443 protein-coding genes and 17 pseudogenes (1 of these 460 running past the window's edge) are annotated in these 461373 nt (G+C 68.1%); 213 read left to right on the top strand and 247 right to left on the bottom strand.

The genetic code is table 11. The annotated features are described in order from the left end of the window. From OG218_RS26530 to OG218_RS02550, 3 genes are all read right to left on the bottom strand, one after another. Window positions 1-12, bottom strand: partial view of an urease subunit gamma gene (locus OG218_RS26530; protein WP_380161860.1) — the start only. The gene continues 618 nt to the left of window position 1, outside the view; the window shows 12 of its 630 coding nt (coding positions 1-12); it begins with the start codon at window positions 10-12; its stop codon lies beyond the left edge, outside the window. After that, on the bottom strand, window positions 9-1664 hold the full coding sequence (locus OG218_RS02555; RefSeq protein ID WP_328291634.1) for a purine-cytosine permease family protein: 1656 nt from the start codon (window positions 1662-1664) through the stop codon (window positions 9-11). The genes OG218_RS26530 and OG218_RS02555 overlap by 4 nt, the downstream gene beginning before the upstream one ends. A gap of 164 nt (window positions 1665-1828) precedes the next feature. Beyond that, entirely contained in the window at window positions 1829-2938 is a 1110-nt protein-coding gene (locus OG218_RS02550) for a substrate-binding domain-containing protein (protein WP_328291633.1), read from the bottom strand. Between the two features lie 32 nt (window positions 2939-2970). Between OG218_RS02550 and OG218_RS02545 the strand changes: the two genes are divergently transcribed. Beyond that, the gene (locus tag OG218_RS02545) at window positions 2971-3318 is read left to right on the top strand and encodes a MarR family winged helix-turn-helix transcriptional regulator (RefSeq protein WP_328291632.1); all 348 of its coding nucleotides are present in this window, start codon (window positions 2971-2973) and stop codon (window positions 3316-3318) included. Here the strand turns inward: OG218_RS02545 and OG218_RS02540 are convergent, their stop codons facing one another. The 3 genes from OG218_RS02540 to OG218_RS02530 are packed head-to-tail and all read right to left on the bottom strand — an operon-like array spanning window position 3319 to window position 5710. After that, window positions 3319-4098 (bottom strand): alpha/beta hydrolase family protein, encoded by a 780-nt coding sequence (locus OG218_RS02540; protein WP_328291631.1) that lies wholly within the window; start codon window positions 4096-4098, stop codon window positions 3319-3321. It abuts the gene before it with no gap. A 6-nt stretch (window positions 4099-4104) separates the two neighbouring features. Next, window positions 4105-5502, bottom strand: a complete 1398-nt coding sequence (locus OG218_RS02535; protein WP_328291630.1) for an FAD-dependent monooxygenase — start codon at window positions 5500-5502, stop codon at window positions 4105-4107. A 1-nt stretch (window position 5503) separates the two neighbouring features. Then, window positions 5504-5710: a DUF4229 domain-containing protein gene (locus OG218_RS02530; RefSeq protein ID WP_328291629.1), complete on the bottom strand. Its 207-nt coding sequence runs from the start codon at window positions 5708-5710 to the stop codon at window positions 5504-5506. 119 nt (window positions 5711-5829) lie between these two features. On the opposite strand from OG218_RS02530, the gene OG218_RS02525 reads away from it, so the two are divergent. After that, on the top strand, window positions 5830-6198 hold the full coding sequence (locus OG218_RS02525) for a VOC family protein (protein WP_328291628.1): 369 nt from the start codon (window positions 5830-5832) through the stop codon (window positions 6196-6198). An 11-nt stretch (window positions 6199-6209) separates the two neighbouring features. Here OG218_RS02525 and OG218_RS02520 read toward each other — a convergent pair whose 3' ends face one another. After that, window positions 6210-7172, bottom strand: a complete 963-nt coding sequence (locus OG218_RS02520) for a helix-turn-helix transcriptional regulator (RefSeq protein ID WP_328291627.1) — start codon at window positions 7170-7172, stop codon at window positions 6210-6212. Between the two features lie 61 nt (window positions 7173-7233). Between OG218_RS02520 and OG218_RS02515 the strand changes: the two genes are divergently transcribed. Next, window positions 7234-7797: a DinB family protein gene (locus OG218_RS02515; RefSeq protein ID WP_328291626.1), complete on the top strand. Its 564-nt coding sequence runs from the start codon at window positions 7234-7236 to the stop codon at window positions 7795-7797. A gap of 1 nt (window position 7798) precedes the next feature. Further along, window positions 7799-8236 carry a VOC family protein gene (locus OG218_RS02510; protein WP_328291625.1) on the top strand — a complete coding sequence of 146 codons (438 nt, stop codon included), beginning with the start codon at window positions 7799-7801 and terminating at the stop codon, window positions 8234-8236. Window positions 8237-8260: 24 nt separating this feature from the next. Here OG218_RS02510 and OG218_RS02505 read toward each other — a convergent pair whose 3' ends face one another. From OG218_RS02505 to OG218_RS02475, 7 genes are all read right to left on the bottom strand, one after another. After that, entirely contained in the window at window positions 8261-8647 is a 387-nt protein-coding gene (locus OG218_RS02505) for a hypothetical protein (RefSeq protein WP_328291624.1), read from the bottom strand. 177 nt (window positions 8648-8824) lie between these two features. Further along, window positions 8825-9802 carry a 3-hydroxyacyl-CoA dehydrogenase family protein gene (locus tag OG218_RS02500; protein WP_328291623.1) on the bottom strand — a complete coding sequence of 326 codons (978 nt, stop codon included), beginning with the start codon at window positions 9800-9802 and terminating at the stop codon, window positions 8825-8827. 57 nt (window positions 9803-9859) lie between these two features. Then, complete coding sequence (locus tag OG218_RS02495) at window positions 9860-10657, bottom strand: triose-phosphate isomerase family protein (RefSeq protein WP_328291622.1); 798 nt, start codon at window positions 10655-10657, stop codon at window positions 9860-9862. Between the two features lie 29 nt (window positions 10658-10686). After that, complete coding sequence (locus tag OG218_RS02490) at window positions 10687-11187, bottom strand: ribose-5-phosphate isomerase (protein WP_328291621.1); 501 nt, start codon at window positions 11185-11187, stop codon at window positions 10687-10689. Window positions 11188-11200: 13 nt separating this feature from the next. Continuing rightward, entirely contained in the window at window positions 11201-12910 is a 1710-nt protein-coding gene (locus tag OG218_RS02485) for a dihydroxyacetone kinase family protein (RefSeq protein WP_328291620.1), read from the bottom strand. A gap of 22 nt (window positions 12911-12932) precedes the next feature. Continuing rightward, complete coding sequence (locus OG218_RS02480; RefSeq protein ID WP_328291619.1) at window positions 12933-13949, bottom strand: sugar phosphate isomerase/epimerase family protein; 1017 nt, start codon at window positions 13947-13949, stop codon at window positions 12933-12935. A 78-nt stretch (window positions 13950-14027) separates the two neighbouring features. Further along, a complete protein-coding gene (locus OG218_RS02475; RefSeq protein WP_328291618.1) occupies window positions 14028-14711 on the bottom strand; it encodes a GntR family transcriptional regulator in 684 nt (227 codons plus the stop codon). Between the two features lie 59 nt (window positions 14712-14770). On the opposite strand from OG218_RS02475, the gene OG218_RS02470 reads away from it, so the two are divergent. Then, on the top strand, window positions 14771-16111 hold the full coding sequence (locus OG218_RS02470) for a M20/M25/M40 family metallo-hydrolase (RefSeq protein ID WP_328291617.1): 1341 nt from the start codon (window positions 14771-14773) through the stop codon (window positions 16109-16111). A 68-nt stretch (window positions 16112-16179) separates the two neighbouring features. Beyond that, window positions 16180-16422 (top strand): hypothetical protein, encoded by a 243-nt coding sequence (locus OG218_RS02465; RefSeq protein WP_328291616.1) that lies wholly within the window; start codon window positions 16180-16182, stop codon window positions 16420-16422. A 29-nt stretch (window positions 16423-16451) separates the two neighbouring features. Here OG218_RS02465 and OG218_RS02460 read toward each other — a convergent pair whose 3' ends face one another. From OG218_RS02460 to OG218_RS02450, 3 genes are all read right to left on the bottom strand, one after another. Continuing rightward, window positions 16452-16997 (bottom strand): GNAT family N-acetyltransferase, encoded by a 546-nt coding sequence (locus OG218_RS02460; protein WP_328291615.1) that lies wholly within the window; start codon window positions 16995-16997, stop codon window positions 16452-16454. 22 nt (window positions 16998-17019) lie between these two features. Further along, complete coding sequence (locus OG218_RS02455; RefSeq protein WP_328291614.1) at window positions 17020-17685, bottom strand: TetR/AcrR family transcriptional regulator; 666 nt, start codon at window positions 17683-17685, stop codon at window positions 17020-17022. Between the two features lie 197 nt (window positions 17686-17882). Next, window positions 17883-18122, bottom strand: coding sequence for a hypothetical protein (locus OG218_RS02450; protein ID WP_328291613.1), 240 nt, complete (start codon window positions 18120-18122; stop codon window positions 17883-17885). A 399-nt stretch (window positions 18123-18521) separates the two neighbouring features. On the opposite strand from OG218_RS02450, the gene OG218_RS02445 reads away from it, so the two are divergent. Genes OG218_RS02445 through OG218_RS02435 form a run of 3 tightly spaced genes read left to right on the top strand, consistent with a single transcriptional unit; the run spans window position 18522 to window position 19508 of the window. Then, window positions 18522-18848, top strand: a complete 327-nt coding sequence (locus tag OG218_RS02445) for a hypothetical protein (protein WP_328291612.1) — start codon at window positions 18522-18524, stop codon at window positions 18846-18848. Window positions 18849-18882: 34 nt separating this feature from the next. Next, window positions 18883-19089 (top strand): hypothetical protein, encoded by a 207-nt coding sequence (locus OG218_RS02440; RefSeq protein ID WP_328291611.1) that lies wholly within the window; start codon window positions 18883-18885, stop codon window positions 19087-19089. Beyond that, window positions 19065-19508: a hypothetical protein gene (locus tag OG218_RS02435; RefSeq protein ID WP_328291610.1), complete on the top strand. Its 444-nt coding sequence runs from the start codon at window positions 19065-19067 to the stop codon at window positions 19506-19508. The genes OG218_RS02440 and OG218_RS02435 overlap by 25 nt, the downstream gene beginning before the upstream one ends. Before the next feature lie 61 nt (window positions 19509-19569). Here the strand turns inward: OG218_RS02435 and OG218_RS02430 are convergent, their stop codons facing one another. Together OG218_RS02430 and OG218_RS02425 are read right to left on the bottom strand one after the other, a co-directional pair. Continuing rightward, window positions 19570-20043, bottom strand: a complete 474-nt coding sequence (locus OG218_RS02430) for a hypothetical protein (protein WP_328291609.1) — start codon at window positions 20041-20043, stop codon at window positions 19570-19572. An 80-nt stretch (window positions 20044-20123) separates the two neighbouring features. Continuing rightward, the gene (locus OG218_RS02425) at window positions 20124-21152 is read right to left on the bottom strand and encodes a tyrosine-type recombinase/integrase (protein WP_328291608.1); all 1029 of its coding nucleotides are present in this window, start codon (window positions 21150-21152) and stop codon (window positions 20124-20126) included. A 540-nt stretch (window positions 21153-21692) separates the two neighbouring features. Here OG218_RS02425 and OG218_RS02420 point away from each other — a divergent pair. The 3 genes and pseudogenes from OG218_RS02420 to OG218_RS02410 form a co-directional block, all read left to right on the top strand. After that, window positions 21693-21935: a hypothetical protein gene (locus OG218_RS02420; RefSeq protein ID WP_328291607.1), complete on the top strand. Its 243-nt coding sequence runs from the start codon at window positions 21693-21695 to the stop codon at window positions 21933-21935. 67 nt (window positions 21936-22002) lie between these two features. After that, window positions 22003-22311 (top strand): ArsR/SmtB family transcription factor, encoded by a 309-nt coding sequence (locus OG218_RS02415; protein ID WP_328291606.1) that lies wholly within the window; start codon window positions 22003-22005, stop codon window positions 22309-22311. After that, window positions 22308-22736, top strand: a pseudogene (locus tag OG218_RS02410) (SRPBCC family protein); the annotation flags it as partial. The gene OG218_RS02415 and the pseudogene OG218_RS02410, both read left to right, overlap by 4 nt. Here OG218_RS02410 and OG218_RS26525 read toward each other — a convergent pair. The 4 genes and pseudogenes from OG218_RS26525 to OG218_RS02390 all read right to left on the bottom strand — a co-directional run bounded on the left by OG218_RS26525 (window position 22644) and on the right by OG218_RS02390 (window position 26426). Beyond that, window positions 22644-23465 carry a CDP-alcohol phosphatidyltransferase family protein gene (locus tag OG218_RS26525; protein WP_442906352.1) on the bottom strand — a complete coding sequence of 274 codons (822 nt, stop codon included), beginning with the start codon at window positions 23463-23465 and terminating at the stop codon, window positions 22644-22646. The pseudogene OG218_RS02410 and the gene OG218_RS26525 sit on opposite strands and share 93 nt — an antisense overlap. Window positions 23466-23509: 44 nt before the next feature. Beyond that, window positions 23510-24331, bottom strand: a complete 822-nt coding sequence (locus tag OG218_RS02400) for a DNA polymerase beta superfamily protein (protein ID WP_328291604.1) — start codon at window positions 24329-24331, stop codon at window positions 23510-23512. Window positions 24332-24374: 43 nt separating this feature from the next. Further along, window positions 24375-25325, bottom strand: a complete 951-nt coding sequence (locus tag OG218_RS02395) for a nucleoside hydrolase (protein ID WP_328291603.1) — start codon at window positions 25323-25325, stop codon at window positions 24375-24377. 9 nt (window positions 25326-25334) lie between these two features. Beyond that, window positions 25335-26426, bottom strand: a pseudogene (locus OG218_RS02390) (IS630 family transposase). A gap of 103 nt (window positions 26427-26529) precedes the next feature. Here OG218_RS02390 and OG218_RS02385 point away from each other — a divergent pair. Beyond that, a complete protein-coding gene (locus tag OG218_RS02385) occupies window positions 26530-27594 on the top strand; it encodes an IS630 family transposase (protein ID WP_328291602.1) in 1065 nt (354 codons plus the stop codon). A gap of 21 nt (window positions 27595-27615) precedes the next feature. Here OG218_RS02385 and OG218_RS02380 read toward each other — a convergent pair whose 3' ends face one another. After that, entirely contained in the window at window positions 27616-28419 is an 804-nt protein-coding gene (locus tag OG218_RS02380) for an HARBI1 family protein (RefSeq protein ID WP_328296206.1), read from the bottom strand. Window positions 28420-28719: 300 nt separating this feature from the next. On the opposite strand from OG218_RS02380, the gene OG218_RS02375 reads away from it, so the two are divergent. Together OG218_RS02375 and OG218_RS02370 are read left to right on the top strand one after the other, a co-directional pair. Further along, a complete protein-coding gene (locus OG218_RS02375) occupies window positions 28720-29571 on the top strand; it encodes an HARBI1 family protein (protein ID WP_328291601.1) in 852 nt (283 codons plus the stop codon). Window positions 29572-29768: 197 nt separating this feature from the next. Beyond that, entirely contained in the window at window positions 29769-31064 is a 1296-nt protein-coding gene (locus tag OG218_RS02370; protein ID WP_328291600.1) for an IS256 family transposase, read from the top strand. Between the two features lie 63 nt (window positions 31065-31127). Here the strand turns inward: OG218_RS02370 and OG218_RS02365 are convergent, their stop codons facing one another. The 3 genes from OG218_RS02365 to OG218_RS02355 are packed head-to-tail and all read right to left on the bottom strand — an operon-like array spanning window position 31128 to window position 34202. Next, the gene (locus OG218_RS02365; protein ID WP_328291599.1) at window positions 31128-31886 is read right to left on the bottom strand and encodes a hypothetical protein; all 759 of its coding nucleotides are present in this window, start codon (window positions 31884-31886) and stop codon (window positions 31128-31130) included. After that, entirely contained in the window at window positions 31879-33570 is a 1692-nt protein-coding gene (locus tag OG218_RS02360) for a hypothetical protein (RefSeq protein WP_328291598.1), read from the bottom strand. Before OG218_RS02360 ends, OG218_RS02365 begins: the two co-directional genes overlap by 8 nt. Continuing rightward, entirely contained in the window at window positions 33567-34202 is a 636-nt protein-coding gene (locus OG218_RS02355; protein ID WP_328291597.1) for a hypothetical protein, read from the bottom strand. The genes OG218_RS02360 and OG218_RS02355 overlap by 4 nt, the downstream gene beginning before the upstream one ends. Window positions 34203-34894: 692 nt before the next feature. On the opposite strand from OG218_RS02355, the gene OG218_RS02350 reads away from it, so the two are divergent. The 4 genes from OG218_RS02350 (at window position 34895) to OG218_RS02335 (ending at window position 37364) form a co-directional block, all read left to right on the top strand. Then, window positions 34895-35059 (top strand): hypothetical protein, encoded by a 165-nt coding sequence (locus OG218_RS02350; RefSeq protein WP_328291596.1) that lies wholly within the window; start codon window positions 34895-34897, stop codon window positions 35057-35059. A gap of 99 nt (window positions 35060-35158) precedes the next feature. After that, the gene (locus OG218_RS02345) at window positions 35159-36031 is read left to right on the top strand and encodes an acyl-CoA thioester hydrolase/BAAT C-terminal domain-containing protein (protein WP_328291595.1); all 873 of its coding nucleotides are present in this window, start codon (window positions 35159-35161) and stop codon (window positions 36029-36031) included. 103 nt (window positions 36032-36134) lie between these two features. Then, entirely contained in the window at window positions 36135-36650 is a 516-nt protein-coding gene (locus OG218_RS02340; RefSeq protein WP_328291594.1) for an AAA family ATPase, read from the top strand. Between the two features lie 111 nt (window positions 36651-36761). Continuing rightward, entirely contained in the window at window positions 36762-37364 is a 603-nt protein-coding gene (locus tag OG218_RS02335; protein WP_328291593.1) for a hypothetical protein, read from the top strand. A 729-nt stretch (window positions 37365-38093) separates the two neighbouring features. Here the strand turns inward: OG218_RS02335 and OG218_RS02330 are convergent. Then, the gene (locus tag OG218_RS02330; protein WP_328291592.1) at window positions 38094-38468 is read right to left on the bottom strand and encodes a hypothetical protein; all 375 of its coding nucleotides are present in this window, start codon (window positions 38466-38468) and stop codon (window positions 38094-38096) included. Between the two features lie 249 nt (window positions 38469-38717). Between OG218_RS02330 and OG218_RS02325 the strand changes: the two genes are divergently transcribed. After that, on the top strand, window positions 38718-39200 hold the full coding sequence (locus tag OG218_RS02325) for a GNAT family N-acetyltransferase (protein WP_328291591.1): 483 nt from the start codon (window positions 38718-38720) through the stop codon (window positions 39198-39200). 681 nt (window positions 39201-39881) lie between these two features. Here OG218_RS02325 and OG218_RS02320 read toward each other — a convergent pair. After that, complete coding sequence (locus OG218_RS02320) at window positions 39882-41303, bottom strand: hypothetical protein (protein WP_328291590.1); 1422 nt, start codon at window positions 41301-41303, stop codon at window positions 39882-39884. Between the two features lie 291 nt (window positions 41304-41594). Here OG218_RS02320 and OG218_RS02315 point away from each other — a divergent pair, with 291 nt between their 5' ends. Together OG218_RS02315 and OG218_RS02310 are read left to right on the top strand one after the other, a co-directional pair. Beyond that, window positions 41595-41816 (top strand): hypothetical protein, encoded by a 222-nt coding sequence (locus OG218_RS02315; RefSeq protein WP_328291589.1) that lies wholly within the window; start codon window positions 41595-41597, stop codon window positions 41814-41816. Window positions 41817-41941: 125 nt separating this feature from the next. After that, window positions 41942-42997: an alpha/beta fold hydrolase gene (locus tag OG218_RS02310; protein ID WP_328291588.1), complete on the top strand. Its 1056-nt coding sequence runs from the start codon at window positions 41942-41944 to the stop codon at window positions 42995-42997. A gap of 68 nt (window positions 42998-43065) precedes the next feature. Here the strand turns inward: OG218_RS02310 and OG218_RS02305 are convergent, their stop codons facing one another. Next, on the bottom strand, window positions 43066-43752 hold the full coding sequence (locus tag OG218_RS02305) for a DJ-1/PfpI family protein (RefSeq protein WP_328291587.1): 687 nt from the start codon (window positions 43750-43752) through the stop codon (window positions 43066-43068). 91 nt (window positions 43753-43843) lie between these two features. Here OG218_RS02305 and OG218_RS02300 point away from each other — a divergent pair, with 91 nt between their 5' ends. The 4 genes from OG218_RS02300 (at window position 43844) to OG218_RS02285 (ending at window position 46150) form a co-directional block, all read left to right on the top strand. After that, on the top strand, window positions 43844-44407 hold the full coding sequence (locus OG218_RS02300) for an AAA family ATPase (RefSeq protein ID WP_328291586.1): 564 nt from the start codon (window positions 43844-43846) through the stop codon (window positions 44405-44407). 16 nt (window positions 44408-44423) lie between these two features. After that, window positions 44424-45005 (top strand): AAA family ATPase, encoded by a 582-nt coding sequence (locus OG218_RS02295; RefSeq protein ID WP_380162070.1) that lies wholly within the window; start codon window positions 44424-44426, stop codon window positions 45003-45005. Window positions 45006-45071: 66 nt separating this feature from the next. After that, entirely contained in the window at window positions 45072-45548 is a 477-nt protein-coding gene (locus OG218_RS02290) for an NUDIX domain-containing protein (RefSeq protein WP_328291584.1), read from the top strand. A 122-nt stretch (window positions 45549-45670) separates the two neighbouring features. After that, window positions 45671-46150 carry a hypothetical protein gene (locus OG218_RS02285; protein WP_328291583.1) on the top strand — a complete coding sequence of 160 codons (480 nt, stop codon included), beginning with the start codon at window positions 45671-45673 and terminating at the stop codon, window positions 46148-46150. A gap of 104 nt (window positions 46151-46254) precedes the next feature. Here OG218_RS02285 and OG218_RS02280 read toward each other — a convergent pair whose 3' ends face one another. The 3 genes from OG218_RS02280 to OG218_RS02270 all read right to left on the bottom strand — a co-directional run bounded on the left by OG218_RS02280 (window position 46255) and on the right by OG218_RS02270 (window position 49285). Then, a complete protein-coding gene (locus OG218_RS02280) occupies window positions 46255-47541 on the bottom strand; it encodes a tyrosine-type recombinase/integrase (RefSeq protein ID WP_328291582.1) in 1287 nt (428 codons plus the stop codon). Beyond that, complete coding sequence (locus tag OG218_RS02275; RefSeq protein ID WP_328291581.1) at window positions 47538-48689, bottom strand: tyrosine-type recombinase/integrase; 1152 nt, start codon at window positions 48687-48689, stop codon at window positions 47538-47540. Before OG218_RS02275 ends, OG218_RS02280 begins: the two co-directional genes overlap by 4 nt. Window positions 48690-48832: 143 nt before the next feature. After that, window positions 48833-49285: a hypothetical protein gene (locus OG218_RS02270; RefSeq protein WP_328291580.1), complete on the bottom strand. Its 453-nt coding sequence runs from the start codon at window positions 49283-49285 to the stop codon at window positions 48833-48835. A gap of 147 nt (window positions 49286-49432) precedes the next feature. Between OG218_RS02270 and OG218_RS02265 the strand changes: the two genes are divergently transcribed. The 3 genes from OG218_RS02265 to OG218_RS02255 all read left to right on the top strand — a co-directional run bounded on the left by OG218_RS02265 (window position 49433) and on the right by OG218_RS02255 (window position 51894). After that, window positions 49433-50335, top strand: coding sequence for a transglutaminase domain-containing protein (locus tag OG218_RS02265; RefSeq protein WP_328291579.1), 903 nt, complete (start codon window positions 49433-49435; stop codon window positions 50333-50335). Between the two features lie 117 nt (window positions 50336-50452). Next, window positions 50453-51154 carry a restriction endonuclease gene (locus OG218_RS02260; RefSeq protein ID WP_328291578.1) on the top strand — a complete coding sequence of 234 codons (702 nt, stop codon included), beginning with the start codon at window positions 50453-50455 and terminating at the stop codon, window positions 51152-51154. Between the two features lie 275 nt (window positions 51155-51429). Further along, complete coding sequence (locus OG218_RS02255) at window positions 51430-51894, top strand: GNAT family N-acetyltransferase (protein ID WP_328291577.1); 465 nt, start codon at window positions 51430-51432, stop codon at window positions 51892-51894. A 99-nt stretch (window positions 51895-51993) separates the two neighbouring features. Here the strand turns inward: OG218_RS02255 and OG218_RS02250 are convergent, their stop codons facing one another. Then, complete coding sequence (locus tag OG218_RS02250) at window positions 51994-52440, bottom strand: NUDIX domain-containing protein (protein ID WP_328291576.1); 447 nt, start codon at window positions 52438-52440, stop codon at window positions 51994-51996. A 95-nt stretch (window positions 52441-52535) separates the two neighbouring features. On the opposite strand from OG218_RS02250, the gene OG218_RS02245 reads away from it, so the two are divergent. The 7 genes from OG218_RS02245 (at window position 52536) to OG218_RS02215 (ending at window position 57071) form a co-directional block, all read left to right on the top strand. Next, on the top strand, window positions 52536-53027 hold the full coding sequence (locus OG218_RS02245) for a DinB family protein (protein WP_328291575.1): 492 nt from the start codon (window positions 52536-52538) through the stop codon (window positions 53025-53027). A gap of 181 nt (window positions 53028-53208) precedes the next feature. Next, a complete protein-coding gene (locus tag OG218_RS02240) occupies window positions 53209-53721 on the top strand; it encodes a GNAT family N-acetyltransferase (RefSeq protein ID WP_328291574.1) in 513 nt (170 codons plus the stop codon). A 132-nt stretch (window positions 53722-53853) separates the two neighbouring features. Beyond that, window positions 53854-54315, top strand: coding sequence for a GNAT family N-acetyltransferase (locus OG218_RS02235; RefSeq protein ID WP_328291573.1), 462 nt, complete (start codon window positions 53854-53856; stop codon window positions 54313-54315). A gap of 11 nt (window positions 54316-54326) precedes the next feature. Then, window positions 54327-54872, top strand: coding sequence for a hypothetical protein (locus OG218_RS02230; protein ID WP_328291572.1), 546 nt, complete (start codon window positions 54327-54329; stop codon window positions 54870-54872). A 222-nt stretch (window positions 54873-55094) separates the two neighbouring features. After that, on the top strand, window positions 55095-55355 hold the full coding sequence (locus tag OG218_RS02225; RefSeq protein WP_328291571.1) for a hypothetical protein: 261 nt from the start codon (window positions 55095-55097) through the stop codon (window positions 55353-55355). 200 nt (window positions 55356-55555) lie between these two features. Then, window positions 55556-56464 carry a PHP domain-containing protein gene (locus OG218_RS02220; protein WP_328291570.1) on the top strand — a complete coding sequence of 303 codons (909 nt, stop codon included), beginning with the start codon at window positions 55556-55558 and terminating at the stop codon, window positions 56462-56464. 73 nt (window positions 56465-56537) lie between these two features. Beyond that, window positions 56538-57071 carry a putative immunity protein gene (locus OG218_RS02215; protein WP_328291569.1) on the top strand — a complete coding sequence of 178 codons (534 nt, stop codon included), beginning with the start codon at window positions 56538-56540 and terminating at the stop codon, window positions 57069-57071. Window positions 57072-57790: 719 nt separating this feature from the next. Here OG218_RS02215 and OG218_RS02210 read toward each other — a convergent pair. The 4 genes from OG218_RS02210 to OG218_RS02195 all read right to left on the bottom strand — a co-directional run bounded on the left by OG218_RS02210 (window position 57791) and on the right by OG218_RS02195 (window position 61538). Beyond that, window positions 57791-59152 carry an IS1380 family transposase gene (locus OG218_RS02210; RefSeq protein ID WP_328291568.1) on the bottom strand — a complete coding sequence of 454 codons (1362 nt, stop codon included), beginning with the start codon at window positions 59150-59152 and terminating at the stop codon, window positions 57791-57793. 659 nt (window positions 59153-59811) lie between these two features. Further along, complete coding sequence (locus tag OG218_RS02205) at window positions 59812-60195, bottom strand: hypothetical protein (protein WP_328291567.1); 384 nt, start codon at window positions 60193-60195, stop codon at window positions 59812-59814. Between the two features lie 537 nt (window positions 60196-60732). Further along, window positions 60733-61296 carry a hypothetical protein gene (locus OG218_RS02200; RefSeq protein ID WP_328291566.1) on the bottom strand — a complete coding sequence of 188 codons (564 nt, stop codon included), beginning with the start codon at window positions 61294-61296 and terminating at the stop codon, window positions 60733-60735. Continuing rightward, window positions 61293-61538, bottom strand: coding sequence for a hypothetical protein (locus OG218_RS02195; RefSeq protein WP_328291565.1), 246 nt, complete (start codon window positions 61536-61538; stop codon window positions 61293-61295). Before OG218_RS02195 ends, OG218_RS02200 begins: the two co-directional genes overlap by 4 nt. A 227-nt stretch (window positions 61539-61765) precedes the next feature. Here OG218_RS02195 and OG218_RS02190 point away from each other — a divergent pair, with 227 nt between their 5' ends. After that, window positions 61766-62557, top strand: coding sequence for a DUF3560 domain-containing protein (locus OG218_RS02190; RefSeq protein WP_328291564.1), 792 nt, complete (start codon window positions 61766-61768; stop codon window positions 62555-62557). 180 nt (window positions 62558-62737) lie between these two features. On the opposite strand, the gene OG218_RS02185 is transcribed toward OG218_RS02190, so the two are convergent. After that, window positions 62738-63064: a hypothetical protein gene (locus OG218_RS02185; protein ID WP_328291563.1), complete on the bottom strand. Its 327-nt coding sequence runs from the start codon at window positions 63062-63064 to the stop codon at window positions 62738-62740. A gap of 184 nt (window positions 63065-63248) precedes the next feature. On the opposite strand from OG218_RS02185, the gene OG218_RS02180 reads away from it, so the two are divergent. Then, window positions 63249-63464, top strand: coding sequence for a type II toxin-antitoxin system HicA family toxin (locus tag OG218_RS02180; protein ID WP_328291562.1), 216 nt, complete (start codon window positions 63249-63251; stop codon window positions 63462-63464). Continuing rightward, window positions 63461-63883 carry a hypothetical protein gene (locus OG218_RS02175; protein WP_328291561.1) on the top strand — a complete coding sequence of 141 codons (423 nt, stop codon included), beginning with the start codon at window positions 63461-63463 and terminating at the stop codon, window positions 63881-63883. The genes OG218_RS02180 and OG218_RS02175 overlap by 4 nt, the downstream gene beginning before the upstream one ends. Window positions 63884-64003: 120 nt before the next feature. Here the strand turns inward: OG218_RS02175 and OG218_RS02170 are convergent, their stop codons facing one another. Beyond that, on the bottom strand, window positions 64004-65200 hold the full coding sequence (locus tag OG218_RS02170; protein WP_328291560.1) for an AlbA family DNA-binding domain-containing protein: 1197 nt from the start codon (window positions 65198-65200) through the stop codon (window positions 64004-64006). 258 nt (window positions 65201-65458) lie between these two features. After that, the gene (locus OG218_RS02165) at window positions 65459-68971 is read right to left on the bottom strand and encodes a DEAD/DEAH box helicase (RefSeq protein ID WP_328291559.1); all 3513 of its coding nucleotides are present in this window, start codon (window positions 68969-68971) and stop codon (window positions 65459-65461) included. Window positions 68972-69750: 779 nt separating this feature from the next. Between OG218_RS02165 and OG218_RS02160 the strand changes: the two genes are divergently transcribed. Together OG218_RS02160 and OG218_RS02155 are read left to right on the top strand one after the other, a co-directional pair. After that, window positions 69751-70101 (top strand): hypothetical protein, encoded by a 351-nt coding sequence (locus OG218_RS02160; RefSeq protein ID WP_328291558.1) that lies wholly within the window; start codon window positions 69751-69753, stop codon window positions 70099-70101. Then, entirely contained in the window at window positions 70098-70439 is a 342-nt protein-coding gene (locus OG218_RS02155) for a hypothetical protein (RefSeq protein WP_328291557.1), read from the top strand. Before OG218_RS02160 ends, OG218_RS02155 begins: the two co-directional genes overlap by 4 nt. On the opposite strand, the gene OG218_RS02150 is transcribed toward OG218_RS02155, so the two are convergent. Beyond that, window positions 70385-70924 (bottom strand): hypothetical protein, encoded by a 540-nt coding sequence (locus OG218_RS02150; RefSeq protein WP_328291556.1) that lies wholly within the window; start codon window positions 70922-70924, stop codon window positions 70385-70387. The two genes, OG218_RS02155 and OG218_RS02150, sit on opposite strands and share 55 nt — an antisense overlap. Window positions 70925-71638: 714 nt before the next feature. Here OG218_RS02150 and OG218_RS02145 point away from each other — a divergent pair. Then, window positions 71639-72706: a hypothetical protein gene (locus OG218_RS02145; RefSeq protein WP_328291555.1), complete on the top strand. Its 1068-nt coding sequence runs from the start codon at window positions 71639-71641 to the stop codon at window positions 72704-72706. 179 nt (window positions 72707-72885) lie between these two features. Here the strand turns inward: OG218_RS02145 and OG218_RS02140 are convergent, their stop codons facing one another. Together OG218_RS02140 and OG218_RS02135 are read right to left on the bottom strand one after the other, a co-directional pair. Beyond that, the gene (locus OG218_RS02140; RefSeq protein WP_328291554.1) at window positions 72886-73275 is read right to left on the bottom strand and encodes a hypothetical protein; all 390 of its coding nucleotides are present in this window, start codon (window positions 73273-73275) and stop codon (window positions 72886-72888) included. 421 nt (window positions 73276-73696) lie between these two features. After that, the gene (locus tag OG218_RS02135; protein WP_328291553.1) at window positions 73697-74479 is read right to left on the bottom strand and encodes a DUF6308 family protein; all 783 of its coding nucleotides are present in this window, start codon (window positions 74477-74479) and stop codon (window positions 73697-73699) included. A 1026-nt stretch (window positions 74480-75505) separates the two neighbouring features. On the opposite strand from OG218_RS02135, the gene OG218_RS02130 reads away from it, so the two are divergent. Beyond that, window positions 75506-82492 (top strand): RHS repeat-associated core domain-containing protein, encoded by a 6987-nt coding sequence (locus tag OG218_RS02130; protein ID WP_328291552.1) that lies wholly within the window; start codon window positions 75506-75508, stop codon window positions 82490-82492. Between the two features lie 793 nt (window positions 82493-83285). On the opposite strand, the gene OG218_RS02125 is transcribed toward OG218_RS02130, so the two are convergent. The 9 genes from OG218_RS02125 to OG218_RS02085 form a co-directional block, all read right to left on the bottom strand. Beyond that, the gene (locus tag OG218_RS02125) at window positions 83286-84383 is read right to left on the bottom strand and encodes an IS3 family transposase (protein WP_328291551.1); all 1098 of its coding nucleotides are present in this window, start codon (window positions 84381-84383) and stop codon (window positions 83286-83288) included. Between the two features lie 11 nt (window positions 84384-84394). Beyond that, on the bottom strand, window positions 84395-85687 hold the full coding sequence (locus OG218_RS02120; RefSeq protein WP_328291421.1) for an ISL3 family transposase: 1293 nt from the start codon (window positions 85685-85687) through the stop codon (window positions 84395-84397). 204 nt (window positions 85688-85891) lie between these two features. Continuing rightward, window positions 85892-86833, bottom strand: a complete 942-nt coding sequence (locus OG218_RS02115) for a hypothetical protein (RefSeq protein WP_328291550.1) — start codon at window positions 86831-86833, stop codon at window positions 85892-85894. Further along, window positions 86830-87408 carry an RNA polymerase sigma factor gene (locus OG218_RS02110; protein ID WP_328291549.1) on the bottom strand — a complete coding sequence of 193 codons (579 nt, stop codon included), beginning with the start codon at window positions 87406-87408 and terminating at the stop codon, window positions 86830-86832. Before OG218_RS02110 ends, OG218_RS02115 begins: the two co-directional genes overlap by 4 nt. Window positions 87409-87542: 134 nt before the next feature. Continuing rightward, complete coding sequence (locus OG218_RS02105; protein WP_328291548.1) at window positions 87543-87731, bottom strand: hypothetical protein; 189 nt, start codon at window positions 87729-87731, stop codon at window positions 87543-87545. 117 nt (window positions 87732-87848) lie between these two features. After that, on the bottom strand, window positions 87849-88448 hold the full coding sequence (locus OG218_RS02100; RefSeq protein ID WP_328291547.1) for a hypothetical protein: 600 nt from the start codon (window positions 88446-88448) through the stop codon (window positions 87849-87851). A 239-nt stretch (window positions 88449-88687) separates the two neighbouring features. After that, window positions 88688-89539: a hypothetical protein gene (locus tag OG218_RS02095; protein WP_328291546.1), complete on the bottom strand. Its 852-nt coding sequence runs from the start codon at window positions 89537-89539 to the stop codon at window positions 88688-88690. Further along, a complete protein-coding gene (locus OG218_RS02090; protein ID WP_328291545.1) occupies window positions 89536-90126 on the bottom strand; it encodes an RNA polymerase sigma factor in 591 nt (196 codons plus the stop codon). Before OG218_RS02090 ends, OG218_RS02095 begins: the two co-directional genes overlap by 4 nt. A 791-nt stretch (window positions 90127-90917) precedes the next feature. Continuing rightward, window positions 90918-91520, bottom strand: a complete 603-nt coding sequence (locus OG218_RS02085) for a hypothetical protein (RefSeq protein WP_328291544.1) — start codon at window positions 91518-91520, stop codon at window positions 90918-90920. Here OG218_RS02085 and OG218_RS26520 point away from each other — a divergent pair. Next, complete coding sequence (locus tag OG218_RS26520; RefSeq protein WP_442906351.1) at window positions 91410-91658, top strand: transposase; 249 nt, start codon at window positions 91410-91412, stop codon at window positions 91656-91658. The two genes, OG218_RS02085 and OG218_RS26520, sit on opposite strands and share 111 nt — an antisense overlap. A gap of 18 nt (window positions 91659-91676) precedes the next feature. Continuing rightward, window positions 91677-92594, top strand: a pseudogene (locus OG218_RS02080) (IS3 family transposase); the annotation flags it as partial. 330 nt (window positions 92595-92924) lie between these two features. On the opposite strand, the gene OG218_RS02075 reads toward OG218_RS02080, so the two are convergent. The 3 genes from OG218_RS02075 to OG218_RS02065 all read right to left on the bottom strand — a co-directional run bounded on the left by OG218_RS02075 (window position 92925) and on the right by OG218_RS02065 (window position 94831). Continuing rightward, window positions 92925-93278, bottom strand: coding sequence for a hypothetical protein (locus tag OG218_RS02075; RefSeq protein WP_328291543.1), 354 nt, complete (start codon window positions 93276-93278; stop codon window positions 92925-92927). A gap of 189 nt (window positions 93279-93467) precedes the next feature. Continuing rightward, a complete protein-coding gene (locus tag OG218_RS02070) occupies window positions 93468-94337 on the bottom strand; it encodes a hypothetical protein (RefSeq protein ID WP_328291542.1) in 870 nt (289 codons plus the stop codon). Further along, entirely contained in the window at window positions 94334-94831 is a 498-nt protein-coding gene (locus OG218_RS02065) for a SigE family RNA polymerase sigma factor (RefSeq protein ID WP_328291541.1), read from the bottom strand. The genes OG218_RS02070 and OG218_RS02065 overlap by 4 nt, the downstream gene beginning before the upstream one ends. A 240-nt stretch (window positions 94832-95071) precedes the next feature. Between OG218_RS02065 and OG218_RS02060 the strand changes: the two genes are divergently transcribed. After that, window positions 95072-95665 (top strand): hypothetical protein, encoded by a 594-nt coding sequence (locus tag OG218_RS02060; protein ID WP_328291540.1) that lies wholly within the window; start codon window positions 95072-95074, stop codon window positions 95663-95665. Window positions 95666-96014: 349 nt separating this feature from the next. Further along, window positions 96015-96413, top strand: a complete 399-nt coding sequence (locus OG218_RS02055) for a hypothetical protein (protein WP_328291539.1) — start codon at window positions 96015-96017, stop codon at window positions 96411-96413. Here the strand turns inward: OG218_RS02055 and OG218_RS02050 are convergent, their stop codons facing one another. Further along, window positions 96414-97436: a hypothetical protein gene (locus tag OG218_RS02050; RefSeq protein ID WP_328291538.1), complete on the bottom strand. Its 1023-nt coding sequence runs from the start codon at window positions 97434-97436 to the stop codon at window positions 96414-96416. It lies immediately after the preceding gene. A gap of 423 nt (window positions 97437-97859) precedes the next feature. Between OG218_RS02050 and OG218_RS02045 the strand changes: the two genes are divergently transcribed. Further along, a complete protein-coding gene (locus tag OG218_RS02045; RefSeq protein WP_328291537.1) occupies window positions 97860-98684 on the top strand; it encodes a hypothetical protein in 825 nt (274 codons plus the stop codon). Window positions 98685-99008: 324 nt separating this feature from the next. Beyond that, window positions 99009-99587, top strand: coding sequence for a hypothetical protein (locus tag OG218_RS02040; protein WP_328291536.1), 579 nt, complete (start codon window positions 99009-99011; stop codon window positions 99585-99587). Window positions 99588-99701: 114 nt separating this feature from the next. Here OG218_RS02040 and OG218_RS02035 read toward each other — a convergent pair whose 3' ends face one another. Beyond that, entirely contained in the window at window positions 99702-100304 is a 603-nt protein-coding gene (locus tag OG218_RS02035; protein WP_328291535.1) for a hypothetical protein, read from the bottom strand. Window positions 100305-100741: 437 nt separating this feature from the next. On the opposite strand from OG218_RS02035, the gene OG218_RS02030 reads away from it, so the two are divergent. Beyond that, entirely contained in the window at window positions 100742-101116 is a 375-nt protein-coding gene (locus OG218_RS02030; protein WP_328291534.1) for a VOC family protein, read from the top strand. Between the two features lie 117 nt (window positions 101117-101233). Next, complete coding sequence (locus OG218_RS02025; RefSeq protein WP_328291533.1) at window positions 101234-102298, top strand: phosphotransferase; 1065 nt, start codon at window positions 101234-101236, stop codon at window positions 102296-102298. Window positions 102299-102347: 49 nt separating this feature from the next. Here the strand turns inward: OG218_RS02025 and OG218_RS02020 are convergent, their stop codons facing one another. Both OG218_RS02020 and OG218_RS02015 read right to left on the bottom strand, forming a co-directional pair. After that, window positions 102348-103337, bottom strand: coding sequence for a serine hydrolase domain-containing protein (locus OG218_RS02020; protein WP_328291532.1), 990 nt, complete (start codon window positions 103335-103337; stop codon window positions 102348-102350). A 144-nt stretch (window positions 103338-103481) separates the two neighbouring features. Further along, window positions 103482-104111 carry a histidine phosphatase family protein gene (locus tag OG218_RS02015; protein ID WP_328291531.1) on the bottom strand — a complete coding sequence of 210 codons (630 nt, stop codon included), beginning with the start codon at window positions 104109-104111 and terminating at the stop codon, window positions 103482-103484. A 503-nt stretch (window positions 104112-104614) separates the two neighbouring features. Between OG218_RS02015 and OG218_RS02010 the strand changes: the two genes are divergently transcribed. Beyond that, window positions 104615-105550, top strand: a complete 936-nt coding sequence (locus OG218_RS02010; RefSeq protein WP_328291530.1) for a phosphotransferase family protein — start codon at window positions 104615-104617, stop codon at window positions 105548-105550. Window positions 105551-106031: 481 nt separating this feature from the next. Continuing rightward, window positions 106032-106838: a transposase family protein gene (locus OG218_RS02005; RefSeq protein WP_328291466.1), complete on the top strand. Its 807-nt coding sequence runs from the start codon at window positions 106032-106034 to the stop codon at window positions 106836-106838. Between the two features lie 183 nt (window positions 106839-107021). Here OG218_RS02005 and OG218_RS02000 read toward each other — a convergent pair whose 3' ends face one another. Next, window positions 107022-107369 carry a hypothetical protein gene (locus OG218_RS02000; protein ID WP_328291529.1) on the bottom strand — a complete coding sequence of 116 codons (348 nt, stop codon included), beginning with the start codon at window positions 107367-107369 and terminating at the stop codon, window positions 107022-107024. 130 nt (window positions 107370-107499) lie between these two features. Between OG218_RS02000 and OG218_RS01995 the strand changes: the two genes are divergently transcribed. The 3 genes from OG218_RS01995 to OG218_RS01985 all read left to right on the top strand — a co-directional run bounded on the left by OG218_RS01995 (window position 107500) and on the right by OG218_RS01985 (window position 110283). Further along, on the top strand, window positions 107500-108357 hold the full coding sequence (locus tag OG218_RS01995) for a hypothetical protein (RefSeq protein ID WP_328291528.1): 858 nt from the start codon (window positions 107500-107502) through the stop codon (window positions 108355-108357). 187 nt (window positions 108358-108544) lie between these two features. Then, a complete protein-coding gene (locus tag OG218_RS01990) occupies window positions 108545-109303 on the top strand; it encodes a class I SAM-dependent methyltransferase (RefSeq protein WP_328291527.1) in 759 nt (252 codons plus the stop codon). A gap of 164 nt (window positions 109304-109467) precedes the next feature. Further along, on the top strand, window positions 109468-110283 hold the full coding sequence (locus tag OG218_RS01985; RefSeq protein WP_328291526.1) for a methyltransferase domain-containing protein: 816 nt from the start codon (window positions 109468-109470) through the stop codon (window positions 110281-110283). Between the two features lie 40 nt (window positions 110284-110323). Here the strand turns inward: OG218_RS01985 and OG218_RS01980 are convergent, their stop codons facing one another. Together OG218_RS01980 and OG218_RS01975 are read right to left on the bottom strand one after the other, a co-directional pair. Next, window positions 110324-111115, bottom strand: coding sequence for an alpha/beta fold hydrolase (locus tag OG218_RS01980; RefSeq protein ID WP_328291525.1), 792 nt, complete (start codon window positions 111113-111115; stop codon window positions 110324-110326). Window positions 111116-111286: 171 nt separating this feature from the next. Further along, the gene (locus OG218_RS01975; protein WP_328291524.1) at window positions 111287-112087 is read right to left on the bottom strand and encodes a class I SAM-dependent DNA methyltransferase; all 801 of its coding nucleotides are present in this window, start codon (window positions 112085-112087) and stop codon (window positions 111287-111289) included. An 82-nt stretch (window positions 112088-112169) separates the two neighbouring features. Here OG218_RS01975 and OG218_RS01970 point away from each other — a divergent pair, with 82 nt between their 5' ends. Next, on the top strand, window positions 112170-112829 hold the full coding sequence (locus tag OG218_RS01970) for a nucleotidyltransferase domain-containing protein (RefSeq protein ID WP_328291523.1): 660 nt from the start codon (window positions 112170-112172) through the stop codon (window positions 112827-112829). A 70-nt stretch (window positions 112830-112899) separates the two neighbouring features. Here OG218_RS01970 and OG218_RS01965 read toward each other — a convergent pair whose 3' ends face one another. After that, a complete protein-coding gene (locus OG218_RS01965; RefSeq protein WP_328291522.1) occupies window positions 112900-113688 on the bottom strand; it encodes a nucleotidyltransferase domain-containing protein in 789 nt (262 codons plus the stop codon). A 349-nt stretch (window positions 113689-114037) separates the two neighbouring features. Between OG218_RS01965 and aspS the strand changes: the two are divergent. Next, a pseudogene (gene aspS / locus OG218_RS01960) lies at window positions 114038-115321 on the top strand (aspartate--tRNA(Asn) ligase). A 639-nt stretch (window positions 115322-115960) separates the two neighbouring features. Here aspS and OG218_RS01955 read toward each other — a convergent pair. Further along, a complete protein-coding gene (locus tag OG218_RS01955; protein WP_328291521.1) occupies window positions 115961-116656 on the bottom strand; it encodes a tyrosine-protein phosphatase in 696 nt (231 codons plus the stop codon). Window positions 116657-116792: 136 nt separating this feature from the next. On the opposite strand from OG218_RS01955, the gene OG218_RS01950 reads away from it, so the two are divergent. Beyond that, window positions 116793-117476 carry an IMP cyclohydrolase gene (locus OG218_RS01950; protein ID WP_328291520.1) on the top strand — a complete coding sequence of 228 codons (684 nt, stop codon included), beginning with the start codon at window positions 116793-116795 and terminating at the stop codon, window positions 117474-117476. Window positions 117477-117830: 354 nt separating this feature from the next. After that, window positions 117831-119081 carry an IS110 family transposase gene (locus OG218_RS01945; protein ID WP_328291519.1) on the top strand — a complete coding sequence of 417 codons (1251 nt, stop codon included), beginning with the start codon at window positions 117831-117833 and terminating at the stop codon, window positions 119079-119081. 48 nt (window positions 119082-119129) lie between these two features. On the opposite strand, the gene OG218_RS01940 is transcribed toward OG218_RS01945, so the two are convergent. The 10 genes from OG218_RS01940 to OG218_RS01895 form a co-directional block, all read right to left on the bottom strand. Beyond that, window positions 119130-120146, bottom strand: a complete 1017-nt coding sequence (locus tag OG218_RS01940; RefSeq protein WP_442906350.1) for an IS3 family transposase — start codon at window positions 120144-120146, stop codon at window positions 119130-119132. Further along, window positions 120143-120553, bottom strand: coding sequence for a transposase (locus OG218_RS01935; protein WP_328291518.1), 411 nt, complete (start codon window positions 120551-120553; stop codon window positions 120143-120145). Before OG218_RS01935 ends, OG218_RS01940 begins: the two co-directional genes overlap by 4 nt. Window positions 120554-120633: 80 nt before the next feature. Continuing rightward, the gene (locus OG218_RS01930; protein WP_328291517.1) at window positions 120634-120882 is read right to left on the bottom strand and encodes a hypothetical protein; all 249 of its coding nucleotides are present in this window, start codon (window positions 120880-120882) and stop codon (window positions 120634-120636) included. A gap of 152 nt (window positions 120883-121034) precedes the next feature. Then, entirely contained in the window at window positions 121035-122165 is a 1131-nt protein-coding gene (locus tag OG218_RS01925; RefSeq protein ID WP_328291516.1) for a M20 family metallopeptidase, read from the bottom strand. A gap of 40 nt (window positions 122166-122205) precedes the next feature. Next, complete coding sequence (locus OG218_RS01920) at window positions 122206-123033, bottom strand: nitrilase family protein (protein WP_328291515.1); 828 nt, start codon at window positions 123031-123033, stop codon at window positions 122206-122208. Then, the gene (locus OG218_RS01915) at window positions 123030-123884 is read right to left on the bottom strand and encodes an ABC transporter permease (RefSeq protein WP_328291514.1); all 855 of its coding nucleotides are present in this window, start codon (window positions 123882-123884) and stop codon (window positions 123030-123032) included. Before OG218_RS01915 ends, OG218_RS01920 begins: the two co-directional genes overlap by 4 nt. A 93-nt stretch (window positions 123885-123977) precedes the next feature. After that, on the bottom strand, window positions 123978-124733 hold the full coding sequence (locus tag OG218_RS01910) for an ABC transporter ATP-binding protein (RefSeq protein ID WP_328291513.1): 756 nt from the start codon (window positions 124731-124733) through the stop codon (window positions 123978-123980). Then, window positions 124730-125518, bottom strand: coding sequence for a M24 family metallopeptidase (locus OG218_RS01905; protein WP_328291512.1), 789 nt, complete (start codon window positions 125516-125518; stop codon window positions 124730-124732). The genes OG218_RS01910 and OG218_RS01905 overlap by 4 nt, the downstream gene beginning before the upstream one ends. 2 nt (window positions 125519-125520) lie before the next feature. Next, entirely contained in the window at window positions 125521-126606 is a 1086-nt protein-coding gene (locus OG218_RS01900) for an ABC transporter substrate-binding protein (protein ID WP_328291511.1), read from the bottom strand. Between the two features lie 2 nt (window positions 126607-126608). Further along, entirely contained in the window at window positions 126609-127472 is an 864-nt protein-coding gene (locus OG218_RS01895) for a glutamine amidotransferase (protein WP_328291510.1), read from the bottom strand. A 92-nt stretch (window positions 127473-127564) separates the two neighbouring features. Between OG218_RS01895 and OG218_RS01890 the strand changes: the two genes are divergently transcribed. Beyond that, on the top strand, window positions 127565-128584 hold the full coding sequence (locus OG218_RS01890) for a LacI family DNA-binding transcriptional regulator (protein WP_328291509.1): 1020 nt from the start codon (window positions 127565-127567) through the stop codon (window positions 128582-128584). A gap of 179 nt (window positions 128585-128763) precedes the next feature. Here OG218_RS01890 and OG218_RS01885 read toward each other — a convergent pair whose 3' ends face one another. The 3 genes from OG218_RS01885 to OG218_RS01875 form a co-directional block, all read right to left on the bottom strand. Continuing rightward, entirely contained in the window at window positions 128764-129807 is a 1044-nt protein-coding gene (locus tag OG218_RS01885; RefSeq protein ID WP_328291508.1) for a nucleotidyl transferase AbiEii/AbiGii toxin family protein, read from the bottom strand. Then, window positions 129804-131231, bottom strand: coding sequence for a type IV toxin-antitoxin system AbiEi family antitoxin domain-containing protein (locus OG218_RS01880; RefSeq protein WP_328291507.1), 1428 nt, complete (start codon window positions 131229-131231; stop codon window positions 129804-129806). The genes OG218_RS01885 and OG218_RS01880 overlap by 4 nt, the downstream gene beginning before the upstream one ends. A gap of 1232 nt (window positions 131232-132463) precedes the next feature. After that, a complete protein-coding gene (locus tag OG218_RS01875) occupies window positions 132464-132733 on the bottom strand; it encodes a hypothetical protein (protein ID WP_328291506.1) in 270 nt (89 codons plus the stop codon). A 186-nt stretch (window positions 132734-132919) separates the two neighbouring features. Here OG218_RS01875 and OG218_RS01870 point away from each other — a divergent pair, with 186 nt between their 5' ends. After that, window positions 132920-134797, top strand: coding sequence for a putative bifunctional diguanylate cyclase/phosphodiesterase (locus tag OG218_RS01870; protein WP_328291505.1), 1878 nt, complete (start codon window positions 132920-132922; stop codon window positions 134795-134797). A 77-nt stretch (window positions 134798-134874) separates the two neighbouring features. On the opposite strand, the gene OG218_RS01865 is transcribed toward OG218_RS01870, so the two are convergent. Then, window positions 134875-135789 carry a carbonic anhydrase gene (locus OG218_RS01865; protein WP_328291504.1) on the bottom strand — a complete coding sequence of 305 codons (915 nt, stop codon included), beginning with the start codon at window positions 135787-135789 and terminating at the stop codon, window positions 134875-134877. 530 nt (window positions 135790-136319) lie between these two features. Between OG218_RS01865 and OG218_RS01860 the strand changes: the two genes are divergently transcribed. From OG218_RS01860 to OG218_RS01850, 3 genes are all read left to right on the top strand, one after another. Next, on the top strand, window positions 136320-137828 hold the full coding sequence (locus OG218_RS01860) for a GAF domain-containing protein (protein ID WP_442906445.1): 1509 nt from the start codon (window positions 136320-136322) through the stop codon (window positions 137826-137828). Between the two features lie 73 nt (window positions 137829-137901). Then, complete coding sequence (locus OG218_RS01855; RefSeq protein ID WP_328291455.1) at window positions 137902-138180, top strand: hypothetical protein; 279 nt, start codon at window positions 137902-137904, stop codon at window positions 138178-138180. A gap of 719 nt (window positions 138181-138899) precedes the next feature. Next, a complete protein-coding gene (locus OG218_RS01850; RefSeq protein WP_328291503.1) occupies window positions 138900-139121 on the top strand; it encodes a hypothetical protein in 222 nt (73 codons plus the stop codon). A 114-nt stretch (window positions 139122-139235) separates the two neighbouring features. On the opposite strand, the gene OG218_RS01845 is transcribed toward OG218_RS01850, so the two are convergent. From OG218_RS01845 to OG218_RS01820, 6 genes are all read right to left on the bottom strand, one after another. After that, window positions 139236-139721 (bottom strand): hypothetical protein, encoded by a 486-nt coding sequence (locus OG218_RS01845; RefSeq protein ID WP_328291502.1) that lies wholly within the window; start codon window positions 139719-139721, stop codon window positions 139236-139238. 562 nt (window positions 139722-140283) lie between these two features. Continuing rightward, a complete protein-coding gene (locus OG218_RS01840; RefSeq protein WP_328291501.1) occupies window positions 140284-140391 on the bottom strand; it encodes a hypothetical protein in 108 nt (35 codons plus the stop codon). 54 nt (window positions 140392-140445) lie between these two features. Then, a complete protein-coding gene (locus OG218_RS01835; RefSeq protein WP_328291500.1) occupies window positions 140446-141345 on the bottom strand; it encodes a GGDEF domain-containing protein in 900 nt (299 codons plus the stop codon). 272 nt (window positions 141346-141617) lie between these two features. After that, window positions 141618-144242 carry a putative bifunctional diguanylate cyclase/phosphodiesterase gene (locus tag OG218_RS01830; RefSeq protein ID WP_328291499.1) on the bottom strand — a complete coding sequence of 875 codons (2625 nt, stop codon included), beginning with the start codon at window positions 144240-144242 and terminating at the stop codon, window positions 141618-141620. A gap of 514 nt (window positions 144243-144756) precedes the next feature. Further along, the gene (locus tag OG218_RS01825; protein WP_328291498.1) at window positions 144757-146730 is read right to left on the bottom strand and encodes a diguanylate cyclase domain-containing protein; all 1974 of its coding nucleotides are present in this window, start codon (window positions 146728-146730) and stop codon (window positions 144757-144759) included. A gap of 410 nt (window positions 146731-147140) precedes the next feature. Beyond that, the gene (locus OG218_RS01820) at window positions 147141-149327 is read right to left on the bottom strand and encodes a putative bifunctional diguanylate cyclase/phosphodiesterase (protein WP_328291497.1); all 2187 of its coding nucleotides are present in this window, start codon (window positions 149325-149327) and stop codon (window positions 147141-147143) included. Between the two features lie 419 nt (window positions 149328-149746). Between OG218_RS01820 and OG218_RS01815 the strand changes: the two genes are divergently transcribed. From OG218_RS01815 to OG218_RS01805, 3 genes are all read left to right on the top strand, one after another. Next, a complete protein-coding gene (locus tag OG218_RS01815) occupies window positions 149747-151333 on the top strand; it encodes a methyl-accepting chemotaxis protein (RefSeq protein ID WP_328291496.1) in 1587 nt (528 codons plus the stop codon). Between the two features lie 231 nt (window positions 151334-151564). Next, a complete protein-coding gene (locus OG218_RS01810; protein WP_328291495.1) occupies window positions 151565-151834 on the top strand; it encodes a hypothetical protein in 270 nt (89 codons plus the stop codon). A gap of 167 nt (window positions 151835-152001) precedes the next feature. Next, a complete protein-coding gene (locus tag OG218_RS01805; RefSeq protein ID WP_328291494.1) occupies window positions 152002-154356 on the top strand; it encodes a putative bifunctional diguanylate cyclase/phosphodiesterase in 2355 nt (784 codons plus the stop codon). Between the two features lie 308 nt (window positions 154357-154664). Here the strand turns inward: OG218_RS01805 and OG218_RS26515 are convergent, their stop codons facing one another. From OG218_RS26515 to OG218_RS01785, 5 genes are all read right to left on the bottom strand, one after another. Next, the gene (locus tag OG218_RS26515) at window positions 154665-154742 is read right to left on the bottom strand and encodes a hypothetical protein (protein WP_442906448.1); all 78 of its coding nucleotides are present in this window, start codon (window positions 154740-154742) and stop codon (window positions 154665-154667) included. A 101-nt stretch (window positions 154743-154843) separates the two neighbouring features. Beyond that, entirely contained in the window at window positions 154844-155746 is a 903-nt protein-coding gene (locus OG218_RS01800; RefSeq protein ID WP_328291493.1) for an ERCC4 domain-containing protein, read from the bottom strand. 131 nt (window positions 155747-155877) lie between these two features. Next, window positions 155878-156327: an STAS domain-containing protein gene (locus tag OG218_RS01795; protein WP_328291492.1), complete on the bottom strand. Its 450-nt coding sequence runs from the start codon at window positions 156325-156327 to the stop codon at window positions 155878-155880. Between the two features lie 210 nt (window positions 156328-156537). Beyond that, a complete protein-coding gene (locus tag OG218_RS01790; RefSeq protein ID WP_328291491.1) occupies window positions 156538-156999 on the bottom strand; it encodes an ATP-binding protein in 462 nt (153 codons plus the stop codon). Between the two features lie 179 nt (window positions 157000-157178). Next, entirely contained in the window at window positions 157179-159455 is a 2277-nt protein-coding gene (locus OG218_RS01785; protein WP_328291490.1) for a putative bifunctional diguanylate cyclase/phosphodiesterase, read from the bottom strand. A gap of 821 nt (window positions 159456-160276) precedes the next feature. Between OG218_RS01785 and OG218_RS01780 the strand changes: the two genes are divergently transcribed. Beyond that, window positions 160277-162646: a diguanylate cyclase domain-containing protein gene (locus OG218_RS01780; protein WP_328291489.1), complete on the top strand. Its 2370-nt coding sequence runs from the start codon at window positions 160277-160279 to the stop codon at window positions 162644-162646. Window positions 162647-162898: 252 nt separating this feature from the next. Here the strand turns inward: OG218_RS01780 and OG218_RS01775 are convergent, their stop codons facing one another. Together OG218_RS01775 and OG218_RS01770 are read right to left on the bottom strand one after the other, a co-directional pair. Beyond that, window positions 162899-163957, bottom strand: a complete 1059-nt coding sequence (locus OG218_RS01775) for a cell wall-binding repeat-containing protein (protein WP_328291488.1) — start codon at window positions 163955-163957, stop codon at window positions 162899-162901. A gap of 270 nt (window positions 163958-164227) precedes the next feature. Next, window positions 164228-165157 carry a ferritin-like domain-containing protein gene (locus tag OG218_RS01770; protein ID WP_328291487.1) on the bottom strand — a complete coding sequence of 310 codons (930 nt, stop codon included), beginning with the start codon at window positions 165155-165157 and terminating at the stop codon, window positions 164228-164230. A gap of 551 nt (window positions 165158-165708) precedes the next feature. On the opposite strand from OG218_RS01770, the gene OG218_RS01765 reads away from it, so the two are divergent. Both OG218_RS01765 and OG218_RS01760 read left to right on the top strand, forming a co-directional pair. Next, complete coding sequence (locus tag OG218_RS01765) at window positions 165709-165951, top strand: WhiB family transcriptional regulator (protein ID WP_328291486.1); 243 nt, start codon at window positions 165709-165711, stop codon at window positions 165949-165951. 416 nt (window positions 165952-166367) lie between these two features. Beyond that, complete coding sequence (locus OG218_RS01760) at window positions 166368-166694, top strand: hypothetical protein (RefSeq protein WP_328291485.1); 327 nt, start codon at window positions 166368-166370, stop codon at window positions 166692-166694. Between the two features lie 719 nt (window positions 166695-167413). Here OG218_RS01760 and OG218_RS01755 read toward each other — a convergent pair. Next, window positions 167414-168250 (bottom strand): alpha/beta fold hydrolase, encoded by an 837-nt coding sequence (locus OG218_RS01755; RefSeq protein WP_328291484.1) that lies wholly within the window; start codon window positions 168248-168250, stop codon window positions 167414-167416. Window positions 168251-168551: 301 nt separating this feature from the next. On the opposite strand from OG218_RS01755, the gene OG218_RS01750 reads away from it, so the two are divergent. Then, on the top strand, window positions 168552-169043 hold the full coding sequence (locus OG218_RS01750) for a DoxX family protein (protein WP_442906447.1): 492 nt from the start codon (window positions 168552-168554) through the stop codon (window positions 169041-169043). Window positions 169044-169174: 131 nt separating this feature from the next. Here OG218_RS01750 and OG218_RS01745 read toward each other — a convergent pair whose 3' ends face one another. Beyond that, entirely contained in the window at window positions 169175-171841 is a 2667-nt protein-coding gene (locus OG218_RS01745) for a SpoIIE family protein phosphatase (RefSeq protein WP_328291482.1), read from the bottom strand. Window positions 171842-172491: 650 nt separating this feature from the next. Between OG218_RS01745 and OG218_RS01740 the strand changes: the two genes are divergently transcribed. Beyond that, window positions 172492-172791 (top strand): ATP-binding protein, encoded by a 300-nt coding sequence (locus tag OG218_RS01740; protein WP_328291481.1) that lies wholly within the window; start codon window positions 172492-172494, stop codon window positions 172789-172791. 971 nt (window positions 172792-173762) lie between these two features. On the opposite strand, the gene OG218_RS01735 is transcribed toward OG218_RS01740, so the two are convergent. The 3 genes from OG218_RS01735 to OG218_RS01725 form a co-directional block, all read right to left on the bottom strand. Beyond that, window positions 173763-174314: a hypothetical protein gene (locus OG218_RS01735; RefSeq protein ID WP_328291480.1), complete on the bottom strand. Its 552-nt coding sequence runs from the start codon at window positions 174312-174314 to the stop codon at window positions 173763-173765. A gap of 79 nt (window positions 174315-174393) precedes the next feature. Continuing rightward, window positions 174394-175095 carry a hypothetical protein gene (locus OG218_RS01730; protein ID WP_328291479.1) on the bottom strand — a complete coding sequence of 234 codons (702 nt, stop codon included), beginning with the start codon at window positions 175093-175095 and terminating at the stop codon, window positions 174394-174396. Then, window positions 175092-175871 (bottom strand): RNA polymerase sigma factor, encoded by a 780-nt coding sequence (locus tag OG218_RS01725; RefSeq protein WP_328291478.1) that lies wholly within the window; start codon window positions 175869-175871, stop codon window positions 175092-175094. The genes OG218_RS01730 and OG218_RS01725 overlap by 4 nt, the downstream gene beginning before the upstream one ends. Before the next feature lie 371 nt (window positions 175872-176242). Here OG218_RS01725 and OG218_RS01720 point away from each other — a divergent pair, with 371 nt between their 5' ends. The 11 genes from OG218_RS01720 to OG218_RS01670 all read left to right on the top strand — a co-directional run bounded on the left by OG218_RS01720 (window position 176243) and on the right by OG218_RS01670 (window position 182601). Beyond that, window positions 176243-176704 carry an Asp23/Gls24 family envelope stress response protein gene (locus OG218_RS01720; RefSeq protein WP_442906446.1) on the top strand — a complete coding sequence of 154 codons (462 nt, stop codon included), beginning with the start codon at window positions 176243-176245 and terminating at the stop codon, window positions 176702-176704. 134 nt (window positions 176705-176838) lie between these two features. Next, window positions 176839-177234 carry a hypothetical protein gene (locus OG218_RS01715; RefSeq protein WP_328291476.1) on the top strand — a complete coding sequence of 132 codons (396 nt, stop codon included), beginning with the start codon at window positions 176839-176841 and terminating at the stop codon, window positions 177232-177234. Between the two features lie 216 nt (window positions 177235-177450). Beyond that, entirely contained in the window at window positions 177451-177630 is a 180-nt protein-coding gene (locus OG218_RS01710; protein WP_328291475.1) for a DUF2273 domain-containing protein, read from the top strand. Then, window positions 177623-178222: an Asp23/Gls24 family envelope stress response protein gene (locus tag OG218_RS01705; RefSeq protein ID WP_328291474.1), complete on the top strand. Its 600-nt coding sequence runs from the start codon at window positions 177623-177625 to the stop codon at window positions 178220-178222. Before OG218_RS01710 ends, OG218_RS01705 begins: the two co-directional genes overlap by 8 nt. Beyond that, on the top strand, window positions 178219-178869 hold the full coding sequence (locus tag OG218_RS01700; RefSeq protein ID WP_328291473.1) for a DUF6286 domain-containing protein: 651 nt from the start codon (window positions 178219-178221) through the stop codon (window positions 178867-178869). The genes OG218_RS01705 and OG218_RS01700 overlap by 4 nt, the downstream gene beginning before the upstream one ends. Then, a complete protein-coding gene (gene amaP, locus OG218_RS01695; RefSeq protein WP_328291472.1) occupies window positions 178869-179450 on the top strand; it encodes an alkaline shock response membrane anchor protein AmaP in 582 nt (193 codons plus the stop codon). Before OG218_RS01700 ends, amaP (OG218_RS01695) begins: the two co-directional genes overlap by 1 nt. Before the next feature lie 92 nt (window positions 179451-179542). Beyond that, complete coding sequence (locus tag OG218_RS01690; RefSeq protein WP_328291471.1) at window positions 179543-179713, top strand: CsbD family protein; 171 nt, start codon at window positions 179543-179545, stop codon at window positions 179711-179713. 487 nt (window positions 179714-180200) lie between these two features. Beyond that, window positions 180201-180470, top strand: coding sequence for a GlsB/YeaQ/YmgE family stress response membrane protein (locus OG218_RS01685; protein ID WP_328291470.1), 270 nt, complete (start codon window positions 180201-180203; stop codon window positions 180468-180470). Window positions 180471-180616: 146 nt separating this feature from the next. Beyond that, window positions 180617-181543 (top strand): PRC and DUF2382 domain-containing protein, encoded by a 927-nt coding sequence (locus OG218_RS01680; protein ID WP_328291469.1) that lies wholly within the window; start codon window positions 180617-180619, stop codon window positions 181541-181543. A gap of 36 nt (window positions 181544-181579) precedes the next feature. Then, window positions 181580-182278: a YsnF/AvaK domain-containing protein gene (locus OG218_RS01675; RefSeq protein ID WP_328291468.1), complete on the top strand. Its 699-nt coding sequence runs from the start codon at window positions 181580-181582 to the stop codon at window positions 182276-182278. A 110-nt stretch (window positions 182279-182388) separates the two neighbouring features. Continuing rightward, window positions 182389-182601, top strand: coding sequence for a hypothetical protein (locus OG218_RS01670; RefSeq protein WP_328291467.1), 213 nt, complete (start codon window positions 182389-182391; stop codon window positions 182599-182601). Between the two features lie 121 nt (window positions 182602-182722). Here the strand turns inward: OG218_RS01670 and OG218_RS01665 are convergent, their stop codons facing one another. Further along, window positions 182723-183529 (bottom strand): transposase family protein, encoded by an 807-nt coding sequence (locus tag OG218_RS01665; RefSeq protein WP_328291466.1) that lies wholly within the window; start codon window positions 183527-183529, stop codon window positions 182723-182725. A gap of 302 nt (window positions 183530-183831) precedes the next feature. Here OG218_RS01665 and OG218_RS01660 point away from each other — a divergent pair, with 302 nt between their 5' ends. Beyond that, window positions 183832-184656: a hypothetical protein gene (locus tag OG218_RS01660; RefSeq protein ID WP_328291465.1), complete on the top strand. Its 825-nt coding sequence runs from the start codon at window positions 183832-183834 to the stop codon at window positions 184654-184656. Then, the gene (locus tag OG218_RS01655; RefSeq protein ID WP_328291464.1) at window positions 184628-185467 is read left to right on the top strand and encodes an MIP family channel protein; all 840 of its coding nucleotides are present in this window, start codon (window positions 184628-184630) and stop codon (window positions 185465-185467) included. The genes OG218_RS01660 and OG218_RS01655 overlap by 29 nt, the downstream gene beginning before the upstream one ends. A gap of 16 nt (window positions 185468-185483) precedes the next feature. On the opposite strand, the pseudogene OG218_RS01650 reads toward OG218_RS01655, so the two are convergent. After that, a pseudogene (locus OG218_RS01650) lies at window positions 185484-186775 on the bottom strand (ISL3 family transposase). A 411-nt stretch (window positions 186776-187186) separates the two neighbouring features. Continuing rightward, complete coding sequence (locus OG218_RS01645) at window positions 187187-188266, bottom strand: carboxylate-amine ligase (protein ID WP_328291463.1); 1080 nt, start codon at window positions 188264-188266, stop codon at window positions 187187-187189. 311 nt (window positions 188267-188577) lie between these two features. On the opposite strand from OG218_RS01645, the gene OG218_RS01640 reads away from it, so the two are divergent. Further along, a complete protein-coding gene (locus OG218_RS01640) occupies window positions 188578-189531 on the top strand; it encodes a YihY/virulence factor BrkB family protein (RefSeq protein ID WP_328291462.1) in 954 nt (317 codons plus the stop codon). Between the two features lie 216 nt (window positions 189532-189747). Here OG218_RS01640 and OG218_RS01635 read toward each other — a convergent pair whose 3' ends face one another. Then, window positions 189748-190356: a hypothetical protein gene (locus OG218_RS01635; protein WP_328291461.1), complete on the bottom strand. Its 609-nt coding sequence runs from the start codon at window positions 190354-190356 to the stop codon at window positions 189748-189750. 414 nt (window positions 190357-190770) lie between these two features. Here OG218_RS01635 and OG218_RS01630 point away from each other — a divergent pair, with 414 nt between their 5' ends. After that, window positions 190771-193272, top strand: coding sequence for a putative bifunctional diguanylate cyclase/phosphodiesterase (locus OG218_RS01630; RefSeq protein ID WP_328291460.1), 2502 nt, complete (start codon window positions 190771-190773; stop codon window positions 193270-193272). A gap of 520 nt (window positions 193273-193792) precedes the next feature. Here OG218_RS01630 and OG218_RS01625 read toward each other — a convergent pair. From OG218_RS01625 to OG218_RS01615, 3 genes are all read right to left on the bottom strand, one after another. Beyond that, on the bottom strand, window positions 193793-194644 hold the full coding sequence (locus OG218_RS01625) for an HARBI1 family protein (protein ID WP_328291459.1): 852 nt from the start codon (window positions 194642-194644) through the stop codon (window positions 193793-193795). A gap of 201 nt (window positions 194645-194845) precedes the next feature. Beyond that, the gene (locus OG218_RS01620) at window positions 194846-195412 is read right to left on the bottom strand and encodes a hypothetical protein (RefSeq protein WP_328291458.1); all 567 of its coding nucleotides are present in this window, start codon (window positions 195410-195412) and stop codon (window positions 194846-194848) included. Window positions 195413-195674: 262 nt separating this feature from the next. Beyond that, window positions 195675-196508, bottom strand: coding sequence for a carbonic anhydrase (locus OG218_RS01615; RefSeq protein ID WP_328291457.1), 834 nt, complete (start codon window positions 196506-196508; stop codon window positions 195675-195677). Window positions 196509-197058: 550 nt separating this feature from the next. On the opposite strand from OG218_RS01615, the gene OG218_RS01610 reads away from it, so the two are divergent. From OG218_RS01610 to OG218_RS01590, 5 genes and pseudogenes are all read left to right on the top strand, one after another. Next, window positions 197059-198567 carry a GAF domain-containing protein gene (locus tag OG218_RS01610; RefSeq protein ID WP_442906445.1) on the top strand — a complete coding sequence of 503 codons (1509 nt, stop codon included), beginning with the start codon at window positions 197059-197061 and terminating at the stop codon, window positions 198565-198567. 73 nt (window positions 198568-198640) lie between these two features. Beyond that, on the top strand, window positions 198641-198919 hold the full coding sequence (locus OG218_RS01605; protein ID WP_328291455.1) for a hypothetical protein: 279 nt from the start codon (window positions 198641-198643) through the stop codon (window positions 198917-198919). 311 nt (window positions 198920-199230) lie between these two features. Beyond that, window positions 199231-199552: pseudogene (locus OG218_RS01600) on the top strand (response regulator); the annotation flags it as partial. Window positions 199553-199627: 75 nt separating this feature from the next. After that, on the top strand, window positions 199628-199849 hold the full coding sequence (locus OG218_RS01595) for a hypothetical protein (protein WP_328291453.1): 222 nt from the start codon (window positions 199628-199630) through the stop codon (window positions 199847-199849). A gap of 12 nt (window positions 199850-199861) precedes the next feature. After that, window positions 199862-201052: pseudogene (locus OG218_RS01590) on the top strand (IS30 family transposase). 60 nt (window positions 201053-201112) lie between these two features. On the opposite strand, the gene OG218_RS01585 reads toward OG218_RS01590, so the two are convergent. The 3 genes from OG218_RS01585 to OG218_RS01575 all read right to left on the bottom strand — a co-directional run bounded on the left by OG218_RS01585 (window position 201113) and on the right by OG218_RS01575 (window position 207315). Continuing rightward, complete coding sequence (locus OG218_RS01585; RefSeq protein ID WP_328291452.1) at window positions 201113-203365, bottom strand: EAL domain-containing protein; 2253 nt, start codon at window positions 203363-203365, stop codon at window positions 201113-201115. A gap of 413 nt (window positions 203366-203778) precedes the next feature. After that, the gene (locus tag OG218_RS01580; RefSeq protein WP_328291451.1) at window positions 203779-206328 is read right to left on the bottom strand and encodes a diguanylate cyclase domain-containing protein; all 2550 of its coding nucleotides are present in this window, start codon (window positions 206326-206328) and stop codon (window positions 203779-203781) included. Window positions 206329-207060: 732 nt separating this feature from the next. After that, the gene (locus OG218_RS01575) at window positions 207061-207315 is read right to left on the bottom strand and encodes a hypothetical protein (RefSeq protein ID WP_328291450.1); all 255 of its coding nucleotides are present in this window, start codon (window positions 207313-207315) and stop codon (window positions 207061-207063) included. 1013 nt (window positions 207316-208328) lie between these two features. On the opposite strand from OG218_RS01575, the gene OG218_RS01570 reads away from it, so the two are divergent. The 3 genes from OG218_RS01570 (at window position 208329) to OG218_RS01565 (ending at window position 211089) form a co-directional block, all read left to right on the top strand. Then, entirely contained in the window at window positions 208329-208505 is a 177-nt protein-coding gene (locus OG218_RS01570) for a hypothetical protein (protein ID WP_328291449.1), read from the top strand. A gap of 190 nt (window positions 208506-208695) precedes the next feature. Next, window positions 208696-208932 (top strand): WhiB family transcriptional regulator, encoded by a 237-nt coding sequence (locus OG218_RS26510; RefSeq protein WP_442906348.1) that lies wholly within the window; start codon window positions 208696-208698, stop codon window positions 208930-208932. A gap of 981 nt (window positions 208933-209913) precedes the next feature. After that, a complete protein-coding gene (locus OG218_RS01565) occupies window positions 209914-211089 on the top strand; it encodes a 4-hydroxybenzoate 3-monooxygenase (RefSeq protein ID WP_328291448.1) in 1176 nt (391 codons plus the stop codon). A 325-nt stretch (window positions 211090-211414) separates the two neighbouring features. Here the strand turns inward: OG218_RS01565 and OG218_RS01560 are convergent, their stop codons facing one another. Then, window positions 211415-212335 carry a CARDB domain-containing protein gene (locus tag OG218_RS01560; protein ID WP_328291447.1) on the bottom strand — a complete coding sequence of 307 codons (921 nt, stop codon included), beginning with the start codon at window positions 212333-212335 and terminating at the stop codon, window positions 211415-211417. 1185 nt (window positions 212336-213520) lie between these two features. On the opposite strand from OG218_RS01560, the gene OG218_RS01555 reads away from it, so the two are divergent. The 5 genes and pseudogenes from OG218_RS01555 to OG218_RS01540 all read left to right on the top strand — a co-directional run. Then, window positions 213521-214906: an IS1380 family transposase gene (locus tag OG218_RS01555; RefSeq protein WP_328291446.1), complete on the top strand. Its 1386-nt coding sequence runs from the start codon at window positions 213521-213523 to the stop codon at window positions 214904-214906. Between the two features lie 1028 nt (window positions 214907-215934). Next, the gene (locus OG218_RS01550; protein WP_328291445.1) at window positions 215935-216318 is read left to right on the top strand and encodes a hypothetical protein; all 384 of its coding nucleotides are present in this window, start codon (window positions 215935-215937) and stop codon (window positions 216316-216318) included. Next, on the top strand, window positions 216294-216953 hold the full coding sequence (locus tag OG218_RS01545; protein WP_328291444.1) for a GGDEF domain-containing protein: 660 nt from the start codon (window positions 216294-216296) through the stop codon (window positions 216951-216953). The genes OG218_RS01550 and OG218_RS01545 overlap by 25 nt, the downstream gene beginning before the upstream one ends. A gap of 622 nt (window positions 216954-217575) precedes the next feature. Further along, window positions 217576-217806: pseudogene (locus OG218_RS26505) on the top strand (transposase); the annotation flags it as partial. A gap of 176 nt (window positions 217807-217982) precedes the next feature. Continuing rightward, window positions 217983-218363: pseudogene (locus tag OG218_RS01540) on the top strand (transposase); the annotation flags it as partial. A gap of 101 nt (window positions 218364-218464) precedes the next feature. Here OG218_RS01540 and OG218_RS01535 read toward each other — a convergent pair. The 7 genes from OG218_RS01535 to OG218_RS01505 form a co-directional block, all read right to left on the bottom strand. Further along, window positions 218465-219481 carry a zinc-dependent alcohol dehydrogenase gene (locus OG218_RS01535; protein WP_328291443.1) on the bottom strand — a complete coding sequence of 339 codons (1017 nt, stop codon included), beginning with the start codon at window positions 219479-219481 and terminating at the stop codon, window positions 218465-218467. Window positions 219482-219590: 109 nt separating this feature from the next. After that, entirely contained in the window at window positions 219591-220250 is a 660-nt protein-coding gene (locus tag OG218_RS01530; RefSeq protein WP_442906347.1) for a response regulator, read from the bottom strand. After that, window positions 220247-221467 (bottom strand): sensor histidine kinase, encoded by a 1221-nt coding sequence (locus OG218_RS01525; protein ID WP_328291441.1) that lies wholly within the window; start codon window positions 221465-221467, stop codon window positions 220247-220249. The genes OG218_RS01530 and OG218_RS01525 overlap by 4 nt, the downstream gene beginning before the upstream one ends. Before the next feature lie 375 nt (window positions 221468-221842). Further along, the gene (locus OG218_RS01520; protein ID WP_328291440.1) at window positions 221843-223105 is read right to left on the bottom strand and encodes a cytochrome P450; all 1263 of its coding nucleotides are present in this window, start codon (window positions 223103-223105) and stop codon (window positions 221843-221845) included. 80 nt (window positions 223106-223185) lie between these two features. Continuing rightward, window positions 223186-224712 (bottom strand): FAD-dependent oxidoreductase, encoded by a 1527-nt coding sequence (locus OG218_RS01515; protein ID WP_328291439.1) that lies wholly within the window; start codon window positions 224710-224712, stop codon window positions 223186-223188. Continuing rightward, a complete protein-coding gene (locus OG218_RS01510; protein ID WP_328291438.1) occupies window positions 224691-225524 on the bottom strand; it encodes a phosphatase PAP2 family protein in 834 nt (277 codons plus the stop codon). The genes OG218_RS01515 and OG218_RS01510 overlap by 22 nt, the downstream gene beginning before the upstream one ends. A 77-nt stretch (window positions 225525-225601) precedes the next feature. Further along, window positions 225602-226642: a diacylglycerol/lipid kinase family protein gene (locus tag OG218_RS01505; protein WP_328291437.1), complete on the bottom strand. Its 1041-nt coding sequence runs from the start codon at window positions 226640-226642 to the stop codon at window positions 225602-225604. A 340-nt stretch (window positions 226643-226982) separates the two neighbouring features. On the opposite strand from OG218_RS01505, the gene OG218_RS01500 reads away from it, so the two are divergent. The 3 genes from OG218_RS01500 (at window position 226983) to OG218_RS01490 (ending at window position 231680) form a co-directional block, all read left to right on the top strand. After that, on the top strand, window positions 226983-227183 hold the full coding sequence (locus OG218_RS01500) for a hypothetical protein (protein ID WP_328291436.1): 201 nt from the start codon (window positions 226983-226985) through the stop codon (window positions 227181-227183). A 35-nt stretch (window positions 227184-227218) separates the two neighbouring features. Continuing rightward, the gene (locus OG218_RS01495; protein WP_328291435.1) at window positions 227219-229630 is read left to right on the top strand and encodes an MFS transporter; all 2412 of its coding nucleotides are present in this window, start codon (window positions 227219-227221) and stop codon (window positions 229628-229630) included. Between the two features lie 127 nt (window positions 229631-229757). Then, the gene (locus OG218_RS01490) at window positions 229758-231680 is read left to right on the top strand and encodes an ABC1 kinase family protein (RefSeq protein ID WP_328291434.1); all 1923 of its coding nucleotides are present in this window, start codon (window positions 229758-229760) and stop codon (window positions 231678-231680) included. A 20-nt stretch (window positions 231681-231700) separates the two neighbouring features. Here OG218_RS01490 and OG218_RS01485 read toward each other — a convergent pair whose 3' ends face one another. Further along, window positions 231701-232648 (bottom strand): AraC family transcriptional regulator, encoded by a 948-nt coding sequence (locus OG218_RS01485; RefSeq protein WP_328291433.1) that lies wholly within the window; start codon window positions 232646-232648, stop codon window positions 231701-231703. Between the two features lie 277 nt (window positions 232649-232925). Between OG218_RS01485 and OG218_RS01480 the strand changes: the two genes are divergently transcribed. The 4 genes from OG218_RS01480 to OG218_RS01465 all read left to right on the top strand — a co-directional run bounded on the left by OG218_RS01480 (window position 232926) and on the right by OG218_RS01465 (window position 237635). Next, complete coding sequence (locus OG218_RS01480; RefSeq protein ID WP_328291432.1) at window positions 232926-234317, top strand: ABC transporter substrate-binding protein; 1392 nt, start codon at window positions 232926-232928, stop codon at window positions 234315-234317. A gap of 109 nt (window positions 234318-234426) precedes the next feature. Continuing rightward, window positions 234427-235398: a carbohydrate ABC transporter permease gene (locus OG218_RS01475; protein ID WP_328291431.1), complete on the top strand. Its 972-nt coding sequence runs from the start codon at window positions 234427-234429 to the stop codon at window positions 235396-235398. Between the two features lie 83 nt (window positions 235399-235481). Next, window positions 235482-236291, top strand: coding sequence for a carbohydrate ABC transporter permease (locus OG218_RS01470; protein ID WP_442906444.1), 810 nt, complete (start codon window positions 235482-235484; stop codon window positions 236289-236291). Window positions 236292-236591: 300 nt separating this feature from the next. Continuing rightward, on the top strand, window positions 236592-237635 hold the full coding sequence (locus OG218_RS01465) for an NAD(P)-dependent alcohol dehydrogenase (protein ID WP_442906346.1): 1044 nt from the start codon (window positions 236592-236594) through the stop codon (window positions 237633-237635). Window positions 237636-237704: 69 nt separating this feature from the next. On the opposite strand, the gene OG218_RS01460 is transcribed toward OG218_RS01465, so the two are convergent. Further along, entirely contained in the window at window positions 237705-238772 is a 1068-nt protein-coding gene (locus OG218_RS01460) for an intradiol ring-cleavage dioxygenase (RefSeq protein WP_328291428.1), read from the bottom strand. A 278-nt stretch (window positions 238773-239050) separates the two neighbouring features. Here OG218_RS01460 and OG218_RS01455 point away from each other — a divergent pair. Continuing rightward, window positions 239051-239215 (top strand): annotated as a pseudogene (locus OG218_RS01455) (DNA-binding response regulator); the annotation flags it as partial. A 141-nt stretch (window positions 239216-239356) separates the two neighbouring features. On the opposite strand, the gene OG218_RS01450 reads toward OG218_RS01455, so the two are convergent. The 3 genes from OG218_RS01450 to OG218_RS01440 form a co-directional block, all read right to left on the bottom strand. Then, the gene (locus tag OG218_RS01450) at window positions 239357-240208 is read right to left on the bottom strand and encodes a transposase family protein (protein ID WP_328291426.1); all 852 of its coding nucleotides are present in this window, start codon (window positions 240206-240208) and stop codon (window positions 239357-239359) included. 165 nt (window positions 240209-240373) lie between these two features. Next, entirely contained in the window at window positions 240374-241270 is an 897-nt protein-coding gene (locus OG218_RS01445; RefSeq protein WP_442906345.1) for a carbohydrate ABC transporter permease, read from the bottom strand. Continuing rightward, entirely contained in the window at window positions 241260-242180 is a 921-nt protein-coding gene (locus OG218_RS01440; protein ID WP_328291424.1) for a carbohydrate ABC transporter permease, read from the bottom strand. Before OG218_RS01440 ends, OG218_RS01445 begins: the two co-directional genes overlap by 11 nt. A 404-nt stretch (window positions 242181-242584) precedes the next feature. Here OG218_RS01440 and OG218_RS01435 point away from each other — a divergent pair, with 404 nt between their 5' ends. Together OG218_RS01435 and OG218_RS01430 are read left to right on the top strand one after the other, a co-directional pair. After that, window positions 242585-243604 carry a LacI family DNA-binding transcriptional regulator gene (locus OG218_RS01435; protein ID WP_328291423.1) on the top strand — a complete coding sequence of 340 codons (1020 nt, stop codon included), beginning with the start codon at window positions 242585-242587 and terminating at the stop codon, window positions 243602-243604. Continuing rightward, window positions 243568-243879: a hypothetical protein gene (locus OG218_RS01430; RefSeq protein ID WP_328291422.1), complete on the top strand. Its 312-nt coding sequence runs from the start codon at window positions 243568-243570 to the stop codon at window positions 243877-243879. The genes OG218_RS01435 and OG218_RS01430 overlap by 37 nt, the downstream gene beginning before the upstream one ends. Here OG218_RS01430 and OG218_RS01425 read toward each other — a convergent pair. Then, a complete protein-coding gene (locus OG218_RS01425) occupies window positions 243856-245148 on the bottom strand; it encodes an ISL3 family transposase (RefSeq protein ID WP_328291421.1) in 1293 nt (430 codons plus the stop codon). The two genes, OG218_RS01430 and OG218_RS01425, sit on opposite strands and share 24 nt — an antisense overlap. A 399-nt stretch (window positions 245149-245547) precedes the next feature. On the opposite strand from OG218_RS01425, the gene OG218_RS01420 reads away from it, so the two are divergent. Together OG218_RS01420 and OG218_RS01415 are read left to right on the top strand one after the other, a co-directional pair. Beyond that, window positions 245548-246144 carry an SGNH/GDSL hydrolase family protein gene (locus OG218_RS01420; protein ID WP_328291420.1) on the top strand — a complete coding sequence of 199 codons (597 nt, stop codon included), beginning with the start codon at window positions 245548-245550 and terminating at the stop codon, window positions 246142-246144. A 709-nt stretch (window positions 246145-246853) separates the two neighbouring features. Beyond that, a pseudogene (locus OG218_RS01415) lies at window positions 246854-248145 on the top strand (ISL3 family transposase). A gap of 362 nt (window positions 248146-248507) precedes the next feature. On the opposite strand, the gene OG218_RS01405 reads toward OG218_RS01415, so the two are convergent. Beyond that, window positions 248508-249431: a sugar-binding transcriptional regulator gene (locus tag OG218_RS01405; protein WP_328291419.1), complete on the bottom strand. Its 924-nt coding sequence runs from the start codon at window positions 249429-249431 to the stop codon at window positions 248508-248510. A 134-nt stretch (window positions 249432-249565) separates the two neighbouring features. Here OG218_RS01405 and xylB point away from each other — a divergent pair, with 134 nt between their 5' ends. The 10 genes from xylB (at window position 249566) to OG218_RS01355 (ending at window position 261405) form a co-directional block, all read left to right on the top strand. Continuing rightward, the gene (xylB, locus tag OG218_RS01400) at window positions 249566-251125 is read left to right on the top strand and encodes a xylulokinase (RefSeq protein ID WP_328291418.1); all 1560 of its coding nucleotides are present in this window, start codon (window positions 249566-249568) and stop codon (window positions 251123-251125) included. 222 nt (window positions 251126-251347) lie between these two features. Beyond that, entirely contained in the window at window positions 251348-252418 is a 1071-nt protein-coding gene (locus OG218_RS01395; RefSeq protein WP_328291417.1) for a zinc-dependent alcohol dehydrogenase, read from the top strand. Beyond that, window positions 252415-253992, top strand: a complete 1578-nt coding sequence (locus tag OG218_RS01390; RefSeq protein ID WP_328291416.1) for a sugar ABC transporter ATP-binding protein — start codon at window positions 252415-252417, stop codon at window positions 253990-253992. Before OG218_RS01395 ends, OG218_RS01390 begins: the two co-directional genes overlap by 4 nt. Further along, complete coding sequence (locus OG218_RS01385) at window positions 253992-254993, top strand: ABC transporter permease (protein WP_328291415.1); 1002 nt, start codon at window positions 253992-253994, stop codon at window positions 254991-254993. Before OG218_RS01390 ends, OG218_RS01385 begins: the two co-directional genes overlap by 1 nt. A gap of 152 nt (window positions 254994-255145) precedes the next feature. Next, window positions 255146-256228 (top strand): substrate-binding domain-containing protein, encoded by a 1083-nt coding sequence (locus OG218_RS01380; protein ID WP_328291414.1) that lies wholly within the window; start codon window positions 255146-255148, stop codon window positions 256226-256228. Between the two features lie 442 nt (window positions 256229-256670). Further along, window positions 256671-257297, top strand: coding sequence for an SIS domain-containing protein (locus OG218_RS01375; RefSeq protein WP_328291413.1), 627 nt, complete (start codon window positions 256671-256673; stop codon window positions 257295-257297). Continuing rightward, window positions 257294-257977 carry a hypothetical protein gene (locus OG218_RS01370; protein WP_328291412.1) on the top strand — a complete coding sequence of 228 codons (684 nt, stop codon included), beginning with the start codon at window positions 257294-257296 and terminating at the stop codon, window positions 257975-257977. The genes OG218_RS01375 and OG218_RS01370 overlap by 4 nt, the downstream gene beginning before the upstream one ends. Further along, window positions 257974-259038: an NAD(P)-dependent alcohol dehydrogenase gene (locus tag OG218_RS01365; protein ID WP_442906344.1), complete on the top strand. Its 1065-nt coding sequence runs from the start codon at window positions 257974-257976 to the stop codon at window positions 259036-259038. Before OG218_RS01370 ends, OG218_RS01365 begins: the two co-directional genes overlap by 4 nt. Before the next feature lie 34 nt (window positions 259039-259072). After that, on the top strand, window positions 259073-259843 hold the full coding sequence (locus tag OG218_RS01360; RefSeq protein ID WP_328291410.1) for an SDR family NAD(P)-dependent oxidoreductase: 771 nt from the start codon (window positions 259073-259075) through the stop codon (window positions 259841-259843). A 143-nt stretch (window positions 259844-259986) separates the two neighbouring features. Further along, window positions 259987-261405: an NF041680 family putative transposase gene (locus tag OG218_RS01355; protein ID WP_328291409.1), complete on the top strand. Its 1419-nt coding sequence runs from the start codon at window positions 259987-259989 to the stop codon at window positions 261403-261405. 301 nt (window positions 261406-261706) lie between these two features. Here OG218_RS01355 and OG218_RS01350 read toward each other — a convergent pair whose 3' ends face one another. After that, window positions 261707-263224 carry an IS1380 family transposase gene (locus OG218_RS01350; RefSeq protein WP_328291408.1) on the bottom strand — a complete coding sequence of 506 codons (1518 nt, stop codon included), beginning with the start codon at window positions 263222-263224 and terminating at the stop codon, window positions 261707-261709. A gap of 547 nt (window positions 263225-263771) precedes the next feature. On the opposite strand from OG218_RS01350, the gene OG218_RS01345 reads away from it, so the two are divergent. From OG218_RS01345 to OG218_RS01330, 4 genes and pseudogenes are all read left to right on the top strand, one after another. Continuing rightward, window positions 263772-264845 (top strand): substrate-binding domain-containing protein, encoded by a 1074-nt coding sequence (locus tag OG218_RS01345; RefSeq protein WP_328291407.1) that lies wholly within the window; start codon window positions 263772-263774, stop codon window positions 264843-264845. A 109-nt stretch (window positions 264846-264954) separates the two neighbouring features. Continuing rightward, window positions 264955-265860 carry an ATP-binding cassette domain-containing protein gene (locus OG218_RS01340; protein ID WP_328291406.1) on the top strand — a complete coding sequence of 302 codons (906 nt, stop codon included), beginning with the start codon at window positions 264955-264957 and terminating at the stop codon, window positions 265858-265860. After that, window positions 265857-267170, top strand: a complete 1314-nt coding sequence (locus OG218_RS01335) for a sugar ABC transporter permease (protein WP_328291405.1) — start codon at window positions 265857-265859, stop codon at window positions 267168-267170. The genes OG218_RS01340 and OG218_RS01335 overlap by 4 nt, the downstream gene beginning before the upstream one ends. Before the next feature lie 126 nt (window positions 267171-267296). After that, a pseudogene (locus OG218_RS01330) lies at window positions 267297-268052 on the top strand (SDR family oxidoreductase). Window positions 268053-268202: 150 nt separating this feature from the next. Here the strand turns inward: OG218_RS01330 and OG218_RS01325 are convergent. Beyond that, window positions 268203-268400: a hypothetical protein gene (locus tag OG218_RS01325; protein ID WP_328291404.1), complete on the bottom strand. Its 198-nt coding sequence runs from the start codon at window positions 268398-268400 to the stop codon at window positions 268203-268205. Window positions 268401-268590: 190 nt separating this feature from the next. On the opposite strand from OG218_RS01325, the gene OG218_RS01320 reads away from it, so the two are divergent. Both OG218_RS01320 and OG218_RS01315 read left to right on the top strand, forming a co-directional pair. After that, window positions 268591-269052, top strand: coding sequence for an STAS domain-containing protein (locus tag OG218_RS01320; RefSeq protein WP_328291403.1), 462 nt, complete (start codon window positions 268591-268593; stop codon window positions 269050-269052). After that, window positions 269049-269696 carry a hypothetical protein gene (locus OG218_RS01315; protein WP_328291402.1) on the top strand — a complete coding sequence of 216 codons (648 nt, stop codon included), beginning with the start codon at window positions 269049-269051 and terminating at the stop codon, window positions 269694-269696. Before OG218_RS01320 ends, OG218_RS01315 begins: the two co-directional genes overlap by 4 nt. A gap of 162 nt (window positions 269697-269858) precedes the next feature. Here the strand turns inward: OG218_RS01315 and OG218_RS01310 are convergent, their stop codons facing one another. The 5 genes from OG218_RS01310 to OG218_RS01290 form a co-directional block, all read right to left on the bottom strand. After that, a complete protein-coding gene (locus OG218_RS01310) occupies window positions 269859-270752 on the bottom strand; it encodes a GAF and ANTAR domain-containing protein (protein ID WP_328291401.1) in 894 nt (297 codons plus the stop codon). Further along, complete coding sequence (locus OG218_RS01305; protein WP_328291400.1) at window positions 270749-271567, bottom strand: GAF domain-containing protein; 819 nt, start codon at window positions 271565-271567, stop codon at window positions 270749-270751. The genes OG218_RS01310 and OG218_RS01305 overlap by 4 nt, the downstream gene beginning before the upstream one ends. Before the next feature lie 222 nt (window positions 271568-271789). Next, the gene (locus tag OG218_RS01300; RefSeq protein WP_328291399.1) at window positions 271790-272566 is read right to left on the bottom strand and encodes a GAF and ANTAR domain-containing protein; all 777 of its coding nucleotides are present in this window, start codon (window positions 272564-272566) and stop codon (window positions 271790-271792) included. A 467-nt stretch (window positions 272567-273033) separates the two neighbouring features. Continuing rightward, entirely contained in the window at window positions 273034-274125 is a 1092-nt protein-coding gene (locus tag OG218_RS01295) for a GAF and ANTAR domain-containing protein (RefSeq protein ID WP_328291398.1), read from the bottom strand. A gap of 87 nt (window positions 274126-274212) precedes the next feature. Continuing rightward, complete coding sequence (locus OG218_RS01290) at window positions 274213-274992, bottom strand: PAS domain-containing protein (protein WP_328291397.1); 780 nt, start codon at window positions 274990-274992, stop codon at window positions 274213-274215. Window positions 274993-275502: 510 nt separating this feature from the next. On the opposite strand from OG218_RS01290, the gene OG218_RS01285 reads away from it, so the two are divergent. Continuing rightward, a complete protein-coding gene (locus OG218_RS01285; RefSeq protein ID WP_328291396.1) occupies window positions 275503-276108 on the top strand; it encodes a MarR family winged helix-turn-helix transcriptional regulator in 606 nt (201 codons plus the stop codon). 67 nt (window positions 276109-276175) lie between these two features. On the opposite strand, the gene OG218_RS01280 is transcribed toward OG218_RS01285, so the two are convergent. After that, window positions 276176-277738, bottom strand: coding sequence for a GAF domain-containing protein (locus OG218_RS01280; RefSeq protein WP_328291395.1), 1563 nt, complete (start codon window positions 277736-277738; stop codon window positions 276176-276178). 571 nt (window positions 277739-278309) lie between these two features. On the opposite strand from OG218_RS01280, the gene OG218_RS01275 reads away from it, so the two are divergent. Further along, window positions 278310-278507: a hypothetical protein gene (locus tag OG218_RS01275; protein WP_328291394.1), complete on the top strand. Its 198-nt coding sequence runs from the start codon at window positions 278310-278312 to the stop codon at window positions 278505-278507. A 34-nt stretch (window positions 278508-278541) separates the two neighbouring features. On the opposite strand, the gene OG218_RS26500 is transcribed toward OG218_RS01275, so the two are convergent. The 5 genes from OG218_RS26500 to OG218_RS01250 form a co-directional block, all read right to left on the bottom strand. Beyond that, the gene (locus OG218_RS26500; RefSeq protein ID WP_442906443.1) at window positions 278542-279324 is read right to left on the bottom strand and encodes a PAS domain-containing protein; all 783 of its coding nucleotides are present in this window, start codon (window positions 279322-279324) and stop codon (window positions 278542-278544) included. Between the two features lie 68 nt (window positions 279325-279392). After that, the gene (locus OG218_RS26495) at window positions 279393-279809 is read right to left on the bottom strand and encodes a hypothetical protein (RefSeq protein ID WP_442906343.1); all 417 of its coding nucleotides are present in this window, start codon (window positions 279807-279809) and stop codon (window positions 279393-279395) included. 20 nt (window positions 279810-279829) lie between these two features. Next, entirely contained in the window at window positions 279830-280444 is a 615-nt protein-coding gene (locus tag OG218_RS01260; protein WP_328291391.1) for a recombinase family protein, read from the bottom strand. Window positions 280445-280726: 282 nt separating this feature from the next. Then, entirely contained in the window at window positions 280727-282646 is a 1920-nt protein-coding gene (locus OG218_RS01255) for a putative bifunctional diguanylate cyclase/phosphodiesterase (protein ID WP_328291390.1), read from the bottom strand. Then, window positions 282643-283059, bottom strand: a complete 417-nt coding sequence (locus OG218_RS01250; protein WP_328291389.1) for an STAS domain-containing protein — start codon at window positions 283057-283059, stop codon at window positions 282643-282645. The genes OG218_RS01255 and OG218_RS01250 overlap by 4 nt, the downstream gene beginning before the upstream one ends. A gap of 545 nt (window positions 283060-283604) precedes the next feature. On the opposite strand from OG218_RS01250, the gene OG218_RS01245 reads away from it, so the two are divergent. The 3 genes from OG218_RS01245 to OG218_RS01235 all read left to right on the top strand — a co-directional run bounded on the left by OG218_RS01245 (window position 283605) and on the right by OG218_RS01235 (window position 286145). Next, window positions 283605-284264 (top strand): GAF and ANTAR domain-containing protein, encoded by a 660-nt coding sequence (locus OG218_RS01245; RefSeq protein WP_328291388.1) that lies wholly within the window; start codon window positions 283605-283607, stop codon window positions 284262-284264. Between the two features lie 463 nt (window positions 284265-284727). Further along, window positions 284728-285132 (top strand): transposase, encoded by a 405-nt coding sequence (locus tag OG218_RS01240; protein WP_328291387.1) that lies wholly within the window; start codon window positions 284728-284730, stop codon window positions 285130-285132. Next, on the top strand, window positions 285132-286145 hold the full coding sequence (locus OG218_RS01235) for an IS3 family transposase (RefSeq protein WP_328296203.1): 1014 nt from the start codon (window positions 285132-285134) through the stop codon (window positions 286143-286145). Before OG218_RS01240 ends, OG218_RS01235 begins: the two co-directional genes overlap by 1 nt. Window positions 286146-286193: 48 nt before the next feature. On the opposite strand, the pseudogene OG218_RS01230 reads toward OG218_RS01235, so the two are convergent. From OG218_RS01230 to OG218_RS01220, 3 genes and pseudogenes are all read right to left on the bottom strand, one after another. After that, window positions 286194-287443, bottom strand: a pseudogene (locus OG218_RS01230) (IS110 family transposase). 459 nt (window positions 287444-287902) lie between these two features. Further along, window positions 287903-288349, bottom strand: coding sequence for a LuxR C-terminal-related transcriptional regulator (locus OG218_RS01225; RefSeq protein ID WP_328291386.1), 447 nt, complete (start codon window positions 288347-288349; stop codon window positions 287903-287905). A 416-nt stretch (window positions 288350-288765) separates the two neighbouring features. Then, the gene (locus tag OG218_RS01220; RefSeq protein WP_328291385.1) at window positions 288766-289335 is read right to left on the bottom strand and encodes a hypothetical protein; all 570 of its coding nucleotides are present in this window, start codon (window positions 289333-289335) and stop codon (window positions 288766-288768) included. A gap of 360 nt (window positions 289336-289695) precedes the next feature. Here OG218_RS01220 and OG218_RS01215 point away from each other — a divergent pair, with 360 nt between their 5' ends. After that, window positions 289696-291270 carry a methyl-accepting chemotaxis protein gene (locus OG218_RS01215; protein ID WP_328291384.1) on the top strand — a complete coding sequence of 525 codons (1575 nt, stop codon included), beginning with the start codon at window positions 289696-289698 and terminating at the stop codon, window positions 291268-291270. A gap of 72 nt (window positions 291271-291342) precedes the next feature. After that, window positions 291343-291714 carry a hypothetical protein gene (locus OG218_RS01210; protein WP_328291383.1) on the top strand — a complete coding sequence of 124 codons (372 nt, stop codon included), beginning with the start codon at window positions 291343-291345 and terminating at the stop codon, window positions 291712-291714. Between the two features lie 84 nt (window positions 291715-291798). Here OG218_RS01210 and OG218_RS01205 read toward each other — a convergent pair whose 3' ends face one another. Further along, window positions 291799-293403: a putative bifunctional diguanylate cyclase/phosphodiesterase gene (locus OG218_RS01205; protein WP_328291382.1), complete on the bottom strand. Its 1605-nt coding sequence runs from the start codon at window positions 293401-293403 to the stop codon at window positions 291799-291801. A 75-nt stretch (window positions 293404-293478) separates the two neighbouring features. Then, window positions 293479-293820, bottom strand: a pseudogene (locus OG218_RS26490) (GAF domain-containing protein); the annotation flags it as partial. A gap of 754 nt (window positions 293821-294574) precedes the next feature. Between OG218_RS26490 and OG218_RS01195 the strand changes: the two are divergent. Then, window positions 294575-294811 carry a hypothetical protein gene (locus OG218_RS01195; protein ID WP_328291380.1) on the top strand — a complete coding sequence of 79 codons (237 nt, stop codon included), beginning with the start codon at window positions 294575-294577 and terminating at the stop codon, window positions 294809-294811. Window positions 294812-295155: 344 nt separating this feature from the next. After that, a complete protein-coding gene (locus tag OG218_RS01190) occupies window positions 295156-295461 on the top strand; it encodes a DUF4193 domain-containing protein (protein WP_328291379.1) in 306 nt (101 codons plus the stop codon). Window positions 295462-295533: 72 nt separating this feature from the next. Here OG218_RS01190 and OG218_RS01185 read toward each other — a convergent pair whose 3' ends face one another. The 3 genes from OG218_RS01185 to OG218_RS01175 all read right to left on the bottom strand — a co-directional run bounded on the left by OG218_RS01185 (window position 295534) and on the right by OG218_RS01175 (window position 298454). Then, on the bottom strand, window positions 295534-295785 hold the full coding sequence (locus OG218_RS01185) for a hypothetical protein (protein ID WP_328291378.1): 252 nt from the start codon (window positions 295783-295785) through the stop codon (window positions 295534-295536). Then, entirely contained in the window at window positions 295719-296915 is a 1197-nt protein-coding gene (locus tag OG218_RS01180; protein WP_328291377.1) for an MFS transporter, read from the bottom strand. Before OG218_RS01180 ends, OG218_RS01185 begins: the two co-directional genes overlap by 67 nt. A 111-nt stretch (window positions 296916-297026) precedes the next feature. Continuing rightward, window positions 297027-298454: a serine hydrolase domain-containing protein gene (locus OG218_RS01175; RefSeq protein ID WP_328291376.1), complete on the bottom strand. Its 1428-nt coding sequence runs from the start codon at window positions 298452-298454 to the stop codon at window positions 297027-297029. A 260-nt stretch (window positions 298455-298714) separates the two neighbouring features. Between OG218_RS01175 and OG218_RS01170 the strand changes: the two genes are divergently transcribed. The 4 genes from OG218_RS01170 to OG218_RS01155 all read left to right on the top strand — a co-directional run bounded on the left by OG218_RS01170 (window position 298715) and on the right by OG218_RS01155 (window position 300972). Further along, a complete protein-coding gene (locus OG218_RS01170) occupies window positions 298715-298936 on the top strand; it encodes a hypothetical protein (protein ID WP_328291375.1) in 222 nt (73 codons plus the stop codon). Between the two features lie 211 nt (window positions 298937-299147). Beyond that, window positions 299148-299474, top strand: a complete 327-nt coding sequence (locus tag OG218_RS01165) for a hypothetical protein (RefSeq protein ID WP_328291374.1) — start codon at window positions 299148-299150, stop codon at window positions 299472-299474. A gap of 457 nt (window positions 299475-299931) precedes the next feature. After that, a complete protein-coding gene (locus OG218_RS01160) occupies window positions 299932-300372 on the top strand; it encodes an ATP-binding protein (RefSeq protein WP_328291373.1) in 441 nt (146 codons plus the stop codon). 168 nt (window positions 300373-300540) lie between these two features. Further along, window positions 300541-300972, top strand: coding sequence for a nuclear transport factor 2 family protein (locus OG218_RS01155; RefSeq protein WP_328291372.1), 432 nt, complete (start codon window positions 300541-300543; stop codon window positions 300970-300972). Between the two features lie 82 nt (window positions 300973-301054). Here the strand turns inward: OG218_RS01155 and OG218_RS01150 are convergent, their stop codons facing one another. Beyond that, entirely contained in the window at window positions 301055-301447 is a 393-nt protein-coding gene (locus tag OG218_RS01150) for a VOC family protein (RefSeq protein ID WP_328291371.1), read from the bottom strand. A 197-nt stretch (window positions 301448-301644) separates the two neighbouring features. Between OG218_RS01150 and OG218_RS01145 the strand changes: the two genes are divergently transcribed. Next, window positions 301645-302049, top strand: coding sequence for a YunG family protein (locus tag OG218_RS01145; protein ID WP_328291370.1), 405 nt, complete (start codon window positions 301645-301647; stop codon window positions 302047-302049). Window positions 302050-302097: 48 nt separating this feature from the next. Here the strand turns inward: OG218_RS01145 and OG218_RS01140 are convergent, their stop codons facing one another. The 4 genes from OG218_RS01140 to OG218_RS01125 all read right to left on the bottom strand — a co-directional run bounded on the left by OG218_RS01140 (window position 302098) and on the right by OG218_RS01125 (window position 305799). Continuing rightward, window positions 302098-302517, bottom strand: a complete 420-nt coding sequence (locus OG218_RS01140; protein ID WP_442906342.1) for a VOC family protein — start codon at window positions 302515-302517, stop codon at window positions 302098-302100. Between the two features lie 455 nt (window positions 302518-302972). After that, window positions 302973-304247: an IS256 family transposase gene (locus OG218_RS01135; protein ID WP_328291368.1), complete on the bottom strand. Its 1275-nt coding sequence runs from the start codon at window positions 304245-304247 to the stop codon at window positions 302973-302975. Window positions 304248-304818: 571 nt separating this feature from the next. Beyond that, window positions 304819-305106 carry a hypothetical protein gene (locus tag OG218_RS01130; RefSeq protein WP_328291367.1) on the bottom strand — a complete coding sequence of 96 codons (288 nt, stop codon included), beginning with the start codon at window positions 305104-305106 and terminating at the stop codon, window positions 304819-304821. A 438-nt stretch (window positions 305107-305544) separates the two neighbouring features. Continuing rightward, complete coding sequence (locus OG218_RS01125) at window positions 305545-305799, bottom strand: hypothetical protein (RefSeq protein WP_328291366.1); 255 nt, start codon at window positions 305797-305799, stop codon at window positions 305545-305547. 170 nt (window positions 305800-305969) lie between these two features. On the opposite strand from OG218_RS01125, the gene OG218_RS01120 reads away from it, so the two are divergent. The 3 genes from OG218_RS01120 to OG218_RS01110 all read left to right on the top strand — a co-directional run bounded on the left by OG218_RS01120 (window position 305970) and on the right by OG218_RS01110 (window position 308408). Continuing rightward, on the top strand, window positions 305970-306248 hold the full coding sequence (locus OG218_RS01120) for a hypothetical protein (RefSeq protein ID WP_328291365.1): 279 nt from the start codon (window positions 305970-305972) through the stop codon (window positions 306246-306248). Window positions 306249-306768: 520 nt separating this feature from the next. Beyond that, a complete protein-coding gene (locus tag OG218_RS01115) occupies window positions 306769-307242 on the top strand; it encodes a hypothetical protein (RefSeq protein WP_328291364.1) in 474 nt (157 codons plus the stop codon). Between the two features lie 287 nt (window positions 307243-307529). Continuing rightward, complete coding sequence (locus tag OG218_RS01110) at window positions 307530-308408, top strand: hypothetical protein (RefSeq protein ID WP_328291339.1); 879 nt, start codon at window positions 307530-307532, stop codon at window positions 308406-308408. Window positions 308409-308979: 571 nt separating this feature from the next. On the opposite strand, the gene OG218_RS01105 is transcribed toward OG218_RS01110, so the two are convergent. Next, window positions 308980-309564: a 2'-5' RNA ligase family protein gene (locus OG218_RS01105; RefSeq protein WP_328291363.1), complete on the bottom strand. Its 585-nt coding sequence runs from the start codon at window positions 309562-309564 to the stop codon at window positions 308980-308982. A gap of 172 nt (window positions 309565-309736) precedes the next feature. Between OG218_RS01105 and OG218_RS01100 the strand changes: the two genes are divergently transcribed. Then, entirely contained in the window at window positions 309737-310246 is a 510-nt protein-coding gene (locus tag OG218_RS01100) for a GNAT family N-acetyltransferase (RefSeq protein ID WP_328291362.1), read from the top strand. Window positions 310247-310313: 67 nt separating this feature from the next. After that, window positions 310314-311081 (top strand): nucleotidyltransferase domain-containing protein, encoded by a 768-nt coding sequence (locus tag OG218_RS01095; protein ID WP_328291361.1) that lies wholly within the window; start codon window positions 310314-310316, stop codon window positions 311079-311081. Between the two features lie 84 nt (window positions 311082-311165). Here OG218_RS01095 and OG218_RS01090 read toward each other — a convergent pair whose 3' ends face one another. From OG218_RS01090 to OG218_RS01050, 9 genes are all read right to left on the bottom strand, one after another. Continuing rightward, on the bottom strand, window positions 311166-312521 hold the full coding sequence (locus OG218_RS01090) for a tyrosine-type recombinase/integrase (RefSeq protein WP_328296202.1): 1356 nt from the start codon (window positions 312519-312521) through the stop codon (window positions 311166-311168). Beyond that, window positions 312410-313087: a site-specific integrase gene (locus tag OG218_RS01085; RefSeq protein WP_328291360.1), complete on the bottom strand. Its 678-nt coding sequence runs from the start codon at window positions 313085-313087 to the stop codon at window positions 312410-312412. The genes OG218_RS01090 and OG218_RS01085 overlap by 112 nt, the downstream gene beginning before the upstream one ends. Before the next feature lie 88 nt (window positions 313088-313175). Then, a complete protein-coding gene (locus tag OG218_RS01080; protein ID WP_328291359.1) occupies window positions 313176-313754 on the bottom strand; it encodes a hypothetical protein in 579 nt (192 codons plus the stop codon). Between the two features lie 165 nt (window positions 313755-313919). After that, window positions 313920-314126 carry a hypothetical protein gene (locus OG218_RS01075; RefSeq protein ID WP_328291358.1) on the bottom strand — a complete coding sequence of 69 codons (207 nt, stop codon included), beginning with the start codon at window positions 314124-314126 and terminating at the stop codon, window positions 313920-313922. 42 nt (window positions 314127-314168) lie between these two features. Next, window positions 314169-314810 carry a YkgJ family cysteine cluster protein gene (locus tag OG218_RS01070; protein WP_328291357.1) on the bottom strand — a complete coding sequence of 214 codons (642 nt, stop codon included), beginning with the start codon at window positions 314808-314810 and terminating at the stop codon, window positions 314169-314171. Between the two features lie 105 nt (window positions 314811-314915). Further along, on the bottom strand, window positions 314916-315290 hold the full coding sequence (locus OG218_RS01065; protein WP_328291356.1) for a hypothetical protein: 375 nt from the start codon (window positions 315288-315290) through the stop codon (window positions 314916-314918). 252 nt (window positions 315291-315542) lie between these two features. Continuing rightward, a complete protein-coding gene (locus OG218_RS01060) occupies window positions 315543-316556 on the bottom strand; it encodes a phosphotransferase family protein (protein WP_328291355.1) in 1014 nt (337 codons plus the stop codon). Window positions 316557-316745: 189 nt separating this feature from the next. After that, window positions 316746-317150 carry a VOC family protein gene (locus tag OG218_RS01055; protein ID WP_328291354.1) on the bottom strand — a complete coding sequence of 135 codons (405 nt, stop codon included), beginning with the start codon at window positions 317148-317150 and terminating at the stop codon, window positions 316746-316748. Next, window positions 317147-318478, bottom strand: a complete 1332-nt coding sequence (locus OG218_RS01050) for an MFS transporter (RefSeq protein ID WP_328291353.1) — start codon at window positions 318476-318478, stop codon at window positions 317147-317149. Before OG218_RS01050 ends, OG218_RS01055 begins: the two co-directional genes overlap by 4 nt. A gap of 268 nt (window positions 318479-318746) precedes the next feature. On the opposite strand from OG218_RS01050, the gene OG218_RS01045 reads away from it, so the two are divergent. The 4 genes from OG218_RS01045 to OG218_RS01030 all read left to right on the top strand — a co-directional run bounded on the left by OG218_RS01045 (window position 318747) and on the right by OG218_RS01030 (window position 322229). Next, window positions 318747-319379: a CGNR zinc finger domain-containing protein gene (locus tag OG218_RS01045; protein ID WP_328291352.1), complete on the top strand. Its 633-nt coding sequence runs from the start codon at window positions 318747-318749 to the stop codon at window positions 319377-319379. A 184-nt stretch (window positions 319380-319563) separates the two neighbouring features. Next, a complete protein-coding gene (locus OG218_RS01040) occupies window positions 319564-320007 on the top strand; it encodes a hypothetical protein (protein WP_328291351.1) in 444 nt (147 codons plus the stop codon). Between the two features lie 251 nt (window positions 320008-320258). After that, a protein-coding gene (locus OG218_RS01035; protein ID WP_328291350.1) for an IS3 family transposase occupies window positions 320259-321511 on the top strand; the annotation gives its coding sequence in 2 pieces (ribosomal slippage) (window positions 320259-320532 and window positions 320532-321511; 1254 coding nt in all). Window positions 321512-321614: 103 nt separating this feature from the next. Beyond that, window positions 321615-322229, top strand: a complete 615-nt coding sequence (locus OG218_RS01030; RefSeq protein ID WP_328291349.1) for a hypothetical protein — start codon at window positions 321615-321617, stop codon at window positions 322227-322229. A gap of 94 nt (window positions 322230-322323) precedes the next feature. Here OG218_RS01030 and OG218_RS01025 read toward each other — a convergent pair whose 3' ends face one another. The 4 genes from OG218_RS01025 to OG218_RS01010 all read right to left on the bottom strand — a co-directional run bounded on the left by OG218_RS01025 (window position 322324) and on the right by OG218_RS01010 (window position 325530). Continuing rightward, on the bottom strand, window positions 322324-322839 hold the full coding sequence (locus OG218_RS01025; RefSeq protein ID WP_328291348.1) for a cold-shock protein: 516 nt from the start codon (window positions 322837-322839) through the stop codon (window positions 322324-322326). Window positions 322840-322976: 137 nt separating this feature from the next. After that, complete coding sequence (locus tag OG218_RS01020; RefSeq protein ID WP_328291347.1) at window positions 322977-323738, bottom strand: phosphotransferase; 762 nt, start codon at window positions 323736-323738, stop codon at window positions 322977-322979. A gap of 242 nt (window positions 323739-323980) precedes the next feature. Further along, complete coding sequence (locus tag OG218_RS01015; RefSeq protein ID WP_328291346.1) at window positions 323981-324970, bottom strand: CU044_5270 family protein; 990 nt, start codon at window positions 324968-324970, stop codon at window positions 323981-323983. Window positions 324971-324981: 11 nt separating this feature from the next. Then, a complete protein-coding gene (locus tag OG218_RS01010; RefSeq protein ID WP_328291345.1) occupies window positions 324982-325530 on the bottom strand; it encodes an RNA polymerase sigma factor in 549 nt (182 codons plus the stop codon). A 113-nt stretch (window positions 325531-325643) separates the two neighbouring features. Here OG218_RS01010 and OG218_RS01005 point away from each other — a divergent pair, with 113 nt between their 5' ends. Then, a complete protein-coding gene (locus tag OG218_RS01005; protein WP_328291344.1) occupies window positions 325644-325934 on the top strand; it encodes a hypothetical protein in 291 nt (96 codons plus the stop codon). Window positions 325935-326097: 163 nt separating this feature from the next. On the opposite strand, the gene OG218_RS01000 is transcribed toward OG218_RS01005, so the two are convergent. Next, complete coding sequence (locus OG218_RS01000; RefSeq protein WP_328291343.1) at window positions 326098-327189, bottom strand: hypothetical protein; 1092 nt, start codon at window positions 327187-327189, stop codon at window positions 326098-326100. Window positions 327190-327302: 113 nt separating this feature from the next. Between OG218_RS01000 and OG218_RS00995 the strand changes: the two genes are divergently transcribed. Together OG218_RS00995 and OG218_RS00990 are read left to right on the top strand one after the other, a co-directional pair. Continuing rightward, on the top strand, window positions 327303-327923 hold the full coding sequence (locus OG218_RS00995) for an aminoglycoside 6-adenylyltransferase (RefSeq protein ID WP_328291342.1): 621 nt from the start codon (window positions 327303-327305) through the stop codon (window positions 327921-327923). Window positions 327924-327989: 66 nt separating this feature from the next. After that, window positions 327990-328118 (top strand): hypothetical protein, encoded by a 129-nt coding sequence (locus OG218_RS00990; RefSeq protein WP_328291341.1) that lies wholly within the window; start codon window positions 327990-327992, stop codon window positions 328116-328118. Between the two features lie 122 nt (window positions 328119-328240). Here the strand turns inward: OG218_RS00990 and OG218_RS00985 are convergent, their stop codons facing one another. After that, a complete protein-coding gene (locus OG218_RS00985) occupies window positions 328241-328684 on the bottom strand; it encodes a hypothetical protein (RefSeq protein ID WP_328291340.1) in 444 nt (147 codons plus the stop codon). Between the two features lie 160 nt (window positions 328685-328844). On the opposite strand from OG218_RS00985, the gene OG218_RS00980 reads away from it, so the two are divergent. Then, window positions 328845-329723 carry a hypothetical protein gene (locus OG218_RS00980; RefSeq protein ID WP_328291339.1) on the top strand — a complete coding sequence of 293 codons (879 nt, stop codon included), beginning with the start codon at window positions 328845-328847 and terminating at the stop codon, window positions 329721-329723. A 204-nt stretch (window positions 329724-329927) separates the two neighbouring features. Here OG218_RS00980 and OG218_RS00975 read toward each other — a convergent pair whose 3' ends face one another. Then, window positions 329928-330941: a phosphotransferase family protein gene (locus tag OG218_RS00975; RefSeq protein ID WP_328291338.1), complete on the bottom strand. Its 1014-nt coding sequence runs from the start codon at window positions 330939-330941 to the stop codon at window positions 329928-329930. A gap of 987 nt (window positions 330942-331928) precedes the next feature. Here OG218_RS00975 and OG218_RS00970 point away from each other — a divergent pair. Then, window positions 331929-332060: a hypothetical protein gene (locus tag OG218_RS00970; protein ID WP_328291337.1), complete on the top strand. Its 132-nt coding sequence runs from the start codon at window positions 331929-331931 to the stop codon at window positions 332058-332060. A gap of 60 nt (window positions 332061-332120) precedes the next feature. Here OG218_RS00970 and OG218_RS00965 read toward each other — a convergent pair whose 3' ends face one another. Next, on the bottom strand, window positions 332121-333422 hold the full coding sequence (locus OG218_RS00965; protein ID WP_328291336.1) for a hypothetical protein: 1302 nt from the start codon (window positions 333420-333422) through the stop codon (window positions 332121-332123). Window positions 333423-333614: 192 nt separating this feature from the next. Between OG218_RS00965 and OG218_RS00960 the strand changes: the two genes are divergently transcribed. The 3 genes from OG218_RS00960 (at window position 333615) to OG218_RS00950 (ending at window position 336383) form a co-directional block, all read left to right on the top strand. Next, the gene (locus tag OG218_RS00960; protein ID WP_328291335.1) at window positions 333615-334880 is read left to right on the top strand and encodes an IS256 family transposase; all 1266 of its coding nucleotides are present in this window, start codon (window positions 333615-333617) and stop codon (window positions 334878-334880) included. Window positions 334881-335111: 231 nt separating this feature from the next. Continuing rightward, window positions 335112-335507, top strand: a complete 396-nt coding sequence (locus OG218_RS00955) for a hypothetical protein (RefSeq protein ID WP_328291334.1) — start codon at window positions 335112-335114, stop codon at window positions 335505-335507. A 150-nt stretch (window positions 335508-335657) separates the two neighbouring features. Beyond that, on the top strand, window positions 335658-336383 hold the full coding sequence (locus OG218_RS00950) for a hypothetical protein (RefSeq protein WP_328291333.1): 726 nt from the start codon (window positions 335658-335660) through the stop codon (window positions 336381-336383). A gap of 105 nt (window positions 336384-336488) precedes the next feature. Here the strand turns inward: OG218_RS00950 and OG218_RS00945 are convergent, their stop codons facing one another. Continuing rightward, on the bottom strand, window positions 336489-336902 hold the full coding sequence (locus tag OG218_RS00945) for a hypothetical protein (RefSeq protein ID WP_328291332.1): 414 nt from the start codon (window positions 336900-336902) through the stop codon (window positions 336489-336491). A 103-nt stretch (window positions 336903-337005) separates the two neighbouring features. Here OG218_RS00945 and OG218_RS00940 point away from each other — a divergent pair, with 103 nt between their 5' ends. Continuing rightward, a complete protein-coding gene (locus tag OG218_RS00940) occupies window positions 337006-337461 on the top strand; it encodes a hypothetical protein (RefSeq protein ID WP_328291331.1) in 456 nt (151 codons plus the stop codon). Window positions 337462-337863: 402 nt separating this feature from the next. Here OG218_RS00940 and OG218_RS00935 read toward each other — a convergent pair whose 3' ends face one another. Both OG218_RS00935 and OG218_RS00930 read right to left on the bottom strand, forming a co-directional pair. Beyond that, window positions 337864-338487, bottom strand: a complete 624-nt coding sequence (locus OG218_RS00935; protein ID WP_328291330.1) for a hypothetical protein — start codon at window positions 338485-338487, stop codon at window positions 337864-337866. Further along, window positions 338484-339326 carry an RNA polymerase sigma factor gene (locus tag OG218_RS00930; protein WP_328291329.1) on the bottom strand — a complete coding sequence of 281 codons (843 nt, stop codon included), beginning with the start codon at window positions 339324-339326 and terminating at the stop codon, window positions 338484-338486. The genes OG218_RS00935 and OG218_RS00930 overlap by 4 nt, the downstream gene beginning before the upstream one ends. Before the next feature lie 400 nt (window positions 339327-339726). Between OG218_RS00930 and OG218_RS00925 the strand changes: the two genes are divergently transcribed. The 3 genes from OG218_RS00925 (at window position 339727) to OG218_RS00915 (ending at window position 341990) form a co-directional block, all read left to right on the top strand. Beyond that, window positions 339727-340671, top strand: coding sequence for a phosphotransferase family protein (locus OG218_RS00925; RefSeq protein ID WP_328291328.1), 945 nt, complete (start codon window positions 339727-339729; stop codon window positions 340669-340671). 186 nt (window positions 340672-340857) lie between these two features. Further along, the gene (locus tag OG218_RS00920; protein WP_328291327.1) at window positions 340858-341331 is read left to right on the top strand and encodes a hypothetical protein; all 474 of its coding nucleotides are present in this window, start codon (window positions 340858-340860) and stop codon (window positions 341329-341331) included. A 260-nt stretch (window positions 341332-341591) separates the two neighbouring features. Then, window positions 341592-341990 carry an SdpI family protein gene (locus OG218_RS00915; protein WP_328291326.1) on the top strand — a complete coding sequence of 133 codons (399 nt, stop codon included), beginning with the start codon at window positions 341592-341594 and terminating at the stop codon, window positions 341988-341990. 179 nt (window positions 341991-342169) lie between these two features. On the opposite strand, the gene OG218_RS00910 is transcribed toward OG218_RS00915, so the two are convergent. Then, window positions 342170-342874, bottom strand: a complete 705-nt coding sequence (locus OG218_RS00910) for a hypothetical protein (protein ID WP_328291325.1) — start codon at window positions 342872-342874, stop codon at window positions 342170-342172. 122 nt (window positions 342875-342996) lie between these two features. Continuing rightward, window positions 342997-343422 carry a hypothetical protein gene (locus tag OG218_RS00905; RefSeq protein WP_328291324.1) on the bottom strand — a complete coding sequence of 142 codons (426 nt, stop codon included), beginning with the start codon at window positions 343420-343422 and terminating at the stop codon, window positions 342997-342999. A 169-nt stretch (window positions 343423-343591) separates the two neighbouring features. On the opposite strand from OG218_RS00905, the gene OG218_RS00900 reads away from it, so the two are divergent. Further along, a complete protein-coding gene (locus OG218_RS00900) occupies window positions 343592-344170 on the top strand; it encodes a hypothetical protein (RefSeq protein ID WP_328291323.1) in 579 nt (192 codons plus the stop codon). 808 nt (window positions 344171-344978) lie between these two features. Here the strand turns inward: OG218_RS00900 and OG218_RS00895 are convergent. Both OG218_RS00895 and OG218_RS00890 read right to left on the bottom strand, forming a co-directional pair. Then, complete coding sequence (locus OG218_RS00895) at window positions 344979-345506, bottom strand: hypothetical protein (protein ID WP_328291322.1); 528 nt, start codon at window positions 345504-345506, stop codon at window positions 344979-344981. A gap of 119 nt (window positions 345507-345625) precedes the next feature. After that, window positions 345626-346177 carry an AAA family ATPase gene (locus OG218_RS00890; protein WP_328291321.1) on the bottom strand — a complete coding sequence of 184 codons (552 nt, stop codon included), beginning with the start codon at window positions 346175-346177 and terminating at the stop codon, window positions 345626-345628. A gap of 114 nt (window positions 346178-346291) precedes the next feature. Here OG218_RS00890 and OG218_RS00885 point away from each other — a divergent pair, with 114 nt between their 5' ends. Together OG218_RS00885 and OG218_RS00880 are read left to right on the top strand one after the other, a co-directional pair. Then, window positions 346292-347431, top strand: coding sequence for a tyrosine-type recombinase/integrase (locus OG218_RS00885; protein WP_328291320.1), 1140 nt, complete (start codon window positions 346292-346294; stop codon window positions 347429-347431). Further along, window positions 347428-348714, top strand: a complete 1287-nt coding sequence (locus tag OG218_RS00880; protein ID WP_328291319.1) for a tyrosine-type recombinase/integrase — start codon at window positions 347428-347430, stop codon at window positions 348712-348714. The genes OG218_RS00885 and OG218_RS00880 overlap by 4 nt, the downstream gene beginning before the upstream one ends. A gap of 872 nt (window positions 348715-349586) precedes the next feature. Here the strand turns inward: OG218_RS00880 and OG218_RS00875 are convergent. From OG218_RS00875 to OG218_RS00860, 4 genes are all read right to left on the bottom strand, one after another. Then, entirely contained in the window at window positions 349587-349733 is a 147-nt protein-coding gene (locus tag OG218_RS00875; protein WP_328291318.1) for a hypothetical protein, read from the bottom strand. Between the two features lie 36 nt (window positions 349734-349769). Beyond that, complete coding sequence (locus tag OG218_RS00870; RefSeq protein WP_328291317.1) at window positions 349770-350144, bottom strand: hypothetical protein; 375 nt, start codon at window positions 350142-350144, stop codon at window positions 349770-349772. Between the two features lie 188 nt (window positions 350145-350332). Then, a complete protein-coding gene (locus OG218_RS00865) occupies window positions 350333-351127 on the bottom strand; it encodes a tyrosine-type recombinase/integrase (RefSeq protein ID WP_328291316.1) in 795 nt (264 codons plus the stop codon). Window positions 351128-351578: 451 nt separating this feature from the next. Next, on the bottom strand, window positions 351579-352688 hold the full coding sequence (locus OG218_RS00860; RefSeq protein WP_328291315.1) for a tyrosine-type recombinase/integrase: 1110 nt from the start codon (window positions 352686-352688) through the stop codon (window positions 351579-351581). A gap of 246 nt (window positions 352689-352934) precedes the next feature. On the opposite strand from OG218_RS00860, the gene OG218_RS00855 reads away from it, so the two are divergent. Both OG218_RS00855 and OG218_RS00850 read left to right on the top strand, forming a co-directional pair. Then, a complete protein-coding gene (locus OG218_RS00855; protein ID WP_328291314.1) occupies window positions 352935-353633 on the top strand; it encodes an HAD family hydrolase in 699 nt (232 codons plus the stop codon). Between the two features lie 609 nt (window positions 353634-354242). Further along, complete coding sequence (locus tag OG218_RS00850) at window positions 354243-355118, top strand: alpha/beta fold hydrolase (RefSeq protein WP_328291313.1); 876 nt, start codon at window positions 354243-354245, stop codon at window positions 355116-355118. 50 nt (window positions 355119-355168) lie between these two features. Here the strand turns inward: OG218_RS00850 and OG218_RS00845 are convergent, their stop codons facing one another. The 3 genes from OG218_RS00845 to OG218_RS00840 form a co-directional block, all read right to left on the bottom strand. Then, complete coding sequence (locus OG218_RS00845) at window positions 355169-355894, bottom strand: ASCH domain-containing protein (protein WP_328291312.1); 726 nt, start codon at window positions 355892-355894, stop codon at window positions 355169-355171. Window positions 355895-355960: 66 nt separating this feature from the next. Then, complete coding sequence (locus OG218_RS26485; RefSeq protein WP_442906442.1) at window positions 355961-356341, bottom strand: GNAT family N-acetyltransferase; 381 nt, start codon at window positions 356339-356341, stop codon at window positions 355961-355963. Window positions 356342-356353: 12 nt separating this feature from the next. Further along, window positions 356354-356566 (bottom strand): GNAT family N-acetyltransferase, encoded by a 213-nt coding sequence (locus OG218_RS00840; protein WP_328291311.1) that lies wholly within the window; start codon window positions 356564-356566, stop codon window positions 356354-356356. Window positions 356567-356761: 195 nt separating this feature from the next. Between OG218_RS00840 and OG218_RS00835 the strand changes: the two genes are divergently transcribed. Continuing rightward, window positions 356762-357256 carry an NUDIX domain-containing protein gene (locus tag OG218_RS00835; protein WP_328291310.1) on the top strand — a complete coding sequence of 165 codons (495 nt, stop codon included), beginning with the start codon at window positions 356762-356764 and terminating at the stop codon, window positions 357254-357256. 68 nt (window positions 357257-357324) lie between these two features. Here the strand turns inward: OG218_RS00835 and OG218_RS00830 are convergent, their stop codons facing one another. Further along, a complete protein-coding gene (locus OG218_RS00830) occupies window positions 357325-358359 on the bottom strand; it encodes an aminoglycoside phosphotransferase (RefSeq protein WP_328291309.1) in 1035 nt (344 codons plus the stop codon). 630 nt (window positions 358360-358989) lie between these two features. On the opposite strand from OG218_RS00830, the gene OG218_RS00825 reads away from it, so the two are divergent. Further along, the gene (locus OG218_RS00825; protein WP_328291308.1) at window positions 358990-359286 is read left to right on the top strand and encodes a hypothetical protein; all 297 of its coding nucleotides are present in this window, start codon (window positions 358990-358992) and stop codon (window positions 359284-359286) included. Window positions 359287-359490: 204 nt separating this feature from the next. On the opposite strand, the gene OG218_RS26480 is transcribed toward OG218_RS00825, so the two are convergent. Further along, window positions 359491-359805: a helix-turn-helix domain-containing protein gene (locus OG218_RS26480; protein WP_442906441.1), complete on the bottom strand. Its 315-nt coding sequence runs from the start codon at window positions 359803-359805 to the stop codon at window positions 359491-359493. A gap of 204 nt (window positions 359806-360009) precedes the next feature. Here OG218_RS26480 and OG218_RS00820 point away from each other — a divergent pair, with 204 nt between their 5' ends. The 3 genes from OG218_RS00820 to OG218_RS00810 all read left to right on the top strand — a co-directional run bounded on the left by OG218_RS00820 (window position 360010) and on the right by OG218_RS00810 (window position 361728). After that, the gene (locus OG218_RS00820; protein WP_328291307.1) at window positions 360010-360222 is read left to right on the top strand and encodes a hypothetical protein; all 213 of its coding nucleotides are present in this window, start codon (window positions 360010-360012) and stop codon (window positions 360220-360222) included. Further along, window positions 360219-360587, top strand: coding sequence for a hypothetical protein (locus tag OG218_RS00815; protein WP_328291306.1), 369 nt, complete (start codon window positions 360219-360221; stop codon window positions 360585-360587). The genes OG218_RS00820 and OG218_RS00815 overlap by 4 nt, the downstream gene beginning before the upstream one ends. A gap of 154 nt (window positions 360588-360741) precedes the next feature. Next, entirely contained in the window at window positions 360742-361728 is a 987-nt protein-coding gene (locus tag OG218_RS00810) for a hypothetical protein (protein ID WP_328291305.1), read from the top strand. 64 nt (window positions 361729-361792) lie between these two features. Here the strand turns inward: OG218_RS00810 and OG218_RS00805 are convergent, their stop codons facing one another. Next, on the bottom strand, window positions 361793-362401 hold the full coding sequence (locus OG218_RS00805; RefSeq protein ID WP_328291304.1) for a hypothetical protein: 609 nt from the start codon (window positions 362399-362401) through the stop codon (window positions 361793-361795). A 540-nt stretch (window positions 362402-362941) separates the two neighbouring features. On the opposite strand from OG218_RS00805, the gene OG218_RS00800 reads away from it, so the two are divergent. Beyond that, entirely contained in the window at window positions 362942-363370 is a 429-nt protein-coding gene (locus OG218_RS00800) for a hypothetical protein (RefSeq protein WP_328291303.1), read from the top strand. On the opposite strand, the gene OG218_RS00795 is transcribed toward OG218_RS00800, so the two are convergent. The 5 genes and pseudogenes from OG218_RS00795 to OG218_RS00775 all read right to left on the bottom strand — a co-directional run bounded on the left by OG218_RS00795 (window position 363351) and on the right by OG218_RS00775 (window position 368376). Next, the gene (locus OG218_RS00795) at window positions 363351-363869 is read right to left on the bottom strand and encodes a hypothetical protein (protein WP_328291302.1); all 519 of its coding nucleotides are present in this window, start codon (window positions 363867-363869) and stop codon (window positions 363351-363353) included. The two genes, OG218_RS00800 and OG218_RS00795, sit on opposite strands and share 20 nt — an antisense overlap. Before the next feature lie 333 nt (window positions 363870-364202). Continuing rightward, window positions 364203-364823, bottom strand: a pseudogene (locus OG218_RS00790) (ISAs1 family transposase); the annotation flags it as partial. A gap of 138 nt (window positions 364824-364961) precedes the next feature. After that, complete coding sequence (locus tag OG218_RS00785) at window positions 364962-366290, bottom strand: IS1380 family transposase (protein WP_328291248.1); 1329 nt, start codon at window positions 366288-366290, stop codon at window positions 364962-364964. Between the two features lie 114 nt (window positions 366291-366404). Then, window positions 366405-367031 (bottom strand): ISAs1 family transposase, encoded by a 627-nt coding sequence (locus OG218_RS00780; protein ID WP_328291301.1) that lies wholly within the window; start codon window positions 367029-367031, stop codon window positions 366405-366407. Between the two features lie 313 nt (window positions 367032-367344). Further along, window positions 367345-368376 carry a LacI family DNA-binding transcriptional regulator gene (locus OG218_RS00775; protein ID WP_328291300.1) on the bottom strand — a complete coding sequence of 344 codons (1032 nt, stop codon included), beginning with the start codon at window positions 368374-368376 and terminating at the stop codon, window positions 367345-367347. Window positions 368377-368522: 146 nt separating this feature from the next. Here OG218_RS00775 and OG218_RS00770 point away from each other — a divergent pair, with 146 nt between their 5' ends. From OG218_RS00770 to OG218_RS00740, 7 genes are read left to right on the top strand one after another with little or no spacing between them, the layout of a single operon-like run. Beyond that, entirely contained in the window at window positions 368523-370055 is a 1533-nt protein-coding gene (locus OG218_RS00770; RefSeq protein WP_328291299.1) for an ABC transporter substrate-binding protein, read from the top strand. Beyond that, window positions 370055-370993 (top strand): ABC transporter permease, encoded by a 939-nt coding sequence (locus OG218_RS00765; protein ID WP_328291298.1) that lies wholly within the window; start codon window positions 370055-370057, stop codon window positions 370991-370993. The genes OG218_RS00770 and OG218_RS00765 overlap by 1 nt, the downstream gene beginning before the upstream one ends. After that, window positions 370993-372753: a dipeptide/oligopeptide/nickel ABC transporter permease/ATP-binding protein gene (locus tag OG218_RS00760; RefSeq protein WP_328291297.1), complete on the top strand. Its 1761-nt coding sequence runs from the start codon at window positions 370993-370995 to the stop codon at window positions 372751-372753. The genes OG218_RS00765 and OG218_RS00760 overlap by 1 nt, the downstream gene beginning before the upstream one ends. Continuing rightward, window positions 372750-373652 carry an ATP-binding cassette domain-containing protein gene (locus OG218_RS00755; protein ID WP_328291296.1) on the top strand — a complete coding sequence of 301 codons (903 nt, stop codon included), beginning with the start codon at window positions 372750-372752 and terminating at the stop codon, window positions 373650-373652. Before OG218_RS00760 ends, OG218_RS00755 begins: the two co-directional genes overlap by 4 nt. A gap of 11 nt (window positions 373653-373663) precedes the next feature. After that, the gene (locus tag OG218_RS00750) at window positions 373664-375190 is read left to right on the top strand and encodes a glycoside hydrolase family 43 protein (protein WP_328291295.1); all 1527 of its coding nucleotides are present in this window, start codon (window positions 373664-373666) and stop codon (window positions 375188-375190) included. Window positions 375191-375213: 23 nt separating this feature from the next. Next, the gene (locus tag OG218_RS00745; RefSeq protein ID WP_328291294.1) at window positions 375214-376122 is read left to right on the top strand and encodes a nucleoside hydrolase; all 909 of its coding nucleotides are present in this window, start codon (window positions 375214-375216) and stop codon (window positions 376120-376122) included. A gap of 40 nt (window positions 376123-376162) precedes the next feature. Then, window positions 376163-378568, top strand: coding sequence for a glycoside hydrolase family 2 TIM barrel-domain containing protein (locus tag OG218_RS00740; protein ID WP_328291293.1), 2406 nt, complete (start codon window positions 376163-376165; stop codon window positions 378566-378568). A 240-nt stretch (window positions 378569-378808) separates the two neighbouring features. Here OG218_RS00740 and OG218_RS00735 read toward each other — a convergent pair whose 3' ends face one another. Then, entirely contained in the window at window positions 378809-381256 is a 2448-nt protein-coding gene (locus OG218_RS00735) for a putative bifunctional diguanylate cyclase/phosphodiesterase (RefSeq protein WP_328291292.1), read from the bottom strand. 1013 nt (window positions 381257-382269) lie between these two features. On the opposite strand from OG218_RS00735, the gene OG218_RS00730 reads away from it, so the two are divergent. Then, on the top strand, window positions 382270-382575 hold the full coding sequence (locus OG218_RS00730) for a DUF4193 domain-containing protein (protein WP_328291291.1): 306 nt from the start codon (window positions 382270-382272) through the stop codon (window positions 382573-382575). A 228-nt stretch (window positions 382576-382803) separates the two neighbouring features. On the opposite strand, the gene OG218_RS00725 is transcribed toward OG218_RS00730, so the two are convergent. Beyond that, the gene (locus OG218_RS00725; protein WP_328291290.1) at window positions 382804-383946 is read right to left on the bottom strand and encodes an IS701 family transposase; all 1143 of its coding nucleotides are present in this window, start codon (window positions 383944-383946) and stop codon (window positions 382804-382806) included. 178 nt (window positions 383947-384124) lie between these two features. On the opposite strand from OG218_RS00725, the gene OG218_RS00720 reads away from it, so the two are divergent. After that, the gene (locus tag OG218_RS00720; protein ID WP_328291289.1) at window positions 384125-385735 is read left to right on the top strand and encodes a methyl-accepting chemotaxis protein; all 1611 of its coding nucleotides are present in this window, start codon (window positions 384125-384127) and stop codon (window positions 385733-385735) included. A gap of 169 nt (window positions 385736-385904) precedes the next feature. On the opposite strand, the gene OG218_RS00715 is transcribed toward OG218_RS00720, so the two are convergent. Then, complete coding sequence (locus tag OG218_RS00715) at window positions 385905-386318, bottom strand: RidA family protein (RefSeq protein ID WP_442906440.1); 414 nt, start codon at window positions 386316-386318, stop codon at window positions 385905-385907. 328 nt (window positions 386319-386646) lie between these two features. Here OG218_RS00715 and OG218_RS00710 point away from each other — a divergent pair, with 328 nt between their 5' ends. The 6 genes from OG218_RS00710 (at window position 386647) to OG218_RS00690 (ending at window position 396718) form a co-directional block, all read left to right on the top strand. Continuing rightward, on the top strand, window positions 386647-388245 hold the full coding sequence (locus OG218_RS00710; protein WP_328291287.1) for a methyl-accepting chemotaxis protein: 1599 nt from the start codon (window positions 386647-386649) through the stop codon (window positions 388243-388245). An 837-nt stretch (window positions 388246-389082) separates the two neighbouring features. Further along, window positions 389083-391872: a putative bifunctional diguanylate cyclase/phosphodiesterase gene (locus OG218_RS00705; RefSeq protein WP_328291286.1), complete on the top strand. Its 2790-nt coding sequence runs from the start codon at window positions 389083-389085 to the stop codon at window positions 391870-391872. 179 nt (window positions 391873-392051) lie between these two features. Next, window positions 392052-392513, top strand: a complete 462-nt coding sequence (locus OG218_RS26475; RefSeq protein ID WP_442906341.1) for an ATP-binding protein — start codon at window positions 392052-392054, stop codon at window positions 392511-392513. Window positions 392514-392721: 208 nt separating this feature from the next. Then, on the top strand, window positions 392722-393147 hold the full coding sequence (locus OG218_RS00700) for an STAS domain-containing protein (RefSeq protein WP_328291285.1): 426 nt from the start codon (window positions 392722-392724) through the stop codon (window positions 393145-393147). Between the two features lie 929 nt (window positions 393148-394076). Beyond that, complete coding sequence (locus OG218_RS00695; RefSeq protein ID WP_328291284.1) at window positions 394077-395606, top strand: DUF2254 domain-containing protein; 1530 nt, start codon at window positions 394077-394079, stop codon at window positions 395604-395606. Then, complete coding sequence (locus OG218_RS00690; protein ID WP_328291283.1) at window positions 395603-396718, top strand: mechanosensitive ion channel family protein; 1116 nt, start codon at window positions 395603-395605, stop codon at window positions 396716-396718. The genes OG218_RS00695 and OG218_RS00690 overlap by 4 nt, the downstream gene beginning before the upstream one ends. A gap of 110 nt (window positions 396719-396828) precedes the next feature. On the opposite strand, the gene OG218_RS00685 is transcribed toward OG218_RS00690, so the two are convergent. From OG218_RS00685 to OG218_RS00665, 5 genes are all read right to left on the bottom strand, one after another. Next, the gene (locus tag OG218_RS00685; RefSeq protein WP_328291282.1) at window positions 396829-398709 is read right to left on the bottom strand and encodes a glycoside hydrolase family 15 protein; all 1881 of its coding nucleotides are present in this window, start codon (window positions 398707-398709) and stop codon (window positions 396829-396831) included. 36 nt (window positions 398710-398745) lie between these two features. Next, window positions 398746-399033: a hypothetical protein gene (locus OG218_RS00680; RefSeq protein WP_328291281.1), complete on the bottom strand. Its 288-nt coding sequence runs from the start codon at window positions 399031-399033 to the stop codon at window positions 398746-398748. 187 nt (window positions 399034-399220) lie between these two features. Continuing rightward, the gene (locus OG218_RS00675) at window positions 399221-400801 is read right to left on the bottom strand and encodes a Na+/H+ antiporter (RefSeq protein ID WP_328291280.1); all 1581 of its coding nucleotides are present in this window, start codon (window positions 400799-400801) and stop codon (window positions 399221-399223) included. Beyond that, the gene (locus tag OG218_RS00670; RefSeq protein ID WP_442906439.1) at window positions 400798-402006 is read right to left on the bottom strand and encodes a permease; all 1209 of its coding nucleotides are present in this window, start codon (window positions 402004-402006) and stop codon (window positions 400798-400800) included. Before OG218_RS00670 ends, OG218_RS00675 begins: the two co-directional genes overlap by 4 nt. Before the next feature lie 206 nt (window positions 402007-402212). Then, complete coding sequence (locus tag OG218_RS00665) at window positions 402213-402758, bottom strand: hypothetical protein (protein ID WP_328291278.1); 546 nt, start codon at window positions 402756-402758, stop codon at window positions 402213-402215. Between the two features lie 371 nt (window positions 402759-403129). On the opposite strand from OG218_RS00665, the gene OG218_RS00660 reads away from it, so the two are divergent. Beyond that, entirely contained in the window at window positions 403130-404389 is a 1260-nt protein-coding gene (locus OG218_RS00660) for an AI-2E family transporter (RefSeq protein WP_328291277.1), read from the top strand. A 76-nt stretch (window positions 404390-404465) separates the two neighbouring features. Here OG218_RS00660 and OG218_RS00655 read toward each other — a convergent pair whose 3' ends face one another. The 18 genes and pseudogenes from OG218_RS00655 to OG218_RS00580 form a co-directional block, all read right to left on the bottom strand. After that, entirely contained in the window at window positions 404466-405008 is a 543-nt protein-coding gene (locus OG218_RS00655; protein ID WP_328291276.1) for a DUF421 domain-containing protein, read from the bottom strand. After that, window positions 404995-406405, bottom strand: a pseudogene (gene nhaA, locus OG218_RS26470) (Na+/H+ antiporter NhaA). The gene OG218_RS00655 and the pseudogene nhaA overlap by 14 nt, the downstream one beginning before the upstream one ends. A gap of 130 nt (window positions 406406-406535) precedes the next feature. Next, the gene (locus tag OG218_RS00640; protein ID WP_328291274.1) at window positions 406536-407516 is read right to left on the bottom strand and encodes an ROK family protein; all 981 of its coding nucleotides are present in this window, start codon (window positions 407514-407516) and stop codon (window positions 406536-406538) included. Window positions 407517-407716: 200 nt separating this feature from the next. Then, window positions 407717-407839 (bottom strand): annotated as a pseudogene (locus OG218_RS26465) (Abi family protein); the annotation flags it as partial. A gap of 64 nt (window positions 407840-407903) precedes the next feature. Continuing rightward, window positions 407904-408275, bottom strand: coding sequence for an Abi family protein (locus OG218_RS26460; protein WP_442906438.1), 372 nt, complete (start codon window positions 408273-408275; stop codon window positions 407904-407906). After that, window positions 408223-408534, bottom strand: coding sequence for an aquaporin (locus OG218_RS26455; RefSeq protein WP_442906437.1), 312 nt, complete (start codon window positions 408532-408534; stop codon window positions 408223-408225). The genes OG218_RS26460 and OG218_RS26455 overlap by 53 nt, the downstream gene beginning before the upstream one ends. Before the next feature lie 62 nt (window positions 408535-408596). Then, on the bottom strand, window positions 408597-408788 hold the full coding sequence (locus tag OG218_RS00635; RefSeq protein ID WP_328296201.1) for an aquaporin: 192 nt from the start codon (window positions 408786-408788) through the stop codon (window positions 408597-408599). 222 nt (window positions 408789-409010) lie between these two features. Next, window positions 409011-409712: a hypothetical protein gene (locus OG218_RS00630; RefSeq protein WP_328291273.1), complete on the bottom strand. Its 702-nt coding sequence runs from the start codon at window positions 409710-409712 to the stop codon at window positions 409011-409013. A 215-nt stretch (window positions 409713-409927) separates the two neighbouring features. Beyond that, window positions 409928-410341: a YsnF/AvaK domain-containing protein gene (locus OG218_RS00625; RefSeq protein ID WP_328291272.1), complete on the bottom strand. Its 414-nt coding sequence runs from the start codon at window positions 410339-410341 to the stop codon at window positions 409928-409930. Window positions 410342-410402: 61 nt separating this feature from the next. After that, complete coding sequence (locus OG218_RS00620) at window positions 410403-411266, bottom strand: PRC and DUF2382 domain-containing protein (RefSeq protein WP_328291271.1); 864 nt, start codon at window positions 411264-411266, stop codon at window positions 410403-410405. A gap of 112 nt (window positions 411267-411378) precedes the next feature. Continuing rightward, complete coding sequence (locus OG218_RS00615; RefSeq protein ID WP_328291270.1) at window positions 411379-411648, bottom strand: GlsB/YeaQ/YmgE family stress response membrane protein; 270 nt, start codon at window positions 411646-411648, stop codon at window positions 411379-411381. A 97-nt stretch (window positions 411649-411745) separates the two neighbouring features. Beyond that, complete coding sequence (locus OG218_RS00610; protein ID WP_328291269.1) at window positions 411746-411943, bottom strand: hypothetical protein; 198 nt, start codon at window positions 411941-411943, stop codon at window positions 411746-411748. A 61-nt stretch (window positions 411944-412004) separates the two neighbouring features. Then, entirely contained in the window at window positions 412005-412586 is a 582-nt protein-coding gene (amaP, locus tag OG218_RS00605; RefSeq protein ID WP_328291268.1) for an alkaline shock response membrane anchor protein AmaP, read from the bottom strand. Then, complete coding sequence (locus OG218_RS00600) at window positions 412586-413149, bottom strand: DUF6286 domain-containing protein (RefSeq protein WP_328291267.1); 564 nt, start codon at window positions 413147-413149, stop codon at window positions 412586-412588. Before OG218_RS00600 ends, amaP (OG218_RS00605) begins: the two co-directional genes overlap by 1 nt. After that, entirely contained in the window at window positions 413146-413667 is a 522-nt protein-coding gene (locus OG218_RS00595; protein WP_328291266.1) for an Asp23/Gls24 family envelope stress response protein, read from the bottom strand. The genes OG218_RS00600 and OG218_RS00595 overlap by 4 nt, the downstream gene beginning before the upstream one ends. Next, a complete protein-coding gene (locus OG218_RS00590) occupies window positions 413660-413839 on the bottom strand; it encodes a DUF2273 domain-containing protein (protein ID WP_328291265.1) in 180 nt (59 codons plus the stop codon). The genes OG218_RS00595 and OG218_RS00590 overlap by 8 nt, the downstream gene beginning before the upstream one ends. Before the next feature lie 73 nt (window positions 413840-413912). Next, window positions 413913-414308 carry a hypothetical protein gene (locus OG218_RS00585; RefSeq protein ID WP_328291264.1) on the bottom strand — a complete coding sequence of 132 codons (396 nt, stop codon included), beginning with the start codon at window positions 414306-414308 and terminating at the stop codon, window positions 413913-413915. Next, entirely contained in the window at window positions 414305-414751 is a 447-nt protein-coding gene (locus tag OG218_RS00580; RefSeq protein WP_442906436.1) for an Asp23/Gls24 family envelope stress response protein, read from the bottom strand. The genes OG218_RS00585 and OG218_RS00580 overlap by 4 nt, the downstream gene beginning before the upstream one ends. A 539-nt stretch (window positions 414752-415290) precedes the next feature. Here OG218_RS00580 and OG218_RS00575 point away from each other — a divergent pair. Together OG218_RS00575 and OG218_RS00570 are read left to right on the top strand one after the other, a co-directional pair. Next, on the top strand, window positions 415291-415839 hold the full coding sequence (locus tag OG218_RS00575; protein ID WP_328291262.1) for an RNA polymerase sigma factor: 549 nt from the start codon (window positions 415291-415293) through the stop codon (window positions 415837-415839). After that, window positions 415836-416372 (top strand): hypothetical protein, encoded by a 537-nt coding sequence (locus tag OG218_RS00570; protein WP_328291261.1) that lies wholly within the window; start codon window positions 415836-415838, stop codon window positions 416370-416372. Before OG218_RS00575 ends, OG218_RS00570 begins: the two co-directional genes overlap by 4 nt. 135 nt (window positions 416373-416507) lie before the next feature. Here OG218_RS00570 and OG218_RS00565 read toward each other — a convergent pair whose 3' ends face one another. After that, on the bottom strand, window positions 416508-416693 hold the full coding sequence (locus OG218_RS00565; protein ID WP_328291260.1) for a hypothetical protein: 186 nt from the start codon (window positions 416691-416693) through the stop codon (window positions 416508-416510). Next, complete coding sequence (locus OG218_RS00560) at window positions 416690-418837, bottom strand: GAF domain-containing SpoIIE family protein phosphatase (RefSeq protein WP_328291259.1); 2148 nt, start codon at window positions 418835-418837, stop codon at window positions 416690-416692. Before OG218_RS00560 ends, OG218_RS00565 begins: the two co-directional genes overlap by 4 nt. Before the next feature lie 370 nt (window positions 418838-419207). Between OG218_RS00560 and OG218_RS00555 the strand changes: the two genes are divergently transcribed. Further along, window positions 419208-419423: a hypothetical protein gene (locus OG218_RS00555; RefSeq protein ID WP_328291258.1), complete on the top strand. Its 216-nt coding sequence runs from the start codon at window positions 419208-419210 to the stop codon at window positions 419421-419423. Window positions 419424-419602: 179 nt separating this feature from the next. Here the strand turns inward: OG218_RS00555 and OG218_RS00550 are convergent, their stop codons facing one another. The 7 genes from OG218_RS00550 to OG218_RS00520 form a co-directional block, all read right to left on the bottom strand. After that, complete coding sequence (locus tag OG218_RS00550; RefSeq protein WP_328291257.1) at window positions 419603-420571, bottom strand: PAS domain-containing protein; 969 nt, start codon at window positions 420569-420571, stop codon at window positions 419603-419605. Window positions 420572-420732: 161 nt separating this feature from the next. Further along, a complete protein-coding gene (locus tag OG218_RS00545; RefSeq protein ID WP_328291256.1) occupies window positions 420733-421053 on the bottom strand; it encodes a tyrosine-type recombinase/integrase in 321 nt (106 codons plus the stop codon). After that, window positions 421026-421211: a hypothetical protein gene (locus OG218_RS00540; RefSeq protein ID WP_328291255.1), complete on the bottom strand. Its 186-nt coding sequence runs from the start codon at window positions 421209-421211 to the stop codon at window positions 421026-421028. The genes OG218_RS00545 and OG218_RS00540 overlap by 28 nt, the downstream gene beginning before the upstream one ends. A 237-nt stretch (window positions 421212-421448) precedes the next feature. Further along, on the bottom strand, window positions 421449-421667 hold the full coding sequence (locus OG218_RS00535; RefSeq protein ID WP_328291254.1) for a hypothetical protein: 219 nt from the start codon (window positions 421665-421667) through the stop codon (window positions 421449-421451). A 117-nt stretch (window positions 421668-421784) separates the two neighbouring features. Then, window positions 421785-422048, bottom strand: a complete 264-nt coding sequence (locus tag OG218_RS00530) for a hypothetical protein (protein ID WP_328291253.1) — start codon at window positions 422046-422048, stop codon at window positions 421785-421787. Window positions 422049-422296: 248 nt separating this feature from the next. Continuing rightward, entirely contained in the window at window positions 422297-422521 is a 225-nt protein-coding gene (locus tag OG218_RS00525) for a hypothetical protein (RefSeq protein WP_328291252.1), read from the bottom strand. A gap of 206 nt (window positions 422522-422727) precedes the next feature. After that, complete coding sequence (locus OG218_RS00520; protein ID WP_328291251.1) at window positions 422728-424926, bottom strand: putative bifunctional diguanylate cyclase/phosphodiesterase; 2199 nt, start codon at window positions 424924-424926, stop codon at window positions 422728-422730. Between the two features lie 319 nt (window positions 424927-425245). Here OG218_RS00520 and OG218_RS00515 point away from each other — a divergent pair, with 319 nt between their 5' ends. Beyond that, window positions 425246-427186 carry a diguanylate cyclase domain-containing protein gene (locus OG218_RS00515; protein ID WP_328291250.1) on the top strand — a complete coding sequence of 647 codons (1941 nt, stop codon included), beginning with the start codon at window positions 425246-425248 and terminating at the stop codon, window positions 427184-427186. 43 nt (window positions 427187-427229) lie between these two features. Here OG218_RS00515 and OG218_RS26450 read toward each other — a convergent pair whose 3' ends face one another. The 4 genes from OG218_RS26450 to OG218_RS00500 form a co-directional block, all read right to left on the bottom strand. After that, window positions 427230-427595, bottom strand: a complete 366-nt coding sequence (locus tag OG218_RS26450) for a WapI family immunity protein (protein WP_442906340.1) — start codon at window positions 427593-427595, stop codon at window positions 427230-427232. A 104-nt stretch (window positions 427596-427699) separates the two neighbouring features. Then, window positions 427700-427864 carry a WapI family immunity protein gene (locus OG218_RS00510; RefSeq protein WP_328291249.1) on the bottom strand — a complete coding sequence of 55 codons (165 nt, stop codon included), beginning with the start codon at window positions 427862-427864 and terminating at the stop codon, window positions 427700-427702. Between the two features lie 579 nt (window positions 427865-428443). Then, window positions 428444-429772 (bottom strand): IS1380 family transposase, encoded by a 1329-nt coding sequence (locus OG218_RS00505; protein WP_328291248.1) that lies wholly within the window; start codon window positions 429770-429772, stop codon window positions 428444-428446. 354 nt (window positions 429773-430126) lie between these two features. Further along, on the bottom strand, window positions 430127-430885 hold the full coding sequence (locus OG218_RS00500) for a GNAT family N-acetyltransferase (protein WP_328291247.1): 759 nt from the start codon (window positions 430883-430885) through the stop codon (window positions 430127-430129). A gap of 326 nt (window positions 430886-431211) precedes the next feature. Between OG218_RS00500 and OG218_RS00495 the strand changes: the two genes are divergently transcribed. Then, entirely contained in the window at window positions 431212-431619 is a 408-nt protein-coding gene (locus tag OG218_RS00495) for a hypothetical protein (protein ID WP_328291246.1), read from the top strand. A 205-nt stretch (window positions 431620-431824) separates the two neighbouring features. Then, a complete protein-coding gene (locus OG218_RS00490; protein ID WP_328291245.1) occupies window positions 431825-432187 on the top strand; it encodes a hypothetical protein in 363 nt (120 codons plus the stop codon). Between the two features lie 87 nt (window positions 432188-432274). On the opposite strand, the gene OG218_RS00485 is transcribed toward OG218_RS00490, so the two are convergent. Then, window positions 432275-432796, bottom strand: coding sequence for a GNAT family N-acetyltransferase (locus tag OG218_RS00485; RefSeq protein ID WP_328291244.1), 522 nt, complete (start codon window positions 432794-432796; stop codon window positions 432275-432277). Window positions 432797-432834: 38 nt separating this feature from the next. On the opposite strand from OG218_RS00485, the gene OG218_RS00480 reads away from it, so the two are divergent. Next, entirely contained in the window at window positions 432835-433281 is a 447-nt protein-coding gene (locus tag OG218_RS00480; RefSeq protein WP_328291243.1) for a hypothetical protein, read from the top strand. Between the two features lie 144 nt (window positions 433282-433425). On the opposite strand, the gene OG218_RS00475 is transcribed toward OG218_RS00480, so the two are convergent. The 3 genes from OG218_RS00475 to OG218_RS00465 form a co-directional block, all read right to left on the bottom strand. Beyond that, window positions 433426-433893, bottom strand: coding sequence for a hypothetical protein (locus OG218_RS00475; protein WP_328291242.1), 468 nt, complete (start codon window positions 433891-433893; stop codon window positions 433426-433428). 140 nt (window positions 433894-434033) lie between these two features. Then, window positions 434034-434969, bottom strand: coding sequence for a phosphotransferase family protein (locus OG218_RS00470; RefSeq protein WP_328291241.1), 936 nt, complete (start codon window positions 434967-434969; stop codon window positions 434034-434036). Between the two features lie 185 nt (window positions 434970-435154). Further along, on the bottom strand, window positions 435155-435793 hold the full coding sequence (locus tag OG218_RS00465) for a hypothetical protein (RefSeq protein WP_328291240.1): 639 nt from the start codon (window positions 435791-435793) through the stop codon (window positions 435155-435157). Between the two features lie 205 nt (window positions 435794-435998). On the opposite strand from OG218_RS00465, the gene OG218_RS00460 reads away from it, so the two are divergent. Beyond that, window positions 435999-436310 carry a hypothetical protein gene (locus OG218_RS00460; RefSeq protein ID WP_328291239.1) on the top strand — a complete coding sequence of 104 codons (312 nt, stop codon included), beginning with the start codon at window positions 435999-436001 and terminating at the stop codon, window positions 436308-436310. Window positions 436311-436584: 274 nt separating this feature from the next. On the opposite strand, the gene OG218_RS00455 is transcribed toward OG218_RS00460, so the two are convergent. Continuing rightward, window positions 436585-437073 (bottom strand): hypothetical protein, encoded by a 489-nt coding sequence (locus tag OG218_RS00455; protein ID WP_328291238.1) that lies wholly within the window; start codon window positions 437071-437073, stop codon window positions 436585-436587. A 381-nt stretch (window positions 437074-437454) separates the two neighbouring features. On the opposite strand from OG218_RS00455, the gene OG218_RS00450 reads away from it, so the two are divergent. After that, window positions 437455-437928, top strand: a complete 474-nt coding sequence (locus OG218_RS00450; protein ID WP_328291237.1) for an Imm26 family immunity protein — start codon at window positions 437455-437457, stop codon at window positions 437926-437928. Between the two features lie 176 nt (window positions 437929-438104). On the opposite strand, the gene OG218_RS00445 is transcribed toward OG218_RS00450, so the two are convergent. Together OG218_RS00445 and OG218_RS00440 are read right to left on the bottom strand one after the other, a co-directional pair. Next, the gene (locus OG218_RS00445) at window positions 438105-439391 is read right to left on the bottom strand and encodes a tyrosine-type recombinase/integrase (protein ID WP_328291236.1); all 1287 of its coding nucleotides are present in this window, start codon (window positions 439389-439391) and stop codon (window positions 438105-438107) included. Further along, on the bottom strand, window positions 439388-440527 hold the full coding sequence (locus OG218_RS00440; protein WP_328291235.1) for a tyrosine-type recombinase/integrase: 1140 nt from the start codon (window positions 440525-440527) through the stop codon (window positions 439388-439390). The genes OG218_RS00445 and OG218_RS00440 overlap by 4 nt, the downstream gene beginning before the upstream one ends. A 217-nt stretch (window positions 440528-440744) precedes the next feature. On the opposite strand from OG218_RS00440, the gene OG218_RS00435 reads away from it, so the two are divergent. Continuing rightward, window positions 440745-441116, top strand: a complete 372-nt coding sequence (locus OG218_RS00435) for a VOC family protein (protein ID WP_328291234.1) — start codon at window positions 440745-440747, stop codon at window positions 441114-441116. Window positions 441117-441299: 183 nt separating this feature from the next. Next, entirely contained in the window at window positions 441300-441710 is a 411-nt protein-coding gene (locus tag OG218_RS00430; RefSeq protein WP_328291233.1) for a hypothetical protein, read from the top strand. 170 nt (window positions 441711-441880) lie between these two features. On the opposite strand, the gene OG218_RS00425 is transcribed toward OG218_RS00430, so the two are convergent. Beyond that, window positions 441881-442762, bottom strand: coding sequence for a hypothetical protein (locus tag OG218_RS00425; RefSeq protein ID WP_328291232.1), 882 nt, complete (start codon window positions 442760-442762; stop codon window positions 441881-441883). A 154-nt stretch (window positions 442763-442916) separates the two neighbouring features. Here OG218_RS00425 and OG218_RS00420 point away from each other — a divergent pair, with 154 nt between their 5' ends. After that, on the top strand, window positions 442917-443660 hold the full coding sequence (locus OG218_RS00420) for a hypothetical protein (protein WP_328291231.1): 744 nt from the start codon (window positions 442917-442919) through the stop codon (window positions 443658-443660). A gap of 220 nt (window positions 443661-443880) precedes the next feature. Further along, window positions 443881-444678 carry an aminoglycoside phosphotransferase family protein gene (locus tag OG218_RS00415; protein ID WP_328291230.1) on the top strand — a complete coding sequence of 266 codons (798 nt, stop codon included), beginning with the start codon at window positions 443881-443883 and terminating at the stop codon, window positions 444676-444678. 130 nt (window positions 444679-444808) lie between these two features. Here the strand turns inward: OG218_RS00415 and OG218_RS00410 are convergent, their stop codons facing one another. Next, window positions 444809-445081, bottom strand: coding sequence for a MafI family immunity protein (locus OG218_RS00410; RefSeq protein ID WP_328291229.1), 273 nt, complete (start codon window positions 445079-445081; stop codon window positions 444809-444811). A gap of 136 nt (window positions 445082-445217) precedes the next feature. Between OG218_RS00410 and OG218_RS00405 the strand changes: the two genes are divergently transcribed. Next, the gene (locus OG218_RS00405) at window positions 445218-445622 is read left to right on the top strand and encodes a hypothetical protein (protein ID WP_328291228.1); all 405 of its coding nucleotides are present in this window, start codon (window positions 445218-445220) and stop codon (window positions 445620-445622) included. A 195-nt stretch (window positions 445623-445817) separates the two neighbouring features. Here the strand turns inward: OG218_RS00405 and OG218_RS00400 are convergent, their stop codons facing one another. The 3 genes from OG218_RS00400 to OG218_RS00390 all read right to left on the bottom strand — a co-directional run bounded on the left by OG218_RS00400 (window position 445818) and on the right by OG218_RS00390 (window position 447168). Further along, window positions 445818-446192, bottom strand: a complete 375-nt coding sequence (locus tag OG218_RS00400) for a hypothetical protein (RefSeq protein WP_328291227.1) — start codon at window positions 446190-446192, stop codon at window positions 445818-445820. 218 nt (window positions 446193-446410) lie between these two features. Further along, window positions 446411-446632 (bottom strand): hypothetical protein, encoded by a 222-nt coding sequence (locus tag OG218_RS00395; RefSeq protein WP_328291226.1) that lies wholly within the window; start codon window positions 446630-446632, stop codon window positions 446411-446413. A 188-nt stretch (window positions 446633-446820) separates the two neighbouring features. Then, entirely contained in the window at window positions 446821-447168 is a 348-nt protein-coding gene (locus OG218_RS00390; protein ID WP_328291225.1) for a hypothetical protein, read from the bottom strand. Between the two features lie 226 nt (window positions 447169-447394). Here OG218_RS00390 and OG218_RS00385 point away from each other — a divergent pair, with 226 nt between their 5' ends. Beyond that, a complete protein-coding gene (locus OG218_RS00385; RefSeq protein WP_328291224.1) occupies window positions 447395-448321 on the top strand; it encodes a tetratricopeptide repeat protein in 927 nt (308 codons plus the stop codon). Between the two features lie 103 nt (window positions 448322-448424). Here OG218_RS00385 and OG218_RS00380 read toward each other — a convergent pair whose 3' ends face one another. The 3 genes from OG218_RS00380 to OG218_RS00370 form a co-directional block, all read right to left on the bottom strand. Next, complete coding sequence (locus OG218_RS00380; RefSeq protein WP_328291223.1) at window positions 448425-448697, bottom strand: MafI family immunity protein; 273 nt, start codon at window positions 448695-448697, stop codon at window positions 448425-448427. Between the two features lie 562 nt (window positions 448698-449259). Further along, window positions 449260-449676, bottom strand: a complete 417-nt coding sequence (locus OG218_RS00375) for a hypothetical protein (RefSeq protein WP_328291222.1) — start codon at window positions 449674-449676, stop codon at window positions 449260-449262. 315 nt (window positions 449677-449991) lie between these two features. Beyond that, window positions 449992-450375, bottom strand: a complete 384-nt coding sequence (locus OG218_RS00370) for a hypothetical protein (RefSeq protein ID WP_328291221.1) — start codon at window positions 450373-450375, stop codon at window positions 449992-449994. A gap of 225 nt (window positions 450376-450600) precedes the next feature. Between OG218_RS00370 and OG218_RS00365 the strand changes: the two genes are divergently transcribed. Beyond that, window positions 450601-451059, top strand: a complete 459-nt coding sequence (locus tag OG218_RS00365) for a hypothetical protein (protein WP_328291220.1) — start codon at window positions 450601-450603, stop codon at window positions 451057-451059. Between the two features lie 264 nt (window positions 451060-451323). On the opposite strand, the gene OG218_RS00360 is transcribed toward OG218_RS00365, so the two are convergent. Continuing rightward, on the bottom strand, window positions 451324-451854 hold the full coding sequence (locus OG218_RS00360) for a hypothetical protein (RefSeq protein WP_328291219.1): 531 nt from the start codon (window positions 451852-451854) through the stop codon (window positions 451324-451326). A 304-nt stretch (window positions 451855-452158) separates the two neighbouring features. Here OG218_RS00360 and OG218_RS00355 point away from each other — a divergent pair, with 304 nt between their 5' ends. From OG218_RS00355 to OG218_RS00345, 3 genes are all read left to right on the top strand, one after another. Then, the gene (locus OG218_RS00355) at window positions 452159-453118 is read left to right on the top strand and encodes a tyrosine-type recombinase/integrase (RefSeq protein ID WP_328291218.1); all 960 of its coding nucleotides are present in this window, start codon (window positions 452159-452161) and stop codon (window positions 453116-453118) included. A gap of 98 nt (window positions 453119-453216) precedes the next feature. Then, on the top strand, window positions 453217-453885 hold the full coding sequence (locus tag OG218_RS00350) for a hypothetical protein (RefSeq protein ID WP_328291217.1): 669 nt from the start codon (window positions 453217-453219) through the stop codon (window positions 453883-453885). Window positions 453886-454133: 248 nt separating this feature from the next. Beyond that, entirely contained in the window at window positions 454134-454508 is a 375-nt protein-coding gene (locus OG218_RS00345; protein ID WP_328291216.1) for a hypothetical protein, read from the top strand. On the opposite strand, the gene OG218_RS00340 is transcribed toward OG218_RS00345, so the two are convergent. After that, on the bottom strand, window positions 454505-454798 hold the full coding sequence (locus OG218_RS00340) for a hypothetical protein (protein ID WP_328291215.1): 294 nt from the start codon (window positions 454796-454798) through the stop codon (window positions 454505-454507). The two genes, OG218_RS00345 and OG218_RS00340, sit on opposite strands and share 4 nt — an antisense overlap. 295 nt (window positions 454799-455093) lie before the next feature. Between OG218_RS00340 and OG218_RS00335 the strand changes: the two genes are divergently transcribed. Then, window positions 455094-455732 carry a hypothetical protein gene (locus tag OG218_RS00335; protein ID WP_328291214.1) on the top strand — a complete coding sequence of 213 codons (639 nt, stop codon included), beginning with the start codon at window positions 455094-455096 and terminating at the stop codon, window positions 455730-455732. Window positions 455733-455831: 99 nt separating this feature from the next. Here the strand turns inward: OG218_RS00335 and OG218_RS00330 are convergent, their stop codons facing one another. Together OG218_RS00330 and OG218_RS00325 are read right to left on the bottom strand one after the other, a co-directional pair. Then, window positions 455832-457979 (bottom strand): DUF4041 domain-containing protein, encoded by a 2148-nt coding sequence (locus OG218_RS00330; RefSeq protein WP_328291213.1) that lies wholly within the window; start codon window positions 457977-457979, stop codon window positions 455832-455834. 127 nt (window positions 457980-458106) lie between these two features. Next, window positions 458107-458790, bottom strand: a complete 684-nt coding sequence (locus tag OG218_RS00325) for a hypothetical protein (RefSeq protein WP_328291212.1) — start codon at window positions 458788-458790, stop codon at window positions 458107-458109. Window positions 458791-459032: 242 nt separating this feature from the next. On the opposite strand from OG218_RS00325, the gene thyX reads away from it, so the two are divergent. Then, window positions 459033-459797, top strand: a complete 765-nt coding sequence (gene thyX, locus OG218_RS00320; RefSeq protein WP_442906435.1) for an FAD-dependent thymidylate synthase — start codon at window positions 459033-459035, stop codon at window positions 459795-459797. Window positions 459798-459936: 139 nt separating this feature from the next. Beyond that, complete coding sequence (locus OG218_RS00315; protein ID WP_328291210.1) at window positions 459937-460698, top strand: metallophosphoesterase family protein; 762 nt, start codon at window positions 459937-459939, stop codon at window positions 460696-460698. Window positions 460699-460793: 95 nt separating this feature from the next. Here OG218_RS00315 and OG218_RS00310 read toward each other — a convergent pair whose 3' ends face one another. After that, window positions 460794-461327, bottom strand: a complete 534-nt coding sequence (locus tag OG218_RS00310; RefSeq protein ID WP_328291209.1) for a GNAT family N-acetyltransferase — start codon at window positions 461325-461327, stop codon at window positions 460794-460796. Window positions 461328-461373: the final 46 nt, after the last annotated feature.

Genomic DNA, 461373 nt, shown 5'->3' with positions numbered 1-461373 from the left:
GCTGAGGTTCACGGGTGGACCGTACGCCCGGCGGCGGGCAGGACGTGGTCGGACACCTTGTCGGTGCTGAGGCAGAGCGAACAGACGACGTCGTCGTGGGTGAGGCAGGCGGTGACGTCGGGACGTTCGTAGTCCTGGCGGCAGACGTGGCAGGTGAGGACGGCGCCGGAGGGGTTGCCGTCCTCGTCGTACATCGGCAGCGCGATGCCGTCGTCGCTGCGGCGCAGGTAGTACTTCCCCTTCGTGGCCAGTGCCAGGACCGGTGGGCAGAGCACCGCGAGGACGATGGCGACGACGGGGGAGTAAGGCTGCAGACCGGCACCGAACCCGCCGAAGAACACGACGATGGACAACCCCGCCGAGAGCAGGACCGAGACGAACCCGACGGGGTTCACCGGGTAGAGCATCCCGCGGCGGAACTCCGCGACGGTCGGGGAGATCTTGAGGATGCCCTTGTTCACGACGATGTCGGTGGCGACGGTCACGACCCAGGCCATGGCGCAGTTGGCGTAGAAGCCGAGGATGGTGTTGAGGAAGTCGAACATGTTCGACTCCATCAGCGTCAGCGCGATGACGAGGTTGACGACGACGAAGACGATCCGGCCGGGGTAGCGCTTGGTGACCCGGGTGAAGGAGTTCGTCCAGGCCAGCGAACCCGAGTAGGCGTTCGTCACGTTGATCTTGATCTGGCTGATGACGACGAGGATGACGGCGAGGGTCATGGCCAGCCAGCCCGGCATCATCTCCTCGTAGACGCCGAGGAACTGGTGCACGGGTTCGTTCGCGGTGGCCGCGGCCTGGGGGTCGAGGGAGGCGATGAGGTAGACGGCGAGGAACAGTCCGACGGCTTGCTTGAGCGCGCCGAAGACGACCCAGCCGGGGCCGGCGAGGACGACCGCGGTCCACCACTTCCGCCGGTTCTGCGCGGTGCGCGGCGGCATGAACCGTAGGTAGTCGATCTGTTCGGCGATCTGGGCCATCAGCGAGAGGCAGACCCCGGCCGCGAGCAGGACGGAGGCGGTGCTGATCGAGGCGCCCGAACCGTCCTCGCCGTCGTAGGCGAAGAAGGTGTCCACCGAGTCGGGGTGGCTGGCGACGAGGTAGACGAAGGGGATGACCATGAGGACGAGCCAGAACGGCGTGGTCCAGACCTGCATCTTCGACAGGGCCTTCATGCCGAAGACGACCAGCGGGATCACCAGGATCGTCGAGATCGCGTACCCGATCCACCGCGGGATCCCGAGGCCGAGTTCGAGGCCCTGGGCCATGATCGATCCCTCGAGGGCGAAGAAGATGAACGTGAACGTCGCGAAGATGACGTTGGTGAGGACGGAACCGTAGTAGCCGAACCCGGAGCCGCGGGTGATGAGGTCGAGGTCGATGTTGTACCGCGCCGCGTAGTAGGCCAGCGGGAAACCGCTGACGAAGATGACGACGGCGGCGACGAGGATGCCGAGGAGGGCGTTGGTGGTCCCGTGCGCGATGCCGATGTTCGCGCCGATGGAGAAGTCGGCGAGGTAGGCGATGCCGCCGAGGGCGGAGGTCGCGACCACGGCGGGGGTCCAGCGGCGGTAGCTGCGGGGGGCGAACCGCAGCGTGTAGTCCTCGAGGGTCTCCGAGGTGGCGGCGCTGACGTGGTGCGCGCTCGTGGTGTCTTGGGTCATCCCGGACCTCCGGCGACGTCGGATCGCTTCCAACTGGAAGCGTTCTGACGCTAGGGCGTCACCCGTTCGGCGGTCAACGAACCGGTGTTCTCAATCATGTTGCAGCGCAGAGAATTACGAAAGTTGACCTGCTGGAAAAACTGCCGAAACACGCCGGAAACACCTCAGAGCGGCGGGGAGGACGGACCGGAGACCTCGGCCAGCACCTCGAACTCCAGTCCCACTGCGGCGGCGACGTGCACGCGGTGCCCTGCGCGGCCCCGGCGCATCTCTACCGTCCCGTGCGGGGTCTCCCAGGCCCACTGCGACCGGGCGCGGTCCAGGTCGTCCGCACCGGGTGGCGTGCGGTGCCCCACGTCGGCCAGTAGTTTCAGGGCGAGGTAGGTGCTCTCGGCCATCGTCCCGGGCGACGGCGCCGCCAGCCCCGGGGAGGTGCCCGCGACGCGGTCGAAGGTGCGGGCGAAACCTGCGCTGAAGTCCAGGGCGGCCGCAGTGGCGAGACCGGCGAACCAGCCGGCGGACGCGAACAGCCCCCGGGTCGTCCCGGGCCCGCTGGCCAGCAGCATCGTCTCGTCCATGAAGGGGCTGAACCGGACCAGGTCCCCGTCCAGGCCCGCGGCGTGGAACTCGCGGTTGAACCGGGCGCCGTCCGCGCCCACGAGCAGCATGACCACCCCGTCGACCCGGGATGCGCTGCGCTGCAGCGCGTCCAGCAGTCCGGACCAGACCTCGTCGTCGTCGCAACCGAGCGGCAGCCAGTGCTGAACCCCCAGGTGGATCCCGGACCCGGCCAGCGTCCGCGCCACCCGTGCGGCCGTGGCCCGCGGCCAGACGTAGTCGTCGCCGACGACGAGCCAGCGCCGCCAGCCGAACTCCTCGCGCAGGAACCCGAGCGCCGCGACCACCTGCTCCCCCGGGAGCTCTCCCGTGCACAGCACCCCGTCGCGGGCCTCGCCGCCCTCGTAGGCGGTGGCGTAGACGTAGGGGACCCGGCCGGCGAGCGCCGGGGCGACGGTTTCGCGGACGCTGGAGAGGTGCCAGCCGGCGACGGCGTCGATGTGGCCGCGGGTGACGGCGAGGTCGAGGGTGTCGGCGACCTGGTCGGGGTCGAGGCCGGCGTCGACGTCGAGGAGTTCCAGGGGGCGGCCGCCGATGCCGCCGTGGGCGTTGACCTCCTCGGCGGCGAGGTGGGCGGCGACGCGGCAGGACAGTCCGAACATGCCGGCGGGTCCGCGGCGGGGGACGGCCAGCGCGACGCGGTAGCTGTCTGGCATGCTGGCCACGATCCCACGAGCGAGGAGGTCGGGTGGTGGTTGCGGTCCCGACGAGTCCGGCGGTCGAGTTGCTCGACCGGTTGCGGGCGGCGGCGCTGTTGCAGAACCTCCTGGCCGAGGCGTTGCGCGGTAGTGATCTGACGGTGGACCGGTGGCGGTGCCTGGCGCTGGTGGCGCAGCGGCCGGGGGCGTCGATGAGCGACCTGGTGGAGGTTCTCGTGATGGCGCCGGCGACGGCGAGCCGGGCGGTCGACGCGTTGGTGGACCTGGGGTTGCTGTACCGGGGTCTGGATCCTGCGGACCGGCGGCGGGTGGTCCTGCGGGTCTCCGGCGAGGGGGAGCGGGTCCTGGACGGTCTGGACCTGCCCGTCCCTTCCTGATCAGACGCTCGTGGGCGGGGAGACGTCCTTGAGGTACTGGTCGGCCCAAGCGCTGATGATGTGCGCGGCGCGGCGGGCCTGGCCGCGGGCGATGAGCAGGTGGTCGGAGCCTTCGAGGGAGATGAAGCTCCGGGGGTGCTTGGCGGCCTTGAAGATCTCACTGGCGTTGTCGATGCTGACGGTGTCGTCGGTGGGGGAGTGCATCACGAGCAGCGGGACCGAGAGCCGGTGGATCTGCTGCTTGAGGTCTGCGGTGCGGACGTCCTCGATGAAGGCGCGTTTGAGGGTGAGGGCGCGGCCTCCGACCATCCACTCGGCGTGACCTTCGGACATGACGCGTTCGACGAGGGCGTCGTAGTTGTGCTCGACGTGGCGGGGTTCGGAGGGCGAGGCGATGCTGACGACGGCCTGCAGGTCGGGGATGCGGTGCGCGGCGGCGATGACGGCGGCACCGCCGAAGGAGTGTCCGACGAGGAGGGCGGCGGGGGTTCCGCGTTCGGCCATGAACCCGGCGGCGAGGACGGTGTCGGACACCTTGTGGGTGAAGGACCCGTCGCCCCAGTCGCCTTCGGAGTCGCCGAGGCCGAGGTTGTCGAAGCGGAGCATGCCGATGCCCTCGGCGGCGAGGCCCTTGCAGATGCGGGAGGCGGCGGGGGAGTCCTTGCCGAGGGTGAACCCGTGGGCGAAGATCCCCCACCCGCGGACCTGTCCCTCGGGCAGGTCGAGCAGGCCGGCGAGCTTCTGGCCGGTGGTGCTGAGGAAGGAGACCTGTTCTGCCACGACGGGTCAGCCTAGCGGGCCGAACCAGCGGGGGAGGTGTTCGTGCAGGTCGTGGGGGTCCTCGCCGACCCAGGCGACGTGGCCGTCGGGGCGGACGAGGGCGGCGGGGACGCTGAGGTGGGTGTCGACGTGGACCTCCACGGAGGGCGTCCGGGGGTCGGGCGGGAACGTGCCGCGGTGGGTGAGGAGCCACTGGCCGGTGGGCTGGTGGACGTCGCGGAGCCGGCGGCCGACGAGGTCGTGGTGGCCGCCGAGGTCGTAGCGGATCGCGAGGCCGGTGATGCGTTCGACCAGGGCGCGGTTCACGGTCTCGAGGTCCATGAGCCCGGCGAGGAGACGTTTCGTGGCGCGGGGGCCGGGATCGTCGCGGCCGAGTTCGGAGAGGGCGGTGACGAGGTCGAGGACGTCGGCGCCGACGGGGTGCCGTTCCGCGTGGTACGTGTCCAGCAGTCCTGCGGGAGCGCGGCCGGCGACCTCGGCGGCGAGTTTCCAGCCGAGGTTGAAGGCGTCCTGCAGGCCGAGGTTGAGGCCTTGTCCGCCGGTGGGCGGGTGGACGTGGGCGGCGTCGCCGGCGAGGAGGACCCGTCCGGTGCGGTACTGCTCGGCCTGGCGGGTGGCGTCGTTGAAGCGGGAGAGCCAGCGCGGGTCGTGGGCGCCGAAGTCGGTACCGGCGTGGTGGCGGAGCCGGCTGCGGAGTTCGTCGAGGGTGGGGTCCTCGTGGCCCGGGGTGACGCCGGCGGCGGGGACGACGACGCGGTGGAACCCGTCGCCGAGCGGGCCCGCGCCGAAACCCCGGAGCCGCTCGCGCACGGCGGTGACGACGGCGGTCACCTCGTCCTCGGGTGCGCTGAGGCGGACCTCGGCGATGAGCGTCTCGTGCCGCGCGGGTTCACCGGTGAAGGCGGTCCCGAGGAGTTTCCGGACGGTGCTGCGCCCGCCGTCGCAGCCGACGAGGTAGCGGGTGCGGAGCCGCTTCCCGTCGGTGAGTTCGACGGTGACCCCGTCGTCGTCCTGGGTGAGGCCGCTCAGTCCGGTGCCCCGGCGGAGGGTGACGCCCAGTTCGAGGGCGCGTTCGGTGAGCAGGCGTTCCGTCGTGGTCTGCGGGACCCCGAGGATGGCGTTGTGGCTGGTGGCGAGCGCCGGCCAGGGACGGTCGATGCCGGCGACGTAGCCCGCGGGGGTGAACGTCCTCCCGTGCGGGGTGAAGCGGTCGAGGAGGTCGCGGCTGTCGAGGATCTCGACGCTGCGCACGTGCAGCCCGAGGCCGCGGACGCGGTCGGAGGGGGCGGGGTCGCGTTCCAGGACGAGGACGTGGATGCCGTGCAGTCGGAGTTCGCAGGCCAGGAACGTCCCGGTCGGGCCGGCGCCGACGACCACGACGTCAGGGGTCGCGTCGCGGGTCACGTCAGCGGGTGCGGCGTTGCGCCCGTGCGGTGATCCGGTCGGCGATCCGGCGGCGCTGGTCGCGCAGGAACACCGCGGACAGGACGACGGAGAGGACCACGGCGACGGCGATGGAGAGCGGTGGCCGGACTCCGAGGAGGGTCAGGACGGCCAGGGGGAGGACGAGGAACCCGACCCGGAGGATCGCGAAGGTCACGTAGGGGTTCACGGCCGCCACGCTACCGGTCCTGCGTCGGGGTGTGGGTCTTGACCTGTGTCAGCTCTCTGACATACGTTCTGCATGTCAGGCACCTGACACAGACGGACACAGACGGAAGGGACACCCTCGTGCCGGTCACCGGACCCGACTTCATCTCGCTGCAGGCGAGCGACCTCGCCGCCTCCCAGGAGTTCTACGAGCACTACCTCGGTCTCCTCCGCTCCCCGGCCGGTCCCCCGCACGCCGTGGTCTTCGAGACCGCGCCCATCGCCTTCGCCCTGCGCGACGTCGTGCCGGGCACCGACCTCGGCGCCGTCGCGCAGCCGGGCGTCGGAGCGGCGATCTGGTTGCACGCCGACGACGTCCAGGACATCCACGACGCCCTCGTCGCCGGCGGCCACCGCATCGTCTCGGCGCCGATCGACGGGCCCTTCGGGCGCACGTTCACCTTCGCCGACCCCGACGGCTACCAGATCACCCTCCACGACCGCGCCTGAACGGGGGAGTCCTACCCTGCCCCGGCGGTGCCCAGGTCCCGCAGGGTGCGGGCCAGCCGGGTGGCGGCCTCCCGCAGTTCCGGCGGTTCCAGGACCTCGGCGGGGATCCTGAGCCGGGCGATGTGGGCGGCGATCCAGTCGAGGTCGTCGCCGCCGACCTCGAGGACGCAGTGGGGCCCCTCGTCGTGCACGAGGCCGATCGTCGGAGGGACGAGTTCGCGGACCGTCCGGGCCGGGGCGTGCAGGCGGACCCGGACGAGCCAGCGGTAGGGGACCGTGGTGACGGAGCGCTGGACGTGCTCCACCGGGTCCGGGTGCTGCCGCGGGCGGAACCGCCACGTCGTCGCGCGGACGTCGCGCATGCGGTCCAGCCGGAACGTGCGCCAGTCGTCGCGGTCGACGTCGAAGGCCATGAGGTACCACCGCCGACCGGTCGTGACCATCCGCACCGGTTCCACCGTCCGCTCGCTCTCGCCCCCTTCGCGGGCGGGGTAGTGGAAGCGGACCCGGAGCAGGTCGCGGCAGGCGCGGGCGAAGGTGACGAGGACGTCCGCGTCGATCGTCACCCCGTCCGGGACCAGGGTGTCGGTGGCGGCGTGCACGACGCGGACCTGTTCGCGCAGCCGGGGTGGCATGACCTGGTCGAGCTTGGCCAGCGCCCGCAGGGCCGCCTCGGCCGCCCCGCTGACGGTTCCGCCGCTGGCCAGGCGCAACGAGACGGCGGTGGCGATCGCCTCCTCGTCGTCGAGGAGCAACGGCGGCATCCGCGCGCCGGCGCCGAGCCGGTACCCGCCACCCACGCCGGAGGTCGCCCGCACGGGGTAGCCCAGGGAACGCAGCCGCTCGGCGTCGCGACGGATCGAGCGTTCGGTCACCCCGAGCTCCGCGGCCAGCTCGGCCGCCGTCCAGGACCTCCGCCGTTGGAGCAGGCCGAGCATCCGGAGCACGCGCTCGGTGGTCCCTTCCCCGCCCATCCCGCGATCCTGGCACCGATCGCGGACCGATCCTGTCCGCGATCGGCGTCACGGTGGTGCCATGAGCGATCACAGCTGGAACCGACTCCTGCGGGATCAGATGGACCGGCACTGGGAGCACCAGGTGCGGAGGGGACTCGACGGGCTCACCGACGAGGAGTACTTCTGGGAACCGTCCCCAGGCAGCTGGAACGTCCGTCCCCGGGGGAGCAGCACCGCACCCGTGCAGGGTGGGTCGGGGGCGATGACGATCGACTTCGCGTACCCCGAACCGAGTCCCCCGCCCCTGACGACCATCGCCTGGCGGCTCGGACACGTGATCGTCGGCTGCCTGGCCCTCAGGAACGCCGTGCACTTCGGCCGGGCGGCCACCGACTACTTCACCTTCGACTACGCTCCGGACGCCGCGACCGCCCTGCGCCAACTCGACACCGAGTACGCGACCTGGCTCGCCGGGATGGAGTCGTGGGGCGAGGACGCCCTGCTCGAACCCTGCGGACCCGCGGAAGAGGGGTACGCCGACACCCCGAGGGCGGCCCTCGTCCTGCACATCCACCGCGAACTCATCCACCACCTGGCCGAGGTGTCGCTGCTGCGCGACCTGTTCCGCACGAAGGAGGTCTGACGTGGTGCGGGAACTGCAGATCACGATCGACTGCGCCGACCCGGCCCGCCTCGCCGGGTTCTGGGCGGAAGCCCTCGGCTACCGGGTCCAGGGGCCGCCACCGGGTTTCGACACCTGGGCCGCGGCGCTCGACGCCTGGCAAGTGCCCGAGGAGCAGCGCGACGACGCCTCGGCCGTCGTGGACCCGTCCGGATCCGGACCGCGGGTGTTCTTCCAACGGGTCCCCGAGGAGAAGCGGGTCAAGAACCGGCTGCACCTGGACGTCCGTGCCGCCCCCGGACTCACCGGACCGGAACGGATGGCGGCGTTGGAGCGCGAGGCCGACCGCCTCGTCGGCCTCGGCGCGCACCGGGTCGCCCGTCTCGAACCCGCCCCACCCCTCGGAGCCGGGCACCTGGTGCTCGCCGACCCCGAAGGGAACGAGTTCTGTCTCGACTGACCTGCGCCGACGAGAGGCCGGGGTTCAGGTGCCCCTCGGCAGGAGCGACAGGCCGTCCAGGATGATCTCCACGCCGGCACGGAACTGCTCGCGGTCGTCGTGGTTGCGCAACCGATCGGCGACGCGGGTCAGGAAGGGCAGGCCCGCGGCGTCGACCTCCTCGGTGAGGGCCGACGTCGCGTCGCTCAGGAACGTCGACCGGTCGAACCGTCGTCCGGGCTGAGCGCCGGGGAGCCTCGTCGCGGCGTCGGGCTGACTCGCGACACCGACGACGTCGTGCACGAGCAGCGGTGCGGCGTCGAACTGGAAGGGTTCGGGTACCCAGCGCGTCGAGTTCCGTCTCGACAACGCGTCCACGCCACCGGCGTCCAGGACCTCGATCGCCGCGTTCACGATGCGCGCCGTGGACACGGCGTACCGTCGTCGCCCCGCGTCGGCTGAGGAGGGTGGGGCAGGGCACCTGGGCGATGGCCCGGAGGCCGAGGACGAGTGGGGCGTGGACACGGAAGGTCCACGCCCCACTCAGGTCTCGCGGGTGCCGTCGAACCCGCCCCGGCGAACCGAGGCGAGTTCGGAGCGGTCAGGAACTCATTCCGCCAGCGGCGACGGGCCGAGCTCGGCGAGGAGCTCGCCCATCTTCTGGTAGGCCTTGTTGCGGTAGTCGATCAGCGCGGCCAGCTTCTCCGGTTCGAGCTCGAGGAACCCGGAACCGGTCTTCGTGCCGTACTTGCCGGCGTCGACGAGCGCGGTGAGGTTCGCCGGGGCGGAGAGACGCTCGCCGAAGTGGCCCTCGAGGACCTTGAAGCCCTTGGCGTAGACGTCGAGCCCGGCCATGTCGGCGATCGCGAACGGCCCGAAGAACGGCAGCCGGAAACCGAAGGTCGTGGAGACGATCGTGTCGACGTCGGCGGGGGTGGCGACACCCTCCTCGACGACCGACATGGCCTCCTTCAGCAGCACGTACTGCAGGCGGTTCAGGACGAAACCGGGGACGTCCTTCACCTGCGCGCCACGGCGGCCGGCGCGGGTGAGCAGGTCCTCGATGAGCGGCAGGACGGCCGGGTTGGTCGCCTCACCCATCACGAGCTCGACACCCGGGATGAACGGCGCCGGGTTGGAGAAGTGCACGGTGAGGAACATCGACGCGTCCTCGAACGCCTCGGACAGGACCTTCACCGGGATGGTCGAGGTGTTGGTGCCGATGATGGTGCCGGGGGTGACGGCCTTCTCCACGCGGGAGAGGACGTCCTTCTTGACCTGCGGGTCCTCGAAGACGGCTTCCTCGACGAAGTGGACGTCGGCGACGGCCTCCTCGATGGAGTCCGCGGGGTGGAACTTCTCCTTGAGGGTGTCGGTGCTGCCCGCGGGGAACAGCCCCTGGGCCTCGAAGAGTTCCGACTCCTTCAGGAGGCGCTCGTAGTTGCGCTGCGTCGACTCCTTGTCGGCGTCGGCGAGCCACACGTCGTTGCCGGCCAGCGCCAGCGACTGGGCGATGCCGCCGCCCATGTAGCCGGTGCCGATCTGGGCAACCTTGGTGATCTTGTCGGTGCGGGGTGCGAGAGGCACGGGAGGTCTCCTGATGTGGTGGTGGCTGGTTCGACGGTGAACCGGACCTCCCGCGCCTCAGGCGCGGTCGGCCGGTTCGTCGTCCGTGTCGGTGTGGTGTGCGTTGAGCGGGTGGTCCGCGATCTCCTGGATCACGAGCCGGAAGTTGGCGACGTCGTGGGCGAAGCGGCCCAGGAACAGGCCGTCCACGCCCTCGGCGACGTCGGTGAACATGCCAGGGCCGGCGCTGCCGCCGTAGAGGATGCGGCTGACCCCGCGACGGTGCGCGAGGGCGTCGCGCAAGCGGGTGGTGACCCCGACGACGTGCTCCGGCGGGGCCGGTTCGGTCTGCCCGATGGCCCAGTTCGGTTCGTAGCCGATGACGACCTCGGCCTCGGAGGGCACGTCCTCGAGCGCGGCCAGCACCTGGCTGATCGTGGTGCGGGCGGCGTCGGGGACGTCGATGCGCACGTTCTCGCCGATGCAGATCAGCGGGACCAGCCCGTTGCGGGCGGCCGCGGCCGCCTTGCGGGCGGTCACGATGTCGTCCTCGGCGAACATGCGCCGGCGTTCGGCGTGCCCGATCTCGACGAACCGCGCACCGGCCTCGCGCAGCGCCGCCGGCGACACCTCGCCGGTCAGCGCCCCGAAGTCCTCCCACGAGGCGTCCTGAGCGCCCACGGCGATGCCCGTGCCGCGCAGGAGGTCGATGCCGGTGGTGATGTTGAGGAAGTCGGGGATGACGAACGCGTCCACGCCGCTACCCGCCACGTCGCGACCGAGGGTCGCGACGTCGGCGAGGTAGCTGCGCGTGCGGGCCAGGGAGAAGTACATCTTCAGGCTGACCCCGACGAGCGGGCGGGGACGAGTCGTCATGGTGCGCGGGCTCCAGATCTAGGTGGGCATCAGCAGGAACCGACGGTACCTGCCTCGCCCTCCGTCGCGGTCTCGTACCCGGTGATGGCGTCGACCTTCTCCGCCGAGGCGGAGGTCTCGTCGAAGACGTAGCCCAGGAACTCCTTCGCCAGACGGCGCGCCAGCTCCTTGCCGATGACGCGCTCGCCCAGGGTCAGGACCTGGGCGTTGTTGGAGAGCACCAGACGCTCCACGGAGAAGGAGTCGTGCGCGACGGAGGCCCGGATGCCCGGGACCTTGTTCGCCGAGATCGCCACGCCCATGCCCGTCCCGCAGACGAAGATCCCGCGATCCGCCTCACCCGCGGCGATCTTGCGCGCCCCGGCGACGGCGACGTGGGGGTAGGCCGTCTTGTCCGTGTCGCTGTCGACGCCGACGTCGAGGACCTCCTTGACCCGGGGGTCCTTCAGCAGGTCGGCCTTGATGGCGTTCTTGTAGGAGACACCGGCCTCGTCGGCGGCCAGCACCACACGCCACTGCAGATCAGTCATGCGCTTTCCTTCCTCAGAGCTTCTCGGCGACGGTGCGCGTCACCAGCGCGAGCGAGACGGCACCGGCGTCGGGGTGACCGATGGAACGCTCCGCCAACGGCCGCGCCCGCCCGATCTGCGGCCGCAGCTGCTTCGTCGCCTCGGCCGCGTCGGTCGCCGCCTGCGACGCCGTGGTGAAGGCCGTCTTCAGGTCGTCACCGGCAGCGATCCGCTCGGCGAGGGTCTCCGCGAAGGGGACCTGGGAGTCGAGCATCGTCTTGTTGCCGACGCGGGCACCCGCGAGGCGCATCACGGCCTCCACCGACGCGGTGGCGCCTTCGGAGACCTGCTCCGGCGTCGGCGTGCCCTCGTCGCCGAGCTTCTCGGCGAACGCGTGCAGCAGCACGCCCCAGATCACCCCGGAGGTGCCGCCGGCGCGGTCGGCCCACGCCGCACCCGCCGCGGACAACGTCGACGCGGCACCGGCCCCGGCGTCGGCCGCCGTCCGGGCCGCCTGCGCGGCCGCGACGGAGCCGTTGACCATGCCGGTGCCGTGGTCGCCGTCACCGGCGATGGCGTCGATGCGCCCGAGTTCCGCTTCCGCGTCCTTGAGGACCTCACGCACGGCCTCGATGAGCCCGGCGATCTTCTGCCCCGACTCCTGCGCCGCCGCGGGAGTGCCGCTGTAGTCGGCGACCTCGTCCTCGGGGACGACGTACGTCGGGGCCGGGGTCGTCTCGATGCTCGCGCCGACGCTCAGCGCCGGGCACTGCGCCGGGTCCGTCCACAGCTTCTCGAGTTCCTCGTCCAGCCACGTCACCGTGAGCGAGCAACCCGCCATGTCCAGGCTGGTGACGAGTTCCCCGACCTGGGGGGCGACGATCTCGTAGCCCGCGGCGCGCAGCTGCTTCGCGATGGGCACGTAGAGCAGGAACAGCTCCTCGTACTTGGTGGAGCCGAGGCCGTTGACCAGCACAGCGACCTTGCCGGAGTCCGGCGCGTCGTCGGGCTTGCCGGCGAGGACCTTCTCCACGAGCAGGGTCGCGATCTCCTCCGGGGTACCGATGGGCTCCTCGGAGATCCCCGGCTCACCGTGGATGCCGAGCCCGATGGCCATGTTCCCCGGGGTGACGGTGAACAACGGCTCGGTCTCACCGGGGAGGGTGCAGCCGGCGAAGGCGATGCCCATCGAGCGGGTGACGTCGTTGACGTGACGGGAGACCCGCACGACGTCCTCGAAGTCGTAACCGGCCTCCGCGGCGGCACCGGCGATCTTGAAGGCGACGACGTCCCCGGCGATGCCCCGGCGTTCCCCGTTGGCGCCCTGGCCCTCGGAGGCGACGTCGTCGGTCACGACGAGCAGTTCCGCGGGGATGCCCTCGGCGCGCAGGCGTTCCGCGGCGAGGCCGAAGTTGAGGATGTCACCGGCGTAGTTGCCGAAACCCAGCAGGACCCCGCCACCGCGGTTCGCAGCCTTGGCGACGTCGTAGACCCAGCGGGTGGAGGGGGAGGCGAAGACGTTGCCGCACACGGCGGCGTCGGCCAGACCCGGTCCGACGTAGCCGGCGAAGGCCGGGTAGTGCCCGGACCCGCCACCGGCGATGACGGCGACCTTCCCGTCGGGGGTGGCGGTGGAGCGGATCACCCCGTGCGGGACCGGCTGCACGAAGTGGGAGTAGAGGTCCACGAATCCGGCAACGGAATCGTCGACGAACGAGGACGGGTCCCCGAAGATCTTCGTCATGCGAACGGTCTCCTTCGATCGCTCAGTGGTTCACGGCGGAGCTGCTGAACTGCTTCCAGGTCGTCGCCCTGGGCAGGACGCGACGGATGTACTCGCGGTTCGTGGCGCCGACGCTGATGCTGTCGCCGCCGTAGTGTTCCACGCAGAAGGCGCCCCGGAACCCGGCCTCGATGGCCATCGTGATCGCCTTGCGGTAGTTGATCGTGCCGAACTCCAGGGGAGCCGGGTGGGTGCGGACGGAACCGGTGCCTGGTTCCTCGTCGCGGTAGTAGTTCTTGAGGTGCCAGTAGTTCGTGTAGGGGAACGTCTTGGCGGCGATCTCCTCCCACGGCTCCACCTCGCGGTGCAGGCGCAGGATGTTGCCGAAGTCCGGGTTGAGGCCGACGTTGTCGAAACCCACGTCCTGGACGAACTGCACCATGCCGTCGGCGGTGCCGAGGTAGGTGTCCTCGTACATCTCCAGGGCGATCTGGACGCCGACGCTCTGGGCGTGCGCGGCCAGTTCCTTGATCTTCGCGACGGCGACGGCGCGGACGTCGTCGCTGAAGTCGTCGGAGTAGCCGGGCTGCAGCCAGAACCACAGGGCCTTGGCCTGGTCGGGGGTGAAACCGCGCATGAACCCGAAGTTCACGACCGGGATGCCGATCGCGGCGCACGCGTCGATGGCGCGGTGGGAGTAGGCGAGGTTCTCGTCGGCCTTCTCGTGGTCCATCACCGAACGACGCGAGGTCGAGAACGCCGGGATCGTCAGCCCGGCCTGACGCACCGTGGCCGAGAACTCGTCGAGACGCTCGGGGGAGAGGTCCGCGATCCGGATCCAGGTGTCGGTCGGGTCGATGCTCGTGTAGCCCGCGTCGGTCATGACCTCGAGCGTCTGCGCCCACTCCTCGGCGGACTGCTCCTGCACCGTGGTGCCGTCCTTCAGGACGTGCGGGTGCGGCATCATCGGGACGGTGATCGGCCAGTTCTGGCGGGTCAGCACGTCCGGGAAGCCGTCGAACACGCGAGTGCTCGTCGGGGTGTGCGCGTCGTCGCTCACGGTGTCACTCCAAAAGGTCGTCCGTTGAGTCAGATTCTATAGAAAATCACGCCAGAAGGCGAGCGCCTCCCGGCGTGTTCACTCGACCGCCCGGTCCAGGACACCCTGCAGGTGCGCGCGCATGGCCTGCGCGGCGCCCGCCGGATCGCGCTGCTCGAAGGCGCGCACGATCGCCTCGTGCTCCGAGACGCTCTCGTCCGCATCGCTCACCCGTTCCTCGACCTGGTGCAGACGCTGCACGAAACCGCGGAAGGAGTCCAGGGTCCGGACGATGAACGGGTTGCCCGTCCCCTCCGCGACCAGCTCGTGGAAGGACCAGTCGGCCTCCAGGTAGTGCTTGAAGCCGGCGTAGCCCGGACCGGTGGGCGCGGAGCGCTGGTCCTCGACCGCGCTCCACAGCCGGGCGACGAAGGCGTCGTCGGTGCGGACGCAGGCACGCTCGGCGTTGCCGGGTTCCACCAGCAGCCGGACGTCGACGAGCTGGGCGAGCTCCTCCGCCGAGAGGAGCGGCGCGGCCCGGTAGCCGCGGCGGGCGCTGCGGACCACGAGGCCCGAGCCCTCCAGGCGGGCGAGCGCCTCCCGGACCGGGGTGGCGGAGACGCCGAGGCGGACGGCGAGGGTCTGGGTCCGCAGCGCCGAGCCGGGCTCCAGGCCCCGGTTCATCAGGAGTTCGAGGATCGCGTCGTGGACGGTGTCGCTCAGTCCCCGCGGGGCGTCCACCGACCAGTCGCCGTCGTCGGTGGTCGCGCGGGAGCTGTCCATGGCACCGGGACGCTACCCGAGACGCGCTCCCGGGGGCGGCACGCTCTACGGTGGCGCAGGTGAGCGCGGACACGACGAACGGGACGAACGGGACGGGCGCGGCCGAGGCGGAGGTCGTGGACCTGTGTCGCGATCTCCTGCGCATCGACACCTCCAACTACGGCGACGGTTCGGGTCCGGGGGAGCGCGTCGCGGCCGAGCACGTCATGGAACTCCTGCACGAGGTCGGCCTGCAGCCCGAGTACGTCGAGGGGTTCCCCAAGCGCGGCAACGTGGTCGTGCGGGTGCCCGGTGACGAGCGGGGAACCGCCGGGCGCGGCGCGCTGCTGATGCACGGCCACCTCGACGTCGTCCCGGCGCAGGCGGCCGACTGGAAGGTCGACCCGTTCTCCGGTGAGATCGCCGACGGCTGTCTCTGGGGTCGTGGCGCGGTCGACATGAAGGACATGGACGCGATGCTGCTCGCCGTCCTGCGCGACATGGCCCGCCAGGGGACCAAACCCCCGCGCGACATCGTCTTCGCGTTCCTCGCCGACGAGGAGGCCGCGGGCGTGCAGGGTGCGGAGTGGCTGGTGCACGAGCGCCCCGAACTGTTCGAGGGGGTCACCGAGGCCGTCAGCGAGGTCGGGGGTTTCTCCGTCGACCTCGACGGGCAACGCACCTACCTGCTGCAGACGGCCGAGAAGGGACTGGCCTGGTTGCGTCTGGTCGCCCACGGTCGTGCGGGCCACGGGTCGCAGGTCGGCACCGACAACGCCGTGACCCGGTTGTGCGCCGCGGTGACGCGGATCGGTGAGTACTCCTGGCCGTTGGAGTACACCGCCACCGTGCGGCAGTTCCTCGAGGGTGTCTCCGAGATCACCGGGGTGGCGTTCGAGGAGACCGATCCCTCGGCGCTGCTCGCGAAGCTCGGCACGACCGCCCGCTGGGTCGGGGCCACCCTGCAGAACACCGCGAACCCCACCGCGCTGGACGCCGGGTACAAGCACAACGTGATCCCGGGCACGGCGAGCGCCCTCATCGACACCCGGTTCCTGCCGGGACGTCAGGAACAGCTCATGGAGGTCATCCGCGACCTCGCGGGCGAGCGCGTCGACGTCGAGGTCGTCAACCAGAGCGTCGCGCTGGAGACGGAGTTCGCCACCCCGTTGGTGGACCGCATGCAGGCCGCCCTGCTGGCGGAGGACCCGGGGGCGAAGGTGCTGCCGTACTGCCTGTCCGGGGGTACCGACAACAAGTCGTTCTCGCACCTGGGGATCCGCGGCTACGGTTTCGCGCCGCTGCGGTTGCCGGCGGGGATGGACTTCGCGGGCATGTTCCACGGGATCGACGAGCGCGTTCCGGTGGACGCCCTGGGGTTCGGCGTGCGGGTGCTGCAGCGCTTCCTCGCCGACGCCTGAGGTCCGGGTCCGGGTGGGCTCGGGGTGGTGCGGTCGCCGACTCCGCCGCCAGCCGCCACCCTGAGCAGGTGACCGACATCGAGCACTCCCAGCCCCCGGCCCCCGTGGCCGACAGCTTCACCGCCCTGACCGGCAACCTCGACCAGTTGCTCGCCGCGGCCGAGAGCGCCGGCGACGAGGCCACCGCTGGTCTCGCCGGAGGTCTGCACGCCGCGGCCCTGGACGCCCTGCGCTCCATCGCCGCGGCCTGCGGCGTCGACTGGGACGGCGTCCTCGCCGAACGCGACCGCCGTTCCGTCGTCGCGGAGTGACCTCCTCCGGTCCGAGGAGCCCGGGTTCCTCAGACCGGGAACCGGCCCGACGGGTTCGTGATCACGAACAGTTGCGACCGGCCGTCGTGCCAGAGGCCGTCGACGATGCCGAGGTCGCGCATCCCGATCCGGCTGGCCGTCGCACGGCTGCGGAGGTTGTGGGTGTGGGTGAGGGCCCACACCTCGTCGTGACCCGCGTCGAAGGCGTCGTGGACGGCGGTGAGGGCCGCCGCTGCCGCGTAGCCGTGGCCGACGGCGTCGGGGTGGAGGTACCAGCCGACCTCCACCTCACCGTGCTCGGAGTTCGGTGCGGTGAAGAGCAGGACGCTGCCGACGGGTTCGAGGCGGTCGGGGGTGACGATGGCGCGCGTGCCCAGCGGGGGTTGCGCGGTCAGCGCCCACTGCTCGATGCGGTGGCGGGCCTGGGTGACCTCGGCCAGCGGGACGCGCGCCGCCTCCCCGAACCACTGGATGACCTCGTTGCGGCGCAACAGGTCGTAGAGCCGTTCAGCTTCCTCGGGCCGCCACGCCCGCAGGCTGACCGGGGGAAGTCCTGAGATCTCCGCGGTCGTCACGGGCCTCACGGTAGCGCCGGGCTCACCCCCCGGTGGGGGTGACGGCGACGATGCCGTGCAGCAGGGCTCGCAACGCCCAGCGCAGACGGTCCCGCCCGGTTCCGGAGAAGAGTTCCTCGCCCACCCGGTCGAGGTGGACGAGGTCTCCGTCGTGGTGGCGGACGGCGTCCTGCTCGACCGCGTCGTCGGTGTCGGGGGAGTCGCGACGGGTGGCCTGCTCCGCGGCGGTGGCCGTGGCCAGCTGCAGCAGCAGGTCCACCCCCCACGCCGCCTGGCGTGCGGGGACGTGGCCCCGGTGCAGCTCCCCGAGCGCCCGGTCCACGAACGCGAGGAACTGCGGACCGGTGGGACGGACCGCGACCAGCGAACGGGCCAGTCCGGGGTGGCGGACGAGCAGTTCGGTGTAGCCGCTGAACTGCGCGACGAGGCGTTCCCGCCAGTCCCCCTCCACCGGAGGTTCGAGGTCCAGCAGCAGGCGGTCGAGGATCGCCGCGTGCAGTTCGGCGGTGTTGCGCACGTAGACGTACAACAACGCCGGGCCGGTGTCGAGGGCGGCGGCCAGCTTCCGCATCGTGAGCCGTTCGAGGCCGTCGGCGTCCATCAGGCGCAGGGCGACGTCCACGATCGCGTCGCGACTCAGCGGGGGTTTCGCGGGTCGTTCCCGGCGGCTGAGCGGGGTGGGGGTCACGCCCGGGCTCCGGCGGCCGTCGCGGCGTGGATCGCGAACTGCTCGACCAGCGGCGCGGGTGAGTCGGCGCAGAAGATCAGGTCGAGGTTGCGGGCCGCCTCGTAGCCCGCGAGCGCCGTCTCGGAGTCGTCGGGGTGTTCGAGCAGGGCGCGGGCGAGTTCGGCGCCGTCGAGGAGGGTGACCCCGGGGACCCGGTCTCAGGTGAGTCCGGTGGGGAGGGCGTGGACGGGGCGGGGGGTGAAGCCGCTGTCGGCTTCGTGGACGAGGCGGAGCAGGCTCTCGTCCCAGCCGTCGAAGGCGGTGAGGAGGGCGGTGCGGGTGTCGATGCGCCGCCGGGTCCGGTTCTCGGGGACGCGGAGGCCGGCGTAGACGTGGAGGCTGCCGTCGGTCTCGCGGTGGGCGAGGAATCCCTGGTCCTGACCGAGGGCGAAGAGCATCCCCGGGCCGACGGTGTCGGCGGCGAGATGGTGGCGTGCGTCGGCGTCGACGAGGTCGAACTCGACGAAGGAGATGCCGCTGTAGGCGGGGACCGCGGGGGTCAGGAGGGGCCGTACCCGCGACCAGGCGCCGTCGGCGCCGACGAGGAGGTCGGTGGTCGTGGTGGTGCCGTCGGCGAGGGTGAGGGTGTGGCCGCCGTCGGGGTGGGGGTGGGTGGCGGTGAGCCTGGCGCCCCAGCGGAGAGGTCGAGGACGAGGGCGTCGACACCGTGGACGTGCAGGACGCAGGCGAGGGTGAGGCCGGCGCCCACGATGGTGAGCGGTCGACGAGTCACGAACACGATCGCGACGAACATGTTCGTCGGCGTCAAGGGGGAGTGCGCGTCCTACGCTGCTGCCGTGCCCCGCTACGACCGTGACGAGATCGCCCGCCGCTGCGGGCACGACAGCTGGCAGCAGGCCGTCGAGGCCACGGCCCACCTCTCCCAGCAGGAGGCGGGCCGGGTGCTCGGCGTCAGTCACCCGACGGTGCGGGTCTGGCGGGCCGACCTGGGCGTGGGGGTGGCCGTGGCGCGCCCCTCCGCGGCGGAGCGCAAGGCGGCGTTCCTGGCCGATCCCGCTGATCCGCGGCACGGTTCGGCCAACGGCTACCGCAACGTCGGTTGTCGCTGCGAGCGGTGCACCGAGGCGTGGACGACGTACCAGCGGGAACGCCGCAACGCCTGACATCACGCGACATCACTGGGGTACCCTGGATCGCATGGCCCAGATGACCCTCCGCCTCTCGGAGGAGCACGAACGCATGCTGGACGACCTCCAGCGACGCAACCCCGGTGTCTCGCGGCAGAAGCTCTTCGAATCGATGCTCGAGCAGTCCACGCGCGAGCAGGAGGAGGAGATCGCAACGATCGCCGAACGCATCGCCACCAGCAACCCCGCGCTGTGGGAAGCGCTGCGCGCTCGGTGATCCCCGAGCGTCCCCGCTTCCTGACCGTCGCCCAGATCAGCGAACTCGCCGACTGGCTCGCCGAGGAACCCGTCCGCATCCGCGACGTGGGGGCCCTGGTGGCCGCTGCGTCGCGGCCTGCCGTCGACGTCGACGGTGAACGCGTCTACCGCGACGAGTACGAGCAGGCGGGCGCTCTGATGCACGCCATCGCCACGACGCGGCCGTTCGACTCAGCACTGAACCCGGGGATCGCGTTGTTCGTCGCGCTGGCCGCCCTGGACCGCAACGGGATCAAGACGTTGCGACCGGACGCCGACCACGGCCAACGCCTCGTCCGCTCGGTCGCCGAAGGGCTCGACGACGTCGGTCTCATCGCGACCCACCTGCGGCAGATCGCCCTCGGGGAGCCGTGGCGGGAGACGTTGCCCCCGAGCTGAACGTTCCCCCTCGAGGAAACGCACCGGCCGGGCCCCTGACGGGGCCCGGCGACGGGGACGGTCAGTCCGAGGTGGCGCCGGTGAGCGTGTCGAGCGCTTCCCGCGTCGGGGTACCGGACTTCTTCGCGGCGACGGCGGCGTCGACGAGGGAGATGAAGAAGTCGTCGAAGGAGGTGTCCTCGCCGTGGGCGTCCCAGTGCTCGGAGGTGATCTCCGAGGTGAAGGCGGCGAAGGCCTCGACCGAGGAGGCCGTGTCCGGGTAGTCGTCACCGACGGCCTGCAGCCAGTGGTGCCAGCCGTTGACGTAGGCGGCCGCCTGCTCGCGGCTGTCCGCGTCCCGCAGGACGGTGCCGACACTGGCGGCGTCCAGGCTGTACGGCGGCTGCGCGAGAGCCGTCGCGGCCGCGGGGTGCTCGGCGATGGTGTCGAGGGTGCCCGCGCGTTCGGCTTCGTCCAGGAAGCGCTCGAGGCTGCGGTGGTTGCCGGCCGGCCAGGGCATCTTGTTGGCGCACTGCGTGCGCCTGTTGCTGGGCATGCCTGTCCTCTTCGCTCGTGGAAATCTCCCCGGGATCATCTCACGCCGCGCGTCCGGCGTGCGCGGTCGCGCGTGCCCGCTCACCCCTGCGCCGACACCGCCGACCCTGCCGAGACACCGCGCAACGCGGCGTAGGTGCGGTTGCCCGCGGCCGCGGACCGCAGCTCCTGGGCAGCCACGTCGATGTACTGCTGGGACGTCGTGAGGCTCTGGTGGCCCAGCAGCCGCATGATCTCCACGGCGCTTCCCCCGGCGGCGACGACCTCGGTCGCGAAGGTGTGGCGCAGAGCGTGCACCGAGGCACCCCGCGCCACCCGGTCGTGGATCCCGGCCGCCCGGTAGGCGGTGCGGACGAGGTACTGCAGCTGGTTGCGGGTCAGGGCCGTGCCGCGGGTGTCGACGAACATCGCCGCGTCCAGCGGCAGCACCGCGGGGCGGGCGAAGCGCGCACGACGCGAGGCCAGGTAGGTCTGCAGGACCTCCGCCAACGCCGCCTCGACGGGCACGCTGCGCTCGGCGTTGCCCTTGCCGAGGACCCGCAGACGCTGATCACCGTCGGCGCCGGCCAGGTCACCCACCCGCAGCCCCAGCAGTTCCGCGCTGCGGATGCCGCTCACGAGCAACGTCGCCACCACCGCGAGGTCCCGCTCCGGCCACGGATCACGAGCCCCGGGCCGGTCGAGCGCGACCGAGGACAGCAACAGTTCCGGCGTGCGTTCCCCGCGCAGGGGTTTGGGACCCGTGCGGTCCGGGCGCGGGCGCTGCACACCGCCCATCGGGTTGCCCGGCAAAGCGTCCTCCGCCACGAGGAAGGAGCAGAACCCGTTCCACGTCGACCAGCAGCGGGCGATGGAACTCCGTGCGTGGTCGGCGGCGAACTCGGCGAACGCCGCGCGCAGGGCGCGGACCGTGAGGTCGGCCACCAGGAGTTCCTCACCGGCGAAACGTCGCAGCCGGGGGAGCAGGACGGCGACGTCACGCCGCCGGGCGTCGGTGGTGTGCGGGGATTCCTTGCGGGGGAGTCGTGCGACGTCGTAGGCGTCGAGAGCGGCCTGCAGCGACGTCGAGGAGGTCACGACCTCGGGAACCCCGGACGACGGGGGAGTCATGTGACGATCATGTCGCACTGGGGGAGTTGTGTCAAGCACTTCCGTTGTGCCGCAACGGTTTTGTTTCAGTGCAGAGGAGATCTGGAACGGGGGAGTCGTCCGCATATTCGTCGTTATGCGGAGTTCGGGCGGCGGGCCGCTGGGTCGGGTGTGGGGTCACCGTGCGGATCACGCCGGCCGAGCGTCGTGGTCGTCCGGGTGCGAGGTCACCGCGTGGGTGGTGGACGACCGCGAGGTCGTCGCGCACGCGGACGACCGCGACGGCGTGGTGGTCGATGCGGGATGCGTTGACGCATCGAGTCGACGCATCGAGTCGACACGTCGGGTCGGTGGGCGAGCCGGAACGTGGGAACCGACGAGTCGATGGCTGGTCCGGAGCGCCCCTTCGGCGACGGATCACCACGCTGTGAGTCACACCGATAATCGACATTATGACAATCTACGGACGAGACGCCCTCCCCGGCACGTCACCCCTTCCGCGGCGGTCGAGCGTCAGGGGCAAGTCAGGGTCTGCTGGCCCTGCTCACCTGGTCGCTCAACGTGGCCACCGGCGCCGGTCCCGTGCTCGCCCTCTTCTTCGTGCTCGCCAACCTCCTGCAGGTCGAGGTCTTCGTCGCCCTACTGCGCCGGTGGTGCCCACACCTGTGGGGTGCCGGCGGGCGTGAACCCCTCACCGGGACCCGCACCCTGGCCCGCCTGCTGGGTGCGGCCGCCGCCGTCGGTGACGTCCTCGACGCCCGCCGCCGCCCGGATCCCCCGGTCCGACCCGTCTCCCGGGGTTGACGGCGACCGGCCGTCGCGCTGTACTTGTCGAAGTCGTCAAGTACCGGAGACCCACGTGGATGACCAGTTGAGCGTCACCTTCGCCGCCCTCGCCGACCCCACCCGTCGAGCCCTGCTCGCCCAGCTTGTCCGGGGTGAGGCGACCGTGAACGAACTCGCCGCGCCGCACGCGATGACGTTGCCCGCGATCTCCCGGCACCTCACGGTCCTGGAGAGCGCCGGACTCGTGGTCAAGGGCCGGCGGGCGCAGTGGCGGCCCTGCCGGCTCGCCACCGAACCCCTGCGGGCCGTCGACGACTGGATGGACGACTACCGCCGGTTCTTCACCGACCGGTTCGACCGACTCGCCGAGCACCTGTCGAAGGAGACACCATGAGCACGGGACCGAGCATCGAGACCACAGGACGCAGCATCACCCTGGTCCGCGACTACCCCGTCGCCCCGGAACGGGTGTTCGCGGCGTGGACCGAACCCGGAGAGCTGGAGTGGTTCTCGGGACTGCCTGCAGCGCAGTCGGAACCGAGCGTGGACCTGCGCGTCGGGGGGTACTGGAGGGTCCTGCTCCAGGAAGGGCCGGGAGGTCGCCGCTACGCGACCGGTGGACGCTACCTGCAGATCGACGCCCCGCACCGTCTGGTGTTCAGCTGGGGGGCGGTGGGGGGCTGGCCGGAACTCGACCCCGACGACGTCGACGCCACTCCCCTGGTGTCACTGGACTTCGTCGCCACCGACGACGGAACGCGCATGACGGCCCGACTCAGCCTCTCGGAGAACCTCGAGCCGGGTCAGGTCGAGCACTGGTTCGGCCTGGGCATCCGGGCGGGCTGGACGACGACGATCGACCGCCTCGCCGCTGCGGTGGGCTAGCAGGGTCAGGGTGTCCCGCCCGAAGGAGAACACCAGGCAGGCCAGGGCCAGGACCAACCCGGCCCGTGCCGCCGGAACCGGCACGACCGGGACCAGGGCGAGGATCAACGCGACGGCCTGGGCGACGGCGAACACCTTGCGGGAGTAGCGGAACGGCAACTCGCCCCGCAGTCGCGGCAGGACGCGGGCCGCGCCGACCCACAGGTAGCGCATCGCGCCGATGGCGATCACCCAGAACCCCTGGGTGATCGCCACGGTCAGCGAGAGCACCAGCAGCAGGGCGGCGTCGACCTCCATGTCCAACCGGGCGCCGGCGGGCGTCGCGGTACCGGTGCGGCGCGCGACGTAGCCGTCGACGCCGTCGAGCACCAACGCCGGGACGGCGAGCCCAACCAGCCACCACGGCCGCGGCCCGACGACCCCGGTGAGGGCGAGGACGGCGACCGTCGCGCACCCACCCACGAGCACCGTCCGGGCCAGCGTCACCCGGTCCGCCGGGCCCGACCAGCGGTCACGGCGCGACCCCACGGCGACCGCGGCGCACGCGACCAGCCCGATGCCGGCGATCGCCGCGGCCCCCTGCGACAGCGCCACCCCGGCGTAGAAGGCCAACGCGGCGCAGACCAGCACCGACACCGCCAGCGCGATCGCACCGTCGCGCACACTCTTCCCCACGGCGGGCACAACGAGGCAGCCGCGGGGAAGGTTCAGCGGGCCCAGAACTCCTGGTGGGACCGCATCAGCCAGCCGTCCACCCAGGCCCGGTCGCCGGACTCCGGGAGGTCGCTCGCCCCGACCGCGGCGAGCAGGTCGGCCTCCAGGTCCGCAACCCACGCCTCGACGTCACGCAGGGCCCACTCGCCCCGGCGCACCGAGCGCAGCGCGTCCAGCTCCGGGCCCGGCACGGGCAACGTGACCCGGCCGGTGCGCAGCAGCTCCAGGCCCTGCAGCCCGAGGCGCAGCGCGTGGGTGGCCGGTTTCGGGGCGTAGCCGGGACCGGAGCGTCGCGCCCGCACCGCGGCCCGACGACCACGTTCACCGAGGAACGCGGCGCGCTGCGACCGCAGGTAGCCCAGGAACCGTCGTCCGGTCGTGCGCGAGGCGAAGCGGTGGGCGTTCTCGCGCAGTTCCCGGCCGGCGTCGGTCACCGCGACGACCTCGGTGTCGGGAACCCACAACGGCAGCAGCACCGTGGGGTTCCCGGCCAGGGCCAGTCGCGCCCACTTCCGGGCGCTGTACACGACGACGTCGAGGTCCCCCGGGCCGGACTTCTCGGCCAGCCCGCGCGGGCGGGCCCAGGCGGTGTGCAGTTCGTACTGCTCGAAGGGGATCTCGCGACCGCCCGGGGTGCGCACCCGGGCGAGGCCGGTCACGAACTCCACGGGCTCCAGGCACAGGCCGAGTTCGTCGCGGTCGTCCTGACCGGCGAGGGCGGTGCCGTGCACCCCGCTGCCCACCTGGGTCAGCAGCACGGTGCCAGCCTCGGCGAGGCGGCGGGCCTCCTCGCCGGCGTGCGGGTGTCTGATCACCGGTTCAGGCTAGGTAGCGGGACCCGCACTCCGCCAACCGTTTTCAGAGCCGGGACAACCGCTCGAGCAGAGTTGCGGCGAAGTTCCCGGGGATCTCCAGGGCGACCCGGGTGCCGCCCGGGTAGGCCGTCGGGAAACCCTGGTAGACGTCGCGCAGGTCGGCGATCGTCTGCCCGCGGCCCGGCCCGTCGGTGTGGTCGACGACGACGGGAACGGTTGGGGCCACCGCGAGCCCTACCTCGCCGGTCGCGACGGCCGCGGCCAGCGGGTCGTGCAGGACGGCGCAGGGCCGGCCGTAGCGCTGGGCGTAGAACGCGTAGTAGTACTCGAGCATCTGCGCGATGGCCGTGGTGACGGGGGTTCCCACGGCGAGGAGTTCCTGGCGGTGCGATTCCTCGAAGACGTGCTTCATCGTGACGTCGAGGCCGATCATCGTCAGGTCGAAACCCGCGGTGAACACGGTGTGGGCGGCGAGCGGGTCGTTGGCGACGTTCGCCTCCGCCAGCGCCGACACGTTCCCCGGTGCCATCGCGGCCCCACCCATGACGGTAAACCTCCCGACGAGTTCGGGCAGTCGGGGTTCGAGTTCCAGGGCGAGGGCGACGTTGGTGAAGGGCCCGATGGCCAGCAGGTTGAGTTCACCGGGGTGCGCACGGGCGGCGTCGACGATGGCCTGCGCGCCCCTCGTGCCGGTGGGCTCGGCCGCGGCGCGCGGCAGCGTCACCTCACCGATCCCATTCACCCCGTGGACCTCGGGCGCACCGCCGGAGTAGGCGTGGTCGAGGAAGTCGTGGGCGCCGACGCTGACGGGGACGTCGGGCCGGCCCATCATGGCCAGCAGGTCCAGGGTGTTGCGGGCGCCGCCGGCGGCGTCGAGGTTGCCGCTGACGGTGGAGACACCGACTAGGTCGACCCCCGGGGTCGCCGCCAGCCAGCCGATGGCCATGGCGTCGTCGATGCCGGTGTCGCAGTCGAGGAAGAAGGGCGCGTTCACCGTCGCAGTCTAGTGTCCTCCACCCGTAATCCGCTGCAAAAGTCGTCCAAGTGAGGCAAGGATCTCGTCCGCAGACTTGGTCCAGATGAACGGCTTCGGGTTCTCGTTCCAGGCTGCTGCCCAAGCCCGCAGGTCGGCTTCAAGGGCCTGAACGCTGCGGTGGTCACTGCGGCGCAGCAGATCATCAGTGACGTAAGCGAAGAGACGCTCAACCTGATTCAACCAGGAAGAGTAAGTCGGGGTGAAGTGCAGAACGAAGCGCGGATACCTCCTCAGCCACGCCTTGATCGTGGGGTGCTTGTGGGTTCCGTAGTTGTCGCAGACGACGTGCACCTCGAGGTCATCGGGAACCTCCTGGTCAATCTTGGTCAGGAACTTCTTGAACTCCACCGACCGGTGCCGACGGTGGGTCGCTGAGATCACCGCGCCGTCGGCGATGTTCAGCGCGGCGAACAAGGTCGTGGTGTTGTGGCGGATATAATGATGCGTCCGCTTCTCCGGCATGCCCGGCATCATCGGGAACGCCGGCTGAGAACGGGCAAGGGCCTGGACCTGGGACTTCTCGTCCACACACAGCACCACCGCCGACTCCGGTGGGTTCAGGTAGAGCCCCACGACGTCATGGACCTTCTCCACGAACAGGGGATCGTTGGACAGCTTGATCCCGTCACTACGGTGCGGTTTGAGACCGAACGCCTTCCAGATCCGACCGATCGTGGTGGGACTCAACCCGCTGCGCTGGGCCATCTTCGACCGGCTCCAGTGCGTAGCGTTGGCGGGCGTCGACTCCAAGGTGTCGATCACCACCGCCTCCACCTGCTCGGCGGTGATCGAGGCGGGACGTCCTGGGCGCGGCTCGTCGCTGAGCCCGTCAAGCCGGTCGGTGACGAAACGGCTGCGCCATTTCCCGACCGTGGCTTGAGAGCAGCCCAGCCGGGCTGCGACCTCCTGATTGTTGGCGCAGTGCTCGCACTCCAGCACGATCCGAGAACGCAACGCCAACGCCTAGGACGAAGTGTGGCGACGCGCCCAGCGCTGCAACTGATCCCGCTCCTCATCACTCAGCACCAGCTCGGGTTTGGGACGTCCAGTCCGGGCCATGAGACGAACCTACGACTTATCGAGCGAAACTCAAGTGCGGGACACTAGTGGTCAGCTCGAAGAGTCCTTGATCACATGACCTGCACATCTCGCTACCAGCCGCGTGATCAAGGATACGGCACCGTCGGTGGCCGTGGGTACAGCACTTCCGACGATGCCGCGCACGGCCGAGACTATCGAGCAGCAACTGCACTACGTCGCTGCCCATCCCGGCGTGGCGCAACGACTGGCCTTCCGAGCCCGTATCGTCCTGGCCGCTACCAAGAAGTCCTTGCGCTCAGTCGCCACCGCCCACGACACCACCCGCAACACCGTCCGCAAGTGGGCGCAGCGAGTCAGCGCCGACGGCCTGCAGGGACTGCTGGACGCACCCCGCTGCGGCCGCCCGGTCCTCTACCCCGACGCAGCTGTCCGCGACCTGGTAACCGTGGCCACCACCCAACGACCAGGCCCATACCCGTTGTGGACCCACCACGCCCTACGCGAGGCGATGTGGAACCTGAACTGGGGCGTGACCTGCTCCTGGGTCACCACCACGTTGAACGGGCTGGGCTTGAAGGTGCACCGCGTCCACGGCTGGATCCACCGCCGCCCCGCCCCCGACTTCGACGCCAAAGTGATTGCCGTGCAACACGCTGTCAGCAACGCACGGATCGGTGGGAGACCGGTCCTGAGCTTGGACGAGAAGACCGCTCACCCGGTCCGGACCCCTGTCCGCGCCGATACCCGCGCCGGTGACGGCACCGTGCGACGGGAGTTCGAGTACGTCCGCAAGGGCACCGTGTCCTGGTACGGCGTTCAGGACTGCGCCACCGGAGCCGTCTCGATGATCCGGTCCCGGTCGCGGATGAACTCGGCGGCGCTCATCGAAATCCTCGAGCACCTCAAGGGCGTCCACGGCAACGACTTCGTAGTGATCATGGACAACGGGCCGGCGCACACCAGTCGGGCCACCACGGCCTGGCTGGCCGAGCATCCCGACATCGAGGTCTCCTTCACCCCAAAGCACGCCTCGTGGGTGAATCCGATCGAGTCGGTGTTCGGGATTGTGACCCGCCAGGTCCTCAAACACGGGTGGTTCACCACCGCCGACGACTGTGATCAGGTCGTTCAGGACTGGACTGAAGACCGGAACCGGACCCGGCGGCCAGTGAGCCCTTGTCAGTAGCGACTTGATCATGACGGTGCGTCACGTCGTGCGGTCGTGTTCGCGGTGGAGGACGATGAGGGCAGCAGCGACGATCGCCCCGATGCGCCAGGGGCAGAGGGTGACGTGCTTGAGGGCCTTGAAAGTGTTCTTCAGCAGGGAGTTGCCGCGTTCGGCGACGGCGCGAGTGGTGGAGTGCAGTGCGTTGGAACAGGCCTGGTCTTCGGTCAAGTTCTGGCCCTTGACGTGCTTGGTCGGGCAGGTGAGGCGGCCGCGTTCACCTTCGTAACCCAGGTCGGCCAGAACGGCGTGCTCCTCGTCGCGCCATGCGGTGAGGGAGTCCAGGAGGCCCGGGTGGGCTCGGGCGCAGGTCGTGTCGTGCTCGCGTCCGGGGCGGACGGGAGAAACCCAGATCGGCCAGCCGTCGGGTGCGGTGACGACTTGGATGTTACCGCCGTGGTGATGGTGCTTGCCCGACCACCAGAGGTTTACTCCTGCAGTTGGTCCTTTCACCGAGACTCGGTCGGTTGCGATGAGGGTTCCGTCGATCATGACGTGGCTGTGGCCGGCGGTCCGGGCGGCCAGCAACGCCCCGACCAGCGAAGGCACCTGCCCGGCCAGGACGTCGAGGGTTTCGTGGATGTAGCGGTAGGCGGTCTTGAGCCCGATCACGTTGTCGACGGCGAGCTGGCGCATCCGGATCGCATCGACCAGCCAGCGGCAGAACAGCACCGCCTGGTCGAAGGGCCTCAGTCGCCGGCGGCCGCGGCGGGTTCCACGCATCTGCTGGTCCCGGTGCAGCAACTCGGCGACGTAGGTGACCGTGGCGCGGGAGACGGGCAGCACGGCGCGGTAGGTGACAGGATCGAGCACGGCGGGACTCCGGTAGGGACGGTCGGACTGTGAGAGGAATGACCATCCTCCGGGGTTCCGTCCTTACTGCCGACCATCAAACCCGTCGCCGTCACCCTCCGCCACCGGCCCGGTGCTACTGACAAGGGCTCAGTGAGCCATTCTCAGTAGCGGCCTGACGGTCACGGGCGGTGACGCCGGTGGTGGTGCCGCAAGGGCTGAGGTGGCGGGTGGAGGTGAAACTCCGGTAAACGGAGGGCTTCCTACAGCAACATCCACCACCGGAGCTCCACCGTGTCTCATCCTGTCACCTACACCGCTGTACTGCCCACCTCCCGGGCCACCGTCCAGCACATCGCCACCCTCCTGCTGCGTCACCGATTCAAGGTGGGGACGCGCGCTGGGCGGCGGGTGCTGGGCTGCTTCGCTCAGGCGGTGCTGATCTGCCGGTTCCTACTCGATGCCGTACGGGTGTCGCAACTGGCCCGCGACAACGCCATGGGAACCTCTACCGCCTACCGCTACGTGCACGAGGCCTTCGACGTCCTGGCTGCCCAGGCGCCCGGGCTGCGCTCGGCACTGCTGGCCGCGCACGCCGCCGGCCACACTTATGTAAGCCTTGACGGCACGCTGCTGGCGACCAACCGCGTTGGCGTGCATGGACCTACGATGCGAAGAGGCAGGCGCGAAGGGCAGCGAGTAGACCTCTGGTGGTCAGGTAAGCACCGCCGCCACGGCGGCAACGTCCAGGTACTCACCGCTCCCGACGGCTGGCCAATCTGGGTCTCGCCGCTACGACCGGGCCGCGAGCACGACACCACCTGCGCCCGCACTCATCCCGATCTCCTCGACGCGCTGGATGAGTTCACCGCCGCCGACCACAAGGTCCTCGCCGACCTGGGCTACGAAGGCGAACGCGACCGGCTCATCTGCCCGAACAAGCAGCCCAAGGACGGGGACCTGACCGTCTCCGAACGTAGTTTCAACCGTGTCCATGCGCACGTACGAGCCCGTGCTGAGCAAGGCAACGCCAGGCTGAAGAACTACCGCGTCTTGCAGAAGGTCACCCTCTGCCCCTGGCGGATCGGCGCCATCACCGCCGCGGTCCTGGTCGTGCTGCACCTCGAGCACGACCGCACCACATGACGCACAGTTACCGTCCAGCCGCTACAGAGAAGAGCTCAGTGACCCGAATTCGGTGCGGCGATGGGTGAGTCCCCTCGAGTGGTGTAACTCCGTCCCGCCTCAGGACCCGCCCCAGCGTGTCCCACCAAGCAGGTGAGGGCCACCGCGTGAAGCTCTGCGAGTACCCGCCAAGGAACTCGTAGAAGGAGATCAACGCGATGGCCCTCATGGACCAGTCTGCCCTGTCCACCCTCACCGAAGCACTCACCACTGCCGACGACGGCACCTTCATGCGCCGAATCCTGCAAGGCGCCCTGCAAGCCCTCATCGATGCCGAAGCCGAGCACCACATCGGCGCCGGCCACCACGAACGCTCAGCCGGGCGCACGACCCAGCGCAACGACACCCGCGACCGCCTCGTCGCCACCACCGCAGGTGACCTCGCACTGAAGATCCCCAAGACCAGGACGGGGTCGTTCTTCCCGACCCTGCTGCACCCTCGCCGGCGCATCGACCGGGCCCTGCACGCCGTCGTCATGGAGGCCTACGTCCACGGCGTATCCACCCGCAAGGTCGACGACCTCGTCGAGGCCCTGGGCGCTGAATCGGGCATCTCCAAGTCCGAGGTGTCCCGCATCTGCGCCGACCTCGACACCGAGGTCGCCACCTTCACCAGCCGCCCGTTGGACGCGCAGGCGACCCCATACGTGTTCCTCGATGCGACGTACTGCAAGGCCCGCGTCGGCGGTGACCAGCACGGCAAGGGCGCACGTGTCGTCTCTCAAGCAGTCGTCATCGCCACCGGCGTCACCGCGGATGGACACCGGGAAGTATTGGGCTGCAACGTCGGAGACGCCGAGACGTTGGCGTTCTGGAAGGAGTTCCTGACCTCACTGCGCGAGCGGGGTCTGCACGGGGTGCAGCTGGTGATCTCCGACCAGCACCGCGGTCTGGTCTCGGCGATCGAGCAGAGCATGACCGGCGCGTCCTGGCAGCGATGCCGGGTCCACTTCATGCGCAACGTCTTGAGTCGGGTCACGAAGGGGCAGTCAGACGCGGTCGCGGCGATGGTCCGCACCATCTTCGTCCAGCCCACCGCGGAGGCTGTCGGTGAGCAGGTCCGCGTCGTCGCCGACACCCTGCGCGCGCAGTTCCCTGCGGTCGCGGAGATGCTGGATGAGGCCGGTCCGGACGTGACGGCGTTCGCGGTGTTCCCCGAGGCGCACTGGAAGAAGATCTGGTCGACGAACCCGATCGAACGCCTGAATCGGGAGGTCAAGCGCCGCACTGACGTGGTGGGGATCTTTCCCAACGCCAAGGCCCTGCTGCGTCTGGCCGGGTGCGTGCTGATCGAGGCCCACGATGAGTGGCAGTCCGGGGAACGTCGCTACCTCTCCGAGGCCTCCATGGCCTTGCTGACTCCGCCCGAACCCACCGTCCTGCCCACCGCCGCGGTCACCGTGAACCCCGACACGGTCACCCCGCTCGACAGGACCGCCGCCCTCACGGCATAGTCCGAAACCGCAGCGCTTCACGCGCAGGAGTTACACCACTTCACGGGACTCCATCTGCGGCGATCAGTAGATCGTTGCCTCCACCCCGACGATGTTCAGGTTCTCCCGGGCCAAGGTCTTCTGCAGGTACTGCCGGTCGGCGACCTCCCCGGCGAGCCAGGCGAACGGGTCGTCGCCCTCGCTGCGCGAACGCGCCAGGGCCTTGGAGACGGCGTAGCCGCCCTTGGCGCCGACCTCGACGGTCGTCCCGTTCTGGAGGGTCACGCGGAAGCGGACGTTCTTGCGGCCCCCGCGCTGGCTGCGCGCGGCGCGGCGCAACGCCGCCAGCAGGCCTTGGCGAGCCCGCTCCCGCCCGCTGCCTTCACTGCGTGGTGCCGTCACCGTGTGCTGACGTACCCCGCCGGGTAGGTAGGTCGTGCTGTCGCTGAAGGTCCCAGGTTGCCTCGCAGGTTCGGCCTGGGCTGAGGAGCGCCCACGCCTGCTGGTGGGAGTCGCCGGCGTCTGCCCCGCACCCCCGGCCTGCGCGGCTCCGGTGTCCTCCTGCGGGCGGCGCGTCGGTTCGGCCGCTCCGCGCGGCGCGCGCACCCGCACGAGCTCACCGTCGCGCCCGCGCCGGCGCGCCGGTGGCGCCTGAGTACGCCCGGTCTGGACCAGCTCGTTCAGGGCGGGGACGTACAGCTGTCCACTGCTCTCGCCCTGGACCACCTTGCGGATCATGCGGGGGGAGCGGCCGAGCTCGCGGGCGATCTCACTGACGCTGAGGCCGTAGGCGCGCAGGTTCGCGATGAGGTCGGCCGCGCTGGGCGTCGACGGGTCAGGCACCGGCCACCTCCGCCGGCATCGCGGCGACCGGGGCCACGGCCGTGTTCGCCAGGATCTCGGAGGACTGCGGCGGGGCGGTTGAGCTCGTCCCGGCTGCCTCCGCGCGCTGGCGCAACCGGTTGCGCTCCGCAGCGGTCGTCGGCAGCTTCACCGCAGGCAGCCACCCCTGCAGGCGCATCCGCCCGACGTCACCGTCATCACCACCACCGACGGAGACCGGTAGCGACCATCCCGGGACCTCGGTGGTGTAGATCGCGTCACCGTTGACCGCCAGCAACGTCGCCGGGTCGACCTCCAACGCACCTCCCAAGCTGGCCAGGCCCACCCCGGGCAGGCGCTTGGACAGGGCCGTGGGGCACTCCAGCACCCGGGCCCGACCCCGCGACCACACCTGGGCGGCTAGTTCCGGGCGGTACAGCGCTGCGGCCTGACCCTGTGGGCGCGCAGCGCGGGTGCGGAACACGAACGCCTCTCCGTAGCGCACCAACGTGGACGCGGCCGCGGGTGGCACCTCACGTGCCGACCACACCACCTGCGTCGTCTCCCGCCCGCGGGAGGCGAACGCGCCGATCCCTTGGATGAGGATCGCGCGCATCGCGCTGACGGCGGCGGCCCGCACCGTCGGTGGCAGGTCCTGAGCCCCCGCCAGGCGCTCACGGGCGCGACGCAGCCGGTCGGCCCAGGTGTCCAGGACGCGGGCCTTGGTGAACTCGAGGCCGTCGAGGAACTTGATGCCCCAGCCCTGGTCGAGGGCGATCTTCAGTTCCACTCCGTCGACCCAGGTCTCACCGTGGGCGCCGGGGACGTTGGGGTAGTGCCAGCCCTCGTCGGTGTCCTCGTGGGCGACGGGCAGCAGGCCGAGGGTGTCCCAGCCTTCTCTGACGGTGAAGCGGACGTGGAAGCGGGCGCGGGCGTAGGGGTTGGACTCCAGGAGTTCCTCGGCCTGCTCCCCGGTCAGTCGTCGTGCGGGGCCGGTGCCGAGTTCGCGGCACAGGGCGGCGTACATGAACCGCCCGTCGACGTAGGCGAACCCGCCCCGGGGTTGTTCGCCCACGTCGACCAGCGGCCGGCAGGACCCGCACGCGCAGGCGCCGGCGCCGGTGGTGAGGTGTTCGATGCGGTGCTGCCCGGCGGTGCGGTGCAGCAGGTCAGCGGTGTCGGGGTCGAGGGGTTCGGGGTCGAGGGTGCGGGGTAGGGACTGTGCCCACAGTTGCGTCCCCGTCGCGGCCGGGGACTTCAGCAGTTCCGCGTCGCGGGCCACGGACTTCAACGCCTCCGAGGTGGCGACCCAGGCCTGGCGCGCTTCGTCGGGGGTGAGGGAGGCATCGGGGGAGGTGAACCACTCCGAGGCCAGGCGCACCTCCAGCTTGCGGCCGGTGATGTCGTGGGTGAAGCGCCCGGTCGGGGGACTGGAGAGCCAGTGCCCGCCGGCGCTCCAGCCGGGGGTTTCGGTGATGAGCCAGTGCTGCTCACCCAGGCCCTGCTGGGGGATCTTCCCGGTCAGCATGATCCGCTCGGCGGAGAGGTTGTGGGCGGTGTCGAGCAGGTCGACCAGGACGGGACGCTTGCGGCGTCCGGTGATCTTGGGGGTGACGCGGGCGCCGCTGTCGGTGACGCCGATGCCGGTGACGTAGTCCAGCCACACGGTCGCGACGGGGCGGACCTTCCAGGGGGCGGGTCTCATCGGGAATCTCCTGCCGGTCGTGACGTGGAAGGGGTGATGGTTCGTGCTGTCGTCGTCGGGCCCAGGGGTTGAACGGCTGCCCCTTGCGCGGCGCGGAAGCGCCGTCCGGCGTAGCGCGCCCGCATCTGTTTCGTGGGCGGGCGCAGCTCGAAGCGCACCCGCCCGTCCTCGGCGAGGTGGAAGCCGCGGATGGCGGCCACCTCGACGACGAAGCCGCACACGTCACCGACCAGGGCGGCCCCGAGGTAGCGCTCGGGGCGGCAGATCCACCACCCTGCCCACGCGTCTTCCCGCTCCGCCGGGCTCAGCCCGCTGGTTTGGGCGGAAACGTGCCACCCCTGGTGCCGGCGTCCGCCGCGGTGCAGGGGATCCGGGGTGAGGGGAGCGAGGTGGACGGCGAGGTCGGGGGAGGGGCTGGGCAGTTCCACCCAGGGGCGTGTGGCGAGTTCACGCACGCGGGCCTCGTCGTAGCGCCAGTGCCCGCCCTCGGTCTGCGTCGCGTGCAGGGTTTCTTCGTCGCCCAGCAGACCCACCTCGCGCAGGCGGTTCAGCTGGGCCGGGTTCACGCCCAGCAGGGCTTGCGCGCGCGTTCCCCCGATGGGGGGTTCGGTGATCGTGACGGACTGAGGCATCAATCGTCTCCGGGTAGGCAGTGCCGTCACGCTACACCCCTGACATGCTCAATCAGCATTGTTAGGGACGTGTCTTGTGGCGTTCGGGACGCGACCGGCGGGTAGGGAGCATGTCCTCTCCGCCTACCTGTATGGGACCTTCCCGGACCAGCTGATCACGCTTCAACCGGTACTACGCGCCGTCCTTGGCCGCAGCCTGACCCGCGAGGGCAACGTCGTCCCACAGCCTGTGGGACGACTTCGGTGTAACACGTCCGACTCCTATTCGACCGCTTCGATGCACTCCACCTGAGCACCGCTTATGTCTCAGGACATCGGTAACAGTTCCGCATCAAGACATCGGTGACGGGTCAAGGAAACGTGGCGGCGGTCATCCCGCGATGTTCGCGCGGTCGCCGACGCCCGATGATGGCGCCTCACGACCATGATCAGATGATCAGGACGCTGGCGGTGTCGACGTCGGACAACCGCTCCCGTACGCATGCAGAGGATCATCGGCCGCAGGGCCAGCCATCCACGGCACCCCGTCGACCAGCACCTCCGCATCCCCGGAGGGCAACGGGATGACCAGCTGCATCGGGACCATGATGTACGTCGTCTCAGTCACGGCCCCCTCGTCCTGGACGTCCACGCGCACGGTGGAGCCGGGTGGGTGCTCGGGGGACTCGCCGACACACATGACCATCTGCGCGGTGCTCTCCGGTGTGGGGCTCACCGCCGCGGATGACGTCGGGCTCGCCGGGGTGGTCGCCTCAGCGTCCGAGGAGGAGGAGCTGGAGCAAGCCGCCAGGCCCAGCACCAGTAGGCAGACCAGCAACGCTGGACGGCACATGAACCGCGTGGTGATCACTGCCTGAGTCAAGCAGCCGGAAGCCTCGCTGTACGCCATTCCGGCGGGTAGTCGATACCGCATCCTGACCTCACGGTCATCCCGCGCAGCGCGAGAGGCTGACAGCATGGAGTACGCCCTGACCAAGCCCACCGGGATCCTGGCCCTACCTACTGCTCAGCCCCGCTGCGCAGTCCTGGTCCTGTCCGGCTCCAGCGGCCGCGTCGAGACCGACAGGGTGCGTCTACTCGCCGGCCACGGGGCTGCGGCCCTCTCCCTTCGCTGGTTCGGCGACCAATCCAGCGACACCGCTCAACCACCGGGTATCTGCGAGATCCCGCTGGAGACCTTCACTCCCGCCCTGGAGCAACTGGCCGGCTACAGCGACCACCTCGCCATCCTCGGCGCCTCCAAAGGCGCCGAGGCCGCCTTGCTCCTGGCCGCCCACGACGCCCGCATCCGCACCGTCATCGCCCTCTCCCCCTCCTCAGCGGTCTGGGCCAACGTAGGTCCCGGCCTGGACGGGCGTGAGTTCCCGCCCCGCTCCTCCTGGACCCGCGCCGCCACCCCGTTGCCGTTCGTGCCCTACGACCAGGCCTGGCACGACACCCGGACCCAAGCAGCGACCACCGCGGAAGGGGCGGGCCCGCCGCTCTTCCGGACGCTGTACGAGCAGAGCCTGACCACCTTCGCCGACCAAGTCCCCGCCGCGACCATCCCTGTTGAATCCATCCGCGGTGAGGTCCTGCTCAGCGCCGGTGGCGATGACCAGGTCTGGCCCTCCGACGTTTTCGCCCGCGACATCCTCACCCGCCGCGCCGCCGTCGGTCTGGCCACCACCTACGTCACCCTCCCGGCAGCAGGTCACCGCCTGCAGCTGCCCGGAGAACCCGCGCCGGGCGGTGGCGCCGCGATGGCCCGGGGCGGATCCCCCGCAGCCGATCGAGAACTCGGCGACGCGCTGTGGGCACGACTCTGCACCGCGCTGCGGCTGAGCTGAGGTACGAAACGGCTTACCGGTCATCTCGCGAAGGGGTGTACCCAACCGAGCCACGCTGCGTGGGAGGGCAGTCGTCGGCTGGTCGCCTGGCACGATCACCGTCGTGACAGAGCACGTTGTGGAGCCTCACCACAGACCTCAGGTCGTCTTGATGTGCGGCGTAGCCGGATCAGGTAAGACGACGTACGCCCAGCGGCTGGAGGCCGAGGGCTTCGTCCGGCTGTCCATCGACGAGGAGGTCTGGGCCCGCTTCGGCAGGTACGGCATCGACTACGACGCTCACGACTACAGCGAACTCAGCGAAGTGGCAGAGGACGCGCTGCGTCAACGCCTGCTAGAGCTGATCGCGCTGGGGCGTGACGTCGTTGTGGACTTCAGCTTCTGGAGCCGCGTCAGTCGTGACAGGTACAAGCAGCTCGTTGAAGAGGCGGGCGGGTGCTGGCGGCTGGTCCACCTCCAGGTCCCCCCGGACATCCTCAGGCAGCGCTTGGCAGAGAGGAGCCAGCGCTTTGACGCCAACGCAGCTTTCACCATCGACGAGACGACGCTGATCCGGTACCTCGACGGTTTCGAGGCTCCCGATGGTGAAGGCGAGGAGGTCCACACGATCACGGAGTGAGCTTGTTCTGGGCCGAAAGCAACGCACGGTCATCCCGCAGAACGCGCGGCCCACGGACCCGCGCACCCCGGCCGACACCTACTCCCACAGCTCATGCGTCACAGTGCCTTGGTGAGCGTGCTCCCGTGCCATGACCTCTCCGCCGCTAACTGGCTCCAGACCAGTGACCGGCCCTGGAACCAGCTGGTCACCCTCGGACCCGCCGGCTACGACGCCTACGCCCGCCTGCGCTTCATCCCCGACCCCACCCACCCCGGCCAAAGCGAAGGGGACGTCGACTTCGACCCGGGCCCCGACGCCCCCAGCGAGAACGACCAGATGCGCTCCGCCCTCACGCTGCTCACCACGCACACCACCACCGAGCGGTGCTACTTCGCCATCTGGGACGGCTGGGGTCTGCTCCCCATCGACAAGACCACCGCCCGCCTGCAGCTGCCCAACCGGAACTACTTCCTCTTCGATGGCGCCGTTGCCGACCTCGGCGACGGCGCGCAGTGGAATCGGGTGCTGTCAGGACCAGCCGGGGCGTGGCCGTCTGGACCCGACCCCGCGTTCGTGTGGCCAGCAGATCGCACCTGGTGCCTGACCAAGGACGTCGACCCGCACTACGCCACCATCGCCGCCTCGAGCGTGGCGATCACGGCCCTGCTGAACCACCCCGGCCTGGACATCGTCCCCGCCGACCTCGCCGAGGAACCTCTCCACTACCTGTGACCCTGCCGAACGCAGGTTCCTCGCTCCAGGAAGAGTGCGCAGCGCACGGTCATCCCGCGATACGGGTGGTCGGCGATGTCGCGGTCGTGTCGATGAGCGAGAATCGTCGCTCTCTCCTGGCCATTGATCAACTGCCCCAGTTAGCTCAAGAGGCTGGGGGGCTACTCGTGGGGCACCCCGTCCCATAGGCGTGCAGCGGGTCGTCAGCCGCCGGTCCTGACAACCATGGCACCCCATCGACGAGAACCTGCGCGGTGCTCGAAGGCAGCGGGATGACCAGCTGGCCCGGCACCTCCATGTAGGTCGTGTTCGTCACGGTGCCGGCGTCGTCAACGTCGACACGCACGGTCGATCCGGGCGGGTGCTCAGCGGACTCGCCAACGCACATGACCATGCTCGCGGTGGTCTCGACCGCGGTGCTCTGCTGTGGAGTCGGCGCTGCCGAGCTCGAGCTAGTCGGCGCCGACGACGCCGCAGTCGGTGGCGGCGCATCGCCAGAGCAGCCCGAACTCACCATGAGCCCGAGAGCGGCCATGACAGCCAGACAGCCAGATCGCGTGGTGATCACATCGCCAGTGAAGCAGCGACAGGCTCCTAAGGGCAGAGCTGGAGCAAGCAGCAAGGACACGGGAGACCTCACGGTCATCCCGCGATCTGCGCGATCAGGGCCCCAAGGACAGCGCCAACATGACGTCGAGCAGACGACCGTCTCCCACTGCCAACCTCGCATCAGGCACGTCGCACAGAGATCGACGTGATCTGCTCCGGGCTCGGCATCCTCGGCGGGTCGTCGTAGTAGACGACCTCCAACCGATGCAGGACCCCGTCACGCACGAAGAGCACAACAGAGCAGGGCCCTACCTGGCCGGCGTCGAAGCTGCCCTCCACCGGCGTGCAACCCACCGTGAACGCTCGAGGAGCAGCTGGATCGGTGACGAACAAGTCGATGCTTCCGCAGGGACAGGTACAGCCACGCCCTGCGAGCAGGTGCCCGGCCTGCACCCTCAGCTCCACCGCACCAGGGAAGTCCGCCCGCAGCAGCAACTCCAGGACGCCGGCCTCGTCGTCATCGAGGCCTCGCGCATCGTCGGGAAGAGCGGTCACCCCTGCACGCTAGGTCGCGCAGCACGCCAGGGCCGGCAGCACGACCCCACCAGCCCACAACAGACGTCACCGCGTCCTCACCCCATCCACCGCCCCAGACGGGGTGGTTCCCTACGTCCAGCACCTTCGCGGCCCTGACACCGACTTCACGGTCATCCCGCCGTCCGCGCGATCATGGACGGCCGCGACTTCACGCTCGTGGCGAAAGTCGGGCGGTCCTTGCGCTGCCATCTGGCTACCGTGAAGCAGGTGCCGACCCTGCTGACCCGCCCCTTCACCCACGACGAGGCCCGCTCTGTCGCCGCCTGGGCCTACCCGCCGCCCTTCGACCTCTACGACGTCGACCCCGCCAACACGAACCTCTTCACCGACCGCGACCCTGACGGCGGCGGCTACTACCCCGCCACCGACGACGGCGCGGTCGTCGCCTTCTGCGTCTTCGGCCCCGAAGCACGCGTCCGCGGACAGCAGCCCCAGGACGGAGTCCTCGACGTGGGCCTCGGTGTCCACCCCAACCTGACCAGCCGCGGCCTGGCCTCCGGGCTCTTCGAGCAGGTCGCCGCCCTGGCTTGGGACCTCTTCCACCCGCGTCAACTGCGCACCGCCGTCGCCACCTTCAACGACCGCTCCCTCGCCCTGTGCCGCAAAGCCGGCTTCACCCCCGTCCGAGACTTCACCGGGCCTGGTGACCGACCGTTCCGCGAGCTCACCTGCGACCTCGACCCGCGATGACCAGGCCAGAGGCCATGCCGGTCGGGACCTACTGAGACCCGTCCGGTCATCCCGCCATCCGTGTGGCCGCCGACTTCACGGTCATCCCGCGTTGTGCGCGGTCGCCAGCGGTCTGCGACGTCGCGGTCATGACGATGGCCGGGTGGTCGCCACGTGCCAGACGCTGTTTCCTCTCACACCGTTGACGTCCTCGCAGCGGTCATAGTTGAGCAGTGACGGACCGCCGAAGCGTTGAAGGTCGACCTGCCCGCCGTTGGCGCCCTTGGGCGTTGTTGGCCGTCACGTTCCTAACGTGTGTCATCGTCTACGCCTTGATCAAGGATCGTTACGGGCCGGACTGGCTGTCGACGGCCGTGATCGTCCTCCCGGCGCTCCTCCTCGGGAAGTTGCTCGAGCCGATCCAGCAGCGACGGCGTCAGGCACGGCGCGCGAAGCGAGCCCAGAGGAGAGCGATGGCTGCCTGGAAGGATCGAGGACCGTCGAACCTCTGATCCACGTAGTGCTCGCCGCACGCCGTCAGAGATCATTGTCCGAACGCACGGACATGACCCGAAGCGCGGGACGCGCGGTCATCCCGCGTTGTGCGCGGTCCTGAGCTGCCGGCGACGTCGCGATCATGTCGAGAAGCCCGAGAAACGCACGGCCGAGCTCGCTGACCGCACGGCCCGCACCGCAGCTGCATCACACGTCCAGATAGCCGTCCCTGGCATCCTCCACCGGCGGTAGCCGCTCGTTGTCCAGGTCGTACGCCAGCTTGATGTCGGCGTGCTCCCGGCTGGCGAAGGCCCCAACCTCATCGAACAAGGCAATGCTCCGTCGCAGCCGAACACCGGGGCGAGATGCGTAGTCGAAGGTGAACTCCACCTGCGTCCCCGGCCAGTCCCCCACCAACCGGGCGCGGCTGCCGCTCAACCCGTACACCAGCGGATGCCACCCGTCACGACCAGGCCAGAACCGGTCCATCCGCTGCCACCGCGCGAGAACCTGCTGGGCATAGGAATCCGCATCCAACGGTCGTGGCAGCAGCGGCCAGCACAAGTCGCTGATGTCGACGTCGTTACTGGCGAGCCACACCTGCACCTGCTCCACACCCGCCCGCAAGACAACCACGCACGGAGCGAGAAACTCCCGCCGATGCAGATCCTCAATCCGCGCCGACTCCCCGGCAGGCGGGACACCGTTGGTCACCACGAGCAGGTGCTCACCAACAGCCGCGACCGCCCGGATCCCCTCCACACCCAACTGGAAAACCTGCAACGCTTCGACACTGCCCTGGGCATCGGTGATCGCCGTGGTCTCGAAGGCCGCGGCGATGCTCCCCTGAGCAGGTTCGTCCTCCCCAGACGCCTCCCAACCCACCCGCCACACCAACCCGGCCCCAGCCTCGCCCTTGGAGACCACGACCTGCTCGCTGTCCCTGTCCAGGTCCGCCTCGGGGTCGTAGAAGTAGCCGTACCAGCGCCCCTCCCCACCCAGGGAAGTCGCGGCCGCCGCCGGCTGCTCGGACTGCCCGCCAGCGGCGTCCACACGATCGGGCAGGTCGCCGCTCCAGGCCAGGGGAAACCACCGACTGGACCAGACCACCTCGTGGGTCTGCGGGTCATGGTTGAGCAGCGACCACGGCGCGACGTCCAGCTGCACCCACAGCGCTTCCTCACTGGTGAGTACAGCGCTGACCGGGGCATCGGTGAACACCTTCTGCACCCGGCCGTCGCGATCGACACGGGCGACACGGGCCACCACCGCACCGCTGGGGAAGACCGCGGGCTCGGCCTCGGCCTCGGCGCCGTGCACCATCTCCGCCCTCGGTAGCGGCGAGGTGCACCAGGCGCTGCCCGCACCGGCCGCGCTCAGCACCAGGCCATCGGTCCACGCCGTGGTGCTGATCCCGTCCAGGTCCACCCGCACCAGGGGCCCCAGGCGAGCGTGCTGGATCCACAAGCCGTCGCCGTCGGCGCAGACCACGACGTCCTCACCCGGGGATGGCGGTGGTAGTTGCGCCCAGGAGACCAGTCGGCGCAGAGCGCCGGTGTCGGGGTCGAGCACCGCTGCCACCGGCTGGAACTCGTCCAGTACCCACACCCCGCTGGTGGTGACGATCATCCGTCCTGGTCGCAGTGTCCGCACTCGACGATCCTGATGGACGGATGCCGCCAACACAGCGGATTTCGCGGTCGTCCCGGGGTGCGGGCGCACGGTCCCGCAACCCGGTCCTGCGCGCCTGTACTTAACCCACGATGGCGAGCAGGGCGTCCCCAACGCCTTCAACCGTCCGGACAGCCGAATGATCAACGGCGGCATCCGGGTACCAAGAGCGCCGACAGGAGCTTGCTCGCACCTGGGACGTGCGAGCGTGGATACGTGTCCGACCCTGCAGAGAACCAGCGACGGACCATGCCCCTTTGGCTCTGGCTACCGCTCGTGATCCTCGTCTTCGCCGTGATCACCGCCACCATCATGGGGATCGGCGACTCCCTCGGCTGGCCCCACTGGGCACACACCCTCGTCAGCGGCGGAAGCTTCGCCATCTTCGCCCTCACCACCTCGCCTCGGATCACTCGTGCCCAGAAGTCCTTCAAGGAGCGGCGACGCCTGCGGAAGGCACCACGGCCGTAGCGCGCTGCGCCTGAACGGACGTAGCGCGCCGACGCTCGGTCGTGCCACGGAGCGCAGGGTCATCCCGCGCTCAGTGCGCGATCACGGCCGGCTCGAACGTCCGCTCTTGACGATGTCCGATCTCTGTGAGCTGCCCCACGGATCATGTTCCCGGCTCGTTCGACCTCATACCGTCGGTGCCCCAGGCACCAATCGAGGAGGCTCAGGTGGCCAAGGCAACAACAGAGACTGGACTCGCCCTGCGCGACCGGCCTGCGCCTTCCCACCAGTGGCAGCTGAACGGGGAGGACCTCAACGTCGAGGTCCACGGCCACGGCCACCACCTCGTCGTCCTTGAAGCCGGCTTGGGCAACTGCCGCACCTCCTGGGACGTACTCATGCCCCACCTCCTCGACGAGGTCGGTGCAGCAGTGACCGTGGTGACCTACGACCGGCCCGGTTCTGGACGCAGCCCCGCCTCCGGTCAGGCCACAACCATCGAAGCAATGGCTCAGCGCTTCGCCGACCTCGTCCAGCACGCCGTTGCAGTCACGGCGGACAGCACTGACGTGACCGGTGCGACGGACGGAGAAGGAGCAAGTGCAGACAGCGGCGAGCCTGCCGGGCGCATCGTGCTGGTCGGGCACAGCCTCGGTGGTCTCCTCATCCGCTGCGCCCTCCCGCTGCTGATTCAGAGGGGCCTGGGCCAGCAGATCGCCGGGATGGTGCTGCTGGACCCCACCACCGAGACCGCCGACGCCTACAGCGACCCGAACTACTACCGCCAGTTCGGGCGACTGCTGGCCCTGCAGCAGCAGGTCGCCCACCTCGCCCCACTGCGCCGATGGGCCACCACCGCCCGACGTCGAGCCCTACCCGCAGCCACCGGCGAGGCGATGATCGCTGAGGACTTCACGCCGAAGTCCCTGGCCCAAGCTCGTCGCGAGCACCTAGCTTTGCAAGAGGCCGTACCCAGCCTGCGCGCTGATCCACCCGCACCGCCGGCGTGCCCCGTGGTCGTCTTGTCGGCAGGGCATGCCACCAAAGCCGCAGCGCCGTTTCGCGCCGACGTCGTCGCCCACCAGCGCGCTTACGCCGAGAGCCTGCCGCTGGGGAGGTTCGAGTCACTATCGGCCGGGCACTTCCTGCATGTCGAGCAAGCTCCTGCGGTGGCTGCTGCCATCACCAGGCTGCTCACCTGAGCCCACAGTGACCCTTCCCGAGTGCGGTCCCGCACGGTCACCCCGCGCTGCGCGGGCTATCGCCACGATCAGCTCCGACCCGAAGCCAAGCGGTGAGCGGCCTGTTGGACGCGCGCGAGACGACCCTCTCGTGCCCGCTGCCGCCCCAGGCGCACCGCCTCGGGATCAGCCGTCCGTGGCGAACCGTGGTCGAAAGGAGGCGCCGGGTCGTACTCCAACGTCAACTGCACCCCCCTGGCCACGTCCTCACCTACCTCCAAGGCCGCCAACTGCAAGGCAAAGTCCATCCCTGAGGTGACGCCGGCCCCAGTGACGACCTGACCATCAACGACCACACGCTCGGACACGGGTACGACACCGAATTCGGCGAGCATCTCCAGAGATGCCCAATGGCTGGTGGCCCGCCGCCCGTCGAGCAGCCCCGCCGCCGCCAGAGCGAACGAGCCGGTGCACACCGAGGTGACCCACCGCGCCGATGCGGCTTGACGGCGTAGGAAGTCCAGCGCGACGTCGTCCTCGAACAACTCGAAGGCACCCTCCCCTCCGGGTACGAAGAGGATGTCCGCGGGTGGGCAGTCGGTGAGGGTGGTGGTGGGCACGATGGACCAGCCGCAGTCGGTGACCACCGGCGCGGTGTCGTGCCAGGCGAGGTGGACTCGGGCTCCAGGGAGCCGGGCGAAAACCTGCGCTGGGGCGGTGAGGTCCAGCTGCGTCACCTTGGGGAAGAGCAGCGCGACGATCTGCAGGTCAGACATGAGATTCAGCGTAGACAGCCGCTATGGGCACCGCATCGAAACGCACGCTCATCCCGCGAACGGTGCTCGGCCAGCCGCTACCGTCGCGTCGGTGCGGACCTCCACCTCATCGCCAGCGGCCCTGCTGATCACCGGCACCGTCGGATCGGGCAAGACCACTACCGCCAGATACATCGGTGCGCTGCTGCGCCAGGGCGCGACCCCTTACGCCGTCATCGACCTCGACGCGCTGCGCGACGCCTGGCCCAGCCCCGAGGCCGACCCCTTCCACGAGCAGCTGATGCTGGCCAACCTGCGCGACGTGGCCCGCAATCACCTCGCCGCCGGTGCGCTCCGCCTGGTCTTGGCCGGGGTGCTCGAAGATCCCGCGCAACAGCCCCTGTACGAGCAAGCCGCCGGGGTGCCACTGACGGTGTGCCGTCTGCGCGTGGACCTCAGCGATGTCAAAGGCCGCCTGCGTCAGCGACACCACGATGACCGCGAAGCCTTGGACTGGCACCTGCACCGCAGCGGGGAACTGGACGCCATCCTCAACGCAGTCGGCATCGGTGACGTCGAGGTGCCAGTGGCAGCGGGGCAGGCCCCGTCCGAGGTGGCGCAGGCAGTGATCCGCGCCGTCGGCTGGAACGCCGACGCCACGCCCCCGGTTGGCTAGCGTCGACACCGTGGCACTGCTCGGCCCCACCGACGCCCTACCCCACCGCCCCCTACGGATCCTCGTCGCCGGCCCCTCCGGATCCGGCAAGACGACCCTGGCCGCGCGCATCGCCGAGGTCCTGGACGTACCCCACGTGGAGCTGGACTCCCTCTTCCACGGACCGGGCTGGACACCGCGGCCCTCCTTCGAGGAAGACGTGCACCGCTTCAGCGCCGGCCCCGCCTGGGTCACCGAGTGGCAGTACGGCTCCGTGCGCGACCACCTGCTCGAGCGGGCTGACCTCCTGGTCTGGCTGGACCTGCCCAAGACCGTGGTCATGCACCAGGTCACCCGCCGCACGGTGGTGCGCCGGCTGCGGCGCCAGGTGCTGTGGAACGGCAACGTCGAGCCACCGCTGCGGACCTTCTTCAGCGACCCGAACCACATCGTGCGCTGGGCATGGAAGACCCACCGCACCAACGCAGCCCGCGTCAGCGTCCTGGCTCGCCAGCAGTCCGGCGTTCCTGTCGTCCGCCTGCGCAGCCACACCGAGGCGCACCACTGGCTGCAGGGACCGCTGCGCACCTCGCCGTCGCCTGGGACGGATCTCACCTAGCGTCTCGACTACAGGCCGCTGCCCGTCCGTGGAACCTCACGGTCATCCCGCGTTGAGTGCGCGGTCGTGACCCGGCCCAGCGCCGTCGTGAACGTCTGCTTGGCTTCACCGGTGCACACCGTCGCCGTCGGCATCCTCGTCCACGACAGCCGCGTGCTCCTGGCTCTGCGCAGCGCGGATTGCCGCGCCTACCCCGCCACGTGGGCCCTGCCCGGAGGACACATCGAGCCGGGCGAGTCCGAGACCCAGGCCCTGCGCCGAGAGCTGCACGAGGAGCTCGGCATCGACGTCCTCGACCTTGACCTCGACGACGAACCCACCTCCCGGCTGCATTTCACCCACGGCGCACCTGGCACCGAACTGCACCTGAGCACCTGGCGGGTACGGACCTGGAGCGGACGGCCTAGCAACCAGTGCCCCGCCGAGCACGACCGCCTCGCCTGGTTCAGCGCCGACGAGCTCGATCAGGTGCCTTGGGCGCACCCCGAGCACCGGCCGATGCTGAGCGACGTGCTTAGCCACCCCACCCTCCAGGCGACCTGACGGGACCCATCCGACGTCACAGTCATCCCGCAGAGCGCGGGACGCGAGGTCGTCCCGCGGTGCGCGCGCAGCCCACGGTCATCGCGCCAACGGCGCCCCGAAGCCGTTGCTACGGTGCACAGATGCAGCGACGCATCCAGCGCAACTGGTGGGCTCCAGGACTGCTCGCCCTAGGACTTCTCAGTGCCTGCTCCGCCGGCGACGTCGAGCCCGCCCCCACGCCCACGGGTCCCAACGCGATGACGATCGCCAGCGATGCAGCACAGGCCTCGGGCGCCACTTCCCTCGGCGCGGTCGGTGGCGACGGGCAACAGGAGCACAGCGTCTCCCTCTCTACCCTCCCCTGGGGCGGCACCGTCGGAGCCTTCGTCGCCTGCACCGGCGGAAGCAGCATCGTCTTGGACCTGGCCGGCACCGAACAGACCCTGAACTGCGACGGACAAGCCCACCAGATCGAGGACCTCACGCTCTCCCACGACGAGGAGCCGAACTTCAAGCCCACCCAACTCAGTGAAGCGCCGTCGTCGTGGGGGGTGGCGTTCCTGGAGGTCTCGCCCGGAGCGACAGCCCCTGCGCCCGGTACGACGCCAGACACCCTCTGACAACGGCTTGGAGCGCGACCCTCATCGGTAGCGACCGCCCTCATATGCCGCAGTGCACGAACGCACGGTCATCCCGCTTATGTGGGTGATCGGTGTCAAGGGGGTCAGGACGCGGGCTGGTCGAGGCCTCTGAGGAGGCCCGCGAAGAGCTGCTGACGCCCTTGTTGATCATGTTCGGCGGCGTGGTCGTACTGGGCCTGCAACGTCGGTCGGAAGGCGATCGAGGTCTGGAAGAACGTGCAGGTCTCGCAGACCGACTCGAAGGTGCAGTCCAGCGCCGGAGGTCGTGTGCAGAAGCCATTGCCCAGCATCCGCTGATGCATCTCGCGGTGCAGGCGGGCCATCTCCGGGCCGGCCGCGGAGGCCGGCAACGCAGTGTTCTCGCCGTCGAGGTTGTCGGGGTCGTGGGCGGCGTAGAGCGCTTCGACCTTCTCGGTGACGGCGAAGTACTCATCAGCGACGGTCCGATTCGCGATCTTGGCGTAGCGAAGGGTCATGTCCATCGAGTGATGCCCCAGCAGGGCAGCGATGGCTTCCAAACTCATGCCGCGGTTGATGGCCTGAGTGGCCAGGGTGTGGCGCATCTGATGGGGGTGGACGTGGCCGATGCCGGCGGCGGTGGCGACGTTGTTCAGGCAGCGGGTGACGCTGTAACGGTCCATGGGTGTGCCGTTCTCCCGCGGCAGCAGCAGCGGGTGGGCAGGGTCGACGAAGCGGTCACGGTAATCGGCGATGAGCTCGACCAGTTGAGGGTGCAGCGGGATGTAGCGATCGTCGAGGAGTTTGCCGACAGGAACGTGCAGCCAGTGCCCAGCCCCGATCTGGCGGACGGCGTCGCGGCGCAGACCGGTGAACTCCCCGACGCGCAGTCCGGTGCGGATCAGGACCTCGCAGATGACCCGCTCGAGCAGACGCGGTCGGGTCTGCGCGGCGCGCAGGAACTTCGCCGCCGCCGCATCGTCCAGGGCCTTCGGCAGGGGTTTCTCCTGCCGCGGCAGGTCACCGAAGAGGATGGGAACCGTGGGTGGGGCCTGCGGCCAGTCCCAGTCGCGGATGCGGATGAAGAAGGTGCGTAGGTTGCCCAGGCGGTGGGCGCGGGTGGCGGCGGTGACGGGTTTCCCGCGCTGGTTGGTGCGGGTGGCCAGCCAGGGCTTGTAGTCCTCGATGTGGACGCGACGAACGTCAGCCAAGCGGGTGATCTGAGGGTGTTCCTGGAACATGAACTGGGTGAAGCAGCGCAGCGCTATGTCGGAGTTACGGACACTGCCGGAGCGCAAGGTGGTGGCGATCTGCCTCAGGTAGGCGTGCATGGGAACGGTCAGCTCTGTTGCGTCACCCATTGCCTCAGAGTCGATCTCGGCCCAGCTGAGGAAGCGGTCGGGTTGCTTCATCGCCGACCTCGCAGTCCCATGACCGTTGACGTGATCGGTGAGATGACCTCGGGAGTGGGTGGAGCAGTGCGGTGGCCAGCGAACGCTTGAGCATCGATGGCTTCGGCGGCGCGGCGATACTGCCCCGCCAGCCAGTCATCGCCGAGGTGGAGGTAGATGCGGGTGGATTCGATGGACGCGTGACCGGCCTGGGCCTGGATCGCTTCCAGGGCCATGCCCGCTTCGCGCAGCCGGGTCAGGCAGGTGTGACGCAACTGATGGCAGGTGACGTGCGCCAGGCCGGCGCGGCGCCGTGCTCCGTCGAGGACCTCGTCGAGTCCCGAGGCCGACAGTGGGTGCCCGCGGCGGGGACCCTTGAGAACGCAGAAGACGTGTCCGTGCCCCAACTGGTCGGCTTCGGCTGGGCGTTCGAGGCTGAGGTAGTCGCCGAGATGGGTGAAGAACCGCCTGGAGATCGGGATCTGGCGTTGGTGTCCGCCTTTGCCTTCGGCGATGAACACCCGCCGTGCCCCGACGTTCAGGTCCTCCAGGCGCAGGCGCAGGACCTCGCAGCGACGCAAACCCCCGAGCAGCATCGCGGCGACCATGGCGCGGTCGCGGTGGGTGCGGAGTGCTGTGGTGAGGGCGTCGGCTTCGTCGGGGTTGAGGATGACCGGCAGGGTCCGCGGGGAGCGGACCAGTGGGGTTCTCGATCCGCGACTGCCGCCAGGCCGGTCGTGGGGCTCGTCGTGTTCGCGCCGTGTCGGCAGGCCGAGGGGGACGGGGTTGGCGGTGATGTCGCCGCGGGCGAGGAGGAAGGTGTAGAAACCGTTGATGCTGGACAACCGGCGTCGAACGGTGCGGGCACTGACCCCTCCAGCAGCGTCGGCGTCGGCGACGACGGCGATCACCGGGCCGAGCACTTCCGCTGATCCTGTTCGCTGGGCGGTGATGAAACCCAGCACGTCGGCGGCGGTGACCTCCGCCGGGGTCTTGGCGATGAGGGTGAAGAAGACCTTCAGGTCGTAGCCGGCGGCCAGGACGCTGTTGGGTCGACAGCGGGCGGTGAGGAAGTCGAGGTAGGCGTCCAGCCAGGGCTCACCCAGGCGCACGGCGGGCAGTCCGGAGGGCGTTGAACCTTGGGTGAGTCGAAGATCCAGAACGGTCATGAGGGTGCCTCCACGCTGAGGACGTCGAGCCGGTGAGGCTCAGACCGGAGGTTAGCCCCCGATCACCCACATATCATCGCGGTGCGCGCGGTCTGTGCGCCCGTTGCATCCGGCCGCCCGATAGCAGGCTTTGGCCGGCAACCTCAGTCGGCGTGCCGGTCGTACTCGGCCAAGCCCTGCTCGATCCGGGCGGCAACAGCCCCAGCCAGCCGGCCCAGGTCCTCCCCGGCATAGACCGCAGCCAGCTCCTCCAGCAGCTCACCCACCACGTACAGCTCGTCAGCGGTCAGCACCGGAGGCCGCGGACGCGGGAGGGGTTGGAGCACCTCGCACCGGGGACCGCCGGGAACGCTCACCACGCGACCGTCGTCGGTGTGCAGCACGGCCATGTAGCTGCCGTCCGGCTGATCGGTGCGCTTCTCCCAGATGCCTTCACCGACGAACGTCCCGTCCAGGCGGCGGTGGACGCGGACCCGTTCCCCGTCCTGGGGGTTGCGGTGCTCGAAGCTCCATCCCAAGACGGCCGCCCAGATGTCGCGCTCGAGGTCGGGGTTGCCCGGGACGTCTCTGGCGGTGAACCGCATCGTCTCCTCCATACCCAGCCACGGTAGGGGCCGCATCAGACACGCGCTGGCACCGATACAGGCAGAGCCCCGAGACACCGCAGTTCGGTGATCTCGCGGTCATCCCGCAGTCAGTGTGACCTTGTGGGTGCTCCGACCAAGAGCTGCCAACATCTGGACATGGCCGTGGACCCGGAACGCTTCACCCAGCACAGCCCGTACTCCGACCCGGGCCGCCACACCGACCGTCTCGCCGCGGTGCCGGATGACCTGACCGCCATGTGCGCCGCCGCCCGCAACGTCATCGCCCACTACCGCGCCGACCTCAGCGACCTCACCCTCGACCAGCAGGTCGAAGTCGACAGCCGCTGGCTGGAAGTCACCCTTGATGTCGACGCCCACCGCAACCCTGCCCAGCTGACTGAGCACCGACCCTTGCAGCGACGAGTCGCCGGTTGCTGTCGCGACCACTCCCTCTTCGTCGTCGGTGCGCTGCGACACCATGGTCGACCGGCTCGCACCCGCGTCGGCTTCGCGCACTACTTCGACCCCGGTCACGCGGTGGACCACGTCGTCGTCGACGTCCACGACGGGCACCGCTGGCGCCGGGTCGAGCCCGAACTCCCGGCTCACGCCGCCTTCGACGTCCACGACATGCCCGCCGGACCGCAGGCACCGTTTGAGACCGCCGCCGAAGCCTGGCTGAGATGGCGCGCTGGTGAGCAGGACCTCTCCACCTACGGGGTGCGTGGACAGCCCGTCCTCTCCGGGCCGTCCTTCGTCGGCGCCTACGTCGTCTTCGAGGTGGCGCACCGCTACGGCGACGAATTGCTGCTGTGGGATAGCTGGGGCGCAACAGCAGACCCGCTCAAGAACGCGGGACTGGTGGACGACGTCGCGTCGCTGCTCGTGCGCGCTGATGCCGGTGATGCTGGAGCGGAAGCCGAACTGTTCGCCCGGTATCAGCAAGACGACCGCTTGCGCCCCGGCGATCAGGTCGTGACGTTGTCGCCCTTTGGCACCACCGCCCGAGTAACCGACCTTCGCGACGGGGCCCGCCTCGATTCCGGCCGCCTGGCGTAGACGGCCAGCGCTGGTGTGAGTCACCAAACGCTGCCCGGTGGATCGCACGCTCATCCCACGAGCCAGACGGACGCCCGGCGTGGCAGTGCTCACCGGAGGCTGCGGAACACTAGGCGCGTGGCCGGATGGCGCGAGTATCAGGAGGAGACCGCAGCGCTCTTTCGCTCCTTAGGGCTGGACGCAGCGACGGATACGCACGTCCCGGGGGTGCGGGGTGGCCACGATGTCGACGTCGTCGTGCGCCATCGCCGCGCCGGGCTGGAGCAGCTGTGGGTCGTGGAGTGCAAGCAGCGTCGACGGCCCGTGGAGAAGCTGTACGTCGCGGCCCTCGCTGAGATCGTGCGCGACGTCGGCGCCGATCGGGGCATCTTGGTCAGTGAGGTCGGCTTCCAGAGCGGCGCACAAGAGATGGCCCGCAGCAGCAACATCACCCTTACGAGCCTGGCGGAGCTGCGCCGGACGACCGTCGATGAGCTGCTAACACTGCGGCTGGGTGAGTCGCGACTGCGGCTGGCGCACCTGCGCAAGCGGCTCGGCGCGGTCGGTCAGATAGACCGCCGCGGCCACGGCGTCCTGTCGAGGTCGTACCGGCAGGCACCAGGACACTGGGACGTCATCAAGCTCCACGCGGCCATAGCAATCGCAGCAACCGGGATCGAGCGTGTGGAGACGGGGCGCTGGCCAGCCCCCTACGCCTGGGACTTCTCCAGCGATGGCCAACGCCGCGCGGCCGACCTCCCGTCCTTCGTCAATGCTCTCTCAGCTGCCCTCGACGAAATGGAGACAGAGCTCGTAGCCGTTGAGGAGGCCAACTCCTAGTTCAGTCACTCGCCGCCTTCGGAGCTCATCCCCTCGCTCGGTTGGGGACCGACACCGTCGGGAAACATGTCGCTGTGCGTGCAGCGCATGGTCATCCCGCAGGTGCGCGCGGCGCACGGTCATCCCGTGTTGTGCGCGGTCGCTCGGGCCCAGACACGGCAGCAGCAGCAACGTCCCTGCGCAGCTCAACGCGACCGCCGCCCACGGCAGCCAAGCCGGCGTAGGGCTGGCGCGCCTGCTGACCCTCATCCCCATTGCGGCGGCACACTCCCCGCATGTCCGTGAGAATCCGAGACGCTGAAAGCACCGACGCCGCAGCTGTCGCCGCACTCCTGGCCGAGATGGGCTACCCCACGAGCGAGAGCGCGGCCCAAGCCCACATCCAGCGGTTCTCCGCACCGCCATCGTCGCGACTTCAGCTGGCCGAGCACGACGGCGACGTCGTCGGTCTGATCGCCACGCACCTGGTGCCTCGGATGGACGATGACGCCCTCACCTGCCGCGTGACCGACCTCGTCGTCTCATCACGCCTGCGCCGGGGTGGCATCGGCTCTGCCCTTCTAGACGCTGCAGAAGCCCACGCCAGATCCGCCGGAGCTCCTCGCCTCGACCTGTCCTCGGGGGACTGGCGGGAGGAGGCCCACGCCTTCTACCTGGCAGCCGGCTTCGAGAGTCGCTCCCGCAGTTTCGTGAAGAGGCTGCTCGATGTTCCTGCCCCGGTGCCCATCACTGGTTTCTGAGCAGTGGTCGCCGGTACCGGCGACTTCACGGTCATCCCGCGTTGTGCGCGCGTCGGGCAACGGCCGGGCCGTCCTCCAGCGCCGCAGGTCTGCGCATGATCACCAGCCGTGCAGCAGCAGGGGCTCGCCCCGCTCGATCGCGTGCAGTGCGTCGGCCACGTAGTCGACGACATCACCCGGCAGCGCGGCCGGGGTCACCCACACCAGTTCGCTGCACTTGTCCGGCTCACCGATGACCGGCTCACCCCTCCACCGTTCCACGACGAAGAACAAGTGCAGGTACTCCAGATCGCTCTCGTGCTCGGGCGCTGAGTGCACCAGCAGTGCTAGGCGACAGTCAGCAAGTAAGGCCTCGACGCCGACCTCCTCCCGCAGTTCGCGCAGCAACCCGGCTACGGCGTCCTCCCCGCCCTCCAGGTGCCCAGCAGGCAGGCTCAGCTGACCTGCGCGGAAGGTGGTGCCCGCCCGGCGCAGCACCAGGACCCGTTCCCCATCACGGAGGACTCCGTAGACGGCGGCAGGCAGGCGGAAGCGGTCGCGAGGCACCACCGGACCGTAGCGGGACAGCCGCCCGCGCCCACCACATCGCTAGCACGGCCGAGACGGCCCCCGGTGCCCCTCCCGGTGGCAGGGTGGCTGCCATGACCAAGCGGGTGCCGCTCAGGGGTGATGAGAAGACGAGCCTGCACATCAGCCTCGACCGTCAGCGCGACGCTGCCTTGTGGAAGGTGGAAGGCCTCGACGACGAACAGCTGCGCCGGCCCATGACCCCCACGGGCACCAACCTGCTGGGGCTGGTCAAGCACCTCGCCGGAGTGGAGTACGAGTGGCTCCCCAAGACCTACGACCGGGCGACCGAGGCGCTGGAAACCGACGTCGTCGCCGACATGAACGCCGGCCCGCACGAGTCCACCGCCGACATCGTCGCCTTCTACGGCCGCGCCCGCGCCGCGTCCGATGCGGTAATCGCCGAGCACGGCATCGAGGACGTGGGTACGGCGTGGTTCGGTGAGCAGGTGAGCTTGCGGCGGGTCTTGATCGGCCTGGTCGAGGAGACCGCTCGCCATGCCGGGCACATGGACATCCTGCGCGAGCTCATCGACGGAGCCACGGGAAGTCACCGGCCGGATTGACCGTCGTGCGCGTCCTAACGCTGACGCACCTGTCCGCCGACCTCGCGGTCATCCCGCGTTGTGCGGGGACAGACCCGCGTGCTGTCACTGGTGGCCGGCGACGTCGCGGTCTTGTCAAGAGCAGACCCGCGACGTAGCCGTGATACCTCGAGCGAACGAAACTTCTGCCTAGGGTTCGACGATGACCGTGGTGAGACCCGCCGTCCTCGACGACGCCGACCAGCTCGCACGCATCCACGTCGACACCTGGCGCGCCACCTACACCGGGTTGGTGCCCGACACGATGATCGCGGCGCTGTCGTTGAGCGGCTCCGTCGAGCGCTGGCATGAGGTACTGCCCATCACCCCACCACGACACTGCTTCGTCGCTCTCGATCTCGCGGGAGACGTCATCGGCTTCGTGCGCCGCAGCCCCAGCCGCGACGAGGGAGCGACACGCACCACCGGCGAGGTCCAGTCCCTGTACGTGCACCCCGGGCACTGGAACACCGGCGCCGGCCGCGCCCTGCTCGACACCGCCACCCAGGAGTTGCGCAGCGACGGCTTCATCAACGCGACCCTGTGGGTCCTGGCCGGCAACACCCGCGCCCGGCGCTTCTACGAACGGTGCGGCTGGCGCACCGACGGACGCACCAAGCAAGACCAACGCCAGGGCGCCGTCCTGGATGAGGTCAGCTACCAGCGCCGCCTCTGACGCTGGGGCATCCTCCGGTCATGCCGCGCTGTCGCCGGCGGCCCGGGACGTCACGGTCTTGCCGAAAGGCCCGTAACCGCATCAGCAGTCCTGACTACGGTGACGCAGGTGCCAACGTTGCTGAGTCGCACCATGACCGATGAGGAAGCCCGCTCCGTCGCAGCGTGGAGCTACCCACCCCCGTTCGACCTCTACGACGTCGACCCCGACAACACCGCCCTCTTCGTCGACCGCGACGAGGCAGGCCACGGCTACTACCCGGTCCTGAACCAGGACGGAGCGGTCGTCGCCTTCTGCGTCCTTGGCCCCGAAGCGCGCGTCCGCGGCCAGCACGCTCAGAACGGCATCCTCGACGTCGGCCTGGGCGTGCGCCCCGACCTAGTCAGCCGCGGTCTCGCCTCCGAGCTGCTGCCGCAGGTCGCCACCGTGGCGCAGGACCTCTTCGGCCCCACGCAGCTGCGCACCGCCGTCGCGACCTTCAACGAACGTTCCCTGGCCCTGTGCCACAAGGCCGGCTTCACCCCCGTCCGCGACTTCACCGGCCCCGCTGGCCGTACCTTCCGCGAGCTCGTCCGTCCGCTGAGCCTGCGATGACTGAACCCGCGATGACTGAACCCGCGATGACTGAACCTGTGATGCCCGGGGCCGCCCTGTCGATCCAACCCGCACAGGCCGAGCAGGAGTGGGAGGTCTTGGCCTGGCTGTGGCAGTGCTTTCGTCATGACCTGGCCCTTGCTGTCGGCGCCTTGCCCTACGCCGACGGGCGCTACCAGGCCCAGGACTTGCCCCGCGCGCCCGGTGAGGACCACGTCGCCTACCTGGCGTGGCGGGCGCACCCCAAGACCGGTGAGCAGGCTCCTCTCGGCTTCGCCGTGGTGGAAGGCCTCACCGGTCAGCGCCGCGGCCTGGCGGCGCTGTGGGTCGCACCTGTCGTCCGCCGTGAGGGGCTGGGACAGCAGATCGCCCTCGACGTCTTGGGCCGGCATCACGGGCCGTGGTCGATCGCCTTCCAGCACGACAACCCTGCGGCTGGACGCTTCTGGCGCGGGGTGGCCGACCTCGCGTTCGGATCTGGTGGTTGGGGTGAGCAGAAGCGTCCTGTGCCACAGCGACCGGATGTTCCACCTGACCACTGGCTCGAATCGCGGTAGCCGGTCGATCTCCTACTCACCGCCTACTCATCGCCTGCCATCCCGCATGGTGCGAGGAGCGAGGATGACGCCGTGAAGCGAGGACATCTGCACCACCTGGAGCTGTGGAGAGACGACGCCACCGCTCTCGACGGACCCTGGCCCTGGCTGCTGTAGCGCCTCGGCTACACCCGTACTAACACCTGGGCGACTGGCTGTACCTGGTCCCTCGAGGACACCTACGTGGTCCTGGAGTCCGGAACTGACCACGTCCGCGGGCGCACCGAGCGGCTCCGCAGCGGCATGAACCACCTCGCCCTGTGGGCCGGCAGCCGAGCAGACGTCGACGCCCTCACCGGCAAGGCACCGCAGCACGGGTGGCGACTGCTGTTCACTGACCTGCACCCGCACGCCGGCGGGCCGCAGCACTACGCCGCCTTCCTCGAAGACGACGCCGGCTTCGAGGTCGAGCTTGTGGCCGAGGAGCCTGAAAAATCCGCCTGAGGACCGCACAGTCATCCCGCGATCCGGCCGGTCTCAGTCAACCGCGACGTCGCGGTCATCACACTTCTCTGTGTCGAGAGGCGAATAATCAGAAGGTTCTGAACAGCCCGGCGGCACCCTTGCTCGACAACCTCAAGTGAGCAGTGACGGGTCCCGGTAGCCCTGGCACGTCGAGGCGCCGTCTGGAACCGTGGCCACTCATGACGGAGCCGTCGATCACATCCGCTGCCCCAGCCAACACCCCCACATCGCTGCCCGCGGACGACCACACCCACTCGCAGTTCTCCTGGGACTCCTTCCACGGCAACATGCGCGCCAGCTGCGAGCACGCCCTCGTCATCGGCCTGCCGGCGATTTCCTTCACCGAACATGTCGACTTCACCGTCTGGAACGCCCCACCCGGCGGCTGGGCCTGGGACCAAGGCATCCGCGACAGCTACGACGACCCGATCGGCCCCGGCGGGCACGGGCACTTCATGGGCGCCCCCCTGGAGGTCGACGCCTATCAAGCCGCGATCGAAGACTGCCGGCACCGCTTCCCGGACCTGACCATCCGCTCGGGAGTAGAGATGTCGGAGGTGCACTGGCACACCGATGCCATCCGTGACGTCCTCTCCCGCGGCTTCGACCGCATCGTGGGCTCCATCCACACCTTGGAAGACACCCGCGCGCCCGGGGAACACCTGCTGGTCGATCACGCCAAGGACCAGCACAGCCCCGTCGACCTGCTTGCGGCCTACCTCAGTCAGGTCGAGGCCATGGTCGCCAGCGACGGACCGTTCGAGGTGCTGGGTCACATCGACTTCTCCCTGCGGCACTGGACCCCCGATGACGGCCCCTCACCCTGGGGCCAGGTGGAGGAACAGACCCGCCACGTCCTGGGCGTCCTGGCGGCTTCCGGACGAGTGCTGGAGGTCAACACGTCCATCCCGCTGGACCTGCGGATGGTCCGCTGGTGGCACGAGGCCGGCGGGACGGCGGTGTCCTTCGGTAGCGATGCCCACGTCCCCAGCTACGTCGGTCGCCGCTTTCGTGAAGTGTCGAAGGCGGTAGCGGCCCTCGGGTTCCGCCCGGCGCAGGACCCGACCGCGTTCTGGGGGCGTACCTGAGCGGCTTGGTAGGAACTCGCGGTCGTACCGCCGGCCCGGACGTCTCCAAGAGATTCGCCGCAAGGATGGTGAGGTGAGTCCCAGGGCAGACACGATCGAGCTGAGTCAAACGGAACTGCGCGCCATCACCAGTTTTGCTGCAGCCTGCGCCCGCACCGCTTTGGCCACCTTCAACAACGAGCACCCTGAGGACCTGCGCCCACAGGAGGCGATCGAGACCGCCGAGGCGTTCGCCGCCGGAGGCAACCGCGGAGCGGCGCTGCGCACCACGGCGTGGGCAGCGCACCAAGCAGCCCGCGAAGTCGCCTCACCGCCAGTTCGAGACGCCGCGCGAGCCGCCGCTCACGCAGCAGGTAGCGCGTACCTGCACCCCCTGGCCGACGCGCACCAGGTCAAGCACGTCCTGGGAGCAGCAGCGCACGCCGCCCGAGCACTGGAACTGGCCAACAGCGATGAGCGCGCCGTTGGTGAGGAACAGGTCGAGCGGGCCCAGTGCGAAGCCTCACCAGAAGTTCGCGCTGTGCTGAGCAGGTTGCCGTCGGCTCCCGCAGGTGGCGGGAGGGTGGGCGAGCTGATGCGCCGTCTGGACCTGGCCCTACGCAGCTGACGGTGGGGGCGGTGCCCTCCCGGCCACTTCCGCAGAGGCGCGTCCGACTGCTACTTGATCGTCTGGACACGCTCCGCCGGCACACCTGGCACGTCGCCGCCGAGCACGGTTTGTCCTGGTCTGAGTCACCCTTCGCGGGGTCCCAGATTGTTGAGCCGGTATCCCTGCGGGTAGATGCTGGTCGCCACTCCGGACTCGAACCAGCTCGGAGGGGTTGGCCGTCGCCGCCGTCGCCGCCGACGCAACCCTCGCAACCGGAACAGCATCCGAACTCCCGTCCGGATGAGAAGACCAGGGGCGGCGAAACCAAGGGCCGAACGAGCCGGTTCCTCCAGCAGCACTGCGGCTGCACGTATCGCCAGGGGACGTAGCGGCTGCGGCACGGGATCGAAGACAGTGTCGAGAGTTGCGGCGGTGAGTCGTTGACCGGCGGGGGGGGGGGATGTCGCACAGGCCCATGCGAGCGCCGAGTTCGCGATACCAGTCCATGCTGGCCTCGACCTCCGCGCTACTCAGCTCTCGCCACCCGAAGCGGCGGATCGTGTGCACCTCGAGGACCACGAAGGTTCCCAGGATCCAGAGCTAGCCTCGATCTTTCGCGAGGCGACGACTGAGGCTGTCGATGGGGGTCCGGTCTGGTGCTTCTCATGCTGGGCGTGCGGCAGTCCCGCGACTGCGCGCGGCTTCCGAAGCTCCGGTCGTCGAGACGTTGATGAGGGTCAAGGGCTGAGGGCGGCGAGCCGGCGGTGTCCGGCGAGGACGACGTCGAACCAGGGCCAGTCCCGCGGCAGGCGCAGGAACCGCCGTCGTGCGGTGCGGACGATCCGCCCGGCCACCGACAGCAGTCGTAGGCGTAGGCGTTTGGGTTCCCAGGCCCGAGCCGGAGTATCAGTGAGGGCCAGGTGCTGGGTCCAGGCGAGCAGGTCGTTGGCCAGCGCGATGATCTCCAGCCAGATTTGGTTCGCCGCGAACCCCTGCAGCGGGAGGTTGCGCAGTCCGGTGTCCTTCAGGCAACGGATGCGGTCCTCGGCCCTGGCCCGCAGCCGGTGGAGCAGTTCGTGCTCGGCGATCTTGCCGCCGACCACGTTGGTGGCGAACACGGTGATCCGCCATCCGTCGGCGTCCGTGATGCGCAACTGCGCTCCGGGGTGGGGTCGTTCGCGGCGGGCGATGATCCGCATTCCCGGCGGCCAGGGACTCTTGGACGGTCGGACGTAGCGGGTCAGTTCGGCGACCTGAGCGCCGTCGCGGGCGGAGCCGTCGGGGTCGATCGCGGCCCGCCAGGCCTGTTTCGGGATCTGCGGGAGCGCGTCCAGGATCGGGTGATGCACGTACAGGCCAACGGAATACGCCAGTCCGGTTTCGTGCAGGTGCCGGACGAAGGCTTGGACTCCCGCGCCGGCGTCGCCGCGGACCAGAACCCGGGATCGTTCCTGTTCAGGTATCTGCTGCAGCGCCTGACTGAGGACGGCGATGTGTGCGGCCGCATCGTTGGCGGTGGCCTTGCCGATGCGCAGCATGCCGCCGACGTACTCCCCGGTCCCTCCCGGTCCGTGGTCAAGGAACGCCAGGAGCGGGTGGAACCCAAACGTGCGCTTCCAGGTCGGGGTCGCGCCTTCCTTCTCCGAGTGCGCGAGCACGATGGTGGCGTCGAGGTCGATGACGATGTGCCCCTTGTCTGGAACTGGTGAGGAGGTGTTCCAGACCTGTTCACGAGCAGCCGCTCGGGCGCGGCGCAACGCGGCCAGCGCGTTGGGAGCATCGGCGGCCAGTTTCGCGATCAATCGGGAGACGGTGGGGTCGGAGGCGGTCGGGCCGAATAGTTGCGATTGGGCGCGGATGACGCCGAGGTCGGCCAGGCAGTCCCCGCCGAGAGCGACGGCCATCGCCAGGTCGAGGATGATCTTGCCGGGGTCGTGGACCGCACCGGGCCCACACCAGGGCGACAGGGCCCGGCGCAGAGCGGTGTCCAGACCGGCGAGGCGGGCGGTGTCGACCAGGAGTGATGCACCGGCAGAGGAGATCAGCGACTCGCCGTCTGCGGTTACGGTCAGCTGGTGGAGGCGGGGTTTAGTCTTCACTCACGAAGTGCCTCTCTGCGTGGTGGCCATGGGCTCTCGACAAGCAACATGATCACCTGTAGAGCAGGCACTTCGGCGCATCTACGACCCGTGTCGACGTCCCGGGTCAGGCTCTCCACGAAAGATCGAGGCTAGATGCTGACCCAGCTCCGCAAGCTGGTCACGTTCTTCACGGTCAGGGGCATCCTGCGCCAGTAGTAGAGGGACGCGGTGGAAGTACGTATCGAGGTCAGACCCCAGGGCGGCAGCTACGGCCGGCCCCAGGTTCAGGCGGGTAGCGTGAACCTCGGCCTGGAGTTGCTTACGAGTCCCCTTCTCGGACCAGGGCTTGGCGCGATCCAGCAAGAGCCAGCCGTCTAGCTCAGCCAGCAGCAGGTGAAGAGGCAAGGCGCCGGGGGAGCGGTAGCTGCGGTGACGCTGCAGCAGCTCCATGAGGTCGTAGGCCCACGCTGGACACGCCGGAGGCTGCTCAGCGTGCTGCAGCCAAAGGCTGCTCGACTGGACACCGACGTCCCCGTCAAGGCCGTCCTGCACCGGTGCGGACAGGTCGGAGGCTGCCGGCACCGGCCGATCCGAGGCGTCATCACTCACAGCAGTGAGTGTGACGCGGACCTCCGACACAACGCGCGGTCCAGGTGGAGAAGCCGCCGTCGGGTGGGCTATCGGGTGGTGGCGGTGGTGGGTCGAAGACGCAGTCGGTGTTGGGTCGTCAGGTGCCGAAGGTGCCCCACGATCCCTCGGGCAGTCGGGCAGTCGGTGAGTCGGCGGGAGTGCTCGACGGTGCCGAGGTACACGTGCTTGATCGCTGAGGATGGGACGGACTTCTTCACGGGCTTGCCGTGGGTACCGGCCGTGCTGGGAGCGGCGCCGAACGCGATCAACCCGGCCGAGGTCGCGGCGCTGGCGGTGGCGCGGTTGTCGATCGAGCCACCGGCCACGCAGATGGTGCCGAAGCTGGCGTCGGGGGCGTTCGGGCTCATCGGCTTGCCGGTGTGGTTGTGGACCCCGGCGCAGCAGTGGGAGCCGATCACGGCGACGGCCACGCTGGGCGGGGTGAGCGTGACGGCAACGGCACAGTTGACTCGTATCGACTACGACAGGAGTGATGGGACGACGCTGGCGTGCACGTCGCCGGGGCGAGGCCCACCAGGAGTCGTACGGGGATCGGGACTCTCCGACGTGCGGGCACCGGTATGAGAAGACGTCGGTGCACCAGCCGGGAAGGCGTACACGGTGAGGAGGACCGCGAACTACGCGGTGACGTGGACGGGCGGCGACGGACTCGACGACCCTAAGCGATACCTCCTCCACGTCGTTGGCGATGGGGAAGCGGCAGGTGCTGATCACCGGATGAGTGGGCGTACGGAACGGGAAGGGGGCACCGAGCTGCGATGCGCTGTTCGGGGCGTTCCCGCTGAACGAGGACGTGATGCAGGTGCAGATGCAGAAGGCGCTGCAGGACTGATCGGTGCTCGCCCAGGTGGAGCGTCCGCTGGTGGAGTGGTAGGCGTGGAACTGCAACCGCGACAACCTGTGGGACTTCCCGTCCTAACCTTCACCGGTAGCGTTCTCGGCGGCTCCTACAACTGGGCGTTGTACTGCATCTCGATGAACTCGGAGTTTTCGGGGTCCTCAGCGCGCCTGAACTGCGCTGCCTCCAGGGCTGCGAAGCTCGACGCGTTATTGGGGTGTACGAGGCCGTGGATGAGGAAGCCGGGGCACTGGGGGCGGGCGTTCTCGGCCACTTGGCGGCGGTGGCCGATGACCCGGCTCAGCAGTTCGTGAGCAGTGCGCCGACGGTTGCGGTAGGCCGGGTGCACGCCGTAGGCGAGCAACTTGGTGTAGCAGTCTTCACCGGTGGTCCACCAGGCAACCGCGGCCAGTTCGGGACCAAAGTACGCCAGGAGCAGGCCGTCACCGTCTTTGACCGGGGTGAGACGGATGAAGCGTTCGACTTGCCGGGCGTATTCCAGAGCTCCAGGGCGAGTGCAGCGGAACCGCGTCAGCGCGCCGGTGTGCGCACCGGCGGTGGCAGAGGTCAGCAGCTCCCACCGCAGCGGGTCCTGATTTTCCCCGTCGTGGGGCGCTCCATCACCAGGAGGTCGTCCGGACGGGGCGGTAGACCAGGCCAGCGGCCCGCTCACCCCTGTGTGGCGCTTGGGGCCGCAGCAGCCGACGTCGTGGCCTGAGCCGCGTCGTCGGTGAGGAAGGCCATAAGACGGGCCTTGGCCCGATCGCGTTCGGCGGCGGTGGGGCGTCGGCCCGGTCCTGCGGCGTAGGCGGCACGCAACGCCTCGTCCTTGGCCCGAGCCTGCGTGAGGGCGGACTGCGCGCGGTGGACACGCTTGTCGTGGGCACGGACGCTGATCAGCTTGGAGGGCTTCACCCCAACCAAGGTGATGACACCCTTGGCGGAGCCCACAGCGCCGTTCCGGACGATGATCACACCGCGGGTCTTGCCCCTCACCTTGTGCACCATGCCCATCACCACCCCTGCTCACGATCTGCTCACTAGCCGAACGGCCCTGCCATCCAGTGTAGGCGGCCGGGTTCACCGTGGCGGTGTCGATCGACGCGACCCCCGGGGACCGGGAGGCCGTTTAGGCTCGCCGGGTGCAGGACTCGGCGGCGCGCGCGGACCGGCTCGACGAACGCGCCCAGCGACACGAGCAGGTCGCGGCCGATCGCTACGCCGCAGCACGCGGCATCGCGGACGGGATTCCCCTGGGTCAGCCGATTCTGGTGGGGCATCACAGTGAGGGCCGGGCCCGGCGGGATGCTGCCCGGATGGGCGCGCACATGGATGCCAGCGTGGAGCACACCGACGCCGCCGAGGAGGCGAGGCGGGCGGCGCGGATCGCGGCGGCGGCCACCGATGCGCGGAACAACCCGGTGACGGTGGCGAACCGGGTGGAGCGGTTGAGCGTGAGGGTGCGAGGTGAGGAGAAGGCGTTGGCGCACTGCGTGCGCGCGGTCGCGGCCGGGGAGGCCGCTGCGGCGGCTCTGAGCGCGGCAGGGGGTCCGGACTCAGACCCGGACGCGGGGCAGGTGCAGCCGGGTCGTCCTCGGGTCGGGGAGAGCGCGCAGGAGGCGCGGGTGCGTTACGGGCTGAACATGGCCGCCCAGGCGGTCAGGGTCGAGGAGCGGTTGGCGGCGCACCGTGCCGACCTGGCGCACTGGCAGGCCGTGCGCGCCCGCCAGGTCGCGGACGGGACGGCTACTGACTTCGGCCGGCACAACGTGGCCGCGGGGGATCGGGTGCGGGTGCGCGACGTCTGGTACCCGGTGGTGCGGGCGAACGTGAAGACGGTGACGGTGTTCGGGATGTTCGGGCCGCGCACGACTCCGTGGCACGAGGTCCAGGCCCACGAGAAGGCCCCACAGCAGGCCGCGGACGGCGCGTAGGACGAGGCCGGGGACGCCGCCGGACAGTAGGTGGGTGGGGCGACGTCAAGGGGTTGAGTCAACCCCTGTTCACGGGTGTCAACCCCACCGGCAGCGGCCGGGCGTCCCGGCCGCGGGCGGGCGACGTGTTGCCCGCGGCCGTGGGACGCGCGTCTGAGTGCCCTTTTCACGCGGTGGTGGTCACGGGCCCGGGGTCGGGCCGGTGTGCTCGACAGCGGCCCGCAGGAGGTCACCCACGGCCCGCACGAGGTCGTCCAGGGCGCTCACGGCGCCGGTGGGGGTGACGTCGCCGCTCAGGACGCCCAGGACGAGCAGGAACAGCGCGGCGGCCACGACGGGCACCGCGAGGACGACCACGACGCGCAGGAGCGCCAGCAGCAGCGGCAGGCCCGGCGGCGAGGCGCTCGCGGGGGTGCGGTCGCGGAAGAGGTAGGCGGCGGTGATGACCCCGCCCGCCAGGACGAGGAGGGTCACGGCGGCGGCGGTCAGCAGGTGCGGGGTGGTCATGGTCGGGTCTCGCCTTGCGGTTCGGGTGGTGCGCAGGTGGTGCTCGGTCGGGTGTTGTCTCGACCCCGCGACCCCGGAAACAGATTTCCAGCGCCGTGCGGCGCCGGGACGGTGCGCACCACCCGCTCGCAAAGCACGTCTAGCCCCTAGACACTTGATGTGTCTAGCGGCTAGACTTACCCTCATGAGGCCGGATGAGTTGCTGAAGCTGATCCGGAAGGCCGGTGGGGAGGTCGAGGTGATCCGCACGAAGGGATCGCACCGGCTCTACGAGGTGAGCAAGGACGGGCGCTCGACCCGAACGATCATCGCGGCCCACCGCTCGGAGATCGCGACCGGAACGCTGAACTCGATCGGGAAGGACCTGGAGACGGTGCTGGGACAGGGGTGGTGGAAGTGAGCAGCTACACGATCAAGGTCCGCCGTGAGACCGACCCGACCTCGGGGGTGACGTCGTTCGTGGCCACCGCGTACAAGGGACGCCGCAAGCTCGGCACCACCGACGCGCGGCACCTGCGCAAGCTTGATCAGTACGTCCGCGACGTCATCGTCCTGGGTGATGACCTCGACGACGCGGCCGCTGCGAACCTGGACTTGGTATGGCGCTTCGAAGAGGACGACGTCCTCGACGAGGCTGCTCGCACCGCCGCGGCGCTCGCGGAACTGCGCGCGAGGGAGAGTCGCCTGGTCGCTGCGCAGCACGCGACGATCCGGACCCTTGTTGCGCGGGGCATGTCGGTGCGTGACGTCGCTGCCGCCTCCGGTGTCAGTCCTGGTCGCGTCGGGCAGGTCGCGAGCGTCTCCAGCCGCGCTCGGTGAACGCTGCCGCGGGGTAGGCATCACCGGGACGTGGTCTGCATCCTCTGATCGGCTAGCAGTCTGCTAGCGAGTCGAGGGGTTGGGCCGTGAGGGTGGGACCGCGTGGTGCAGCGCGAACGCTCAGGAGCGTGAGGTGCCGGTCAGGACGCGTCGGAGGTCTTTCGTCAGTCGTTGGGCTTCGGCGGCGGGGTGTGCGGCGAGGGCGCTGCTGGTGGTAGTGACCGTCTGCACGTAGTGCCGGTGAGGGAAGCAGCGCGAGCCGGCAATTGGGTCACCGTCGCGTAGGCGGCCGACGGATCCGTACAGGTTGGTGACCGCCATCCCCAGTCCCCATGAGCCGGTGATGGCACCCAGGTGGGCTACGCGAGCGATCATCGCTGCCAGCTGACGGCTCAGGCTCTCCACACCGGTCAGCGAGAGGACGGTCAGGGCGCTGGGGTGGTGGCCTTCGACGGAGGCGATGTTGGTCAGGGTGTAGCGCAGGGTTCCATCGGCGTCGACGTCGATCAGCTGCAGGTTCATGTTGGGCAGTGCCGCGATGGGGGTACCCGGCGTCACGAGGGAGTAGGTGGCCCCGTCCGGGGCCTGGTGAGCATCACCCATCCATTGCGCGACGTCCCACCGGGTGGCGTGTGGTTGCGCGGCTTGGAGGAGCTGGCTGCGCAGTTCGTGCGGATTCTCGTGGACCCAGTCCTCGAGGGCATTGTTGCGTCCGCCCAGGGGGTGGGCCGGGAAGTGCAGCCGGTGCAGGTCGGGGGCGGGGGACTCCTCCATCAGCTGTTTGAGGAGGTCACCGGTGTTGGCGCGTTGGCGCTCCGTGCGGTCCAGGTGGAGTCGGATTTCGGGGTCGGTGAGCTTGCGCTTGCCGGTGTCGCCGCGGCCCCTGTAGTACCCGTCGGCCATGTGCGGGGCTAGCGGGCTGGCTTCGATGACGACAAGGACGACGCCCAGGTCGGAGTCGTCGGGGTGGGTGAGGACGGCGCTGTGGACCGTCACTGGTGGGCTGATGCTGTCGTGGGCGACCTGGTCGATTCGTTGGACCAACCGGTGCGGCTGGCGTACTCCGATGACTTCTCCTGGGCGGCCGGCGTCATCGGCGATGCCGACGATCAAGATCCCGCCGTAGAGGGCGAGGGAGGCCAGGTCTCGGGCGAGTTCGGTCGTGGCGCCCTTGCTGGCTGAGGGAATGTCCTGCTTGAGCTCCACCCAGGTCGTCTCGTCCAAGACGCCGTCGGCCGCCGCCTGGACGACCTCGTCCCACGAGGTGGGAGTCCAGCGTGGGCGGTCAGGGCCGAGGTAGTACGCCATGACCTTCATGGTTGCAGCCCCGGGACCGGGCCGGGGGAGTCGGCACCACGCTCGACCCCGTGGCGCGAGGTGCTGAAGCATCGCACGCGGTGACGGCCGAACTGACCGCCCGTGGGTGCTCGAGCACTGTCATCGTGGTCAATTCGGTAGTGGTCGGGTCTGTCCCAGCTCTGGCTGACTCTGCGGCCCATGGGCTAGCGGGCAAGCCGCCTCTTCCTGCGGTGGCCACCGGTGAGGGAAATGGGGCGAGGTCGGAGCGCCTCGGTGTCACTCCGTTTCGTCTGTCTCCTGTCCTTCGTGGTCGTTCGTCTGGTCGTTGTTGTGCTTGGTGAGTGCCTCGTCCAGTTGATCGAAGTGGGGGTAGCTACGCCACGCCTCGCGGTCGCCAATGACGTAGAGGCGGTGCTTGGCGCGACTGACGGCGACGTTGACCAAGTTGGGGGTCGCCGCGGCCCACGCCTTGGCGCCGGGTCGTTTCGGGTCTCCCCCCAGGACGAAGAAGACCACGGATGCTTCCTTGCCCTGCGCGGTGTGCACCGTCCCCGCCACGAGTCCTGGGTAGTCGCGACGCAGCCTCGAGAGTGCGGTGGCAACGGCTCGAAACGGGGAGACAGCGATGACCTCAGACATGGCCACGCCCCGCTGCGTCAAGTCATCCAGAAGGGCCCGCAACTTCTCGATTTGCGCCCTCTGCAGGTGAGTACCGGTGTCGGTGGCCGCAACGTGCAGCCAGTGGCTAGCCGGGAGCTGCGCGACGGGATCATGGCGTCCGGTAACGGCACTGACCATCAACCCCTCATACGCAATGTCGTTGCAGATGCTGAACATCGGTTCCGCACACCGACGGTGCACCCGCAGCGGAGCGCTGACCCACAGGGGTTCCGGACCGTTGGTGAGGATGGTGCCGTAGCGTCCGAGCCGGTCAGTCACCTGCTGCACTGAGGTTGTGGAAGGGACCCACTCCTCAGCGACGGAGAAGGATGCGGCGAGGTCTTCCTGCGCTTGGCGCGGCACCGTGACCACCGGAGTCAGCTGCATCGGGTCTCCAACGGCCAGGACGCGCTGCGCGCGCCAGATCGCCCCGACCGCTGCCTGGGGGGTGGCTTGACCAGCCTCGTCGATGAGCAACCATCCCAGCGCGTGCGGCCCCAGCCCACGCAACATTCGTCCCACTGAAGCAAAGGTGGTCGAAACCAGGGGGACCATGAGGAAGAACAGCTGCCACGCAGCCTGGCGCGCCTCTGAGGTGAGGGTGCGCGGGGCAGCCCCGGTAATCACGTCCAAGGCGGCCTGCAGGTCCTTGCGGATGTTGGGCACCGCGGCCCACCAAGCCTGGTGCAGCCGCAAGGCGGTGAGGAAGAGCTGCGATCGCGCCTCATCGAGGTCGTGGTCCAACCACGCCGCATGCAGCTCACGCTGCTCGGAGTTCTGTAGCCATTCGCCACTGGGATGAGCCTGACCCCACGTGGCTGCGTCCTGCTCCACCTGGTGCTGCAGTTTCTGCATCTGCTGCTGCAGCCGAGTGTGCGTGCCGGCGGCGGCCTCTCTCACTTGGCGGGCCACGGTAAGGGCCTCCTGCGCTCGCTCGAGCTCATTGCGAGCGCTGGTGGCTGCTGCCTCTGCGGCATTGAGCTCCTGCTCGAGGGCGCTGAGCGTTTGGCGCCAGGCGCGGGTGGCGGAGCGGTCGACGAGCTTCTCCCACCCGCTTGGTTCGCTCGCCAGGTGGCGCTGGTGACGTGTGGCGGGGGCTTGCACAGCCGAGGCGAGCCGCGCGGATGTCGTCGCGGCGCTTTGGCTGCTCTCGCTGTGCCTGAGGATGCCAGCATCGGCTTCTTCTAGGTGTGTGCGTACCGCTGCCAGCTCACTGGCGGCTTGGGTCAGTAGGTCACAGCGGCTCTGAGCCTGTTGGCGCTCAGCGGTGAGGACGGCTACGCGTGCGCGTGCTTGGGTGAAGGAGGCCCGCGCTTCCTGCCAGGATGGCCGAGTCGCAGGGTCTGCTTCCCAATCCTTCAGTAGCTGCTGCAAGCCAAGAACGCTGGAGGGCGCTGAGCGCGGCGCCGCGTTCTTGGGAGGAGTCGCGGAGGGGGTCCTAGAGGATGAGGTGCGTGGGGCTGTGGTGCTTTGGGTGCCTGCGCCGAACCAGAACGCGGAGTAGAAGTTGCCTCGGTTCGTGCTGTTGCCCAACCGCGCTGCGATCAGGCCCCAAGCCGCGGTCCGTGGCTTCCTCTTCTCCTCCGCTGTGCTGCGCTGGCGGTACTCAATCTCAGAGGCGAGGTCAGCGAAGTAGTCCGCAACCCCGTCAGGGTCGTGAACCGTCTTGCGTTGAGGAAGCTCGTCGGAGACGTTCTGCACTGCGCCGTTGTTGGAAGAGGCCAGCAGCATCTCGAAGCCGGTCACCTCCGGCCGCAGACCCCGCACCTGGCGGGTGTAATCGCCGGCCTTCCACCGGTGCGTCGTGCTGGTGAAAGCTTGAGAGGGTGAGTCGAAGCCGGCGAGGACTCCCGCGCGCTGCACCACGTTGCCTGCTAAGACGTCGCGCAGCATCGTCGTCTTCCCTGTCCCGGGAGGCCCGTTCACGCCGAGTACGTGGCAGGAGCTTCCCAGGGAGGCGAACGCCTCGTTGACCGCGAACTGTTGGCTGCTGGAGAGATGCATGTCAGGAGGGGAGAGCCAGCGTCCTGGCGGCAGCTGCTCGATGCGTGTGCCGGCGATGACGGCCTCGGGACTGGCCTGCACATCGATGCGCCGGGCTACGGGCACGTCAGTGGCGGAGGTGAGGTACTCCTGCAGTGCTGGCCCCCACGGGGAGTCCGCCACGGTGGCGAGGTCCTGGAGCAGGAAACTGTTGAGGAAGTCCGGCTTTGCCTCGGAGTCGTTGCGGGCGTCGGCATTCACCAGCGTGCTGGCGATGCGCACCCGGGAGGTGGCGATACCCGCGAAGTTCCTAGCGTCGCCGGTACCGCCAGCGCCTTCGGCACTCCCGGCGCCGCCGGTACTGTCAGTGCCCGCGATACCCGTGATGCCGGCGGCCTGATGTGCGAGCCGTAGAAGATCTTCGAGCACATTGGCGTTAATGCGGGTCTTGGGCTCGACAGACCCAATCCCCGCCGCGCTGTGGCCATCAGCGCTGTGACCATCATTGCTCTGGTCATCGGCGCCGTTCGCCGGCCTAGCAGCTGACTCAGGCGTACTCGCCGCACCGGTACTGCTTCCGGGGGCGTGTGATGGGGCCAGTCGTTCAGCCAGCGCTACGGCGAACTGCTCCTGTGCCTCTTCCAAGCCGGTGCTCCACCCGGGGTGGCTCACCCCCGGCCTGACGCTACGCCCGATTCCCCAAAGCGCGGAGGAGAGCACCGCGCTGTCCTCGATCATGCAACCGTCAGCATCGACCAGGATCACCGCGCATGCGCTCGCACCGGGGGGACGTTCGTCGTAGGCGTCCTCATCGCGAGGGAAGATGGCATGCAGGTGCTCGTAGATGGATTCGATGTCGTAGACGCCGAGGTAGACCGTGTGCTGCCACACCTTCTTCTTGGCGCGCCCACTCTGCCGTGCCTGCCCATCCGATGCTTGGCGTGGTGGGACCAGGGTGTCCCAGGGCAGGGGGCGGCCGGGGGCGTAGTCGATGATGGGACGCTCAGTGTTAGCCGGGTCGACCTTGTCCACCTGCTGGGGGCTGAAGAGCTCCAGTAGGCGCCAGTAACGCACGATGTCGACCTGCTGCGGCGATGGGCGGGTCCCGGCTGGCTGGTCGCGCTTGGCGGCGTCAGGCCTTGTCATGACGGGAGGCTAGAGGCGTTGATGACGTACGGGTGGGACAAACCTCGTGTCCGCGTCCACTCGTTACACGCCGTACCCGACCCAATTCGCTCCGTCGAGCTGGGAGCGGGAAGTCAAATCCAGGAAGGCGGCGCACGACGTTCGTCGCGTGATGTCGCGTCCAGGCCTGCATCGGGTCGTCGAAGGTGTCGATGACGGCCATCGGCGAGTCATGAGCCTCACTGGCGACGGGAGCGGGCCTACTCCCGGTCCTCTGACCGGGATACCGAACGCCGCGGGGCTTGGCCACTCGTGCTGCGCGTCCGCGCTGATGCCGAGCTCGACGGCTTCGGTCGTCACGGGCTCGCCGGCCTGAACCGTAGCCACGGCCCTGGCTCGGAACTCGGCGAGGAACAATCTGGGCATGATCAAAGCCTTTCAGGAAGGACTCGATCTTCACAGGGTCTGAAGTACCCAGAGGTGGGGTACGTCACGGAGTCAACCGAAATCGGGGCAGACCCTTGGCACTAGGTGCCGTGCTAGGGGTAGACAGTGGGCGCCGCCGGCGGCTTGGTGGACGTCCCGTCTGCCCACCCTCATGGGCACCCGAACTGGTGGGCCGATTCGTCTCCGAACAGCCTGGGGCAGCAAGTCGAGCTGTTCGACGGTGCGGGAGCGGATCAGTCCACCGCGCGGGACGGCTCCAGTCCCTGAACGACTGCAGCGGCTCGTCGGTCAGCAGCTGGTCCCGGACGAAGATGATGAGGTGGGTTCCGCGTCAGCGCCAGCTCGCTCATCAGGTGCGACAACACCAGCACGGGCCGCCGCTGGGCTGCTCGCCGCGGATGGTCCGCAAGGTGGTGGCGGGGGAGTCCAGCGGCGCGAGCTACATGACGACGTTGGCGGAACTGGTCGATACCGGTCAGGCGCGGACCCGCCCAGCACGTCGTCGTGACGCGCAGGGCCGGGTGGTGCCGGTGCGTGCGGGACGGGGAACTGCTGAACGCACCCGCCCTCCGGAGGAGCTGGTGAGGTTGCGGTGGGAACGGGTAGGCGCCGACCGGCTGGGCCCGCAGGTCCTGCCGCGCCGGGCACCTCTGGTGGCGCTCCCGCTGCCGGCGGGCGACGTGGAGGCTTCAACGAGGAGATGACCTACCTGCTCGGCAGGGTGCGCCAGCACAGCATCACCGCCCCCCGCTCCAACGGCAAGGACCGCGAAGCCGCCCGAGAGCGACTGATGGACCGCCTGCGCGCCGCCGCCCGCGGGCAACGCGGCGGGCGACGCAACGTCCGCTTCAACATGACCTTGGCCGACGGGCGCGTCGTGGAGGTCGGCGCTCGCGGCGGGTATGCGGTGTCCTCGGTACTGACCCGGGCCAAGGGGGAAGGCAACGACCCGCTGGGGTGGCTCACGGGGGAGATCGCCAGCCGAATTTACCTGGACGGGGTGTCGCCGGACATCGTGCAGGACAACGTCACGGTGTTCTGAGCGGGCGGGTTCCTGGCGGGCGTACACCTGTTGCGTGCACCTACCGCGCTGTCCCCGGGTGGTGGGCCCGGGGTACAGCAGCGGGGCGGTAGGGCCGGAGGTGGCTGCTGGACGAGCGTCCTGCCGCCACCCTCACACACCAGGTGCGCCAGGTGCTCGACCACCCCGGCGATGCCCTCCCATCCGGTGCGGGCGAAGCCGTCCAACCAGGCCAGGGCGTCGGGCAAGGGGAGGGCCCCGCTGAACACTCCCCAGGACACCAGGACCAGGCCCACCACCATGACCGGCAGCGTGGACAGCGCCAGGAACTGCACGACCAGCTTCACGGTCGGGTTCGCACCCCGGGTGGGACTGGCGGCTGCGCCCGGGGTACTGGTGGGACCGGGCTGGTCCCGGCGCAGGAAGGCCGCGGCGACGACGGCGAAGGCGATGGCCCCGACGACGGTGTAGAGGGTGAGCGCTGCAGGGTGGGTCAGGAGGTGCATGAGGCGGGCCCTTCGTGGGTCAGGTGGTCTCGCCGGCGGAGTGGCCGGTCAGGTCATGCGTCGTGCGGTGGGCACCGGAAACGGAAGACCGGTCCCGCCGAGCGCTGGGGATGGTGATGAAGCGGTCGCCCAGCGCACTCCCGAAGGAGTCAGGGCGGACCGTGCAGCAGCCGGTGGGTTTGCGTCGCGCCCTGCGCGCGGATCAGGTCCTCCAGGTCGCGGCGCGCTGAGACGGCGAGGGGGCAGACCGGGGGAGGCGACCGCATGCGGACTCGCGAGGAAGTCGTCGTCGTCGACCCCATCGAGTTGCCGTCCTGGGCTGCTCGAACCCGCGGTGACGGATCGACGGTGTCGATGGGCAGGGCTGAGACCGGGCTGAGCCACGGGGAAGAAGGGCCATGACCTTTCTACGGCGAAGACAGGGCTGCCGACCGCCTGCTCCTCGGCTGATGGGCCTGGCGGATGGGCCTGGCGGATGGGCTCGGTGCTCGGGGTGGGTGCGACCTCGCAAAGGCTCAGGCCGTCGTGATGGGAAACGCAGCAGCGCCCGCCTCCGAGAGGGAGACGGGCGCTGGATGAGTGGAGCAGAGCGAAAGCCGGGCGCTCGCGAATGGTGGTCAGCGGGCGCGGTACAGCCCCGCCGCGATCGCGCGGGTGTCGCCCCGTGTGCGCGTCACCCCGCGCCGGCGTCTGGGGGCACTAGCCTCCCGTTACGTGATCATGCGATGGAGTCTTCCCGCCGCGGGCGCAGCAGCGCTCACTTTCGTCCTCGTTGGCTGCAGCGCCGGGAATGGCGGTGCTGGGCAGCAGGAGGCGCCATCGGCGGGGTCACCTTCAGGGTCATCAACGGACAACTCCTCCTCGATCGCCTCACTCGACGCGGCAGCCGACACGTCGAGGGCGCCCGTCGACTGGAAGGCGCTGACCTTCTCGGTCGCCAACTGCACACCGCGCGATGAGTGGGTAGACAGGACCGGCGGCGGCCAAGGCTGGGATGAGGTGCAGCCCGCGCTCTCCGAGGCCGACGTCACCGGCGACGGCGCGCCGGAGACCATCGCGGTGGTGCAGTGCCCGGCGTGGACCAGCTCCTGGCCGCAGGTCTTCACCGTCTGGGACACCACCGCGGGCGAGCCCCGCCCGGTCCTGGTCAGCAACGACCTGCACTTCCGCGACGCCGCCTTGGTCCCCGGACAACGCGAGGTGACCATCGCCGGGCCTTACGTGGGGGAGAGCGATGCCAACTGCTGCGCTGGGCACTGGGCGCAGCTGAAGTACCAGTGGTCCAAAGACCGTTTTGAGCCGGTGGAGAACATCTCCATCGTGAACGAGGTGGACCCGGCGTCGGGGGATGGGTCTGGGCAGGCGCCGGCGGTGCAGCTGTCGCGGGAGGCGCTGGCCGAAGGGGTCTCCTACGGCATCGTGCGCGGGACGAGCACCAGCGGGGCGGGGGGTACTGGGCCCGGTGGCGTCGTGGTCGACGTCATCGACTATTTGGAAGGTGAGCAGGCTCAGCAGGCGTGCGCGGCGCAGGATCCCGACGCGCAGGCAGCCGGCATGTGCGAAGACGTTTTCATCCGCAACGACAACCCCATGCTGCGGGCCGCGCCGCTCGCATCGCCGGTCGATGTCCAGGCCTTTGATGAGGATCTCGTGCTGCGCCCGGTGGACCCGGCGCAGCTGGCTTCCGAGAACGTCCCTGGCGGGGCTGTGTCATCTCCGTACTGGGAGATCGAGACCCACGGCGGTCAGGTCACCCGCCTGACGCAGCTGTACATGCCCTGACCGGCGGGTCTGTCGCACGGATTGGCAACAGCTGCCGTGTCCAAACCCCGGTGAGGACAGGGCGGGCTGACGCTGCGGGGCGCCTAATACCTGGGTCTCCCGAGCCGGCGGGCTGAAGGGCAATGTCACGACGCCTGATTGGATCAAGGACCTACCTCGCGCTGGCCAAGGGCATGAGCCTACCTGCACAGGTAGGAAGTCAGCTGTTGGCCGTTGCCAGCCAACACGCCGGGAATCGTCAGCACCCGTCCGGAAGCGTTGATGAGCAAAGTGCCGGTCAGCACACTGCCGTTCCACTGCGCACTGGTGATCTTGGACCTGTCCATCACCTCCAGCGTCTGGAAGATCCACCCCTGCCGGATGAGCAGGACGCGATGGTCAGTGATGACCAGCAGTCCCCGCCCGCGTCCCAGTCCGACCCCGACCACGCCAACGCCCAGTCGCTGCACCCGCTCCTCCGTCGCCAGGAGCTGACTCAGCCTGGTCAGGTCTCGTCGGCGGGGACGCTGGCCCTGCAGTTCGCTCATCACCACAGCGCTGCGCACGTCACTGCGGGACATGACGCTCATGGGCGGCTCCTTCATGAAGGGCCCGGCAGACAGCCGAGACAATGACCGGATGGACAGCTGGATGGGTGGTGATGAGGACGTCGACCCCGCTGGTGCGCGGCTTGAGTGACTAGCAGCAGCCAGCCAGGGAGGGCCGGCGCTTGGGCACCAGGCCCGAACTCCAGCCGCCGGCGTGCCCTGGATGACGTGATCGGCGAACACTGCGATTGGGACGACCCGTACCCCTACCCCGTCCTGTACCGCTGACTGGCCTTCGATCGGAACACCGTGCGCAGCGCACTGCAGGACCGCCTGCGCGAGAAGTGGACCCCACTGGCCAGCGACGGCGATCTGCCCTGTACGAGATGGAATAGCAGTGCGAAGCAGCGGGTGAAGCACTGGTACGCCCCTGACGACCGTGACCTCCTGCCGGCACCCACGATCAGGAACGCTCAAGGCCGCGCACCGAGGTCGGCACGCCGGGGCACCCGGTGGCAAGGTGCTCAGGGTGATGGCGCATCCACACGATGACGTCCAGGACACGCAGCACGCTGACTCCAGCGTCCACGCCGGCTTGCTCGCGCACCGCCGCCAGCCGCCCCGCCAGATCGGCGTCGTGGTCGGCGAAGTGGACGACCAGCCACTCCCACGGGTGCGCAGGGTGGCCGAAGGCGCAGCGCACCACGCGGTCGTAGACCGGCACCAGTGCGGGGCGCTTACGCGCCAGCAGCTTGCTGGCCGTGACCCACTTGATTCCGCGCTGAGCGTTCAGCAAATCCCACGCCTGCCACAGCGCCTGACCTTCCCCCAGGTGCGCGGCCGCGTCGGAATCGGTGATGGCGGCCTGGCGCGGCACCCTCGCCAGCAGCAGCGCGATCTGCTTACCGAGGTCGCCCTCCAGCAGCGGCAGGACGACATCACGGGGAACGCTGACACTGAGCAAGGTGACGGCAACGATGTCGTCACCGTGCAGGCGATCGGCGGTCTCCGGGCGATCCCCACCGCCGGCGAGGGCCTCGAAGCGGGCCCCGGTCCAAGCCGGTGCTCCGGTGCTGGTGCGCTGGGTGAAGTACGCCTCGAGGTGAGCGACAGCATCCGCGTCGTCGACCAGGGCCAGCAGCTGCGCTCGAGACAGCGGCACACGAAGCTCACCGGCGGCAACGCGGACGGTATGGGGGGACATGAGACGACCCTGGCGCTCGCCGGCGTCGGGGTGCTCGTTCACGCGTGGGAGCACCCGCCGCTGGGCAGCGGCCACCGCAGGGCGGGGTCTGGTGCGGCGCGGGTCCGCGGGGGCCGCCCGTGATGCTCCTGACACCGACGACACGCAGCCGTGTCCGCGCCAGCAGGGGCGGTCAAGCCTGGGTGATGTCCGCGGTGGGCCCATAGCACCACGGGGTGGTCCGCGCACGTACCCGTGCACGTATCCGTGGTGGCACCGGGCTGTGCTTGCGGCCGTCAGCGATGGTGGTGAGGAGGAGGTCGTCCCCAGACAGCGTGGCGATGAGGTGCAGCGACGGAAGCACGATCCGACGTTACGGGCGGGACGTTGGCCTGTACGCGTTGCGCGGCGCCAACGAGGCTGAGTAGTCGGTCAGTACCACCCTGCACCCACCCTGCGGTCGGTCGGTATGACATCAGCGATCGCACGAGCACCCCTCAGCTCGACGCTCCGGCCGTCTGACCTCGCAGATTGCTCATCGAGTTGCTAGAAATTTCACAGAAGACTACTACGCAACGCAACGGTGTGCTTACGCTCTGTGCGTGCTCGGTTGATCAGGCTGACATGTCCACAGCCTGGGCGAGCCCTTGAACGGGAAGCAGGTCGCTGTGCACGCTCGTCACGCGTTCAGTTCGATCCGCAGCTGGCGGGCCTGCGGGCTCGTCGGGGGCGCGGTCACCGCCACCGCGACCGCGACCGCCGCCACCACCGCTCTCGCCGCCGCCCTGGCCGGTGTGATGCAGGGGATGCCTGCTGGGCCCACGCCTCACCCGCAGGGGCGAGCTGTGAGCACACCCGGCCTCAACGTCACCGGCGCCACCACAGCGCGTGCCGAGCGAGGTGCTGCGTCAGGGCCAGCCCCGGGGCTGCGCGAGCTATCGAGCTGGCGAGGGAGCTGGGTCCAGCTCCCTCGTCGGAGTGCTGCTCACGGCGCTGATGGCGGGAACGATGACCTGGACCTCCTCGAGCGCCGCCGCTGCCCCTGTTCCGGTTTCTGCTCCTGCTGCTGGCGCCACGGCGCAAGGTCAGGTGACCAGCCAGGCGCAAGCTGCTGTTGCTACCCCCACCAACGTCGTCGCCGCCTCCCACTCCATGGGCCTCGCCGTGAACCTCACCTGGACCGCGGATCCCGCGGCCAGGTCCTACCTGGTGCACCGAGGGAGCACGGCGGCCTTCACCCCCAGCTCGGCAACGGTGCTGCGGCGCGTGAGCCAGCCACGCTTCGTCGACGACGCGGCCACAGCGGGCAAAACGCTGTTCTACCGCATCGTCGCCGTCGATGCCGCAGGTCTCAGCAGCGCCCCCTCGAACGTGGCCTCGGTCAGTAGCCCCGATGGAATGGCCGCGCACCGCAGCAAAGCCGCGACCTGGCTCAGCGGCCAGCAGGAGCAGTCCCAGGGCTTCCGCATGACCTTCGACGCCAACTACCAGGGCTCCAACTACGTGGGGCCGATCAGCGGGCACATCGCCGACATCGACCAGCTCCCCCGAACCTTGACGAAGAACCCGTGGATCAGTTTCACCCAGAATTACCCCGCGAGTTACACCGGCCCCGTCAACGGTCGCTGGGCCAACGTCACCTCCCCGGAGCGCTACGAAGTCCGGGTCTACGCCCACCCCGAGGGCGACATCGAATACCGCCAAGGCACTCAGGGCTTCGCGCTGAACGCGGACGGAACGTGGTCCAGTGGGGCTGTCTCGGTCAACCTGGGAGCCAAGATCGCCCGGGTGGTCCTTCGCGGTGCGGTGGAACCCGCGTGGCCGCAGCGAGTGGCCTACGTGGCGGCCAGCGACTCCAACCTTCCTGCTGAGTCGTTGGACGCCGTCGAGGTCCAGGTGTTCTACCGCACCGACATCGACTACCTGCAGGACACCGTCGCGCTCAGCCCCGACGGCACCTGGATCACCCGCTTCCCCCGCCCCACCAACGGCGCCTTCGTCATCGCCCGACTGGTCAAGAAGTCGACGAAACGGACCATCAGCTCCACCGAGTGGGCCGCGGACACCAGCTACCAGGGTCTGGTCCGCTCCTTCACCATCCCCTTCGACGACCCCGCCTACGGCTACGAAGGGGATGCCACCCAGCGCACCGGCTACCGTCTGGAGCAGCGCAGCTGGATGTATGACGACGCCGTCGCTGTACTGGCGTTCCTGTCCAACGACCAGCCGGAGCGGGCCCGGGCGGTCCTGGCGAACCTGTCGCAGGTGCAGCAGCCCGATGGGTCTCTTCCCTTCTCCGCTGATGTCTATCGCGGCCAGATCTATGAGGTGTACGTCCGCACCGGAGCCCTCGCCTGGGTCGCCACCGCCGCTTTGGCCTACGAGCAGCGCACCGGGGACCCAGCCTTTCGCTACCTCGCCCAGCGCACCGCGGACTACCTCCTCACCCTGCAGGTCAGCGACCCTGCCGACCCGAAGTACGGAGCCATCCGCGGCGGCTGGGGTCGCTACGACGAGAACTACGACTTCATCGAGGGCTACGTCGGCTTCGCCGGTACCGAGCACAACATCGACTCCTACTTCGTACTGCGCGACATCGGCTACACCACGGGCGAGCAGCGCTACCTCGATGCTGCCGAACGGGTCAAGCAGGCGTTGCTCACCAAGTTCTGGAACCCCACCGAGAAGCGCTTCAACCAGGGCATCGACGACCCGGCCAAGGCGCTGGACGCCGGCAGCTGGGGTGGGCTGTTCCTGAGCGCCATCGGTCGCGAGGACATGGCCCGTGATTCCCTCGCCTTCAGTGAGCAGTTCCGCGTGGAGGACGCCACGATCGAGAAGTGCTCGCAGGCGGAGTGCTACAACCAGACCTACTCCAGTGCCGGGCCCATCGACGGCTACCGGCCCTATCTGGAAACCACCGGGAACTACGCCGGTGCGCCCGCCACCGTCTGGGCCGAAGGGACCTGGGGTCAGCTGCTGCTGCGGCTGCGACTGGGGCAGGACATCACGGCGGACTTGCAGTCCATGCAGCGTCTGCAGGACGCCGATCCTCGCGGTGGATACCTACAGGTGACCCGCGGCGCGGCGTCCCTGCCGTACGAGTTCCACGCCTGGCCGGCGGTCGGCGGTACCGGGTGGGCTGCGATGGTCATGAGCGACCCGAGCTTCTTCTGGATGCCGGACAAGTGGGTGGATGAGCGACCCGCAGGCGTCGGCCCGACCGGCCCAGTCGGCCCCACCGAGCCGGGGGAGACCACCGGCGGCAACCCCGCCCAGAACTGCACCCAGTCCTGTGCGGCGGACCCGATCAACACCGCCACCGGTGAGTTCTTCCTCGGCGCGACCGACCTGAGCGTGATCGGGCGCGGCCTGCCGTTGAGCGCGGCCCGGACGTATTCCACCAACCGTGCCGCCCAGGACGGGCGTTTCGGCTATGGCTGGAACGACAACCTCAACATCGGCCTGCGGATCAACACCAACGCCACCAACGCTACCAACACTGCCAACCCGGCCAACCCTGGAGCAGGAACCGCTGCCACCCTGGCCAGCGCCTCACTGGTCGACGTCATCCAGGAGACCGGCGCGGTGCTCACCTTCGCCCGCGACGGCCGCGGCGGGTTCATCGCTCCTCGACGCACCCTGGCCAGCCTGACCCGCAACAGCGACGGCACCTACACCTTCATCCGCCGTCAGCAGACCACGATGAAGTTCAGCGCTGAGGGCCGGTTGATCTCGATCACCGACCCCCACGCCAACACCATCACCCCCAGCTACGACACCGCCGGGGTCCTGCAGAAGGTCACCGCGGCCTCGGGGCGCACCTTCACCTTCACCTACACCGGCACCCGGATCACCAAGGTCAGCGACGCCGCCGGTCGCGGTGTCTCCTACGCCTACAGCAGCGCCGGGGACCTGACCTCGGTCACCGCTGCTGACGGCGCGATCACCAGCTACGCCTACGACAGCGCCCACCGGTTGACGTCCATGACCAGCCCGGCCGGGTTGGTGACGACCAATACCTATGACAGTTCCGGGCGGGTCACCCAGCAGACCCAGACGGTTTCGGCCACCCAGACCCGGGCCACGACGTTCGCCTACAGCACCGCTGGCGGAACGGGTACTGGCGGAACGGGTACTGCTGGCGGAACGGGCGGGGCTGTCAGCGATGGAAGCACCACGATCACCGACGCCAACGGCATCAAGACGGTGGAGACCTACACCGACGCCATGTTGAGCGCCAAGACCGTGGCGGCAGGCACCGCGGTGGAAGCCACCTGGCGCTACACCTACACCGCGGCGTTGAACCTCGCCACGGTTACCGACCCGCTGGGACGCATCACTTCCAGCGCTGATGACGTCAACGGCAACGTCATCCGCCGCAGCGACCCGTCGGGGAAGACCACCAGCTACACCTACGACGCCCTGGCCAATCTGACCTCCAGTACCGACGCCGCCGGCAAGACCACCACGTTGACCTACGACGCCACCAGCAACCCGCTGACCAGCACCGACCCCACCGGGGCGGTCACCACCAACACCTACAACCCTGATGGGACCCTGGCCACCAGTACCGAAGCTCTGGGTGCGAAAACCACCTTCGCCTACACCGGCGCCGGGGACCTGGCCCAGGTCAGCGCACCCACCGGCGCCGTCACCGCCTACGCCTACGACGGCGCCGGCCGGATGACCGGCACGACTAGCCCCACCGGCCGCGTCAGCACCACCACTTTGGATGCTGCCGGCCGGCCGGTGAAGGTCACCGCCGCCGACGGCGGCATCACCAGCTACACCTACAACGGCGACGGGTACCTCACCTCCCGCACCGACGCCCTGGGCCGGGTCGACACCATCACCTACTCCCTGACCGGGGAAGTACTCACCGCGACCGACGCCCTGGGCAAGGTCGCCACCTACGGCTACGACGCCGCCGGGCGCAACACCACGATCAAGGACGCCAACGCCTCGACGACTACCCTGACCTACGACGGCGCCGGGCAGGTCACCAGCACCAAGGACCCCCTGAACCGGATCACCACCTTCAGCTACGACCAGGCCGGGCAGCGCACCACCGTCACGTTGCCGTCCATGGCGGCCACCACGACCAGCTACAACCCTGATGGAACCGTGGCCAGCGTGAGCGACCCGCTCAAGCGGGTCACCACCTACGCCTACGACGCGGTGGGGCGGCCCGCGGCCACCACCGACGCGCTGAAGCGGACCTCCAGCGTGAACTACGACGCGCTGGGACGGACGGTGGCGACCGTGGCCGCTGACGGCACCCGCCAGTCCTGGACCTACGACAAGGTCGGCAACCAGCTCAGCTTCATCGACGCCGCCGGCCGCACCAGCGCCTACACCTACGACAACGGCAACCGCCGCATCAGCGCGACCGTCCCCGGGGCCGGTAAGACCACCTACGCCTGGACCCTCGAGGACGAACTGGCCACCGTCACTACTGCCGCCGGGACCGGAGCCACCAACAGCTACGACACTCTGGGGCGCGTCACCAAGATCGATTACACGGCTACCACACCGGATGTCACCTACGCCTACGACAAAGCTGGTCAGCGCACCGGCATGGTCGATGGCAGCGGCACGACCAGCTACACCTACGACAAGACCGGCAACATCGTGACCACCGCCGCACCGGCCGGCACCACCACCTACACCTACGACGCGCTCGGCCAGCAGACCTCCATCGCCTACCCCGACCTGCGCAAGGCCACCTACACCTACGACGCCGCCGGGCAGATGACCAAGGTGTCCATCCCCACCGGGGCCGCCGCGGGCAGCACCGCCCCCACCGGTACGGCCGCGGTCGCTTCGCTCGCCTATACCGCCGACGGGCAGATCGCGTCGCTGACCAACGCCAAGACCGGCGCCTTCCGCAGCTACGACGCGGCCGGTCTGCTCACCGGCATCACGGTCTCCCCGGTCGCCACCTCCACCGCCGGGGTGATCACCGCGACCGGCACGGCGTTGGCGACGTACGGCTACACCTACGACGGCGCCGCCCAGCTCGCCGCCCAGACCACCTCGGGTGGGGTGGACACTTCCCGCTCCTACGGGTTCAACGCCCGCGGGCAGTTGGAGAAGCTCACCAACACCGCCACCGGCACGGGAACCCCCGCCAGCACCGCTACCCCTAGCGGGGTGTACGCCTACGACCCGGTCGGCAACGTCACCGCCACCCCGGCCGGGGACACCCTGCAGTACTCCGCTACCGGTCTGCTGACCGTCCGCGTTCCCCGCGCCGGGCCGCAGACCAGCTACACCTACTCCACCGTCGGCAACCGCACTGCGGCCGCCACCGCAGCCACCTCCACCACGGCGGCCTCGACCAGCAGCTACGTCTACGACGCCGCCGACCGCCTCACCACCGCCACTCTTCCTGCGGCGAAGGTCGGCTACACCTACAACGGCGACGGCCTGCGCGTCGCTCGTGCCCGCACCGCTACTGGCTCCACCACCACAGCCACCGAGAAGTACGTCTGGGACACCACCGGCGGGCTCCCGCTCATGCTCGCCGACGCCACCGTGGACTACGTCTACGGCCCCACCGCCAGCCCTATCGCGGAGATCAACCGCTCCAGCGGCGCGATCACCTGGCTGCACACCGACCTCACCGGCTCTGTCACCACCCTCACCAACGCCGCCGGCACCGTCACCGGCCGCGCCGCCTATGGCCCCTACGGCGCCCGTGAGACCAGCACCGGGACACTGTCGCGGTTCGGGTACGCCGGGGAGTACACCGACCTTGACACCGGCTTCGTTTACCTCCGGGCCCGCGACTACGACCCGCTCACCGCGGCGTTCCTCACCCGCGACCCGCTGGAGAACCTCACCGGCGACGTCTACGGCTACGCCTCCGGCAATCCCCTGCAGAACAGCGACCCCCTGGGCCTGTTCAGCCTCGGTCAGGCCTACAACAGCCTGCTGCTTTCCGGCCCCGCCGATCAGCTCGAGATGGTGTTCACCACCGGCTGGACCGGAACGGCGACCACCGCCGTCATTGGCTTCGGTGACGGCGCTTCCGGGGGGTTGAGCAATCTCATCCGCGATGCGATCTCACCCGGCGCCTCCTGCTACGTCGACTCCGGCTCCTTCGCCTACGCCGGCGGCAACATCGCCGGGCAGATCGCCGCGGCCGTCGTCACCGACGGTGCTGGCAGCGTGGTGAAGACCGGAGCTAGTACCGGTGCTCGAGCTGGTGCCCGGGCGGGAGCGCGGGGCGGGGAGGACGTTGCAGCCAGCAGTGAGACGGGGAACCTGGCGGGCTGTGTTCTGCGTAATAGTTTCACTCCCGACACCCTCGTCTTGATGGGTGATGGGACCCGCAAGCCCATCGGTGACATCGAAATCGGTGACATCGTCACCGCCACCGACCCCACCATCGGGGAGACCTCGTCTCGTGAGGTGACCGCGGTCCACGTCAACAACGACGCGGAGTTCACCGACCTCACCATCACGCAACCTGACGGCACCCAAGCGGTGGTGCACACCACGCAGCACCACCAGTTCTACAACGCCACCACGCGCACCTGGACGGACGCCTCCCAGTTGCTGGTCGGGCAGCAGTTGCGCACCGACACCGGCGCCACCGTCACCTTGGCCGCGACCCGCTCTTTCATCGGCGCCGAGGTCATGGACAACCTCACCGTCGAAGGCGTCCACACCTTCTACGTCTACGCCGGCAACACCCCCATCCTCGTGCACAACACCAACTGTGGCGGCGCCGACTTCATCGCCAGCGCTAGCGGAGTAGTCGTGCCGACCAGCGCATCCCGGCTGGGAAGTGGTCTGCAGAGGGCAGTGGATGCTGGAACGCCAGGGTTCAGCTCGTATCCAACTAAGTCTCTGGGCGCCGGGTACCGGCTGCCTGACGGCAGTAGCATCCGCATCATGGATCCGCAGAAAAATGGCGCGGGACTGCGCGCCTCTTTCGAAAATGGCAACGGCGGAAGAGTGAGTCCCTTTACCGGAACGACGCCCAATCCGCCCAGGGGGACACCTAGGGGGGCGGCAACTCGTCAATACGTCAACGAGCGCACTCACATCGAATTGATGCAGTAATGAGTAACTTACTGAAGGAAATTCGGGATTTGCTCCCCCTGCATGTCGAACACGCGAATGTCGATGAGGCAGGGCCTTACCTTCAAGGTCGCGACTGGCAACTACGCATAAACGGGTCGTGGCGTCTCACGCCACCAAGTTCGGCCATTGATGCAGCAGGCGGTGATTCTGTAGAACGACCGGTGGCGCCACTCGTAGACGATGATCTAGTGTATGTCCAGTTCGTCAAACGTGAACTAGAGTTCGATGTAATCTTTGAGACGCAAAACGGTTGGACACTGGAACTCGTGAGCGAAGAAACCTACGGCCAGTGGTTGTTGACTCTATGGGACCGTCAGGATCAGAGTCGTATCCCACTATTCAGCCTAGAAGGTCCAATCAGCTATGAGGTTGCTTGCATAAATGGATAGTGAGCTTACCGTGAGACTTTGTCGGTAGCGGATCCTTCGGCTTCCCTGCGCAACAGCTTCACCGCCGACACTAAGGTTTTCTCGGAGCGACTAGCTGCTACAGGCTCCTCGTTCCTCACACACCTTCCCCGTTGATTCTGTCCTGATGGGGGCCCTGCGACAGCCACACCACACAGCACCACCCCTTACAACGCCACCACCCGCACCTCCACCGACGTTGTTACCTGCAAGTCGGATGACGTCCCGCGGAGTGGTGTAACTCCTCGCGCGTGAAGCGCTGAGTTTCGGACTATGCCGTGAGCGCGGTACCCGTGTCGAGCGTGGACTCGGTGTCGACGTCCGCGCGCAGCGGAACCCGTCAAGCTCGGTGAGACACGGGCTGTCTACGCGCTCTGTATCTGAGCCTCTCGGCTGGGTTCGTTGATCCACGCCGCACTTGGCAAGGCCGGCGGTTTCGGGTGGCGGGCGCCGAACCGTTCAGGGTGCGCGGCGTAGGCCGCGTCCAGGGTGATCTGGCGGGCGGCTTGGATCTGCCTGGCGGTCCCGTAGTGCACCGAGGCCGGGGTGTGCAGGCCGATCCCGGAGTGGCGGTGGACGTAGTTGTAGTGCTTGAAGAACTGTTCGCAGAACTCCCGCGCGTGCTCGAGCGTCCTGAATCGGTCTGGGAAGGCCGGGGCGTACTTCAACGTCTTGAACTGCGCCTCGCTGTACGGATTGTCGTTCGACACCTGCGGCCGCGAATGCGACCGCGTGACACCCAGATCGACCAACAACTGAGCGACGGGCTTGGAAGTCATCGACGTGCCCCGGTCAGCGTGGACGACGTCGGGAATCTGGTGGCGCCCCATGGCCTGCTCGAGCATGTCCTGGGCCAGACCTGCGTCTTCTCGAGTCTCCACCCGCCAGGCGACGACGAAGCGTGAGTAGATGTCGATGACGACGTACAACTCGTAGTAGACGCCCCGGGCCGGGCCGCGGAGTTTGGTGATGTCCCAGGTCCAGACCTGCCCAACACCGGCGGCGACCAGTTCGGGTTTTACCTTCGCTGAATGCGTGGCCTGGGCGCGGCGGTCACCGGCCAACCCATTGCGCCGCAGCAGGCGATGAATCGTGGATTGCGAGCACAGGTAGGTGCCCTCGTCCAGCAGCATCGCCCAAATCTGCGCGACGGACTTATCCACGAATCGCTCGCAAGTCACCAAATCAACTACCTGCTGCTCCTCGACCGCGCTCAGCGCACTGGCCGGTCGGGGACGTCGCCGGGCCGGTCCCAGGCGCGGTGATCGGCGGGTTCGGTAGTGCGAGGCGCGGGCCCGACCCAGCAGTGCGCATGCGCGTCGCACTCCACCGAGACGGCCCGCGAGATGGCTGGCGAGGTCGTCGATGGCGGGGTTGATCACCGCTTCGGCGGCTCGGGCGTACCCGTGCTCTCGGAGAGTTTCTCCAAGAGCTCGTGTGCTTTTCCGGCTCTCCTGACACATGTGTGAAGCCGTCACCGGCCTCCCCGCCCCGGTAGCGGCGGGCAGAACCCACCCAACGCCAGCATCGCCAACCCCACCAACGGTGCCGAAGAGTGGAACCCGAACGCCACCCGCGTCAGGACCCGGATCTTCGTGTTCATCGACTCCACCAACCCATTCGAGAGGCCATGCTCGAACGTCGCCTCGATCGCCGGCCGGTGCCTGATGATGTTGCGCGAGAGAGCCACAAACGCCGGGATCCGACACCGCCGGGCCCACCCGATCCACCGATCCAACGCCTGGCTCGCCGCGCCCGGACCGTCCTGACGGGCGATCCGGAAAACCATCCGCAGACCCTCCTTCAACAGGTACGCCCGATGCAGGCGCGGATCCGTCCGCGCGATCCATCCCAACTGCGCCGCCTGGTTCTCGCTCAAGTCTTCAGGGTTCCTCCACAACGCCCACCGCGCCCCCTTCAACGACCGCGCACCCCCGGTCGCCGCCGGCGCTCTACCCAGCGATCGGTCACGACCAACCGCGCCTCGAGCCCGGTTCCACGAACCCCGACGCTCCTCGTCCAACGCCTTGCTCGCCCACTGCACGACATGGAACGGATCAGCACAGCGCACCGCGTTCGCACACCGCTGCGCCACAACCGTCGCGATCCAGTTCGCACCGTCGGCGGAGACGTGCGTGATCGACGCCGACCGCTCGGGACCGAGTGCGTCGAAGAACCCCCGCAGCGTCTCCTTGTCCCGACCCGGCGCGGCCCACACCAACCGCCCGGTGTCGTGATCCACCACGACGGTCAGGTACTTGTGGCCGCGTTTGTAGGAGATCTCATCGATGCCGATCCGCGCCAGCCCCGCGAACCGGTCCGCCCCTGTCAATGCGCCCGCCGTGACCCGCTCGACGATCACCCCAACCGTCCGCCACGCCACCCGCATCAACTGCGCCACAGCTGATCGGGACGTGTGAACCGCCAGCCACGCGACCTGCTCGTCAAAGGCGAGAGTGTGACCGGCGTCGTGACGAGCCCACGGCACGGCAGCCACCACCACTCCATGCCTTCGGCACTGGACCCGCGGCGCTGCCGCTTGGACGAACGCGCGCACACTGCCCACGTCCAGCGCCCGCCACCGCCGGACTCCGCGCCCGGCATCGAAGCGGCGGCACGGCCGCCGACACCGCCCGCACCGGTTAGCGGCGCGCTTAGGCACCCGCACCGACACGACGAGCACCCCGGCGTCCTCGTCGAGCTCGACGTCTTCGACGACGGCCTGCTGCAGTCCGAGCAGCTCAACCCATATCCTGGCTCCGCGCACGCCGTTCTCCCGTGGTGACGATCATGATCTCGACAATCAGGACCGTAGCCACCAGGACGGCGTGCGCCCTGCATCTCAGCTGCTCAGAGGCGTCGGGACAGCCAATCTGAGCTCATACATGTGTCACAAGAGCCCTAAAAAGCGTGACGTCACCAGCCGCCCGCGACGGCGCACAACGCGGGATGACCGCGCGGTTCGAGGGCGTCACCACACGACGTGACTCGTTTCGTCGGTGACTTCGATCTGCGCTCTGCCGGGCTGTGCGCCGAGGTCGGCGGCGTCCAGGCACCGCTCAACAGCCTCGACCCCAGGTTCGTCCTGTGCGGCAGTGGCTTCGCCGGTCGTGGCCTGATCTCTGATGCTGGTGCTCGCTGTGCCGGCGCCGATGCGGATGACCCCCAAATCGATCCAGCTCGACGTCACCAAACCGCAGTCGTCGAGGGCGGTGTCCATGCGCTGCCACAGCACCTGCATCTGCAGCTCCGAAAACGCAACGGTCTCTAGCTGGACCCGCCCGGCGAGAACTCCCAGCGGTGCTCCGGCCAGCGGATCGGGGCCAGCAGCGTCGGTGAGGGCGACGACGGCGTCGAACTGCGGCTCGTGGGCCACGCGCAGTTGCCCGTAGGCGTCGGGGTAGGTGCACCGCAGCCACGCGTCTAGGACGGAGGCCTGCTGCTCGCTCTGCGCTCGTCGGACGGCCTCTTCCAGAGAGAGCCCTTGGGAAAGTCGCTGCCCTTCGTCGACGGCATCAGGTCCCAGGGCGGGGAGGTCGGTGACGGCGGGGCACTGGCCGGCCACCTGCGCGCGGGCGGAAACGGTGGCCTCGGCATCGGCCCTCTCGGCGGCCTCGGCTGAGGTGGTGGGTGCTGCAGCGGGGACCACTCGGACACTGGAACCGCTCCCACCCAGGTGCGACCAGCCCACCCCCGCCGCCACGACCGCGCACGCTGCGCCGGCGCTGAAGAGGCCGACCCGAATTCGGCGGTGGCGACGCTCGTCGGTGTGCAGGCGCTGCTGCAGACGCGCCCAGTCCCCAGCCCCGGCCACCGGCTGCTGGTCGCGCCGGTAGGCGGTGTCGGCGGCGACGGCGTCCAGGTGCTCCTGCAGTTGTGCTGCGCGCTCGGGGGTCTTGTCGGGAGTGGTCATGCCAGGTCCTCCAGGCGGGTCGCCAAAGTGCGCTGAGCGCGGGAGATGTCGGACTTCGCCGTCCCCACCGGTATCTGCAGGGCCTCAGCGACTTCGGCGACGGGCAGGTCCATCCAGTACCGCAGGATCAGCGCGTGGCGTTGGCGGCGCGGCAGGCGCTGCACGGCGGCGAGGAGGTGGTCGACGCGTTCAGCGGCCAGGGCGCTGTCCTCAGCGGAGGCATGGACGCGGGTGGCGTCACCGGGGGTGCGGTGCACCACCCGCAGGTGACGCAGGCGGGAGGTGGTCAGGTTTGCGGTGGTGCGGCGCAGGTAGGCCAGGGCCGAGTTCGACTCGTGCAGGCGGTGGTGGTGGCGGTGTAGGCGCACGAAGGCTTCCTGGGCGATGTCTTCGGGGTCGTCGGCGCCGAGGAGGCGGGCGAGGCGGACAGTGGGGTGGAAGTGCTGCTCGAACAGCGTCTGGTAGCCGGCGTCGTCGGTGACACCACCGGTGCCCCAACCCGCTGCCGTGCCAGCGAACGACCTTGCGGGCCTGTCGCTGCGGGCGCGCCTGCTGGCGACGTCGTCGGCTCTCACACTGCTTAGACGCCTCACAGCACCGAACGTTGCACGCGGGGTGGGTTCGGTGTCGGTGGCGGCGGGCGGCGCCCGTGTCGAGACCGGTGCAGGACTCCTCACCGCGACCGGATGGCGGGACGACCGTGCGGTTCTCAAGGCGTGTGCCGGGCCCGCTCACGCCGGATGCGGACGACGCGCCGGACCAGCACCAGAACCTGCAAGGCGATCAGCACGAACCCAAGGGTGACCAGCCATCGACTGACGTCGCTATCCAGCACTACGAGGGTGAAGAAGACCCAGGCAGACAGCTGCACGCAGTCCTGGATGACCTCGCGGCGCACACCAACCTCCATGATCGGGTTTCGTTGGCGAGCGTGGCACCGTTGGACCCTGAGCCAGGTACTTCCGACCCGAATACCCCCGGATGGCGGGATGACCGTGAAGTTGAGGTGCTCGAGTCAGTAGTGCGGCAGTCCCTTTTCTGGGACGTCGTCAGCGCACGCCACCCGCTGGTGCTGAACGACGTAGGCCGCGGGCTCGACGTGCAGTCGCAAGCAGGTGCGGCCCCACTCGGAGCTGTTGACGAAGCTGGTGTCCTGGGAGAGCAGGTAAACGGCGAGGACGAAGGTGGCCTCCGCCGGCGAGGTCGAGCCACCGGCAGTCGGGCCACCGGCAGTCGGGACGTCGCTGCTGAGCACCCGCCACGACTCCTTGGACCGGCCCTTCCAGTACGTGGCCGGCGGTTCTTGCAGCCAGTCTCGGATGTCGTCGACACGGAGGGGTGTCACTGCTGCGCCGTCGGGATCGAGCTCTCCAGGGATGCGCCCGGTCTGGACGTAGTCCTGCACGTCGTCGACGACTCGCTGCGCGGCGCCTTGGGCCAGTTCGTCGGCGCCAGACAGGGGGGCCGCGGCGGGCTCGTCGCGCACCGCGAAAGCAGCGCCCACCAGGACCAGGGCCGCTACCGCTGACAGGGCGAGGCGAGCACGTAGTGCGGGCCGGGCGCGCAGCGGCGAGTGAGCAGTGACCTGCGGCCCGTCCACGCTGCGACCAGTCACGGTCGCAGCACCTGAATCGTGATCATCTGGCGAGTCTTCCAGGAGGGTGTGGGGTTTTCAGGCCCCTGCGTGAACCATCCCTGAGACCACCACACCGTGGTATTGGGGATGGAGGTCTTGGGTGGTGTGAGGGCTTGGGCGGATGATCGCCCTGCTTCATCTCGCTCCCAGCGATTTCAATATGCGCGCGACGTCGTCGACGGCCGCAGCCCCGGACCGCGGTACGACCATGTGCTGGGTCAGCCGGTCTGAAATTCACCGATGACGGTGACCCCGTCGGAGGTGTAGACGGGGATGGTGTGCGCTGCAGGTGGGTTGGACTTCTGCCAGGCCAGGGCATCGGCGGGTGAGGTGAAGGTTGGTTGGGGGTTGAGGTCGGTGTTGTAGGCGTATCCCTGTTGGCCGTTGCTGGCCACTACTGCGACCAGGTCGGGTTCGCATCCGTCGACCTGTACGACGAATTGACCCCCGCAGTCCTTGGTAACGCCGTAGGTGTCGCCGTTGGCGTTGGTGGCCCAGTCGGTGGGGGTGTGGGTGGAGTAGGTGCTGGTCAGCGACCAGCGGGTGCCAGCGGCCGCGGTGATCTGGGTGGACGTCTGGCCTGGTTTCAAGGCCAGGGTGTAGCCAGCACCGCCCGCTCCACCTTCTCGCGCGACGTCTTCAGCTGAGCACGTCATGCCCGCCCCGTCCGCGAAGGAGAAACCACCCGGGCTCAGGCAGGTCAAGACCAGTTCGACGCTGGTGGTGCCTGCGGGTCGATCTCCGAGGTCGACGGTGGCGGGGCCGGTGTGGACGACGGTGCTGGCCGGTCCGTGCAGGACGACCTGGTCGGCCCCGGGTAGGGGCAGGGCGCCGGTGGCGACCGCGGCCCCGCCGCCCCCGAGGCCCACGAGCAGGACTGCGCTGAGGGTGAGCGTGCGCCGCCGCGTCCAGCGCCGGGTCCGTCGCCGTGTCCAGCGCTGTGTCCATCGGCGGGGCGGCCGGGGCGCTGGTGTGGTGTCGACAGTGCGGACGAGCTCCTTGCGCAGGGCGTCGCGGAAGACGGGATCCAGCGGCAAGTCCAGGGAAGAGTTCAGCTGCGGATCGCTCATGAGTGCTGCCCTTCAGACGCGGGATGGAGGTGAGCGGGAGAGGGGGGATCGCCAAGGGCGGCCCGCAGTCGGGCGTTAGCGCGGTGCATGCGGGTCTTGGCCGCTCCGGGGGTGAGACCCAGGACGGTCGCGGCGTCGGTGAGGGTGACGTCTTCGAGGACGACGAGGCTGATGAGCTGCTGGTCGATCGGGCGCAGGGTGGCCAAGGCCGCGTTCAACTGCCCATCGAGGCTGAGAGGTCCGGACAGGGCGGTCTCGGCGGCGTCGGGCACGGTGGCCTCGCGCGGTAGGCGTTGTAGGAAGTCGCGATAGCGGCGGGCGCCGCGGTGGGTGTTGCGGGCGAGGTTGGTGGTGGTGACCAGCAGCCAGGGCAGGACGGAGGCGTTGACCAGGCGCACGTGGTCACGGCGGCGCCAGGCTTCGAGGAAGGTCGAGGCGGTGACGTCTTCGGCGTCTGCGCGCGAAGTCAGCAGGCGGGTGGCGTGGCGGTGGACCCGGGGGTGGTGACGGTCGAAGAGGACGCCGAAGGCATCACCGTCGCCGTTACGGGCGGCGGCCCACAAGGTGTCCTCGGTGCGGGTGTCCACACTGCCTAGTGTCCGCAGGGGTGCCGGTGGTTACACCAGGCTCCGAACGGTGGTGGGGCTTGCTCTTCCTGGTGAGCTGTGGCGTCTAGAACGTTCTGGCCAGCGGGGTGACCGTGAGATCGTCGGAGGCGATCAAGCGGGCTGGAGCACTCTTGGGGGACGAAGTGGGCGGTCATGGCGGGTCCATCCCGGGCTGGCTGGGGGTCGTGCTGGTGGCCGTCGTCATCGTGGTGGGCGTCCTGATCGAACGCTCTCGCCGTCGGAAGTAGGCCACCCCTGACCTTGGTCACGTTGCGGCCTGGCGGCTACCGCCCGCATGGACGGCGGGATGACCATGCGCTTCACGCGCATCGCGAAATGATCGTGCGTTAGTGGCCCCATCCGGAGTACGCCGCTGCCTCTGCGGCGAGCTCTAAATGGGGTCCAGCAGTAGCCTGCGGGTCTCGTGATCTCTGGAGGACTACGTGGACCCGACCAGCGGCGGTGGGTCGTTTGGCGCCATTGCCTTCATCGTGGTCCTGGTGATCATCCTTGCAGGAGCCGCAGCGCGCTTCGCTCGGCGCAAGAAGTGAGGTGCGGTAGCTGATGCCTTGGGATCCCTCTCCCGGAGGCGGTTGGAGTCCTACAAGCCGCACCGGCAAGATCATCATGTTCGGCACCTTCGGTGTCGCCTTCGTGACCGCCGCTTGCTTCAAACTTTTCTGAGCGCCCGCGCGCACTGCGGGATGACCGTGCGCCTGCGCGTTGTAGAGCGCATGTACGCACCGCCCTCGGGGGCGGTGCAGTGAGGCCTAGCGAGACGGGGGCTGAGTGGCTGACCGGTGGTACTGCTCAGCGATGCGCGCGTGCTGGCGGATCACTACGTCAGGGGCAGCTGGAGCCGGCCACAGCTGCAGCAGGTACCTGTCGCGGGCTGGCTCGCCGGACAGTCGAGTGAGGTCGTGAGCTTCGTCCATGCCGTTGGCCGACCAACGGACGCGATAGGTCCCGGCATCTGGTGTCTCCAGCTCCTGCCACCAGTTGAAGGTGCTGAGCCAGTACGGGCCGGGCTCGGTGACCAAGGTGGCTTCGACGACCTCCTCCCAGTCAAGGTCCACGGTTGGGGCTTTCTCGTGTAACTCCATACGCAGGGGGACGTCGCCGGTGTGCAGGCCGGTGAACAGGTGCAGTCGTCCGGGGAAGGCTGCTCCGCACAGGCCGTTGGCCTGACCGCGGACGGCTGGACCGTTCCCGGTTCGGTGGACACTCGGATTGGCTGCCTGACATGAAAGCAGGCACCAACAATGGGTTCGACCCGCCGGCACTTCACCGATGAGTACAAGACTCAAGCGATAGCCTGCGTCCTGGACGACCACCGATCCATCGCCGAGGTCGCCCGCAACATCGGCGTACACGAGATGACGTTAGGCAAGTGGGTGAAGAAAGAACGCGACTCCCGCCAGGGCGAGACGACCCAGCCGCCACTGGACGAAGGAGAACGCCGAACTCGAACGCCTCCGCGCAGAGAATCGGCAACTGCGGATGGAAGCTGAGTTCGCAAAAAAAGTAGCGTCCTGGTTTGCGAAAGACCAGAAGTAATCTTCGCGGCGATCGCGGACTGGGACGACTCCAAGACTTACCCCGTCACGTTCATGTGCACTCAGCTGGATGTGTCCCGTTCGGGCTACTACGCCTGGCGCGGACGGGGACTCTCGGCCCGTGAGGTCGACGACGCCGCCCTGCGGCAGTTGATCATCGCGATCCACGAGAAGTTGCGCGCCAACCCCGGCCGACGTCGGGTCCTGGCCCAGCTGCGCGCCCAGGGCGTCCGGGTCGGCCTCAAGCGCGTCCACCGGCTCATGAGCGGCCTGAAAATGGCTGGGCGGCACCCGAAGGCGTGGAAACGCACCACGATCCGCGGAGCGGATCCGGTCGCTGCGCCAGATCTCATCGGCCGTGACTTCACCGCCGCAGAGGCCAACACCCGCTGGTGCGGAGACGTCACCTACATCAAGACCTGGAACGGCTGGGTGTATCTGGCAACCGTCATCGACCTGCACTCGCGCGCGGTCGTGGGCTACGCGGTGGACACGCACATGCGCACCGACTTGATCGAGGCCGCGTTGTTGATGGCGATCAAGCATCGCCAACCCCCGGCGGGTGTGATCTTCCACTCCGACCGCGGCTGCCAGTACACCTCGAAACAGTTCGACAGGTTCTGCGCGAGGAACGGCGTTCGCCGCTCCCTGGGGCGGACCGGAATCTGTTACGACAACGCCGTCTCGGAATCGTTCTTCGCGACCTACAAGAAGGAACTCATCCACCCCCGCCCCTGGCCGAGTCTGGATCATGTGAAACGGGCGACGTTCGACTGGATCGAGAACTACTACAACACGATCCGGCGTCATTCGACGCTCGGATATTTGACACCGCGAGAGTTTGAGTTAGGCTACCGAAACATCGATCAGATTGCTGAACTCGCAGCTTAATCCCGTGTCTACTAAACCGGGAACAGTCCAGGCGCCGTCGAGGTCGGCTATCGGGTCGGCGTCTTCGTGTTGCAGCTTGATGAAGCCGTAGTGCACGTGAACGTTACTGTCGAACAGGACCTGCATGGGTGGGTCTCCTACGCGGCTGCTGTGGCTCTCAACGGCGTCAGTCTGGTGGGACGCTGGGCTGAGAGTGGGCTCGGTGTCTGGGTGCCACCCATCTGCTTGCGACAGCGACTACGCGCAGCGGGGGATCACCGCACGCCTGCGCACTGCGGGATGCCCTTGCGGTTGAGGCCTCGGCTGCAGGGAGCGAAGGGAGCGCTGCTGCTAGAAGGGGATACGTGGACTGCGTAGCTCGCCGAGGAGCAGGGCGAGCACCGTACCGTCCTTACTCTCCCAGCGCTGCAGCCCGCCTTCATTGTCCACGAAGCGGACCAGACCGGCTTTGACGATCTTGCGCCGTTCGGAGTCGGTGGCCACGCGTTTTGACCCCACGTGGGGGTTGGGGCTGCAGTCGAGGAGGTTGAAAACCATGACGTCGGCGGCGTTGAGTAGGTCGCTTTCGCGCTTCCACACTCGGTCGCTGGTCAGGTGGTAGGTGCGGGTTCCGTCCCAGAAGCGGTCATCGTCGGTGTACTCCGGTTCCCCCGGCTGCAGGGGGTAGCCGCTCCAGTCCTTCACCGCAGCAGCATGTCCTGCGGAACCTCAGTCCGTCAGCGACTTCCCGACGAAGACTTCCCGACGAAGTAGGTGATCCGAGGTCACCCAGCACCAGGTTCGCGGATGACCGCGCGCTTCACGCGCACCGCGGGATGACCGTGCGTCTCTAGTTGGCCCAGAACTACCGCGCGGCATACGCCTTCGGCGTGCCTACAGCGGGACGTCGTGGCCACCACTGAAGACGCGGACACTTTCTAGGGGGGTTCGCGGTTGATACATGCTGAGGGCGAAAGCATGGCCACCGACCGTGGAGGTCCATCCGATCGTCGTCCCGGACTCCGCCATCCACGCGACTGCGCTTTCCCCGGTGCGCAAGGACACTGCCGTGGTGTCCGGCTGCCCCAACCGCCCGGCTCCGGGGGCTTCACCCCCGCTCCCGCCGAGGTCGCCGCCGTAGGAGATGAGGATCCAGCTCATCCCCTGGGCAGTGGCCTGGGCGATGGTCGTTGTCTGCTCATCGACCCCGGGAGGGATGTAGGCGATTTCTACCCGGGTCGCTTCCTCATCGGCGAGTCCTGATGGAGCCGAGGGGACCTCACGGTCGAAGATCGCTGCCCCTCGCTGGCTGCCGCACCGCAGCTGATAGCCATCGAGACGGTCAAAAGTCGGCAACGAGATCCCGAGGTGCCTGCTGACCTGATCACACGGCAACCAGGTCGTCCACTGCGACAGGGGGATCTGCTGAGTGAAGGGGTCATTCTGACCGGCCGTCAGCAGTCCCGAGGGTCGAAGCGCGGTGAGATCCGCCTCTAGATCGGGGGTGAGCTCGACCGGCGCAGTGGCGGCGGTCTCCGTGGTGGTGGCCGGTGTCAGCGACGTCGTCGCTGGGGAGGGAAGCAACCATGCGAGGACACCGAGACCGGTAGCGGCTACGACGACTGGCGTCACCAGGAGCAGCCGGCGTCGACGTCGACGTCGCACTCCTCGGTGGTGGGCGTGGGCGGCGAAGTCGGGGGGGACCACGACGCGCTCGGCGGTGGTGCGCAGTCGCTGACGCAGCTGATCTTCGAGGTTGGTCACGTCGCTCTCCCGTGCTCGGTGAGGTCGTCGGTGAGTTGGCGCAGCGTGCGGAGGGCCTTCGCGGCCTGGGACTTCACCGTGCCCGGCGCGCAGTCCAAGGCATGGGCGATCTCCGCTTCTGAACGGTCTTCGTAGTAGCGCAGGACGATCACGGCTCGTTGTCGGGGTGGAAGTTGGCGCAGGAGGGCGGCCATGTCGGCGTGCTCGGCGTGGCCTTGGGTGGTGTCGGGGACGGGAACATCGTGGTCATCGACGATGAGGGGTTCCTGGCGTGGCCTGCGGCGAGAGGCGCGCCAGCCGTCGGTGACGCGGCGGGCCATGACGGTGCGCGTGTAGGGCAGGGGGTCCAGTACACGTGACCAATGCATGAAGACTCGTTCGAGGGCGTCTTGGAGAAGGTCTTCGGCGGCGTGGGTGTCGCCGGTGAGTAGGTAGGCGCTGCCGAGGAGTGCTCGGGCGTTGTGGTCGACGAACTGCTCGAACGGCATCTGCATCGCTCTGCCTCCCCTCTGCCTAGGACTTGTCTGCGACACCTCTCACTAAGGACGACGATGAGCCCGCGGGCCGGGTTGCCTCGCTCCGCGGGCGAGGAGGCGTAAAGGTTTGCGGCTCTCAACTGTTCGGTTGTCTATCGATGCTGCTCCGGTGGCGGTGCGATCACAGGTCGCAAGATGCCCGCGCGTCGGGCTAGCGCCGAACGGTTGCCCTTGTCGCGGCGTCTCGCCTCGTGAAGGGTGGTCGTCATGCACATGGCGGGTGTCCCCAGCTGGCAGATCAAGAGCGGCTTCGACGGCCCCCTGACGCTGGCGCTGTACGTGCGTGACGCTGCTGGTCTGGGTCGCTACGCCTCCGCACAGCCAGACCTTCCGCCTCTGCAGCCGTCGGTTGCGGTGCAGCCGGTGGGTGTCGACCTCGGTGAGGCGATCCGGCAGTGGGAACGGTGGTGGCCCCGCGCGTTGGCTGAACGTTCCGATGACGCCGCGCCCTTCGGCCCGCCCCGTTGGCCGGGGCTGGAGGACCTGCCGGTGCTGCAGGCCCTGGTCGAGCAGCACTTCGAGGACTTCACCCGGTGGAGCCGGCAGGTGCAGCTGGCCGAGCAGGCGCGTGCTGAGAACGGCTCGCTGGGGTTGGTGCACTTCGTCAACAGCTACGAGGGCACGCTGGGACGCCCGTTGCGGCCCTTCTCCCTGAACCTGCGCGAGGTGCCGGTCGAAGGCAGCGCGGGGTGGGTCCTCGAGCCCGGTGTGGTCGTGGTCAGCTCAGCCCTTCTCGACGATGAGCGGAGCCTCGAGGCGTTCCTGCGGCCGGTGATCGACAGCCTGGCGTGAGCACCGTCCGCGGTGCACTGCGGACGTGGTCTTGACTGCGGTTTTTCGGCGATGGGCGGGTGATCTTCGGGCCTGGCTTGCGTCCAGTCATCGCCATGACCGCTGGGTCGCTGGTCGAGTCTTCTGGGTTGTGATCGCGCGCATCTTGATGAGCGCAAGGCTGCAACGCCCCACGGATACCGTGCGGATGTCACCGTGACGTGTGAGCACTGCGTCCCGCCGATCATCGTCGCTGCGCGACCCCCTCCTGCTGGCTCTGGTGGGGCTGCCTGCGGTAGGGGCGGTGACGACCCTGGCGACGACAGCGACCCTGACGAGTTGGGAACTCACCACCGAGAGCGTCGGAGCGGTGGTGTTCGCGATCGTCTTCACGGGGTGGGCGCTGCTGCCGTTCGCCGCCGCGGTCGTCGTGGGTGTCTCCGTGCGCCGGCACTGGCGTGGTGCGCTCGCTGTGGTGCTCGTGGGAGACCTGCTGTTGCTGGCCTTCACGGTGTGGGCGTTGTGGAGCGTCTTGACCTCGGACTCCTCGACCGCGGTGCTCGGTCTGCTCTTCGCGCCGCTGGTCCAGGTCGCTCTTGTGGGGGTGACAATGGTGGTTGCTGTGGGCGTTGCGAGGGTGCAAAGTCGTCGGATGAGGCGCGCCGTCCAGAGGTTGTTTCTGCCGCTCTTGGGTGCGGATGTCGGCGACATCCTGGTCAGCGGAATGACCGTGACGTCGCCGAGCACGGGGTCGGAACGAGCTCGGTGACTACTTCGGCGCGCGGTCCTGCAGCAGCTGTTTGAGGAAGTCTCCGAGGTCGTCGCCATGGCCCAATGCGCGCACCGTCGCCAAGGTGCGGGCGAGCTCATCAACCTGCTTCATCTGCGTACTCAACGGGCCGTACTGGCTGGCGGTGGCCGCGTACAACGGTCCCAGGAGGTCCTTGTCCGCGTCGCTGAGCGCGGCCGCCGCCGTCCCCAGACGGGAAGCGTACTGCTCAAAGAGCGAGACGGGCTGACCGTTGGGGCCGATGACGGCGCCCGCGGCGGTGGCACGCATTTGCGCAGGGGTGGGTATCAGGCCGGCGGCCTTCATCTGAGCCAGCCGCTCCAGTGGTCGCGGGGCGATGGTGGCGTGCGGGTCGCGGGAGCCGTCAGCTCCGGAAGCCGAGGTGGCGTAGACGACTCTCTGCAAGACGTCGAAGTTGGTGGCGTGGTTGCCGCCCGTCAGACCGGGGTCCAGCAGGTGCTCGAGGAAGCCGCGGGGCAGAGCGCTGTCGCTGGCGGCGCGACTACCCAAGATGTCGATGGCCGTGGCCTCATCGTGCTGGCTGAAGGCGTAGGTGATGGGTTCGCCGTCTTCGTCGAACATCTGCCCGACGGTGTCTTGGAGGACGCCTGGCGCCGTGCGGCGGTAGCCGCCCAGGTCGAAGGCGATGTTGTCGATGTCTGCGGCGTCGATGCCGTGGTCACGGGCGTATTCGTACAGCGAGGAGATTGCGCTGCGATCGCTGGTGGTCAGGAAGGAGGCGATCGATACCCCGTCAGGGTTGCTGCCGGGTGGGCGTACCTGCGTCGCTGTCGCGGCGTCCTGACCGGGGAACAGACGTGAGAGCAGGATGGAGTGGCCGCTGACCTCGACGGTGTCAGGTCCGGGGCTGCTGGCGGCCCCGGTGAGAGCGACAGTGCTGGCGGTGGCCGATTCGGCGCGCTGTAGGCCCTTAGCTGCGTTGGTGGCGGTGGGCTGAGGCAGCGTCTTGTGGACGCCGCCTGTAGCGCTGATAGACGTCATGACGCTCCTGGAGGGGGCCGGGGCCTGCTGGGTGCGGCGACGGGAACGAGTTCGTTTCCGTCTTCATCGTCTGACCCGGTGCTGTCTTGAGCTGGGGATCTAGATGGTCTGTGGCTGCGTCGTTGGCGATGCGGCTTGATCGACGTTCTCAGTGACCGTCCTCAATTCGCCATGTCTACGGCATCGCCACCAGCGCAGGACCGCGCACAACGCGGGATGACCGTGAAGTCTCAGCTCACCGGGCGGTCTCGTGATGTTGGTGGGGAACGGGCCGCGGACCGGCTACGTCGAACCATCATGACCTCACGTCTCCTCGCCTGGACGGGACTGCTGGCCGTTCTCCTTGTCAGCGCGTGCGGGCAGCAGGCCTCGGTGCCTGGTGGTTCATCACCCAGCGGTCGGCCCGGTCCGGGGACGTCCGACGTGGCACGACCCGACCTCGTCCCCGACGCGCACCCGGGGCCCTTCGAGGCCACCGGGTTTGTCCTGCAGGACGAGAGCCACGGCCCGCAGCTATGCGTGGGCGGTATCGCGATGTCGCTACCGCCGCAGTGCGGAGGTCCGGACCTGATGGGCTGGGACTTCGCCTCCCTGCCCGCGGGCTCCTACGAGTCGGTGCTGCAGAGCCGGTACGGCTCTTTCGTCATCACCGGGACGCCGCAGGGCGACGCGATCCGGCTCACCGCACCCGCCCGCCCCGCCAGCCCGGCGGACCTGGAGGATCAAACGCGGGGACCGGAGCCGTCCTTCACCAGTCCTTGCCCAGAACCGGTGGGCGGGTGGCAACCGCTGGATTCGGCGCGGACCACCGAGGAGGCGCTGCAGGCCGCGTCGGTGCGGGCCGAGGCCGTCTCGGGGTACGGCCTGCTGTGGATCGACCAGCCCACTGTGACCCCGGAGGAGCTGGGGGCCGGAAGTGAAAGCGCGAACGACCCGTTGCGCTACGTCTTGAACGTCTCGACCACTGGGGACCTCGCTGAGATGGAGTCCGCGGTGCGGGCGGTCTGGGGCGGCGCGTTGTGCGTCAGCGCCGCCGCGCACTCCGCCGCGGAGCTGACCTCTGTGCGAGACGCTCTCGACGGGCCCGAGGCGCTGCTGCCGCTGCTCGACCTCCAGCTGGATCAGTTGGCCGGGCAGGTCACCGCCACGGCTCTGCTGGCTCGTGAAGGCGATCAGCGTCGTCTCGACGAGCAGTACGGGGCCGGTGTCGTGCGCTTGGGCAGTGTCCTGCGCTTACCCACGGGTTGAGGTGGGATATCCACCGCTCAGACCTCGCGGGCAGTGGGCTAGTCGTACTCAGCCGTCAGGTTCGCCCGGGCCGCCGCGATGCTCATCCTCGGTCGGCGACTTTCGCTGAAGGCGGGATGACCGTGACGGCGCGCAGCGCCATGACCGCGAGGGGCACGCTCTGCGCGGTGAGCGTGCGTTGGACCTAGTTCAGAACCTTCTAGGCCATCTTGGTGACGAGGGAACCGTGGTGAGTCCGAGGTCATCTCACCCGTGACGTCATGGGACGAGCCAGGAGAAGCTATGCAGAAGAGGGCATCAAGTACGAGGTCGGCCGTCGCTTTCATGAGCTTCCTGCTGATCCCAGCCGTTGCTGGTTGTTCTGATGAGACCGAGGCGCATCCTGCGCCGGTGACTACCGAGTGCTCGGAGGTGGTGGGTCAGGTCAGTGCTCGCGTGCAGGCGCAGGACGACGCTGACTCACCCGGCCCGGCGCTCATGTGGCGGATGACCTACGCGAAGGGCTCACCCGACGGCGCTGCCGGTGGCCCGTTGTCCGAGGTCACCCCGTGCGTCATCGCGGTCTTGAGTGCGCTGCCGGGGGGCGTCTCTGGTGGGACTTTCGTGTTGGCGTCCAGAATGGACCACCAGGGCGTTGACGCTGGTCATGGCCAGGGTCGGGTGTTCGTCACCGATCAGGCGGTCAACGATGTTGATTCTCAAGGCGGGGGATCGTTCGGGTACTTCACGGGGTGGTACGTCGACTTTTCCGAGGCTGAGCCTGGTTCGTACCGATGGACGGCTCCGGCGCGCTGGAGCGGGCCATCAAGTGCGGATGTATCTGGACAGGTTCAAGTCGACCTTGATATCGCAGCGGAGGCGTCGCCGTCTGGAACGACGGCCTCGACAGAGACTGGCTGGTGAGATGTCTGGGCTACTCGTTTTTCACCAAGACCGTGAGATCGACGACGCCCCGCACCGCGGGATGACCGTGCGCTCCGCACTCTTCCTGGAGCGAGGAACCTGCGTTCGGCAGGGTCACAGGTAGTGGAGAGGTTCCTCGGCGAGGTCGGCGGGGACGATGTCCAGGCCGGGGTGGTTCAGCAGGGCCGTGATCGCCACGCTCGAGGCGGCGATGGTGGCGTAGTGCGGGTCGACGTCCTTGGTCAGGCACCAGGTGCGATCTGCTGGCCACACGAACGCGGGGTCGGGTCCAGACGGCCACGCCCCGGCTGGTCCTGACAGCACCCGATTCCACTGCGCGCCGTCGCCGAGGTCGGCAACGGCGCCATCGAAGAGGAAGTAGTTCCGGTTGGGCAGCTGCAGGCGGGCGGTGGTCTTGTCGGTGGGGAGCAGACCCCAGCCGTCCCAGATGGCGAAGTAGCACCGCTCGGTGGTGGTGTGCGTGGTGAGCAGCGTGAGGGCGGAGCGCATCTGGTCGTTCTCGCTGGGGGCGTCGGGGCCCGGGTCGAAGTCGACGTCCCCTTCGCTTTGGCCGGGGTGGGTGGGGTCGGGGATGAAGCGCAGGCGGGCGTAGGCGTCGTAGCCGGCGGGTCCGAGGGTGACCAGCTGGTTCCAGGGCCGGTCACTGGTCTGGAGCCAGTTAGCGGCGGAGAGGTCATGGCACGGGAGCACGCTCACCAAGGCACTGTGACGCATGAGCTGTGGGAGTAGGTGTCGGCCGGGGTGCGCGGGTCCGTGGGCCGCGCGTTCTGCGGGATGACCGTGAAGTCTCGCCTGTTGCGGCTGGGTCCGCTGCTACAACAGGCCGCGAGTCGCCATCTCTGACTCGACAAGCTCGCGGTTCATACGCCAGAGGCGCCGCCCCTTGCTCGATCGCCCTACCCCAGGAGCATCCGCTCGGACTTCCGCACGGCGGGCATCTTCACGACGAAGTCGCAGCTCCTCGTCGGAGAGCCTCGACATCTCGGCGGCCGTCCAGTCGACGTGGGGTCGCTTCGTCATGGACTCAGTCTGAGGTCCCACCAAGCGACGACACGACCGCATTGCGGGATGACCGCGCGCCGCGTGCACAGCACCAGGTCGTTGCAGAGGTCGCTCGGTGCCAGGCTCGGCACATGCAGCGCTACTCGCACGGAGAACTGATCGTAGTCCTGGACACCAGCGACCTCGACAGGGCGGCGGACTTCTGGACAACGGTCCTCGGTTACCACCGCGATGGTTACGGAGGAGGTGCCTACCTGAGCTTGGTCCCGTCCGGCGGACAGGGAGTGGAGTTGCTCCTGCAGCGCACGGGGGATCAGAAGTCCGACAAGAACCGGGTGCACCTGGACCTGCGGACCGAAGACTTGGACGGTGAGGTGGCGCGAGTGGAGGCGGCCGGCGGTGTCCGCCTGACGTCCGAAGCCATCGTCGAGCACGGCTGGCGTTGGCACGTCCTGGCCGACCCAGATGGCAATGAGCTGTGCGTCCTCCAGCCGCCAAGCAGCTGACGTCCGTCGTCTGGTCGTCGACCTGGCTGTACGCGCAGCGCGGGATGACCGTGCGTTCCTTGTCGAGGTTGGAGAAGGTGGCCGCATGATCACATCGCGCTGGGCGAGTAGGCACCGGTGACGGCGGAGGAGGTCGTGGACGGGATCGAACGGGCCACGTTCGGTCCGGTGCCGCAGCACGAGGTCGACGCCTGGCTCGACCGGTACCTGCGTGATCAGGTCGGCTCAGGGCTGCGCCAGGTTCTCTTCCGCGCCGGGCGGGTCGCCGCGGTCTACGGCTGCCGACTCGACGATGGACGCGACGTCGCGCTGAAGGTTCACCGCCGCGGCGCTGACCTCGCCCACCTCGCCGCCGCAGTCCAAGCTCAGCGCCACCTGGCCGCCCGCGGCTACCCCTGCCCCCGACCGGTGCACGGGCCCACCGTGGAGGACGGGCGGGTGGTGGTGGCCGAGACGCTGCTGAGCGAGGGGGAACTCGCCGACGCCACCGAGCCTGCTGTTCGGCGGGCGCTGGTCGCCGGTCTCGCCGAACAGATCGACCTGTTGCGGCCGTTGGCGGCTGACCCTGTTCTGGGTGGGCCGTTGCGGGCGGGGGCGCCGGCGTGGGCGCGCTACGAGGAGGGTCCCTGGCCGGTACCGCATGACCCGATCTTCGACTTCACCCATCGGCCGGAGCGTTTCGGGTGGGTGGACGATCTGGCTGGCGAGGCGGCCGGGGTGCTGAACGGTTTCGGGAGCCGCGGTCTGCTGGGGTCCGACGTCATCGGGCACAGCGACTGGTACGACGGCAACGTGCTCCTGCGGCCCGCAGAAGCCGGCGAGGACGGCGGTTCCGTCGGGGAGGTCGTGGTGAGTGGGGCGTTCGACTGGGACAGCCTGACTGCGCGTCCGGAGGCGGTGCTGGTGGGGATGTGCGCCGGTTCCTACACCGCGGGCGGGTCCGCGAACGCGGCCGCCCCGACGGTCGCGCAGGTGGCGGCGTTCCTGGAGGACTACCAGCGGGCCCGACCTGGGTTTGTGGTCGGTGAGCAGTGGGCGGCTGCGGCGGCGGCGTGCTGGGTGATGACGTACAACGCACGGTGCGAGGTCTGTTTCCTGGGGCTCGAGGCGGAGCCTGAGCCGGGTTCTGCGTTGGGTGCGCTGGTGGTGGCCGGGCGCGGCTACCTCGACCTCGCGATCTGACAGCAGGGGCGGGGAGCACGTACGGCGGGCGGGATGATCGGGAGGTCGTTCAGCTCCCCTCTCCGCCGGGCCACGCAGGCAGCAGGTACTCGACGACGTTCACGGCCGCGGTGCTGACCGCGACCGCGTCGGCCCCGTAGGTCATCACCGCCACCGCGGCACCGGTTGCGGGCTGGCGCACGGTCTTCGCGGTCCAACCGGGCCAGTCCCCGCCGTGGGTGAACAAGGTTCCCCTCGGGTGCCGGCGGGCGGTTGCGCCCCACGCGTAGGGCACGGTCGTTCCATCCTGCAGCAGTCCTGGCTGGCTCATCAGTTCCGTCACGGCGGAGCCCAGAGCGTCCTCGTTGAGAGCCGTCAGCCAGCGCAGCAGGTCCGCGGTGCTCAGCCACAGTCCACCGTCGCCCGTCGTGCCCGGTGGGGTGGGCTGCCCGGGGACGACAGCGACCGGGGGTCCACCCCAGCGGGCGCTGGCCAAGCCCAAGGGCGCGAAGAGGACGGCACGGGCCAGGACGTCCAGGTCGGTGCCGGTGACGCGGTGCAGCACCTCAGCCAGCAGGACGTAGCCGGTGTTGCTGTAGGCGAAGGCTCGCCCCGGTGGGTGCTGCGGCTGATCGATGCGGGTCAGGGCCTGCAGGACGCGATCGTTGTCCAGGTCGTGCTCGGCGCACCCGGCGGCTGCGGTCACGGCCTGCGTGGTGGGCAGGCCTGCGGTGTGGTGGATGAGGTGGTGCACGGTGACATCGCGGGCCCAGGTGGGCAGGTGAGGCAGGACCGCGCGCAGGGCGGTGTCTTCGCGGAGCAGGCCGTCCAGGACGGCGCGGGCGATGAGGGCTGCGGTGAACTGCTTGGTGATCGAGGCCGCGTACTGGACGGTGCTGGCGGTAACCGCACACGCGTCGGGGTTGCTGCCGCGGGCCCACGTCAGAACTGTTCCGGCGCGGTCACGAGCGCAGGCCGCGGCGGCGGAGTCGAGGTGAGCCAGTTCGGTTCGCCAGTCCGGCGAGGAGGCGGGAACGGTTGACTGCGCGTCGGGGCTCACGTGCTCATCGTGGCGCAGACGGAACTGTGCGCGATGGTCTGCGATGAGACCGCAAGGTCGTCGACGTCCACGACAGCGGCATAACCGGGCGGCGCCGGTCTGGGGCAGGACGACGTGATCGCTCTCATCGGCTGATCGCTAATCTCAACTGACGTCGTCGGGCGGCAGGTACGACCGGAGGATCCAGTGGCCGTCGGAGACCTCGAAGTGCAGCATCGAGCAGTTCTCGAACTCGAGACGAAGTCGGGTGGCGGTGGCGCCAACCAGGCTTCGAACGAGCCAGACCATGAAGCCGGCATGCGTGAAGATCCACCGACAGTGCGTCCCGTCGGGGATGCTGCGTTCAGCGACGAAGTCGTCCACTCGTGCGAGGAACTGGCGCCAACTCTCGCCTCCCGGCGCGAGAAGGCGATCCGGTTCGGTCTGCATGTCGAAGGTGCCGAACTGCGCCTCGTAGTCGATGAGGCTCAGCCCGTCGGCTGTGCCTGGACTGGGTTCACTCAAGCGAGCGTCGTCGTCGATGGGGAGGTTCAGGGCGAGGGTCTCTCGGACGATCTCGGCAGTCTCGCGGGCGCGGGCGACGGGACTGCTGTCGATGGCGTCGGGGGCACCGCAGATCTGCAGTAGCTGCGTCGCCAAGTCATGCGCTTGCGTGCGCCCGTGGGGAGTGAGGCCGGGGCAGTTCGCAACGCCGGCGAGGATCTGCCGTTGGGAGTGAAGCGATTGACCGTGCCTGATGAAGATCAGATGTCGCCTGTCCTCGGCCTGACGCATACATCACTGCCCTCCCCGGGACGACCAAGCAGAGTCCGCCGCCAGCCAGGTACCGCCTGCGGCTCATCGCGGCCCCACGATATTCGGGGTCTTGCACCCGGCGGTGTGAGAGATCAGCAAGTCCCGACGTCGTCGACGTCCTGGTCAGCGGGATGACCGTGAGGCCGCGGGCCGCGAGATGAGCTGCCCGGCTGCGGTAGGTCATCTCGCCGTGCCGGGGACGGTCTTGAGAGGGTGAACCATGGACGTCCCGTCGATGATCATGGGTGCCGCTATCGCTTCGGTGGTGTGGATCGCGTTGTGGCCGCGCAAGCGGGCCAACAGCGGAGACGACGCCGTGTCAAGCGACTGAGTCGCCACCACCGCGCGTTCCGCGGGATGACCGTGATGTTGAGTCCTTGCCTCCACCGCCGCCAGCCCAGGGCCACCGCAGGCCGGTATCGCCGTGGACGAGCCCGCTGCGTCTCTGGCTGACTGGGCGCGTGATCGAGGAGAGCGACCTGGTGCCCGCCCAGCTGCGTGCTCTGGGCTACCCCGACGTGCACTGGCTGGCTGCGGGGATGGAGGCCGACGTCTACGCCCTCGACGAGCAGAGCGTCGCCCGGCTGCCCCGGGACGCGGCCGCAGCCGCTACCGCGTCCGAGGGGCCTGTAGAGCGACTGCTCCAAGCGCTGAGCAGGTGCCGTCTCCCGTTCACCGTCCCCGCCCCACTTGGGTGCCTCACCCTGCCCGACGGCCGTTCGCTGCTGCGTCAGCCGCGTCTGCGTGGGCGCAGCATCGGCGACTTCTACGACCCGACCAGCGGGCACCTGGACCCCCGCGCGGAGCAGGCGCTGGTCGAGCTGCTGAGCGCCCTGCACACCATCCCGGATCAGCATCCGGTCTCTGCGCTCGATCCGATGCCTGATCTGCCTCTGCTGGGCGAGACGGCGGTGACCACCGCCCAGCCCTGGGCGAGAGCGCTGCAGCAGCTGCTCGAAGACCGCACTCAGCGCTTCGCCGGCCTGCTGCGGACCCACGTCAACGGTCTCGACGACCTGCTGCACGCCTGCAGCGCTTTCCTGGCCAGGCGCCGGGACGTGGCGGTCACGCTGCAGCATGGCGACCTCTGCCCGGAGAACGTGCTGGTCGACGACGACTGCCGGCTCAGCGCGGTCCTGGACTGGGGCTTCCTGACCATGCTGGCCGATCCGGTGCTGGAGATGGCCCTGACCTCGAGCTTCTTCGACATGTACGGCCCGCACGCCCTGCGCACGGATCGACGTCTGAGCGACGTGTTCGCCGAAGCGTTTGACGTGGAGCGTGGAGACGTCTTGCGGTTCAAGGCGGTGTACGCCCTCATCGGCGCCAACGCTTACAGCGGCACCGCGGATGGGCATTTCCGGTGGTGCGCTGCGTTGTTGGGGCGGTCTGACGTTCGCTCCGCCGTCTTGTCGTAGGCCAGCGGTACCCCGTGGGCGACTTTCCGGCTCATCCTGAGGTCCGGGCATGGCCGGCCGGCCGCGGCCGAGCGGACAGCAGGATGACCGCGAGGTCGAAGACGGGCAGGTGTGCGCCCACCACAGCCGCAAGTGGATCCGAGATGGCAACCTCAATGGGTGACCAGATGGAGACACCGACAACAAGAGGATCTGGCTCGCTGCTCAGCGCCTCTACCTGGCTGGCACATCGGCAAGGCCGAGATCATCGCTTGCAACCGGGTTCCACATGAAGACGAGGAGCACGTCTTCCTCATCCCGCCGCCGAAGAGGAACCAGACGCGGATACCTCTGGTTCCTCTTGCGCTGGCTCAGTGAGCCTTTGTCAGTAGCGGCGTGAGCAACTGCCGCATCCCCGGGGCAGAGGCGTTGGGGCACGTAGGGCCTGGCCGGTCACGATGGTGGCGACCAAGCTCAACCGCCGTGCCCGTCAGGACCCTACGTGCTCTCCTATCGTGCCAGCCTCGACGTCTCCCGCGACCTCGCCCAGGCCGTCGCCCGCCTGCTGTCCGCTCACCGCATCCGGATCGGCACCCGCCGTGGACGCCGTGTGCTTGGCTGTTTCGCTCAGGCGGTACTGCTGCTGCGGTTCATGCGCCAACGCGCCGCGGTCGCTGACCTCGCCCGCGACAACGCCGTCAGCTTGAAGACCGCCTACCGCTACCTGCACGAAGCCCTGGACGTCCTCGCCGACCAGGCTCCCGAACTGCCTGAGGTGGTTGCCGAAGCCGTGAACAAAGGAACCGACCACCTGCTGCTCGATGGCACCCTCATCGACACCGACCGCGTCCACGACCCAGGTAGCCGACGCGACCGCTGGTACTCCGGAAAGCACCGCCAGCACGGCGGTCTCGTCCAGGTCGTCACCGATCCTGACGGGCGGCCATTGTGGGTGTCGCCGGTCGAGCCGGGCTGCACCCACGATCTGACCGCAGCTCGTGTCCATGCCCTGCCTGCGCTCTATCCCGCTGCTCGTGACGGTGTCCCCACCTTGGCCGACAAGGCGTACACCGGTGCTGGAGTCGGCATCCGCGTTCCCGTCCGACGTCCCCGAGGCGGGCAGGTCTTGGATCGAACAACTCGGGGCTGGAACTCCTATGTGAACTCCGCCCGTGCTTTCGTCGAGCACGGCATCGCTCACCTCAAGACCCGCTGGCGGGCGCTACGTCGCGTCAGCCTCTGCCCCCGGCGCATCTCCGCGATCGCTGCCACGGCCCTCGTTCTCAGCCAGATGGAGAACCGTTACTGACAAAGGCTCAGTGGCGGTTGCTGCCGAGTGGCGTTGCCTACTCGGTCAAAATCTCCTCGCGAGCAAGATCTCTGTTTGCACCTCGCCGATTCACCATCCAGCAGGACTGACCGGAGCTGCCTTGCAGTCGACGCCCTGGCCGGGGGAGTAGAGCACACGCGCACCGCGGGATGACCGTGAAGTTCAACGAGTCGAGCGCTTCTCCCGCCAGACCGATGCGTAGTGGAAGCCCAAGCCGAGGAACCCGAGGGCGACCATCGCTGCGATCACTGACGACACTGGTTCTGGATCGGCCGGGGCGATGGCTAGAACCACCAAGACGAGACCGAGCACGAAGCAGGCGATGGCGTTGACGCCTTCGTACTTCGTGACCTGGTCATGCTTCCAACGTGCCATCCCGACAGTCTCTCGGCTGCAGGCTGGGATGTTGGTGGTCTCCCCACTGCAACTGATCCGTGGCGGGTGCAGGCGCCGCGACGTCCTGGACAGCGGGATGACCGTGAAGTCAGTCGAGGCGCGATCGTCGCTCATCGCGGCTCCCACCGGCTGCTCACCTCCGCTGGGCGAGGTGGCGCACCGAACCTTGGCGGGAGGCTGGTGTCGGAACCCTCGGTCAGACTCCCAGCATGATCTTCGATGTGCTCACAGAGGGTGCTCACTGGTGATCGGCCTGCAGGAGGTCGCCGCGCCGCCGTGGGGGGAAGACCTGTTGGTCACGGCCGAGTCCGGGCCGGTCGTGCACGTGTGGTCGCGGGAGCGCGCTGCCCGCTGCGCCACGTTCGAGACCGTCCACGACTTCGGCGGCCGCCGGGTGACGCTGGTCCCTGGTGAACGCCCGGTGGTGGTCGCGGGGGCCTACACCCGCCACGGGGTGTGCGGCTACGACCTGAGCGGTGAGCGGCTGTGGCAGGACCGCAGCCGCTCCAACGTGCAGATCCTGACTGCCCTGGCGGGAGGTCGAGTGGCGGTCAGCTACAACCGCAGCCCCACCCGGGTACTCGAAGCCGCCACCGGGGAGGAGGTGCGCTCCCTGCGGGGTGTGCTGCGGGTGATCGCGTTGACTCCGGACCTCTCGCTGGGGGTGAGCGGCGGCTGGTGCCGTCTGCTGGATGCTTCGCTGGATCCGCTGGGGCCGCTGGGGCCTCGGATCATGACGGGTCTGAACCCGGCCTGGCTCGCGGCCGGCGACGGGGAGCACCTGGCGGTCAGCGGGATCGGTGGACCTCTGCGCTTCCTTGATCTCGAGGGGCGGGAGCGCGCGAGCGTGGCCGGCCACTTCCGACACGTCGTCCGTGACCCGGTGACCGCGACGTGGGTCCTGGTGCGATTCTCCGATGACGGTCAGACCTCGCTGCTTCGGCTCAGCGACGATGGGGAAGTCCTGGAGCAACGTCCTTATGAACCGTTCCGTGACGTGGCGACGATGTGCGGCGGCAGGGTGCTGGTTCTGCTGACGGATGAGGGTCCGCAGGTCGTGAACTGCTCGGACTGGAGCACCGGGGCGCTGGAGGCGGCGTGAGCTGACGTGTCGAGTGCCGCATCGAGATGGCAGGCGCGGGAGCGATACTCGGTTCGCTCATCGTCAGATCCGGTCGTCCCCAACTCGGGGCGACCGTGCGCACTGCGGGGTGACCGAGTGGTCTCTTGGCGTCCTCGGCCGGCTTAATCGCTCGCCTGAACCGCAAGGGCACTGGTTGCCTGTGCTGGTGACCGACCACGATCAAGAACTCATCGATGAGTGGGCCCAGCGGTTCTCCGAACCATCCACCGGCTGGTCGTTCGCTTCTTTCGAGGGGAAGGTTCGCAGCGAGAACCCGCCCTGGTCCTACACCGACCTGGCCCGCCGGTTCCTGCCGGCAGCCAGGTCGGTCCTGGACCTGGGCACCGGTGGGGGCGAGCAACTTCTGGGCCTGGCAGAGGTCCTACCTCCCGACACCCACGCCACGGAAGGCTGGAAGCCGAACGTGGCGGTCGCCCGGGCAGCCTTGGCACCTCACGGCATCGACCTGGTGGCGCACAGCGCGGAGCGGGGCGAGCACTTGCCGTATCCCGACGGGCGCTTCGACGTCGTCATGTCGCGTCACGCCGCCTTTGACGCGGCTGACGTGGCGCGGGTTCTGCGGCCCGGTGGTGTCTTCCTCACTCAGCAGGTCGACGGGCGCAACCTGGTCGATCTGTCCACTGTCTTCGGCGCTGATCCGGTCTATCCCGACACGACGTTGGAGGTGTGCCGGCAGCAGGTCGTGGACGCCGGGCTGGTGGTCGAGGAGGCACAGGAGTGGAGCGGGTCGATCCGTTTCGCGGACGTGGCCACTTTGCTGTCGTACCTGCGGATGATGCCGTGGCAACTGCCCGGTGACTTCACCGTCAAGCGGTACGCGTCTGCGCTGTTGCGGCTGCAGCAGCGGGCCGCACCCCTGACGTTCACTGAGGTCCGCTTCCTGCTGCTCGCGCGGCGCCGCTGATCGTGACGATGCAGTTCGGGCCATGCCGTGCGGGCCCGGGTCGGACCAGGACGGGGGCAGACAGTTTCTGGGCCTGTGCAGCCGTCGACCGCGCGCACCGCGGGGCAACCGAAAGGTCATCAGCTTCTGTCGCGAGGTGCTGCTGTTTCGTAGGGTGCGGTGTCGTGACGGATCAGCACAGCACCGCAGACGTCTTCGACGACAAGGCCGCGGCCTGGGCCACGTGGCAAGCCGAGCCCTGGGGTCGACTGCGCTACGAACTCGTAGCCCACACCCTCACCCAAGTCCTCCCCGAGCGGTCGGGGCCCCTGCGGGTCATCGACGTGGGCGGTGGTGACGGGGCGGACAGCATCCCGCTGGCCCGCGCCGGGCACCAAGTGACGATCGTGGATCACGCCGGGGAACTGCTGAAGGTCGCTGATACGGTCGCCGCCGCGGGAGGGCTCAGAGCCTCGGTCCGCACCATCTGCGCAGATCTGGACGACCTGGAGGAGCTGCAGTCGGACGGTGTCGGCGTGGGTGAGGCCTTCGACGTCGTGCTGTGCCACAACGTGATCCACTACCGCCGCGACGTTGCGGGCACCGTGCAGCAACTGGTGCGGCTCCTGCGAGGTGGCGGCATCGTCTCGGTCATGGCTCCGAACCCGGCGATGGACGTCCTCTCCGCTGCGGTGCGCCGCAGCGACCCCCAGGCGGCGTTGGACGTCCTGGACGCCGAGACCGTGCACGGGCAGACCTTCGACCACCCGATGCGTCGGGTGGAGGCGGGCACGGTGGAGGCGGCGTTGGTCGGGGTGGGGTGTCAGGTGGAGCACCGCTTCGGCATCCGTTGCGTCATGGACCTGCTGGTCGATGACGACCTCAAGCGTGATCCGGACTTCTACGGGCGGTTGGCGCGGTTGGAGCGGGTGGTGTGTGAGCGGGAGCCGTTCTGGCGCCTGGGGCGGTTCTGGCAGGTGACGGCCCGGCGAGCGTCGTAGCCCTGTTCGGCTGGCACGGGCTACTGGAACCCCTCACTGCTCACCCGAGGTTGTCGAGAAAAGTAGTCAGCGCCTGCACGAAGGAGTGGAACTGGTCTCGGCGGATGTCGTGGGCCGCGCCGGTGATCTGCTGCACCTGCAGCTGGGGCCAGCGCTGCTGGGCTTCGGTGGCCATGGCCGGCAGGACCGCCACCGTGGCTGGGTCGGCGTCGCCGATCAGCAGCAGGCCGGGAACGCGCAGGGCTGACACGTGCTCGCGCCAGGCGTTCCTGATCTTCCAGGAAGCGAACCAGTCGACCACGTCGGGGTCGAGGCGGGTCTGGGCTCTCGACCACGGTTGGAGGTCGACGGCGTCCCACCGTGGGTGTCGGGTGCGTCCGTGGGCTTGCCGGTCGGTTTCGGACATGGCCGCGACCTCGGCTACGCGTCGTCGGCTGTCGGCGATGTCTTTGGTGCCGTCCTGGGGTATCTGGGGCCAGGCGGGGTCTTCCAGGACGAGAGCTCGCACGGGGAAGCGGGTGGCAGCCAGGGTGGCGTGGATGCCGCCCATGGAGTGACCCACGATGACTGGACGCTGTAGCTGCAGGGCCTGCGCGATCCCGACGAGGTCGCGGGTGTGGGCGTGGGCTTGGTAGTCGTTGGAGCGGTCGGAGGAGCCGTGGCCGCGGGCGTCGAAGCAGATGACGTCGTAGGACTGCGTCAGGTGTTGGCTCACCCGGTTCCAGGTGTCTGCGGAGTCGCTCAGACCGTGGGCCAGCAGCAGACTGGGCTTGTTCGTGCCGCGGGGGCCGCTGCGGGTCCAGGCCAGGTGCATGCCGTCGACATCAGCCACCCCAGATTCGGCCGATTCGGCTGAGCGGGACGGAGCGGGGGCAGCGGGACCGTCAGGCGGTGAAGCTGGCAGCTTCGTCACGACCGGCCACGCTGGCAGAAGTGCTGCAGACGCGCCAGGGCCCTCACGCGACGTACCGTGCCGCCCGGCCTCAGCCCGTGCCGCCCGGCCTCAGCCTGCGGTGGCCGTAATGAATAGTCGGTCCGAACGCCCGCCGACCCCAGGTCCCACCTCGACGTCCTCGAAGCCGGTTGAGCTCAGACGGTCGCGGGCTTCCTCCGACGTCCACGGCCGCATCGTGAACAGGTACTCCTGCACGTGCATTTCGCCGTGAGAGTCGACTTCTTCGTGGCGTTCGCTCACGACGAGGCGGTCATCGCACCAGACGGTGCGGCTGGTGAAGATGACGACCGCGCCGGAGTTGAGGGTGGTGGTCTTCGTGCGGGGATGGCCGTCCGCGCCTGCCCGCGAGCGCTCGACATCGCGGACGTCGAGGGCGAGCAGACCGCCAGGACGCAGGAGGCGGGCGAAGGAGCGTAGGGCGGCGTCACGCTCCACGTCTGTGGTGAGGTCGTTGAGGACTCCGCGGCAGGTGACGACGTCGAAGGGGCCGCTCAGCGAGGGGTTGCAGACGTCGTCGTGGTGGACGGGGCTGGTAGGGCAGCGACGAGCGGCGATGGCGAGCAGTTTCGCGGAAGCGTCCAGGAGGGTCACTTCGTGGCCCAGGGCGCTGAAGGCTGCAGCGTGGCGGCCTGTTCCGCAGCCGGCGTCCAGCAGGGTCGCATCGTTGAGGCCGCGTGCGTTGAGGTCGTGCACGGTGAGGCCGCGCACGGTGAGACCGCGTGCGGTGAGGGCGGCTTCGACAGCGTCGATCCAGGGGGTGACGGGGTCGACGATGAAGTGGTCGTAGGCCTCGGCGTGGGCGTCGTAGAAGGGACGCTCGCTGGCGGTGCTGGCGGATTGCGACGTCACGTGGGCATCGTGGCAGCCGGTCGTAGAGGCCTCAACTCACCCCGGCAGTCTCGTTGGGCAGAGATGCCCCAGGCTGTCGGGGGTGACGAACGAGCTGGGGTCCTGGTCGCCGATGAACCCCGACGAGGTGACCCACCTGCTGGGCCGGGCGGGTGTGCCCTGGTGGATCGCTGGTGGCTGGGCGATCGATCTGCACCTGGGCCGGCAGACCCGAGTTCACGAGGACATCGACGTTCTGGTCCTGCGCCCGCACCTGCCGCGGCTGCGGGAGCGGTTGGGCGGGTGGGATCTGCACGCGGCTGACCCGCCGGGCACGCTGCGACCGTGGCCGGTGGTGGAGGAGCTGCCGCTGGGTGTGCACGACATCTGGTGTCGGCCAACCCCCGCCGCTGACTGGTGCCTGCAGTTGATGGTCGATGACCTGGCCGACGACTCGGTCGATGATGGGGCCGACGGCGGCACTGGGGGTGAGCAGGAGTGGGTGTACCGGCGAGATCCGCGGGTCCAGCGGACGTGGCGCACCCTCAGCGGTCCTGCCTCCAGTCCGCAGCGGAGTGTGCTGGCGCCGGAGGTGCAGCTCCTCTACAAGAGCACGACTCCGCGGGCGAAAGATGAGGATGATTTCGCTCACATCGCGGGGGTGCTCGACAGTTCCCAACGCACCTGGCTGATCGAGGCCCTGCAGCTGAGCGATGCGACAAACGTGTGGATCGAGCAGCTGCGCGTCCTCACCTCACCGTGACGGCGGGATGACCATGCGCCCGCGCCCCGCAGGATGACCGTGAACTCCCGTCGCTCCGGGGGTCTGGCGCTCAGGACTGAAACAGCAGGAGCCCCTCGCCCCAGTCATCGATGATCCCCTTCGTGCGGTCGTGGCCCCTGGCTGCGTCATAGGCCGCGCACCCGGCTTCGACGCGGGCGAAGGTTTCCTGCAGGGCGGCGGGATCACCATCAAGGGTGCGTTGCAGCAGCGGCAGCAGAACGTCTGCGGGCCAGTCCGGCAGCGGGTGCTCGCGCAGCTCCCACGGCAGGTACTTGTGATACGGCCGGACCCGTCCGGCGAGGGCGAAGATGAGGTCGAGCAGCCACGGCATCGACTCCGCGGCGTCCAGGCGGCATTCCAGACGGTTCCCGTCCCGGTCGGACTTCAGGGCTCGGTAGGCGTAGTTGAGCCAGCCGTCGAGGCAACTGTGCTCGATCACGACGGCCTCAACTTCGTCGGAGGTCAGGGTGGCCTGGCGGTGCAGGGCGGCGGGGATGCGCCCGCTGGTGCGGTCCAGCAGGGTCGGTACCCAGGCGAAGGACCAGCGGAACCACCAGCCTCCTGATCCGAAGGCAGGCGCCCGTTCGAGTTCCGTCAGGGGCACCGGCAGCTCGTCGACGGTGGTAGAGCGGGTGGCCGAGCGGTGCTTGGCCGCGTCGTCGCTGAGGATGACGTAGACGTCGAGGTCGGAACGCTCGGTGGCCACGGCTCGCCCGGCAGAGCCGGAGAGGACGAGACCGAGCAGGCCGTCACCGTGTTCGGCCAGGTTTCGCTCGGCGAGATCGACGATGAGCTGTCGGTGGTCCTTGGTGAGGTGGTCTGGCAGTTGCAGGTCCATGCGCCCCCTCCTGGCTACTCCGGCCGACGGCAGGAGTTCGTAGAGGCTGGCACATCGCCCGCTACGTGAGCACGGGCATTTCGTGCGCACCGCGGGATGACCGTGAGGTCGTTCCCTGCGGTGGGGATGCGCCGTGGACGCGGCGCCGAAGTTGGTCTCGACGAGACCACCGCCCGGTCCCTATAGTGGTGGTGCGGCGTTGACGGGCGTGACGACCCCCGAGCCGCGACGGGTGGTCCCCGACATCGGACCGACGAGGCCGGTCCAGTACGGACCGGTGAAGGTGTGGTGGCACCGCGAGCAACCCGATCGCCCACACCTCCGGGGTAGGAACCACCTGGAGGTGATCATGAAACGCACGCTCAACACCACCCTTGCCGCGCACATCGGCGAACCCGTCCGCCTTGAAGGCTGGATTCACCGACGTCGGCGACTGGCCGCGGTGACCTTCCTCGTCCTGCGCGACCGCAGCGGCCTGGCCCAGATCGTGGTGAGCGACGAAGCGACCCGGGCCGCCCTCGACGGCTTGCCCGAGGAGACCGTCGTCCGCATCACCGGGACAGCTACCGCCAACACCAAGGCGCCCGGCGGGGTGGAGGTCACCGGCCCCACCATCACTGCTCTCAGCGCACCCGCCGCGACCTCGCCGGTCGAGCTGTGGCGCCCGCACCTGGACGCGGCGCTGCCGACCCTGCTGGACCACGCCCCCCTCACCTGGCGCCACCGGGAACGTCGAGCGGTGTGGGAGGTGGCGGCGGCCTCCTTGCGTGGCTTCCGCACCACGCTGGACGCGGGCGGGTTCACTGAGGTCGCCACCCCGAAGTTCACCGCCACCGCTACCGAGTCCGGCGCGAACGTGTTCGCCGTGGACTACTTCGGCCGTCCCGCCTACCTGGCCCAGTCCCCGCAGTTCTACAAGTAGATGCTGGTCGGGGTCTTCGAGCGGGTCTATGAGACCGGCCCGGTGTTTCGCGCTGAACCGCACGACACCGTCCGCCACCTGGCTCAGTACACCTCCCTGGACGTCGAGCTGGGCTTCATCACCGACCACCGCGACGTCCTGGCCGTGCTGCGTGAGGTCCTGGCCGGGATGGTCACCGCCGTGGCCGGAGGAGGCGAGGCCTGCGGGCTGGCCGGGGTGCAGGTGCCGGTCGTTCCGGAAAAGATCCCGCTCATCCACTTCCGCGACGCGCTGCGCCTGATCGGTGCCGACCCGGACGAGCCGGACCTCGCACCCGAGCACGAGCGGGAGCTGAGCCGGTGGGCGCTGCGTGAGCACGACAGCGACTTTCTCGCTGTGGAGGGCTACCCCTCGGCCAAGCGGCCGTTCTACACCCACCCTCAGCCTGACGACCCGCGGTGGACGAACTCCTTCGACCTGCTCTTCCGGGGGTTGGAACTGGTGACCGGCGGGCAGCGCCTGCACGAGCACGCCGACTACGTCACCGCGTTGAGGGCTCGCGGGCAAGACCCAGACGACTACCGCACCTACCTGGACACCTTCGCTCACGGCATGCCCCCGCACGGTGGGTTCGCGCTGGGGTTGGAGCGGTGGGTCGCGCGGTTGGCTGGTCTGGACAACGTCCGGCGCAGCACGCTCTTCCCGCGTGACCTGCACCGGCTGACCCCGTAGAACCTCGGGCTGCGAAAACGGTGCGGAGCGGATTGCCGGAGGGCGGGCCGCTCCGTATCGCGCGGAGAACGGGATTATGCGGGTGATCGCGACGTCGCCGGCAGCTCAGGACCGCACACAAGCGGGATGACCGTGAAGTCTCGTCCTATGGGGTTAGGCGCCCTTGATGACGCCGTTCGCCGTCAGCACGGTCACTAGCTCAGCGAAGCGGGCCTGATACGCCTTCCGGCCCATCGGGGTCTGTAGGAGGTGCCAGCCCGCGTCACTGGTCAGCGTGAAGTGCACCGAGGTGCCGTCGTCACGTGGATCCAGCTCGAACCGAATCTTCAGCGGCAGGTGCGCCTTACTCGATCACGCTCCCAGGAGGCGGTACCTGAGCTTGGAGCCGCTGGAGACGACCAGGGTCGTGGGGTCCGGCTGTTCGAAGCGAGCTGATGAGCCTATGGGCAGGCGGTGCAACCGGGCTAGCACTTCGTCTGGGGGTGCGGTGCTCCGCAGCGCTGCCGAGAAGGTGACCGGGTCTGCTGCCATGTGTCGATGTTCGCAGTACCGGGTGTGGACGTGCCTGCAAGATCACGCGTACGGCGGATGACCGCGCGGACGGCGGGATGACCGTGATGTCACGACGGAGCGTCCGAGTCAGGGCAAGAGACGCTCCTTGACTGCGGCGACGGAAGGGTCAGTGAGGTCTAGCCAACGCAGGTAGGCGTCAGTCGAGCCGTAGGCAGCTGTGACGTGATCGAGCATCGCCAAGATGTCGACACCACCGTTGCGTCGATGACCGGATTCGCCAGCCGACGTGTTCGGGGTTTCGTTCACGAGCGCGTAGTCCTCGGCGATGGCCTCGCGATCCACCCCCACCAGGTCCAGCAACAGGGCCACGATCATGCCGGTCCGGTCGCGCCCGGCACGGCAAGAGATCAACACCGGACCAGGTGGGGCATCGGCTAGCGCGGAGAAGATCGGCGCGATGTGAGCGGCGTTGCGCTGCAGGCTGCTGCTGTAGATCTCACCCAAACTGGTGAAGCGATGGAAGTCCTCCCGCGCCTCGGCCGCGGGGTCGATCAACGGCAGCGACCGATACCCCGCCAGCTGATTCAGCGGATGCGCGACTGCCTGGACCTCCTCCTCGGAGCGGAGGTCGAGGACAGCACTGAACTCGAAGGCAAGAGCAGCGTCGAATTCGGTCTGGCTCAACTGGGTCGGGGTGTTGGCGCGGATGATCCTCTTGTGAGGGACTGGCTCACCGCTGGGCAACGCCAGTCCACCCACATCGGCGGAGTTCGCGAAGCCGGCCAGCACGCCGCGGGCACGATGGGACGGGCTCGTGGTCATGGCCCCAGACCCTCACGTACCTCCGCGGCCGGGGCAAGACCGCGACGACATCACCGCCTCATCGAAGCCGCGTCCCTTTCGGAACGGCGGTGAGAGGGCGGACGCTGACTCTTCGGCGTGCCCTAGCGTGCTCGCCATGACTGTTCTGGACGAGGCTCTGCTTCACCGCCCCTACCCGGGACGCGGATGCCTGGCCGCCGCCACCGCCGACGGCGTGCTGTGGTTCGTCTACTTCCTCACCGGCCGCAGTCCCGCCTCCCGCAGCCGGGATCTGCACCCCGTGGCCGGCGGTGATCTGCAGGTCCGCGACACCAGCGACGGAGCGCACGACGCCCTGCGCCACTACGTCGCCTACGCCCGTCGAGGACTGTGGACGGTGATCGGCAACGGTGACCAGGTCGTTCCGCTGGCCGAGGACCTGGCCGGTGGCGCCAGTGAGCTCATCGCGTGGCGCCGGCACGACTACGAGCCTGACCCGCCGATCTACACGCCGCGCATCTGGATGGCTCAGCATGCCTCGACCCCGCACGTCCTGGCGGGCTGGGCCCGCCGCAGCAACCGCGGCGACGGCGCCAGCGAGCACGGGCTGCTGTCCATCCCCGCGCTCCCGCCGGGCGCGGGGGTCCTGCTGACCACCTACGACGGGACCCGCGAGGATCCCCGCAGCAGTGCGACACCGCTGGACGTGAGCGTGACCGCCGACAGCGGCGAGCAGTTGCTGGAGCAGGTCTGGGGCCGGCTCGACCCTGACCTTCGAGTGGCCGCGGTGGCCGTGCGACCTGGCCAGCCCGCAGACACCGCACTCCTGACCCACTCCTGAGCTGGCCGGGACAGTCGGTGAAGTCAGCCCAGGATGAGGGCTGGGATCTCAGACAGTGACGACAGCATGTGAGCGGGGAGGCCGGTGCTGGCGTCCCGGAACCTAATGAGAGCTACCGGGTCGGCCTTGGGGCAGACTCGGCGCCGGTAGCCGCCGGTGGGTGAGCACTCACGGAACCAGGACACCCTTCAGGGAAGTCCTATTGACAGACCGTGCCCCCGCCGGTGGTTGGGAGAGGTGATCGCTGATGGGATGTCGTGCCCGCCGCCTGGCGTGAGCACTTGATCATTAGGTTGCTGGGTCTCTCCCACTGGCTGCTCGAAGGAGACGCTGTCGAGGGCAGAGGAGAACGACATGTTGTTCGTCGGAGACGACTGGGCCGAGGACCACCACGACGTGGAGATCCAGGATGAAACCGGCCGCCGGCTGGCGAAGGCCAGACTCGAGGAAGGCATCGCCGGGGTCGCCCGACTGCACGCGATACTGGCCCAACACGCCGGCCCTGACGCCGATCCCGACCAGGTCATGGTAGGGATCGAGACCGACCGCGGTCCGTGGGTGCAGGCACTGATCGCTTCGGGGTATCGCGTGTACGCGATCAACCCGTTGCAGGCGGCGAGGTATCGAGAACGCGGCAGCGTTTCCGGTGCCAAGAGTGACGCCGGTGATGCGCACGCGTTGGCTGACATGGTCCGCACGGATGGCCACCAACTGCGCATAGTCGCCGGGGACAGCGACCAGGCCGCAGCGATCAAGGTGGTCACGCGGGCGCACAAGACGCTGATCTGGGAGCGCACTCGCCACGTCCAACGACTGCGGCAGGTGCTGCTGGACTTCTTTCCTGCTGCCCTGCAAGCATTTCCTGATCTCGCCGGGGCCGAGGCGTTGGAGTTACTCGGCAAGGCTCCTGACCCGGCGGCCGCGGCGCGGTTGAGTAGCACGCAGATCACCGCTGCCCTCAAACGTGCCCGGCGTCACCACGTGGATGACAAGACGCAGGCGATTCGTGCGGCGTCGCGCACCGAACACCTCGGTCAATCCGTTGCGGTGACCGCGGCCTACGCCGCCACGGTCCGCGCCCAAGTGGCGATCCTGAGCACGTTGCAGGTGCAGATCGTTGCGATGGCCGAGCAGGTGCAGGCGCATTTCGGTGAGCACCCGGCCGCTGAGATCTACCTCAGCCAACCCGGTCTCGGTGTTGTCCTCAGCGCCTGGGTGCTTGCCGAGTTCGGTGACGACTCCGTCCGCTACGGCGATGCCCGCACCCGCAAGAACTACGCCGGGACCAGCCCGATCACCCGCCAGTCGGGCAAGAAGAAGGTGGTCGTGGCCCGCTACGTCCACAACGACCGGCTCGTAGACGCTCTCGGACGTCAGGCCTTCGCGGCGATGGTCGCCTCACCGGGCGCGCGGTCCTACTACGACCAGCTCCGCAGTCGTGGAGTCGGCCATCACGCCGCGTTGCGTCAGCTCGCCAACCGCCTGGTCGGCGTCCTGCACGGGTGTCTGAAGACGGGAACCCTCTACGACGAGGCAACTGCCTGGTCGCATCACGCCGCCTGCCCCGAGCCCGCAGAACACGCCGCCGCCCCGGCAGCAGCTTGACATCAAACAGCATGGGATGTCTGTCAAGCTCGGTGAGACACGGACTACTTACGCGCTCTGAATCTGGGCCTCCCTCGAGGGCTGGTTGATCCATGTCTCAGTGGGCAGCTCGGGCGGTTCGGGATGACGGCCGCTGAACCGTTCAGGGTGCGCGGCGTAGGCCGCGTCCAGAGTCTCCTGCCGCGCGGCTCGGACCTGTCCGGCGGTGCCGTAGTGCACCGAGGCCGGGGTATGCAGCCCGATCCCGGAATGCCGGTGCACGTAGTTGTAGTAGCCGAAGAACACCTCACAGAACTCCCGGGCCTGCTCGAGCGTCTCGAACCGGTCCGGGAACGCCGGGGCGTACTTCAACGTCTTGAACTGCGCCTCGCTGTACGGGTTGTCGTTCGACACCCGCGGCCGCGAATGCGACCGCGTCACCCCCAGGTCCACCAGCAGTTGCGCAACCGGTTTGGACGTCATCGACGTGCCCCGGTCGGCGTGCACGACGTCGGGGATCTGGTGTCGTCCCATCGCCTCGGTCAGCATCTGCTCAGCCAGGGCGGCGTCTTCGGTGGCCTCGACGCGCCAGGCGACGACGTAGCGGGAGTAAATGTCGATCACGACGTACAACTTGAAGTAGACGCCGCGGGCTGGACCTCTCAACTTCGTGATGTCCCAGCTCCAGACCTGGCCGACCTTGACCGCGACGAGTTCTGGTTTCACCTTCGCCGGATGCGTGGCCTGGTTCCTGCGGTCACCGGCGATACCGTTGCGCCGCAACAGACGGTGCATCGTCGACTGCGAGCACAGGTACGTCCCCTCATCCAGGAGGACCGCCCAGATCTGGGCTACGGACTTGTCCACGAACCGCTGCGAGGTCACCACGTCCACGACGTGCTGCTCCTCAGCCAGGCTCAGGGCACTGGCCGGGCGTGGTCGGGGACGGACGGGTCCCAGCCGGGGTCCTGCACTCGCGCGGTAATGCGATGCGCGTGCGCGGCCCAATAGGCCACAGGCGCGGCGGGTCCCGCCGAGACGGCCGCACAGCACCGTCGCGAGGTCGTCGACGGCGGGGTTGATCACCTCCGCGGCGGCTTCGGTGTGCCCGTGCTCTCGGAGAGTTTCTCCAAGAGCTCGTGCGCTTTTCCCACGATCTCCAGCGCCGTCCGGGTCCGGTCCAGGTCGGCTTCGGCACGTTCGGCGCGGGCCCGCAGTTCAGCGATCTCCTTGTCCCGAGGATCAGCTCTGCGCGGGCTCAGGGCGTTGGTGGCGCCGGCGGCGGCTTTGCGCCAGTGGATGAGGTGGGTGTCGTACAGGCCTTCACGGCGCAGGATCGCCCCGCGTTGGCCGCGGGGTGCGGCGTCGTACTCGGCCAGGATCCGGGCCTTGTACTCGGCGGTGAACGACCGGCGGCGGGGTCGCTCGGCACGGGGGCCTGGCTCGGTCGACTCGCCGGGCTCGGTCGGGTCGGTGCGGTCGGTGCTGTCCACATCGGACAGTGTCAGGGTCACAGGAGGTGTCTCGCTTCTCGCCCTACGGCAGTGAGTGGATCTGTACTGCGTGTCTCACCTCAGCCTGGCAGGGAGGGTCCGGGCGTCATCGGCAACGGTCGGCAACGGTCGGCGATGACGGTGAAGGTGGTGGCGGTGTCGCCCAGCGCCCCGGTGTACCGCTCGTGGGGGCTGGTCCGCATCTGCTCAGCGAAGGTCGTTGGGTTTAGCCCCAGGAGCCCTGCGGTGTCAACGAGGACCTGGTTTCGGTTCAGCTCTGCGGCAGGGTCGGTGTGGGTAGCGAAGAAGTCGAAGACCACGGCTTTCACGGTCTTGAGGATGCCTCAAGTCCCGCGACGAGGATCGTGCGGAGATCGCCTCGGTCGTGAAGTCGTCCCTCGGCGGGAGTTGTCTTCGTCGAAGATCGATAAGACATCTCGGATGCGATTGGATGAGTGGACTCTGGCAAGCGGTATTCCAGTTAGTGAGCGGGATGTGTAGGTGTGAGCTGGCCGGTGTCCCAACTGGTTAGGAGTTCGGTGTAGACCGAGACTGCTTCGTGGAGTAGAACCACTGAGCACGATTCATCGGTGGTATGAGGTTGGTCGGGATCCCCTGGGCCGATGATGAAGACATGCGGTTGGCGGCCGGCGAGGACGGCGCCGTCGGTGAAGTAGGGAACGGATCGAGGTTCCTGGGGGCGACCTGTACTGCGTTGGACGGCTCTGAGGACGGCCTGCGCGGTGGCTGTTGAAGGTTCACTCCAGACGCTGGGGACGTTGACCGTCTCGGTGAGGACTACGCCTTCATGGTGCAGCAGCTTGAGTACCGCGGCGAGGTTGTCTGGGTGCACGGTGCGCACGTCCAGGCTCATCTGGCAGTGATCGGGAACGAGATTGGTCTGCTGACCCCCGGTGATGGTGCCGACGTTTACGGTGGGTGATCCGAGGAGTGGATGACTCGGTCCGAGAGTTGCGTCTGCGGCAGTGGCTAGGGAGAGGCGGGTGATCAGCGCAGAGATCATTTCGATGGCGTTGACGCCGAGGTCGGGTCGTGAGCCGTGTGCGGAGCGTCCGGTGGCGTTGACTTCCAGCCAGGTGGCTCCCTTGTGCCCGAGACGTAGCTGGTTACCGGTGGCTTCACCGACGATCAGCAGGGGGTCGGTGTGCAGCAGGTGACGTCCATGGACGGCTCGGGCACCGTGGCATCCGGTCTCCTCTCCGGAGGTGAAGACCATGCTGAAGGGGCGACAGCCCCGTTCCGCGGCGTCCACTGCCGCCAGGAGCATGGCTGCGGTTGCCGCTTTCATGTCGCTGCTGCCCCGCCCGTACAGGCGCCCGTCGAGGACCTGGGCGCCCAAGGGGTCGAAACTCCAGCCATCGGCGGTGAAGGGAACCGTGTCGAGGTGCGCGGCGAAGGTGAAGGCTGCGCCGTGGGCGTGGTGGGCCACCAGATTGCTGCGCCCGGGGCGCCAGGGCACCCAGTGCAGATCGAAACCAGCCGCTGTCAGTTGGGTGGCGATGAGGTGCAGAGCGTCGTCCTCACCACCGTGGGATGTGTCGCAGGCGATGAGTTGCGCGGCGAGGTCGACGACAGCACTCAGACCATCCACGAAAGCCTCTGGCGGGTGCTCGTGGGGGCAGGACGGGCTGTCATCCAAGGCCTTGGTACTGGTCGGGTCGGCGGTCTCGTACCGGATTGTTGAAGTTGCCCCAGGAGCGGCTGCGACGGATTTGGGAGATGTCGACGTCGGCGAGGAGCTGGGTGATGCCGGTGGCGTCGGCGGGGCCCGCTACCGGCCAGCCGGTGTGGTCGATGATCGTGCTTTGTCCGATGAAGTCCTGTCCGCGTTCGCCTCCGACGCGGGCCGCGGCGGCGATGACCAGACCGTTGCTGTGCGCGGCGGCCATGCTCAGCGTGACGGCCATGGCTGATGCTTCTGCGCGCTGGCCGGGGATGGGCACCCAGTTGGTCGGCACGCAGACGACGTCGGCGCCGGCCAGCGCCAGGGTCCGATAGCTTTCGGGAAACCAGCCGTCGTAGCAGATCAGCATGCCCAGTCTGCCGTGGCGGGTGGGCACCACGGGGAAGCCGAGGTCACCGGGCTCGAAGTAGAGCGCCTCCTCATCCCACAGGTGGACCTTGCGATACACCGTCGTGCCGAGGTGGGGTACGGCCATGAAGGCTGCGTTGTACAGCCGCTCACCGTCGCGTTCGGGGAAGCCGGCGACCACGATGACGTCGAGCTCGTCGGCGAGGGCCCGCCATGCCGTGGTCACCGGTCCAGCACCCGCGACTTCGCTGGCCGCGTAGGCCTCCGCCCGGCTGGCGAACATGTAGCCGGAGCTGGCGAGTTCGGGCAGAACAATGATCTCGGCGCCGGCGGCGTGGGCTCGACGGATGGCTTGCACGCTGCGCTCGAGGTTGCCGGGGAGATCGCCCAGACGCGGCTCGAGTTGGGCGACGGCGATGACGGTCACGAGGTCTTCCTGCCTTGTCCTGACGCAGTGGAAGGGGTGGTGCTCAGCAGGCGAGTCGCATCACCCTCAACGGGCGTCGTGGCCGCGGCGGCCGGCGACCCGGTGTAGCGGCGCCGGCGGGGCACCACACTGGTCCTGCGCCAGGGAGTCGCGGCACTCTCCCACAGCGCAATGATCAGGAAGGCGGTCAGGCCCACCGCGGCGAGCACGATGATGGCCGCGAAGACGCCGGGGGTGTTGAAGCGGCCCTGCATGGTGGACAGGTACACCCCCAGGCCGCCGGTGGTGGAGGCCAGCGATTCAGCGAGTACCGCGCCGGTGACGGAGAAGGTCGCAGACATCTTCAACGCGGAGAACAGGGGCGTGTACGTCGCGGGCAGCCTGATCACCATGAAGGTGCGTAGCCGGGAGGCGCCCATGGCACGGGCCAGGTTCAGGGCATCGGTATCCACTGAGCGCAGTCCGTCGACGACGTTGACCAGCACGGGGAAGAACACGATCATCGCGACCACGACGACCTTGGGCGCCAGACCGAAACCGAGCCAGATCACCAGCGCGGCGCCGATAGCCACGACCGGCACCGCCTGCGTGATGATCATTACGGGGTAGGCCAGGCGGTAGAGCCACAGCGAGGAGGCCATGGCGACCGCCAGGACGAAACCGAGTACGGCGCCGGCCACGAAGCCGACCCCGAAGACCCGACTGGTGGAAAGTAGCCCCACCTGGATGCGGTCCCAGTCACCCACGACCGCGCTGAAGGCGGCGGCGGGGGAGGGCAGAACGAAAGGGGGAATGCTGAAGACGCGCACTACCAGGTCCCAGACCAGTAGTAGGGCGAGCAACGAGGCCACCGGTGCCAGCAGGGGTACAAGGCTGCGCAGCCGCCGACGACGAGGTGGGCGGGGTGAGCGGGGTGAGCGGGGTGGTGCGGCGAGGCTCATGTCCTAGTCCGTCCGCGCGTAGATGAGGTCCAGGATGTGGCGCTTGGTGTCGGTGAAGGACGTCTCGGTCAAGACGTCGATGCCTCGAGGCCGGGGCAGGTCTACGTCCAAGATCTCGCTGATGCGTCCCGGGCGCGGGGACATCACGACCACTCGATCGGCCAGGAAGACCGCTTCGTCGATGTCGTGGGTGATGAACAGCACGGTGGATCGGGTCTCCTGCCAGACACTGAGCAACCAGCTCTGCATCGTCAGGCGGGTCTGGCTGTCCAGCGCTCCGAAGGGCTCGTCCAGCAGCATGACGTCCTTGGCGAAGGCCATGGTGCGCATCAGCGCGACACGCTGGCGCATCCCCCCGCTCATCGCGTGGGGGAAGTGGTCCAGGAAGTCGCCCAGGCCGTATCGGCGCGCCATCTCCGCAGCCGCGTGGCGTTGGGCACGGGTGACCCGTCCCTGCAACCGCGCGCCCAAGGTGATGTTCTCCAGAGCGCTCAGGGAGGGAACGAGTAGGTCCTTCTGCAGCATGTACCCGACTTGGCCGGGCTTGCCGGTGACGTCGGCGCCGTCGATGAGGACGCGCCCACTGGAAGGTTTGAGCAGACCGGACAAGACGTTGAACAGGGTGGTCTTGCCGCACCCGGAGGGACCCACGACGCAGACGAACTCGCCTGCTGCTACCGACAGTGAGGTCGCTGCCAGCGCCTGGGTGGATCCGAACCGTTGGGAGACGTCCTCCAGGACGATCTTGGGTGAACTCATCGCAGCACGGTGCAACGTGTGGGGCCGAACCAGACGACGTCTTCACGCTTGACCCCGTAGAGATGGTTGCCGATGAAGGGTTCCACCGCCCAGGCCCCCTGCATCACGGTCTCGTTGTAAGCGTCGATGTAGCCGTCGTCGTAGGAGGAGTCCTGGGTCAGGGAGTGCCCGATGTTGCAGAGCCGGTCCAGTAGGACCAGCCCGGTCGGCTCCAGCAGGGTCTGAAACTGCGCGAACCAGTCACACGCCCTCATGCCGGGACGCGCCGCTTGAAGCAGTGCGGCGTGCAGGTCCTCGATCGCGGTCAACGCCGCGGCCTGGGGTCGGTTGTCCCCGCGCTGCAGACTGCGGGTGCAGTCGCCCCACCAACCGTCCTGGGTCACCGGGTGAACGTCGACCATGCCCAGGTCGAGGTTCCACAGCACGCGTTCTGAGGGCACGTCGGTGGGAAAGCAGCTGAGGGTCCCGATGCCGAAGCCGACGACCGTCGGTGTCCAGACTCCCGCCCCACCTCGGCGCAGGACCTCAGCATCGATCATGTCGCGTAGTTCACGTTCGCTCTGTCCCGGCTGCGCGGTCGCGGCAGCGTACTCAGCGACCTCGATGGCCAGGCGCTGGGCGCGCACCAGCCCCGGCGGTGGCTCATCGCTCACCTCACGGGGGAAGCCGCCGTGATCCTTCTCGGTCGTGGGGGATGGACTGGCAGTGGTGCGGAGGGCGGTGCCCGTGTCCATGTCGGTGCCCATGTCCATGTCCATGTCCATGTCGTGGTCGATATCAGGCATGCTCAGGCCCCCAGAGGGGTGTTGGTGTACAGCTCGCTGGGTTTTAGGGAGGAGGAGATGACGTCGTACTTCACCGCGACGTCGATGAGCTCCTGCCAGGTGGTGTCTTGCTGGGTGAAGGCGGTTGCCTCGACTGCAGTCTTCGCATCTCCGAAGAGGGCAGCTGTTGCGGTCCACTGCAGCGTGGTGAACTCCGCTGTTTGAGCGTCGGGGTAGGTCTTCATGAAGATGTCGACGGCCTCTTGTTGGTGCTCGCGGGCGTAGTTCAGGCCCTGCAGGACTGCGGTGATGAAGGACTTCGCGGCCTGGGGATTGGCTGAGAGCCATTTCTCGTTGCCGGCCAGCAGGAAGACGGGAGCATCAGGGGCGCCGTAGTCACGGGAGTAGGCGATGGAGTAGTCATTGACTCCGAGGGACTCCAGCTCACTGCCCTCAGCGTTGGTGATGCCGGTGATCACGTCTACTTTGTTCTGGACGAGCAGTGGCACCGTACTGGAGTCAGCGCTCACGAGAGTGACGTCGTCGATGGTCTTGCCGATCGAGCCGAGCATGATGGACAGCTGTGCGTTGGACCAGGCGTCGTTGTAGGTACCGATGTTCTTGCCGACCAGCTCCGCAGGAGTGACGGGTTTCTTCGACTTCGACATCAGCCCCCAGTTGTTTCCGTTCCCGTACTTTCCGATGCCGATCACGGGCACTCCTTGTGAGCGCGCCGTCAAGACGTCCAGGGATGTGCTGAAGGCCAGATCGGCCTCGTTGGTACCGAGGAACTGCATGGTGGCTGCGACATTGGGCGGGGTGATGATCTTCACGTCGAGGCCGGCCTGCTCGAAGAAACCCTTCTCCGCAGCGACAACCCATGGAATCCAGAAGCCGTCGGCGACGGGCCACTCCTGCACGAAGCGCACCTTGGTCAGTCCCGCCGCATCAGCGCCGGTCCCCGAGGTTTGCGTACTGGTGTTCCCTTCAGCGCTGCACGCGTCCAGGGGCAGGGTGAGACTTGCACCGGCGAAGGCGGCCAACAGGACCCGGCGCGAGGTCTTTGCCGTGGTGCCGGTGGTCTTGAGGCGGATTTGACGAACGCTCATGGTCACTCCTTCGACGCGAAGTGGTGCAGGTTGGTCAGGGGATACTCGCCGAGAACGGTGTTGTCGGTCGAGGGACGGTCGGTGCCTGCGAGCCACCGCACGGCTTGTTGCCACAAGGGGGCGAAACCGGACCAGTCGGTGAAGGAGTCAGGGGCCCAGTGCGGCCCGATGTCGCTTGAATAGGCCAGGGTGCGTCCGGCGCCGGCTTGTCCCACCACCAGCAGTGGGTCCCGGTCGATGGTGGCCAGGGTTTGCGCGTCCGGTTTGGCGGTGAGTCGCTGGTAGCCGAGTAGTTCGGGAGTGCGACCCGCCAAGCCGCGCGTGATCGGGTGCTCGGCCTGGATGAGGGCACTGACGCCCTGAGGTGCTTCCTCGCGGTCATCACCGGCCTCCATGAAGACGGGTAGCACCTCGGCCAGTGCGCTGGTGCGGTAGTTCGCCTTCGCCTCGATGCCCTGGAAGGACAGGTAGCCCCCGATCATGCCCAAGCCGCCACCGCTGAGTACCCAGTCCCTAAGCAGGTGCAGCCGGTTGGGGCTGGCCTGGCCGGTGACGAAGGTGCGCGCGGGCAGCAGGAGGGTGTTGGCGCCGATGTCGGAGAGCAGCACCACGTCGTAGGCGGCGAGGGCCTCGAGGTCGCTGGGGAAGTGCGTGGCAGCCACGTGGCAGGGCATGTAGGTCAGCTCGATGCCGTCCTGATCGAGGGCGTTGATCAGCGCCCGACCGCCCTCGGCGTAGTCCACGGTGGTGAAGCTGTCGAAGCCCTTGGTGTGGACCGAGGTGACCGACCAGGACTCCCCGGCCAGTAGAACTTTCGTCACGGTGGGTGTGCTCCCTACGGCACCAGCGGTGCAATCGATTACCATGCGTCGGTGACCCTAGGATGGCCGGGAAGCGCCGGTCAAGACGTCTGGTGCGGTGAAACGGGGATTTAACATGAGTGCTTTGAGGAGACCGATTGCCTGACGTCACGCTCGCGACCGTCGCCTCAGCGGCTGGGGTGTCCACCGCGACCGCCTCGCGCATCCTCTCCGGCACCCGCGCTGGTGACCCCCGCACCGCGGCCAGGGTTCGCCAGGCTGCGACCCAGCTGGGCTACCAGGGCAACTCGATAGCCCGAGCCCTGCGACGAGGCCGCACGGGCAACATCGGCATGGTCATCCCCAGCATCAGCAACCCCTTCTTCACCAGCCTGGTCGAGCACGTCGAACTCGACCTCGCTCAACGCGACCTGAACCTGTTCCTGTGCGACGCCCGAGACAGTCCGCAAGTTGAGGCGATGCGCTTGGCGTCGCTGACCAGAGGCACCGTCGACGGTGTCTTGATCAGTCCCTGTCAGTCCACAGCGAGCCAGGCCGCGCTGGACTTGACTGCGGCCGCGGTGCCCGTAGTCCAGCTCGACCGCTACGTCGAGGGCAGCCAGACCGACCGCGTCATCCTGGACGACGACCAGGCGATGCGCTTGGTCGTGGAACACCTCGCTGCACTCGACATCAAGAACGCAGCCTTTGTCACCTCCACTGCCGGCAGCTCATCCGCACTGCTGCGTCTGGCGAGCGTCAAGCGCTGGTCTAGTCATCACGGGATCAATCTGCGCCCAGACCACGTGCTGGACGGTCAGTTCTCCCTGGAGTGGGGAGCCGAAGCAGCCGACAAGCTCATGAGGACCGGCGCACTACCTCAGGCCATCATCTGTGGCGGCGACCTCTCAGCGATCGGGCTCATCACCCGCCTCGCCCACCACGGCATCAGCGTTCCCCGCGACGTCTTGGTCACTGGCTTCGATGACATCTCTCTGGCATCGCTGACCATGCCCACCTTGACGACGCTGCGACAACCTCGACAGCTGATGGCGGCTGAGGCTGTCCGTCTGCTGATGGCCCGCATCGATCAACCAGAACGGCCCAGCACGGTGCTGTCCCTCAGCGGCAGTCTCATCACCCGAGAAAGCACCAGGCGCACGGTCAAGATGTCCTAGCGTGTTCGCCGCCGCCTTGCCACCGGTGATACCCACGTATTCGTGCGACGTAGAGGGCACGAGCAGTCATCGTGAACGTTCTGCTTTTCCACTACCGATCTGCCCCGACTTCAGTCGCCCCTCACCGGTAGGTCGGTAGGCGCGGTTAGGAGAGGTCAAGCCGCGGGCGCGGTTCGGTGTCAGCGAGGTCGCCACAGGTGGCCGACAGCGGACCACACATGATGCTCGACGCTGCCGGTCATGGCGGGTTCGAGGAACGAGCTGACAAAGGCTACGGCCGATGTCAGCTGTGGCAGGTCGTGGCAGTGCGGGGTCGCGGCCGCCAGCTTCGGATAGGTGGTGGCCCAGTCGGCGGGGACGGTGAAGGTGTCGCGGTGCATTAGGCCGCGGTGGGTTCGCTCCGCGGCGATGGCGGTGTGCAGGGCGGCGCCGTCGACGTCCTGGGTGCGGGCGAGCACGATCAGGTCAATGAGGTCACGGACCCGGGTCGAGGGATTCCCTTCCAAGGCGTCGCGCACATGTCCCGCAACTCCCGCGTCTCCCACAACGACGTCGGCGACGTGGGTGGGCATGCTGGGGATGGTGGGGATGCCGTTGTGGTAGCGGGCTTCGGTCGCGGCGACCTTGTCGGCGATGTGGTCCACGACCGGGTAGGCGCGCACGGTCGGTGCGGGTAGACCGGGCAGGTCCAAAGGGGTGCTGGAACGGACCAGTTCGGGGGCGGCGGTCATGAGGGAACCCGTGACCAGGTCGATGCCGAATCTCTCACAGCGCCGCACCCCGCAGTAGGCCTCGACCTGCACGCGGTATCCGGCCAAGCCTGGCTGCTGGCGCCCACCCACGGGGCGCACCGTCCCCAGCACGAAACGGAAGTAGTCGCCCAGGTCACGTTCGAGCGCTGCGCGCAGCGCAGCCAGGGCGTCATCGATGTCCCCGAGGCGGTGCAGGAGGTCGATGTCTTTGCTGTGGCGGGCGTCGTGGACGCGGGCCAAGACCGCCGTCCCACCTTTAAGCACCCACTCCGTATCCCGCGTCGAGTTCGATCCCGGGTCCAGGTCTGGGTCTGGGGGGAGATCAGCGAAGACGCGGGCCAGGAGACGGTCGTAAACGAAGCGTCGAAGCAGCTCATTACCCGGGCGGGAACTGTCAGCTGCTGCAGTCCGCGCCCGGGCGGTCAGCGCCCGCCACAACGCGGTGCCGTCACGGTAGGGCAAGGCGTTCACTGCTCGCGCCCCTCGTCTACCGCGGCCGCTGGACGAGCAGCACGACCACCATCGACACCATCGCCGGTCAGTGCGCCAACGTCAGCGCCCTCACCTAAACGATCATGACCACTCTGGGTAGCTCCCCGGACAGCGCGGCACTCCTCACGTGGACTCCCGAGATGGCCACCCCGCCCAGACTGATCGCCACGGCGCTCGCGGTCCCCGCTGTGGCCGTCCCCGGTCTCATCTGAGACTGCGTCCTCATCGTTGTCTGCGTCGTTGTCTGCGTCGTTGTCTGTGTCGTGGTGAGCGGGCTCGTCGATGGCTGTGGAGAAGCCCTCGGGCGTCCGATTGGCGGTCAGCATCTGCAGCGTGGTGAGCATCTGGGTCAGCGCGGCCTGGTTGTCCGGGTCGGCGAACCAATCCACGATTCGTTCTTGAGTGTCCGGGCTGGGTAGCGCCGCCTCAAGGCGAGAACGTGCGCTACGTGCGCCATGCACTGCGGGGGTGATGCCGTGAACGAGTTGGTTGCGTAGCGGAGCGAGAGTTGCGCGGGTGCGCTGGGCGAGTCCGGCTACTGCCGCACGTACCCGCGGGTCGGCGGCGATCTCTTCCATCAGCGTGGCCAGGGTGATGACGCCAGTGGCCACGATGGCGAGATTGCTCTCACCGGCGATGACGGGGCGGTTGCTGTCATCGCCGGTGCTGGTGCTGGGAGAGTGCATCCCGGATTGCTCCAGGGAGCGGCGCAGCAGCTCCAGTCGGGAGGCGAGTCGGATGTCGTAGCCGGGCCGTTCGTGAGGGGCCAGGCCGCCGGCGTCCAGTAGTCGCTGGGTCAGGGCTGTGCCGTCGGCGGCTTCGTAGCGTGGGGCGGCCGGGTGCAGCGCTACGGCGAGCTCGTCAGGGGTGGTCGAGCCGCGGCGGACGGCATCGGCTGCGACCTGCCCGACGTGCTCGAGGTCGTAACCGGCGCTGAGCAGGTCAGCGACGGTGTGTGCTGGCGTGGTCACGGGTAGACCCGCGGCGAGCGTGACCTCGCCGGCGGTGAGGGTGGCTCGGTGGACGCGGACGCCGGCGCGGGTGGACTGATATCGCTTCGGCAGGGTCAGCTCGTGCTCGTCGGCGAGAAGGTCACCGAGCTGGTGCAGGTGGGCGGCGGAGGTGTGCGAGACCACCCCGGCGGTGAGGGGGTCAGCGAGGCGGTCACTGGCGGAGGCGCGTGGTTGTAGCGCTAGCCACGCGGTCCGCAGGGACAGCAGGTCGTCGCCGAGGACGGCGGGGGTGGCGTAGACGCCGTGCGCGACGCGCTCGAGGACACCGGCGGTGACCATGCGGGTCAGCTGTACCCGGTTGATGCCGGCTTGAGCGGCTTGGGCGGTGGTGAGTAGGCCCCACTGGCCGGCGGCTAGGTCGGTGACCGTGGTCAGATCCGACGTCCTCATGCTGCAAATGTAACGCTCTAGGTGTAACAATTACAGAAGCAAACGCCGAGGCAGGCAGCGAGATGGCGATCACGGACCGGATCGTGAGATGTCCGGCACCGCCGACATGGTCTGCCCAGCCCAGCCCAGCCCAGCCCGGGTCTGGGGCTGCGTCTCGTCACGAGGGGGCGGGCTCGGGCCAGGAGGCACCGGCTACTCACCCCGCTACGGACCCCAGCATCGTGCAGGCCTTCATCGAGCAGGCACGCTGGATGCACGATCACCACGACAAGCGGGGGAAGCCTTCGCCCAGCGCGCTTCAACCGTCCTGGCCTTCAATGGGGTCGCCCCGTCGGTAGTAATTGTCGGGCTGGCGGCGCCCAAGGACGTCGTCACGTTCGACGTCTGGATCAAGCTGAACGTCATCGTCATCGTGGTCTTGCTGCTGCGCCGGGGGAGGACGAGGGGCCAGGCAGTTGCTGGTTTGAAAGCGACTGCTGCTGAGGGCTTACTAACGCGAAGTAGAGGCCTATGAGCGGATTTTTCACGCACGCGCGTGGTGGGTCTTTCGTCGAACGAGGCCGCTGCCTGTGGATCGTTAGGCCCGATGCCGATGATTCCCTAACTCCGGGCCCGCGTCATGCTCACGTACTGTCCTCAGCGTTTGGGTGGCTCGGCCCCACACGACTCGGCCCCATACGACTCGGACCCAAATGGCTCGGCCGGTGGCCACGGCTGCGGTCGCCACAGCCGCCAGGACACCAGCGACCGAACGGCCACAAGGGTCCACAGGATCGCTACCAGGAGGAACCAGTCGTTGCGGTCCGGGTAGAAGGCGAGCAGCCACCAGCCGGCGGCGGCTATCAGTTGGAGCACGGCGATGGTGCGCAACTCGCTGCGTCTCGCCCGCACCATCAACCAGGATCGCTGACTCACGGTGCTCATCGTCGCTGACACAGACCATCCTGGCGCCTGCACGTCCGCGCTTGCGCCGGTGACCTCTTTTGGGACACGAAGAACCGGCGGCGGTCTGTGCAGGCCCGGGTGCTGCGCGATCGTCCTTCACGACCAAGCGCTCATCGCCGCGAGTAGCAGATCAACGAGGTCTCGTGGCGCCGCCTGGTGCTGGCGGAGCATCTCGGAAACGGGCGGCCGGAGGCAGCTGGGTCTGACGACGACCGGCGCATCCTCGGTGTCGTCTTCCGGGGCCTGAGCACTTCGTGGGCTCGAGGGGTGGGGCGGTCAGGTCCACCTCAGACAGGTGGCTCGGCGTCTCCAGCGGCCCGGTCAGTCCCGGAAGTGTGAGCCTCCTCGGCGATCTTGTGCTGGGGGTCGCCGGCTTCGGCTAGGGCCTTCTCCTCCAGCTCGTCCACGAGGTCGGCGACCTCTTGATGAGAGGCACCGGTCATGTCTTCGCCGCTGTCCTGCCCGCCCAGCTGGTCACTGCTTGTGCCGTCAATACCTGTGCCGTCGTCGGCAGTGCTGTCAACGTCAGTGCGGCTGCTGCTGGTGGGGTCCGTCATGCCGGACATCATTGCGTCTGTTTCCCAAACGTGGAGTCAGGGGATCCGGGGTGCAGTAGTTTGAAGCGATATGACGTGTCACCGCGGGTGGCGCCGGGTCAGTCCTACGACGCCGTGGCCTTCGGAGACGAGGATCGTCACAGGGTCAGGTGACCTCAGCTCGCTCCAAACGAGGGGGAGGGCACGATGAGCTCCGACGCAGGTCCAGGCTCGCAAACACTGCTCAGCGCCATGGTCGAGTTGGCCGCAGCCGCCAGCGAGGACATCAGCCCCGACGAGCTGCTCACGCACCTGGCGCACATCGCGGTGGAGCACCTGCACGTCGACGGCATCGGCGTGATGATCAAGACGGATGAACCGATGCGTTTCGTGCACGCCAGTCGCCCCGAGCTGGACGACCTGGAGGGGTTGCAGCAGCTGATGCAGGAAGGCCCCTGCCACGACGCGCTGCTCTTTCAGGTCGACGTGATCGTCGACGACTTCCGCGACCCGGTGCAGACGGCGTGGCCGCAGTTCGCGGAGCTGGCCCTGAAGGCGGGTTTCGCCGCCATGGTCGCGGTCCCGCTCCTCAGCCGCGGGCGTGTGTGGGGAACGTTGGACCTCTACCGACACCAAGTCGGTACCTGGCAGATGCAGGAGCTGCTGGCGGCGCGCCTGCTGGCCCAGGTGACCGCGTCCTACCTGACGATGGCCGCCGACCGTGACCACGCCCGCCGAGCCGAGGTCGAACTGGCTCACCGCAACAACCACGATGCGCTGACGGGCCTGCCCAACCGGGTGTTGCTCTTCGACCGTCTCGCCCACGCCCTGCACGCCGCACGACGTCACCAGCGCACTGTCGCGGTCTTCTTCATCGACCTGGATCGCTTCAAGGCCGTCAACGACACTCTCGGACACGCCGCCGGGGACACGGTGCTGAGCGTTCTGGCTACCCGTATGAGCGCCACGCTGCGCGATGAGGACACCCTGGCGCGTCTGGCCGGGGACGAGATGGTCCTGATGTGCGAGAACCTGCCGCAAAGTGATGCCGCTGAACTGCAAGATCACGTGCAGGCCGTCTTCGAGCGTCTGCGTCGCATCCTGGCTCAACCGATCCGCGCGGCCGGGGTGGATCTGGTGGTCTCGGCCAGCATCGGGGTGGCGTTTAGCAAAGAGCACCTCAGCGCCGATGACCTGCTGGCTGATGCCGACGCCGCGATGTATCGCGTCAAGCAGCACCACCACGACCAGCTGATCGAACTCGGCACCTCAGAGGGGGCAGCACCTGACCCGTTGCCGCTGGAGGCGGTGCGCTGGCACCGCTCCACCCGTCAGTTGGAGCGCCAGTTGGCGCGTGCTCTGCCCTACGGGCAGTTGCGGGTGCACTACCAGCCCATCGTCGATGCGGGCGGGGCCGTGCACGCCGTCGAGGCCCTGCTGCGTTGGCAGCACCCTGATCACGGTCTGCTGCCTGCGGCGGACTTCATCGACGTGGCCATCGCCAACGGTCTGATCGTGGGTATTGGGCAGTGGGTCATCGACCAGGCGTGTGCACAGATGGGCCGTTGGCTGCAGCAGCTGGGGGAGCGGGCCCCCCAGTGCGTCTACGTCAACCTCAGTGCCCGGGAGCTGGCCGACCCGGGTTTGACCGCGACGGTGGCCACGGCCGTGGCCCGCCACGGCTTGCGAGCCCAGCACTTGGGTTTGGAGTTGTTGGAGAGTGCCTTCATCGATCCGCAGGTGCTGCCCAACCTGCATGAGCAGCAACGTCGCGGGCATCCGCTGTCGGTGGATGACTTCGGGACCGGTTACTCCTCCTTGTCACGGCTGGTGGAGCTGCCGGTGCGTATGGCCAAGATCGATCGTTCCCTGATCGCGGGGCTGGGTCAGGACCCGCGCCGCAAGGCCCTGGTGAGCGCCGTGGTCACCGTTGCGAACAGTTTGGACTTGAAGGTGATCGCTGAAGGGGTGGAGACAGAGGAGCAAGCTGAGCAGGTCGCTCGTGCAGGTTGCCACTACGTGCAGGGTTTCCACTGCGGTCCCCCGCAGTCCGCGGAGGACCTCAGTGCTCAGTGGATGGAGTAGATGGGCGTGCACATTCGCGAGCACCGCCGGTCTTGAGCTGCCTATATTGTTGAGCCCAGCTCCGCTCGCGTGGACGTTCAAACGGTCGACTTCGACGCCGCCAGCATTGCTGCTATTGATGCGGTGGTTGCGTGGGCTGGTTCTACATCCCGGGCCTCGACGTCCACAAGTTTGAAACTCGGGGTCTCGACGTGGAGGCCTTCCTCTATGCGCGCGGTTTTCTGGTTGACGTCTTCCGCGGTGGGGACAGGGCGGCGGGCGGGCACGGGAACGACGAGTCCGGTGGTCAGTTCGTAGGTGGCGGCCATGACACCGACACGGGTGTGGAAGACCGCTTCGCTCAAGACGCTGGAACGCTGCTGGAGTTGTTCGAGGGTGGCGGCGGCGTGCCACCGGGCGAGGTCGTGGCCCTCGGTGAAGCCGGCGTGGTGGGCGGCGGTGATGTTGAGGCTGAGACGCTCCACCAGGCCGCGGATGTGGCCCCCGGGGATCGCGCCACCGGTAACGGCCTGAGCTGCAGCGGCAACGGCTCCGCAGCCCTGGTGGCCCATCACCAGTACCAGGTCGACACCGAGGATGCTGACGGCGTACTCCAGGGACCCCAGGACGGTGTCGTCGAGAGCGTGTCCGGCGGTGCGGACGACGAACAGGTCACCCAGGCCTTGGTCGAAGACGAGTTCGGCGGGGACGCGGGAGTCGGCGCAGGACAGGATCATCGCGAACGGGGTCTGCCCGGAGACCAGGTCTGCACGGCGCTGCACACCCCGCCCGAGGCCGGCGTCGCTCTCTCCGTGCGCCCAGCGGTGGTTGCCTTGCTGGAGCCGGATCCAGGCTGCGCTGCGCCGGTCGCCGGTCTGATCCAGGGTGTCCGCGGTGGCGCGTAGTTGGTGGTCCGGCTCGGTGTCAGGGGTGTCGTGCGGGGTGGGGGAGGAAGCGCGAACCGGGGGCTGTGCGGGGGTGAGAGCAGTCGTGGGTGTGGAGGGGAGGTTCATGGGCTTCTTTCCATTGAGGCGCGGGAGGTGCCTGATGGTGGTCGGTGCCGGACGGGGGGTGGTTGAGCGCTGCGGGGTGTAGAACGCCCGTTCGCAGCAGCAATGACGTCTGCGGCCGCCTGTAGACACCGCGCACCATCGGAGACCCAGGACGGGGGGTTCTGCTGAGTTATAGTCAGTTCTCATGAGTTTCTAGTTAGTTCTAGACAGTGGCTCGTACCCGTGCGTGATAACCCCGGCGAATGGGTGGCGTGTGGGCTCACCCACACGGTGGGTGCGGATACCGCCTGGGGAGTGAACGGTTCACGAACCGTTCAAGGGCCTGGGGAAAGACCCCGATGCCTTGAACGATCCACCACCTGGTGGGGCGTGTCACTCAGATCGGACCGAGAGCCGTGTTCACGAATCCCGCAGCGAAGACGTCGCGCGTCAGACTGTCCGGCAAATCGCTGGGTAGGTCGTCCGGGAAGGCGGCGGTGATCGCTGACCTGACCCGCCACGCGGCTGACAGTGACGCCGACGTCGCGGCGATGACGGAGGTCGTACGCGCGTTGGCGACGGTCACCACCCCGGGCGAGGCGGTGCGGGTCGCGTTGGAGACGGTGCGCGAACGCTTCGGCTGGGCCTACGGCTCCTACTGGACCCTCGACCCATCCGGTGAGCGGGGCCACCGCCGTGAGGCAGGTGTCCTGCGCTTCGCGCAGGAGTCGGGGACCGCGGGTGCTGAGTTCCGCGAGGTCACCCTGACTGCGTCCTTCGCTGAGGGTGTCGGGCTCTCGGGACGGGCGTGGCGTTCGCGTGAGCTGGTCTTCGTCGCGGACCTGGCCCAGATGACCGACTGCGTCCGGGCACCCGCGGCGCAGCGGGCCGGGGTGAAGTCCGGGGTGTGCTTCCCCATCATCGAGCACGGCCAGGTCGTGGCGACGATGGACTTCTTCACCACCGAGGAACTTGACCCTTCTCCGGGCCGGTTGGACGCCCTGCGCGCGGTCGGCGTGCTGGTGTCGGGGGCGTTGGAACGTGTCCACGAGCAGGTCCGCCAGGAGAAGGCCGCTCAGGACGTCGATGCCGTCTCCACCGTCATCCGGGAACTGACCACCGCTGCGGATGAGCAGAGCGCGCTGCGGACCGCGTTGGAGACGATCCGCCGTGACTTCGACTGGCAGTACGGATCGTTTTGGCGACTGGATGAATCCGATGCGCGGACACCTGTGTTGCGCTTCGAGTTGGAGTCGGGGGATGCGGGGGAGGAGTTCCGCCGGGTCACGCTCTCGGCGTCCTTCGCCAAGGGCGTCGGTCTCTCGGGTCGGACTTGGGCGAAGCAGGACTTCATGTTCGTCGAGGACCTCGGGGAGATGACCGACTGTGTCCGCGCTCCCGCGGCGCAGCGGGCGGGGGTGAAGTCAGGAGTCTGCCTGCCGGTGCTGGTCGGTGGGCGCCTGGTCGGGACGATGGACTTCTTCGCCACCCGGACCTTGATCATGTCGAGTAGTCGGGAGAGCGCGTTGCGCAACACTGCGTTCCTCGTGGGACAGGCGATGGAGCGTTTCGCTGCTGAGACCCGTCTGCACCAGGCGGGTGGGGAGTTGCTGTCCTCGATCGCGGAGGTGGAGCGCAACGTGACTTCCGCGGCTGAGGTCGCTGCTCAGGGGGAGTCGTTGACGCAGGAGGCCAACAGTCAGGTCGCGGCGCTGGGGCAGGCCAGCTCGGAGATCGATGATGTGGTGCGGGCGATCCAGTCGATCGCGGCGCAGACGAAGCTGCTGGCGTTGAACGCCACGATCGAGGCGGCGCGGGCGGGGGAGGCGGGTAAGGGGTTCGCGGTCGTGGCTGGTGAGGTGAAGGAGCTTTCGAGTCAGACCGAGCGTGCTACTGATGACGTGAGCCGGAAGGTCGCGACCATTCAGGATCGGGTGCAGGCGGTGGTGACGTCGTTGAGTGGGATTCATTCGGCGGTGGAGGAGATCAACCAGCGTCAGTCGTTGATCGCTGGGGTGCTCACGGAGCAGGAAGCCACGACCCGCGCCGTCCTCGCCTGATATCGAAATGGCGGCCGTTGAGTCATTGGAAAGTAGCAGAAGGCAGTAGAAGGTAATGGAGAGTGGTCACGAGATGAAGACAGTCCTCTCGATCGAGACGGCCCGTCCGGTCGCGATCCATGAGCTGAACGACTTCTTCGCCGGCTTCAGCGCCCGCGTTCCGGGGTGCTTCGTGTCTCAGGGGCCGAGTAGTCGGGGACGGGTCAGCGCGGTCATCCTCTCCAATCGTCCGATCCGGCTGGAGATCGCTGAGGAGGTGCTGGAGTCCTTTCCGCGTTTGTGTGACGCGATCACCGGCCTGGCGTTGCAGGAGAGCGTTCCCCGACGTCCGCGGATCCCCGCCCCGGCGTAGCGGTTGCCCGGCGCCTGTGTCCTGGCGCCTGTGTTCCGGGTTCCGGGTCCCGGGTCCCGGGTCCCGGGTCCCGGGAGGATGAGGCCGCTCCGCGGTGGACTCATATGGCAGCTACCGCCGCGACGTCGCAGTGGGCGGGGTGTCGTGGTTCAAGGCTGTGCCAGTGAGGTCGCGGCCTCGGCAGCGGAGAAGCAAGGATCAGGCGCGGTCGGGCCGTCGGCTACGCAGTAGGTGAACCTTGTGCACAGCCTCAGATACGTCACCAAGAGCTGCGATCGCGCCCGGGATGTTCAGCCACCACCCGAAGTCGTTGAGTAAGATCAGTACCGCCATGAGCACCATCAGGATCGCCAGGACGATGTCCAGTGGGACAAGGGCTTTGTGCTTGAGTGGCGTCCCGCGTTTCCAGCGAGCGATGCTCTATCGCTGGGCCGGCTTGGGCATGGTGTGGGGAACAGGGCACAGGACGCATCGTGGTTGAGCACCTGAATTCCTGACAACATGGTCACTCGTACGGGGAGATGACCGTGCGCTGCGCGCACAGCGAGATGACCCGTAGATTGCGGTAGCGGCAAGATCAAGGCGGAAGTACTGATCGTCCCAACCGATGCGACCTGAACTGATTCTCAGGTGTATTGGCCACCTATCGAGGGAATGCATAGCAGCAACACAGGGGTTTCGGACTCAGTGGCGAACGGTCCGCGCCCGATGTGGTGACCATGACCATCACCAGCAGCACCGCGTCCACCGGGAGCAGCCAAGCCTTTGCTGTCGCGCAGCAGAAGCTCCAGACCGACCAGCAGAAGCTTGCCCAGGACACCGTGGCTAGGGCCTCGGCCACCGTGCTGGCTGCGGACCAAAAGGCGATTGCCGCTGACCAGAAGGTTGTTACCGCAGCTCAGGCTGCGGCCGCGAAGGGTGGCGTCGATACCTACCTCTGAGCGGGGACGCTTTGAGTCGGGGATCTCTCAGGGCCGTGATTGCACGCTGAGAGCGGGATGACCCTGACATCGCTGGTGTACTTCCGTCACGGCAGGTACGGCGGTGGTGAGGAGTTACCGGTCGACCCTGAGTGCTGCTCGTTCAGTCGCTAGGAGGCGGAAGCGACCGCCGGGGTCGGGATCGAGGAAGGTGATGGTGCGGGTGGCCTGACCCCGGTCGTCGATGACGGCGAAGGTGTCCTGCTCCAGGCGACGGATCTCGTTGCGCTCGATCGAGGAAGTGAACCCGGCCGCCTCGCTCTTCGCCGCGCTCTCGTGGCGAGGGTGGCTGGTCAGCCAGAGCCGGCCCTCGACGTCGGACGTGACCTCGAAGCAGGACTGCCGCGTGGAGTAGCGCCCGAGGAACGGCTCGGCGTCCAGGACGCGGATGCTGGCCTCGGGGGTGGGGAGGGGCGGGGCGGGTGCTACGTGGGCCAGGTCGGCGAACAGCGGGTCCAGCAGCCGGCGGGCCAGGCGACCGCCGTCGTCGGAGTTGGTGAGCACGACAGCGGCCAGGTCCTCGTCGGGGGCGATGGCGAGCAGGGCCGCCACTCCGGGCATGCCGCCGCCATGCTCGGCGAGCCGGGGGCGCGGTAGCCGTCAGCCCAGGCCCTGGAAGGAGGGGGCCGGGACGGCCGGGCGGTGCTGCAGCTGCGGTTGGAGCATGAGGGTGGCTGCTTCGGCGGAGAGGAGCTGGGCGCCGTCGGGGGCCGATCCCTAGGTTGTTCCACGGGTCAGGAAGAGGCGCCCAGGCTGAGCAGTCCGCGGGCGGACATGGCGAGCTGGTTGCCGGCGGCCGGGTTCGACGGGGGTGTGAGTGACCACCGCCGTGTGGGACGCAGCGGGGCTGAGGGGGTTGCCCGCACATGCCCGATGGCGGTGCGGAAGGCCAAGGCCTGCTCGGCGCTGAAGGCGAGCTCTTCGATGCCGAGGGGGTCGCTGAGGTGGTGTCGCAGGGCCTGTTCGTAGGGGGGTCGCGCAGGACCTCGACGAGGCGTCCCACGGTACCGAATCCGGCGTTGCAGTAGGCGAAGTACCGCCCGGGTGCGCTGTGCTGGGGGGCCTGGGTGACCAGGTCGGCGACGAGGCGCTCGAGGGCGTCGTGGCCGGTGGTCGTGGGTTGCTACAGGTCACCGTCGAAGCCTGCCGTGTGAGTCAGCAGGTGGCGGAAGGTGATTCGCGCGCTGGCCCATGCGTCGGCGGTGTGGAACTCGGGCAGGTAGGTCTGCACGGGCGCATCCTTCCAGGCGGGTTGCGACCTCCCGCAGATCCATATGGCAAGACGTCAGGCTGGCGTGGTGGTTTCGACACGGTCACGTCCTGCGGCTTTAGCGCGGTAGAGAGCGGCATCGGCGGTGGTGAGGAGGGAGTGGAGCAGCTGGATCGTGTCGTCCTCGGCGGTGATCACGCTGCTCGTGGCAACGCCCAGACTGATCGTGACCGACGGCCAGTTCTGAAGACCGCAGCCGGCGACAGCTGCGCGCGCTCGTTCTGCTACCGCCGCGGCGTCGGCGGGATCCAGGTGAGTGGCCGCCCAGGCGATCTCTTCACCGCCTAGACGCCACAGGACGTCCTGGGATCGGGTGGTGGCGGCCAGAACGTCCGCCACCGCCGCGAGCACCTGGTCTCCAACGAGGTGACCGTGTTCGTCGTTGACTCGTTTGAAGTGATCCAGGTCCACGACGGTTATACTGATCCGTTCCCCGGCACGGCGTGCCTCGTCGACGAGGCGGGGAAGTCGCTCCAGCATCCCCCGACGGTTCAACAGCCCCGTGAGCGGATCGAGATCGGCCATGCGCTGAGCCGCGACGCGAGCCTGTTCCAGCCGGGCCAGCAGGACCCCCACTACCAGAACGGGCACGCAGACCAGGGAGGCCATCGTAGTGGCCACGTAGGTCCGTACTTCTGTAGTCGCCGGTAACTGGACAGCGATGACCAGGGTGATCAGACAGGACACCAGTGTTGAGACCATCGCGCCGCGGCGTCCGATCAGGACGACAGCGACCAGAGGCAACACCGTCAGGACACTTAGACAGATCCAGCGGAGCGAGACCTCGGGGTAGGTCGTTCCCTCGGCCAGCATGAGCGCCTGAAGAGTCGTGACGAGGACGACCCCGGTGCGGGGTGAGATGCGCCGTCGCGGAAGGATCAGAATCGTCAACGCGGTGTAGGTGACCGCGGCCATCAGAGCCAAGGTCTTGTGGCCCTGCAGAGAGACTGCCGCTGCATGTCCGTGGAGCCACCACAGTCCGGCTGCAGCTAGTGCGAGCATGAGACCGACACTCAGCGAGGTCCACCGCTCGCTGGGGATGGTGAACTGCAGCCGAACCGAACCATCATCTCGGGGTGTGAGTCTCCGCAGCACCTCGCGGGCGATCGTGACAGGGGTACGGGCGATCTTGGCGGTTTCTCCGATCGGTGCGCTTCGGAAATGATCATCAGAGCGCCGGGGTCGGTTCATGGGTGCGCCCCGTGGAGGGCACTCTGGCGGCGTACCTGACTTTCTGCGGTGGTCGCGCCTAAGGTGCGGGTCTCGCGCCACGTCGCGAAAGCGACGCCGTCCAGGGGACGGCTGACGTGATAGCCCTGAATGACGTCGCAACCGTAGTCGGCGAGGGTCTGCAGGGTGTACCCATCCTCGACCCCTTCGGCGACGGCACTCAGGCCCAGGTTGTGGGCCAGGGTGATGACGCTGGCCACGATGGTGGTGTCGGCAGGGTTGATGCTCATGTTGGTGATGAACGACCGGTCGATCTTCAGCTCCGACAGCGGCAGGTTCCGCAGTTGCGCCAGGCTGGTGTAACCGGCGCCGAAGTCGTCGAGGGAGATGGCAACACCAAGGTCGCACAGGGCGTGGAGCAGCACCGTAGCCCGTTCTGGATCAGTCATGACGGCGGTCTCGGTCACCTCGAGCTTGAGCAACTGGGGGTCCAGATCGTGACGGGCCAAGGTGGCGGCGACCCTGTTCGGCAGGTCCTGTTCCATGAGGTTGCGTGCCGAGAGGTTGACCGCCAGCGGGACGGCGTGACCTGTCGCGGACCACCGCGCTGCCTGGGACACCGCCAGCTCGAGCACGTGTTGGGTGAGCGGGCCGATCAGCCCGGTGCTTTCGGCGAGGGGGATGAAGAGGTCGGGGTTGATGAGGCCGTGTTCGGGGTGGTGCCAGCGAAGCAGGGCTTCAGCCCCGAGTAGCTCTCCTGTCCGACTGTCGACCTTGGGTTGGTAGTGCAGCCGCAGCTGGCCGCTCGGGTCAGTTCCTGCATCACCGTCGTGATGGAGGAGGCGGTGCAGGTCGGTCAGTAGGTCCAGACGCTTGCCGCTGTCCGGGTTCATGGTCGGGTCATGGACTGTGATCTTTTGTCCAGTCTGCTTGGCCTGGTGCAGGGCGATGTCGGCGCGTTGCAGCAGCGCAGTGAGGTCGATCCCGCCAATTCTTCCTGGGGCGATCTGCATGCTGGCGATCGATTTGCTGGCGGTCTGTTCGCGGTTGATCTGTGCGACCTCGTGCACCGCGATGCCGATGCTGATTTCGACGGTGAGGTCGATCTGTCCCGAGCCGGTGGTGATGGTGAACGGTTCTTCGAGGGCGCTTTGCAGCCTGGTGGCGACCTCACGGGCGAAGCAGCCTGGGTTGCCGTCGTGCTCGGGGCTCTCGGGCCCGTCCACACCATGCTTCGAGGCGTGCCCTGCTCCGGCCTCCTCGGCGGTGAGGCTCAGCGCGTCGGCGCCAGGCGTGAGGTCACTTAGGAGAACAGCGAACTGATCACCGTCCAGACGCGCCACGACGTCTTCTTCTCGCAGGACGGCTCGAAGTCGCGGTGCGACCTGCATGAGGAGTTGGTCCCCGACCAGGTGACCAAAAGTGTTGTTCACGTCCTTGAACCGGTCCAGGTCCAGGAGAAGCAGAGCTGCGGCCGGCGATTGCGCTAGCTCTATCGCCTGCACCGCGCCGATCGTGCTGGGCAAGGTGATGCTGGGCAAAGTGGTGCTGAGCGAGGCGGTCTCAGAGGGAGCGACGGTGTCTGCCGCGTCTCGGTCTGCCACTTCTCGCAGACGTCGCGCCAGGGACAGCCGGTTGGGAAGGCCGGTCAGTGGATCGTGCAGGGCGCGATGTTCCAGCTCCTGCTGCAGGTGATGCCGCTCGGTGATGTCGTGGGCGGTCAGCACGATGCCCGAGACGGCCGGGTCGTTGCTGAGGTCTTGGACCACCAGCTCGAGCAAGCGTTCACCACCTGGGACGTGCAGACGTAGGTCGAGACGGGCGAGGTGCTCTGGCCGGGCGTCGCGAACCGCTGCGCTCAGACGCCGGCGGTCGTCTTCGTCGAGCAGGTGCAGCAAGTTCTGTCCCTGAAGCGGTGTCTGCTCCCCGAGTAGGCGTTGCAGGGAGGGACTGAGGTAGGTCAGCGATCCGGCGCGCTCACAGACGAGCACCAGGTCGGCGCTGTGCTCGATGAGAGCGTGGTAGCGGGCTTCGCTAGCCCGTTCGGCACTTCGACGGGTGTTGTTGGCGGTCCATCGCTGCTGCAGGACTGCGGCGGCCGCGATCGAGATTAGGACGAGGGCCAGGACTCCGACGTCGCTGAGGTGTTGGGCCCGACGGGCGGCGTGGGAGAGGGTGGTGGCTTGACGGTCCAGCGCTTCCGTCAGTGTCTCGAAGGCGGGATCCACCACCTCTTCGTCCTGCGTGGTAGCGCCGGCGTCGTCTCCGGTCTGGAGCAGGTTCAGTTCGGTGTCCACTGCGTGGTCGTACTGCTGCTGGGCCACGCGCAGGGATGTCGTGTTGCTGCTGGTTGCGGCGGTCCCTGCGCTGCTGCCGAAGGTTTGCAGGAGCCTGCTCTGGTTCGCGACAGCGGTCAGGAGCTGGGCGGTATGCGTCCTAGAGTCAGTGATCTGCATGCGGACGTCGTCGATGGGGACGCGGCCGCTGATGGCGCGCCATTCCAGTGCATCCTGTCGGTGCAGTTCAGCGCTGGCCGCGCGAAGATCCCGTTCGGCCAGCAGCCCCCGCTCCCCAAGGTGCTTCAGATGCAGGGTGGCCAGGGACAGCAGGATGAAGACGCTGACCACGAGCGTGATTCCCACCAGGCCAGCACCGCGTGACCTCCGCTCCCCGATCCCAGCGCCGGAACTTATCCCCACCATAAAGTTGTCGGATGCTACTGCTGTGCACTGGCTCGACCGACTGGGTGAGCGAGAGTGTGCTGCCTCCGTCTTGCTCGACCCGCAGAACCATAGTAGGAACGGACTAGAAGGCGGGTGACTGCTGAGACCCATTTGTCCCGACGCGAAAGGTTCTACGGCCTTTAACCCAACTCGCGGTCGTTGGTATGAGCGAGCGTTGCGCTCGTCGGTATGAGCGAGCGTTGCGCTCGTCGGTATGAGCGAGCGTTGCGCTCGTCGGTATGAGCGAGCGTTTTGCTCCTCGGCATGTGAGGTCGTTGCTGGCCGCTCGAGACCGCGCGCACCGCGGGATGACCGTGCGATTACGGGTGACCGGACAACGCACTGAACCGCCTACCGCCATAACGTCTGGCTGGATCCGGTCTCTTGCCGTCAAGGTCGGAGCTTGCTTGCGGGTTGCACGTCACCTCCAGGTTCATTCTGCGGCAGGTGCGGTCCTCTCGAGGTGCAGCGAGGAGCACACGATCGTGGTGTCGCGCCCGCCTTCCTTGCCTCGGTAGAGCGCCTCGTCGGCCTGGGCGATGACTTGCGCTGCGGTGAGTCCTGGACTCCACTGCGCCACCCCGACGGTGCAGGTCTGCCCCCGCGGCACGAGAGTGCGGATGCGGTTCACCACGACGCGCGCGTCTTCCCCGGTGCATCCTGGCAGAGCCAGAACGAACTCTTCCCCACCCCAGCGTGCGAGGGTGTCGATGCCGCGCAGGCACGAGGAGGCCGCGTCGGCGAACTCGCGCAGCAGCGCATCACCTTCGAGGTGGCCGTGGGTGTCGTTGTACCGCTTGAAGTGGTCCAGGTCGATCATCGCCAGCGTCAACGGCGCCCCACTGCGTTCGGCTCGCTGGACCTCAGCGTCAACGACCTGGTCCCAGCGACGACGGTTAGCCAAGCCGGTCAGCGAGTCGCGTTCCGCCGCCTGTGCCAAACGCGCCAGGAGTTCGGCCCGTTCGATGGCGTGAGCAGCTTCTGCCGAGAGCGTCTGCAGCACAGGGAGGACATGGGATGGCAGCTGCTGGTGAGGGGTTCGCCAGTAGACCCCCAGCACTCCAACGACCCGCCGGCCGGGCAGCACCACCGGCTGCCAGATGCCTGAGGCCGTGCCCAGGGTCTGCACCAGACGCGCGGAGGCGGCGGGGTGCGCGGGGACGTCGGCGACGAAGAGGCTGCGCCCGGCGGCCAGGGCTAGACCTGGTAGCGAGGTCTCCCCGGCGGGGACGTGCAGGGAGTCCACCGGCAGGCCCACGCTCGCGCTGGTGCCCAGGTTGCCCTGCTCATCAGGCTGCAGGAGGTAGACGGCATCGGCGCCGGTGAGGTCACGTACCGCCTGGCAGATCACTTCGTGGGGTTCCTCAGCCGTGGCCAGGGCCCGCGAGGCTTCGGCCAGGGCTTCGACCCGGGCGGTGTGCGCGGCCAGCTCGGAGTGGGCACTAGCCAGTTCGGTGTGGGCTGCACCCAGGGCCTGGGCCTGGGCGCGGTCTGCGGTGACGTCGGTCATCGCGACCACCGCCCCCAGGGGGGTGCCGTCGGCGCGGCGCATTAGGCGACCAGAGCACACCACCATGCGTCGTGAACGGCCTCGAGGAGCGATGACGATCTCCACTCCGTCCACCGCCCCCTCGCGCAGGACGCGGTGCACCGGGACGTTCTGCGCGGGCAGGGGGGTCGTGCCGTTGGCGGCGAAGAGGGCGTAGGTCCCTGCGTGCTCGCCTGGGTCCAAGGACGCGTCGGGACCCAGGCCGTGCCAGCGTCGGGCGGTGCGGTTGAACGAGGTGAGGTGACCTCGTGGATCGACTACGACCAAGCCGACGTCGATGGTCTCCCCGATGACCTCGCTCAGCTCCCAACGTTCCTCTGCCTCGGCCATGACCACCGCCATCAGCTCTCGCGCCTCGGCGGCTTCCTGAGCCTGGTGCTCGGCCAGACGGGTCTGGCGGCGACGTTCGAACAGCGCCACCAGCACGGTGGCCAGGTCGCGCAGGACGTCCATCTGCTGCTCGTCCAAGTGGCCGGGGACGGTGTCGAAGACGCACAACGAGCCCAGTGCATGGCCGGCGGGGCTGATTAAGGGGGAGGAGGCGTAGAAGCGCACCTTTCCCAAGCGCCCGTCGACCCAGGGGTTGCGCGCGAAGCGGGGGTCGAGGGAGGCGTCGACGACGTGGACGAGCTCGCCGTCCTCGAAGTGCAGCGCGCACATGGAGTCCTCGCGTGCAGAGTCGCCACCTTCAAAGCCTACGGTGGTGAGCTGGCACTGGCGGTCCTCGTCGATGAGATTCAGCGTCGCGTGCGCCACCCGGGCCACGGCCGCGGCGGCGCGCACCACCGCCGAGAGCTCATCATCGGCGGGGGTGTCGAGCAGGCGGTACTCGTGCAGTGCTGCTAGCCGCGCGGACATCCCGGTGATAGGGACGGGGGCGGGGAGGTCAGAGACGGGGGGCCAGGCGAGTTCACCTTGCCCGGCTTCTTGCTCAGCGTCGCTTTCTCGCACCTCACGGGCAACGGTGAGCCGGTCGTTCTTGTCCACCGAGAGAGCATCGGCAACCTCGGTCGTCGAGATGAGGACATTGCCGTAGCTGACTTCGGCCAGCACCCGTCGATGACGGTCTCGACGACAACTTCTCGCCTGCATCGATGGGGTCTGCTACACGCGCGATCGCTGAGGGCAGACACGGTGGGCTTCGCTTACTTCCGTGAGTCCGCTTACTTCCGTGAGTCCGCTGTGCCCGAACGAGCCTGCGGTGACAGCACCGTCGAGAACAGCGTATGGACGAGCCGTTCCGTGTGTGGCGACGATCTGTTCCTCACTCAGGTCGGCAGCTGATGTGCGCGCGGAGCCGTCGAAGTTGTTCGGGTGGTTTCGAGTAGGTGCTGGGGGAAGGCGGAGGCGGGGACGGGTGGGGAGTGCAGGTAGCCCTGCACGCTGTCGCAGCCCAACCGGGCCAGGGCGTCGAGCTCGTGCTGGTGCTCGACGCCTTCGGCGACGACGTGGACACCGAGGCGGTGGCCCAGGTCGATGACGGCGCCCACCACGACGTCATCGACTGCGTTGTCGGGTCCGTGGGGGAACATTCCCAGGATGAAGGACCGGTCGATCTTCAACTCATCCAAAGGCAGCCGGCGTAAATAGGACAGCGAGGAGAAGCCGGTGCCGAAGTCGTCGATGGAGCAGCGGATCCCGGCGTGACGCAACAGGGCGAGGACTTCGGCGGTCGTGTCCGGGTCAGCGACCAGGACGTCTTCGGTGATCTCCAGGCACAGCAGTCGTGGGGGGACGTTGTGGCGTTGCAGGGCGTCCAGCAGCCGCATCGGCAGGGCGAGTCGGGGTAGGCAGTGGGCGGTGACGTTGATCGAGACGGGTACCTCGTAGCCGGCGCGCAGCCAGGTGGCGCACTGGGTCAGGGCTGCTTCCAGGACGCGGGTGGTGAACGCCTCGGAGAGGTCGGGGCTGGTGGCCATGGCGATGAACTCGCTCGGTGGTAGGACACCGCGGGTGGGGTGGTTCCACCGGGCCAGGGCTTCGACCCCGAGGAGTTGTCCGGTGCTGACTGACACCTTGGGTTGGAGGTGGACCACGATCTGGCGACTCTCCTGCCCGCGGAGTCGGGGGGCGAGGTCCGCACCGGGGGTCTCGCCGAGCCGCTCGCCTGAGCGTTGGTCGAGGGTGAGGTCGCAGTCCAGGGCCTGCTGGAAGTCGTTCAAGGCGGTCAGGCGTTCGGTGGTGTGCTGGTCGTGGGTGGGGTCGTAGAGGCTGGTGCCACTGCCGGAGGTCTTGGCCACGTACATCGCGACGTCGGCTTCGCGCAGCAACTGTTCCGCGATCGCTGCGCGCTCTTCGACGGTAGGCGAGCTGGGCGAGCTGGGCGAGGTAGGTGTGGGGCGGGTGGCGACCCCGATGCTGACCGAGGTGCTGACGGTGGTGCCCAGCAACGTCGTGGCACGTCCGATGCTGCGTCGCAGGTGCTGCGCCAGTTGCAGGGCCTGGTCTGCGTCTAGGCCTGGGAGGAGGACGGCGAACTCGTCGCCGCCCAGGCGCACGGTCAAGGCGTCGGGGCTGGTGGTGCCGCTAAGGGACTCGGTCAGCGAGCCGGCGAGAGATGCGGTCAGGGACTCGGCGAGCGACGCGGTCGCTCTGGCGGCGACCTCGCGCAGCAGGTCATCACCGGCGGAGTGGCCCAGGGTGTCGTTGACGGCTTTGAAGTGGTCCAGGTCCATCGCCAGGATCGAGACCGGGGTGTCGGTGGCCAGGGCGGTGGCCAGGGCGGTGTCGAGGGCTTCGGCGAGGGCGGTGCGATTCGCCAGGCCGGTGAGGTCGTCGTGTCGGGTGCGGTGATGCAGCTGTTCTAGGAGACGTTCCTGGGTGGTGCGGGCGCGTTCGCTGAGGGTCCAGGCGGTCAATGATCCTAGGCAGGCGGCGATGACGAATCCGGCGTGGATGGCGGCGAAGAGCCAGGGGTGTTCGCTGTGCATGGCGGCGTGGCCGTAGACCTTGTGCGGCCAGAGGGTGCCGACTACGCCGTGTTCGAGGAGCACGATTCCGGCGGCGACGGCGAAGGGTGCCCAGTCTTCGTAGAGGGCCACGATGGGGATCATCACGAAGAAGTGGAAGTGGGCTTCGATGTAGCCGCCGGAGACGGCGACCAGGAAGGAGGAGCAGGCCATCAGCCCGGCTGCGGCGGCGCAGGAGGCCAGTACCGGGGGTAGTGGCAGGCGCCCGCGGGTGAGGTGGTCCATGGAGGCGGCCAGGTAGAGCAGGGCTGGGGCGCAGAGGGTGAGGAGGGTGTCGGTTGAGGCGTGGCGCAGCAGAGCCCATCCCAGCAGTATCGGGAGGTGGACCAGGAGGACGGTGGTGACCCAGCGGTGGCGGACTCTCCAGACCGGTTCGGAGAGGTGGGATCGGCCCGGGAGGCGCCAGGTCTGCTCGTCCTCCGCCTCAGCGGTGGCTGGGGGTGCAGCCGCGGTGGGGGGTGTGGACAGGACGGCGGTCACGTTCACCTGTCGGTTGATGGGGTGGGTGGCTGTAATGCACGTGGTCGGTGTCTCCGGGTCGGTGTCTCCGGGTCGCCGTCTCCAGGTCGGGGGATGGCGCCTTGACGTGGCGGATGTGGCTCGGGGCCGTATGGCCGTGCCCGGAAGGAACGCGCACCTTCGCGCGTACTGAGGGATGACCATGCGCTTCGCACGCACCGCGGGAGGACCGGGAGAGGCAAACCGCATCTTGGCTTCTACCTGGCCGACGCACGAGGCACCTGCTCGACCGGTTCGACAACGTCGCCAGCGTGGGCGATATCGATCATTCAGCTCGGTAACTCCTGCACCGAGACCGTCGCCGGCGAACGTTAAGGACGGCTGTCGGTCAGTCGATTGGTCACTGTCTGGTGCCGCTCCGGTGCCCTGGTGATGGGCGGTCGGTCATGTTCTCCTGGGTGCGCGACCTGCGGGTCTCCTCGAAGTTGTTCGCCGGCTTCGGCATCGTCTCGCTGCTGCTGGTCGTCATCAGCGTCCTGGGCATCATCCGGCTGGGACAGGCGCAGGCGAACCTGGACAACCTGGCCACTTCCGGAATTGGGTCGGTGGACACCAGCGACAAGGTCCAGACCGCATTCGGCGTGGTCCGCCTCGACATCGCCAACGCCGGACTGGCACCGGATACGGCCGGTACCACCGCGGCGTTGAACCAGCTCAGCACCGACCAGACGGCCTTGGATGCGGCGTGGACGGCGTACCTGAGCACCAGCCTCGACAGCACCACCGCCCAACAAGACGCCTACACCACCGCGCTGGCCACCTACCGCACCGCTGTGCAGACACTGATCCCCCTAGCCCAGGCCAACGACCTGGACGGGTTCGTTGCTCAGCGCACCGCCACCGCGGTCCCGGCTGCGACGACGGTGCAGGAGGCCATCAGCAAGCTCACTTCGGTGGAGACCCAGGCCGCGACGACCATTGCCGCCGACGCCCGGACCGCCTACCACCAGGCCGTTGCTGTCCTCGCCGGGTGCGCCGGGACGGCGCTGCTACTGGCGATCTTGATCTCGACATTCATCGCCCGGTCGATTGCCCGCCCGCTGGCGAAGACCGTCACCGTGGTCGAGGGCCTGGCCCAGGGCCGGCTGGACCAGCGCATCGACCACGTCGGCAAGGACGAGGTCGGGCGCTTGGCCGCCGCGACCAACGCCTCCATGGACAGCCTGGCCGCGGTGATGCGGGAGGTCACCGACAACGCCGCCACCCTCGCCGCCTCCAGCGAGGAGTTGACCGCGGTCGCCACCCAGCTGTCCTCCGGTGCGGAGGAGTCCGCGGCGCAGTCGCAGGTGGTCTCCGCCGCGACGGAGGAGATCAGCGCCAACATCGGCACCGTCGCTGCGGCGGGGGAGGAGATGACGGCGGCGATCAACGAGATCGCCACCTCCACTGCGGAGGCGTCTTCGACGGCGGCGACCGCGGTCGCTGCGGCCGGGGACGCCGGGACCACGATCGAGCGTCTGGGGGCCTCGAGTCGGGAGATCGGTGATGTGGTGAAGCTGATCACCACGATCGCGGAGCAGACGAACCTGTTGGCGTTGAACGCGACGATCGAGGCGGCGCGGGCGGGGGAGATGGGTAAGGGGTTCGCGGTGGTGGCGGGTGAGGTGAAGGAACTGGCGCAGCAGACCGCGCGGGCCACGGAGGTGATCGTAGCGAAGGTGAACGCCACCCAGGCCGACGCGGCGGCGGCGACCGGGGTGATCGCGGAGATCGCGGAGGTGATCTCGCGGATCGATGGGTTGCAGGCGACGATCGCGGCGGCGGTGGAGGAGCAGTCGGCGACGACGGCGGAGATGGTCCGCAACGTCACCGAGGTCTCGACGGGAAGTCAGGAGATTTCGGCGAACATCGCGGGGATCGCGGCGGCGGCGGTAGAGACCACGACGTCGGCGTCGCACACGGCGACCACGGCTGCGGACGTTTCCCGCAGTGCCGCGCAGTTGCAGACGCTGGTCAGCCGTTTCACGTTGTGACTTCGTCGTGGTGGCTCAGTCCTGTGGTGGCACGGGTCGTAGGAGGCTGCGGATGCAACCGCTGATGGGCGGCAGCATCGGGCAATGGACGGCAGCACCGGGCAGCACCGGGCAGTGGCGGGCAGTGGCCGGCAGTTACGGGTAGTCGCGGAAGAATGGACGGGTAGAGAGCGGTGAGGCGCCCAGAACGACCCGGTTCAAGTTTTTCAGGTCCTACTCAGGAAGGCAGCGATGAGCAAGCAAACAAGAAGCCTGAACGAGTTGATCAAGACCGTGCGTGCTGACGTGGTGGAGGTAGAAAAGGTCGCCGCCCGCCTCGAACGGGCGAGAGAGCAACAGCTCGCCGCGGCTGAGGAAGATCTCACCGTCGTGGCGGACTGGTTGCACGACGTGGCCCGGATCGCGGCCCTCTCCTGTGATCAGCCCGACCCGATCAGCAAAGAACTCGGCGCGCGGCTCGAGGCCCACACCACGACCCTCGAAACTCACCTCACCAGCTGAGACGTGCTGGAGGGGGACACCCGAAAGAACCCGCTACTTCACACCTTCCTCCGATACCTAATACCCCCCGATCCAACGTCCCGCACACCCGCCGGCAGACAACACCGCAGGGTCGCTCACCCGATACGCCTAGTCATCAGTCTCACATCGTGGTCGATGGTTGAGGCATGCGGAAGAGACGAAACATCAGTGCGGGCCATCGCATCGATGGATCACGGAGGATCGTCGCGGTCGCGGCGGTGCTTGTTCTCTTTGCCGCAGTGATGACGATAACGTTGAGTTTGAAGTCCGTTGGTGAGCAGAGCGTGCGCACCGAACGCGACCTGCAGGCGATCAGCGCCGAACTGCACAGTCAGGACGCCCTGGAGTGGCGGGCCATCAGCGGCCGGGTGACACCCTACGACGTGGCTGAGGAGCTGACGAGATCGCGTACACGGGCTCGCGTCCTCACCACCCGGGCTGAGAGTTCTTCGTCTAGCGAAAAGCTGGCCAGCGCGCAGGATCGTTACGACAGCGCCGTCGATGACGAACTACGGCTCTTGAGTGTCGGGCGGACGCAGGAAGCCGAAGAAGTTGACGAGGCCGAGGTGGACCCGGCCTTCGACGCCGTCATGGATCTCCTCCAGGAGCACAGTGGCGCGGCGTCCTCGGCCGCCGCGCGGGCGCAGTGGCTCAGCAACGCCGGCATCGTCATCACCGTGGCGTTGGGGTTGGGCTTGACCGCGTTCGTGGAGAACCGCCGCCGGCGGGCCCAGCTACGGCGTGACGCCGAACGCCGCAGCGAGGCGCGCTACCGCGCTCTGATCGACCGCTCTTCGGACTTGGTGCTGGTCAGCGACCGTGAGGGGGTGCTGAGTTACCTCAGTCCCTCCGCGCAGCGGGTGCTGGCTGTTACCGGTGCTGGGGCCGGCACTGTCGTTGGTGCGGGTGCGGGTGCGGGTGCGGGTGCGGGTGCGGGTGCGGTGCTGAATGTGTTGGCGTTGGTGCACGAGAGCGACCGCGACGCGCTGCGTGTGGCTCTGCAGCAGGTGCACCCTCAGCGCGGCGTCACCGTGGATGTGCGCTTGCGCACCGACTCGAGCATGCGGACGTTGGCGATCTCGGTGCAGGACCTCACGAGCGACCCGGCTGTCGGGGGTCTGGTGCTGACCTGCCACGACCTGACCGAGCGCCACGAGCTGCAGCAGCAGCTGGAGCACCGCGCGCTGCACGACACCTTGACCGGCCTGCCTAACCGGGCCCTATTGGCAGAGCGTTTCGCGCAGGTCCTGGGGGCCTCCGCTGATGGGGGCGCGGGAACGGGGTCGGCTACCGCGCTGCTGCTCATCGACCTGGACCGCTTCAAAGAGATCAACGACACCCTGGGCCACCACTACGGCGATGAACTGCTCATTCAGATCGACCCGCGCTTGCGCCAGGTGCTGCGAGCCGGTGACACCATCGCCCGTCTGGGCGGAGATGAATTCGCCGTCCTCCTCGCCGGCGTCGGTGACCTGGAGACTGCGGTGGCCATCGCCTATGAGCTGCAGGAGGTGCTAACGCTGCCGTTCGAGGTGGAGGGGGTGACCTTGGACGTGGAGGCCAGCATCGGTATTGCCTTGTCCGGGATGCATGGCGATGATCCCGCGGCGTTGATGCAACGTGCGGATGTGGCGATGTACGCCGCGAAGCAGCACGGGGTAGGGGTCGCCGTCTACGACTCCAGCATTGATGGGCACAGTCCCGAGCGGTTGGCACTACTGGGGGACCTGCGTCGGGCGTTGAGCAACGATGAGCTGATCTTGCATTACCAGCCCAAGATCGCCGTCGACACGGGTGAGGTGTGCGGTGTGGAGGCGCTGGTGCGTTGGCAGCATCCGCAGCGCGGAATGATCGCTCCTGACGACTTCATCCCGCTGGCGGAAAACACCGGCTTGATCGGGCCGTTGACGACCCGGGTGCTGGAGCTGGCGCTGGGGCAGGCCCGTCGCTGGGTCGATGCGGGGGAGGCGTTGCAGGTGGCGGTGAACCTTTCTGCGCGCAACCTGCTCGATGAGCGTCTGGACCGCCACGTCGCTGAACTGCTCACCCGCTACGGGGTGGCTCCGGCGTTGTTGAAGCTGGAGGTGACCGAGAGCGCGGTCATGGTTGATCCGGTGCGGGCGCGGGCGGTGCTGCAACGTCTGCATGCTCTGGGGGTGCAGTTGTCCATCGACGACTTCGGTGCTGGTTACACCAGCCTGGCGCACTTGAAGAACCTGCCGGTGAGTGAGTTGAAGGTGGACCGTTCCTTCGTGGCGACGATGCAGACCGACTCCAGCAACGCCATGATCGTGCGCAGTGTCATCGAACTAGGTCACAACCTCGGTTTGAGCGCGGTGGCCGAGGGTGTCGAGGATGCTGCCGTCCTGAAGGCGCTGGCGGGCTATTCCTGCGATGTGGCGCAGGGGTATCACGTGTCGCGACCGTTACCTGCGGACGCGTTCGAGCGGTGGCGGGCGGCCTGGCCGGGGATAGCTGAGCACCAGGCGATCGCGGGGTGAGTCTTGTTCGGGCCGTGGGCAGTGGTCTGTGAGGTCGTAGGTCGTGGGGATCTGCCCAGACACTCGTTCAGGCCGTTGCTGCGGCCTGATTTCCCCTACCGACCGGAGCCAACCCCAGTCGGGGCCGACCCGTGCTCGTGATCACAGCGGCTAAGAAGCCGCAACGATGGACGATTCGGGCGGGTAACCTAGCTCCGGGAGCCGCCAGCAGGGCCGGCCTGCTCGGTGGGTCTGCCCGGTGGGTCTGCCCGGTGCCGCAGTCATCAAGGTCGTCGAGGTCGTCGAGGCCGTGGTGTGGAGCGGGGTACTCAGGTCGCCGGGGTGTGGGCGTTGTGCCAGGCAACGAAGATATCGGGACGCAGTCGGCCGCGGTTGGGCACGCTCATGCCCTGGTCGCGGGTCCAGGCGCGCACCTCGCGAGTGGAGGGGGCCGTGGTCTGCGTGCTGGAGGAGGCGGCCGTGGTACTGGTCGTAGTGCTGGTCCTGATCAGCTCGTCGGTGGGGGCAGCGTGAGGGGCAGTGTGAGGGGCAGTGTGAGGGGCGGCGGTGTCGTCGTCTGGCATGTCATGGGGGTTCTGGGTGTGGCCCAGGTGTAGGTGGCGGCCAGCCAGCGGTAAGTCCACTCCTGCGCGAGTTTGCGAGTGTCGCAGAAGACGATGGGGATGCTCGGCCAGGCGATCTGAATCTCGGCCAGTCCGTCGGCGACCACTGCCGCGCGTACGTGATCCTGGGCGAAGACCTTGGCGTAGGAGTGCCCCACGATGAGGGCCGCTCGGGGCAGGGTGGCGAGTTCGGCCAAGGCGTAGCGCAGACGTCCGCTGGTGAGGCTGGAGATGAGGTCGGTCATCGTCTTGCGCTCCACCGCCGCCAGGATCGTTTCGCCGAAGGTGATGGCGTAGTCCCCGCAGGCCAGGGCACGGCGGGTGGTGGTGACGGCCTGCTGGGGGAAGGTGTAGGGGTAGCGCTCGTGGGAGTCGACGATGATTTCCAGCTCGGCGAGGCCGGCGGCCCGTGCGGTGGGGGTGCTCACCCCGGGTCGTGACTGCTTACGGGTACGTGGTGATTGCCAGAAGACCATCTCGCGTCCACGGGCGGTGGTGTAGACGATCTGGGAGCGGTTCTCCCGGGCGCGGTCGGCGATGACGTCGATGGCGGCTCCGCGGCGGGTGCAGGCGCGCAGGGGGATGCGTTCGACTTCCTGCACCTCCTGCGGGCTGGGCCAGGCGCCGGTGGGCAGGGGGTGGCAGTAGAGGCCGCTGGTGCGTGGCCAGGTGTCCTTGGTGGCGAAGAGCAGCCCTTCGCCTACGGGTATCTGTAGGAGGTAGGGCAGGCGGCTGTCGGGGTCGGGGTCGGGGTCGGGGTCGGGGTTTCGGGCGATGACCAGCTCCACGGCCCGCAAGCTATCTGTCATCCAGCCCATTGGCTGCTCTCGGCTGCGGCGCGACACCGGAATGACCGTTTCGGGGCGCGCGGACTGCGTCGTCAGTCGCCGGGCGGTAGGGGCGAAGCGCAATGGAGTGGTCAGCTGGTCGCGACACCGTCGTCGATATCGATGTCGAAGAGGTCGTTGAGGCCGCTGATGGTGAGTAGGTAGGCGACCTGCGGGGCGGGGTTGAGCAGCCGCACTGGCTGCGCTGTGCTGCTGCGGATGAGCTGGGCGAGGAAGGCGAGACCGGTGGAGTCCATGAACGAAACAGCACCGACGTCCACCGTGACGTCGTGGCCGGCGGCCCTCGCCTCTTCCCGCAAGGTGTCCAGGCGCCCGCCAATGGCGGCGTCGACTTCTCCGTGCAAGGTGATGGTGGTCCGCTTTACGGTGTGGTCGATGAGGATCTGGCCACCGCCGACGGCGTCACCCCTGTCGTAGATCTGGCTCGTCTCTAGACCCGTGTCCAGGTCGGTGTCCGCGCCCGTGTCCAGGTCGGTGTCCGAGCCGGTTTCCGATGCGAGGGCCCTGTCGGTCTCGTTCACGTCCCACCCCCTCTGCCTATTTCCGCTGTTGCCGAAGCTCCGTCAGCTTCGTCTCGGCTTCTGTCCACGGGGTCGTGTCCAAGTCGGGGTCGAGCGTAGAACACACGTACGAGGAGGTGGGTGGAAGGGAGTGTTGGGGGTCAGGCGGCGGTATGGCGGTACGGCGGTACGGCGGTACGGCGGTGTGGTGGTGGCGGAGGTAGGACGGGGTTAGGAGATCCCGGCCGGGACGAGGCGACACCACACGGTCTTGCCGGTACTGACGCCAGCGGATGCGTCGTTCGCGCCGTTTTGGTGGTGATGCTGGCCACCTGCCAGGTGGTGGGGGTGTTGGACTCCCCACTCGTCGCTGAGGTGGTCGATGAGGTGGATCCCGCGTCCTCCGAGGGCGTGGGGGTCAGCTACTCGAGGTGCGGGAGGGTCTTCGTCGCTGCCGTCGCTGACAGAGAGGAGGACGCCTTCGGGGCCGATGCACTCGACTTCGACGGTGATGGGCGGCCCGCCGTAGCGGACGGCGTTGGAGACCAGCTCGGTGATGAGCAGGCGGGCTTGATCGAGGTCGGCGCTGCAGTGGGGGGTGCACCAGTGCTCGTTGAGGAAGCGTCGCGCGAGTCGCCCGGAGGTCAGCGTGGCGGGCAGGCTCGCTCGCGAGGATCGAGTTGTGGTGCACATGCGCTTAATGGTCGGGGTGTGGTGGGTGTTCTGCTCGCTGATCTTCAGGCCGGGGATTGTCTGACATTGACCGGGACACGACGCGGTCGACGCCCCGTCTCGGTGGGTCTTCACCTCCGGTACCCGCCGCTGGTACCCGCCGCAGCATTCGTCAACGTCGTCAGCTACTGGGGACGTCGTCAGAGGCTGGTCACGGGGAGGTAGGTCCGGGAAGGTGATGGTGTCGTGTCGGGCGCTGTCGGGGGGGTAGCGATCGGTGCGGTGACAGCGGCAGCCTCGAGGGCGAGGTGAGCGGTGAAAGCCTCCCCGTTCATGGGACGGGCATGCAGGAACCCTTGCGTCTCATCGCAACCCAGCTCGTGTAAAGCGACGAGCATGGTGGTGTCCTCGACACCTTCGGCAACTACCCGCAGACCGAGGCGGTGGGCCAGTGCGACGGTGCCGGCGACGATGTCCGCCGTCCGCGCTGTGGTGGTGACCTGCTGGGTGAGGGAGCGGTCGAGTTTCAGTTCGCTGGCGGGCAGGTTGTTGAGGTAGGCGAGGGAGGAGTAGCCGCTGCCGTAGTCGTCGATGCTGATGGCGATCCCACGCCCGGCCAGGTCGTGGAGGCGGGCGATGGACTCTTCCGGATCCACCATGATGGACGTCTCGGTGATTTCCAGGACCAGAGCAGCCGGCGTCAAGGCGGACTCGGCCAGGAGGCGGTCGATCAGGCCCAGCAGGTCGGGGTGAGTCAAGGAGGTGGCCGAGAGGTTCACTGAGATCCGCAGCCCCTGTCCGGCGTCGTGTCCGGCGTCGTGTCCGGCGTCATGCCCGGCGTCATGCCCGGCGTCATGCCCGGCGTCATGCCCGGCGTCATGCCCGGCGTCATGCCCGGCGTCATGCCCGGCGTCATGCCCAAGGTCCTGATCAAGACGTGGACACATCGACTGCCAGTGCGCGGCGTGGTGGATCGCCTGCTGCATGACTTCGGTGGTGAGGGCGTGCATGAGGCCGTAGTCCTCGACGTGGTCGAGGAAAGCGTCCGGTGTGAGCACGCCCAGGCGGGGATGGTCCCACCGCACCAGCGCTTCAGCCCCGACGACGCGGCCGGTGCGGCAGAGCTGCGGTTGGTAGTAGACGAGCAGGCGGCCGGTCTCGACGTCGTCTCGGGCATCGCGTGCGCCGAGGAGGGCTTTCAACTCTTCCACCAGTTGCGCTTGCTGTGCTGCGTGGTGCGCTGCGACTTCGTCGTGGATTTCGTAGCGGTCGCCGCCGGCGGTCTTGGCTCGATACATCGCCGCGTCGGCGTGGCGGAGGACCTGTTCGGGGGTGTCGCCGGGGTCGGTGACGGCGATGCCGACGCTGCCGTGAATGAGCAGGCGGCGCCCGTCGATCTGGACGGGTTCTCGGGTCGCGTGGGCCAGGGCAACGAAGACATCCTGCGCGGCCAGCAGGGAGTGATCGGGGAAGACGACGGCGAATTCGTCCCCGCCCAGGCGGGCGGCGAGGGCGGGTGCGTGGACCACGGTGTTCAGCAGGCGGCCCGTTCGTCGCAGGACTTCGTCACCGACGGCGTGGCCGAACCGGTCGTTGATCTGCTTGAACCCGTCCAGGTCGATGATCACCAAGGTGAAAGGACGAGCAGCGGTGGTGTCTTCGATGAGTCGACGGTCCAGGGCTCGACGGTTGGCCAGTCCGGTGAGGTCGTCGGTGAGGGCTTCGTGGCGGCTGATGAGCAGGTGGGCGAGGAGGTGGATGGAGTGCAGGCCGCGGAGAGAGACTGCGGCGGCTGCTGTCCCGGCCCACAGTGTCGCCCACCAGACGGTGGAGCCGGGGGTGTGGGTGTAGATGAGCAGGCCGGTGCCGACCAGGACGCTGATGCTGACCAGCAGGATGATGAAGGATCCGGCGGTGGGGGCCTCGGAGGTGCTGGGGCGCGGTAGCGGCGCGGGCGCGGGCAGGAGCGCGCAGATGACCAGGACCACGATCACAGTTGCGTAACCCAGGTCGGAGTAGGAGGCGGTCCCGGATGCTGCCGCCGGGTCGCCGATGTGGGCGGCGTCGAAGCCGGCGGCCACGGTCACGGCGAGGGTGAAGGCCCAGGCGCGGACGTCGCGCAGCAGCCCGCCGATGATGAGGATGGTGGCAGCAGTGCCGACGACCAAGATTTCTGCCGCGACCCGGATCAGCCATAGTTGCAGTTGCCAAGCCGGCCAAGACAAGAGTGGGGAATGCAGCCAGAGCATGGTGAGGTTGCCCAGGGCGGCCAAGGCGAACACCGCGCCGAGGCCGTTGAGCCAGTCGCCGGGTTCGGCGGTGAGGGTGCCGTAGCGGTTCCAGTGGATCAGGGCTTGGTAGAGCAGTGGGCACGCGGCGAGGACTCCGAGGTTGAAGATCGCTGAGCCCACCGCCGCCGACGTCAGCGTGGATGTCGAGATGCCGTGCGCTGCGCCGATGTCCAGGCCTGCGGCCACGCTGGAGGCACCCGCGGCGAGGACCGCGGCACGGGCCAGCCAACGCCACACCGCAGCCTCCGGGCCTGCCGACCTCGTACGCCAACGCATCACCACCGCGGCCGCGGCGAACATGACCACGCGAGCGGCCGCGGCGATGGTGACCCACGAGGTGGTCTTTGGAGAGTGGTCCGGCAGGGCGGAGCTGCTACCGATCACCTGACTCGAGGTGGTGAGGACTCCGACGCCGACGAGAACGACCGCAGCGGCGACGCTGATCAGGACGCTGATCACGACGCTGCCGACGACAAGCATCGACGCTCTGCCCGCCGTGGGACGGGGTTGGGGGAGGGTCCTCACCCGCTGAGTATCGGCACCTCGAACGGGAGTCCGGATCGCCTAGATGGTCGACTGTGCCGCCGCCATCCTCGGGTTGCGCCGGCCCCAGGCGGACGCGTCGCCTTCGGTACCGGCTTCGGGATGAGCGCTGCTGCGCCGTTGAGCGGGGTTGTCGTCACAGCACGGACTTCTCAGTGTTGAGCACCTCACGGTCTGGGTGCCTACTTGAGCGGGCGAGTATCGAATGCTCGGTGCAAGGTCGGTTATTGAGCTCGACAGGCAGGTCGCTTCCTCCGAGCTGGGTGGCGACGACCTGCGGGGACCCGACACCGCACATGCCGCCCGGACAGGGGTCTTGGACCGTGTATCGACCTCCCCGCAGAGGGCAGGGTGGGTGGGCTGGACGGGTGATTTCACTGGGCGAGGTCGGTCGATGTGTCGAAGCCAGAGAGGTGACGGGTGCCGTGATGGGTGCTGTGGCGGGTGCTGTGGGGGGTGCTGGGATGCCAGCAGGGAGGGATGCTGCAGGTAGCGGCCGTGCTCCGGTGGATCGAGTAATCACCGAGGGCAGGTTGTACAGCGTCTTCCAGCCCATCGTGGATCTGGACTCCAGTGCGGTCGTTGCCTACGAGGCGCTGGTACGGGGGCCGGTGGGCCCTCTGCATCGACCTGATGACCTCTTCGCAGCCGCGCGGGCCGTCGGCAGCCTGACAGAGCTGGACCAGGCGTGTCGGGCCGCGGCGTTTCGCGGGGCGGTGGAGCACGCCGTGGTGGCTCCGCTGACGTTGTTCGTCAACGTCGAGCCCGAGGTGCTCGACGCTGCGCCGTTGAGCCAGCTGCTGGCCCTGGCCGAGGGCGCGCCCGGGCAGTTGCGGGTGGTGGTGGAGATCACCGAGCGTGCGTTAGCGGCCCGCCCCGCGGAACTGCTGCGTACGGTGGCGCGGATTCGGGAGATCGGCTGGGGCATCGCCTTGGACGACGTCGGGGCGGAGGCCATGTCGCTGGCCTTCATGCCGCTACTGCGCCCCGATGTGATCAAGCTCGATCTGCGGCTGGTGCAGGGCCGTCCCGGTGCCGCGGTCGCGCAGATCATGAACGCGGTCAACGCCTACTCCCAGGGCAGCGGCGCGGTGGTCCTGGCCGAGGGTGTTGAAGACGAAGCCCATCTGGCCACAGCTCGGGCATTGGGTGCTCAACTGGGGCAGGGATGGATGTTCGGCCGCCCGGCGAGTCCGCCAGTGCAGGCGGAACGGACGGGCCAGCTGACCTTGCCCACCCCGGCGCCGGTCATCGACTACGAGGCGACGTCGCCGTTCGCCGCGCTTCCGGCGGGAACGCTGCTGCGGCGCTCACCCAAAGCGCTGTTGATCGAAGTCAGCAAACAGCTGGAACGGGAGGCACGGCGACTCGGTGGCACCTGCGTCATCGTCTCGACCTTTCAGGAGGCCCGACACTTCACCCCAGCCACCAGGTCCCGGTATCGGGACCTGGCTGAGCGGGTCGGGTTCGTCGCTGCCCTGGGAGAGGGGCTCTCGACCTCGCCACTACCAGGGGTGCGGGGCGCAACACTGCAGCCAGGCGACCCGGTCAGGGGGGAGTGGGACGTGGTGGTCCTGGCTCCGCACTTTGCTGCGGCGTTGTTGGCTGCTGACCTGGGAGACCAGGGCGCGGAGCGGGAGCGGATGTTCGAATACGCGTTGACCTATGACCGGGATGTGGTGGTGGCAGCGATGCACTCCCTGCTCTCGCGGGTCGCACCGCGCATCACCGCCCGCCGTGAGCTCGGGACCGAGCTTGACGCTGAGTCGGGGACCGCGTCAGGGACCGAGACCATATCCGGGTCCATATCCGGGTCCGGGTCCGGGTCCGGGTCCGCAGCTCAGCTTGAGGCCCTCGCTCTGTCCCATGACCAGTTCATCTCTGCATCGGGTCAGCCCGGTGCCCAGTCCATGACGAATGTTGATCCGCTGTTGCAGCGGGCGTTGGCGGCCACGAGTAGTGGGGTGGTGATCGCGGACCTGACGCGTCCTGACGCCCCACTCATCTACGTCAACGCCGCGTTCGAGCAGCTGTCAGGCTTCAGTAGTGCTGAGCTGCTGGGACGTAACTGCCGACTGCTGCAAGGCCCGGACTCCGACCCGGGGGTGGTGAACGCCATCCGTTCAGCGATCGCGACCGGGCAGGAATGGCGCGGACTTCTTCTGAATTACCGCGGTCGCGAGCAGATCCCGTGGTGGAACGAGATCCACCTGTCACCGGTAGTCGATGGGGCAGGCCGGCTTGTGCAGTACGTCGGCGTCCAGCTCGACGTCAGCGATCGGGTGCGAGCCCAGCGTGAGGCGGAGCGGGAACGAGAGCGGTCTCGCAGCTACCTGCGTCAGATTGAAGAGATGGCTTACACCGACGCGTTGACGGGCCTGGCGAATCGTCGACGCGTCGAGCAGTTCGTGGAGGAAGCGCTCTGGGAGGCCCGCGCCGGGGACACAACGGTGGGATTGCTGTTCTGCGACCTGGACGGCTTCAAAACGATCAACGACGAGTTCGGTCACGCCGCGGGCGATGAGCTGTTGAGTGTGGTGTCGCAACGGTTGCGTCGGGCGGTGCGTCACGGTGATCTGGTGGCCCGGCTGGGTGGCGATGAGTTCGTCGTCGCGCTTACTGACTTGAAGCCGACGACTGCTGCGGAGGTGACGTGGCAGGTGGCGCAGAAGCTGACTGCCCAGATTGTGGAGCCGGTGCCGCTGGGGGCCGGCACTGGATCGGTCGGAGCCAGTATCGGGGTTGGACTGTATCCCGGTAACGGGCTGACCTTCGCGCAGTTGTTGCGTCACGCCGATCAGGAGATGTACCGGGTGAAGCATCGTCTGGCGTGACCATGCGATGGCCCTGGGCCGCTGCGGTCTACGCCGACCCGGCGCTGATGACCAATGAGGTCCACATCACGATGACGTCACCGCGGTCGGCAACGACGTGGGCTGGGACCTGTTGCGAAGCCCAAGGGGGCGCTGACCCGGGTTGATCTTGAAGAAGGCTGTGACGCGGTGCGGTGCGGTGATCTCCCGCTCACCGCACCGCACCGCGGTGGTCCTACTGCACCGAGGCGTTCCTACTGCCCTGCGGTGGTCCTACTGGACGGCGGTGGTGGCGGCATCAGCCGCGGCCTGGGGGACGGAGGGGGTTCCGCCGAAGATCCAGCCGGTGCCGCGGCCGGTGTAGCTGGTCTTGTGCGCGGAGAGGTAGCTGGTTGTCGTGGCGCCGAGGGAGCCGTCGAAGTCGATGAAGACCAGCGGCACCCCCTGCGATCCAGCGACCGGCGCGGCGGAGAGGGCGTCGGCTGCGGTGGTGTCGGAGCCGCCGACCAGGGCCACGGACTGGGTGTCGAAGTTCTGGCTGGCGGTGGCGTAGTCGGCGATCTTGGTGGCGGTGTCCTGTCGGCTGGTGCCGCCCAGGCGCTGAGTTCCACCGGCCTGGGAGTAGACGGCGTCGGAGACCGAGGCGGAGCTGCCGAGGACGACGCGGTTGCTGCTGCCCAGCTCCTCCAGCGCGGTCTTGGTCACCGCCGGGAGGGTGCCGGCTTCGGTGAGCAGGATCGGGTAGTTGCGCGCCCACGCGATCGGCCCGGCGGCCAGGGCGTCGGCGGTGGAGGTGCCGGAGGCGAGGAAGACCTGCTCGGGGGCGTTGCCGTTGGGGTTGTCACCGTCTTCGGCGGTGCCGCCGGCTTCGGCGACCAGGGCGGCGGTCTCGTAACGGTCGGCGCCGGCGATGCGGGTCACGTCCTTGCCTGCGGCCTTCCAGGCGTCTTCCTGGGTGGTGGAGACGCGGTCGGTGCCGCCGATGATCCAGACGTTCTTCGCGCCCAGGCGTGCGATCTCGCCGGCGGTGACGGCAGGGACCGCAGCGGTGTCGGTGTAGAGGATCGGTGCGGACTTGAGTCCCGCGAGGTAGGAGGCGGTGAGGCCGTCGACGGTGGCGTAGCCGTTGACGATGACGACGTCGGTGGCTGCACCGTCGGTGGGTTCGAGCAGCTTGGAGGACTCCACGGCGGTGGCGAAGCGGTCGGCTCCGGCGATGCGGTGGTCGAATGTGAAGCCGGTGGCGGCCTGGGCGGGTGCGGCGAGGGCGGCGGCGCCGCCGAGGCCGACGAGTAGGGCCAGCCCGGCGCTGAGGACGGTGTGCTTCTTCACGATTGTGTACTCCAAAGTGGCGAAAGTAGGTGGGTGGAGCGGGGGAGTGCCCCGTGACGCGAGCCCATCCGAGAGTCCATCTCCAGGCCCATCTCCGGGCCCATCTCCGGGCCCATCTCCGGGCCCATCTCCGGGCCCATCTCCGGGCCCATCTCCGGGCCCATCTCCAGGCCCATCTCCAGGCCAGCCCGCAGACGGGACGAGGGATCAGTAGGACGGGTCCCGTCGTGGTTGATCACCGGCGACGGGGCAGGCACTGAGGGGTGTGGCTCAGCTGGTCTTGATCTCGCCGTTGAGCCCGGCGGGGTAGAACCCGCCCTTGCTGACGCCGGTGCCCGGGGTCAGGTACACGATGTTGAGGACTTCCTGGGGCGAGCGGCTGAACGCGATCGAGTTCGCGTCGGTCGGGACGAGGTTCGCCCGCCCGGAATCACCGGTGGTGATGCCCTGGTCCTTGTCCGCGCCGGTCCCGTCGAGGGAGTCACGGGCGTCGGAGATGAGGTTGGTGGGGGTGGAGAGGCCGTTTTCGTAGAGCAGGGTGCGCACGATGCCGGAGTGGTAGGCCTCCACAGCGAGGATGCCGGCCGCGGCTTCGAGGTAGTCCTTGTTCTGGATGAGCGGCGCTGCGCCCTTGTAGGCGGTGACCCCGACGTCTTCGAAGAGGAAGGCCCCGAGCAGGAAGAACGCCTCGGAGGAGAAGGGGTCGAAGGTCTCGCCCGCCTTGATGACCCCGGCGGCCTGCGCGGCACCGGTGAAGGAGCTCTGCAGGTCGATGGCCGGGCGGGAGACGGCGGCGCTGCCGAGGGCCGTACGCAGGAACTTCACGTGGGCGATCTCGTCGTTGGCGATCTCTTCGGCGTAGTAGCGCATCGCCTTGGACTTGAAGGGAACGCGGTGTCCGCCGGTGACGCCACCCATGGTGCCGGTACCGGTGGCCATGGCTTCGGAGAGGCCGTGGCCGTAGGCGGCGTAGCAGTAGAACTCCGCTTCGAGGTATTCCAAGTTGAGGGCGAAGTTGAGGACGCTGGCATCGCTGGGGGCGTCGGCCGCTTCCGCGGGGGCGGCGATGGAAGCACTGAGGAGGCCGGCGCCGACGGTGCCGGCGGAGAGCAGGCCCATGCCGCGCAGGAAGTTCCTGCGGTCGGCGGGGGTCTCGGAACTGCGGTTGATCATGTCGACGAGGAGAGACTTCTTGAACATGGCCAGCTTCCTGTCCGGGCACTTCCCTTCGTGAGGGTGCCGTCATCACGCCACGGGGTGCATCCAGTGGCAGCTTCTCCGTGCCTTCGACCCCTCGTGATGGGAACCATCGGGAACCGGTGAGAAGTCGCAGGCGGTGATCATTCGGATCGTGGGGCGCGGTGGATGGTGTCCGCACGCTGCCCGGATCACTGGTGATCACTACAGACCAGAGTGCCGCACCTTCGGCCCCATCACCACCCCTAGTCACACTCCGATCACTTGCAGTAGGCAAAAGTTGGCTTGATGTGGCCTCCGGAATGGGGCGAACGGACGGGCGGGCGGGCCCAGCGGAGGTCGACGTGGAGGTCGACGCGGAGGTCGAGGGGAGCTGAGTCATGGCGGGATGCGTCCGAGCTGGCTGGACCCCTTGGGCCGCGCCCGTGTGTCGAGCCCGTGTGTCGAGGTGTGTCGAGCGTCATGGTGACCGTGTCGGAAGCTCAAGTCCGGGCCGGGAGCTGTCGATAGAGCGCCAGGGAGCACGCTGCTTCGACCTTGTAGGAGGGCACTGGATGAGCGAGTGGCGTCACCGTGCTGTCTGCCGGGACCAGATCGAGTTGTTCGATCAGACGTTTGACGTCAATCGCCGCCACCACGACGCCGCGGTCGCGATCTGCTGGCAGTGCCCGGTCCGCCAAGCCTGCCTCGAGGATGCGATGGCCTACGAGATGCGGGGCCCTGGTCGCTTCGGTGTCCGTGGTGGCCTCACCGCGCGTGATCGTGAGCGGATGATTCGCCTCGAGCGCAGCGCGTAACGCTTGGCGTGCCCGGGCATCCAGGGAGATTCAAGCCGGTGAGCGGCTTGCTCCGGCTCCGGCTCCGGCTCCGGCTCCGGCTCCGGCTCCGGGTCTAGGAACACCAGCCACGCAGTCAACGAACCACTGTCCGAACTGCTCCCGCGTCACGACGGGGCCACGTGTTGAGAACCCTCGGTAGGCAGGACGCGCGAGATCCAGGCGGCTGCCCCGCACTACAGCGCCGACACGGGCGGCTGGAGAAGAGCAGCCTGCGCTGCGGCGTAGGCCAACTCATGCCGCGACCTGACCGCCCCTAGCGGCGAGGGGCAACTGAAGCAGGGACAGACCCGACTGCGATGAACATGCGGGCCAAGAGGTCTGCAGGTAGATGAAAGGTCATGCGCAAGCCGTTTACCCCAGAGAAGCACGCGATCGTGGACTACGTCTTCCTCGCCGCCAACCTGAGCGGCCCCGCCCTGGTAGGGGCCTCACCCCGGGCCAAGGCCCTGTTCGCCGCCTTCGGCGCGGTGCAGGGCTCATTGAACACCTTCACCGACCAGCCGCTGGCGATCAAACGCCTCATCCCGTTCAAGGTGCATGGGCTGATCGAGAAGTACAGCGGCCCCGCCTACGTGGCGCTGCCTCTGCTGCTGGGTCTGCATCGCAACCCCCGCGACCGTGCTCTGTGGCTGGGTATGGGCGCCGCCTTGGTCAGCGCGTACAACCTCACCGACTGGAACGCCACCAACACCAACCGCTGACTACCGTCGGGCTCGTCGTGGACCCGGAAGAGGTGGTGGCGTCACAGCGTCACCACGTCTTCCGGGTGGGTCCGTCTGGCCACCGACCTGGCCGTGGCCCCCCGTGGAGGACGCGTCGGTGCAGTGGTCCGAGGAGGTCACGTCGTATTGCGCCGTGGCCGACTGCGCCGTGGCCAACCGCACCGTTGAGCCGCAGGACTCCTACTCCCCGCAGCGTCGGGTCTACGCCGATGAGGACCTGTCGTTCAACCCGTGCACTGCCTCCTGGAGCACCAGTCGTTGGGGTCCATCCAGTGGGTGCGCAAACTCGTGTATGACGACTCCGCCCGGGACCGCTACCGCCGCAACGCCCGCTGGTGCGTGGACCGGAAAGTGTCGGAGAGCTACCCGCCTGACCGCCGATCACGACGACGTGCAGCGGTTCACCCCTGCTGGGGGTGGACCGCTGCACGTATGGGTACCTCCCGGTAGGGGCGCTGATCAGAGTCTCAGCGGGGTGCGGGAGCAGGTCCCGGCCGCACCGTGTCGTGCTGCACCGTGGCGTGGCGTGGCGTGGCGTGGCGTGGCGTGGCGTGGCGTGGCGTGGCGTGGCGTGGCGTGGCGTGGCGTGGCGTGGCGTGGCGTGGCGTGGCGTGGCGTGGCGTGGCGTGGCGTGGCGTGGCGTGGCGTGGCGTGGCGTGGCGTGGCGTGGCGTGCCGTGCTGCGCCGTGGCGTGGTGGTCAGCGAGCGAGGAAGTCCAGCAGGACGCGGTTGAACTCCTCGGCGTGGCTGACGTTGAAGCCGTGCGGGGCACCGGTCACGACGTGCAGCGTGCTACCGGCAATCGCGGCGTGGGTGCGAGCACCGGACCCCTCGAAGGGGACAACGGCGTCACCGTCACCGTGGATGACCAGGGTCGGGACGCTCACCTTGGTCAGGTCCTCGCGGAAGTCGGTCGTACCGAAGGAGTTCATGGCCGCCAGGGCGGCCTTCTTGTCGGCCTGCTTGGTCAGGGCGATGGCCTCCCGACGCTGGGCCTCGGTGACCTTCAAGACCCCATCGACGGAGAAGAAGTTGGTGACGAACCCGTCGTAGAAGGTGGCCTCGTCGTCCTTGAGGCCGGACTCCATCCCCTCGGCCATCTCCTGGGTCAGTGGGCCGTCAGGGTTGTCATCGCCCTGGGCCAGGTACGGCGGGACGGCGGCGGCGAAGACCACGCTGTGCAGGCGCTCGGTGCCGTACTTGGTGAAGTAGCGCGCGACTTCCCCGCCGCCCATGGAGAAGCCGACGAGGGTGACGTCGTTGAGGTCGAGGGCTTCGAGGAGGGTGTGCAGGTCCTCGGTGAGGGTGTCGTAGTCGTAGCCGGAGCGTGTCTTGTCGCTGTGCCCGAAACCGCGGCGGTCGTAGGTCACGACGCGGTAGCCGGCGGCGGTCAGGGCGGGGACCTGCTCCGACCACGAGGCGCCCGAGAGGGGCCAGCCGTGGATGAGGACGACGGTGCGGCCGGTGCCGCCGGTGTCGTCGACGTGCAGGTTGGTGTCCTTGAACAGGCCGTGGTGGGCGGTGATCTCAGTCATGACTCTCCTTCGGAGCGGACGCTGCGGTGGTCTGCTTCAACTTGGGCAGGTGGGGCTGGGCAAGCTTGAGCTGGGCCCTTGAGTGCTCAACCACTTCAACGACCCTGCCCGCCCACGGCAGAATCCGCCTCCTGAGCGCCCCAGAACAGGCGAGCTTCCTCGCCGGAGGGCCACAGTCACTCCCATCGGACGCCGCCACTGACCGTGCGTGGCTGCATCGCTGCCTTCCGTGGACGCGCAAACTGGAGTGGAGACTTGTCACCCTGCAAGCCCGGCGTCCTCAGACCATGCTGGAACGATGATGACCTTCCCCACTTCCATCAGCCCCCCTGACACTGCTGATCCCGCCGGTTCCGCCGATCCCACCCGCTTCGCCGTGGCTGGGCCCCCAACCTCACGGGTCCGGACCGCCGCGCGTTGGCTTCTGGGTGCCACGCTGATTTTCGCCGGCACCTCCCACCTGACCTTCGCCCGCGGCCCGTTCGCCGCGCAGGTTCCTCCGTGGGCGGTGCAAGGGTCACCGTTCAGCGCTGACGACATCGTCTTGATGTCCGGGGTCGCGGAGATCGCGCTCGGTAGCGGGTTGGTGTTGTTCGCGAAGGATCAGCGACGGATGGGGGCTGTGGCGGCAGCGTTCTTCACCGCGATCTTTCCTGGCAACTTCTCTCAATACATCCATCACCGCGATGCGTTCGGCCTGGATACTGATACCAAGCGGGCTGTTCGTCTCCTGGGGCAGCCGGTGCTGGTGGCGTGGGCATGGTGGTCTACCCGCCAGAACCCAGCCAGGTGAACAGGTCAAGCTCCCGGCCCCCTCCTCGTGAACTTAGCCCGAGGCTCCCCCAAGCCAGGACCCGCCTGAATCGCGGAGACGGACGTGTACTCACCTCACAAAGACGTCGGATTCTCGCGTGTCATCACCGCTCAGCTCAGTGGCGTCTCTTCAGGGAAGACGGGGGTGGTGCGGGTGAGGTCGGTGGGCAGCTTGTTGGGGCCGGCCTCAGTTGGTCGGGGTCGGTTTTCGGGGTGGGCGCGGACGGCGAGCAGGGCGACGTCGTCCTCACTGTCCTCAGCAAGGCGGTGCAGCAGTTCGTCGCACAACCGTTGTAACGGTAGGTGCGCGAGTTCCTCCGCAGCGGCGACCAGACGGGCCAGGCCGATATCGAGGTCCTCTCCGCGTCGCTCCACCAGGCCGTCGGTGAACATCAGCACCGTGGAACCGGGGCGCAGCTGCTGGGTGTGATCGTGACGCTCGACGTCCACTCCCAGACCCAGCAGCAGGTCGCTGGGACGGGTCAGCAGTTCGGCGTGCCCGTCGGGGTGGATCAGCAGGGGAGAGATGTGCCCGGCGTTCGACCAGCGCAAGGTCCGCAAGCCGTGGGCGGCGTCTTCGGGTCCCTGTTCGATCTTGGCCAGGACCGCGGTGGCTAGGGCGCCGACGGCGAGGTCACGCAGAGCCCAGTCCAGGGCGTGCAGGATGGTGGCGGGAGGGTCGACGACGGCGTGGGCGATCCCGCGCAGGACGTTGCGGACCTGGGCCATCTGCACCGCTGCGACCTGGTCGTGGCCGGTGACGTCACCGATGGTCAGGCAGGTGGAGCCGTCGCGGACCATGAACGCGTCGTACCAGTCGCCCCCGACCTGGGCTTCGTCGGCTGCGGCGACGTAGCGGGCGACGAGTTCCAGGTGGTCCGGTTCGGGCAGCTCGGTGAGCAGGGAGCGTTGCAGCGCCTCGGCCATGCCCGCCACCTTCGCCGCCGACGCACGCTCGGCTTCCAGCGCGTTCAAGCGTTGCAGGGCCTGGGCGAGCTGGGCGGCGAAGGTGTCCAGCAGACTCAGCTGGTCGGCGTCAAAGGATTGAGGTTCGCCCCAGCCGGCGGTGACCACGCCGAGGACGTGCCCGCCGATCTCCAGGGGAAGGCTGGCGAAGGCGACGGAGCCGGTGTCCGCCACCACCTGCGCCATCTGCGGGGAGTAGGCCCGGCACGCCTCTTCATCGGGGACCAGGACCGCGCGGGCGGTGCGGGCAGCCTCGGCGACGGGCAGCGCCGCTGACAGGGGCAGGCGGGCGTAGCTGGCCTGAGCGTCTTGGCCGTAGCTGGCCGCGAGGTGGGAGAGCAGCATCCGCTCTGCACCTGAACCAGGCTGTGATCCGTGCTTGGGTTCGACGTTTGGTTCAACGTTTGGTTCGACGTTGGGTTCGAAGGTGGCGATGGCGCCGCCATTGCAGCCCAGTTCCGGCAGCCCGTCCTCGGTGACGGTGCGCACCAGGTCGGTGATGCTCTGGGCCCGGCCCAAGGCGAGGGTGAAACGCGCGATGCCCTGCAGCCGCCGTGCGGCGAGGTCACGGGCTTGCAGGGCGTGCTGACGGGCGGTGATGTCGATGAAGTACAGCGCCAGCCCTTCGCCTTCGGGGACGGCGCGGACTTCCACCCACACGTTCAGGGGAGCGGGGTAGTAGGCGTCGAAGACGACAGCGGCCTGTTCGGCGACGGCGCGGCGGTAACTGTCCTCGAAGACCGTGTCGACGGTGGCGGGGAAGGCCGCCCAGAAGGAACGGCCCAGCAGCTCCCGGCTCGGGGAGCCAACGACGCGTTCGGCTTCGGTGTTGAGGTAGGTGATGACCCAGTCCGCGTCCATGAGCAGGTAACCCACGGCCATGTGCTCGAGGATCGCTTCGGTGCGGGTGGCGGCGGCGCGCACGCTGGTGATGTCGTAGACCGCGCCGAGTAGGCGAGCGGGTCGGCCGTCGAGGCCGGGTCGGGTGGCGCCTTGAGCAGCCAGCCAACGGACTGTGGTGGGTGCGTCTGTGGTGGGTGCGTCTGTGGCGGCGGCATCAGCGGTGGGGGCTTCAGTACCCGGGGCGAGGATCCGGTACTGCGCGCTGTAGGCACCTATGGAGTCAAGGGCGGCCTGGACCGCGGCAATGGTGGCGTCGCGATCGTCGGGATGGATGTGGGCGTAGACATCATCGGAGGCCCCGCTAAAGCTGTTCCGGGTGAGCCCGGACAGCTCCAGGAGGCGGTCGTTCACGCTCAGCTCACCACTGGCCAGGTCCAGGTCGAAGGTCCCCAACTCTGCCGCGGTGATGGTCAGGTCCAGCAGCGCGCGGTCGTCGGCGCGTTCGTCCTCCAGCGCACTCAGTTCCAACTCCGCGGCCGCGGCTGCGGCTACCTGCACCAGGACTGCGGCGTCGTGTTCACCCCACTCGTGCGCGACCGGTTCCAGGACGCAGACCGCGCCGACGACGTTGCCCGCGAGGTCGCGCATCGGGACCCCGAGGTAGGAGCCGACGGCGCCGACGGTGACCGGCCACAGACCGGACACGCGCTCGTCGGCGCGGGCATCAGCGATGGCCAGGGCCTCCCCGGAGGCGGCGGTCTGGGTGCACAACCATTCCACCAGCTCCTCCGGTGCCGCCTCGTTCGCGGTACCGGGACCGCCGGGCCCGCCGGGACCGCCTGGCGCGTGGGTGGTGTCCTCGGGTTGCGGGCCGGCGGCGCCGACGCGGGTGTGGATGTCGCTGAGCAGGGCGATGCGCGCGGAGGTGGTGCCCAGCAGCTGAGCGGCCCAGCCGGCCAAGGCGTCCAACCGCTGCCGCTGCCGCTGCTGTTGGGTGGGGTTTCGGACCTCGTCAGAGCGTAGGAGCCGTCGGGTCGCGGCTACGCGCACGCTGTGGCTGCTCAAGGCCCGTGCGGCGGCCTCAACTGCTGAGGGGAGGGCCAGCTCGGTGCTGGTGGCGCTGACAGCGTCAGCAGTGGACGAATCATCAGGAGTGGACGAATCATCGGGGGTGGTCGAGTCATCGGGGGTGGTCGAGTCGTCGGGGATGGTCGAGTCGGCGGCGGTGTCCGGGGATGGACCACTCACGGCGTGCGGACTCCTCAGCCCCTGACGTCAGCGAGCCTGTCGTAAGTGCTGGAGCACAGCGACACGCTCGGCGTCACGGTGCGACGCGTGACCATAATGACCGATCCCGACCGCTTCTCGACACCGTGTCGAAGACAAGCCGGCACAGCTGGGCCGAGGCGGTTGAAGGACTCGGCGTCGAGACCCTCCCGCTGCAGCGGTGGCGTAGAGGGAGCTGACTCCAGGCGGGTGCCCGAGAACGGTGGCGCGGTCGCTGAGTGCGGAAAGGTGCGATCACCACACCAGTCGGTGATCCTGGAGGTCGGCGGATCATTACGAAGCAGGACCTGCGTCCTCTTGATGGCTGATCGTGAGGACGGACGATGGACTGCGTGCAGCGTGAGCTGGCTCCGAAGCTTTCTGCGGTGGGTGAGGCCCGGCACTGGGCTGTCGCGCGCTGTGCCGATGCGTTGGATGAGGGCGGACGTCAGGTCCTGGAGCTGCTGATCAGCGAGGTAGTGGCTAACGCCGTCCTGCATGGTCGCGGCCGCGTGATGGTGGCGGTGGGCTGCGTCCCGGGGGAGGTCGTCGTGGCCGTCGATGATGACAGTCCTGATCCCCCGCAGGTCAAGACGGTGGGAGTGGAGGCGACTGGGGGGCGTGGGGTCGCGCTCGTCGAGGCGTTGGCGTAGGCCTGGGGGTGGCAGTCGCACCCACCGGGTAAGAGGGTGTGGTTCCGCCTCACCGACGGCCGCTGAGACCACCCAAGCACGCTGATGGCCGAGATCTGGGGCCGATGGACTCGATAGCGTTCATCGGGGCTCTGCAGCCCCGGGTCCAGATTCACGGGTACGACCTCGCCCGCACCCACGGGGCGGCCGGTGATCGAGTGCGGGGTACTGGCAGGAGGTGGTGGGTACCATCGTGAAGACGGTGACGGAGTTCGAGGGGTTTGGGGAGTTCGGGCTGTGCTCGACCCGGTAGCACGAGGTGTTGGAGCATCGGGTGCGCGTTGAATGGCCGTGGTCGGCGCCGCTGTCAAGGCGTCGACTCACCTCTGGTCAATGGTCGTCAACCCTGGTCGGGCCTGGAAGGTGCGCGCCCCGTCCAGCAGGGGCGGGGGCTAGCTGGTGGCCGCGGCGACGAGGTTGAGCAGCGCACGGGGGGGTAGCGCCCGACGCACCACCCGACCCCGCTCATTAAGCAGGACCAGCGGGCAGCTCACCCCGTAACGCCACAGATCGGCCGCGACGGCTTGCGGTAGTGGTTGCCCTTCCGGCAGCTGCTGCAGCTGACGGCGTCGGGTGGGGTGCTGCTCACCCCACCACCTCACCAGCAGTTCACCTTCTCCAAGTTCAGGCGGTATGGGTCCAGGAGCCGGGTCCGGCACCGGTGAGGTAAGTGTCATGTACGCATGATGAGGCCTGGCTGACCTCGACGACGCCGCCTTGGACAGACAGCTCCGCTTCTGGCGCAGCCACCCGTTGAATCCGGTAAGGATTCCTCACACAGGGTTTCATCTGTTCGATGGTCCCAGTCGATGGTCCCAGTCGATGGTCCCAGTCTTGCTTGCTTCCCCTGCCTGACTGCACTCCTGACCGCCGCTGCTGGCGCGTCGATCACTCAGCAATCAACGGTCTCGTCCAACAGTCGTTGCCGGGAGTCACTTCCGGGCGGTACGCAGCAGGCCCTTGGCCACCTGGGAAGCTTTCTGCTGCTCGCCCTGCTGAGCAGACAAGACCAACAGCACCCCGGTGAGGGCGGGGATCGTCCACTGCAGAATCTTCAGCTGCTTCTGCGCGGCGGCAACCTGCTGGGGGGTGCGGGAATCAGGATCCACGGCCCCGGCTGCGGGAGCGGGGGTCTGTGCTGCGAGGCGACCACCTTGGATGCTGGAGTAGGCGGTGACCCCGATGGCGGTCAAGGTCAGTCCGGCTTTGACGATGGTGTTGAAACGCGTGTCTGCCTGGGCCAGGACACGCTTCTTGTTGCCGGCGATGAGGCCGATACCGCCGATGGTGTGCGCGGTGAGGGCTGCAGCATTGACCGGTGCCCAGCGGGCCCAGCCGGCGGCAGCGACGGTGGTGCGATCCGCAGGCTCGCGCACCGCGGTGGAGGCATCGTTGAGCCCGACTGCTCCGAAAAGCGAACCACCGAACCATGCGGCCAGGCCCAGGTCGTGCAGGGAACGGATAACGGTCTGACGGTTGGACATCGAATCTTCTGAAGTGAAGTGAAGTGAGGTCAGTGAGGTGCGGTGCGATCGGGTGGGCAGCGATGGGAGGTGCGGAAGCTCAGCTGACGATTCGAGGATCGTTGGAGACGTCGCCGATGTGGACGTGGGTCAGCACCTGCGCCGGCAACGGAGCCAACCCGCCGAGCAGTTCCCGCAATTGACGCAGCGCCACTGTGTGGACGCGGGAGGCGAGATCGAGCAGGGGCGCGCCGTAGGCGGCGATGAGTTGGATGGTCACCAGGTCCAGTTCGTCACGCTCCCCGGTGGTGCAGACGATCCGTTGGGCCGCGGCCTGGGGAACGTCGTCGATGACCTGGCGCAACCGCGCGACGACGATGTCGGAGGCAAGGAAGAAGTCGCCGGACTCATGACGGGCGCGGACCGGGGCCGAGGGGCGGAACAGGGTGAAGGCACGGGCGATGACGGTGTCCTCGATAGCTTTCCAACCGGCGTCGGTGTGCTGACGCAGCAAGGTGGTGGCCTGGGCGAGAAGATCGCCGATCCCCTGCTCGCCAGTCCCGTTCCCGCCAGTCCCGTCCTCGCCCTGGGCCGGGGGCGCTGCTGCCTGCCGCTTCACAGGCATCCCCGATGTTTGTGCGTCGGCTGCGTCGGCTGCGTCGGCTGCGTCGGCTGCGTCGGCTGCGTCGGCTGCGTCGGCTGTGACGCCGATGTCGCCGGTGTCTTCCGGGTCGTTCAGGGGGGGCGTGCTGCTCACACCGTTCAGGTTGTTCGGCTCGGGTGGGTTGTTCATGGTGTTCACCGCCACTCCTCCAACGTCGTCGTGATCGCCGTGCGAGCCCGGTTCAGAAGACCCCGCACCGCGACGGGAGTGACCCCGACGACGGTGGCGATCTCAGCGTAGGAGAGGTCTTCGATCTCTCGAAGGATCCAGACACTGCGCTGGCGTTCGGGAAGCAGCAGCAGTGCGGCGTCCAGCGCGGCCAGCAACCCCGCGTCGATGGTGTCACCCTCGGGGTCGTTGTGCAGATCGCGCAATTGCGCGACGGCATCGTCGAAGTCGATGACCGGGCGGGAACCAGACTGGGGGAAGTGGCGCCGACGACGTTGCAGGATTTTCTGCGCTTCGTGACGACCCATGACCAGCAGCCAGGTGCGAAGGGTGGAGTCGCCGCGGAAGGTGGCGATGTTCTTCCAGGCGCTCAGCATCGTCTCCTGGACGCAGTCCTGGGCGTCGGTGGTCTCGTGCAGGATGCGGGAGACGTAGCGGTAGAGCGCGGGGCCGTGGCGGGTGACGATCTGGGCGAAGGCGTTCTTGTCGCCGAGGCCGGCTTGACGGATCAGGACGTCGTCAGGGACCGGGGAGATCCCGCTGCTGTCTGGGGTTCCGGGTTGGCCGCGGGGCTGGTCTTGCTGCAGGTGTAGGTCGCTGGTGCCGCGGGGGCGTGCTCGTCGCTCAAGGCCACCGCCTGCTTCCGGCGGCTCACTTGACGCACCGGCCGCAGCACTTGGTGCGGCGTCGGCGTTTGGGGATTGCTCGGCTCCGCTGGGAGGTGCGGGGTCGGGCACTGCGGTCACGACATCGCCTTCCTCATCCCAGGTCAGCCTCGCGCAGGGTGGGAGACCGGGCTGAGTGCACCAGCACCCGGCGTTATGGGCAACCGCAGCCCGACCCTGAAGCCACCCGAATAAATGTGATTCAGATCACACATAAGTGGGCGGGACGTTCCCCCTGTTCGGCGCTCTATCACTGTGACACCAACCGGAGCTGCTCAGACAGGGTCGCCCGACCAGCGTGCCGTCTCTACCAGCACTGCGGTCCGCAGAACGCGACAGGAAACTTCCTGGGACGTCCTCCTCCGGACCTGTCGTTTGATCAATCTCCGTGTTCTCACCGATGTGAAGGAGTTCCTCTCGTGAGCGAGCAGACCAAGACCACCCCCAAGGTCATGTCCACCTCCGGTTCCACCGGCCTGGCTGTTAGCCGTGACGGTGCCTCGCGTGAGGGTGCGCTGGTCTCCAACCAGGGCACCACCTCCATCGCCGACACCGTCGTCTCCAAGATCGCCGGTCTCGCGGCCAAGGACGTCTCCGGCGTCAACGCTCTGGGCGGCGGCGCGTCCCGCGCGGTTGGTGCGCTGCGTGAGCGCATCCCCGGTGGTCGGGTGAACCACTCCCAGGGTGTCTCGGTGGAGGTTGGGGAAACCCAGGCCGCCATCGACATCGACCTCATCGCTGAGTACGGCGTGGCGATTGCTGATCTCGCTGCTGGGGTTCGCCGCAACGTCATCGCCTCGGTGGAGCGGATGACCGGCCTGCAGGTCACTGAGGTCAACATTGCTGTGGCTGATGTGCACCTGCCCACCGACGACGCTGATGAGGACACCGACTCCGCTCCGCGCGTCCAGTGAGCGACTCGACTCCCGGCACGGACCCCATGGGCACTGATCCCACGGGCACTGATCTGGCAGGAGCTGGTTCCGCGCACGCTGATGCAGCGGGTGAGGCTTGGACCGGTACGTCTCCGGCCGCTAGGCCGGCGACAGTGCAGGAACTGAGCGGCAGCCGGGTCACCGACGCTGCTGCCGCCTCCTCTGCTACACCGGTTGCCGTCCCGCCTGTTTCTGTCCCGGTCGCTGCGTCTGTTGCGGTGTCGGTGCCGGTGGTCGAGACCGCTGATGAGGTCGCGGCGCTGGTGCTAGCCGTACCTGGCGTCACCGAGCTGCACTCCGGCCGATTCGGTGAGGCCGCGACCTACCTGCCCGGTCGTCGGGTCGCTGGGGTGCAACTTCGCACGGACCGGGTCGAGGTGCACGTCGTCGTGGCGTTTGACGCTGCGATCCGTTCAGTGGCTCAGCAGATCCACGCGGTCGTCGCGGCTGTGGTGGATGTTCCGGTACAGGTGTTCATCGAGGACCTCGCTGCCCCACACGCGGCCTGAGGTCTCCCCGGCGCCACGGGTCGGTGCAGAAGTGTTGGTGAAAACCGATTACTTCAGCACCGACGCTCTACCGCCCACGCTGCGCTGACGCTGATCCACCCGACATCTCGAGAGACCCCTGGTCACCTGAGGTGCGGACGCCGTCGACGCCGCCTCGGCAGCCGTTCTCGTTCTTCGCGACCCGCTTGGTGGGTCGCCCCCTTCTTGGAGGAACTCGTGCCCACCTCGATCGTCGGAATCTTCGCCGGTCTGCTCCTGGCCCTGATCGCCCAACAGGGCGGTTTTGGCTGGTTCGTCCTGGCTCTGCTCTTCGCCGGTGTCGGCTACGTCATCGGTGCGCATCTGGAAGGCAAGCTTGATCTTGCTGCCCTGGTGCCGGGCCGTAGCCGTGGCTGAAACCCGCACCGGCGCCCACTCCACCTCAGCAGATGGTGCAGCCGACGGGCAGACGGTTGTCGGTGACGACGCCGGTAACGACGCCGGTGACGACCTTGGTAACAAGGTCGGTAACGACGTCAGTGACAGTGGTGGTCGTCGGGAGGCGGTGACGTCGCGGGGCAGTGCAGTCGCGATCCGCCCGCGCGATGAGGTCACTCACTTCTCGCCCCAGCAGCGCAACGAAATGGGCGCCCGGGGGTCGTTGGAGGTCAAGGACAAGGCCGTCGAGCGCATCGCGGAGGCTGCGGTCCTCGAGGTTTCCGGTGTCGCCCCTGCCGGGGACACCGCCGGGGTGTTAGGCGCCACCCTTGGTGCAGCGCTGGGCCGTTCCTACCCGCGGGTTGATGTTCACGTCGCTGGTCACCGTGTCCACGCCCAGGTCGAGATCGTCACCCACTGGCCCCGACCGGCCGCTCAGGTGGCAGCTGCGGTCCGTGATCACGTCGCTGATCGTCTGCAGACACTCGCTGCCTTGGACGTCGATGCGGTCGAGGTCCAGGTCGCGAAGGTCATCCGCCGTACCACCCCGGAGAAAAGGCGAGTCCAGTGAGTCACGACCTCAACAGCACATCCGTGGACGGGACAACAACGTCGGCAATGCCCGCAACGCCGGCAATGCCCGCAATGCCCGCAACGCCGGCAACGCAGCCGGCTGCGATGCGAGCGGCGACGCAGAAGAGCGGCAGCGGTGCCATCGGGGTCGTCGGCCCTCTCCTCGCGATCCTGCTGCTGGCGCTGGGGGTGTTGCTGCTCCGTGATGCTCTCGTGGCTGCCGGTATCTTCTCCGGCAAGCAGTGGGCCTCCTCAGCCGTGAGCGGGTTGCAGGGTTTCGCACCCGTGTGGTGGTTGATCCCGGTCGGCGTCGTCGTCGTGCTCATCGGCGTCTGGCTGGTGGTGACCGCGCTGCGACCGCGATCGCGCAAGACCTTGCCGTTGACGTCGCAGACCGGGGTGTTCCTACATACCCGCGACGTGGCGCGATTGGCTTCGGGTGCAGCCGCGGACGTTGATGGGGTGCTCGGGGTTTCCTCCACCGCCACTCGTCGCAAGGTGACCGTCAGTGTGCAGGCCACGGGGCACGGAAGCGGCGGGTCCGGTCTGCGGGAGTCCGTGGAGGCAGCCGTCACCGAGCGGCTCTCCGCACTGCAGTCGCCCCCGCGGGTCGCCGTGGCCGTTCGCACCCCGAAGGAGAACTGATGGGCCGCGCTGTTCTGGGACTCAACCGCTTCCTAGCTCTCGTTCTCGGCCTGGTGCTCATCGTCATGGGTGTGGCGATGGTGGCGTGGGCTGCGGGCTGGCTGGTGAAGGTGTGGAGCGCCGCGCCGAAGACCTTGACGCTTAAGACCGCGACCGATGCGTTCACGATGGCGTGGTGGCCGTGGGCCGCCGGCATCGCCGGTGCGATCTTCATCCTGCTCGCGGTGTGGTGGTTGCTGGCGCACCTGCCGCGGCGGGGGGTGGGGGTGCTGTCCCTGCCCGGTTCGAGCAAGAGTGGGCGACTGCTCATCGACCCTGCTGGTGCGGCGTCCACGGCTGCGGACGTGCTCGCCGAGACTTCGGGTGTTCGTTCGGCCTCGAGTCGGGTGTTGCGTGATCGTGGGCAGTTGGTGGTGGCGTTGAAGGCCGTCGTCGAGCCCACTGCGGATCTGCGGTCGGTGGTCACTGCCACTGATGAGGTCGCCGCGGATCTGGCGCAGGTGCTGGGCCGTGAGGATGCTCGGGCTCGTGTGCAGTTGGGTGTGGCTCGTCGGGCTCGTCATCAGTCCCGCGTCAGTTGAACTTCTACGTGATCTGGCCCAGGTGACTGGATCCATTCGAACTCCGCCGCCCGCTCGGGTGACGGTCGTGCACCACTCTCGTGGAGGACATGATGGGCATCGTCGACAAGGCCAAGAACGCTGCAGAGAAGGCCACCGGTCAGGCCAAGGAGAAGCTCGGTGACGCCCAGGGCGACGAGCAGCTGAAGGCCGAAGGTCAGAGCGAGAAGGTCACGGGCTCGGCCAAGCAGGCCGGGGAGAACGTGAAGGACGCCTTCAAGTAACCCCCGGGACCGGCGGGGCTTTGAAGGCCGGTCTCACGCCTAGTCTGATGGTGAGACTGCAGTCAGGCCCGCTATGAACTGCCCGGCTATGAACTGCCCGGCTATGAACTGCGCAGGACGTGGGTAACGGCCTGCGTCCTGCGTGGTTCCCTACCGGCCAACGCGGCCCGAGAAACCCTTTCACCGTCGTTGGTGTCCTTCACGTCAGGAGCTGTCTCATGTGGGTTCTGTTGTCCGGTGGTCTACGCCGCTGGATCATCTTCTCCCTCGCTGTTCCCGCCGCCGCGGGTTTGCTCGGTGCGCTTGGACGTGGCTCGGAAACCCGCAACGGTTCGACGCAGTTGTCGCGGGGTCTGCAGGGAGCCGGTCGATTGGTCTCGAACCGGGCGCATGCTGGGGATTCGCCGGGGTCGGCGAAGGCTCGTCGTTCGCTGCGCCGCTGGAACAGTTAGGTGAAGTACCCGACCATCTCGAGCACAGGAGCATCATGACCATCGGTGGCATCATCACCGCGATCATCATCGGCGCCGTCATCGGTGCCCTCGCCCGCCTGGTGTTGCCGGGCCGGCAGAACATTTCCATCCTGTTGACCATCATCGTCGGGATCGTCGCTGCCCTCATCGGTACCGCCATCGCGAAACCCCTCGGTGTGGCCGACACTCCTGGTATCGACTGGATCGAGCTGATCCTCCAGGTCGCGGTCGCTGCGGTCGGTGTCACCGTCGTCGCCGGTATCAGCGCCCGCCGCGGACGCTGACCCAGAACGTCAGGACTCAGCACACCGAAGACCAGCACAGCGAAGACCAACACACCGAAGAACCCCGTACGCCGGGTCGTAACCTCCCGGTCAGGTCACCGGCACCAGCCGGTGACCCTCATTCGATGCACCAAGAAGGAAACCTCATGCCCAGCAACTTCAGCGCCGACACCCTCTTCGGTACCACCGTGACCGACAACGATGGCGACAAGATCGGCAAGGTCGACGAGGTCTACCTCGACAACGAGACCGGCCAGCCGGAATGGGTGTCGGTCAAGACCGGGTTCTTCGGCTCCAGCCTCTCCCTGATCCCGCTGGCTCAGGCCAGCATGTCCGGCGACACCCTGAACGTGCCGTTCGAGAAGGCCATGGTGAAGGACGCTCCCCACCACGACCCCGACTCCCAGCTCAGCGAGGCCGATGAGGCTGACCTGTACGCCTACTACGGCATCGCCGACCCGGGCGCCTCCACCCAGACCACCGGCCAGACCACCGGCCAGACCACCGGCCAGACCACCGGCCAGATGGCGGGACAGACGACTGGTCAGACCGGGAGCTACACCGGCACCGACTACGACACCACTGCTACTGGTGGCCAGTACGACACCACCGCGACCCGCGGTGAGGGTTACGACACCTCCGGTGACAACACCGACAACGCGATGACCCGCTCGAAGGAAGAACTGCGCGTCGGCACCGAGACCCGCGAAGCAGGTCGTGCGCGGCTGCGCAAGTACATCACCACCGAGAACGTCTCCCGCACCGTCCCGGTCTCCCACGAAGAGGTCACCATCACCCGCGAGCCCATCACCGACGCCAACCGCGGTGACGCCCTGTCCGGTGGGGACCTGACCGAGGAGGAGCACGAAATTGTGCTCACCGAGGAGCGCGCCGTGGCCGAGAAGGACGTCGTCGCCGTCGAGCGCGTCCAGCTCGGCACCGAAACCGTCCAGGGCACCGAGACCGTCCAGGCCGAGCTCCGTGAAGAGCAGATCGAGCTCGACGCTGACTCCGGCGTCAAGACCGGCACCACCACCGCCGGGACCACGGGCAAGCACGACAAGCGCAAGTGAGCTGACTGTTTCATGACCTCGACGTCAGGACATGACATGGACCCCATAAACATGGACTCCGTGAGCAGGGACTCCGTGAGCAGGGACTCCGTGAGCAGGGACTCCGTGAGCAGGGACTCCGTGAGCAGGGACTCCGTGAGCAGGGACCCCATGAGCAGGGACCCCGTGAGCAGTGACCCCGTGGACCCGAACTCCGGGGAGGTTGACTTCATGAATATCAACTCCATAGACATGAACTCCGCCGATGCCCGTAGTGCCGTGGGTGCGGTCTCGCGCGGAACTTCTGACGTCGAGGTCGTCCTGCACGCGCAACGGTTGCTGATCTCCCGACAGCGGGTAGCCACCGAGCGGGTTCGGTTCGTGAAGCAGATCGTCACCAGCACCCGCACCATTGAAGTCCCGGTCCGCATCGAACAGCTGGTCATCAGTCACGAACCGTTGACTGGTGCCGCAGATGATGGCCTGCGTGACGAGACGGGTAACGGCAGGGCTGGGACGGAGCTCTCGGTGGCAGGTGCGGACGCTTCGGGGTTGGTCATCGTTCTGCACGAGGAGGTTCCTGAGGTCACCATGCGAGTGGTCGCCAAGGAACGAGTCTCGGTAGGGGTGCGGACAGTGAACGGGGAGCAGGTCGTCTCCGCCTCGCTGGGCACTGAGGTTGTGGACGTTGATACCGACGCCCACGTCGCGGGCTCTATCGGCGGCCCTGTCGACGGCCCTATCGAGGACCACTGACGCCTCACACGACGTCAACGCCGAGATCTACACCAGTGGCCTATCCGGCGATGTCTGAATTGTTTTCCCGAAAGTCTGTGGGGGATGACCCCGTCTCTGAGAGGACCATCATGCAGATTCCCAAGGACCAGATCCTGTCCCTGCTCAAGGGGCAGGGAGATGACGACAAGGCCCAGCAGGCCGAGGGTGAACTTCCCGACACGGTCGACACCGACGAGCACGCTGGACTGCTCTCCAAACTGGGTATCAGCCCCGCGGACCTGCTCTCCAAGCTGGGTGGGGGCGGGGCAGCTGGCGGGATCGCCGGCAAGCTCGGCCTCTGAATCCTCCTTCGAAAGGTTTATCTCAGCGTGCTGCGTGAAACCTCCGCACGCTGACACCGCTCGAAGGCACGATGGCGATCGGTCACTGAAGTCATGGTGACGATTGGTCACTGAGCCTTTGTCAGTAACGGTTCTCCATCTGGCTGAGAACGAGGGCCGTGGCAGCGATCGCGGAGATGCGCCGGGGGCAGAGGCTGACGCGACGTAGCGCCCGCCAGCGGGTCTTGAGGTGAGCGATGCCGTGCTCGACGAAAGCACGGGCGGAGTTCACATAGGAGTTCCAGCCCCGAGTTGTTCGATCCAAGACCTGCCCGCCTCGGGGACGTCGGACGGGAACGCGGATGCCGACTCCAGCACCGGTGTACGCCTTGTCGGCCAAGGTGGGGACACCGTCACGAGCAGCGGGATAGAGCGCAGGCAGGGCATGGACACGAGCTGCGGTCAGATCGTGGGTGCAGCCCGGCTCGACCGGCGACACCCACAATGGCCGCCCGTCAGGATCGGTGACGACCTGGACGAGACCGCCGTGCTGGCGGTGCTTTCCGGAGTACCAGCGGTCGCGTCGGCTACCTGGGTCGTGGACGCGGTCGGTGTCGATGAGGGTGCCATCGAGCAGCAGGTGGTCGGTTCCTTTGTTCACGGCTTCGGCAACCACCTCAGGCAGTTCGGGAGCCTGGTCGGCGAGGACGTCCAGGGCTTCGTGCAGGTAGCGGTAGGCGGTCTTCAAGCTGACGGCGTTGTCGCGGGCGAGGTCAGCGACCGCGGCGCGTTGGCGCATGAACCGCAGCAGCAGTACCGCCTGAGCGAAACAGCCAAGCACACGGCGTCCACGGCGGGTGCCGATCCGGATGCGGTGAGCGGACAGCAGGCGGGCGACGGCCTGGGCGAGGTCGCGGGAGACGTCGAGGCTGGCACGATAGGAGAGCACGTAGGGTCCTGACGGGCACGGCGGTTGAGCTTGGTCGCCACCATCGTGACCGGCCAGGCCCTACGTGCCCCAACGCCTCTGCCCCGGGGATGCGGCAGTTGCTCACGCCGCTACTGACAAAGGCTCACTGACTGCAACGCCCCGGACGACATCGATCGTTCGGGGCGTCGCGCGTTCTCCGACTATTCGTGTTTTCCACCGCCGCCAGGCTCGCCTTCCCCGGCCGCCTGCACCCGAGTGTCCATTCCTCCCCCCCCGTATTCATTCCCCGTGTTTGTCCGCACAGCCAGGAGAATTCCGCGATGAGTACACCTACCGGTGACGGCGCCCACGCCGCCAGTGACCGCACCCCTGCCGGTGACGCGAACTTTACCGACCGGCACAACAGCGATCAGAACAGCGCCAGTCAGAACAACGCCGGTCAGAACAATGGCCGCGGCATGAGCACGAACGCCGGCCAGAGTCGCCAGCAGACCGGTGACGACACCCCACAAGTCCTTCACCACAACACCTCTTCCGACACCAGTCATGACACCACCCGTGACGCGATGGATCGTGCATCGGTGGTGAACCGGGAGAAGAACGCCCACGGTGGCGTGAAGGTCGGTTCAGCGTTCTTCGGCTGGCTCACTGCCACCGGTACGGCCGTCCTGCTGACCGCGCTGCTGGCCGCGACCGGCACCGCGATTGGCGTCGCCAGCTCCGGCGGGCTCAACCAGGCCCTGACCGGAGCCCAGGACAGCGCCGGTCAAAACGCTGCGACCATTGGTGTCGCCGGCGCGATCGGGGTGCTCGTGGTGTTGTTGGTGGCTTACTTCTGCGGTGGCTACGTCGCGGGGCGGATGGCTCGCTTCAACGGGGTCAAACAGGGCATCGCGGTGTGGGTGTGGGCGATCGTCATCGCCGTTGTCGTCGCGGTCGCTGCCGCGGTCGCGGGCAGCAAGTTCGATGTTTTGGGGCAGTTGAACAGCTTCCCCCGCATCCCCGTCGATGCCGGCTCGTTGACCACCGGTTCGATCATCGCGTTGGTTGCGGCGGTCGTCGTCGCGTTGCTGGGGGCGATTCTGGGTGGGTTGGCCGGGATGCGGTTCCACCGCCGTGTCGACCGTGCCGGTCTGGGGCGCTGAACGCCGGGTGACGACTCGTCCGAACCCCCCACACAGTTCCCACCACGCGCGGGACGAACCCCATCCGGGGCGCTCCACGACCTCGCAGGAGAGCTTCAGCGATAATCCGAGGGGCTTGCGGGCAGACCGCGCGTCGCGTGGCTTGTTCGGCAGCTCAGCCGGGGAGAACGTCTTGCGTTCTGGCGCGGCGGAACTGCTCGGCACGTTCGTCCTCATCCTCTCCGGCAGTGCGGTGGCGGTGGCCGGTGCGTTGACGAACCCTTCGCTGTATGACCTGCTGGCCATCGTCCTGGCTTTCGGGCTGGCCCTGATGGCTCTGGTCGCGGCGTTGGGTCACGTCTCAGGTTGTCACCTCAATCCTGCGGTGACGTTGGGTCTGGCGGTGACGGGGAAGTTCCCGTGGCGTGCGGTCCCTGTGTACGTCGTCGCTCAGCTGCTGGGAGCGGTGCTGGCCTCGTTGGCAACGTGGGCGGCCTACAGCGGTCGCGGGCACCAGGTCATCAACTTCTCCACGACGATCCCGGCCCCGGGGGTCTCGAGCGGACGGGCGTTCTTCGTGGAGGCGTTGGTCACCTTCGTCCTGGTCCTGGTGGTCATCTCGGTAGCCACTGATGATCGGGTGCCGGCGGCGGCAGCGCCGTTGGCGGTGGGTGCGGCCTTGGCGGTGTGCATCTTCGTCGCCGCTCCCGTCACCGGTGGGGCGGTGAACCCGGCCCGGGCTTTCGGCCCGGCGCTGGTGTCGGGCAACCTGCATGCACTGTGGCTGTATCTGATCGCTCCGGTAGTGGGTGGGGTTTTTGGGCTCTCCTGACACATGTGTGAAGCCGTCACCGGCCTCCCCGCCCCGGTAGCGGCGGGCAGAACCCACCCAACGCCAGCATCGCCAACCCCACCAACGGTGCCGAAGAGTGGAACCCGAACGCCACCCGCGTCAGGACCCGGATCTTCGTGTTCATCGACTCCACCAACCCATTCGAGAGGCCATGCTCGAACGTCGCCTCGATCGCCGGCCGGTGCCTGATGATGTTGCGCGAGAGAGCCACAAACGCCGGGATCCGACACCGCCGGGCCCACCCGATCCACCGATCCAACGCCTGGCTCGCCGCGCCCGGACCGTCCTGACGGGCGATCCGGAAAACCATCCGCAGACCCTCCTTCAACAGGTACGCCCGATGCAGGCGCGGATCCGTCCGCGCGATCCATCCCAACTGCGCCGCCTGGTTCTCGCTCAAGTCTTCAGGGTTCCTCCACAACGCCCACCGCGCCCCCTTCAGCGACCGCGCACCCCCGGTCGCCGCCGGCGCTCTACCCAGCGATCGGTCACGACCAACCGCGCCTCGAGCCCGGTTCCACGAACCCCGACGCTCCTCGTCCAACGCCTTGCTCGCCCACTGCACGACATGGAACGGATCAGCACAGCGCACCGCGTTCGCACACCGCTGCGCCACAACCGTCGCGATCCAGTTCGCACCGTCGGCGGAGACGTGCGTGATCGACGCCGACCGCTCGGGACCGAGTGCGTCGAAGAACCCCCGCAGCGTCTCCTTGTCCCGACCCGGCGCGGCCCACACCAACCGCCCGGTGTCGTGATCCACCACGACGGTCAGGTACTTGTGGCCGCGTTTGTAGGAGATCTCATCGATGCCGATCCGAGCCAGCCCCGCGAACCGGTCCGCCCCTGTCAATGCGCCCGCCGTGACCCGCTCGACGATCACCCCAACCGTCCGCCACGCCACCCGCATCAACTGCGCACAGCTGATCGGGACGTGTGAACCGCCAGCCACGCGACCTGCTCGTCAAAGGCGAGAGTGTGACCGGCGTCGTGACGAGCCCACGGCACGGCAGCCACCACCACTCCATGCCTTCGGCACTGGACCCGCGGCGCTGCCGCTTGGACGAACGCGCGCACACTGCCCACGTCCAGCGCCCGCCACCGCCGGACTCCGCGCCCGGCATCGAAGCGGCGGCACGGCCGCCGACACCGCCCGCACCGGTTAGCGGCGCGCTTAGGCACCCGCACCGACACGACGAGCACCCCGGCGTCCTCGTCGAGCTCGACGTCTTCGACGACGGCCTGCTGCAGTCCGAGCAGCTCAACCCATATCCTGGCTCCGCGCACGCCGTTCTCCCGTGGTGACGATCATGATCTCGACAATCAGGACCGTAGCCACCAGGACGGCGTGCGCCCTGCATCTCAGCTGCTCAGAGGCGTCGGGACAGCCAATCTGAGCTCATACATGTGTCACAAGAGCCGGAAAAGAAGTAATACGTCTTTCCGTGACCACGCTCCAGTCGTCGTCGTTCGGCGTTGGATTCCCGTCGCCAAGGGATATCCGTCGGTGACGGGTAGAGCCCGCTCTGCCACCGCAGCACGAGGAAGCTGGTCAAGAAGCCCTCCCGGGCTCGTTCACTCCGACTCCCCGCAGCCAGGAGCGCTCACTGGGAGGCGTCAATGTTCGGCGCGAGGAGGGTATGAGTAGCGCGGGGTGGAGTGGGGAACGCTGGAATGGGAACGCCAGAGTGAGACCGGTCAGGTTGACCGGGTCAGCTCGACCGCTTGAGTGATCATCTCGGCTGGGCCAAGAGCGTCGGCGGTGTTGCGTTGCCAGTCGGCACCGGTGCCGCGCTGATGCACCTGTGCGAGGCCAGCGGCGACGAAGTCGTCGTCGCTGGCGTCGCGCAGGGCAGGGCTGATGTGGTCCAGGAGCGCGATGACCACGTCGGCTGCCGGGGCAGGTCGTCCAGTGTGCGGGGAGATGAGGACGCCGCCGAGTCCGTCGTGTGCCGCGCGCCAGGAGGCGGCGCGCAGCTCAGCGACGGAGACGTCGGGGACGGGATGGCCGTCGGAGGCTTCGCGGGCTGCGGTCTCGACCAGGGCGCGGGTGAGGGCGGCGAGCAGGACGGCGTCACGGGCGCGTAGGCAGACATCGGCGACGCGGATCTCGACGGTGGGTTGGGTGGCTGAGATGCGGGCGTCGAAGTAGAGCTGGCCGGGGTCGAGAGGGACACCGGTGGCCAGCAGCCGCGCGGTGTGGGTGTCGTAGCCGGCGGCATCGCCGAAGGTTTCGGTGGGGCCGGCGGTGGGCCAGCGATCCCACACTTGGGCGCGGTAGGAGGCGTAGCCGCTGTCTTGGCCTTGCCAGTAGGGAGAGTTGGTGGACAGGGCCAGCAGGACGGCGGTCCAGGGGCGGATCCTGTCCAGCACGGCGGCGGCCTCGTCGCGGTCGGGGACTTCGACGTGGATGTGGCAGCCGCAGGTCAGTTGCTCGCGGGCCAGGAGGCCGTACTCCTGGCTGAGTCGTTCGTAGCGGGCGCCGGGGGTGAGGTCGGGGGTGGTGGGGAGGGGGTGTGTGGCCAGGGCGAGCAGTCGGGTGCCTTGCTTTTCAGCGAGAGCTGCAGTCCGCGTTCGACGGCTAGTGAGGTCGGCGAGGACGTCGCTGAGGTCAGTGTGGGGGTCGGTGCCGGTCTCGACCTGCTGACGTTGCAGTTCGGTCTGTTCCTCTGCTGCGGCGGCGATGTCGGGGCCGTTGCGGCGAGATTGTCCGGTGGTGGGGTCTACGAGTAGGAATTCTTCTTCGATGCCGATGCGTCGCTTCACAGGGATGATCATGTGTGGGGGATGGTGATGTTGCCTGATCGGATAGCTACTTGTCAGCAGACGGCTGCCCCTACGGTGTCGATGTCCTGCCAGCGGCGAGATGGTGGCATCGCGCAGTACGGGATGACGTTCAGCTTCCGGCGAACCGCCTCGCGCTGCTGGTGCCTCCTACGCTGAGCGGCGTTGAGAGTGTTCAGTGTGTAGACCCAGCTCGGCATGGTCAGGGGGCGGATCACCTCTGAAGCAAAGATCCTGTAGCCATGAGCCGGGCCATGCGACGTGATCAACCTTCTGAGCACCACGGTAGAGCGCACGAACGTGGGGTGGACGGAGGGGGAGAGCGAGGCGAGAATGCCGACTCCCCGCAGCAGATCCCCGCGAAGGGGTGGCTCGCGGTGACGAAACGGGCGTGGGGGGAGGCCAAGGACGACCAGGTGCCGCTGCTGGCGGCCGGGGTCGCCTTCAAGGCCTTCCTCGCGATCTTCCCGGCGCTCACCGCGGCGTTCCTGATCTGGGGGATCTTCGGCAACACCCAGACGATCGTCGACCAGATCAACGGGATCAGCGCCATCCCGACTGAGGCTCGCGACCTGGTGGTCAAGCAGGTCCAGACCGTCGCCTCCGGCAAGTCCGCGGCCGGCATCACCGCGATCGTCGCCGTCCTCCTGGCCCTGTGGAGCGCCTCCAGCGGCGTCGAGAACCTCATGGCGGCGACCAACACCGCCTACGACGAGAAGGAGACGCGCGGGTTCCTCAAGCGCAAGGGCACGGCTCTGGTGCTCACGATCGGAGCCATCGTCTTCATGCTGCTGGCGATCGCTTTCATCGGCGTCGCCCCCGTCCTGGTCGACGCCCTCGGGGCGAGCGGCGCGGTGAGCATCGTCGTGAACGTGCTGCGCTGGGTGCTGTTGCTCGCTCTGATCCTCATCGCCCTTGGCGTCGCCTACCGCGTCGCCCCCGACCGCGACTCGCCCCGCGTCAAGTGGGTCTCGGTCGGTGCGGGGGTCGCCACGGTCCTCTGGCTCATCGTCTCGGCGGGGTTCTCGATCTACGTCTCCACCGCCGGGCAGTCGTCCTACGCCAAGAACTACGGGTCGATGGCCGGGGTCGTCGTCCTGCTTATGTGGCTGTGGCTGACGAGCTACGCGATCCTGCTTGGGGCCGAGGTCAACGCGGAGGCGGAGAAGCAGACCGACAAGGACACCACCGTCGGCCCGGAGCAGCCCATGGGCTCGCGCGACGCCGTGGCGGCCGACCGCAAACCCGATGACCGGTGATCTCATCGCTGTTGGGTGAGGGAGTCTTCTGCTGGTGGCGGATACGCCCACACCGAGATGTCTTACGGGTGGAGCCGGCGTGCCCGCCTTCGCCTGGGTCTGTTCGCGCGGGCGGAAGGTGAGGGCGATGACGTCAGCCAACGCCTTCACGTCGCCGCCCGAGCCGGACAGGGGCTCATCGGGGCGCGGGAGAAGAAGTCGAAAACGGCGCTGACCTCACCGCGCTGCACCACTGGGAAGCTGAAACGGGAACGGGTGCCCGCCCGCGCCGCCGCGCGTCCTCGTTCGCAGGGTTACTGTGGCTGGTCCAGAGCATCGACGTTGTCGATGAATACCGGGCCCACCCCGGCCCAGCGCAGCACCGCAGGAAGTCACTCCGTCAGAGTTGTCGCCCGGGTCGACGAAGCGCGCGGTCAGTGCCTCGAACTCCTCGCCCAGCGATCCGGCCTGGGTGGTGGCACGCCATCCCTGCCCACCCGCCGCAGGCGCCCAAGAGGAGGCGTAGTCCATGCCGAACGCGACGCGCACGACCTCCAGCAACGGACGCAGGTCGTCGCCGGGGTGATCCAGCAGATCTTGCAAGGTAGCGACCACTTCCGACAGCGCTCGGGCGTCAGCACCCGAGCCCGAGTCTGGGGACGGTTCGGTACTCCTGTCTCGACCGCGTCTGAACACCATCCCCAAGACCCCCTCGCTGAGACCAGTGACGCCGCCGATGCCGTGACCGATGCCGTGACTCATGTTGTGACTGATGTCGTGTCCCTTCGGCCTCACCTCGACCAGCACGAGAAACGGGAAGACACCGGGGACCGACCGGGGCAGCATCGGGTGCTCCGCATTCGGCTTGAGGCCGTCGCCATCGAGGGGTGCAAGGGGTGCAAGGGGTGCAAGGGGTGCAAGGTGCTGACTGAGGTGCTGGCTGCTGGTTCCCCGAAAAGAGAGACCGCTGGGCCCAAGGAGGACTCAAGAACGTTGCGGCCGTGCCGAAACTTCCAGGAAGAGCGATGGCAGCGGGCGGAGCCTGCTGTCGATCACGCTGCGGCCTCGCGCCAAGCAGCTCGCTGCGGCAACGGCATCTAGCCCTCTGCAAGGGAGCGCCCAGATGAGCGCCTGGCCTCCCGCTGAGCGCTCTCAACGGTATGACGGGAGGGGCCAAGGGTGAAGGCGCATGCAGTGCGTAGCGCTCGGCTGGCGCGGCTGATCTCACCGGCCCTAGTCCTCGCACCAGTGGTAGCGCCGGTGCTGCTGCTGGCGCTGCTGGCGGTGGTCCCGGCCGGCCGAGCGGAGACATCGCTGTACCTGGCCGGCATGTTGGCAGCCTTGACAGCGCTGGCGGTACGTGTGGTGGTGGTACCGGCCGGGCGGGGTGTGTGGGCCCTGTTGGCCGCCGGCGCTGCGGTGCTACTGGGAGGACAGGCCCTCCTACTCGACGCCTCTGACGGCTCCTCTCAGGTGCTACCCAGTGCCGTGCAGGAGCACGCAGTGTGGGCTCTGGCCGGTCTCGGTGCATACCCGCTGCTCTACGCCGCGCAGATGGCGCTGCTGCGTCAGCGGGTGCAGCGTCTGCTGCCCAGCGCCTGGCTGGACGGGGTCATCACCACGGTGCTGCTGATGGCATTGGCCCAGGCATTCGTTGTCCCTGACCTGCAGGCCCGCACCGGCTTGGGAACGCTGGCCGCCAGTGCGCTGGTGGGGCGGATCGCGCTGGATCTGTTGATGCTGTCCTTCGCGCTGGCCAACGCCGCCATGGTCGGCTGGCGCAGTGATCGGCGCCTGGGGTTGGTGGCGGCGGCGTTCGCGCTGCTGCTGCTGGCTGATGTGGCCGGGGTCGGACGCTTGACTGGTCTCCTGGTGCATCCGCTGCTGGGTAATCCGCTGGTGGGACCGAGCGTCGACGCTGCTCGCTTCGCCGCCTTGGTGCTGCTGACCAGCGCGTCCTGGCGTCGACCGGCCCCACCCACCCAGGTGGTGGCCGAGGGGTGGCCGGTGCTGCTGGCCCCCACCCTGGCGCTGCTGGGCAGTGTGACGCTGCTGGGGGTTCACTTGCGTACCCCGCTGCCTGCTCTGGCCGCTGAGTTGAGCCTACTTACGATCCTGCTGATCGGGATCAAGGTGCTGGTCGTCTTCCGCGAGGTGCTGCGCCTGGCTGATAGTCACCGCCTGGCGCTGAGCGATGAGCTGACGGGACTGGCCAACCGCCGCGCCCTGCTGCAGCGGCTGTCCACCCTCAGCATTGACCGCGCCGGTGCTGAGCACGCAGACAGGCGTGCAGTCGTCGGGCGTAGCGGGCCACAGTCAGCGGGTGCTCTGCTGGTGATCGACCTGGATCACTTCAAGGACGTCAACGACAGCCTGGGGCACCAGTACGGCGATGACCTGCTGCGTCAGGTCGCGACCCGCATGGCCGCGGTGCTGCCTCCGGCGGCTTTGCTGGCCCGGCTGGGCGGTGATGAGTTCGCTGTGCTCGTGCCGGAGGTGGGTCTGGGGCAGGGCGAGCGGATCGCTGAGCGGCTGCTGCAGACGCTGGGTGCTCCCTTTCCCCTGGGAGCGCTGAGTGCCCACGTGGGCGCCAGCATCGGCATCGCCGTCTGGCCCTTCACCTGCCTCGGCCCCGGGACCGGCTCCGGTTTCGGTTTCGCCCCGCCAGCCGAACAGCAGGGGCGCGACGATGCGGGCGATGATTCACCCGATGGCTTGAGCGATGACTCACAGCACGAGGTGGGGGCTGAGCTGCTGCGCCGGGCCGACGCGGCGATGTACACCGCCAAACGCGCCGGTGGGGGAACCGCACGCTACGACGAGGCCACCGGTCAGGCCGCGCGCCAGCGCCTGCAGCGGGTGGAGCAGCTGCGTACTGGTATTACCGGCGGTGAGCTGATCGCCTATTACCAACCCCAGGTCGATGTCCGCACCGGAGCGGTGGTGGGCATGGAGGCGCTGGTGCGCTGGGCGCACCCGCAGCTGGGGGTCCTGGCGCCGGTGCACTTTGTGGAATTGGCCGAAGCGCACGGGCTGATGAGTGAGCTGACCACGGTGGTCCTGAGCCAAGCCGTGCAGCAGACGGCCGCCTGGCACGCCGCAGGTTTCCCGCTGCGCATCGCGGTGAACCTCGCCACCAGCTGCCTGGTCAACCCCGACCTGGTGCCGTTGGTCGACCAGGTCCTCGCCGATAGCGGCCTTCCGGCCACCGCGCTGGTGCTGGAGATCACCGAGACCACCCTGATGAGCGACCCGGACACCAGCCGGGCCACGATCGAGGACCTGCTGCGGCGTGGCGTGGCGGTGAGCATCGATGACTATGGCACCGGGTATTCCTCACTGGCCTATCTGCAGGACCTGTCCGCGGTGGAGCTGAAACTGGACCGTGCCTTCACACTGCGCCTAGCCAGTGAAAACCCCGCCGGTGGCACGGCAGGTAATTCAGCGGGTGGGGTCGGTGTGGAGGGGGGGCGTACCGCCGCGATTATCGCCGGCACCGTCGAGCTGGCTCACAGCCTGGGCATGCGACTACTGGTTGAAGGAGTGGAAGACGTCGCCACCCTGCAGCGCTTGAGCGAGCTTGGGGTGGATGAGACGCAGGGCTACCACCACGCCCGTCCGATGCCCGCCGCTGAGGTGTTGCCCTGGCTAAATGTGCATCAGCGGCAGCGGCGCACGACTGCCTCCGCGATCCCGCAGAAGCGGACCGACGGCCGCGTTGTGCTGCAGGAACAACCAGCACCTGCACCTGAAGTAGTATAAATAACGTCACGTTTGTGCCTACTCCAATGCTTAGCGGTAGGTAAAGATATGACGAGTAGTTGTAATCAGGACGACCAAGATCGGTTGTGAGACGCGGTGGGGGGAGCAGCCCGAGTACGGCTCCTTGCCGAACGGTATGGCTCGACGGAGCTCCACCTCACCAGCGGCGGGAGCCTGCGAAGGCAGCTGATGGTGTGGCTGACCCCGGCTCACCACAGCGTTTTGCGGCGCGTTGCACGGCGCGTTGCACGGTGCGGTAGCCGGTAGAGCGGCCGACTTTGAACAGCTCGGCCCGATCATCCGGGGAGTGCTTACCGCTGGCGTGCACGATGACGAGGTGGGGTTTTGGCGGGGTCTGAGTTTTGGGGACTCTTCACGATCGAGGTGTAGCGGCCGAAGGAGTCGGCAGCGGAGGCGGCCGACGTGACCTGCTGTGTGACTTGTTCGAGTCCGACGAGGAGGAAAGTCAGCGTGGCGGAAAGTGAGCTCTTCTCAGTAGCGGCGTGACGGTCACGGATCGTCACGTCGTGCGGTCGTGCTCGAGGTGCAGGACGACCATGACGGCGGCGGCGATCACCCCGATGCGCCGGGGGCAGAGGGTCACCTTCTGCAGGGCCCGGTAGTTCTTCAGCCAGGCGTTGCCCTGCTCCGCGCGGGCACGGATGTGGGCGTGAACGAGGTTGAACTGCCGCTCGTCGTCGGTGAGTTCCCGATCCTTGAGGGTTTTGTGCGGACAGGTGAGGAGGCGTCGTTCGCCTTCATAGCCCAGGTCGGCGAGGACCTTGTGGCCGGCGACAGTGAACTCCTCCAACGCGGAAAGCAGGTCGTGATGGTCTCTGGCGCAGCTGGTGTCGTGCTCGCGACCGGGACGGACCGGCGACACCCAGAGCGGCCACCCGTCAGGAGCGGTGAGCACTTGGACGTTGCCGCCGTGGCGGTGGTGCTTGCCTGACCACCAGAGATCAACTCGCTGACGGTGACGTCCCTTGGTCGTGGTGCTCGGGCCGGGGACACCGACGCGGTTGGTGGTGATGAGGGTGCCATCGAGGTTGACGTGGGTGTGGCCGGCGGCGTGCGCGGCGAGCAGCGCCGGGCGCAGGCGCGGGGCCTGTGCGGCGAGGACGTCGAGGCCTTCATGGAGGTAGCGGTAGCAGGTTGACACCCCGATCCCGTTGTCCCGGGCCAGGTTCACGGTCCGGGTCGCATCCAGTAGGAAGCGGCAGATCAGGATCGCGTGGGCGAAGACGCCGAGAGCCCGGCGTCCGGTCCGGGTGCCTAGGTGGAGGCGATGTCTTTGCAGGAGAGTCGCGATGTGCTGGACAGTGGCCCGGGAAGTGGGCAGCGCAGCGGTGTAGGTGACAAGATCAGGCACGGTGGAGCTCCGGTGGCGCAGGTTGCTGTGAGAAGCCCTCCGTCTACCGGAGTTCCACCCCTACCCACCGCACTTGGTGATCTTGGGCGTGTCGAGCTGCACCGCACCGTCGTCACCGAACGTGACCGTCACGCCGCTACTGAGAAAAGCTCAGTGCCCCGGCTCCGCGCATCATGCTCTGGTCCGGTTAGCGGTCGACGCTCAGCGGTTGAGAGACTTCAGTGCCGCGACGTAGGCGTCCGCAACCCTGAGGACGTCGAGCACGGCCTCGACGGTGACCTCAGCTACGGGCGCGTCCCACCACACGTCCTCGGTGACCCCGCGGCTCAGTTCCCCACATCGCCGGGCCTCTCCAACGCTGAGTTCCCCGGTGTGGGTGAGGGTGTTCAGCACACCGCGCAGCGCGCGACCACCCGCTCCCTGCTGCGGCGATAGCACTGCGGCGGCGGCGTCGAGCCAGGCGTGCTCGTCGTCGGGCAACGTCTCGACCTCGTGGGCGAGGAGAGAATAGAGGAACGTGTGGGCGGCCCACCAGGTGGGGTGGACTTGCTCGTGGTCGTCGAAGGGGAGGGCCAGCGCCCGCGTCACCAGCCGCTCCTGATCACCACAGCCAAGCGCGATGAAGGCCTTACCAAGGAGGTTCTCCGCTGACGCTTGCAGCCGGCGGCTCTCATCAGCCCCTTCGGCGCTGCCGAGGGTGGCTAAGCCGAAGGCGCTGTCGGGTAGGCCGAAGGCGTTGGCGGATAGGTCGGGGAGGAACTCGCTCACGGACGGAAGGTTAGCGGGGCGGCGTCCAGCTACCCAGGAGGTCGCGCAGCCCGATGAGGTCGACCTCCCGGTCGGCGGTGAACCCCGTGAGCTGGTGGAGAGCTGGCGGAGGCCGAAGTCGGAGCGTTAGCCCCGGTGATTCACCAAAAAGACTGGGTGGGAGATTGACGGGGCGTGCAGGCGGTCAACGTCGACGCCGCCAGTGTCGTTGCCAACGATGCCACCGTCGCGTACCCAGGTTCGACGCCTTCGAGCTTCGACGTCACCGTTGTCCACTTCGCGTGGTTTCCAGACCGGCGCTTCGCGCGGTGGGGGCCGGGCGGCGGGCAGGCACGGGAACGACGACGCCGGTGGTCAGTTCGTAGGTGGCGGCCATGACACCGACACGAGTGTGGAAGACCGCTTCGCTCAAAACGGTGGAACGCTGCTGGAGCTGTTCGAGGGTGGCGGCGGCGTGCCACCGGGCCAGGTCGTGGCCCTCGGTGAAGCCGGCGTGGTGGGCGGCGGTGATGTTGAGGCTGAGACGCTCCACCAGGCCGCGGATATGGCCCCCGGGGATCGCGCCACCGGTAACAGCCTGCGCTGCAGCGGCAACAGCTCCGCAGCCCTGGTGGCCCATCACCAGTACCAGGTCGACACCGAGGATGCTGACGGCGTACTCCAGGGACCCCAGGACGGTGTCATCGAGCGCGTGTCCGGCGGTGCGGACGACGAATAGGTCACCCAGGCCTTGGTCGAAGACGAGTTCGGCGGGGACGCGGGAGTCCGCGCAGGACAGGATCATCGCGAACGGGGTCTGCCCGGAGACCAGGTCGGCGCGACGTTGCACCCCCCGTCCCAGGCCGGCGTCGCTGTCTCCCGCGATCCAGCGACGGTTACCTTCCTGCAGGCGGAGCCAGGCCGCGGCGCGCTGGTCACGGGTTTGGGAAGTGACCTGAGCATTGACCTGGTCGGTTGCCCGGCCGGCTACCTGGTCAACTACCGGATCAGCTACTCGGTCGCGGGTCTGGTGGCGCGCGTCGTGCGTTGTGGGGGAGGAAGCGTGAACCGGGTATTGCGCGGTGGTGCGTGCGGTGGGTGTCCAGGGGAGGTCCATGAGCTTCTTCCATCGAGGTGCGGGAGGTGCCTTAGGGTCGTCGGTGCTGCGGGGAGGGTGGTTGAGCGCTGAACGGTGCGTAACGCCCGTTCGCAGCAACGATGACGTCTGCGGCCGCGTGTGGACCCCGCGCACCATCGGAGACCCAGGACGGGGGGTTCTGCTGAGTTCTAGTCAGTTCTAGTCAGTTCTAGTCAGTTCGCGTGAGTTTCTTGTGAGTTCTAGACAGTGGCCCATGGCCGTGCGTGATCACCGCGCCGAATGGATGGCGTGCGGGCTCACCCACACGGTGGTTGTGGATGCGTCCCAGGGAGTGAACGGTTCACGAACCGTTCAAGGAGAAGGACCGTTCTCCCGAGTGCTTGAAGGATCCACTACCTGGTGGGGCGTGTCAGCCGAAGGGACCCCGAGACCCGTGTTCAGGAACTCCGCAGCGACGACGTCGCGAGGAACCGCCGATGCGAGCACCCGAAAGAAGACGTCCGGGAAGGCGGCGGTGATCGCTGACCTGACCCGCCACGCGGCTGACAGTGACGCCGACGTCGCGGCGATGACGGAGGTCGTACGCGCGTTGGCGACGGTCACCACCCCGGGCGAGGCGGTGCGGGTCGCGTTGGAGACGGTGCGCGAACGCTTCGGCTGGGCCTACGGCTCCTACTGGACCCTCGACCCATCCGGTGAGCGGGGCCACCGCCGTGAGGCAGGTGTCCTGCGCTTCGCGCAGGAGTCGGGGACCGCGGGTGCTGAGTTCCGCGAGGTCACCCTGACTGCGTCCTTCGCTGAGGGTGTCGGGCTCTCGGGACGGGCGTGGCGTTCGCGTGAGCTGGTCTTCGTCGCGGACCTGGCCCAGATGACCGACTGCGTCCGGGCACCCGCGGCGCAGCGGGCCGGGGTGAAGTCCGGGGTGTGCTTCCCCATCATCGAGCACGGCCAGGTCGTGGCGACGATGGACTTCTTCACCACCGAGGAACTTGACCCTTCTCCGGGCCGGTTGGACGCCCTGCGCGCGGTCGGCGTGCTGGTGTCGGGGGCGTTGGAACGTGTCCACGAGCAGGTCCGCCAGGAGAAGGCCGCTCAGGACGTCGATGCCGTCTCCACCGTCATCCGGGAACTGACCACCGCTGCGGATGAGCAGAGCGCGCTGCGGACCGCGTTGGAGACGATCCGCCGTGACTTCGACTGGCAGTACGGATCGTTTTGGCGACTGGATGAATCCGATGCGCGGACACCTGTGTTGCGCTTCGAGTTGGAGTCGGGGGATGCGGGGGAGGAGTTCCGCCGGGTCACGCTCTCGGCGTCCTTCGCCAAGGGCGTCGGTCTCTCGGGTCGGACTTGGGCGAAGCAGGACTTCATGTTCGTCGAGGACCTCGGGGAGATGACCGACTGTGTCCGCGCTCCCGCGGCGCAGCGGGCGGGGGTGAAGTCAGGAGTCTGCCTGCCGGTGCTGGTCGGTGGGCGCCTGGTCGGGACGATGGACTTCTTCGCCACCCGGACCTTGATCATGTCGAGTAGTCGGGAGAGCGCGTTGCGCAACACTGCGTTCCTCGTGGGACAGGCGATGGAGCGTTTCGCTGCTGAGACCCGTCTGCACCAGGCGGGTGGGGAGTTGCTGTCCTCGATCGCGGAGGTGGAGCGCAACGTGACTTCCGCGGCTGAGGTCGCTGCTCAGGGGGAGTCGTTGACGCAGGAGGCCAACAGTCAGGTCGCGGCGCTGGGGCAGGCCAGCTCGGAGATCGATGATGTGGTGCGGGCGATCCAGTCGATCGCGGCGCAGACGAAGCTGCTGGCGTTGAACGCCACGATCGAGGCGGCGCGGGCGGGGGAGGCGGGTAAGGGGTTCGCGGTCGTGGCTGGTGAGGTGAAGGAGCTTTCGAGTCAGACCGAGCGTGCTACTGATGACGTGAGCCGGAAGGTCGCGACCATTCAGGATCGGGTGCAGGCGGTGGTGACGTCGTTGAGTGGGATTCATTCGGCGGTGGAGGAGATCAACCAGCGTCAGTCGTTGATCGCTGGGGTGCTCACGGAGCAGGAAGCCACGACCCGCGCCGTCCTCGCCTGATATCGAAATGGCGGCCGTTGAGTCATTGGAAAGTAGCAGAAGGCAGTAGAAGGTAATGGAGAGTGGTCACGAGATGAAGACAGTCCTCTCGATCGAGACGGCCCGTCCGGTCGCGATCCATGAGCTGAACGACTTCTTCGCCGGCTTCAGCGCCCGCGTTCCGGGGTGCTTCGTGTCTCAGGGGCCGAGTAGTCGGGGACGGGTCAGCGCGGTCATCCTCTCCAATCGTCCGATCCGGCTGGAGATCGCTGAGGAGGTGCTGGAGTCCTTTCCGCGTTTGTGTGACGCGATCACCGGCCTGGCGTTGCAGGAGAGCGTTCCCCGACGTCCGCGGATCCCCGCCCCGGCGTAGCGGTTGCCCGGCGCTTCAGGGTCGGCGCCCCAGGGCTGTGGACCGGGGTACCGGGTCCTTATGACCAAGGCCGCGCCGTGGCGGGTCTCTACGCAGCAGCTGCCGCCACGCCTTGTATCGTCCGGCGCCGGCGCCGGCGCCGGCGCCGCGACGCCATCGTGTGCGAGGGGTCAACGCCGGTGTCGTGGTCAGCGTCACGACGTGCTCGCGGTAGAGCGATGAACCCCGATGGCCGAGCACGATCTGGTTATTCGCGAGACGTCAAAGTTGAGTCCATCACGAAAGCTTTGGTTGTCAACGACAGTCGCGTCATGCGACAGATCGTCATCCGCACGCTGCGGCAGGCGGGCTACGACTGGGTCGAGGTCGTCCAGGCCGAGAACGACAAGGAGGGGTTCGACCAGGTTCGCAAGGAGAACCCCGACATCGTCCTCTCGGACTGGAACATGCCCGAGGCGTCCGGTTACGAAATGCTGCAGAACTACGCGGTTCCGGGATCGACGTGCCGTTCGGCTTCCTGCCTCGGAGGGTTCGGAGTAGATGCGGGAGAAGGCGGCCGCCGCCGGTGCCCTGTTCCTCATCGCCAAGCCCCTCACCCTTGAGGCGTTCGCCGCGGCGCTGGTCCCCGTCCTGGGTGGCGACGCGGGTTCTGGGGCGGGTTCGGGCACGTCCGAGGCCTCCGTCGTGCCGTCGATTGCTTAGGGCGAGGTGAAGTTCGAGATCAACCGGTTGCTCTCGAACCTGGCCATCCGCAACCTGCTCTCGGACCTGCTCAACCGTGACGTCGAGCTCTTCGAGGGGCACCCGCTGCCCGTCGGTGGTGCCCCGGGCTCGCTCGTCGGCCTCTACGTCGACGACCACCTGAAGTCCAAGGCGGTGATCTCAAGGGGTCAGCGCAACACCCATGGGATGATCTTGCTTGGTCGTTGAGGGGAGTTGAGCATGTCCGGTGTTCTCGCCACGGCGCAGAAGCAGCTGGCGATCCGGCTGCGCGCCCATGGCTTCTCGCTGGGGGGATCGCCCGCCAGTCGGCTGCACCCCAACTGCGGTGGGGTTGATGGGCCGGGAGAAACGCCACCTGGGCGGGGTGGAGGATCCGTGGACACCGCGTGCGGGTCGTCTCTCGATCGATGAGCGCGAGCAGCTCCGGATCGGTGTGCGAGCCAAGGAATCGTGCCATGCAATCGCAGCGGGACTGGGTCGTTCCCCTTCGACGGTGTCGCGGGAGGTCAACGCGAACGGTGGCCGTGAGGCATATCGGGCCTGGGATGGGAACGTCCGTGCCCATGAGCAGCCCCGTGAGCAGGCCCGTGAGCAGGCCCGTGAGCAGGCCGCCCAAGGCGTTCAAGCTCATCGCGGGGCCGCTGCTGGTGGAAGTCGCCTCGCGGTTGCAGCAATGGCGGCCACTGCAGGAGATCGTCGGGCGGCTGCGGCGTGACTTCCCCGATGATGAGCAGATGCAGGTCAGCCACGAGACGATCTACCAGTCCCTCTTCGTCCAAGGCCGAGGCGAGTTGCGCCGTGAACTGGTGCGATACCTACGATCGGGGCGGACCCGGCGCAAGACCCGAGGACGAGTGGAAGTACGCGGACGTATCCCGGGAATGGTGATGATCTCTCAACGCCCACCCGAGGTCGAGGACCGCGCTGTGCCGGGACACTGGGAGGGGGACCTGATCATGGGAGCCGGCAGTCGCAGCGCGGTGGGGACCTTGGTTGAGCGTTTCACCCGTTACGTCATGTTGTTGCCGTTGGGGGCGGACAAGTCCGCGATCACAGTTGAGGCGAGGCGGGAGGCCATCACGGCGTTGCCTGCTCACCTGGCCCGCAGCGTCACCTGGGATCAGGGTGCGGAGATGGCTGCGCACGCGAAGTTCACCCTCGCCACCGATATCCCGGTCTACTTCTGCGACCCGCACTCGCCCTGGCAGCGGGGTAGCGAGGCAGCGAGGCAGCGGGGCAGTCACGAGAACACGAACGGGTTGTTGCGCCAGTACCTGCCCAAGGGTATTGACCTGAGCGACGTTACCCGGAGAGGAACTGCTCGCAATTCAGGACTCCCTCAACGGTCGTCCCCGCAAGACTCTGCCGTTCATGACACCATCGGAGAAGCTCACGGAACTGTTGCGCTGACCCCTTGAGACAGCCCACCCTGTGGGTGCGATCACGTTATCTACAACGATGAACCCAGGCTTAGTTGAGACGGGTGGACTCTCGCGCGGGTAGGGGAGCAGGGCGGGCGAGGTAGTAGCCCTGGGCGTAGTCGATACCCAGCTGCCGTAGACAGTCGAGCTCCTCAGCCGTTTCAACGCCCTCGGCGATGACTTCCGCTCCGGTGGCGGAGGCGAAGGTGATGAGGGCTGCGGTGAGGGCCTGGCGTGCCAGGTCGGTGTCGATGTCGCGTACGAGGCTGATGTCGAGCTTGATCAGGTCGGGAACCAGGGCCAGGACGTGGCGCATACTCGCGAAACCGGCGCCGGTGTCATCCACGGCGATGCGCAGACCAGCGGCGCGCAGCGGTGCGAGAGCGGTCAGGAGTGCCGAGTAGTCCTGGACCGGTTCGTGCTCGGTGATCTCAACGATCAGGCGGCGCAGGGGTTGACCCTGCAGCGCCCGGGTGAAACGGGGACTGCAGATGGTGGCGGGGGAGGCGTTGAGAGTGAGCAAGCCTTCGAGCTCGTCGAGATCGGCGCAGGCGTTGGTCAGGGCGCTCAGTTCCAGGTCGAGGGCTGCTCCGGCTTCAGTGGCGTCGCTGAACCACTGCGCGGTGCTCGCGGTGTCGGTGGGGAAGCGGCTGAGGGCTTCCATCCCGACGGGGCGCATGCCGTGGAGGCGGATGATGGGTTGGTAGACGATCTGAGGACCGCCGTTGTCGAAGAGATGCTGTAGGCGTGTCAGTACGTCGTGGCGCTGGGTCGCGTCGCTGTCTTCGGTCTCTATCAGCCGCATCATCGTGGCGGCGAGAGCGGCGAGGATTTCGCTGTCACGTTCGCGCAGGTTCGAGTTGGGGGTGCGGGAGAAGCTGCACAGCGTTCCATATAGTTCCCCGTCGCCGCGGTGCAGCGGGACGCCGAGGTAGGAGCCGATACCCAGGGTCTGGGTGACGGGCAGGTCCTTGACCAGCGGGTGCACTAAGGCATCGGGTATGACGGTTTCCAGTGTGTCATCGGCGATGAGCTGGCAGTACGTGCCGTCGCGGGGGGTGACATCGCCGGCGGCGATGGGTAGGTCGATGTTGCTGACCAGGTTGCGGAAACGTCGGTTCTCACCGTCGAAGGTGTTGACGAAGGCCACCTCGGTGCCCAGCTGGGCAGTGATCAGCCGTAGGAGGTCGTCGACGCCGCTGCTCACCCTTGCTGCTGAACGTGAGAAGCCCAAGGCGTCTAACGTGGCAAGTGCAACGGGACTGGCAAAGGGACTGGCAACGGGGTTGCCGGTGAGACTGGTGCTGGTGGCGGGCAGCTCACCAATAGTGGGAGCAGCACTTGAGGAGGCGGCACGCCGGATCTCGGCTTTGCGTGCGGCTTTCTCGGCGTACATCGCGGCGTCAGCGGCGCGCCAGGCGCCGAGCAGGCCCTCGTCTCCGGTGCGGGTCGCGACACCGATCGAGACGTGCACCTGCGCGTCTGAGAGCAGCGTGCGCAGCTGCTGGGCCAGTGCGCTGGCCCCGACGAGGTCAGTTTCGGTCAGCAGCAGGCCGAACTCGTCTCCACCCAGGCGTGCGAGCAGGTCGCTGTCACGCACCCGTTTGCTCAGCAGCGTCGCCGTCGCGCGCAGCAGGTCATCGCCGGCGTGGTGACCGGCGCTGTCGTTGAGCACTTTCAGCCCATCGACGTCCACGATCAACACTGAGGTAGCGCTGGCGTAGCGCGCCGCACGGATTTCTTCCGCGGCCAGCGCCGCGTCCCAGGACCGCCGGTTGCCGACCTCGGTGAGGGGGTCGGTGTGGGCGGCATGTTCGGCGCGTTCGGCGCGGCGGACCTCATCGGCCAGACGCAGCTCGTGAGCCAACAACGCCCCGAGCATGCTGGCCTGCACCTGCACGGTGGGCAACAGCTCCTCGAGGTGGAGATGGGGATGACGACTGGCTGCGCACAAGGTGCCCACCACCTCACCGCCCGGCGCGGTCAGCGGAAGTGAGAGCAACGCTGCAGCGGGTAGGCCGTTGCGCTCTCGGGCGAGGACGTAGGCCGGGACATCGTCGACCTGGCCGGCGACCTGAGGTGCATCACCGTGCAGCATCTGCGCGCAGAAGGAGGCCGTCCAGGCCATGGCCGTGCCCGGGGCCCACCCGAAGGTGTCATCGACAGCGGCCACGACGACTTGTTCATCGCCGCGCCGGCGTGCGATCCACCAGCTGTTCAACCCGATGCGTTGGCGTAGGTCGGCGAGGGTGAGCTCGGCGACGTCGACGAAGTCGTTCCCACTGCGCTCTACGCGTTTCACGACAACCCCCGTTCAGCCTGCGTTGGTCTCACCATGTGCTGTACCGGTTCGTGCTTGTCGCCGGTTTCGTGTTCTTCGTTGGTATTCTTTTGAGTCCTGCTGTCTCGTCGTTCTCGTCGTTGTTCTGGTCGTCGTCCTTTTGTCGTCCTCTTCATCGTGCACGTTGAGGGCTTCGGCGTGACACCACTCATTGAGCGCAACCATGCGGCGGCTAGCCACCTTTCAGGTGGGGACGTCGTCTTCGGTTCGCGTCCTCAATTCGTGCACCTGTGTTATCGGTCGCGGTCGCGGTCGCGGTCGCGGTCGTTGACGTCGGGCGGCGCTGCGACGCGCGCGTGAGGTTCGATGGAGCCGTCATGGTTGCCCTTGTCGAAGTGGTTGACGTGGATTGCCGTGTCGATCTGGTCGGCTCCTCAGCTCAGCGTGGCGGCCGGTGCGGGGGCTGGTGCGGGGGTCAGCGCGGGGTTGGTTCGATCGGTGGTGGTGTCGGCTGGGGTGCTAGCGGTGGTGGTGGAATCGCGGCCGTTGTGTTTACCGGTGTAGAGGGCGCTGTCGGCGCGGCCCAGGACCGCTGTAGCGTCTTCTCCGGGAGCCCACTGCGCGATCCCGATGGTGCAGGTCTGCCCGTGGGGCACGGTGGCGCGGATGCGGTCGGCGACGGTCACGGCATCAGCGGCGTTGCAGCCGGGCAGGGCCAGGACGAACTCCTCCCCACCCCAGCGGGCGAGGGTGTCGACTTCACGCAGGTGCCCCGCGGCGGCGGTGGCGAAGCCGCGCAGCAGCTCATCGCCCGCGAGGTGACCGAAGGTGTCGTTGAAGCGTTTGAAGTGGTCCAGGTCGACCAGCGCGAAGGTCAGCACGGCGTCGGTGCGTGCGGCACGGGCGATCTCGGCGCGGGCGATCTCGTCCCAGCGGCGGCGGTTGGTCAACCCGGTCAAGACGTCGTGTTGGGCGGCATCGGCCAGCTGGGTGAGCAGGTCGGCGCGTTCGATGGTGTGCGCGGCTTCCGCGGCGAGGGTCTGCAGCATCGAAGCCACCGTCGCGGGCAGCTGCTCAACGCGGTGACGCCAGATGACGCCGAGGACCCCCAACGGGCTCCCGTCGCGGCGCAGCACCGGTTGCCACACCCCTGAGACCGTCCCCGACTTGGCGATCATGTCGGGGTTGGCGTCGGGGTGAGCACCCACATCAGCGACGAAGAACGCCTGCCGGTCACGGAAGGCGTTCAAGGGCAGGCTGACGTCGCTGGCCAGATCCAGTCGCAGCTCGGTACCTTGCGCGAAACCGGTCATGGCGGTGGAGACCAGGTGTCCTTGCCCGTCAGGCTGCAGGAGGTAGGCGGCTTCAGCTCCGGTCAGTTCGCACATGGCCGCGCAGATCGCGGCGTGGGGATCATCGGCGGTGGTGACCGCGCGAGCGGCATCAGCCAGGGTCTGGACCTGGCGGGCGTGCAGGGCCAGCTGCTGGCTGCGCTGAGCCAGTTCCTTCTCACGGGCCCGGTCGGTGGTGACGTCATGCAGTGCGATGACCGCGCCGAGCACCGTGTCGTCGCCGGCGTGCATCAACCGTCCAGAGCAGACCACGGTCCGGGCCGGGTGGTCGCCGGTGAGGATGACCAACTCGACTCCTTCCACCTGGCCTTCGCGCAGGATCCGTCGTAGTGGAAGTTCCTTGGGGGGCAGGGGTGTCGTGGCGTCGGCGGTGTAGAGCCCGTAGGTCGCAGCATGCTCGGTGAGAGGAAGACCGATCTGGGGCAGGTGCCCCAACCAGTTCGTGGCGGTGTCGTTGAACATCGTCAGACCCCCTTGGGGGTCGGTGACGATGATAGCGACCTGGACGCTGGCCAGGACGGCGTCGCTGAGCTCACCCCGGCGTTGCGATTCCGCCATGGCCAGCTCGACCAGCATCCGCTGCTCTTCGGCGAAGGTTTGCTGCTGTTCGGCGAACTTCTGCTGCTGTTCGGCGCGAGCGGCATGGGCACGGACCTGGGTCAGCAGCACTTCTCGTTCATCGCGTCCCAGTGCCAGCGCGAGACCGACGACGACGAGCATCCCGACGAAGAGTTGCACCACCAGTGCTCGGGCATCGTCGTTGCTGATGGTGGCGAACGGGCCGCTGCCAGCGAGGGTGAACGCGACCGCTACCACTCCGAGTGCAAGGTCGTGCACGGCGACGATGGTGGTGTCGAAACGCAGCGCGACCCACACCGTCACGGCCAGCAGCGGGAAGGCCAGGGGGAGCCCGTCGAAGACGGCGAAGACGAGCACGTAGAGCAGCCCGGAGACCATCAGTGCCGCGATCAGTTCCACCAACCGCAGTCCACGCGGACGGATGAACGGCAGCCGTTGCTGATCGGGCTCCTCGGGGGAGTCCTGCCCACGCGGATGCCTCGTCTGCGGGGTGGGGATCTTGGTCCGGGGATCGAGCAGGTGACCGATGCGCAGCCCCGCGGCGAGGATGAGGACCACGCTGACGGTGTTGCGGATCAGCCACACCGCCGCACTCAGGAGGGACCAGTGCCCAGTCAACGCCCACACCGAGACTGGTCCGATCACAGCACCTGCAGCGCTAGCCAGTAGCGCCGCGGCGAGCAGGAAGCCCAGCTGGCGTCCACCGGCTAGGGGGCGGTGGCCCCCGGCTCCCCACAGCTGCGGGCACCAGCGCGCGAACAGCCAGGAAAACGTCGCGACCTGCACCAGGTTGGCGAGGATGAAGCACCCCGCCAGTCCTGGCGAGGTGCCGGTCATGGTGTTGGTGATGAAGGTGATCACCGACAGCAGTGCTGCGTCCAGCCAGTAGGTGCGGGCCCCTCGCTGGGTAGCGAACCACAACGCTGCCACCCCGGCGGCCGGCCACACCAAGCTCAAGCTGGTGCCGTCCATGACCGTCAACCGTCCCAGCGCCACGGTCAGCGCGAACAGCACGGCGAACCCGGCACTACGTGCCAGCGCAGCTCTCCCCACGACCGCTTCCTCCCTCACTCCTGCGGTGATCCCGATCACCGGGGCAACCCCCGGAAGTAGGACATCGACGCGGGGGAAGGAATTCTTGACTTACCCCCGCTTTGGTCGGGTTGGCAACGGTGCGGTTGCTGCGGTTGACACCACTCTCCAACCGCCGCGCGGGCTTCGGGTGGCTGCAGCGTCCGGCCTGGCGGCGGTGCGCTCTTGAGAGCAGGTCGCGCTCGAGGTCGCGGCTCAGTCGGCGGGACCGCGCGACGTGACCCGACCGTCGCCACCGGCTGCCAGCCCGTATCCGTTGAGCTCCCAGCCTGGATCGACCAATGATGCAGGAGGCTGAGCGGTCGCCGAGGCGGGCGGCTTGGGTGGGGTCGTGTCACAGTCGAAGGGCCGGATGCCTCCTCGGCGCTCACTTGACGCTCGCTGGCTATGTCAGCCCAGACCGTTCCCGGGAAGGCAACCCAGACCTCAAGATCGCGGTCCGCCGATACTGACGGGCGTAACCCGTGGTCGCATTTTGTGACGTAGCGTAATGATGTGCCGGTGATTACCCAACGACCCCAGACATGCCCCGAGTGCCAAGCACAGGGCATACGCAGATGGCTCGTCTTCCAGCTGGCCGGAGGTCGCGCCCTCGAGAAGCCGCTGCAGTTCGAGTGCCTCAACGGCCACCTCCTCGCCGGTGATGGCACACCCATCGCGAGTGGGCCCCGCGAAGCCTCCTGAACCGCCCTGTCAGCCGGGGTGATCGCCACTGACGCTGGCGAGCAGGTCGATGACCTCCGGCGGCTGCTCATACAGCCCGATCCACTCTTCCTCCATCTGCGACCACACCACGCCCACGGCAAGGACTCGGACTCCGTGCAGCTGCATGGCCAGGGCCAAGTCCCCCGGGACGTGGTCGCCGGCCTGGAGATTCAAGATTCGCTGGCGCGTTACGTCATCCACACCCGCCCACCAGGTGTCGAAGCTGGAAGGCTCGGTAGTCACACCTCCAGCGTCCCCCCTGAGCAAGGTCTGCAGGACCGGACACCATAGTTGTGCGCCCTGTCCGCCGGATGGACCCATCGACTGACGTCTCAACGGGGGAGGTGGCCCTACGCCGATCTGGTGACCCGCCTCGAGCGGGGCCACCAACGTCAGTGATCGGTGGTGATCGGCGGCGATCGGCGGCGATCGGCGGTGGCATTCTTGAGCGGTGCCGCCACTGGTCAGCAGACGCAGACACCGTAACGCGCTGCTCACGTGGGCGGGGCTGACGATGGTGGCGGCCCTGGAGCTCATCGCGTTTGCTCGGGCAGGCAACGCGGTCGGTGCGGTCCTCGGCGGCGTGCAGTTGGTCTGCTGGCCGGCGACGGCGACGGTCCAGGTCCTGCTACGACGACGCATCTCCAGGTCCGAACGGTGACGACTGTCTCCTCAGGTGTGGGTGAAAGTGGTCGATTGGAAGTTGCCCAGCGGATGCGGGCCGCTCAGCCGGCGGGAGGGCGGGTCGTAGCGCGGGCCCACCGGCTGAGCACCGAAGCCCCTGACCGCGACCGGTCGGTCAACCCGAACGCTCGGCTGGTCGAGTGACCCGCTCTCATGCGACCGGGGTTGGGGAGCCGATACCGAAGTCGTGACCCAACACCTCGCCGTGGCCGACTGGTGGGCCAACCTCGGCTCTCGAGACCGCCTCGACGCCTACAGCCTCGCCCGAGCGACTTCATCCCCGAACGGTTCGTGCACCAGCTGCGGTCCCACGGCGTCCACGGCGTCCATGTCGACTACGCCAGTGCCATCTTCAACGTCCAGGGCCGGCAGCGGATCCTCCGCCTCCACGTCCAGTCTGAAGCCGTGAAGGTCTTCCTCAATGCAGTGCGGGTTCGGGTCGAGGCCTGGGACGGCTGCGACGACAGCGACCTCAACTCGTGGGCACCTCCGAGACAGCGGGCCCTGTGGTGACTCAAGCTGACTCGCTGCAGGCGTAGTGGGATGAGCTGGACGACTTCACCCGCCGCCGGGTGCACCGCCTGCAGGTCAACGACCTCCTACCCGACGACATCGCCACCGATCTCCAGGCCCACGGCATCACCGTCATCCTGGTCGGTGTCGATGACCGCGGTGACGGTGTCGTCGAACGCTGGTGGCAACAGCCGCACATCCTCCTGGACCTGCTCCTGGCGCGGCGTCTCGCGTGAGCGTCGGGGTGGTCCTCAGCTCTTGACGGTCTTGGTCGATCGAAGGGGTGGCCCTCCGGATGCGGGCCGCTCAGCTGGCGGGACAGCGGGTCACATCGCGACACCCGCCGGCTGAGCACCAGACTGGTAGATCAGACCGGTAGATCAGAGCGGCAGATCAGAGCGGCAGATCAGCCGAGGAGGGCAACCGATGAACGAGTGGCGTCACCGCGCTGCCTGCCGCGATTTCGTTGAACTTTTCGATGAGACCTTCGACTCCACCCGACGAGCCCACCCCCGCGCTCTGCAGATCTGCGACGCCTGCCCGGTGCGACGGGCCTGCCTGGATGAGGCACTCTCCGTGGAGAGCGTGACGTCGCGGCGCCATGGTCTGCTGGGTGGTCTCATGCCTGTTCAGCGTGAGCGCTTCTCCCGGCGCGGCGTATGACACAGAGTCCCGGTGCGGCTCCTGCCGAGGGACCCCCGCAACCTGGCCATTGACAGACATGGTGCCTTCAGTGCTTCGGTGGGCTGACGCGGTGGAGGAGGCCATCCGGCTCCTGCCGGGCCCGGTGATGCCGCGTCCGGCGCGGTAGGCGTCACCGGGGAAGTCGTCTGCATCCGCTGATCCGGCTAGCAGCCCGCTAGCGAGTCGGGCGGACTGGCCGCCCAAGGCAGTCGACGCGGTACGTTGTCGACAGGCGACGCGGGGGGTGGCTCGATGACCGTGACCGGCCCGGCAGTACGGCAGACTCCAGGGCGTACTCCCAGGCCCGGCAGGCGAGATTTCGTTGCCCCGTCGACCTCCGCGGGTCCTGGTCGCATGAACCCAAACGAGCGCAAGACCAGGTACGGAGCCGTTACGTGCGGCGAGGTTCGTAGCCGCGGTAGCGCGGCGAGAAGAGCTGTATGACCAGCTATTGGTCCTGGCGTATTAGGGGTTGCGCGCGGACTCTTGCGGGGAGCACACCGACGCCTCCACCCTCGAACACCAGCGACTGCCATCCGCCGGGGCCCACCTGCACCCCGCGACCACCAACGGGTCCTACCCGACGCTCTCCCGCACCGTCGCGACCGGACGGTGCTCGGTGCACGCCATCCGGTTCATGATTTGGTCGAGTTGCGCTGCAGCGTTCGAGCCTTCCGGCGCTCGCGGACTCAAGGTCGGGGTTGCTGGCTCTAGCCGATACCTATCGCGCGCCGGGCCTGATCGCGCCGGGTCTGTCCGCCGCGATCAGGGGCCTGGTAGAAGCAGAAGGTTGCTGCTGCACTCTTCACGGGGTTCTGTTCTGGCGCTCACCAAGAACTGTCAGAAAATTGTCAACTTGTCGGACTCGGCGACGATGTGCTCACTCGAACGGATCAGTAGTTCGCCAGAGCATCCATCGAATCGAGGACGCGGACGCGACGGGGGTGCCATGGTGTTTGCGTGCGAACTGAAGTCGTCATCATCGGTGCCGGGCCTGCCGGCCTTCTCCTCTCCCACCTTCTCGCTGCGGACGGCGTCGACTCCATCCTGTTGGAGAGCAGGTCGCGAGCTCACGTCGGTGCCCGCATCCGTGCTGGGGTGCTCGAGCAGTCCAGCGTGGACGTACTCACCGCCGCTGGTCTCGGCGACCGCCTGAAGGCCGAGGGTGGAGAGCATCGGGGCATCTACCTCACCTGGCCTGATGACGAGGTGTTCATCGACTTTGAGGAACTGACCGGACGTAGCACGGTGGTCTACGGCCAAGCCGAGGTGCAGAAGGACCTCGATGCCGCGGCACAACGACGCGGACAGCAGATCGTGTACGAGGTGAGCGACACCCGGGTCCACGACGTCGATTCAGACTCTCCCTACGTCACCTACCTCGACGCGGACGGAGCCCCCGGCCGAGTCGAGGCGGCGGTGGTGGCGGGTTGCGATGGATCATTTGGTCCCAGTCGCTCAGCGGTCCCCGAAGCTGTCCGTACCCGCTTCGAGCGGGTCTACCCGCACTCCTGGTTGGGAGTCCTGGCCCAGGTGGCCCCCTCCACCGACCACGTCAGATACGCCTGGCACTCCGACGGATTCGCCATGCACTCCATGCGTTCGTCGAGTGTCAGCCGGCTCTACCTGCAGGTTCCCAACGGCACCGATCTCGCGGACTGGTCAGACGATCGGATCTGGGAGACGTTGTCACACAGGCTGGGCTCGGGTCGGCGGGGTTTCCATCTGACGAGCGGGCCCATCACGGAGAAGTCGGTCCTGCCGATGCGGAGTCTGGTTCAGACCCCGATGCGGCATGGTCAGTTGTTCCTGGCTGGTGACGCCGCCCACATTCTGCCGCCCACCGGGGCGAAGGGGTTGAATCTGGCCATCGCGGACGTCGCCCTCCTCGCCCCGGCGTTGGTGTCGCTGCTCCGCAAAGATGACCATGTTCTGGCGGAGTCCTACTCTGACCTTGCCCTGCGGCGGGTCTGGCGCGCGACGCACTTCGCATGGTGGATGACCGACATGTTGCACACCGGCAGCGACCCCTTCGCCGCACAGCTGCAACTGTCGCAACTGCGGTGGTTGGCCAGCAGTCACGCCGCACGCACAGGGCTGGCCGAGAACTTCGCCGGCCTGTCGCTGCACATCTGACTTGTTCTGCGATCGCGGTACGTCCAGGGTTTCGCGACTTTGCGAAAGTTTGTTCGCCTCGCCCGTGAAGGCCGGCGGCCACGACGTGGGCTGGGACGACCCCGCGCTCCGCGAACTATTCGAGGTTGGGTTGTCTGACGCGGTAGCGGCGGGGATGTTTGGCCGGTTCCTGTGGGTGATCGGTCGGTGACCGGTGAACTGTTCGCGCGGTTGACGGCCCTGCGTGCTTGAGCAGCTCCCGGCCCTGACCTGCACCTGCGCCGCGGCGCTCGGGTCCGACGGCGCTCGCGGCCGGCGGAATCTCTTCGAGGGGAGTCCGGCCGGGTCAGACCGGCAGCACCAGGTCTACGTCTTGCTGCACCCGGGCTAGCGCCGGGCCTTCGGAGCCGAACTTCCCCGGCCAGCGGGTGAGGGTGATGGAGGAGGCGTGGAAGCCGGTGAAGCGCGCGGTCTGACCGGTGGCGCACGGGACGGGGCTGTGACCTTGGTAGGAGTAGTAGACCTCCTGCAGGTCGGCGCCGACCGTCTGCTGCGTCTGGACCGCGGACAGCATCACCTCCCCGTCGAAGAACTTCCCGCCGTAGTTCGGGGTGTTGCGCCCGATCGTCCAGGCGCCGACGAACTGCTCCGTGCCGTCAACGAGGACGTCCTGCTGGTCGAAGCACCCGGCGTAGAGGTCACCGGTGATGTTGGTCGTTAAGACCGTGGGCCGGTTCAGGTTCGCAAAACCGACGAGCAGCCCCGCGCCACCGGGCCGGACGGACAGCCCCGAAGCGACCGTCACCGTCGCGTTGCGGGTGTTGTTCCCCTCGTTCGACTCGGGGATGCGCGCCACGTCATCGACGACGGCCCGCAGCGTATGCGAGCCGGCAGTGGTCGTCCAGGTCGCCGACCCGGTGGGGCCGCCGTTGGCGGTGACCAGGACCGATTGGCCGGGCTGGATGGCGGTGGTCGTGGTGTCGGACCAGGTGCGCTTGCGCCCGTCGACCTCGAACGCGACCCCGCTGATGGTCCCTGCCGGTGTGGCGGCGGTGCCCTGGTTGGTGATGACCGCGTTGAATCGGAGCTGTTGCCCGGCCGCCGGTGACAGTGGTGCCCACTTCAGGGAGGACACCACGAGGTCGGGCCTGGCGGCGGCCGCGCGAGCGGTGGCGGCGTCGGCCGACCCGGCCAAGCCCACGAGGGCGAGCGCTGCGGCCCCCACCGCAGCGAACGCCCGGACGGTGGAAGAGTTCTTCGTTCCCATGATGTTGCCCCCCAGCAAGTTACGGCTGGCCGGCGTCTTCGCCGGTCGGGGGTCACCGTAGACCTGTTGTTGGGCCGTTGGGGTGATGTTTGGTGAAGAGGTGAGCGGTTGGTGTACCGGCTGTGGCACGTCGCGGGGCGCCGGGTGCGGGTGCGGGTGGAGTCCGGTCGCGCCATTCCGGCGCGTCGGGGACGTCACAGGTCGTGACGTTGCGGTGACGGGTCGGGTCAGCGGTAGGTTGGGAAGCCGCACCGCGGTGACGGGCGGGTGCGTGGTCTTGCCGCGGGTGCGGGCGGTGGCGGCTCGGGCGCGGGTGGCGGCTGATGTGAAGCGTGGTGTGGAGACCCCGGGTTGGATCCGGGAGCTGGCCGGGGTCGGTGAGCCCGAGCGTCGTCACGCTCGGGGCGGTGGTGGTCCGAGCAGGTAGGTCGAGCAGGTAGGCCAAGCAGACAGGTGCACGTCGAGGGGTTGACTTAAGCAGCTCGACCCGGGTTCTCGGACAAACTGATCAGGCCGCAGTCGCCGCGGTCTGAAGAGCTTCGTACTTCACAGGGCTGAGGTGTCCGATGCCTGAACGGCGTCGGCGGGCAGCTCGCGGCGACGGGCAGGCCGTGGCAGGTCGTGGTAGGCCGTGGCAGGCGGGAAAATTTGTGGGTCGCCAACACGTACCGGGCGGAGTAGGCACTCCTCGACTCCCGATCGAGGGCTGAACCAGCGTGTCCAGCAACAAGGCGAGGCCAGGCATCGCATCTGTTCCTTCTGGGCACTGGTTCTTGAGCGGCTGAGCGTTCGTTGTACAGAATCTTCGTCAAGACGCCACGATCATCACCCGTTCGGGCTAGCGTTACTGCACGCAGTGACGACGCGACACCCGGGGGGAGCTGATGACAACGTCAGGCCACCACGGCCGCGAGCGACGCAGGCGACGGATAGTGCTGATCTGCGAAGGACTACCGCGGGCCCGGTCAGATACAGGTGAAGCCGTAATGACCCACCGTTCCTCCGGTCCTTCTGCAATCCCTCCCTGGCGTCCAAGCCACGCGAGAACCACTAGCCTCGATCTTTCACGCGGAACTGAAGCGTCTGCGTTGACACCAACCCGAAATACACGGAAGTGCCTGCCCTGCAGTAGATCATTTCGCTCGTCGAAGGCAAACGATCCCGCTCCAGAGAGGCACTCCGCAAGTGCAGAGTAGACGACCCCACTCCAGCACCGTCTTGACCACCGGCGGCGAGTCGCTGACCACCCACTCTGGCGCCAGTCTCTTGCGTCAAACCGCCGACATCATCGGCCTGACCAAGACCTTGAGCCAGGCACTCTCACCGTGGCGCGCACCCCTGGCCATCCACGACCCCGGCAAGATCGTCCTGGACCTGACGACCGCGATCGCACTGGGCGGGGACTGTCTGGCCGACCTGGCCGCCATCCGTGCCCAACCAGCCCTGTTCGGACACGTCGCCTCCGACCCCACCGTCTCCCGCCTCATCACGCGCCTGGCCGCCGACGCTCCCGCAGCCTTGGCGGCGCTGCGCGCCGCCCACGCCATCACCCGCCAACGAGTGTGGTCCACCGCGCAGGTACCCGCTCCGATTCCCCAGGACGGTCCGGTCATCGTGGATCTGGACGCCACGATCCTGGCTGCCCATTCGGACAAGGAAGGGGCCACTTCAACCTGGAAACGGACCTTCGGGTTTCACCCGATCCTAGCGTTCGTGGATCACGGTCCCGGTGGGACCGGAGAGTACGTCGGCGGAACACTGCGGATCGGTCGGGCCACCGCCAACGACGCCGGGGCTCACATCAACCTGACCACCGACGTCCTGGCCCAGCTGCCCGAGGATGTTCGGAATCGGGTGATGATCCGCGGCGACGCCGGCGCCGGAGTGAAGGAGTTCATATGGCACCTGCACAACGCAGATCTGTCGTATTCGATTGGGCTGCAGGCCGGACAACGGATCGCCGCAGCTATCCCGAGAGTCCCGCGTCAAGCCTGGCGAGCTGCGATCGACCCCGATGGTTCCCGCCGCGACGGCGCCCAGGTCGCTGACATCTCCGCCTGGATCGAGGACCTGGCCCCTTCCTGGACCGCCCGTCCCTGGCCACCCGGCATGCGGATCATCGCCCGCAGGGAACGACCCAACCCCGGCGCCCAGCTCGGCCTGACCGACGTCGACGGCTGGCGGATCACGATCTTCGCCACCAACATCTCTGGCGGCCGGGTTGCTGAGCACGAACTCACCCATCGCCTGCGGGCCCGGGCTGAGGACCGCATCCGGTGTCTGAAAGACACCGGCGCCCGCAACCTGCCCCTGCACTCTTTCGCCGCCAACCAGATCTGGCTGCAGATCGTGGGGTTGGCCAACGACCTGATCGCCTGGACCCAGCACCTGGCCTTGTCCGGCACACCAGCCAGGTGCTGGGAACCCAAGACCCTGCGGCTGCGGTTGTTCGCGGTCGCCGGACGCCTGGTCAGTAGCGCCCGTCGACGAACCCTACGGCTGGCCCGGGACTGGCCCTGGAGCCAGCTGCTCCTCACCGGCCAGCACCGACTGGCCGCCTTGAGCCCCTGACCCCCAAACCTCGCCCCGACGACCAGGATCTTGGAAACCGCGTACAGGCGCGGCGATCAGTCCTGCCCCGAGCAGAACATCCCTCAACTCACACAAGAATCAGCGTGGCCACCGCCCAGCCCCGACCTCGTGAAAGATTGAGGCTAGTGCATCCTTGCGTAGTCAATCCGTGGGCTGCCCAGGAGATGCCAGCGGTGCGGGGCTACCTGAAGCCCGTCCCCGTCTCCGGCGCGTCGTCGCAGACAGCGAGGTGGTCGTCGTCTAGTCATGATTGGTTTATCGGGTCTTGCCTTCCAGGAGATCGGGTCAAGCTCCTCTCGCGTGGTGTCAGCCATCCCGAGCACTCAGCATGATCACTGCAGGACGCATCCGGCATGGGTGCTGGATGCTGATGGTGCATCAGCACTCGGGCCTGGCCGGCAGCTGAACTGGTCGACTGCCCACGGCAGCGGGCCCTAGTAAGAAGCGGGATGTCGTAGTGCCACGACCGGTCTCTGGTCCACCCATGCCCATGACGGCGACCGTCAGCTGCTCGGAGTTGTCACAGCTTGAGCATAAGTCTTCCACTGATACCTCCCAGTGCGCAGCGGTGGTGACGCTTAGCCAGAGCTTCTCACCGCACTACTTTACCGATATCTCTCGATTGGCTGCTTCAATCACCCAAGGCGGGGAGGAGCGGGATGCGGGAGTCATCACCGCCTCGCTGTAAGCCTGCACGTGCCTTCCGGACAGCGACTCTTCGCGACTCCATGTGCACCAGGTGGGGCTCATCGCAGGCGATGAGCAGGTGGGCGCTGATTTCCACCACTCGACTGGGGGATGCAGCTGACGATCGTGGTTGCCGATGTTCTGTCTGGTGCGCCCCGCGGCGGGGCGGCCGATCATCCTCGCCGGGTACTAGCCGGTTCGGACGATCAAGATCACCAGCGACTAGAGGAAGGCTGATGTGGTTGCAGAAGGAGAACGGCGGTACGCCTCCACCGCTACTGCAGGTCGCGAGACCGTGGCTGCTTCCTGTGGGGGGAGCTGTGACGAACGCGATCGCTGCCGTCGTGATCTGGCACCTCCTGCTGCCGACCGGAGCCATCATCTCGCCTCTGTGGACGCAGGCGGTGGGGTGGCCGCTGGCTTTCCTGCTCCGATCTGAGCCGGTGCAGCGCTTGCTCGGCGGCGGACGATTGGATAATCGGGTGTGGTTGCGGGTCTTCCTCGGCTGTAGCGCTTGCACGCTGGCTGTGGCACCGACGGGGATGAGTTTCCTGGTTCCCATCTTCGCCGCCGTGACGGCCTGTGCCCATCTGCAATGGAGCGGGTCCCGTGCGTGGCGACCCAGCATGGTGATCATCACCGTGGCGACGGCGACTGTCCAGGGGCTGATCGTCCTTGGTTGGCAGCGGACCCCCTGCCGTTAACACTGAGTCACCTCACCACGGGCACCGTCCTGATCGGAACCCTCGTGCTGATCTTCAACATCACGTGGTTGACGGCGCGACAGGAGAGCGAGATGGCGGCTCTCGCCGTGGAGCGGGCCGCCTTGGAGGTTGAGCGGCGCAGTCAACACGAGGAGCTGGTGCATACCGCAAACCATGACCCGTTGACGCAAACACTCAATCGGTACGGGTTGTACCAGAAGCTGGAGAGGTCTCTGAGGTCGAGTGGCCCCCGTGCCCTCACTGCGGTGATCTACGTCGACCTGGACTACTTCAAGCCGGTGAACGACCGCCACGGTCACGCCGCCGGAGACCACCTCCTGCAGTTGACCGCACAACGTCTCGCTGGGCTGCTGCGAGCAGACGATTCCGTAGCTCGCATTGGGGGAGATGAGTTCATCCTGGTCTTGGAGCGTGTCGATGATCCGCAGTTGCCAGATGACGTTGCGGCTCGCGTAGATTCCGCGCTGCGGCAACCTTTCCACCTGGGCGATGTCGTCGTGCGCATCTCGGGAAGCATCGGATCGGCCGTAGCCGCCGATGGTTCGGTTACGGCAGACGAATTGCTGCAGCGCGCAGATGCTGCCATGTATACGGCGAAAAAGATGAGAAAATGAGCCAAGTTCCTCTGCATATGCTTCAAGCTTTTATGGCCTTAACGACCCCGTAGCGACGGGTAGAATTACCGAGTACCCGCATCGCTAGCCCGACCAGTGGTTTCGGGGCGAAGGAGCCCAAGCGTCAACCAGGTCAGCACCCGAATCTTCCTATTCGACGACTCCAGCAGACTACCTGAGCAGCCCATGCCGGGACATCGTCTCGGTCGCCAGTCGGTTCCTGATGCCATGGCACGGCGATGCTGGGACCCGGCACCGACGGGCCTACCCGACCCGCCGTTCCAGCGCCTGACATACTGCCATCCCGGCGCGATGAAAGATCGAGGGTAGTGTCCAGTACGAACACCCGTCATCGACATACTCCGCAACCGTTGTCGAAACGACGGTACCTCCGCTAGCACACCCCGCACCGGTTCAACGCTCGTTGGGGTACCCGCACCAAGACGATTACCTGAGGAGAGTCCAACGCACAGCGTACCCTGGTCGTGACCGTGAACTCGACATCCAAAACCGTAACCGCCGAGGACGGCGTACACCCTGCATCTCAGAGAGTGATTCAAAGGATGGTGCGGCATCCTGACCCGGTGACCGCGCCACCGACCTCACCGACCTCACCGACGACGAGTGGGCCATCGTGGAGCTTCTCCTGCCGCCGCCGACGGAGAAACCGGGACGACCTCGGGCAAACCTGCGGGAAGTGCTGAACGCGATCTTCTACGTCGTCGACAACGGCACGAGTCGACAACGGCACGAAGTGGCGTGCCCTGCCCCACGACTTCCCGCCTTGGTAGACCTGCCTGGGCTGGAAGCGGAAGCTCACCCTCGACGGCTTCTTCCAACGCCTCGCCGATGAGACCAGGACCCGTGACCGCTTGAGAAAACGCGCAGCACAGCTCCAAGTGCGCTGATCATCGACTCCCAGTCGGTCAAAACCGCCGAAGGCGGGCACCACCGCGGCTTCGACGCGGGCAAGAAGACCAGCGGTCGCAAACGGTTCGCCGCCGTCGCGACTGGGGGCACCTCCCGCTTGCGGGGGAGGAAGGTAACCTCGTCGATGTGGTGGTCACCGGCGCCGACGTCAGTGACAACGCTGGCGGCATCGCGTTGCTCGATCTCATCGCGGAGCAGTTCCCCAGCGTACGGGCGATCTGGTGCGACCAGGGTTTCAAGAGGGCTTTCGTCGAGCACGCCGAGAGGTTGGGGTTGCAGGTCGTGGTGATCTGCCGTCAGCCAGGCAGCACCGGGTTCACGGTGCTGCCTCGTCGCTGGGTCGTGGAACGCTTCTTCGCTTGGATCAGCCGAGCCCGTCGCCTCGCCCGTGACTACGAGCGCACGATCTCTTCGGCGGTGGCGATGGTGCAGATCGCCTATTCGCGGATGATGCTGCGCCGACTCACCCGAACCCTTTGAAATCGGTCTCTCAGCTGCTTGGGGCACCGCCAGCGCTGATCCGAGCTCGCACATGCGGCGTTAGAGACCTGGTTGCTGCTGTCCTGGGTGGGGCAGGTGTATTAATCGAAGAGCACTACAACCTTGTCCGCAGCTCCCGGGGTGGCCGCCAGCGACAGCGCGTCCAGAGCCCGAACGAAGGGCAGGACATCACTGATGATGAGGGCGTACTTCTCCCAGTTTTCGACGATGTCGTCGGTCACCTCGAAGATCTCAGTCGGGTAACCCATCGCCCAGACCAGGTTCAGTTCCGTCGTCAGGACGGCTCCGAAGTCGATCTCGACGGGTTTCTTGTGCACGGCGACGACGCCGAAGGTCGCGCCGTGCTTGGCGATCGACGTCACGGTGCGAGGGACCGCCGGTGCGCCGGCCGCGTCGAGGTAGACGTCGGTCCCGGGGCGGACCCCGCGGACGTGGGCCGAGGAACCGTCCCCGTGCAATTCCACGAGGCGGGCCGCGACGTCCTCCTCGGCGGAGTTGATCACCGCGTCGGCTCCCACCTGCAGGGCCTTCTCGAGGCGGGAGGGCAGGATGTCGATCACGACGACGTGCCCAACGCCCTTGCGCCGGTAGGCCAGGACCGCGCCGAGCCCAATGGGTCCGGCGCCGAACACGACGACCTTGTCGCCGGGCTTCGGGTCGGTGCGGTTGACGGCGTGCAGGGCGACGGCCATCGGCTCGTTGAGCGCGGCGACCTCCCACGGCACGTGGTCCGGGATGACCTTCAGTTGGCGTCCAGGTGCGGCGTCGGTGACGAGGACGAATTCGGAGAGCGCGCCCTGGGCGCCCCCGCTGCCGAGCAACCCGTCGGCGAAGGCCATGGTGTCGACGACGACGTGGTCTCCGACGGTGATCCCCACGACCTGGGCGCCGACCTCGACGACCTCGGCCGCGGGTTCGTGTCCCAGCGGGGTGGCGCCCTGGCGGGGCGGGATGCCGCCGTGGGTGGAGTACAGGGCGTCCGATCCGCAGATGCCGCAGGCGCGGACCTTCAGTAAGACGTCTGTGGGGCCGGTCGTCGGGCGGGCAACCTCGACCCAGGAGTTCGTGGCGGGGGCGGTGACGTGGACGGATCTCATGATTCTCCTCGGGATGCGTTGTGGCGAATCAACTCTCGCGGAACTCGCCCCCGTCGTCGTCGTGCGCCGAGACCAGCGACGTGTACTGCGTCCGCAGTAGGCGGGGGCGTCAGGGACGCATGCCGGCTCGGACGGCGAGGGAGACGAGCTGTGCGCGGTCGCGGGCACCGACCTTGCTCATGGCGCGGTTCGCGTGGGTCTTCACGGTGAACGGGGAGACGAAGAAGCTGGCCGCGATCTCGGCGTTGTCGAGTCCGGTGACGATGGCTTTGACCACCTCGAGTTCGCGGGCGGTGAGTTGTTCGAAGCGGGCGGAGATCTCCGGGTCGCCGGGAACGGGGGTGCGGTCGGCGACGTGTTCGACCAGGGCGGTGACGGCCGGTCGCGACAACGCCTTGTCGCCGTCGTGCAGGCCGAGGATTCCGTCGGTGATCTCCGTGGGTCCGGCGCCCTTGCCGAAGAAGCCGTCCGCACCGGCCTGCAGGGCGCGCAGCACGTTCTCGTCCTGGTCGAAGGTGGTGAGGACGAGGATGCGGACCTGTTCTGACGACGGGCGGGCCCGGATCCTGCGGGTGGCCTCGACGCCGTCGATCCCGGGCATCCGGATGTCCATGACCACGACGTCGACCTGAACGGAGTCGAGCAGGTCGAGGGCGGCGAGACCGTCGGCGGCCTCGGCGACGACGGTGAGGCGGGGATGGGCGTTGATGATGGTGCGCAACCCCGTGCGGATCATCTCCTGGTCGTCGACCAGCGCCACGCGGATCACGCTCGTCCGCCGTGCACGGGCAGTTCAGCGCGGAAGGAGAACAGGCCGCCCTGCTCGTGGAACTCGATGCGGCCGCCCACCGATTCGGCACGTTCGCCCACCCCGACCAGGCCTCTGCCCCCACGACCCGCCGACGTGCTGGGCGTCGTGCGGGAACGTGTGCCGGCCTGTGCGCCGGGTGTCTTCTTCATGGTGTTTACCACTTCGATCCTCACTGTCTCCTCATCGGCGTGGACGGTGAACCGCACGCCGTGCGTCCCGTGCTTCTGGGCGTTCGTCAGGGCCTCCTGGGCGATGCGGTAGGCGGCAGCGGAAACGTCGTGGGGGAGGAGCAGGTCGCATCCCGTCAGATGTTCCTCGAGGTCGAGACCGGCGTTGCGAAAGGACGCGACCAGTTCCGAGACGTGGCTGAGTTCCGGGGTGGGTACGAGGTCGTCGGCCCCGGTCTCCAGTCGGAGCACGGCGAGGATCTGCTGCACCTCGGCGAGCACGTCCTGGACGCTGCCGCGGGCGTTCCTCAGGTGCCCGAGGGGCACGTCCGAACCGGTGGGCAGGCTGACCTCGGCGGCGCCCAGATGCATGCTGAGCACCGCGATGTGGTGGCCCACGCTGTCGTGCAGGTCGCGGGCGATGCGGACGCGCTCCTCGGCGACGCTACGCCGCACGAGCGACTCCCGGGTGGCGACGGCGTCCAGGGTCCGCTGACGCACGGCCAGCCAGTACCGGTGCTGAGCGCGCACCGAACTCCCGGCCAGGGCCGACATGAGGGCGCAGAAGCCGGCGATGGAGGCCACGGGGTTGGCGTGGACGCTGACGGTCCCGGTGGCGAGGGCCTCGGCGGCGAGGCTCGTGAGGCACGCGACGGGAGCGGTGACCGGTGCCGGCAGCCCGCGAACCGTGACGGCGAAGGTCGTAAAGACGGTGACGGTCCAGAAGATGAGCGGATCGAGGTGCGCGACGACCGCGAACAGAGGGACCGCTGCCGTCAGGACGAAACCGGGGCAGGGACGGCGCGTGGTCAGGAGCGTGCCCGCGCCGGACAGCACGGCGCACAGCAGCGCAGCGTGGTGGTTGCCCGTGCTGGTGACGACCGCGACCGTCAAGGCGGCGAAGGTCGCGACGTGCGCCCCGCCCGTGAGCAGATAGACGGGTGGAGGCCATCGGGGACGGTCGCCCACGGCCTCGAGGGCGGCCGGATCCTTCGACGGCTCAACCACGGTGCTCAGACTGCACGACCAGTGCTCGCATCGTCATCGGTCTGGATCCACGTCCCCTCGTCGTTCCGGTCGCTGCCTGACACCGGCCATCGTCGCCCAGGACTCCTCCGGTGGCGTCCTCCCCCGGGACACCCCTCGTGTACTGCGAACGCAGTACAGGAGGAGTTGTCGTCACCCGTCGGATCCGACGCGGTCACCCGGCGGGATCAGCCGGCGGGATCAGTCGGCGGGATCAGTCGACGCGGTCACCCGGCGGGATCAGCCGGCGGGATCAGTCGGCGGGATCAGTCGGCGGGATCAGTCGGCGGGATCAGTCGGCGGGATCAGCCGGCGGGATCAGCCGGCGGGATCAGCCGGCGGGATCAGCCGGCGGGATCAGCCGGCGGGGAGGACTCCGTCGAAGGTGAGCCGCAGGCTCGCGGGCCCCCGGAGGAAGGGGTTGCGCCGGTACGGGGGCGGGTCGGTGACCAGGCGCGGGTTCACCAGGCGCCGGAACAACTCGTTCAGGGCGATCTGCGTCTCGAGCCGGGCCAGCGGCGCACCGAAGCAGCTGTGGAGTCCGGCCCCGAAACCGAGGTGGTCGATCGCCTCGCGGTCGGGGTCGAGGCGGTCGGGGTCGCTGAAGTGGCGCGGATCGCGGTTCGCCGCGGCCCAGACCATCCACACCGGAGCGCCGGCCGGGATCGTGACATCGTCGACCTGGACGTCAGCGAGGGCCACGTACTTCGGGGTGACCTGCGCGGGAGGTTCGAGGCGCAGGAGCTCCTCGAAGACCCGCGGCATGACGTCCGGGTCCTGCCGCACACGGGCGAGCACGTCCGGGTGGCGGAGCAGGGTCAGGACTCCGTTGGCGATCATGTTGACGGTGGTCTCGTGACCTCCGATCAGCAGCATGATCGAGGTGTTGAGCACCTCGACGGAGGACATCGCCCCGTCGGGACCGTGGTCGTTGACGAGGCCGGACAGCAGGTCTCCCTGTCCGTCGCCGCGCCGGGACTCCGCGAGGGCCCCGAGGTAGCGGGCCATCTGCCCGGTCGCGGCGGCGGCTTCCCGCTGCTTCTCCTCGTTCTCCTCCGGCGTGGTGGCCTCGGCCGGAGCGATGATCGCCTCGCTCCAGGCGTGGAACAGGGGTTCGTCCTCGGCCGGGACGCCGAGGACGTCGCAGATCATCCAGACCGGGAGCGGGTAGGCGAAGTCGGCGACGAGGTCGATCTCCCGGCGGTCGCCGAACCCGTCGATGAGGTCGTTCGCGACGCGGTGGATCTCGGCGCGGAGGCCGTCGACGTACCCGGCGGCGTGCGGGGGACCGAAGTGGCGCATCGTCTGCCGGCGCAGCCGGTCGTGCTTCGGCGGGTCGAGCATCACGAACGCGGAGGTGAGCCCGGGATCCGCGGCGCCGTCCTCGTCGTGGCCCGCACGATCGTCCGACGGCTGCGCCTTGCCGGGTTCGGAACTGATCCGTGGGTCGCCGGTGAGCTGGAGGATCTCCTCATAACCGCTGACGACGAACGCGCCGTCGGCGAGGCGCCGCACGGGTTCCGCCCGCAGCCGGGCATAGAGCGGGTAAGGGTCGACGCGGTTACCGTGTTCCAGCAGATCGGCCCACAACTCATCGGGGTTCTCGGTTGTCGTGGTCACGCCCGTTGTGGTCACGCCGGTTGTGGTCGCGGTGGTTCTGGTCATGGTTTCGGATGTCCTCTCGAAGGCTCGGGCTGGGTTTACTGGACCGATGCCGTGGGACGGGCGCCGGCAGAAACGGTGGTCAGGTTCGGGGGGCCGTGGACGGTGCGGTCCCGCGGTGGGAACGGTGCGCCGGCCGCGATCTGGCGCGCGTAGTGGTCCAGCCACTTGGACTGATCGAGGGCGACGGCCCCCACCGTCCGGCCGCGGGCGCCGTAGACGACGACGAAGGACCGGGACTCCAGGGAACCCTGGGCCACCACGCTCTCGTCCGCGCAGGACGGGACGCCAACGGCCTTGAGGACGTGGCCGAACTGGATGGACCAGAAGACCGGAACCGCGTCGTGCTCGGCGGTGCCGCCCGTCACCAGGTTGTGGGCGACGACCTCCGCCTGGGCGACGGCGTTGCCCCAGTGCTCGACCGAGAGCAGGCCTCCGTCGAGGATCGGGTGCGGGAAACGGGCGACGTCGCCGGCGACGAACACGTGGGGGACGACTTGCCCGTCGCGGTCGAGGGCCCGGCACTGCGCGTCGACCGTCACCCCACGTTCGTCCGCGTCGAGTCCCGCCTCGACCAACCACCCGACGTTGCGCACGGCCCCCAGGGCGATCACGGCGACGTCGACCTCGAGCGTGCTGCCGTCGGAGAGGCGTGCGCGTCGGAGTCGCCCGTCGGCGTCGCCCTCGAGCGCGGTGACGCTGGTGCGGGAGCGCAGGTCGACGCCGTGCTCGCGCTGGATCTCCGCGGCGACGGCGCCGACCGCCTCGCCGAGACCCCCGGTGAGGGGTGCGGGTCCGCGGTCGATCAGCGTCACCGGCAGGTCCAGCGTCCGGCAGACGGAGGCGACCTCCGATCCGGTGAAACCACCACCGACGACCAGGACCCTCCTCGGCCGGTCCTGCAGGTGCCGGCGCAGTCCGGCCGCGTCGTCGGCGGTGCGCAGCGTGTGCACCCCCTCCAGCGCAGCCTGTTCCGCGTCGGGCCACGGCCGGGCGCTGCTGCCGGTGGCGATGACGAGACGGTCGAACCCGACGCGTTCACCGCCGGCGAGCACCACCTCGTGGGCGTCGAGGTCGAGGCCGGTCGCGGCGACACCGAGCCGCCACTCGGCGTCCACGTCCCGGGTCCGGGGGAGGGTGGTGTCCCCGGCGGACGTCGTGCCGGTGAGGACCTGCTTGGACAGGGGCGGCCGGTCATAGGGTTCGTGGCTCTCCGCCCCGATGACGACGAGACGGCCGGTGAACCCCTCGCGCCGCAACGCCTCCGCGGTGCGCAGTCCGGCCAGGGACGCGCCGACGACCACGACCCGGTCCGTCGCGGTGAGGCTGCCGGGAGTTCCGGTGGCCGGAGCGGGGCTCGCGTCCGCCTCCAGGTCCCGGTGGTCGATGCGGATGGCCTGGACCGGGCACGCGGCCGCGGCCTGCAGGATCCGCAGCCGGTGCGTGTCGTCCGGGGCGGGGTCGTAGACGAGGGCCTCCTCGCCGTCGAACTCGAACGTGTCGGGGGCCAGGAAGCAGCACTGCGCGTAGCTCTTGCACTTCGTCATGTCGACACCGATGTGCACGGTTCCTCCTCTGTCCTGTTCCTCGGACTGGTGCTGGTCGACGGGTTCCGTGGTGCTCCGCCGGGCACCGCCGCGAACGTCGCGGTGTGCGGCCCACTGTGCTCGGGAGACGGCGTCCGTTCGTCGTCCGTCCGTGGTGACCTCGCGTACTGCGTCCGGCGTACGCGCGCTCCCAGGACCCCGGAGACGAGGACGACGAGGGCGGCCCCGGCGACCGCGTCGAGGACCCAGTGGTTCCCCGTCGCGACGACGACGAACGTGGTGGTGGCCGGGTAGGCCCAGACGAGAGTGCGCAGCCGGGGACGGTGGAGGAGCGTCCGCAGCGCGATGGCGACCCACACGGACCACCCGACGTGCATCGAGGGCATCGCCGCGAGTTCGTTCGTCGCTGCGCCCAGGCCGCGTGGTGCGGAGGCGTCAGCGCCCCACCACCCGTGCTCCGACGTCGCCGCCAGGACGTCGAGGTACCCGCCCAGGAGGCGAGGAGGGGCAGTGGGCAGCAGGATGTAGCCGACCAGCGCCAGCAGGGTCGCCACGACGAGGATGGTCCGCAGCCGGCGGTAGTGGGCCGGTGCCCTGCGGTGCAGGACGACCAGGACCCCCAGGGTCACGACGTAGTGCAACGAGGCGTACCAGTACGAGGACAGCGTTGCGGCCCAACCGGTCCCGGCAACCATGCGGTTGATCGACGACTCCCCGTCGATCCGGAGGAACCGTTCGAGAGCGAGGACGCGGTGCGCGTTCTCGGTGGCGATGCCGAGGTTGTCCGAGGCCAGCAGACGGGTGAGGGTGTACGCCGAGTAGAGCGCCACGAGGACCAGGACTTCCCGGATTACCCGGGGACCTCCGGTCGGGCTGCCGGAAGCGCCTCCTGACGCTGAACCGGAGATCACGCTGCGAGCCCGTGGGCCGTGCCCCGCTCCTCCAACTCCAGCTGGAGGCGGACGGACGTCCGCGGTGTGCAGCGCACCAGCAGCGCGCCGGCGTCGACGGTGAGGGTCAGAGCGACCGCCGTCCCGAGGACGTCGCCGTCGATCTGCACGGGCTGCGGGTTCGGGCAGCTGATGCGGATCTGCCGGCCCCGGGTGGTCGGCATCAGTCGCGGAGACGGTCGTCGCAGCGCGACCTGCAGCAGGAGCCGTGCCCACTGGGTGAGGTTCTGGGGGGCGAAGACGACGCCGTCGAGGAGACCGTCCGAGAGCTGGGCCGCGGGCATCAGGGTGAGCCCCATCGTCACGGTCCCGCAGTTGCCCGCCATTGCACCATGACTGCGGCGGGTCAAGGGCGCTTTGCCGTCCACCGCCACCGAGAACTCTCCGGGGGCGCGGCGAACGGCACGCAGCCCGGAGACGACGTAGGCGAGGTGACCAAGGTGCCGTTTCAGGCTGTGGCCGGCTCCGGCCATGACTGCGGCGTCGAACCCCACACCGGCCATCACCAGGCTGACGTGCTCCTCCGGCTCGACGTCGTGGCCGGTCCGGTCGACGCTCACCCGGACCACGTCGACGGCCCGATCGATCCCGTGGAAGACCACCCCGAACGCGGCGTGGAGGTCACCGATCGGGATGTCCAGGTTGCGGGCCACAGGTTTCCGGTGCCGGCGGCGAGCAGGACGAGAGGGACCCCATGACCGGCGAGCCGGGTCGCCACCGCCCGGACGGTGCCGTCCCCCGCCCCCGACGACGACCACGTCCACGTCCGCGCGTAGCGCCTGCTCAGCCTGGGCCGTGCCGGGGAATTCAGCCGCCGTGGACGCCCACAGCGGTCGCTGCCACCCCCGCTGCAGGAATAGTTCGTCCACCGCAGCACGCCGCGCGCGGAAACCGGCGTGGCGGTTGTCGAACTTCGTGGGGTTGACGATGATCGCCGCCCGCGGTCCGGGGGCGGCCGGCGCCGTGGGAGAGGCAGTGCGGTGCGGGGTGGCGGTCATGGTTCGTCTCTCTGCGGTCGGGGCGCGACTGCCCCAGAACTCCGGGTCAGTCGTCGGCGTGACCTGATCGTCGTCGCCGCGGAGGTCAGTGGCGTCGTCCCCGAGGGGTGTTCTCGGGTACTGCGACCGCGGTATCCGTTGCGGGAATAGGACCTCGCCTGGCTGACGACCCGGTCGAAAGTCCCGACGTACGTCAAACGCAGTAGCTGCAGACGGGTCGGCGGGACGACGCGACGGCATCGGGGCCCAGGGGAGTCTGAGACCACTCGGGCGGCACGTTCCGCAGAACGCGCGTCCACCCCGGGCACCTCGTCCTCAACCTCGAACTCAGGAGCCCCCCGTGAAGAAGTTCCTCTCCTCCAAGCCTGTCCTGCTCTTCCTCTTCGTCTTCAACGCGATCGTCGCGATCGCCGCGTATTTTGTCGTCGACGGGTCCCAGGGCCTGGCCACCTCAATTGGGATGGGCGTCGTCTCCCTCGGTGCCCTCGCCGCCCTGGTGAGTCGGCGCGAGCCGGGACCTCGAGCCGACCCGCAGCGCTGAACCCGACCACCACCCACCGACGCATGGAGGAAATCGTGTCCAGCCCCACCCCTGACCCGCCCGGCCAGCACGTAGCCACCGCAGCAGCAACCCCGTCGGCGGCGCCCGTCGGGCGGATCGTGGCCGTCCTGGCCTTGGCCGGGATCGCCGTCTCCCTCATGCAGACGCTGGTCATCCCCATCGTCTCCGAGCTTCCCGCCCTGCTCGGCTCCACAGCGGCGAACACCGCGTGGGCCGTGACGGCGACCCTTCTCGCCGGCGCAATCGTCACGCCCATCGCCGGTCGCCTCGGCGACATGATCGGCAAACGGCCGTTGCTCATGGTCAGTCTGGCGATGATGGTGATCGGCTCCGTCGTCTGCGCTCTCGCCGACTCCCTCGTCCCCCTCGTCGTCGGACGGGCTCTGCAAGGATTCGCCGCCGGGGTCATCCCATTGGGCATCAGCCTCATGCGCGACGTCCTCCCGGCCGAGCGCGTGGGACCCTCGACAGCGCTCATGAGCGCCTCCCTCGGCGTGGGTGGCGCCCTCGGTCTGCCGGCCGCGGCGCTGATCGCCGACAACTTCAACTGGCACGTCCTGTTCTGGGTCGCGGCCGGGTTGGGTGCTGTCGTGCTGCTGCTGGTGGCCACCCTCATCCCCGGGACTCCGCGAAGACCCGGCGGGCGTCTCGACGTCGTGGGTGCGCTGGGCCTGTCCGGTGCCCTCGTCGGACTCCTGCTCGGCGTCTCGAAGGGTTCTGCCTGGGGATGGACCAGCGGGCGGACCCTCGCCCTCCTGAGCGGCGGTGTCCTCCTGGCCCTGCTCTGGGGCCGCTACGAACTGCGCACCAAGCAACCCCTGGTCGACCTGCGCACCACCGCGAAACCGCAGGTCCTGCTGACCAACCTCGCCTCCTTGCTCTTCGGCTTCTCCCTCTTCGCGATGTCCCTGGTCTTCCCCCAGCTGATTCAGCTGCCGTCCACCACCGGGTACGGACTGGGTAAGTCGATGCTGGTGGCCGGACTGGCGATGATCCCCTCCGGCCTCGTGATGATGATCGGCGCGGGCATCTCCTCAAAGATCACCGCGACCTACGGCGCCAAGGTCAGCCTGATGATCGGAGCGCTCATCACCTCGATCGGCTACGTCCTCGGGATCGTCATGATGGGCGCCGTCTGGCAGCTCTCGATCGTCTCCGGAGTCATCGGCCTGGGCATCGGCTTCGCCTACGGAGCGCTGCCCGCCCTCATCATGTCCGCCGTGCCGGTCACCGAGACCGCCTCGGCGAACAGCTTCAACACCCTCATCCGCTCGGTGGGCACCTCCGTGTCCAGCGCTGTCGCGGGTGCCGTCCTGGCCGCCTCCGCCACGACCCTCGGTGGGGTGAGCGTCCCGTCGCAGAACGGGTTCCGGACCATCCTCGGAGTGGCCGCCGGGACGGCCCTCGTCGCTCTGCTGATCGCCGCTTGCATCCCAGGTCGCCAACGCGTGGACAGCCAGCTCGCCCCCGCCGCGGCCATCGCGTCCGACTCGCTGGAGAGCGGTGCCCCGCGGTCGGGTGCGGAGGAGCTGGAACCGGCACTGCCGGAACCAGCACTGCAGAATCAGCACGACACCCACCCCGTGCCCGCGGCCTCGAGCTTGCCCACCTCGACGTGGGAGGTCCGTGGAACGGTGCACACCGACGCAGTGCGACCCCTGGCAGGTGCGGTCGTGACCATCGCCGACTCAGCGGGGCGACAGATCGCCCGTGCTGCCACCGGTGCGGCCGGTGAGTACCACCTCACCGTCCCGGTCGAAGGTTCTTATCTTGTGGTCGTCGCGGCGCCCTCCCTCAGTCCGCGAGCGGACCTCGTCGCGGTGGACGGGAACGACGTCGTGCACGACGTCACCCTCACCGGGCGTGCGGCATTGAGTGGTCAGGTCCTCGGCCGGTCTGCGAGCGAGGAGCGTGCGGGGACGCCGGCCCGCCTCACCCTCATCGACACGACCGGGCGCGTCGTGGCTTCCGCCACGACGGACGACCTCGGGAACTTCGCCTTCTGTGGTCTTGCCGGAGGTTCCTACGTCCTCAGCGCTCGTGGGCCGGTCGGTCGGCCCATCGCCCGTCAGGTGGTGGCCGACGGTGACACGGAGGTGTTCGTGGAGCTCGTCCTCACCCGGGGGGCCACTCTGAAGGGGACGGTCACCGCCGGTGGAGCGGAGCACCCATTGCCGGAGGCCACGGTGCAGTTGGTCGACGGCCTCGGTCGGCTGGTCTCCGTGACCGCGGCGGCGTCCGACGGGCGCTACGAGTTCATCGACGTCCCTGGCGGCACTTACACGGTCTCGGCCAGCAGTCACACCCCTGTTCCGACTTCCGTCTCGCTGAAGGAGGACGGTCTCGTGTACCTCGACCTGCACCTCGGCGACAGTTCTGTCTCGGTGTCGTCCCGCGTCCACCGTGAGGGTGCCTCGACACCCTGAGGAGACCCCCAAAAAAAGATCTGCAGGACAAGGCCTGTGGGATCCGCGGTGGAGGCCACCGCGGATCCCGTCATAGGGTCGCCCTGGATTCGCCGCCAAGAACGTCCCCGCTGACCTTGGAGTGCGCATGCGTCTAACCCTCATCACCCTGGGCATCATCTTCTTCTCCGCGTGGACGGTACGACGGCTGCTTGGCATCACCCGGGGTCGCTGGTTCGCCACCTTCGTCGCGGCCCTCCTCGGTCAGGCCGCGTCGCTGGGGATCCTGCAGTCGGTCACGGGTGACTTCCTCACCCTCCCCACCCGGTGGTACCCCGTCGGGATCGCTCTGGCCGTGGTGTTGTCGATGGCGGTCTTCGTCGTCATCGAGATGTTTTTTCGACCCCGTGCTCCCCGGGGCTTCGTTCTGCCGCATCCGATCTCCGGAGCGCGGCGGCGTCTGCAGCGGGCGGCCCGTTACGTTCAGGTCAGTCGGATCGCGCTGCGCAAGGGTCTGCTTCGGCCCGGTGGCAACGACACCGAGGTGAGCGGGTCGCGGCTCGGGCGCTCCTTGGCCGCGACCCTGGAGGAGGCCGGCGGGCTCTTCGTCAAACTCGGTCAGGCGATGGCCGCGCAACCCCGCCTGGTGACCCCTGCGGTCGCCGCAGAGCTCTCGCGGCTCAACGACCAGGTGGTTCCGGCCGACGCACGGGCTGCCCTGCAGGTCATCCACGACGAGATCGGCGACCCGACGGCGATCTTCGCTGAGTTCGCGCCGGAACCGGTCGCCGCGGCCTCCATCGGCCAGACCTACTTCGCCACCCTGCTCGACGGGCGTCACGTCGTGGTGAAGGTGCAACGCCCCGGTATCCGGGAGTCCGTCGAACGCGACCTCGACATCCTCGACCGGCTCGCTGAGACACTGCACCTACGCGCGGCCTGGGCCCGGAGCATCGGTCTGCGGGAACTCGCGGCCGGTTTCGCCGAAGCCACCCGGGAGGAACTCGACTTCCGTCTCGAGGCGGCCAACACGACATCTGCTCGAGACTCGCTCCTGGACTCCGATGACCTGATGATCCCCAACGTCATCGCAGAGTTCACCACTCGTCGGGTGATGGTCCAGGAACGAGTCCAAGGTCGTGGGATCGGGGGAGTCGGGGCTCTGGACGGCCTCGACAGCGCCCAGCGCACCGCCCTCGCCGACGGGTTCCTGAAACTGATGGTCCGCCAGATGGCCAACGGTGAGAAGTACCACGCCGACCCCCACCCCGGGAACGTGCTGCTGTGCAGCGACGGTCGGTTGGCCCTCATCGACTTCGGGTCCGTGGGGCGCCTCGACCGCTACGAGCGTGCCGCGTTGGTGGACATCTTTCGCGGGTTGCAGGCGGAGGATCCGACGTTGCTGCGGCAGGCCGCACTGCGCATCGGGACTCCGGCGGGTCGCGTCGACTCCGAGGCGCTCGACCGGGAACTTGGACGGTTGCTGGCGCGGTCGCTGCAGCCGGGGAAGAACCTCGACCCGGGCATCTTCGCGGACGTCGTGTTCGTCTTCCGTGACTTCGGCATCTCGCTGCCCCGATCGACCACCACGCTGTTTCGGGCCCTGGCCATCGCGATCTCGACCCTCGAGGTGATCAGCCCGTCGTTTGACCTCATCAATGCCGTCCGGACACTCGAGGGCGGTCGGGGGTCATCCCTGACGTCCCCGCGCACCGTGAAGGACTTCGTGCAGCGGGAGGTCCTGAGTTCCGCCCCCGTCCTGGCGCGGCTGCCGCGTGACGTGGACGACGTCGCGCGGTCCCTGGTGCGGGGGGACCTCCGGCTGCGGGTCAGTCTCTTCTCCGAGCCGGAGGACGTGAAGGCCGTGCGCGGGATCGTGAACCTGTTGACGACAGGGCTGGTGGGCGCGGCGCTGGTGCTGGCCTCGGCGGTCTTGATGACCGTCGATCCTGGTCCGGGACAGCTGGTCGGGCTGGTGCGGTCGGTGGGCGGCGTCGGGCTGGCGTTCTCAGTGCTGCTGCTGCTGCGAGTGATCGTGCAGCTGCTCTCCGAAGCTCGCCGAACGGATTGACACGCGTCACTCCTCGCGTGTCATCGTCGGTGGGCCGGCGGGATCCACCCCGCATCCACTCCGCCTCGTTGGCGATGCGTCGACGGGGTATGACCGAAATAGGCAAGAAATTGTCGATTGAAGTTGGAAAGGTTCTGGTAGCCAACCATTGTGCAGATCTCATGCACTGGCCGCTTCGTTTCCAGTAGGAGGTTTGCCGCTTGCGTCAAACGCAGCTTCCGGACCATGTCGGTGAAGCTGAGTCCGCTTGCCCGCTTGAAGTATCGCGAGAAGGACGACTCATTCATACCTACCAAGCTGGCCGCGGCCGACAGACGAACAGCGTCCGTAAGGTTCTTCACGACGTAGGTCAGAGCGGTGCCCACCACCTGCTCGGCGAGCGGATCATCCACTCGGGGCTCCCATACCCCGGACATCAGTTCGTACTCCTCTTCGGGAGCTGTGACCATCAGGTGAAAGAGCCCGAAGATGTGTGTCAATCGGTCCGCACCCCGGGCCGCGCCGATCCGTTCCAGCGCTATCGCCCCCGCGGCAGCCGTGGCCCCGCTGAACGACACCCCTGAACGTGATCGTGACCATAACGGGGTCAATGCCCGCAACTCCGGTAACAGTTCCTCGCACCCCTGCAGCCAGCGACTACTGAATTGAAAGACCACGTCGCGGCCGATGAGCACCTCGCCGGGCTCCACGTCGGAGATCCAGTCGTGTGGCACATTGGGACCGATCAGGGCTAGCTGCCCGGCCCCGAAGACACCGACAGTGTCACCCACGATGTAGCGGCCTGGTCCCGAGCGAGCCAGGTGCACCTCATATTCAGGGTGGAAGTTCCATCGAGCGAAGGAGCTGGGGTAGTCGTGGACATGCCAGCGGGCCGAGAGGTCAGGATCGGGTGGGACCAGTTCGCGGACGGCGACCGCAGACGCCCGACGCGGTGACTGGTGGTGGCTTTGGTGGGGAGCAGAGCCCATGAAGACCTCCTCAAGGCGCATCAAAGTATCAGAAGCGAGGCATCTGCGGCGCTAGTCAGCCTCTGGCGCCGCTGCCTAGACTCCTCGGCAGCGACAGGGCGGGAGCGCGTCGCGACGAGCGCGATCGGTTGGTGGACTCGCTGGGCGGGTCTGCGGGGTCCGTCGAGCACTTCGCGGGCCCCAGAGACCGTTGAGGGCCTCCCGAGGAAAATATCCGTCAATGACGACATCAGGAGAACTCATGAATGACCAGACGTCTCGAAAGCTGAGTACCCAGGTGGCCACCACGTGGGACGGCGCTTGCAGCCGCCGCGCAGCCTTGGGCGGCGCGGCCGGCCTCGGCGCTGCCGCCGCACTGACCGCCTGCTCGGGCGCCGGTGGCGGGACCACGGGCGGCGGCGGTGGTGGCGGCGACAGCAAGACGATCAACGTCATCATGGTCAACAACCCGCAGATGGTGGACCTGCAGAAGCTCACCGCGGACAACTTCACCAAGGACACCGGCATCACCGTGAAGTACACGGTCCTGCCCGAGAACGACGTCCGCGACAAGATCAGCCAGGAGTTCTCCAGCCAGGCCGGTCAGTACGACGTCGCGTCGATCTCGAACTACGAGGTCCCGTTCTACTCCAAGAACGACTGGCTCGCCCCGATGGACGACTTCATCGCGGCGGACTCCGCGTTCGGTCAGGACGACATCCTCAAGCCGCTGGCCACCGCGCTCACCGGCGACGACGGCAAGGTCTACGGCGAGCCGTTCTACGGCGAGTCCTCGTTCCTCATGTACCGCAAGGACGTCTTCGAGGCCAACGGCATCACCATGCCGGACAAGCCGACCTGGGACGAGGTCGCGGGTTTCGCGGCCCAGCTCGACGGCAAGACGCCCGGCATGAAGGGCATCGCGCTGCGCGGCCAGCCCGGTTGGGGCCAGGTCTTCGCCCCGCTCACGACGGTGGTCAACACCTTCGGTGGCACCTGGTTCGACGAGGACTGGACCGCCCAGGTCAACGCCCCGGAGTTCGTGGCCGCGACGAAGTTCTACGTCGATCTCGTCACGGCCCACGGCGAGTCCGGCGCCCCGCAGGCCGGGTTCACCGAGTGCCTCAACGGCATGACCCAGTCGCAGGTCGCCATGTGGTACGACGCGACCTCCGCCGCCGGTTCGCTGGACGCCAGCGGTTCCCCGGTGGCCGGCAAGATGGGCTACGTCGCCGCGCCGGTCAACCAGACCGACTCCTCGGGCTGGCTGTACACCTGGGCGTGGGGCATCCAGAAGGCCTCCAAGAACCAGGAGAACGCCTGGAAGTTCGTCTCCTGGGCCTCCAGCAAGGAGTACGAGGAACTCGTGGGCAAGCAGGTCGGCTGGGCCAGCGTGCCCGCGGGCAAGCGCACCTCGACCTACGAGAACGCCGACTACCAGAAGTCGGCCGCCCCGTTCTACAAGGCCACCCAGGACGCCATCAACGCCGCGAACCCGGAGGACCCGGGTGTGCAGAAGCGTCCGGCCGCCGGCATCCAGTTCGTGGCCATCCCCGAGTTCGCCGACATGGCGACCCAGGTCTCCCAGCTCGTGTCCTCGGCCATCGCCGGTCAGATGAGCGTCGAGGACGCCCTCGACCAGGGCCAGGACATCGCGACCAAGCTGGTCAGCGACAAGTACAAGAAGTGACCCACACCGCGGCCGCCCCCGCACGGGGGCGGTCGCGGTCTCCCCGGGTAACCGGGTCGGTCGCCAAGAGCACGCCGGACCCACCTCAGTCCTCGGAGGACGTCCTTCCATGAGCACATCGAGCACCACGGCTGACAACCGCTCCAAGGTGGGGCCGGACAGGCCCCAGCGCAACGCGGGTCAGGCGCGCAGAGCCGCCGACTGGGCCCGCCGGGCGCCCCTCCTCCCCGCGCTGCTGTTCACGATCGTCGTGACGCAGTTGCCGTTCCTGGCGACCATCGTCATCTCGTTCATGAACTGGAACTCCTACTACCCGCAGGACCGCGGGTTCGGTGGCATCTCCAACTACGTCTCGGTCTTCACGAACGCCCAGCTCCGCGGTGCGGTGTGGAACACCGTCCTGCTGACCGTCACCGTCGTCGCGGTCAGCCTCGTCCTGGGCATGCTCATCGCCCTGCTGCTGGACCGGAAGTTCATGGGCCGCGGGGCCGTCCGCACGATGATGATCGCGCCGTTCCTGGTCGTCCCGATCGCGGCTGCGCTGCTGTGGAAGCACGCCCTGTTCAACCCGAACTACGGCCTGCTCAACGGCACGCTCAACGCGATCTGGAAGCTCTTCGGCTCCGACGGCGCACCCCAGGTCGACTGGCTCTCGACCGCCCCGAAGATCGCCATCGAGGTCTCCCTCATCTGGCAGTGGACCCCGTTCATGATGCTGATCCTGCTCGCCGGCCTGCAGTCCAAGCCGGCCGACGCCGAGGAGGCCGCCCGCATGGACGGCGCCACCGGGTTCCAGATCTTCCGCTACCTGACCTTCCCGCACCTGCGCCAGTACCTCGAACTCGGCGGTCTGCTCGGGGCCATCTACATCGTGCAGAACTTCGACGCCGTGTTCACCATCACCGCCGGTGGTCTGGGCACCGCGAACCTGCCGTACACGATCTACCAGACCGTGTTCTCCGCCCACGACTACGGCCTCGCCTCGGCGATGGGTGTCGTCGTCGTCATCGCCACCATCATCGTCGCGAACTTCGCCCTGCGCGTCGTCGCGAGCATGTTCAAGCAGGAGGCCGGTCGATGAGCACCATCGCGAACAGTGGGACGCTCAAGGCGAACACCAACGCCCACGTCCCGACCTCGAAGCGGGAACAGCGTGCCCGCGAGATGAACCGCAGCAAGCCGGTCTGGGGTCTCATCGCCTGGATCGTCGGCATCCTCTTCGTGCTGCCGGTCCTGTGGATGGTCCTCACCTCGCTGCACTCCGAGACCGACGCGGCGACCAACCCGCCGTCGATCGCCGCCGGGCTGACCCTCGACGGGTACCGCTCGTTCTTCTCCGCGCAGCCCGCCGCACCGCTCATCAACTCGGCGATGGCGTCGGTCATCTCGACCCTGATCGTCCTGGCCCTGGCGATCCCCGCGGCGTTCGCGCTCTCGATCCGTCCGGTCCAGAAGTGGACCGACGTCATGTTCTTCTTCCTGTCGACGAAGTTCATGCCGCTCGTCGCCGGGCTGCTGCCGCTGTACCTGTTCGCGACCAAGACGGGCACGCTGGACAACATCTGGCTGCTGATCGTCCTCTACACCTCGATGAACCTGCCCATCGCGGTCTGGATGATGCAGTCGTTCCTGGCCGAGGTCCCCGGCGAGATGCTCGAGGCGGCCTCCATCGACGGTGCCGGGCTGATCCGGATGCTCTGGTCGATCGTCCGTCCCGTCGCCATGCCGGGGGTGGCCGCCACGGCGCTGATCTGCTTCATCTTCAGCTGGAACGAACTGCTGCTGGCGCGGACCCTGACCGGGACGATCGCCGGCACCGCTCCGGTGTTCCTCACCGGTTTCGTCACCAGCCAGGGCCTGTTCCTGGCGCAGCTGTGCGCCGCGGCGACCGTGATCTCGCTGCCGGTCCTCGTGGCCGGGTTCGCCGCCCAGGACAAGCTAGTGCAGGGTCTGTCCATGGGTGCCGTGAAGTAGACGTGCGGCGCGGGGCGGTGTGCGGGGGAACGGTTATCGCAGTGGTGCCATGACGGCTTGGTTGTGAGAACCGGGGGGATGGCACCCGGCTTCCCTAGGTTTCCTTAGGGGAAGGCTGCAGCTAGTAGGCACTACACCGATGGTGCTGCTGATAGGTCCGGAGACGGACGCCACTGTGCACGTCGTGCGCGGCATGCGGCAAAGTTACGGTCCGTCTGCCGCAGACCAAGGCGTCTCACTGGGTACCCATCTGTTGAACGGCGTCGGAGTTGTAATTCTTGCAGAGATTAGGAAGAAAGTATGGCGACCATTACTGAGGGCGTTCCTATGACGATGCGAGTAAGTGTCCTGCTGAAGCAGGGCGTGATCGAAATGCAGGAACGACCCGTGCCCACCCCTGCCGACGGCGAGGTGCTGGTGAGGGTCGGTTCGGTCGGCGTCTGCGGGTCCGACGTCCACTACTACAAGCACGGCCGCATCGGCGACATGGTCGTCACCGCGCCGATCGTCCTGGGCCACGAGGTCTCCGGGACCGTCGTCGGCGTCGGGCGCGGAGTTCCCGAGGAACGCCTCGGTGACCGGGTCGCGATCGACCCGCAGGTCCCGTGCCGGACGTGCCGGCAGTGCAAGACCGGTCGCTCGAACCTGTGCCCCTTCATGGAGTTCTACGCCACGCCCCCCTTCGACGGGACGTTCTGCGACTACGTGACCGCACCCGTGGACCAGGCCTACACCGTGCCGGACAGCCTGTCCGACGAGTCCGCGGCGCTGCTGGAACCCTTGAGCGTCGGGCTCTGGGCCGCGCACAAGGCCGACGTCGGCCCGGGCGACCAGGTGCTGATCGCCGGGGCCGGCCCGATCGGGGCGATGGCTGCGCAGGCCGTCCGCGCCCGGGGCGCCACCGACGTCGTCGTCACCGACTTCGTCGACTCCCGCCGGGAGCGGATCACCGGGTTCGGGGCGACCCGGGCGCTGCACCCCGTCCAGGACGCGGCCGAGATCGCGCAGATCCGCGCCGACGCGTTCATCGACTGCTCGGGGGCGACGCCCGCTGTCCTGTCGGGCATCAACTCCACCCGCGGTGGTGGGACCGTCGTCCTCGTCGGTCTCGGCGCGGAGGAGATGCCGATCCCGGTGCAGCTCATCGCGACCCGCGAGATCAACCTCACCGGCGTCTTCCGCTACATCGACACCTGGCCCCGGGGCATCGAACTCACCACCTCCGGTGCCGTCCACCTCGACGACATGGTGACGGCCCGCTACCCGCTGGAGCAGGTCGAGGACGCGTTGAACGCCGACTCCGACCCGCTGAGCATGAAGGCCGTCGTGATCGTCAATGGCTGAGTCGCGCACTGGGGCCCGGAACTATCGCCGTCGGATGAGCCGATAAGACCCATGCTGACGTCCTCGGGTTTAGGCCGAGGTGGGTCGGTCGGTCGGCATGTCGGTGGGCATCCCGCTGGGCGCCCCCGAAGGCGGGGTCCCGCCCATGCCACCACCCCCGCCGCCGGAGGGGGCGGAGCCCGCGGTGGGGGTAGTGGAGGTATCGACGCCGACCTTCAACGTCACGGCGTAACCGTTGGTGGTGTCCCCGGTGACGGTGGCCAGCTGCGTGGCGCCGGAGTCGTCGCTGAAGACGTTGTCACTGGCGAGGGTGACCCCGGCGAGGTTGGTGATGGACTGCTCGTAGCCGGTGGTGGCGTAGACGGTGTCACAGACATCTTCTGGCAGGGCCAGCTGGGACGTGGCGATGGCGTTGGTGGCGTCGGTGATGTCGTCGACGGAGGGGTAGACCTCGAAGTGGATGTGGGGCCAGCGTCCGGAGTAGCAGGCGGGGAAGATGCTGGTGAAGGTGACGTCGCCGTTGGCGTCGACGGCCTGGACCCCGCGCAGGTAGTTCTCGTTGGTGATGCCGTCGGAGTAGAGGGAGTAGTTCCCGTCGCGGTCGCAGTGCCAGACGTAGACCGCGGCCCCTTCCATCGGGGAGTCGTCGGCGACCATGTCCACGATGTTCAGCGTCAAGGTCATCGGGATGCCGGGGGCGGTGGTGGTGGAGGTGCCGAAGCTGGAGGTGATGTCGGAGCGGACGACGCCGGACTGGGTGAGGACGTTGGTTCCGTTGGAGCCGTCGCCGGGGTAGGGGCCAGCGGTCTCGTCGGGGATCTCGCTCAACGCGCTGGTACTGGCGGTGTTGCTGGTGCTGGTGGCGCTGGCGGTGTCGTCATCGCCGCAGGCGGCCAGGCCGAGCCCGGCAGCGCCGAGGGTGAGCAGGCCCAGCATCCGGCGACGGTCGAGCCCGCGGCGGTCGAGCATGGTGGCGATGTCGAAGGCGAGGCCCTGGTCGTCGACGTCCTCCTCCTGGCGGGGCAGGACACGGCCCTCGTAGGTGCGAACCGCGGCGGCGCGAGACGCGCTGAGAGGCGCGACGCGGGCGCTGCGAGCCTCGTGGTCGGAGACGAAGTTGCGGTCGTGCTGGGCCATGATGGTCCTTCCTGCGGGGTTGACCTCATCACCATCGGTGATCCAGTCAGACACTTGACATGTTTGAGGTGTGCATCAGCTGTGAGCGCAGACCGTGCGCGGTCGTCGGAGTCTTGACGGCCGGCTCCCGCCGCGTTGGCCTTGCCTCAGCCTTGGCCGTGACCCCACCGCGGTGAAGGCACGGCCGGTAAGGGGCACAGCTGGACAGTTCGCGACGCACAGACTGGCCACAGTCCGCGTACTGACGATCCTTCGACTGCAGCGCGAACGATGAGGCCATGACCGTGACCGCCACCGCGTCCACCACAACCTTGATCAACCGCCGATCGGAACTCACCCGCCCCGACGGCACCGCCCTGCGGGTCCTCGTCGTGGACGACGAGTCGACGCTGTCGGAGCTGCTCAGCATGACCCTGCGCTACGAGGGCTGGGAGGTGTCAACGTGGGCTTCACTAAGATCTTCGATTGTTGTTTTTTGTAGATAGAGGCGATCACTGCTAACGCTAAGCATTCCCGGGTGGTGCAAACCTGAAGATGGCGGGGTATTGAGCTCTTCTCCGTAGCGGCCTGACCGTGACGTTCGGTCATGTCGTCCGCTCGTGTTCGAGGTGTAGGACGACGAGGACGGCGGCGGTGATCACCCCGATTCGCCAGGGGCAGAGGCTGACCTTCTGCAGGACGCGGTAGTTCTTTAACCAGGCGTTGCCCTGCTCGGCGCGGGCGCGCACGTAGGCATGAACGCGGTTGAAACTACGCTCATCGACGCTCAGGTCGCGGTCCTTTAGAACTTTGTACGGGCAGGTGAGACGGGCTCGTTCGCCTTCGTAGCCGAGGTCGGCCAGCACTCTGTGCCCGGCGTCGCTGAACTCGACCAGGGCGGGAAGCAGATCGGTGTGGGTGCGGGCGCAGCTGGTGTCGTGTTCGCGACCTGGGCGCACCGGCGAAACCCAGAGCGGCCAACCGTCAGGAGCGGTGACAACTTGGATGTTGCCGCCGTGACGGCGGTGTTTCCCTGACCACCAGAGGTCTACCCGTCGCTTCGCTTGTCGACCTCTCCGGGTCGTGGGTCCTTGGACCGCAACACGGTTGGTGGTCACCAGCGTCCCGTCGAGGTTCACGTGAGTGTGCCCAGCGGCGTGCGCGGCCAGCAGCGTCGGACGCAGTCCTGGCGCCTGCGCAGCCAGAACCTCGAGGGCTTCGTGCACGTAGCGGTAGGCGGTGGAGGTGCCCATGCCGTTGTCGCGGGCCAGCTGCGTCACCCGGGTGGCGTCGATCAGGAACCGGCAGATCAGTACCGCGTGGGCGAAGACGCCCAGCACCCGCCGTCCGGCGCGGGTCCCTACCTGCACACGGTGGCTCAGCAGGAGGGCGGCGATGTGTTGGACGGTGGCCCGGGAAGTAGGCAGCACGGCGGTGTAGATGACAGGATCAGACACGGTGGAGCTCCGGTGGTGGATGTTGCCGTAGGAAGCCCTCCGTCTATCGGAGTTCCACCCTCACCCGCCACCTCAGCCCTCGAGGAAGCACGACCGACGTCACCAGCTGCGACTGTCAGGCCGCTACTGAGAAGAGCTCAGTGAGAGGGACGGTGAGTGGAGCCCTCACTTGCCGCCGGTGGTCGCGATGCCCTTGATGAGGAACCGCTGGCCGAAGAGGAAGACCGGCAGCAGGGAAACCACGCTCATCGCAAACATTGCACCCCAGGAGGACTCGGAGGTGGAGTCGATGAAGGAGCGCAACGTTACCGGCACGGTGTACTTGTCGGGGTCGGTCAGGTAGATGAGCTGGCCGAAGAAGTCGTTCCAGGTCCAGATGAAGGTGAAGATCGCGGTGGTGGCCAGCGCGGGCACCATGAGCGGCAGGATGATCTGGCCGAAGATGCGGATGTGTCCACAGCCGTCGATGCGCGCGGCCTCGTCCAGTTCGGTGGGGATACCGCGGATGAACTGCACCATGAGGAAGATGAAGAACGCGTCGGGGGCCAGGAATTTGGGGATCACCAGCGGTAGGATGGTGTTCACCCAGCCCAGGTGGGAGAAGAGGACGTACTGGGGAACGATCACCACGTGGAACGGCAGCATGATCGTCAGCAGCATGATGGCGAGCAGCGCCTTCTTGGCCTTGAAGTCGATGCGGGCGAAGGCGTAGGCGGCCAGCGAACACGAGATCAGGTTGCCCAGGACGGCGCCGAGGACGACGGTGAAGGAGTTCAGCAGGTAGTGCCCGAAGGGGGAGGCTAGCGCCTCCCACCCGGTCGAGTAGTTCTGGAACTGGGGATCTTTGACCAGCAGACCCGGTGCCTGGAAAATCTCCGCCTGTGGTCGCAACGAGCCGGCGACCATCCACAACAACGGGTAGAGCATGAGCAAGGCGGCGGCCAGCAACACGATGTGCTTGATCACCGAGCGGAGGCGTGAGGCCATGAGGGAGGAGCGCGGGCGGTTGGGACGAGGCGCTCCCTGTGGGGCGCGGGGCGGGGACAGCACGTCAGTCGTCATAGAAGACCCACCACTTCGACGCATAGAAGTTGATCGCGGTGAAGGCTCCGATGATGAGCAGGAGCACCCAGGCCATGGCCGATGCGTAACCCATGTCGAAGTTCCCGAAACCGCGTTGGTAGAGGTAGAGCGTGTAGAACAGCGTCGAGTCGCTGGGGCCGCCCGTCCCACCCGAGACCACGAAGGCCTGGGTGAAGGACTGGAAAGCGTGGATGAGCTGCAGCACGAAGTTGAAGAACACGATCGGAGTCAGTAGCGGCAAGGTGATCGCAAAGAAGGTGCGCAGTCGACCGGCGCCCTCGGTCGCGGCGGCCTCGTAGTACATGCGCGGTATTTGGCGCAGCCCGGCGAGGAAGATGACCATCGGTGAACCGAACGTCCAGACGTTCAGGATGATGATGGTGCTCAGCGCGGTGGAGGGGTCGGAAACCCATCCCCGCCCCTCGACACCCACCAGAGCCAGGACTTGGTTGACCAGACCCTGGGTTCCGAAGAGCTGGCGCCACAGAACGGCGATGGCCACCGAACCGCCGAGGAGGGAGGGCAGGTAGAAGATCGAGCGGTAGAACGCCAGCCCTTTCATACCGCGGTCCAGCAGCAACGCCAGACCCAGGGCGAGGGCCAGCTGCACGGGCACCGAGATGAATACGTACAGGAAGGTGACCGCCAGCGACTTGTGGAGTCGCTCGTCGCCCAGCATTCGGGTCAGGTTGTCCAGGCCGATCCACTGGGGCGCCTGGATGAGGTTGTAGTCGGTGAAACTCAGGTACAGCGACGCCAGCATCGGGCCGAGGGTGATGACGATGAGGCCGATGAACCAGGGGGCCAGGAACAGGTAGCCGGTCCGGGTCTCTCGTCGACCGGTGCCGGAGTTCTTCTTGAGGTCTCTCAGTTCGCCCAGGGCGCTCACAGGGTTCCCCCTCGGGAGTCCCTGCGGGGCCAGCGGTGGGTCAGATCGAGGACTGGCGGGGCGAACGGTCGGGATGCCCGGGACCGACAAACGACGGGAGGCGGTGGCGCGGTGTACATGCGAGCTCCTTCGCTCGAGTGACTCAGCCGGGGGGCGGTGGCCATCGGATAGTGAACGTTCACCATCCGCACTCGTTGTGACGGTAGTGAACGATCACCCTGTGCGCAAGAGGTGTGCCCCGACACCCGGGGGTTGTCGGCGATTGCACCGTCCGTCCCAACAGTAATCATGCCGTCCGTTCTGACATGGTGACAGCAGCGCGCTCGGCTGCTACGGTAGTGAACGTTCACCATCAGCGTCAACGCGTCGTCCCTCGAGTGGACGGCCGGGGCGAGGAGGCCACCATGAGCGTTGACCGCTCAACCCAGCGACGTCCCACAATCATGGAAGTAGCGCGCCTAGCAGGGGTTTCCCACCAAACCGTCTCCCGCTACCTGCGCTTCGAGGGCGGACTGAAGACGGCGACCAGTGAACGGGTAGCCTCAGCCATCGTCGAGCTCGACTACCGCCCCAACCTGCTGGCTCGCGCTATGCGCAGCCGCAAAACGGGCCGACTAGCGCTGCTGCTGCCCAACGGCACCGCCGTCAGTTCCCTGGAGATGCTGGCCGGCGCCGCCGCAGAGGCCTCCGAGGCCGGCTACTTCGTCGAGCTCGTCACCCTGGCCGGCCCCCCCGAGCTCCGAGCGGCTCGGGTACTGGAACTGGCAGACTCTGGGCTCTTCGAGGGCATCGTGTCCCTGACCCCGCTGCCCTTGCCAGCTGAGCGCCCCGGTCTTCGATCCACCACCCCCGTGCTCGTCGCACCCAACTACGACGAGCATATGCGCGGCATAGGCGAGGTCGCCGACGCCTCCTCCATGGTGGAAATCATCGAAGGGCTCGCCGAGCAGGGGCACCACACCTTCCTGCACGTCTCCGGGGACTACGCCCACACCTCGGCCCGTCAACGACTCGAGGTCTACCTCGACACTCTGCACCGCCTCGGGTTGCGCTCCTACGCGGTAGCCGACTGCTCATGGTCGGCGCCCCTGGCCCACCGGGCACTGCTGGACCTGCCCGACGACAGCGGCGTCACCGCCGTCATCGCCGCCAACGACTCGCTCGCCGCGGGGGCGATCAGCGGCGCGCGGGAACGGGGGTGGGACGTCCCCAATGATCTCAGCGTCACCGGATGGGACAACAACCCGGTCGCGGCAGCCATGGCGCCCGCCCTGACAAGCGTCTCCATCGAGCACGCGATCCTGGGTCGACACGCGGTGGCTCAACTGCTGGCTGTCCTGGGTGACCAACCACAGCCACCCCCGCATGAGCCCATCACCCACGTCGTGTGGCGGGCCTCGACAGGACCAGCCCCCCGCGGCTGATGACCGCGACCGCGAACTTTCACAACCTGACCGACGCCTGGCACCAGCGAGTGCTCACCTCGTTCCAGCGCTGCCGAGCGGGGGTGAGCGACTTCTCCTGGATCAACGTCGGCGATTCGATTGCCACCGGACGGATAGGCATCGAGACCGCAGACGATCACTACACGGCGCTCGCCAGTGACGAGCTGGCGCGGATGGTGAAACTGCGGGCCGAACTTTTTTGCGGCTCTCCTGACACATGTGTGAAGCCGTCACCGGCCTCCCCGCCCCGGTAGCGGCGGGCAGAACCCACCCAACGCCAGCATCGCCAACCCCACCAACGGTGCCGAAGAGTGGAACCCGAACGCCACCCGCGTCAGGACCCGGATCTTCGTGTTCATCGACTCCACCAACCCATTCGAGAGGCCATGCTCGAACGTCGCCTCGATCGCCGGCCGGTGCCTGATGATGTTGCGCGAGAGAGCCACAAACGCCGGGATCCGACACCGCCGGGCCCACCCGATCCACCGATCCAACGCCTGGCTCGCCGCGCCCGGACCGTCCTGACGGGCGATCCGGAAAACCATCCGCAGACCCTCCTTCAACAGGTACGCCCGATGCAGGCGCGGATCCGTCCGCGCGATCCATCCCAACTGCGCCGCCTGGTTCTCGCTCAAGTCTTCAGGGTTCCTCCACAACGCCCACCGCGCCCCCTTCAACGACCGCGCACCCCCGGTCGCCGCCGGCGCTCTACCCAGCGATCGGTCACGACCAACCGCGCCTCGAGCCCGGTTCCACGAACCCCGACGCTCCTCGTCCAACGCCTTGCTCGCCCACTGCACGACATGGAACGGATCAGCACAGCGCACCGCGTTCGCACACCGCTGCGCCACAACCGTCGCGATCCAGTTCGCACCGTCGGCGGAGACGTGCGTGATCGACGCCGACCGCTCGGGACCGAGTGCGTCGAAGAACCCCCGCAGCGTCTCCTTGTCCCGACCCGGCGCGGCCCACACCAACCGCCCGGTGTCGTGATCCACCACGACGGTCAGGTACTTGTGGCCGCGTTTGTAGGAGATCTCATCGATGCCGATCCGCGCCAGCCCCGCGAACCGGTCCGCCCCTGTCAATGCGCCCGCCGTGACCCGCTCGACGATCACCCCAACCGTCCGCCACGCCACCCGCATCAACTGCGCCACAGCTGATCGGGACGTGTGAACCGCCAGCCACGCGACCTGCTCGTCAAAGGCGAGAGTGTGACCGGCGTCGTGACGAGCCCACGGCACGGCAGCCACCACCACTCCATGCCTTCGGCACTGGACCCGCGGCGCTGCCGCTTGGACGAACGCGCGCACACTGCCCACGTCCAGCGCCCGCCACCGCCGGACTCCGCGCCCGGCATCGAAGCGGCGGCACGGCCGCCGACACCGCCCGCACCGGTTAGCGGCGCGCTTAGGCACCCGCACCGACACGACGAGCACCCCGGCGTCCTCGTCGAGCTCGACGTCTTCGACGACGGCCTGCTGCAGTCCGAGCAGCTCAACCCATATCCTGGCTCCGCGCACGCCGTTCTCCCGTGGTGACGATCATGATCTCGACAATCAGGACCGTAGCCACCAGGACGGCGTGCGCCCTGCATCTCAGCTGCTCAGAGGCGTCGGGACAGCCAATCTGAGCTCATACATGTGTCACAAGAGCCTTTTTTGCACACCCCCCAGGGGCCGCAAGAAGGAGCGGTCAGCTGGTCGGGCGCACCGTGGCCGGTTCAGGCCGCGCGTGCGGGCCTTTTTGGTGCCGGGAGCTGGCACGCGAATCCTCGCAGCGACAGCGTTCTGACCTTCACGCCGCCACGACCAGCGAGTACTTTCTCCATCGGTATGGATGGCGATTCGAGCTTTGAGTTCAGCACGGACGGAGGGCGGGTCTGGCGGCCTGGCGCGACCACCTCCAGCGCGTCAGCGCGAGTGGATGTTCCTGCCGCGACCACCAAAGGTCGGATCATGCTCAGGGCGGCAGGACCCGGCTGCACGATCCACTACCTCACCGCCCGCGACAATCGGCGGACGGCACTCCGGTGGTACACCAGTGGCATCCCCGGCGCCCGAACTCCTGATGTGGCCCGCGCGGTGTCGGCCGTTGGCGGTGCCGCCGATGTCTACCGTGCGGTGGCGGCAGATTTGATCACCGTGGCCATCGGCGTCAACGACAGCATCCACGCCGATGAGCAAGCCTTGGCCGGCAGCGCCGCCGCGCTTGAGACGCTGGTGAGAAACTTGCTCGACAGACAGTCCGCCTGCGTCGCGCTGATGGGTGCCGTCCCCGTCCGTGAGGACTACCAACCCGGGCCGTGGCGGGTGCGCGATGCCTACCGCGACCTCTACCGGCCTGTTGCGGAGAAGTTTGGCATTCCCCTGCTCGAGATTGAGCCGGCGTGGGGTGGATACGGCAGGGCTGCGCGCGACGGTCTCGTCGCCGACCACGTGCATCCGAACGTGGCCGGGCACGCTGCCATCGCCAGAGGATGGGTGAACTTGCTCAACGGCTCGGCACCCTCTCGGTGACAGCGGCATTGCGCGTCCGAACCGCCTGACGATCCGACCACGAGCCTCCGCCCTGAGGTCTGGATACTCTGACTTTCCTGGGCTCAGAGGCCGATTCCGAAAGGTTCGGCTGAGACGCCGCAGCATCGTCCTCGAGCAGGCGACCGGCGCCATGCCAGCGCTGAGGAGATCGCCGGCTTACAGTTGCAGGCTAGACGACGTGCCCGATGGATCCAGGCGTAGAAGCGTTTCGTGACCCACCGACGGGACAGCACCGTAATTCGGTGCTGTCCGGCTGACGAGGGACCACCACGGTGTCGATGCCAAGCTGGCAGCGTGATCGACGGAAGCCTTCTTGAAGCCTTGATCGCACCAGATTGCCCGCACGCTGGGACTTGCTCGGCGACCGGTTCGGTAGGGTGATTCCGCCCGCGTTGTCGCTGACCTCGGCACCGATGACCACCACCTCTACCGAGTTGACCTCGTCCCCCGCAAGCGGGAGGTGCCCCCAGTCGACGCCAGCGAAGCGCTGACGGCGGCTGATCTTCTTGCCTGCGTCGAAACCGCGACTGGCACCGCCTTCGGCGACCTTTAATGGCTCTTGTGACACATGTATGAGCTCAGATTGGCTGTCCCGACGCCTCTGAGCAGCTGAGATGCAGGGCGCACGCCGTCCTGGTGGCTACGGTCCTGATTGTCGAGATCATGATCGTCACCACGGGAGAACGGCGTGCGCGGAGCCAGGATATGGGTTGAGCTGCTCGGACTGCAGCAGGCCGTCGTCGAAGACGTCGAGCTCGACGAGGACGCCGGGGTGCTCGTCGTGTCGGTGCGGGTGCCTAAGCGCGCCGCTAACCGGTGCGGGCGGTGTCGGCGGCCGTGCCGCCGCTTCGATGCCGGGCGCGGAGTCCGGCGGTGGCGGGCGCTGGACGTGGGCAGTGTGCGCGCGTTCGTCCAAGCGGCAGCGCCGCGGGTCCAGTGCCGAAGGCATGGAGTGGTGGTGGCTGCCGTGCCGTGGGCTCGTCACGACGCCGGTCACACTCTCGCCTTTGACGAGCAGGTCGCGTGGCTGGCGGTTCACACGTCCCGATCAGCTGTGCGCAGTTGATGCGGGTGGCGTGGCGGACGGTTGGGGTGATCGTCGAGCGGGTCACGGCGGGCGCATTGACAGGGGCGGACCGGTTCGCGGGGCTGGCTCGGATCGGCATCGATGAGATCTCCTACAAACGCGGCCACAAGTACCTGACCGTCGTGGTGGATCACGACACCGGGCGGTTGGTGTGGGCCGCGCCGGGTCGGGACAAGGAGACGCTGCGGGGGTTCTTCGACGCACTCGGTCCCGAGCGGTCGGCGTCGATCACGCACGTCTCCGCCGACGGTGCGAACTGGATCGCGACGGTTGTGGCGCAGCGGTGTGCGAACGCGGTGCGCTGTGCTGATCCGTTCCATGTCGTGCAGTGGGCGAGCAAGGCGTTGGACGAGGAGCGTCGGGGTTCGTGGAACCGGGCTCGAGGCGCGGTTGGTCGTGACCGATCGCTGGGTAGAGCGCCGGCGGCGACCGGGGGTGCGCGGTCGTTGAAGGGGGCGCGGTGGGCGTTGTGGAGGAACCCTGAAGACTTGAGCGAGAACCAGGCGGCGCAGTTGGGATGGATCGCGCGGACGGATCCGCGCCTGCATCGGGCGTACCTGTTGAAGGAGGGTCTGCGGATGGTTTTCCGGATCGCCCGTCAGGACGGTCCGGGCGCGGCGAGCCAGGCGTTGGATCGGTGGATCGGGTGGGCCCGGCGGTGTCGGATCCCGGCGTTTGTGGCTCTCTCGCGCAACATCATCAGGCACCGGCCGGCGATCGAGGCGACGTTCGAGCATGGCCTCTCGAATGGGTTGGTGGAGTCGATGAACACGAAGATCCGGGTCCTGACGCGGGTGGCGTTCGGGTTCCACTCTTCGGCACCGTTGGTGGGGTTGGCGATGCTGGCGTTGGGTGGGTTCTGCCCGCCGCTACCGGGGCGGGGAGGCCGGTGACGGCTTCACACATGTGTCAGGAGAGCCCCTTTAATGACGGGGAGTCGATGATCAGTACGTGGGGCACTGTTGCGCGTTTTCCCGGGCGGTTACGGGTCCTGGTCTCATCGGCGAGGCGTTCGAAGAAGCCGCCCAAGGCCAGCTTCTGCTACTAGCCCAGGTAGGTCTGCCACGGGCAGGAAGTCGTGAGGCAAGGTGCGCCACTTCGTGCCGTTGTCGACGATGTAGCCGATCGCGTTCAACACTTCCCGCAGGTCAGCGCAGGATCGCTGTTCAGTCAACTGGTCGCAATCAACCTGTCCGAGAAACCGTGTCAGGCTCCACCGGGTCAAGCTCCCAGCCGTGCTGGGTGCTTCCTGCGCTCAGCTGGGGCGGCGCAGGAGCCGCCGCGCAAGGTGGACGTCAGTAACGATGGAATTGAGCAAGCCGGCCTTGAGGATGGCGTGCACGGCGGTGGTCTTGCCCCGCCCGCCTCCGACGCCGATGACGTCGGGGACGGCGCGCAATTGCGATTCGCTGATGGCGACCCGGCGGGAGTCCAGGTCGATGACGCGTCGACCGTCGGCGTCGACGAGCAGTGCCCCAGTTTCCCCGACTGCGCCGGCGGTGACGAGCCGTGCAGTTTCTTCTTCGCTGATCAGAGCGGGGATCTGGGAGAGATCTTGGGACCAGGCGCCCATGGCGACGACGGCCTTGGTGACCCTGCTGTAGGCGGCGAAGGTGGAGCGGAAGGCGCGGTGGGTGCGCATGGCTTCTGCGGTCCGAGCATCGGCGACGACGATGGGGGCAAAGAGGGAGAAGACGCGCCCGCCGCTGGCTTCGCTGACCACGCGGGTGATGTCGATGGCAGTGTCGCCCACCATGCCGCCGAGCCCGGTGATCTGTACGACGTCGCAATGGGCGATGCCGCCCAGGTGTCCGGTCATCTCGCGCAGGGTGCGGCCGCAGTCGATGCCGAGAACGTCGTCGGTGGTGACGATCTCGCGTAGCAGATCTGCCGCAACCTGGCCGAGGGGCTGGCGTACCCGCGCCTCATCGGCGGTCTGGACGGCCAGCGCCCGCCGCAGGCCGTAGCGGGTGCGCAGCTCTTCTGACAGCTCATAGTCGATGCCGGCCGGGGCTCGGACTTCAATACGGACGATGCCGGCTTCGAGGGCGGCCTGCAGGATCCGGCCGATCTTGAAGCGGGAGAGGCCGCGTTCGGTGGCGATGTCGATGCGTGAGACGCCGTCGACGTAGTGGCGGCGGGCGATGGCCACCATCTCAGTCAGTTCTTCCGGACCCATGTGCTCAGGTGAGCACGGAACAGTACCTCGATGCACCCCAGATGCTCATGTGAGCAGGTCTTTTGACCCGTGAGCATCGAAGGGCTCACCATCTGTGGCGGAAGAAAAACCGTTCGCAACGAAGCGGAGGACGCATGGGCCTGGTATTGGGAGTCGACTCTTCCACCCAGTCGTGCAAGGCGGAACTGCGCGACGCCGACACCGGCAAGCTGGTGGGCACCGGGCGCGCACCGCACCCACCGGCCACCGGGCCGGTCAGCGAGCAGGACCCGACAGCGTGGTGGCAGGCTCTGCAGACCGCCTGCATCGCCGGCTTGAGCGCTGCCGGGATCCATGGTGGCGACGTGATCGCGATCTCCGTGGCTGCACAGTGCCATGGTTTGGTCGTTCTCGATGAGCAGGGGGTGGTTATCCGCCCCGCCAAGCTGTGGAACGACACCACCTCCACCGACGAGGTCATCCGGTTGCGTCAGCTGATCGACGACGCGACCTGGGCTCGACGCACCGGCTCGGTGCCCACTGCCGCTTTCACGATCGGCAAGGTGGCATGGTTGGCCCGTCACGAGCCCCAGAACCTGCGCCGGGTACGCAGCATGCTGCTCCCGCACGACTACCTGAACTTTCGCCTCACCGGGCAGCGGTTCACCGATCGCTCCGAGGCCAGTGGCACCGGTTACTTCGACGCGAGCGCCGAAGAAGATGCAGGGGACTACCTGCTGGAGCTGCTGGACCTCGTCGACCCCTCAATGGACTGGGGCTCCACGTTGCCGCGGCTCGTGGCGGCCTCTGAGGCGGGCGGGACCCTCTCCGCGCAGGCCGCCCAGGCACTCGGGCTGCAGGCCGGGATCCCGGTCGCCGCCGGCGGCGGGGACCAGCACGCAGCCGCTCTTGGACTCGGCGTCGAGCCGGGAGACCTCACCTTCTCGCTCGGCACCAGTGGGGTCGTCTTCACCCCTAGCGTCCACCCCGTGCACGACGCGAGCGGCACCGTGGACGGCGTGGCCGATATGACCGGCGGCTACCTGCCGCTGGTCTCCACCCTCAACGCCGCTCGTGTCACCGACCAGTTCGCCCGCCTCCTCGGGGTCGACATTGCGACCCTCGCCGAGATGGCCTTGGCGGCTGGCCCCGGCACGGGCCCGGTTTTGGTCGCCCACCTCGACGGTGAGCGTAAACCGGACCTCCCGCACGCACGGGGGTTGCTGGCCGGGATCACCTCAGCCACGACCCGCGAGGAGATCGCCCGGGCCGCCCACGAGGGAGTGCTGCTCGGCCTCGTTCGCGGTGTGCAGCACTTGCACCGCAACGGTGTCGACACCACCGGGCGCGTCTTGGTCGTCGGTGGCGGTGCCCGCTCCGTGGCCTACCGGCAACTGCTCGCCGACTTGTTGCATCGCGAAGTCGAACTCTCCGCCGCCGACGAGGCGACCGCACGGGGAGCCTGCGTGCAGGCCGCGGCTGTCGCCTCGGGGGCCGATGTGCGCTCTGTCCGCGACGCCTGGCGGCCGGGAACCCTGTTCACCACCACACCTCGAGCAACTGACCGGGATCCCGAAGGGCTGTACGCCCAGGTTGCGGCGTTCAACGAAAACCTGGCGTTCAACGAAAGCCTTCCGATCGTGCCAACTGTCGCACCACCGGGTGCACCGCCCTCTGGGCAGTCGTTGGGGAACCTTTCCAGGCCGTCCATCTGAGGTGGGCTGGATCTGCTAGGAAGTGTGTCGAACAGATACTTTACGCGCCGACTGGTGCTCAGGTGAGCAGCTCCTTTGACTTCCGAGCTAGCCACCCTGGATCCTGATGCAACGTGCACAGCAGCACGAGGATCGTTCCTTCGAGCTTCGCGCTCATCTACTTCATCTCTCGCCTCGTCCCCCACGCCACCCCTCCACCTCGCTCGTGACTGGAGCCTGCTCATGACCAGTGCAGTGACCGCGCCACAGACGACCGGCACTGTTCGTCAGGTCGTCGTGAACTCCCTAGACGACATCCAGGTCGAACACCACGCCCGCCCGATCCCTGGGCCGGGCGAAGTGCTCCTCGAACCGACGCTGGTCGGCATCTGCGGCTCCGACCTGCACGCTGCCCGCGGAGTGCACCCCTTCATCACCCTGCCCTACCGCCCCGGCCACGAGGTTGTCGGGCGCGTCGCCGCTACTGGTGAGGGCGTCGACGCGCAGTTTGCTCCCGGCACCCGCGTGGTTCTGGAACCAAACCTGGCCTGCGGCAAGTGCCCACCGTGCCAGGAGGGCCGCTACAACATTTGCGACGTCCTCGACGTCATCGGCTGCCAGACCCCGGGCGGGATGACCGACGCGTTCACCGTCGCCGCCGACCGCCTGCACGTCCTGCCTGACGACCTCGACGACACCGCCGCGGTCCTGGTGGAACCGCTGTCCACCCCGCTGCGCGCGGTGCGCCGCGCCGGAGCGCTCAAGGACAAGCGCGTTGTCGTCTTGGGTGCCGGCCCGATCGGGCTGTTCATCCTGCTCGGCGCGGTGCGGGCCGGAGCCAGCGCGGTCGTCTCCGCTGACCTCGTCGGCAGCAAACGGAACCGCGCAGTGAGCTTCGGAGCCGCCGGCGCGGTCGACGCCGCCGCCGAGGACGCCGTCGAGCAGGCGCGCATGCTGCTTGGCGGTGCCGCCGACGTCGTCTTCGACTGCGTCTCGCGGGACAGCTCGGTGCGCCAGGGTGTGGACCTGCTGCGCAAGGGCGGCAAGCTCATGACCGTCGGTGTCGCCGCTGGCGCCACCTCGATCCCGCTGGACCTCGTGCAAGACCGCGAGCTGGACATCCTCGGCTGCCTGATGTTCGTCCGCGAAGACGTTCAGGAGGCCATCGCCATGCTGCGCGAAGGGGTAGTTCCGGTCGCCGACATCATCACTGGCACCTTTGACGTCGAAGACGTCGCTGCCGCCTACGCCGCATCCGCTGACCCCGAGCAGGTCAAGATCGTCGTGCGCGTCGGAGCCGGTCAACCGTCATGACCGCCACCACCGTGCAGACGGCCGTCCTGGAGTGCCGGGACCTGCGCAAATCCTTCGGCGGCGTCCCCGTCCTCAAAGGCGTCTCCCTGTCTCTGCAACTCGGCACCGTCACCGCCCTGGCGGGGGAGAACGGTGCCGGCAAGTCGACGATGATGAAGATTGCCGCCGGTCAGTACCGAGCCGACGAGGGCAGCGTCTTGGTTCGCGGAGAAGAGCTGCAGGCCGGCAGCATCCGCGACTCCCACCGCCTCGGCGTGGCGATCGTCCCCCAGGAACTCGCCTCGATCGCGCACATGACCGTCTACGAGAACCTCTTCGTCGGACGGGAGCTGAAGAGCAAGCTCGGTACCCTGGACCGGCGCCGGATGACGTCGGAGTCGGCGAAGCTGCTGGAGGTGTTCGGGGTCGCCATCGACCCCGGCGCCCGGATGGGCACCCTGCCCGTCGGTCTGCAGCAGATCGTCGAGATCGTCAAGAACTCCAGCCGCGGGGCGAAAGTCGTGCTGCTGGACGAGCCGTCCTCGGCGATCTCCGAGCGGGAGGTCGAGGGCCTGTACCGGGTCGTGCGGCAGCTGCGCGATTCCGGGGTGGCAATCATGTTCACCACCCATAAGATGGCCGAGATCCGCGACCTCGCCGACCGCGTCGTGATCCTGCGCGACGGCGGGCTGGTCTTGGACGAGGCGATGACTGCCGTCTCCGACGACGACATCGTCACCGCGATGATCGGGCGCGAGCTGGAGGACCTCTTCCCGCCCCTGCACACCGTCCCCGCCGAGGCGGAACAGGTGCTGCAGGTGCGCGACCTGGCCGTCGTGGGTCAACACGGCACCGTCAGTCTGCAGGTCCGCCGCGGGGAGATCCTCGGCTTGGCCGGACTGGTAGGGGCTGGACGTACTGAACTGCTAGAGGGAATCTTCGGTGTCCGCGCTACCACCGCCGGGCAGATCACCGTCGCCAGCCAGGACGTCAAGCGCAAGAACCCCGCCGCCGCCATCACTGCCGGCATGGCCCTGGTGCCTGAGGACCGCAAGCACGCCGGGGCCGTCATGGGCCTGTCCGTCCTTGACAACGGCACTCTGCCCCGGCTGGCGAAGTTCTCCGTCGCCGGCTGGCTCAAGGGCGCCTCGCGTCGCCGGGCGGTGGGGGAGGCCATGGACTCCGTCCGCCTGCGCAGCCGGGGCCTATCCCAGGACGTCGGCACCCTCTCCGGAGGCAATCAGCAGAAGGTCGTGCTCGCGCGCTGGCTCACCGGGCACGTCGATGTCCTGCTGCTGGACGAGCCAACCCGCGGCGTCGACGTCGGCGCCCGCTCGGAGATCTACCGCATCATCTCCGAGCTCGCTGCGGCGGGGATGGCCGTCGTCATGGCCTCCTCGGACATGACCGAGGTGCTCGGTCTCTCCCACCGTGCCCTCGTCCTGCGTGATGGAGGAGTGGTCGAGGAACTGACCCGCGATCAGCTCAACTCCCCGGACGTGCAGGAACTCATCTTCCGCCTCAGTTCAGGACTGGCATCGAAGCCGACCCCGCCCGCCGCGGGGGCTTCCAGCGATCCGACGAAGGACCTGTGATGACCGCGACCACCCCGCTCGAGACGACCCCGGCTCCTGCAGAACGACGACGATTCTCCCGCGAGTGGATCATCGCTCAGCTGATCCGCCGCGCCATGCTCATCGTGATGCTGCTGGTCATCGCCTTCTTCTCCTATCGGTCCCTGCGGTTCTCCTCACCGGAGAACCTGCAGAACATCCTCATCGCCGCCGCTCCCTTCGCCCTGATCGCGCTGGGGCAGACGCTGGTCATCCTCACCGGTGGCATCGACCTCTCGGTCGGTTCGGTCATCGCGGTCGCCGCGATGACATCAGCCGCGGTGGCCAAGGCCAATCCGGGCCAGGTGTGGCTGACTGTTCTCTCCGCGATGGCGGTCGGTCTCCTGGCTGGCACGATCAACGGCATTCTCGTCTCCCGGGTCGATGTGCCACCATTCATCGCCACCTTGGGGATGCTGACGGCCGGCTCCGGCATCGCCTACGTCATCGGCGGCGGCGCGCCCATCAACGGCCTGCCCGCGGAGTTCGGCTCCATCGCGAACACCAAGATTCTCGGCCTGCAGATCCCCGTCATCGTCATGATCGTCGGCATCATCCTGCTGGGGATCGTGATGCGCCGAACCTCTTACGGCATGCGCGTCTATGCCGTCGGCGGCAACCGCGTCGCCGCGGAGATCGCCGGCGTCAATGCCCGCCGCACCCTGTTCAGCGTCTACGCAATTTCCGGCCTGCTTGCCGGGCTGTCCGGGGTCATGCTCGCCTCCCGCGTCATCTCCGGCCCCCCCAACCTCGGCCAGGGCTACGAGCTGGACGCGATCGCCGCCGTCGTCATCGGCGGCGCCAGCCTCATGGGTGGTCGCGGCACGGTCTGGGGCACCGCCCTGGGGCTGCTGCTCATCCAGACCCTGAACAACGGCCTGGACCTGCTACTCGTGCCGGCCTACTGGCAGGACGTCATCAAGGGGGTCCTCATCGTCGCTGCCGTCGCGGTCGACGTGTGGTCCACCAAGCGCCGCGCTTAACGCCCACCTTGTCTGATTCTCGCCGCGGTTGACCTGAACCTGAGCCTCACCACGGTGAACCACCACATCCGGACCCACCAGGGCAGAACCTGTCACGACAGCACTGACGCCGTGACCGACCCGTTCGCGACCCTCGATCGAAGGAGACCCCCGTGTCGCAGTCCCCGTTCTCGCGCCGCACCCTCTTCACCGGCGCCTTCGGCGCTGGAACCCTCGCCCTCGCGCTCACCGCGTGTGGCGCCGGTGACCCCAACGCCGACAGCGGCTCCGACTCCACTGCCTCCGGCGGGGCGAAAAAGATCCGCATCGGTGTCAGCGTGTACGACATGAGCTCGTTCATCACCGCCGGCAAGGAGGGCATGCAGTCCTACGCCGACGCCAACGACATCGAGCTGCTCTGGAACTCCGCAAGCCTCGACGTCAACACCCAGGCCTCCCAGGTCGACCAGTACGTCAACGCCGGCGTCGACGCCATCATCGTCGTCCCCGTCCAGGCCGACTCTCTCGAACCCCAGGTCACGGCGGCCAAGACCGCTGGCATCCCCCTCATCCCGGTCAACGCCGAGCTGAACTCCACCGACATCGCCGGCAACGTCCAGCCCGACGACGTCGCCGCCGGTGCCCAGGAGATGCAGATGATGGCCGACACTCTTGGCGGCAAGGGCAGCATCGTCATCCTGCAGGGCCCGCTCGGCGGCTCGGGGGAGATCAATCGCGGCAAGGGGATCGACCAGGTCTTGGCCAAGTACCCCGACATCAAGGTCCTGGCCAAGGACACCGCCAACTGGAAGCGCGACGAGGCCGTCAACAAGGTCAAGAACTGGCTCTCCGCCTTCGGGGACCAGATCAACGGTATCGTCTCCCAGAACGACGACATGGGCCTCGGCGCCCTGCAGGCGCTGAAGGAGTCCGGCAAGACCATCCCCATTGTCGGCATCGACGGCATCGAAGACGGCCTCAACGCCGTCAAGAGTGGGGAATTCATCGGCACCTCGCTGCAGAACGGCACCGTAGAACTCTCCGCCGGGCTCGCTGTCGCCGCGAAGATCGCCCGCGGCGAGGAGGTCGACACCGACCCGGTCTACATCATGCCGGCCATCACCAAGGACAACGTCGACATCGCGATCAAGCACGTCGTCACCGACCGCGAGGCGTTCCTCGCTCAGATCCCCGAGATGACCGAGGAAAACCTGAAGACCGGCGACATCGCCGCTGAGGGCATCGACGGTCAGTAGATAGCCACCACACGTGGGGGTCATCGTTGAGATGGCCACCCACGTGATGGTGCTGGCGACGTCCTTCATGGACTTGTTGCACTGTCCGTCAACGGGGCCCATCGCCAGCCTCCAGACTGATGGTTTGAGGCGTGACGTACGCATCAACCTCTAAGCCCAAGGACGGGGTAGGGCGCACCACAACGGTGCCTCATCGCCTTGCTGTCGCCTGTGTGTAGCAGCTCGAACCCGAAACCTGGGCGCGGAATCCTGGACCCGAAACCTCAAGAAATACTCCGTACCGAACCCGGCTGTGACCATCAGCCGCCCGCGTGCGGGGCTCTCACCCACCAATCCGCGCCGTCCACGATCTGCGTCCACGATCTGGGTCGATGATCTGCGCGTCCGGCCTGTGCCGTTGGACCACACCGAACGAATCACACCGAACGAGAAGGAGGCCGGGATGGACAAGCCCACGCTCATCGCTGCGGGCCGTGCTCAGGTTCGCCGGCAGGCCGAAGCAATTGCTGCGCTGGCCGACCAGATCGACGACGTCTTCGCTGAGGTGGCGTCAGCCGTGCTCGCCGTGCAGGGAAAGATCGTCGCCATCGGGTCCGGAACCTCCGGCATCATGGCCGAACGCTTCGCCCACCTCCTCTCGGTGTGCGGCACCCCCGCCTTCAGCTTGCCAACCCTCGATGCGTTGCATGGTGGGGCCGGTGCGGTCACCCCTGAGGACCTGGTTGTCGCCTTCTCCAAGGGTGGGCGCTCCAGCGAGCTCACCGACCTGGTCCGTTTGCTGCATGGACGCGGCGTGCGCGTCATCGCGGTCACCGAGGCCCCGGACTCCCCGTTCGCCGCGGCCGCCGACACGGTGGTGACCGTGCAGACGCGTCCCAGCAACGCCGACCTCGACGGCCTCGTCGCCACCGGGAGTACCTTGGTGGCCGCGGCCTGGGGCGACGCGCTCACCGCCGTCCTCAAGGACGCCCGCGGTCACTCCGCCGCCGACGTCGTCGCCGTGCACCCCGCCGGGATCGTCGGGCACTCCGGAACCACCGCAGCGCCGCCCACTCAGGCCAGCTCGTGATCGGACCCCTACACCTCACCGGCTGGTCGGACACGGTTGAGCACGCCGGGTCGCTGTACGCGGTCCAGCCCGCGCAGCGACACGCCGCCGCACAGCAGCTGGCCGAGGCCGGCTGGTGGATCCACGTCGACATCATCGTGCCCGGCGAGGGGCCTTTGCTCGGGGTGGGGCTGGATGAGCTCGCCGCGGTAGCTCAAGACTTGCCAGAGGCCAAAGTTGAGGTGCACATCGTCGACCTCGTGGGCACCGACCGAGTCGCCGCCGTGCTCGACCAGGTCCTCTCGATCGGCGCCGACCGGCTGGTGCTGCCCAGCGCCTGGTGCCTCCGTGAGGGGAACCGCGTGAAGGCCCACGGCGTACAGCTGTGGGCGGAACTGAACCGCACGCCCCTGCCCGAATACGTCTTTGCCGATGGTGTGGTGGACGGAGTGCTGGTCATGCTCATCGAACCGGGCACCACGCAGAGCATCGACTTGAATCGCCTCAGCGCTGTCGCCGACCTCCCCACCGACTGCACCATCGGGGTCGACGGGGGAGTAGGACCGCACCATGAGGCAGAGTGCCGCGCCGCCGGCGTCGAGCACCTGGTCTCCGGGCGTGCTCTGCTCGCGCGGCCCACCTCGAGCCCATCGATCCAATCCCAGCCCACCCGTCGAGGCACCGAGGAGAGTCGCAGATGACCACATCAGCCCCCAGTTCAATCCCCACGAGTATTCCAAGGACGATGCGCGCGAGTGTCCTGCTGCGACAGGGGGTGATCGAGATGCAGGAGCGGTCGGTGCCAAACCCCGGTGACGGGGAGGTGCTGGTGAAGGTCGGTTCCGTCGGCGTCTGCGGGTCCGACGTCCACTACTACAAGCACGGCCGCATCGGCGACATGGTCGTCACCGCGCCGATCGTCCTGGGCCACGAGGTCTCCGGGACCGTCGTCGGCGTCGGGCGCGGAGTTCCCGAGGAACGCCTCGGTGACCGGGTCGCGATCGACCCGCAGGTCCCGTGCCGGACGTGCCGGCAGTGCAAGACCGGTCGCTCGAACCTGTGCCCGTTCATGGAGTTCTACGCCACGCCCCCCTTCGACGGGACGTTCTGCGACTACGTGACCGCGCCCGCGGACCAGGCCTACACCGTGCCGGACAGCCTCTCGGACGAGTCCGCGGCGCTGCTGGAACCCCTGAGCGTCGGGCTCTGGGCGGCGCACAAGGCGAACGTCGGCCCGGGCGACCAGGTGCTGATCGCCGGGGCCGGCCCGATCGGGGCGATGGCTGCGCAGGCCGTCCGCGCCCGGGGCGCCACCGACGTGGTCGTCACCGACTTCGTCGACTCCCGCCGGGAGCGGATCACCGGGTTCGGGGCGACCCGGGCGCTGCACCCCGTCCAGGACGCGGCCGAGATCGCGGAGATCCGCGCCGACGCGTTCATCGACTGCTCGGGGGCGACGCCCGCGGTGATCTCCGGGATCAACAGCACCCGCGGTGGCGGGACCGTCGTCCTCGTCGGTCTGGGCGCGGAGGAGATGCCGATTCCGGTGCAGCTCATCGCGACCCGCGAGATCAACCTCACCGGCGTCTTCCGCTACATCGACACCTGGCCCCGGGGCATCGAACTCACCACCTCCGGTGCCGTCCACCTCGACGACATGGTGACGGCCCGCTACCCGCTGGAGCAGGTCGAGGACGCGTTGAACGCCGACTCCGACCCGCTGAGCATGAAGGCCGTCGTCGTCGTGAATCCAACCAACTGAAGTGCCAACTGAAGTTCTGATGGAGGACAGTGCAATGAGCGTCATGGAGAGGTTTTCTCTCGAAGGCAAGGTCGCCCTCGTCACCGGCGGTTACACCGGCCTGGGCCGCGGTTTCGCCCAGGCCCTGGCCGAGGCCGGTGCCGACGTCGTCATCGGCGCCCGCAACGAGGCCAAGTCGATCCAGGCCGCGGAGGACATCGCTGCGTCCACCGGGCGCAAGACCCTCGGCGTCCGCCTGGACGTCACCTCCCGCCTTGAGGTCGAGGCCGCCGTCGCTGCCGTCACTGGGCAGTTCGGCCGCCTCGACATCCTCGTCAACAACGCGGGTACCTGCGTGCACGCCCCCGCGTTGGAGGTGACCGACGAGCAGTACGACGACGTCATCACCACCAACCTCAAGGGGGTGTGGCTGCCCAGCGTCGTCACCGCGAAGTGGATGGCGCAGAACGGCGGCGGCAACATCATCAACATCGGCTCCATCAGTGGAGAGATCGTGAACCGCCCGCAGCTGCAGCCGGTCTACAACGCCTCCAAGGCCGCCGTGCACCAGCTCACGAAGTCGCTCGCGGCGGAGTGGGCCCCGCTGGGCATCCGGGTCAACGCCCTCGCCCCCGGGTACGTCAAGACCGAGATGGCCCCCGTCGACAAACCCGAGTTCCGCCGCATGTGGATCGAGGACGCGCCGATGCAGCGCTACTCCACCCCCGAGGAGATCGCCGCCAGCGTGGTGTACCTGGCCTCGGACGCCTCGAGCTTTTCCACCGGTGCCGTCATCATCACCGATGGCGGGTACACGGTCTTCTGAGACACGACCTCAGCTTGACGTTTAACCTTTGAGCAGGCTGGCCCGGACAGTGGAGACTACGGGTCTGGACAGCGAAGCGGCCTTGAGGTGATCGTCAGCGTTGTCGAGGCGCTGTAAACCAACTCAAGGCCGTGAGGTGAAGTGTGTCCCAAGATGCTGACGCTGTCGAGGCTCGCGAGGTGTTGTCGCGGTTTCGTCGGGACTTCTTCGGCTGCCTGCAGGCTCGAGCGGATGCACTATTCGAGCTGACCGAGGCGTTGTTGTGCACCGACGGCGCGGTGCGCAGCCTGGTCGAGCTCAGCCTGGTCGCCGAACATCGCCGCGGACACGGCGCAATGTATGACGCCCTGAGTTGTGGCAATCTCGACGTCGAGACGCTGCGCGATCATCTCGCGGCGTTGCCACTGCCGCGCACCGAGCGAGGCCGACTCGTCTTGGCCGTCGACGTCACCTGCTGGCTGCGCCCGGATGCCACCACCAGCGCCGCCCGGTTGTTCTGCCACGTCTACGGGAGAACCAAGCGTACGGCGCAGCTGATCCCAGGATGGCAGTACTCAATGATCGCCGCCCTGGAGGAAGGCAGGTCATCGTGGACAGCCGTCCTGGACGTCGTGCGGCTGGGACCTGATGACGACGCGATGGCGATTACTGCCCAGCAACTGCGGGCCGTCGTGACTCGACTGATCCGCGACGGCCAGTGGCGCCCAGGTGATCCCGACGTGCTGATCGTCGCCGACGCCGGCTACGACATCGCCCGGCTGGCGTTTACGCTCGCCGACCTGCCGGTGCAGCTGCTGGGCCGTCTGCGTTCAGACCGGGTGTTCCGCCTTCCCCTCCCGACGAGATCCAGAAGAACCGTGGGACGTCCCCCTCGACACGGGGCTACGTTCGCGCTGCGCCGACCCGAAACCTGGCCCGTTCCGACTCATCAGACGACCACCTCTACCAGTCGCTACGGCATCGCCGCAGCCAGCAGCTGGGACCGGGTCCATCCTCGTCTGACCCATCGCAGCAGCTGGCTGGCTCACGACGGGCAGCTACCGGTCATCGAAGGGACGGTAATCCGCCTCCAGGTCGATCATCTACCCGGTGACCGCGAAGCTGCACCGGTCTGGCTGTGGTCCTCCGCCATCGGGCTGAACGCCGCTGAGGTCATCGCCTGCTGGCAGATGTTCCTGCGCCGCTTCGACCTCGAGCACACCTTCCGCATGTTCAAGCAGACCTTGGGTTGGACTCGCCCGAAGATCCGGGCTCCCGAGGCCGCTGATCGCTGGACGTGGCTGGTTTTGGTCGCGCACACGCAGCTGCGCTTGGCTCGCCCTTTGTCCGAGGAGCTGCGCCGACCGTGGGAGCCGCGTTCTCGACCTGGTCGCCTGACCTCGGCACGCGTTCGCCGCGGGTTTCGGAACATCCGCACGACAGTCGCCAGACCGGCCCGCGCACCGAAACCCACCCGACCCGGTCCAGGACGTCCACCCGGAACTCAAAACCAGCGACTGGCGCCGCGCTACGACGTCGGCAAGACCACGCGACGACCGCTGACTTTGCCCATCCAGCTGTGAGCGCAGGTTAAACGTCAAGCTCAGGGCGGTTCAGGACACGGCGTTCCTCGCCGTGTCCCGGACCGCCCTTTGACGTTCCGCGACCCCGCGTCCGCCTGAGAAAAATAGCGTCTCGTCCTCGCTCCCGAACCGTCCGGCTACGTCTGAGCCTGGATCCACCACCGAATGACCGATGGGCTCGTGGTGACCTGCCGAAGGCAGGTCACCACGAGCAGGGCATCAGATAGCCGCCGACCGGGTGTTGGCTCTTCCACGGCGATTCCTGGTCGTGCCCTCTCGGGCGGTGGGCGTCGGGCAGTGCTCAGATCCGGCGGGTCACGACCGGCTGATGCCGGTCGATTTCAACGATGGCGGCCAACACGTTCTCCAAGCCGGACTGCCAGGGCCAGCCGGACGGGGCGTGCAACCGCAGCCGCCGAGCCGAGAACGCGACCCGCGCCGGCAAGCTGATCAGCTTGCCCCGGATCGTCCCAGCACGTTCGCGACGGTGGGTCGTCCCCGCCAACGCGGCAATGGCTCGGGTCAGGTTGTGCGTGATCGCGGCCAACACCAACCAGGCAGCGTTGGCCTGGAACTTCCCCGACGGCAGATGCGCCAACGGCCCGTCCTTGGCCTCGGCGATCACCGACTCGATCACCGCGTGCGCGCGGTGATCTTTCTCCGCGACCAGCATCGGCAGCGGGGAGTCGGTGAACACCGCGTGATAGCGATAGGTCTCGAACAACTCACCCTGCCCCCGACCGAGAGCGGCGGGGTTCAACCGTTTGACGCGGCGGACGATCAACCGCGCCCTCACGTGCTCAGCCTTCCTGCGGCCGGTGAACGCGGTGTAGGTCGTCTCGGCGACCTCGGCATCAGAAACCCAGCGCCGGTCGTCTTCATCCCAGACCGCGTCGGTGTACTTGATCGGCGTCCAGGTATCGTCGGCGATGCCCGCGATCGCCCGCCGGACAGCGGGATTGCTGCGAGCGGTGAGGGAGAAGCGGGCCCGGCCGCGGCGGGCGGCGGCGATCACGGCGTGGTTGTAGTAGGCCGAATCGGCCCGCACGATCACCAACCCGCCACCGGTAGCCGCACCAGCACCAGCACCAGCACCAGCACCAGCACCGGTGCCGGTGCCGGTGCCGGTGCCGGTGCCGGTGCCGGTGCCGGTGCCGGTGCGTTTGAGGGTCGCCAGGGCATCGCCCAGTAGTTTCGGCGCACCCTTAGCGCTGGCGACCGATCCCTTTCGCAAGCGGGTTCCCACGATCACCGGCGTGCTGGCCGGGGTGGTCGCGGTCACCAGCATCGCGTTCAGGCCTTTGACTTTCGAGTAGCCGTATCCGGCGCCCTGCTTGGCGTAGCCGTAGGTCTGGCGGATGGTGTCGTCGACATCGACGTAGAGGATCTGGTCGGCATCGGCCAGCAGCGGTGACCCAACCGCGGCGGTCGTGGTCTGCAGGCCGGTCAGGAACCGGGCCGCGACGGCGTCGAGTTGGCGGACGTGGCCGTGAGTGAAGGTCCGCAGGAACGTCCCCAAGGTCGAGGGGGCGCGGACGTCGTCGAACAGTTTCGTGTTCGCGCCGTGTCGCAGGACGTCCATGTCGTCGATGCTGTCGGCGCCGACCAACATCCCGGCGACCAGGCCGGTGGCCTTGGCCGCAGCGTTAGCCGACCCGGGCCCGGCGAGGGTGAGGTGCTGGCCGAGCAGGTCGTGCAGGCCCGCGGTCTGGGCCAGTTGCAGGGCCGGGGCCAGGCCGGCGTGGGCGATGAGGTTTGGGTCGTCGAAGGCGATCGAGGACGCCGCCGCGGTGGTGGGGAGGGCGTGCGAGACTTGCATTTGGCGGGTGTCTTCCTTGCTGCTGCGTTGGAACCGTAGAGAAGTCCCATCGTTGCAGGTCAGAAGCCACCCGCCGCCTCACGTACTGGCCCCCGCAGCACCACGGGACGGTGGATCCAGGCTGAGTGCGAGAGGGAGGCCTGTCCTGGTGGTGTACCCGAATCGCTCGTCATGAGTCACATCCAGATCGGTTCTCGGAACCCGTTGGCCATCTCCTGCGCTGCTCATGTGAGCATCCGTGTTGACGCCCGGTGGCGGTTTTGGGTTGCATACGGTCATCGACGTTGCCGGCTGATAAGAACGCCGGCACACCGCAATTGTCATTGAAGCAGCCGCGGGGCGGTTCACGAGGCACCACCCAGACCTCATCAGGTCGAATCTCCAGCGCCGACGCACGAGCAAGGAAACCTACCGGTCTCCCTGCCCATCGACGGCGGTACTGGATTCGACGACGAGGCCACTAGCAGCTGGTTCCGCGATGACTGATTTCGCGGCCAGCGGGTGCACCTGGCAATCGTCGCGGCTGTCACTCACCAGGGGGTCCGCAATGAAGCGCTCGAATCTGATCGCCTTGGCTGGCGCGGCCAGCGTGGCCGTGCTGGGGCTGTCCGCGTGCAGCTCCGGCAGCAGCGGAAGCGGTGGCGGCGACGGCCTCACCATCGCGTTCTTGATGCCGGAGTCCAACACCACTCGCTACGAAACCTTCGACCGTCCCCTCTTCGAGGCCAAGGTCAAGGAACTTGCCCCCGGATCCACGATCCTGTACTCCAACGCCAACGGGGATCCCACCCAGCAGCAGTCGCAGCTGGAGTCGGTCCTGGCGCAAGGCCCGGACGTGGTGGTGCTCAACGCCGCCGACTCCGTGCAAGGCGAATCCCTGGTCACCACCGCCGCCTCCGCTGACGTCCCGGTCATCGCCTATGACCGCTTCATCGACAACGACGACGTCAGCTACTACGTCTCCTTCGACAACCCCGTCGTCGGGCAACTGCAGGCCCAGAGCCTCGTGGATCACCTCAAGAACGACCTCGGGAAGACCTCCGGGGACCTGCTCATGGTGAACGGGGCTCCCACCGACCCTAACGCCGCGCAGTACAAGCAGGGCGCCCACAGCGTCATCGACAAGAGCGGATTCAGCGTGGTGGGGGAATTCGACACCCCCAACTGGGCCGCTGACGACGCCCAGCAGTGGGTCGAGGGCCAGCTGGGCACGATCGACCGCGCTTCCCTCCTCGGCGTCTACGCCGGCAACGACAGCACCGCCAGCGGTGTGATCGCCGCCCTCAGCGGCGCCGGCATCACCCCCGTCCCGCCGGTCACGGGGCAGGACGCCGAACTGACCGCGGTGCAGCGCGTCGTCGCCGGCACCCAGTACATGAGCGTCTACAAGTCGATCAAGCAGCAGGCCGAAGACGCCGCCGCTGCCGCGGTCGCTTTGGCCGGTGACAGCGAGCCGACGTCGGCGACCACCACCGACGGCATCCCCGCCACCCTGCTGACGCCGGTGGCGATGACCGCCCAGAACATCGCCGACACCGTCATCGCCGACGGCGTCTACACCAGCGAGGACATCTGTACCCCCGAGCTGCAGGCCGCGTGCACCGAACTGGGCCTGTCGTGACGCAGCTGACTGTGACGCACCGGGCCGGCACGAGAGCAAGCACACGCACGGGCACGAAGACCTCGGCGAGTTCGAGGACCAGTTCGAGGACGAGTTGGAGGAGGCCGTGATGCTCGAGAACGACCCCACCCAGACCGGCGACCACGGCACCCGCCCGATCCTGCAGCTGAAAGGAATCGGCAAGCGTTTCGGTGTGGTCCAGGCGCTGCAGGACATCAACCTCACCGTGAACGCCGGGGAGGTCGTTGCCCTCGTTGGTGACAACGGCGCCGGCAAATCGACCCTCATCAAGATCATTTCCGGGGTCTACTCCCCAGATGGTGGCTCCATCGTGCTCGACGGGCAGGAGGTCACCTTCCACGGCCCCCGCGACGCCCAGCGCAGCGGCGTCGCGACCGTCTTTCAAGACCTCGCACTCTGCGACAACCTCGACGTGGTCGCCAACCTCTTCCTGGGCCAGGAGGCCAAGACCCTGCGCATGCTCGACGAGGTCGCCATGGAGCGGCGGTCGTGGGAGCTGCTGGGCCAGCTGTCCGCCCGCATCCCCTCGGTGCGCATCCCCATTGCCTCGCTGTCCGGGGGGCAGCGCCAGACCGTGGCCATCGCGCGCTCCCTGCTGGGGGAGCCGAAGCTGATCATGCTCGACGAGCCCACCGCCGCCCTGGGCGTCGCCCAGACCGCCGAGGTGCTGAACATGGTCGAGCGCATCCGCGAGCGCGGGCTCGGAGTCATCCTCATCAGCCACAACATGGCCGATGTCCAAGCCGTCGCCGACAAGATCTACGTGCTGCGGCTGGGACGTGACAACGGAACCTTCGAGGCGTCAGCCCCGACCAGTGAACTGGTCGCCGCGATCACCGGCGCCAGCGACAACGTCGTGACCGCCCGAGCCAACCGCCGTTCCGAGCGCACCACAGTCGCCGCTGGAATCGCCGCCGGTGGCGCCACCTCCGCCGCAGGCAAGGTCAGCCAGGGCGGTCAGGGATCGTACGCGTCACAGGAGGGAGCATCATGAGCACGGCAACCGGGTCGACGACTCCTGAGAACACGCAGAACCCGCAGTGCACCCCGGGCCTTCCGGGCGCGCAGAACCCCCTGGACCGTCAGGACGAACGGCTCATCGTCACCCGTCCGGGCCTGGCCGGCCTGCTGGCTAACGCCTTCGAACGCATCCGCGGCGGGGACCTGGGACCGCTGCCCGTCGTCGTCGGACTGCTGATCATCGGGGTCATCTTTCAGGCGCTGAACGCCAACTACCTTTCGCCATACAACGTCTCCAACCTGTTGTGGCAGTCCGCCGCCGTTGGCCTGATGGCCCTGGGCGTCGTGCTGGTCCTCCTGCTAGGGGAGATCGACCTCTCCGTCGGATCAGTCGCGGGCCTGTCCAGCGCACTGTTCGCGGTCGGAGCGATCAACCAGGGCTGGCCGGTCGCGCTGATGCTCGTCCTCGCCCTGGCCTCCGGAGCCCTCACCGGGCTGGTCTACGGCCTGCTTTATACCCGCTTCGGCGTCCCCAGCTTTCTGGTCACCCTCGCCGGTCTGCTGGCCCTGCAAGGCGTGCAGCGCTACGTGATTTCCACCGGCCCCTCCAACTCGATCGCCTTGCCCAGCGACCTCGTCCTCGTCCGCTTCGGCCAGAGCTTCGTCCCCGCCGCCCTGGCTTACGCGGTCATCGTCCTGGCCATCGCCGCCCGCACCGTCTTCGCCCTCCTTGGCGGCCGCCGCCGAATCGTCGCGGGCCTGTCGGCGCGCACGACCCGCAGCGTCTTCCTCACCTCGCTGCTGTTGCTGCTCCTCCTGCTCATCCCCACCGCCTACAGCTACCAGCAGGGAGGACGCGGCATCGCGCTGCCCGTTCTGCTCTTCATCGCACTAACCATCGCCCTTGACGTAGCGCTGCAGCGAAGCTCCTGGGGCCGATCGGTCTACGCCATCGGCGGCAACGTCGAAGGAGCCCGCCGGGCCGGCATCAACGTCAATCGGGTCTACGTCTCAGTCTTCGTCCTCTGCTCCACCCTCGCCGCCCTAGGCGGGCTCATGCTCGCCGCACGTGGTGGTACCGCCTCGGTCGCCACCGCAGCCGCGGATGAGAACCTCAACGCCATCGCCGCCGCAGTCATTGGCGGCACCAGCCTCTTCGGTGGCCGGGGACGGGCGTGGTCGGCTCTGCTGGGCATCCTTGTCATCTACGCAATCTTTAGCGGCCTGAACTTGCTGTCGCTGCCCGACCCCATCCGGTTCATCATCATCGGTGTCGTGCTGCTGGTCGCGGTCATCGTCGACAGCCTTTCCCGACGCACCCGCGCCGCCGCAGGCCGCGCCTGAGCTCGAGGACCCTGAGTTCGAGGCCTCCAAGTTCGAGGCCTCCGAGCGCCAGGATTCTGGCTGCGAACAATTACTGTTTTACCAGCCCACTACCCGGCAGACTGCGGGGTGCAGGTTGCCTACTCGATGGCGAGAAGAGGAACCATGACCAACATCAGCGCGGACGAGCCCACCGATGAGGGCGTCGACCTCAGCTTCCGTCTTGACGGCCGTACCGCGTTGAGCACAGGCGGTGCGTCCGGTATCGGCGCCGCCATCGCCGGCGTCTTCGCCGAGCGAGGCGCCCGAGTGATCGTGGTCGACCTGAACGCGGAGGCGGCACAGCAACGCGCCGGAGCCCTCGGCGGCGGTGCCATCGGGCTGGCCGGCGATGTCTCCGACCCGCACTCCGTAGAGTAGTTCGCTCACGACGCAGGTGACGTGGACGTCCTGGTCACCTGCGCCGGTATCGCCGCCCTGGCCCCCGCCGAGGAGCTCCCGGCGGCCACGTTCACCCGGACCCTGGCGATCAACCTCACAGGTACTTTCCTCACCGCTCAGGCCATCGGTCGGGGCATGCTCACACGCGGCCGGGGCAAGATCATCACGATTGCTTCCCCGGCCGCCACCGTGGCCATCGAAGAACACGCTGCCTACTGCGCCTCCAAAGCCGGCGTCGTCGGGCTAACACGCGTCCTCGCCTTGGAGTGGGCGGGCCGGGGAGTGACCGCTAACTCCATCTCGCCTACCGTCGTGTTGACCGACCTGGGCCGCAGCGCCTGGGCGGGAGCGAAGGGAGAAGTGGCCAAGGCAGCGATCCCGGTCGGACGCTTCGCCCTGCCCCGTGAGATCGCCGGTGCGGCATTGTTCCTAGTGTCGTGTCTCACTGTTTCGCAGTATTGACGGGTCTTCGGATCTGAGGGTGGGAAGGCCGTCCTGACCTCCCCACCCAGGAGTCAGGTCCTTGACGAAACCATCCGCTCGTACAACTACTCGGCCACGGTCCGATCCCCGCGGAGGAACCTGCTCAACAGACCGCAGCCACCTGATCGGTCAGGGCCAGCTCGGCAGCCTCCGCACGGCCGGGTCGTCGAGGTGGTCGCTGTGGCCGTCGATCTGCGAGCTGGTGATCATCCACCGCATCGCGGTCGCATCGTCGACGAAGCTGCCGTCGGGGGCGCAGCCGTGCGGGCAGGGCATCGAGGCGGTAGCGCCCCACAACTGGCAGATGGTGGGGCGGATGGCGTGCACGCTGCAGCGCCCCCGTTCCGAACGTCCGGCTCAGGGCGGGGGCAGACCCGTCAGATCGGTCCTGGCCCTCGACACCGTCATGCCCGGGGTGGTCTTGCACCGTGTCCGGGGTGCGGACCACGGTTCAGCGCGTGAAGTCCCCCAGCTCACCAAGCCAGGAGTCTTGTCCAGCTACCGGGTGGGGCCTACGGTGGCCTTGCTCGCTCAATCGCTCGCTCATCGAACCGCAGAACGTTTCACTGTCCTGCTTGTGCCGCCCCGGACCCGGTTGCGCATCACGCCAACGGATGCCCGGGAAATGGCGCTCATGAGCTGCACCGTTCTTCAACCCCTCCGCGATCCTGCTCCGCGCTCTGTCTGGACATGGAGCGGTGAGCTCGACGCCGCCGACGTCCCAGCGCTGACGAAAACGTGGGGTCACCTGCTCGACGACCATCCTGACTCGGTCGTCGACCTCACCGTCGACTTGGCCGCGGTCACGTTCCTCGACTGCGCGATCCTCTCGCTCCTAGTACAGGCCAACAACTACCCCGGGACGCGGCTGGCGCTTCTCTCAGTTCCTGCCATCGTGGCCAAGCTGTTGCAAGTCACCGAACTGGCGGAGTACTTCACCATCGCGTGGATGCCGCTCGAGGCGGTCGAGCAGCCGTGAAGACTGACACCGGTGACCTAGCTCTGCTGGTCTTCGAACGACGCAGTGCTGCCGCTGCCCACCACCACGCTCATCCGGTGTGGTGGCTTCGGACCCTCCTCGCCTGGATCCCCGCGCAGCGGGGTTGCTTTCGAAAGTGGGCGGGGCGGGCTCTCAGCCTGGTCATCGACATCCAGGCCCGAATCCCGTCCAGCATCAACATCCGGTCCAGCATCGGCTCCGGGATCGACGTCACCCACTTCAGTGGCGTCGACTATCTGGATTCCGTGGATCCTGGCAGGGAGGGGGATCCCGGGGAGGTGGGGGGCGATGTTGAGTCGGTGGAATGGTGGTGGTCGGAACTGTCCGCGTCCGAGCGTGTCCGAGCCTGTGCGCTGTCGCCGCACGAGTCGCTGCCCGACGACCTCGTCGTCACCCTTCTGCTGTACGGCGTCGCGCTCGACACCGCTACCGACCCTCACGCCATACCGCAGCCCTCGAGCGTCGCAAAATTCCTGCGCCGCGAGCAGCAGCGCCGGCCCCACCAGCCCGCACCGAGGGTGACTTTCTCCGCGGCTCGACGTTGCTCACGTCCAGGCCGTCCAGCGTCGGTGGGCAGCAGTCGCCGCGGTGGAGTTGACCTCCTGAAGAGGGAACCCCCATGACGGTGTGGTTAGCGCTTCGGCCAGATGACAGGACATGACGGCGACCGCAGTTACGGCGCGAACGGGAAGCGGGCTCGCTCTACGCTCGCCGAGATGCACCGACGAAGCTGCGTGCGTACCGCTAGCTCAACCCCTGGGGGCGACCCCTGGGATTGGGGTGGGTCAGGACGTGGCGGAGTGCTCGAGGATCACCGCGGCCGGTAGATCGCCGTGCACGAGCCAACCAGCAACGGTGCTCAAGCGCTGATCGTGACTGTCAGCGTAGTGGCGCAAGACCTCGAACGCGGTGTGGGTGCTGATCTTGCCGCGGTAGGCCAGAACACCCTTGGCCTGCTCGACCAGCACCCGGGCATGCAGAGCTTCCTGCAGCCGCAGGGTGATCGCGGGCGGAATGGCTAACGACGCGGTCGCCGTGGGCGAGTCTGTCGGGAGTGGGGCGATCGGGGGTGGGGTGAAACTGGTCTCGTGCTGCACGAGTGCGACGCTGGCCACGTCCGCTAGCGCCTGCGCCAAGGTCAAATCCTCCTCGTTCAGTGCCCCGGCGCGTTCGCTGAACAGGCCCAGGGCGCCGATGGTGTAGGTGCGCAGGCGCATCGGTATCGCGTGCACGGAGGAGAAACCGTGCCGCCTGGCGGCGGCGGTGAAGTTCGGCCACCGCTCCTGAGCGCCCAGGTCGGGAACGCTGATGGGGGTGGCGGAGTGGAAGCAGTCCAGGCACGGGCCTTCATCGCGCTGGGTTTGGAACAGCTCCAGACGTTGGGTCTCCTCAGAGGAGGCGGCCATCACGTGCAGGACCCCGTGGCCGTCCTCGAGCAGAAGTCCCGCGGAGGTGATGTCCAACAACCGCGCGCAGTCACCGGTCAACCGCGTCAGCAGGTCCACGATGTCCGCACCCACCGCCAGACTCGTGGCCAGAGCCACGAAGGAGCGGGTGACGGCACCCTCGCGCCCAGCAGCGTCCTTCCCGTTCTCGAGACTCTTCTCGGTGGTGACGTTCGTCTCGGTGTCGCGGTTCTTCTCGTTGTCGCGGTTCTTCTCATTGCCGGCGGGGCTCACTGGGTTCCCCGTTCACTCGTCGTGTCCGGACCGCCGGCGCCACCACTGACCCGCCACTCGCCGTCGGCGTCGATGCTCAACCGCCCCTCGAGGATCTCCCAGGCCACCTCACTAGCGGTCTGGCCGGTGACGAAAGCCCGTCCGCGCAGCCGGATCACCGCGTCGCTGGGGGTGCTGGGCGTGTTCGGGGTGCTGTCACTGAGCTGGGCGATGAGGAACCCGGTGGCCTGATAGATCTCCACCCGATCCAGCGACTCCAGCTCACTCCACGGATCCTGCTCCGCGCCCTCGATGACGCCTTCACTGGCGCGGACCTCGATCTGGGCGATCAGGTCCAGCACCGGCAAGCTCGCCAGTCGCGCCGCGAGCAGACCACCACTGAAGGCGCCCGCCGAGAGCGGGCCCGCCTGATGCCGGAACAGGTCCAGTGCGCCGACACTGTCACCGGCCACCCCCACCGGCAGCGCGAACACCGCGCGGACCCCGGCCTCCACGACGCTGGCGGAGAACGCCGGCCACCGCTGAGCTTCAGCGTTGGTGAGGTCCTCAGCCAGCACCGGGCGATGCTGGGCGACGGCGTCCAGGCAAGGACCTTCGCCATAGACGAACTGGTAGGCGTCCAAGCGCCGGCTCAGCGCGTTGCTGGACCCGAACGTCCCGTGAGTCGCGCCCGCGTGCACGATCGAGATCGCGGCCCCGTCGACGTCAAGGAGCTCCACGCAGGCCTGGCAGAGGCGATCTGCTGCGCTCAGCGGGGTGGCGGCATCAGCAACCGCGGCGGCCAGCCCGGCCCGCACACGCTCAACCGAGATCATCGATGCCGCCCCACACATGCTCGCCTGCATAGAGGTGGCTCTGTGTACGGGTCTCGCTGCTCATGGATTTTCCATCCGGCCATCGTCGCAGCTGGCCCCGCGCACGCCAACCAGCCCCGCGCACGCCGGCTCGCCCCGCACACGCCAGCCGGTCATGCGCTCGTTGGTCCAAGCAGCTGGTGGACCAACGAACGCACGGCCAGGCTCGTCCGGCCAGGCTCGTCACCGAGGGCGCGACGAGCTCGAGCGCACCGGACCAGCGCGCAGGTCCCGCGCGGTGAGCTCACCGGCCACGATGGCCCGGGTCACCTCCGACAGCTTGACGTTGCGGCTGCGGGCGTGGTCCCGGATGACGGTGAAGGCGTCGGAGACCGGAATCCGCTGCTGGGTGGCGATGATGCCTTTGGCCTGCTCGATGATCACGCGCGACTCCAACGCATGCTGCAGGTGTGCGCTGACCGCCTCGGCGTTATCGATGGCCTGCTGCTGCAGGAGGGCGATCGTGGCGATGTCGGCGAAGGCCTGGGCGACGTCGATGTCGACGTCGGTGGGGGCGTGTTCGCGGTCGCTGAACAGGCCCAGGGCGCCGATCTTGTGCTCGCGCAGGCGCAGCGGAACCGCGGCCACAGCACGGAAGCCCGCCGCGGCCACGTCGGTGGCGAAGTCAGCCCAGCGTCGGCGCAGCTCTTCAAGATCCTCGGCCACGACGCGTTCGCCGCGGGCGTAGGCCTCCAGGCACGGGCCCCGGTTGATGTGCAGCTGGATGACCTCCAAGACACGCATCTGCTCGCTGGAGGCGGCGACGACCTGCAGCTGCCTGCCCTGCCCGCTCAACTGCCCGCTCGACTGCCCGGCCAGCAGCAGCCCGACGGCAGTGACGTCGAGTACACGCATGCAGTTGTCGACGACGCGCTGTAGCAGATCCAGCGGGTCGTAGTCGACGACCAGGCTGTCGGCCAGCTTCACCAGAGCCTGGATCACGTCGGACTCTCGTCTCATGCCCGCCCCTCATCTCGACGCCACGGTGCTGCGCCTCGTGGCCGTTCTACCGTCAGCATCGACTGTCTCGACGTGATCCGGGCCTCATCGTGTCATTTGCTGGTGAGCACGAGCGTGACCAGTGTGCTGTGGAGAACTACTTGCAAAGCCCACACCTGGAGGTTTGGAGTACCTGTTAGAGCGACCGGCAATAGGCGGAGGACGGCGGTGACGCTGGGGCGCTCCGCACGGCGAGGAGCCCACTGCGGCAGCGCCGTCGAGTCGTCCACCGCAGGGCAGGCAGGTGGGGCCCGCCGCCTACTGCCGGTCGCTCTTAGTACTCCTTCAACGCGCGCTCTATCGGCCTGAGCGCGCACCGCGCGACACACCGACATGTGCGTAAAGTGAGACGCCGTGCTTGTCCCCTGATGACCGTCTACCGGGACGCCATCGGTCTGACCGCCGGATCGGGCATGGTCGCTATCGGCTCAGATGATGCCGTCGCGGCGGGCGACCTGCACCGCGCCGGCTGTGCTGGTGACCCCCAGTTGTGCTCGAATGAGCATCATCCGCAGCGTGACCTCGGTGATGGGGATCGCCAGGCGGTGAGCCACCGCAGCTCCCGCGTCCCCCGCAGCGATCATCCGCAGGATCTCCAGGTCCAGCGGCGCCAGCACCGTTTCGGACGTGCTGGCCAGTGGATCAGACTCTGCTGCCCCGGCATCTGAGCTCAGCGAAGAACCAGTGCCGGCCCCTGAAGTTGCTGAGGGCGCTTGGTGTCTGGGCGCTTGATGTCCCGGTGTTTGCGGCTCGGGTGCAGGCGGCTCGAGGGTATGGTCGAGGTCGAGGCGAAGCTCACCGGCCACGACCCCCGCCGCCACCTGCGTCAACGCCATCCCGTGGCTGCGGGCGTGTCGACGCAGCCACACGAAGGCGTCTTCGACGCTGATGCCGGCGCGTGCGGCGAGAACACCCTTGGCCTGCTCGATCACGACCCGGCTCTGCAACGCTGAGTGCAGCTGCTTCGAGAGTGGTGTCTTCTCCCGTAGGGAGCCTTCGTTCAGCAAGGCGATGGTGGCGACGTCGGCCAGTGCCTGTCCCAACGCCAGCGATGTTGCAGAGAGGGGGTCGTGGCGGTTGCTGAGGAGGTTCAACGCCCCGACCACCTGCCCGTGTAGGCGCATCGGCAACGCTGAGGTGGACGTCACCCCGGCTTGGGCTGCGGCGGTGGTGAACGCCGGCCACCGTGTCGCGGCGTTCGTGCTGGCGATAGCTACGTTCAGGAGGGGCTGCTCGGTGGTGAAGGCGTCCACGCACGGGCCCTGTTCCTGCGCCAGCTCGAAGAGTCCCAGATCGCGGGTCGTGCTGGAGGTGGCGGCGGCTAGGTGCAGGCGCCCGTGTTCATCGGCCAGCATCAGTCCCGCCGCGTTGGCTGGCAGTAGCTCCACGCAGTGTTCGGTCAGGGACTGCAGGAAGTCGGCGACGTCGACGTCGTGGATGAGGGTGTCAGCTAGTTCGACGAAGACCTCGGCTAGGCGTTGCTCATGCGGACTGGGGTCGTTCGTGACGGGTCCACTCATGACGGTCCTTCTTTTCTTGGTAACGGCGTCCTATGGCTACCGGGGCTGACCTCTTCCTTATGACCAGTGCTCCAGCTGACGCGGGAGTCAGCTGAGTTGGTGTTGAGCGGTCTCGTCGTGTTGGAGGAAGCCCACCACGTGGACCTTCCCCGCGGCATCGACGATGCGCCGTCCGGCAGAGAAGCAGGGGATGTAGCCACCCCGAGGGCGCAGCGCCCGAAACCGCGCCTGGTGCGGGACGGCGGTCTCAATGCAGCGTTGCCACCCCTCAGCCACCGCGGCGCGATCTTCGGGGTGGGTCCAGACTTCGACTTCCTCTATGACCTCGATGCAGCGTGGTGCGTCTTGGCGTTCCAGGAGTGCGGCGCAGGTCTCGTCCCAGCTGAGTAGCTGTTGTTCACCGTCTAGGTGCCAGGTCCCGACGGCTTGGGAGGGATCGGCGAACCCGCGGACGTCGCACCCGTCGTGGGTGGGGTAGGGCTGCTCCAGCGCAGGAGTCTCGCTGACTGGAGGCTGGATGACCGGAGCCTGGATGAGCGGAGCCTGGATGAGCGGAGACTCCAGGTCAGGATGGGTAGAAGCGGCGAAGACGCGGGAGAGCAGCTCACGCGGCAACGCTCGCGCAGCGACCGCGGGGGTGCTGCACCTGCGCAGCAGCAAGGCCAGGGCTTCGTAGGTGAGACGGTCGCTCTGGACGACGTAGCCGTCCTGACTGCCCAGGCCATCATCGCCGGCGACGGCATCGATGAGGACGGTCAGCTCCGGCTCCGGTCCGGCGGGTAGGTCGTCTCCCCACAGTCCCCGCAGCAGGTGCAGGACGCGTTGGGCGCGGCGCCGGTGGTAGTCGTGGCTGGAGATCAGGCTCAACGGAGGAGTCTCCTTCTCGTCGCGGTGGCGTCCGGTGAGCTCTGTCGGCCCGGCGGAGTCCACAACCTGTGAGGTGGGGGTTTGTGGAGCACCTGCCCCTTCTCGCCGACGTCGCCGCCGGTGTTCTCACCCAGTGCGAGCGCTTGCCGTGCGTCGCCAGGGTGTGAGTACACGCTGACCTTGCCACGTTCGAGACCGGAAACACCTCGATTCGGGTGAAATCGTCGGCATCTTGGTGGGCTGGGTCTTACGGATGCTCGTCTGCGCCAGCTAGCCGAGTCCGGGCGGCCGTACCGCGGGATGACGGCGCGGTGCTCTATCGGTCACATGAGGGCAGGTGAACGCCAGGACCAAAACCGCAGGAGTTCGCCGTCCTCGTCGGCCTCGGTCTCCTCGGATCTATCGCCCACACCGCATCGTCGCTCACGCTGAGGTCGTGATGAGAACGATCCTGGTGAGCTGCAGTGGTGGCCCACTAAAGTTCTAGAATCTGACGCCGATGGAGGCTGGGTGGAAGCGTTGATGATCACCGAGCCGCCGGGTGCCGAAGTCCTCACAACGTCTACCGCAGCGCTTCCTCTCCCCTTGCCCGGCGCGCAGACACTGCACGACGTCATCGCGATCTCACCCTCGAGCGGCCTGGAACTGGCCCACCTGGCGATGCAAGTGGGGCTGGCCGTCGGCGCGCTGCTCGACACCGCCGCCGCGCAGGTGGAGCTGGTGACCAGCGACCTGCGGGCCCTGTACTTCCTGGACATGCGCGGGACCCGCACCGCAGGGGAGCTGGCGAGGCAATTGATGGTCCAGCAGTCCTGCGTGACGCTGCTGGCCGGGCGGCTGGAGAGCAAGCAGCTGCTGCAGCGCCACCGCGACCCGGGTGATCGCCGGAAGGTCCTGCTGCAGATCACCCCGGCCGGTCAGAATCTGGTGCGTCAGGTCGCCGCCCGGGCGCGCTACGACGTGCGGCGGCTGTTCGCCCCGCTGTCACCGGCCCAGTCCGCATACCTGGCGGTCCTGCTCGGCGAGATCGCTGAGGCGCGGCCGGAGAGTGGCTCGGCAGCTGAGTCGGGCAGCGGAGTCGGGCAGCTGAGCCGGGCAGCTGAGCCGGGCAGCTGAGCCGGGCACCGCGGTCGGGGTCGTGACGCGGCGGCGTCATGATCCGGCGGCGTCGTGACCCGACGTCTCAGCTGAGGATCGCCTGGGTGACGGCTACCTGCTCGGTGAGGACGCCGCTGATGAGGGTCTGGGTCTGGTTGATCTCCTCCACGGCAGCGTGGATACCGTTCAGGGACGCCACCACGGCGTCCACCCGGCTCTGAATGGTGCTGACCTTCGCGCTCACATCGGTGGTGGCGCGCTCGGTCTCGCCCGAGAGCTCCTTGACCTCCTCCGCGACCACGGCGAAGCCCTTACCGCTCTCACCCGCGCGGGCGGCTTCGATGGTGGCGTTCAGTGCGAGCAGCTTCGTCTGGGCCGCGATCGACTGGATCGCGCGGACGACCTCGTTGATCTCCACGCTGGCCTGCCCCAGGGCGGCGACCTGCTCGTTGGCCTCCACCGCCAGGTACTCCCCTCGGGAGGCGACCTCACTGGCCGAGGCGACGTTGCGTTCCACCTCGCTGATGGAGGTGACCAGGTCGCGACCGGCCTCGGCCAAGCGACGGCTCGCGGCGAAACGCTCCATCGCCTGCCCGATGAGGAAGGCGGTGTTGCGCAACGCGCTTTCGCGGCTGGCGGACATGACGAGCGTGCGGGTGGCGAAGAAGTCCATGGTCCCCACGACACGTCCGCCGACCAGGATCGGCAGGCAGACACCGGACTTCACCCCGGCGCGTTGGGCGACGGGGGCGCGGACGCAGTCGGTCATCTCGGCGAGGTCCTCCACGAAGACCAAGTCCTCCCTGGCCCACGCTCGGCCTGAGAGGCCGACGCCCTTGGCGAAGGTGGCCTCCAGGGTGACTTTCCGGAATTCCGCGCCGGCGTCGCCGGATTCCAGCTCGAAGCGCAGGACCTGCGCGGCGGTGTGCAGGGAGTCGTCCAGGCGCCAGAACGAGCCGTACTGCCAGTCGAAGTCGCGTCGGATGGTTTCCAGGGCGACCCGCAGCGCCTGCTCCTCGCTCGCGGCCGTCGTCAATTCGCGGATGACGGTGGAGACGGCTTCGACGTCCTGCGTGGCCTTCTCCTGGCGCACGGCCTCGTGGGCGCGTTCCAGCGCGCCGGAGACCAGCACGGCCACGGCCCGCAGCACCGCCAGGCGGCCGGGGGAGGGGTCGAGGGTGTCGGTGGTGAAGAAGTCCATGGTTGCCATGACCTGCCCACCTGCGGTGATTGGTAGGCACACTCCCGACTTCACCCCGGCGCGTTGGGCGACGGGTGCGCGTACGCAGTCGGTCATCTCGGCGAGGTCGGCGACGAAGACGAGGTCCCCCTCGGCCCAGGCCCGGCCCGAGAGGCCGACGCCCTTGGCGAAGGTGGCCTGCAGGGTCACCTGGCGGAAGTCCGCACCGACGTCACCGCTCTCCTGGGTGAAGCGCAGGACCCCAGCTGCGGGGTCGAGGGTCCAATAGGAGCCGTAGGCCCAGCCGAAGCGGTCGCGGATGGTGTCCAGCGCCGCCCGCACGGCCTGCTCGGGGGTGCGGGCCTTGGCCAGGGCGCGTACGACCTCGGTGACTGCCTGCACGTCGGCTCGGCCCTGGTTCATCTGCTCGGTCATCGCTGCCGCGGCCGCTGTCGACTTCTTGAACATGCTCCACCTCGAGTTCGTCACCGTGTCGCAGCCGGGCGGGTCCGCCAGGTGTCGGTCGAGGACGTCGCAGGGACGTCCTTCATCGCTGAACCATCGACACGAGCCGAGTGACCTTGAGCTGGTATCCGCCGAACGGAGTGAGCTCATCGATCGGGGAGGGACTCACCCGCTCCAGTGGTTCTTCGGGTCTGCGGGTAGGCAGGACCGCCGTGCCGCGACGGCGCAGGCGCGGAGCACAGGCTCGACCAGCTGCTTCGATCATGTGCTGATCGCGTTCTTACGCAGGCGATCGTTGTGCTCGGGTGGCATCCGGACATCGACGTGAGCGGAAGATCACCAAGCGCTGATGGCGCTGACCGGTTGAGACCAAGACGTTTCAGAGACGCCGGACCAGCCAGCGCAACCGCCCTGGGAACTCGTGGTGCGGTACGCAAGAACGATCTGTGACGGCAACGCACGCGCCAGGCTCTCCGGTACCGGTGGCTGGCTGTTCTACAGTCACCTGGTCAGGCCCGACCGTGGTGCAGACAGCGCCGCGGTGGGCAGCTGAGACGGTGAGGCACCGACAGCGATGCATGAAGAGCTGACCGAGCAGGACCACCACGTGCTGATGATGCTGGAGGCAGGGCACTCGGCGGTGGAGACCGCGGCATCGCTGGGGCTGGAGCTCCCGGTCCTGGCTGCACGTCTGACCCAGCTGCGTCACATCCTGGGGGTGAGCAGCACCGCCGCAGCCATCGACGCGGTGCTGGGCGAGCACCGCAACTGATACCGACTCTGGAAGGCGTCGGCTCTGGAAGGCATCAGGTCAGGTCGGTCGTCGTGTGCGGATGTGCACCCTCATCACGGTCAACGCCACGGTCAACGCCACGGTCAACGCCACGGTCAACGCCACGGTCAACGCCACGGTCAACGCCACGGTCAACGCCACGGTCAACGCCACGGTCAACGCCACGGTCAACGCCACGGTCAACGCCACGGTCAACGCCACGGTCAACGCCACGGTCAACGCCACGGTCAACGCCACGGTCAACGCCACGGTCAACGCCACGGTCAACGCCACGGTCAACGCCACGGTCAACGCCACGGTCAACGCCACGGTCAACGCCACGGTCAACGCCACGGTCAACGCCACGGTCAACGCCACGGTCAACGCCACGGTCAACGCCACGGTCAACGCCACGGTCAACGCCACGGTCAACGCCACGGTCAACGCCACGGTCAACGCCACGGTCAACGCCACGGTCAACGCCACGGTCAACGCCACGGTCAACGCCACGGTCGATGGTCAGATACCCCGTCAGACGGGGGGAGGGGTCACTGGGCTTGCGCAGCACCCGACCGTGACTGATCAGGTGTGTGATGGCTCCGGTGGCCGAGCGCACCCGAAAACGCACCCGGTACGCCGTCTCGTTGCTCACCGCCTCCTGCAGGGCCGAGGTGACCTGCGCGCGGTCATCGGGGTGGACCAGCTCGGCCAGGTGCCCGCTCACGGTGGAGTGCCCAGCGACCTCACCAGCCCCGATCAGGCGGGCGGTGACGGCATCGAAGGCCACGGTGTCGTTGTGCGGGTCCAGCTCCCACATCCCCACGCGGGCGGACTCAGCGACCTCGGCCACCACCGGGGTCGGGCCGGTCCGCGGCTCGACTTCCCTCAGACCGACTTCTCGCGGATCGATCTCACCTGGCCCAGGTGTCGCGGGTGCAGGAGATGCAGGTCCGGCGAGGGCGGTGGCTGGGACAGGTAGCAGCTGCAGAGCCTGCAGCCGCTCGGTGAGCACCTGTGGCAGGCGCAGACCTGATCCCAGCTGCAGGGAGGGAGGATCAGCGGGGGGTGGTTGAGGTAGTGCTGCCACAGCACGGCCAGCACCTGGTAGCTCACCCCGTCGCCCTGGCTCACCACCCGATCTTCAACACCGTGGAAGTCGTCGATACCGACTGCGTCGATCAACGCGGTCAACGCGGAGGCAGGGCCAGGGGGGAGCTCATCACCCCACATCTGCTGCAGCATTGCCTGCACTCGCTCAGCGCGCAGACGACGCTGGTGCTCTACTTCCAGCGACTCAGCCACCGAGGCACCTTTCTTCGTTCCTAGTCGGCATCTTCGCCGATCGGGGGTGGGGCCACCACAAGTTCACCGGCACGGTCGATGGCTCGATACACAGTGGACCGTCCGACCCCGAACAGCTCGGCCAGATCGGCAGTGCTGGAGTCGCCGGCCCGGTACAGACCGACCAGGTGCTCCTCCTGGCGGGGAGTGAGCTTGGGCTTGCGACCGCGCAGCTTGCCGGCCGCCCGGGCCACGGCCAGGCCTTCGCGGGTGCGCATCTTGATCAGGTCGGACTCGAACTCCGCGACCATGGCCAAGACGTTGAACAGCAGCCGCCCGATGGGGTCGGTGGGGTCGTGCACCGAGCCTCCGAGGGCGAGCTTGACCCCGCGGGTGGTGAGCTCGTCGACAATGTCGCGGGCATCGGGCAGGGAACGGGCCAACCGGTCCAGCTTGGTCACGACCAGGGTGTCACCGGCCCGGCACGCGGCGAGGGCTTCGCGCAGGCCCGGGCGGGCACGGTTGGTGCCGGTCAGGCCGTGGTCGACGTAGACGCGATCGTCCTCGACACCGAGGGCGGTCAGGGCGGTGCGTTGGGCGGTGAGGTCCTGCCCGGTGGTCGAGACCCGGGCGTAGCCGATCTTGATGCCGTCCATGGTGGGGGAGTGTGCCGTATGGGGCCCCTGAGCGGGACAGCAATGCGGACGGGTCTATCGGGACGACCTCACTGAGGCGGGGACTGGCCACCGTGAGGGTGGGGGAGTGTCCCGGTAGACGGTCAACACCGGAACGGTCATTACGGTGTCGATGCCCAGGGGTTGACCCGGCAGTCGTCTCAGCTCCGCCGGACGTCGCGATCTCACGGGGGTGCCGATGTTCGACATCGAGTCCAACCCCGTATACGGGGCGGGTCGACCTACTGGAGGTTGATGACCGCTTCATCGGCCCGGTTCATCAACCGGCAGGCGTGGGGTCCGTTGCAGCCATCGGAGCACAGCCTCTGCAGTCAGGGGGGCGGACTCTTGGTGTCCTTGCAGGTACTCACACCCGCACGCCAGGACCTGCGCGGCCTGCTCGGGGGTCTCGACCCCTTCGGCGATGACCTGCAGACCCAGGCTATGGGCCACGACCATGACTGCGTCCACCAGGGCGCGGCTGCGCGGATCCTGCGCCAGGCCGGCGATGAACGCCTTGTCGATCTTGGCGATGGCCACCGGCAGGGTCACCAACCGCGACAGGGAGGAGTACCCGGTGCCGAAGTCGTCGATGGACAGCGGGTGCCCCGCCTCGTGCAGGACACGCAGGGCCGGAGCGAGATCAGGACCGGCGAAGTCGTCCTCAACGACCTCCAGTCCCAAGTCGCCAGGGTGCAGACCGTTCACCTGCAGAGCTGCGGCGATGACTGCGCTCAGGTGCGGGTCGGCCAGCTCCACCGCGCTGAGGTTGCAGAACACCCGGTCCGGGGCATCGGCGACCTGGGCGCGCCAGGCGGCGAGGTCCGCACAGGCCTGGGCCAGCACCCAGTGCCCGATCCCTGGCAGCCGACCGGAGTGGATGGCCAACTGTAGGAAGTCGACCGGTCGCAGCAGCCCATAGCGGGGGTGCTCCCAGCGCAGCAACGCCTCCACCGCGTGCACCCGGCGGGTACCGGTCTCCACGATGGGCTGGTAGTGCACCCGGAACTCGCCCCGGTCCAGGGCGTGGGCCAGGTCGCGGCCCAGGTCCCTGCCCCACGTGCACGACCTCTCCTGACACGAGGCACCCTGACAGTTGGAATCACCGTGAATCCCGTCGAAGGAGGTCAGGTGCACTCGGTCTCGGCCGCCGGCCTTGGCCAAGTACATCGCAGCGTCAGCCTCACGCAGCAGGTCCGCCGCGAGCACGTGCTCAGAGCCCAGGCCTGCGCCGGTCACGGCCACCCCGATGCTGGCCGAGACGACCAGATCGACGTCTTCAACCCGCATCGTTGGGCTCAGGGCGCACCGTAACCGGTTGGTCACCCCAGCCAGGACGTTGTCCAGTACTCCCGGGGCTAGCAGCGGCAGGTCCACGCACACAATGACGAACTCGTCCCCGGCGAGGCGGGCCAGGGTGTCCCCCTCACGCATGACCGCCTCCATCCGCCGGGCCACCTCGATGAGTACGAGGTCGCCGCCGGCGTGGCCGAAGGTGTCGTTGACCGCCTTGAACCGATCCAGGTCGATGAACAGAACCGCCACCGCGCTGGCGTGGCGGTGCCCGGCGAGCAAGGCCTGCTCGAGTCGGTCGGTGAACAGGGTGCGGTTGGGCAACCCCGTCAGGTCGTCATGCAGGTTGCGGGCGACCAGCTCGGCCTGCACCACCCGGGCCGCGTCCCGGTCAGCGGCCAGGGCCAGGTAGGACACGGCCACCTCCGCCAGCAGCGCCGCGGCCGCCAGGTCCTGAGTGCTCCACACCCCGCTGCGGCGCCGGTACAGATCCAACGTGCCCCAGGCACGTCCGCGGGCCAGCAGCGGGACCGCCAGCACCGAACCCATCCCGGCGCTGCGGGCGGCCTCGGTGAACGCCGGCCACCGCTGCGGCAGATCATTTGCTGACAGGTCAGAGACCAGGACCGCAGCGCCGGTGTTGACGGCCTCGCGGCACGGCCCTTGCTGCACGGTCTCCTGCAGCCGTTCCAGCGCCAGCAGGTCGGGGTGGTCGGTGTCGACGAAGCGGGTGCGGACCCCGTCGCTGGCCATCACCCCCACCCCATCGACCTCCATGGTCGACCGGGCCGCATCGCACAACTTCGTCAAGACCGCGACGGCGTCGAAGTCGGTGTGGGCCAGGGCGGCGAGGTGGATGACCTGAGCGTGCAACGCGCCGATGTCGATCACCGCGACCCACCGGCCCCGTCCTGGGGGCGGTCCACTGCGCAGCCAATCTCTGCGGCAGCCATGGTGTCCAAGAGGTCCTGCAGACCGCACAGGCCGACCACTCGCAGCAGGAAGGGGCTGGGGCGCAGCAGCCTCAAGCGGCCCCCGGCCTCCTGCAGGTCACGCAGCGCGGCCCGCAGGGCGTACAGCCCGGCCAGGTCGCAGAACCTCACCCCGCTCAGGTCAAGGCGCAGATCGACGTGCCCTCGCTCGATCTGGCCGGCGACCACCGCGGCCAGCAGCCCCGACGTGTCGATGTCGAGCTCACCGACCAGGTGCACCACGCTCATCGTGGTGTCCACGGCCACCGAACACGTCAGGACCGGTGCCTGCTCATCACCGCCGGGCGAGGTCAGGACGAGGGGTGGCAGCACGAGCGGCACCTCCAGGGCGCGCTCCGCGGTGGAACACCGCAGGGCAAGGACAGCAGGCTCCGTCAGCGGTCGCTGACAAAGGCGGCTGAACCCCAACCAGGGAACAAGGTAGGAGGGCACACGACCGATGTCCAGAAGCCGTCTGACGAAAGGGCTGGAAGTCCCGTACCGTGACGGCATCCGCGGGCTCCCCGCGCGTCTCCAACGGAGGCGCCGTTCACGGTGGTACGCCCTGCACCGCAGGCCGGCCTCGCCACCAGCTCGCGCTCCCGCTCCGGTCACCTCTCAGAGATGCTGCTGCTTGCCCCGCGTGTAGTTGATGACGACGTCGACCGGCTGGAAGTCGTGACGTCATGGCCCATCCCCTCGACCCCGAAGACCGCGTCGACTCTGACCGGACCAGCCCGGGTGACCTGTCTCAGCCCGGGGGCCTGGCATCCTCAGCCCAGCCATTCTCAGCACCATCACCATCGCAGCAGCAGCTGTCCGGTACCGGGCCTGACATCTCCGGTGAGCTGCTGCAGCTGGTCCTGAACACCCCCACGGTGGAGACCTACCTCGACGAACTGGTCCTGATCGTCCAGCGCGTCAGCCCCGTCATCGCCGGGGTCGGCATCACCCTGCGCCGTGACCACGAGATGCTGAGCGTGGCGGTCAGCAACCCCCTGGCCGGCGTCATGGACGAGGTGCAGTACAAGTTGGATCAGGGGCCCTGCCTGCAGGCTCTGAGCACCGGCGAAGTCGTCAGCATCGACGACGTGGCCACCGAGGAACGCTTCGGCAGCTACACCTCCCACGCCCTGGCCCACGGAGTGCTCAGCAGCCTGTCCGTGCCGCTGCTGGTCGCCGGCGCCTCCGTGGGGGCGCTGAACTCCTACTCCCGCGAAACTCACGCCTTCGGCGACACAGTGCGCGCAGAGCTCATCACGCTGGCCGCCCAAGCCCAGGTGTCCCTGGCTCTGACCCTGCGCGCCGCGCAGCAGAGCAGCATCGTGGACCAGCTGCACACCGCGATGCAGACCCGCAGCACCATCGACCAGGCGCTGGGGATCGTGATGACCCGCCAGCGCTGCACCGCCACGGAGGCCTTCGCGGTGCTGCGCAGCGTCAGCCAGTCCAGCAACCGCAAGATCGTCGACATCGCCACCGAGCTCATCACCACCTCCACCGGCAGCTCACCCCAGGCGGGACGGTTCGAGATGTAAGCGGTCCCTCACACCGATGGCAGCTCTGGTACCTGCCGCAGCTCCGCACGACACTGTCCTCGGCGGTGCACCTCGCCCGTCGCGGGTGGAAGCAGCGCAGGAAGAGGTCGGTCCGACGACCTACGACGCGGCAGCCGGCTCGCCGGTCACCCCCTGGACCTGGCGCTGGCCGTCGACCTCAGCGCTGCCCGACACGCCCGCAACGCATTGCAGGGCCGCTACCGCGCCTGGGGACTGAGCCCACGCGCGTGCGAGGCGGCGCTGCTGCTGGCCAGCGAGCTCATCACCAACGCCGTGGTCCATGCGAAGGGACCAGTGCACCTGAGCACCGACGTCACTGGCGACGTCTTGCGGTTGGCGGTCAACCCTCCCTGTCAGGCTGAGGTGAGACACGCAGTACCGATCCACTCACTGCCGTAGGGCGAGAAGCGAGACACCACCCGTGACCCTGACACTGTCTGACGTGGACAGCACAGACCGCCCCGACCCGACCGGCCCCGCCGAGCCCGGACCCCGCGCCGACCGAGCACGCCGGCGCACGTTCACCGCCGAGTACAAAACCCGGATCCTGGCCGAGTACGACGCCGCACCGCGCGGGGAACGCGGCAAGATCCTGCGCCGTGAAGGCCTCTACGACACCCACCTCATCGGCTGGCGCAAGACCGCCGCAGCCGGCGCGAACAACGCCCTACAACCCCGCAGACCCGACCCCAGGGACAAAGAGATCGCCGAACTGCGGGCCCGGGCCGAGAAGGCCGAAGCCGACCTGGACCGGACCCGGACGGCGTTGCAGATCGTGGGAAAAGCACAAGAGCTCTTGGAGAAACTCTCCGAGAGCACGGGCACGCCCAAGCCGCCTCAGCAGTGATCAATCCCGCCGTCGAGGCCCTCGCCGACGCCCTACCCGGGCGCCTGGGCGGGCTGCGCCGGGCGTGTCAGCTGCTGGGCCGGGCCCGCGCCTCGCACTACCGCGACGTTCACGGACCACGGCTTGGACCGGCCCGGCGGCGGCCCCGCCCAGCCAGCGCGTTGAGCCCGAACGAGGAGCAGGACGTCCTGGACCTGGTGGCCTCGAAGCGGTTCGTGGACAAGTCCGTCGCCCAGATGTGGGCGATGCTGCTCGACGAAGGAACCTACCTCTGCTCACAGTCCACCATCCACCGTCTGCTGCGGCGCAACGGGATCGCCGGCGACCGGCGCATCCACGCCACGCATTCGGCGAAGATGAAACCCGAGCTGGTCGCGGTGAAGGTCGGGCAGGTCTGGAGTTGGGACATCACCAAACTCCGCGGCCCCGCCCGCGGGGTCTACTACGAGTTGTATGTCGTCATCGACATCTACTCCCGCTTCGTCGTCGCCTGGCGGGTAGAGGCCCGTGAGGACTCCGACCTGGCCAAGGACATGATCGAGCAGGCGATGGGTCACCACGAGATCCCCGATGTCGTCCACGCCGACCGCGGGACGTCGATGACGTCGAAGCCGGTCGCGCAGCTCCTCGTCGATCTCGGTGTCACCCGGTCGCACTCGCGGCCGCGGGTGTCGAATGACAACCCCTACAGCGAGGCTCAGTTCAAGACGTTGAAGTACGCCCCGGCCTTCCCTGACCGCTTCGAGAGCCTCGAGCACGCGCGGGAGTTCTGCGAGGTGTTCTTCAGGCACTACAACTACGTGCACCGCCACTCTGGGATCGGGTTGCACACCCCGGCGTCGGTGCACTTCGGCACCGTCGGGCAGGTCCAGACCGCACGTCAGGCCACGTTGGACGCGGCCTACGCCGCGCATCTGGAGCGGTTCGGCGGCCGCCGACCGCACCCGCCCGCTCTGCCGGCGGCGGCGTGGATCAACGAACCAAGCCGGGAGGCTCAGATTCAGAGCGCGTGACGAGGCCGTGTCTCACGGAGCTTGACAGACATCCCATGCTGTTTGATGTCAAGCTGCTGCCGGGGCGGCGGCGTGTTCTGCGGGCTCGGGGCAGGCGGCGTGATGCGACCAGGCAGTTGCCTCGTCGTAGAGGGTTCCCGTCTTCAGACACCCGTGCAGGACGCCGACCAGGCGGTTGGCGAGCTGACGCAACGCGGCGTGATGGCCGACTCCACGACTGCGGAGCTGGTCGTAGTAGGACCGCGCGCCCGGTGAGGCGACCATCGCCGCGAAGGCCTGACGTCCGAGAGCGTCTACGAGCCGGTCGTTGTGGACGTAGCGGGCCACGACCACCTTCTTCTTGCCCGACTGGCGGGTGATCGGGCTGGTCCCGGCGTAGTTCTTGCGGGCGCGGGCATCGCCGTAGCGGACGGAGTCGTCACCGAACTCGGCAAGCACCCGGGCGCCGAGGACAAACCGAGACCGGGCTGACTGAGGTAGATCTCAGCGGCCGGGTGCTCACCAAAATGCGCCTGCACCTGCTCGGCCATCGCAACGATCTGCACCTGCAACGTGCTCAGGATCGCCACTTGGGCGCGGACCGTGGCGGCGTAGGCCGCGGTCACCGCAACGGATTGACCGAGGTGTTCGGTGCGCGACGCCGCACGAATCGCCTGCGTCTTGTCATCCACGTGGTGACGCCGGGCACGTTTGAGGGCAGCGGTGATCTGCGTGCTACTCAACCGCGCGGCAGCCGCCGGGTCAGGAGCCTTGCCGAGTAACTCCAACGCCTCGGCCCCGGCGAGATCAGGAAATGCTTGCAGGGCAGCAGGAAAGAAGTCCAGCAGCACCTGCCGCAGTCGTTGGACGTGGCGAGTGCGCTCCCAGATCAGCGTCTTGTGCGCCCGCGTGACCACCTTGATCGCTGCGGCCTGGTCGCTGTCCCCGGCGACTATGCGCAGTTGGTGGCCATCCGTGCGGACCATGTCAGCCAACGCGTGCGCATCACCGGCGTCACTCTTGGCACCGGAAACGCTGCCGCGTTCTCGATACCTCGCCGCCTGCAACGGGTTGATCGCGTACACGCGATACCCCGAAGCGATCAGTGCCTGCACCCACGGACCGCGGTCGGTCTCGATCCCCACCATGACCTGATCCGGATCGGCGTCAGGGCCGGCGTGTTGGGCCAGTATCGCGTGCAGTCGGGCGACCCCGGCGATGCCTTCCTCAAGTCTGGCCTTCGCCCGCCGGCGGCCGGTTTCATCCTGGATCTCCACGTCGTGGTGGTCCTCGGCCCAGTCGTCTCCGACGAACAACATGTCGTTCTCCTCTGCCCTCGACAGCGTCTCCTTCGAGCAGCCCGTGGGAGAGACCCAGCAACCTAATGATCAAGTGCTCACGCCAGGCGGCGGGCACGACATCCCATCAGCGATCACCTCTCCCAACCACCGGCGGGGCCACGGTCTGTCAATAGGACTTCCCTGAAGGGTGTCCTGGTTCCGTGAGTGCTCACCCACCGGCGGCTACCGGCACCGAGTCTGCCCCAAGGCCGACCCGGTAGCTCTCATTAGGTACCGATAGACGCAGGGCAACGGTGACGCTGGGGCGTTGCGTGCGGTGAGGAGCCCACCTCGGCAGCGTCCTCGGCGTAGTCCACCGCAGAGCGGCAGGTAGGCCCGCCGCCTACTGCCGGTCGCTCTCAAGGCCTCAAATGCAGTCGCCGAGACTCTCCCCTGCGTGACCGTTTGGCGGTCATTGCGACGGGAGTGGGTTTGAGCTCAGGTGACCACTTCACCCTCACGAGCCAGGGCCACCGCCGCTGCTGTCGAGGTCACGGCGTACTTGCGTCGTACGGCGACCAGGTGCTGAGTGACGGTATTGACGGCCAGGCCCAGGTGCGCGGCTGCGCTCGCACCGTGATGGCCGTCGGCGATGAGCTGTAGGACTCCTTGTTCTCGTGCGGTCAGCCGCACCGCTGCGGGAGTTGGGGTGACGTCACTTGAGAGAGCTGCAGCTTCGAGAGCGTTCAGGCGTGCTTCGGCGATCACGACGTAGCGGTTGCCGTCGCCGTCTTCGATGATGATCTTGCCGTGGTTTGCCAAGGCCGCCCATGGTGCCCAGGCGGGCTCGGAGCCGTGGTGCACCACGGATGGGGTGGGCTGCTCGCCGCTGGTGGGGGCAGACGCATCGGCGGGTGCGGGGCTGGGGACCAGCTGGAGCGTCATGGCAGCGGTATCGACACATCTGGTCTGCGCTTTAACAGCGACCGGTAGTAGACGGCGGGCCCACCTGCCTGCACGGCGGTGGACTCCTCGCCGGTGCCACCGCGCGGTGGACTCCTCGCCGGTGCCACCGCGCGGTGGACTCCTTGCCGGTGCCGCCGCGCGGTGGGCTCCTCGCCATGAGGAGCGTCCCAACCTGACCGCCGGCCCCCGCCTATTGCCGGTCGCTCTTAAGCCCAGCACCCGATCCTGCGGCCGGACCAGCCGTTCCCACCTGATCTCGGCTGTCCGCGGCTTTGCCGCCGCCTTTTGGTGTCACGCTGGATGAAGAAGCGTGATCCTGCTGGGACGCTCCAGCAGGATCACGTTTCTGCGGTCGGTGACGTTGAACAGCGCTGGGCGGTCAGGCGGTCGAGCGGTCAGGCCTTGGCATCGACGAGGAAACCCTCCCCCACGGTCTCGGCAGCGGAAGACTTCGTAATGCCCCTATCCTGCAGCATCTGCAGCAGGCTGGAGCCCCCCTGAAGTTCGGCGACCAGGTCATCGGAGTCGGTGCCGAGCAGGTCGGAGAGCTGGTCCAGCAGGTTCTGCTGGCGCTCGGTCACCGACCCGGTGAGGACACCGCTCTCGGAAGTCACCGAAGCGCCGAGGCCCTGACCGGCGGGCGGGGCGGGAGGCTGCGGACCGCCGGTCTGCGCGGCCATCTGCTCGAGCATCTGCGTCGGGTCGACCCCGCTCGGCGCGTCGGCCGGCATGCCCGCCTTGAGGGCCTTGATGAGGTCGTCGTGCGAGACGCCCTTCTCATCGGCAATGTCGTTCAGGCTCTTGCCAGAGGCGAGTTCGGTCTGCAGGTCTTCGACGCTGGAACCGAGCAGCGAGCTTACCGAGGCCAGCGGACCATCCTTGCCGTCGTTGGGCGGCGTGGGACGGGTCTGCTGCTGGGCGGCCCAGAGCGAGCTGGTGCTGGTGGCGTTGGAGATCGAGGTCATTACGGAAACCTTCCGAGGTGCGGTTGCATCCGCATGTGGATGCATTGACACTCCTTCGATCGGGTCGTCACCATCGCCAACTCAGCGACCTCGGGTGACTCTGGGGACCATCACAGCTGTTCACAGCTTCACGCGGCAGCGACTCCCGACCTGACCCCAGGTCTGTGGTTTTGCACCCCGCAGGCTGCGGCGACCGGCCTGTAGTGACCGGCCTGCAGCGACCGGCGGGTGGAGAGGAATCTGGCTTCTAGAAAATTTTCGCGGCAACTACTCAAGGCCGACGGGTCCCGCGTCGATTCTCGACGGGTCTGGTGCCCGCGGGGCGCTGCTGATGGTGGGGCGGTTGTCATGTTCTCTCGAGTGCGGGACTTGCGGGTCTCCTCGAAGTTGTTCGCCGGCTTCGGCATCGTCTCGCTGCTGCTGGTCGTCATCAGCGTCCTGGGCATCATCCGGCTGGGACAGGCGCAGGCGAACCTGGACAACCTGGCCACTTCCGGAATTGGGTCGGTGGACACCAGCGACAAGGTCCAGACCGCATTCGGCGTGGTCCGCCTCGACATCGCCAACGCCGGACTGGCACCGGATACGGCCGGTACCACCGCGGCGTTGAACCAGCTCAGCACCGACCAGACGGCCTTGGATGCGGCGTGGACGGCGTACCTGAGCACCAGCCCCGACAGCACCACCGCCCAACAAGACGCCTACACCACCGCGCTGGCCACCTACCGCACCGCTGTGCAGACACTGATCCCCCTAGCCCAGGCCAACGACCTGGACGGGTTCGTTGCTCAGCGCACCGCCACCGCGGTCCCGGCTGCGACGACGGTGCAGGAGGCCATCAGCAAGCTCACTTCGGTGGAGACCCAGGCCGCGACGACCATTGCCGCCGACGCCCGGACCGCCTACCACCAGGCCGTTGCTGTCCTCGCCGGGTGCGCCGGGACGGCGCTGCTACTGGCGATCTTGATCTCGACATTCATCGCCCGGTCGATTGCCCGCCCGCTGGCGAAGACCGTCACCGTGGTCGAGGGCCTGGCCCAGGGCCGGCTGGACCAGCGCATCGACCACGTCGGCAAGGACGAGGTCGGGCGCTTGGCCGCCGCGACCAACGCCTCCATGGACAGCCTGGCCGCGGTGATGCGGGAGGTCACCGACAACGCCACCACGCTGGCCGCCTCGAGTGAGGAGTTGACCGCGGTCGCCACCCAGCTCTCCTCGGGTGCGGAGGAGTCCGCGGCGCAGTCGCAGGTCGTCTCCGCCGCCACGGAGCAGATCAGCGCGAACATCGGCACCGTCGCCGCGGCGGGGGAGGAGATGACGGCGGCGATCAACGAGATCGCCACCTCCACCGCGGAGGCCTCCTCGACCGCGGCGACCGCGGTGGCCGCTGCCGGCGACGCCGGGACCACGATCGAGCGTCTCGGCGCGTCGAGTCGTGAGATCGGTGATGTGGTGAAGCTGATCACGACGATCGCGGAGCAGACGAACCTGCTCGCGTTGAACGCCACGATCGAGGCGGCCCGGGCGGGGGAGATGGGTAAGGGCTTCGCGGTGGTGGCGGGTGAGGTGAAGGAACTGGCGCAGCAGACCGCGCGGGCCACGGAGGTGATCGTGGCGAAGGTGAACGCCACCCAGGCGGATGCGTCCGCGGCGACGTCGGTGATCGCGGAGATCGCGGAGGTGATCTCGCGGATCGATGGGTTGCAGGCGACGATCGCGGCGGCGGTGGAGGAGCAGTCGGCGACGACGGCGGAGATGGTCCGCAACGTCACCGAGGTCTCGACGGGAAGTCAGGAGATTTCGGCGAACATCTCGGGGATCGCGGCGGCGGCGGTAGAGACCACGACGTCGGCGTCGCACACCGCAACCACGGCCGCGGATGTGTCGCGCAGTGCGGCGCAGCTGCAGACGCTGGTCAGTCGTTTCACCCTGTGAGGGGCACCTATGGCGAAGGTCCCTGTTAAGAGCTGCTGTCAGGAGCGGCAACGCTGCCAGTAGCCCCACCCTGTGAGGAAGAAGACGACGATGACTGAGGTGCCGGACAGTTTGCAGATGGTGATCGCGGCGGTGCGTGAAAGGGCTGCTGTAGTGGAGGCGGCAGCGCTTCGGATCGAACGGGTCGCGGCCACACCGACCGGGGATGAACACGCCGAGGATGGACATGCCGAAGCTGCTGCCGAGGATCGGGCGGTCGTCACCACTTGGCTAAGCGACGTCGCGCGCATCGCGGCGATCTCCTGCGATCAGCTGGACCCGCTCAGCAAAGAACTCGGCGCACGACTTGAAGCTCATACCACCAAACTTGAGGAACATCTCAACACCCCAGGATCGCAGCAACGCTCACCGAGCGGACCTTCCGTTGTGGATGGTCACCCATGAGGAAGGCAGCGCAGGCCGCAGCTGACGTGGTGCAGGTGTTCTCGCGCGCCTAACCCTTGCGGCGCCTGACCCTTGCGGCGGTGCTCAGGGCCGCGGGGTGGAGTGCAGCAAGGCGGTGACCTCCTCAGCGGGCATGGGATAGGCCAGGGCGTATCCCTGCAGCAGATGAACCCCGGCATCGGTGAGGTAGACGCGTTGGGCGGTGGTCTCGACACCTTCGGCGATGACGTCGACCCCGAGCTTCGCGGCGACGGTCAGGACAGCCTCGACCAGGCCGCGGGAACGGGGATCTGCGGGCAGGCCGGCGATGAAGGACTTGTCAATCTTGGCGTGGGTGACGGGGAGGACGAGCAGGCGGGACAGGGAAGAGTAGCCGGTGCCGAAGTCGTCAACGGCCAGCGGGTGACCTTGCTGTTGCAACTGCTCAAGCGTGTGGACCAGGAGCGGGTCAGCAAAGGCTTCTTCGAGGATTTCCAGGCCCAGGTCGGCAGGTGCGAGGTGGTGGGTCGCCAGGCTGGTAGTGATGACGGTCTGCAGGTGGGGGTTGGAGAGTTCCCGGGGGCTGATGTTGCAGAAGACGACCTCGGGTGCCTCTGCACCGAGTTCAGCGCGCCAGGTGGCGAGCTGGCGGCAGGCAGTGTCGATGACCCAGGCGCCAAGGTGGGTCAGGGCGCCGGTGGCCATGGCGGGGGCGAGGAACTGCTGGGCGGTGAGCAGTCCGTGCTGGGGGTGCTCCCAGCGCAGTAGCGCTTCAACGGAACTGATCCGGCCGCCGTGCCCGCCCGGGTCTGCCGTGTCGGTGTCGGGGCCGTTGTTGCCGTTGTTGCCGTTGTTGCCGTCAGGCCTATCGCGGCTGATGATGGGTTGGTAGTGCAGCAGCAGCTGGTGACGCGCGATGGCGTGGGCGACGTCGCGGCTGAGTTGGCGGGTGAAGGCGGTGGCAGCGTTGTCGTGGTGGTCGCGGCGGGCCACGGCGTCGCGGCCGTTCTCCTTCGCGACATACATGGCGGTGTCGGCATCACGCAGCAGATCCTGGGCGGTGATGGTTCCGATACTGGCTCCACTGATGGTTGCACCACCACCAGCAGCACCACCACCAGCAGCACCACCACCAGCAGCACCACCACCAGCAGCAGCACCGGCTGGAGCTGACAGCAGATCGGCCACCAGATCTGAGTCTGGGCCTGATGCGGGAGTGAGGTTGTCGGGGGGCATCACAGCAGGAAAGGTGACCACGCTGATGCCGATGCTGGCGGAGACGACGACGTCGATACCGTCCAGACGGATGGGTGGGCTCATGACGGCGCGCAGGCGGGACGTCACGGTCGCGATGATGGTCTCAAGGGTGGCGGGGTCGTGGGGGAGTCCCTCGCAGAGCAGGACGAATTCGTCACCGGCCAGGCGGGCGAGGGTGTCGCCGGTGCGCAGGGTCGCGCCCAGGCGTTGAGTGACTTCGATCAGGACGTGGTCGCCGGTCTGGTGGCCGAAGGTGTCGTTGATGGTCTTGAAGCGGTCCAGGTCGATGAACGCCAACGCGATGCTACCGCCGCGGCGGGTAGCGGCGGCCAGGGCGTGTTCGATGCGGTCGTAGAGCAGTCCCCGGTTGGGGAGGCCGGTGAGCTGGTCGTGCAGGGCGCGGTGGGCCATCTGCTCGTGGGCGGTGCGGGCTTGGTCACGGTCGTAGGCCATGACGAGGTAGGAGACGGCGACGTTGGCCAGCAGTTGGGCCCCGGCGAGGTCGTCGGCGGTCCAGGGGGTGGGTTGGTGGCGGTAGAGGTCCAAGCTGCCCCAGACCCGGCCCCGACTCAATAAGGGTAGGGCGATCACTGCCCGTAGGTGGGAGGTGAGGGCTTGGGGGGTGAACTGGGGCCAGCGGTCTTGTTCGTGGGTGAGGTCGGCGATGGCGATGGGTTCTTGACGGTCCATCGCCTCCCGGCAGGGGCCTTGTTGGAGGAGTTCCTGCAACTGTTCGGCTTTGAGGGTGAGGTGGTCGGCGTGGACGAAGCGGCCGCGGGCTCGTTGTCCGTCTTCGTCGCTGATTCCCATGACTCCGGCGCCGTCGACGCCGAGGGCGGTGGCGGCGTGTTCGGCGAGTTCGCGGAGCATGTCGTCGACGGCGAAGTCGGTGGTGGCGGCTTGGGCCAGGCCGGCGATGGCTTCTACGAGGGCGGTGTCGTTGCGCATGCAGATCTCCTTTGCAGCTGCCCTGAGACCCTCCTGACGCGGCGGGTGGCGTGAGCTACCCACTGGCGTCATCCGCGGCTGGTGAAGTCATCCCCAGTGATGCGCCCAACGGCATCATCTTCAGCGGCGTTGTCGGCGGGCTGTGGTGGTCACCGCAAGATTGAGCTGTTGGTGAGCCGGTATGACCTGGGGATGGACGTCAGCCGTTGGTGAGTGTCGTCAAAGGGGGCAGCTACCTCAGTGCGCCTCGGTGAGACGTCCACCGCGAACGGCGCCCGGTGCGAAACCAGCGCTCGACAAGCCCTCGGTACAACTGAGCCTACGTTGTAAACCCTCACCACGCGTTTTCAATGTCTCCCTCTCGCCAGGCTGCTCGTGAGCAGGGGTGTCTTCCGAGCGGTTGAGGCCCGAGCGATCCAGCGATACGGCACCAGGAGTGCGACACCGCGGTCCTTGCCCTGACCGAGCGCTCGTGCTTCTCGATAAGACTGAACGCTTGACCTCGTCCTGGTCAGCGGGATGACCGTGCGTTGACGTGCGCGCTGACCATCGTTGGCCGCTGCGTGAAGTGCGGCCGGGGGCTGGTTGTGCGCTATGGGGGACACGACCAGCCCTCACCCGCTCCGGGGGGACAGCGCAAGTAGTAGCTAGTCGATCTCACCCCGAGGCCTTGGGCATGCTGAAGTCGCTGAAGTCGCTGGCGCAAGCTTCGGATGAAGCGTGGGACGTGGGGAAGACGGCGCTGCAGATGAGGACGGTGCAGATGAGGACGGTGCAGATGCAGATGCAGATGCCGATGGCCGGGCGCATCCCCCCGCGCCCGGCCATCAACCCCCGATGCATCGAGGCAACCAGCTCGGGCGGGTCGGATGCATCCCCGAACGGGGCCAATCCGCTGACCTGCACGAGATGATCACTGCACTGGCCCACGACAAACAGGGCCAGACAGCGGGTCGAGTCGCCATCTCCGGCATCCCCCCGGTTGCGGTGGAAGCAGCGTCTCGACCGCCTATCGCCTCAGCCGTCACTTCTGTTACATCGCTTCCCTGCTTTGCGTGGTGGGAGTGAGGAGCGGTTGAGCGGTCAGCGCCCAGGCTGGCCTCAGCCCACCCCGGCGGTCCCCTTAGACAGGGGGATCGCCGCTGCGCGGCGTTCAACGCGTTCAAGTCGAGTGCCCTGGCCCCGCAGGCGCCATGATGCGCGGGCACCGAACACGGACAGAGCAAACGATGGTCAGAGCACGGAAGAGGTACCGAGATGGCGACCGACTACGACGCACCCCGCAAGAACAACGACGACGAGGAGGGCAACGAGTCCTTGGAGGAGCTGCAGCAGCACCGCGCGACCTCCACCGGATCCTCGCGCGTCGACGAGGACGAGAACGAAACGGCGGAGTCGTTTGAGTTGCCCGGCGCGGACCTGTCCGGGGAAGAGCTGATGGTGCGGGTGCTGCCGGCTCAGCTGGATGAGTTCACCTGCACCAGCTGTTTCCTGGTCGTGCACCGCAGTCAGCTGCACGCCACCAGCAGCGGCCCGCTGATCTGCGGTGACTGTGCAGCCTGAGCACAGCTCAACGGACACGCACCGCTTGGACGGCGGGATGACCGTGAAGTCGTCCTGGCGGTGCGGGGATCGTCACGGCTTCACTCGACCACCTCGAGCAGACGCCAGGTAGACGACGGTTCCCAACGCCAGCACCGCCGCGCCCACCCACGCCCACGCCGTCCCCGCCACCGCGTTCCCCGTCGCCCCCGTGACCGCCAAGGAGAGTCCCACCAGCCCCGCGACCCCCACCGCGGTACCCAACTGCGCGGCGGTGTTCACCACCCCCGCCGCGGTTCCGACCAGCTCGGGCGGGACGTCGGTGCCGATGGAGGTTGCCGCCACGAAGCCACCCCCAGACCCACCCCGGTGATGCTGACCCCGGCCACCACACCCCACCAGGTGCCCGCAGTCACCGCCAGGACCACACACCCGACGCCGATGCCTGCGAGTCCGGCCAGGGCCCGCCGCTGCACGCTCAGCGACCGTGCCAGGGTCTTCGTCGAAGCTGATCCGGCCACCACGGCCAGGCTGAAGGGCACCAGCAGCAACCCCGCCACCAGAGCGCTGGCGCCCAGGTGCTGCTGGAGCAGGAACGTGGCCAGCACCCCCACCGCGCTGGTGGTGGCGGTGTTCACCCCCGAGACCAGCGACCCGATCCGCAGGCTCGGCAGCCGCAGCGTCGGCGCTGGGACCAGGGGCTCGGTACTGCGCTGCTGCTGCTCCATGAAGACCCCCGCGACCAGCACACCGGCACCGAGGAGCAGCAGGGCGCCACGGCGGGTGCTGGCCTGTTCCAGCAGGGAAGCGGCGCCCACGATGGCGCTGACCGCGACCAGCAGCAGGACCGCGCCGGTCGCGTTGATCCGCGGGCGTGCACCTGCTCTGGTCGTTGAGTCCGAAGGAGCGGGGGACGTCGTGGTGGGAGCAGGGTGGACCTGGAACCGCACAGCCACTAGTAGAGCTACAGCGATGGGCACGTTGATCCAGAACACTGATCGCCACCCAGCAGCCTGGGTCAGCAGCCCACCGACGAGGTAACCGCTGGCCCCGGCCGCAGCCCCGCACGCACTCCACGCCGCCAAAGCGCTGTCCGTGAACCCACCGGCCCGGCTGGTGGTGATGAGCAGGTGCAGGGCCGCTGGGACACACACCGCGGCCGCCGCCCCCTGCCCGGCGCGGGCGGCGGCGACCAGCCACAGGTTGGGGGCCAAGGACCCGGCCAAGGACGCGGCGGCGAAGGCGAGGACGGCGCCCTGCAGGATGCGGTGGTGGCCGTAGCGGTCCCCGAGGCGGGCGCCGGCGATGAGCAGGCCCCCGAACGCGCACGCGTAGGCGGTGGCGGTCACTGTCGTCGCTGCCGGTGTCCCGCCCAGGGCAGTGGTGATGACCGGTAGGGCGGTCAGGGCGCTGGTCACCCCTAGGACGTCGACGAACTGCACCAGGCACAGGACCACGACCGGTATCCACCGCATTCGGCGCACCGTATCCAGCGCTACCGACACCACGTCGCGGGTTCACCGGAACGCGAGATGACCGTGACATCGCTGCCGTGTGGTCGTCACGGCAGCCACGGCGGTGGGGAGTTACCGGTCGACCCTGAGGGCCGCTCGTTCAGTGGCCAGGAGGTGGAAGCCACCGTCGGAATCTGCGTCGAGGAAGGTGATGGTGCGGGTGGCCTGACCCCGGTCGTCGATCACGGCGAAGGTGTCCTGGGCCAGGCGACGGATCTCGTTGCGCTCGACTGAGGGGGTGAACCCAGCCGCGTCGCTCATCGCCGCGGCCTCGTGGCAAGGGTGGCTGGTCATCCAGAGCCGGCCCTCGACGTCGTCCGTGACCTCGAAGCAGGACTGCCGCGTGGAGTAGCGCCCGAGGAACGGCTCGGTGTCCAGGACGCGGATGCCGGCTTCGGGAGTGCGGAGGGGCGAGGCGGGTGCTACGTGGGCGAGGTCGGCGAAGAGCGGGTCCAGCAGCCGGCGGGCCAGTCGTGCGCCGTCGTCGGAGTTGGTGAGCACGACCGCGGCCAGGTCCTGGTCGGGGGCGATGGCGAGCAGGGCCGCTACCCCGGGCATACCGCCGCCGTGCTCAGCGAGCCCGGGGCGGGGCAGGCGCCAGCCCAGTCCTTGGAAGGAAGGTGTTGGGACGGCCGGGCGGTGCTGCAGCTGGGGTTGGAGCATGAGGGTGGCCGCCTCGGAGGAAAGGAGTCGGGCGCCGTCGGGGGCCGATCCACGGGCCGATCCGCGGGCCGCTCCGCGGGTCAGGAAGAGGCGCCCCAGGCTGAGCAGCCCGCGGGCGGACATAGCGAGCTGGTTGCCCGCGGCCGGGTTCGAGGGGGGTGTGAGCGACCATTGCCGGGTGGGACGCAGCGGGGTGGAGGGGGTGGGCCGCACATGTCCGATGGCGGTGTTGAAGGCCAGGGCCTGCTCGGCGCTGAAGGCGAGTTCTTCGATGCCGAGGGGGTCGCTGAGGTGGTGCCGCAGGGCCTGTTCGTAGGGGGCACCGCGCAGGACCTCGACGAGGCGTCCCAGGGTGCCGAACCCGGCGTTGCAGTAGGAGAAGTACCGTCCAGGTGCGCTGTACTGACGGGCTTTGCTGACCAGGTCGGCGACGAAGCGCTCCAGCGCGTCAGGGCCGGCCGTGGTGGGTTGCCACAGGTCGCCCTCGAAGCCTGCGGTGTGGGTCAGCAGGTGTCGGACGGTGATCCTTGCGCTGGCCTGCGCGTCGGCGGTGTGGAACTGGGGCAGGTAGGTCTGCACGGGCGCGTCGAGCTCCACCAGGCCCTCGTCGATGAGTTGCATCACCAGGGTGGCGGTGAAGATCTTGGTGATGGACTGGATCTGGAACAGGGCGTCGGGGGTGACTACGACGCCGGTGCGGGTGTTGACCACTCCCGACGTCGCCTCGACCACGTGGGGTCCGCAGGCGAGAGCGACGGAGACGCCGGGGACGTGCATCTCGGTGGTCAGCCGGTGCAGGTCGCTCTGGAGTCGTTGGTGCAGCTCGTCGTGGGTCATGGATGCATCTTCACGGCAACGTCGCGACTTCCCGCAAATCGGCAAGAGCGCGGTCGCCAGCTACCGGCGACCGCGCGCACCGCGGGATGACCAGTAGATCGCGGTAGCGGCAAGCTCAAGGCGGCACCATCTATCGTCGCGACCGACGTGACCTGGACTGATCCCCCCACCGGCTGGCCGAAGTGAGTGCGGGGGATGCATAGCAGCAGCACAGTGGTTCGGGGCTAAACGACGCGTGGTCCGCACCCGATGTGACGACCATGACCATCACGCGCAGCGCCACGTCCACCGGAAGCAACCAGGCTCTGACCGCCGCACAGCAGAAGCTGCAGACCGATCAGCAGAAGCTTGCTCAGGACACCGCGGCCAAGGCCTCGGCCGCTGTGCTGGCTGCGGACCAGAAGGCCATCGCCGCCGCCCAGAAGGCTGTGACAGCAGCTCAGGCTGCGGCCGCAAAGGGTGGCGTCGACACCTACCTTTGAGCTGAGGACCTTGCCGGGCCGTGATTGCACGCTGAGGGCGTCATGACCGCGTGGTCTTCCCGGGGTGGGATGCAGCTGGTCGACCTGCGCACACGGTGGTCAGTGGCCATCAGGTGACTCAGGTGTCCCGTTCAGCGGCTTCCTCGGCGAGGTGTCGATCAGCCGTTGCGCGCTGCCGAGTCCTGCGGCTGGCGTCTCGATCGGTGGAGGCGTGGCGGCGGTCATCACGGGCCTCGAGGCGGTCCCCCAGGGCTCCATCTCGCGCGACCGCGGCGTGGTAGCGGTCGACGGCAGCTGGGCCATCACTAGCGCCGGCCGCGGTTTCTGCGGCCACGGCTGCACGGTCACGTTGGTCGGCCGCCTCATCACGCTCACTGGCTCTGACGTCGCGGTCATCGGCCAACGCGTCCCAGGCGTCGGCGGCGGCATCGCGGCGGTCGGCGAGCTCGTCGCGCTGCTCCGCGACCTCACGCAGCCGGCGGGGATCACCCAGTGCCTGCTGCTCCGCGTGGTCGAGCTTCTGCTCTTCAGCACGTAGGTCGATGTCGACTGCGAGGAGGTCCTCGCCTCGGCTGCTCGCAGCGGCCGTGCCTGAGATCATCTAGACAATCTAGGGCCCGACTCGGTGAGTCGTTGAATGCTTCCACGGTCGCGGACTGGCGCAGTGGGCGTCACGAGCGTCGCCGACCGCCGACCGCCGACCACTGGCACACGCAGCTGGCACACGCAGCTGGCACACGCAGCTGGCACACGCAGCTGGCACACGCAGCTGGCACACGCAGCTGGCACACGCAGCTGGCACAGGGCGATCTCGACATCCGGGCGACCTCAGACCCGCGGGTGCAGGTGAGAGGGCAGGTCAGTTGAGCTTCCTCTGACCCGGTCCACGCGTGTGGCGGCACTTTGCACATCGCGGGGTGGTGCGCCGGGGTCTGACGGTGTCGTGATGGAGATCTCACCGGGCGGAGCTTCAGCGTCACCTCGACGATGAACGCGTGTGCACCATCACCCCGCCCTCACAGGTGACCCTGCCCGCCGAGCTGGCCTCTGGACGGCTGGCTCGGATGTTCATCGACGAGCGGTGGTGCACCACCCACGACAGCGTCGAGCGCGAGCGGGTGCATCTGCTGGTGACCGAGCTGGTCACCAACGCGGTGCGTCACGGCGGGCCGCCGATCACGCTCAGGATCGAATGCGTCGATCCCCTCAGCGTCTTGGTCTCGGTCAGCGACGGCAGTGATGACCTGCCTCGTCCGTGTGAGGTTGAGCCCGAAGCGGTGGGTGGTCGTGGGGTGCATCTGGTGGACCTGCTCAGTGCTGAGTGGGGGGTAAAGCACCACCACATCGACGGCCGGCATGCCGACACCGCCACCGACACCGACACCGATCACGCAGCTGGTGAAGGTAAGACGGTGTGGTGTCGGCTGGTGGCGTGAGGATCCACCACCGTTCATGCCGAGCCGGCCGCCGAGAACGCGACATGCTCTGGTTCCCGCGCTCCGCGGGATGACCGTGCGCTTCGCGCGCACCACGGGATGACGTGAAGTCCGCGGATACCGCGGCAGACGTCTACCGGCCTGATTTCGCGTTGATCAGGCGAGACCGTGGCGGTGCAGGCCTGGCTGGAGGATCAGGATGTGGACGCCAACAGAGACCCTCCAGACGTCGAGCACGTAGCGCGCTGCTTCGTGGCAGCCATCGACACCCAGGATTGGCATGCTCTGGCGGGGCTACTGAGTCCGACGTTCTCCGCCAGCTACGTGCACACCGGTGAGACCTTCACCCGTGAGTCTTTCGTCGCGGCCAATCGTGACTACCCCGGTGCTCAGCGCTTCCTCCTGGAGGAGGTCGTCGTCTCGCAGACGCAGGCAGTGTTGCGAGCCCGCGTGAGCCCAGCGTCGGGCACCGGTGACACCTACTACGTGGCCTCGTTCGCCACTCTCCAAGATGGCCAGATCGAGAGGTCGGTGGAGGTCTGGACCGACGTCATCGCCACGATGCCGCCACCGCATCGAACAGCAGTACCCCTGGCCTGACGTAGCGCCCCGCGGGATGACCGCGATCTTCATCTACGCGAACGAGTACCCAGGGCTTTGAACGTTCTGCACCTTCGTCGGGCTACTGCTGCGAGATTCCCGCGTCGTCTGCACCCGTCGTCAGCACGCAGAACTCGTTCCCTTCGGGGTCGGCGAGCACCGCCCAGCCCTCGTCGCCGCGGCGCAGGTCATCCACCAACGTTGCACCGAGCCCGAGCAGTCGCTCGACCTCCTCGTCCCGGTTCCGGTCGACTGGGCGCAGGCAGATGTGCATGCGGTTCTTGACCGTCTTGGCCTCCGGCACCCGAAGGAAGATCAGTGCCCGTCCGCCGGGGCCCTGCAGCTCCGCTTCGTCCCCGTCGTCCTCGGTGTCGTCGTCGACAGGGTGGAAGTCGTCCAGCACCTGAGCCCACCAGGCCACCTGTGCGCGAGGGTCATGAGCATCGATGCAGAAGTTGGAGGTCCGCGAAGCCATGCCTCACTGTGCCATGACCCGCGATCTTGGACCCTCAGTACGAGCGCGCTCTTACGAAGACGCACGCACGTCGTCAGATCCGGTGCCGTCAACCCCGGGGCGACCACGCACAACACGGGATGACCGGAAGATCGTCCGTGCGGTCACGCGCAGGCTGGGAGACATGGCGATCATCCCCGTGCGGCAGCATGCCCTGGATGACGACGTTGACGCTGAGTGCGATCGAAGCCGCAGCGCGGGCGTCGTGGGGACCCGACACCTCCTTCGCCTCAGCTGAATACATGGCCCGCGGCAGCGGGCAGCCCTCGCGAGGTCAGTGCGGAACGACCGCTCTGGTTCTGCAGGGACTGCTGGGTGGCGACCTGATGATCGCCGACGTTGAGTACGAGGGCCGGGTGGAGGGCGTGCACTACTGGAACGTGACCGCTGGCGGGGTCGAGCTCGACCTGACACGAGACCAGTTCACCGACACGGAGTCGCTGATCAACGTGCGCCGCGTCGCTGTGGGGCGGAACCCCGGAGGGCTTGGCGAGCAGCCGTTCCAGCTGCTGCTGGAGAGAGTTACTGCCGCTCTCCAGGTCGAAGCATCTGCATCCTCCTGATCTCGCGCAGACCAGCAGACACCCGCTTGGCGGCATGACGTGAAGCCGTCAGCCCAGAGCTCCTCGCTCCTCGGCTACGAGTTCCACCTCGAAACCGGCGTCGTCTTCGAGGAAGGCGGCGTAGTGCTGGGGCCCACCGGCATGAGGGTGCAGGTCAGCGAACAGCAGGCGCCACCCGTGCTGGGGTGCCTCGCTGGTGAGGGTGTCGACGTCTGCTCGGTTGCCGGCCCACAGGGCGAGGTGGTTCATGCCGCTGCGCAACCGGTCGCTGCGGCCGCGGGCGTGGTCGGCTCCGGACTCGAGCACGACGTAGGCCTGGCCGAAGGTCCAGGTGCAGCCGGTGGACCAGGTGTCGGTGCAGGTGTAGCCGAGGCGCTGCAGCAGCCAGGGCCAGGGGCCGTCGGCGGTGCTGGCGTCGTCTCTCCACAGCTCCAGGTGGTGCAGGTGTCCTCGTTTCACGGCGGCCATCCTCGCGCTGGCAGCGCACCATCCTGGGCGAGGTCTGCGCTTGTCACGTCCATCAGCAGCCGTCCGCGGATGGCGAGGCTGCCCAGAGGGGCTGGTCGTGCGCTGTGGGGGGACACGACCAGCCCGTCACCCGCTCCGGGGGGACAGCGCGGGCAGGAGGTAGTGGACCCCACCTCGTGTCCGCAGGCGCGTTGAAGTCGGCACTGGAGTCGACGCTGCAGTCTTAGAGCGACCGGCAATAGGCGGAGAACGGCGGTGACGCTGGGGCGCTCCGCACGGCGAGGAGCCCCACTAGGGCAGCGCCGTCGAGTAGTCACCGCAGGGCACAAGCAGGTGGGTCCCGCTACCTACTGCCGGTCGCTCTTAGGGCCGTCGCTTGCGGCGCCGGCGAGGGGCCACGATGACGTCCCCGGGAGTGGTGTAACTCGTCGCGCGTGAAGCGCTGCGGTTTCGGACTATGCCGTGAGCGCGGTGCCCGTGTCGAGTGCGGCGCTCGTGTCGGTTCCCGAGTCGCCGTTCAGAACCGGCAAGACGGTCGGTTCCGGCGGTGTCAGCAACGCCATCGAGGACTCCGAGAGGTAACGCCGTTCCCCGGACTGCCACTCATCGTGGGCCTCGATCAGCACGCAGCCGGCCAGGCGGAGCAGGGCCTTGGCGTTGGGGAAGATACCGACCACGTCGGTGCGGCGCTTGACCTCCCGGTTCAACCGTTCGAGCGGATTCGTGCTCCAGATCTTCTTCCAGTGCGCCTCGGGGAACACCGCGAACGCCGTCACATCAGCACCAGCCTCGTCGAGCATCTCCGCGACGGCAGGGAACTTGCCCCGCAGGCTGTCGGCGACGACCCGGACCTGCTCGCTCACGGCCGCGGCGGAGGGCTGCACGAAGATCGTCCGGACCATCGCTGCGACCGCATCGGAGGAGCCCTTGTTGACGCGGGACAGAAGGTTGCGCATGAAGTGAACTCGGCACCTCTGCCACGCCGCGCCGGCCATGCTCTGCTCGATCGCCGACACCAGACCGCGGTGCTGATCGGAGATGACCAGCTGGACCCCGTGCAGGCCCCGGTCGCGAAGCGAGGCCAGGAACTCCTTCCAGAACACCAACGTCTCCGCATCACCCACGTTGCAGCCCAACACTTCCCGATGCCCATCCGCGGTGACACCGGTCGCGATGACCACAGCCTGAGACACCACCCGGCCCCGGATGCGGGCCTTGCAGTACGTCGCGTCCAGGAACACGTACGGCGTCGCCTGGGCGTCCAGTGGGCGGGTCCGGAACGCCTCGACCTCGGTGTCCAGGTCGGCGCAGATCCGGGAGACCTCACTCTTGGAGATGCCCGACTCCACCCCGAGTGCTTCGACGAGGTCGTCGACCTTCCTCGTGGAGACGCCGTGGACGTAGGCCTCCATGACGACGGCGTGCAGCGCCCGGTCGATGCGCCGGCGCGGGGCGAGCAGGGTCGGGAAGAAGGACCCGGTGCGGGTCTTGGGGATCTTGACGTGGACGTCGCCGGCGGTGGTGGCCACCAGGCGGTCGCGGCCGCCGTTGCGTTGGGTGGTGCGGGCCGGGGAGCGTTCGTGGAGGCCGGCGCCGATGTGGTGCTCGGCTTCGGCCTCGATGAGGGCTTGGAGGGCTCCTTGCAGGATCCGGCGCATGAGGGTGCCGTCCTCGGCGGTGGTGAGTGCGTCGGCGAGGTCGGAGAGGGCAGACTGAGCCTCGAGGGCCATCGCGGTGATCTCCTTCTACGAGTTCCTTGGCGGGTACTCGCAGAGCTTCACGCGGTGGCCCTCACCTACCTCCCGGGACACGCCGTGTCCGGTCAGCCAGCGGAGGCCGAGTTACACCACTCCAGGGGACTCACCCGGGGCCACAGGCGGAGTCGGAGGTGGAGATGACGATGGCCGGGCGCGTCCCCCCACGCCCGGCCATCAACCCCCCGGTGCGCCTAGGCAACCACCACGAGCGGGTCGGATGCACCCCAACACAGGGCTGATCCGGTGACCTGCACGAGATGATCACTGCACTGGCCCACGACGGACGGGGCCAGGCATCGGGTCGAGTCGCCGCCTCCGGCATCCCCCGGTTGCGGTGGAGGTGGCGTCTCGACCGCTGTATCGCCTCACCCGTCACTTCTGTTACATCGCAGCGGAGCAGGCGCAAGTCCGGTTCGCGAAGATGCGTGGGTGATCGGGGGCCCCGCGCTCCGCGGGATGACCGTGCGCTGCGCGCGGACTGCGGGATGACCGGGACGTGCCCTGCCCGGCCACACTTGTTTAGAGCTTTCTCCTGGTGCTGCGGTCAGTGCCGTTCCGCAGCTAGGGCGTAGGCCCCGCCGGCTAACGCGAGGAGCCCGAGTCCGCTCCAGGCGACGACCGGGGCGTGCGGACCGAGAAGTCGCGCGGTCCAGGTGCCGAGCAGCACGACGGTGGCGATGCCTGCTGCTGCACTGGTCAGCCACCACCCCAGCGGGGTGGCGTCGGCGAGATGGGCGAAGTGGAGGGCCAAGCAGCAGAGCCCGCCGGTGGCGACGGCTGCGATCAGCCATCCCAGGTGCAGGTCGTATGCAGGAAGGCGAAAGCCGAACACGTCTGCCATCACGTGTGAAGTCATGGTTGCGGCCATGGTGCAGTGACGTCGGCGGTGGTGGTGATGGTTGACGCGACAGCAGTCACAGTCGCCTCCCAGAGATGTATGACCCCCTGACGGTAGAGGCCACCTCCGACACGATCCCCGGGTGGGGCGTGATCAACTACGCGGTGGGGAGAGGTCTTCGCTCTCTCCTGGCTGTGAGCGGGTGCCTGTACTTGGCGGTGCGGGTTCAGCTGGGGTCTCGGATGGGGGACGCTTCCTGTCCGAGACCCCTTCCGCTTGGCACGCCTGGGTCGGTGTCAGCCGTGCACGCCTGAAGGCGTACGCGGCGTGGCGGCCAGGCGCCCTGTGAACGGGTCGAGGTGGATAGCCAAGCAGGCATCGCCACCGTCGTGCTGCTCGGTACGTGGACCGCGATGCTCGCAGTGCTTCTGCTCAGAGGTCTGCGTCCGGGGTGTGTTGGCGGGTGCTGGCGACGGCTGCGTCCCAGGTTGGTGTCCGTGTCGGGGTGTGTCCGGCGCGGCTGCGTTCGATGGCCCAGCGGGCTGCGTGGCGGGCGCTGTCGACGGCGTCGGTGGCGAAGTACTTCACGACCTGGGCATCGGTGGCGTCCCAGAGGACGAGTGCTTTCGCGGGGGTGGACCAGATCGCGAGTCGGCCGTTGGGTTGGACGAGCACGACGAGCTTCACACTCGAACCTCCAGGGAGTTACAGCTGTTCACGCGGGCAGTCACGGGCGTGAGGACATCGTCAGCCATGGGGCTAGTGACGGCGAGTCACGCGGTGTAGTGGGGTCGTCGCATCATGATCGGGGCCCTACGTCAACGGCGCAGCCGCCCGCGCGCCTCTACCTTCTGGACATGAGCATCGAGATCACTCACGTCCGTCTGCAGGGGACGCGTGATCGCCTGGAGGCGATCACGCGCTACCGGTGGCGTGGTCTGCAGAGCGGGCTGGTGGGGACGGACACTATGGCCGAGTTGGTCACGTGGATGCGGCAGGGGCTGCAGGTCTTCATCGGTCGGGGTGTGCAGCAGGTCCCGGTGGTTGTCGCGGAGCGACTGGGTGCTGAGCCGTACTTGTGGACCTACGCCAACGGCGCGAGAAACAACGATCTGTTGGCGCTTCCGCGGTTCTGAGCACGGTCGGGTTTGTCCATGTGTCGACGGTGTCGGGGTCTCAAAGTCGCGGGCGTGTTCGCCGATAGTGAAGAGGCGTCAGGCGGTCCGTTCACGGTGGCATCCCCTCACTAGTCCGCTCGCCGCGCCGCTCGTCGGGGCGAGGTCCGGCTGCCCTGCCTGTGGGGGTCGCCCCGACGAGCACCCCCTGTTGCAGCGGCGCGCGGCGGTGTCGGCGGCGATGAGCAGGGCGTCGCGGATGCCGGGGTTCAGGACCTAGGTTGCCCAGCCGCGAGGTGGTCGTGGCGGTGGCCGCTGCGGCCAGGGCAATGAAGGGGGAGGGGCCACCCCGCGGCGTGCGCTGAGGGCGAACGGCGACATGGCGGACATCGTCATGTCCGCGACGTCACCAGCCGCCTGCGACCGCGCGGACGGCGGGATGACCGTGACGTCGCGGACGGCGGCGACGACCATGGGTAGCCACTAACGTCGACCGGGTGACAGGTCGTGATCACTGACTCCGGAAGGGGCGCAACGACGCGTGAACCTGATCATGCAACTTCCAAAAAGACCCGTTCTTCTGCGAGTCCTTGGCTTGGTGCTGGGATTGCTGGCGGCTGGACGGATCAACAGCTACGTCACCGCACGACGAGATGTGGGTGGCGCTGACATCGGCTTGTTCCTCATCCTTGGGGTTGCTGTGGGTCTTCTCGTCGTTGTGTGGGGCGCCGTGGACGGGGCGCGCAGGGCACGGCGAGGCGTTCTTCGTGAGCAGGGTCAGTGGTCCTGGGGTGTCGCTGCCTTTTTGAGCGCCCTCGTCGGCGCCCTGGTGCACACCGGCGTGTCCTTGTTCGTAGACCCTGACGACGGGGCGTCTCTAGCGTCGTCCATGGCCCCAGCACTGATCGACTTCGTGCTGTTCGTGATCAGCGGTACTGCCTTCATGGGCGTCGCAGCCATCGGGCCCTTCACGGTGATGTACGACCGTGTCGCACGCCAGCAGGTGCGGGGCTGAGGCGCTGCAGGTGCAAGCGGTGGTGCTTCGCGGTAGCTGAGGGGCGGCCGCTCCTACCGGTTCGGCACGCCTATCTGTAGGTGCTGAGGAGTGGCCTCCAACGTCGGGCTTGCGTCCGACATCGCCAGATGAGTGACGTCGCCGACCGCCGGCGACAGCGCGTGAATTGCGGGATGACCGTGCGCTTTGCGCGCACCGCGGGATGACCGGATGGATGTGTTCGAGGTGACACCCATCAGGGTGTGATGAGCCCTGCACCGCGAGGTGGTGTGCGAGACGCTGATGTGGTGACGACAACCGGACTGTCGGACGGCTCTGGGAGCCTTGCGGATTCGCGCGCCAGCAAGGTCGGTGACGGCTTCGGCGTCGGGGCGACGCGGTGGTGGCGCCGGCTGGCGGGTGCGGGCGTGGTGGCGGTGCTTGCCGCGGCCGTCGGCGCCTTGGCCACCGGTGAGGACGGCGTCGATCGTGACGCCGGGTTCTGGGCGCTGGTGGTGCTGGGGTGCAGCTACGCCGGGGTGCTCGTCTCCTTCCTGGTCTCCGGCTCCGCCCGGGGTGGACGGCTGGTGGCCCGTCATGCGGGTGCGGGTGCGGGGCTGGGTTTGGTGCTCGCGGTGGCGTTGACGGTGTGGGTCGGCGACGTCGCCTGGCTGGGGTTGTGGCTGCTGATTTGCCTGCCGGCGGGAGCGCTGGTGGGTGCGGTCACAGCCTGGGTGGCGTTGATGCTGCCGCGGCGGGTGGTGTCGTGGGTGGCGCTGCTGGGGGTGGTAGCCATGGCGTCACTGGTCTGGTCGACGTTTCGGCCGCAGCCGCCCTATGACCTGTTCGCGGTGGATGCCACGGAGCAGGTGAGTGCCGCGGGTGGTGCGGTGGGGCTAGCGGAACGCGTCCGGGCTGCGGTGGAGCGTGCCGGCGCCGGGGGCGACTTCCGCACCGACACGTCCTGGGCGGCGGTCTCGAACGAGGTGTCGGGTGATCTCGGTGGGGCGCGGCCGCACCTGCGGTTCACCGTTGATGAGGACCTGCCCGTCTCCACCGTTACCGGTGAGCGGGTGCGGGTGATGACGGTGCAGGTGCGTGGGGGCGGGGCTGCTTGCGTGATCACCGATGCTGGTGCTGTACGGGTCGTCGACGGGACCTGTCAGGACCTCGACGTGCTCCGTTAGTGAGCGGTCGGAACCCTCGCCTCCACGGTGACCTGCATGAGGTGGATGTGTCCCTGGCCGAGCACATGCGAGTGATCACATCGCCCACCGACCACCTGGTCATCGCCGAGACCGCGAGGTCGCAGCCGCCGGCGACAGCGCGCGCACCGCGGGATGACCGTGACGTCGCCCAGGGGTCCGGCCCAGGGGGCTGACGAGTGGTCGTCAGGCGAAAGGGTGACAGCCGTGGACGGCGCCCTGGCGGTGGAAGGAGTACGCGATGCTCGTTCGGTGTCCGACTCGACAAAGCGCGCCGGCTGGCGCCATCGGCGGGGATCGCGACTGCTGTCGCGCGTGGCGGCGGGTGTCGTTGCTCTGGCTCTGGCGGTGGTGGCGCAGAGGCAAGGTGAGCAGGGGCACGTAGTGCGCACTGCTTTGGCCGTCGGCGGGATCCTCCTCGTGATGAGCTGGGCTACGGATTCGATCGCCCGCGGTGTCTCCCGGATCGTTCGCGGTCGGCATGGCAGCTCGGGATGACCGTGCCTCCTGCGCGCACCGCGGGATGACCGTCAGGTCGTCTGTCAGCGCGACGCTACCGGCTCCCGAGTTCCAGACGACGCAGGGTGCGCCACGAACGTGGCTGCTCAGAGCCGGTGATCAGCAGGGCGTGGTCGAGGTGCTGGCTGACGGGCAGGTGGGTCCGCACGTCTGCTTCGGCGGCCCGCAGAGCGTTCAGGCCGTCAGGACCGGCGAGGGCGCGTTCGGCGACGGTCAGGTGCGGCTGGACGTCGGCGGGGTCGGTGCCGTGGGCGCCGCCGTAGGGCGGGTGGTCGGGGAAGGCCGAGAAGACGGCGGCGGTCAGTTGCCGCAGTGGCTGCTCAGGGACGGGCGCCAGCCACAGCACCTCGGAGCCGAACCAGGCGGTCGCGGTGAAGGTCACGTCGAAGCTGGCGACGGTGGCGACCGCGGTGGCCAGAGCGCTTAGGGCTTGCTCGTCCAGTTCCGAGGGGGGAAGGAAGGGGTGGAGCACGGTTAGGTGGGCGGGCACGCCCCAGGCGGCGGCGCGGTCCAGATGGGCGCGATGGTCGGCGACGGCGTGATCGACGGCGGGTACCGGCACGATGACGGCGCTGCGGGTGGGTGGGGCGATTGTGGGTGGGTCGTCGAGGCTGTGCACCCTGCCGACGGTAGTGAGGAAGCACGGTTGGACGCCTGTGACTTTGTGGCGGACATCGATATGACCGCGACGTCGACGACCGCGCACACCGCGGGATGACCGTGAGGTCGGCGACAGCAGCGAGGTCAAGTCCACGGAGATGGTGCAGCGCCTCGTGTCCTAGCGTCGGGGGATGACGCGCAGTTATCCGTCTGAGCTGACGATCAACCTTTCGCAGGGCTTGCGCTTACGCCAGGCCAATCCCACCGACGCCCAGACCATCACCGCCTGGCTGGGCCAGGAGCAGGTACACCGGTGGTGGGGCGGTGCCCCCGTGACCTTGGAGGAGGTGCGCGCGAAGTACACCGGAGCGCGTCTACCCGGGGTCGTCGTGTACGTCATCGAGACGGCGGCAGCACCTGTCGGGCTCATCCAAGCCTGGCAGGAGGGCGACCGCTGTGGCCTGGACATGTTCATTGCTGCCGACATGCAAGGACGAGGAGTGGGACCGGTCGTAGCCCGGGCGCTGGCGGAGGAATTGACCATTCGCGGTTGGCGGGACCTGGTGGTCGATCCGGCGGTGGACAACGTAGGCGCGGTGCGCGCCTGGCAGCGAGCCGGCTTCATGCCCACGGGAGAGCATGGTCTCGATGAAGGACACGTGACCGAACTAATGATCTTCACCACCGTCACCACGTACTGACGGTGGCAAGGCCGCGCAGTTGCCCGCAACATGCCGCAATTCAGCGCGTCGGGGCATTCTTCGAGGTGTGTCGTCCACGAAGCAGTCAGGGGTGAATGCTCGAGCGTTGAGCGTCGTTACGGCCTACGCCGCCGCGCTGGAGAACTGCCTCAGTGTCGGGGACCTCGTCGGGGTCTACCTCACTGGCTCCGCGGTGTCTGGGGAGTTCGACGAGGGGGTCAGCGACATCGACGTGCTGACCGTTCACCGCAGTTGTGCTGAGCAGCTACCCGGACCCGCTCTGGGACGCCTGCACCACGATCTAGCGATGAGCCTGGAGTGGGCATCGCGGATGGAGGTCGCCTACCTGCCACTGCCTGGTCTACGCCCGTGGGGAGTGCAGGGCCACTGCCTGTCGTGGTCGGCGGAAGGCCTACGGCTGGGGCCAAGCCATGCCGCTTCCGACGATGTCCTAGCTGCTCGGCGACACGCCGTCGTGGTGCGGGGGATGCCCACCGGCTCGGTCTTCCCGGAGGTGAGCGAGGGCTTGTTCCTTCGTCAGACGCAGGAGTATTTGTCGGACCTGCTGACGCGGCCGGCGCCGAGTGGTGGAGAGGCCGCGGCAGATCGCATCGCCAACATTGCCCGGTGCTTGCAGCGGCTGGCGACGCGGCAACTGGGATCGAAGGCGACAGCGTTGCGGTGGTGGGGTGAGCGCGACACCGAGGTCCATGAGGTGGTGCAGGCCGTAGTTGCGGCTCGCCACGGCGATGTAGCGGCCCAGCAGCGCTGCGCTCAGGGACTGGCGCTGCTCATCGAACGCGCGACGGTTACCGGCGCTGCTCTGGCGCCCTGACGGCTCATCCCTGCTGATCTAGCGTCAATACGAGGCCGACCGAAGGCGGCATGCAGCGACGTCACGCGCACCGCGGGACGACTGTCAGGGCTCGTTGAGGTCCCAGGCCATGCCCGCTGGGCGGGCCTGCTGGCCGGTCGGGCTGAAGACTTGCACTGCCTCAGGTCCAACGTTGCGGGCTATGACACAGCCGGCGGTGTCGGTGATGACGACACCGCTGCGTTCGGGCAGGGCGAGCACCACCTGCTGGTGCGCCGTGGCCCACTGCTGCAGCTCGGTGTCCTGCGCCGGTTGGTAGTGCGGTCGCACCACTGCCCCGGCCAAGCGGTTCAGACCGCGGGTGTCGCTCACGCCGGCGTCGTTGGGGTCCTCGGCCTCGGCGATGGCGATGTCCGCGCCGAGCAGGATCGCGCCGGCGCTGCCGCCGTAGACCTGGCCTCCGTCGTTGAGGAAGGCGTTCAGTGCGCTGAGCAGATCGTGCTGCTGCAGGTGGTGCAGCAGGTCGAAGGTGTTGCCGCCGGGGATGGCGACGACCTGACTGCGCTGCAGACGCTCGGCGCTGTGATCGTCATCGGTCTTCTCCAGGCCCCAAGCGTCGAGGGTGAAGTCCCCTCGGGTGCGCAAGGCGTTGGAAAGCCACTGGGCGCTGCCGGTTCGGGCCGGGCCGAGAGGCATCGCGAAGGACCAGATGCTCACGCGCTGGCCGGGGGTGAACGCCTCATCCCATAGTGCTGCTTCATCGTGCTCGCTGCCGCCGCCGCCAAGGTAGATCCCCGTCATGGTGATCACAGTGCTGAAGTAGTCCTGGCCAGTCCAGTCTCTTCTGGGGGTGCTGCCGGACCTCGCGCAATTCGTCAGATCCGGTCGTCGTCGACCCGGGCCGACCACGCACACCGCGGGATGACCGTGCGCTTCGCGCGCACCGCGGGATGACCGTGCGCTTCGCGCGCACCGCGGGATGACCGTGCGCTTCGCGCGCACCGCAGGGATATGCGGGTGATCCTTCTGTTCGGCGTCCACCCGGACATCGCCAAAAGCGTGAAGTCGGAGCAGACTCGTCAGGTCCCCGAGGCCATGTATGCGGCGAGGATGTAGTTGGGGTGGCGGTCCAGCGCGGGCGCGGTCGTAGCGCATCGTCGTCCGCGGATCGGCGTGACGGGCCGCGATCTGGACGTCTCGTAGGTCCACGCCGGCGTCGAGCATGGTGGTGACGTAGGTGTGGCGAAGCATGTGCGGGTGCATCCGCGGCAACCGGATCCGGGCATCGTCGGCGAGGTGCTTGAGACGGCGGGTCGCGGAGTGGCGATCCGAGCGGCCGCAGCGAGTGTTCAGTAGCAGCGCCCCCGTCGTGCGGTCGCCGATGGCGCGGTCCACTGATCGCCCCACCGCCGGGGCCAGCGGGACGAGGACGACCTTGTGACCCTTCCCGACAACCCGCAGGACGCGGTGGCCGTGCTCCTCACCGAGGTCGGCGATGTCCAGGGCGCAGCATCGAAGATGCGCAGGCCCAGCAATCCGAGCAGGCACACCAGGGCGAAGTCGCACGGGTTGGCGGAGTCGCGGGCGGTGGAGAGCATCGCTTCCAGCTGCAGGTGATTCAATCCCAGGGTGGGTGACTCCGGTGGCACGTTGGGACGTCGGACGTAGTCGGCGGGTGAGTGCTCCAGCAGTTCGTCGACGACGCAGGTCCGGTAGAAGCCGGCGACTACCGACGTCCGCCGCGACACGGTGGAGGCGGCGAAGTGCTGGGTCTCCTGCATCCAGCGGACGTAGAGCTCGATGTGCGGACGTCGGGCCTGCAACGGGTTGAGCCCACGGAGTTGGCACCAGGTGAGGTAGACGCGCAGGTCGGATTCGGCGTGGCGGCGGGTTCCGCCGCGGTAGCGGGCGAGGTAGGCGGCGATGGCCAGGCGTAGGGGGTCGGTGCGCCAGGTGCCGTCGCCGAGGGGGATGGGGAACGGGTCAGGGTGAGGCTCATAGAGGAGCGTGTCTCCGCGGCACCTCATCTCGCCAGGCCCTCGGCGTCGAGCTGCACCCGCACTGCACGGCTGCACGGACCGCGACAGCAACAGAACAAGGCGTGGATGGCTCTGATCAAGGGAAGGTGATGAGCGTGACGCCCTCCGCTGGCGGCGTTGTCGACTTCCATCCCGTGCCGGGGGTGGAGCGCCACGCCTGGGTCCACACCTGCATGAAATCCGCTCCGGCGGTGGCCTCGAAGGCGCGTTCGTCGGAGAGGATGTGGTCGTAGGCGAAGCCGAACCGGGTGGCCAATCGCTGGCTGGGGATGTTGCGTGCGTGGATGCGGCTCTGCACCAGCAGCACCGAGGGGGCGGGCTTCTGGTGGGACGTGTCGTGGAGGATGCGCTCCAACCGGTAGCGGTAGAGCTCCCCGGCGACGTTGGTCCCCTGCACGCTGAGGACAACCCCCAGGGCCTTCTGCAGCACGACGCGGACGTCGCCGACGCCGCGTTGCGGCTCCCACAGGCCAAGAGCTACGAGGTCATTGGAAGGCTGCCGCAGTCCCAGGATCATGCGCGACACGCCATGCTGGTGAGGCCGGTAGGCACGCAGGATCGACTGCGCTTCCACCTGCCACCAGCGGGGGTGAGTCTTGCGCCGGCCCCCGGTCTTCTGCATCTTCTCCGGGTCCGCGCAGACGAAGCGGGCCACCTCGCTGGCGTACTCAGGGCTGTATGAGTAGAACGTGACAGGGACCGTGGCGGGTGGCCCGGCGGCTGTCGGGGACTGGCTCACCCCTGCATAATCCCAGCGAATCGCACAGCACTACGCCCGGCCACCCAGAGTGAGTAGCCGGGCGCAGGATGCAGTGTCAGCTCACGAGCGGGCCAGTGCCCGCGTGACCATCGCCGTGACGGCATCGTCGGAGCTGGGGGCCATCAGGCGTTCATAATCGCCGACCGCTTCAGCGCGTTCGCGATCACTCAGGCCGTCGTTGCCGACCTGGTCGCCCCGGTAATCACTCAGGTAGTCGCTGGGGCGTGAAGCCTCTCGGCGGTCGCGTTCCTGCAGGTGCGAGGCCACGTGCAGGTTGTGAGCATTCCCCGTCATGACCATCCCTCCTGATCAGTTGAACGTCCTTGCACCAGTGTGCACTCCCAAGCCGCCGATGTCTTCCTCCTCAAGCTGTCGCTGTCTCCGGAGCAGAGCCTGCTCGCTGCGAGCTGGACGTCGAGCTCGTAGTTGGATCATGCGCTCGTACAGCTGCGTGGTGATGGCCCGGTCTCCACGCAGGAACCGGCTCAACAGGCTCGCGGCCGCCTGGTCGGTCAGGGCCAGCTCGAGCAGCTCCTGCACGGCTGGGTCGTCCAGGTGGTTACCGATCTGCAGGCTGGTGATCATCCACCGCATCGCCGTCGCGTCGTCAACGAGTCCGCCCTCGGGACGGCAACCATGCGGGCAGGGCATCGACTCGGTGGCGCCCCACAGTCGACAGATCGTGGGGCGGATGGCGTACACACTGCACCGCCCGGCCCCGAACGTCCGACTCAGCGCAGGGCAAGCCCCATCGGGGGTGGGGTCATCGAGGTCGACGCCGGCGGCCAACAGCCGGCGGCGTTCGGTGATGGAGGCGTCGATGTCCTTGCTACAGAAGTCCTCGCACAGCCCCAGGCACGACAGGGCCGGCAGCTGGACAGACAACTGTTCCAACCACTCGGTGGCCTTGCTGAACTCGCGGCGGACAGGCGCGGTCCGACGAGGACTCACCAGAACATCATCACGGGGCTGGAGCTCTGCTCACGCAGGGACGGCGGGATGACCGTGACGTCGTGCTTGCCCCTCCCCGAGGGTGACGAGGCTGGGGGCGGTCAGCTAGGCATCCGCGCCGATCTTGATGCGGGGTGCCGCCACCATCGTGAGGCCCAGCAGCCCGTAGCTGATCGCGCCCGCAGCAAGGGCGTCGCGGTCCCAGGTGGCAGCCGTGGTGGTGACGAAGCTGCCGTCACGGAGGAACCAGTCGCAGCGCACCCCCATGGGGAACCACTCCCAGTGCTGGCGGACGTCGACGCCGCGCTCGAGGACACGCTGTTCAAGGGGGACGCGCGGGCTGACGCCCTTGTAGATGCAGAAGTCGCTCTCGATGCCGAAGAGGTCGGCCTGGAAGAACAGCAACGGCAGTGCCAGGGGGGCGGTGAGGATCATGAACCCGCCGATCAGGCGGCGGATCAGGGTCGAGCCGTCGGGCACGTGCGGCTCCTGGGCGGTGAGAGGGGTGCGGAGGCTCGAGCTATTGGGGTGTTTGCAGCATCGGTGGGTGGCGGGGTCAGCCCGATTCGTTGATCAACTTCTCCACAGGACCACCACCCGCAGGAGCCCACAACGACCCCGTGACCACTCGGACATCGCCATGTGAAGCCCTCGCTGGCCGTTCGAGACCGCGCACAACGCAGGATGACCGCGAAGTCGTCCGACACGGTCCTGCCGGCTCCGCGCTTGTAGTTAGGTCTGGACCTGAACCTCGACGTCGATCTCGGCACGAGCGCGCAGGAGTTCTCTCGCCTCGCGTACCGGTCTAACGAGGAAGGCGCTGAATTCAGCTCTGGTCGCGGCGTTCAACCGGGAAGTCGGCCCGATCGAGGGCAGCACGTTCAGGAGCCAACGCACCGTCGTCAGCACCTCGAAGTACGCGAACCCCTCCAACGGATCACCCATAGCGGCGGTGACCGCGTACTCCCCGCGCACGGCCCGGGCGAAGGCGTCGAAGCCGCTGCGCTGCATCAACGTTGATGTCCAAGCCAGATCGAAGCGGGGATCGCCGATCCGCCAGTCCCAGTCCAGCACCGTAGGCCGTCCGGAGCCGTCCACGAGCACGTTCCACGGGTGGTAGTCGCGGTGCAGGACGACTGAGCGCCGGCAGGGCACCAGATGACGGCGGTCGTGCAGCCACCGCAGCACGTCGGACAGCCCGGCCCGCGGCAGGCTGTCGCTGTCGTGATGCAGCTGCGTGAGTTCGCGGTCGATGTGGTCGTACGCGCCCTGATCGGTAGCGGTTGGTTCCAGCAGGCGGGGATCGAGGGCGTGCAGCGCCGCCAGCTGAGTCGCGAACGCGCTGACCAGCTGAGCCTGCGTGCTCGGGTCGGCGGCCTCGTGGGCCTGCCACAAGGTCACGCCCGCAACGTGCTCCATCACGACGAACGGGCGCCCAAGGTGGGCGGTGTCGAACTCGAGCAGCACTCCGCGGGGCACTGGGTAGTCCACGGTGCGCAGCTGTTCCAGGGCTCGCCACTCCCGCGCGGCGTGGACGCGTCCGTCGTCGTCCGGTGCATACGTCTTGAGCACCAGGCGCACCGCGGGTGTAGCGCTGTGCTCGCCTCGGCGCAGGTCGAAGGTGTACAGGCTGCTGGCCCATCCTCCGCTGACCCCTTGCAGGGGCCCGGGTGAGGCGCCGAGGTTTCCGCTACCGGGCCGGGAGAGGTATGTGGCCAGGCGAGAGCGCAGCTGATCCAGCGTCATCGTGCGCCCCGGGACGATGAAGGGAGCATGTGCTCCCGAGAGTGTCCCCGGAGGCGTCTCCCATAGCTGGTCACGTCGCGACTGTTGCAGGAATGAGCCTTCGCCGTCTCGGGTAGCAGCGTCCGTGGTGTCGCCCCTAGCTGAGCGCCATCGCGGCCGGCGGGATGACCGTGAAGTCGTGCCACTGCCTCAGACGCCGGTGACCAGGCAGAACGGATGCCCTGCGGGGTCGGCGTAGACACGCCACTCCTTCGGCCCAGGGCTCATGACGTCCCCACGGGCTTGGGCTCCGAGGGCAAGGACTTGTGCGTGAGCGGTGGGGAGATCTTCGACCAGGACGTCGAGGTGCATCTGCTGCGGGTGGTGCTGAGAGGGCCAGGTCGGGGCGATGTAGTCGGCCACCTGCTGAAAGGACAACCGGTGACCGTCAGGACCCGGGCCCAGGGTGATCCACCCGTCTTCGTCGTCGTCGATGTCGCGGCCCAGGACGGTCTGCCAGAACTGGGCCAGGAGCCTTGCGTCGGGGCAGTCGATGACGAGGTCTGCCAGTCGTCCTATGGCCTCGGCGGATCGCGGCGGCGGGGGACTGCTCATGTGTTGTTGCCCGTATCGCTGTCGATGGGTGGGGTCGATGCGCCTGTGGCCTCGCGTAGTCGCAGGAACGTCGGGGTGAGCATCGGGACTGCGGAGACGATCAGGCCGATCGCGCCGATCAGGACGCCGGTGCGGGCGCCGAGAGTCTCCCCGACGACACCGGCGGCCAGGGCACCCAGGGGGATCGAGCCGTACATGACCTGGGTGTAGGCCCCGGCGGAGCGGGTGAGCTCGTCTCGGGGGATGAGTTGTTGGCGCATGGTGAGGGAGTAGACGTTGGCGTTGCCTTCCCCGATGCCGCGCACCAGCATCACCGCGGCGATGACCGCGGCCAGGGCCCAGCCGGTGAGCGCCCATGCGGGCAGCAGCACCGGAACCAGGCAGGACAGCAGCAGCGAGAGGGTGAAGGCGCGTCCCAGTCCGCACCGCTCAGCTAGGCGTAGCGCGGTCAGGGTGCCGAGCAGTCCGCCGACCCCCGCGGCGGCCAGGGCGAGGCCGTAGGCGCCAGGGGTGACGTGCTGCTGGCGTACGGCCCAGAGGATGAGGTTGAGAACCAGGATCTGCTCGGCGGCGTTGTAGGTCGCGGCGTGGATGGTCAGGGCCCGCAGGTGGGGGTGGGTGAAGAGGAGGCGTAGCCCCGTCAGCACCGAGGGCCGTCCATCGGTGTCGGTGGGGCTGCCGGCGCCGGGCACGGTGCTGCGTGCCCGGGGGTGGCTGGTGGCGACCCCGGCGGCGGAGGCGAGGTGACCCACGGCGGTGACGATGAGGGCGATCGGGGCTCCGGCGGCAGAGATGAGCAGACCGGCTAGGCCCGGGCCGCTGATCTCGGTGACCGTTCGGCTGCCTTGGACGGCGCGGTTGGCGGCGGCCAGGGAGTCGTCCTCGACCAGGGCAGGGACGTAGGCGAAGGCGGACAAGCCGAAGACCAGGGCGCAGCAGCCGCTGGCGAAGGTGATCGCGGCCAGCAGGGGGACGCTGAGCCAGCCCCCGACCCAGGCCAGGGGAATCTGGGTCAGCAGGAACGCTTGGAGCAGATCGGTGGTGACCATGGAGCGCTTCTGGTCTCGCCCGTGCAGCAGGTGTCCGGTGAGTAGGGAGAAGAGCAGGTAGGGCAGGGTCCCGGCGGTGGCGACGAAGCTGATCGCTGCGGGTCCGGCGTGCAGGGCGATGGCACTGATCAGCGGGATGGCGACGGTGGTGACCTGGGCGCCGGCGCTAGCTGCGGACTGACCCAGCCAGTAGTGGGCAAAGCTGCGCTCGATGCGCAGCAGTGCCCAGCTGGGGTCGCGTACCCGCGCACGGGTGGGTGTGCTCGCCAGGTCGCTCACGACGTCGCCACCTCGACCGTAGGTGGCGGGCACGCCCAGGGGGCGAGCCAGACTGCAGGGGTGAACGTGCTCGAGGGGGACGGCAGAGCCAGGACCAGGGCCAGGGCCAGGGCCAGGGGCGGGAGGCCGGCGCCGGGTCCGCCGGGGTCTGTGCGGGGTGACGCCGCTCGGGGTGCTCGTTCAGGTGTCTGCACAGGGTCTCCTCGGGCCAGGGAATCATCGCCCTCCGGCACGTTACCGGTGATGGACGATGACCGGTAACGGGGACGTGCCTGCAGACAGTGGCTACGCCGAGCCGGGAGGGCGGGCGCCGGCGCCGGCGCCGCTGCGTCTGGCGCAGGTCTTCTGCAACACCGCCGACCGCGAGGCCGGGGCCGATGCTTTGCAGACTCCCGCTGACCTCGTGCAGTGGTTGGCCAGCTACGACCTGCTCGACGAGCGCGAGCAGGCCAACGACGATGACCTCACCCTCGCCGTGGACCTGCGTGAAGGACTGCGCTGGCTGTTCCTGACCCACCACGACAGTGCGCACACCGCCCCGGCTGACCCCACCGACCCGACTGACCCCACCGACCTGGCCGATGGAGACGATGGCGAGGGAGCGAGTCGCCTGGAGACGGCCCTGGCTCAGTTGCCGGTGCGGTTGACGGTCCCTGAAGGCGCAGTGAAGACGGCACCCTGGATGGATGCGCCGGTCCGGGCTGGGCTGACGCACATCGCCGCTGTGTTGATCCGCGCGGAGCCGGGACAGCTGACCCGGTTGAAGGCTTGCCGCCGCGACGTGTGTCAGTGGGTGTTCTACGACTCCTCCCGCAACCGGGGCAGTACGTGGTGCGCCATGGACATCTGCGGGGCGCGCACCAAGATGGCCACCTACCGGGACCGCCGCCGCGATCACTGACCCGTCCTGTCGGTCCACCGCGATTACCGTCGGGACACCGCGCGGACATCGTCATGTCAGGACGTTCGGGACCAGCCACGATCGCGCACTGAGCGCGGGATGACCGGACGTTCTTGCTGTGCGCGCTGGAAGCAGAAGCGGTGAAAATGACCCCGGCCGGGCACCAGCCCGGCATGCTCGAGCGATGAGCCACCCGATCACCGAGCACCGGATGTTCCGGCCGGTGCGGGCGATCGTCGTCGTCTGCGTCTTGGTGGCCTTGGTGATGGGCGGTCTCCACGCCTACCGCGTGACGCGGCCCTGCGGGGTAGGCGTTGGCGATCCCGAGGACGCGGTGGCCGGGGTGCTCACCGCGATTCAGCGTGAGGACAGACGCGGTCTGTGCCAGCGGTTGATGCCGGACTACGCCATTCCTGCTGAGCAGATGCAGGTCCTACGTCAGCGGATTGAGGAGGCCGGTGGAGCCGGTGACCTCCGGGTGAAGGATCTGAAGGAGCTTCAGTTGGGGGCTCAGCACGTGCTGTCGGTGAGTAGCGAGGATGGCGAGGTCGTTGCTCAGTTCCAGACCCTCGTCGGTGAGCGCGGGTCAATCGTCGTGGCGGTGAGCACCTCACCTGGTCAGTGGTGAGTCGTCTTCGGGCCGCACCGCGAGATGACCATGAAGTCTGCAGGCCGCAGACTCGCGCCCCGTTCGTGCCGCGGTGGGACGTGCAGGCATGCTGGTTACATGAGCACACCGAAAGGCTCCGGCCCAAACCTGGGCGCTGGTGGAGTGGCTGCCCCGCAAGCCCGGGTGGCCTCTCGTGCTCAAGCCGCGCTGACGACTCTGTGAAGCGTCACGGCTTTGATGCCGCTTCCTGATGAGTCAGGATGACGATCATGCCCAAGCAGTACCCCGCCGAGATCAAAGACCGAGCGGTACGGATGGTCCTGGACCACCAAGGCGACTACCCCTCCCTGCGCGCAGCGTGCGTAGCCATCAGCGAACGCCTCGGCGTCTCCCGCGCCAGCCTGCAGCGCTGGGTCGACCAAGCCCAGGTCGATGCCGGCGCCAAGCCCGGTCTCAGCAGCGCCGAGGTGGAGGAGATCAAGGCGCTGAAGGCGGAGAACAAGCGCCTGCGTGAGGCCAACGAAATCTTGCGTTCCGCCTCGATTTTCTTCGCGCGGGAGCTCGACCCGCGCCAGCGTTGATCGTGCAGTTCATCGATCAGATGAGGGAGAGGGATTTCGCGGTCGAGTCGATCTGTGCCGTGCTCAGCGAGCAGGGGTGTCAGGTCGCCGCGAGAACCTATCGAGCCTGGAAGAACGGCGCCGCGCCCTCAGCCAGGACCATCTCCGATGCTCACGTCATCAATGCGCTACAAGCCACGAACGGCCAGCCGGAGTCGCTGTACGGGCGCCGCAAGATGGTCGCCTATCTGCGTCGGGCGGGCGTGGCGGTGGCGCACTGCACCGTGGACCGGTTGATGCGCGCGGAAGGCATGAACGGGGCCCGGCGGGCGAAGAAGGTCCGCACCACTGTTCCCGGCAAGGACGGGGTGCGGGCCGGGGACCTGCTGAACCGGAAGTTCAGCGCCCCGGCCCCGAACGTTGTCTGGGTGGCGGACTTCACGTACGTCCGGACCTGGGCGGGGTTCGTCTACGTCGCCTTCATCGTCGACGTGTTCGCTCAGCGGATCGTGGGCTGGCACGCGATGACCAGCAAGCACACCGAGCTGGTCCTGACCTGCCTGCGGATGGCGACCTGGGGACGGGAACACGAAGGAACACCAGCGGCGCCGGGACTGATTGTGCATTCCGATGCCGGGTCGCAGTACAAGAGTTTGAGGCTGACCGAGCACCTCGCTATCGAGGGTTTCGCGGCGTCGATTGGTTCGGTCGGTGACGCCTACGACAACGCCCTGATGGAGACGGTCATCGGCCTCTACAAGACCGAGTGCATCCGTCCCGGCCCCTTCCACGCTGGGCCGTTGAAGATTCTCTCCGATGTGGAGTACGCCACGGCTACCTGGGTGGAGTGGTGGAACAACGCCCGGCTGCACTCCCGGTTGGATTACCGTCCACCTGCTGAGGCTGAGGCCGCCCACTACGCTGACCTCAGCGACTTCATCCGGGAGTCGTGCCCCACGTGAAGACGGCGGAGAAGCCGTGACGCTTCACCGCCGGGTCGTGCTCGATCTTCGCCATATGCGGGCGTAGCCGGCCGCCAGCGAGCACGCACAACGCGGGATGACCGTGAAGTCGTGGATCCGGGGCTTGATGGTGCAGCGCACCCGATGCTCCACTGCTGAGATGGTCAATCTCCAGGACTTGGTCTTGCGCGACGGTGACACCGTGGACGTCGATGGTCAAGTCATCGAGGTGGAGGGTGCACTGCACCTGGCCCCGCTGGGCGATGAGGACGGTCCACAACCTGGCCTACCGTGCGGTCGAGGCGTACCGGTGCAGTTCCCACCGGGTGTGCAGCCTGCGGTCACCAGCATCGCCTCGGTCCGTGGGGTGTGGGCTGGTGTTGGTATCAAGGTGCACACCGTCGAGGCGGCGCCCAGCCCTCGCGTGTTGGGGTCGCTGACTCCGGTGCGATCTGATGCCGCGGGCGCTGAGGCCAAATGCCCAGCTGATGAGCGCTCCGCAGCACTCCCGCGGGATTCAACGCTGGAGGCAGCTATGGACTACCTCGTGAGTGAGGAAGTCGGCGAAGGCCTGATGTTTGCTTTCGGTGAGTCCAGGGTCAGCGACCGGACCGTAGGTCAAGCGTGGTTCACGCGCATGACGTCCGAGGTGGCGGAGCGTCTGCGAGCGGTTCCGGATGACCTACTGCTCGTCGACGTGTGGTTGCGACCGGCCTGAGGTTCCTGTCCTCGTCAGGAGCTGGACGTGTGTGAAGCGCGGGATGACCGTGAAGTTGCTGTTCACCGTCTGATGGGTGAGGCCAGAGACCGGTTCAGTCGGGTAGCTGCTGGCGCACCTGCTGCAGTTCGGCCATGGCTGCGTCCATCAGCTGCTCGTTCAGCATGCCGCGGGTGTCGATGCGGACTTCGTTGCGTCCTGGTGCCCTCTCGAAGACGGTAACGGTCACCGTGCCCAGGACCGGCGTCGCTGCTGGCGGCCAGTGCGTTGTCCCTGCCTGCGGGGCTCCTGCGGCTTCAGCGGCTGCCGGGTCGTCGTAGGTCAGGGTGAGGCTGCTGGTGAAGGCTCCGCTGCGGTCGTTAAACACCATGGTCCCGGGCCGTTGAGCCGGGTCCTGGCCCCAGGGCCAGGCGCGTTGAGCGCGGTAGTGGTACCCGTCCTGCTCGCCCTGCTCGTAGGTAAAGGCAACGTCCTGGCCGGGCCGGAGCCCCTCCTGGGTGGTCATGGCAGCGGAGTAGTGGACCCAACAGCCGCCCGGCGTCTCAGAGCTGTCGATGACACCCCAGCCTTCTTCGTCGTGCCAGTCGCGGACGACGCCTCTGGTGCTCATGATCAGATCATCGTCTTCGAGGGCGTCCCCTGACCGCGAATCACGGGTTTCCGCCTCGTCCGCTTCTCGCCATGACCGCGACGTGGCCGGCAGCTCAGGACCGCGCACAACGCGGGATGACCGCGCGGTTGCCCCGCCTACGTCAGGGCCTTCCGGTTCTGACTGAGCCAGGCGACCGAGGCCCGCAATCCACCGGCGTGGTCCTCATCGCGCATGACGGCGTAGGCCGGGTCGCCGCGACGGATCTGCGTCTCCATGTGAGCGGCCAGGCTCGCCAACCGGACCAGGGCCAGGTCGATCAGCTCCGCTGGCTGTGCGCCCAGGCCGTAGGTGTTGGCGAGTAGGTGCAGACGCCGCCTGCGGTCGGGCTCGGCCGGCCAGCCGAACACGTCCAACCAGGCCGGCGGGTAGAGGGGGACGAGCTGGTAGGCGGCGAAAGCCAGGTCCCACATGCGGTTGGAGGGGGCGATGGTGTCCCAATCGATGATCCCGACCACCTGGCGTCCTCTGAAGAGAAGGTTCCAGGGGGACAGGTCGTGGTGACCGATGCAGTCGACCTCGACGGGCAGGGCCACGTCCATGACGCGCCAGTCCGTTGGGGCAGGGGGCTGAAAGCCTTGGGTGTGGTCGTGCAGGCGCCGGATGGCTGTGGCGACCGAAGTCAACGCTTCCTCGGAGCGGACGTCGTCGGTGAAGGGGGTCAGCCCCGCGGTCCCGGGCAGGTAGCTCAAGGTGTCGAGGCCGTTGGCGGTGGAGATGAACCGGGGTGCAAGGTCGAAGCTGCTGCGTTCGAGGTGTTGCAGCAGGGCCGCGGCGTTGGGGCCGCTGCTCTTGCGCACGACGGTCTGGCCCTCCTTGGCGGGGCCGGAGAAGCGTCCACCGGGTAGCGAGTCAGTCACCATCGGCACGCTAGCGATGCCCTCCATGATCGCGTGCCGAGACTTGGCGGGCCCGTCCTGAACAGACTGGTCTCCGGGACGCCCCGGCCGGATGAGCCTCGCGGCACGACGGGTGCGCCCGCGCACCGCGGGATCACCGTGCGCTTCGCGCGCACCGCGGGATGACCGTGACGTCGCGCAGTGCGGGCGGGCGGTGCGACTCCCCTCCTTGATCGCACCGCCCCCAGCCGGCTCGCCCGGTGTCAGCAGCTGTGTTCGGGTACCGAACCGGGTCCGCATCCAGGAGGGACGGACAGCGGCGCCGTGGAAGCGGGCTCCTGGGCGAGTTCGGTCATGCGGTAGACGACGACTCCGTCCCTGTCGACGTTGCGCGTCTCCAGCAGCTCGCCGGTGGTGGGATCGAGGATGTAGACGTAGCGGTAGCGGTTCTGGTCCAGCTCGTCGCGCTCGATGGCGGTGCCAGTTCGACCGGCCGCATCGGTCATGGGTCCGAGGACCTCAGCACCGGGCACGCGTGCGGCGACCTCCCACAGCGCCCGACGCAGCGCCGGTGACGCCGGACTTTCGGTCAGCAGGTCGGTGACCGTCACGAACAGCTCGTGGTCCTCTCCGGCCGGGTGGTCCTTGACCGCTGCACGCAGCAGGGTTCCGAGAGCTTGAGGGTCGGTGGGTAGGGCGTCGAGGTCCGCCCAGGACAGGCTGCGGCCCCCCACCCCAAAGACCGCGGGTCCATCGAGACTGGTGGTGACGACCTCGGCAGGGTCGACCGGCTCACCGTCCAGTGCACCGGAAACCAAGGTCTCATCGCGCAGGACGGACTCACCGTTGCGCGACTGCCAGATCTCTCGTTGCAGGGGCTTGGTGGCGGGGTAGTCCTGTTCGGAGTGGACGTGCCAGTACGCCGCTCCGGCGGCCTGGTCTGGTTGCTGACCGGCGGCCTGGGCAGTCACGAGGAGGACCTGCTCGGCCGAGGCCGGCGGGGCACTGGCGACGGGCAGCACCAACGCCACGGCGGCGGCTGCCGCGGCACCAGCCAAGGCGGTGATGGTCCACCGCCGCGTGGGCCGGCGCTTGGACTGGCGGTGGTGGCGGCGCAGCGCCAGGACACGGGTGTCGGCCTGCTCGATCGCTTGCTGCAGCTGGCGACGGCCGGGCTCGAGCTGCTCGCGGGTCGGTGCGCTGGTCTGCCCGGCCTGCTGGGCCAAGGCATCGAGGTCGAAGGGCGTGGGCATGGGAGCTCCTTTCAGGCTGAGGTGGCCGAGGCGGTCGCCAGGACGGCGCGGGCTCGTTGGCGGGCTCGGCTCAGGCGGGTGCGGACGACGGCCGCGGTGGTGTCGAGGGCCTGGGCGGCTTCGGTGGTGCTCAGGCCCTCCCAGGCGGTGAGCAGGAAGGCTTCGCGCTCGGCGGCGCTCAGCGCAGTCAGCGCTCGACGGAGTTGGTCGCGTTGAGCGTGGGCGTCGATCCGGTCGTCGACGGCGTGCCAGTCGACGCCGACGTCGGTGTCGATGAGGGCGTTGGGTCGCCTGCGGCGTAGATGCTCGCGGACGAGGTTGGCGCTGATGCCGTACAGCCAGGGCAGAGCCGAGCCGCTCTTGTGGGGGCGATAGCGGACGCGGGCTTCCAGCGCGGCGACGAAGACGTCACCGAGGAGGTCGTCGGCCGCGGCGGAGCCGGCGCGGCGGGCGATGAAGTCGAACACCGCGGCTGCGTGTCGTTGGTAGAGGTCGCCGAAGGCGTGCGGGCGCAGCAACGACTGAGCGAGAAGCTCGTCGTCTGTCGGCTCGTTAGTCACCACAACCTGTCTATGCGCTGAGCACCGAAAGCGTGACAGTGATCTCTGTCGCTACCGCCCTCAACTCGCCATGTCCGGTGTCCGCCCTGGCGTCAACCCGTCACGCTGTCGGGATGAGTGCACTGGTGGGGTCACGCGTGGAGAAGGCGGTGCAGCGGCTGGTACCCCTGGTGGCCTCGCGGTCGCTGGATCGTGATGACCGGCTACGGGCGGCCCGGGCCCTGGTGACGCTTCTGCAGGACGGGGACCCTGTTGCTGCTCATCTGGTAGCTGGTGATGTCGAGCGGAATCGAGCACCGGCGACGGAGGCGCTGCAGACGAATGGGGCGCCCGCACGTAAGGGTCGGGTGCGTCGGGGGCTGCGTGCAGCAGGAGACCTGCTGGACTTCCTCAACCCGTTCTGACTCCTGATCACCACGACCTGGTTGGCTCCGAAGGCGACCGATCTGAGCGCACGCCTTCCGCAGGATGATCGTGCGCCCGCCCACCGCGCGGGATGACCGCAAAGTTCTAACCAGGTCAGTCTGGCAGTCGAGAGCCTGCAATTCGCGAGGCCACCGGTGGCGGCTACCAGTTCAGCGAAAAGTAGTCCGCCCCGCGGGCGCGTAGCAGGGCAGTGGTGGTTCCGTCGTCAAGGCCTGGGCGCATCGCGGTTTCCCAGCGGGCGTTGAAGGCCACGATCCATGCGGCTGCGGCGGTCGCGGCGCGCTGCTCAGCCATGTCGAAGCGGACGCCGCGGGCTCGTTCGTAGTCCTGCAGGAAGGCCAGCGTCTCCTCCGGGGTGGACAGCCCGCCGCCGCTGCTGGAGCTGGAGGCGTAGCCGGCGGCGGTGAACCCGGCGATGACGGCCTCGGCGTCGGCGACCAGTTCCCAGTCGAAAGTGCCCACCAGCTGCCCGTCAGCGACGGCGCAGTTGCCGGCGTACCAGTCGGCGTGGCCGACCACAACGTCCTGACTGCGGTAAGTCAGGACCTGCTCGCTGGCGCGCCTTGCGAAGGCGTCCAGCCACTCGTAGCCCGGCGGGCACGTGGTGAAGTCCACGATCGGGTCGTGCGGGATGGGCCAGGGCCCGTGCTGGTACTGACACCACGACGGCCCCGCACCTGCCCGGGCGGGCAGGGTGTCGCCCTGGCGCAGGAGGTCGATGTGCTGAGCGAGCCCGTCCGCCAGCAGCCGGCGGATGACCGGGTCCAGTCCGTTAGGGGTGGCGCCCTGGCTGAGCAGCGCTTCGGCAACCAGCACGTGACCCTCGACCTCATCAGGTCCTGAGTGCGGCTGCGGGCAGGGATAGCCGGCGGCGACCAGCAAGGACTTGGCCGCAGTGGCCGCGGTCACGGCCTGGACGTCGACGGGCTGACGGTGGGCCTTGATGACGACCTGCCGCCCGTCGGCCAGCTCCACACCCCACACGGCGTCGATGCGCCCAGCCCGAAAGCGGACCGAGCGGATCGGCTCGCCCAGGCGGGCGAGGGTGTAGCGGCTGAGGAAGGTCAACACCTGCGCCGCGGTCACCTCACCCAGCACGGCCCGTTCGGTGCCGGACAGCGCCGCTGATGTGCCGTTCAGCGCTGTGTCCTCGAACTTGTCCTCGAACGTCATGTCGTCGTGCGGTGCGTCGCCGCGAAGTGCTGCGGTCGCCTGGTCATCGGGGGCCGTCACGGGCGAAGACTTCCACGTGCCCGCAACCGGCGGTAAGGCTTGGAGCAGAGCGGGTGTCGCGGTGTTGGGGGATGATCTTGTCGAGGCGTCGGTGGTTCTGACACCGTCTCGGCGTGGACTACGACGCCGTGATCGGCACCTTGACCCACTGGGCCGACGCTCACGACAACGTGCGCGCGCTGCTGCTGACCGGTTCGGCGGCCGCCGGCCAGACGCACCCGTTGTCCGATCGCGACCTGGAGGTCTACGTCGAGGACCTCGCCCCGGTGTTGGCCGACGACTCCTGGTGGGACCAGCTCGGCGAGGTCCTGGTCGTCGAGCGCTTGCATGCTCCGGGCTGGTTTCCTTCCCGCGTCGTCTACTACGCCGGCGGCAAACTGGATCTGACCGTCATCCCCGCCGGGCAGATCGCTTTCATCCCGCGCGACCGTCCCTTCCGGGTGCTGGTCGACAAGGACGGGCACGCTTCGGCGCTGTCTCTCACATCCCCGACGTCGGCGTTGCCGTCGGCGGGCGAGTTCGAGCAGGCGCTGCACTGGGGTTACGCAGCGGCACTGATGTGCGCCAAGGCGGCGGTGCGGGAGGAACTGTGGATGGCCAAGGTGCGCGATCGTGACCTGAAGGAGCAGTTGCTGCTGCTGATCGAGTGGGACCACCGGGCGCGCTACGGCGCCGGGGTCGACGTCCGATACCTGGGCACCCGGATGCGGCAGTGGATGGACCCCGACGTGTAGGAGGCCCTCGAGGACTGCTGGGGGCGCTTCGACGCTGTCGACACGGCCGCGGCGTTGCGGGCGAGCATGGCGTTGTTCGCCCGCTTGGCCGAGCGGTTGGCCGATCAGCTGGGTTTCGAGGAGTTCGATCACGAGCGGTTGCGTGCGGAGGTCGACACGATCCTGTCGACGCGCCTGGACCTGGCCGCCAGCTGATCAGAACGGGGCCCTGCGCGGCTACAGACGTCCTGGCCAGCGGGAGGACCGTGAGGTCGTCGACTTCCCCGACGTTGGCGCGACCTCGGATGCGGGGGCCAGGTGATCGCCGCGTCTCAGGACTAGAGGTACTCCCGAGCCAAGCGCATGCACATTGCCTCGATCTGGTTCTCGTCGGCACCCGGCCGGCCCGCCTCTTTGACCGCGTCCACGAAGGGCCGCAACTGCTTGGGCGCCCCAAGGGGGTCAGCCGCACCCCAGACGATGCGTCGAGCCGCCCTGGTGGCGTCGAGTTCGCCGATGACAGCAGAACGGGCGGTGTACCTGGCGTACTGCCAGCCGACTTCTTCCTCGTTGAGTCGGGGTGCGCCGAGTTCATCGAGGGCCAGGTGAAACTCGCAACGCTGGGCTTCCTGGTCGCGCACGTCGGCCGCGGCCGTGCGACGCAGCGCGGGAGTGTCAGCTCCTGCTTCCAACGTAGCGACGGCCCAGAAGTAGATGACGGCCGGGTCCATGCCTTCGAGCATCAGGCGGGCGCGGGTGTCTGCCAGGTCATCGAGATTCACGCAGGCAGCGTGTCAGAGCAGGTGAGACCCATGTCCGGGACGTCGCCGGTAGCTCAGGCCCGCGCACAACGCGGGATGACCGGATGGATGTGTTCGAGGTGACACCCATCAGGGTGTGATGAGCCCTGCACCGCGAGGTGGTGTGCGAGACGCTGATGTGGTGACGACAACCGGACTGTCGGACGGCTCTGGGAGCCTTGCGGATTCGCGCGCCAGCAAGGTCGGTGACGGCTTCGGCGTCGGGGCGACGCGGTGGTGGCGCCGGCTGGCGGGTGCGGGCGTGGTGGCGGTGCTTGCCGCGGCCGTCGGCGCCTTGGCCACCGGTGAGGACGGCGTCGATCGTGACGCCGGGTTCTGGGCGCTGGTGGTGCTGGGGTGCAGCTACGCCGGGGTGCTCGTCTCCTTCCTGGTCTCCGGCTCCGCCCGGGGTGGACGGCTGGTGGCCCGTCATGCGGGTGCGGGTGCGGGGCTGGGTTTGGTGCTCGCGGTGGCGTTGACGGTGTGGGTCGGCGACGTCGCCTGGCTGGGGTTGTGGCTGCTGATTTGCCTGCCGGCGGGAGCGCTGGTGGGTGCGGTCACAGCCTGGGTGGCGTTGATGCTGCCGCGGCGGGTGGTGTCGTGGGTGGCGCTGCTGGGGGTGGTAGCCATGGCGTCACTGGTCTGGTCGACGTTTCGGCCGCAGCCGCCCTATGACCTGTTCGCGGTGGATGCCACGGAGCAGGTGAGTGCCGCGGGTGGTGCGGTGGGGCTAGCGGAACGCGTCCGGGCTGCGGTGGAGCGTGCCGGCGCCGGGGGCGACTTCCGCACCGACACGTCCTGGGCGGCGGTCTCGAACGAGGTGTCGGGTGATCTCGGTGGGGCGCGGCCGCACCTGCGGTTCACCGTTGATGAGGACCTGCCCGTCTCCACCGTTACCGGTGAGCGGGTGCGGGTGATGACGGTGCAGGTGCGTGGGGGCGGGGCTGCTTGCGTGATCACCGATGCTGGTGCTGTACGGGTCGTCGACGGGACCTGTCAGGACCTCGACGTGCTCCGTTAGTGAGCGGTCGGAACCCTCGCCTCCACGGTGACCTGCATGAGGTGGATGTGTCCCTGGCCGAGCACATGCGAGTGATCACATCGCCCACCGACCACCTGGTCATCGCCGAGACCGCGAGGTCGCAGCCGCCGGCGACAGCGCGCGCACCGCGGGATGTCCGTGAAGTGGTCTGAGCAGGGTCACCCCTCCGGGACAGGGGCGTGGTCAGGTCTGAACCTGCACCTCGACGTCGATCCCGGTACGGGCACGCAGGAGTGCTCGCGCCTCACGCACCGGTCCGACGAGGAAGGCGCGGAACTCGGCTCTGGTCGCGGCGTCCAACCGAGTCCCCGACTCGATCGAGGGCAGCACGTTCAAAAGCCACCTCACAGTCGTCAACACCTCGAAGTACGCCAACTCCTCCAGCGGATCACCGGCGCCGACCGTGGACGCGTACTCCTGGCGCACGGCCTGGGCAAAGGCGTCGAAGCCGCTGCGCTGCATCAACGTGCACGTCCAGGCCAGGTCGAAGCGGGGATCGCCGATCCGCCAGTCCCAGTCCAGCACCCAAGGCCGTCCGGAGCTGTCCACAAGCACGTTCCACGGGTGGTAGTCGCGGTGCAGGATCACCGGCCGCAGGCAGGGCACCAGGTGCCGGCGTTCGCGCAGCCATCCCAGGACGTTGGACAGCCCGACCCGCACCACGCCGGCGCTGTCGCGGTGCAACTCCGCAACTTCACGCTCGACGTAGTCGAACTCGCCCTGATCGGTGTCGGCCGGTTCCAGCAGGCGGGGATCCAGGGCGTGCAGCGCCCTCAGCGCAGCGGTGAACGCGCTCACCAGCTGGGCCTGCGTACCCGGGTCGGCGGCCTCATGAGCCTGCCACAAGGTCACCCCCGCAACGTGCTCCATCACGACGAACGGGCGCCCCAGGTGGTCGGCGTCGGGCTCCAGCAGCACCGCGCGGGGCACCGGGTAGTCCACGGCGCGCAGCCGCTGCAGGGCTTGCCACTCCCGCACGGCGTGGGCGCGTCCGTCCTCGTCCGGCGCGTAGGTCTTGAGCACCAGGCGCACCGTGGGCGCAGTGCTTTCCTCGTTCCGGTGCAGGTCGAAGGTGTAGAGGCTGCTGGCCCACCCTCCGCTCACCTCCTGCAGCAGCCCCGGTGAGTGACCGAGGTGTTGCGCGCCAGGCCGGGACAGGTACATGCCCAGCCGAGACCGCAGCTGCTCCAGCGTCATCGCTCACAGCGCAACGATGAGGAGAGCACGGGCTCCCGAAGGCGTCCCCACCAACGTCTGTCGTAGCTGGTCACGTCGCGACTGTCGCAGGAAGGGAGACATCAGGCCACTGCTCCCTGTGCCGTGGACCTCCGCCGCTTCGGCTGCAGCACGTCCGTGTGACGCCTGGCCGAGCACCATCGCGAACGGCGGGATATGCGGGTGATCGGCGCGCTCGTCGTGCACGCGGTCATCGCCAGATCCGGTCGTCGCCAACCCCGGGGCGACAGCGCTCACACCGCGGGATGACCGGACGTGTCCGAAGCGAAGGAGCTGTGCAGGAGGGCAAGATCGCCGGTTGACGCGTGCTGCACCTGCCATGGTGAGGACGTGCAGGTCGTGTCGGGGCAAGGGGCTGACCCTTGGGATTGATCAACACTGTCGGTCCGGGGCTGGTAGCCCTGGGCGTTCTGGGGTTGCCGGTGCTAGCTGCCGTTCGATGGCGCTGCTGGAGCGTGTGGGCGGTGGGGCTGTACCTGCTCAGCGTGGTGTTGCTGGTGGTGTGGACGGTGAAGAGCGCGGTGATCGCGGACAGCAGCTACGACAACCCTCCGGCGTGGCCGGCTCTGCCGTGGATGATGGCTGCGGTCGTTTCCGCGGGGGTCACCGGGGCGGTGCTGTGGGCTCGTCGGGGGCGTGGGCGGACGTCCCGGCCAGCGGGATGACCGGTAGGTCTCCTGACAAGATCGGCAGGTGTTTTGGAAGCCGCCGATGCAGGAGAAACCTCCGCGTGACGAACGCGTCGAGGCGTGTCGCGACCGCGGAGCGCACCTGCAGCACGCGGACGGCCGCCAGGCGGTTCTGTACTGCCGCATCGACACCGGGTGAACCTGCACGGGCGGGCACCTGTGGTGGCGGGGCTGGTCAGCCCCGCACTACCGGCTCGAAGGGCTCTGGTTCGAGGACGACGACCTGGTCAGCGACTTCATTACGGTCGGGCAGGAGCTGGTGGCGACTCTGGACGACTTTGATCGTGGTGTCTTCGTCTTCGTCGGCGAGCAGTGGCGGGTGCGGTGGATGGAGGCTGACAACTCTCGTGCCTTTCGTGAGAGGCAGGGCATCGAGGTCTATCAGTCTTGACGTCCACCGGATCGCGGGATGACCGTGACGTCCCGACACGTCGCAGTTGTCGCAGTTGGCCTATCCGGTCATGTTTCGGGCCCTGATCTCCGCGAGAGCCTGGGCCGCGCCAAGTAGCGCCTCGTTGAGGTGCGGCAGGTCTGGCTGCTGGGCCAAACGGAACCGCTTCCTGAGCTTGGTGACGGCGCGGTCTAGGTCCTGACGAGCCCACTCGGCCACGTGCTCCAGCGGACCCTGAGGGGACGGGGCCGTCGTGCGGTAGTGCACCTCGACGCGGTCAGTGAAACGGCGTGCCGTCACCGCCTGGGGGTCGCGCAGCGCGGCGGGCCAGACATGGTCGTCGTCGAGGGCCTGGACGTGGACCACGAGGTCGACACCGGGTTGCCCACCCGACTCCCACCACCGTTTCCAATCGGGTGCGGCGGCCATCAGCTCGACCGTGGCGTCCAGGCACTCGGCGTACCCGAACAGGTCGAAGCCTTCGACGAAGAACCGCGCACCGCCCTGAATCCACTGCGGGAACTCGTTGCCCTCCGGGGCATCGAAACCGCGTCCTTCGACCACCACAGCAGGCCGGGGCAGGTCCGCGGTGACGGCCTCGACGACCGGCGGCGGTTCCACCGGAAGCGACGGGCTGGGTGAGACGGGGAGGGTGAGCGTCACGGCGCCGCGGGTGGTGTCGAGCCAGTCCGAGTAGGGCGTCAGCTGCACCGTCTGCGAGTCCAGCCACCGCAAGGTCGTGGCGGCGCGGGTGAATCCCTCGCTGGAGGAGTAGGCCAGGTGCTCGTCCGAGACCGCGACGAGGTCCCCCTCGTCGCGGCGGTGGACCAGGATCCGGGACCGACCGAAGCCGTCGTCGGCCAGTTCGACGAGCACGCTGGCCCGGTGGCGCCGGTCGGGGCTGACCTTGGGCGCGCTGGACCAGAGGAACCTCAGCCCGTCGCCCAGCACGGCCTGGCGCACCAGATCCAACCGGGCGACGTCCATCGATCGCGCCTGGGCCAGACGGAGAGCGGCGCCGTGGACGACGTCCAGGACGAGGAGCGCCCGCGCTGGGGCGCTCAGGGCGGCGACGCCGGCGGGCAGCGTCACGCGGGCGGATTCAGGACCTTCGCGGTGGTCGGTGTCGACGACGACGTGCACGTGGTCGAGATCGGCGGTGTGCTCCTCGCTCACGCGGTCGAGGTGCAGCAGGAGCGTGGAGTTCTTGCCGTGCAGGTCTTGCGCTGCCAGGGCCCGGGAGTAGGCCTCGCACACGCGTCGGGCGGTCTTGGCGAACGCGTCGGCGTCGGCGTCTTCGCTCCACGGTCGATCGACGTGGCCGCTGTAGGGGTAGACGTCGATGGTGTGGAACCGGGGCATGTGTCCTCCTCGCTGCTGCTTGTGTGAGCTTCTCAGGCCCGGGTTGTGGACTGGGAGTGCGAGGAGTGCGAGTGGAGTCCACCAGAGTGGTGTACGACCAGGCCGGGGACGGGCGCGCCTGACTCGTAGAGGACGGCCACCGCGTGATGCTTCGAACTGAGTTCCCGCTCAAGACCGAAGAGAGACCACGCGATGACCGCCAACCCCATGATGGACCCTGCCCACTTCGTCGACGAGCAGCTCGCCCAGGCCAGCCCGGACCTGCTGCGCGAGCTGATGTCCACGTTCATCAACACCCTCATGTCCGCTGACGCCGACGCCGTCTGCGGAGCCAGCTACGGCGCCACCAGTCCGGACCGGATGAACTCTCGCAACGGCTACCGACACCGCGACTTCGACACCCGCGTCGGCACCATCGACGCCGCCATCCCGAAGCTGCGCTCCGGTACCTACTTTCCCGACTGGCTGCTCGAGCGACGTCGGCGCGCCGAACGGGCCCTGACCACCGTCGTCGCCACCGCCTACCTGCTCGGCGTCTCCACCCGCCGGATGGAGAAGCTGGTGGAGTCCCTCGGCATCACGAGGTTGTCGAAGTCGCAGGTCAGCGAGATGGCGAAGGACCTCGATGTCCAGGTCGAAGCGTTTCGGACCCGTCGTCTCGACGCCGGCCCCTACACGTTCGTCGCCGCCGACGCCCTCGTGATGAAGGTCCGCGAAGACGGCCGGGTCGCCAACGTCCACGCGATGCTCGCCGTCGGTGTCAACGCCGACGGTCACCGGGAGATCCTCGGGCTGCAGACCTCGAGTGCAGAGGACGGGGCCGGCTGGTTGGGCTTCTTTCGCGACCTCACCGCCCGAGGCTTGACCGGCGTCCGCCTCGTCACCTCCGATGCCCACGCCGGTCTGGTCGCCGCGATCGGCGCCACATTGCCCGGCGCGTCGTGGCAGCGGTGTCGAACGCACTACGCCGCGAACCTCATGGCCGTCACACCCAAGACCAGTTGGCCATGGGTGAAGACGTTGCTGCACAGCGTCTACGACCAGCCTGACGCCGACTCCGTGCACGCCCAGTTCAACCGGATCCTGGACGCCGTCGAGCAGAAACTACCGAAGGTCGCCGCCCACCTGGACGCCGCCCGCGCCGACGTCCTCGCGTTCACCGCGTTCCCCAAGGAGGTGTGGCGTCAGGTCTGGTCGAACAATCCGCAGGAACGGTTGAACCGGGAGATCCGCCGCCGCACCGACGTGGTCGGGATCTTCCCCGACCGTGACTCCTTGATCCGTCTCGTCGGGGCGGTGCTGGCTGAGCAGGACGATGAGTGGACCGAAGGCCGCCGCTACCTCGGTCTGGACCTGCTGGGCCGTTGCCGCCTGATCACCCTGCCCAGCGGGGTCGCGCGCACTGAGACTACTGCGGAGGTGAACTCCGACCTCACGATGCAGGCCTTGACGGCCTGACCGCACGGAGCATCACGTGGCGAGTCGTACACCACCTCTGGGGACTTGACCGGAGTGCGTGCACCGCCGCGTGGGATGACCGTGCGCTTCGCCGCACCGCGGGATGACCGTGCGCTTCGCCGCACCGCGGGATGACCGTGCGGTCGATGTGGGGCGGCAGACGGCCTAACACTGTGGCGACCGCACCCTCGTGGTGGCTGCACGAGCACCTACCGGGCGAAGATGGAACCCGTGTCGACTTCCTCCCCCGCGGACCCGACCAGGGCACTGACCCTGCGTGAGCGCGAGGCGATCATCGCCGTGCTGGAACGGGGCACCAACATCAGGAAGCTTCCCATCACCACCGCCGACCGAGCCCGGTGGCTAAGTCAGGTGCCCCACACCCTGGCCGGCCGCTCGTGCGAGTGCGGCATCTGCCCCTCGATCGAGCTCACCGACGCCGAGGGCCATACCCCGGCCACCGTCGACGGTCGCGTCGTGCTGCAAGCCGAAGCTCCCGGGGCAGTGCTGCATCTCTTCATCGACGAGGACCGACTCAGCTACCTGGAACTGGCGCCCCTGGCGGGCGACAGCATCACGGTGTTCCCCGCCTCCACGGACATCACCACGGACCTCAGCACCTGGTGACTGCCGCCTAGCCATCGCCGAGAAGGCCCGTTGCCGGTCCCGGATGTCCGCGCGCACCGCGGGATGACCGTGCGGTTCGGATGCGACGCCGTGAGTGTGAACCTGGGCTTCAGGACCAGGTCCACCGCCTGGTCGCGCGATCATGAGCAAGTGAGCGAGGACAGCAGCGGTCGGCGTACCTGGGCCGTGACCGAGACCGACCTGCCGCGCACCACTGCGGAGCTGGTCTGCTCGGCCTTCCTGGACGTGATGGCCGAGTCGGCGCCGTGGGCTTACGTCGACGCGTGGAGCGACTACCGCGACGAGCTGCCCGCCGAGGTCGAGCACGCCCAGACCGCGCTGCGGCAGATGCACGCCCACCGCGACGGCCGGGACACCGGCATGGGCATCGACATCGACCGCACCGACCCCGCCCATGAGGCGCTGCTGCGCACCTACACGGCCTGGTCCATCCACGTCGAGCTGCTCCCGGCGGCGGAGCAGGAGGCCCTGGTCACCTTCCACGACAGTGCGTCGTCCATCACTGTGGAGCTGACCAACACCGAGGTCGAGCGCCTGCGCGAGCGGCTGGGCGGCGTGGCCACGGTGGAGCTGCTGGAACGGCTGCACGCACAGGCCAGGGCGCGAAGTGAGCAGGAACGATGGGAGCGCTGGGCTCAGCGAAAGCGGCGGTGGCTGGGGTGGCTACCGCGGCCAGACGCCCGCCGGCAGGAGGAGCAGGGTGATGAGCTGCTCTGCATGGACTGCGGGCATCCGCAGGGTGCTCATCCGGGGCCGGGCCAGCGCGACGTGAAGGCGTGCGCGGTGTGCGTTTACGAGGAGGACTACGAGCTGCGGGATGAGTCGGAGATGTGCCGGCGGGCTTACCCCGGCTGACCCAAGCCACCGCACCGCGGGATGACCGTGATGTCGCCCGTCAGGCAGTTCCGCCCTTGGACCCCGACGTGACCCTCCGTGACTGCTCCGCCGGCCCCGCGCTCGTCAGCTCAGGTGCCGACGAAGCTCCGTCTCCATGGCCGTCGTGATCGCCTCCACCAGGGCAGCTGTGGCCTGCCACTCCGGGTCCGGGGAGTCCTCCGACAGCCGTGCGACCTGCTGGCTGTCGTCGACGAACCGGTCCACCAGCACCAGGTCCTGATGGGCTCCCTCACCGGCCGCGACCAGCTGCAACCGGCCCAGAGCAGCCGCGGCGGCTGGCTGGTTCGTTACGAGTCGCAGCACGTAGGGCGCCATCGCCTTCCGACGCATCAACAGCGCGTGCTCCGCGCACATCGGCACCCGCTCGGTCAGGGTCACGTACTCCGGGTCCTCCCGGGTCCGGGCCTTAGCCGCGACGTCGGGGACGTCCTCAACCGCGTCGGCACCACACCCGGCAGCTGCGCACATCGTCGTCATGTTTCAAGCGTGACCGACCAGGACGGCCCGTTGTGGGACCCGGTCGTCAAAGCTTTCGCGCGGAGGGGGCGACGCTGTCGTGACAGCCGTCTATGTTCCGGGCATGAGCACCGATCAGCCCGAACTGACCGACGCCCCCGACGAGGTCCCCATGCCCACGCCCGTCGAGGCGGACGCGATCTTGCAGTTCATCGTCAGCCTCGCCAACGACGTCGACGGATTCGAGATGGGCGTGACCCTGTTCACGCCCTCTGGTCCGGTGAGCGGGATCTTGACCGGCATCGACAAGTGGTTCGACGCCTGGGAGCAGATGGTTAAGGAGGGCTCGACGGGCCACAGCTTCGTCGAGGGCCTGAACAAGACCTTGGCCGAACGGCGTAGCGAGCTGCCCCCGCAGACTCAGGACACGATCCGGTACGTGCACCTGACGGGCGCGCACTTCATCAGCGGCGGCCAGATGGTCCCGGTCAGCGGTCAGCCGGGGCTGCTGTGGCGCGGCCAGCTGACGGACGTGTCGGGCTGGTCACCCGTGAAGATGTCGCTGCCCCCGCGTGACTGACCGCCGGTACCTCACCCGCGCTGGGGCAGGCCGGCCAGGGGCCGGGTTGTGGCCAGCGGCGTCGAAGGGGTCACGGGCTGCCCTCCGGGTGGGTGTGACGACGCCCCCGGACCGGCCGTGGGTGGGCCCCGGGGGCGTCGTGTGCGGCGCAGGTGGGTCTACGCGGGGTCTGCTCGTGAAGGGCTCCGCTCGCCACCTTCGGTAGGGCGGGGTGACCGTGACGTCGCCCGAGGGCGGGATGACCATGAAGTCTTCTACCCATCGGCTAGCTTGACGGAGACCTCTTCTCAGAGGACGACCGCGAACATGAGCGCTGCTGCGGCGAAGTAGAGGAGGGCCGCAGGGCCCATCCACCTCACCCGTTGGGCAGCAGGCATCAAGGGTGGGTGCACCTACCGCCGGTCATGATGCGTCGACTGGGATGCACGGAGCGATGGGGCCTTCAGCTACATCGAACTCAACGCTGGAGCGGAAGCCGTTCTTGACGGGCGTCGGTGTGGAGGCAGACATGACGAAGGTCTGCCCTTTGTCGACCATGCCAGGGGCAATCGTCACCTCGAACCTGTCCTCGGTGACACTGAGAAGAAGACCGCGAGCCTGCACTGCGACGTACCGCCCGGGCTGGCACATCTTGTCGCGTGGCAGGTAGGTGATGTCGGCGGTGATGCCCTTCTTGCCCAGGGCCTCCTCGAGGGCGTGGGCGCCTTCGAGGCGGTTGACCTGGACCTTCACTTCCTTGCCGTTTCCGCCGGTGACCGCGTAGGCCGGCAGCGGGCGCGAGACCGTCACGATGGTCACGACAGCTAGTCCGGCCGCGAGTAGACCACCTGCGGAGGTCAGCGCCAGCTTCGACCGTCGCCAGATCGGGCGTCGAACCGCTGCTTCGTCGGTGCGTTGGGGATGGCTGCCGGAGTTGGTGCCCGCAGCCGGTGCGGTCTGCAGCGTGGTCGCCTGAGCCTGCTGGACCAGTAGGGCGCGCACCGCGGCGTGCCGATTGCGGTTCATGCCGTTGAGGGTGGAGGTCATGACAGGTCCGTCTCCGTGGGGCTAGTGGTCAGGGGGGTAGCGCCGTACGAGGTGGCGCGGGAGGTGTTGCGGGTGGTGGCCCGGGCTCGGGGGCGGTCCGGGTCAGGCGGCGCAGCGCCGGCCTTCGGGTCGTCCCGGTGCCTCACTGCAGTAGCCGCTGTGCGGCTGTCCTCGTCGCGCAGGTCCAGCGCTGCGGTGGCGCCTGCGGTGGCGCCTGCGGTGGCGCCTGCGGTGGCGCTGGTGTGCAGCCGGGTCCGGGCTCGAGACAGGCGGGAGCGGACGGTGCCGATCGGCACGCCCAGGGCGACGGCGGCGGAGGCGTAGTCCAGGCCCTGCCACACGCACAGGGTCAGGACCTCCTGCTCGGCCGGGCGCAGCCGGGCGAAGGCGGCCTGCAGTTGATCGAGGTGGCGCTGGTTGTCTAGGCGGGCGGCGACGTCGTCGGCGTGGTCGGGCTCGTGCTCGAAGCGCGGTAGGCGGTCCAGGGCGGCGCGGTGGCGGCGGGTGGTGCGCCAGCGGCGTTGCAGGGTGTGCCCGGCGATGCCGTAGAGCCAGGGCAAGACTTCGTCGTTGATGAGCTCGACGTCGCCTCGGCGGCGCCAGGCTTCGAGGAAAACGATGGAGACGAGGTCGTCGGCGGTGTCCAGGGAGCCGGTGCGGCGGGCGCAGTAGGCGTGGATGGTGTCGCCGTAGCGGTCGAAGATCGTGGCGAAGCTGTCGGGGTCGCCGGCGGTGGCGCGCCTCCACAGCTCACCGTCACTGGGCTGGGTAGTGGGGGCGTCGCGCGGGTGCCCGCCTTCATCGCCTGGCGGGGGCGGCGTGCCGGTCGTGGTGCTCACATCCCTATATGCCCGCAGCGGCTGCAGAGTTCCCGATTACGTCTGACTTTCTAGCCGACCAGGGCACCACGGCTGCCGCCCACGCGGCCCGCTCCTCAAGAACATGCGGGTGGTCAGGCCTTCAACGTGTCTCGGTCATCGACAAGACCGCGCGGTCGCCAGCCGCCGTGATCGCGCACGGACGGCGCCATGACCGTGAGACACGCGCAGCGCGCCATGACCGTGAGACACACGCAGCGCGCCATGACCGTGAGACACACGCAGCGCGCCATGACCGTGAGACACACGCAGCGCGCCATGACCGTGAGGTCGACTCCGCGTCTGCACACCGCCAGCCCAAGGTCACCGTGGACCAGCGGTGCGGTGGACATGCTCACTCCGGGTCTGGGTGACTGGGTCGGTGATCGACGAGACTGATCCGGTGCCTGCACAGCTGCACGCTCTGGGCTACCCCGACGCGCATTGGTTGGCCGCCGGCATGGAGGCTGACGTCTACGCCCTCGACGAGCAGACCGTCGCCCGGCTGCCCCGCGACGTAGCAACGACCGGTGATGCGCCCACGGAGCCCGTGGAGCGACTGCTTGAGCAGTTGACCGAGTGCCAGCTCCCGTTTGCTGTCCCTGCCCCGCTGGGCCGCCTGGGCCTGCCCGATGGTCGCTCTCTGCTTCGCCAGCCGCGCCTGCGCGGACGCAGCATCGGCGACTTCTACGACCTGACCACCGGGCACCTGGATCCCCGCGCCGAGCAGGCACTGGTCGAGCTCCTCAGCGCCCTGCGCACCATCCCGCAGCAACATCCGATCGACGTGCCCGACCTCCCGCTGCTGGGGGAGTCAGCGGTGACCACCGCACAGCCCTGGGAGGCGGCCCTGCAGCGGCTGCTCGACGACCGCACCCGACGCTTCGGGGGTCTGCTGCGGGCGCACGTCGAGCGCCTGGATGACTTGGTGGACGCCTGCGACGCCTTTTTGATTAGTCGTCGCGACGTGGCGGTCGCGTTGCAGCACGGTGACATCTGCCCGGAGAACCTGCTGGTCGACGACGACTGCCGGCTCAGCGCGGTCTTGGACTGGGGGTTCCTGACCATGCTGGCCGATCCGGTGCTGGAGATGGCGCTGACGTCGGGCTTCTTCGACATGTACGGCCCTCACGCCCTGCGCACGGATCAGCGACTGACCGACCTGTTCGTCGAGGCGTTCAGCGTCCGGCGTGCGGACGTCTTGCGGTTCAAGGCGGTCTACGCCCTGATCGGGGCCAACGCCTACAGCGGTACCGCTGACGGCCACTTCCAGTGGTGCGCTGCGGTGCTACGACGTTCTGACGTTCGCTCCGCGGTCTTGCAGTAGGCCGCCGATTCAGCGGCCGCTGACCGCCTGCTCATCGACATGTCCGCAACGTCGCTGGCGGCTCAGGACCGCGCACAACGCGGGATGACCGTGACGTCGCGGACGGCGGCGACGACCATGGGTAGCCACTAACGTCGGCCGGGTGACAGGTCGTGATCACTGACTCCGGAAGGGGCGCAACGACGCGTGAACCTGATCATGCAACTCCCAAGAAGACCCGTCCTTCTGCGAGTCCTCGGCTTGGTGCTGGGACTGCTGGCGGCTGGACGGATCAACAGCTACGTCACCGCACGACGAGATGTGGGTGGCGCTGACATCGGCTTGTTCCTCATCCTTGCGGTTGCTGTGGGCCTTTTCGTCGTTGTGTGGGGCGCCGTGGACGGGGCGCGCAGCGCACGGCGAGGCGTCCTTCGTGAGCAGGGTCAGTGGTCCTGGGGTGTCGCTGCCTTCTTGAGCGCCCTCGTCGGCGCCCTGGTGCACACCGGTGTGTCCTTGTTCGTAGACCCTGACGACGGGGCGTCTCTAGCGTCGTCCATGGCTCCAGTACTGATCGACTTCGTGCTGTTCGTGATCAGCGGTACTGCCTTTATGGGCGTCGCAGCCATCGGGCCCTTCAGGGTGATTTACGACCGTGTCGCACGCCAGCAGGTGCGGGACTGAGGCGCTGCAGGTGCAAGCGGTGGTGCTTCGCGGTAGCTGAGGGGCAGCCGCTCCTACCGGTTCGGCATGCCTACCTGTAGGTGCTGAGGGGTGGCCCCCAAGGTCGGGCTTGCGTCCGGACATCGACAAGACCGCGACGTCGCCGACCACCAGCGGCAGCGCACACAACGCGGGATGACCGTGAGGTCCCGATCGTCGAAGTGCCATCCTGAGATCGCTCGACCTGAGCTCGGGAGGAGTGAGTGACCGGAGGAGCGAGAATGACGTACTCCATCGGCATCATCGCTACGGCTGGTCTGCTGCTCCTCGCAGTCATCGCAGGCGTGATCGTGTCTCAGATCCGTCAGGGCACCCTGGTCAACAACGGCGTCATCGGCATCCGGACCCCGCAGACCAGGGCGTCAGAGGAGGCTTGGCGTGTTGGTCACCGTGCTGCCGTGCCGCTGCTGCTGTGGGTGGTCCGGACAGCTGTTGCTGCGGCGGTCCTGCTGTTAGCTGTGACGATCGTGCTGCCGCACCTGGCTCCTGCGTCGGCGTCGGGGGTAGTCGCGGTCGGGGCGCAGGTCCTCTTTGGTCTTGTCGTGCTGCTCTTGCTGGCGGCTGCGTGGAGGGCGAACGGTGCCGCTCGTGAGGTCAACCAGGGGCACGAGCGGCACTGAAGTGATGTCCACCCGGTCGTTCTCCGCGGGATGGACTCACCGTTCGCTCATCGGCACGATGCGACGTCGCCAGCAGCTGACGTCCGCGCTCATCGCAGTATGACCGCGCGCCAGCGCGCATTGCGGTCTGACTGCTGCCTGCAGACGTGACTCCACCGGTTAAACGTCGTCGGTGAACGTCAGCGTCGGTACAGGTCGAGGTCGGCGGCTGATGGGGTGGGCATGGCCGGCGGCTTCTTCAGTTGGAACGTTCCCGCTTTGGCATCGGCAACCTCGGACGCGAGGCTCGGCTGAGCTGCTTCTTCCTCCTCGGCCACCCCGACAACGGCCACCCCGGAAGCTTCGTCGATGGCCAGCTGCTCGGTAGGCCCCTTCACACGCCGCAAGAGAGCCGTGACGACGACACTCAGGACCGTGTTGCTGAGAGCGAACACGGCGAAAGGCGTGAAGGTGATCAGCTCAGATAGTGAGATGCCAGCCCAGGCGTGCATGGGTAGCCAACGCGTGAGCTGAGCCACGAAACCAGCGACCTCGATTAGGCCCAGCACGATGGTGACGCCACCGACAGCCGTTGCAGCATTACGACCGGCGCCTGTGAGGAGGAGGGCACGTGGACGGTTCATGACCGCAGTGATGGCGAGGACGAGCAGTGGGAGCAGACCCGTCAGGAGCAAGGTGGTGATGGCGGGGCTGCTGAACCAGAAGCTGGACCAGCGGTACGCGAGCAGCTCCCTCCCCGTCGTAGCTCGGGATAGAGCGGGCCCGCTGTCCCAGTAGCCGCTGAACGCCAACCAGCCGAGGCCGATGGTCACGACTGTCGGCAACGCGGCCGCAAGGATGAGCAACCACGCGGCCCAACCGTCGACGAGTCTGCGGTGGTTCATGTGGTGACGCTACCCACGCGATGCAGCTGGGTGAAGCACGAGCAAGTGGGGCTCATCGACTCGAGCGTCCATCGTGCGGACATCGACATGAGCGAGCGTTCCGTTCCTCGAGGTGATGTGGTTCAGCAGGAGAGGGTGGACTCTGTCTGGGTGCACCTGAAGACGGCAGCGACCCAGTAGAGGTCCTCTGAGCCGTCGACGCTGACGTGGACCGACTGTCCTGTTGCCTCGCTGCTGAGGCCGGTCATGCCGTCGCTGCAGTTTCCGGGGTCGTGGTTTTGGCCGTCGATGGTGATGGAGGCTGCGCCGTCTCCGATGCAGCGGACCTTGACCTCGTAGGCGCCATCGACGGTGAAGTCGGGTAGCGATTCTGATCCGGTTCCTGGAACGGGACCCAGCAGTAGTTGTTGTTGGGAGGAAGCCAGGAGGTCATGCGAGCCGGCGATGACGGCGTCGGCGTCAGGTGTGGAGGTGCCACAGCTGGTCAGGACGGTGAGGGCGAGTGATGCCGTGCCAAGAGCCAGCAGACTGCGTGTCCTGGGAGCCATGATCGAGAGGATGACAGTCCGGGGGGTGCGGCGGCGGTGGTTTCGTCCCGGTTGCTGCAAGACCGCAAGAGCATCGCTGGCACGGACCTGCTGACTTTCGACTGCTGCGTAGCTGCAAGGTGTCTGAACCCCCGACGGTGAGATCCGGGGACTGGCTAGCGTTCCTCGAGTGATTGACGCCGAGTCTGTCCTGAGCCAGCTGCTCACCCACGCCCGCAACGGTGAGGACGTCCCGAACCGTGCAGGACGACGCTTGGGTCCGGGCGCGTTTCGTCTCGACTATGGCCAGGAGGAGCAGGTGTTCGTCGTGAAGGTCGACGCAGTCCCGGTGCGTCGACTTGGGCCAACGGCCCCCGTGACCGTCGGGGTGGTCGCAGGTCTCTCCGTGCGCCTGATCGGCGTGCGGGTGGACACCCATGTCGTGGTGGGTCTGGACGTGGAGCCTTCCCCGCGACGCGATGCCGTGCTTGCTGAGTACGAGCAGGCGTTCGCCGAGTGGGCTGAGGTCGGACGGGAACGGGGTGAGGCTGCGCCGGAGCAGCCCGGTACTCGACTGTTCGAGGTGGTTGTCGAGGTCACTGATGACGTGGGGACCGTCTACTCGACCGAGGGAGCTAACGCGGGAGGTTCAGGCACTGACTGGCTGGGGCAGCGCTTCTTCGCCCCGTTGCCGCCGGTGGAGGCGAAGTGGTTGCGCCTTCGTCTCGGTCTCGCGGGGGATTCGATCGAGGTGGAGGTCCCGTTGTAGCGCTTGGCACTCTCGGGGCCGTCCTGACCTCGTTCAGATTTGCCTGAACGGGATGCCACTCGGAACGTCCTGGTCGCGGGATGACCGTGCGCTGCGCGCGCATCGCGGGATGACCGTGACGTCGCTCGTGGAGCGTGACGGCCGCGGGGTACTGCTCTGTCCTCAAGCCCCGTGCTGGTGTGACATGCGGCCATACAGCTGGTGAGGTTCCGCGCTGGGGTTGGCGTGGACTCGATCGCTGGGCGGAGTGCTGGGCGGCAAGAGTGGGGCGGTGGACTCAGCATCCCCGTGTGCCGTGATGTCCACAGCGACTGAGTCCCAGCGGTACAGCTCGGTCCCCGGAGCGGGGTGCTGGGCGGTGATGTAGAAGAGGCCTGGCCAGGCGAGGGCACCGATTGGTGGTCCGTCAGGGTCGGGGTTGGCCAGGGTCACGCCGGCGTCTCGAGCCAGGTCTTCGCCTATGTGGAACGGCAGTCCGACGACGTCGGGTACGACGACGCGGTCAGCAGTGCGCTCAACCATGGACGAACGCTAGCTGAAGGCGACTCTTTCGTGGGTGTGGACGTCGCAGGGCCCGGGTTACGGACCAGCGCCTTGGCCATGGTCGTCGGTCCTGCGGGTGGCCTTGGCCGACCTTCCGCAGATCGTCATGTCCGTGAAGTCGCTGGCCGCCGGGGCAGCGCTCACAACGCGGGATGACCGTGCGCTTCGCGCGCACCGCGGGATGACCGTGCGCTTCGCGCGCACCGCGGGATGACCGTGACGTCGCTTGCAGGGCGATAGCGCCGCGAAACAGGTGCGCTGGGGCTCACTCAGTCGTAGGTAGCTCGTCCACCTCGTGCCAGTAGACGGGCAGGCGAGCCGGGTCAGGCTCCTGATCGAGCGTCTCGGCGGTGATGGTCGCCAGCAGAGTGCCAGCCTCTTCGACGATGTCTCGCCTGCTCTCATCGTGGTCCAGCTCCCAGGCGTACTCCCAGTCGGTGGCCTCGTTGACGAAGAAGGCCAGTTGGTCGGGGTAGCCCAGGTCGCGGGCGATGTGCCACAGCAGCTCGGCGCCCTCTTCAGGGCTGATGAGGCCGTCGACAACGGCGCGGGCGTGGGTGTGGGCCATGACCCACAGCGCTTGGTGGTCGTTCAGGCGCGGGGCGCCGAGCTCGTCAAGGGCGGTGGTGAGCAGGTCGCGCAAGGTGGGTGGATCGTCTGGGGCGCCGGCGAGTTCGCGCAGGGTCGGTGAGTCGTAGCCGCGGGTCAGGGCTAGGGCTGCCCACTGGGTTATCAGCTCAGGCGGCAGATCGCCGACGTGTGCTCGGGCTCGGGCGCGGTAGAGCGGGTCCACCGCTTCAGTGTTCCCGAGCAGACGACGCCTCGGTCATCGTCTGGACCGTGACGTCGTTGGCCGCCAGCGACAGTGCGCACAACGCGGGATGACCGTGAGGTGGCGGCGGTCAGCGATTGTCAGTCGGCGTCGGCGTCCCATCCGACGGCAACGGCCACTGCCCGTGCCACCTGGGATGGGACCTGCCCAGCCGCCACCTCCACCTCGACATCACCGATGCCCGCCGCGTCGAGGATCGCGTCTAGTTCTCCGCTGCGGTGCAGGTACCAGTCCAAGGCGTCGCGGTCGTCGCGGTGTCGCTGACGCAAGCGCGCCGTGACGTCGGACAGGTCCACGCGCAGACGACATACCGTCAGCGGCACTCCAACAGCCTGCTCGTACAGGGGACGTTTCGCGGGGTCCTCGAGTACCCCGGCCAGGACGAGGCGGCGCGCACCGGCGGCGAGGTGGTTGCGGGCCACGTCGCGCAGGTTCGCCAGCATCAACTGCTCATAGAAGGGGTCAGATCGGGGGCTGGGCCATGCATCGCGGAGCGCGTCGAGGTCGACGACGGCATAAGGGGTCGCCCCTTCACGCAGCAGTGCGCCGACACATCCGGCGGTGGTCGTCTTGCCTGACCCGACGGTGCCGGTGATCAGCAGGGCCGCTGAAGATGAGGTGGGGATTCGCACCGGCGTAACCGTAGCGGCTGACCTTGCGCGCACCGCGATGATATGTGGGTGATCGGGGGCTAACCTCCGGTCTGAGCCTCACCGGCTCGACGTCCTCAGCGTGGAGGCACCCTCATGACCGTTCTGGATCTTCGACTGACCCAAGGACTGACGCCCTCCGGACTGCCCGCCGTGCGCCTGGGTGAGCCCTGGCTGGACGCCTACCTCGACTTCCTCACCGCCCGCTGTCGACCCAACAGCGTCCTGGCCGCCGGCTACGACCTGAAGGTCTTCTTCACCCTCATCGCCAAGACCCCGGCGGAGGTCACCGCCGCCGACGTGCTGGGTTTCATCACCGCCCAGCGAACAGGATCAGCGGAAGTGCTCGGCCCGGTGATCGCCGTCGTCGCCGACGCCGACGCTGCTGGAGGGGTCAGTGCCCGCACCGTTCGACGCCGGTTGTCCAGCATCAACGGTTTCTACACCTTCCTCCTCGCCCGCGGCGACATCACCGCCAACCCCGTCCCCCTCGGCCTGCCGACACGGCGCGAACACGACCAGCCCCGTAGCAGTCGCGGATCGAGAACCCCGCTGGTCCGCTCCCCGCGGACCCTGCCGGTCATCCTGAACCCCGACGAAGCCGACGCTCTCACCTCTGCCCTGCGCACCCACCGCGACCACGCCATGGTCGCCGCGATGCTGCTCGGGGGTTTGCGTCGCTGCGAGGTCCTGCGCCTGCGCCTGGAGGACCTGAACGTCGGGGCACGGCGGGTATTCATCGCCGAAGGCAAAGGCGGACACCAACGCCAGATCCCGATCTCCAGGCGGTTCTTCACCCATCTCGGCGACTACCTCAGCCTCGAACGCCCAGCCGAAGCCGACCAGTTGGGGCACGGACACGTCTTCTGCGTTCTCAAGGGTCCCCGCCGCGGGCACCCACTGTCGGCCTCGGGACTCGACGAGGTCCTCGACGGAGCACGGCGTCGCGCCGGCCTGGCGCACGTCACCTGCCATCAGTTGCGTCACACCTGCCTGACCCGGCTGCGCGAAGCGGGCATGGCCCTGGAAGCGATCCAGGCCCAGGCCGGTCACGCGTCCATCGAATCCACCCGCATCTACCTCCACCTCGGCGATGACTGGCTGGCGGGGCAGTATCGCCGCGCCGCCGAAGCCATCGATGCTCAAGCGTTCGCTGGCCACCGCACTGCTCCACCCACTCCCGAGGTCATCTCACCGATCACGTCAACGGTCATGGGACTGCGAGGTCGGCGATGAAGCAACCCGACCGCTTCCTTAGCTGGGCCGAGATCGACTCTGAGGCAATGGGTGACGCAACAGAGCTGACCGTTCCCATGCACGCCTACCTGAGGCAGATCGCCACCACCTTGCGCTCCGGCAGTGTCCGTAACTCCGACATAGCGCTGCGCTGCTTCACCCAGTTCATGTTCCAGGAACACCCTCAGATCACCCGCTTGGCTGACGTTCGTCGCGTCCACATCGAGGACTACAAGCCCTGGCTGGCCGCCCGCACCAACCAGCGCGGGAAACCCGTCACCGCCGCCACCCGCGCCCACCGCCTGGGCAACCTACGCACCTTCTTCATCCGCATCCGCGACTGGGACTGGCCGCAGGCCCCACCCACGGTTCCCATTCTCTTCGGTGACCTGCCGCGGCAGGAGAAACCCCTGCCGAAGGCCCTGGACGATGCCGCCGCCGCGAAGTTCCTGCGCGCCGCGCAGACCCGACCGCGTCTGCTCGAGCGGGTCATCTGCGAGGTCCTGATCCGCACCGGACTGCGCGTCGGGGAGTTCACCGGTCTGCGCCGCGACGCGGTCCGCCAGATCGGTGCTGGGCACTGGCTGCACGTTCCTGTCGGCAAACTCCTCGACGATCGCTACATCCCGCTGCACCCCCAACTGGTCGAGCTCATCGCCGATTACCGTGACCGCTTCGTCGACCCTGCCCACCCGCTGCTGTTGCCGCGGGAGAACGGCATACCCATGGACCGTTACAGCGTCACCCGCTGCCTGAACAACGTCGCCACCGCCGCCGGCATCGGCCACGTCCACCCCCATCAGATGCGCCACACCCTGGCCACTCAGGCCATCAACCGCGGCATGAGTTTGGAAGCCATCGCTGCCCTGCTGGGGCATCACTCGATGGACATGACCCTTCGCTACGCCAAGATCGCGAATCGGACCGTCGCTGATGAGTACTTCGCCGTCACCGAGAAGGTCGAAGCGCTCTACGCCGCCCACGACCCCGACAACCTCGACGGCGAGAACACTGCGTTGCCGGCCTCCGCGGCCGGCCCGGAGATGGCCCGCCTGCACCGCGAGATGCATCAGCGGATGCTGGGCAATGGCTTCTGCACACGACCTCCGGCGCTGGACTGCACCTTCGAGTCGGTCTGCGAGACCTGCACGTTCTTCCAGACCTCGATCGCCTTCCGACCGACGTTGCAGGCCCAGTACGACCACGCCGCCGAACATGATCAACAAGGGCGTCAGCAGCTCTTCGCGGGCCTCCTCAGAGGCCTCGACCAGCCCGCGTCCTGACCCCCTTGACACCGATCACCCACATAAGCGGGATGACCGTGAAGTCGAAGGTGCGTCCATCTGGGTGATCGATGCACCTCTTCCCTGGTGACAGGCCAGCATGTGCAGGTGAACAAGCAAGAGGACCACGCTGGGTGGGGTACGGCGGTGGTCTCACTCGCTGTGACAGCGGTCGTGACCTTCGGGTTGGGCTGGGTCGTCGCCGCAGTGTTCGGAGTGCCGACTTCGGATCGCTGGAGTCGCGCTGGTGGGGTGGCGGTGTCAGCCACCTTCATCGCGGCGGTCACCCCGTGGATTCGTCGCCGACAGTCGGGACGGGAAACGTCTCGAGGCAAGATCTTGTGTGGTGTAAGCGTCGTGGAGGGCATCGTCCCCGGTGTGGGAGCTCGCTGGACGATGGGTCACGTGACCTTGACGAGCGGTCACGTCGACCTCGATCGAAGTCGGTTCGCCTCTCAGCGGAGACAAGACAGGACCATCTCTTTCATGGTGTCCAGCCATACGCGTCCACGTGATCCCACATTCCGGGAGTCGTTGCGGGTGGGTACAGACGCACGCATCGTCGACCTCGTCACGACCAGTGGGGCGCGGGTGCGCTTGGCTGTGGTCTTGCCTGCATCATTAGGGCCCGTGTTGGCCGCGCTGGACGCCTGACGCTGACGCTGACGAAGCGCGACCAGCGCGGGATGACCGTGAGGTCGCCCGGTCGGCTCATCGTCGTTAGATGGCGCTGGCATTCGCGTGGGAGTCCAGGATCATGACGGTGTGATCTGGATGCTGTGGCTGGTGCCGGCGGCTCTCTTCTCGGCCCTCTCCGCCTGGATGCACGCTCGGCCTGCTCCAGAGCGAGCCTCGTGGGAAAGGGACCCACGTCAGCACGGCTGGCCCAGAGTCTTCGACGTCGCGGCTCTGGCCTTCATCACGATGGCCGGCGTCGCATCGGCTGATTCGACGCTGCCCTTCTGGGCTCGGCTGGCGATCATCTTGGTGGTCGCGGTCGTGCCGTACCAGGTGGTCACCGCTGTGGTGAGGCGTAGCGGTGGCAGGTCGGTCAGCTAGGCGTCCGCGCCGATCTTGATTCGGGGTGCCACCACCAGCGTCAGGCCCAGCAGTCCATAGCCGATTGCGCCGCCAGCGAGGGCGTCGTGGTCCCAGGTGGCGGCCGTGGTGGTGACGAAGCTGCCATCACGCAGGAACCAGTCGCAGCGCACCCCCATGGGGAACCACTCCCAGTGCTGGCGGACGTCGACGCCGCGCTCGAGGACACGCTGTTCAAGGGGGACACGCGGGCTGACGCCCTTGTAGATGCAGAAGTCGCTCTCGATGCCGAAGAGGTCGGCCTGAAAGAACAGCAACGGCAGCGCTAAGGGGGCGGTGAGGATCATGAACCCGCCGATCAGGCGGCAGATCAGGGTCGAGCCGTCGGGCACGTGCTGCTCCTGGGCGGTGAGAGGGGTGCGGAGGCTCGAACTGTCGAGGTACTTTCAGCATCGGCGGGTGCCGAGCTCAGCCCGATTCGTTGATCAACTTCTCCACAGGACCACCACCCGCAGGAGCCCACAACGACTCCGTGACCACTCGGACATCGACATTATGTGGGTGATCGGTGTCAAGGGACTCAGGACGCGGACTGGTCGAGGTCGCCGAGGAGACCCGCGAAGAGCTCCTGACGGGCCGGTTGATCATGCTCGGCGGCGTGGTCGTGCTGAGCCTGCAAGGTCGGGCGGAAGGCGATCGAGGTCTGGAAGAAGGTGCAGGTTTCGCAGACCGATTCGAAGGTGCAGTCCAAGGCCGGAGGTCGAGTGCAGAACCCGTTGCCGAGCATCCGCTGGTGCATCTCGCGGTGCAGGCGGGCCATCTCCGGACCAGCGGCGCTCGAGGGCAGAGCGGCGTCGGGGTCGCTGGTGTAAAGGGCTTCGACTTTCTCGGTGACGGCGAAGTACTCATCGGCGACGGTCCGGTTGGCGATCTTCGCGTAGCGCAGGGTCATGTCCATCGAGTGGTGCCCCAGCATCGCGGCGATGGCTTCGAGGCTCATGCCGCGGTTAATGGCCTGGGTGGCGAGGGTGTGGCGCATCTGGTGGGGGTGGACGTGGCCGATGCCCGCCGCGGTGGCGGCGTTGTTCAGGCAGCGGGTGACGCCGTGGCGATCCATCGGTTTGCCGTTCTCCCGCGGTAGCAGCAGCGGGTTGGTCGGGTCGACGAAACGGTCGCGGTAATCGGCGATGAGGTCGACGAGTTGCGGGTGCAGGGGAATGTAGCGGTCGTCGAGGAGTTTGCCGACGGGAACGTGCAACCAGTGCCCGGCGCCGATCTGGCGGACGGCGTCGCGGCGCAGTCTGGTGAACTCCCCGACGCGCAGGCCGGTGCGGAGGAGGACCTCGCAGACCACTCGACCCAGCTGCCGTTTCAATCCTTGAGCGGCGCGCAGGAACTTCGCGGCGTTGGCGTCATCGAGGGCCTTGGGGAGGGGTTGCTCCTGGCGGGGCAGGTCGCCGAAGAGGATGGGGACGGTGGGTGGGGCCTCGGGCCAGCCCCAGTCGTGGATGCGGATGAAAAAGGTGCGTAGGTTGCCCAGGCGGTGGGCTCGGGTGTTGACGCTGACGGGCCGGCCTCGCTGGCCGATGCGAGCCAGGGCTTGTAATCCTCGATGTGAGTTCGTCGCACGTCGGTGAGGGTGCTGATCTCGGGGTGCTGCTGGATGAGGAACTGGGCGAAGCAGCGCAGGGCGCGGTCGGCGTTGACGACACTACCGGGACGCAGCGTGGTGGCAACCTGAACCAGGTAGGAACGCATCGGTGGGGCCAGTTGTACTGCAGCGGTGTCAATCTCACCCCAAGTGAGAATCAGGTCTTGAGTGCTCATCACCGACTCCGCAATGCTGAAGTGATCGAACGGACGGGCACCGGCGCGGGGTGGTTGCCGAAGGCTTGAGCGTCGATGGCTTCAGCAGCGCGGCGATACTGACCGGCCAGCCAGTCATCACCGAGGTGGAGGTAGATGCGGGTGGATTCGATGGAGGCGTGCCCGGCCTGGGCCTGGATGGCCTCCAGAGCCATGCCGGCTTCGCGCAGTCGGGTCAGGCAGGTGTGACGCAGTTGGTGGCAGGTGGCGTGCTGCAGTCCGGCGCGCCGCCGGGCTCCGTCGAGGACCTCATCAAGTCCGGAGGCCGACAGCGGCTGCCCGCGTCGGGGGCCCTTCAGGACGCAGAAGACGTGACCGTGCCCGAGCCGGTCGGCTTCCTCCGGTCGCTCCAGGCTGAGGTAGTCGCCCAGCAGGGTGAAGAAACGTTTCGAGATCGGGACCTGGCGTTGGTGTCCTCCTTTGCCCTCGGCGATGAACACCCGCCGTTGGCTAACGTGGAGGTCTTCCATCCGCAGGCGCAGGACTTCGCAACGGCGCAAGCCTCCGAGCAGCATCGCGGCGACCATGGCCCGGTCTCGGTGGGTGCGTAGCGCCGTGGTGAGGGCGGCGGCTTCGTCGGGGTTCAGGATGGTCGGCAGCGTCCGTGGGGAACGGATCAGTGGGGTTCCCGACCCGCGGCTGCTGTGGGGGTGGTCGCGTTCGCGCCGTGTTGGCAGACCACGCGGAACGGGGTTGGCGTTGACGTCGCCGCGGGCGAGGAGGAAGGCGTAGAGGCCGTAGATGCTGGAGAGGCGTCGGCGCACGGTTCGGGCGCTGACCGCTGCGGGCGCGTCGTCGACGACGGCGACCACGAGGTTGCTGGATTGGTCGGAACCGGTGCGTTGGGCGGTGATGAATGCCAGTACGTCGGCGGCGGTGACCTCCGCCGGGGTCTTGGCGATGAGGGTGAAGAAGATCTTCAGGTCGTAGCCGGCGGCGAGGACGCTGTTGGGTCGGCAGCGTGCGGTGAGGAAGTCGAGGTAGGCGTCCAGCCAGGGCTCACCGAGGCGCACGGCGGGCAGTCCGGAGGGCATCGGGGTCTGGGTCAGTTGAAGATCAGGGACGGTCATGGGGTGCCTCCATGCTGAGGACTCGAGCCCATCTGGGCTCAGACCGGAGAGTGGCCTCCGATCACCCACATATCAAGCAGATCCGGTCGGCGTCGACCCGGGCCGACCACGCACACCGCGGGATGACCGTGCGCCCGAGCACCGCGGGATGACCGTGAAGTCGTCAGAACATGGCTGTCCAGCCACCGGCTCGAAGACGAACCGGCCGTGCAGCACCCACCGAAGCGCTGTCCTACCGTTCTCTCCGTGGACGTGCTCCTGATCGACCTCGACGACACGCTCATCCCGGACGCAGCCGCCCGTGATCAGGCCATGAGCTCCACACTCGCGGCCTTCGCGGCGACGACGCGCTTGCCTGACGTGTGGCGCGTTGTCCGCGGTGAATGGCAGGCCAGCGGGCTGAGGAGCACCCCGGCCTTGGTCGGCGTCAGCTCCTGGGAAGCCCTGTGGACCGACTTCCGAGCTGCAGTACCCGACCTGACGACGCAGCTCGCTGGTGATGACTACCAGGCCAGGGTCTGGAACCGCATCCTTCCCGAGGAGGACTCGGCGGTAGTCGGCGCGAGCTTCCGCGGTACCCGCGAGCAGCTGGTCCGCACCTTCGACTGGGCGCCGGCCGCCTTGAGCAGTTGGGCGAGGACGCACGACCTCTGGTGCGTCACGAACGGCTCGTCGTGGTTGCAGCGGCGCAAGCTCCAGCTGGCTGGACTCGGGCCGACCTTCCGCGATGTGGTGATCTCAGGTGAAGTCGGCGCGGAGAAGTCAGAGCTCCGCTTCCATGACGAGGTCGCTTCACGGTCGGCTCGACTCGGGGTGCAGCCAGTCGCGGTCATCGGGGACTCAGCCACCTCAGACGGGGCGCTGGCGTCGGCCCTGCAGGTGCGCTACGTCCAGGTGGCAGCCGGGACCGACCCATCGAGTGACTTCCACCCGCCGTCCCGGTAGTAAGGGATGGACTCCTGAACCACTGATCCGTGATCGTGACCAACGAAAGCAGCCCCAGCCACCGCGGCGTACGGGCGCGACCAGCGGGATGACCGTGACGTCGTGCGTCGCGGCCGGCGTCCTGAGTGCGCGTTTGGGTGGGCTAAGCGGGATCGACCCTGCTGATCACTGGCCGACTCCTAGAGTGCTGACGTGTCGCAGCCTGCTGGGCGTTTGGCCCGCACCTTGATCTACCTGGGCCTCGCGCGTCCCGCCGACGCCTCTTTGCAGGCTCCGTCACGTCGTGAAGTCGCCCGGTCGGGGGCGGCGACTGCCGTGGGTGCTGCTGTGGTCGCCGTCGCGGGCTGGTGGCTCGGCTGGGTGGACGGTGGCACCGCCATCGCTCTTGCTCCTCTGATAACCGTGTTGAATTTTCTGTCGCCTTACGCGGCCCGCTGGGGGCAGAGGGTCAGGTCTTGGCGCGGCCGCGATTGATCGTGGCGTGGATGCCGCGCACCGACGCGCGCTCGTCGTTAGGGCCGCGACATCTCGGCCGCCGGGGAGAGTACGCGCACCGCGGGATGACCGTGAGGTCGCGGCTCGGTGGTAGGTGGCCGTTACGGTGCCTGCATGGTGGGTGTACGCGAACGGTTCGTAGCGGCCGGGCCGCTACGCATCTGGAGCGAAGCGGTCGGTGATCCCGAGCTTCCCGCCGTCCTGATGGTCGCCGGATCGGCTGCTCAAGGGATCAGCTGGCCCGACGCCCTGGTCGACCGGCTGGTCCAGCGTGGGGTCCAGGTCATCCGGTTCGACCACCGAGACACCGGCCACTCCAGCGTCGTCGACTTCGACGCCCACCCCTACACGATCGGGGACATGGCCCGGGACTGTCTCGCCGTGCTGGACGGTCACGGCGTGGATACCGCCCACGTGGCCGGGACCTCCCTGGGCGGCATGATCGCGCAGTGGTTGGCGGTGCACGCCCCGCACCGGGTCCGTTCCCTGACGGTGATGTCCAGCTCGCTGATGGGTCACGACCCGAGCGCGGTGTGGGCGCGGGCACAGGTTGGGGAGCCGGTCGACCCTGATGACCTGCCGCCCCCGTCGCCGGCCTACCTCACGCACCTGGCTGCGGAGCTGCCAGCGGGTATCGAGTCTGATGTGGCGCTGTTTCGAGTCTTCAACGGCCCGGTACGCCCGTTCGACGAGAAGGCCGCCCGTTCGATGCTGGAGCTGGCGATGTCGCGGGCCACCGATCCTGCGGCGGCTGCCCACCACCACCGGGCCGTGTGGCTGGATGACCCCAGCTTGCTCGCCCCGCTGTCGTCGATCACTGCGGTGACCTCGATCGTCCACGGGGACCAGGACCCGATCTACCCGCTCGGTCACGGTGAGGCGTTGGCCGCGGCCATCCCCGGGGCGGTACTGCAGGTCGTGCCGGGCATGGGCCACGTCATGACCTCCCCGGGGCTGCCCGAGGAGGTCGCCGACCTGATCCGGCTCTGACACAGCAACCGCGCGGCCCGCGACATGACCGCGCAATGCCGCAGCTGCGGTCAGGTCGCGTCGACCTCGAAGTGGACGAAGACGACGTAGTCGTCGCTGGACAGGTCGGGGTAGTAGTCACGCAGGCCGGGAAGCACGCTGGCCGCGTCAGCGAAGCCGTCCTTTTGGGCCTCCGCGTCGCTGATGTCCTGGACGGTCTTGGCGACAGTGGAAGTGATCCGGCCCGCCAGGGTGACCTCGTCGTCGACGTCGCCGGACTCGAAGACCAGTAGCGCTGGGCCGACCTGCGCCGGGTCGTTGAAACGCAGGGTGACGCGCTTGCTGCCGTTGCGGACCGCCGGCAGGTGAGAGGCGCGGAAGCGCAGACGCTGGGTCTGCTGCGCCTGCCAGCGGTAGGTGTGGGGCAGCAGGTCGTCGCCCGTCACCACGCGCGGACCATCGGGGCCGGGAAGGACGACGGAAATGGCTTGGTAGTAGTCCACCAGGACCTGCCGGTCTCGTCCGCAGGGGGCGAGCACACCGCGGTTGTCGTCGCCGACGGCGACGATGAGGCGGGGAGCTCGAGCGCCGGCGGCACGGGCGTTGGCCAAAGCGACGAGCTCGGCGCAGGGCCCACCGGTGAAGTGGTACAGGTTCAACCCGAGGTGGACGCGGGCATCCTCGTCCAGGACGGCCGCGGCGACGGTGTGAACGTTGCTGTCACCGTGCTCGCGGATGGCGGCGCGAGCAACCGCGATGAGCATCGTCACGGCAGCGTCGTTCACCGGCTGGTTCATCACCGGGGCAGCGTAGAGGCGAGTTGCCAGGGCGCGACGAGGTTCTGGACCGTGAGGTCGTGACTGTCAGGCGGTGAGTGCACGTACCTGGTCTTCGCTCAGTCCGCGGTCGGCGTAGAGCAGCAGTTCCGCCGTCGGGTCGGGGTCTTTGGCATCCGGACCTCGACAGACCGTGCGCAGTCCGGTGCGCTCTACGGCTCGTCGCGATCGGGGGTTGCCGGCCGCGACCACAGCGATGACGGGAAGGTCAGGGTGCAGCGCGTGCGCGCACCGGCGTCCTGCTGCGGTGACCTCCTGGGCGTACCCCTGCCCCCACGCCTGGGGCCGCAGCACGAAGGCCGTGTTCCACACGGTGGTCGTGCCCGACGTGTACAGGCTGCAGCCACCGGAGCCGACCAGCTCACCGGCTCCAGGCCCGGTCCGGGCTCGCAGTACCCAGGGGCCGATGCCGTGCTCGTCCTAGCTCTCGGCCCAGCGCTGGACCCGGTCGCGGGTCTGTGCGGCGGAGGTGTGGCGCAGCAGCGGGTCATCGCGCCAGACCTGGGGGTCGGAGTACATCGTGAAGAGTTCAGCGACGTCGGCTTCGGTCGGTCGGCGTAGCGACAGCCTGGTCGTCGCGGTGTCGTCGAAGGGTTGGTCGACGTCGTGTCGATCGGTGCCGGGCTGTCCCACCACTGCATGATCGCAGTCCTGGACCATCCTCAGTTGCTTCCAAAGTCGGGTCCTGGACGCTGCTGGACCGCGTGGTCATCGGCACGATCGCGAGGTCGTCGACGTCCCGGCCAGCGGGATAACCGTGCGCTCTACGCGCCCGCAGAATGACCGTGAGGTCGTGCAGCCGTGTGCCGTCACCGGCATCCTGCACCGGTGACCTTCCAGGACAGCCACCTCGGCCGCCTACGCCGTCATGTCGGACACGACCTGCTCGTCAGCCCCGGCGCCCAGGTGCTGGTACTCGACGAGCACGACCACGTCCTGCTCCTGCGTCGCAGCGACACCGGCGAGTGGGCCCTACCTGCCGGGGCCTGCGAACCCGGCGACTCCTTCCGCACCAGCGCCGCCCGCGAACTGGCCGAAGAGACCGGCCTGCACCTCAACCCCGACGAGCTGGTTCCCTTCGCGAGCATCTCCACTGCCAAGGTCCACACCATCCGCTACCCCAACGGCGACGTCGTGCACGCCTTCGCCTTGTGCTTCTGGGCCCGAGCCGGCAACCACACTCCTCTCGGCGGCGATGGTGAGGGGACCGACTTCACCTGGTCGCCCCTGGACCAGCTCGCCGTGCCGGCGTTCGCGGTGACCGCCGAAGCGGTCAGGCTCTACCTCCGGTACCGAGACACAGGCCTGTTCCAGGCTGACTGACCGGCTCGGGCCGCGGCCTGTGCGAGGTAGGCCGCATCACGCGCACCGCGGGATGACCGTGCGGTCGTTTAGCCGGCCAGGTCGAGTGCCTCCTCGCACCAGCCGACCAGGTGCGACAGTGCGACCCCACGCTGGCGGTAGAGGTGCTCGGCGTCGACGCGCTGGTGGTAGGCGTCGTGCTCGGTGTCGGTGGCCTTCTGCAACAGCAGGGGCAGCAGCCACGTGTACTTCACGCAGGAGGCCACCACTCCGAGCCGGGCCTCGCGTTCGGTGCCGTCCCAGCCGCCGGCGTGTAGCCCGTCAAGGTAGGTGGGCCAGCACGCTGCTTCCAGCTCCGCGAGGCGCTCGGCAGGCCAGAAGAGGTCGAAGACCGCGTCGGGCAGGTAGTTGCCCAGGTCCTCTCCGACGGCACCGTCGCCGGCGAAGGCCCAGTCCAGCAGGACGACCTCGCCGCTGGGTCGTCGGATGACGTTGGAGACCCAGGCATCGAGGTGGCAGAGGGTACGGGGTAGGGCCTCCATCACGCCGAGCAGGTCCTCGCGGTGGGTCAGCAATCGCGCCCACCCGGCCCGCAGGTCAGAAGGCCAGGTATCGGCGATGAGGGGCTGGGCCCACGCCGCGTCGTCGTCGACCAGGGCGAGGTCGCCGGGGCGGCTGGATGAGTAGGCCCGCAGGAATCCACGTGAGGCCCACGCCGGTGCGGGCTGTAAGGGACGGGCCTGCCAACGGCCCAGGCCGGCGGCGGTGGCCATGTGGTCGGCGAGGGTGAAGTCGGCGCCGGCGGTGCCGCGCACGTCTTCCAGCCACAGGTCGGTGCTTTGCTGGTTGGGCTGGACCTCGGCGGTGGGTAGGTCCAGGCCGGTGCCGGTCAAGGATGCTCGCAGTCGTGGGTCGGTGTAGACCTCAGCCTCGCGGGCCCAGTAGTTCCAGTCGCTGGGTGTGGTGGAGGCGGTCCAGTGCGCGGGTGCGGTGGGAACGGTTCCGGCCTGTCGTAGCTGCTTGTGGACCTGGGTGCTGCCGTCGGAGGCGTGGACGCGTTCGACGGTGCCGGTGGTGGCGTTGTTGGGGTTGAACCTCAGCGTTCCGTGCTGCTGGGAGGACATGGCTGCGATCTTGGCAGGAGAGGCAGCTGTGTCGGCGCCAGAGCAGTCCACGAGAACCACCGGACAGCGCGGCCATCGCCATGATCGCGAGGTCGCGGCAGGAGCCTGCTGATCCGTACGTGCACAGGGCGACCAGGCGGGTTCGTCGGGGGCGAACATCTTTCACGATGACTGAGGAAGTCTCAGGTAGTCCGACAGTTACTCATGACTGCTACCGAAGCGATCAACTGGCTTTCGGTGCAGCTCAGAAACGTTCGCGACCGTTTTGAGGGGTTGGGAACTCCGGTGTCTTCGCACAACCACGCCCGGGTAGGGCCCGGGGTTGCTGTCGTCATCGCCCAAGACCCAGCACAGGGCCGCGGCCGGCCGCTCGTCAGCACCGGGGCGGGCCGCGGCCTGGGCGTGGGCGAGCTGGCGCGCGCTCTCCTGAGCCTGGGCGCGATCCTGCTTCCAGTCCGAGTCGATGCGCGCGCGTTGCGTCCGTGAAGCTGTCCTCCCGCCACCTCCCCATGAGAACACTTGTTCGAAAAGGACGGGAATGGCTGACGTCCGTCCGTGCGCCCGGTCGTAGCCTGAGCTGGTGCCCGCCCTGCCCCTCATGCGCCCGGTCGAGCCCCGCGGGACGCAACGGTGATCGCGCGCGCGCTGGCCCGGCTCGACGGTGACGACCTGGTCCTGACGATGCGCGACGGGGCCGTGCACAGTCGCATTCCGGGCGACGACACGATGGACCCGGCCGAGGCGCTGGAGCGCATCAGCGAGGGCACCATGCCGATCCGGCTGCTCTGGAGCCACGATGAGCTCGACGAGGCCCTGGCCCGCGACGGGTGGTCGCGCGTAGGGGAGTGGCGATACGGCCCGTCGGCGGACGTCCAGCGCATCGACCGAATGTCCGCGACGGCTGCCAGTCAGCTAGCTGTCTGCTAGCAGATAGATAGTCAGGACGTCGGAGGAACCGGGCTGGGTACGGTGCGTCGTCCATCGCGGCGTGCGAGCTGGGTCACCCGCGGCTCAGTGACCCCCAGCAGGTGCGCGACGTCGCGGTTGGTGAGGCCGGCGTCCTGCAAGGCCACGGCCAGGCGCCGCCAACGGGCCGAGAACTCCTCTTGGTGAGCGGTGGCCTGCTCGACCTCACGCCGCACCTCCTCGACCCGCGCGGCGACGTCCCGCGGGTCTGGGTGGGGGTGTCCGCCGTCTGCGAGCGCCGTGGGGTTGGGGGTTGGGGGTTGGGGTGCTGGTGTGGGGGTCTGGGGTGTCGACGGCGGCGCGGGTGACGAGCTTGTCGACGGCGGCGCGGGAGATGCCGAGGGCTTTGGCGGTCTGGGTGGCGGTGAGTCCTTCGCTGCGCAGGGTGGCGGCGAGGTGGCGCCAGCGTCGGCGGGCTTGGTTGAGGGTGGTGGTGAGGGTGTCGTTCTCGCGGCGGGCGGCGGGGACTTCGGCGTGCAGGTGTGGGGGGCAGGGTGTCGGGGGGCAGGGTGTCGGGGGCTAGGGCGGCGCCGTGCCTGCCGGTCTCGACCAGGCTGACCCCGGTGAGAGCCTGGACCTCGTCGAGGTGCCTGACGTGGGGCATATGTCATCTCGCCGCGAAAACTGCTCTGCAAGTCTAGCCCCCCTTGACGGTTGCGGTCAAGGGGGGCTAGACTTACCCTTGTGACCAAGCCGCAGAAACGTCGCGACGTCGAGTCGGGGATGCTGAAGAACGGGTGTACGCCCCGCGCCGGGGCCAAGGGGCCCCACGACAAGTGGGACTGCCCCTGCGGTCAGCACACCGCCAACGTCCCTCGACACCGCGACATCTCACCCGGCGTCGTTGACGACATCGTGAAACGGCTGGCCTGCCTGCCGGAAGGATGGTTGAAGTGAAGACGATCGAAGTCACCGCCCGCCGCTGGGACGGGGGGTGGGAGTTGCACATCGCCGACCACGGCGTGACCCAGGTTCGACGCCTGACCGAGGCTGAGGAGATGGTGCGCGACTACCTGCGCCTGGACGACGTCGAGGGCGCGGAGACGGCGACGATCCGGGTCGTGGCCGAGATTCAGGGCATCACTCCTCGCGTCAACGACGTGAAGGAAAAAGCGGCTCGCGCTGCGGCCTTGCAGCTCGAAGCGGCGGCGGCTTCGCGATCGGTGGCCCGCGACCTTGTGGCGGCTGGTCTGACGGGTTCGGAGGTGGGGGTAGTGATGGGGATCAAGAAACAGCGCGTCTCGCAGCTGCTCAGAGGGTGACGTCGGGCGAGGGAGATGTCGAGCGGCTGGTGTCGAGTGGCTGGGTGAGGCACAGGGGGTCGCGTTGAGTAGATGGACCGATGTCGTCCACGTGGCGCAGAGGGCTGCGCGCGAGCTTGAGACGGCGATGTGGAGTGACCTGGACGAATCGGGGGTGGGCGGCTTCACCTGGTGGAGTGGCTACCCGCTGGGCGATGACGTTCGCGCTGACCTGTCGGACTACCTGGTAGGCGTCACCGGTTCCATCGCCGGGGTCCTCGAAGAGTTGGCCTGGAACATGAAGGACTACCAGGAAGCCTCCGCTAGCTTCGATCACTGGTTCCGCACCCGGCTTCGCGCCACCCGAGATGGGGTCCCGGACCTGGCACGTATGAATGAGGTCGAGAAAAACCGGGACGTCCGGCTGCGGACGAGCATGACGGGGTTCTACGTCGCCGCCTGCTCCCTGATGGACAACCTGGCCGCGGTGACCGTCGGCGTGCTGGGACTACGAACGTCGCTGCAGGGAGCCGACGCAGCGCTGCTGCGCCTGACCGAAACGTCACCGGACTACCCCCGCGCTACCGGCGAGGTGAACCGGAAGCTCCGCAAAGCCCTGATGCTGGAGAACGAGTCCGGAGCTGCCCTGCAGGAGGGCGCGTTGCGCGCGATCCGCAGGTCGGTTGAGCAGGCTGGCCCGAGCGACTGGTGGCAGTGGGTGGACGACATGCGCAACGTCCGGGCTCACCAGTCAAAGAGGCTGAATGCCCGGTTGATGCCCAAGACGGGGAAAAACGAGTTGCCGTACGCTGCCGAGTTGAGCCCCCGTCAGCCGCGCTACCTCGACACCTACGCGATGAGAGAGGCAACCGACGTCGGCGGGGCATGGCTGCTGGAGGATGCACGAACGACTATGCAGGGTGTCGCTGAGTCCTTGAACGCGGCAACCGTTGGCTGCCTCCTCGTCCTGAAGGCGGTGTGGAACGATCGTCGAGCGGCCCCCGGCCTCGTGGTCCAGCCGCCGGAGCAGTGGGCGGATGTGCGCCAGGTTCTGAGGTTCCCGGGGTACCGGCCCAAGCCGCTACAGCTGGATAAAAACTTGGAACTTGTGACCCACCCGAAGACCACCGTGCGGATGAGGTCAGGGCGCCTACTCGACTGATCCCAGACTTCTGCCGTAGGCTACAGGCGCAAACTTCCATAGCTTGCGAGTCAGCGACAAAGTATTAATCGGTTTCGGGATCGCGCGGCGTAGGCGACAGTGGTGGCGGTGCGGGCTGCCGAGTGCGGCGTCGTCGCCACCACCGGGTCGACTTCTGCTGGTCGTCTGCTACGTCCTGTGCTGTGAGGAGGTCGTTGTCTTCGCGGAACTGTCGCATCTTCTTCTCAAGGCGGGAAATCTTGAACCAGCCGATGAGGGACAGCGGAACGCCGACGAAGACGAGCGCTGGGAGTACGGTGACGATGGTCGGGAAGAAGACGAGGTTGACCAGCAGCCCCAGCAGTAGCAGGAGGCCGTAGCAGGTCAGCAGCACCCACAGCTCGAACCGGCTGCGCAAGTCAGGTGGTAGGGAGATTCGAGCGACGTAGCTGACCAGCTTCCGTTCGGCGTTGGCGATGACGAGGTCTCGGTGTGGGCCCTGATGCATCTTTTCGATGAGGTCTCGTTCATGCAGGATGCTTTGGCGTGCCCGTTTGTCCCACGGGTTCACCATCCGGGCGACGGTGATCGTGACGACACCGGTCGCGATGACTCCGACCAGAGCCAGGACTGGTGTCAGCCAGGTAGGTAGCGCCGCCGGGCCAGCACCTACCGCCGTCGCTGACGCCGTCATGGTCGCGCTCGTACTCGGGCCAAAGATCACAAGTTGTATTCAAGCGCCACCCCCAGACATATGCACCGACACGCTTACAGGGGTAGTCCGCGCAGCCAATCGCCAGGTACATGGCCAGTTGGCACGGAGGGTCGGCACGGAGGGTCGGCCCGTAGGGGTGCAGGAGCAGGTCGTCCTAACGTCGACCTCGACGCTGGGACCGCCCGCGCAGTGGCCGTCGATCGGTCCGCTGGCCTTGTGCATCAATGCCGGAGGTGCAGCTTCCCCAGTGCTAGCAGCTTGCTAACCGATCGGCCCCGTCTCAACACCTATGTCGGATGCAGGCCGCATGCTGACTCGGTGACGACGAAGCATCCTGAGCCGTCGAGCGGTCACGAGGCTCCCCGTTACGCCGTTGAGCGGCGCCCGTGGAGTCCTGGTCGTCCAGCACATGATGGTGTCCACGACGCGTCTCAGGAGGTATCGGCGCTCGCCGCCTCCGCTGCGGTGGCCCGCCCGGGACTTGGTGGTAGCGAAACGGGGACGTCGACAGGGTCATGGGTGCTGGTGCTGGTCGGTCTCCCGCTGTTGACCGTCGTGGTGGTCGGGCTGGCGTGGTGGCTGGTGCCGCTGCTGCTGGTGGATCCGGCCGGGTACACCACCACCGCCGCTGGGCGTGCGGTCGTCGACGTTCCGGAGCTGACGGCGGCGAAGACCGCGGTACGTGCTCCGTTGGGCATCGTGGCTGCCGCGTTGCTGGCGGTGATGACCGCTGGTGCGGGGGTGCTGGTCAATCACCGCACGACGGCGTTGACCCGCCGTGGTCAGGACCGGGCCGCTGAGCGGGACCTTGCTTCTCGGGAGCTGACCCGGCGGGCTCAGCACAATGACCGCTACGTCGCTGCTCACCCTTTGCGCAGTCGGGCTCCGAGGATGACCGAGGCGCTGGTCGGGGTGGTCGCGGTAAGGATCATCGCGTCAGGCCCTTGACCTTGGAGTACCCGTACCCGGCGCCTTGTTTCGTGTAGCCGTAGGTCTGCCGGATGGTGTCGTCGATGTCGACGGAGACCAGTTCGCCGGCATCAGGCAGCACCGGCGCCCCAGCACTGGTGGTCGCCGACTGCAGGTTTACGAGGAGTCGAGAGTTCACGGCGTCGAGCTGACGGACATGGACATGGACATGGACATGGACATGGCTGAACCTGCGCAGGAACGCCCCCAACGTCGACGGGGCCCGCAGTTCCAGCAGCAGCTTCTTGGTCCCGCCGTGACGCAGGAGGTCCATGTCGTCGATGCTGTCGGCGCCGGCGAGCATCCCGGCGACCAGAATGGCGATCTTCTCGCCCGGGTAGGCCGACCCGGCACCGGTCAGGGTCAGGTGCTGGCGGAGAAGGTCGAACATCTTGGCTTGCTTAGCCAGGCTTAACGCCGGGATGAGGCCGGCGTGGGCGAGGAGGTTCGGCTCGTCGAAGATGATCGAGGAGCCCATGTTGGAGGCGGGTAGGACGTGGGAGACTTGCATGTGGCGGGTGCCTTCCTGACAGACGACGTGGAACCGTAGAGAAGTCCCATCGTTGCAGGTCCGTAGGCACCCGCCGCCTCATGTCACCGTGTGGTCACCGACGACCACTGGCGGAATCAGGCTCAGTGATCACACCCGTCCCACCCGCCCGATCCAGCTGGAGATCGCTGAGGAGGTGCTGGAGTCCCTTCCGCGTTTGCGTGACGCGATCACCCGCCTGGCGTTGCAGGAGAGCGTTCCCCGACGGCCGCGGGTCCACGCAGTGGTACAGCGGTGGACCTGGCACCTCAGGGCCCAGGGTCACGGCAAGGTCGCGTTTGCGCAGGTCAGGAGCAGTACAAGCAGGGCTCCCGGACTACGAGCGTGGTGGCGTAACCCAGCAGCGATGTTCGACCAACCATCCAGTCGCAGCAGGCTGATAGCGGTGTTGCGCAAGGTCGCCATGACCTGGGGGCCACTTCCGGTCCGGACCTGGGAGCGGTCCTCATCGAAGGTCACATCGCGCACCCAGTGCACGCGGTTCTCGATCGTCCAGTGCGCGGTGACCCACCCGGCCAGGGTGGCCGGGGTCGCGGCCACGTAGTCGGCGGAGGTCAGGACGTAGACAACTTCTACGGTCTTCTTCTTCACTCCGTTCTTCTTGCGGGTCACGGTGCGGCGGATCTGAGCGATCTGGGTCGCGCCGGTGAAGTCGATCCAGGTCGGGACGGTCGTGACCTTGATTCCTCGGGTGGCGCGCCGACCGTGGGAGGTGTCGGTGCAGTGGTGGGCAGGGATCTTCGACCAGGGTAGTCTCGTACAGTCCCGGTAGAGGTTCGGTTGGTTCTTCTTGATGGTGAAGACGTAGTCTCCGCCGGCTTCGACGATGAGTTTTGCGGTGTCGGTCTGGGTGTGCAAAGCGTCGACGGTGACCACAACCCCAGTTAGCCTCGATCTTTCACCGTAGGGTTGTGCTGCGGCGTATTGAGGCGCTGACCTGGGGTTTCGTGCGTGGGCGTGGAGAAGCCCCGCGTCTTGTCGCGGTTTCCGAAGCTCCGGTTGTCGGGACGTTGATGACGGTCAGGGGCTGAGGTCGGCGAGTTGTCGGTGGGCGGTGAGGATCAGCCGAGCCCAGGGCCAAGACCGCGGAAGCCGCAGCAGGGTCCGCCGTCCGGTGCGGACGATGCGCCCCGCGACGGTGAGTAGTCTTAGACGCAGCCGTTTAGGTTCCCAGACCCGGGCCGCGGTGCCTGTGAGAGCCAGGTGCTGGGTCCAGGCGAGCAGGTCGTTGGCCAACGCGACGATCTCAAGCCAGATCTCGTTAGCGGCGAACCCTTGCAGGGGCAGGTTGCGCAAGCCGGTGTCCTTGACGCAGCGGATCCGGTCCTCGGCCCGCGCCCGTAGCCGGTGGGTCAATTCGTGGTCGGCGACTCGCCCGCCGGGGACGTTGGTGGCGAAGACGGTGATGCGCCAGCCGTCCGCGTCGGTGATGCGCAGCTGGGCTCCCGGGTGCGGCCGTTCCCGGCGGGCGATGATCCGCATGCCCGGTGGCCAGGGACTCTTCGACGGGCGGACGTAGCGGGTCAGTTCGGCGACCTGGGCGCCATCACGAGCGGAGCCGTCTGGTTCGATGGCGGCCCGCCAGGCCCGCTTGGGGATCTGCGGCAAGGCGTCCAGGATCGGGTGATGCACGTACAGCCCAACTGAATACGCCAGTCCGGTGTCGTGCAGGTGACGGACGAACGCTTGGACTCCGGCGCCGGCGTCGCCACGGACCAGCACTCGGGGGCGTTCGTGCTCGGGCAGTTGCTGCAGTGCTTCGGTCAGGACAGCGATGTGGGCTGCGGCGTCGTTGGCGGTTGCCTTGCCAATGCGTAGTTGTCCGCCGACGTACTCCCCGGTTCCGCCGGGGCCGTGGTCGACGAACGCCAGCAGCGGGTGGAACCCGAACGTCCGTTTCCACGTTGCGGTGGCGCCTTCTTTCTCGGAGTGCGACGCGACGATGGTGGCGTCCAGGTCGATGATGATGTGCCCCTGCTGCGGGACCGGGGAAGCGGTGGACCAGACCTTCTCCCGTGCGGCGGCCCGGGCTCGACGCAGTGCCGTCAGGGCGGTCGGTGCGTCCTGGGCGAGTCTGGTGATCAGTCGCGAAACGGTCGGGTCGGAGGCGACGAGGCCGAAGAGTTCGGGTTGGGCGCGGACGACGCCGAGGTCGGCCAGGCAGTCACCGCCTAGGGCCACGGCAGTGGCCAGGTCGAGGATGATCTTGCCGGGATCGTGGATCGCCCACGGGCTGCGCCACGGTGCGAGCTCCCGGCTCAGGGCGGGGTCCAAGCCGCTGAACCTTGCGGTGTCGACCAGCAACGACGCGCCCGCGGAGGACAGTAGCGACTCGCCGTCTCCGGTCATGGTCAGTCGGTGGGGGCTGGGTTTAGTCTTCACTCACGAAGTGCCTCTCTGCGTGATGGCCATGGGCTCTCGACAAGCACCATGATCGACTGCAGAGCAGGCACTTCGCTGCATCTACGGCTCGTGTCGACTACCCGAGCTGAGATCGTCGTGAAAGATCGAGGTTAGGTCAAAGCTGGCGAGAAGTGTTCGGGCGGCCGGGATCTCATTCGTCTTGGCATCCACGGCAAGTTGGCCCAGGACGGTTCCGCTGTGGTGGTCGCACGCGGCGAGCAGGTGTGGTGCAGACCGGTCTGGGGTTCTGGCGCCGCGGACGGTCTTACCGTCCAGGGCGATGATCTTGCGGCCGGTGCTGTCGCGATAGGTTCGGGTCCATAGGTGGGCGCCGAGGGCGGCGTCGAGACGGTCGGCGTGGACGCCGGAGAGCACTCGCCGAAACGTTGAGGTTTCGGGGACGCCGTGGGTTTCGGCGGCGCCCAGAGCAACGAGAGTGCTGGTGTCTTGTGCGGCGGCCCATTCGGCGATGGCGACGTAGGAGCGAGAACCAGCGATGACGGCGGCCAGGCCCAGGGCGAGGACGCTAGCGAGAGGGTGACGTCGTCCGCGGGGGTCGCGAAAGTCGTCGATGCCGGCGAGCAGGGCCAGGAGGTCAGGTCGCTGCGGGTGCTCAGTGGTCTGGCTGTCGGCCTCATGGTCGATGGGGGTGCTGGTGTTGGGGCGTGCGGTCGGACAGGATGGCATCGACGGGTGTGGTCCTTGCTTGGCTGGTCTGGCGTCAGAACCTCCATCCAAGCTTTGGTGATCACACCCGTCCCATCCGCCACGCCGGTCCCATCGTAGTAAACCCGCAGGTCAGAGCCCCCGCGGCCGACCTTGCCGTCACCCTGCCTCAGGGCCGTATCCCGGTGTCCCTGGGGCCCGCGTGAACAAGGCCGGGCTGTGGCGGGTCTCTACGCGGCAGCTGCCGCTACGCCCGCCGACGCCTTCGGCGACATTAATGGATGCCTTCACCCGTTGTTGCGTAATGCTGCTCAGTTTAGTCGTCGCCAAAAACTTAAGCACTGGCACGCACGATGATCCGGGTAAAGCTGTAGTCTTCCACCTCGGGGCAAGGGCCGGTGCCCATTCCCGCCAGCAGCAGCGCCGTCACGTGCGTCGCCAGCGTGGCCGTGTCCAGCGCGACCGTCGTGAGCGGCGGGCGCGCCGAACGGGCCGAGGGGATGTCGTCCATCCCGATGACAGCCAGGTCGTCTGGGACCTTGAGGCCGCCGTCGTTCGCGGCGGACAGGACCGCCAGCGCGGCCTCGTCGTTGTAGGCGCAGACGGCCGTCACCCCCGCGTCGGCCCACGCGCGGACCACGGCCGTGGAGGCTTCCAGGTCCGAGCCGACCACACCGTGCAGCGGGGTCGGGAGCCCGTACTTCGCGCACACGTCGTGGACCCCCGCCTCGCGGAGTCGGGCGAGGTGGGTCAGCTGGACGGCCGGGTCGTCGTAGTTCGCGAACGCGAGGACGCTGTGCCCGGCCTTGACCAGGAACTCCGCCTGTTCAGCGCCCGCCCAGCGCCCCATGGTGTCCAGTGTGGCCCGGACCGGCAGCATGTCGACGGGGGAGGCGGAGTGCCGTCCCTCCTCGGTCCCCGCCATTCGCACGATCCCGGTCGAGGACCGGTGCAGGTCCTCGAGGTCCTCCGCGGGCAGATCGCCGATGACGACGACCCCCGCCGAGGACAGCGCCTGGTGCACCTCGGAGATGGGCTGTGCCCCCTGGCCGTGCAGGTGCAGGACGAACGTCAGGCCCTCGGCGGACAGCGTCTCGGTGAGGCTGTTGAGCATGTACCCGAGCACGACGCCGATCGGCGTCGTCGCCATGACGCCCAGCACGACGTCGCTGCGCCCGCGCCGCAGCGCCCGCGCCGCCGTCGAGGGGGAGTAGGCCAGTCGCTGCGCGGCGGCGAGGACCCGCTCGCGCGTCTGCTCCGGGATCTTCTGGTTCGGGGTGTCGTTCAGGACGTAGCTCACGGTGGCGCGAGAGACGCCGGCCTCCTGGGCGACGTCGGCGCTCGTAGCGCGTCGATGGTTGCGCATTCTCACCCTCCTGAGTGCTCCCGGGGACTTCCGAAACGATAGCCGTCCTCAGTCGTTCGGCACACATTTCGCGACGTCCTGGTGACACGAGTCAGTGACTCGTGTCAGTATAACTCCGCAAGCCCCCGAGTCTCACTGGAGAGAACATGAAGCGGCGTACCTTCCTTGCAGCCACCGGCGCCACCGGCGCAGTGGCCGGTCTCGCGGCCTGCGGCGGCGATGACGACGGATCCTCTGGATCCGCCAGCACCACCCTCACCCTGGCCACCGTCGCAGCGCCCCTCCCGTGGGACCTGAAGGACGCCGGCCTCGGAAACAACGCGATCTACTACCAGCCGGTCTACGACCCGTTGCTGCATCTCAACGCCGCCGGGGAGGTCGAGGAGAACCTCGCCACCCAGTGGGACTACGACGACACGGCGACGGTCCTCACGCTGACGCTGCGTACCGACGTGAAGTTCAGCGACGGCACCGCGTTCGATGCGACCGCTGTGAAGGCGAACCTCGAGAACACCAAGACCGGTGCCAACGAGGCCGCCACGAACATCGCCTCGATCGCGACCGTCGACGCCGTCGACGTGAGTACCGTAAAGATCACCCTCTCCGCCCCGGATCCCTCGCTCCTGGTGAACCTCGGCAACGTGTCCGGGATGATGGCCAGCCCGAAGGCGATCGGGACCCCGGCCCTGCAGACGGCCCCGGTCGGCAGCGGCCCCTACGTCCTCGCGACCTCGGGCACCACGGCGGGTTCGCAGTACACGTTCACCCGCAACGCGAACTACTGGAACGCGGCGAAGTTCCCCTTTGACACGATCGTGTTCAAGTACCTCTCCGACCCGACGGCCCTGGTGAACGCCCTGCGTTCCGGCCAGGTCGACGGCGGTCAGATCTCCGACTACAAGCAGGCCGCTCCGCTCAAAAGCGCCGGCCTGGACGTCGTCGAGTACGTGACCGGTGACGTCGGTGGCCTCTACATCTGGGACCGCGGCGGTTCGATGGTCCCGGCGCTTGGCGACGTCCGCGTCCGCAAGGCCCTCAACATGGCCTTCGACCGCGACTCGATCCTGACCTCGGCCCTGGGTGGCCTGGGTTCGACCACCGAACAGGTGTTCAACCCCGACAGCACCGCCTACGACCAGACCCTGAACGACACGTACTCCTACGACGTCGCCGGGGCCAAGGCGCTGCTCGCCGAAGCCGGCTACCCGAACGGGTTCGAGGTCTCAATGCCTGACTTCTCCTCGTTTTTCCCCGCTCCGCAGGCCGTCATCACCGAGGCGCTGCAAGCAATCGGCGTCACTCCGAAGTACGAAACGGTTCCCGCCGACCAGCTCATCAACGACCTCCTCGGTGCGAAGTGGCCCATGAGCTACTTCACCCTGGCGTCGTTCCGCTCCTGGGACACCGTGCTGATCCAGGTCAGCCCGACCGCCCTGTGGAACCTCTTCAAGTACACCGACCCCAAGGTCGAGGAACTCATCGCCACGGCGCAGAACACGCTCGACGAGACCGCTCAGGCCGCCGCGTTCAAAGAACTGAACGACTACATGGTGGACCAGGCGTGGAACGCCCCGTGGGACGTCGTCAAGGCGAACTACGTGACCTCCAAGAAGGTCACGGTCGAGATGCGTTCTTTCGCGCCGGCGCCCTGGATCTACGACTTCACCCCCGCCAGCTGATGGTCGGGTTCCTCGCGCGCCGTGTCGGTGCGGCCGTCGTCCTCGTGTTCGTGATCTCCAGCCTCACGTTCCTGCTGCTGCACTTCACCGGTGGGAACCCGGCGCGGAACATCGTGGGACAGGCGGCGACGGCTGAACAGGAGGCGCAGAAGGCGGCCGAACTCGGCCTCGACCGGTCCCTCTTCTCCCAGTACGCCACCTGGCTCGGTCACCTGGTGCGCGGGGACCTCGGTTCCTCCTGGTTCACCGGCCAGCCGGTGAGTTCCACGATCGGCAACGCCCTCCCCGTCACGATGTCCATCGTCCTGGCCGGGCTGCTGCTGTCGGCCGTCGTGTCGGTCCTCCTCGGGGTGGCTGCCGCCGTCCGCGGTGGCTGGCTGGACCGGTTGCTGCAGATCGTCTCGGTCGTGGGTTTCGCGGTGCCCAGTTTCCTCGTCGCCCTTGTCCTGGCTCTGTTCGTCGCCGTGAAGTGGGGACTGCTGCCCGCCACCGGCTACACGACCTTCGCCGACGGCCCGTCGGCGTGGGCGAAGTCGATCGTCCTGCCCGCGTTGTCGCTGGCGATCGGGGCCATCGCGGCCACGGCGCAGCAGGTGCGCGGCTCGATGCTCGACGTGCTGCGGCGCGACTACGTCCGCACGCTGCGTGCCCGCGGTCTGAAAACCTCCAGCGTCCTCTACAAGCACGCGCTGCGGAACGCGGCGCCGCCCGCGCTGACCGTCCTGTCACTGCAGTTCATCGGCCTGATCGGTGGCGCCGTCGTCGTCGAGAAGGTCTTCGGCCTCGCCGGTGTCGGGTCCGCGGCGCTCTCGACCGCGTCGCAGGGTGACCAGCCCGTCGTGCTCGGGATCGTCCTGGTGACCGTCGTCCTCATCGCCGTCGTCAACGTCCTCATGGACCTGGCCAACGGCTGGCTCAACCCGAAGGTGCGTGTCTGATGGCCGGCTCCGCCAAACCCGCCGTCACGTCGCGGAACACCCTGGGATGCAAACTGCTCCGCAGCCCGCTGGCGATCGTCTGCCTGATCGTCATCGCCCTGCTCGTGCTGATCGCGGTCTTCGCGCCCTGGCTGACCGACGAGGACCCGGCCCAGTCCTCGGTCGTCGACGCCCTCGCCCCGCTCGGGGGTGACCACCCCCTCGGCACCGACGGCGTCGGCCGCGACGTCCTCGCCCGGTTGCTCTACGGGACGCGCACCAGCCTCGTCGGAACCCTCATCGCGACCGGTGTCGCGCTGGTCATCGGGGTGCCGGCTGGTCTGGTCGCGGGGTACTTCCGCGGGTGGTTCGACGCGATCGGCTCCTGGGTCGCGAACCTGCTGATGGCCGTGCCGGCGATCATCCTGCTGCTGGTCGTGCTGTCCGTCATCGGTCAGTCCACCTACCTCGCGATGGCGGTGTTCGGGGTCCTGATGGCCCCCGGCGTCTACCGGCTGATCCGGGCCTCGGTGACGGCGGTCCGCGAGGAGTTGTACGTCGACGCGGCGCGGGTCGCGGGGCTGTCCGACGCCCGCATCGTCCGTCGTCACATCCTCCCCGTCGTCGCCGCCCCCTCGATCATCCAGGGCGCGCAGATGCTGGGCGTCGGGATCATGATCCAGTCGGGTCTGGAGTTCCTGGGCCTCGGGTCCTCGGCCGAACCTAGCTGGGGTTCGATGCTGTCGGACGCTTTCCAGAACATCTACGTCGCCCCGATGCTGCTCGTCTGGCCCGGTGCGGCGCTGGCCATCGCGGTCACCGCGTTCGCCCTGCTCGGTAACGTCCTGCGCGACGCGATCGAGAACGTTGAGGTCCCGCGCAAGGCCAAGGCGTCGCGGAAACCCGCCCCGGTCACCGCCGACGACCGCGCGGCCTCGGTGCCGCTGCCCGAGGTCGTCGGCGACGAGCTCGTGGTCCTCGACCGCCTGCAGGTCACCTACCCCCGCCCCGACGGCAGCACCTCCGTCGTCGTCGACGGCGTCTCGCTGACGGTCCGGCGCGGCGAGGTCCTCGGCCTCGTCGGCGAGTCGGGTTCCGGCAAGAGCCAGACCGCGTTCAGCGTCCTCGGCCTGCTGCCGCCCTCGGCCTCGGTGCACGCCGAACGCGCCGAGTTCGACAGCCGGGAACTGCAGAAGATGTCGGCCTCCCAGCGCAACGAGCTGCGTGGCAAGCGCATCGGCTACATCCCGCAGGAACCCATGAGCAACCTCGACCCGTCCTTCACGATCGGGTCGCAGCTGGTGGAACCCATCCGTCAGCACCAGGGGCTCTCCAAGGCCGCGGCGAAGGAGAAGGCGCTCGGGCTGCTGGCCCGCGTCGGTATCGCCGACCCGGCCCGCGTCTTCGGGTCCTACCCGCACGAGGTCTCCGGCGGCATGGCGCAGCGCGTCCTCATCGCCGGCGCTGTCTCCTGCGAACCCGACCTGCTGATCGCCGACGAGCCCACCACCGCCCTCGACGTCACCGTCCAGGCCGAGGTGCTGGAACTCATCCGTTCGCTGCAGCTGGAACGGAACATGGGTGTCCTGCTCGTCACGCACAACTTCGGTGTCGTCGCCGACATCTGCGACCGCGTCGCGGTCATGCAGACCGGCCGGATCGTCGAACAGGCCGAGGTGCACGAACTGTTCGCGAACCCGCGTCACGAGTACACCCGGATGCTGCTGGACTCCACGCTGGAGGACACCGCCCCCCGTCCCGCGCTGGAGGTGCGGTCGTGAGTTCCGTGAACACCCCGAAGCCCCTGCTGGAGATCGAGGACGTCGTCGTCGAGTACGCGTTGAAGGGGCTGCGCAAGAGGCCTTTCCGTGCGCTGCACGGGGTGTCGTTGGAGATCGCGGCCGGTGAGACCGTCGGCCTGGTCGGGGAGTCCGGGTCGGGTAAGACGACGCTGGGCCGCGCGGTCCTGGGGCTGGCGCCGGTCACCGCTGGCGAGGTGCGTTTCGACGGGAAGGTCATTTCGAACACGTCGAAGGCCACCCGCCGGGCGTTGTCGAACGACATCCAGGTCGTGTTCCAGGATCCCTACACCTCGTTGAACCCGGCGCTGACCATCGAGGACATCCTCACCGAGCCGCTGCTCGTGGCGGGGACCTCACGAGCCGCGGCGACCGGACGTGTGCAGGACCTGCTGGACGAGGTCCGGTTGCCCTCCGACGCCGGCCGACGGTTGCCCCGGGAGTTCTCCGGCGGCCAGCGCCAGCGCGTCGCGATCGCCCGGGCGCTCTCGCGCGACCCGCGGCTCATCGTCTGCGACGAACCGGTCAGCGCGCTGGACCTGTCGAACCAGTCGCGCGTGCTGGACCTCTTCATCGAGATCCAGGAACGCACCGGTGTCGCCTACCTCTTCGTGACCCATGACCTCTCCGTCGTGCGCCACATCAGCCACCGGGTCGCCGTCATGCGGGCGGGAGAGATCGTGGAGACCGGGCCGGCAGGCACGGTCACCTCGGAACCGGAGCACCCCTACACCCAGCGTCTGCTTCTGGCCGCTCCCGTCGCCGACCCGACGCGACAGGCCCAGCGTCGCGCCGACCGATACCGTCTCATCGCGGCCCAGGCCGACATGGACGCGCAGGCCGGCGCCGGTGTCGGATCCTCTATCGCAGGTCAGAGCTGAGAGAGCAGAACGTGACGCACAACCCCTGGACCAACCCCGTCGTGCCCGGTTTTCACCCGGACCCCAGCATCTGCGAGGTCGACGGCACGTACTACCTGGCCTGCTCGAGCTTCGAGTACCTGCCCGGTCTGCCGTTGTTCACCAGCACCGACCTCGCGACGTGGGAACCGATCGGCCACGTCGTGACCCATCCGGAACAGCTCGCCTCGCGGGAGATCCCGACCAACGGCGGTGCGTGGGCGCCGACGATCCGGTTCCACGACGGCGTGTTCCACGTCGTCGTGACCGACGCGATGGGCCGCGGGAACCTCCTGTTCACCACGACCGACCCGGCCGGCAAGTGGTCCGAGGGAACCCCGACCACTGGTGTCGACGGGATCGACCCGGACCTCGCCTGGGACGCCGAGGGCACCTGCTACCTGACCTACTCCGGGCTGCTGCTGACCGCGGGTGACGGTCCGCGCCACCTCGGGATCCAGCAGGTCCGCCTGGACACCGAGACCGGTGCGGCGCTGGAGGAACCGCGTTCGCTCTGGTCCGGCACCGGTGGGATCTTCCCCGAGGCGCCGCACCTCTACGAGATCGACGGGACCTGGTACCTCATGGTCGCCGAGGGTGGGACTGAACGCGGTCACGCCATCAGCATCGCCCGTGCGCCCTCGCCGGTCGGCCCGTTCGAGGGCTGCCCGGGGAACCCGCTCGTCACGGCGCGCGGCACCGACCGTCCCGTCCAGAACACCGGTCACGGCGACCTGTTCCTCACCCCCGCCGGCGAGTGGGCCGTGGTCTGCCTGGGCGTCCGTCCGCGCGGCATGGTGCGTTCGTTCTCGGCCATGGGTCGCGAGACGTTCATGACGACGGCGCGCTTCGGCGACGACGGCTGGCTGCAGATCGACCCGGTCGAACTGGACGCACCCGGCCCCGGGGTCACCCTCGACGAGGAGTTCGACGAGCCCGCGCTCGGCCTGCCCTGGTTGACGATCCGTCGCCCGGCGGCGGAGTTCTCCTCGCTCACCGAACGTGCCGGCTGGCTCGTGCTCACCGGCGACGGCGCGACGATGGACGACGACCGCCCCGCCTGGGTCGGCCGTCGTCAGCAGCACGAGATCACCGAGGTCACCGCCGTCGTGGACGCGTCCCAGGGGGTGGGCGGGTTGAGCCTGCGCATCGACCAGGACAACCACGTCGACGTCGAGGTGGACGGCCTGGCCGAGGGTGGCCCCGTCGTGCGTGCCCGCGGCGTCGTCGCCCGTCTCGTGCAGACCTGGGAGGCGCCGGCCCCGGCCGGTCCGGTGACCGTTCGCCTGACCACCACGCAGCCGGAGTCCGGGTTCAGCCTGCGCGCCGTGACCAGCGACATCGTCACCCTCTCCTTCGACGGCCCCGAGGGGACCGTGGAACTCGGCGAGGTCGACGGCCGGACGTTGTCCGCCGAGGGCGCTGGGTCGTTCACAGGCCGCGTGGTCGGTGCGTTCGCCGGCGCCGGCACCGTCGCCTTCGACCGCGTCTCCTACACCGGTCGGGACGGCGGACGATGACCTGGTCGCAACATCCTGCCCGGATGCGGGTCCTCAGCGACAACGACTACGCCGGAGACCCGGACGGGCTCGTGCAGTTGGCGCACCACGCGTTGTCGCCGTCGGTCGACCTCGTCACGGTGATCTCCTCGCACCTGCGTCCGGGGGACCCGTTCGACGACTCCGGGCTCTCCGCGGAGCACGGTGCGTCGGCGGCGCGTCGCGTCCTGGAACTCTCCGGCCGCGGTGACGTCCGCGTCGTCGCGGGGACCGAGCAGCAGTTGTCGGACCGCTCGACGCCGATCCGTTCGGCGGGCGCCGAGGCGATGGTCGCCGAGGCGATGCGGGAGGACACCGACCTGCCGCTGTTCGTGGTGCTCGGGGCCGGGCTGACGGAACTCGCCAGCGCGTGGTTGCTGGAACCCCGCATCTCGCAGCGGCTCACGGCCGTCTGGATCGGGGGACCGGAGCACCCGGGAGTTCCGAAACCCCCCGGCATCGGGCCCTCCGAGTACAACCTGCGCATCGACGTCACCGCTGCGCAGGTCGTGTTCGACGACTCCGACATCCCGCTCTGGCAGGTCCCGCGCGACGCCTACCGTCAGGTGCTCGCGAGCATGACTGAGCTCCAGCAGCGCATGGGCGACCAGGGGGAACTCGGCAAGCACCTCTTCGCGACCCTCGACGGGATCGCGGACATGTGCGGGACCTTCGGGATGTCGATTGGTGAGACTTACGTCCTGGGCGACACCCCGCTGGTACTGCTCACGGCGTTGCAGAGTTCCTTCGAGGCCGATCCCTCGAGCTGCAGCTACCGCACGGTGGGCTGCCCGCGGATCGACGACGAGGGCGAGTACGTCCCGGGTTCGGCCGGTCGCCCGATCCGGGTCTACGACCACCTCGACACCCGCCTCGCGGTCGAGGACCTCTACGCCAAACTAGCCCGGTTCTGACCCGCAGGCGCGTCGCACACCGCTAGGAGAAGCACTACCCATGCCCGCAACCGCCTTCAACACCGGCTGGACTTGTCGCACACCGTCCGGGCCGTTCAGTGCCGTCTCCGGCGGGACCGACAGCGGAATCCCAGTGCACCTGCCACACGACGCTCTTCGCGATGCCGAACGCAGCGCGCAGGCCCCGGGCGGCGGAGCGACGGCTTACCACCCGAGAGGTGCCTACAGCTACACCAAACGGTTTGTGGTGCCGTCGCAGTGGCGCGGGAAGGTCGCCCACCTCGAGGTGGAGGGGGCCTTCCGCCGCGCCCAGGTGTTCCTCAACGACGAATTCGCCGGTAACCATGCGGACGGGTACGCGCGCTTCTTCGTCGACCTCACTCCGTACCTGCGCTACGGCCAGGATAACGAGGTGCGCATCGAGGTCCGCAGCGGAGAAGATTCGCGCTGGTATTCCGGGAGCGGACTGCACCGGCCGGTGACCCTCCACATCGAGGACCCCGTTAGCATCGTGGCCGACGGTGTGGTGATCGAGACCCTCGACCTCGAACCGGACCAGGCTGTCGTCGAGGTGCGCACCACCGTGCAGAACCTTGAGGTGGCGACACGGACCGTTCGGGTCGCCGTCGAGGTTCGCGACGCCGACGGGGCATCGCCCGCGGCGACCTTGACACCGCTGACCTTGGCCGGGGGCGAGACGGGCACCGTCCGGCAACGCCTGTACCTGGCTGCGCCGCGTCCGTGGTCGGTCGATGAGCCGCACCTGTACCGGGCGCGGGTCTCCCTCGACGGCGCCGAGTCGGAACGGCTCGTCGCCTTCGGTGTCCGCACGATCTCGGTCGACCCGCGCAAGGGTCTTCGCGTCAACGGGGAGCCTGTCCTGCTGCGTGGCGCGTGCGTCCACCACGACAACGGACCTCTCGGGGCGGCCGCACCCGGCCGCGCCGAGGAGCGACGCGTCGAACTTTTGAAGGCCGCCGGGTTCAACGCGATCCGGGCCGCCCACAACCCGTTGTCCCGGGCCATGCTCGACGCCTGTGACCGTGTGGGGATGCTGGTGATGGACGAGGCGTTCGACATGTGGACCCGGTTCAAGACGCCCTACGACTACGCGGCCGAGTTTCCGCAGTGGTGGGCCGAGGACCTGGCTTCGATGGTGGCCAAGGACCGGAACCACCCCAGCGTGATCATGTATTCGATCGGCAACGAGATTGTTGAGGTCGGTACCCCGCACGGCGCGCGCTGGGCTCGTCGCTTGGCTGACCACGTCCGCTCGCTCGACCCGACGCGCCCGGTGACCAACGGTGTCAACGCGCTGCTGGCCGTCATCGACGAAGTACCCGCCATTACCGCAGAACTCGGTGGCCTCAACGAGGCCATGGCTGATGGGAACGTCTTCGCCGCGGTCAGCTCCAGTGCGACAGCGACAGCGCGCATCGAAGAATCTAGCGCCGCCCTCGACGTGGTGGGGATCAACTACGGAGAGTCGCGCTACGCGCAGGACGCCGTCGACTACCCCGACCGGGTCATCGTCGGCTCGGAGTCGTTCCCGTCGTTGATCGGCCGGTTGTGGCCGATGGTGCTGGACAACCCGAACGTTATAGGTGACTTTACGTGGACGGGCTGGGACTACTTGGGCGAGGTCGGGATCGGGGCCACGGCCTACGTCTCCCAGACGGACGCGGTGGCTAGTCTCGAACGCGAGTTCCCCTACCTGACTGCCTGGTGCGGGGACCTGGATATCACCGGGTTTCGGCGGCCTGTCTCCTACTACCGGGAGATCGTCTACGGACTGCGCCTTGAGCCCTACCTGGCGGTGCAGCGACCGGAGCACACCGGGGACAAGATCTCCATGCAGTCGCCGTGGGCTTGGAGTAATTCTGTTTCGTCCTGGACGTGGTCGGGTTTCGAGGAGGTGGACGTGACGGTGGAGGTCTACGCGAACGCCGACACGGTGCGGTTGTTCCTCGACGGGCGAGAGATGGGGAGTGCCGAGGTCGGTACCAGGCGGCCTATGCTGGCCGAGGTGACCGTTCCGTACGGGCCGGGACGGCTTGAAGCGGTTGCGCTCCGTCGGGGTGTCGTCGTCGGCCGGACGTCGCTGATGACGGCGGGAGCGGCGCGGCTGACCGCGGTAGCCGACCGCACCGACTTGCTTCCCGACGACGCGGACCTGAGTTTCGTCAGCATCGAACTACGCGATGAATCTGGGAACTTAGTGATGAACGACGATCGCGAGGTAACCGTTACGGTGGCAGGTGCAGGCGTCCTCGCAGGCGTGTGCAGCGCACGACCGAAGACCATCGAGCACTTCGCCGATGCCACGTGGCGCACCTTCGACGGCAGGGCACTAGCAGTCGTGCGTCCCTGCGGTATTGGAGTGCTAACCGTTCAGGTTTCGTCACCAGGGGAGGACGACGTGGTGATCGAGCTGACTGTCGGGTGATTTGACCATGATGGCCATGTGGTGTGTCCCATGTTCCGCACCGCGGGATGACCGTGAAGTCGTCAGCCCAGTGCGCGGGCGCTTCGGCTACTAGTTCCAGCTCATCCCTGGCGGCGTCCACAGCCAGCTCCAGCCGAGCCTGTCCTTGAGTGACCCCGTCTTGGTAAGCGCCGTGACCGTGCGGCCTTCGCCGTGTTCGCGCGTGGTCCTGGAGACGTCCAGATGAGCAGCGGGCCCGGTTCAGGCGTCTGTACGCACCTGGCGGGGGAGGCGGGGTGACTGTCGGCTCAGCCAGCGGTCAAAGTCGTCGGCAGGCAATGGTTTGGCGTGGAGGTAGCCCTGGGTTTCGTCGCAGGCCAATTTCGTCAGGGCAGTCAACGTGGCTTCGTCTTCGACGCCTTCGGCCACGACGCGCAAGCCCAGGTCGTGGGCCAGAGTGATGGTGTTGGCCACGATTGCGGCGGCCCGGGGGTCGGCGAGCAGGTCGAGGGTGAAGGAACGGTCCAGCTTTAGCTCACTGACGGGTAGTTGGCGCAGTTGAGTGAGGGAGGAGTAGCCGGTGCCGAAGTCGTCGATGCTGACCTGCGCGCCGAGGGCACGCAGAGCTTCGACGACGGCAAGGCTGCGATCGGGTTCACGCAGCAGTGCGGTTTCGGTGACTTCCAGCACCAGTGACGTGGCCGGCAGGTCGTGTTCGCTGAGCAGGGCGTGGACGGTTGTGGGCAGGGAGGCGTCCAGTAGCGTCCCGGCGGCAAGGTTCACTGAGACACGCACGGTCAGCCCGGAGCGGCGCCAAGCGGCCTGCTGGGCGACGGCCTGATGTAAGACTTCGCGGGTAATGGCGTCCATAAGGGCGTGAGACTCGGCGAGGGGTAGGAATTGTGCGGGCATGAGCAGGCCCAGGACTGGGTGCTGCCATCGGACAAGGGCTTCGACTCCGGCGAGCTCGCCGGTGCTGGTGTGCAGTTGGGGTTGGTAGTGCACGCGCAGTTGCCCGGCGGTGATGGCGCGGCGCAGTTCGGCGACCATGGAGAGCAGATCTTGTGGCTGGCCGTGTCGGATGGGGTCGAAGGTCACCGTACGTAGGTCGTTGCGTTTTGCGTCGTACATAGCGATGTCGGCTCGGCGCAGCAATGCTGCGGCGTCGAGGTTCTCGGTCGGGGCGTTCTGTGAGGTGGCGATCGGTGTACTGCCGATATTGGGTACAGACCAGGTGGCGCGGCCGATGCTGAGGTCGACGTGCACGCTCATCCCAGTGAGGGGAAACGGTTCGCGTAAGGCGTGCTCGAGCGTACTGAGGACTTTCTCGCCGTGGGGCCCGTCGTCGCTGATGATGGCGAACTCGTCACCGCCGAGGCGGCCAAAAACCGCTGATGCCGGTAGGGCCGGTTGGATGCGTTGGGTGACCATGCAGAGGAGGTCGTCTCCAGCGCTGTGACCAAGGCTGTCGTTGACGTCCTTGAAGTGGTCGAGGTCGAAGACCACCACCTGCACTCCCCGGCCCGCAGTCTTGCGCTCACCCGCGAGTACAGCCCTGCTGCGCTGATGCAGGAGGCGATCCAGGTGACGCAGGATGGCACGACGGTTGGCGATGCCAGTCATGTCGTCGGTCAGGGCTTCCCTGCGGCTAATAGCCAGCTGGGCCAGCTCCGTCAAGTTCACCAGCAGGCGGATACTGGAGCCGAGGACGCCGGCGAGTCCGCACACGGCGAGTATTCCTGGTGCGCCGGTGGCCACGACGGCCACGGCGATGCCGAGGCCGGCGAGGACGATGACGAAGGACCCGACGGTGGACTTCACCGGGTCTGAGGACTGGGTAGGCACGAAGCGCACCGGCAGCAGAGCCGCACTCGAGAAGGCCAGCAGGCCGAGGGCCCATACCTGGATCGTCCACATTGGTCGTGTTCCACCATCGAGCAGTGCGGCTGCACCACCGGCGCCGGCCAGGGCGTAGGCGGCAGTGACCAGCCATAGTCGCGGGTCGCGATACAGGCGCCCGGAGAAGGCGGCGGTCAGGGCTGCCGTGACGAGGACGAGGACGGCGGCGTCTTGGACGATGAGTAGCTGTACGTGCCAGTTCAGTGAAGTCAGCAGCAGTCGCCCCGCGGGACCTGCTGGTGAACCGCCCGCCAGGCCTTCGATGACCGGAGACCCGGCGAAGGGCTGCTGCGTCCAGACCAGGACACTGCCCAGGACGGCGATCACCACGAGGACCGAGCTGGTGCCGTTGAGCAGGTCGTCGGCGTCTACCCCGGCGCCGTGGCGGCTCCAACGCACCAGGGCCCGGTAGGCCAGCGGGAAGGTAATCGCGGCGCAGGCGGCTGCGGGCACATCGACCAGTGCTGTGGTCGCGGGGATGAGCATGAAGGCGACGGTGGTGACCGCGCCGACGCCGTAGAGCAGGCATGCAAGGCTGAACATGCGCCAGACGATGCGTTCGGCGGTGGATCGCCGCGCCCGCCAGGTCAGGATCCACCAGGTAGCGGCTACGGCGGTGCAGGAGAACCCGAACGTGAGCGCCGGCCACGGATTGGCTCCGTCACCGTTGTAGCTACCGTGGAACGTGACGAGCAGCAGACCAATTACTGAGATCAGTAGCAGGAGGATGGCGGTCCGTGGCAGCGTCGGCCGCCGTGGACGCCACTGCTGTGACGACGTGGGGGCACCGGCTCGGTGTAAGGAGAACACGTTGTTGCCTCGGCGTACTGCGGGGCGGCAGTGAGTGATCCGTCGAAGGTTCACCCTTTCGGTCATTCGGGTGTCTTAACACGAACCCAGGGGCTACGAGCGGCGATCGGTGCTGTCGGACGGATCAGACAGGTCCAGCCGTAGTGATCCCAGCGAGCCTGCCCTTGGGGCAAAGCTGTGAAGCATCTCGAAATATTCGACTTGATCGAGCTTGCGCTCCCTCAACAAGAGCGTGGAGTCGTCGACGGCCGCCTCGCCCGTACCGCGGGATGATCGAGTGCTGCGCGCGCACTGACCATCGCTGGCTGCCGTCTCACTCCACATTGACAGAGAGGGGTGCGCCCGGGGGCTGGTCGTGCGCTATAGGGGGACACGACCAGCCCTCACCCGCTCCGGGGGGACAGCGCAGGTAGCAGCTAGTCGATCCCATCCCGAGGCCTTGGGCACGCTGAAGTCGCTGAAGTCGCTGACGCAAGCTTCGGATGAAGCGTGGGACGTGGGGAAGACGGCGCTGCAGATAAGGACGGTGCAGATGAGGACGGTGCAGATGCCGATGGCCGGGCGCATCCCCTCGCGCCCGGCCATCAACCCCCGATGCATCGAGGCAACCAGCTCGGGCGGTCGGATGCATCCCCGAACGGGGCCGATCCGCTGACCTGCACGAGATGATCCCTGCACTGGCCCACGACAAACAGGGCCAGGCATCGGGTCGAGTCGCTATCTCCGGCATCCCCCCGGTTGCGGTGGAGGCAGCGTCTCGACCGTCTATCGCCTCAGCCGTCACTTCTGTTACATCGCTTCCCTGCTTTTCGTGGTGGGAGTGAGGAGCGGTTGAGCGGTCAGTGCCCAGGCTGGCCTCAGCCCACCCTGGCGGTCCCATTAGGCAGGGGGATCGCCGCAGCGCGGCGTTCGACGCGTTCAGGTCGAGTTCGTTGCCTCGCAGGCGCCATGATGCGCGAGCACCGAACGACGGACAGAGCAAACGATGGACAGAGCACGGAAGAGGTAGCGAGATGGCGACCGACTACGACGCACCCCGCAAGAACAACGACGACGAGGAGGGCAACGAGTCCTTGGAGGAGCTGCAGCAGCACCGCGCGACCTCCACCGGATCCTGGCGTGTCGACGAGGACGAGAACGAAACGGCGGAGTCGTTTGAGTTGCCCGGCGCGGACCTGTCCGAGGAAGAGCTGACGGTGCGGGTGTTGCCGGCTCAGCTGGATGAGTTCACCTGCACCAGCTGTTTCCTGGTCGTGCACCGCAGTCAGCTGCACACCACCAGTAGCGGCCCGCTGATCTGCGGTGACTGTGCAGCCTGAGCACAGCTCAACGGACACGCACCGCTTAGTACTGCAACGGCACTTACGGTAGGATGTGTCCGTGGCGTCGATAGTGGCAGGTGCGTGCTTGGTGCTGGCGCCGGCGCCGCCAGGTCGACCACCGCCAGACGTGCTCGGCGCTGTGCTCAACGGTGAACACGAGTTTAGCCAGCAGGCGGCGAATCTCGGGCACCGTGTAGTCGATCAGTCCAGCTGCGAAACTGCAGTTCAGGCGCCGCCAACCGGCTCGAGGCCCCCCTTTTCAGGAGTACTGACCAAGCTGGATCGTGTCGCCGACAACCAGGCCAGAGTCAGCATCGACAGGGTGATGTGCGCGTACCAGGCCCGGTAGTCACGCACCTGATAGTGATCCAAACCGGCCTCGTTCTTGGCCTGCTGAAAACACTCCTCGATCCGCCAGCGTGAGCCGGCGACCCGGGCCAGGTCCGCCAAGCTCGTAGTGCGGGGACCGAAGCAGATGTAGTAGGCCAGCTCCCCGGAGGCGATCGAGCGCCTGGCCAGTAGCCAATGCCCGCGTCCGCCTCGCCAGGCGACACGGATCGGAATCCGAGCCCACTCACTAATGCGTTCCCCGTGCGCGCCGGAGCCGGTGCTGTAGCTGCGCCATGACCGCGCCGGCAGTTCATCGACGAGTTCCGCTACCCGACGCCACGTCGCCTCAGCGGTGATGACCGTCTGCGTGCTCTTGCAGGACAACACGTGCGCAACGTCCTGGGCTTCCAGCCACAGACGCAGATCAGTGTCCTGCCCGTACACCTCATCGGCGGTGACCCAGGCGAACGGAACATCGGCGGCCACAGCGCGGGCGATCATCGCCCGCGCCTGCACCGTCTTGGTAGCAAAGTCGACGTCGTCGGGGATACCGGCGGCGCGGCAACGGTCACGGTCTTCGGTCCACGATTTCGGCAGGTAAAGCTCCCGGTCGATCAACGCGTGCCCGCGCGAGGAGGCGTAGGCCAGGAAGGTGCCGATCTGGGAGTTCTCGATCCGCCCCGCGGTCCCGGAGTACTGCCGCTGCACCCCCGCCGAACGCAGCCCCTTCTTGAGGAAGCCGGTCTCGTCGACGATGAGCACCCCGTCAGCGGCGCCGAGGTGCTCGACGATGTAGTCGCGAACATCGTCCCGGACCCCGTCGACGTCCCAGTCGGCCTTGCGCAGCAGTCGCTGCATTCCGTCGGGTGACACCTCGCCCGCCTGCTCGGCCAGCGTCCACCCGTTCTTGCGCTCCAGCCCGGCCGCCAACCCGGCGACGTAGGCGCGCACCCGCGCCCGCGGCTCCGCCCGCGCGAAGCGCGATGCGATCCGCTCGTGCAGCCGGTCCAACTCGGTCAGCGCCGTATCCACCACCACGACACCATCTTCTACCACAAGTGCCGTTGCAGTACTAGAAGCTCTCCTCACTGATGTGTAGGTCGCAATCAAGAAAACAGAGGCCTGGTCCTGGTCCTGTCGTGTCCGCGACCTACTCGCTACGGGCCACGGATGCTTCATGCTCAAGGAGCGCGGGTGAGGCGCCGATGGAGCAGCAATGAGCAATCCTGCCCCCCGCCCTACTGGCCGGCGCCGTTTCGCTGATCGACCGGTAGCAGTCCGGATCGCTTCCTCCGTACTGGTAGGACTGGTCGCCACTGGCGCCGTTGCGGGCATCGCGTTGCGAGAGCTGGACTCCGAGCGTGACCATGCTGTGGCCCTGCACCAGGTGGGTGTCGCGCTGCAGAGCGCGGGGAAGTTCCAGCAGTTGACCTCTCAGGCCCGCTTTGATGCCACCCTGATCGCTTGGGTGCCGGGTCTGAGCCAGGATCCGACGTTCACCAAGGCCTACCGCGATGACGCCGCCGCTGTCGATGCCCTGCTGAACGCTGTTCAGGCACAAGCCCCGAAGGCTCAGCAGGCGGCATTGGCGACCTTGAGCCAGCAGTGGACGACGTGGAAGAACGCTCAGGACCAGCTCGTGCAGCGGGCAACCAGCGGTGACACCGCGGGGGCAGGGGCCTACTACGTCTCCGACGTGGTCCCGGCGTGGGAGGCAATGCAGAAGAGTCTGGGCGCCCTGCAGGAGACCAACGCTACCGCCGCCGACGCCGCCTTGGCTGCGACCCAGGACGCCTATGCCCAGGGCCGTCTGCTGGTACTGCTGATCGCACTCGCCGGTGCCCTGGGATCCCTGGGGGTGGGGGTACTGGTGGCCCGTGGCATCACCCGGCCCGTCCGCGAAGTCGGGCGTGTCCTGGGCGCTCTGCGCGAGGGGGATCTGACCCAGGACCCGGCGGTGAGCAGTCGCGATGAGGTGGGACAGATGGCGTCCGCGCTGCACGACGCCCTGGTCTCGCTGCGCCAGACGTTGCAGGGTGTGGGACTCAGCTCTGATCAACTGTCTCAGGCTGCGACGGAGTTGTCCTCGACGTCGGTGGCCATCTCCCGTTCCGCCGATGAGTCCGCAGCTCAGGCCGCGGTGGTGACGAGATCGGCCAACGATGTGGCCACCAGTGTCCAGACCGCTGCGGCCGGTGGCGGTGAGATGGAGATCAGCATCCGGGAGATCGCCTCCAACGCCGCTGAGGCCGCCGCCGTCGCGGCGCAGGCTGTCGCCGAGGCGGAGTCGACCACCGTGACGATGACCAAGCTGGGGGCATCCAGCCGCGAGATCAGTGATGTGGTCAAGGCAATCACCTCCATCGCCGAGCAGACGAACCTGCTGGCGTTGAACGCCACCATCGAAGCCGCCCGGGCGGGGGAGTCCGGTAAGGGCTTCGCGGTGGTGGCCGGAGAGGTCAAGGAGTTGGCGCAGGAGACCGCTCGGGCCACGGACGACATCGCTCGGCGGGTGGAGGCGATCCAGGCTGACACGGCCGGGGCGGTGGCGGCGATCGGGAGCATCTCCGAGACCATCGCCCGGATCAGTGATTTCCAGACGACCATCGCCTCGGCGGTGGAGGAGCAGACCGCGACCACGAATGAGATGTCCCGTTCGGTGAGTGAGGCGGCTGGGGGTGTGGGGGAGATCGCGACGAACATCAGTGGTGTCGCGGCGTCGGTTCGTGTGACGACGGACGCGGTGACGCAGTCGCAACGCAACGCGGGAGAACTCGCTCGGATGTCTGGAGAGTTGAAGGTCCTGGTCGACCGTTTCCGATTCTGATCTCACGATGCGACCCGGCGGCTAGGCGGGCAGGCGGGCAGCTGGCCAGGCGGGCAGTGGCATGACCGAGCGTTCCGCTCCTCGACACGAAAGCAGCGTTGCTTGCGGCAGGAACCCCGCCCGTATCGCGTGATGACCGGTCAGGTCGACACCCGCCGGAGGTCTTTGGCTAGTGCGTGGAGGTGGGTGCAGCAACGACTGCGACTGCCTCCACTTCCACCAGTTGGTCTGGCCAGCCCAAGACGCTGACGCCGAGGAGTGTCCTGGGGGCGTCGTGATGAGCGAAGGTGGCGTGAACGACGTCCCAGACGGCGTTAAGATCCTCGCGCTGGCTCGTGGCGACGTAGACGGTGCTCTTGACGACGTCGCTCAGCTCCGCACCGGCCTCACGCAAGGTGGTCACCAGGTTGGCCATGACCTGCTGTGCCTGGCCGACGTATTCACCGACGGCGACGGTCTGCCCGTCGGCGTCTAAGGGGCAGGCTCCGGCGGTGTCGCCGGTCTGCTCCGCGCTGGTGGTTGCGGCGTAAGCGTAGGGGCAGGGAGCCTGATCGGTGAGTGCGGCTGGGCAGATGAAGGTGATGACTTCGTCGGTCACGATGAGCCCCCTGGATGGGGGGTCGGGGCGGAGAGCACCTGGTTTGAGTGGCAGAGGGCTCTCCTTCATGGGCGCGTTCGTCGGCTGCTAGCGAGCACGCACACCGCGGGATGACCGCGACGTCACGAGCGTGATCAGCACCGGCTCGGGTGAACAGCAGGACACGCGAAGAGTCGGCCGCGCTTGACGCAAGCTTCGCCATCAGGCTGCCGATAGAGACGAGGACCTCGACCCGCCCGCATCGCCCTGCGCCTCCACCACGCTCCTGCTCCGCACCCTGCGCCGTGCGAGAACCCCCAGGAAGGCCCCACCCATGAAGGCACTGCGCGATCTGAACGTCGCTCCCAAACTCTTCGTCGGCTTCGGCGTCGTCTGCCTCCTGCTGGCCGCAGTGGTCGCCCTGGGCATCTCCCGGCTCGGCTCCTCCCAGGCGAACCTGTCGCTGATGTCGAATAGCGGCATCGCCTCCGTGCAGGGCATCGCCACCGTCAAGAGCAACTTCCTCACCACCCGTATCGACATCCTCAACGCCGCCCTGGCCCCCGGTGAGGCCGCCACCACCGCCGCGCTGTCGGCGATGAGCGATGACGACGGCGCCTACGACACGGCGTGGCAGGCCTACCTGAAGACCTCCCCGGCAGCCACCGACGCCGACCGCGCCAAGGCCCAAGACCTCATCGCCCAGTACCGCACCGCCCGCGAGCCGCTGATCGCGCTGGCCAAGGCCAACGACGTGGACGGGTTCATCGCCGCCCGCGACGCGTCGCTGGCCCCCCTTGCCAAGCAGCTGCTGGCGCAGCTGGACGCCATCGCCACCACCGAGCAGGACGCCGCGAAGGTGATGGCCGCGCAGGGCTCCTCCGACTACCACTCCGCCGTGATCGTGTTGCTGGTCATCGGCGCGGTCGCCCTGGCCATCGCCGCGGTCGTCGCCGTCGTCATCTCCCGCTCCGTCGCCGTACCGCTGGCCCGCACCCTCACCGTCGTGCAGGGTCTGGCCGAAGGCCGCCTGGACCAGCGCGTGGGCATCGAGACCCGGGACGAGGTCGGTCGCCTCGGCGCTGCCGTCGACGTGACCATGGAACGGTTGAACACCACCATGCGCCGCATCGCGGAGAACGCCACCACCCTGGCCGCCTCCAGCGAGGAACTGACCACCGTCGCCACCCAGCTCTCCTCCGGCGCGGAGGAGTCCGCTGCCCAGACCCAGGTCGTCTCCGCCGCGACTGAGGAGATCTCCGCCAACATCGGCACCGTCGCCGCTGCCGGGGAGGAGATGACCGCGGCCATCCGCGAGATCGCGACCTCCACTGCTGAGGCTTCTTCGGTCTCGGCGGACGCCGTCTCCAGCGCGTCGCAGGCCTCGGAGACCCTGGAGCGTCTTTCCGCCTCCTCCCGCGAGATCGGCGACGTCGTCAAGCTCATCACCTCCATCGCGGAGCAGACCAACCTCCTGGCGCTGAACGCCACCATCGAGGCTGCCCGGGCGGGGGAGATGGGCAAGGGTTTCGCCGTCGTCGCCGGGGAGGTGAAGGAACTGGCCCAGCAGACCGCGCGGGCCACGGAGTCCATCACGACCCGGGTCGCGGCCACCCAGAACGACGCCTCTGAGGCCGCGTTCGCGATCGGGGGGATCAGTGAGGTCATCGCCCGCATCGACGCCCTGCAGGCCACCATCGCTGCGGCGGTGGAGGAGCAGTCGGCGACGACGTCGGAGATGGTGCGCAACGTCACCGAGGTGTCCTCGGGGAGTCAGGAGATCGCGCTGAACATCTCCGGGATCGCCGCTGCGGCGGATCAGACCACTTCTGGGGCCAGCCACACCGCCACCACCGCGGGTGAGGTCTCGCGTACCGCTACGGAGCTGAACGAGCTCGTCAGTCAGTTCACCCTGGCTCGAAGCGGAGTGTGAGGTCAGATCGCGGATCTTTGGGTCTCTCGATCTCTCGATCTCTCGATCTCTCGATCTCTCGATCGCTTGACCGTGTCCCTGATTCTCCTGTTCAAGACGTTGTCGACCATCCCCGGTGGGACTGGCGCCGGGTCACGTGAAAGCGGGTGCAGTCGTGTCTGAGGTTGTCTCTGATGCCGTTCCTGATGCTGTGTCTGAGGCCGGGTCCGGGGCGGATCCTGGGGGCCACGTGGTCTTGAGGGGCCATCGACCGGGTCAGCCCGCTGACGGTGATGTCAGTGGCTTCAGCGCCATCGGGATCGAGGTCGTCAAGACGTTCGATGTCAGCGGCAGGTGGGTGTGGCGAGGAGCCGGCGGCCACAGTGCCCACCTGGTGCGGGAGCGTTCAGCGAACAGTTCCAGCCCGTGGACGTTATGCGGTAAGAGGGTTCGTGGGCCCCGACTCGCCTGGCGCGGGGTGTGTCACCATTGCCGACGGCGGGGCGCGGATCTTGACGCCGAACCCACCCCGGCGCGTGACCGTACCCTGCCGAGGCCACTTGCTCAGGCGCAGCTCAACCAGTGAGGTCTTCGCGCCAACGATCGCCGTGACCGCATCGGGGTGGCCTCTTCACGCCCCGCCCCGCCCCGCCCCGACCCGACCCGCTCGACGTAACCGTGACCAACCCTGCGCCTGCACCTACTGCGGCATGATTGTGAGTCGCGGCCGGTAGTGACGGAGCTCGCATCTCGGATGACCGCGAGGTCACTACGTCCTTGTGCTCGACTCGCACTGCTTGGCATCAGATCATTTGACCGCATCGGGCCGTCCGGCGATCAACTTGATCGCTGCGCCGAGTGCAGTGGCGGCGATGGAGCAAGTTTCTTGGTGGTGTTGGCGCCTCTGGACCTGCAGATGGGGGACCGGTCTCCGAGGACATGTGCTGGGCCCGAAAGTATGCGTGTGTCCTCGGTGAGATAGAGCTGGAGAAGTCAACCATCCAGCCGATCCGAAGTGCAGCACAAGGTGCCGATACTCAGCCGGTGAGGACCCTCCCGCTACGCCGCCGGATGACCAGTGCACCGTCGCTGCCTGTCGTCGTCAGCGTCGTGCTCAGCGTCGTATCCGCGGTTGTGCTCGTTGGCCTCAACGTTCTCACGACCCACGTAAAACAGTGGGTGGGTAGTAGTAACGGGCTGGTGGACCCCGGCTCAAGGGTTTCGTGGGTGATCATCGCCGCGGTCGCTCGGATCGTGATGTTTGTCGCGGCCGCGACGGTGATGCGCTGGCGTGCACGGCAGGCGGGGTCCGAGACTGCGGTGTGGCGTTGGCTGGCCCGTGCCGCGGTCCTCGCCGCGGGCGCGTCCATCCTGGCCGCAGGCGTGGACATTACCGCAGCGCACGGCGCTCCGATCACCACGCTGACGTCGGTGGCGGTGGGTTCAGCGATCTTCAACCTCGGGGTCCTCGCCGCGTGCCCACTGCTCTACCAAGCCCTGATCCACTGGAACCGCTACGGCACCCTGACCGCCGAACCCGGTGACTGGCTCAACGGCATCGGCGCAGTGTTCGCCTTGGCCGCCCTGGGCAACCTCACCATGCTCTGGCTGCACTCCCCACTCTCGTCCTGGCCGGGCTGGCAACTGCAGCTGTGGCTGGTCCGGATCGCGGCAGAGATCTTGGTTGTCGGTACCGCTGCCACCATCCTCATCATCGGCGGGCTGCTCCGCGACGTCCGCGTCTGGGCCTTCACCCTCGCCGTGACCGTGGCCGCCGGACTGGACGCCGCCCACATCGGCGACCCGGCGGCAGCATCCGGGACCGCCTCCTACTCCGACCTGGGTTACGCAACTGTGATCGTGGTCCTGGTCATCTGCGCGCTCCTGCCCGCGCCCGCGCCGCTACCGCGCCCCAGCACCTCCGAGGCCCCCACCGCCGGATCCTTCATCATCCTGCTGGTCAGCATCAGCGTCCTGGTCGGCACCGGCCTGCTCATCTACACCCACACCCCCGGCTCCACCGTCTGGTGGGCGACGCTGTGGGCCGGGACAGCAGCGGCCGCGGTCTCGCTGCGCGGTCTGCACTCCATCCACCTCCTCGCCCACCTGCTCATCAGCCGCCACGAAGCCCTCACCGACGACCTCACCGGACTGGCCAACCGTCGAGCCCTGGACCGTCGACTCATCGAAGACACCACCGCTGCTCGTCCTTTCACTTTGGTGATCATCGACCTGGACGGGTTCAAGCAGATCAACGACCGGTTCGGCCACGCCGTCGGTGACGAAGTCCTGCGACGAACGGGCCGCCTGCTGAACACCGTGGTCCACGCACCCGCCCTCGCCGCCCGCCTGGGCGGGGACGAATTCGCCGTCGTCTTCCCCGGTCACTCCCTGCTGGCCGCGCAGGATGTCTTCGTTGCCCTGGCCCACGCGACCCGAGAACCCGTCCAGATCGACGGGCGCCGCCTGCTCATTCACGGCAGCGTCGGCATCGCCGTCACCGACCCCGGCGACACCCCCGAACAGGTCCTCCGCCACGCCGACGCGGCGATGTATCGAGCCAAGACCGCCGGCGGCGACCGCTACGAAATCCACGACGAAGTCGCAGCGCACCACGCAGCACAGCAAGCGCAACTGGTGGAAGAGTTGAAAGCCCTCCTCGGCGCACGCGATGCCCGAGACGACGTCGAGACCGGCCGCCTGCTCGTCTACTACCAACCGCAGCTCTGCCGCACCGGCCGCGTCGTCGGGGCTGAAGCGCTGGTGCGGTGGGACCATCCCCGCCTGGGCGTGCTCACACCGGACGCTTTCCTCGACCACGTCGAGGACTACGGCCTCATGCACGCCCTCACCACCGAAGTCATGCAGCAGGCGATCCACCACGCCGCGCACTGGCAGTCGATGTGTCCACGTCTTGATCAGGACCTTGGGCATGACGCCGGGCATGACGCCGGGCATGACGCCGGGCATGACGCCGGGCATGACGCCGGGCATGACGCCGGGCATGACGCCGGGCATGACGCCGGACACGACGCCGGACACGACGCCGGACAGGGGCTGCGGATCTCAGTGAACCTCTCGGCCACCTCCTTGACTCACCCCGACCTGCTGGGCCTGATCGACCGCCTCCTGGCCGAGTCCGCCTTGACGCCGGCTGCTCTGGTCCTGGAAATCACCGAGACGTCCATCATGGTGGATCCGGAAGAGTCCATCGCCCGCCTCCACGACCTGGCCGGGCGTGGGATCGCCATCAGCATCGACGACTACGGCAGCGGCTACTCCTCCCTCGCCTACCTCAACAACCTGCCCGCCAGCGAACTGAAACTCGACCGCTCCCTCACCCAGCAGGTCACCACCACAGCGCGGACGGCGGACATCGTCGCCGGCACCGTCGCACTGGCCCACCGCCTCGGTCTGCGGGTAGTTGCCGAAGGTGTCGAGGACACCACCATGCTCGTCGCTTTACACGAGCTGGGTTGCGATGAGACGCAAGGGTTCCTGCATGCCCGTCCCATGAACGGGGAGGCTTTCACCGCTCACCTCGCCCTCGAGGCTGCCGCTGTCACCGCACCGATCGCTACCCCCCCGACAGCGCCCGACACGACACCATCACCTTCCCGGACCTACCTCCCCGTGACCAGCCTCTGACGACGTCCCCAGTAGCTGACGACGTTGACGAATGCTGCGGCGGGTACCAGCGGCGGGTACCGGAGGTGAAGACCCACCGAGACGGGGCGTCGACCGCGTCGTGTCCCGGTCAATGTCAGACAATCCCCGGCCTGAAGATCAGCGAGCAGAACACCCACCACACCCCGACCATTAAGCGCATGTGCACCACAACTCGATCCTCGCGAGCGAGCCTGCCCGCCACGCTGACCTCCGGGCGACTCGCGCGACGCTTCCTCAACGAGCACTGGTGCACCCCCCACTGCAGCGCCGACCTCGATCAAGCCCGCCTGCTCATCACCGAGCTGGTCTCCAACGCCGTCCGCTACGGCGGGCCGCCCATCACCGTCGAAGTCGAGTGCATCGGCCCCGAAGGAGTTCTCCTCTCTGTTAGCGACGGCAGTGATGAAGACCCTCCCGCCCCTCGAGTAGTTGACCCCCACGCCTTCGGAGGACGCGGGATCCACCTCATCGACCACCTCAGCGCCGAGTGGGGAATCCAACACCCCCACCACCTGGCAGGTGGCCAGCATCACCACCAGCACGGCGCGACCGACGCATCCGCTGGCGTCAGTACCGGCAAGACCGTGTGGTGTCGCCTCGTCCCGGCTGGGATCTCCTAGAGCCCCATCACCCCTACGTCGCCTACACCCCGTACCGCCATCGCCATACCGCCGTCTGACCCCCGACACTCCCTTCCATCCACCTCCTCGTACACGTGTTCTACGCTCGACCCCGGCCTGGACACGACCCCGTGGACAGAAGCCGAGACGAAGCTGACGGAGCTGACGGAGCTTCGGGAATAGCGGACACAGGCAGAGGGGGTGGGGTATGAACGAGACCGACACGGCCTTCGAAGCGACCACCAGCGCGGACACCGGCCTAGACACCGAGCAGGCGACGAGCCAGACCTACGCCAGGGGTGACGCCGTCGGCGGTGGTCAGATCCTCATCGACCACACCGCAAAGCGGACCACCATCACCCTGCACGGAGAGGTCGACGCCGCCATCGGCGGGCGCCTGGACACCTTGCGGGAGGAGGCAACAGCCGCCGGCCACCACGTCACCATCGACATCAGCGCCGTCTCCTTCATGGACTCCACCGGTCTCGCCTTCCTCGCCCAGCTCATCCGCGGCAGCACCCCCCAACCGGTGCGGCTCCTCAACCCCGCCCCACAGGTTGCCTACCTACTCAACGTCAGCGGCCTTAACAACCTTTTCGCCATCGACGTGGGCGTAGGCGTCGCGACCGAGTGACCAACCGACTGCACCGCAGTTCCTCGATGATGCAGTAAGAGCGACCGGCAATAGGCGGAGAACGGCGGTGACGCTGGGGCGCTCCGCACGGCGAGGAGCCCACTAGGGCAGCGCCGTCGAGTAGTCACCGCAGGGCACAAGCAGGTGGGTCCCGCTACCTACTGCCGGTCGCTCTAAGTCAGCCAACGTGCGCGGCGAGGAAGTCCAGCAGTGCCGGGGAGGGCACGGCCCGCCGGACCACGCGGGTGCCTTCACTGACCAAGATTAGCGGGCAGTGGATCCCCCGGCGGCCCAGGTCAGCAACGACGGGCTGCGGTAGGGGCTGGGCTGGGGTCAAGGTCAACAGCTGCTGCCGGCGACCCATGGTCAGTTCAGCCCACCAGGTCTGTAGCGCCATCCAGTCCTGCTCGGCCGTGGCGAGGTTGGTCGGTGCCGCGGCAGCACCGGGGGTGATGGCAGCGGATCCACGTTCAGGGGCTGGGGCGGACATGGAGGGGACTATCCGGCACCGCCAGCGTCGACGCTCGCTGATCACGCCGGATGGCTCAAGCAGAGGGTCGGCGACACCGCTGTCTTGGTCAATCGAGGCCATCGGCTTAAAGCGACCGGCAGTAGGCGGCGGGCCCGCCTGCCTGCACTGCGATGGACTACTTGACGACGCTGTCGCAGTGGGCTCCTCGCCGTACGGAGCGCCCCAGCGTCACTGCCGTCCTCCGCCTATTGCCGGTCGCTCTAAGCCGTGACGGCGCCCTGATCCGGATGTCATCGAGCGGTGCCGGTGGTGCGGTGTCACTGTTCACCGAGTCCCCACCCCGGGGGGTTCGCAGTGGACAAGGTGGATCTGTGCTGGTCGATGGTGGTGTGGTGGTTTCCGGCAGGCCTGGGGCTGCCGTGGTCTCGGTAGCTTCGGTCGTCATCGGGGGGCGGGGGTGAAGGGCCGCGCGATGCGGGTGCGGGCGGCAGTGACGGCTGCGAGGACCTCGCTGTGGCCAGTGCCGGTGGCCTGCGTGGTGCTCGGCCTGGTGGCCGGGATCTTCCTGCCCCGCCTGGACCGCCTCGCCGATGACCACGTCCCCGCCTGGATCTCTGACCTGCTCTTCAGCGGCGGCCCAGGTGCTGCGCGCACCATCCTGGACGCCATCAGCAGCTCGCTCATCACCGTCACCTCGCTGACGTTCTCCCTCACGGTGGTGACCTTGCAGCTGGCCAGCAGCCAGTTCTCCCCCCGGCTGCTGCGCACCTTCACCCGTGACCGCTTCGTCCACGTCACCCTGGGGATCTTCCTGGCGACGTTCACCTACGCCCTGACGGTGGAGCGGACGGTGCGCTCGGCTGATGAGGAGGGCACCGCGTTCGTGCCGCAGTTCTCGGTGACGGTGGCGTTCGTGCTCACCATTGCCAGTGTCATCGCGTTGATCCTCTTCTTGGCCCACCTGGCGGGGGAGATCCGGGTGGAGACGATGCTGCGGACCGTGCACGAGGACGCCAGCGGCACCGCCCAGGCGGTGCTCGGTGGCCCCCGCCCCCGCGGTCCCGTCGCAGCCGGCCTGACCGGGGACCCCAGCGCGGACCTGCACCCCCCGCGGAGTGCGGTGCCGCTGCTGGCCCGCCGTTCGGGGTTTTTGGTCCGGGTCGATGAGGACGCGGTGCTGGCTGCTGCGGTGCGAGCGGACGTGCTCATGGTCCTCGAGCCGCTCCCGGGAGCCTCGGTGGTGACCGGGACGCCCATCGCCTGGGTGTGGCCGGCCGGTAGCGGCACGGTGGTGGGGCAGGAAGTGCTGAGCGACCTGGAGGAGGCGATGGCCGATGCAGTGGTCATCGGACCCGAGCGCACCGAAGCTCAGGACGTCGCCTTCGGGCTGCGCCAGTTGACCGATGTGGCGACCAAGGCGCTGTCGCCGGGGATCAACGACCCAACGACCGCGGTGCACGCGCTGGGGCATTCCTCGGCGCTGTTGTGCGAACTCGTGGGCCTTCGTCTGGGCCCGAAGGGCCTGTACGACGGCGAGGACAGCGACGGGAACGACAGCAAGCACGGCGAAGGCGACAGTGTCGCCGACGCCGGCGGTGACGGCTGCGAAGGGAAGCGTCGGGGGCTGCGGGTCCTGGTGGCCCGGCCCTCGATCTCGGACCTGCTCGACCTGGCCGTGGCCCAACCCCGACGCTACGGAGCCGCCGACCCCAGTGTTCTGGCCGCTCTGTATGAGTTGTTGCGGGCGTTGGCCTGGTGCGCACGAGCCGACACCCCCCAGGCGAGCGAGGCGGTCACCGCGATCGGGAACCAGCTGAGCCGTCTAGACGCCACCGCGGCCGCGGCGGCCCAGGACGGGGACCACGACGAGAGCGAAGCGGCTGCCCTGCACGCCCAGGGCGAGCAAGTGCGCCGGGCCCTGCAGGGGGTGTGGCGATCCACCACTACCGGGCCCATCGCGCCGTTCGGCACCGGGCGAGCGCGGTGAACGCCGAGCTGACCTTGAGCATCGCGACCACCTCGGGCATCGCGAGCACCGTGACCGAGACGGGTGTGGATCCCTCGGGTGCGGTACGCATTCTGGGGGTCACGCTGGTCGGGGTCAGTGCCACCACCGGGGTGAAACTGCTGTTCACCCTGGCGCTGATCGTCGTCGTCGCCTTGCAGGCCGCGGCTCGAGCGGTGCTGCGCCGCATGCTCGGGGGGCAGGTCGCCGACCCGCGCCGCTTCTGGGCCCGCCAGGGCCTGCAGGTCATCACCGCGGTCGTCCTGGTCCTGGGTGTGGTCTCGATCTGGATCACTCCCGAGACCGACGTGTCCACCGGGGTCGGCCTGATCAGCGCGGGTCTGGCCTTCGCCCTGCAGCAGGTGATCCTCTCCCTGGCTGCCTACGCGGTGATCCTGCGCGGGGACACCTTCGGGGTCGGGGACCGCATCGTGCTCGGCGGGGTGCGCGGTGACGTCGTGCGCCTGGGGTTCCTCAAGACCACGATCATGGAGATGGGCCAGCCCCCCGCCGTAGCCGGGGCCGACCCGGCCACCTGGGTGCATTCGCGGCAGTACACCGGGCGGGTGGTCACCGTCACCAACGCGGTGATCTTCGAGGAGCCGGTCTACAACTACACCCGCGACTTTCCCTACCTGTGGGAGGAGATCGTCCTGCCGGTCTCCTACGACGCCGACCGCCACCGCGCCGAAGCCATCCTGCTGGACGCCGCCCGCATCCACGCTGTCGTCGATGACCCCGAGGCCGAGCGGTCCCTGGCGCGGATGCGCACCCGCTACGCCATGGCCGACGCGGCTCTGGCGCCGGCGGTGTACTGGCGCATCACCGACAACTGGCTGGAACTGTCGCTGCGGTTCCTGGTCGACCACCGCGGGGTCAGGGAGGTCAAGGACGCCATCACCCGTCAGGTCCTCGGCGCTCTGGACGAGGCCGGTATCGGTATCGCCTCCGCGACCTACGACGTCGTCGGACTCCCGCCGGTGGAGGTGACGCTGACCCCCAGCTCAGCCCACTTCAGCCCAGCTCAGTCCAGCTCAGCTGAGGTTGACGATCCCGATCAGGGCATTGCGACGATGTCTCCCGGCCACAGCTAGCCCGAGCGCTGCTGTCCCGCACCAGAACGAAGACACCTGACTCGGGAGTGGGAAGTACCCCCACGACAGCCTGCTGGCGTTCCCGTGGGGGTAGCGCCTCGAGCCGGTCCTCAGCGATCGGTCGGGCCACGTTCAGCGCTGCCAGCCCTGCCATGGCCACTCCCACTCCGATGGCCACTGCGGCTCAGGTCGGCGGGGTGGCTGCCGCCGAGGTGGCGGGCGGCGTTGACCAGGCCGACGAGGCTGAAGGCCTGCGGGGTGTTGCCCAGGTGCCGCCGGGTGGCCGGGTCGTACTCCTCACTCAGCAGGCCGAGGTCGTTGCGCAGCAGCAGGAGGCGCTCGAACGTCTCCCGGGCCTGGGTGCGGCGCCCGATGCCGTGCAGGGCGTCGGTCAGCCAGAACGTGCAGGCCAGGAACGCGCCCTCTTCGCCGGCGAGTCCGTCGCCGCCGTCGGCGCTGGTGTCGTAGCGCAGCAGGAACCCGTCGCGGTCCAGTTCACGCTGGACGGCCTCGACGGTGCCGATGACCCGTTGATCCTCCCAGGGCAGGAACCCCACCTCACCGATGAGAAGGGTGGCGGCATCGAGGCCGGTGGAACCGTAGGACTGCGTGAACGTCGCACGGTCGGGGTCGTAGCCGCGTTCGCAGACTTCGGCGTGGATGGCCGCGCGGGTTTGGCGCCAGCGATCCACCGGTCCCTGCAACCCGAACCGTTCGACGCCCTGGACGGCTCGATCCAGTCCGACCCAGGCGAGCACCTTGGAGTGCACGAAGTGCCGGCGGGGGCCACGAACTTCCCACAAGCCGTTGTCGGGGTCCTGCCAGTGACCTTCGAGGTGGTCCAGCAGTGCCCTTTGCAGGTCCCAGGACGCCTCATCGGGGGCGATCCCGGCACTGCGTGAGAGGTGCAGGCCGTCGAGGACCTCGCCCCAGACGTCGAGCTGCAACTGATCGGCTGCGGCGTTGCCGATGCGCACAGGTCCTGAGCCTTCGTAGCCGGGCAGCCAGGGCAGTTCTGCTTCCTGGAGCCGGCGGGTGCCGTCGAGGCCGTACATGATCTGCAGCTGTGCGGGGTCGCCGGCGACAGCGCGCAACAACCACTCCCGCCAGGCTTTCGCCTCCTCTACGAAACCCGTTCCGAGCAGCGCCTGCAGGGTGAAGGTGGCATCGCGCAGCCAGGTGAAGCGGTAGTCCCAGTTGCGTGAGCCGCCGAGTTGTTCGGGCAAAGACGTCGTCGCGGCGGCGACGATTCCGCCGGTGGGTGCGTAGGTGAGGGCTTTCAGCAGGATGAGTGAGCGTCGCGTCGCGGCGTCCCAGCGGGCGGCGGTCTCCGGTTCATCCTGCAGTGTCGTGGGCTGGAAGGTGTAGCGCTGCATCCAGTCCCGCCAGAAGTCCGCGGTGGACGACAGGGCCCGTTCGGCGTCGACCGGCTCAGGGTGCTCCAGCCAGGACGGGACGTAGGTCAGGACGAACGGGACCCGGTCCCCGGCGCCCACCTGGAACCGGGCGACGGTGGCCATGCCCTCGCCGTGCAGGTGCACCGGGGTGTGCAGGTGGACCGCGTCCGGGCCGGCGACCGCGCGCATCCCACCGTCGAGGGAACGGACCCAGGGAACGACGCTGCCGTAGCCCATCCGCAGCCGCAGGTCGGCCTCCACCTCGACACTGCCGCTCACGCCCTCGACGATGCGCACCAGGTCGGCTTCGCGCCCGCGCGGGGGCATGAAGTCGATGACCCGGACGGTGCCCTCGGCGCTCTCCCACTCCGATTCCAGGATCAGCGTGTCGTCGCGGTAGCGGCGGCGGGTGCAGTTTCCGGCACCGACCGGGGCGATGCGCCACCGCCCGGCCTCTTCGTCGCCGAGCAGGGCCGCGAAGCAGGCGGCGGAGTCGAAGCGGGGTAGGCACAACCAGTCGATGGAGCCGTCGCGGCCGACGAGGGCGGCGGTCTGCAGGTCTCCGATGAGTCCGTAGTCCTCGATGCGGGCCACGAGGCATCTCCTTCGGCTTAGGGGTCGGGTGAGAGGTCAGGAACTACTGTGGGTGCGAACGGTTCGCAGACTCAGCACGCACCAGGTCGTGGCGAGGATGGCGTCCACCAGGGCACCGCGGGCGTAGCGCGGTGCGCGCACCGCCAGCGCGAGGCAGGCGATCGCGTGGACGCCGTCGACGGCCGCGGCCAGTCGACGTTCCGTCCGCCCGGGCACCAGGGCACCTCCCGCCGCCTGCAGCAGGTGGCGGGCACCGAGGATCCGCGCGACGACGAGCGCGGCACCGTCCTCGCTGACCGGCTTCCCAGCGGTGAGTCCCAGCACCCGGTGAGGTGCGATCAGGAGAACGACACCCCAGCTCGCACGAGCAACCAGTTCCGCGGCGAGCAGTTGCCGCCGCCGGCGGTCCGCCTGTTCTCCGGGTTCTCCGGGTTCTCCGAGTTGCTCGAGGACTTCCCGAAGGGGCCGGTGGCGCAACCAGTCAGCGGCAGACCCCCACCCGGCTCCCGGGTCACGTTTCATAGCGCAACGACCGGGACTCGATGTCGAAGAGGACGACTTCGGCGGCTTCCGCGCTGACCTGGCCCTGACGACGGGCCCGCTGCACCGCGTCACGTTCGGCCTCGCTGGCGGTGGCGAGCAGCCGGCGCAGGTGGTCTCCCGCGCTGTCACCGCCGAGGTCACCCTCGACGAGATCGGTGACGCTGCGGCGGTAGTCCAATCGATTCTCGTACTGGCGCAGCACGGCCTGGACGACAGCCTCGGGGGTGTCGGTGTCGGTGTCGGTGTCGTCTTCGCGGAGTCGGTGCAGGGCAGCCTCCGCGGCGAGGTGGTGCAGTCGACGGACGTCGGTTCCGGTGTCGGCATCATCAGCGACGCCGAGACGGCGGATCAGCGGCGCCAACGTCAGCCCCTGCAGGACGAGGGTCACGATGACCACGACCAGCGCGACGACCACGACAACCTGCCGGGAGGGGAAGTCGTCACCGTTCTCGATCGTGGCTGGCAGCGCCAGAGCCGTGGCCACGGTCACGACCCCACGCATCCCGGCCCACGCCGTCACGGCCGCTTCGCGGTGTCCCGCCGGGGTTCCCTCGTTGCGGCGGCGGGCCCGTCGACCGGCGAGGGCCGAGGCGGTGAACATCGCCGCGGTGCGCAACAGGACCAGGACGGCGATGACCGCTGCCGTCAGGCCCCAGGTGCTCGCGTCGTTCAGCTCCGTCGACGAACGCAGGACGGTGGTCAGTTCCAGTCCGAGGAAGGCGAAGACGAGTCCGCTGACCAGGAAGTCGACGAAGCGCCACACCGACTTACCCAGCAGCCACCCGCCGGAGGTCACCTGTCCCGCGGTGCGGGCCCGCAGGAACAGCCCCGTCCCCAGGACGGCGAGGACGCCGGAGGCGCCGAGGTGGTCGGCCAGCAGGTACACGGCGAAGGGGACCGCGACGGTCACGGTCGTCTCGGTCGCGGCGTCGTGCAGGTGGCCCAGCGCCCAGCGGGTCAGCCAGCCACCGACGATGCCGATGCCCAGCCCACCCACCACCGCGAGGAGAAGGCTCAGACCGATCTCCCCGGCACTCACGCCGCCGGCGACGACGGCCATCACCGACAACTGGTAGACGACCAGCGCGGTCGCGTCGTTGAACTGCCCTTCGCCCTCGAGCAGGGTCACCAGCCGGGCGGGCAGGTGGAGTCGACCGGCGACCGCGGTGGCCGCAACCGGGTCGGGGGGCGCCACGACGGCCCCGAGGACCGCTGCGATCGCCCACGGCAGTCCCAGGGCGTGCGCGACGACGGCGACGAGCGCGGCGGTGAGCAGCGTCAGTCCGACCGCCAGTCCGAGGACCGGGCGGATCGCGCCGCGCAGTTGCTGGATGGAGGTGTTCTGGGTCGCGGCGAACAACAGGGGAGGAAGGACCAGGGGGAGGATCAGGTCGGGGGAGAGCCGCGGGATGGGTACGTGGGGGATGAGGCCGAGGGCGAGGCCGTAGATGGTCAGCAGTACCGGCTGGGGAACTCCCCAGCGATCCGCCGCGGGGGTCAGCACGATGACGCCGAGGACCAGGAGTCCCAGCGCCAGGACGTCGCTCACGAGGATGCTCCACCCTTCTGCTGGTGCTGCTGGTGCTGCTGGTGCTGCTGGTCATCGTCGTGGTCGGGTTGTCCGCCCATCATCGACAGCATCTCCCGACCCCCGGTGCGCAGGAAACGGAGCACGAGGACGATGGCGAGCAGAGCGAAGACGATGTCCAGGACCGTCGTGTAGTTCCAGGAGAGGTCGACCGACTGCACGACGGCGTTGCGCTGCGCGGGGACGAGACCGGTTAGGCCGAAGGCGAGTTCCACCACGTAGCCGGCGACGACGCTGGCGACGTAGAGCACCCCAGCCAGGCGCAGAGCGACCCGCCCGCCGTAGTACTTCCGATAGATCACCACGATCGGGAGGATGATCAGGTCGGCGAAGAGGAAGCTGACGACCCCGCCGAAGCTGATGCCCCCGTTCCACAGCACCGCCGCCAGGGGGACGTTGCCCACCGAACAGACGAAACTGGCCACCGCGACCAGGGGTGCGACCAGTGGGCCCCAGAACTGCGCCAGCACGGGATGGTCGATGAGGAAGAACGCCTGCCAGAACGTCTTCGGGACCCAGGCGTCGAGGGCGCCGGCGATGAACAGGCCGATGAGGATGTCGCGCAGAACCGCGGCCCACTCCATCACGAACACCTGGCTCACGGCGGTGAAACCCGGCCCGGACAGCAGGCGCCGCCACCAGGACGCGTCGCCGCCCGCGCTCATGTCCATCGCCGCGTGGCCCTCCATGGAGCCTGCACGGCCCTGCTCGGCTTCCTCGCGGGCGCCGTCCACCACGTTCGGTCGCATGAGCAGACGGAAGAGCAGGGCGACGACGACGATCATGATGATGCCGCCGCTGTACTCCGCGGCGGCGAACTGCCACCCCATGAGCAGGGTCAGGATGATGCCGAGTTCGATGACGAGGTTGGTCGAGGCGACCTGGAAGGCGATGGCGGCGGTGAAGTCCGCGCCCTTGCGGAATAGGGACCGGGCCAGGGCGGCCGCGGCGTAGGAGCACGACGAGGACGCGATGCCCAGTCCGGAAGCCGTCAGCAGGGTCCTCGGTCGGGCGTCGCCGAGGAGGCGGGTGATCGCGTCGCGGCGGACGACGGCCTGCACGATCGCGGACAGGGCGAAGCCGAGGATGAGGGCCCAGCCGATCTGCCAGGCCATCGATCCGGTCACCCGCAGCGCATCGCCGACGGCGTTCAGCGCGCTGTCCAGGACGTTCACACGGGCCTCCTCGACGTTCCTTGGTGTGTGCGGAGCAGCAGGGGTTCCCGCGCCGGGCTAGGTTGCTCCAGCCGGGGGCGAGCTTCGCACTGTCGAGGTCCGGCTGCCCGGCGGCGGTCAGCGGGTGAGGCCACGTCGGGTGCGAAGTCCAGGGATCCAGGCCGTCAGCCGTGAGCCGTCAGCATCAATCAGAGGTGTCAATCTGAAGTGCAGAACGTCTCGTCATCTCCACCGAGCTCGACGTGCACGACGCGTGCAGTGTCGGCTTCCGTGATGGTCTCGACCAGTGTCACCGTCTCCTGCGTGCTGAGCCCGGGACAAGTCAACGACTGTCCACGGCTGCGGTGCAGCCCCAGCAGCCAGACGCCGGGGTGGTGACCGGGGAACGGCCCCCTCCGGTCCAAGGCGTCGACGGGGGGCCCAATACCTGCTCTGCGTGCCTGCGGGAGACGACCCGCTGCGTTCGTCGGGTCCGCCCGCACGATCTCCACTCTGCGCAGGTCGACCCACCTCACCGAGTCACGGCGTAAGCGGCCTACGTGCAGGGTGATCCCCGCCTCGGTGACCACCACGCGCGCCCTGCGCAGCAGCAACCCCTTCAGCAGTGGTCCAACCCCGAGGAGCAGCAGCAGCGATGATGACCACGCCCGGTGGTACGCGATCACGACGACGACGCACAGCACCATGGTCAACCCGAACACCGTGAAGACGCGGCCACGCTGACGTGCCGATCCGATCGGCATGATCACCGCTCTTGCCCAGGAGCTCTCACGAGTTCTCGTCTCTGCTGCCTCAGCGGCGCTGTCAGCAGCGCCGTCTCGCACTCATCGGTCGACGAAGGGTCGATCAGGGATCAATGAGGGGTCGACGTGGGGGCCGACGTTGGGGTCGACACGGGGGGCCGGTTGATCGCCCTCAGCAGGCTCCTTCCCCGCACCGCGAACCCCTGACGCTGCGAAGGCTACGACAAGGCTCAGACGTTGCGTGCCGGCCTCGCGACATTTCGCGGTCCGGCTCCCTCAGGTGCATCGCCTGAGGCGAGGTCCTATGGTCCGTGAGGCTGACGCGGACGTGTCTGCTGCCTGCACCGTCAGAGGAAGTGTGACGCCACCTCATGGATCCCGCCCAACCCACTACTCCTCACCCCGAAGGCACCGCCTCCGACATCAACAGCAACGTCAACAGCAACGTCAACAGCAACGGCACCAGCAACGTCACCAGCGACAGCAGTTCCCACGGCGTTGACCGGTCGGCGCCTCCACGCCTACCGCAGTCGGTCCTGGTGCTGCTCGGCCTGGGAGGCACGGTCGCCGCGGTCGCGGGCATGAAGTCCTTCTCGAGCACGCTGGGCCCGGTGTTCCTGGCTCTGGTCCTGGTGATCGTCGTCCACCCGCTGCAGGCGTGGCTGCAGCGACGCCGACTCCCCGGCTGGGTGGGAACGCTCGCGCTGCTCGTCGTGCTCTACACCCTGGTCCTCGCGGCCGGTGCAGCACTGGCGTGGGCCATCGCCGAACTGGCCTCCCTGCTGCCCACCTACGCCTCCCGCTTCACCCAGCTGGAAGGTCAGGCGATGAGCCTGCTCGCGCGGGTCGGGGTAGACCAGGCGCAGGTCTCCCAGGCTCTGGACAGCATCGACACCGGTCGCATCGTCAACATCGCCCAGACCGCGCTGACCGAGGTCGGCTCGGGGGTCTCCACCCTCGGTTTCATGCTGTTCCTGCTCTTCTTCCTCGCTCTGGACGCAGCCCTGTTCCCGAAACTGCTGGCCCAGGCGACGTGGAAGCACCCCGACGCCGTCGCCGCGTTGATGAGCTTCGCGGCCGGCACCCGGCGTTTCATCGTCGTCTCCACCGTGTTCGGAGCCGTCGTCGCCGGGCTGGACGTGGCGGCGTTGGCGTGGTTGTCAGTGCCGTTGCCGCTGCTGTGGGGACTGTGGTCGTTTCTGACCAACTACATCGCCAACGTCGGATTCTTCCTCGGCCTCGTTCCCCCCGCACTGTTGGCCCTGCTGGCCAACGGACCCACCAACGCCGTGACCGTGATCATCGTCTTCACCGTCCTGAACGTGATCATCCAGGGCCTGATCCAGCCCAGTGTCGTCGGTGGTGCGGTCGGGTTGTCGACGTCGTTGACGTTCTTGTCGGTTGTCTTCTGGGGGTTCGTGCTGGGCGCCATCGGTGCACTGCTGGCGGTCCCGTTGAGTTTGCTGGCCCGGGCGGTCCTGGTCGATGCCGACCGCTCAGCGCACTGGCTGCTGCCGCTGATCGCCGGTAATCCCCGTGGAGTGCGCCGCCAGGGGGCTCGTCTGGGCAGGACAGCGGGTGGTGGGGCGACGGTGGCGCCAGCGTCCAGTCCGGTCCCACCCGCGCAGTGAGGTGTCCCCTGTCCGCCACGGAGGAGAGCGATCACTGACAACAAGGGGTCATTCTGCTCACTGCACGCCTCCTGCGTCAGGGGCGGTATTCGTGCGGTGGTGTGCGGGGAGCGCCTGGCCGCAGGTCGCTGAAGGTGGCTCCTGAACCTGCCTGGCTGGTGCTGATGACGCTGATCTTGCCGTTGGTCTCCAGCACCACCGCAGCCACGAGTTCCAGACCACCGATGCCGCTGCTGCGCACCGCTGCGTGCAGGCTGTCCATGCTGACGCGTTGATCGGCCAGAGCCTGGCGCAACGGCTGTCCTTGGTGCAGCAGCAGGGTGGGGCTGGTGGTGATGGCGCGCTGCACGGCGCGGCTGCGGGTCGAGGACCAGGCTGCGATCAGCTGCAGGACGGTCAGCAGCGCCAGAGCCAGGGCACCTTCGGCCAGGGCGACAGTCTTCGACAGCAGCACCGTGGCCAGGGTGGACCCCAAGGCGACGGTGACGATGAAGTCGAAGGCGTTGAGCTGGGCCAGGGTCCGTTTGCCGCTGAAGCGCAGCACGAGGATCAACCACAGGTAGGCCGCGGTGCCGACCAGCACTACCCGCAGCAGACCGTTCACGTCATCGAAGAACACGTGTCTCGCCTTCAGTCTCGCCCGTGTTGCAGTTTCGCCCGTGTTGGTAGACGTCGGGGATGCCGTCGCCGTCGTCGTCGCGCTGTTCCTCCTGCTGCAGGCGGCGGTAGGTGCGGTTGCGCACCCGCAGCACGACGGCGGCCAGGAGGGCGGCGAGCAGGGAGCCGGTGAGGACGCCGACCTTCACGTGCTCGTCACGCAGGCTGTCACTGCCGAAGGCGAGCTCACCGATGAGCAGGGACACGGTGAAGCCGATTCCACCGAGCAGGGCGGCGCCCAGTGCGTCCCACCACGACAGGCTCTCGTCCAGGCGGGCGCGGGTGAAGCGGGACACCAGCGCGGTCGCGCCGAGGATGCCCACCGACTTCCCGGCCACCAGGGCCACCACGATGCCCAGCGCGACGCGGTCCTGCAGCGAGGTCACCAGTCCACTGAGGCCGCCCACGGCGACCCCGGCGGAGAAGAAACGCGAACACGGGGACGGCGACACCAGCGGACAGCGGCAGCCAGACGTGCTCGAAGTGCTCGGCCATCCCCGGTCCGGCCTCGGGCCCGCCGGCGGCGCGGGAGCGGATGACGGGGACGGTGAAGCCGAGCAGGACCCCGGCGACGGTGGCGTGGATGCCGGAGGCGTGCATCAGCGCCCACGCCAGCACCGCCAGGGGGATGAGCAGCCACCAGGAGCGGATGCGTCTCTGCACCAGCACCCCGAATGCGGCGATGGTCGCGAGGGATCCGAGGAGGGGCAGCAGGGCGAGACCACTGGTGTAGGAGATCGCGATGATGGTGATGGCCAGCAGGTCATCGACCACGGCCAGGGTCAGCAGGAACGTGCGCAGTGCGGTGGGCAGGTGGGTGCTGATCACCGCCAGGACCGCGACGGCGAAGGCGATGTCGGTGGCGGTGGGGATCGCCCACCCCTGCAGCGCCCCGTTCCCGGTGGAGAGGTTGATCAGGGCGTACAGCAGCGCGGGCACGGCCATGCCCCCGACGGCGGCGGTCACGGGGACCAGGGCGCGACGGACCTCGCGCAGGTCACCGGCGACGAACTCGCGTTTGAGCTCCAGCCCGGCGATGAAGAAGAAGATCGCCAGCAGCCCGTCGGCGGCCCACTGCCCCAGGGACAGGTCCAGGTGCAGTGCGTGGGGTCCCACGACGGTGTCGCGCAGCCCCGCGTAGGCCGCAGACCAGGGCGAGTTCGCCCAGACCAGCGCGATCACGGTACCCAGCAGCAGCAGGGCCCCACCGACGGTCTCCTTGCGCAGTACCGTGGTGATGCGCTGGGTCTCCAGCCAGGACCCACGGCTGAACAGGGCTGTGCCGCCGCGCGGCGCGGCCGGGGGTGGCGTGGCCGGGGGCGGCGTGTTGGGGTGCGGTGGGGGAGAACTACCGCTCATGCGTGGTCGGTGATCGTGGTGGGCTGTCCGGGTCGGTGCGTTCGGTGCGTTCGGTGCGTTCGGTGCGTTCGGTGCGTTCGACGCGCGCCGTGGTTTCGGCGGACGGGGCCCTGCTGCACGGTCGCTCCCCTCAACCGGCGATGACGAGGGCACGGGCCAGCGCGGCGGCGCCGACCACGCCGGAGTCGTCACCGAGCTCGGCGACGCGGAACTGCAGGTCGGGGCTGGGGCGCATGACCCAGGGCCGGGTGGAGGTCTCGATGCGGTCGGCGAGGTCACTGCCGAGCTTCTCGGCCAGGCCACCACCGATGACGACGAGGTCGACGTCGAGGACGTTGAGGACGGCGCCGATGCCGACACCGACGGTGTCCACCGCGGTGGCGAAGACCTCGATCGCCAGCTCGTCATCGGCTTCGAGGGCGTCACGCCAGACCCCTGAGGTCATCGAGCTCTTGTCGTGTTCGAGGCGCAGCTCTTCGAGCACGCTCGTGCGTCCGGCTTCGATCATGGACCGCACGGCGCTGGTCATGGACCGTCGTCCTGCGTAGGCCTCCACACAGCCGCGTCGACCGCAGCTGCACAACGCCCCGCCCTCGCGGACGACGATGTGCCCGATCTCCCCGGCGCCGCCGCGGGCCCCGTGGAAGGGGCGACCCTGAAGGATCAGGCCGCCACCGACACCGGTTCCCAGCCACACCCCCAGGACGTTCTCGGCGCCCCGAGCCGCACCGGCGAGCCACTCCCCCAGGAGGCCGACGTTGGCGTCGTTGCCGAGTGCCACGGGGAACCCCGTCCGCTGCGTCAGACCGGAAACGAGGTCGACGGGTCCGTCCCAATTCGGCAGGTTGGGAACCGTCAGCGCCTGTCCCTGGTGCACGACACCCGGAATGCCCAGACCCACTGCCGCCGGCGTCTGGTCCCCGCCAGACTTCTCCGCGGAGTCGTCAACGTTCTCGAGCAGTTCGCGCACGAGGTCCGCGACGACGTCCAGGACGGCGTCTGGACCGTCCTGGGGGGTGTTCTTCTTGGCGCGGCTGATGACCTCGTGATCGTCACCGACCAGCCCCACCTCGATGTTCGTCCCGCCGACGTCGACTCCGATCGTGTGCACCGCGTCCTCCTGGTCCAGGTCTTCTGGTCCCGGTGATCATCGACCACCGCCGGCGCACGACCAGAGCGGCGCGCGTTCGGACCATGGCACGACACCGGGATCGCAGCGACCGGAGGACATCGCAGCGACTGCCCCTGCGTCCTCCGTGACCGTTTACCCCGCCGAAGTGGGCTGCGACGCGGGGCGCTGTCGGCGTGTTGCAGGTCGGCGTAGAGGTTGGACAGGCCGCCGAAGTCGAGGACTTCGGTGGCGCCCCAGACGGGCAGGCGCCCGTCGTACTTGCGGCGGAAGTGTTCACGTGACTTCTGCTGCGCTTCGGTGATCTTGGCCAGTCACTGCTCGTAGCGGCTGGGTTTGGGTTCGCGTGCTGCGTCACCTGCTGCTGCGTCACCTGCTGCCGTACTCGCCGTGTCTGCCTCGGTCTGCGCGGATTCGAGTGTAGGGGTGGAGCTGGTCGTGGGGACGGAGCCGGCGTGGAGATAGAGCTGGAGGTCGCAACGGTGGTGAACTTGCCGTCCGGGTTGGCCGGGTCCAGATGGGCGTAGCTCCCGCGCAGCCCCAGAACGAAACCGACCTGGGAACGGACCGCGATCTCATGCGCTTCATCGCGTCCAGGGTCGACAGCTTCAGACGCCGGTCGACGTCGTACAGGGCCAAGACCTGGGCCAAGATCGTGCCCTCGAGGAAGCGCTCGGTGCGGACCCCGTCAACCAGCTCCCGGCAGGCGTAGCTGTACCCGCTGGGGCGGTAGTAGCCGATGGTGCCCAGCCAACTCGCGTCTTCGGCGGCCGGTCACCGGGGCGGCGATGAAGATGCACACGGCCAGGGCGGCGCCGACGGCGAGGGGGGCTACCGCACCCAGGACCCGGTCGTCGGTGGCCACCGAGATGAACACCAGCACCAGGACGAAGGTGATGAGGGCCTCGACGAAGAACGCCCGACCGCTGGGTACCCCGCGGCGGGAGCGGTGGTGGAGAAGTCGATGACGGTGCGTCCGTCCCCGCTGTACGCGGCCCAGGTGTCCAGGCAGGCCAGGACCGCACCGACCAGCTGAGCGATGAGGTAGACCGGGACCGCCCGCTAGGGGAACTTCCCCGTCACCGACAGCCCGAGCGTGATGGCGGGGTTCAGGTGGCAGCCGGAGATGTGCCCGAACGTAGCGACCAGGGCCGTCAGGGCGAGCCCGAAGGCGAGCCCGATGGCGGTCAGGTCGTAGACGCGCGGATCGGTGGTGGCCAGGCCCACGGCGGTCGCGCCACCGGCGAGGACCAGGACGAAGGTCCCGAGGAGCTCGGCGACGCCGCAGCGCAGGAGGTTCTCCCCGGCCGCGCTGCCGAACAGCCCGGTTGGGCGGCGCGAGGCCCCACCCCCCGGGAGTGCTTAGAGGTCCCATGGAACCTCCTATGTTCCGGCCCGGCCCGGCCCGGCCCGGCCCGGCCCGGCCCGGGTCGAGCCGTGCGGGGTGGGGCCGTGGGGGGGCGAGTCGTCGTCGGGTCAGCGCCCCAGGCCGGCGCGGTCGACGCGACGGTGGAACCGCATGCCGGCCAGTCCGCCCAGGACGGCTCCGATGAGGGCGACGACGACGGCGGCGACCAGGGCGATGATCGAGGCGGTGGTCAGGGTGCCGGAGTCGATGGGGATGCGGGGGAAGGCGTTGAGCTGGCTCAGGACGTCGAACTTGCTTCCGGCCACCGCAGCCGCGATCGCGACGACGACGGCGATGAGGATCGCCCAGACCCAGACGGCGATGCCTTGCTTGGCGCCGTTGAAGCGGGCCATGCGGCCAGCGACGTAGCCGCCGCAGAAGTAGGCCACCAGCAGGACCACGAGCACCGCGATGCCGCCGGCGAGACCGATGGTGCCGGCGTTCTGGGAGGCGCTGTCCTGGGCTCCGGAGACGGCCTGGTCGATGCTGGAGGAGCTGGCGACCCCGATCGCGGTGCCGGTCGCGGCCAGCAGCGCGGTCAGCAGGACGGCAGTTCCGGTGGCCGTGAGCCAGCCGAAGAACGCGGACCCGATCTTGATGCCGCCGTGGGCGTCCTTCTCGCGTTCGACCACGCTCTTGCGGTCCAGCGCGGGGGTGCGTTGCTCGCGCCCGGCTTCGCGGTCGCCGTGGTGTATCAATTCGGGGGTGTTGTCACCGACCTGGGGGCGGTCGCTGGCGGCGTGTGCGCCGTCGCCGATGGGGGTGCTCATGACGATCTCCTGGGTGGGGGTTCTGGTGGGGGATAACGTGCAGGTGCCCCGGGCGAAAGGGTCGTCCGGGGCCACCTGGTGCGGCAATGTTCAGCGCTGGTGGAGAGCGCTGGTGGTGATGCTGGACCTTGGCGTCGTCCCCCTGCCCCTTGAGCAGGGACAGGATCTGGTCCCTGGGGATCTGCACGGTGCTTCCTCCCAGACAGGTCTCGACGTCAGGGGGTGACGTCGAGGGTGGTGACCTCTGCGGTCTCTGCTACGAGGTCGACGGTGACGACCTGCTCCCCCGCGACGTCACGCTTGCCCACGACGACTCGCTCGACGGCGACCACCCGCAGGGTGACCTCGGGGACCTCCTCGTGCAGGAGGATCACCACGTCCTCGGCGGGACCACCGGAGGGCAGGGCGCCGAGGTCTGTGGGGTCGAGGGGCTCGTGGGTGATGACGAGCTGCTCGATGCGCACCGGGACCTCGATGGTGCGGGTGGTCGAGACGATGCGTTTGGTGATGCGCACCCGCTCGGTGACCACCCTCTGGGTGGCCAGGAGTAGTCGTTCCTCGTGCAGAATTACCTCGGCCGGGCCGCCCGCCTCGGGGCCGGGGCCGCTTGGTCCGGTGCGTGCGGTCATCGGTCGGCTCCCGGCCTCGTGGTCAGCACTGGGTCAGTACGGGGTCAGTACGGGGACGAGTTCAGCGGTTGCGCTCGCCGGTTCCGCCGGTCTTGACGCCGGCGTCGGTGTCGAGGTCGATCTGCTCCTCGCGCAGCTCGGCCTGGATGGTCTCGGTGCCCTCGACGGTCTCGGTCCCGAGCTGGACGCGCTCGACGGCCACGACGTCCTTCTCGGCCACGGCGCGCTCCTCGGTAAGGATGATCTCGTGCTCCTCCTCGGTGAGGTCCCCACCGGACATCGCGTCGCCGCGGTTGGCGTCGGTGATGGGCTCGCGGGTGATGACGACCTCTTCGTGCGAGACCGGGACGGTGCGGGAGACGTTCTCGGTGGTGATGAACTTGCGCAGCCGGGCGCGGCCGGCCTCGCGGGTCTCGGTGCCCACGCGCAGCTCCTCCTTCGAGCGGGTCATGGCGTCGTCGGTGTTGTCACCGGAGGTGTCGCGGCCTTCGCCGCGGGTGTGGTCGTCCCCGGAGTCAGTGGTGGTGCGGTCGGTGTCGTAGCCACCGGTGGTGCGGTCACGGCTGGTGTCGTAGTCACCCGCGACGGCGGTGTTCTGGGTCGAGGCGCCGGGGTCGGCGATGCCGTAGTGGCGGTACAGGTCAGCTTCGTCGGCCTCGCTGAGCTGGGAGTCGGGGTCGTGATGGGGGGCGTCCTTGACCACGGCCTTGGCGAACGGCACCTTCACCGAGTCCCCGGACATGTTGGCCTGGGCCAGGGGGATCAGGGACAGGCTGGAACCGAACAGGCCGGTCTTGACCGAGACCCACTCCGGCTGGCCAGAGGCATTGTCGAGGTAGACCTCCTCGACCTTGCCGATCTTGTCGCCGTCGTTGTCGTAGACGGTGGTGCCGAACAGGGCGTCGGGGGTGAAGTTCTGAGCCATGAGAAGTTCCTCTTCTGTGGTGTGCCTCGGCGGCAGCTGCCGTTGAGGTGGTCCCGGAGGTGGTGCGAGGGGGTAGTGAACGGCCCTGTTCAGCTGGGCCGAGATGGTGTGATCAGCTGCGGCGGCGGCCGGTGAGGCTACCGACGACGGTGACGCCGACGGCGGCGACGGCGACCTGCAGGATCAGCTCGATCCAGTCGATGCCGGGGGTGTCCCCGACCCCGAGCGCGTTGGCGATCAGGGTGCCGATGATGGCCGCGACGATCCCGACGACGATGGTCAGCAGGATCGAGATGTTCTGCTTGCCCGGCAGGACGAGTCGGGCCAGGGCGCCGATGATCGCGCCGATGATGATCGCGGTGATGATGCCACTGATGGTCATGGTTCTCCTTGGTGCAGGCCGACCGGTGATCCGGTCGAGAAGGTCGGATGACCCCGGCGGTGATCCGGGGTGCGTGCGCGGGGAGACGCGCCGGCGTTCAGTCTCGAGACGGGTCGTCCTTGCGCGCCCGGCCCGAGACCAGACGGCCGGCCCTTTGCAGGCCCCGGGAGAGCTTGGTCGGACCCTTCCCGGTTTCGATCCTCCGGCCCGCTCCGGCGAGCAGGCGTCCGAGTAACGGAACGGCGAGGCCGAAGACGACCCACCGGCGCAGACCACTGGACAGCAGGACCCACATGTCGATCTCCTCGTTGGTCGGGGTTCGGGAACAACCCGGGTGAGCGGTCGGTTGGGGTGCGTCAGTGCACGCGGCTGGTCTTGTGGCCGCGCCGGGCCACCGAGAGGCGGACACGAGCCCGGGCGTCGTCGCGGCCGAGAACCTGGCCCAGGTCGGTCGCCACGTCGTCGGTGGCCGCGACCACGGTCTGCAGGTCGGCGTCCGGTTCGATGGTGGCCGACAGGTCCACGACGAGCTGACCACGATCACGCAGGACCCGGCTGGAGGCCGAACGGACTCCGGGGGTCTCGGCCAGCACGTCGGCGGCGGTGCCTGCGGCGGCGGCGGGGTCGACGGTCAACCGTCCCTGCCGGCCCGAGCCCTTCAGGGACAGGTCACCGACACCACGACGGGGCAGGTGCGCTAGGAGCCACCACAGGGCCAGCAGGACCAGGACCGCCCCGGCGATGCCGGTCGCCCAGGACCACCACCCCGTTGCGAACGCGTCGGTGGCGGTCTTCAGCGTGAGCTGCTGCGGGGCGGCGGGCCACACCCGCACCAACCACCCGGCGCCCCAGGCGGCGGCGGCCAGACCGACCACGACCATGACCAGACCCACGACGATCGCGGCGAGGCGGTCGAACCCCAGGACGGTGCGGCCCATCAGTTCTCCTTCGGGGTGTGGACGGTGACAGCCACCCGCGGGGGGGACTGCAGGACGGACAGCCGGTCGGTGACCGCGGCGGTCACCGAATCGCTCAGGCCGGCCTCGGCGGTGCCGTGGACGGTGACGGTGACCTTGCGCCGGGTGGCGGCCGAGGACACGTCCAGGACCCCGTCGAGGTCCCTAGCCGCGCCGGAGGCCAGGCGGGCGATGTCGCGGGTGTGCAGGAAGATCCCGGTGCTCGAGGTCAGCGGGAGGGTCTTGCGCGAGCGCGGACGCAGCGCGGCGGAGGCCAGCCACAGCCCGAGCAGGGCCATGACGATCCCGGCGGGGATCAACCACCACACCGGCGCGAAACCCTTGACCCCGTCGACCGCTGCGTTCAGCCAGAGCGTCCCGGACAGGGCGCCGGCCGCGACGAGCGCATCATGCAGGAGCAGGAGGCCGAAGGCGAGCAAGAGTACGGCCAGGATCGGGCCGAGGATCCCGATGGGGCCGCTGCCGGTCTTCTGGGTCGCCGCCCGCATCGGGGCCGGCGGGGTGGAGCCGGTCTGAGCGGTCACTGGACGCGTCTCCTGTCCGGGGTGGTGGGTCGGATGACCTTGGCGACCGCGACGTCGACGGCGTCGACGTCCAAGTCGGCCAGGGCGTGCAACCGGTCGCTGACGTGGGCGCGGACGGCGGCGGCGACCTCGGCCGCCGATCGGGGCCACGCGGTGACCACGTCGACGTGGACGCGGGCGCGGCGCCCGGCGACGTGGACGTCGACGCGGGGGTAGGCGCGTCCGAGGACGGTGGCGATCGTTCCGGTCGCCTCGCCGGCGGCGATCACCCCGGGGACCTGGAGCACGGCGGCCGCGGCGATGCGTTCGACCGCCTTGTCCTTGACCTCCAACGATCCGCGGGTACCGGCTTCGGTGCGTTCGTGGGGGCTGAGTTCAGCAACCGCTTGGGCCGGGCTGTCCCAGCGCCGCAGAGCCTGTGCTCCAGGGCGTGCGCGACGACCCTTGTCAGGCGTCGAGCTCGTCAGCAGGTTGTGGTTGGTGGCTGCTCCGTCGATCGCGGTGGCGCCATCAGCCACGGCTGCGGCCGGGTAGGAGGGCGGACAGGTCCAGCTTGCCTTCCAGGTGCGCACCGATCACGTAGCCGACGGCGGCGAAGAGCAGGGCGAGCAGGAACCAGCCGAAGCCGCCCGTCAGGGCGATGAGGGCGAGGATGAGGCCGGCGAAGATGCCGACGGTCGAGGTAGGCACGGGTGTCCTCCAGGAGAGGTGGGGCCCACCTGGCGCAGGGCCAGGTGCACGGGCGGGGGGAGGGGGCCTGGGGTCAGGCGGCGTGGGGGGCGGTGAGGTCTTCGATGAAGACCTGCACCGGGGCGGTCACCACAGCGGCGACCACCGCATGGATCTGCTGGGCCACAGCACGCAGAGGAGTGTCGAAGGCAGCCACGACGTGGACCTCCACGACGTCGTCCCGCAGCTTCACCCCGGCCACCCGGCGCCCGGGCAGGTAGGTCGCCACCTCGCCGAAGCGGCCCGGGTGCAGTTCGACCACCCCGGGGACGGCCAGGACCAGTGCTGCGACCTGGTCGGCGGTCTCCACCACCGGGACCGGCGTGGTGGAGACGATCTCCACGTCGGTGACCGTCAGCGGTGCTTCTGTCGGGGTCCACCCCGTGCCGGTGCCCAGGGGGGCACCGGCGGCGTTGGTGGGTTCGGTCACTGGACGCGGGGAGCGGACTCGGTGTCCTCGTCGGCGTCGTCGGTGGGCAGGTGCACGTCGGAGACGGAGATGTTGACCTCGGTGACCTGCAGGCCCGTCATGCGCTCGAGGGAGGCGATCACGTTGCGGCGCACCCCGGCGGCGAGGTCAGCGATGGCCACGCCGTACTCGGCGATGAGGCTGATGTCGACGGCGGCCTGGGTTTCCCCGACCTCGACCGAGACGCCCTGGGAGTGGTTGGTGCTGGCGCCGGGGATGCGCTCGCGCAGGGCGCCGACGGCGCGGGCGGCGCCGCCACCGAGGGCGTGGACGCCGGAGACGTCTTTGGCGGCCAGGCCGGCGATCTTGGAGACGACGGTGTCGGCGATGGAGGTGGTGCCCTGGTTGGAGACCAGTGCGCCGCCGTTCTTCACGGCCAGGTCTTGGGACCCGGTGGTGGACATCGCCTTGGGGGTGGTCTTGGTCTGCTCGCTCACGGGGAAGCTCCTTCGAGAAGTGGTTGGGCCCAGTCGCTACGGCCGAGGGCTTCGTGCTGGGTTGTCGAAGGGGATAGAGACAGAACCGGGTCAAACGGCACGCCACCTTGAGTGTGATCTACATCACATATTCTCGCGTGGATCGGGTACGGTGGACAGATCCGTCCACCGACGGTCCCGCGCGACAGTGCACACTCCCCTGGCTGGAGTTGCTGACCTCGGCGAGCACTGCTGCACTCCTCACCGTCTCCGGTGATCGCCGGTCACCGCTTTCTTTCGTGATGAGGGTTCGTGCGTCCACGTGACGGGTCAGTTCAGCGGGGCACTCGCCTGCGCTGCACACTGGTCGCAGAGTTGACGCCGTGAACGCCGATCAGGCCCGACACACGTCTTCAGCATCCGGTCGGCCTGGCCCGGGCGACGCCGGGGTCGTCGGTCACGACGGAGGCGATGACCTCGCACAGGCCACCGGTGGCGTTGGTGGCACCTCAGCGGTTCCTGATGAGGTGCTGGTCCGTCAGGCGGCTCTGGGCGACAAAAGTGCCTTCGCCCAGTTGGTCCGACGTCACGGCCCTGCGCTGTACCGCTACGTCTTGCGACTCCTGGGCGATCCCTCCGATGCCCAGGACTGCGTCCAGGAAGCCTTGTTCTCGGCGTGGAAGAACATCGCCGCCTTCCGTGGCGGCTCCACCATCCGCACCTGGTTGCTGGTCCTGGGCCGCAACGAGGCCCAGAAGATCAGCCAGCGGCGACGTCCGCCGTTTCCGCAGTCGGGTTCTCGGGCACCGGTGGACTTCGACCGGGTCAGCGCGCACGTGCGGAACACGCACGCAGACCCCGAAGGTGACACTCTCGAGAACGAGCTGTTGGGCGCGTTGGACGCGGCGCTGTTGCAGCTTCCCGAACGTCAACGCAGCGTCTGGATGCTGCGTGAGGTCGAAGACCTGTCCTACGCCGAGATCGCCTCGATCATCGGCGCCAGTCCCACCGCCGTCCGCGGCCTGCTGCAAAGGGCCCGTACCGCGATCGCGGGTAGCTTGGAGGAGTGGCGGTGAGTGAGAACAGCCCGGTGGAACCTGCGGGAGGATCGCCCGCCGCCGGCATGCAGGAGCGCGCAACCACGAGTTCGTCCGGGAAGCAGGGCGACGGCAACGTCGTGAGTCGTGCTGCAGCGTTGTTGCGCCAGCACACCGACAGCGGTTGGAAGGCCATCGAGGACAGCGTCATCACCCGCGCCCTGACGCTCTTCCGCCCCTCGGCCCCCGTCCGCGGCCGCCACGACCTCGGTGACTTCTTCCTCGCCGCCGACGTCGTGGTCAACGAACTGCGCCAACGCATCGACGCCGTCCCCCGCGCGGCGGCGCAGAAGATCGCCTGCACCACAGGTGAGCGGGACGAACTCGAACAGGTCACCGTCGAGCTCATCGCCGCCTACGGCGCACCCCTGCTGGAGGTCGCCGGCACCGTGCACACCGTCGCCATGACCACGCTCCAGGAGCTGCTCGGTGCACTGGCTCCGGCTGCAGAACGGGTCCGCACCCACGTGCACATCGGTGACGTCTCCAACGACCCGCTGATCGTCAGCTGACTCACCGTCGCGGAGATGGACTCGGCCTCAGCGGTGAGTTCGTCGACACCGACGTCGTGCGGGACCAGCCGCCGAGGATGCAGCGTCTCGAGGACGTCGAGGACGTCGGGGACGTCGAGGACGTCCTGATCGTCCTCAGGCGTACAAGCTCCACCTGATGCGTCTGATCGAGCCAGCGGATCTGCAGCTCCGACGGCCTCCCCGACCCCTCGGTGCCCGTCGTGGCGTGCGGCGGTCGCGAAGGGCCGACCGCTCGAGGTCGCCGTCGAGGTCGCCGTCGAGGTCGCCGTCGAGGTCGCCGTCGAGGTCGTCGTGCCTCACAGGGTGCGGTTGGGGCCGGCTTCGCTGGGGCGGGGGTGGTCTTCAGGGTGGGCCCGTACGGCCAGCAGAGCGCAGTCGTCATCGGGTGAGTCCCCGACCAGTTCGGTGACCAGGTGCTCCAGCAGCTGCTCCAGTGAACGCCCCTGTCCAGCGGCCAGAACCCGTTGCAGGTCGGTGATGCCGTCGGTGATGGAACGTCCCCGGTGCTCGATCAGCCCGTCGGTGTACAGCAACAGCGTCGACCCCGGCGGCAGCAGGTGGACGTGGTCGCTGCGTTCGGCGTCGGTGAGCAGACCCACGAGCAGTTCGGGAGGACTGTCGAGCACGTGGGTGGATCCATCGGCCGACAGCAGCACCGGTGGGGGATGTCCAGCGTTGGTCCAACGCAGGTGTCGGTCTCCGAGCTGCGCATCGCTATCGCTCTGTTCGATGCGGGCCATGACCAGGGTGGCCAGGGTGTCCACGCCCAGGCCGGCGGCGGCGTGGTCCAGGCGGGTGACGATCCGGGAGGGGGGTTCTTGGCGGTCGAAGGTGAAGGCGCGCAGCAGCCCCCGGAGTTGTCCCATGCCGGCCGCAGCGTTCATGTCATGTCCGGTGACGTCGCCGATGACCAGGGTGGTGGCCCCGTCGGGGCCGACGACGGCGTCGTACCAGTCACCGCCGACGTGTTCGCTGGTGGCGGCGGGGACGTAGCGCGCGCGTAGTTCGAGGTGGTCCGGCTGGGGCAGGGCGGTGAGCATCGACCGTTGCAGGGTCTCGGCGTTGGAGCGGCGTTCGGCGGCGTACAGCACCCGGGCCAGGGTTTGGGCGGTGTAGTCGGCCAGTGCCCGCCACAGTGCCTGGTCAGCGGCGTCAGCGGTGTCGCGGGGGGCGGCCCACACCAGCACCAGCGCACCAAGGGTGCCCCGAGGGGATCCAGGGGACCCGGGGGGTCGTGGGGATCTGGCGGATTGGGGGGACTGGCCGTGCAGCGGCAGGAAGACGACGGCGCCGGGGTACTCCCAGGCGCCTTGCTCGCCGAGCCGGGGGTCCAGGGCGTGCACGGCGTCACGGTCGTTGCAGAAGAGGGCTCGGCCCTCGGTGATGGCGCGCGCGGCGGGGGCGGTGGCGGTGCGCAGGTCGAAGGTGGCCCAGGCCGGGTCGGTACCGGTGGGGAAGGTGGACATATCCACGAACCGGGCGCGGTGGTGTTCGGAGTCGTTCAGCAGCAGACCGAAGTGCTGCACGTCCAGCTGCTCATGCAGCAGGCTGGTCAGGATCGTGGAGATGTCCTGGACGGTTTCGGCCTGCGCCAGTCCTCTGGACAGGCTCAACAGCAGCTGGCTGCGGGTCTGGATGGCCTGGGCGGTGGCCAGTGTGGTCGCCATCCGGCGTTCGGCGTCGATGGCGCGAGAGGTCAGCACCCGGGAGCGCAGCTCGGCGGCTGCCGCGGCGGCGAGGTCTTCGATCAACTCGCGATCGCGCTCGGTCCACTGCCGGGCAGTGGTGTCCAAGACGCACAGGACCCCCCACGCCATCCCCTGTTCGCCACTGCGGCCACTGCCTGTGGTCACCGGGTGTTCCTGCGCAGCTGAGGCGGGCGCCAGCTGATCGTCGCGAGGGTCGCCGCTGCCGCTGCCGTTGCCGCTGTCACCGCCGCCACCGCCGCGAGCCTCGCCGATGTCGTGGATCTCCTCGATCTCCAACACTGCCGCGACGTCGTCCAGCACCGCCAGTTGCTCCGGAGAATGCAGGGAGGCGGATGGGGGTGCTAACGCTGACCCGGTCGAGGAGTCGTCGGTGTCGAAGAGGTGGGTGAAGTCGTGGGAGAAACGCAGCGGAGCCGCGATCCAGGACCTCACCCCGAAAGCGTCCACGGCCTCGGCGTAGTCACTAGCGTGGGGATCGGTAGCCACGTCATCGACGGCGACCAGTCCTGTTCCACCGGCCACGAAGCGGCACAGCGAGTGCGCCCACTGCATCGTGCGTTCGCGCTGCCACGGCTCCGGCATGCCGGCCGCCCCGGGGAGCACCACCTGCTGGGAGTCGTCCAGCAGGGAGAGCACCGCCATCGGTGCCCGCAGGGTCCGTGCGGCCAGGGAGGCGAAGCGGTCGAGCAGCGCGTCGGGCTCGGGCGGCAGCATCACCGCCGCTGGCCACCTCACGATCGGTGCTCCACTCCTGTGCGTGCACCAATCGCTGTGTCGGTCACCGGATCGATCGACTGATCGTGATCATGGGGTCTCACAGCTAGCCATGATGCCCCAGAGGATGCCCAGCGTCGGGGCGCTGGCCGCCTTCGCGCCTCGCGTCTTCCATCCGCGTCAGAGCGGTGGATCGGGGTCGGACTCGCCGCGAGACCAGCTCGACGATCTCGCGCTTTTCGGCTTGTGAGGGCGGTCGTCGACGTCCTGGTCAGCGGGGTGACTGTGAAGTGACCCCGCGAAAATCAGGGGGTCCTACAGTGGCCTTGGTCCTGGCATCGGACGCAAGTCGGTAGTCGGTGCACCATCAGCAACGAGGAGAGGTCCCTCCGTGAACGAGGACGACCCAGCTCACGATGCACTCTTGACCCCCGATGATCACCGCTTGCTGCGGATCATCGGTACCGGACTGTCCGCAGCTGAAGCCGCCGACTTGCTGGGGGAAGAACTTTCCGCCGTTGCGGTGCAGCTGGCGCAGATCAGGCGAGCACTCAACGTCGGGAGCACCACAGCAGCGATCCGAGTGATCTCTGGCCGACGCTTGTAGGACCCCCCGCTCACACCGCGGCCACGTGGACCTCCGTCACGAGACGCCGCCAGCCCGGTGCTCGGCCGAGATCATCAGCGCGCCACCGTTGGTGAGCTGCACCGTTGGTGAGCTGCGTGGCCTTCGACTGTCGACGACGTCTGTTGCCCCTGCTGAACGTGGCGGGTGCCGGTGCGGTCTCAGCGCAGGTCGATGAGTTCTCTGCCGTGCTGCTGCGATTGAGGGTCCAAGGTCAGATACCCGGTCAGGCGAGGCGAGGGGTCGCTGGGCTTGGTCAAGACCCGTCCCTGACTGATCAGCCAGGTCGGGAGGCCCAGGGCGGTGATCACCCGGAAGCGCACCCGGTACGTCGTGTGCGTCCTGAGCGCGTACTTGATCGCCTCATCGACACGGTCGCGGTCGCCGGGATGGATCAGCTCGTTCAAGTGCTGGATGACGGTGGAGTTGCCGGCCTGGGTACCGATGCCCAGCAGCTGGGCGGTGACGCCGTCGTAGGCGACGTCCCCGCTCTGGGGGTCGATTTCCCACATCCCGACCTGAGCTGGCCTGACGATCTTCAGTGCGTCCGGCTGCCCTACCGAACCCGTCTCCACTGCACGCGCGATCCGTGCTGTGACGGGGGCTGCGGGGGCTGCGGGAGCTGCCGCTGCGGTGGCTGCAGTGGTGTCGTGGAGCAGGTGCAGGTCGCTCAACCTGGCTTCCAGCCTCGGGGGCAGCGTGAACGTGGACACGTCCGTCGATGCCTCCGGTGGCAGGGGCGGTGGTGGTGGTGCTGGTGGTGAGGCAACGTCGGAGGGCGTGGCGGTGTCGGGCGCGGCGACGGCGTCGATCCGCTGCTGTGGTGGGTCCGCGGTGAGGGGACCGCCACCTTGGTCAGGGTCGCCGGCGGTGGGGGGGTTTGCGGTGTCAGGGTGGTAGTGGGTGATGAGCTCGGCCACCATCGCGTAGGTGAGGCCGTCGCGTTGGGTGATCAGTTGGTCGCCGGCTCCGTGATCGTCGTCCAGGGCAATGGTGTCGATGAGGACAGCGACTTCAGCGTTGGGTCCTGGGGGTAGTTCATCGCCCCACAGCTCGCGGAGCATCGTCAGGACGCGTTCGGCGCGCAGGCGGCGCTGGTGTTCCAGATCCAGGTCGTGTGGATCGTCCATTGATCCACTGTGTCAGAGCGTGTTCGTGGGCGCATCGGTTCTCAGTCGAGTGAATTCTAGGGTCGGCTAGGTAGGACGTTACGCAGAGCTGGGCGGACCGGTTGGCGTGACCTTCGGTGGGAGCGCGACCGTCCTCAATTCGCCAGAAGCGTGAAGTCGGGTCAAGTGCCGGAGGCCATGTACGCGGCCAGAATGTGGTTGGGGTGACGGTCCAGGGTGGTGCGGGCCCGGTCGTAGCGCATCGTCGTCCTGTGGTCGGCGTGGCGGGCGGCAATCTGCACGTCCCGCAGGTCGATGCCAGCGTCGAGCATGGTGGTGACGTAGGTGTGGCGCAGCATGTGCGGATGCATCCGCGGTGGCCGGATGCGGGCGTCGGCGGCAAGGTGCTCGAGGCGGCGGGTCGCGGAGTGGCGATCCAGCCGTCCAGCGCGGGTGTTCAACATCAACGCACCCGTCATGCGGTCGACAATGGCGCGGTCCACCGCCCGCCCCACCGCGGCGCCCGGGGGGCCAGGACGACCTTGTGGCCCTTGCCCACCACGCGTAGGACCCGGTGCCCGTGTTCTTCGCCGAGGTCGGCGATGTCCAGGACGCAGGCCTCGAGGATGCGCAGCCCCAGCTGCCCGAGCAGGCAGACCATGGCGAAGTCCCACGGGGTGGTCGAGTCTCACGATGTGGCGAGCAGGGCTTCCAGCTGCAGGCGACTCAAGCCGAGGGTGGGTGACTCCGGTGGCACATTGGGGCGGCGGACGTAGTCAGCTGGTGAGTGCTCAAGGAGTTCGTCGATGGCGCAGGTGCGGTAGAAGCCGGCCACCACCGACGTCCGTCGCGACACCGTGGAGGCGGCGAAGTGCTGGGTCTATTGCATCCATCGCACTTAGAGCTCGATGTGAGGTCGGCGGGCCTGCAACGGGTTCAGTCCGCCAAGCTGGCACCAGGTGAGGTAGACGCGCAGGTGGGAGTCGGCGTGGCGGCGGGTCTCCCCGCGGTAGCGGGCGAGGTACGCGGCGACGGCCAAGCGGAGGGGGTCGGTGCGCCAGGTCTCATCCCCGAGGGCGATGGGCAGGTGGGTGGCGGTGTCTGAGGGCTGGGTCATGACCGAGCGTGCGCTGAAGACAGGGCGCCCGTCAGTCATGCTCGGCCGCCCTGTCTGCCACGAGGCTGTCGACCGTGATGGTGATCATGATCAGCGCCGACGTGTCTAGTCAGGCCCTCATGACGTCGTCAGGGTCGCCACCCACACGGCGTACCCGTCGTCGCCGACCGGACCGCGAGGATGGAAGTCTCGGCGCGAGAGGACTCTGGCCATCTCCTGGTTCTGCTCGTGAACCAACGCGGCCACGAGAACCTGGGCCGCCTGCAGCTGCGACGCGCCCGCCCGCAGCAGCTCCAGGCGCGCATCCACCGCCGAGCCGCCGACCCCGCTGTGTCGGGCGTCAGCACGCGCGGCCAGGACGCTGAGCTGTCCTGCGGCCACGCCACTGGGCCGCAGGGTCGCCGGCTCGTATTCGCAGACGCGTTCCAGGACCCCGTCCTGGCCCCGGTGCAGCAGTGCCCGCGGCCGCCGGTCTGGTTCGCGGCGCGGGGAGGGCAACGTGCTGGCCAGGTACTGCAGCTCCTCGATGACGTGCCGCTCCCGCAGCGGGGGACGGCGGCTGAGGGCTGTGATGAAGTCCTTCAGCTCTCACCGTGAGGTCGAACCGTCGTGCAGCGGGACCCAGTCGTTCAGGACTGAACCTGAGACCGGCCCTGAGGCTGGACTCGTCGCAGGGCCAGGACGGTCTGCTCGATCAGCTGGTCCACCTGGGCCTCGCTCAACCGCGGACGCCCCGCGGGAGGTGTCGGAACTGGACGCGGGCGGCGCAGCAGACCTCGCGCGGCGTCTTCGAGGTGGTCAGCGCCGCGCCAGCGCAGGACGCGAAGCGCCTGCCGGGTCTGGTCGCTGAGCATGGCTCCATCGTCTTCGCCGACGGCCCAGCGCGCCGAGTGCTCGCTCGGCCGCTGGCCGGGCCTGGGTCTGGTGCGACTCGCCGAGTGAGGGAGCGGGGCCCCTGGGGCGATTCGAGGAGGAAACGACCACGACCAGGGGGATGACCCTGCGCTGCGTGCGCACCGCGGGATGACCGTGCGGTTGTGCGGCTGGGTTTGCTGATCGCTCAAGCAAGCGACGGTTGCGAGGGCATGGTCCGGGTCGTTTCGAGCAGGTGCTGGGGGAACGCGGACGCGGGGACAGGTGGGGAGTGCAGGTAGCCCTGCACGCTGTCGCAGCCCAACCGGGCCAGGACGTCGAGCTCATGCTGGTGCTCGACGCCTTCGGCTACGACGTGAACGCCGAGGCGGTGGCCCAGGTCGATGACGGCGCCCACCACGACGTCATCGACTTCCTCGTCGGGTCCGTGGGGGAACAAGCCGAGGATGAAGGACCGGTCGATCTTCAACTCATCCAGCGGGAGCCGGCGCAGGTAGGACAGGGAGGAGAAGCCGGTGCCGAAGTCGTCGATGGAGCAGCGGATCCCGGCGTGACGCAAGAGGGCAAGGACTTCGGCGGTCGTGTCCGGGTCGGCAACCAGGATGTCCTCGGTGATCTCCAGGCACAGCAGCCGGGGTGGGACGCCGTGGCGTTGCAGGGCGTCCAGCAGCCGCATCGGCAGCGCGAGTCGGGGCAGGCAGTGGGCGGTGACGTTGATCGAGACGGGTACCTCGTAGCCGGCGTGCAGCCAGGTACTGCATTGAGCCAGCGCTGCTTCCAGGACGCGGGTGGTGAACGCCTCGGACAGGTCGGGGCTGGTGGCCATGGCGATGAACTCGCTCGGCGGCAGGACACCACGGGTGGGGTGGTTCCACCGGGCCAATGCCTCGACTCCCACGAGTTGCCCGGTGCTGACCGACACCTTGGGCTGGAGGTGGACCACGATCTGCCGGTCCTCGCCTCCGCGGGGCCGGGGCTCGACTTCTACGCCGGGCCGGGGCTCGAGTTCCTGGTCCGGATGCTGACGTGACGGCTCACCCGAGACCCGGTCGAGGGTGAGGTCGGAGTCCAGGGCCTGCTGGAAGTCGTTCAGGGCGGCCAGTCGTTCGGTCGTGTGCTGGTCATGGGTGGGGTCGTAGAGGCTGGTGCCGCTGCCGGAGGTCTTCGCCACGTACATCGCGACGTCGGCTTCGCGCAACAACTGCTCGGCGATCAGCGCGCGGTCTTGTGGAGCGTGCCGTGTGGGGGCGGCCTGCAGCGCGGTGGTGAGCGAGGCGGTGGTGAGCGGGTCGGTGACGGCTTGGCCGGATGCGAAGCTGGCTGGGCGGGTGGCGACGCCGATGCTGACCGAGGTGCTGACGGTGGTTCCCAGCAAGGTGGTGGCGCGGCCGATGCTGCGTCTCAGGTGCTGCGCCAGCTGCAGGGCTTGGTCTGCGTCCAGCCCGGGGAGCAGGACGGCGAACTCGTCCCCGCCCAGGCGCACGGTGAGTGCGTTAGGGCTGGTGGTGACGTGGAGGGTCCCGGTCAGTGACTTCGTGAGGGCTTCGGTCAACGACGCGGTGGCTCGGGCGGCGACTTCGCGCAGGAGGTGGTCGCCGGCGGAGTGGCCCAGGGTGTCGTTGACGGCCTTGAAGTGGTCCAGGTCCATGGCCAGGACCGAGACGGGGGTGTCGGTGGCCAGGGCGGCCTCCAGGGCGGCGTCGAGGGCTTCGTTCAGGCCGGTGCGGTTGGCCAGGCCGGTGAGGTCGTCGTGGCGGGTGCGGTGGTGCAGCTGCTGCAGGAGCTGCGCTTGGGCGGTGCGGGCGCGTTCGCTGAGTGTCCAGGCGGTCAGCGAGCCCAGGCAGGCGGCGATGACGAACCCGGCGTGGATGGCGGCGAAGAGCCAGGGATGTTCACTGTGCATCGCGGCGTGGCCGTAGACCTTGTGCGGCCAGAGCGTGCCGACGACCCCGTGTTCGAGCAGCACGATCCCTGCGGCGACAGCGAACGGGGCCCAGTCTTCGTAGAGGGCGACGACGGGGATCATCACGAAGAAGTGGAAGTGGGCTTCGATGTAGCCGCCGGAGACGGCGACCAGGAACGAGGAGCAGGCCATCAACCCGGCGGCAGCGGCGCAGGAGGCCAGCACAGGGGGTAGCAGGAGCCGGCCGCGGCTGAGGGTTTCCATCGCGGCGGCCAGGTACAGGGCGGCCGGTGCGCACAGGGTGAGCAGGGTGTCGGTGGAGGCGTGGTGCAGCAGAGCCCAGGCCAGCAGCAGTGGGAGGTGGATCGCGAGGACCGTGGTGACCCAGCGGTGGCGGACCCGCCACACCGGTGTTGACAGTCGCGACCGCCCCGGAAGGCGCCAGGACTCCACTTGGGCCTCGGCGGGCAGTGCGGTGCTCACGATCAGGTTTCGGCTGACGTCGTGCGCGGCTGTAGCGCGCCAGGGAGAACCCACCAGTACGGGGGAAGCGCGCCTCGCAGCCCGGTGAGCCAGCCGGGCGTGTCCTGGCGCCTTCCTCAAGCCCTGCGGTGCTCTCCGGGAGGGGGTGCGGATCGTCCTCAACGCGGGGATGGGGACTGCCGATACCTGCCTCATGGACAGGCAGGAGCCGATGAGCTCACCGCGGCCCTTCTCGTCTCTCGCCGGCGTCGAACCGCCTGGGCGCGGTGGACAGCTTGAGCGCGGTGGACAGCCCGCACGCGGTGGGGAGCCCGCACGGTTGGCTGCTCTGCACGAGTACCGCCTTCTCGATGCTCCCGCCGACGACGAACTGTCCGCGGTGGTCCGCGCGGCCGCGGTGGTGGCCGGGGTCCCGCACGCGACGTTGAACCTCATCGACGAACACCGCCAGTGCCAGCTCACCACGGTCGGCTTCGAAGGGGGCTACTCAGCCCGGGCTGACTCCATGTGTGCGTTGCACTTCGAAGACGGCGACCTCGTGCACGTCGTCGATGCCTCACGCGACCCTCGCTACGCGGGCAACCCCTGGGTGGACGGCCGCCTGGGGCAGGTGCGCTTCTACGCCTCCACGCCCCTGATCAGTCCCGCCGGTCACGCGCTGGGGTCACTGTGCGTCTTCGACACCGTGCCGGGAGCACTTAACGCGCAGCAGATGGCTGTGCTGCGGGACCTGGCCACCGTGCTGGTGGCCTTGTTCGAGCGCCGTCGCCAGACCCGCGCTGCTGAGCTGCAGGCTCTTGAGGCCGCCGAGGCACGCGAGATCACCGTCTTGGCCATGGCCGAGGCCGAGGAACGCTGGGAGTTGAGCGAGGCGATCTCGGAGACCATCGACGTCGGCCTCGTCGTGGTCGACCCCCAGGGGCACCTGACCTCGTTCAACCGCACCGCCCGTCACTGGCACGGCCTGCAACCCGACGCCTCTTTGGACCCCAGTGAGCACGCGGGGGTCTACGACCTGTTCGCTGCGGACGGCATCACGCCCCTGAGCGCCGAGCAGGTCCCCGTCCATCGTGTCCTGCGCGAGGGAGCGGTGGAAGGGGTGGAGATCGTGCTGGCCCGGCGCGGCTGTCCGCCGCGTGCGCTGGTCTGCTCCGGACGGGTCATGCGCCGCCTCGACGGCACAGTGCTGGGCGCGGTGGTCGCCATGAGCGATGTCAGCGCCGACCGCGCTCACGCCCAAGCCCTGGCCAGCGCTCATGCCGAGCTGGCCACGGCCCACGCCGAGCTGGCCCAGCACGCCGCCCACGTCGAAGCTCTGGCCGAGGCCTCCCGGACGCTGGCCACAGCCGAGAGACCTCACGACGTCATCTGCCAGACGGTGCGTGAGCTCACCGACGCCGACGCGGTCTACCTGCTGCGCCCCGATGAGCAGGGGAATCTACGCAGCACCGCCAGTGTGGGGTTGCCGGTCGATGGCGTGCACATCCCCGCCGGAGAGGTGTCCTTGCCCGGTCTGTCGCTGGCCGAAGGGCGCAGCCTCTTCGTCGCCGACGTCCCGGCCCACCCGGCCGCCTCAGCGCGACTGTTGCAGGCCCTGGGGACCGCCTCGGCCATCTGGCAGCCGGTCGTACTGCCCGGAGAGCAGGTCGTGGGGGTGCTGGGGGTGTACTGGTGTACCTCTCGCGAGCAGCTGCCGGCGCACATCATGCCGTTGCTGCAGACTCTGGCCGCTGAGGCCGCTCACGCCATCGAACGTGCGGAGTTGTTGACGCGGCTGGCGCAGGCTGCTGAACACGATCCGTTGACGGGTCTGGCCAACCGCCGCCGCTGGGATGAGGCGGTGGCCGCGGAGGTCCAGCGGGCTGAGCGCGGTGGGACGTCGTTGACGTTGGCGATGATCGATCTGGACCACTTCAAGCGCTACAACGACGCCCACGGCCATCTGGCCGGGGACGTGCTGCTGCGCGAGTTCGCCGCCGCGGCTTCTTCCTGCCTGCGCGGCCTGGACACTCTGGCCCGCTGGGGTGGGGAGGAGTTCGTGCTGGCCCTGCCCGGGTGCACCGCGCAGGAGGCACGCATCGTCGTGGACCGCATCCGTGCTGCGGTCCCGCGTGGGCAGACCTGCACCGTCGGGGTGGCGCAGTGGAGTCCAGGACTACAGGTGGCGCAGGTGATCGCTGAGGCTGATGCGGCCTTGTATCGCGGTAAGCAGGGTGGACGGAACACCACTGTGTGCGCCTCGAGGAGTCCGGGCGTTTAGCACCGATCCGCCATGACGCTGCTCGCAAGATCGCGTGACAAGATCACCCGACCTGCCTTGGTACGCACCGCAGGATGATCGTGCGCCGCCCGCATCGCGGGATGACCGCGCGACCAGTGGGGTGAGCGCGAGGTACCAGCCAGAGCCGAGGACTTCGCCCCACGACGGCGGTTCCCCGTCGTCGACGAGCCGGGAACGGCGCGAGGTCGCTGCACCACTGCTCCGCCGCCGTGAGCAACTGAGCCCGGTCGACCCGCAACGGGACGCTGTACTCGTAGATGCCGGGCCTGGGGTCCGTCGTCCACCCGGGTCTGCCTGCGGCCGCCTCCAGGGACAGGTGCACGCGCAGTGTCGTGTACTCACCGTCCACCGCGGCGACGCTGAAGGCCAGGTTGGGCTCGGTGAACATCAGCGTGCTTGTCACGAGCTACAAGCCCGGGACATCCGTCGGCTCGAGGCGTCCTTCGGCCGCGGCGTGCAGCCAGTCCAGCAGCTCCTTCGCCTCCCACGTGCTCAGGTCCGGCCCCTCGAACGCAATGACTCCCCAGCAGCGGTGCGAACCCTCCCATGCAGCATGAGCCAGTTGGCGTCCAGTTCGCCGGCAGTGGTGAAGTCGGGGTACTCGTAGCCGCTGGGACGGAGCTCGAACACGGCGCCGTCGGTGGAGGTGAGCTGCACCTGAGGAGTGTCCCGCGTCTGCGCTGGCGGGGTGCTCGACGCGGGTGCTCGGTCCTGCTCTGATCGTGGTGTTCGAGACGCTCGGTCTTCGCCGAGACCGCGAGGTTGCCGACCGCCCGTATCGCGGGATGACCGTACGGTCTCCGCGTCTTGAAAGGGTGGTCTCGTGAACGAGATCAAAGCTTGGCTCCCCGCGATAGTTGGCGCCATCGCGGCTGCTCTGGGAGCTGTTCTGGGACTCGTGGTGGCGCTCATCGTCCCGTCGGTACCCGGTTGGCTCCTCCCGGTCCTCATAGCCTCTTTCGGCATCGGGCTCGGCGCTCTGGCTGGCGTGACTACTCGCCGCAGGCTCCAGTCAGGTCGCAGCAGGACTTAGAGCGACCGGCAGTAGGTAGCGGGACCCACCTGCTTGTGCCCTGCGGTGACTACTCGACGGCGCTGCCCTAGCCTCGATCTTTCACCGTAGGGTTGTGCTGCGGCGTATTGAGGCGCTGACCTGGGGTTTCGTGCGTGGGCGTGGAGAAGCCCCGCGTCTTGTCGCGGTTTCCGAAGCTCCGGTTGTCGGGACGTTGATGACGGTCAGGGGCTGAGGTCGGCGAGTTGTCGGTGGGCGGTGAGGATCAGCCGAGCCCAGGGCCAAGACCGCGGAAGCCGCAGCAGGGTCCGCCGTCCGGTGCGGACGATGCGCCCCGCGACGGTGAGTAGTCTTAGACGCAGCCGTTTAGGTTCCCAGACCCGGGCCGCGGTGCCTGTGAGAGCCAGGTGCTGGGTCCAGGCGAGCAGGTCGTTGGCCAACGCGACGATCTCAAGCCAGATCTCGTTAGCGGCGAACCCTTGCAGGGGCAGGTTGCGCAAGCCGGTGTCCTTGACGCAGCGGATCCGGTCCTCGGCCCGCGCCCGTAGCCGGTGGGTCAATTCGTGGTCGGCGACTCGCCCGCCGGGGACGTTGGTGGCGAAGACGGTGATGCGCCAGCCGTCCGCGTCGGTGATGCGCAGCTGGGCTCCCGGGTGCGGCCGTTCCCGGCGGGCGATGATCCGCATGCCCGGTGGCCAGGGACTCTTCGACGGGCGGACGTAGCGGGTCAGTTCGGCGACCTGGGCGCCATCACGAGCGGAGCCGTCTGGTTCGATGGCGGCCCGCCAGGCCCGCTTGGGGATCTGCGGCAAGGCGTCCAGGATCGGGTGATGCACGTACAGCCCAACTGAATACGCCAGTCCGGTGTCGTGCAGGTGACGGACGAACGCTTGGACTCCGGCGCCGGCGTCGCCACGGACCAGCACTCGGGGGCGTTCGTGCTCGGGCAGTTGCTGCAGTGCTTCGGTCAGGACAGCGATGTGGGCTGCGGCGTCGTTGGCGGTTGCCTTGCCAATGCGTAGTTGTCCGCCGACGTACTCCCCGGTTCCGCCGGGGCCGTGGTCGACGAACGCCAGCAGCGGGTGGAACCCGAACGTCCGTTTCCACGTTGCGGTGGCGCCTTCTTTCTCGGAGTGCGACGCGACGATGGTGGCGTCCAGGTCGATGATGATGTGCCCCTGCTGCGGGACCGGGGAAGCGGTGGACCAGACCTTCTCCCGTGCGGCGGCCCGGGCTCGACGCAGTGCCGTCAGGGCGGTCGGTGCGTCCTGGGCGAGTCTGGTGATCAGTCGCGAAACGGTCGGGTCGGAGGCGACGAGGCCGAAGAGTTCGGGTTGGGCGCGGACGACGCCGAGGTCGGCCAGGCAGTCACCGCCTAGGGCCACGGCAGTGGCCAGGTCGAGGATGATCTTGCCGGGATCGTGGATCGCCCACGGGCTGCGCCACGGTGCGAGCTCCCGGCTCAGGGCGGGGTCCAAGCCGCTGAACCTTGCGGTGTCGACCAGCAACGACGCGCCCGCGGAGGACAGTAGCGACTCGCCGTCTCCGGTCATGGTCAGTCGGTGGGGGCTGGGTTTAGTCTTCACTCACGAAGTGCCTCTCTGCGTGATGGCCATGGGCTCTCGACAAGCACCATGATCGACTGCAGAGCAGGCACTTCGCTGCATCTACGGCTCGTGTCGACTACCCGAGCTGAGATCGTCGTGAAAGATCGAGGCTAGCGTTGCTGGCAAGACGGCGTGGCCTACGACCCCGCTCAGCACAGGGTTCTGCAGACTGTTCTCGCGGCGGCCGCTTGACGCAGGGCTACTCATGCCGACGTCCGTGTGACCATCAGCCGTGCAGCCGTTGGACCTCGAGCTGGACGCCGCGAGCTCACTGCCCCGGGGCCGTTCAGGCGTATGCGGTCAGGTGGGACTCGAGGAACGTGTCGTGCGCGCGACGGTCTCGAAGCCCAGCCGCTGGTAGATCGGTAGACCGGCTTCACTGGCGTTGAGGCAGGCCTGCTCTGCGCCCGTCGCCTGGGCGGCGCTCAGAGCGGCAGCGGTCATGGCCCTGCCGATCCCGCGGGAACGCCACCCGGGACCGGTGTTGACGAAGATGACGGTCGCCTGAGAGCCGAAGACGCCGACGCCTGACGTCGCGTGCGCAGCGCCGTCGACGTCCACAGCGGCAAAGAGCTGGAAGGCGGGCGACAGTGACCGCAGGTACCCGGCGAGCACGGCGTGAGGTTCCTCGAAGGTGGGATCCGCGGACAGGGCGACGGCGACCGCGTCGTCCAGCGGAACCCCGTCGACCGCGTCGTCGGCCAGCCGGCGCACCGGTAGGAGGATCAGCTCGCCGGTCAGAGTCGACTCCGGCACGGTCCGCAGGTCGCGGCAGGCCATCGCCGTCGCCGCCCTCGACCTCCACTCGAGGTGAGCCTGGACGAGCGCGGTGCAGCGGGTGGCCTCCGCGAAGAGGTCGATCATCCCGGTCCGGATGCTCGGCAGGAGAGCGGCGAGCTCGTCGTGGGCCCGATCGTCGGTAACCAGGAGGCGAACGGGTGAGGTGCTATCGGCGAGGGCTGCGCCGTGAATCCCCGGCCCCTCCAGGACCGCCCGGCCCGAGGGGACGTGTCGCGAGACGAAGGCGCTGGCGTACACATCCTGCGCTCCCGTCCACATGCGCACGAGCCTAGGCATTTCGGGGCGACCGAGGCTCGTTCGCCCGATGTCGCCGTGGAACTACACGAGGCAGGCAGCATCGTCCGGTGGACGACCGGGAGTGAGGCGGACGAGGCGCCCGATCTACCGGACATGACGATGACCGAGCGGTCTTTGACCACCCGTTTGGGCACTCAAGACGGCACCCTCAAGCACCGATACGCGCCTGCCGATGAACGGACATGCCGAGCGCGACACGCACCACGATGGCCATGGCTGCAGCCGTTCCCCTGCTGCTCCTGTCCGGAGGGCAGTCGCATCAAGACCCCTCCCCACCACACGCCTCAATGCGCCCCTTCCCCGTTGACTGCTACGTCACGACCAGCATCAGCTACCTCCCTGACGCAGCAGCGCTGCCGGATCTGAAGGCGATCCGCGCTGAGCTTGCGCAGCTATCAGCGAAGTCCAGCGCCAGCCTCCCCGCCGCCAGCCCTCACGAGGCTGGGCAGGGACGCGCGTGGGCCACAGCAGCGCACGCGCTCAGCCGACCCGACGCGCGCAGCTCCACCGAGGCCACCTCTCTGCGCCTCACGGCTTACGACGGCTACGGCCGCATGACCGCCGAGGCCAACTACGGCCGAAGGAGCCAAGCCTCCCTGAACTCCAACCTGGCCGATGGGTACCTGCTGTCTACCGTCACCTATCTCGCAGATCCCCTGTCTGATCTGGGGATCTGCGCCACCACCAGCAGCTGACCCGTGTCTGTCTGACCCTGTTCCCACGCTCGGCACGCGGTCTCGGCGGCAGTGGACAGATAACGTCACGGTCATCCCGCGTAGTGCGCGGTCTCGGGTGGCCAGCGACGACCCCGCCCGACGAGGTGAGTGCGTGCGTTCGCAGCCCTCGATCGGAGAGACCGGCCGAGACAGCCGGCGGCGACGAAGAGGCCATGCTGGGGTGGTGAGCGAGTCGGAGGAGCACAGCAAGGCTGAGATCGTGGCCATGGCCAAGCTGCACTACGGGCCGGACTACCCGATTGACGTGCGGCTGTGGTTCACCAACGACGAGTGCGAAGGGCGCGACTACCTCACGGGCAACCCACACACCTTCCCCGGCCGTTTGGGCGCCTACTGCCCGCACTCTGACCAGGGCTTCAACGTGTCCAAGAATCAGATCCGCACCTTGTCGCCGGAGGCGGAGCTGTGGCTGGCGGGCTTCCTCGCGGGCAACGAGCCGCACCCTGCCGAAGAAGGTGACGAAGCGCAGTGGGACCGAGCGGTGGTGGAGTTCCGCCGGACCGGGCAGTGGCCCCTCGACGACTAGATCGGCACGAGCCTTCTCGCCGCCGCCAGACCCCACATGCGCGGTCATCTCGCTGGTCGCGCGCTGTGGCCGAGGCCGGTGGAGCGTTCAGGGTGTAACTGGGTACAACGCCTTGGTCAGGATGATCGCGTACGAGGTGATGGAGCCGCGCTGGTAGGGCTTCGTCTCCCCGGTCGGTGTGAGACCGACGGAACGCCAGAAAGGCAGGACCACATCGTTAGTCGCCACGACCGCAGCGCGCACGCAGTGCACCTCGTTCCATTGCCGCACGAGGTCCTCGACGCCCTGGTACGCCGCACGGCCCAAGCCCTGACCAGTTCGCGCTTCCTCAAGCAGCAGCAGGCCGATGTGGGCCGTCGCAGGATCAGGCCAACCGCGGATCACGTCCAAGACCCCTACCGGCTCATCCTCAACAAAGAGGCCGTAGACGTACTTGGCTGCTCGGTCCACCCCGGGTGGCAGTGCCAGGAACATCTCAGCAGCGTCATCAGGTCCTGGCGCTTGGCCGGTGACCCGCAGCGCGTAGTCCGGGGCCTGGTTCAAGATGTGCTGCACGACGCGCACGTCGTCTGCCGTCCCGGCCAGGGGCGCTAGCCGGAGGTTCGTCATCGCTGCATGTTCACACATCGAGGTGGCGACGAGATGGCGTGGAGCGCACGGTCATCCCGCTGATCGTGCGCGATCATGAGGGCGTGGAGCAGACGTCGCGAGCAGTGATCGCTTTCGATGCAGAGGACAGCCTGGAGCCCATCGTCTTCGTCGACCTCAGCTTCGCTGCTAGCTCGATGGAAGCCATTGACGTCGACGACGGGGAGTACGAGGAGATCGCCTGGTTCGACGACGGCGAGGTCATCAAGGTCGGCATTGAACGCGTCGCCCGCGCCGACCTCCGGGTGAAGCTCACTCCCACCGGGCAGTACGACCTCCCTGCGCTGCGCGAGGCCCTAGCGCGAACGCGTCCCGACTTGGCCGAGGCTGACGTCGTGGCCGTGCGCGCCTTCGCCGCCGAAGAGCTCGCCGCTGAGGAGACGTGGCAGGAGTCCCGCTGGCACCGCCGACTCAGCCGTTGGCTGCATCGGCAACAACCCAGCTGACTCCCCGGAGATCGTCCACTCCGAGCTTGCCTAAGCCCCGCACGTTGTCCGTCGAAGCGGTGAGCATGAGGCGACTCCTGCACCCCTGATCGACTTCACGGTCATCCCGCCGTCCGCGTGCTCCACCCGCTCAGCCGGGCACGATCAGGACGGATCAGCGCCCCCGCTCGTGTACGCCCGCAGCGCTGCCTCCTCCTCCGCGCTGATCACGGCCTCGAAGTCCAGCAGCTCACCGGGGTAGATGCCCGTGCCGTACCCGGGCACTGTCACGAACCACGCCGACTCCGCCCCGAACCAGTGCACCTGCCCCGCGACTCCCAGCATCTCCACCTCCTCGACGTCGCTGGGATCTTCCACCGCGACGATGCGCACCCACTGCCCATCACGCCCGTACGGCGGCCGCGGCCACGCCACGTCCAAGGACCGCGCGATCTGCCCCACCGCCACCGCGAACACCCGGGCCGCCCCCTCGTGCGCGATCGTCAGCACTTCCCCGGTGCGGCGGGTGGTGCCCACCAGCACCTCCCCCTCAGGCCCGTCGACGAGCACCGCGTAGGAGCGGTCCGGCTCGTGGCGCACCCGCGCGCGGACGTGAAGCGGAGCAACAGCCATGAGGCGATCGTCGCTCACCAGCACCACCCGCAGCGGGTGTTCCGCATCCGGTCATCCCGCGTTGTGCGCGGTCGCCCCGGGGGTTGGCGACGACCGGGTCTGTCGATGGCAGAGCGACCAGCTGACACCAAGTCGGCGGTCTACAGCAGGACAGCAAAGCGGACGTCAGGCCGCCGCAGCACCGCGGCGCACCAGCGGAAGTGCCCGTCGGCGGTACCGCTGTAAGCGTTAGCGCCGATGAGGGCGTAGACGGCCTTGAACCGCAGGATGTCCGCGCGCTCAACGCTGAACGCCTCGACGAACAGATCGCTCAGTCGCTGGTCGGTACGCAGGGCATGCGGGCCGTACATGTCGAAGAAACCCGACGTCATCGCCATCTCCAGCACCGGATCAGCCAGCATCGTCAGGAACCCCCAGTCCAGGACCGCACTGAGCCGGCAGTCGTCGTCGACCAGCACGTTCTCCGGACAGATGTCCCCGTGCTGCAACGCGACTGCCACGTCCCGGCGGCTGGACAGGAAAGCGCCGCAGGCCTCCACCAGGTCGTCCAGGCGGTCGACGTGCACCCGCAGCAACCCTCCAAAGCGGCGGATGCGATCGTCGAGCAACTGCTGCAAGGCTGCCGCCCAAGGCTGAGCGGTGGTCACCATCGAGTCGCCCAAAAGCGGCAAGTCAGGCATCTCAATCGGCTGCGGGTGCGGGATGGTGCGCAGCGCGCTCAGCAGCTCGACCAACGCCTGCTCGGCGCGGGGATCCAGGCGCCCAGCGGCTGGGTCGTAGAAGTCTCCGATACTGCGGCCGCGCAAGCGCGGCTGACGCAGCAGAAAGCGACCATCGAACAGGTTGAGGCGGCCCAGTGGGGCAGGGACGGCGAACGGCAGGCGGCACTGATTCAGCTGCTCAAGCATTCGCTCTACGGGCCCCGTGTCGGCTGCAGCTGCCTCCCGGGGCAGCCGGGCGACGGTCTGCTCGTTGAGGGCGTAGACGTCGGCTTCCATGCCCGCCGCCAGCCAGCGCGCGTCGGGGTAGCCCAGAGCACGCAGCTGCGCAGGGACCGGGTCGGTCTTCTCGATCACAGACCCAGTCAGCCAGAGGCCGGACGAGCAAGTCCACTGCGTCGTCAATCCACGGTGCCCTTCGGCCAGCAGCCGTGACGGCGAGAACTCGACGTCACGGTCATCCCGCCGTCCGCGCGACCCTGCCGATGATCACAACGTTGAGGAGCGACCGAAGGCCGAAGTAGCCCGGCCCGAGCCGTGCCTCACGAGACGCCGATCAGCACGTCGCACCGAGCCAGCATCTGCACCGCCGACACCGGTGAGAACACCGCATAGACCGTGACGTCACAGTCCACGCTCCCGAAGCGCTGCTGCCACGCCAGCCGGGTCTGGCCCACCCGGTGGTGCTGCACCCCCACGTGATGACCGTGCACTGAGACCATCGTGGTGTCACCACTCGTCACCAGCCGCAGCGTCGCCGGCTGCGCCGGTGGCCACGGGTCGCCGTAGCTCACGTGCATCGAGGTCACCTGCGACGCCGACCCGGCCACCACCTCCGCGTGCAGCACCGCCTCCAGCACCGCCTCGTCGGGGGCGTACAGCACGAGCACCCCAGCACTGCCCCCACGCAGCTCCTGCGGAGCGACCAGGCCTTCAGGTTCGAGACTGAACAGCACCTCCACCTGCCCGGCCTCCCGCAGCACCGACAACCCGGGCACCGCGAAGCCGAGGCGCTGCCGCAACGCCTCGCGGTCCTGCCGCTGGGCGAACGGAGAAGGTGGGAGCGGGGCCGCGTGGAGCGGAGCCTGACCCGGCTGCAGCGACTCCAGCAGCACCCGCAGACCGTGCGGCAAGGCCTCCCCGTCGACGGGCCCGAAGTCGACACCGACCGGCTCGCTCATGGCCTCCACTGTGCCGGAGCCAACGACCTCACGGTCATCCCGCCTTGTGCGCGCTGTCGTCCACGGCGTACGACGTCGTGGTCATGGCGATGTCCGGATGTGATCACGGCGGCCTACGACCTCACGGTCATCCCGCGGTGCGCACGGGACATCCAACGGTCTTAGCGCCAGCAGACGACCACGTCCCGCTGGATACCGTGCAGCGATGGCAGAGGACATGCAGGCGCCAGTAACCCTGATCTTCAAGGCCGCCTTCGGCGCCGACCCGCTCTGGCGGCGCGTCGCAGGACGTCAGAACGGCATGGTCAAGCTCGGCCAGCTGCCCCTGTCTGACAACCTCAAGACTGACGTGCGGGCCTGGGCACGGCACCACGACGAGCTGCAGGACCCGCCCGGGCCCATCCGAGGCACCCCTGCGGATCTGGCCGCGTGGGTGGCAGCGGGCAGGGACTTGGTCGCTCGGCTGCGCACCGAGTTGGGGCCGGACTTCGATGTGATCGACGGCTACCAGAGCTAGGACACGACGGAGTGTCCGGCTCCTCCGAACGTCACGGTCATCCCGCGATCCGGTCGAGACGTTGGCGGCCGCGACGTCGCGGTCTTGGCGATGACCGGGTGGAAGCCGAGCAGCAGGAACCACCCACATATCCCCGCGGTGCGCGCAGCGCACGGTCATCCCGCCTCTCCGGACCGTTGCCAGAGGCCGGCGACGTCTCGGGCACGGCGAGAAGCGGACGAGGCCTCAAGTACTTGAAGGAGCACGACCTCACGCTGCGCCGCCGCGGCGACGCTCACTGGCGCTGAGTCGCCTGGATGTGAGCGAAGTAGATCCCGTAAGTGCCGCGATCAGTGAAGACCGCATCGCCGAGCTCGATCGGGGAGGTCAGGTAGGCCGTCCACAACACACGCCCGCGGGCCTCGACGTCGCCCGTCGACGCACCGCCAGCGCACCAGGGATGGGAAGTGAGCATCCATCCGAGGGCGAAGAGCACCTCGACATCGCCCGGGTGAGCCGCCAGCAGGTGCTCGCAGGTAGGCAGGAAGAAGCCCTCCTCCACCGCTTGGGCGCTGGACACATCGGGCAGCCCCGTCAGAAACTCCGGTTCGGAGCAGGAGTACCAGTCCAGGAACGCCAAGCGCAGCGCTGTCTCACGATCACGCTCACCCGCCCGCCAACGTCCAGCCAGCTGAGCCCGAGCCGGGGCGAGCGTCTTGCTGGCACCTGCGGTGTACAGCGCTTCCAGCGCGGTGATCTCCTCCAACGTTGCCCAGCCGCTCACGATCCCCATCCTCGCTGCAGCCAGCCTCGCTGGTCATCCCCGCCGGCCCGCCGGACGCCCCGACCGCCGACATCAACACCTGCTCAACCCGGTAGAAACAGCCATCGACTCTCGACCGAACGGTCGTCCCGCTGACCAAGAGGTCGTCGACGTCGCGGTCATGGCGATGACCGAGCGGTCCATCAGGAGCAGTACCCAGCAGGCACCGCACATCCACTGGTGCCGCAGGTGGGATACGAGCAGCCTTCCGCGATGCGAGGACGGTGTCAGGCGGTGGAGGACTTCCCGCCCTAAAGCAGCCGCCGCATCCGGTCGAGCCGCAAGATGGCGCAGACAAGGGTTCATCGCGGCCACCGGGACCGACCAGAAGCGAGCAGACACATGCCCACGACCTGCTCACCCGGGGACGTCCTCGGAATACCGCTGCCCAGTGGGGGCTACGCCGTCGGGCTCATCACCCGCGTCTCGCGCGAGCACAGGGGCATCCTGCTCGGCTTCTTCTTCGGACCGCGAAGGTCCGAACTGCCCGCAGTCGACGGATTCCTGCCGGGCACCCCGGATGACGCCGTCCTGGTCGCCAGGTTCGGTGGCCGTCTAGTCCGGCAGGGCACCTGGCCCACGCTGGGCAGTCTCGAAGGGTGGGAGCCGCACCCGTGGGAGGTGACTCGCTTCCTTCGCCGGCCCAGCATGGGGCCGCCCCGGATCGTGATCTACGACGCGAACGATCCGTTGGTGCAGCTGGCTGAGGTGGTCATCGACCCCGACCAGATCGACCCGACCATGCCGTTCGAGACCTTGGTGGGGTGGGGGCAGCTTCCTCGCATGCTGGATGAGCGTCTACCCCTGATTCGGTGAGGCCATGTAGGGAGCGATCGGTGGCTAGTGCAGAGGGCGCGAAGCACCGCCGAGGTGGTCGTGGGAGCTGCTGTGGCGATCCGCAGCTCGACCGTCAAGATCATCCAGAGACGCTAGCGATTGCGGGCGCAATCTCACGGTCATCCCGCTTATGCAGGTGATCGGTGTCAAGGGGGTCAGGACGCGGGCTGGTCGAGGCCTCTGAGGAGGCCCGCGAAGAGCTGCTGACGCCCTTGTTGATCATGTTCGGCGGCGTGGTCGTACTGGGCCTGCAACGTCGGTCGGAAGGCGATCGAGGTCTGGAAGAACGTGCAGGTCTCGCAGACCGACTCGAAGGTGCAATCCAGCGCCGGAGGTCGTGTGCAGAAGCCATTGCCCAGCATCCGCTGATGCATCTCGCGGTGCAGGCGGGCCATCTCCGGGCCGGCCGCGGAGGCCGGTAGTGCGGTGTTCTCGCCGTCGAGGTTGTCGGGGTCGTGGGCGGCGTAGAGCGCTTCGACCTTCTCAGTGACGGCGAAGTACTCATCAGCGACGGTCCGATTCGCGATCTTGGCGTAGCGAAGGGTCATGTCCATCGAGTGATGCCCCAGCAGGGCAGCGATGGCCTCCAAACTCATGCCGCGGTTGATGGCCTGAGTGGCCAGGGTGTGGCGCATCTGATGGGGGTGGACGTGGCCGAGGCCGGCGGCGGTGGCGACGTTGTTCAGGCAGCGGGTGACGCTGTAACGGTCCATGGGTATGCCGTTCTCCCGCGGCAACAGCAGCGGGTGGGCAGGGTCGACGAAGCGGTCACGGTAATCGGCGATGAGCTCGACCAGTTGGGGGTGCAGCGGGATGTAGCGATCGTCGAGGAGTTTGCCGACAGGAACGTGCAGCCAGTGCCCAGCACCGATCTGGCGGACCGCGTCGCGGCGCAGACCGGTGAACTCCCCGACGCGCAGTCCGGTGCGGATCAGGACCTCGCAGATGACCCGCTCGAGCAGACGCGGTCGGGTCTGCGCGGCGCGCAGGAACTTCGCGGCGGCGGCATCGTCCAGGGCCTTCGGCAGGGGTTTCTCCTGCCGCGGCAGGTCACCGAAGAGAATGGGAACCGTGGGTGGGGCCTGCGGCCAGTCCCAGTCGCGGATGCGGATGAAGAAGGTGCGTAGGTTGCCCAGGCGGTGGGCGCGGGTGGCGGCGGTGACGGGTTTCCCGCGCTGGTTGGTGCGGGCGGCCAGCCAGGGCTTGTAGTCCTCGATGTGGACGCGACGAACGTCAGCCAAGCGGGTGATCTGAGGGTGTTCCTGGAACATGAACTGGGTGAAGCAGCGCAGCGCTATGTCGGAGTTACGGACACTGCCGGAGCGCAAGGTGGTGGCGATCTGCCTCAGGTAGGCGTGCATGGGAACGGTCAGCTCTGTTGCGTCACCCATTGCCTCAGAGTCGATCTCGGCCCAGCTAAGGAAGCGGTCGGGTTGCTTCATCGCCGACCTCGCAGTCCCATGACCGTTGACGTGATCGGTGAGATGACCTCGGGAGTGGGTGGAGCAGTGCGGTGGCCAGCGAACGCTTGAGCATCGATGGCTTCGGCGGCGCGGCGATACTGCCCCGCCAGCCAGTCATCGCCGAGGTGGAGGTAGATGCGGGTGGATTCGATGGACGCGTGACCGGCCTGGGCCTGGATCGCTTCCAGGGCCATGCCCGCTTCGCGCAGCCGGGTCAGGCAGGTGTGACGCAACTGATGGCAGGTGACGTGCGCCAGGCCGGCGCGACGCCGTGCTCCGTCGAGGACCTCGTCGAGTCCCGAGGCCGACAGTGGGTGCCCGCGGCGGGGACCCTTGAGAACGCAGAAGACGTGTCCGTGCCCCAACTGGTCGGCTTCGGCTGGGCGTTCGAGGCTGAGGTAGTCGCCGAGATGGGTGAAGAAGCGTCGAAAGATCGGGATCTGGCGTTGGTGTCCGCCTTTGCCTTCGGCGATGAATACCCGCCGTGCCCCGACGTTCAGGTCCTCCAGGCGCAGGCGCAGGACCTCGCAGCGACGCAAACCCCCGAGCAGCATCGCGGCGACCATGGCGTGGTCGCGGTGGGTGCGCAGGGCAGAGGTGAGAGCGTCGGCTTCGTCGGGGTTCAGGATGACCGGCAGGGTCCGCGGGGAGCGGACCAGCGGGGTTCTCGATCCGCGACTGCTACGGGGCTGGTCGTGTTCGCGCCGTGTCGGCAGGCCGAGGGGGACGGGGTTGGCGGTGATGTCGCCGCGGGCGAGGAGGAAGGTGTAGAAACCGTTGATGCTGGACAACCGGCGTCGAACGGTGCGGGCACTGACCCCTCCAGCAGCGTCGGCGTCGGCGACGACGGCGATCACCGGGCCGAGCACTTCCGCTGATCCTGTTCGCTGGGCGGTGATGAAACCCAGCACGTCGGCGGCGGTGACCTCCGCCGGGGTCTTGGCGATGAGGGTGAAGAAGACCTTCAGGTCGTAGCCGGCGGCCAGGACGCTGTTGGGTCGACAGCGGGCGGTGAGGAAGTCGAGGTAGGCGTCCAGCCAGGGCTCACCCAGGCGCACGGCGGGCAGTCCGGAGGGCGTCAGTCCTTGGGTCAGTCGAAGATCCAGAACGGTCATGAGGGTGCCTCCACGCTGAGGACGTCGAGCCGGTGAGGCTCAGACCGGAGGTTAGCCCCCGATCACCCACATATCATCGCGGTGCGCGCGAAGCGCACGGTCATCCCGCGGTGCGCGCGAAGCGCACGGTCATCCCGCCCTCCGTGCTGACGCCAGCGGGACGTCCAGCGTCGCACCACAACGGACCCACCAGCAGACTCCTCCCATGATCGGCTCAGTGGAGAAGACCGTCCTGGATTGTCCCGACCCGCAGGCACTTGCCAGCTTCTACTGCGCCGTCCTGGGCATGCAGATCAACCAAGACATCGGTGACTGGGTCGTCATCGGTACCACCCCAGACCGACGCGAGCTCGCCTTCCAACGCACGGCCGACTGGACACCACCGACCTGGCCGGATCCAGAACGACCGCAGCAGATGCACCTCGACATCCGTGTCAGCGATCCCGACCGCGCAGAAGCAGAGCTGATCGCCCTCGGCGCGCAACGCCGCCCGACCGCTGCCGAGACGACCTTCCGCGTCTTCACCGACCCGGCAGGTCATCCGTTCTGCATCGTCTTCGGCCAGCCACCGCGGGGCCCAAGTCACTAGCTCATGGGCATGGCGTGTTGCGCCTGACGTCGCGGTGCGCGTGTGCACGGTCATCCCGCGTTGTGCGCGCTGTCGGGGCCGACGACTTCACAGTCTTGGCGAATTCCGGACGATCGATCAGGGCTTCAGCGGACCTGGCAACCTGGCAGCTGAGTCCCTCTCGACGCCGCACGCAGGAGTTCCATGCCCCACTGGATCTGGACGGTCATCGCCATGGCGATCCTCGGCACCGCCATCGGTCTACTCACCCCCCGACTGCGCCGACGCGCCCAACGCGGCCTCTACGGCGACGACGTCTTCGACGCCAGCGTCCGATCCCTGGGGCCATCACCTCACGGACTCAGCCAGGCGTGGGGTGGCGCGGCAGGTGCGGTCATCAGCGACGGGGGTGATCTGCGCTGGCGCGGCGCGGTACTCGTCGGTGGTCGGCTCGAAAACCCCGAACCGCGCAAGCCACAGGGGGGCGAGCTGGTCTGGCTGGACCCTTGGGCGCAGGTGTGGACCGCGGTCTTCAACGACGGCTCACGTGTGGAGCTGGCTGTCGCCCCCGGTGATGCCCACTACCTCAGACCCTGGCAGCAACCCGGAAGCTGACGCCGTCGACTTACCGGTCATCCCGCGTTGTGTGCGGTCGCCGGTGGCTGGCGACGTCGCGCTCTTGGCGATGACCAGGTGATCCGTGGGCGACGTGATCACTCGCATCTGCTCGGCCAGGGACACATCCACCTCATGCAGGTCACCGTGAAGGCAATGGTTCCGACCGCTCACTCACGGACCACGTCGAGGTCCTCGCAGGCCCCGTCGACAACCCGCACAGCACCAGCGTCGGTGATCACGCACGCAGCCCCGCCCCCACGCACTTGCACCGTCATCACCCGCACCCGCTCACCGGTGACCGTGGAGACGGGCAAGTCCTCATCGACGGTGAACCGCAGGTGCGGCCGCGCCCCACCGAGATCACCCGACACCTCGTCCGAGACCGCCTCCCAGAACGTGTCAGCGCGAAAGTCGTCCCCAGCGCTGGTGCGCTCCACCGCAGCCCGGACCCGATCGGCTAGCCCCACCGCACCACCCGCGGCACTCACCTGCTCCGTGGCATCCACCGCGAACAGGTCGTAAGGCGGCTGCGGCCGAAACGTCGACCAGACCAGTGAAGCCGTGGCCACCACCCCCAGCAGCGCCACCCACGGCACCACCTGCCGCGGCAGCGTCAACGCCACCCAGGCTGTGATCGCACCCACCAGCGCTCCCGCCGGCAGGCAGATCAGCAGCCACAGCCAGAGCCAGACGACGTCACCGACCCACAAGGTCAGCGCCACCCCCAGCACCAAACCCAGCCCTGCACCCGCGCCGGCGTGACGGACCACCAGCCGTCCACCCCGAGCGGCGCCGGAGACCAGGAAGGAGACGAGCACCCCGGCGTAGCTGCAGCCCAGCACCACCAGCGCCCAGAACCCGGCGTCGCGATCGACGCCGTCCTCACCGGTGGCCAGGGCGCCGAAGGCCGTGGCAAGCATTGCCACCACGCCCGCACCCGCCAGCCGGCGCCACCACCGCGCCGCCCCGATGCCGAAGCCGTCACCGACCCTCCCGGCGCGCGAATCCGCAGGGCTCTCAGAGCCATCGGGCAGTCCGGTTGTCGTCACCACATCAGCGTCTCGCGCACCACCTCGTGGTGCAGGGCTCATCACACCTTGATGAGTGTCTCCTCGAACACACCCATCCGGTCATCCCGCCGTCCGCGCGTTCAAACCAATCCCGAAGCGAGGTCCCCGCGCCCAGCTGCGACATGCTGGCGCGATGAGGTGGCCACGCCGACACACCCGACCCCTCGAGACGACCACGCTGCCCGCCGGCGTAGTCCAGCTCGCCCGCCGGCTGCCGGACCCGCAGGAGCTGCGCCGGCACTGCCAGGGCCTGGCAATGCTGGACGCGATCCAGGCCGAGGACCCCACCGACCGCTACTACTCCTTCGACGCCTCCTGGAGCCCCACCGAGCAGCTGGCGTCGATGGACGACGGCTCCGGCAACTCCTGGTCGATCACCTTCACCCCCGACGGGGCGTGGCTGCGCGGCTTCGATCACGAGAGCCCGATGAGCCCTTACGGCGAACCCTTCGACCTCGACTGGCTCGCCGCCGTCCCTCAGCCGCTACGCGCTACCGCTGCTGAAGTGGCCTTCACCGACGGGGACCTACCGCTGCTCACCCTGGCCTGCTGGTGGCTACACCTCGCACAGGACGAGGAGACGGGCCCTCACCCGGGAGACGAACAGCGCTGGCACCCGGTGCAGCTGCGCAGCAGCGTCCCCGCCGACCTCGACGACGGCAGCGGGTGGCTGCTGAGCGGACTCGACGCCGACCCCGACACCTACCGCAGTTTCGCCGCGGACTACTACGAGACCGAACTCGAGCGTGACGACACCGCTCACGTCCTCGCGCTGCGGCCACTGAGCGAGGAACTGGTGAGACGGCTCAATCCCCAGCGGACGCTGGCGCAGCTTGCAGAGGACATCGTCTCGATCGGCTACCCGAAGCCCACCTGATCCGCACCGAAACGGCCGGTCATCCCGCGATCTGGGCGGTCGCGACTGACTTGCGACATCGCGGTCCTCCCGATGTACGACGGTCATCCCTGCCCGTAGGACCTCGACACGACGTGGCCCGGCAGACGGCCGGGGGCATGGACGGCCCGCCTGGCGTGATGGGCGGCTGCACCGCCACCTGGCGGCGAGGCCACGGCGACCTGGGACCAGACTGCGTGAGGTGAACGCAGACGAGGAAGTCACCACACCACAGCTCGAGGTGGCCCTGGAGGGCGGCAACATGGGCGGTGCCGTCCGCGTCGGGACCACGGTGCGTCGCCCAGCAGGCCCCTGGACCGCGACCGTTCAACGCCTGCTGCAGCACCTGCACGAGCACGGCCTGAACTGGACGCCGCAACCGCTGGGACGCGATGAACGCGGACGCGACATCACCTCCCACCTACCGGGCACCGTCCCCAGCTACCCCCTACCGCCGTGGGTATGGACCGATGAGGTCCTGATCCGAGCAACGGAGTTCCTGGCGCAGTTGCATGAGGTCAGCGCCACCTTCAACACCGAAGACGCCAGCTGGCAACTGCCTACCCACGAGCCAGCTGAGGTCGTCTGTCACAACGACTTCGACCCCTACAACATGGTCTTCGAAGATCAGCAGCTGAGCGGGGTCATCGACTGGGACACCGCATCACCGGGCCCGCGCGTGTGGGACGTGGCCTACATGGCCTACCGGCTGGTGCCCCTGACCGACCCCGACACCGGCGACGGACTGCCCAACACGCTCTCGGAGAAGGCACGGCGTCTGCGCCTGGTGTGCAAGACCTACGGCCAGGACCTCGACCCGGCCCGGGTGGTCTCCGTCGCCGTGGATCGCATCCGCGATCTCGCCGCCTTCACCCAAGCTCGCGCCGACGCTGGGCACGAGCACCTACACGCCCACGTCAGCACGTATCACCAGGACGCGGCCTGGATCACCGCCAACGCTCAGCACCTGCGTGCCGAAGAGCCTGACCTACCGGACTGACAAGCACCGCACCGCACCGCACCGTCAGGCACGCTGTTGACCGCGTAGCGACTTCACGGTCATCCCGCGGTGCGCGTGGTCGCGCTGTTCTGCAGGACAACGAGTCTCAGCTTTTAGAAGCCACCAGGCTTCAAAGCAAGGGACAGAAGACGAGGGCTCGGGTGACCTCGTCCTCCAAACCCATCGGACCGGCCAGGGCCAACATGGTTGCTCGCTCACCGGTGGAGACGGGTTGCTCTGACTCTGCAAGTGCATCGACCAGGGACTCGAGGGCAAGGCCGAGCTCGTTGACGCTGACGTACTCCTCCACCAGCCTGTCCTCACTAGCTGAAAGGCGACCCCGCAGCCGGCTGGCTAGCTCGCGCAGCTCGGCGGCGACCCGCATGAAGTAGTCCGGCTCCACGGTTCGATACTCCCAGGCGACTTCACGGTCATCCCGTTTATGCAGGTGATCGGTGTCAAGGGGCTCAGGAACCGCGCTCAGTCGAGAGACGTCACATCGCTGTGTCAGCCACCGCCGCGTCGGTCGAGGTTCTCTGATGGAACCGACACCTCAACGCGCGCCCCGATGGGTACTGATCCTCCTCGTCCTCGCCGTAGCCGCAGTCGTGGCCGCCATCAAGATGCCGCCCTGGTCCTTCCTCACCCGTGAAGACCTGACCTCCTGCGGCGAGGTCAGCCGCGACAGGACGGGAGAAGTACCCCGAGACGGCACCGCGTGCCTGCTGGCGGCGCAGACCAACGGCGCCGGCGCCGAGCTGAAGGTGACCGACTACACCACCGAGGGCGACCCGATCTTCACGTACTACCGCGTGACGTCTGACCACAGCGGCATGGAGGTCTTCGTCGACAGCCGCGACGGCTACGGGAAGAAGGGTTGGACGCACCTCGACTGCCCCCAGGCCCGCGCCGTACCCGACGTAGGGACCTGCCAGGACGCGTGACCAGTGCGGTCTCGTGGGGCGGGCAGTTCACGCCCGCCAGTGAAGAACGCACGGTCATCCCGCGTTGTGCGTGGTCGGCCCGGGTCGACGCCGACCGGATCTGTCGATGTCCGGATGCAAGCTGAGCACGACGATCACCCGCATATCGCCGAGCTTCGGGTAATCGACCCAGACCATCTTGGCCGCCAGTAGCGCCTACTGCGCCGTACCCGCCTCGAGATCCCTAGACAGGTGCAGACGCCTCAGGTGTCGAATCTGGGCCACGCAAGCAAGAGGCAGCGCGACAGCTGGCGCTACCCCCACAAGCCACCACGGCGAGCTCACGACGGCGGCAGTGATCATCACGCCAGCGAAGACGACGCTCAAGATCGAGACGTAGGGCAGCAAGGCACGGTTCAAACGCAGATGGTTCTCCACCTCCCGGGCGCTCGTCTCACGACTGCGCACCGTGATGCGGACGATGACAACAGCGCTGACCAACGCGCCAACCGCTCCAACCACCGTCTGCACGACCCGCCCCTCGGCCAGCCCCCAGATGGCGAAGGCGAGGAGGAGCAGCTCTGCAGCCAACAACGCACCCAGTAGGAAGCGGGGCGCGCCTGACTGCGGTCTGTCCCTGCTAAGCATCCCGACAGCTTCCCGTAGCGCATCGCCCTACGTATGGCTGCCGCCCCAGATAGACGAGGGCCGCCACGCTCGGTCATCCCGCTAGTCGCGCGCCGCGGTCCTCGCACCTAGCGCTGAACACATCCCCCTTCACACCGACGACTCTCCCGTGAGTGAGGAGGTCAGTACTCGAGCGAGCTGCGCGACGAGCGGCTGGCAAGCCGGGCCGCCACGACCGTGAGGAGACCGGCGACGAGCAGGACGGCCGCACCGAGTGCGAGCGGACCGTTCCACACGCGTGCCCCGACGTCGGGGAGACCCCGGACGACCAATGACAGAAGGAGTCCCAGGACCCCAGCGATCGCCAGTGGTGCGCCCAGGAGGTACAGCAGTCGTGCAGGCATCAGGGGCCCTTCCCATCGAAACCTCGGACACTAGATGAGCCTCACCGGCCTGAGCGTCACCTCTCACCTGATCGGGGGCCAGAACGCACGGTCATCCCGCGATGTGAGTGATCGCCAGCGGCCGACGCCGTCGCGGACATGGCGAGATCAGGTGGTGGAGGAGCAGCCACCCGCAACACACCATCAACTCATCGGCACTCGGAGACGACCTCGATCAAGCCCACGATGTGGTCGTTAAACGCTTCGAGGTCCTCCGCAGGGATCCAGTACTCCAAGATCGTGCGACCGCCGGCCTGCTCAACGGGGTAAGCGTCGAGAAAGTCCTTGCGCACCCGGAAGCGCGTGACGTAGCCGACGCCGCTATGCGCCACATTCCAGTCCTTCGCGATCTTGGTCGCGTACTCCTCGTTGAGCACTGGGTAGAAGATCGGCTGTTCGGGCAACCGCGGTGGCCAGCGTTGCCACCCGGACTCCTCCACCAGGGCCAGTTCCTCTGGCCCTGTCGGCCGCCACAGCACCACCGTCTCCTCACCCATGCCCAGCAGCTTCGCAGAGCTCGTCGACCTCACGGTCATCCCGCGGTGTGCGCGCTGCTGCCGGCGGCTGACGACCTCGCTCTCACGGCGATGTCCGGGTGCAAGTCGAGAGCAAAGATCACCCGCATATTCCCGCGGTGCGGGCGGTGTCGCTGACGCCTGTCGACTTCACTCATCTGCCGATGACCACGCGAGACTGAAGTAAGCCGGCGGGCACACTCGAGTGGTGACCCAAGAGCTGGACAAACGTCTACGCATGGCGCTGGCCGGTACAGACGTCGATGCGCTCATCGACGTGGGATGCGACCTGGCCGAGGCCGACCGCCAGACCGACGCGCTGGTCTGCTTCCAGCGAGCAGTGGCGCTGGGCGAGGAGCTGATGTGGTTCAACGTCGGCAACACGCTGCGCCAGCTGGAGCGCCCCTTGGAGGCCATCGATGCCTACGAGAAGGCCGTCGCTGCCGGAGAAACTGACGCGTGGCTCAACCTCGGCATCGTCCTGGAGCTCGAGGGCGACCTGGCCGCGGCGATGAACGCCTACCGCGCCGCCTGGGACCTGGGCGGTCAGCCTGAAGGGCTCATGAACCTCGCACTCCTGCTGCGCGAGCAAGGCCTGCGTGAAGAAGCGGAAGCGACGCTGACGCAGGCGGCTGAGCATGGCAATGCGGCTGCTGCGGCGCTGTTGGCCACGTGGCGGTGGGAGCGAACACGCGACCCTGCCTTGGAAGCGCAGTTGCGCGCGGGTGCACCCGTCGATGGCGACACCCGCGCGTCGCTGGCAGCGCTGCTCCTAGCCACGGGCCGGCGTGCTGAAGCGCGAGCCCAGCTGGAGCTCGGCGCCAAGCTCGGCCAGGACGAGTGCTGGCTGCCGCTGGGCAACCTGCTGTGCGGTGACGACCTGGATCGCGACGACCTGGACGGCGAGGAGCTCGATCGTGAGGTAGCGGCGGACGAAGTGATTGACGAGGTCGCAGCCGAAGAGGCCTATCGGGCCGGCATCGCGTCGGGGGACCTGTTCTGCCACCACAACCTCGCGATGCTGCTGCTCGATCGTGGAGACACCGACGGCGCTGACGTGCACCTGCTAGCCGGTGCCACCGGAGGTGATGAGATGGCTCAACGAGCATGGAAAAGGCTCCATACCGACGACTGAGTGCCCGTGGTGGATGGGCGGACGACGTCACGGTCATCCCGCGATACGCGCGATGTCACGGTCCTGCACGGCAACGCGTCTCGTCTTCAGAAGCCACCAAGCCTCAAGGCAAGGGACAGAAGGCGAGGGCTCGGGTGACCTCGTCCTGCAAACCCATCGGATTCGCCAGGGCCAACATGGTTGCTCGCTCATCTGCGGAGACGGGTTGCTCTGCCTCTGCAAGTGCATCGACCAGGGACTCGAGTGCAAGGCCGAGCTCGTTGACGCTGACGTACTCCTCCACCAGCCTCTCCGCACTGTCTGATAGACGGCCCCGCAGTCGGCTGGCTAGCTCACGCAGCTCGGCGGCAACCCACATGAAGTAGTCCGGCTCCACAGTTCAATGCTGCCAGGCGACTTCACGGTCATCCCGCTGGCCGAGACCTCACTTCCTCGGTCAGGCGTCAGCAGAAGGTCTCGAAGACCAGCAGGCGAGCTGGCTCGCCACCGTCCTCGCAGCGCCACACGTGCGCTGCGCACGTAAGTCCACCAACGCTGGAGGTCGGGGCCAGCTCGCCCGGGACCTCGAAGCACCGTTGCATCTCGTGCCACCACGCCTGAGCCTGCTTCGCGCTCAGACGGATCACCTCGTCACCGTCTGAGCCACGGACGAGGACGTCCTGCTGGCGGTGGAGGAAGTGACGGACCTACTTGGCATCGCACCAACGCGCCCAGTGGGTCGTCCACCGACGGCCGGCCTCGTCGACCAGGTCCTGACCGGCGGGGTCCGCCGCTGATCCATGGGCCACGAGAGCAGTCTTGCCGATCGACGGGCGTCACCGCGCACGACTTCACGGTCATCCCGCGGTGCGCGGCTAGTCGTGCCTTATGACGCCGTACCCCTACCTCAGCAGCGGCAGCGGTCTGACCACCGCACGTGACCCATCACCACCCAGGCACTACTGCACCCAGACAGCCACCCCCACGAACACGACAGCCGCAGCCAGCGGCACCAAAACCGCAGCGACCACATGAACAGCACCGCGCTGAGGCCGGCGCACCAGGGCAGCACTCACCAGGGCCGCGCCCACACCCAACACCACGCCTTGAAGACCGCAGAAGAAACCGAAGACGATGAAGACGAGCAGGACCACGCGCACCGGGGTCGGCAACGGCGCCAAGGTGGGCCTCTGGTGACCGTCCACCTCCACCACCGGGCTCAGCTGCCGCCAACTGAAGCCGGCCTGCACCTGGTAGCTGCGTCCGTCCTCATCAAGGAGGACGTAGCTACCCCAGCGGTCTCGGGGCAGCTCCACACCCTCGAGCAGGACGCGGGGACGACGAGACCAGGCCCGCTTCACCACCAGATCGTTCACGGGTAGGAGTACCGGGGCAACCATGCGCGTGACCTTGCCAGGCCCACACTGGATCGCACCGGCAAGGACCACCTCTACTACTCCGATCGGGCGACGTGTCGCTCACACAGCTAGTAGGAGCACCGTCCGCGTCTACTCGACGCGGGCAGACGGCTTCACGGTCATCCCGCGTTGTGCGCGCTGTCGCAGGCGGCGACTCCACTTCTCTGACGATGAGCGGGACACGCGGTGAGGTCGATGCACACAGTCACGGGCCGTGCTGTTCATCGTGGATGCGGCGCTGGCAGCATCATGACGTGACCTTGCCCACGGGGCTCAGCCCACGCGCGCGCCCCCGACGCCGACCTCAACGCTGTCGTCGTTCTTGTGGACAGTGACAGGGTGCGGATCGCCCTCGGCGATGAGGTCGCCCTGACTGGTGAGCTTCCAACTGCTCGGCTCCAAGGTCCCCTCGCACTTACCGGGCGAGACGTCAACGTCGACGTCGAGGTGACCCGGGGTGGGCTCGGACACCGTGACGCCACGGGCGGGACAGTCCGCGGCGGTGAAGGTCGTCAGCATGATCGTGTGCCGGCCCAGGATCGTGGCCGCATCGCCCGTCTTGCTGTCCGCCCCGAGCACCTTGGCCTGGGTGAAAGCTGCCTGCGCCTGTGCACTGGTCATGGCGGAGGCGGAGGCCGGGGTCGCGGCTGGGGTCACGGCCGGTTCGGGAGAACTGGAACAACCCGCAACCGCGCAGAGGACAGCGGCGAGAAGCAAACCTGCTCGGATACTGCGGGACACGGGGCCTCCAGGGTGCGGCGATCCCCCCACCCATCGGCACGCCCAGGCCAGACCTTGAGCCCTCATGGCAGGCAATGAAGCTCCCCGTGCTCTGAGCCGAGCAGGTTCAAGATCCTGACTTCTCGCTCCGAGAGCATGACGGTGAGCGGTGCCGACACGCACGGTCAGCTTGAGGACAGTAACGAAGACGCTGGAGGTCTTTGCGACTGCGAGCAATCAGGCGCGGCAGATGCACCGTGGTGCTGGCGCTGCCACCGCCTGACGGTTCGTCCCGATCCCAGGTTCGACTGGCAGACAGGGCACGATCTGACAGCCAAAGCCTTATCCACCCCACCTCCAGCGCCCGTTCAGCTGCGGCGGAGCGCACCGCGATCTCGGCTGATCAGGAGCGAGGTGACGTTCGGGCCGGTGGGCAGGATCTTGTGCACGATCGTTGCCGGCCTACCGCTGCTGTTCTTCCTCCGCTACTTCCTCTTCGGTGGCTGGGTGGGCATCCTCATTTACGGCGGCATCCTCTATCCCTGGGCGATCCGCGACATCTGGCGCTCCATCCCCGAGCCTGCCCCCACTCCAGGGGACGGCCGTCAAAGAAGACGCTGATGCGCCACTACGCGCCGGACGCACGGACGCGGCGTCGGGCCTGTGCGGGTCAGCGGGACATCACGGTCATCCCGCGGTCCCGACCCTGCCGTCAGCAGCTTGTGCCCAGCGTGGTCGGCGCCGATACTGAAGAGGTGCGCATCCCCGTAGGGATGCGAAGTGGGCCCGGCAGCCCTCCGGACGGTGGGCGAGCCGGGCTTCGCGCTGTCCGGGCCCCACTGAAACCGGTGCACTGACTCCCTGCCCCGCAACATCGCGGTGAGCTCACTCCACCCGCTGAATCTCCCCGATGATCGGACGCACCCGGTCCTGCCACAGACTGCCGTGGGTCCAGCACCACGCCACGGCATCCGCGATCCACAACAGCGGCTCACTACGCGGTGGCAGGTGCTCATAGACCAGCTCATCCGCCACTCCCGCCGTCCGCACCGCGGCCCGCAAGGTCCGACGGTCGCTGGCGATGAGGGAGTCGTCCTGTTCCAGCACCAATCGGTGCGCCCCCGCCACCGCCAGATCCGCCACCAACTGCTCCAACACCAGGCGACGAGCCAAGCGCTGATCGGCGATGGTGCGGGCGTCGTAGACGTCGACCACGACGCCACTGGCGCACAACGCCGCCGCGATCTGGCCTTGGCGGGCCCTGCCTTCCTTGGTGAAGTGCAGCCGCTCCTGCCGCGCCAGCAACAGGCCCCGCAGCAGGGTGCGGGTGGGGGCCAGCTGCCGGGGCTGCACCCTCGCTGCGGCGATCAACAGCCCGTTGGCTTTCGTCTCATCGACGAAGACGTGCACGCTCACCGCGGCCTCCGCACCGACGCCCGCACCGACGCCCGTGCTGAAGGGTCCTCCGGCGACTTCGCTGGCGGGTCCTCCGGCGACTTCGCTGGCGGGTCCTCCGACGACTTCGCTGGCGGGTCCTCCGGCAACTTCGCTGACGGGTCTCCCGACGGGTCCTGCAGACGCAGTGGAGAACTCACGGTCGCAGCAGGCACCGCGTCAGCATCGTGGATCACGTCTATCGATGCTCCCCTGGGTCATCTAATGCGCTCACCGCCACAGATGGCTTCTCGCGCAAGCCGCGGATGTAGAGGCACGCTCGAGCATGACCCAGCCCACCGACACCCCTGCCCCTACTCCGGCCCCTGCTCCCACTGCGTTGCCTATCGCCCTCGGCGACGGGACCTGGCGCACCGACCCCCTGCGCCTGGCCATCGCCGCCTACCTCGCCCGCTACCGCGGCCAAACTCGCCGCCACGCTGAATCCGACCTGCGCGCCTACCTCACCTGGTGCCAACTGCGCGGACTCAACCCGTTGCAGGCCCGACGACCGCACATCGAGCTCTACGTCCGCTGGATGCAGGAAACCCAGCATTTCGCCGCCTCGACGGTGTCGCGGCGGATGTCGGTGGTCGCGGGCTTCTACCGGACCTGCGTCATCGACAGCGTGCTGGAGCACTCACCGGCTGACTACGTCCGCCGTCCCAACGTGCCGCCGGAGTCACCCACCCTGGGCCTGTCGCACCTGCAGCTGGAAGCGATGCTCTCCACCTCTCGAGACTCGACCAACCCCTGCGACTTCGCCCTGGTGTGCCTGCTCGGGTTGCTGGGCCTGCGCATCTTCGAAGCCTGCGCCCTGGACATCGCCGACCTCGGGGAGGAGCACGGCCACCGCGTCCTGCGGGTGGTGGGTAAGGGCCACAAAGTCGTCCTCGTCCCCTTGGCTCCGGCGGTGGGACGGGCGGTGGATCGCGCCATCGGCAACCGCACGACGGGTGCGCTGATGTTGAACACCCGCGGCGGGCGCCTGGACCGCCACTCCGCGACCAGACGTCTCAAGCACCTCGCCGCGGACGCCCGCATCCGGTTGCCGCGGATGCATCCGCACATGCTGCGCCACACCTATGTCACCACCATGCTCGACGCCGGTGTTGACCTCCGAGACGTGCAGATCGCCGCGCGCCACGCCGACCCCCGCACCACGATGCGCTACGACCGGGCCCGCACCACCCTGGATCGCCACCCCAACTACATCCTCGCCGCCTACATGGCGTCGGGTACCTGACCGACTTCACTCATCTAGCGATCTGCCGGCGGGCCGTGGAGCGGTCGATGCGCTCAGCTACCGCTCAGGCGCAGACCCGGTCCGGTCGATGAAGGGGCATGACCGGCATCCCCGTGAGTAGCTTCCCCGCCTCCGCCTCGGCAAGGACCTGGTCTGCCCCCATCAGCAGTACCGCTGCTGGTGGTGAGCCCGCGGTTCAGACGTCGGGGAGCTCTGCCTCGGCTACGCCGGCCACAGACCCCGCCCAGGTCGCTGCCCAGGTCGCCCACACCGCCGGGATCACTTCCTCCAGCGCCCGGGGCGCCTTCACCGCCTTCCTCAAGGGCCAGACGTCCACCGCCGCACTCTGGTCCGTCTCCGGCAGCAACGCCACTGCCGGGACTCTGCCCAGCCCGGCCTTGGCCGGGGTCACCTTCGACCAGGACGGCATCCCCGACTTCAGCGCCATCGTGAAGGCCGGCGGCAAGGTCACCGGCGCTCTGCCCCCCGACGGACAGTCCGTCTGGACCATCAACTTCAACGGCCGTCGCATCGTGCAGTACGCCGTGGAGATCGACCGTGGCGACGGCTCCAAGCCGGTCTTGCTCAAGGGTGTCAACGTCAACTGCGACAGCTCCGTCGACCGTGCCGGGCGCCAGGACGCCTTGGTGGATGCGGCGAAGATGTTCGCCGCCATGCCCAACTCCCTGGAGGAGGTCCGCACCCGCTGCTGGGGTGGGCGCTCCCCGTGGACTGCGCCCCAGCGCAGCGTCGACGTGCGGGCCTAACGTCTGCTCCCGGCAGCCGGAGGGCGAAGCAGTGTCACGGTCATCCCGCGTTGTGCGCGGTCGCGTGGGGTCGGCGACGGCCGCTCATGGCGATGTCCGAGTGGTCACGGGGTCGTTGTGGGCTCCTGCGGGTGGTGGTCCTGTGGAGAAGTTGATCAACGAATCGGGCTGAGCTCGGCACGCGCCGATGCTGAAAGTACCTCGACAGTTCGAGCCGCTGCACCCCTCTCACCGCCCAGGAGCTGCACGTGCCCGCCGGCTCGACCCTCATCCGCCGCCTGATCGGTGGGTTCATGATCCTCACTGCCCCCTTGGCGCTGCCGTTGCTGTTCTTTCAGGCCGACCTCTTCGGCATCGAGAGCGACTTCTGCATCTACAAGGGCGTCAGCCCGCGCGTCCCCCTTGAACAGCGGATTCTCGAGCGCGGCGTCGACGTCCGTCAGCACTGGGAGTGGTTCCCCATGGGGGTGCGCTGCGACTGGTTCCTGCGTGATGGCAGCTTCGTCACCACCACGGCTGCCACCTGGGACCGCGACGCCCTCGCTGGCGGCGCAATCGGCTATGGACTGCTGGGCCTGACGCTGGTGGTGGCACCCCGAATCAAGATCGGCGCGGATGCCTAGCTGACCGACCTGCCACCGCTACGCCTCACCACAGCGGTGACCACCTGGTACGGCACGACCGCGACCACCAAGATGATCGCCAGCCGAGCCCAGAAGGGCAGCGTCGAATCAGCCGATGCGACGCCGGCCATCGTGATGAAGGCCAGAGCCGCAACGTCGAAGACTCTGGGCCAGCCGTGCTGACGTGGGTCCCTTTCCCACGAGGCTCGCTCTGGAGCAGGGCGAGCGTGCATCCAGGCGGAGAGGGCCGAGAAGAAAGCCGCCGGCACCAGCCACAGCATCCAGATCACACCGTCATGATCCTGGACTCTCACGCGAATGCCAGCGCCATCTAACGACGATGAGCCGACCGGGCGACCTCACGGTCATCCCGCGGTGTGCGCAGCGCACGGTCATCCCGCGGTGCGCGCAGCGCACGGTCATCCCGCGGTGCGCGCGGAGCGCACGGTCATCCCGCTGACCAGCACGTCATCGACCGCCCGCACATGACGAATTGCGGGTGGTCATCGAGCGGCCGTGCACCACCTGGCCCACTCCTCGAGGACGACTGGGAACGGCGCATGCAGACGCCACGTCACACCGCACATGAGACGGGTGCACGACGTCACGCCACCGCTGCTGGCGGTGCTGGCACTACTGCTGACGTCTAGCGGATGCAGCGACACCCCCACAACCCCGCCAGCCACCTGCGACAGCCAGACCGCCACCACTCCGGCGTCCTGGGCCCCCTGGCAAGTCAGCGCCACCCTCACCCCGGACAGCACCGCCTCACCGGAGGCGGTGCCCACGGTGCAAGCCATCGCCTCCGTGCCCTACCCGTACCACTCCGGAGACGACCCCGCCGCGCCGCGGGTGTGGCGCTGCGCTGGCTACACGATGCTCAACCTCGTACTGACTCAGCCCGACCAGCCGTCCGGTACCCCCGTCAGCGCGACGCTGCCCCGCACCCCCTGCACCGGGGACCGCGTGACTTCAGAAAGTGGCGAGTGCGCTCTGCGCCTCGTCGAGCGCACCAGCTGGTGCGCGAAGGACCTCGGCGGCGGCCAAGAGGCCGGCTTCGACGGATGGTGGGTCAACGTCACCGCCGCTGAGGCCGGGACGTACACGTGGACCCGCGACATCACCTGGACCCGCTACCCCCGACAGGCCACCAACTCCACGACCGCCCCTCCTCCGATCGAGCGCTCTGGAGAGGCCACCGTGACCGCGACCCTTGCCCCCTGAACAGGACGACAGGCACTTGGCGACGTCACGGTCATCCCGCTGGTCGCGCTTGCGCTGAGTCACCACGTCGCGAGGCGCAGGCCAAAGCCAACCGCCCCCTCATCGAGCCCGGGGGGTCGTCAGGGTCAAGTGCTCACCGCTCTGACGCCACTCCAACGCCTCCGCGAAATCCTTGTACGTCAGCAAGTGTGACCCGCGAATCTTGGCTAGCGCTTCGCGCACCTCGGCTGGTGTGGCGTAGAAGAACTCCCGGTGCCGATTGATTCGGTTGACTCGCTGTCCGGCGAACGCGGCGTGCAGCTTTCCCTCCAGCCCGACGGCATCCTCGCTCTCGATCAAAGCGTGCACATCGAAACGGAAGGGCACCGAAGCGTCACCGAGTTCCTTCACACGGTCCATGGGGTTCCGGCGACGGGTCATACCGATCTTGACCATGCGCTCACCGAAGGCGCCGAGGTTGGAGATGACGTACACGAACCCGGCGCGCAAGTTCGCCTGCCGGGCGTCGACCTTGACCATCTCCTCCTGCACGTCTTGCAGCTTGGCCTGCAAGTCAGCCACCGCCGCCGAGGACGCCACACCAGTGCTGGCTACTCGGAGAGCGGCGAGGTAGTGGTCCTCCTCCCTGCGCAGCTTGGCCCGTTCCCGTTCGAAGTCGGCCAGGGCCTTGGCTTCTTCGCGAGCCTGCTCACGGGCCTCCCGCAGCCGTTCCCGTTCCTCCTCGACCTTGGCCAGGTGGTCAGCGGTCAGGCGGATCTCCTGAAGACGGGTACGCAAATACCGCTCGCCGACGCGGATCGACATCATCGTCCCCAGCCGGGCGATCGTCTCCGCAGCCTTTTCCAACCGCTGTGTCGCGGTGTGCACGGTGTGCGGTCGGACGCTGCGTACGCAGTTGTCGGCTTCAGCGTTGAACGCTCGAAGCATCAGCTTCGAGGTTTCCTTGACCATCTTGGCGCCGTCGCGGCTAGACCCGTTGACCTGCCAGTTCGTGGTTGCCAGCACCGCCCCACCGTCTCGGACCATGGCTTTGATGTTGTCTTTGATGTTCGCTAGGCGGGCCTTGTAGGCCACCGCGTCGTCGAGGGGGTGGGAGTAGCGGTAGATCCCGGCCTCCTGCAGCACCGCCTCCTCGTCGGTGACGATCAACGTCTCTCGCAGCAGGGCCAGATCGGCTTGAGCAGCGGCGATGTCGCGGTTGACCACCTCCAGCTCTTGGCGGGCGGTGTGCAGTCGCCGGTCGGCGTGAACTTGCTGCTGTGCCAGCGTCAGACGCCGGGTCGCGGTTTCTGTGGCCAGCTGTACCGCATCGAGCGCCCCCAGCCGCTGGACCTGCTCGCCCAGGAACGCGTTGTCGGCCTCGGCCGTCGACAACGCCGCGCGCAGGCGACGGACCTCCTCGCTGAGTCGGACGGCATCAATGCCGCCGAGGTTGGCTAGCTGAGCCCGCAGGGCGGCGTTGTCTTCCTCACGTGCCCGTTGGCGACGGCCCAGCCAGCGAGACCGTGTCGCGGACTCGATCGGCCGTGAGTCAGCCGACGAGGTAGTTGAAGACTGTTCCCGAGGGTGAGCGGCCGGTGCATGCTGACCATCCGACGTCTGTGTCGGCGTAGGACTTGGCGCAACCGTCGCGGGAGGCAGCGCGGGCGATGGCGAGACATTCGTCCTCGGGCTGCTGTCGACGTCAGGACTGGTGTCCTCATCCTCGACGCTGATGCCGAAGTGCCGGGCCAGGGCGGCCAGCCCCTCGTCCCAGCCCTGGCCCACGCAGCGGGCCTTCCAGCCATCGCCTCGGCGGTAGACCTCGACGGCGATCAGCGCCGGCTCGCTGCTGGCACCGGTCAGGTCCAACTGCGCGACAACCTGATGTTCGTCGTCGTGCAGGGTGACGGTGAGTCCCGGGACCCGTCCGATGAGCCCACCGTCAGCGCTCAACGTCACGTGCAGGGCGGTGATGTCGGAGGAGATGGCGTCCAGTCGCAGACGGACCCCGTCGAAGGCACGGTCTGCTTGAGCAACCTGGCCGAGGTGTTGCACGGCTCCGGCGACACCTGCGGGCTGGTTGTAGAAGACGAAGTCGGCATCCGATCGCACCTTGCCGTCGGCGGTTACCGCGACCACGGCGACGTCAACAGCGTCCTCTCCTGCAGGGGCTGGCCAGGATGCGATGACGTCCAGGTGTCCGCCTCGGCAGATGTGGGCGGGTAGCTCGCGGTTGGCGCCGCGGGCAAGCGGGAAGCTCGTCACCGGATGAGTCTGCCGATCAGCGCAGTGTCATGTGGGCGGTTTCGGCAACCGGTGCTGATCACTCGGGCGACGTCACGGTCATCCCGCGGTGCGCGCGCAGCGCACGGTCATCCCGCGGTGCGCGATGTCAGGAACTTCTCGCGTGGAAGGCGATGCCTGGGCGCCTCCAAGCAGTCAGCAGAAGCACCACACCAAGACCAAGCTCGATCGCATAGACCCAAGTCGCCACGGAGCGGTCCACCGTGCGACCCCACATCAACGGCAGCGACAACAACGCCGGCAGCTGCCCACGCCACGACTCCGACAACGGAGCGGCGTAGCCCAAGAGGAACAACACCAGCGGCTCCCCGACCAGGAGCACTGCCGTGACCCGCCACCACCCGAACCGGGTCACCCGCGTCGCGGACGCTCGACCCGCTCGCCGTCCCCGCAGCTGCCACCACGCCCCGAGAGCACCGAAGAGCGGCCCAGTCACCACACCCGCCTCGAAGTACACCGCGTTCGCCAGCGCCCACCCGGGCACCGCGGCGAACCCTCGTTGTCCGTCCAGCCCGATGCTCAGCCCCACCACGACGTAGAACGCACCCAGACCGATGAACGTGGTCAGTAGACCCCACAGCGCACCCGCCGTCCGTGACCGTCCCACGCTGCCCGCCAGCAGCGGCAACAACAGCCATGGGGTGCTGAGGTTGCCGACCGTGGCGCGGACATCGTGCAAGACGCCGGTGCTCGTCCCCGCGGGGTCCTTGCACACCGCCAGCACGGCACCGAAAGTCACTGCCGCGGCCAGCACCGTGATGTACCTACGCATGGATCGGACAGTAGGGCTCGCCTAGGCACCGGCGGAGCAAGACCGAGAAGAACTTGGTCATCCCGCCTGACATCAAGCGTCGCCGACCGCACGGTCATCCCGCGGTGCGCGCGGTCGCTCGAGGCCGCGACGACCTTTCACGCCGATGACCGGGACATGGTGGGAAGGAGTGTCCGCCGTCGCTGAGCAAGACCAGCCAGTAGCGTCACGGCGTTGCCCACCACACTGGAGTGATCATGACCATGCAGGCCGACGACGCGGCACCCCTCCCGCCCACCGAAGCGGCTGAAAGCTCGCGGGTGCAGCTGCGCAGCGACATGGACGTCGACCTCATCCGCAGCGCCGCGCGCGACGCCGACGTCGTCTTCGCCGCCCGCGTCTCCACCCAAGGCGAGGCCAGCCTGAGCACGGTGGAGGCCGACGCGAGCGGCTCCACCGGCCTCATCAGCTACCTGATGCGCTCCCGGCACGGCACCCCCTTCGAGCACAACTCCATGACCTTCCACGTCCGGGCACCGCTGTTCGTCTTCCGCGAGTTCCAGCGCCACCGCATCGCCTCCTACAACGAGGAGTCCGGGCGCTACCGCGAGCTGGAAGCGGTCTTCTACACCCCCGCCCCCGACCGCAAACTCGTCCAGGTCGGCAAGGCTGGGCACTACACCTTCATCGAAGGTGAGACGGCCCAGTACGAGCTGGTCACCGGGCTGGTCCGTCGCCAGTCCGAAAGCGCCTACGGCGCCTACCGGGAGATGTTGGACGCTGGCATCGCTCGGGAAGTCGCTCGCATTGTGCTGCCGTTGAACCTGTACTCCTCGATGTACGTCACCCTCAACGCACGCTCGTTGATGAACTTCCTGTCCCTGCGCACCACTGCACCCGACTCGGCTTACCCCTCTTACCCCCAACGGGAGATCGAGATGGTCGCCGAGGCGATGGAGCAGCAGTGGACTGAGCTGATGCCTCTGACCCACGCAGCCTTCGTCAAGCACGGACGCGTCGCCCCCTGACCGGTCGACAACCTCGCGGTCATCCCGCGTTGTGCGCGGTCCTGAGCTGCCAGCGGCGTCGCGGTCATGACGATGACCAAGCGTTCGTGGTCTTGATAGTGATCTTGCTGGCGACGTCGTGGCAGACCAGACTCCGGTCATGGTGGCAACAGTGGCGGTCCTGTCCGACGTGCACGGCGTCCTGCCCGTCCTCGACGCCGTCCTCGCTGAGCCCGACGTCCAGACCGCAGACCTCGTCGTGGTGACCGGCGACCACGCCGCCGGCCCGCAACCCACCGCCGTGCTGGACCGGCTCACCAGCCTGGGCGAGCAGGTCCTGCTCGTGCGCGGCAACGCCGACCGCGAGCTCGTCGATCTCCGGCGCTGCTCCAACCCAGACGTTCCGGAGCCCGTCGATGCGTGGGCGGCGCAGCAGCTGAGCCAGCAGCACTTGGACCTGCTCGCAAGCCTGCCGCACCCGGTGACCGTGGACGTCGACGGCTTCGGACCGGTCCTGTTCTGCCACGGCAGCCCCCGCGACGACGATGAGGTGGTGCTCGTCGACACCCGCCTGGCCCGGTGGGCTGAGGTCTTCGCCGACGTCCCCGAGGAGGTGCGCACCATCGTGTGCGGGCACACCCACATGCCCTTCGTGCGACTGGTGGACCGACGGCTGGTCGTTAACCCCGGCAGCATCGGGATGCCCTACGGACGCGCGGGCGGGAGCTGGGCGCTGCTGGTGGGCGGCAACGTGACCTTGCGCCACACCCCGGTGGATCTGGACGAGATGGTCGCGGCCGTCGTCGCAGGCTCGGACTTCCCGGGTGCCCAGGCATGGGCTGAGGACTACGTACGTTCCGAGGCCAGCGACGTCGAAGCCGTGACCACCTTCGGACCCCGTGACGGGCGACGCACTGACTGAGCCCTCGGACAGCACAACGGCTGCAGGCATGTCGCGGCCATATCGCGGTGCGGACGTCGTCGGCGTCCGCACGTGTCGGAGACCACGCTGTCGGTCTAGGTGTCGGCGGCGTCGTCCCCGGGCAGTCGCCACGCCATGCTGACCCGCGGCCACGCATCCAGCCCGAGCTCACGCTCGTGACGTCTGACCGCTAGCAGTCCCGGACCCAGGTCACCCTCTGGAACCACCGAGAAGCCGAGTCGGGCGTAGTAGGGCGCGTTCCATGGCACCTCCGCGAATGTCGTCAGCGTCATGGTGCCGAGCCCCTGCTGGACCGCCCAGCTGGCCGCGGTGTCGATCAGCTGTCGGCCCAGCCCTCTGCGTGCGAAGGCCGGGTCCACTGACACCTGTTCGATGTGGGCTGCCTCATCGATGACGTCGATGAGGAGGTAAGCGACCGCGACGTCGTCACCGGCGTCGACAGTGGCCACCCACGCGCGTCCTCGAGCCTGGTACATCTCAAGATCTACCAGCGCGGGCGGGTCGTCGTCAGCGATGCTCCCCATGTCGAGGTCGCGGAAGGCCGCACCTGCGGCGCGCTCGATGTCCTGGAGTCGTTGCAGGTCGCGGGGCTCAGCTCGGCGGATCACGCGGCACGGTTGCACACCGGAGGAGGTCCCTGCCTTCCTTTTGTGG

It is taken from the genome of Kineococcus sp. NBC_00420, from assembly GCF_036021035.1.
Lineage (GTDB): Bacteria > Actinomycetota > Actinomycetes > Actinomycetales > Kineococcaceae > Kineococcus.
This window is presented reverse-complemented; position numbering and strand designations above follow the sequence as displayed.

Excerpts from the sequence above, each read along its gene's own strand:
- OG218_RS00805 (WP_328291304.1), bottom strand. The coding sequence starts at position 362,401 with ATGACGGCGTCAGCGACGGCGGTAGGTGCTGGCCCGGCGGCGCTACCT.
- OG218_RS00395 (WP_328291226.1), bottom strand. The coding sequence starts at position 446,632 with ATGCCTGCACGACTGCTGTACCTCCTGGGCGCACCACTGGCGATCGCT.
- xylB (WP_328291418.1), top strand. The coding sequence starts at position 249,566 with ATGGGCCTGGTATTGGGAGTCGACTCTTCCACCCAGTCGTGCAAGGCG.
- OG218_RS01485 (WP_328291433.1), bottom strand. The coding sequence starts at position 232,648 with ATGGGCTCTGCTCCCCACCAAAGCCACCACCAGTCACCGCGTCGGGCG.
- OG218_RS01860 (WP_442906445.1), top strand. The coding sequence starts at position 136,320 with ATGACGGAGGTCGTACGCGCGTTGGCGACGGTCACCACCCCGGGCGAG.
- OG218_RS01305 (WP_328291400.1), bottom strand. The coding sequence starts at position 271,567 with ATGATCTCGGTTGAGCGTGTGCGGGCCGGGCTGGCCGCCGCGGTTGCT.
- OG218_RS00730 (WP_328291291.1), top strand. The coding sequence starts at position 382,270 with ATGGCGACCGACTACGACGCACCCCGCAAGAACAACGACGACGAGGAG.
- OG218_RS02520 (WP_328291627.1), bottom strand. The coding sequence starts at position 7,172 with ATGGGCGGGGAAGGGACCACCGAGCGCGTGCTCCGGATGCTCGGCCTG.
- OG218_RS01875 (WP_328291506.1), bottom strand. The coding sequence starts at position 132,733 with ATGACGGACCCCACCAGCAGCAGCCGCACTGACGTTGACAGCACTGCC.
- OG218_RS00720 (WP_328291289.1), top strand. The coding sequence starts at position 384,125 with ATGAGCAATCCTGCCCCCCGCCCTACTGGCCGGCGCCGTTTCGCTGAT.
- OG218_RS02115 (WP_328291550.1), bottom strand. The coding sequence starts at position 86,833 with ATGACCACTCCCGACAAGACCCCCGAGCGCGCAGCACAACTGCAGGAG.
- OG218_RS02555 (WP_328291634.1), bottom strand. The coding sequence starts at position 1,664 with ATGACCCAAGACACCACGAGCGCGCACCACGTCAGCGCCGCCACCTCG.
- OG218_RS00775 (WP_328291300.1), bottom strand. The coding sequence starts at position 368,376 with ATGCGCAACCATCGACGCGCTACGAGCGCCGACGTCGCCCAGGAGGCC.
- OG218_RS01955 (WP_328291521.1), bottom strand. The coding sequence starts at position 116,656 with ATGACCACGAGCCCGTCCCATCGTGCCCGCGGCGTGCTGGCCGGCTTC.
- OG218_RS01140 (WP_442906342.1), bottom strand. The coding sequence starts at position 302,517 with ATGGCCGCCGTGAAACGAGGACACCTGCACCACCTGGAGCTGTGGAGA.
- OG218_RS00880 (WP_328291319.1), top strand. The coding sequence starts at position 347,428 with ATGAAGCAACCCGACCGCTTCCTTAGCTGGGCCGAGATCGACTCTGAG.
- OG218_RS01680 (WP_328291469.1), top strand. The coding sequence starts at position 180,617 with ATGCCCAGCAACTTCAGCGCCGACACCCTCTTCGGTACCACCGTGACC.
- OG218_RS01100 (WP_328291362.1), top strand. The coding sequence starts at position 309,737 with ATGACGCGCAGTTATCCGTCTGAGCTGACGATCAACCTTTCGCAGGGC.
- OG218_RS00445 (WP_328291236.1), bottom strand. The coding sequence starts at position 439,391 with ATGAAGCAACCCGACCGCTTCCTTAGCTGGGCCGAGATCGACTCTGAG.
- OG218_RS01385 (WP_328291415.1), top strand. The coding sequence starts at position 253,992 with ATGACCGCGACCACCCCGCTCGAGACGACCCCGGCTCCTGCAGAACGA.
- OG218_RS02165 (WP_328291559.1), bottom strand. The coding sequence starts at position 68,971 with ATGACAAGGCCTGACGCCGCCAAGCGCGACCAGCCAGCCGGGACCCGC.
- OG218_RS01855 (WP_328291455.1), top strand. The coding sequence starts at position 137,902 with ATGAAGACAGTCCTCTCGATCGAGACGGCCCGTCCGGTCGCGATCCAT.
- OG218_RS01825 (WP_328291498.1), bottom strand. The coding sequence starts at position 146,730 with ATGTCCGCGCGGCTAGCAGCACTGCACGAGTACCGCCTGCTCGACACC.
- OG218_RS02270 (WP_328291580.1), bottom strand. The coding sequence starts at position 49,285 with ATGGAGGAGACGATGCGGTTCACCGCCAGAGACGTCCCGGGCAACCCC.
- OG218_RS02095 (WP_328291546.1), bottom strand. The coding sequence starts at position 89,539 with ATGAGCGATCCGCAGCTGAACTCTTCCCTGGACTTGCCGCTGGATCCC.
- OG218_RS00745 (WP_328291294.1), top strand. The coding sequence starts at position 375,214 with ATGCGGGTCCTCAGCGACAACGACTACGCCGGAGACCCGGACGGGCTC.
- OG218_RS01300 (WP_328291399.1), bottom strand. The coding sequence starts at position 272,566 with ATGAGACGAGAGTCCGACGTGATCCAGGCTCTGGTGAAGCTGGCCGAC.
- OG218_RS01735 (WP_328291480.1), bottom strand. The coding sequence starts at position 174,314 with ATGTCCAACCGTCAGACCGTTATCCGTTCCCTGCACGACCTGGGCCTG.
- OG218_RS00350 (WP_328291217.1), top strand. The coding sequence starts at position 453,217 with ATGACCGGCATCCCCGTGAGTAGCTTCCCCGCCTCCGCCTCGGCAAGG.
- OG218_RS02050 (WP_328291538.1), bottom strand. The coding sequence starts at position 97,436 with ATGACGTCTATCAGCGCTACAGGCGGCGTCCACAAGACGCTGCCTCAG.
- amaP (WP_328291268.1), bottom strand. The coding sequence starts at position 412,586 with ATGGGCCGCACCGTCCTGGGGTTCGACCGCCTCGCCGCGATCGTCGTG.
- OG218_RS02485 (WP_328291620.1), bottom strand. The coding sequence starts at position 12,910 with ATGACGAAGATCTTCGGGGACCCGTCCTCGTTCGTCGACGATTCCGTT.
- OG218_RS02180 (WP_328291562.1), top strand. The coding sequence starts at position 63,249 with ATGAGGCCGGATGAGTTGCTGAAGCTGATCCGGAAGGCCGGTGGGGAG.
- OG218_RS01395 (WP_328291417.1), top strand. The coding sequence starts at position 251,348 with ATGACCAGTGCAGTGACCGCGCCACAGACGACCGGCACTGTTCGTCAG.
- OG218_RS00460 (WP_328291239.1), top strand. The coding sequence starts at position 435,999 with ATGGCAGAGGACATGCAGGCGCCAGTAACCCTGATCTTCAAGGCCGCC.
- OG218_RS00960 (WP_328291335.1), top strand. The coding sequence starts at position 333,615 with ATGACCGCCAACCCCATGATGGACCCTGCCCACTTCGTCGACGAGCAG.
- OG218_RS00580 (WP_442906436.1), bottom strand. The coding sequence starts at position 414,751 with ATGTCCACCACCGGGTCCCAAGACCTGGCCGTGAAGAACGGCGGCGCA.
- OG218_RS02170 (WP_328291560.1), bottom strand. The coding sequence starts at position 65,200 with ATGAAGGTCATGGCGTACTACCTCGGCCCTGACCGCCCACGCTGGACT.
- OG218_RS01365 (WP_442906344.1), top strand. The coding sequence starts at position 257,974 with ATGACCACATCAGCCCCCAGTTCAATCCCCACGAGTATTCCAAGGACG.
- OG218_RS00975 (WP_328291338.1), bottom strand. The coding sequence starts at position 330,941 with ATGACGCTGGAGCAGCTGCGGTCTCGGCTGGGCATGTACCTGTCCCGG.
- OG218_RS01205 (WP_328291382.1), bottom strand. The coding sequence starts at position 293,403 with ATGGCCTACGACCGTGACCAAGCCCGCACCGCCCACGAGCAGATGGCC.
- OG218_RS01195 (WP_328291380.1), top strand. The coding sequence starts at position 294,575 with ATGCTGAAGTCGCTGAAGTCGCTGGCGCAAGCTTCGGATGAAGCGTGG.
- OG218_RS00830 (WP_328291309.1), bottom strand. The coding sequence starts at position 358,359 with ATGTCCTCCCAGCAGCACGGAACGCTGAGGTTCAACCCCAACAACGCC.
- OG218_RS26450 (WP_442906340.1), bottom strand. The coding sequence starts at position 427,595 with ATGTTCACCGAGCCCAACCTGGCCTTCAGCGTCGCCGCGGTGGACGGT.
- OG218_RS01635 (WP_328291461.1), bottom strand. The coding sequence starts at position 190,356 with ATGCTGCCCCGGTCGGTCCCCGGTGTCTTCCCGTTTCTCGTGCTGGTC.
- OG218_RS01845 (WP_328291502.1), bottom strand. The coding sequence starts at position 139,721 with ATGCCCGGAGTGGCGGCCCTGCTCGCCATCGCCCCCGACGAGGACCTG.
- OG218_RS01135 (WP_328291368.1), bottom strand. The coding sequence starts at position 304,247 with ATGGCCCTCGAGGCTCAGTCTGCCCTCTCCGACCTCGCCGACGCACTC.
- OG218_RS01880 (WP_328291507.1), bottom strand. The coding sequence starts at position 131,231 with ATGAGGACGTCGGATCTGACCACGGTCACCGACCTAGCCGCCGGCCAG.
- OG218_RS01865 (WP_328291504.1), bottom strand. The coding sequence starts at position 135,789 with ATGAACCTCCCCTCCACACCCACGACTGCTCTCACCCCCGCACAGCCC.
- OG218_RS01645 (WP_328291463.1), bottom strand. The coding sequence starts at position 188,266 with ATGATCATCCCTGTGAAGCGACGCATCGGCATCGAAGAAGAATTCCTA.
- OG218_RS01405 (WP_328291419.1), bottom strand. The coding sequence starts at position 249,431 with ATGGGTCCGGAAGAACTGACTGAGATGGTGGCCATCGCCCGCCGCCAC.
- OG218_RS01535 (WP_328291443.1), bottom strand. The coding sequence starts at position 219,481 with ATGAGATCCGTCCACGTCACCGCCCCCGCCACGAACTCCTGGGTCGAG.
- OG218_RS00860 (WP_328291315.1), bottom strand. The coding sequence starts at position 352,688 with ATGACCGTCCCTGATCTTCAACTGACCCAGACCCCGATGCCCTCCGGA.
- OG218_RS00625 (WP_328291272.1), bottom strand. The coding sequence starts at position 410,341 with ATGACCGCACGCACCGGACCAAGCGGCCCCGGCCCCGAGGCGGGCGGC.
- amaP (WP_328291472.1), top strand. The coding sequence starts at position 178,869 with ATGGGCCGCGCTGTTCTGGGACTCAACCGCTTCCTAGCTCTCGTTCTC.
- OG218_RS02125 (WP_328291551.1), bottom strand. The coding sequence starts at position 84,383 with ATGTGTCAGGAGAGCCGGAAAAGCACACGAGCTCTTGGAGAAACTCTC.
- OG218_RS01685 (WP_328291470.1), top strand. The coding sequence starts at position 180,201 with ATGACCATCGGTGGCATCATCACCGCGATCATCATCGGCGCCGTCATC.
- OG218_RS00500 (WP_328291247.1), bottom strand. The coding sequence starts at position 430,885 with ATGTGGACGGGAGCGCAGGATGTGTACGCCAGCGCCTTCGTCTCGCGA.
- OG218_RS01005 (WP_328291344.1), top strand. The coding sequence starts at position 325,644 with ATGAGTGCACTGGTGGGGTCACGCGTGGAGAAGGCGGTGCAGCGGCTG.
- OG218_RS01260 (WP_328291391.1), bottom strand. The coding sequence starts at position 280,444 with ATGGACGGCATCAAGATCGGCTACGCCCGGGTCTCGACCACCGGGCAG.
- OG218_RS02315 (WP_328291589.1), top strand. The coding sequence starts at position 41,595 with ATGCCCCTTTGGCTCTGGCTACCGCTCGTGATCCTCGTCTTCGCCGTG.
- OG218_RS01175 (WP_328291376.1), bottom strand. The coding sequence starts at position 298,454 with ATGACCCACGACGAGCTGCACCAACGACTCCAGAGCGACCTGCACCGG.
- OG218_RS01965 (WP_328291522.1), bottom strand. The coding sequence starts at position 113,688 with ATGGACCTGCAACTGCCAGACCACCTCACCAAGGACCACCGACAGCTC.
- OG218_RS01790 (WP_328291491.1), bottom strand. The coding sequence starts at position 156,999 with ATGTGCACCACAACTCGATCCTCGCGAGCGAGCCTGCCCGCCACGCTG.
- OG218_RS02490 (WP_328291621.1), bottom strand. The coding sequence starts at position 11,187 with ATGACTGATCTGCAGTGGCGTGTGGTGCTGGCCGCCGACGAGGCCGGT.
- OG218_RS01435 (WP_328291423.1), top strand. The coding sequence starts at position 242,585 with ATGAGCGTTGACCGCTCAACCCAGCGACGTCCCACAATCATGGAAGTA.
- OG218_RS00795 (WP_328291302.1), bottom strand. The coding sequence starts at position 363,869 with ATGGGCTCCTCGATCATCTTCGACGAGCCGAACCTCCTCGCCCACGCC.
- OG218_RS26500 (WP_442906443.1), bottom strand. The coding sequence starts at position 279,324 with ATGTGGGAGCTGGACCCGCACAACGACACCGTGGCCTTCGATGCCGTC.
- OG218_RS00785 (WP_328291248.1), bottom strand. The coding sequence starts at position 366,290 with ATGACCGGAGACGGCGAGTCGCTACTGTCCTCCGCGGGCGCGTCGTTG.
- OG218_RS02040 (WP_328291536.1), top strand. The coding sequence starts at position 99,009 with ATGAGCTTCCTGCTGATCCCAGCCGTTGCTGGTTGTTCTGATGAGACC.
- OG218_RS01835 (WP_328291500.1), bottom strand. The coding sequence starts at position 141,345 with ATGGCCGCGGTCACCTACACCGCGTTGACGATTCTGATCCTTCCGCGA.
- OG218_RS00420 (WP_328291231.1), top strand. The coding sequence starts at position 442,917 with ATGAGGTGGCCACGCCGACACACCCGACCCCTCGAGACGACCACGCTG.
- OG218_RS02440 (WP_328291611.1), top strand. The coding sequence starts at position 18,883 with ATGGCCCAGATGACCCTCCGCCTCTCGGAGGAGCACGAACGCATGCTG.
- OG218_RS02370 (WP_328291600.1), top strand. The coding sequence starts at position 29,769 with ATGGCCCTCATGGACCAGTCTGCCCTGTCCACCCTCACCGAAGCACTC.
- OG218_RS01085 (WP_328291360.1), bottom strand. The coding sequence starts at position 313,087 with ATGAGGTGCCGCGGAGACACGCTCCTCTATGAGCCTCACCCTGACCCG.
- OG218_RS01340 (WP_328291406.1), top strand. The coding sequence starts at position 264,955 with ATGCTCGAGAACGACCCCACCCAGACCGGCGACCACGGCACCCGCCCG.
- OG218_RS02285 (WP_328291583.1), top strand. The coding sequence starts at position 45,671 with ATGCAGCGACGCATCCAGCGCAACTGGTGGGCTCCAGGACTGCTCGCC.
- OG218_RS00315 (WP_328291210.1), top strand. The coding sequence starts at position 459,937 with ATGGTGGCAACAGTGGCGGTCCTGTCCGACGTGCACGGCGTCCTGCCC.
- OG218_RS01770 (WP_328291487.1), bottom strand. The coding sequence starts at position 165,157 with ATGTTCAAGAAGTCTCTCCTCGTCGACATGATCAACCGCAGTTCCGAG.
- OG218_RS00440 (WP_328291235.1), bottom strand. The coding sequence starts at position 440,527 with ATGACCGTTCTGGATCTTCGACTGACCCAAGGACTGACGCCCTCCGGA.
- OG218_RS01120 (WP_328291365.1), top strand. The coding sequence starts at position 305,970 with ATGAGCATCGAGATCACTCACGTCCGTCTGCAGGGGACGCGTGATCGC.
- OG218_RS02515 (WP_328291626.1), top strand. The coding sequence starts at position 7,234 with ATGAGCGATCACAGCTGGAACCGACTCCTGCGGGATCAGATGGACCGG.
- OG218_RS02065 (WP_328291541.1), bottom strand. The coding sequence starts at position 94,831 with ATGCAGATGCCGTTCGAGCAGTTCGTCGACCACAACGCCCGAGCACTC.
- OG218_RS00335 (WP_328291214.1), top strand. The coding sequence starts at position 455,094 with ATGAGACGGGTGCACGACGTCACGCCACCGCTGCTGGCGGTGCTGGCA.
- OG218_RS02265 (WP_328291579.1), top strand. The coding sequence starts at position 49,433 with ATGGCCGTGGACCCGGAACGCTTCACCCAGCACAGCCCGTACTCCGAC.
- OG218_RS02015 (WP_328291531.1), bottom strand. The coding sequence starts at position 104,111 with ATGCGTCAGGCCGAGGACAGGCGACATCTGATCTTCATCAGGCACGGT.
- OG218_RS00450 (WP_328291237.1), top strand. The coding sequence starts at position 437,455 with ATGCCCACGACCTGCTCACCCGGGGACGTCCTCGGAATACCGCTGCCC.
- OG218_RS01690 (WP_328291471.1), top strand. The coding sequence starts at position 179,543 with ATGGGCATCGTCGACAAGGCCAAGAACGCTGCAGAGAAGGCCACCGGT.
- OG218_RS00505 (WP_328291248.1), bottom strand. The coding sequence starts at position 429,772 with ATGACCGGAGACGGCGAGTCGCTACTGTCCTCCGCGGGCGCGTCGTTG.
- OG218_RS00485 (WP_328291244.1), bottom strand. The coding sequence starts at position 432,796 with ATGACGAACCTCCGGCTAGCGCCCCTGGCCGGGACGGCAGACGACGTG.
- OG218_RS00990 (WP_328291341.1), top strand. The coding sequence starts at position 327,990 with ATGGCGTTGTTCGCCCGCTTGGCCGAGCGGTTGGCCGATCAGCTGGGT.
- OG218_RS01605 (WP_328291455.1), top strand. The coding sequence starts at position 198,641 with ATGAAGACAGTCCTCTCGATCGAGACGGCCCGTCCGGTCGCGATCCAT.
- OG218_RS02475 (WP_328291618.1), bottom strand. The coding sequence starts at position 14,711 with ATGGACAGCTCCCGCGCGACCACCGACGACGGCGACTGGTCGGTGGAC.
- OG218_RS01755 (WP_328291484.1), bottom strand. The coding sequence starts at position 168,250 with ATGACTGAGATCACCGCCCACCACGGCCTGTTCAAGGACACCAACCTG.
- OG218_RS01945 (WP_328291519.1), top strand. The coding sequence starts at position 117,831 with ATGTTGTTCGTCGGAGACGACTGGGCCGAGGACCACCACGACGTGGAG.
- OG218_RS01750 (WP_442906447.1), top strand. The coding sequence starts at position 168,552 with ATGACCTTCCCCACTTCCATCAGCCCCCCTGACACTGCTGATCCCGCC.
- OG218_RS00465 (WP_328291240.1), bottom strand. The coding sequence starts at position 435,793 with ATGAGCGAGCCGGTCGGTGTCGACTTCGGGCCCGTCGACGGGGAGGCC.
- OG218_RS00430 (WP_328291233.1), top strand. The coding sequence starts at position 441,300 with ATGCCCCACTGGATCTGGACGGTCATCGCCATGGCGATCCTCGGCACC.
- OG218_RS02155 (WP_328291557.1), top strand. The coding sequence starts at position 70,098 with ATGACCTACCTGCTCGGCAGGGTGCGCCAGCACAGCATCACCGCCCCC.
- OG218_RS01390 (WP_328291416.1), top strand. The coding sequence starts at position 252,415 with ATGACCGCCACCACCGTGCAGACGGCCGTCCTGGAGTGCCGGGACCTG.
- OG218_RS00850 (WP_328291313.1), top strand. The coding sequence starts at position 354,243 with ATGGTGGGTGTACGCGAACGGTTCGTAGCGGCCGGGCCGCTACGCATC.
- OG218_RS01280 (WP_328291395.1), bottom strand. The coding sequence starts at position 277,738 with ATGTTCAAGAAGTCGACAGCGGCCGCGGCAGCGATGACCGAGCAGATG.
- OG218_RS00355 (WP_328291218.1), top strand. The coding sequence starts at position 452,159 with ATGACCCAGCCCACCGACACCCCTGCCCCTACTCCGGCCCCTGCTCCC.
- OG218_RS01220 (WP_328291385.1), bottom strand. The coding sequence starts at position 289,335 with ATGACCTCGATCTCCAACGCCACCAGCACCAGCTCGCTCTGGGCCGCC.
- OG218_RS26475 (WP_442906341.1), top strand. The coding sequence starts at position 392,052 with ATGTGCACCACAACTCGATCCTCGCGAGCGAGCCTGCCCGCCACGCTG.
- OG218_RS01810 (WP_328291495.1), top strand. The coding sequence starts at position 151,565 with ATGAGCAAGCAAACAAGAAGCCTGAACGAGTTGATCAAGACCGTGCGT.
- OG218_RS26510 (WP_442906348.1), top strand. The coding sequence starts at position 208,696 with ATGAACGAGTGGCGTCACCGCGCTGCCTGCCGCGATTTCGTTGAACTT.
- OG218_RS00780 (WP_328291301.1), bottom strand. The coding sequence starts at position 367,031 with ATGCCATCCTGTCCGACCGCACGCCCCAACACCAGCACCCCCATCGAC.
- OG218_RS02140 (WP_328291554.1), bottom strand. The coding sequence starts at position 73,275 with ATGAGCGTCATGTCCCGCAGTGACGTGCGCAGCGCTGTGGTGATGAGC.
- OG218_RS01345 (WP_328291407.1), top strand. The coding sequence starts at position 263,772 with ATGAAGCGCTCGAATCTGATCGCCTTGGCTGGCGCGGCCAGCGTGGCC.
- OG218_RS01460 (WP_328291428.1), bottom strand. The coding sequence starts at position 238,772 with ATGGCCCAGCACGACCGCAACTTCGTCTCCGACCACGAGGCTCGCAGC.
- OG218_RS01225 (WP_328291386.1), bottom strand. The coding sequence starts at position 288,349 with ATGACGCTCCAGCTGGTCCCCAGCCCCGCACCCGCCGATGCGTCTGCC.
- OG218_RS01870 (WP_328291505.1), top strand. The coding sequence starts at position 132,920 with ATGAGCTCCGACGCAGGTCCAGGCTCGCAAACACTGCTCAGCGCCATG.
- OG218_RS01950 (WP_328291520.1), top strand. The coding sequence starts at position 116,793 with ATGACTGTTCTGGACGAGGCTCTGCTTCACCGCCCCTACCCGGGACGC.
- OG218_RS00615 (WP_328291270.1), bottom strand. The coding sequence starts at position 411,648 with ATGACCATCAGTGGCATCATCACCGCGATCATCATCGGCGCGATCATC.
- OG218_RS01470 (WP_442906444.1), top strand. The coding sequence starts at position 235,482 with ATGAACCGCAGCAAGCCGGTCTGGGGTCTCATCGCCTGGATCGTCGGC.
- OG218_RS00910 (WP_328291325.1), bottom strand. The coding sequence starts at position 342,874 with ATGAACCACCGCAGACTCGTCGACGGTTGGGCCGCGTGGTTGCTCATC.
- OG218_RS00945 (WP_328291332.1), bottom strand. The coding sequence starts at position 336,902 with ATGACGACGATGTGCGCAGCTGCCGGGTGTGGTGCCGACGCGGTTGAG.
- OG218_RS01465 (WP_442906346.1), top strand. The coding sequence starts at position 236,592 with ATGGCGACCATTACTGAGGGCGTTCCTATGACGATGCGAGTAAGTGTC.
- OG218_RS02360 (WP_328291598.1), bottom strand. The coding sequence starts at position 33,570 with ATGAGACCCGCCCCCTGGAAGGTCCGCCCCGTCGCGACCGTGTGGCTG.
- OG218_RS02000 (WP_328291529.1), bottom strand. The coding sequence starts at position 107,369 with ATGAGCGACGATCGCGCCTCGACTGACTTCACGGTCATCCCGCTGTCC.
- OG218_RS01025 (WP_328291348.1), bottom strand. The coding sequence starts at position 322,839 with ATGAGCACCAGAGGCGTCGTCCGCGACTGGCACGACGAAGAAGGCTGG.
- OG218_RS02450 (WP_328291613.1), bottom strand. The coding sequence starts at position 18,122 with ATGCTCTTCGCCCTCGGTCAGGACCAGGGATTCCTCGCCCACCGCGAG.
- OG218_RS00620 (WP_328291271.1), bottom strand. The coding sequence starts at position 411,266 with ATGGCTCAGAACTTCACCCCCGACGCCCTGTTCGGCACCACCGTCTAC.
- OG218_RS00935 (WP_328291330.1), bottom strand. The coding sequence starts at position 338,487 with ATGACCTCCACCCTCAACGGCATGAACCGCAATCGGCACGCCGCGGTG.
- OG218_RS02235 (WP_328291573.1), top strand. The coding sequence starts at position 53,854 with ATGACCGATGAGGAAGCCCGCTCCGTCGCAGCGTGGAGCTACCCACCC.
- OG218_RS02345 (WP_328291595.1), top strand. The coding sequence starts at position 35,159 with ATGGAGTACGCCCTGACCAAGCCCACCGGGATCCTGGCCCTACCTACT.
- OG218_RS02495 (WP_328291622.1), bottom strand. The coding sequence starts at position 10,657 with ATGACGACTCGTCCCCGCCCGCTCGTCGGGGTCAGCCTGAAGATGTAC.
- OG218_RS00495 (WP_328291246.1), top strand. The coding sequence starts at position 431,212 with ATGCGCCCCTTCCCCGTTGACTGCTACGTCACGACCAGCATCAGCTAC.
- OG218_RS00660 (WP_328291277.1), top strand. The coding sequence starts at position 403,130 with ATGGATCCCGCCCAACCCACTACTCCTCACCCCGAAGGCACCGCCTCC.
- OG218_RS01560 (WP_328291447.1), bottom strand. The coding sequence starts at position 212,335 with ATGGGAACGAAGAACTCTTCCACCGTCCGGGCGTTCGCTGCGGTGGGG.
- OG218_RS02245 (WP_328291575.1), top strand. The coding sequence starts at position 52,536 with ATGACCAAGCGGGTGCCGCTCAGGGGTGATGAGAAGACGAGCCTGCAC.
- OG218_RS01815 (WP_328291496.1), top strand. The coding sequence starts at position 149,747 with ATGTTCTCCTGGGTGCGCGACCTGCGGGTCTCCTCGAAGTTGTTCGCC.
- OG218_RS00475 (WP_328291242.1), bottom strand. The coding sequence starts at position 433,893 with ATGGCTGTTGCTCCGCTTCACGTCCGCGCGCGGGTGCGCCACGAGCCG.
- OG218_RS00710 (WP_328291287.1), top strand. The coding sequence starts at position 386,647 with ATGAAGGCACTGCGCGATCTGAACGTCGCTCCCAAACTCTTCGTCGGC.
- OG218_RS01905 (WP_328291512.1), bottom strand. The coding sequence starts at position 125,518 with ATGCCTGATATCGACCACGACATGGACATGGACATGGACATGGGCACC.
- thyX (WP_442906435.1), top strand. The coding sequence starts at position 459,033 with ATGCAGGCCGACGACGCGGCACCCCTCCCGCCCACCGAAGCGGCTGAA.
- OG218_RS26520 (WP_442906351.1), top strand. The coding sequence starts at position 91,410 with ATGGGTTCGACCCGCCGGCACTTCACCGATGAGTACAAGACTCAAGCG.
- OG218_RS01900 (WP_328291511.1), bottom strand. The coding sequence starts at position 126,606 with ATGAGCGTTCGTCAAATCCGCCTCAAGACCACCGGCACCACGGCAAAG.
- OG218_RS00525 (WP_328291252.1), bottom strand. The coding sequence starts at position 422,521 with ATGCTCAGCGACCAGACCCGGCAGGCGCTTCGCGTCCTGCGCTGGCGC.
- OG218_RS00390 (WP_328291225.1), bottom strand. The coding sequence starts at position 447,168 with ATGGGTGAGGAGACGGTGGTGCTGTGGCGGCCGACAGGGCCAGAGGAA.
- OG218_RS02255 (WP_328291577.1), top strand. The coding sequence starts at position 51,430 with ATGTCCGTGAGAATCCGAGACGCTGAAAGCACCGACGCCGCAGCTGTC.
- OG218_RS01720 (WP_442906446.1), top strand. The coding sequence starts at position 176,243 with ATGTCCACCTCCGGTTCCACCGGCCTGGCTGTTAGCCGTGACGGTGCC.
- OG218_RS00770 (WP_328291299.1), top strand. The coding sequence starts at position 368,523 with ATGAAGCGGCGTACCTTCCTTGCAGCCACCGGCGCCACCGGCGCAGTG.
- OG218_RS00665 (WP_328291278.1), bottom strand. The coding sequence starts at position 402,758 with ATGCCGATCGGATCGGCACGTCAGCGTGGCCGCGTCTTCACGGTGTTC.
- OG218_RS01170 (WP_328291375.1), top strand. The coding sequence starts at position 298,715 with ATGACCATCACGCGCAGCGCCACGTCCACCGGAAGCAACCAGGCTCTG.
- OG218_RS00405 (WP_328291228.1), top strand. The coding sequence starts at position 445,218 with ATGGAACCGACACCTCAACGCGCGCCCCGATGGGTACTGATCCTCCTC.
- OG218_RS00845 (WP_328291312.1), bottom strand. The coding sequence starts at position 355,894 with ATGAACCAGCCGGTGAACGACGCTGCCGTGACGATGCTCATCGCGGTT.
- OG218_RS00540 (WP_328291255.1), bottom strand. The coding sequence starts at position 421,211 with ATGGTCTGCCTGCTCGGGCAGCTGGGGCTGCGCATCCTCGAGGCCTGC.
- OG218_RS00915 (WP_328291326.1), top strand. The coding sequence starts at position 341,592 with ATGACGTACTCCATCGGCATCATCGCTACGGCTGGTCTGCTGCTCCTC.
- OG218_RS01180 (WP_328291377.1), bottom strand. The coding sequence starts at position 296,915 with ATGCGGTGGATACCGGTCGTGGTCCTGTGCCTGGTGCAGTTCGTCGAC.
- OG218_RS02320 (WP_328291590.1), bottom strand. The coding sequence starts at position 41,303 with ATGATCGTCACCACCAGCGGGGTGTGGGTACTGGACGAGTTCCAGCCG.
- OG218_RS02425 (WP_328291608.1), bottom strand. The coding sequence starts at position 21,152 with ATGACTCCCCCGTCGTCCGGGGTTCCCGAGGTCGTGACCTCCTCGACG.
- OG218_RS00700 (WP_328291285.1), top strand. The coding sequence starts at position 392,722 with ATGAACGAGACCGACACGGCCTTCGAAGCGACCACCAGCGCGGACACC.
- OG218_RS00610 (WP_328291269.1), bottom strand. The coding sequence starts at position 411,943 with ATGTGGGTCCTGCTGTCCAGTGGTCTGCGCCGGTGGGTCGTCTTCGGC.
- OG218_RS00550 (WP_328291257.1), bottom strand. The coding sequence starts at position 420,571 with ATGGACGATCCACACGACCTGGATCTGGAACACCAGCGCCGCCTGCGC.
- OG218_RS00965 (WP_328291336.1), bottom strand. The coding sequence starts at position 333,422 with ATGCCCCGGTTCCACACCATCGACGTCTACCCCTACAGCGGCCACGTC.
- OG218_RS01055 (WP_328291354.1), bottom strand. The coding sequence starts at position 317,150 with ATGAGCAGTCCCCCGCCGCCGCGATCCGCCGAGGCCATAGGACGACTG.
- OG218_RS00905 (WP_328291324.1), bottom strand. The coding sequence starts at position 343,422 with ATGGCTCCCAGGACACGCAGTCTGCTGGCTCTTGGCACGGCATCACTC.
- OG218_RS01475 (WP_328291431.1), top strand. The coding sequence starts at position 234,427 with ATGAGCACATCGAGCACCACGGCTGACAACCGCTCCAAGGTGGGGCCG.
- OG218_RS01615 (WP_328291457.1), bottom strand. The coding sequence starts at position 196,508 with ATGGACCTCCCCTGGACACCCACCGCACGCACCACCGCGCAATACCCG.
- OG218_RS01375 (WP_328291413.1), top strand. The coding sequence starts at position 256,671 with ATGGACAAGCCCACGCTCATCGCTGCGGGCCGTGCTCAGGTTCGCCGG.
- OG218_RS02275 (WP_328291581.1), bottom strand. The coding sequence starts at position 48,689 with ATGACCGTTCTGGATCTTCGACTCACCCAAGGTTCAACGCCCTCCGGA.
- OG218_RS01190 (WP_328291379.1), top strand. The coding sequence starts at position 295,156 with ATGGCGACCGACTACGACGCACCCCGCAAGAACAACGACGACGAGGAG.
- OG218_RS02240 (WP_328291574.1), top strand. The coding sequence starts at position 53,209 with ATGACCGTGGTGAGACCCGCCGTCCTCGACGACGCCGACCAGCTCGCA.
- OG218_RS26515 (WP_442906448.1), bottom strand. The coding sequence starts at position 154,742 with ATGAGCGTGCCCAACCGCGGCCGACTGCGTCCCGATATCTTCGTTGCC.
- OG218_RS01895 (WP_328291510.1), bottom strand. The coding sequence starts at position 127,472 with ATGGTAATCGATTGCACCGCTGGTGCCGTAGGGAGCACACCCACCGTG.
- OG218_RS01060 (WP_328291355.1), bottom strand. The coding sequence starts at position 316,556 with ATGACGCTGGATCAGCTGCGCTCTCGCCTGGCCACATACCTCTCCCGG.
- OG218_RS01910 (WP_328291513.1), bottom strand. The coding sequence starts at position 124,733 with ATGAGTTCACCCAAGATCGTCCTGGAGGACGTCTCCCAACGGTTCGGA.
- OG218_RS01350 (WP_328291408.1), bottom strand. The coding sequence starts at position 263,224 with ATGCAAGTCTCGCACGCCCTCCCCACCACCGCGGCGGCGTCCTCGATC.
- OG218_RS01335 (WP_328291405.1), top strand. The coding sequence starts at position 265,857 with ATGAGCACGGCAACCGGGTCGACGACTCCTGAGAACACGCAGAACCCG.
- OG218_RS02185 (WP_328291563.1), bottom strand. The coding sequence starts at position 63,064 with ATGACCACCCCGCACCTGCTGACCGCCGCCGCCGTGACCCTCCTCGTC.
- OG218_RS02150 (WP_328291556.1), bottom strand. The coding sequence starts at position 70,924 with ATGCACCTCCTGACCCACCCTGCAGCGCTCACCCTCTACACCGTCGTC.
- OG218_RS00940 (WP_328291331.1), top strand. The coding sequence starts at position 337,006 with ATGAGCACCGATCAGCCCGAACTGACCGACGCCCCCGACGAGGTCCCC.
- OG218_RS00885 (WP_328291320.1), top strand. The coding sequence starts at position 346,292 with ATGACCGTTCTGGATCTTCGACTGACCCAAGGACTGACGCCCTCCGGA.
- OG218_RS02030 (WP_328291534.1), top strand. The coding sequence starts at position 100,742 with ATGCAGCGCTACTCGCACGGAGAACTGATCGTAGTCCTGGACACCAGC.
- OG218_RS02355 (WP_328291597.1), bottom strand. The coding sequence starts at position 34,202 with ATGCCTCAGTCCGTCACGATCACCGAACCCCCCATCGGGGGAACGCGC.
- OG218_RS02220 (WP_328291570.1), top strand. The coding sequence starts at position 55,556 with ATGACGGAGCCGTCGATCACATCCGCTGCCCCAGCCAACACCCCCACA.
- OG218_RS02280 (WP_328291582.1), bottom strand. The coding sequence starts at position 47,541 with ATGAAGCAACCCGACCGCTTCCTCAGCTGGGCCGAGATCGACTCTGAG.
- OG218_RS01675 (WP_328291468.1), top strand. The coding sequence starts at position 181,580 with ATGGACCCCATAAACATGGACTCCGTGAGCAGGGACTCCGTGAGCAGG.
- OG218_RS02550 (WP_328291633.1), bottom strand. The coding sequence starts at position 2,938 with ATGCCAGACAGCTACCGCGTCGCGCTGGCCGTCCCCCGCCGCGGACCC.
- OG218_RS00630 (WP_328291273.1), bottom strand. The coding sequence starts at position 409,712 with ATGAGCACCCCCATCGGCGACGGCGCACACGCCGCCAGCGACCGCCCC.
- OG218_RS01275 (WP_328291394.1), top strand. The coding sequence starts at position 278,310 with ATGCATGAAGAGCTGACCGAGCAGGACCACCACGTGCTGATGATGCTG.
- OG218_RS02305 (WP_328291587.1), bottom strand. The coding sequence starts at position 43,752 with ATGTCTGACCTGCAGATCGTCGCGCTGCTCTTCCCCAAGGTGACGCAG.
- OG218_RS01295 (WP_328291398.1), bottom strand. The coding sequence starts at position 274,125 with ATGAGTGGACCCGTCACGAACGACCCCAGTCCGCATGAGCAACGCCTA.
- OG218_RS01780 (WP_328291489.1), top strand. The coding sequence starts at position 160,277 with ATGCCAGCAGGGAGGGATGCTGCAGGTAGCGGCCGTGCTCCGGTGGAT.
- OG218_RS01145 (WP_328291370.1), top strand. The coding sequence starts at position 301,645 with ATGACGACGTTGACGCTGAGTGCGATCGAAGCCGCAGCGCGGGCGTCG.
- OG218_RS00765 (WP_328291298.1), top strand. The coding sequence starts at position 370,055 with ATGGTCGGGTTCCTCGCGCGCCGTGTCGGTGCGGCCGTCGTCCTCGTG.
- OG218_RS01610 (WP_442906445.1), top strand. The coding sequence starts at position 197,059 with ATGACGGAGGTCGTACGCGCGTTGGCGACGGTCACCACCCCGGGCGAG.
- OG218_RS01015 (WP_328291346.1), bottom strand. The coding sequence starts at position 324,970 with ATGCCCACGCCCTTCGACCTCGATGCCTTGGCCCAGCAGGCCGGGCAG.
- OG218_RS00325 (WP_328291212.1), bottom strand. The coding sequence starts at position 458,790 with ATGCGTAGGTACATCACGGTGCTGGCCGCGGCAGTGACTTTCGGTGCC.
- OG218_RS01490 (WP_328291434.1), top strand. The coding sequence starts at position 229,758 with ATGCGTCTAACCCTCATCACCCTGGGCATCATCTTCTTCTCCGCGTGG.
- OG218_RS01505 (WP_328291437.1), bottom strand. The coding sequence starts at position 226,642 with ATGACCGCCACCCCGCACCGCACTGCCTCTCCCACGGCGCCGGCCGCC.
- OG218_RS01660 (WP_328291465.1), top strand. The coding sequence starts at position 183,832 with ATGAGTACACCTACCGGTGACGGCGCCCACGCCGCCAGTGACCGCACC.
- OG218_RS01040 (WP_328291351.1), top strand. The coding sequence starts at position 319,564 with ATGAGCCACCCGATCACCGAGCACCGGATGTTCCGGCCGGTGCGGGCG.
- OG218_RS00740 (WP_328291293.1), top strand. The coding sequence starts at position 376,163 with ATGCCCGCAACCGCCTTCAACACCGGCTGGACTTGTCGCACACCGTCC.
- OG218_RS01670 (WP_328291467.1), top strand. The coding sequence starts at position 182,389 with ATGCAGATTCCCAAGGACCAGATCCTGTCCCTGCTCAAGGGGCAGGGA.
- OG218_RS01765 (WP_328291486.1), top strand. The coding sequence starts at position 165,709 with ATGAGCGAGTGGCGTCACCGTGCTGTCTGCCGGGACCAGATCGAGTTG.
- OG218_RS01850 (WP_328291503.1), top strand. The coding sequence starts at position 138,900 with ATGACCATCACCAGCAGCACCGCGTCCACCGGGAGCAGCCAAGCCTTT.
- OG218_RS01805 (WP_328291494.1), top strand. The coding sequence starts at position 152,002 with ATGCGGAAGAGACGAAACATCAGTGCGGGCCATCGCATCGATGGATCA.
- OG218_RS00535 (WP_328291254.1), bottom strand. The coding sequence starts at position 421,667 with ATGACCCAGCCCTCAGACACCGCCACCCACCTGCCCATCGCCCTCGGG.
- OG218_RS01360 (WP_328291410.1), top strand. The coding sequence starts at position 259,073 with ATGAGCGTCATGGAGAGGTTTTCTCTCGAAGGCAAGGTCGCCCTCGTC.
- OG218_RS02230 (WP_328291572.1), top strand. The coding sequence starts at position 54,327 with ATGACTGAACCCGCGATGACTGAACCTGTGATGCCCGGGGCCGCCCTG.
- OG218_RS02430 (WP_328291609.1), bottom strand. The coding sequence starts at position 20,043 with ATGCCCAGCAACAGGCGCACGCAGTGCGCCAACAAGATGCCCTGGCCG.
- OG218_RS01445 (WP_442906345.1), bottom strand. The coding sequence starts at position 241,270 with ATGACGACTGACGTGCTGTCCCCGCCCCGCGCCCCACAGGGAGCGCCT.
- OG218_RS01150 (WP_328291371.1), bottom strand. The coding sequence starts at position 301,447 with ATGGCTTCGCGGACCTCCAACTTCTGCATCGATGCTCATGACCCTCGC.
- OG218_RS00760 (WP_328291297.1), top strand. The coding sequence starts at position 370,993 with ATGGCCGGCTCCGCCAAACCCGCCGTCACGTCGCGGAACACCCTGGGA.